Annotated in this window: 388 protein-coding genes, 5 tRNA genes, 6 pseudogenes, 4 riboswitches and 3 other annotated features (1 of these 406 only partly in view); of the genes and pseudogenes, 127 read left to right on the top strand and 272 right to left on the bottom strand. The window is 46.4% G+C overall.

Going from position 1 to position 461,373, the window contains the following annotated elements; all coding sequences use genetic code 11:
- The 3 genes from ACQ5BJ_RS13870 to ACQ5BJ_RS13860 form a co-directional block, all read right to left on the bottom strand.
- On the bottom strand, positions 1 to 308 hold the 5' end (the start) of the coding sequence (locus ACQ5BJ_RS13870; protein ID WP_367668499.1) for an ABC transporter substrate-binding protein. It extends 1,018 nt beyond the left edge of the window; 308 of the gene's 1,326 nt are visible here — the first part of the coding sequence; the start codon lies at positions 306 to 308; its stop codon lies beyond the left edge, outside the window.
- Between the two features lie 367 nt (positions 309 to 675).
- The gene (locus tag ACQ5BJ_RS13865) at positions 676 to 1,731 is read right to left on the bottom strand and encodes an ROK family protein (protein WP_430110505.1); all 1,056 of its coding nucleotides are present in this window, start codon (positions 1,729 to 1,731) and stop codon (positions 676 to 678) included.
- Complete coding sequence (locus ACQ5BJ_RS13860; protein WP_268599798.1) at positions 1,728 to 2,534, bottom strand: N-acetylmannosamine-6-phosphate 2-epimerase; 807 nt, start codon at positions 2,532 to 2,534, stop codon at positions 1,728 to 1,730. The genes ACQ5BJ_RS13865 and ACQ5BJ_RS13860 overlap by 4 nt, the downstream gene beginning before the upstream one ends.
- 195 nt (positions 2,535 to 2,729) lie before the next feature.
- On the opposite strand from ACQ5BJ_RS13860, the gene ACQ5BJ_RS13855 reads away from it, so the two are divergent.
- A complete protein-coding gene (locus tag ACQ5BJ_RS13855; RefSeq protein WP_040736161.1) occupies positions 2,730 to 3,629 on the top strand; it encodes a DMT family transporter in 900 nt (299 codons plus the stop codon).
- A gap of 109 nt (positions 3,630 to 3,738) precedes the next feature.
- The gene (locus ACQ5BJ_RS13850; protein WP_005549023.1) at positions 3,739 to 4,548 is read left to right on the top strand and encodes a Cof-type HAD-IIB family hydrolase; all 810 of its coding nucleotides are present in this window, start codon (positions 3,739 to 3,741) and stop codon (positions 4,546 to 4,548) included.
- Positions 4,549 to 4,619: 71 nt separating this feature from the next.
- Here ACQ5BJ_RS13850 and ACQ5BJ_RS13845 read toward each other — a convergent pair whose 3' ends face one another.
- Positions 4,620 to 5,504: an MBL fold metallo-hydrolase gene (locus tag ACQ5BJ_RS13845; RefSeq protein ID WP_268621525.1), complete on the bottom strand. Its 885-nt coding sequence runs from the start codon at positions 5,502 to 5,504 to the stop codon at positions 4,620 to 4,622.
- A gap of 207 nt (positions 5,505 to 5,711) precedes the next feature.
- Here ACQ5BJ_RS13845 and ACQ5BJ_RS13840 point away from each other — a divergent pair, with 207 nt between their 5' ends.
- Positions 5,712 to 6,437, top strand: a complete 726-nt coding sequence (locus ACQ5BJ_RS13840) for a glycerophosphodiester phosphodiesterase (protein WP_005549027.1) — start codon at positions 5,712 to 5,714, stop codon at positions 6,435 to 6,437.
- Between the two features lie 107 nt (positions 6,438 to 6,544).
- Here ACQ5BJ_RS13840 and ACQ5BJ_RS13835 read toward each other — a convergent pair whose 3' ends face one another.
- From ACQ5BJ_RS13835 to ACQ5BJ_RS13800, 8 genes are all read right to left on the bottom strand, one after another.
- Entirely contained in the window at positions 6,545 to 7,660 is a 1,116-nt protein-coding gene (locus tag ACQ5BJ_RS13835) for a sulfate ABC transporter substrate-binding protein (protein ID WP_268621523.1), read from the bottom strand.
- 20 nt (positions 7,661 to 7,680) lie between these two features.
- Entirely contained in the window at positions 7,681 to 8,832 is a 1,152-nt protein-coding gene (locus tag ACQ5BJ_RS13830) for a sulfate/molybdate ABC transporter ATP-binding protein (RefSeq protein WP_005549030.1), read from the bottom strand.
- Between the two features lie 2 nt (positions 8,833 to 8,834).
- Entirely contained in the window at positions 8,835 to 9,641 is an 807-nt protein-coding gene (locus tag ACQ5BJ_RS13825; RefSeq protein WP_163978249.1) for a sulfate ABC transporter permease subunit, read from the bottom strand.
- A 107-nt stretch (positions 9,642 to 9,748) separates the two neighbouring features.
- Positions 9,749 to 10,564 carry a sulfate ABC transporter permease subunit CysT gene (gene cysT / locus ACQ5BJ_RS13820; RefSeq protein WP_005549034.1) on the bottom strand — a complete coding sequence of 272 codons (816 nt, stop codon included), beginning with the start codon at positions 10,562 to 10,564 and terminating at the stop codon, positions 9,749 to 9,751.
- Between the two features lie 306 nt (positions 10,565 to 10,870).
- A complete protein-coding gene (locus ACQ5BJ_RS13815) occupies positions 10,871 to 11,497 on the bottom strand; it encodes a hypothetical protein (protein ID WP_430110513.1) in 627 nt (208 codons plus the stop codon).
- A gap of 334 nt (positions 11,498 to 11,831) precedes the next feature.
- On the bottom strand, positions 11,832 to 12,434 hold the full coding sequence (locus ACQ5BJ_RS13810) for a TetR/AcrR family transcriptional regulator (RefSeq protein ID WP_289356320.1): 603 nt from the start codon (positions 12,432 to 12,434) through the stop codon (positions 11,832 to 11,834).
- 13 nt (positions 12,435 to 12,447) lie between these two features.
- On the bottom strand, positions 12,448 to 13,080 hold the full coding sequence (locus tag ACQ5BJ_RS13805) for a YigZ family protein (RefSeq protein ID WP_005549039.1): 633 nt from the start codon (positions 13,078 to 13,080) through the stop codon (positions 12,448 to 12,450).
- A 101-nt stretch (positions 13,081 to 13,181) separates the two neighbouring features.
- Positions 13,182 to 14,537, bottom strand: coding sequence for a glucose-6-phosphate isomerase (locus ACQ5BJ_RS13800; protein WP_005549040.1), 1,356 nt, complete (start codon positions 14,535 to 14,537; stop codon positions 13,182 to 13,184).
- 290 nt (positions 14,538 to 14,827) lie between these two features.
- Here ACQ5BJ_RS13800 and ACQ5BJ_RS13795 point away from each other — a divergent pair, with 290 nt between their 5' ends.
- A complete protein-coding gene (locus ACQ5BJ_RS13795) occupies positions 14,828 to 15,727 on the top strand; it encodes an NAD(P)-dependent oxidoreductase (protein WP_005549041.1) in 900 nt (299 codons plus the stop codon).
- A 146-nt stretch (positions 15,728 to 15,873) separates the two neighbouring features.
- Here ACQ5BJ_RS13795 and rarD read toward each other — a convergent pair whose 3' ends face one another.
- The 4 genes from rarD to ACQ5BJ_RS13775 all read right to left on the bottom strand — a co-directional run bounded on the left by rarD (position 15,874) and on the right by ACQ5BJ_RS13775 (position 21,621).
- Entirely contained in the window at positions 15,874 to 16,827 is a 954-nt protein-coding gene (rarD, locus tag ACQ5BJ_RS13790; RefSeq protein ID WP_005549042.1) for an EamA family transporter RarD, read from the bottom strand.
- 279 nt (positions 16,828 to 17,106) lie between these two features.
- On the bottom strand, positions 17,107 to 19,125 hold the full coding sequence (gene tkt, locus ACQ5BJ_RS13785; protein ID WP_268599800.1) for a transketolase: 2,019 nt from the start codon (positions 19,123 to 19,125) through the stop codon (positions 17,107 to 17,109).
- A gap of 299 nt (positions 19,126 to 19,424) precedes the next feature.
- On the bottom strand, positions 19,425 to 20,330 hold the full coding sequence (gene purU / locus ACQ5BJ_RS13780; protein WP_005549045.1) for a formyltetrahydrofolate deformylase: 906 nt from the start codon (positions 20,328 to 20,330) through the stop codon (positions 19,425 to 19,427).
- A 172-nt stretch (positions 20,331 to 20,502) separates the two neighbouring features.
- Positions 20,503 to 21,621, bottom strand: coding sequence for a deoxyribonuclease IV (locus ACQ5BJ_RS13775; protein WP_430110518.1), 1,119 nt, complete (start codon positions 21,619 to 21,621; stop codon positions 20,503 to 20,505).
- Positions 21,622 to 22,064: 443 nt separating this feature from the next.
- Here ACQ5BJ_RS13775 and ACQ5BJ_RS13770 point away from each other — a divergent pair, with 443 nt between their 5' ends.
- The 3 genes from ACQ5BJ_RS13770 (at position 22,065) to ACQ5BJ_RS13760 (ending at position 24,413) form a co-directional block, all read left to right on the top strand.
- Positions 22,065 to 22,526, top strand: coding sequence for a hypothetical protein (locus tag ACQ5BJ_RS13770; protein WP_430110521.1), 462 nt, complete (start codon positions 22,065 to 22,067; stop codon positions 22,524 to 22,526).
- 382 nt (positions 22,527 to 22,908) lie between these two features.
- Positions 22,909 to 23,379: a DUF2621 domain-containing protein gene (locus tag ACQ5BJ_RS13765; protein WP_005549048.1), complete on the top strand. Its 471-nt coding sequence runs from the start codon at positions 22,909 to 22,911 to the stop codon at positions 23,377 to 23,379.
- Positions 23,380 to 23,489: 110 nt separating this feature from the next.
- Positions 23,490 to 24,413 carry a TIGR01777 family oxidoreductase gene (locus tag ACQ5BJ_RS13760; RefSeq protein WP_430110524.1) on the top strand — a complete coding sequence of 308 codons (924 nt, stop codon included), beginning with the start codon at positions 23,490 to 23,492 and terminating at the stop codon, positions 24,411 to 24,413.
- 153 nt (positions 24,414 to 24,566) lie between these two features.
- Here ACQ5BJ_RS13760 and ACQ5BJ_RS13755 read toward each other — a convergent pair whose 3' ends face one another.
- From ACQ5BJ_RS13755 to ACQ5BJ_RS13670, 18 genes are all read right to left on the bottom strand, one after another.
- Positions 24,567 to 26,438 carry a DUF6382 domain-containing protein gene (locus ACQ5BJ_RS13755; RefSeq protein ID WP_430111034.1) on the bottom strand — a complete coding sequence of 624 codons (1,872 nt, stop codon included), beginning with the start codon at positions 26,436 to 26,438 and terminating at the stop codon, positions 24,567 to 24,569.
- Positions 26,439 to 26,454: 16 nt separating this feature from the next.
- Complete coding sequence (locus ACQ5BJ_RS13750; protein ID WP_430110526.1) at positions 26,455 to 26,964, bottom strand: A24 family peptidase; 510 nt, start codon at positions 26,962 to 26,964, stop codon at positions 26,455 to 26,457.
- 38 nt (positions 26,965 to 27,002) lie between these two features.
- On the bottom strand, positions 27,003 to 28,037 hold the full coding sequence (locus ACQ5BJ_RS13745) for a TadE/TadG family type IV pilus assembly protein (RefSeq protein WP_430110529.1): 1,035 nt from the start codon (positions 28,035 to 28,037) through the stop codon (positions 27,003 to 27,005).
- Positions 28,006 to 30,234, bottom strand: a complete 2,229-nt coding sequence (locus tag ACQ5BJ_RS13740; protein WP_430110532.1) for an acyl-CoA cholesterol acyltransferase — start codon at positions 30,232 to 30,234, stop codon at positions 28,006 to 28,008. The genes ACQ5BJ_RS13745 and ACQ5BJ_RS13740 overlap by 32 nt, the downstream gene beginning before the upstream one ends.
- Before the next feature lie 74 nt (positions 30,235 to 30,308).
- Entirely contained in the window at positions 30,309 to 30,986 is a 678-nt protein-coding gene (locus tag ACQ5BJ_RS13735) for a pilus assembly protein (protein ID WP_005549055.1), read from the bottom strand.
- Positions 30,987 to 30,998: 12 nt separating this feature from the next.
- Complete coding sequence (locus ACQ5BJ_RS13730) at positions 30,999 to 31,187, bottom strand: Flp1 family type IVb pilin (protein WP_005549056.1); 189 nt, start codon at positions 31,185 to 31,187, stop codon at positions 30,999 to 31,001.
- A gap of 44 nt (positions 31,188 to 31,231) precedes the next feature.
- A complete protein-coding gene (locus tag ACQ5BJ_RS13725) occupies positions 31,232 to 32,113 on the bottom strand; it encodes a type II secretion system F family protein (RefSeq protein ID WP_367667493.1) in 882 nt (293 codons plus the stop codon).
- A gap of 49 nt (positions 32,114 to 32,162) precedes the next feature.
- A complete protein-coding gene (locus ACQ5BJ_RS13720; RefSeq protein WP_005549059.1) occupies positions 32,163 to 32,936 on the bottom strand; it encodes a type II secretion system F family protein in 774 nt (257 codons plus the stop codon).
- Positions 32,917 to 34,176 (bottom strand): CpaF family protein, encoded by a 1,260-nt coding sequence (locus ACQ5BJ_RS13715; protein ID WP_430111036.1) that lies wholly within the window; start codon positions 34,174 to 34,176, stop codon positions 32,917 to 32,919. Before ACQ5BJ_RS13715 ends, ACQ5BJ_RS13720 begins: the two co-directional genes overlap by 20 nt.
- An 80-nt stretch (positions 34,177 to 34,256) precedes the next feature.
- The gene (locus ACQ5BJ_RS13710) at positions 34,257 to 35,387 is read right to left on the bottom strand and encodes a ParA family protein (protein ID WP_430110536.1); all 1,131 of its coding nucleotides are present in this window, start codon (positions 35,385 to 35,387) and stop codon (positions 34,257 to 34,259) included.
- Between the two features lie 352 nt (positions 35,388 to 35,739).
- Complete coding sequence (locus tag ACQ5BJ_RS13705; RefSeq protein WP_268621390.1) at positions 35,740 to 37,866, bottom strand: methyl-accepting chemotaxis protein; 2,127 nt, start codon at positions 37,864 to 37,866, stop codon at positions 35,740 to 35,742.
- Between the two features lie 124 nt (positions 37,867 to 37,990).
- Complete coding sequence (locus tag ACQ5BJ_RS13700; RefSeq protein ID WP_005543874.1) at positions 37,991 to 38,278, bottom strand: hypothetical protein; 288 nt, start codon at positions 38,276 to 38,278, stop codon at positions 37,991 to 37,993.
- A gap of 369 nt (positions 38,279 to 38,647) precedes the next feature.
- On the bottom strand, positions 38,648 to 39,439 hold the full coding sequence (locus ACQ5BJ_RS13695) for an alpha/beta hydrolase family protein (protein WP_268600474.1): 792 nt from the start codon (positions 39,437 to 39,439) through the stop codon (positions 38,648 to 38,650).
- A gap of 56 nt (positions 39,440 to 39,495) precedes the next feature.
- Positions 39,496 to 41,082 (bottom strand): potassium/proton antiporter, encoded by a 1,587-nt coding sequence (locus ACQ5BJ_RS13690; RefSeq protein ID WP_430111038.1) that lies wholly within the window; start codon positions 41,080 to 41,082, stop codon positions 39,496 to 39,498.
- Positions 41,083 to 41,644: 562 nt separating this feature from the next.
- Positions 41,645 to 42,289 carry an SGNH/GDSL hydrolase family protein gene (locus tag ACQ5BJ_RS13685; RefSeq protein WP_040735445.1) on the bottom strand — a complete coding sequence of 215 codons (645 nt, stop codon included), beginning with the start codon at positions 42,287 to 42,289 and terminating at the stop codon, positions 41,645 to 41,647.
- 121 nt (positions 42,290 to 42,410) lie between these two features.
- Positions 42,411 to 44,327: a heavy metal translocating P-type ATPase gene (locus ACQ5BJ_RS13680; protein ID WP_430110539.1), complete on the bottom strand. Its 1,917-nt coding sequence runs from the start codon at positions 44,325 to 44,327 to the stop codon at positions 42,411 to 42,413.
- Positions 44,328 to 44,597: 270 nt separating this feature from the next.
- Positions 44,598 to 45,959, bottom strand: a complete 1,362-nt coding sequence (locus ACQ5BJ_RS13675; RefSeq protein ID WP_430110541.1) for a DUF4097 family beta strand repeat-containing protein — start codon at positions 45,957 to 45,959, stop codon at positions 44,598 to 44,600.
- The gene (locus tag ACQ5BJ_RS13670) at positions 45,956 to 46,276 is read right to left on the bottom strand and encodes a PadR family transcriptional regulator (protein ID WP_005543881.1); all 321 of its coding nucleotides are present in this window, start codon (positions 46,274 to 46,276) and stop codon (positions 45,956 to 45,958) included. The genes ACQ5BJ_RS13675 and ACQ5BJ_RS13670 overlap by 4 nt, the downstream gene beginning before the upstream one ends.
- A gap of 396 nt (positions 46,277 to 46,672) precedes the next feature.
- On the opposite strand from ACQ5BJ_RS13670, the gene ACQ5BJ_RS13665 reads away from it, so the two are divergent.
- From ACQ5BJ_RS13665 to ACQ5BJ_RS13640, 6 genes are all read left to right on the top strand, one after another.
- Positions 46,673 to 48,007 (top strand): ABC transporter substrate-binding protein, encoded by a 1,335-nt coding sequence (locus ACQ5BJ_RS13665; RefSeq protein WP_430110544.1) that lies wholly within the window; start codon positions 46,673 to 46,675, stop codon positions 48,005 to 48,007.
- Between the two features lie 136 nt (positions 48,008 to 48,143).
- Positions 48,144 to 49,091, top strand: a complete 948-nt coding sequence (locus tag ACQ5BJ_RS13660) for a carbohydrate ABC transporter permease (protein ID WP_005543885.1) — start codon at positions 48,144 to 48,146, stop codon at positions 49,089 to 49,091.
- 9 nt (positions 49,092 to 49,100) lie between these two features.
- Positions 49,101 to 49,931, top strand: a complete 831-nt coding sequence (locus tag ACQ5BJ_RS13655) for a carbohydrate ABC transporter permease (RefSeq protein ID WP_005543887.1) — start codon at positions 49,101 to 49,103, stop codon at positions 49,929 to 49,931.
- A 68-nt stretch (positions 49,932 to 49,999) separates the two neighbouring features.
- Positions 50,000 to 51,172 (top strand): hypothetical protein, encoded by a 1,173-nt coding sequence (locus ACQ5BJ_RS13650; protein WP_430110548.1) that lies wholly within the window; start codon positions 50,000 to 50,002, stop codon positions 51,170 to 51,172.
- 94 nt (positions 51,173 to 51,266) lie between these two features.
- Entirely contained in the window at positions 51,267 to 51,485 is a 219-nt protein-coding gene (locus tag ACQ5BJ_RS13645; protein WP_005543890.1) for a hypothetical protein, read from the top strand.
- An 88-nt stretch (positions 51,486 to 51,573) separates the two neighbouring features.
- Positions 51,574 to 52,443 carry a polysaccharide deacetylase family protein gene (locus ACQ5BJ_RS13640; protein WP_005543892.1) on the top strand — a complete coding sequence of 290 codons (870 nt, stop codon included), beginning with the start codon at positions 51,574 to 51,576 and terminating at the stop codon, positions 52,441 to 52,443.
- 216 nt (positions 52,444 to 52,659) lie between these two features.
- Here ACQ5BJ_RS13640 and ACQ5BJ_RS13635 read toward each other — a convergent pair whose 3' ends face one another.
- Positions 52,660 to 53,355: a BclA C-terminal domain-containing protein gene (locus ACQ5BJ_RS13635; RefSeq protein WP_430110551.1), complete on the bottom strand. Its 696-nt coding sequence runs from the start codon at positions 53,353 to 53,355 to the stop codon at positions 52,660 to 52,662.
- Between the two features lie 226 nt (positions 53,356 to 53,581).
- Entirely contained in the window at positions 53,582 to 54,040 is a 459-nt protein-coding gene (locus ACQ5BJ_RS13630; protein ID WP_005543897.1) for a hypothetical protein, read from the bottom strand.
- Positions 54,041 to 54,939: 899 nt separating this feature from the next.
- On the opposite strand from ACQ5BJ_RS13630, the gene ACQ5BJ_RS13625 reads away from it, so the two are divergent.
- Positions 54,940 to 55,527 (top strand): chloramphenicol phosphotransferase CPT family protein, encoded by a 588-nt coding sequence (locus ACQ5BJ_RS13625; RefSeq protein ID WP_268621373.1) that lies wholly within the window; start codon positions 54,940 to 54,942, stop codon positions 55,525 to 55,527.
- A 399-nt stretch (positions 55,528 to 55,926) separates the two neighbouring features.
- Here the strand turns inward: ACQ5BJ_RS13625 and ACQ5BJ_RS13620 are convergent.
- The 8 genes from ACQ5BJ_RS13620 to ACQ5BJ_RS13585 form a co-directional block, all read right to left on the bottom strand.
- Positions 55,927 to 56,012 (bottom strand) — tRNA-Leu (locus ACQ5BJ_RS13620).
- A gap of 49 nt (positions 56,013 to 56,061) precedes the next feature.
- Positions 56,062 to 56,137: transfer RNA gene (locus ACQ5BJ_RS13615), tRNA-Lys, on the bottom strand.
- A 49-nt stretch (positions 56,138 to 56,186) separates the two neighbouring features.
- Positions 56,187 to 56,261: transfer RNA gene (locus ACQ5BJ_RS13610), tRNA-Glu, on the bottom strand.
- 195 nt (positions 56,262 to 56,456) lie between these two features.
- A complete protein-coding gene (gene mgtE, locus ACQ5BJ_RS13605) occupies positions 56,457 to 57,839 on the bottom strand; it encodes a magnesium transporter (protein WP_268600479.1) in 1,383 nt (460 codons plus the stop codon).
- 337 nt (positions 57,840 to 58,176) lie between these two features.
- A tRNA-Ser gene (locus ACQ5BJ_RS13600) sits at positions 58,177 to 58,265 on the bottom strand.
- A gap of 5 nt (positions 58,266 to 58,270) precedes the next feature.
- Positions 58,271 to 58,346: transfer RNA gene (locus ACQ5BJ_RS13595), tRNA-Asn, on the bottom strand.
- 78 nt (positions 58,347 to 58,424) lie between these two features.
- Positions 58,425 to 59,258 (bottom strand): uroporphyrinogen-III synthase, encoded by an 834-nt coding sequence (locus ACQ5BJ_RS13590; protein WP_005543915.1) that lies wholly within the window; start codon positions 59,256 to 59,258, stop codon positions 58,425 to 58,427.
- Between the two features lie 87 nt (positions 59,259 to 59,345).
- Entirely contained in the window at positions 59,346 to 59,828 is a 483-nt protein-coding gene (locus ACQ5BJ_RS13585; protein ID WP_040735450.1) for a SprT family protein, read from the bottom strand.
- A 233-nt stretch (positions 59,829 to 60,061) separates the two neighbouring features.
- On the opposite strand from ACQ5BJ_RS13585, the gene cmpA reads away from it, so the two are divergent.
- Positions 60,062 to 60,181, top strand: a complete 120-nt coding sequence (cmpA, locus tag ACQ5BJ_RS13580; protein WP_085981353.1) for a cortex morphogenetic protein CmpA — start codon at positions 60,062 to 60,064, stop codon at positions 60,179 to 60,181.
- Between the two features lie 200 nt (positions 60,182 to 60,381).
- Here the strand turns inward: cmpA and ACQ5BJ_RS13575 are convergent, their stop codons facing one another.
- The 5 genes from ACQ5BJ_RS13575 to ACQ5BJ_RS13555 all read right to left on the bottom strand — a co-directional run bounded on the left by ACQ5BJ_RS13575 (position 60,382) and on the right by ACQ5BJ_RS13555 (position 66,442).
- The gene (locus ACQ5BJ_RS13575) at positions 60,382 to 62,610 is read right to left on the bottom strand and encodes a Tex family protein (RefSeq protein ID WP_005543922.1); all 2,229 of its coding nucleotides are present in this window, start codon (positions 62,608 to 62,610) and stop codon (positions 60,382 to 60,384) included.
- A gap of 318 nt (positions 62,611 to 62,928) precedes the next feature.
- The gene (locus ACQ5BJ_RS13570; protein ID WP_019422581.1) at positions 62,929 to 63,279 is read right to left on the bottom strand and encodes a type II toxin-antitoxin system PemK/MazF family toxin; all 351 of its coding nucleotides are present in this window, start codon (positions 63,277 to 63,279) and stop codon (positions 62,929 to 62,931) included.
- 3 nt (positions 63,280 to 63,282) lie between these two features.
- On the bottom strand, positions 63,283 to 63,564 hold the full coding sequence (locus tag ACQ5BJ_RS13565; RefSeq protein WP_019422582.1) for a CopG family ribbon-helix-helix protein: 282 nt from the start codon (positions 63,562 to 63,564) through the stop codon (positions 63,283 to 63,285).
- A 264-nt stretch (positions 63,565 to 63,828) separates the two neighbouring features.
- Positions 63,829 to 65,028, bottom strand: a complete 1,200-nt coding sequence (gene alr / locus ACQ5BJ_RS13560) for an alanine racemase (protein ID WP_005543927.1) — start codon at positions 65,026 to 65,028, stop codon at positions 63,829 to 63,831.
- A 232-nt stretch (positions 65,029 to 65,260) separates the two neighbouring features.
- Positions 65,261 to 66,442: an outer membrane lipoprotein-sorting protein gene (locus ACQ5BJ_RS13555; RefSeq protein WP_005543928.1), complete on the bottom strand. Its 1,182-nt coding sequence runs from the start codon at positions 66,440 to 66,442 to the stop codon at positions 65,261 to 65,263.
- 174 nt (positions 66,443 to 66,616) lie between these two features.
- Between ACQ5BJ_RS13555 and ACQ5BJ_RS13550 the strand changes: the two genes are divergently transcribed.
- Positions 66,617 to 67,360, top strand: coding sequence for a M50 family metallopeptidase (locus tag ACQ5BJ_RS13550; RefSeq protein WP_171419847.1), 744 nt, complete (start codon positions 66,617 to 66,619; stop codon positions 67,358 to 67,360).
- Positions 67,361 to 67,643: 283 nt separating this feature from the next.
- Here ACQ5BJ_RS13550 and ACQ5BJ_RS13545 read toward each other — a convergent pair whose 3' ends face one another.
- From ACQ5BJ_RS13545 to ACQ5BJ_RS13505, 9 genes are all read right to left on the bottom strand, one after another.
- The gene (locus tag ACQ5BJ_RS13545; protein ID WP_268600469.1) at positions 67,644 to 68,564 is read right to left on the bottom strand and encodes an N-acetylglucosamine kinase; all 921 of its coding nucleotides are present in this window, start codon (positions 68,562 to 68,564) and stop codon (positions 67,644 to 67,646) included.
- A 41-nt stretch (positions 68,565 to 68,605) separates the two neighbouring features.
- Positions 68,606 to 69,748 (bottom strand): exo-beta-N-acetylmuramidase NamZ family protein, encoded by a 1,143-nt coding sequence (locus tag ACQ5BJ_RS13540; RefSeq protein ID WP_430110557.1) that lies wholly within the window; start codon positions 69,746 to 69,748, stop codon positions 68,606 to 68,608.
- A gap of 34 nt (positions 69,749 to 69,782) precedes the next feature.
- On the bottom strand, positions 69,783 to 70,487 hold the full coding sequence (locus ACQ5BJ_RS13535) for a PIG-L deacetylase family protein (protein WP_430110563.1): 705 nt from the start codon (positions 70,485 to 70,487) through the stop codon (positions 69,783 to 69,785).
- Positions 70,488 to 70,489: 2 nt separating this feature from the next.
- Complete coding sequence (locus tag ACQ5BJ_RS13530; RefSeq protein WP_005543933.1) at positions 70,490 to 71,458, bottom strand: GNAT family N-acetyltransferase; 969 nt, start codon at positions 71,456 to 71,458, stop codon at positions 70,490 to 70,492.
- A gap of 336 nt (positions 71,459 to 71,794) precedes the next feature.
- Entirely contained in the window at positions 71,795 to 72,655 is an 861-nt protein-coding gene (locus tag ACQ5BJ_RS13525; RefSeq protein WP_005543934.1) for a carbohydrate ABC transporter permease, read from the bottom strand.
- 20 nt (positions 72,656 to 72,675) lie between these two features.
- Positions 72,676 to 73,578, bottom strand: coding sequence for a carbohydrate ABC transporter permease (locus ACQ5BJ_RS13520; RefSeq protein WP_005543935.1), 903 nt, complete (start codon positions 73,576 to 73,578; stop codon positions 72,676 to 72,678).
- A gap of 90 nt (positions 73,579 to 73,668) precedes the next feature.
- Positions 73,669 to 75,096: an ABC transporter substrate-binding protein gene (locus ACQ5BJ_RS13515; RefSeq protein ID WP_171419841.1), complete on the bottom strand. Its 1,428-nt coding sequence runs from the start codon at positions 75,094 to 75,096 to the stop codon at positions 73,669 to 73,671.
- Positions 75,097 to 75,134: 38 nt separating this feature from the next.
- Positions 75,135 to 76,049, bottom strand: coding sequence for an N-acetylmuramic acid 6-phosphate etherase (gene murQ, locus ACQ5BJ_RS13510; protein WP_005543936.1), 915 nt, complete (start codon positions 76,047 to 76,049; stop codon positions 75,135 to 75,137).
- A 194-nt stretch (positions 76,050 to 76,243) separates the two neighbouring features.
- A complete protein-coding gene (locus ACQ5BJ_RS13505) occupies positions 76,244 to 77,104 on the bottom strand; it encodes a MurR/RpiR family transcriptional regulator (protein ID WP_005543938.1) in 861 nt (286 codons plus the stop codon).
- Positions 77,105 to 77,427: 323 nt separating this feature from the next.
- Between ACQ5BJ_RS13505 and ACQ5BJ_RS13500 the strand changes: the two genes are divergently transcribed.
- Together ACQ5BJ_RS13500 and ACQ5BJ_RS13495 are read left to right on the top strand one after the other, a co-directional pair.
- Positions 77,428 to 78,489, top strand: a complete 1,062-nt coding sequence (locus ACQ5BJ_RS13500) for an oxidoreductase (RefSeq protein WP_005543940.1) — start codon at positions 77,428 to 77,430, stop codon at positions 78,487 to 78,489.
- A 43-nt stretch (positions 78,490 to 78,532) separates the two neighbouring features.
- Positions 78,533 to 79,270: a GntR family transcriptional regulator gene (locus ACQ5BJ_RS13495; protein WP_005543942.1), complete on the top strand. Its 738-nt coding sequence runs from the start codon at positions 78,533 to 78,535 to the stop codon at positions 79,268 to 79,270.
- Positions 79,271 to 79,342: 72 nt separating this feature from the next.
- On the opposite strand, the gene ACQ5BJ_RS13490 is transcribed toward ACQ5BJ_RS13495, so the two are convergent.
- Together ACQ5BJ_RS13490 and ACQ5BJ_RS13485 are read right to left on the bottom strand one after the other, a co-directional pair.
- On the bottom strand, positions 79,343 to 81,154 hold the full coding sequence (locus ACQ5BJ_RS13490; protein WP_005543944.1) for a flavocytochrome c: 1,812 nt from the start codon (positions 81,152 to 81,154) through the stop codon (positions 79,343 to 79,345).
- 142 nt (positions 81,155 to 81,296) lie between these two features.
- Positions 81,297 to 81,836 (bottom strand): GNAT family N-acetyltransferase, encoded by a 540-nt coding sequence (locus ACQ5BJ_RS13485; protein ID WP_289356362.1) that lies wholly within the window; start codon positions 81,834 to 81,836, stop codon positions 81,297 to 81,299.
- Between the two features lie 125 nt (positions 81,837 to 81,961).
- Between ACQ5BJ_RS13485 and ACQ5BJ_RS13480 the strand changes: the two genes are divergently transcribed.
- A complete protein-coding gene (locus ACQ5BJ_RS13480; protein ID WP_005543947.1) occupies positions 81,962 to 83,701 on the top strand; it encodes an ABC transporter substrate-binding protein in 1,740 nt (579 codons plus the stop codon).
- A 63-nt stretch (positions 83,702 to 83,764) separates the two neighbouring features.
- On the opposite strand, the gene ACQ5BJ_RS13475 is transcribed toward ACQ5BJ_RS13480, so the two are convergent.
- A complete protein-coding gene (locus ACQ5BJ_RS13475) occupies positions 83,765 to 84,784 on the bottom strand; it encodes an alpha/beta hydrolase (protein ID WP_005543948.1) in 1,020 nt (339 codons plus the stop codon).
- Positions 84,785 to 84,918: 134 nt separating this feature from the next.
- Positions 84,919 to 86,607, bottom strand: a complete 1,689-nt coding sequence (locus tag ACQ5BJ_RS13470; RefSeq protein ID WP_430110570.1) for an alpha/beta hydrolase family protein — start codon at positions 86,605 to 86,607, stop codon at positions 84,919 to 84,921.
- A gap of 281 nt (positions 86,608 to 86,888) precedes the next feature.
- Between ACQ5BJ_RS13470 and ACQ5BJ_RS13465 the strand changes: the two genes are divergently transcribed.
- Positions 86,889 to 86,993: a DUF6254 family protein gene (locus ACQ5BJ_RS13465; RefSeq protein ID WP_005543954.1), complete on the top strand. Its 105-nt coding sequence runs from the start codon at positions 86,889 to 86,891 to the stop codon at positions 86,991 to 86,993.
- Between the two features lie 228 nt (positions 86,994 to 87,221).
- Here ACQ5BJ_RS13465 and ACQ5BJ_RS13460 read toward each other — a convergent pair whose 3' ends face one another.
- The 13 genes from ACQ5BJ_RS13460 to ACQ5BJ_RS13400 form a co-directional block, all read right to left on the bottom strand.
- Positions 87,222 to 87,533 (bottom strand): YerC/YecD family TrpR-related protein, encoded by a 312-nt coding sequence (locus ACQ5BJ_RS13460; RefSeq protein ID WP_163975031.1) that lies wholly within the window; start codon positions 87,531 to 87,533, stop codon positions 87,222 to 87,224.
- 245 nt (positions 87,534 to 87,778) lie between these two features.
- Positions 87,779 to 89,155, bottom strand: a complete 1,377-nt coding sequence (gene nhaC / locus ACQ5BJ_RS13455) for a Na+/H+ antiporter NhaC (protein WP_005543959.1) — start codon at positions 89,153 to 89,155, stop codon at positions 87,779 to 87,781.
- Between the two features lie 83 nt (positions 89,156 to 89,238).
- Positions 89,239 to 90,066 carry a bifunctional hydroxymethylpyrimidine kinase/phosphomethylpyrimidine kinase gene (thiD, locus tag ACQ5BJ_RS13450; protein ID WP_040734958.1) on the bottom strand — a complete coding sequence of 276 codons (828 nt, stop codon included), beginning with the start codon at positions 90,064 to 90,066 and terminating at the stop codon, positions 89,239 to 89,241.
- A gap of 76 nt (positions 90,067 to 90,142) precedes the next feature.
- Positions 90,143 to 92,014, bottom strand: coding sequence for a tyrosine decarboxylase (tdc, locus tag ACQ5BJ_RS13445; RefSeq protein WP_005543962.1), 1,872 nt, complete (start codon positions 92,012 to 92,014; stop codon positions 90,143 to 90,145).
- Between the two features lie 77 nt (positions 92,015 to 92,091).
- Positions 92,092 to 93,501: a tyrosine-tyramine antiporter gene (gene tyrP, locus ACQ5BJ_RS13440; protein WP_163975037.1), complete on the bottom strand. Its 1,410-nt coding sequence runs from the start codon at positions 93,499 to 93,501 to the stop codon at positions 92,092 to 92,094.
- A gap of 1,046 nt (positions 93,502 to 94,547) precedes the next feature.
- Positions 94,548 to 95,261 (bottom strand): protein rep, encoded by a 714-nt coding sequence (locus tag ACQ5BJ_RS13435; RefSeq protein WP_268621359.1) that lies wholly within the window; start codon positions 95,259 to 95,261, stop codon positions 94,548 to 94,550.
- Between the two features lie 56 nt (positions 95,262 to 95,317).
- Positions 95,318 to 96,580 (bottom strand): tyrosine--tRNA ligase, encoded by a 1,263-nt coding sequence (tyrS, locus tag ACQ5BJ_RS13430; RefSeq protein WP_040735453.1) that lies wholly within the window; start codon positions 96,578 to 96,580, stop codon positions 95,318 to 95,320.
- An 88-nt stretch (positions 96,581 to 96,668) separates the two neighbouring features.
- Positions 96,669 to 96,893, bottom strand: a binding site (T-box leader).
- 318 nt (positions 96,894 to 97,211) lie between these two features.
- The gene (groL, locus tag ACQ5BJ_RS13425) at positions 97,212 to 98,849 is read right to left on the bottom strand and encodes a chaperonin GroEL (RefSeq protein WP_005542538.1); all 1,638 of its coding nucleotides are present in this window, start codon (positions 98,847 to 98,849) and stop codon (positions 97,212 to 97,214) included.
- Between the two features lie 127 nt (positions 98,850 to 98,976).
- Complete coding sequence (groES, locus tag ACQ5BJ_RS13420) at positions 98,977 to 99,258, bottom strand: co-chaperone GroES (protein WP_005542539.1); 282 nt, start codon at positions 99,256 to 99,258, stop codon at positions 98,977 to 98,979.
- A 301-nt stretch (positions 99,259 to 99,559) separates the two neighbouring features.
- The gene (gene tatC, locus ACQ5BJ_RS13415; protein ID WP_268599991.1) at positions 99,560 to 100,342 is read right to left on the bottom strand and encodes a twin-arginine translocase subunit TatC; all 783 of its coding nucleotides are present in this window, start codon (positions 100,340 to 100,342) and stop codon (positions 99,560 to 99,562) included.
- A 77-nt stretch (positions 100,343 to 100,419) separates the two neighbouring features.
- Positions 100,420 to 100,689 (bottom strand): twin-arginine translocase TatA/TatE family subunit, encoded by a 270-nt coding sequence (locus ACQ5BJ_RS13410; protein ID WP_005542541.1) that lies wholly within the window; start codon positions 100,687 to 100,689, stop codon positions 100,420 to 100,422.
- Between the two features lie 127 nt (positions 100,690 to 100,816).
- On the bottom strand, positions 100,817 to 101,317 hold the full coding sequence (locus ACQ5BJ_RS13405; RefSeq protein ID WP_005542542.1) for a MogA/MoaB family molybdenum cofactor biosynthesis protein: 501 nt from the start codon (positions 101,315 to 101,317) through the stop codon (positions 100,817 to 100,819).
- A 93-nt stretch (positions 101,318 to 101,410) separates the two neighbouring features.
- The gene (locus ACQ5BJ_RS13400) at positions 101,411 to 102,133 is read right to left on the bottom strand and encodes a 5-formyltetrahydrofolate cyclo-ligase (RefSeq protein ID WP_430110578.1); all 723 of its coding nucleotides are present in this window, start codon (positions 102,131 to 102,133) and stop codon (positions 101,411 to 101,413) included.
- 318 nt (positions 102,134 to 102,451) lie between these two features.
- Between ACQ5BJ_RS13400 and ACQ5BJ_RS13395 the strand changes: the two genes are divergently transcribed.
- Positions 102,452 to 104,422 (top strand): ABC-F family ATP-binding cassette domain-containing protein, encoded by a 1,971-nt coding sequence (locus tag ACQ5BJ_RS13395; protein ID WP_268599989.1) that lies wholly within the window; start codon positions 102,452 to 102,454, stop codon positions 104,420 to 104,422.
- A 97-nt stretch (positions 104,423 to 104,519) separates the two neighbouring features.
- On the opposite strand, the gene ACQ5BJ_RS13390 is transcribed toward ACQ5BJ_RS13395, so the two are convergent.
- From ACQ5BJ_RS13390 to ACQ5BJ_RS13360, 7 genes are all read right to left on the bottom strand, one after another.
- The gene (locus tag ACQ5BJ_RS13390; RefSeq protein WP_268599988.1) at positions 104,520 to 104,996 is read right to left on the bottom strand and encodes a YbaK/EbsC family protein; all 477 of its coding nucleotides are present in this window, start codon (positions 104,994 to 104,996) and stop codon (positions 104,520 to 104,522) included.
- A gap of 477 nt (positions 104,997 to 105,473) precedes the next feature.
- Positions 105,474 to 107,048 (bottom strand): 2-isopropylmalate synthase, encoded by a 1,575-nt coding sequence (locus ACQ5BJ_RS13385; protein WP_430110582.1) that lies wholly within the window; start codon positions 107,046 to 107,048, stop codon positions 105,474 to 105,476.
- Positions 107,049 to 107,180: 132 nt separating this feature from the next.
- Positions 107,181 to 107,472, bottom strand: a binding site (T-box leader).
- 67 nt (positions 107,473 to 107,539) lie between these two features.
- Positions 107,540 to 107,825, bottom strand: a binding site (T-box leader).
- A 110-nt stretch (positions 107,826 to 107,935) separates the two neighbouring features.
- Positions 107,936 to 108,937: a tRNA (adenosine(37)-N6)-threonylcarbamoyltransferase complex transferase subunit TsaD gene (tsaD, locus tag ACQ5BJ_RS13380; RefSeq protein ID WP_430113405.1), complete on the bottom strand. Its 1,002-nt coding sequence runs from the start codon at positions 108,935 to 108,937 to the stop codon at positions 107,936 to 107,938.
- 66 nt (positions 108,938 to 109,003) lie between these two features.
- Positions 109,004 to 109,495, bottom strand: a complete 492-nt coding sequence (gene rimI, locus ACQ5BJ_RS13375) for a ribosomal protein S18-alanine N-acetyltransferase (protein ID WP_040735036.1) — start codon at positions 109,493 to 109,495, stop codon at positions 109,004 to 109,006.
- 96 nt (positions 109,496 to 109,591) lie between these two features.
- Positions 109,592 to 110,479, bottom strand: coding sequence for a tRNA (adenosine(37)-N6)-threonylcarbamoyltransferase complex dimerization subunit type 1 TsaB (gene tsaB / locus ACQ5BJ_RS13370; RefSeq protein ID WP_430110585.1), 888 nt, complete (start codon positions 110,477 to 110,479; stop codon positions 109,592 to 109,594).
- Positions 110,480 to 110,482: 3 nt separating this feature from the next.
- The gene (tsaE, locus tag ACQ5BJ_RS13365; protein ID WP_268622053.1) at positions 110,483 to 110,962 is read right to left on the bottom strand and encodes a tRNA (adenosine(37)-N6)-threonylcarbamoyltransferase complex ATPase subunit type 1 TsaE; all 480 of its coding nucleotides are present in this window, start codon (positions 110,960 to 110,962) and stop codon (positions 110,483 to 110,485) included.
- Between the two features lie 237 nt (positions 110,963 to 111,199).
- Entirely contained in the window at positions 111,200 to 111,391 is a 192-nt protein-coding gene (locus tag ACQ5BJ_RS13360) for an H-type small acid-soluble spore protein (protein ID WP_040735038.1), read from the bottom strand.
- A 214-nt stretch (positions 111,392 to 111,605) separates the two neighbouring features.
- Here ACQ5BJ_RS13360 and ACQ5BJ_RS13355 point away from each other — a divergent pair, with 214 nt between their 5' ends.
- The 3 genes from ACQ5BJ_RS13355 (at position 111,606) to ligD (ending at position 114,746) form a co-directional block, all read left to right on the top strand.
- Positions 111,606 to 112,676, top strand: coding sequence for a Ku protein (locus tag ACQ5BJ_RS13355; RefSeq protein WP_005542560.1), 1,071 nt, complete (start codon positions 111,606 to 111,608; stop codon positions 112,674 to 112,676).
- Positions 112,676 to 113,641: a DNA ligase gene (locus ACQ5BJ_RS13350; RefSeq protein ID WP_005542562.1), complete on the top strand. Its 966-nt coding sequence runs from the start codon at positions 112,676 to 112,678 to the stop codon at positions 113,639 to 113,641. Before ACQ5BJ_RS13355 ends, ACQ5BJ_RS13350 begins: the two co-directional genes overlap by 1 nt.
- A gap of 163 nt (positions 113,642 to 113,804) precedes the next feature.
- A complete protein-coding gene (gene ligD / locus ACQ5BJ_RS13345) occupies positions 113,805 to 114,746 on the top strand; it encodes a non-homologous end-joining DNA ligase (protein WP_430110590.1) in 942 nt (313 codons plus the stop codon).
- Here ligD and cls read toward each other — a convergent pair.
- Positions 114,729 to 116,156, bottom strand: coding sequence for a cardiolipin synthase (cls, locus tag ACQ5BJ_RS13340; protein WP_005542566.1), 1,428 nt, complete (start codon positions 116,154 to 116,156; stop codon positions 114,729 to 114,731). The genes ligD and cls overlap by 18 nt on opposite strands.
- Before the next feature lie 184 nt (positions 116,157 to 116,340).
- Here cls and ACQ5BJ_RS13335 point away from each other — a divergent pair, with 184 nt between their 5' ends.
- From ACQ5BJ_RS13335 to ACQ5BJ_RS13325, 3 genes are all read left to right on the top strand, one after another.
- Positions 116,341 to 118,545: a penicillin-binding transpeptidase domain-containing protein gene (locus ACQ5BJ_RS13335; protein ID WP_430110594.1), complete on the top strand. Its 2,205-nt coding sequence runs from the start codon at positions 116,341 to 116,343 to the stop codon at positions 118,543 to 118,545.
- A 153-nt stretch (positions 118,546 to 118,698) separates the two neighbouring features.
- Entirely contained in the window at positions 118,699 to 119,817 is a 1,119-nt protein-coding gene (locus tag ACQ5BJ_RS13330) for a peptidoglycan DD-metalloendopeptidase family protein (protein ID WP_430110597.1), read from the top strand.
- A 38-nt stretch (positions 119,818 to 119,855) separates the two neighbouring features.
- On the top strand, positions 119,856 to 120,299 hold the full coding sequence (locus tag ACQ5BJ_RS13325; RefSeq protein WP_005542573.1) for a bactofilin family protein: 444 nt from the start codon (positions 119,856 to 119,858) through the stop codon (positions 120,297 to 120,299).
- Between the two features lie 190 nt (positions 120,300 to 120,489).
- Here the strand turns inward: ACQ5BJ_RS13325 and ACQ5BJ_RS13320 are convergent, their stop codons facing one another.
- The 20 genes from ACQ5BJ_RS13320 to ACQ5BJ_RS13225 all read right to left on the bottom strand — a co-directional run bounded on the left by ACQ5BJ_RS13320 (position 120,490) and on the right by ACQ5BJ_RS13225 (position 143,617).
- The gene (locus ACQ5BJ_RS13320) at positions 120,490 to 121,485 is read right to left on the bottom strand and encodes an LCP family protein (protein WP_430110601.1); all 996 of its coding nucleotides are present in this window, start codon (positions 121,483 to 121,485) and stop codon (positions 120,490 to 120,492) included.
- 70 nt (positions 121,486 to 121,555) lie between these two features.
- Positions 121,556 to 122,425, bottom strand: coding sequence for a dTDP-4-dehydrorhamnose reductase (gene rfbD, locus ACQ5BJ_RS13315; protein ID WP_005542576.1), 870 nt, complete (start codon positions 122,423 to 122,425; stop codon positions 121,556 to 121,558).
- Positions 122,422 to 123,012 carry a dTDP-4-dehydrorhamnose 3,5-epimerase gene (rfbC, locus tag ACQ5BJ_RS13310; RefSeq protein WP_040734809.1) on the bottom strand — a complete coding sequence of 197 codons (591 nt, stop codon included), beginning with the start codon at positions 123,010 to 123,012 and terminating at the stop codon, positions 122,422 to 122,424. The genes rfbD and rfbC overlap by 4 nt, the downstream gene beginning before the upstream one ends.
- Before the next feature lie 105 nt (positions 123,013 to 123,117).
- Positions 123,118 to 124,980 (bottom strand): glycosyl hydrolase family 28-related protein, encoded by a 1,863-nt coding sequence (locus ACQ5BJ_RS13305; protein ID WP_430110606.1) that lies wholly within the window; start codon positions 124,978 to 124,980, stop codon positions 123,118 to 123,120.
- Between the two features lie 119 nt (positions 124,981 to 125,099).
- On the bottom strand, positions 125,100 to 126,200 hold the full coding sequence (locus ACQ5BJ_RS13300; RefSeq protein ID WP_430110609.1) for a lipid II:glycine glycyltransferase FemX: 1,101 nt from the start codon (positions 126,198 to 126,200) through the stop codon (positions 125,100 to 125,102).
- A 72-nt stretch (positions 126,201 to 126,272) separates the two neighbouring features.
- A complete protein-coding gene (locus ACQ5BJ_RS13295; RefSeq protein ID WP_005542584.1) occupies positions 126,273 to 127,052 on the bottom strand; it encodes a formyltransferase family protein in 780 nt (259 codons plus the stop codon).
- Between the two features lie 21 nt (positions 127,053 to 127,073).
- Positions 127,074 to 127,676: a sugar transferase gene (locus tag ACQ5BJ_RS13290; RefSeq protein ID WP_005542585.1), complete on the bottom strand. Its 603-nt coding sequence runs from the start codon at positions 127,674 to 127,676 to the stop codon at positions 127,074 to 127,076.
- A gap of 41 nt (positions 127,677 to 127,717) precedes the next feature.
- On the bottom strand, positions 127,718 to 128,878 hold the full coding sequence (locus ACQ5BJ_RS13285) for a DegT/DnrJ/EryC1/StrS family aminotransferase (RefSeq protein WP_289356383.1): 1,161 nt from the start codon (positions 128,876 to 128,878) through the stop codon (positions 127,718 to 127,720).
- A 44-nt stretch (positions 128,879 to 128,922) separates the two neighbouring features.
- Positions 128,923 to 130,269 carry a UDP-glucose dehydrogenase family protein gene (locus ACQ5BJ_RS13280; protein ID WP_430110613.1) on the bottom strand — a complete coding sequence of 449 codons (1,347 nt, stop codon included), beginning with the start codon at positions 130,267 to 130,269 and terminating at the stop codon, positions 128,923 to 128,925.
- On the bottom strand, positions 130,266 to 131,192 hold the full coding sequence (gene galU, locus ACQ5BJ_RS13275; protein WP_005542589.1) for a UTP--glucose-1-phosphate uridylyltransferase GalU: 927 nt from the start codon (positions 131,190 to 131,192) through the stop codon (positions 130,266 to 130,268). Before galU ends, ACQ5BJ_RS13280 begins: the two co-directional genes overlap by 4 nt.
- A gap of 17 nt (positions 131,193 to 131,209) precedes the next feature.
- The gene (locus tag ACQ5BJ_RS13270) at positions 131,210 to 132,199 is read right to left on the bottom strand and encodes an NAD-dependent epimerase/dehydratase family protein (RefSeq protein WP_005542590.1); all 990 of its coding nucleotides are present in this window, start codon (positions 132,197 to 132,199) and stop codon (positions 131,210 to 131,212) included.
- The gene (locus ACQ5BJ_RS13265) at positions 132,196 to 133,446 is read right to left on the bottom strand and encodes a glycosyltransferase family 4 protein (RefSeq protein WP_430110617.1); all 1,251 of its coding nucleotides are present in this window, start codon (positions 133,444 to 133,446) and stop codon (positions 132,196 to 132,198) included. The genes ACQ5BJ_RS13270 and ACQ5BJ_RS13265 overlap by 4 nt, the downstream gene beginning before the upstream one ends.
- Complete coding sequence (locus ACQ5BJ_RS13260) at positions 133,440 to 134,432, bottom strand: NAD-dependent epimerase/dehydratase family protein (RefSeq protein WP_430110619.1); 993 nt, start codon at positions 134,430 to 134,432, stop codon at positions 133,440 to 133,442. Before ACQ5BJ_RS13260 ends, ACQ5BJ_RS13265 begins: the two co-directional genes overlap by 7 nt.
- The gene (locus ACQ5BJ_RS13255; RefSeq protein WP_430110621.1) at positions 134,429 to 135,634 is read right to left on the bottom strand and encodes a glycosyltransferase family 4 protein; all 1,206 of its coding nucleotides are present in this window, start codon (positions 135,632 to 135,634) and stop codon (positions 134,429 to 134,431) included. The genes ACQ5BJ_RS13260 and ACQ5BJ_RS13255 overlap by 4 nt, the downstream gene beginning before the upstream one ends.
- Complete coding sequence (locus ACQ5BJ_RS13250) at positions 135,612 to 136,868, bottom strand: glycosyltransferase (protein WP_268599975.1); 1,257 nt, start codon at positions 136,866 to 136,868, stop codon at positions 135,612 to 135,614. The genes ACQ5BJ_RS13255 and ACQ5BJ_RS13250 overlap by 23 nt, the downstream gene beginning before the upstream one ends.
- Before the next feature lie 92 nt (positions 136,869 to 136,960).
- Positions 136,961 to 138,385, bottom strand: a complete 1,425-nt coding sequence (gene wzy / locus ACQ5BJ_RS13245; RefSeq protein WP_430110625.1) for an O-antigen polysaccharide polymerase Wzy — start codon at positions 138,383 to 138,385, stop codon at positions 136,961 to 136,963.
- 5 nt (positions 138,386 to 138,390) lie between these two features.
- Positions 138,391 to 139,869 (bottom strand): lipopolysaccharide biosynthesis protein, encoded by a 1,479-nt coding sequence (locus ACQ5BJ_RS13240; protein WP_289356392.1) that lies wholly within the window; start codon positions 139,867 to 139,869, stop codon positions 138,391 to 138,393.
- A gap of 66 nt (positions 139,870 to 139,935) precedes the next feature.
- Positions 139,936 to 141,864 carry a polysaccharide biosynthesis protein gene (locus ACQ5BJ_RS13235; protein WP_430110629.1) on the bottom strand — a complete coding sequence of 643 codons (1,929 nt, stop codon included), beginning with the start codon at positions 141,862 to 141,864 and terminating at the stop codon, positions 139,936 to 139,938.
- 303 nt (positions 141,865 to 142,167) lie between these two features.
- Positions 142,168 to 142,866 carry a CpsD/CapB family tyrosine-protein kinase gene (locus tag ACQ5BJ_RS13230; RefSeq protein ID WP_005542605.1) on the bottom strand — a complete coding sequence of 233 codons (699 nt, stop codon included), beginning with the start codon at positions 142,864 to 142,866 and terminating at the stop codon, positions 142,168 to 142,170.
- Positions 142,847 to 143,617, bottom strand: coding sequence for a YveK family protein (locus ACQ5BJ_RS13225; RefSeq protein WP_005542606.1), 771 nt, complete (start codon positions 143,615 to 143,617; stop codon positions 142,847 to 142,849). The genes ACQ5BJ_RS13230 and ACQ5BJ_RS13225 overlap by 20 nt, the downstream gene beginning before the upstream one ends.
- A 691-nt stretch (positions 143,618 to 144,308) precedes the next feature.
- On the opposite strand from ACQ5BJ_RS13225, the gene ACQ5BJ_RS13220 reads away from it, so the two are divergent.
- Positions 144,309 to 144,671, top strand: coding sequence for a helix-turn-helix domain-containing protein (locus ACQ5BJ_RS13220; RefSeq protein WP_005542607.1), 363 nt, complete (start codon positions 144,309 to 144,311; stop codon positions 144,669 to 144,671).
- Positions 144,672 to 144,842: 171 nt separating this feature from the next.
- On the opposite strand, the gene ACQ5BJ_RS13215 is transcribed toward ACQ5BJ_RS13220, so the two are convergent.
- The 3 genes from ACQ5BJ_RS13215 to gltB form a co-directional block, all read right to left on the bottom strand.
- Positions 144,843 to 145,007 (bottom strand): hypothetical protein, encoded by a 165-nt coding sequence (locus ACQ5BJ_RS13215; RefSeq protein WP_163975108.1) that lies wholly within the window; start codon positions 145,005 to 145,007, stop codon positions 144,843 to 144,845.
- A 144-nt stretch (positions 145,008 to 145,151) separates the two neighbouring features.
- The gene (locus ACQ5BJ_RS13210) at positions 145,152 to 146,480 is read right to left on the bottom strand and encodes an MFS transporter (protein WP_040735054.1); all 1,329 of its coding nucleotides are present in this window, start codon (positions 146,478 to 146,480) and stop codon (positions 145,152 to 145,154) included.
- Positions 146,481 to 146,580: 100 nt separating this feature from the next.
- Positions 146,581 to 151,179, bottom strand: coding sequence for a glutamate synthase large subunit (gene gltB / locus ACQ5BJ_RS13205; protein WP_430110635.1), 4,599 nt, complete (start codon positions 151,177 to 151,179; stop codon positions 146,581 to 146,583).
- A gap of 442 nt (positions 151,180 to 151,621) precedes the next feature.
- Between gltB and ACQ5BJ_RS13200 the strand changes: the two genes are divergently transcribed.
- Together ACQ5BJ_RS13200 and ACQ5BJ_RS13195 are read left to right on the top strand one after the other, a co-directional pair.
- The gene (locus tag ACQ5BJ_RS13200; protein WP_040734812.1) at positions 151,622 to 151,933 is read left to right on the top strand and encodes an ArsR/SmtB family transcription factor; all 312 of its coding nucleotides are present in this window, start codon (positions 151,622 to 151,624) and stop codon (positions 151,931 to 151,933) included.
- 118 nt (positions 151,934 to 152,051) lie between these two features.
- Positions 152,052 to 153,227: an MFS transporter gene (locus tag ACQ5BJ_RS13195; protein WP_430110638.1), complete on the top strand. Its 1,176-nt coding sequence runs from the start codon at positions 152,052 to 152,054 to the stop codon at positions 153,225 to 153,227.
- A gap of 104 nt (positions 153,228 to 153,331) precedes the next feature.
- Here the strand turns inward: ACQ5BJ_RS13195 and ACQ5BJ_RS13190 are convergent, their stop codons facing one another.
- On the bottom strand, positions 153,332 to 155,530 hold the full coding sequence (locus ACQ5BJ_RS13190; protein ID WP_268599966.1) for an Ig-like domain-containing protein: 2,199 nt from the start codon (positions 155,528 to 155,530) through the stop codon (positions 153,332 to 153,334).
- A gap of 258 nt (positions 155,531 to 155,788) precedes the next feature.
- Between ACQ5BJ_RS13190 and ACQ5BJ_RS13185 the strand changes: the two genes are divergently transcribed.
- A complete protein-coding gene (locus ACQ5BJ_RS13185; RefSeq protein ID WP_268599965.1) occupies positions 155,789 to 156,379 on the top strand; it encodes a lipoprotein BA_5634 family protein in 591 nt (196 codons plus the stop codon).
- Between the two features lie 88 nt (positions 156,380 to 156,467).
- Here the strand turns inward: ACQ5BJ_RS13185 and ACQ5BJ_RS13180 are convergent, their stop codons facing one another.
- On the bottom strand, positions 156,468 to 157,049 hold the full coding sequence (locus tag ACQ5BJ_RS13180) for a TetR/AcrR family transcriptional regulator (protein WP_430110642.1): 582 nt from the start codon (positions 157,047 to 157,049) through the stop codon (positions 156,468 to 156,470).
- A 196-nt stretch (positions 157,050 to 157,245) separates the two neighbouring features.
- Between ACQ5BJ_RS13180 and ACQ5BJ_RS13175 the strand changes: the two genes are divergently transcribed.
- Positions 157,246 to 158,355, top strand: a complete 1,110-nt coding sequence (locus tag ACQ5BJ_RS13175; protein WP_268599964.1) for an MGDG synthase family glycosyltransferase — start codon at positions 157,246 to 157,248, stop codon at positions 158,353 to 158,355.
- Positions 158,356 to 158,395: 40 nt separating this feature from the next.
- Complete coding sequence (locus ACQ5BJ_RS13170) at positions 158,396 to 158,770, top strand: permease (protein WP_268599963.1); 375 nt, start codon at positions 158,396 to 158,398, stop codon at positions 158,768 to 158,770.
- Positions 158,771 to 158,939: 169 nt separating this feature from the next.
- On the opposite strand, the gene ACQ5BJ_RS13165 is transcribed toward ACQ5BJ_RS13170, so the two are convergent.
- The 17 genes from ACQ5BJ_RS13165 to ACQ5BJ_RS13085 form a co-directional block, all read right to left on the bottom strand.
- Complete coding sequence (locus tag ACQ5BJ_RS13165) at positions 158,940 to 160,040, bottom strand: SH3 domain-containing protein (protein ID WP_430110646.1); 1,101 nt, start codon at positions 160,038 to 160,040, stop codon at positions 158,940 to 158,942.
- Positions 160,041 to 160,461: 421 nt separating this feature from the next.
- The gene (locus ACQ5BJ_RS13160) at positions 160,462 to 161,370 is read right to left on the bottom strand and encodes a cation diffusion facilitator family transporter (protein ID WP_430110649.1); all 909 of its coding nucleotides are present in this window, start codon (positions 161,368 to 161,370) and stop codon (positions 160,462 to 160,464) included.
- 402 nt (positions 161,371 to 161,772) lie between these two features.
- Positions 161,773 to 162,510 carry an N-acetylmuramoyl-L-alanine amidase gene (locus ACQ5BJ_RS13155; RefSeq protein ID WP_430110652.1) on the bottom strand — a complete coding sequence of 246 codons (738 nt, stop codon included), beginning with the start codon at positions 162,508 to 162,510 and terminating at the stop codon, positions 161,773 to 161,775.
- Entirely contained in the window at positions 162,494 to 162,913 is a 420-nt protein-coding gene (locus ACQ5BJ_RS13150; RefSeq protein ID WP_005542628.1) for a phage holin family protein, read from the bottom strand. Before ACQ5BJ_RS13150 ends, ACQ5BJ_RS13155 begins: the two co-directional genes overlap by 17 nt.
- A 52-nt stretch (positions 162,914 to 162,965) precedes the next feature.
- The gene (locus tag ACQ5BJ_RS13145; RefSeq protein ID WP_005542631.1) at positions 162,966 to 164,045 is read right to left on the bottom strand and encodes a pyocin knob domain-containing protein; all 1,080 of its coding nucleotides are present in this window, start codon (positions 164,043 to 164,045) and stop codon (positions 162,966 to 162,968) included.
- Between the two features lie 200 nt (positions 164,046 to 164,245).
- Complete coding sequence (locus tag ACQ5BJ_RS13140) at positions 164,246 to 164,884, bottom strand: hypothetical protein (RefSeq protein WP_430110655.1); 639 nt, start codon at positions 164,882 to 164,884, stop codon at positions 164,246 to 164,248.
- Positions 164,877 to 166,061, bottom strand: coding sequence for a baseplate J/gp47 family protein (locus ACQ5BJ_RS13135; protein ID WP_005542636.1), 1,185 nt, complete (start codon positions 166,059 to 166,061; stop codon positions 164,877 to 164,879). The genes ACQ5BJ_RS13140 and ACQ5BJ_RS13135 overlap by 8 nt, the downstream gene beginning before the upstream one ends.
- Positions 166,033 to 166,401 carry a DUF2634 domain-containing protein gene (locus tag ACQ5BJ_RS13130; RefSeq protein WP_430110658.1) on the bottom strand — a complete coding sequence of 123 codons (369 nt, stop codon included), beginning with the start codon at positions 166,399 to 166,401 and terminating at the stop codon, positions 166,033 to 166,035. The genes ACQ5BJ_RS13135 and ACQ5BJ_RS13130 overlap by 29 nt, the downstream gene beginning before the upstream one ends.
- Positions 166,398 to 166,670, bottom strand: a complete 273-nt coding sequence (locus tag ACQ5BJ_RS13125) for a hypothetical protein (protein ID WP_005542638.1) — start codon at positions 166,668 to 166,670, stop codon at positions 166,398 to 166,400. The genes ACQ5BJ_RS13130 and ACQ5BJ_RS13125 overlap by 4 nt, the downstream gene beginning before the upstream one ends.
- A 58-nt stretch (positions 166,671 to 166,728) precedes the next feature.
- Positions 166,729 to 167,526 (bottom strand): phage protein, encoded by a 798-nt coding sequence (locus ACQ5BJ_RS13120; RefSeq protein WP_005542639.1) that lies wholly within the window; start codon positions 167,524 to 167,526, stop codon positions 166,729 to 166,731.
- Complete coding sequence (locus tag ACQ5BJ_RS13115; protein ID WP_005542640.1) at positions 167,510 to 167,830, bottom strand: phage baseplate plug family protein; 321 nt, start codon at positions 167,828 to 167,830, stop codon at positions 167,510 to 167,512. Before ACQ5BJ_RS13115 ends, ACQ5BJ_RS13120 begins: the two co-directional genes overlap by 17 nt.
- A gap of 30 nt (positions 167,831 to 167,860) precedes the next feature.
- A complete protein-coding gene (locus tag ACQ5BJ_RS13110; protein ID WP_430113404.1) occupies positions 167,861 to 168,472 on the bottom strand; it encodes a LysM peptidoglycan-binding domain-containing protein in 612 nt (203 codons plus the stop codon).
- A gap of 40 nt (positions 168,473 to 168,512) precedes the next feature.
- Complete coding sequence (locus tag ACQ5BJ_RS13105) at positions 168,513 to 170,549, bottom strand: hypothetical protein (protein ID WP_430110661.1); 2,037 nt, start codon at positions 170,547 to 170,549, stop codon at positions 168,513 to 168,515.
- 164 nt (positions 170,550 to 170,713) lie between these two features.
- Complete coding sequence (locus ACQ5BJ_RS13100) at positions 170,714 to 170,998, bottom strand: hypothetical protein (protein ID WP_005542653.1); 285 nt, start codon at positions 170,996 to 170,998, stop codon at positions 170,714 to 170,716.
- Between the two features lie 47 nt (positions 170,999 to 171,045).
- The gene (locus ACQ5BJ_RS13095) at positions 171,046 to 171,450 is read right to left on the bottom strand and encodes a phage structural protein (RefSeq protein ID WP_163975139.1); all 405 of its coding nucleotides are present in this window, start codon (positions 171,448 to 171,450) and stop codon (positions 171,046 to 171,048) included.
- A 111-nt stretch (positions 171,451 to 171,561) separates the two neighbouring features.
- Positions 171,562 to 172,560 carry a DUF3383 family protein gene (locus tag ACQ5BJ_RS13090; RefSeq protein ID WP_005544039.1) on the bottom strand — a complete coding sequence of 333 codons (999 nt, stop codon included), beginning with the start codon at positions 172,558 to 172,560 and terminating at the stop codon, positions 171,562 to 171,564.
- Between the two features lie 6 nt (positions 172,561 to 172,566).
- Positions 172,567 to 173,028 (bottom strand): hypothetical protein, encoded by a 462-nt coding sequence (locus ACQ5BJ_RS13085; protein ID WP_005544040.1) that lies wholly within the window; start codon positions 173,026 to 173,028, stop codon positions 172,567 to 172,569.
- 354 nt (positions 173,029 to 173,382) lie between these two features.
- On the opposite strand from ACQ5BJ_RS13085, the gene ACQ5BJ_RS13080 reads away from it, so the two are divergent.
- The 3 genes from ACQ5BJ_RS13080 (at position 173,383) to ACQ5BJ_RS13070 (ending at position 180,647) form a co-directional block, all read left to right on the top strand.
- Positions 173,383 to 173,847, top strand: a complete 465-nt coding sequence (locus tag ACQ5BJ_RS13080) for an ArpU family phage packaging/lysis transcriptional regulator (protein ID WP_268622990.1) — start codon at positions 173,383 to 173,385, stop codon at positions 173,845 to 173,847.
- Between the two features lie 172 nt (positions 173,848 to 174,019).
- Positions 174,020 to 175,204 (top strand): MFS transporter, encoded by a 1,185-nt coding sequence (locus ACQ5BJ_RS13075; RefSeq protein WP_268599453.1) that lies wholly within the window; start codon positions 174,020 to 174,022, stop codon positions 175,202 to 175,204.
- 334 nt (positions 175,205 to 175,538) lie between these two features.
- On the top strand, positions 175,539 to 180,647 hold the full coding sequence (locus ACQ5BJ_RS13070) for a S8 family serine peptidase (protein WP_430110665.1): 5,109 nt from the start codon (positions 175,539 to 175,541) through the stop codon (positions 180,645 to 180,647).
- A gap of 111 nt (positions 180,648 to 180,758) precedes the next feature.
- Here ACQ5BJ_RS13070 and ACQ5BJ_RS13065 read toward each other — a convergent pair whose 3' ends face one another.
- Complete coding sequence (locus tag ACQ5BJ_RS13065) at positions 180,759 to 181,523, bottom strand: TrmB family transcriptional regulator (RefSeq protein WP_005544044.1); 765 nt, start codon at positions 181,521 to 181,523, stop codon at positions 180,759 to 180,761.
- A 355-nt stretch (positions 181,524 to 181,878) separates the two neighbouring features.
- On the opposite strand from ACQ5BJ_RS13065, the gene ACQ5BJ_RS13060 reads away from it, so the two are divergent.
- Both ACQ5BJ_RS13060 and ACQ5BJ_RS13055 read left to right on the top strand, forming a co-directional pair.
- Positions 181,879 to 183,915 carry a peptidoglycan D,D-transpeptidase FtsI family protein gene (locus tag ACQ5BJ_RS13060; RefSeq protein WP_430110667.1) on the top strand — a complete coding sequence of 679 codons (2,037 nt, stop codon included), beginning with the start codon at positions 181,879 to 181,881 and terminating at the stop codon, positions 183,913 to 183,915.
- 262 nt (positions 183,916 to 184,177) lie between these two features.
- Positions 184,178 to 185,404, top strand: coding sequence for an MFS transporter (locus tag ACQ5BJ_RS13055; protein ID WP_268622994.1), 1,227 nt, complete (start codon positions 184,178 to 184,180; stop codon positions 185,402 to 185,404).
- 134 nt (positions 185,405 to 185,538) lie between these two features.
- On the opposite strand, the gene arcC is transcribed toward ACQ5BJ_RS13055, so the two are convergent.
- From arcC to ACQ5BJ_RS13000, 11 genes are all read right to left on the bottom strand, one after another.
- Positions 185,539 to 186,474, bottom strand: a complete 936-nt coding sequence (arcC, locus tag ACQ5BJ_RS13050) for a carbamate kinase (protein ID WP_289356426.1) — start codon at positions 186,472 to 186,474, stop codon at positions 185,539 to 185,541.
- Positions 186,404 to 187,414, bottom strand: a complete 1,011-nt coding sequence (locus ACQ5BJ_RS13045; protein ID WP_430110670.1) for a DUF2877 domain-containing protein — start codon at positions 187,412 to 187,414, stop codon at positions 186,404 to 186,406. The genes arcC and ACQ5BJ_RS13045 overlap by 71 nt, the downstream gene beginning before the upstream one ends.
- Complete coding sequence (locus ACQ5BJ_RS13040) at positions 187,389 to 188,648, bottom strand: DUF1116 domain-containing protein (RefSeq protein WP_005544048.1); 1,260 nt, start codon at positions 188,646 to 188,648, stop codon at positions 187,389 to 187,391. Before ACQ5BJ_RS13040 ends, ACQ5BJ_RS13045 begins: the two co-directional genes overlap by 26 nt.
- A 113-nt stretch (positions 188,649 to 188,761) precedes the next feature.
- A complete protein-coding gene (gene fdrA / locus ACQ5BJ_RS13035; protein ID WP_005544049.1) occupies positions 188,762 to 190,549 on the bottom strand; it encodes an acyl-CoA synthetase FdrA in 1,788 nt (595 codons plus the stop codon).
- Between the two features lie 121 nt (positions 190,550 to 190,670).
- Positions 190,671 to 191,720, bottom strand: coding sequence for an ureidoglycolate dehydrogenase (allD, locus tag ACQ5BJ_RS13030; RefSeq protein ID WP_040735478.1), 1,050 nt, complete (start codon positions 191,718 to 191,720; stop codon positions 190,671 to 190,673).
- Between the two features lie 178 nt (positions 191,721 to 191,898).
- On the bottom strand, positions 191,899 to 192,666 hold the full coding sequence (gene allE, locus ACQ5BJ_RS13025; RefSeq protein ID WP_005544051.1) for a (S)-ureidoglycine aminohydrolase: 768 nt from the start codon (positions 192,664 to 192,666) through the stop codon (positions 191,899 to 191,901).
- Between the two features lie 68 nt (positions 192,667 to 192,734).
- Positions 192,735 to 193,997: an MFS transporter gene (locus tag ACQ5BJ_RS13020; RefSeq protein WP_171414669.1), complete on the bottom strand. Its 1,263-nt coding sequence runs from the start codon at positions 193,995 to 193,997 to the stop codon at positions 192,735 to 192,737.
- A 62-nt stretch (positions 193,998 to 194,059) separates the two neighbouring features.
- Positions 194,060 to 195,292, bottom strand: a complete 1,233-nt coding sequence (gene allC, locus ACQ5BJ_RS13015; protein WP_005544053.1) for an allantoate deiminase — start codon at positions 195,290 to 195,292, stop codon at positions 194,060 to 194,062.
- A 333-nt stretch (positions 195,293 to 195,625) separates the two neighbouring features.
- Positions 195,626 to 197,314 carry a PucR family transcriptional regulator gene (locus tag ACQ5BJ_RS13010; protein ID WP_430110675.1) on the bottom strand — a complete coding sequence of 563 codons (1,689 nt, stop codon included), beginning with the start codon at positions 197,312 to 197,314 and terminating at the stop codon, positions 195,626 to 195,628.
- A gap of 247 nt (positions 197,315 to 197,561) precedes the next feature.
- Positions 197,562 to 199,031 carry a sensor histidine kinase gene (locus tag ACQ5BJ_RS13005; RefSeq protein WP_430110677.1) on the bottom strand — a complete coding sequence of 490 codons (1,470 nt, stop codon included), beginning with the start codon at positions 199,029 to 199,031 and terminating at the stop codon, positions 197,562 to 197,564.
- Complete coding sequence (locus ACQ5BJ_RS13000) at positions 199,024 to 199,686, bottom strand: response regulator transcription factor (protein WP_005544056.1); 663 nt, start codon at positions 199,684 to 199,686, stop codon at positions 199,024 to 199,026. Before ACQ5BJ_RS13000 ends, ACQ5BJ_RS13005 begins: the two co-directional genes overlap by 8 nt.
- Positions 199,687 to 199,851: 165 nt before the next feature.
- On the opposite strand from ACQ5BJ_RS13000, the gene ACQ5BJ_RS12995 reads away from it, so the two are divergent.
- Positions 199,852 to 200,730, top strand: coding sequence for a hypothetical protein (locus tag ACQ5BJ_RS12995; RefSeq protein ID WP_430110680.1), 879 nt, complete (start codon positions 199,852 to 199,854; stop codon positions 200,728 to 200,730).
- A 247-nt stretch (positions 200,731 to 200,977) separates the two neighbouring features.
- On the opposite strand, the gene ACQ5BJ_RS12990 is transcribed toward ACQ5BJ_RS12995, so the two are convergent.
- Complete coding sequence (locus ACQ5BJ_RS12990) at positions 200,978 to 202,606, bottom strand: ABC-F family ATP-binding cassette domain-containing protein (RefSeq protein WP_163975179.1); 1,629 nt, start codon at positions 202,604 to 202,606, stop codon at positions 200,978 to 200,980.
- A gap of 1,040 nt (positions 202,607 to 203,646) precedes the next feature.
- Between ACQ5BJ_RS12990 and rsgA the strand changes: the two genes are divergently transcribed.
- Positions 203,647 to 204,873: a ribosome small subunit-dependent GTPase A gene (gene rsgA, locus ACQ5BJ_RS12985; protein ID WP_430110683.1), complete on the top strand. Its 1,227-nt coding sequence runs from the start codon at positions 203,647 to 203,649 to the stop codon at positions 204,871 to 204,873.
- A gap of 208 nt (positions 204,874 to 205,081) precedes the next feature.
- On the opposite strand, the gene ACQ5BJ_RS12980 is transcribed toward rsgA, so the two are convergent.
- Positions 205,082 to 206,188 carry an MBL fold metallo-hydrolase gene (locus ACQ5BJ_RS12980; protein WP_430111051.1) on the bottom strand — a complete coding sequence of 369 codons (1,107 nt, stop codon included), beginning with the start codon at positions 206,186 to 206,188 and terminating at the stop codon, positions 205,082 to 205,084.
- A gap of 411 nt (positions 206,189 to 206,599) precedes the next feature.
- Here ACQ5BJ_RS12980 and ACQ5BJ_RS12975 point away from each other — a divergent pair, with 411 nt between their 5' ends.
- From ACQ5BJ_RS12975 to ACQ5BJ_RS12950, 6 genes are all read left to right on the top strand, one after another.
- Positions 206,600 to 207,751 (top strand): virulence factor, encoded by a 1,152-nt coding sequence (locus tag ACQ5BJ_RS12975; protein ID WP_430110686.1) that lies wholly within the window; start codon positions 206,600 to 206,602, stop codon positions 207,749 to 207,751.
- 225 nt (positions 207,752 to 207,976) lie between these two features.
- Positions 207,977 to 208,369, top strand: a complete 393-nt coding sequence (locus ACQ5BJ_RS12970; RefSeq protein ID WP_005544063.1) for a GntR family transcriptional regulator — start codon at positions 207,977 to 207,979, stop codon at positions 208,367 to 208,369.
- Positions 208,366 to 209,082 (top strand): ABC transporter ATP-binding protein, encoded by a 717-nt coding sequence (locus tag ACQ5BJ_RS12965; RefSeq protein WP_289356439.1) that lies wholly within the window; start codon positions 208,366 to 208,368, stop codon positions 209,080 to 209,082. The genes ACQ5BJ_RS12970 and ACQ5BJ_RS12965 overlap by 4 nt, the downstream gene beginning before the upstream one ends.
- Positions 209,083 to 209,084: 2 nt before the next feature.
- On the top strand, positions 209,085 to 209,840 hold the full coding sequence (locus tag ACQ5BJ_RS12960) for an ABC transporter permease subunit (RefSeq protein ID WP_005544065.1): 756 nt from the start codon (positions 209,085 to 209,087) through the stop codon (positions 209,838 to 209,840).
- Between the two features lie 56 nt (positions 209,841 to 209,896).
- Positions 209,897 to 210,820: an ABC transporter ATP-binding protein gene (locus tag ACQ5BJ_RS12955; protein ID WP_005544067.1), complete on the top strand. Its 924-nt coding sequence runs from the start codon at positions 209,897 to 209,899 to the stop codon at positions 210,818 to 210,820.
- 58 nt (positions 210,821 to 210,878) lie between these two features.
- Positions 210,879 to 212,030, top strand: coding sequence for an ABC transporter permease (locus ACQ5BJ_RS12950; RefSeq protein WP_430110691.1), 1,152 nt, complete (start codon positions 210,879 to 210,881; stop codon positions 212,028 to 212,030).
- Between the two features lie 85 nt (positions 212,031 to 212,115).
- On the opposite strand, the gene ACQ5BJ_RS12945 is transcribed toward ACQ5BJ_RS12950, so the two are convergent.
- Entirely contained in the window at positions 212,116 to 213,402 is a 1,287-nt protein-coding gene (locus tag ACQ5BJ_RS12945; protein WP_430110694.1) for a Gfo/Idh/MocA family protein, read from the bottom strand.
- Between the two features lie 315 nt (positions 213,403 to 213,717).
- A riboswitch (Lysine riboswitch) is annotated at positions 213,718 to 213,908 on the top strand.
- 111 nt (positions 213,909 to 214,019) lie between these two features.
- Here ACQ5BJ_RS12945 and ACQ5BJ_RS12940 point away from each other — a divergent pair.
- Positions 214,020 to 215,468 carry an amino acid permease gene (locus tag ACQ5BJ_RS12940; RefSeq protein ID WP_005544073.1) on the top strand — a complete coding sequence of 483 codons (1,449 nt, stop codon included), beginning with the start codon at positions 214,020 to 214,022 and terminating at the stop codon, positions 215,466 to 215,468.
- A 108-nt stretch (positions 215,469 to 215,576) separates the two neighbouring features.
- On the opposite strand, the gene ACQ5BJ_RS12935 is transcribed toward ACQ5BJ_RS12940, so the two are convergent.
- The 4 genes from ACQ5BJ_RS12935 to ACQ5BJ_RS12920 form a co-directional block, all read right to left on the bottom strand.
- Positions 215,577 to 216,779: a transglutaminase domain-containing protein gene (locus ACQ5BJ_RS12935; RefSeq protein WP_430110698.1), complete on the bottom strand. Its 1,203-nt coding sequence runs from the start codon at positions 216,777 to 216,779 to the stop codon at positions 215,577 to 215,579.
- A 351-nt stretch (positions 216,780 to 217,130) separates the two neighbouring features.
- Positions 217,131 to 218,039, bottom strand: a complete 909-nt coding sequence (locus tag ACQ5BJ_RS12930) for an alpha/beta hydrolase (protein ID WP_268622005.1) — start codon at positions 218,037 to 218,039, stop codon at positions 217,131 to 217,133.
- A 103-nt stretch (positions 218,040 to 218,142) separates the two neighbouring features.
- Positions 218,143 to 218,841: a bifunctional 4-hydroxy-2-oxoglutarate aldolase/2-dehydro-3-deoxy-phosphogluconate aldolase gene (locus ACQ5BJ_RS12925; RefSeq protein ID WP_268622003.1), complete on the bottom strand. Its 699-nt coding sequence runs from the start codon at positions 218,839 to 218,841 to the stop codon at positions 218,143 to 218,145.
- Between the two features lie 49 nt (positions 218,842 to 218,890).
- Positions 218,891 to 219,865: an ROK family protein gene (locus tag ACQ5BJ_RS12920; RefSeq protein WP_430111052.1), complete on the bottom strand. Its 975-nt coding sequence runs from the start codon at positions 219,863 to 219,865 to the stop codon at positions 218,891 to 218,893.
- Positions 219,866 to 220,144: 279 nt separating this feature from the next.
- Between ACQ5BJ_RS12920 and ACQ5BJ_RS12915 the strand changes: the two genes are divergently transcribed.
- Positions 220,145 to 220,354, top strand: a complete 210-nt coding sequence (locus tag ACQ5BJ_RS12915) for a hypothetical protein (protein WP_005544086.1) — start codon at positions 220,145 to 220,147, stop codon at positions 220,352 to 220,354.
- A gap of 117 nt (positions 220,355 to 220,471) precedes the next feature.
- On the opposite strand, the gene ACQ5BJ_RS12910 is transcribed toward ACQ5BJ_RS12915, so the two are convergent.
- The 3 genes from ACQ5BJ_RS12910 to ACQ5BJ_RS12900 form a co-directional block, all read right to left on the bottom strand.
- The gene (locus ACQ5BJ_RS12910) at positions 220,472 to 221,176 is read right to left on the bottom strand and encodes a YkyA family protein (protein WP_005544088.1); all 705 of its coding nucleotides are present in this window, start codon (positions 221,174 to 221,176) and stop codon (positions 220,472 to 220,474) included.
- Between the two features lie 23 nt (positions 221,177 to 221,199).
- Positions 221,200 to 222,051 carry a polysaccharide deacetylase family protein gene (locus tag ACQ5BJ_RS12905; protein ID WP_430110704.1) on the bottom strand — a complete coding sequence of 284 codons (852 nt, stop codon included), beginning with the start codon at positions 222,049 to 222,051 and terminating at the stop codon, positions 221,200 to 221,202.
- 369 nt (positions 222,052 to 222,420) lie between these two features.
- Positions 222,421 to 224,574, bottom strand: coding sequence for a DNA topoisomerase III (locus ACQ5BJ_RS12900; RefSeq protein WP_430110706.1), 2,154 nt, complete (start codon positions 224,572 to 224,574; stop codon positions 222,421 to 222,423).
- Positions 224,575 to 224,717: 143 nt separating this feature from the next.
- On the opposite strand from ACQ5BJ_RS12900, the gene ACQ5BJ_RS12895 reads away from it, so the two are divergent.
- The 5 genes from ACQ5BJ_RS12895 (at position 224,718) to serS (ending at position 229,155) form a co-directional block, all read left to right on the top strand.
- Positions 224,718 to 225,440 carry a TraX family protein gene (locus tag ACQ5BJ_RS12895; RefSeq protein ID WP_268621997.1) on the top strand — a complete coding sequence of 241 codons (723 nt, stop codon included), beginning with the start codon at positions 224,718 to 224,720 and terminating at the stop codon, positions 225,438 to 225,440.
- Positions 225,441 to 225,504: 64 nt separating this feature from the next.
- Positions 225,505 to 226,227, top strand: a complete 723-nt coding sequence (locus ACQ5BJ_RS12890) for a TraX family protein (protein WP_289356449.1) — start codon at positions 225,505 to 225,507, stop codon at positions 226,225 to 226,227.
- Positions 226,228 to 226,558: 331 nt separating this feature from the next.
- Complete coding sequence (locus ACQ5BJ_RS12885; protein WP_268621993.1) at positions 226,559 to 227,038, top strand: glutathione peroxidase; 480 nt, start codon at positions 226,559 to 226,561, stop codon at positions 227,036 to 227,038.
- A gap of 24 nt (positions 227,039 to 227,062) precedes the next feature.
- A complete protein-coding gene (locus tag ACQ5BJ_RS12880) occupies positions 227,063 to 227,542 on the top strand; it encodes a MarR family winged helix-turn-helix transcriptional regulator (protein ID WP_005544096.1) in 480 nt (159 codons plus the stop codon).
- A gap of 329 nt (positions 227,543 to 227,871) precedes the next feature.
- Positions 227,872 to 229,155, top strand: a complete 1,284-nt coding sequence (gene serS / locus ACQ5BJ_RS12875) for a serine--tRNA ligase (RefSeq protein ID WP_289356453.1) — start codon at positions 227,872 to 227,874, stop codon at positions 229,153 to 229,155.
- A gap of 66 nt (positions 229,156 to 229,221) precedes the next feature.
- Here serS and ACQ5BJ_RS12870 read toward each other — a convergent pair whose 3' ends face one another.
- Positions 229,222 to 229,740: a VanZ family protein gene (locus ACQ5BJ_RS12870; protein ID WP_005544098.1), complete on the bottom strand. Its 519-nt coding sequence runs from the start codon at positions 229,738 to 229,740 to the stop codon at positions 229,222 to 229,224.
- 13 nt (positions 229,741 to 229,753) lie between these two features.
- Entirely contained in the window at positions 229,754 to 230,719 is a 966-nt protein-coding gene (locus ACQ5BJ_RS12865; RefSeq protein ID WP_268621986.1) for a copper amine oxidase N-terminal domain-containing protein, read from the bottom strand.
- 222 nt (positions 230,720 to 230,941) lie between these two features.
- Between ACQ5BJ_RS12865 and maa the strand changes: the two genes are divergently transcribed.
- Positions 230,942 to 231,508: a maltose O-acetyltransferase gene (gene maa, locus ACQ5BJ_RS12860; RefSeq protein ID WP_289356455.1), complete on the top strand. Its 567-nt coding sequence runs from the start codon at positions 230,942 to 230,944 to the stop codon at positions 231,506 to 231,508.
- Positions 231,509 to 231,572: 64 nt separating this feature from the next.
- On the opposite strand, the gene ACQ5BJ_RS12855 is transcribed toward maa, so the two are convergent.
- A complete protein-coding gene (locus tag ACQ5BJ_RS12855; protein WP_005544101.1) occupies positions 231,573 to 232,532 on the bottom strand; it encodes an MraY family glycosyltransferase in 960 nt (319 codons plus the stop codon).
- Between the two features lie 251 nt (positions 232,533 to 232,783).
- Between ACQ5BJ_RS12855 and ACQ5BJ_RS12850 the strand changes: the two genes are divergently transcribed.
- Together ACQ5BJ_RS12850 and ACQ5BJ_RS12845 are read left to right on the top strand one after the other, a co-directional pair.
- On the top strand, positions 232,784 to 233,704 hold the full coding sequence (locus tag ACQ5BJ_RS12850) for an aldo/keto reductase (protein WP_430110713.1): 921 nt from the start codon (positions 232,784 to 232,786) through the stop codon (positions 233,702 to 233,704).
- 218 nt (positions 233,705 to 233,922) lie between these two features.
- A complete protein-coding gene (locus tag ACQ5BJ_RS12845) occupies positions 233,923 to 234,549 on the top strand; it encodes a nitroreductase family protein (protein ID WP_268621982.1) in 627 nt (208 codons plus the stop codon).
- Between the two features lie 63 nt (positions 234,550 to 234,612).
- Here ACQ5BJ_RS12845 and pstA read toward each other — a convergent pair whose 3' ends face one another.
- The 7 genes from pstA to ACQ5BJ_RS12810 form a co-directional block, all read right to left on the bottom strand.
- Positions 234,613 to 235,494 carry a phosphate ABC transporter permease PstA gene (pstA, locus tag ACQ5BJ_RS12840; protein ID WP_430110716.1) on the bottom strand — a complete coding sequence of 294 codons (882 nt, stop codon included), beginning with the start codon at positions 235,492 to 235,494 and terminating at the stop codon, positions 234,613 to 234,615.
- Positions 235,491 to 236,444 carry a phosphate ABC transporter permease subunit PstC gene (gene pstC, locus ACQ5BJ_RS12835; protein WP_430110718.1) on the bottom strand — a complete coding sequence of 318 codons (954 nt, stop codon included), beginning with the start codon at positions 236,442 to 236,444 and terminating at the stop codon, positions 235,491 to 235,493. The genes pstA and pstC overlap by 4 nt, the downstream gene beginning before the upstream one ends.
- Positions 236,445 to 236,526: 82 nt before the next feature.
- Positions 236,527 to 237,390 carry a phosphate ABC transporter substrate-binding protein PstS family protein gene (locus ACQ5BJ_RS12830; protein WP_430110721.1) on the bottom strand — a complete coding sequence of 288 codons (864 nt, stop codon included), beginning with the start codon at positions 237,388 to 237,390 and terminating at the stop codon, positions 236,527 to 236,529.
- Positions 237,391 to 237,414: 24 nt separating this feature from the next.
- Positions 237,415 to 238,860: a stalk domain-containing protein gene (locus ACQ5BJ_RS12825; RefSeq protein ID WP_430110724.1), complete on the bottom strand. Its 1,446-nt coding sequence runs from the start codon at positions 238,858 to 238,860 to the stop codon at positions 237,415 to 237,417.
- 68 nt (positions 238,861 to 238,928) lie between these two features.
- Entirely contained in the window at positions 238,929 to 239,159 is a 231-nt protein-coding gene (locus tag ACQ5BJ_RS12820; RefSeq protein ID WP_262866429.1) for a hypothetical protein, read from the bottom strand.
- 105 nt (positions 239,160 to 239,264) lie between these two features.
- Entirely contained in the window at positions 239,265 to 239,894 is a 630-nt protein-coding gene (locus ACQ5BJ_RS12815) for an HXXEE domain-containing protein (protein ID WP_268621975.1), read from the bottom strand.
- 118 nt (positions 239,895 to 240,012) lie between these two features.
- Complete coding sequence (locus ACQ5BJ_RS12810; protein ID WP_430110727.1) at positions 240,013 to 240,609, bottom strand: TetR/AcrR family transcriptional regulator; 597 nt, start codon at positions 240,607 to 240,609, stop codon at positions 240,013 to 240,015.
- Positions 240,610 to 240,862: 253 nt separating this feature from the next.
- Here ACQ5BJ_RS12810 and ACQ5BJ_RS12805 point away from each other — a divergent pair, with 253 nt between their 5' ends.
- From ACQ5BJ_RS12805 to ACQ5BJ_RS12795, 3 genes are all read left to right on the top strand, one after another.
- Positions 240,863 to 241,621: a DeoR/GlpR family DNA-binding transcription regulator gene (locus ACQ5BJ_RS12805; protein WP_430110729.1), complete on the top strand. Its 759-nt coding sequence runs from the start codon at positions 240,863 to 240,865 to the stop codon at positions 241,619 to 241,621.
- 22 nt (positions 241,622 to 241,643) lie between these two features.
- Positions 241,644 to 242,918 (top strand): NUDIX hydrolase N-terminal domain-containing protein, encoded by a 1,275-nt coding sequence (locus tag ACQ5BJ_RS12800; RefSeq protein WP_326847662.1) that lies wholly within the window; start codon positions 241,644 to 241,646, stop codon positions 242,916 to 242,918.
- 89 nt (positions 242,919 to 243,007) lie between these two features.
- Positions 243,008 to 243,586, top strand: a complete 579-nt coding sequence (locus ACQ5BJ_RS12795; RefSeq protein WP_040735495.1) for a thymidine kinase — start codon at positions 243,008 to 243,010, stop codon at positions 243,584 to 243,586.
- A gap of 212 nt (positions 243,587 to 243,798) precedes the next feature.
- Here ACQ5BJ_RS12795 and ACQ5BJ_RS12790 read toward each other — a convergent pair whose 3' ends face one another.
- Complete coding sequence (locus ACQ5BJ_RS12790) at positions 243,799 to 245,037, bottom strand: hypothetical protein (RefSeq protein WP_430110732.1); 1,239 nt, start codon at positions 245,035 to 245,037, stop codon at positions 243,799 to 243,801.
- A 329-nt stretch (positions 245,038 to 245,366) separates the two neighbouring features.
- On the opposite strand from ACQ5BJ_RS12790, the gene pepV reads away from it, so the two are divergent.
- On the top strand, positions 245,367 to 246,800 hold the full coding sequence (pepV, locus tag ACQ5BJ_RS12785) for a dipeptidase PepV (protein WP_289356479.1): 1,434 nt from the start codon (positions 245,367 to 245,369) through the stop codon (positions 246,798 to 246,800).
- 86 nt (positions 246,801 to 246,886) lie between these two features.
- Here the strand turns inward: pepV and ACQ5BJ_RS12780 are convergent, their stop codons facing one another.
- The 6 genes from ACQ5BJ_RS12780 to ACQ5BJ_RS12755 all read right to left on the bottom strand — a co-directional run bounded on the left by ACQ5BJ_RS12780 (position 246,887) and on the right by ACQ5BJ_RS12755 (position 252,815).
- On the bottom strand, positions 246,887 to 247,252 hold the full coding sequence (locus tag ACQ5BJ_RS12780) for a YybH family protein (RefSeq protein WP_268621969.1): 366 nt from the start codon (positions 247,250 to 247,252) through the stop codon (positions 246,887 to 246,889).
- A gap of 161 nt (positions 247,253 to 247,413) precedes the next feature.
- Positions 247,414 to 248,874, bottom strand: coding sequence for a PAS domain S-box protein (locus ACQ5BJ_RS12775; RefSeq protein ID WP_268599434.1), 1,461 nt, complete (start codon positions 248,872 to 248,874; stop codon positions 247,414 to 247,416).
- A 212-nt stretch (positions 248,875 to 249,086) separates the two neighbouring features.
- On the bottom strand, positions 249,087 to 250,049 hold the full coding sequence (locus tag ACQ5BJ_RS12770) for a siderophore ABC transporter substrate-binding protein (protein ID WP_268599433.1): 963 nt from the start codon (positions 250,047 to 250,049) through the stop codon (positions 249,087 to 249,089).
- A gap of 120 nt (positions 250,050 to 250,169) precedes the next feature.
- Positions 250,170 to 250,928 carry an ABC transporter ATP-binding protein gene (locus tag ACQ5BJ_RS12765; protein ID WP_005544124.1) on the bottom strand — a complete coding sequence of 253 codons (759 nt, stop codon included), beginning with the start codon at positions 250,926 to 250,928 and terminating at the stop codon, positions 250,170 to 250,172.
- Complete coding sequence (locus ACQ5BJ_RS12760) at positions 250,922 to 251,872, bottom strand: iron chelate uptake ABC transporter family permease subunit (protein ID WP_163975259.1); 951 nt, start codon at positions 251,870 to 251,872, stop codon at positions 250,922 to 250,924. The genes ACQ5BJ_RS12765 and ACQ5BJ_RS12760 overlap by 7 nt, the downstream gene beginning before the upstream one ends.
- The gene (locus ACQ5BJ_RS12755; protein ID WP_005544126.1) at positions 251,862 to 252,815 is read right to left on the bottom strand and encodes an ABC transporter permease; all 954 of its coding nucleotides are present in this window, start codon (positions 252,813 to 252,815) and stop codon (positions 251,862 to 251,864) included. Before ACQ5BJ_RS12755 ends, ACQ5BJ_RS12760 begins: the two co-directional genes overlap by 11 nt.
- Before the next feature lie 115 nt (positions 252,816 to 252,930).
- On the opposite strand from ACQ5BJ_RS12755, the gene ACQ5BJ_RS12750 reads away from it, so the two are divergent.
- Positions 252,931 to 253,230 carry a hypothetical protein gene (locus ACQ5BJ_RS12750; protein WP_430110739.1) on the top strand — a complete coding sequence of 100 codons (300 nt, stop codon included), beginning with the start codon at positions 252,931 to 252,933 and terminating at the stop codon, positions 253,228 to 253,230.
- Between the two features lie 4 nt (positions 253,231 to 253,234).
- Positions 253,235 to 253,963, top strand: a complete 729-nt coding sequence (locus ACQ5BJ_RS12745) for an endonuclease/exonuclease/phosphatase family protein (protein ID WP_430110742.1) — start codon at positions 253,235 to 253,237, stop codon at positions 253,961 to 253,963.
- A gap of 135 nt (positions 253,964 to 254,098) precedes the next feature.
- Here ACQ5BJ_RS12745 and ACQ5BJ_RS12740 read toward each other — a convergent pair whose 3' ends face one another.
- From ACQ5BJ_RS12740 to ACQ5BJ_RS12705, 8 genes are all read right to left on the bottom strand, one after another.
- A complete protein-coding gene (locus ACQ5BJ_RS12740) occupies positions 254,099 to 254,239 on the bottom strand; it encodes a hypothetical protein (protein ID WP_430110745.1) in 141 nt (46 codons plus the stop codon).
- A gap of 41 nt (positions 254,240 to 254,280) precedes the next feature.
- Entirely contained in the window at positions 254,281 to 255,018 is a 738-nt protein-coding gene (locus ACQ5BJ_RS12735) for a MerR family transcriptional regulator (protein WP_268621961.1), read from the bottom strand.
- The gene (locus ACQ5BJ_RS12730) at positions 254,954 to 255,364 is read right to left on the bottom strand and encodes a DUF4870 domain-containing protein (protein ID WP_268621960.1); all 411 of its coding nucleotides are present in this window, start codon (positions 255,362 to 255,364) and stop codon (positions 254,954 to 254,956) included. Before ACQ5BJ_RS12730 ends, ACQ5BJ_RS12735 begins: the two co-directional genes overlap by 65 nt.
- 359 nt (positions 255,365 to 255,723) lie before the next feature.
- Entirely contained in the window at positions 255,724 to 259,314 is a 3,591-nt protein-coding gene (locus ACQ5BJ_RS12725; protein ID WP_430110748.1) for a DUF5704 domain-containing protein, read from the bottom strand.
- A gap of 22 nt (positions 259,315 to 259,336) precedes the next feature.
- Entirely contained in the window at positions 259,337 to 260,554 is a 1,218-nt protein-coding gene (locus tag ACQ5BJ_RS12720) for an S-layer homology domain-containing protein (RefSeq protein WP_430110751.1), read from the bottom strand.
- Between the two features lie 565 nt (positions 260,555 to 261,119).
- Positions 261,120 to 261,968: a DNA alkylation repair protein gene (locus tag ACQ5BJ_RS12715; RefSeq protein WP_430113403.1), complete on the bottom strand. Its 849-nt coding sequence runs from the start codon at positions 261,966 to 261,968 to the stop codon at positions 261,120 to 261,122.
- 200 nt (positions 261,969 to 262,168) lie between these two features.
- Entirely contained in the window at positions 262,169 to 263,098 is a 930-nt protein-coding gene (locus ACQ5BJ_RS12710) for a manganese-dependent inorganic pyrophosphatase (protein WP_005544133.1), read from the bottom strand.
- Positions 263,099 to 263,215: 117 nt separating this feature from the next.
- The gene (locus tag ACQ5BJ_RS12705; RefSeq protein WP_430110757.1) at positions 263,216 to 263,848 is read right to left on the bottom strand and encodes an NAD(P)-dependent oxidoreductase; all 633 of its coding nucleotides are present in this window, start codon (positions 263,846 to 263,848) and stop codon (positions 263,216 to 263,218) included.
- A gap of 203 nt (positions 263,849 to 264,051) precedes the next feature.
- Here ACQ5BJ_RS12705 and ACQ5BJ_RS12700 point away from each other — a divergent pair, with 203 nt between their 5' ends.
- The 10 genes from ACQ5BJ_RS12700 to thiE all read left to right on the top strand — a co-directional run bounded on the left by ACQ5BJ_RS12700 (position 264,052) and on the right by thiE (position 272,965).
- Positions 264,052 to 265,146, top strand: a complete 1,095-nt coding sequence (locus ACQ5BJ_RS12700; RefSeq protein WP_430110759.1) for an ABC transporter substrate-binding protein — start codon at positions 264,052 to 264,054, stop codon at positions 265,144 to 265,146.
- Positions 265,136 to 265,996 carry an alkaline phosphatase family protein gene (locus ACQ5BJ_RS12695; protein ID WP_430110762.1) on the top strand — a complete coding sequence of 287 codons (861 nt, stop codon included), beginning with the start codon at positions 265,136 to 265,138 and terminating at the stop codon, positions 265,994 to 265,996. Before ACQ5BJ_RS12700 ends, ACQ5BJ_RS12695 begins: the two co-directional genes overlap by 11 nt.
- A gap of 129 nt (positions 265,997 to 266,125) precedes the next feature.
- Entirely contained in the window at positions 266,126 to 266,971 is an 846-nt protein-coding gene (locus ACQ5BJ_RS12690) for an ABC transporter permease (protein ID WP_005544140.1), read from the top strand.
- Complete coding sequence (locus ACQ5BJ_RS12685) at positions 266,968 to 267,825, top strand: ABC transporter permease (RefSeq protein ID WP_005544142.1); 858 nt, start codon at positions 266,968 to 266,970, stop codon at positions 267,823 to 267,825. Before ACQ5BJ_RS12690 ends, ACQ5BJ_RS12685 begins: the two co-directional genes overlap by 4 nt.
- A 1-nt stretch (position 267,826) precedes the next feature.
- A complete protein-coding gene (locus tag ACQ5BJ_RS12680; protein WP_430110766.1) occupies positions 267,827 to 268,843 on the top strand; it encodes an ABC transporter ATP-binding protein in 1,017 nt (338 codons plus the stop codon).
- Positions 268,827 to 269,630, top strand: coding sequence for a DeoR/GlpR family DNA-binding transcription regulator (locus tag ACQ5BJ_RS12675; RefSeq protein WP_005544144.1), 804 nt, complete (start codon positions 268,827 to 268,829; stop codon positions 269,628 to 269,630). Before ACQ5BJ_RS12680 ends, ACQ5BJ_RS12675 begins: the two co-directional genes overlap by 17 nt.
- 83 nt (positions 269,631 to 269,713) lie before the next feature.
- A riboswitch (TPP riboswitch) is annotated at positions 269,714 to 269,817 on the top strand.
- Positions 269,818 to 269,947: 130 nt separating this feature from the next.
- A complete protein-coding gene (gene tenA / locus ACQ5BJ_RS12670; RefSeq protein WP_367667128.1) occupies positions 269,948 to 270,649 on the top strand; it encodes a thiaminase II in 702 nt (233 codons plus the stop codon).
- Positions 270,646 to 271,491: a hydroxyethylthiazole kinase gene (gene thiM / locus ACQ5BJ_RS12665; RefSeq protein ID WP_268621951.1), complete on the top strand. Its 846-nt coding sequence runs from the start codon at positions 270,646 to 270,648 to the stop codon at positions 271,489 to 271,491. The genes tenA and thiM overlap by 4 nt, the downstream gene beginning before the upstream one ends.
- Positions 271,482 to 272,306: a bifunctional hydroxymethylpyrimidine kinase/phosphomethylpyrimidine kinase gene (gene thiD / locus ACQ5BJ_RS12660; protein WP_430110771.1), complete on the top strand. Its 825-nt coding sequence runs from the start codon at positions 271,482 to 271,484 to the stop codon at positions 272,304 to 272,306. The genes thiM and thiD (ACQ5BJ_RS12660) overlap by 10 nt, the downstream gene beginning before the upstream one ends.
- Positions 272,303 to 272,965: a thiamine phosphate synthase gene (gene thiE / locus ACQ5BJ_RS12655; RefSeq protein WP_005544152.1), complete on the top strand. Its 663-nt coding sequence runs from the start codon at positions 272,303 to 272,305 to the stop codon at positions 272,963 to 272,965. Before thiD (ACQ5BJ_RS12660) ends, thiE begins: the two co-directional genes overlap by 4 nt.
- Before the next feature lie 168 nt (positions 272,966 to 273,133).
- On the opposite strand, the gene ACQ5BJ_RS12650 is transcribed toward thiE, so the two are convergent.
- The 4 genes from ACQ5BJ_RS12650 to thrS all read right to left on the bottom strand — a co-directional run bounded on the left by ACQ5BJ_RS12650 (position 273,134) and on the right by thrS (position 277,623).
- On the bottom strand, positions 273,134 to 273,862 hold the full coding sequence (locus tag ACQ5BJ_RS12650) for a polysaccharide deacetylase family protein (protein ID WP_005544154.1): 729 nt from the start codon (positions 273,860 to 273,862) through the stop codon (positions 273,134 to 273,136).
- Position 273,863: 1 nt separating this feature from the next.
- Positions 273,864 to 274,451 carry a YkoP family protein gene (locus ACQ5BJ_RS12645; protein ID WP_005544156.1) on the bottom strand — a complete coding sequence of 196 codons (588 nt, stop codon included), beginning with the start codon at positions 274,449 to 274,451 and terminating at the stop codon, positions 273,864 to 273,866.
- A 269-nt stretch (positions 274,452 to 274,720) separates the two neighbouring features.
- Positions 274,721 to 275,659: a GNAT family N-acetyltransferase gene (locus ACQ5BJ_RS12640; protein WP_268593909.1), complete on the bottom strand. Its 939-nt coding sequence runs from the start codon at positions 275,657 to 275,659 to the stop codon at positions 274,721 to 274,723.
- A gap of 35 nt (positions 275,660 to 275,694) precedes the next feature.
- A complete protein-coding gene (gene thrS / locus ACQ5BJ_RS12635; protein WP_430110775.1) occupies positions 275,695 to 277,623 on the bottom strand; it encodes a threonine--tRNA ligase in 1,929 nt (642 codons plus the stop codon).
- Positions 277,624 to 278,366: 743 nt separating this feature from the next.
- Here thrS and ACQ5BJ_RS12630 point away from each other — a divergent pair.
- Together ACQ5BJ_RS12630 and ACQ5BJ_RS12625 are read left to right on the top strand one after the other, a co-directional pair.
- Entirely contained in the window at positions 278,367 to 278,888 is a 522-nt protein-coding gene (locus ACQ5BJ_RS12630) for a TetR/AcrR family transcriptional regulator (RefSeq protein ID WP_005544160.1), read from the top strand.
- Between the two features lie 108 nt (positions 278,889 to 278,996).
- Positions 278,997 to 280,169, top strand: coding sequence for a YhgE/Pip domain-containing protein (locus tag ACQ5BJ_RS12625; RefSeq protein ID WP_430110777.1), 1,173 nt, complete (start codon positions 278,997 to 278,999; stop codon positions 280,167 to 280,169).
- 102 nt (positions 280,170 to 280,271) lie between these two features.
- On the opposite strand, the gene ACQ5BJ_RS12620 is transcribed toward ACQ5BJ_RS12625, so the two are convergent.
- The 4 genes from ACQ5BJ_RS12620 to ACQ5BJ_RS12605 form a co-directional block, all read right to left on the bottom strand.
- On the bottom strand, positions 280,272 to 281,372 hold the full coding sequence (locus ACQ5BJ_RS12620; RefSeq protein ID WP_430110780.1) for an iron-containing alcohol dehydrogenase family protein: 1,101 nt from the start codon (positions 281,370 to 281,372) through the stop codon (positions 280,272 to 280,274).
- Positions 281,373 to 281,377: 5 nt separating this feature from the next.
- Positions 281,378 to 282,229, bottom strand: coding sequence for a MetQ/NlpA family ABC transporter substrate-binding protein (locus ACQ5BJ_RS12615; RefSeq protein WP_187698549.1), 852 nt, complete (start codon positions 282,227 to 282,229; stop codon positions 281,378 to 281,380).
- Positions 282,230 to 282,334: 105 nt separating this feature from the next.
- Positions 282,335 to 283,000, bottom strand: coding sequence for a methionine ABC transporter permease (locus tag ACQ5BJ_RS12610; RefSeq protein WP_005544167.1), 666 nt, complete (start codon positions 282,998 to 283,000; stop codon positions 282,335 to 282,337).
- On the bottom strand, positions 282,990 to 284,003 hold the full coding sequence (locus ACQ5BJ_RS12605; RefSeq protein WP_430110784.1) for a methionine ABC transporter ATP-binding protein: 1,014 nt from the start codon (positions 284,001 to 284,003) through the stop codon (positions 282,990 to 282,992). The genes ACQ5BJ_RS12610 and ACQ5BJ_RS12605 overlap by 11 nt, the downstream gene beginning before the upstream one ends.
- Before the next feature lie 93 nt (positions 284,004 to 284,096).
- Positions 284,097 to 284,204, bottom strand: a riboswitch (SAM riboswitch).
- A gap of 197 nt (positions 284,205 to 284,401) precedes the next feature.
- Between ACQ5BJ_RS12605 and ACQ5BJ_RS12600 the strand changes: the two genes are divergently transcribed.
- From ACQ5BJ_RS12600 to gntK, 5 genes are all read left to right on the top strand, one after another.
- On the top strand, positions 284,402 to 284,584 hold the full coding sequence (locus ACQ5BJ_RS12600) for a putative holin-like toxin (RefSeq protein ID WP_040734992.1): 183 nt from the start codon (positions 284,402 to 284,404) through the stop codon (positions 284,582 to 284,584).
- A 368-nt stretch (positions 284,585 to 284,952) separates the two neighbouring features.
- On the top strand, positions 284,953 to 285,852 hold the full coding sequence (gene gnd, locus ACQ5BJ_RS12595; protein WP_430110787.1) for a phosphogluconate dehydrogenase (NAD(+)-dependent, decarboxylating): 900 nt from the start codon (positions 284,953 to 284,955) through the stop codon (positions 285,850 to 285,852).
- Positions 285,853 to 285,973: 121 nt separating this feature from the next.
- Positions 285,974 to 286,654 carry a GntR family transcriptional regulator gene (locus tag ACQ5BJ_RS12590; RefSeq protein ID WP_171414769.1) on the top strand — a complete coding sequence of 227 codons (681 nt, stop codon included), beginning with the start codon at positions 285,974 to 285,976 and terminating at the stop codon, positions 286,652 to 286,654.
- Positions 286,655 to 286,780: 126 nt separating this feature from the next.
- Entirely contained in the window at positions 286,781 to 288,142 is a 1,362-nt protein-coding gene (locus ACQ5BJ_RS12585; protein WP_268621936.1) for a GntP family permease, read from the top strand.
- 34 nt (positions 288,143 to 288,176) lie between these two features.
- Positions 288,177 to 289,724 (top strand): gluconokinase, encoded by a 1,548-nt coding sequence (gene gntK, locus ACQ5BJ_RS12580; protein ID WP_430110791.1) that lies wholly within the window; start codon positions 288,177 to 288,179, stop codon positions 289,722 to 289,724.
- A gap of 91 nt (positions 289,725 to 289,815) precedes the next feature.
- Here the strand turns inward: gntK and fabF are convergent, their stop codons facing one another.
- Positions 289,816 to 291,051, bottom strand: a complete 1,236-nt coding sequence (gene fabF / locus ACQ5BJ_RS12575) for a beta-ketoacyl-ACP synthase II (RefSeq protein WP_367667119.1) — start codon at positions 291,049 to 291,051, stop codon at positions 289,816 to 289,818.
- 560 nt (positions 291,052 to 291,611) lie between these two features.
- On the opposite strand from fabF, the gene ACQ5BJ_RS12570 reads away from it, so the two are divergent.
- Complete coding sequence (locus ACQ5BJ_RS12570; RefSeq protein ID WP_289356511.1) at positions 291,612 to 292,466, top strand: helix-turn-helix transcriptional regulator; 855 nt, start codon at positions 291,612 to 291,614, stop codon at positions 292,464 to 292,466.
- Between the two features lie 146 nt (positions 292,467 to 292,612).
- Here ACQ5BJ_RS12570 and ACQ5BJ_RS12565 read toward each other — a convergent pair whose 3' ends face one another.
- From ACQ5BJ_RS12565 to ACQ5BJ_RS12520, 10 genes are all read right to left on the bottom strand, one after another.
- Positions 292,613 to 293,506: a DUF2268 domain-containing protein gene (locus tag ACQ5BJ_RS12565; protein WP_289356512.1), complete on the bottom strand. Its 894-nt coding sequence runs from the start codon at positions 293,504 to 293,506 to the stop codon at positions 292,613 to 292,615.
- Positions 293,507 to 293,638: 132 nt separating this feature from the next.
- Entirely contained in the window at positions 293,639 to 294,778 is a 1,140-nt protein-coding gene (locus ACQ5BJ_RS12560) for a Ger(x)C family spore germination protein (RefSeq protein ID WP_289356513.1), read from the bottom strand.
- Positions 294,775 to 295,884: a GerAB/ArcD/ProY family transporter gene (locus ACQ5BJ_RS12555; protein WP_289356514.1), complete on the bottom strand. Its 1,110-nt coding sequence runs from the start codon at positions 295,882 to 295,884 to the stop codon at positions 294,775 to 294,777. Before ACQ5BJ_RS12555 ends, ACQ5BJ_RS12560 begins: the two co-directional genes overlap by 4 nt.
- A gap of 18 nt (positions 295,885 to 295,902) precedes the next feature.
- Entirely contained in the window at positions 295,903 to 297,357 is a 1,455-nt protein-coding gene (locus ACQ5BJ_RS12550; protein WP_289356515.1) for a spore germination protein, read from the bottom strand.
- Between the two features lie 172 nt (positions 297,358 to 297,529).
- The gene (locus ACQ5BJ_RS12545; protein WP_289356516.1) at positions 297,530 to 299,179 is read right to left on the bottom strand and encodes a methyl-accepting chemotaxis protein; all 1,650 of its coding nucleotides are present in this window, start codon (positions 299,177 to 299,179) and stop codon (positions 297,530 to 297,532) included.
- A 162-nt stretch (positions 299,180 to 299,341) separates the two neighbouring features.
- Positions 299,342 to 299,701: a protein kinase gene (locus tag ACQ5BJ_RS12540; protein ID WP_163975330.1), complete on the bottom strand. Its 360-nt coding sequence runs from the start codon at positions 299,699 to 299,701 to the stop codon at positions 299,342 to 299,344.
- A 225-nt stretch (positions 299,702 to 299,926) separates the two neighbouring features.
- Entirely contained in the window at positions 299,927 to 306,661 is a 6,735-nt protein-coding gene (locus ACQ5BJ_RS12535; RefSeq protein ID WP_430111055.1) for an amino acid adenylation domain-containing protein, read from the bottom strand.
- Between the two features lie 27 nt (positions 306,662 to 306,688).
- Positions 306,689 to 307,408, bottom strand: coding sequence for a 4'-phosphopantetheinyl transferase family protein (locus tag ACQ5BJ_RS12530; protein WP_268621922.1), 720 nt, complete (start codon positions 307,406 to 307,408; stop codon positions 306,689 to 306,691).
- Between the two features lie 83 nt (positions 307,409 to 307,491).
- Positions 307,492 to 307,578: riboswitch (cyclic di-GMP riboswitch) on the bottom strand.
- Positions 307,579 to 308,134: 556 nt separating this feature from the next.
- Positions 308,135 to 311,245, bottom strand: coding sequence for a copper amine oxidase N-terminal domain-containing protein (locus ACQ5BJ_RS12525; protein WP_289356517.1), 3,111 nt, complete (start codon positions 311,243 to 311,245; stop codon positions 308,135 to 308,137).
- A gap of 359 nt (positions 311,246 to 311,604) precedes the next feature.
- Positions 311,605 to 312,633 carry a LacI family DNA-binding transcriptional regulator gene (locus ACQ5BJ_RS12520; protein WP_163975338.1) on the bottom strand — a complete coding sequence of 343 codons (1,029 nt, stop codon included), beginning with the start codon at positions 312,631 to 312,633 and terminating at the stop codon, positions 311,605 to 311,607.
- Positions 312,634 to 312,901: 268 nt separating this feature from the next.
- On the opposite strand from ACQ5BJ_RS12520, the gene ACQ5BJ_RS12515 reads away from it, so the two are divergent.
- Positions 312,902 to 313,951: a 2,3-butanediol dehydrogenase gene (locus ACQ5BJ_RS12515; protein ID WP_430110798.1), complete on the top strand. Its 1,050-nt coding sequence runs from the start codon at positions 312,902 to 312,904 to the stop codon at positions 313,949 to 313,951.
- Positions 313,952 to 314,079: 128 nt separating this feature from the next.
- On the opposite strand, the gene ACQ5BJ_RS12510 is transcribed toward ACQ5BJ_RS12515, so the two are convergent.
- The 6 genes from ACQ5BJ_RS12510 to ACQ5BJ_RS12485 form a co-directional block, all read right to left on the bottom strand.
- Positions 314,080 to 314,913 (bottom strand): YdcF family protein, encoded by an 834-nt coding sequence (locus ACQ5BJ_RS12510; protein ID WP_238555746.1) that lies wholly within the window; start codon positions 314,911 to 314,913, stop codon positions 314,080 to 314,082.
- 363 nt (positions 314,914 to 315,276) lie between these two features.
- Positions 315,277 to 316,383 (bottom strand): hypothetical protein, encoded by a 1,107-nt coding sequence (locus tag ACQ5BJ_RS12505; RefSeq protein ID WP_262866434.1) that lies wholly within the window; start codon positions 316,381 to 316,383, stop codon positions 315,277 to 315,279.
- A gap of 46 nt (positions 316,384 to 316,429) precedes the next feature.
- Positions 316,430 to 318,016 carry a response regulator gene (locus ACQ5BJ_RS12500; protein WP_171414796.1) on the bottom strand — a complete coding sequence of 529 codons (1,587 nt, stop codon included), beginning with the start codon at positions 318,014 to 318,016 and terminating at the stop codon, positions 316,430 to 316,432.
- A 25-nt stretch (positions 318,017 to 318,041) separates the two neighbouring features.
- Positions 318,042 to 319,844, bottom strand: a complete 1,803-nt coding sequence (locus ACQ5BJ_RS12495) for a sensor histidine kinase (protein WP_430110801.1) — start codon at positions 319,842 to 319,844, stop codon at positions 318,042 to 318,044.
- The gene (locus tag ACQ5BJ_RS12490; RefSeq protein ID WP_171414798.1) at positions 319,825 to 321,351 is read right to left on the bottom strand and encodes an extracellular solute-binding protein; all 1,527 of its coding nucleotides are present in this window, start codon (positions 321,349 to 321,351) and stop codon (positions 319,825 to 319,827) included. The genes ACQ5BJ_RS12495 and ACQ5BJ_RS12490 overlap by 20 nt, the downstream gene beginning before the upstream one ends.
- Before the next feature lie 213 nt (positions 321,352 to 321,564).
- Positions 321,565 to 322,725, bottom strand: coding sequence for an epoxide hydrolase family protein (locus ACQ5BJ_RS12485; protein ID WP_171414801.1), 1,161 nt, complete (start codon positions 322,723 to 322,725; stop codon positions 321,565 to 321,567).
- A 244-nt stretch (positions 322,726 to 322,969) separates the two neighbouring features.
- On the opposite strand from ACQ5BJ_RS12485, the gene ACQ5BJ_RS12480 reads away from it, so the two are divergent.
- Positions 322,970 to 323,536, top strand: a complete 567-nt coding sequence (locus ACQ5BJ_RS12480; protein ID WP_268621908.1) for a CGNR zinc finger domain-containing protein — start codon at positions 322,970 to 322,972, stop codon at positions 323,534 to 323,536.
- A 42-nt stretch (positions 323,537 to 323,578) separates the two neighbouring features.
- On the opposite strand, the gene ACQ5BJ_RS12475 is transcribed toward ACQ5BJ_RS12480, so the two are convergent.
- The 5 genes from ACQ5BJ_RS12475 to aiiA all read right to left on the bottom strand — a co-directional run bounded on the left by ACQ5BJ_RS12475 (position 323,579) and on the right by aiiA (position 328,100).
- The gene (locus ACQ5BJ_RS12475) at positions 323,579 to 324,196 is read right to left on the bottom strand and encodes a TetR/AcrR family transcriptional regulator (protein WP_040734998.1); all 618 of its coding nucleotides are present in this window, start codon (positions 324,194 to 324,196) and stop codon (positions 323,579 to 323,581) included.
- 154 nt (positions 324,197 to 324,350) lie between these two features.
- Positions 324,351 to 324,542 carry a hypothetical protein gene (locus tag ACQ5BJ_RS12470; RefSeq protein ID WP_005544225.1) on the bottom strand — a complete coding sequence of 64 codons (192 nt, stop codon included), beginning with the start codon at positions 324,540 to 324,542 and terminating at the stop codon, positions 324,351 to 324,353.
- 29 nt (positions 324,543 to 324,571) lie between these two features.
- Complete coding sequence (locus ACQ5BJ_RS12465) at positions 324,572 to 325,960, bottom strand: amidase (RefSeq protein WP_430110807.1); 1,389 nt, start codon at positions 325,958 to 325,960, stop codon at positions 324,572 to 324,574.
- A 44-nt stretch (positions 325,961 to 326,004) separates the two neighbouring features.
- Entirely contained in the window at positions 326,005 to 327,327 is a 1,323-nt protein-coding gene (locus ACQ5BJ_RS12460; protein ID WP_430110810.1) for an MFS transporter, read from the bottom strand.
- Between the two features lie 14 nt (positions 327,328 to 327,341).
- Positions 327,342 to 328,100, bottom strand: coding sequence for a quorum-quenching N-acyl homoserine lactonase AiiA (aiiA, locus tag ACQ5BJ_RS12455; RefSeq protein ID WP_005544228.1), 759 nt, complete (start codon positions 328,098 to 328,100; stop codon positions 327,342 to 327,344).
- A 775-nt stretch (positions 328,101 to 328,875) separates the two neighbouring features.
- Here aiiA and ACQ5BJ_RS12450 point away from each other — a divergent pair.
- A complete protein-coding gene (locus tag ACQ5BJ_RS12450) occupies positions 328,876 to 330,306 on the top strand; it encodes a PLP-dependent aminotransferase family protein (RefSeq protein WP_268621902.1) in 1,431 nt (476 codons plus the stop codon).
- A 154-nt stretch (positions 330,307 to 330,460) separates the two neighbouring features.
- Here ACQ5BJ_RS12450 and ACQ5BJ_RS12445 read toward each other — a convergent pair whose 3' ends face one another.
- The 6 genes and pseudogenes from ACQ5BJ_RS12445 to ACQ5BJ_RS12420 all read right to left on the bottom strand — a co-directional run bounded on the left by ACQ5BJ_RS12445 (position 330,461) and on the right by ACQ5BJ_RS12420 (position 336,632).
- Complete coding sequence (locus ACQ5BJ_RS12445; RefSeq protein ID WP_430110812.1) at positions 330,461 to 331,204, bottom strand: YggS family pyridoxal phosphate-dependent enzyme; 744 nt, start codon at positions 331,202 to 331,204, stop codon at positions 330,461 to 330,463.
- Positions 331,205 to 331,230: 26 nt separating this feature from the next.
- A pseudogene (gene hemL / locus ACQ5BJ_RS12440) lies at positions 331,231 to 332,560 on the bottom strand (glutamate-1-semialdehyde 2,1-aminomutase).
- A gap of 178 nt (positions 332,561 to 332,738) precedes the next feature.
- Entirely contained in the window at positions 332,739 to 333,275 is a 537-nt protein-coding gene (locus tag ACQ5BJ_RS12435) for a pyridoxamine 5'-phosphate oxidase family protein (protein WP_430110815.1), read from the bottom strand.
- A 374-nt stretch (positions 333,276 to 333,649) separates the two neighbouring features.
- Positions 333,650 to 334,567 carry a GNAT family N-acetyltransferase gene (locus ACQ5BJ_RS12430; RefSeq protein ID WP_430110818.1) on the bottom strand — a complete coding sequence of 306 codons (918 nt, stop codon included), beginning with the start codon at positions 334,565 to 334,567 and terminating at the stop codon, positions 333,650 to 333,652.
- A gap of 286 nt (positions 334,568 to 334,853) precedes the next feature.
- The gene (locus ACQ5BJ_RS12425; protein ID WP_289355254.1) at positions 334,854 to 335,702 is read right to left on the bottom strand and encodes a hypothetical protein; all 849 of its coding nucleotides are present in this window, start codon (positions 335,700 to 335,702) and stop codon (positions 334,854 to 334,856) included.
- Between the two features lie 174 nt (positions 335,703 to 335,876).
- On the bottom strand, positions 335,877 to 336,632 hold the full coding sequence (locus ACQ5BJ_RS12420) for a cyclase family protein (RefSeq protein ID WP_367667390.1): 756 nt from the start codon (positions 336,630 to 336,632) through the stop codon (positions 335,877 to 335,879).
- A gap of 170 nt (positions 336,633 to 336,802) precedes the next feature.
- Here ACQ5BJ_RS12420 and ACQ5BJ_RS12415 point away from each other — a divergent pair, with 170 nt between their 5' ends.
- On the top strand, positions 336,803 to 337,276 hold the full coding sequence (locus ACQ5BJ_RS12415) for a GNAT family N-acetyltransferase (protein ID WP_430110821.1): 474 nt from the start codon (positions 336,803 to 336,805) through the stop codon (positions 337,274 to 337,276).
- A gap of 104 nt (positions 337,277 to 337,380) precedes the next feature.
- Positions 337,381 to 339,423: an ATP-binding protein gene (locus ACQ5BJ_RS12410; RefSeq protein WP_430110824.1), complete on the top strand. Its 2,043-nt coding sequence runs from the start codon at positions 337,381 to 337,383 to the stop codon at positions 339,421 to 339,423.
- On the opposite strand, the gene ACQ5BJ_RS12405 is transcribed toward ACQ5BJ_RS12410, so the two are convergent.
- Positions 339,417 to 339,596 (bottom strand): hypothetical protein, encoded by a 180-nt coding sequence (locus ACQ5BJ_RS12405; protein ID WP_005544237.1) that lies wholly within the window; start codon positions 339,594 to 339,596, stop codon positions 339,417 to 339,419. The two genes, ACQ5BJ_RS12410 and ACQ5BJ_RS12405, sit on opposite strands and share 7 nt — an antisense overlap.
- 240 nt (positions 339,597 to 339,836) lie before the next feature.
- Here ACQ5BJ_RS12405 and ACQ5BJ_RS12400 point away from each other — a divergent pair, with 240 nt between their 5' ends.
- Genes ACQ5BJ_RS12400 through ACQ5BJ_RS12385 form a run of 4 tightly spaced genes read left to right on the top strand, consistent with a single transcriptional unit; the run spans position 339,837 to position 342,623 of the window.
- Positions 339,837 to 340,754 carry an ABC transporter ATP-binding protein gene (locus tag ACQ5BJ_RS12400; RefSeq protein ID WP_268621887.1) on the top strand — a complete coding sequence of 306 codons (918 nt, stop codon included), beginning with the start codon at positions 339,837 to 339,839 and terminating at the stop codon, positions 340,752 to 340,754.
- The gene (locus ACQ5BJ_RS12395) at positions 340,751 to 341,500 is read left to right on the top strand and encodes an ABC transporter permease (RefSeq protein ID WP_268621885.1); all 750 of its coding nucleotides are present in this window, start codon (positions 340,751 to 340,753) and stop codon (positions 341,498 to 341,500) included. Before ACQ5BJ_RS12400 ends, ACQ5BJ_RS12395 begins: the two co-directional genes overlap by 4 nt.
- Positions 341,501 to 341,513: 13 nt before the next feature.
- Entirely contained in the window at positions 341,514 to 342,245 is a 732-nt protein-coding gene (locus ACQ5BJ_RS12390) for an ABC transporter permease (protein WP_268621882.1), read from the top strand.
- A 24-nt stretch (positions 342,246 to 342,269) separates the two neighbouring features.
- Complete coding sequence (locus ACQ5BJ_RS12385) at positions 342,270 to 342,623, top strand: YxeA family protein (protein ID WP_268621880.1); 354 nt, start codon at positions 342,270 to 342,272, stop codon at positions 342,621 to 342,623.
- Positions 342,624 to 342,808: 185 nt separating this feature from the next.
- On the opposite strand, the gene ACQ5BJ_RS12380 is transcribed toward ACQ5BJ_RS12385, so the two are convergent.
- From ACQ5BJ_RS12380 to ACQ5BJ_RS12365, 4 genes are all read right to left on the bottom strand, one after another.
- Positions 342,809 to 344,212, bottom strand: coding sequence for a sensor histidine kinase (locus ACQ5BJ_RS12380; protein WP_268621878.1), 1,404 nt, complete (start codon positions 344,210 to 344,212; stop codon positions 342,809 to 342,811).
- A gap of 4 nt (positions 344,213 to 344,216) precedes the next feature.
- Entirely contained in the window at positions 344,217 to 344,942 is a 726-nt protein-coding gene (locus tag ACQ5BJ_RS12375) for a response regulator transcription factor (protein WP_262866436.1), read from the bottom strand.
- A 219-nt stretch (positions 344,943 to 345,161) separates the two neighbouring features.
- Positions 345,162 to 346,589: a stalk domain-containing protein gene (locus ACQ5BJ_RS12370; RefSeq protein WP_430110829.1), complete on the bottom strand. Its 1,428-nt coding sequence runs from the start codon at positions 346,587 to 346,589 to the stop codon at positions 345,162 to 345,164.
- A gap of 197 nt (positions 346,590 to 346,786) precedes the next feature.
- On the bottom strand, positions 346,787 to 347,617 hold the full coding sequence (locus ACQ5BJ_RS12365) for a nucleotidyltransferase domain-containing protein (protein ID WP_430110831.1): 831 nt from the start codon (positions 347,615 to 347,617) through the stop codon (positions 346,787 to 346,789).
- 230 nt (positions 347,618 to 347,847) lie between these two features.
- On the opposite strand from ACQ5BJ_RS12365, the gene ACQ5BJ_RS12360 reads away from it, so the two are divergent.
- The 7 genes from ACQ5BJ_RS12360 to ACQ5BJ_RS12330 all read left to right on the top strand — a co-directional run bounded on the left by ACQ5BJ_RS12360 (position 347,848) and on the right by ACQ5BJ_RS12330 (position 358,714).
- Entirely contained in the window at positions 347,848 to 349,158 is a 1,311-nt protein-coding gene (locus ACQ5BJ_RS12360) for a helix-turn-helix transcriptional regulator (RefSeq protein WP_430110833.1), read from the top strand.
- Entirely contained in the window at positions 349,145 to 349,951 is an 807-nt protein-coding gene (locus tag ACQ5BJ_RS12355; protein ID WP_430110835.1) for a WYL domain-containing protein, read from the top strand. The genes ACQ5BJ_RS12360 and ACQ5BJ_RS12355 overlap by 14 nt, the downstream gene beginning before the upstream one ends.
- Positions 349,952 to 350,217: 266 nt before the next feature.
- The gene (locus tag ACQ5BJ_RS12350; protein WP_430110838.1) at positions 350,218 to 351,921 is read left to right on the top strand and encodes a type I restriction-modification system subunit M; all 1,704 of its coding nucleotides are present in this window, start codon (positions 350,218 to 350,220) and stop codon (positions 351,919 to 351,921) included.
- Positions 351,911 to 353,332: a restriction endonuclease subunit S gene (locus ACQ5BJ_RS12345; protein WP_430110840.1), complete on the top strand. Its 1,422-nt coding sequence runs from the start codon at positions 351,911 to 351,913 to the stop codon at positions 353,330 to 353,332. The genes ACQ5BJ_RS12350 and ACQ5BJ_RS12345 overlap by 11 nt, the downstream gene beginning before the upstream one ends.
- A gap of 4 nt (positions 353,333 to 353,336) precedes the next feature.
- Positions 353,337 to 354,548, top strand: a complete 1,212-nt coding sequence (locus ACQ5BJ_RS12340; RefSeq protein WP_430110842.1) for an SIR2 family protein — start codon at positions 353,337 to 353,339, stop codon at positions 354,546 to 354,548.
- A gap of 10 nt (positions 354,549 to 354,558) precedes the next feature.
- A complete protein-coding gene (locus ACQ5BJ_RS12335; RefSeq protein ID WP_430110845.1) occupies positions 354,559 to 357,714 on the top strand; it encodes a type I restriction endonuclease subunit R in 3,156 nt (1,051 codons plus the stop codon).
- Between the two features lie 802 nt (positions 357,715 to 358,516).
- Positions 358,517 to 358,714 carry a hypothetical protein gene (locus ACQ5BJ_RS12330; protein WP_430110848.1) on the top strand — a complete coding sequence of 66 codons (198 nt, stop codon included), beginning with the start codon at positions 358,517 to 358,519 and terminating at the stop codon, positions 358,712 to 358,714.
- 184 nt (positions 358,715 to 358,898) lie between these two features.
- On the opposite strand, the gene ACQ5BJ_RS12325 is transcribed toward ACQ5BJ_RS12330, so the two are convergent.
- Complete coding sequence (locus ACQ5BJ_RS12325; RefSeq protein ID WP_430110850.1) at positions 358,899 to 360,890, bottom strand: methyl-accepting chemotaxis protein; 1,992 nt, start codon at positions 360,888 to 360,890, stop codon at positions 358,899 to 358,901.
- A gap of 840 nt (positions 360,891 to 361,730) precedes the next feature.
- Between ACQ5BJ_RS12325 and ACQ5BJ_RS12320 the strand changes: the two genes are divergently transcribed.
- From ACQ5BJ_RS12320 to ACQ5BJ_RS12285, 8 genes are all read left to right on the top strand, one after another.
- Complete coding sequence (locus tag ACQ5BJ_RS12320) at positions 361,731 to 362,948, top strand: hypothetical protein (RefSeq protein ID WP_430110853.1); 1,218 nt, start codon at positions 361,731 to 361,733, stop codon at positions 362,946 to 362,948.
- A gap of 29 nt (positions 362,949 to 362,977) precedes the next feature.
- On the top strand, positions 362,978 to 365,386 hold the full coding sequence (locus tag ACQ5BJ_RS12315; RefSeq protein ID WP_430110856.1) for a hypothetical protein: 2,409 nt from the start codon (positions 362,978 to 362,980) through the stop codon (positions 365,384 to 365,386).
- 5 nt (positions 365,387 to 365,391) lie between these two features.
- Positions 365,392 to 366,264, top strand: a complete 873-nt coding sequence (locus tag ACQ5BJ_RS12310; protein WP_163975378.1) for an ATP-binding cassette domain-containing protein — start codon at positions 365,392 to 365,394, stop codon at positions 366,262 to 366,264.
- Between the two features lie 499 nt (positions 366,265 to 366,763).
- Positions 366,764 to 368,026 (top strand): threonine synthase, encoded by a 1,263-nt coding sequence (locus ACQ5BJ_RS12305; RefSeq protein WP_268599421.1) that lies wholly within the window; start codon positions 366,764 to 366,766, stop codon positions 368,024 to 368,026.
- A 1-nt stretch (position 368,027) separates the two neighbouring features.
- The gene (locus ACQ5BJ_RS12300; protein ID WP_430110859.1) at positions 368,028 to 368,693 is read left to right on the top strand and encodes an amino acid ABC transporter permease; all 666 of its coding nucleotides are present in this window, start codon (positions 368,028 to 368,030) and stop codon (positions 368,691 to 368,693) included.
- Positions 368,674 to 369,330 (top strand): amino acid ABC transporter permease, encoded by a 657-nt coding sequence (locus ACQ5BJ_RS12295; RefSeq protein ID WP_262866438.1) that lies wholly within the window; start codon positions 368,674 to 368,676, stop codon positions 369,328 to 369,330. The genes ACQ5BJ_RS12300 and ACQ5BJ_RS12295 overlap by 20 nt, the downstream gene beginning before the upstream one ends.
- Before the next feature lie 43 nt (positions 369,331 to 369,373).
- Positions 369,374 to 370,141, top strand: a complete 768-nt coding sequence (locus ACQ5BJ_RS12290; protein WP_430110862.1) for an amino acid ABC transporter ATP-binding protein — start codon at positions 369,374 to 369,376, stop codon at positions 370,139 to 370,141.
- A complete protein-coding gene (locus ACQ5BJ_RS12285; protein WP_040735512.1) occupies positions 370,138 to 371,061 on the top strand; it encodes a transporter substrate-binding domain-containing protein in 924 nt (307 codons plus the stop codon). The genes ACQ5BJ_RS12290 and ACQ5BJ_RS12285 overlap by 4 nt, the downstream gene beginning before the upstream one ends.
- A 176-nt stretch (positions 371,062 to 371,237) precedes the next feature.
- Here the strand turns inward: ACQ5BJ_RS12285 and ACQ5BJ_RS12280 are convergent, their stop codons facing one another.
- The 4 genes from ACQ5BJ_RS12280 to ACQ5BJ_RS12265 form a co-directional block, all read right to left on the bottom strand.
- The gene (locus tag ACQ5BJ_RS12280; protein WP_430111058.1) at positions 371,238 to 371,930 is read right to left on the bottom strand and encodes a YjjG family noncanonical pyrimidine nucleotidase; all 693 of its coding nucleotides are present in this window, start codon (positions 371,928 to 371,930) and stop codon (positions 371,238 to 371,240) included.
- 95 nt (positions 371,931 to 372,025) lie between these two features.
- A complete protein-coding gene (locus tag ACQ5BJ_RS12275; RefSeq protein WP_005544287.1) occupies positions 372,026 to 372,517 on the bottom strand; it encodes a DMT family transporter in 492 nt (163 codons plus the stop codon).
- A 13-nt stretch (positions 372,518 to 372,530) separates the two neighbouring features.
- Positions 372,531 to 373,232, bottom strand: a complete 702-nt coding sequence (locus ACQ5BJ_RS12270; RefSeq protein ID WP_430110865.1) for a Crp/Fnr family transcriptional regulator — start codon at positions 373,230 to 373,232, stop codon at positions 372,531 to 372,533.
- A 26-nt stretch (positions 373,233 to 373,258) separates the two neighbouring features.
- Positions 373,259 to 373,684: a DMT family transporter gene (locus tag ACQ5BJ_RS12265; RefSeq protein ID WP_289355233.1), complete on the bottom strand. Its 426-nt coding sequence runs from the start codon at positions 373,682 to 373,684 to the stop codon at positions 373,259 to 373,261.
- Between the two features lie 265 nt (positions 373,685 to 373,949).
- On the opposite strand from ACQ5BJ_RS12265, the gene ACQ5BJ_RS12260 reads away from it, so the two are divergent.
- The 3 genes from ACQ5BJ_RS12260 to ACQ5BJ_RS12250 all read left to right on the top strand — a co-directional run bounded on the left by ACQ5BJ_RS12260 (position 373,950) and on the right by ACQ5BJ_RS12250 (position 378,192).
- Entirely contained in the window at positions 373,950 to 374,600 is a 651-nt protein-coding gene (locus tag ACQ5BJ_RS12260) for an ArsR/SmtB family transcription factor (RefSeq protein WP_430110868.1), read from the top strand.
- Positions 374,601 to 374,630: 30 nt separating this feature from the next.
- Positions 374,631 to 375,464: an MBL fold metallo-hydrolase gene (locus tag ACQ5BJ_RS12255; protein WP_005544291.1), complete on the top strand. Its 834-nt coding sequence runs from the start codon at positions 374,631 to 374,633 to the stop codon at positions 375,462 to 375,464.
- A gap of 118 nt (positions 375,465 to 375,582) precedes the next feature.
- Positions 375,583 to 378,192 (top strand): TPM domain-containing protein, encoded by a 2,610-nt coding sequence (locus ACQ5BJ_RS12250; RefSeq protein ID WP_430110872.1) that lies wholly within the window; start codon positions 375,583 to 375,585, stop codon positions 378,190 to 378,192.
- 57 nt (positions 378,193 to 378,249) lie between these two features.
- Here the strand turns inward: ACQ5BJ_RS12250 and ACQ5BJ_RS12245 are convergent, their stop codons facing one another.
- The 4 genes from ACQ5BJ_RS12245 to ACQ5BJ_RS12230 all read right to left on the bottom strand — a co-directional run bounded on the left by ACQ5BJ_RS12245 (position 378,250) and on the right by ACQ5BJ_RS12230 (position 380,437).
- Positions 378,250 to 378,660 carry a GNAT family N-acetyltransferase gene (locus tag ACQ5BJ_RS12245; protein ID WP_430110874.1) on the bottom strand — a complete coding sequence of 137 codons (411 nt, stop codon included), beginning with the start codon at positions 378,658 to 378,660 and terminating at the stop codon, positions 378,250 to 378,252.
- Between the two features lie 166 nt (positions 378,661 to 378,826).
- Positions 378,827 to 379,699, bottom strand: a complete 873-nt coding sequence (locus ACQ5BJ_RS12240) for a pentapeptide repeat-containing protein (protein WP_430110877.1) — start codon at positions 379,697 to 379,699, stop codon at positions 378,827 to 378,829.
- Positions 379,693 to 380,016 carry an AbrB family transcriptional regulator gene (locus tag ACQ5BJ_RS12235; RefSeq protein ID WP_430113400.1) on the bottom strand — a complete coding sequence of 108 codons (324 nt, stop codon included), beginning with the start codon at positions 380,014 to 380,016 and terminating at the stop codon, positions 379,693 to 379,695. Before ACQ5BJ_RS12235 ends, ACQ5BJ_RS12240 begins: the two co-directional genes overlap by 7 nt.
- Positions 379,967 to 380,437: an AbrB family transcriptional regulator gene (locus ACQ5BJ_RS12230; RefSeq protein ID WP_430110881.1), complete on the bottom strand. Its 471-nt coding sequence runs from the start codon at positions 380,435 to 380,437 to the stop codon at positions 379,967 to 379,969. The genes ACQ5BJ_RS12235 and ACQ5BJ_RS12230 overlap by 50 nt, the downstream gene beginning before the upstream one ends.
- Before the next feature lie 227 nt (positions 380,438 to 380,664).
- Between ACQ5BJ_RS12230 and ACQ5BJ_RS12225 the strand changes: the two genes are divergently transcribed.
- The 4 genes from ACQ5BJ_RS12225 to ACQ5BJ_RS12210 all read left to right on the top strand — a co-directional run bounded on the left by ACQ5BJ_RS12225 (position 380,665) and on the right by ACQ5BJ_RS12210 (position 384,380).
- Positions 380,665 to 380,847 (top strand): hypothetical protein, encoded by a 183-nt coding sequence (locus tag ACQ5BJ_RS12225; protein ID WP_289355228.1) that lies wholly within the window; start codon positions 380,665 to 380,667, stop codon positions 380,845 to 380,847.
- An 82-nt stretch (positions 380,848 to 380,929) separates the two neighbouring features.
- Positions 380,930 to 381,079 carry a hypothetical protein gene (locus ACQ5BJ_RS12220; protein ID WP_005544296.1) on the top strand — a complete coding sequence of 50 codons (150 nt, stop codon included), beginning with the start codon at positions 380,930 to 380,932 and terminating at the stop codon, positions 381,077 to 381,079.
- Positions 381,080 to 381,611: 532 nt separating this feature from the next.
- On the top strand, positions 381,612 to 382,271 hold the full coding sequence (locus ACQ5BJ_RS12215) for a hypothetical protein (protein WP_430110884.1): 660 nt from the start codon (positions 381,612 to 381,614) through the stop codon (positions 382,269 to 382,271).
- Between the two features lie 657 nt (positions 382,272 to 382,928).
- Positions 382,929 to 384,380, top strand: coding sequence for a serine hydrolase domain-containing protein (locus ACQ5BJ_RS12210; RefSeq protein WP_430110887.1), 1,452 nt, complete (start codon positions 382,929 to 382,931; stop codon positions 384,378 to 384,380).
- A 169-nt stretch (positions 384,381 to 384,549) separates the two neighbouring features.
- Here the strand turns inward: ACQ5BJ_RS12210 and ACQ5BJ_RS12205 are convergent, their stop codons facing one another.
- The 8 genes and pseudogenes from ACQ5BJ_RS12205 to ACQ5BJ_RS12170 form a co-directional block, all read right to left on the bottom strand.
- Positions 384,550 to 384,930, bottom strand: coding sequence for a DUF6262 family protein (locus ACQ5BJ_RS12205; RefSeq protein WP_163975514.1), 381 nt, complete (start codon positions 384,928 to 384,930; stop codon positions 384,550 to 384,552).
- A pseudogene (locus ACQ5BJ_RS12200) lies at positions 384,923 to 387,026 on the bottom strand (tyrosine-type recombinase/integrase). The gene ACQ5BJ_RS12205 and the pseudogene ACQ5BJ_RS12200 overlap by 8 nt, the downstream one beginning before the upstream one ends.
- Positions 387,000 to 388,077, bottom strand: a pseudogene (locus ACQ5BJ_RS12195) (tyrosine-type recombinase/integrase); the annotation flags it as partial. The pseudogenes ACQ5BJ_RS12195 and ACQ5BJ_RS12200, both read right to left, overlap by 27 nt.
- 1,011 nt (positions 388,078 to 389,088) lie before the next feature.
- Positions 389,089 to 390,003, bottom strand: a complete 915-nt coding sequence (locus tag ACQ5BJ_RS12190) for a DMT family transporter (RefSeq protein ID WP_430110890.1) — start codon at positions 390,001 to 390,003, stop codon at positions 389,089 to 389,091.
- A gap of 100 nt (positions 390,004 to 390,103) precedes the next feature.
- Complete coding sequence (locus ACQ5BJ_RS12185; RefSeq protein ID WP_430110893.1) at positions 390,104 to 391,531, bottom strand: PQQ-dependent sugar dehydrogenase; 1,428 nt, start codon at positions 391,529 to 391,531, stop codon at positions 390,104 to 390,106.
- Positions 391,532 to 391,734: 203 nt separating this feature from the next.
- On the bottom strand, positions 391,735 to 392,181 hold the full coding sequence (locus ACQ5BJ_RS12180) for a hypothetical protein (RefSeq protein WP_005544303.1): 447 nt from the start codon (positions 392,179 to 392,181) through the stop codon (positions 391,735 to 391,737).
- Positions 392,182 to 392,410: 229 nt separating this feature from the next.
- A complete protein-coding gene (locus tag ACQ5BJ_RS12175; protein WP_430110896.1) occupies positions 392,411 to 392,638 on the bottom strand; it encodes a hypothetical protein in 228 nt (75 codons plus the stop codon).
- Between the two features lie 203 nt (positions 392,639 to 392,841).
- The gene (locus ACQ5BJ_RS12170) at positions 392,842 to 394,140 is read right to left on the bottom strand and encodes an aminotransferase class I/II-fold pyridoxal phosphate-dependent enzyme (RefSeq protein ID WP_430110898.1); all 1,299 of its coding nucleotides are present in this window, start codon (positions 394,138 to 394,140) and stop codon (positions 392,842 to 392,844) included.
- 334 nt (positions 394,141 to 394,474) lie between these two features.
- Here ACQ5BJ_RS12170 and ACQ5BJ_RS12165 point away from each other — a divergent pair, with 334 nt between their 5' ends.
- Positions 394,475 to 394,876, top strand: a complete 402-nt coding sequence (locus ACQ5BJ_RS12165) for a RidA family protein (protein ID WP_005544344.1) — start codon at positions 394,475 to 394,477, stop codon at positions 394,874 to 394,876.
- Between the two features lie 149 nt (positions 394,877 to 395,025).
- Here the strand turns inward: ACQ5BJ_RS12165 and hutI are convergent, their stop codons facing one another.
- The 6 genes from hutI to nadB all read right to left on the bottom strand — a co-directional run bounded on the left by hutI (position 395,026) and on the right by nadB (position 403,568).
- Entirely contained in the window at positions 395,026 to 396,336 is a 1,311-nt protein-coding gene (gene hutI / locus ACQ5BJ_RS12160; RefSeq protein ID WP_262866444.1) for an imidazolonepropionase, read from the bottom strand.
- 55 nt (positions 396,337 to 396,391) lie between these two features.
- Entirely contained in the window at positions 396,392 to 398,056 is a 1,665-nt protein-coding gene (hutU, locus tag ACQ5BJ_RS12155; RefSeq protein ID WP_430110902.1) for a urocanate hydratase, read from the bottom strand.
- A gap of 48 nt (positions 398,057 to 398,104) precedes the next feature.
- Positions 398,105 to 399,673, bottom strand: a complete 1,569-nt coding sequence (gene hutH / locus ACQ5BJ_RS12150; RefSeq protein WP_430113399.1) for a histidine ammonia-lyase — start codon at positions 399,671 to 399,673, stop codon at positions 398,105 to 398,107.
- A 218-nt stretch (positions 399,674 to 399,891) separates the two neighbouring features.
- Complete coding sequence (gene nadA, locus ACQ5BJ_RS12145; protein WP_268599413.1) at positions 399,892 to 400,992, bottom strand: quinolinate synthase NadA; 1,101 nt, start codon at positions 400,990 to 400,992, stop codon at positions 399,892 to 399,894.
- Positions 400,993 to 401,016: 24 nt separating this feature from the next.
- Positions 401,017 to 401,850 (bottom strand): carboxylating nicotinate-nucleotide diphosphorylase, encoded by an 834-nt coding sequence (gene nadC / locus ACQ5BJ_RS12140; RefSeq protein ID WP_171414861.1) that lies wholly within the window; start codon positions 401,848 to 401,850, stop codon positions 401,017 to 401,019.
- Positions 401,832 to 403,568 (bottom strand): L-aspartate oxidase, encoded by a 1,737-nt coding sequence (gene nadB / locus ACQ5BJ_RS12135; RefSeq protein WP_430110908.1) that lies wholly within the window; start codon positions 403,566 to 403,568, stop codon positions 401,832 to 401,834. Before nadB ends, nadC begins: the two co-directional genes overlap by 19 nt.
- A 172-nt stretch (positions 403,569 to 403,740) precedes the next feature.
- On the opposite strand from nadB, the gene ACQ5BJ_RS12130 reads away from it, so the two are divergent.
- Both ACQ5BJ_RS12130 and ACQ5BJ_RS12125 read left to right on the top strand, forming a co-directional pair.
- The gene (locus tag ACQ5BJ_RS12130) at positions 403,741 to 404,886 is read left to right on the top strand and encodes an IscS subfamily cysteine desulfurase (protein WP_430110911.1); all 1,146 of its coding nucleotides are present in this window, start codon (positions 403,741 to 403,743) and stop codon (positions 404,884 to 404,886) included.
- Positions 404,876 to 405,418 carry a transcription repressor NadR gene (locus ACQ5BJ_RS12125; RefSeq protein ID WP_005544352.1) on the top strand — a complete coding sequence of 181 codons (543 nt, stop codon included), beginning with the start codon at positions 404,876 to 404,878 and terminating at the stop codon, positions 405,416 to 405,418. Before ACQ5BJ_RS12130 ends, ACQ5BJ_RS12125 begins: the two co-directional genes overlap by 11 nt.
- Before the next feature lie 158 nt (positions 405,419 to 405,576).
- Here ACQ5BJ_RS12125 and ACQ5BJ_RS12120 read toward each other — a convergent pair whose 3' ends face one another.
- The 5 genes from ACQ5BJ_RS12120 to ACQ5BJ_RS12100 form a co-directional block, all read right to left on the bottom strand.
- Positions 405,577 to 406,125 (bottom strand): stage II sporulation protein M, encoded by a 549-nt coding sequence (locus tag ACQ5BJ_RS12120; RefSeq protein WP_289355216.1) that lies wholly within the window; start codon positions 406,123 to 406,125, stop codon positions 405,577 to 405,579.
- Positions 406,126 to 406,295: 170 nt separating this feature from the next.
- A complete protein-coding gene (locus ACQ5BJ_RS12115) occupies positions 406,296 to 406,463 on the bottom strand; it encodes a hypothetical protein (RefSeq protein WP_005544354.1) in 168 nt (55 codons plus the stop codon).
- A gap of 261 nt (positions 406,464 to 406,724) precedes the next feature.
- Positions 406,725 to 407,888: a hypothetical protein gene (locus tag ACQ5BJ_RS12110; protein WP_005544355.1), complete on the bottom strand. Its 1,164-nt coding sequence runs from the start codon at positions 407,886 to 407,888 to the stop codon at positions 406,725 to 406,727.
- A 262-nt stretch (positions 407,889 to 408,150) separates the two neighbouring features.
- Positions 408,151 to 408,750, bottom strand: a complete 600-nt coding sequence (locus ACQ5BJ_RS12105) for a nitroreductase family protein (RefSeq protein WP_005544356.1) — start codon at positions 408,748 to 408,750, stop codon at positions 408,151 to 408,153.
- 418 nt (positions 408,751 to 409,168) lie between these two features.
- Positions 409,169 to 410,029, bottom strand: coding sequence for an AraC family transcriptional regulator (locus ACQ5BJ_RS12100; RefSeq protein ID WP_430110917.1), 861 nt, complete (start codon positions 410,027 to 410,029; stop codon positions 409,169 to 409,171).
- A gap of 404 nt (positions 410,030 to 410,433) precedes the next feature.
- Between ACQ5BJ_RS12100 and ACQ5BJ_RS12095 the strand changes: the two genes are divergently transcribed.
- Positions 410,434 to 411,513: an Atu2307/SP_0267 family LLM class monooxygenase gene (locus ACQ5BJ_RS12095; protein ID WP_005544358.1), complete on the top strand. Its 1,080-nt coding sequence runs from the start codon at positions 410,434 to 410,436 to the stop codon at positions 411,511 to 411,513.
- Between the two features lie 358 nt (positions 411,514 to 411,871).
- Positions 411,872 to 413,233 (top strand): annotated as a pseudogene (locus ACQ5BJ_RS12090) (FAD-dependent oxidoreductase).
- Positions 413,234 to 413,260: 27 nt separating this feature from the next.
- Here the strand turns inward: ACQ5BJ_RS12090 and ACQ5BJ_RS12085 are convergent.
- Entirely contained in the window at positions 413,261 to 414,133 is an 873-nt protein-coding gene (locus ACQ5BJ_RS12085; protein ID WP_430110920.1) for a CPBP family intramembrane glutamic endopeptidase, read from the bottom strand.
- Positions 414,134 to 414,240: 107 nt separating this feature from the next.
- Positions 414,241 to 415,035, bottom strand: a complete 795-nt coding sequence (locus ACQ5BJ_RS12080) for a MerR family transcriptional regulator (RefSeq protein WP_005544361.1) — start codon at positions 415,033 to 415,035, stop codon at positions 414,241 to 414,243.
- 576 nt (positions 415,036 to 415,611) lie between these two features.
- Between ACQ5BJ_RS12080 and ACQ5BJ_RS12075 the strand changes: the two genes are divergently transcribed.
- Positions 415,612 to 416,547, top strand: a complete 936-nt coding sequence (locus tag ACQ5BJ_RS12075) for an MBL fold metallo-hydrolase (RefSeq protein ID WP_005544362.1) — start codon at positions 415,612 to 415,614, stop codon at positions 416,545 to 416,547.
- A 98-nt stretch (positions 416,548 to 416,645) separates the two neighbouring features.
- Here ACQ5BJ_RS12075 and ACQ5BJ_RS12070 read toward each other — a convergent pair whose 3' ends face one another.
- From ACQ5BJ_RS12070 to ACQ5BJ_RS12050, 5 genes are all read right to left on the bottom strand, one after another.
- Positions 416,646 to 417,101: a hypothetical protein gene (locus tag ACQ5BJ_RS12070; protein WP_430110924.1), complete on the bottom strand. Its 456-nt coding sequence runs from the start codon at positions 417,099 to 417,101 to the stop codon at positions 416,646 to 416,648.
- A gap of 286 nt (positions 417,102 to 417,387) precedes the next feature.
- Positions 417,388 to 417,804 (bottom strand): SRPBCC family protein, encoded by a 417-nt coding sequence (locus ACQ5BJ_RS12065; protein WP_430110927.1) that lies wholly within the window; start codon positions 417,802 to 417,804, stop codon positions 417,388 to 417,390.
- A 41-nt stretch (positions 417,805 to 417,845) separates the two neighbouring features.
- On the bottom strand, positions 417,846 to 418,856 hold the full coding sequence (locus ACQ5BJ_RS12060; protein WP_430110930.1) for an aldo/keto reductase: 1,011 nt from the start codon (positions 418,854 to 418,856) through the stop codon (positions 417,846 to 417,848).
- Positions 418,857 to 419,215: 359 nt separating this feature from the next.
- Positions 419,216 to 420,811 (bottom strand): basic secretory protein-like protein, encoded by a 1,596-nt coding sequence (locus ACQ5BJ_RS12055; RefSeq protein WP_430110934.1) that lies wholly within the window; start codon positions 420,809 to 420,811, stop codon positions 419,216 to 419,218.
- A gap of 560 nt (positions 420,812 to 421,371) precedes the next feature.
- On the bottom strand, positions 421,372 to 421,743 hold the full coding sequence (locus tag ACQ5BJ_RS12050; protein WP_005544365.1) for an iron chaperone: 372 nt from the start codon (positions 421,741 to 421,743) through the stop codon (positions 421,372 to 421,374).
- Between the two features lie 256 nt (positions 421,744 to 421,999).
- On the opposite strand from ACQ5BJ_RS12050, the gene ACQ5BJ_RS12045 reads away from it, so the two are divergent.
- From ACQ5BJ_RS12045 to aceA, 4 genes are all read left to right on the top strand, one after another.
- Complete coding sequence (locus tag ACQ5BJ_RS12045; RefSeq protein WP_289355205.1) at positions 422,000 to 422,497, top strand: DinB family protein; 498 nt, start codon at positions 422,000 to 422,002, stop codon at positions 422,495 to 422,497.
- Positions 422,498 to 422,865: 368 nt separating this feature from the next.
- A complete protein-coding gene (locus ACQ5BJ_RS12040) occupies positions 422,866 to 423,096 on the top strand; it encodes a hypothetical protein (RefSeq protein ID WP_005544367.1) in 231 nt (76 codons plus the stop codon).
- Positions 423,097 to 423,102: 6 nt separating this feature from the next.
- Positions 423,103 to 424,710 carry a malate synthase A gene (gene aceB / locus ACQ5BJ_RS12035; RefSeq protein ID WP_005544368.1) on the top strand — a complete coding sequence of 536 codons (1,608 nt, stop codon included), beginning with the start codon at positions 423,103 to 423,105 and terminating at the stop codon, positions 424,708 to 424,710.
- A 28-nt stretch (positions 424,711 to 424,738) separates the two neighbouring features.
- Positions 424,739 to 426,013: an isocitrate lyase gene (aceA, locus tag ACQ5BJ_RS12030; RefSeq protein ID WP_268622177.1), complete on the top strand. Its 1,275-nt coding sequence runs from the start codon at positions 424,739 to 424,741 to the stop codon at positions 426,011 to 426,013.
- A gap of 39 nt (positions 426,014 to 426,052) precedes the next feature.
- Here aceA and ACQ5BJ_RS12025 read toward each other — a convergent pair whose 3' ends face one another.
- Entirely contained in the window at positions 426,053 to 426,181 is a 129-nt protein-coding gene (locus ACQ5BJ_RS12025) for a hypothetical protein (RefSeq protein WP_262866445.1), read from the bottom strand.
- A gap of 431 nt (positions 426,182 to 426,612) precedes the next feature.
- Between ACQ5BJ_RS12025 and ACQ5BJ_RS12020 the strand changes: the two genes are divergently transcribed.
- On the top strand, positions 426,613 to 427,902 hold the full coding sequence (locus ACQ5BJ_RS12020; RefSeq protein ID WP_430110939.1) for an esterase/lipase family protein: 1,290 nt from the start codon (positions 426,613 to 426,615) through the stop codon (positions 427,900 to 427,902).
- 198 nt (positions 427,903 to 428,100) lie between these two features.
- On the opposite strand, the gene ACQ5BJ_RS12015 is transcribed toward ACQ5BJ_RS12020, so the two are convergent.
- The 6 genes from ACQ5BJ_RS12015 to ACQ5BJ_RS11990 all read right to left on the bottom strand — a co-directional run bounded on the left by ACQ5BJ_RS12015 (position 428,101) and on the right by ACQ5BJ_RS11990 (position 434,229).
- Entirely contained in the window at positions 428,101 to 428,418 is a 318-nt protein-coding gene (locus tag ACQ5BJ_RS12015; protein ID WP_289355203.1) for a DUF2642 domain-containing protein, read from the bottom strand.
- 163 nt (positions 428,419 to 428,581) lie between these two features.
- Positions 428,582 to 429,436 carry an alpha/beta fold hydrolase gene (locus tag ACQ5BJ_RS12010; RefSeq protein WP_268622173.1) on the bottom strand — a complete coding sequence of 285 codons (855 nt, stop codon included), beginning with the start codon at positions 429,434 to 429,436 and terminating at the stop codon, positions 428,582 to 428,584.
- 727 nt (positions 429,437 to 430,163) lie between these two features.
- Entirely contained in the window at positions 430,164 to 431,990 is a 1,827-nt protein-coding gene (locus tag ACQ5BJ_RS12005; protein WP_005544377.1) for an alpha/beta fold hydrolase, read from the bottom strand.
- Between the two features lie 59 nt (positions 431,991 to 432,049).
- Positions 432,050 to 432,634, bottom strand: coding sequence for a TetR/AcrR family transcriptional regulator (locus tag ACQ5BJ_RS12000; protein WP_028402269.1), 585 nt, complete (start codon positions 432,632 to 432,634; stop codon positions 432,050 to 432,052).
- 382 nt (positions 432,635 to 433,016) lie between these two features.
- Positions 433,017 to 433,583, bottom strand: a complete 567-nt coding sequence (locus ACQ5BJ_RS11995) for a DinB family protein (protein ID WP_005544381.1) — start codon at positions 433,581 to 433,583, stop codon at positions 433,017 to 433,019.
- Positions 433,584 to 433,857: 274 nt separating this feature from the next.
- On the bottom strand, positions 433,858 to 434,229 hold the full coding sequence (locus ACQ5BJ_RS11990) for a winged helix-turn-helix transcriptional regulator (protein ID WP_005544382.1): 372 nt from the start codon (positions 434,227 to 434,229) through the stop codon (positions 433,858 to 433,860).
- A 239-nt stretch (positions 434,230 to 434,468) separates the two neighbouring features.
- On the opposite strand from ACQ5BJ_RS11990, the gene ACQ5BJ_RS11985 reads away from it, so the two are divergent.
- Together ACQ5BJ_RS11985 and ACQ5BJ_RS11980 are read left to right on the top strand one after the other, a co-directional pair.
- On the top strand, positions 434,469 to 435,662 hold the full coding sequence (locus ACQ5BJ_RS11985) for an MFS transporter (RefSeq protein WP_268599398.1): 1,194 nt from the start codon (positions 434,469 to 434,471) through the stop codon (positions 435,660 to 435,662).
- 23 nt (positions 435,663 to 435,685) lie between these two features.
- The gene (locus tag ACQ5BJ_RS11980) at positions 435,686 to 436,528 is read left to right on the top strand and encodes an aldo/keto reductase (protein WP_040735534.1); all 843 of its coding nucleotides are present in this window, start codon (positions 435,686 to 435,688) and stop codon (positions 436,526 to 436,528) included.
- Between the two features lie 525 nt (positions 436,529 to 437,053).
- On the opposite strand, the gene ACQ5BJ_RS11975 is transcribed toward ACQ5BJ_RS11980, so the two are convergent.
- From ACQ5BJ_RS11975 to zwf, 8 genes are all read right to left on the bottom strand, one after another.
- On the bottom strand, positions 437,054 to 437,605 hold the full coding sequence (locus ACQ5BJ_RS11975; RefSeq protein ID WP_430110948.1) for a hypothetical protein: 552 nt from the start codon (positions 437,603 to 437,605) through the stop codon (positions 437,054 to 437,056).
- A 233-nt stretch (positions 437,606 to 437,838) separates the two neighbouring features.
- Entirely contained in the window at positions 437,839 to 439,116 is a 1,278-nt protein-coding gene (locus ACQ5BJ_RS11970; protein ID WP_005544386.1) for an L-lactate MFS transporter, read from the bottom strand.
- Between the two features lie 161 nt (positions 439,117 to 439,277).
- Positions 439,278 to 440,024: a LytR/AlgR family response regulator transcription factor gene (locus ACQ5BJ_RS11965; protein WP_430110951.1), complete on the bottom strand. Its 747-nt coding sequence runs from the start codon at positions 440,022 to 440,024 to the stop codon at positions 439,278 to 439,280.
- Positions 440,021 to 441,664, bottom strand: coding sequence for a sensor histidine kinase (locus tag ACQ5BJ_RS11960; RefSeq protein WP_289355196.1), 1,644 nt, complete (start codon positions 441,662 to 441,664; stop codon positions 440,021 to 440,023). Before ACQ5BJ_RS11960 ends, ACQ5BJ_RS11965 begins: the two co-directional genes overlap by 4 nt.
- Before the next feature lie 212 nt (positions 441,665 to 441,876).
- Entirely contained in the window at positions 441,877 to 443,298 is a 1,422-nt protein-coding gene (gene gndA, locus ACQ5BJ_RS11955) for an NADP-dependent phosphogluconate dehydrogenase (RefSeq protein WP_268599396.1), read from the bottom strand.
- A gap of 85 nt (positions 443,299 to 443,383) precedes the next feature.
- On the bottom strand, positions 443,384 to 444,052 hold the full coding sequence (gene fsa / locus ACQ5BJ_RS11950; protein WP_262866447.1) for a fructose-6-phosphate aldolase: 669 nt from the start codon (positions 444,050 to 444,052) through the stop codon (positions 443,384 to 443,386).
- A gap of 37 nt (positions 444,053 to 444,089) precedes the next feature.
- Positions 444,090 to 446,084 carry a transketolase gene (gene tkt / locus ACQ5BJ_RS11945; protein WP_430110956.1) on the bottom strand — a complete coding sequence of 665 codons (1,995 nt, stop codon included), beginning with the start codon at positions 446,082 to 446,084 and terminating at the stop codon, positions 444,090 to 444,092.
- Complete coding sequence (zwf, locus tag ACQ5BJ_RS11940) at positions 446,062 to 447,585, bottom strand: glucose-6-phosphate dehydrogenase (protein ID WP_268599394.1); 1,524 nt, start codon at positions 447,583 to 447,585, stop codon at positions 446,062 to 446,064. Before zwf ends, tkt (ACQ5BJ_RS11945) begins: the two co-directional genes overlap by 23 nt.
- Before the next feature lie 126 nt (positions 447,586 to 447,711).
- Between zwf and ACQ5BJ_RS11935 the strand changes: the two genes are divergently transcribed.
- Complete coding sequence (locus ACQ5BJ_RS11935) at positions 447,712 to 448,644, top strand: LysR family transcriptional regulator (protein WP_005544403.1); 933 nt, start codon at positions 447,712 to 447,714, stop codon at positions 448,642 to 448,644.
- Between the two features lie 412 nt (positions 448,645 to 449,056).
- Here ACQ5BJ_RS11935 and ACQ5BJ_RS11930 read toward each other — a convergent pair.
- From ACQ5BJ_RS11930 to ACQ5BJ_RS11920, 3 genes and pseudogenes are all read right to left on the bottom strand, one after another.
- Positions 449,057 to 449,367 (bottom strand): annotated as a pseudogene (locus ACQ5BJ_RS11930) (LysE family translocator); the annotation flags it as partial.
- 269 nt (positions 449,368 to 449,636) lie between these two features.
- Positions 449,637 to 450,482: a DUF2785 domain-containing protein gene (locus ACQ5BJ_RS11925; protein ID WP_268622166.1), complete on the bottom strand. Its 846-nt coding sequence runs from the start codon at positions 450,480 to 450,482 to the stop codon at positions 449,637 to 449,639.
- Between the two features lie 410 nt (positions 450,483 to 450,892).
- Entirely contained in the window at positions 450,893 to 451,270 is a 378-nt protein-coding gene (locus tag ACQ5BJ_RS11920) for a winged helix-turn-helix transcriptional regulator (RefSeq protein ID WP_430110961.1), read from the bottom strand.
- A gap of 130 nt (positions 451,271 to 451,400) precedes the next feature.
- On the opposite strand from ACQ5BJ_RS11920, the gene ACQ5BJ_RS11915 reads away from it, so the two are divergent.
- Positions 451,401 to 452,444: a zinc-binding alcohol dehydrogenase family protein gene (locus ACQ5BJ_RS11915; RefSeq protein WP_430110964.1), complete on the top strand. Its 1,044-nt coding sequence runs from the start codon at positions 451,401 to 451,403 to the stop codon at positions 452,442 to 452,444.
- A 402-nt stretch (positions 452,445 to 452,846) separates the two neighbouring features.
- Here ACQ5BJ_RS11915 and ACQ5BJ_RS11910 read toward each other — a convergent pair whose 3' ends face one another.
- The 5 genes and pseudogenes from ACQ5BJ_RS11910 to ACQ5BJ_RS11890 form a co-directional block, all read right to left on the bottom strand.
- A complete protein-coding gene (locus ACQ5BJ_RS11910) occupies positions 452,847 to 453,293 on the bottom strand; it encodes a lasso peptide biosynthesis B2 protein (protein ID WP_430110967.1) in 447 nt (148 codons plus the stop codon).
- Positions 453,293 to 453,541 carry a PqqD family protein gene (locus tag ACQ5BJ_RS11905; RefSeq protein WP_430110970.1) on the bottom strand — a complete coding sequence of 83 codons (249 nt, stop codon included), beginning with the start codon at positions 453,539 to 453,541 and terminating at the stop codon, positions 453,293 to 453,295. Before ACQ5BJ_RS11905 ends, ACQ5BJ_RS11910 begins: the two co-directional genes overlap by 1 nt.
- 34 nt (positions 453,542 to 453,575) lie before the next feature.
- Entirely contained in the window at positions 453,576 to 455,483 is a 1,908-nt protein-coding gene (locus ACQ5BJ_RS11900; RefSeq protein ID WP_430110972.1) for an asparagine synthase-related protein, read from the bottom strand.
- A gap of 16 nt (positions 455,484 to 455,499) precedes the next feature.
- Positions 455,500 to 455,547 (bottom strand): annotated as a pseudogene (locus ACQ5BJ_RS11895) (hypothetical protein); the annotation flags it as partial.
- 827 nt (positions 455,548 to 456,374) lie between these two features.
- Positions 456,375 to 456,503: a lasso RiPP family leader peptide-containing protein gene (locus tag ACQ5BJ_RS11890; RefSeq protein WP_430110975.1), complete on the bottom strand. Its 129-nt coding sequence runs from the start codon at positions 456,501 to 456,503 to the stop codon at positions 456,375 to 456,377.
- Between the two features lie 595 nt (positions 456,504 to 457,098).
- Between ACQ5BJ_RS11890 and ACQ5BJ_RS11885 the strand changes: the two genes are divergently transcribed.
- Entirely contained in the window at positions 457,099 to 457,806 is a 708-nt protein-coding gene (locus ACQ5BJ_RS11885) for a LytR/AlgR family response regulator transcription factor (protein WP_430110977.1), read from the top strand.
- Between the two features lie 1,327 nt (positions 457,807 to 459,133).
- Here ACQ5BJ_RS11885 and ACQ5BJ_RS11880 read toward each other — a convergent pair.
- The coding region (locus tag ACQ5BJ_RS11880; RefSeq protein WP_430113398.1) for a condensation domain-containing protein at positions 459,134 to 461,373 on the bottom strand (2,240 nt) is incomplete at its 5' end.

The raw sequence follows: 461,373 nt of genomic DNA, 5'->3' as shown, positions 1-461,373 counted from the left end.
TGTGTTTGCAAAATATCAGGCGGGTTGCCGCCGGAGATAGCTGTCAATTGCTTCAAATGATCTTGACCGCCAAGCGCCTTGACTACAACTTCTTTTTGGCCGGCGTTGAATTTTTCGACCATTTTGTCTAGGTACTCGCCGTCTTTTCCTTTTACGCCATACCAGAATGTAATCTCCGTAGGCTTGCCATCACTTCCGTAAGAGGATCCTCCTTCACTGGAGCCTTTCCCTGAGCAAGCGCTCAAAAATAAAGTGAAGACCATGAAACAAGCTAGCAATAGCATCGTCGTTCGTTTCATTTTTGCCATCTGAACCACCCTTTTCATGTTGTTGTAGCTTTATGGTGAACAGAGTCCGATACGCGTTAGGAACTCTTTGTCACAAGTAAACGTTTTCAAAAAGATCTCAAAACGAAACTCACCTTGCCGTTCAGATCGCGATACGTATACGGTTACAATTCTAGGGTAAGAAATCTAAGATGGGTAACAGTCTAAACTAGAAACGTTGGAGCAGCATTTCGAACTTACATGAAAGGACTGACAAGTTGAGGTACAAATCACCATAGAAATAGATAGTATCTTATTTATTTCGGTGAAATAATCCATTTGAAACAATATGTATGAATATCACATCCAAATTATATACTGCCTTTTTGGATTTTTCAACCACAAAATTCTAATTCGTTTGAACTTTTTGTTCAAAAGCAAGAAGTTGTTCGGAGCTACGCCGCTCCTGCAGCTCTGTATAAATACAATGGGCCGCCCCAACGACTCCTGCATGCTCACCCATTTCAGCGGCATGGAGCTCTACTCCATTTCCCCAATAAGCCGGCATGCACATCTTGCGCATCTCTGCTTTGATCGCTTCAAGCATCCATGTCCCTTGACCCGTAATTGCTCCCCCCAAAACAAATTGCCGACAATTAAGCACATGCTGCAGCGCCACCAGTCCCACTGCAATATTGTGGATATATTGAGTAATAACCTCATTTGCTGCTTGATTGCCGCTGCAAGCTGCTGCGAACCAGTCCTTCGGGTTCTCCTCACATGGAGGCAGGAGCGACATCGAAGCGGGATTGACTTCCGCCGCTTGAATCTTCTCCTTGATCATGCGCTTCAAGGCGTTGACGGAAGCATATTGCTCCCAGCAGCCGCGCAATCCACACGTACAGGGTTCTCCATCCATTTGCACAATAAAATGGCCAAACCCGCCTGCATGCCCATCGGCCCCCCCATAGAGAGCACCCTGCTCAATAATTGCACCGCCAATACCTGTACCAAGCGCTACGCATACGAATTGCTTCAGGTCTCTGCCTGCCCCCTTCCAGCTCTCCCCTAGAGCGATTGCATGCACATCGTTCACAACACGGACGGGAAGACGAGTCGCTTCACTCAGCCATGATTGAACAGGAGTTCCGCTCCAGCCAGGCAGATTGTCCGTCGCATATGCGACATGCCCATCATGATGGATATAGCCCGCAGAACCAACCCCAATCCCTTCAATCAGCCATTGATTTTCTTCCGCATCTTCCCGATACAGAGCAATAAGCTGCAGCAACTTGTTCAGCAGCTCGTCACGCCCAAGCGCAGCTTCTGTAGGAAGAGTTCGGGAATGGAGCACCTTCCCATGTCTATTCACAATGCCGCTCTTGATATTGGTTCCGCCAATATCAATTGCAATCACAACAGATTCTTTCGTCATTTCCGATTCCGTCAGGGTCATAAGGGTCATGAGGAGCACCCCTCCTTGCCAGCCTCGCTTCCAACGTGCTGCCGATTCATTACGGGAATGACTGAACCTGTCATTGCCGTTTGAGCGGGAACTGTCCCACCTTTAATTTTAGAGACAAATGTGCTGGTTAAGGTATGCGGCCGGGTAATCGCCGTGCCCACTACAACAGCAAATGCCCCATTTCTCAAGGCTTCCTCTGCCTGCTCCGGTGTATGAATACGTCCTTCTGCAATGATCGGCTTCGACACCGTAGAAGCCAGCCGCTTGATCAGCTCCATATCAGGCTCCTTCTGCTGGAGACTGTATGGCGTATAGCCAGAGAGTGTCGTAGATATAAAATCAAAGCCAAGCTCTGCTGCACGTACGCCTTCCTCATAGGTTGAAATGTCAGCCATTAATGGAGTTTCGTATTTCGTCTTGACAGCGTTTACGATGTACTCAAGCGTCTCACCTGATGGCCGTGTCTGCATTGTAGCATCAAGGGCGACCATATCAGCTCCTGCAGCGATCATGACTTCAACATCCGAAAATGTTGGGGTTATATATACGTCAGAGTCAGGATATTCCTTCTTCCAAATCCCAATTACCGGAATACTTACTGCTTCCTTAATTGCTGCCACATCCTGCGGTGAATTGCTCCGGATTCCGGCTGCGCCGCCGTTCACTGCAGCAAGGGCCATACGAACCATCATATCGCTGCCATACAGCGCTTCTCCAGGATACGCCTGACACGATACAATCAAATTCCCCTGTAGTTGTTGAACCAGCCTTTCAACCTTTTTGTTCGTTTCCTCTACCTTCATCGTTTCCAACTCCCATAGGTTAGAAATAATTATCCAATAATTCGACTATATTTCGGATTATTACTCCAAATTTAACATGGAAAATGGAGGATGTAAAGAATTGATAATTGAAAACTCCGCTTTACAGCATGCTCACTTTCTTACATGATAGGAGTAAAACATTCGCATGCCGGAAGGAGTCCTGTCTCATTCATCATGAAACGCACATGGTTGGCTGATGTATGTCTTTTACTCGTCGCACTTATTTGGGGCAGCACCTTTCTAGTTGTACAGCACGCTGTCCACACCTTGCCGCCACTTGCCTTTAATGCAATCCGCTTTATAGGCGCAGGGCTGCTATTTGCTGTCGTACTGCTTGCCAGACGAAGCTTGTTTGTATTTCTGGACAAGCGCTTACTGATCCATGGAAGCATTCTTGGCTTATGGCTATTTTCCGCTTATGCCTTCCAGACCATTGGACTGCTGTATACGACGACGACCAATACGGGATTTCTCACCGGACTGTCGGTAGTGCTCGTTCCGTTCATCACCCTTTGGCTGGCGAAGCAGCGCTTGACCCTGCCTACATGGATCTCCGCCCTGCTTGCACTGTGCGGGCTGTATTTGCTTGCTTTTAACGGCGGGGCTGCTGTATGGAATCAAGGGGATGTGCTCGTATTGCTCTGTGCGGTTGGCTTCGCCATGCATATCGCCTTGACGGGTCGGTTCGCACCGCATCACGATACGCTGCCGCTGGTTACCGTACAGCTCACGATTGTAGGGATTTTATCTGGGGGAAGCTCACTGATTTTTGAGCCGCAGCTGTCAACGGGCATGCTTGGACAAGCACTTTCAGAACCCAAGGTGCTGTTCGCTTTGGCAGTGTCCATCGGGCTGTCCACCGCCTTCGCCTTCTGGGCACAAACGTGGTGCCAGCGTTATACGTCAGCGACACGCGTCGCTATCCTGTTCGCCATGGAGCCCGTTTTCGCAGCTATAACAGGTGTAACCTTTGCGGGAGAAGTGCTTGGAGGGTGGGCCATTGCCGGATGCGGGCTCATTTTTGCAGGAATGATTGTTGCCGAATTGAAATGGGGCGAACATGCTGTACAATAGGAGTATTAGAGAACAATGGGTGTTCACATAGAAGTGAGTGTCGAACCCCCAAATATACCGTGCTTGCATGTGTGCTGGCATACATAGATAGGAGAGAAACTCATAACCCATGTATAAACTTATCGCAATTGATGTAGACGACACGTTGATTAATGATGACAAGCAAGTAACGCCAGGTACGAAGCGTGCCTTGGAGCTGGCCGTTCAGCAAGGTGTTACGGTTACACTCGCAACTGGGCGCATGTATGCTTCTGCCCATAACATTGCTTTACAGACAGGACTGAATGTACCTCTTATTACGTATCAAGGATCTCTTGTAAAGAATGTAATTGACGGCAAAGTGCTGTACGAGCGCGCTGTACCGCGCGATGCTGCACGTAAGCTGCTTCGTTACTGTGACGAGCACGATCTTCATCTGCAATTGTACATTGATGACAAGCTGTATGCTCGCGAGGAAAATCAAAAGCTGATTGACTATGCGAATTTGAGCAGCATTCCTTATTTCATTGAGCCGGACTTCGATCGCCTGCTCGCTTCGCCTTCCACGAAAATGCTCATGATCGACGAGCCCGAGCGTCTGGATCGTGTTGCAGAAGAGCTGAAGGAACTGCTTGGATCAGAGGTTCATATTACGAAATCGAAGCCGCACTTCCTGGAGGTCACCCATCACGAGGGAACGAAAGGCAGCGCATTGCGCCACCTGGCCGAGCACTTCGGCTGTAGCCTGGAGGAGACAATCGGCATCGGGGACTCATGGAATGACCATGATCTTATTGAGACGGCTGGACTTGGCGTTGCAATGGGCAACGCGGTGGACTCGCTCAAAGCAATTGCCGATTATGTTACAGACAGCAATAACGACGAAGGCGTACGCCACGTTATCGAGAAGTTCATTTTGAATCGTGACAGCTCAAACTAATCATTCATAAATAAGCGCCGCTTCCCAGCAGACAAGCTTGTCTGCAGGAAGCGGCGCTTTACCTATATTCGCTATCCCTCCACCTTCATGCCAGTCCTTGCAAGTGTCACGTTAGATGGAAGCGGGTAGCGCGTATGTAGATCGATGTCATGCGACATATGCGTAAATATGGCCCGCTTCGGGCACACATCCTGGAGCAGTTCCATAGCCTCGACCATGTCATATACGGAACGAGTTTCGTAGGCTGCCTGTTCGTGATAAAAGTTCGTACCCAATATAAGCAGATCAAGATCATGGAAATGCCGTCGCTCCTCGTCGCCAAGACCAATTGCATCAGAAGCATATAGCCAGCTATTCAATGAGCCCCTATCATCATGATTTGAGCCTGCATCTGCATATATGCCGCCCTTGTCTCCTTCTGTTTCCATACTCTGATCCTGCTCCTGATTTGCGGCAGCGAGACGGTCGAAGCGGTAGGCATAGGAATAACCGTTTTTTCCATGATTCACACGAATCGGCTGCACCGACCATTCTCGCCATTCCCATGTTTCTTCGATATTTTCGAATTGAATGAACCGTTCAAGCCACGGATACATCGTTCGAATCATCTGATTCACCTCGGCAGGCGCAATGACATGCCCTTGTCGTTCCAGCCAGCGGCATGCATCCGCATATGCAGGGAGTCCGGCAATATGATCCTGATGCGCGTGAGTAATGAGAATATCATCCAGCCAATATAAGCCTGCGCGCTCCATCTGGCCTGTCCAGTCCGGCCCGCAGTCGATGAGTAGCCGCTCCTCTTCTCGTTCTATAAGAATGGAGGAACGGTATCGGCGATTTTTCCCCTCTTCCCTTGCCTCCATACACACGCTGCAATCGCAATACACTCGCGGAACGCCCATGGAATCCCCTGTTCCCCAAAATGATATTGACCAATTGTTTGTCGTACGATTCATGGCTATCTTTCTCCTTCAAGTGCGTATATATTTACAAGAACATTACGTAACCGTTATAAAATCTCCATTGTTCTTCCATCATGTATCAAGTATAATCGGAGTCAATTCCGATGCACTCTTTCTTACATACAGATCTATGATACATGATAACGCAGCTAAGGTCACACTGGCCAATACATTCGCTATCATGTAATAAGGAGGATTATCATGAGTTCCAATGCACGATTCAATGATGTTGAAATTGTTGCTCACCGCGGATATGCAGCGGTGCATCCCGAGAATACAATGGAAGCATTCCGCCGTTCCATCCAAATGGGCGCCGATACGTTAGAAATCGACGTACATCATTCGAAAGACGGCATCCCTGTCGTCATCCACGACGATTCGCTGGATCGGACGACGACCGGCACTGGGCGTATTCGCGAGAAGACGGTTGCCGAAATTCAACAAGTGGACGCTGGCAAGAAGTTCAGCCCTGAGTTCGCTGGCTGCAGAGTTCCCTTGCTGGAAGAAGTGCTCGACTTATGCGGGGGAAAAGTTGGACTTCAACTTGAACTGAAAGAGCACAACACAGAAGAAGAGCTGCAAGCTATCCTTCATTTGGTGAACCAATATGAAATGATGGAACGCACTACATTCATTTCTTTCTATCCAGACAATTTGCGCATTTTGCGTTCACTGAACGAAGACATTGAGCTTGCACTCCTGTCGAATGAGCCCGTTGACCTAAAAGCTCTGGCCGAACTGGGCAATGCAACCCTGCTCATACAGCTGTCAGCTGTGTTCAACCATCCGCAGCTCGTCGCCGATACGAAAACAGCCGGCGTTGGGCTAGGAGTTTGGACCGTGCGCAGCATGGAGGAAGCATATAAGCTTGTTGAGCTTGGAGTACGCAGATTGACGACCGACATTCCTTTGTACCGGGAAGGCTAAGCTTCTCTTCCATTGTCGCGACGCGAATACGATGAGTTTTTATTAAGACAGCATGTAAGCGCAGACCGCTCGAACGTATCGGGCAGCCTGCGCTTTTTCATCATGTTTTATTCAATTCCTGCTAACACCTGATACCAAATCCCCCTGCTGCTGTACAATGTCTCCCGTACATCCTTCCATCCCCCCATATCTTCGATATGGAACAAGCCCTCAGGAATGGGATAGACCTCGGCAGTCTCCTGTGCAACTTGCTCATTCACCGGTCGGAATCCCGCTTCTGCGAATATGCGCTGTGCCTTAGGCTCACGCAAATAAGCTACAAGCGCTTGAGCAGCCTCCTCTACTTGGTGCTTCTTCGCATAGTGCTCAACCACAACCGCTGGATTCTCAACCAGGATGGTGTGCTTCGGCAGGATCATTTCATAGGGAACCCCCTCGCGCTTGCGGGATAGTATCTCATTTTCATAAGTGACGATTGCATCTCCGACACCATATTCGAATGCCGCCATTGAAGCACGGCCGCTCTTATCTAATGACAGCACATTGTGATGGACACGCATCAGCAGTTGTTTGGCGAACTTTGGCCCATTCTCGCCTTGTTCAGCGGCCATCTTCAGACCTGCCCCATATATCGCATTAATATCCCATTGGGCTCCACCAGACGTTTTGGGATTCGGATACAGAACATTGACCCCCTCAAGAGTCAAATCCAACCAATCCTGTATCCCGAGCGGATTGCCCTTGCGCGTGCCAATGACCACAACAGACCGAGTGACCATGCCGTGATAAGTGTCCTGATCCTTCCATTCCGGCTTAATCAGCTTTGCTCCTACAAGCTTATCAATGTCACCTTCCATTGCAAGAAGCGCCACATCCGCTTCCATGCCTCCGGCTATCGCTCTTGCCTGTGTGCCCGAAGCTTCGTAGGACTCTTGAAATACAATCTTCTTCCCCGTCCTTGCTTCCCAATCCGCAGCAAATTCCGGCAATATACGGCCAAGCGCATCCTTCACGACCGAATATGCACCAATCACAAGTGTAACTGTATCCTTATCAGCAGTAGATATTTGCTGAACAGGCAAGCCACTATCCGCCCCATTCACGTTTGGAGCATCCGCCCCATTGCTGCACCCCGTCAACATCACCAAAAGAGAGAGCATCCATACAGCCGTCAATCGAGCTGTCCATGCTATCGCTCTGAATCGAATCAGGCGTACTCTCATTCCCGTGCCTCCATTTGTGTTTAAATGTGAACCGGCATCGGGTCTTCTTTTAACGCATTTTCCACTACCCAACTGCGCCCCTCCTCGAACAGATAGACACGATGGACGAGCACATGTACCCAATCTCCTGTCTGCAGCATTGGTTTTTCTAATGAGCGATACGTCTTCAGTATCATATCGCCCACTTCAATGGCCACCATCCATTCACTGCCACGAAATTGTAGCGACTTTACCGTACCATGCACACATGCGGATGCCATCATCAATTCGCCAGGCAATCCAACCTCAATATATTCGGGGCGAATAAGCGCCTTGAATGCTGCATCTTGAAGGGATGTATCCCGATCGTATTGAGGTTCTAAGCTGATGTGTGCAGAAGCAGAAATATTTGAAGAAGGGCTGCCTGACTGATGCAGCGATAAGGTCTCGAAGCCTCGCAAAGAGTCAAAATCTGAAATAATCGTTGATTCTCCAATAAATTCGGCCACGAAAGGTGTGTTTGGAGATTGATAAATATCCCAAGGTGTTCCTTTCTGTTCGACTCTCCCTTGATTGATGATCATAATTTCATCAGCAACCTCAATGGCCTCATCCTGATCATGGGTTACGAAGATGGACGTAATCCCAACCCGTTCAATTAACTCCCGCAGCCAGCTGCGCAGTTCCTTGCGAATCTTAGCATCAATCGCAGCGAACGGCTCATCCAGCAGCAGCAGCTGAGGCTCTGGCGCCAAGGCGCGTGCAAAGGCGACTCGCTGCCGTTGGCCCCCGGACAATTGATGCGGATACCTGCGCTCCACACCAGTCAGTTCGATAAGCTCCAGCAGCTCCGTGACCCGCTCGCGAATGCGCGCCTTAGGCCATTTTTGAATGTTCAGCCCGAAGGCAATATTGTCATAAACCGTCATATGCTTGAACAATGCATACTGTTGAAATACGAAACCGATACCGCGCTGCTGGGGCGGAATCTCATTCATCCGCTTCCCTTGAAATCTAATCTCACCGCTGTCTGGTTGCTCCAAGCCAGCAAGCATGCGCAATACGGAAGTTTTCCCGCCGCCGCTAGGTCCAAGCAAGCCTATAAGCTGTCCTGCTTCAATGGAGAAGTTAACATCGCGCACCGCATGATACGATCCGAACCATTTGTTGAGCTGATTTACCTCAATATGCATCGTCAATGCACTCCTTTGCGACCTGCATGACGCTTCGCCCATTCCATGACGAGCAGCAGGATGATGGAACTACATACAAGCACAAGTGCCAAGCTACTGGCAGCCGCAATGTTGAAGTTCTCCACGTCTTGATACACTAATGTAGTTGCTGTCTGTGTTTTGTTCATGATATTGCCGGACACGACAAGAATGGCGCCGAATTCCCCGAGGGAACGGGCAACGGTCAGCACGATTCCATAGATGACTCCCCAACGAATCGAAGGCCATGTAACCTTCCAGAAGGTAGTCCAATCATACGCGCCGAGTGTAGATGCCGCCTCCTCCTGCTGCGTCCCTATTTCTTGAAGAACAGGAATAACTTCACGGATTAGCAGCGGGAACGTCACAAACAAAGTGGCAAGCACCATACCCGGAAACGCGTATACGATCTGAAATCCCATGTCTGCGAATAGTGTGCCAATCACTGTCTGGGGCCCTAACAAAAGCACAATCATAAATCCGCCAATGATCGGAGACACCGCAAAAGGAAGATCAATGATGGCATTAAGCAAACGACGAGCGAGCCCGCTCATCCAGTTCCCTCTTACCAGTACAATGGACAGCCATACTCCAAAGATGGCATTTAGCACAGTCACAACCGCTACAACAGCGGCTGTAACGCCAAGTGCATGAAGAGCCTCTGGTCTGCTAAGCGAAGCGAGAGCCGAGCTCCAGCCGCCTTGGAAGGCACCCAGACACATTTGCAGTAAGGGAGAGATAAGCAGGGTGAAAAATACAGCGTACGTTAATAAAATGAGAAGCAGCTGCATCTTGGAGCGTGAATGAGATGAATGTGAAGCTGCAGTTAATGACGAGGCGGTCAAGAAGAGTTGCTGTTCTGTATATGATTTGGACTGGTGATTAGAAGTACGCTGTTTCATGATGGGTTCCTCCGGTTCTGTATCCAATGAATCGCCCACAGGAATAGAAAAGATAACGTCAGCAATAAGATAGACACGACAGCTGCTGCTTGGGGATGATCACTTTCTATTTCGCCGAAAATGTACACCGATGCAACAAGTGTTTTTCCTGGAATATTCCCAGCTACAAGCACGACTGCTCCGAACTCTGCCATCGCTCGGGAGAAAGCCAGCATAGCCCCGCTTACGATACCTGGACGCATGCGCGGCAGTGTGACGTGAAGGAACGTGTGCATACGAGAAGCTCCCAGCGTATAAGAAGCCTCTTCTTCAGACCGATCTGCTTCCTCCAATAGCGGCTGAACCGCTCGAATGACAAAAGGGAAGGTGACGAATACCATGGCCACGACAATTGCGGGCTCTGCAAATACGATTCTCCATCCCATTGACTCCGCCAGACGGCCAATGAAGCTTCCTGGTCCGAGCAGCAGCAGAATCATGAGCCCCCCGACAGCAGTCGGAAGTGCAAATGGAAGATCAACCAAGCTGTTCAACCACGCTCGCCCGACAAAACGGTACCGGTGGAGCACCCATGCCGACATCGTCCCGATGACGACATTGATGGCTGTAGCAATGAATGCAAGACGGAACGTAAATACGACTGACTGCCACGCAAGCGGCTCGATAAGACTGTCTACAAATGTCCCCCAACCTCCATAGAACGATTGGGCGTAAATACCTCCGAGAGGAATTACAACCAGTAAAAATACGTATAGAAGCAGCGTGGTTCGAAACCCCCACAACGCTCCGCGATAGCGCAGTACTGCGTTCACCTTCGTACCCCCATTTACGTGATCTCACGCCTTATGCTTATTATTCCAACTTCTTTACTAGGTAATTGTTTTCATCACTTTACCAAAAAATAACGGACATCGTCAATACCTAAGATTTGAAAAGCATACTCTCGCTTATCCAATTTGTAAGTGAACCTTATGCAACTTATTCGAAACCCTTATGATAGGTGATAACCCATTTTTGCGTTATTGAGACGTTGATCCTTGGCCCATCTCATACTAAAGAACTGTTCACACATAATAAAAAGCCCGCCGATGGCATTGCCAGCATCTGACGGACTTCCATTAGGAATGTATCCACTTTTTAAAGAAGGTGACCCTCTTCTGCTCCGCATTCATGCGAATGACATACCGCATTCCCAGCTCTGCATCCTGAAATAGAAAGATCCCTTTTTCCTTGTTCTTTTCATTCAAGACGTGGAGAGTACGTTCATTTGCTCGCAGCCGTTCCACAATGAACGATTGCGCCTTCTCCTGAAGCTCTGACACCTCATTTTCTTCTCTATCCAAGCCTATTGAAGGCATCAATAAACCGAGCTTAAATAGTTCTCTTGTCTTCAGATTTACCTCACCATAAAAACCGCTAATGCCATTCTTCCGCTCCCCAATGTCCTGAAGTGTGGCAATAAAGGTCACATGCCCTTCATCAGGCTTCGTATTATCCTGGTTAGCGTAATATTTCGAGAATCCGCAAATCAGGTTCCAATCCTGTTCGCTGATGGAAATATCATATAAATTGCGGAGGCCTTCCTTCGCAACTTGAAAGACCTTCTCTTTATTGAGTGACTTCTCTTTTCCATAATCGGTAACGACCTGATTAACCTTGTTGTAGGTATGCTGAACGGCCTGTCCGCATCCTGCCAACAGCCAGCTGATCGACATGACCGCCAGCAGCAGCGCTGCCTTCTTCATGATCTATCTACCCCACTTCATTCCAACGATATGGTTAGACTCCTTCTATGTCTATTCCCCCACATCTATTACTTTACATGAAGTTCGCAGAATGAGCATCTGATTCTGATGACAATTCTTCTTACAATATTGTCACTATTCCAGCAACATACAAAAAAGTAATATACGCTGTCTTGCTTTACTATAGAAAAGCCTCCTTACGTCCGATTACCTGCTTGCATTCATGCCAGTAACCTTGAGCTGGGCTACTGTCACGATGTGCGCCGAATGGAAACGTGAGAAGGCTTCTTTTTAATTCAAAAACATAGGATTCCAAGTTGTGAATGATTACGCTTTACGCCGTCTGTGCCGAATCCAGCGTTCTGCGGCATAAGAAACGAACATGGGCTAACGCCGCAGGTTTCACCTCATCATAGGTGACTTGATCTTGAATGTAAAAGGAGATGAATCCATGCATGGCAAGAAAAATACTTCGTGGGATATTATGCCGTTCCTGTTCCGTATGAATGCTGCTCGCGAGCGTCTGTCTAACGATCGTCGAGAACATTTCTAAGCAGCGACCTTGTTCTGAGCGAGCGTACGCGAGCAATTCTTCATCCCGCGTCATGAACATAATTTCATAATGGTGCGGCTGTTCAAGACCAAAGCGGATGAATTCCAGCATCACCTGTTCCATCTTCGACAGCCCATCCGAAGGAGCCTGAACCATAACACGTTCGAACAACCGTCCCAAGCGCTTGAAATCTTCCTGAACTAGCGCGTAGAACAGTTCTGCCTTGTCTTTGAAATGATAATAAAGCGATCCGTGGCTATACCCTAATTGTTGGCCGATACTTCGCATGGAGATCGCGCGGTATCCTTTCGTGACAAACAAGTGGCGCGCTACTTCCAAGATGCGCTCTCGCGATAGCTCTTGATCCACTGCTTTTCTTGGCATAGAGGTTGTCTCCTTATTCCCCTTCGATATAGTAGATAGGCTCTCCCTTCCGAATGACGGCCTGACCTTGCGTCAAATCCGTAATCCACGCCATAAACCGCTCTGTTTCCGACACGACGGGCAAACACGTCAATGTCACTTTGTCGGTAAATTGCGTTTCCCCCATCCTTGTCTCTTTATTTCTCAGCTCATTCTCAAGCTTGCCAAGCCAAGTATAATCAATTTCAACAAACACTTCTTGATGCAGCACCTTCACAATCGCATCCGCTGCTTCAATCGCAGCAACAGCCCCATCTGTATACGCGCGAATCAAGCCGCCTGCTCCAAGCAGAATTCCCCCGAAATATCGAGTTACAACGATGGCAGTGTTCTTCAGACCTTGATTCTTGATTACTTCCAAGATGGGTTTGCCAGCAGTGCCGCTAGGTTCCCCGTCATCAGACGCCTTCTGAATTTCATCGCGTTCGCCAATGACGTAAGCGGAGCAATTGTGCGTGGCATTCCAATGCTGCTTCTTCATTTCTTCTATAAAAGCAATCGCCTCTTCCTCGTTGGCAACTGGCTTGCCATAACCGATAAAGCGCGACTTCTTGATGACGATTTCTTTGCTGCCGAATTGGCGCACCGTCTTATATTGTTCCAGCATGAAGATTCACCTTCCGAGATTGCCAAGAAAGCAGCCCCCCATGTCGGAGAACTGCTTTCACGGCTTGTTGCCTATCTAAGCTGATAACTCATGCCGCCCGCTTATTCGGACAATCTTGCTTCCAATTCTGCTTTTTGAGCTTCATATCCTGGTTTGCCGAGCAAGGCGAACATATTTTTCTTGTATGCTTCCACCCCTGGCTGATCGAACGGATTAACTCCGAGCAGATAGCCGCTGATGCCGCATGCTTTTTCAAAGAAGTATACCAAATATCCGAACGAATATGGCGTCATGTCAGGAATCGTCACGACCAAGTTCGGTACGTTACCATCTGTATGTGCCAGCAAAGTGCCTTGGAATGCCTTCTTGTTCACGAAGTCGACTGTCTTGCCTGCTAGGAAATTCAAGCCGTCCAAATCGTCAGCATCCTCTTGAATCGTGATGTGATGCTTCACTTCTTCCACTTGAATAACCGTTTCGAACAGGTTGCGAGTCCCTTCTTGAATGAACTGTCCCATCGAGTGAAGATCAGTCGAGAAGTCAACTGAGGATGGGTAGATCCCCTTGTTGTCTTTCCCTTCGCTCTCGCCGAACAGTTGCTTCCACCATTCCGACACATAGTGAAGGGATGGCTCATAGTTCACGAGAATTTCAGTTGTTTTGCCCTTGCGATAAAGAGCATTGCGTGCTGCTGCGTATTGGTAGCTAAGGTTCTCTTCGACATTCGGATTGCTGAATTCTTCCGAAGCATCTCTAGCACCTTGCATCATCTCGTCGATATCAATGCCAGCGACTGCGATTGGCAATAGGCCAACCGGCGTCAATACGGAGTAGCGGCCGCCTACATCATCAGGAATGATGAATGTCTCATAGCCTTCCGCCGTTGCCAGCGTCTTCAGTGCGCCCTTCTCGCGATCCGTTGTAGCGAAAATACGGTTCTTCGCTTCTTCCTTGCCGTACTTCTTCTCCAGCAATTCTTTGAAGATACGGAATGCAATAGCAGGCTCTGTCGTTGTCCCCGACTTGGAGATAACATTGATCGAGAAATCCTTGCCTTCGATCAATTGCATCAAGTGAGTCATATAAGTCGAGCTAATGTTATTGCCTGCGAAATAAATTTCAGGCGTGTTGCGCTTGTCCTTCGGAAGCATGTTATAGAAGGAATGGCTCAACATTTCAATCGCTGCGCGTGCTCCCAAATAGGAACCGCCAATTCCGATAACGATAAGCACATCAGAATTCGCTTGAATGCGCTTAGCTGCCGCTTGAATGCGCGCGAATTCCTCTTTATCATATGCGGAAGGTAGATCAATCCAGCCTAGATAATCAGAACCGGCTCCTGACTTATTATGTAATTGCTCATGCGCTAAGCGAATGGGCTCTTTAAAATAATCAATTTCATGCTGACTTACGAACGTCAACGCCTTGCTGTAATCAAAGTGCACTTTTTTTGCCATCGTACACCCTCCTCGAGTATTGGTTGACTTTGCCACTTTACCCCACGAAAATCAATATAGTCATAGGATACTGGATTTTGGACGGAAACACAAGGGAACGCGTTTCATTGGAATGGATTACACGATAAAATAAATTTATAACATTGCGCAATTTTGCATATGAATACGCTGTCACCCCCCTTCTTTCAAACATGGCATACCTGATTTCTTGTCCCCGCCACTGACAAATATGATACACTAACATCATCGAAATCATTCGAATCATTCACAGTGCGAGAGGATGAGAGGCAATGAAGGCAGCGGTACTTGGATTAGGCACGATGGGTGCGCCGATGGCGGCCAATCTGCTAGGTAAAGGATTCGAAGTGACGGTGTACAATCGCTCCAAGGAGAAAACGATTCCGTTAGTTGAGCAAGGAGCTCATGCAGCGGATCTGCCGCGAGCGGCTGCTGAGCAGTCCGATATCATAATCACAATGGTTAGTGACGATTCTTCCATTGAAGCGATCTACTACGGTGATGATGGCGTACTCGCCGGCGTTCGCAGCGGACAAGTCATCGTCGACTGCAGCACAATATCCCCTTCACTTGTCCAGCGTCTTGCAGCAGCATGCGCCGAGCGTGGCGCGCAGTTCCTAGATGCTCCAGTAACAGGCAGCAAGCCTGCAGCGGTCGAGGGAACACTCGTCTTTATGGTGGGCGGTGAAGATTCTGCTCTTCAGCGAGCTATGCCTGTATTGGAAGCGATGGGACGGATGATCGTCCATATGGGCCCAAACGGCAGCGGTTCCATTACGAAGCTTGCCCATAACACGATTGTCGGCATCAATAATGCCGCTCTAGCGGAAGGCTTTGCAATGGTATCCAAGGCTGGCGTGAACCCAGAAGCATTCCTTCAGGTAGTTCGCAATGGCAGTGCAGGAAGCAAGGCAGCCGAACTTAAGGGTGAGAAAATTATCGCAGGCAACTTCGACAATCAATTCTCTTTGCAATTGATGCTCAAGGATTTGAAGCTTGCCTCCGTACTGACAGACGCGATGCAAACGCCAACACCTATGCTGGAGCTTGCAAAGAGTCTATTCCAAATGGGACAAACAGCGGGCTATGGTGAAGAGGATTTATGTTCGCTTGTGAAAATATACGAGCAATGGATCGGCCATCCAATTGGGCATAACCGTGAAAAACAATGACCTAGCTCCTTTAAAAGGCGCTTTAATAGGAACACGATGACAAAGGGAGTGCACGTATATTTCGGCGCTCCCTTCCTATTTTCACCATGCATTCTGCATTCCTTCTACTCGGTTGATTGATTTCAACGCTTACAAGCACCTCATTTTTACGATGCAGTAGATGCGCTCCCCGTAGAATTCCCTGCCTGTGAGACTTCCTTAGAAGCTTGAGCATTTGCACGGATCCTCGAAATCGAAAATACGACTAATGCAACCCAAATGAGTGAAAATGCAAGAAATTGAGGAGTCGTGAACGCTTCACCGAACGCGAACAAACCAAGCAGCAGCATAATGGTTGGTGCAATATATTGCAGAAAACCCACAAGTGTGAACGATATTCGCTTCGCACCCGTTGCAAACAATAGCAGCGGAATAGCCGTTACAACTCCCGCCCCTATGAGCAGCATAATAATCGAACTGTCTTTGTCCCACAACGGTGTGCCACTCGGATTGAAGAAAAACAGAAAAATGAGCGCAAAAGGCGTCATAATTAAGGTTTCTACCGTCAATCCAGTCCAAGGACCTACAGACACCTTCTTTTTAATGAGCCCATAACAGCTGAACGTTGTCGCTAAGGTCAACGCCGCCCAAGGAAAGCTGCCGTAATATACCGTCAGACACACAACCCCTGCTGCTGCAATCCCAACAGCTGACCATTCTGCTTTCGTCAATTTTTCCTTTAGGAAAAATGTCGCAAGAAAAACATTAAGCAATGGGTTGATGTAATAACCAAGGCTTGCTTCTACCACGTGCGCACTTTCGACTGCGAAAATATACACGAGCCAGTTGATGCTTATCAAAATGGAAGCCGCAATAATACTAATTGTCTGCTTCTTATTTGCGAGCAACTGTTTGATTTCTGACGCAGTAGCTCTCCATTTTCCCAATAGCGCCAACAGGATAATCATGAATACTAATGACCAAATAATCCGATGAGCTAATACCTCTGCTGCCGGCACAGAACCAAGCAGCTTCCAATAAATCGGGAGGAACCCCCAAATAATGTAGGACAGCCCGGCAGCTGCGATACCGGTCGCATAATGACTTTGCTTCTGTTTCACTCGACTACTCCTCGCCCTAACCATAATAATTTGTATATATAAATTTTATTATATCAGTTCAGACACAAAAATAGGATGATATTAACAAATCTTATTAAAAACATTACGAACAAGGCCGCAACAACGGGAATTCTAATTACTTGCACCCGTTAGGCGGCCTTGTTCATTACCGAGTTCTCCAACTGAATAAGAGAAGGAACCCGATTGCTCTCTATCTAATTTGTACTTAACAGGACTGAATTCCCACCGTCAAGTATTTTGGTTCCATGATATCGGGTATTACAGCAATGCCTTAACACGGCTTACCACGTTTTCTACAGTGAAGCCATACTCGCTGATGACACGGTCTCCAGGAGCAGAAGCACCGAATGTAGAAATGCCAATGATGTCGCCTTGGTCTCCTACATAACGCTCCCAGCCGAATGGAGAAGCCATTTCAATCGCAAGACGAGCCTTCACATCTGGAAGCAATACGGAATCTTTATATTCCTTCGATTGCTTCTCGAACAAATCCCAACTCGGCATGCTGATAACACGTACATGGATGCCCTCTTCAGCCAATGCTTGTTGAGCGCGCACAGCCAATTGAACTTCCGATCCTGTCGCAATAATTTGCGCTTGAGGCTTGCCATCCTTCGCATCGGATACCACGTAAGCGCCGCGAGCAACGCCTTCGCGAGATGCTGTTACGCCGCCTTCCAAGATAGGCAAGTTCTGACGTGTCAGAACAAGCACGACTGGGTTCGATTGGTTCTGCAGCGTGTAAGCCCATGCTGCAGAAGTCTCATTTGCATCAGCAGGACGGATAACCGTCACATTTGGGATAATACGCACAGACGCGAGCTGTTCGATAGGCTCATGGGTAGGGCCATCTTCACCAACTGCGATACTGTCATGCGTCAACACATATGTTACTGGCAATCCCATCAATGCGGACAAGCGAACAGCCGGACGCAAGTAGTCAGTAAATACGAAGAATGTACCGCCGAATACCTTTACACCGCTGTGCAATGCCATACCGTTCATTGCTGCTGCCATTGCGAATTCACGCACACCGAAGTAAATATTGCGGCCGTCATATTGACCAGGACGGAACGCTGGAAGGTCGTTCAGGTGCGTCATTGTGGAGCTTTCCAAGTCAGCAGAGCCGCCTGTCAGGTTCGGAACGTTCTTTGCAAGACCGTTCAAGGCATTACCGGATGCTACGCGAGTGGACAATGCTTTGTCTCCTGCCGCATATGCCGGAAGATCTTTATCCCAGCCCTCAGGAAGCTGTCCGCTAATCGCAGTTTCGAATTGTTTCGCAAGCTCAGGGTAAGCAGCTTGATAAGCTTGGAACATTTTGTCCCACTCTTCGTTCGCCTTTACGCCCTTCTGCTTTACATTTGTATCGAAGTGACTGTAAACCTCTTCAGGCACGAAGAAGTCTTCATGTCCCCACTTATAGAATTCCTTCGTCAGCTTCGTCTCTTCAGCGCCGAGTGGAGATCCGTGTGTACCGCCATGTCCACCCTTGCCTTGCTTATTCGGGCTTCCGTATCCGATAACTGTCTTCACTTCGATCAATGTCGGCTTACTTGGATCCTGTTTTGCCGTCTCAACTGCTTGCGCAATTGCTGCAAGGTCGTTGCCGTCTTTAACCAGCAACGTGTTCCAGCCGTAAGCTTCGTAGCGTTGACGAACGTTCTCGCTGAAGGACAGGCCGGATTCGCCATCCAATGTAATATCGTTCGAGTCGTAAAGTACAACTAATTTACCTAATTTCAAGTGACCTGCAAGCGATGCTGCTTCACTAGCAACGCCCTCCATCATATCTCCATCACCGCAAATTACAAACGTATGATGATCAACAACAGAATAGCCGTCACGGTTATATGTTGCACCGAGTTGTGCTTCTGCCATAGCCATACCTACTGCCATTGCAATCCCTTGTCCAAGTGGACCAGTTGTTGCATCTACACCAGCTGTATGTCCAAACTCCGGGTGACCTGGAGTTTTGCTACCCCATTGACGGAAATTCTTGATTTCTTCCATAGGAAGGTCGTATCCGCTAAGGTGAAGAAGGCTGTACAGCAGCATGGAACCATGTCCAGCTGAGAGCACGAAACGGTCACGGTTAATCCATGTAGGATTGATAGGATTGTGCGTCATTGCCTTGGCGAACAAATGGTACCCCATAGGAGCGGCACCCATAGGCATGCCCGGGTGACCCGATTTCGCTTTTTCAATGGCATCGATGGCAAGTGTTCGAATCGCCGCCACCGATAGCTCGTCAATATTCATTTGGTTTGCAGTCATTGATGATTTCCTCCTTGTCCAACTCATCACAAGCTGAAAGCTATACAGAACAAATGAAAATGCGTAAATACTTAGCTTGTACGCTGTGCTCTATTTTGCATTCATTGTATCATTACTACCCTATTCGATGCTACTTTAACGTGTGAAAAGCTATGGATATTTAGATATAGTATATCCGAACTTCATGCTTAGCTTATCAGCGGGTCTTGGATCAGGCCTTGCCCGCTGGCCAAATAATAAAAGAAAGCTGTTCCAGCCGCAGAATCATCTGCAGCCGGCAACAGCCAGCACAACATCATCTAATTAAACACGACCGTCTTGTTTTGGTATACGAGAATCCGATCCTCAATGTGCCAATGCACGGCGCGTGCAAGTACAACGCGTTCAATCGTTCTGCCGATTCGCTTCAGTTCATTCACATCCGCACGATGCGTCACTCGCTGTACGTCCTGTTCAATGATTGGTCCGCCATCGAGCTCTTCTGTTACATAATGTCCTGTTGCCCCGATCAGCTTCACACCGCGGTTGTACGCTTGTTGATACGGCTTGCCGCCAACGAATGCCGGCAGGAAGGAATGATGAATATTTATTATTTGGTTCGGGTATTTCTCGATGAATTTCGGTGAAATGATTTGCATATAACGAGCTAATACAATCAGGTCAACCTTACCCTCTACAGCATCCAACTGCTTGCGCTCCGCCTCCGGCTTATTGTTCGGGTCCACCGGGATATGAACATAAGGAATGCCGAAAGACTCTACATATTCCTTCATATCAGGATGATTGCTTACGACCATCGCGATCTCTGCATCCAGATCACCAGCCTGCCACTGCCACAACAGTTCAACCAGACAATGATCCTCTTTCGATACGAAAATCGCTATACGCTTCTTCTTGCTCACACGAGAAATACGCCACTGCATATTGAACTCTGATGCAATGGACTCGAATTCCGACTCCACTTGTGACAGCTTGCCATCCAGCTGCTCCATATCGAATTCAATGCGCATGAAGAACATGCCGCCTTCTGGATCCATCGTATATTGGTCGGATTGGACAATATTCGCTCCATGCTCATACAAAAATTTAGATACAGCAGATACGATCCCTGCCCGATCTGGACATGAGATCAGCATTCGTGCGCGATTGCGCGATTGTTCCCCAGCTTGTTGAAGGGCGTGAACCATCGTGTGTTGGTGGGTCATCTTCGTTTCTCCTCCATGAATGAGCGTTGCTTCCTGCAGTCTTTACATCGATTTCACATCATGAATATCATTTGCATCATACTCTCTGTCTTCATGCTTCATTCGTGCCTATCCAATCGAATCATAACAGCTGATGTTCTCGCATCTATACTTTACATACAAGCTATGATGGTTATTTCCAAGCAGCCTGTCCAGCTAAGCAAGCCGTTAGACGCTGGTTAATCTCTTCCTCAGACAGGTCTGGGAATAGATTTGCCTCGCCAACCATATCATACAGCCGCTCCATCGGCTCGCGCGGATCAGCCTTTCGAGCTTTCGCATCTTTTTTAAGTACATCCCATGTCGCCAATACGAACTCACGCGGGGCGATATCCTGTCCCTTGAAGAAATGCTCCAGACGCTCCACATCCTGGATAAATTCTGAACCAAGGCGCTCCACATCGCCGCGAAGGAGAGCGATCTCTGCTTCGTACATCGGACGCTGCTTCTTCGAGTCTTTCCCGATCCACGGCGTCTCCAAAATAAATGGTCTGCCTGCAAGTTTCTCATGATGCACGATGCGTTGAATCGCCTCAAAGCCAATCATTCCAGATCCTAGCGAGGCGTGACGGTCTTTCCCAGCTCCGAGTGGATTTTTACTGTCGTTGATATGCACAATCGCAATGCGATCCAGACCTACTATGCGGTCAAATTGCTCCAAAACACCATCAACATCATTGACGATATCGTAACCAGCATCATGAGTATGGCATGTGTCAAAACATACAGTTAGGCGATGATTATCCTCAACCTTCTCAATAATCGAGGCAATTTCCTCGAAGCTCCGGCCAATCTCTGTCCCTTTGCCAGCCATCGTTTCCAGAGCAATATTGACGTCTGTATCTTTCGTATTGCTCAGTACCTCGTTCAAGCCCTCTGCGATCCGGTTGATGCCAAACTCAGCATCTTTGTCGGTATAAGCACCTGGGTGAAGCACAATATTTTTCACACCAATGCAGTCTGTGCGCCGAATTTCTTCTTGGAGGAAATTAACGGCCAGCTCAAACGTATCCGGCTTGTACGATCCAAGGTTAATAATGTACGGCGCGTGCACTACAATTTCTCCAATGCCGTGCTTCTCCATCAGTTCCTTGCCTTCTTCAATATAGAGCGATTCAATTGGCTTGCGGCGCGTATTCTGTGGCGCTCCAGTATATATCATGAATGAGCTTGACCCATAGGATACTGCTTCCTTCGTTGCAGTCAACAGCCCTTTATCGGAAAATGAAACGTGTGATCCAATTTTCAGCATGTAATTGCTCCTTTCAAAATCATTTCCCCTTATTCTACAAGGATTATCGAAATAAAGCTAGGCAACGTCGATATCGTTAAGGAACCTTTGCAAAAACGCTGTAATGGTGCGTTTTTTTAGATTTTTGCGTGAGCACGTTTAGTCAAAGGATAGCACGGTTTAGCATCGTTTTTGTGGGAAGGTGGCATGGAGCACTCCATCTCGAATTTGACGAACAATTATATACCTCTGCGTAATCTCACCATGTCTATCTGAATAAGAAACCATGACTCTAATTATGGTAAAACAATCCAGTTTCAGGTAGCGCCTAAATTAAAGCGCCGTCGAATTCTATCCTCTCGGCTCATTAGCTCTTTAATAGAGTTACCTGTTGACTACCCTTTACGTTTTGGTTAAGATTGTCATGTAATCAAATTCCATATTTTAGGAGGATACTGCTGTTAATGAAAAAATTTGTTGCATTAACCATTGCAGCAACTCTGTCACTAACAGGACAAGTTGTACAGGCGGCTCCACAGGCAGCTCCGGCCTCTGCAGAATCTACAAATTCAGCAGAGAAACAGTCTCCACCACCAGACACGAAATACATTGAACATGTTCTGTTGTGGAGTACAGGCGGGTACAATTACTTCGAGGTATCCATCAGGGAAGTCGAAACGAACAGAGAAATAGCTCACCAAAAAGTTTATCCCACAGACCGTTTCCAAACAAAATTCAACATCAATAATTCCCTTTTAGTTGAGGGAAATAGCTATCGCATTAATATTAGCGCTTTTAACGATCGCATAAAACCGCCTCGCCCAATTGCTAGAGGAAATCTCAATTATAAAGTTAATAAGCTGTACACATACAAAGATGGCGAAACAGCACAAATCAATATTGATCTGAAAAGAGTACTATGGTAGAAACCCTTAGAGCCGCCATGGCTAAACCTTGGCGGCTCTATGTTTTCTATATTATAAGTTTCAATCCGTGCAAAAACGACATAGAACCATATGCTTCCGCACCTGTAGCTCTAAAAAGAAAAATTGTTTCTATTCTAGAATGAACACAAGTGATCCAGATGCGCCGTGATTTCCTCATTCCAGTCACGGAAGATACGCCAGATGTTATTGGTGTTGTAGAAAACTTGGAGGTATCCAACAGATCCTGATACCACGTTATTAAACGTTACCCTTTTTGTACCTGCTGGCTCCACCACTTACTCTCGAAATATATCTAGGAATGGGGTATAATTCGATATAAGCATCTTAGTAAAAAGTACCAACAATCATGAGGTGAGAATTTATGCTTAACTCGTTCACCCTGTTCCCAATGGCTATTGATGGCCCAGGCCGCTGGTTTATGAATTCCATTGCATTTTGGACCTTCGTCTTATTAGGCCTGATGGCGATTGGCGGCTACTTCATGTTCCGCAAATTTATGAAGGTGCTTCCAATGAATGATGGCAAGTCGAAGCTGGATTGGCAGAATTACTGGGTAGAACAAAGCCGAGGCCTGTGGACGGACGAATCAAAGGCTTTTTTGGAAAAGCTTGTTGAGCCCGTACCGACTCCCTTCCGCGATATTGCTCGTCATTCGATCGCAGCCAAAATTGGGCAAGTAGCTTGTGAGAGCGGCGCGGCAGAAGTAACGCAGGATCATTGCATCCAAGGATACATCATGGCTACACCGAAGCGTGATTATAGAAGCCTCGTTAAATTTTTGGACAATAATGGAATCGATTACACACCATATAAGCATCTGCTCAACAAATGATTCCTATCGTTTCTCCGTATTAAGAGATGGATGCGCATACACAAGCATCTATTCGGGTAAATCACATCTTAGTTCTATCCATTCCATTAACGTGCTAGGAGGGATATGACATGAAAGTGATGATTTGCGGCGGAACCGGGCTTATCGGAAGGGCTCTGATCGATTTTTGGCTTCAAGAAGGCCATGAGCTTATCATCGTTTCCCGCTCCCCTGCGAAAGTGCATGCTGATGGCGAGAGGAAAAGAGTTAAGGCCATTAGTTGGTCAGAGCTAACCCATATCCCCGAGCAATCTCAAGATGTAGATGCCGTTGTGAACCTAGCTGGAGAATCCATTAATCAACGTTGGACTAGCATGGCTCGAAATCGTATTCTCTCCTCCCGCATCATTCCTACACGGAGAATTGCAGATTGGGCGAGCAAGCTGTCCCGTAAGCTGCCGATCTACATAAGTGCCTCGGGCATTTCCATTTATGGGCCTTCCGAGACGGGAACCTTCGATGAGATGAGCATGGCTCGCGGAGATGACTTTTTAACAGATGTTATCTATCAATGGGAAGAGGCAGCGGATCGCGTTCCTGCGGATCGCACCATTAAGCTGCGGATAGCCCCAGTACTGGCGAATGAAGGCGGAGCGTATCCGATGATAAAGCTGCCGTATTTGCTAGGCATTGGGGGACGAATTGGTTCGGGAAAACAACCTTTATCCTGGATACATATTACGGACATGGTTCGACTCATTGATTTCGTGCTGTATGATTCAATTGCAGGAGTCGTAAATGCAGCCTCACCAGAGGCGGTAACCAACGATGACTTCGGCAGATCCCTTGCTAAAGTGTATAGACGAAAGCACTGGATGCCCGTTCCTGCTGCTGCCCTGCACATTCTCTTTGGCGAAATGTCCTCCCTGTTGCTCCAAGGTCAGCGTGTTTATCCAGCTAAGGTGCTGGAGCATGGCTTCACCTTCCAATATGGAACACTGGAAAAAGCATTGACCGTGCTTCGCGATTCGAAGAAGAACAACAACAGCTCATAGATGAACGAAAATGTACAACCGTTTATCAAGCTTTGCTTATCATACGAATATGATTTTAAGATTCACTTTCCGCATCAGGGTCATTCTCAATCGATCATTATTGACAGTATGACCATAACAAAGAGGGGCAGACGCAGCGTCTGTCCCTCTTTGTTATCCCACCCGAAATATATACTTCGAACGGGCGATAGATAGCTTATCGCCATCATTTAATGGATACAGTTTGTAGGGAATCAACAGCTCCCCTTGTAGTTCCGTTCCATTTTTTGAGCCCAAATCTCGTAGCTCTAAGGAGCCCGTTGGTGTCCTTATGAATTCACAATGATGCTTGGATACCCCCATACTCTCATCTCGGTGATGCACTCCTTGATCAGCACGTCCGATTATGAACGGAAACACATGGAGAAAATATGTGCCAATTATAGCCGTTCCCGCTTCATCGAGCTGCTGGAGATACGGTTCCCTTGGGCTGCCTTCCGCTTGTTCTTCTCCAAGCATAACTGTTGCATCTGAACCAGAAGCATCTAAAATAGCTGTGTGATGAGTTAATGAAGCATAATAGTGATTACCATCTGCAGCAAGCGAGCCTTGATCACCACCGGCTATTGATCGCTGCTCACTATGGAAGTGATTTACTCCGACATGAGACATTTGAGACATCTCACCAGCTCTCTGTTGCTGTAAAAAACTCGGAACTTCTGAAGATGCGGTATGAGCAGTTGATCGTTCATTGGTCTGATGTCCAGCTAGTTCCAAAGCCCATGGAGAGGATGATAGGACTGTTTTCTGTTCCAATTGTGGGCTCCCTTTTTCTTTGCTGTTGTGTGTATCCATCGCACTCATAGGATGGGATATATGGGATAGCTCCATTGATAAGAACTCAGGAAGTCTATTGGGGTTATTCCAATCCTGATTTGCTCTCGGTTGAAATTTCTGTTCATCTGTTGCTTTCCGATAGCCCGCCTTGCGAGAGTACAGTTTTTTCCACCACCGGGTGGGAATTCCTGTTAAATACATTGCGCCAATAGCAACGAGAGCAATATTCCAAGCTATTGTATACGTAAATACTTCAGGAGTGGGGTTAGACATATAACCAAACTTCCATCCTAGTGCAGCCACAGTAATGACAACCCCAGATGTAACGATCGTATACTTCTTATTGCTCTGTTCATATTCTTGTCCTGCCTCATCCGGGATCGTACAGTGACCTTGCCCATGCTGACTTGAACTCGCATTAGACTTTGATTGAGCGAATGCCGAGGGCACTCGATCCTGCCTATCGAAAGAAGGAAATGCCGCGGAATTCCACTCGTCTCTTCCTAGTTCTGTCCCGACACCTGTGTATTCATTAGGTAGCTGGTTCTGGTTACCCCGCCCACCTCTCTCGCCGTCCCCTGAATTAAGCTGCCCTTCTTTTAGCTGCCTATTATTCACAGACTTGCCGGACGCTGAACCCACAATTAAGGATTGCAATAAGCCACGCACATCTGCAAGAGTTGCTCCTTCCTGAGACAACAACTGCACAAGACGTTGAAAACCATCTCCATCCCAAGCGTTGACATAAGAGGACAACAAAATGCCTAATCTCCTCAAACCTTCCATACCAGCTTGTGGATGTAACGGCTCCACTGTTGGGATGTACGCTGTATAAAGATTTCCGTTCCAAGAGCTCCCGTCTACATAAATGAAGCGCTCGTGCAATAAAATTTGGTTCGGATGCAGCATATATGCTCGGCATCCTTCCAGCACATTGACCAGTTGAAACATCCATTCAAAATATTGAATCGCAGTAATCTGTAAAGAACGGAGCACCTGCTCCAACATTTTCTTACCACTAATATCGTATAAAAATGATGCCTCAAAATCGACTTCTCGAATTTCCACGGGCAGCAAATGAGGAACTTCATTAAAGCGCAGCATATTGATCTGATAGGCATCCAATTCATCGGAATGGACAGTTGGCTCTCTGGTGAGCAGCATTCTCATTTTCCCTTCATGGACAAAATCCGCCTTATAGCCATACATCGACACCGACCACCTCCTAGATCCATAATTGACCCCAATATGCTGTTATCGCTGCGGGCAGTACCGCCCACATAAAGGGAAAGGTTGCTTGATTGGAGGTCACATGCTTCAAAGGTGCCGCAGAACGAAGCCACATAAATTGAATGATAGCCGTTCCAAATCGCTTCCATCTTCTTTCACGCCCGAATAGCATGATTGCTGCCGCAATCATCCCGCCGTATATAATGGCGTAAACAAATGTGTCCCATGCAAAAGTAGCCCCCATACATGCTCCTATCGCTGCAAACAGCTTGACATCTCCTGCACCAACGGCGCGAAGTATAAAAAGTACAAGTGTAATAGCGAAGCCACAGACAGCCCCCAATAGGCTGAATAGCAGACCACCCCATCCATTTGCAGCACAATGTCCAATGAAGCCTACAAGCACAATCGAAACGGTTAAAAAATTGGGTATTTTTCGAGTTCGCAAATCGGTTTTAAACGCAGCCACAAGCAATATCCCACATAGCCCGATCGACCATATCATTCGGCAGCATCCTTTCACCCATGCGGTAGCCATACAAATTAATTTACTGTAAATTGCCTCTCTGCAGTTCTTCCTTCTTCTGTGTTCACGACCAATCTCCATTCACCAGATGTTGTATTGCCAGATACGAGCCATTCCCAGCTTACATTGCCGTCGGCATCCGCTTCAGCCCATCCAATATGCCTTGCTTTACTCTTTCCACTTTTATAGAAGACCACTAGCTCGACCCTTTCATGTGGTATAGCCTTAATCGCCAACTTGGCTTTACGTCCAGGCAATAAGGGATCTGGTTCCAGACTAACAAATGCAGGTGGCGCATCCCCCTCAGCGATTGCTTCTCCCCCAGCCGTTCTCGACTGGGGGCCGTCTCCAATCCATACCCGCTCTGATGCTCTCGCAGCTAAAGTAATAGTCTTCAAGAGAAAAGGCACACGCATAGGTAGATCGTACTCTACCTCTATCGCAATATAAGGCTCTTCCTTATCCACAATATCCGGCAGCTTCATATGTGTAATCCGAATCCGCTCTTCCTTTAATATCCCTTGAATTCCATAACGAACGAGCAAAGGCTTAAACAAAGCTGCTCCAACGCGAGCCTGTCCCCATTCTCCTGCTGCCTCTGCTCGTCTCTCCGCCCAATCTACCACATGCTCGGAAGCCCATTGATTCAAAGGTGGGGGCAAGGCATTACTAAAGCGCTCAGCGAACTGCCGTGCTGTCATTTTTAGAGCCATTGCTGGCGGCTTGCGAAGAAAGGGGCTTTTGCTGTCTCTATCCTTTGATGCCCCTTTCTTCACTATCAGCTCGATAGGATACATGTGAGCAGCTACCTGCTTCACTGTATTCGTCGCTGCGGATTGCAGAGATGTCGTAATTACTGAGGCGTAAATCATATACACAAAAAACAAAAACAAGAACAGTACCATCGGCAGCATCAGCGCAGCTTCAATTGTGATACTGGCCCTTCCATCGCCGATAAAACGGCGCATCCAGTTGCCTTCTCGTCCAAAGCAATATCTTTTTGCAAGCTGTTTCTTGCCGTCAATATGAGAACACAGAAGTCTTTGTTGCATAGTATCTTCCATTCTCGATTTCACCGCCCAATATGCCGGTTTGCCCAATCCATTTCATTACCCCGGGCAGGAACCATAATGGTGTGCTAATTCGCAGCTCTGTGTCACCATAGGTTCCTCTAGTCGTAGGATCGATACCTGTATTTTGATGAATAAGAGCGAGCATGCGCTTCAGCATTCCTTCTCGACTGCCATGAACGAGCATAAACAAACGCAAGTGATCCGAATACGACAATGTAACAGAAGGCAAGTATCTCGAAATCGGCACTTTATCTTGCGTAGCGAGAAGAATCAGATCCTGAACCGCCTGTTCAATTCCATATAAAATTGCAGCTATTAAAATGAGCAGCGGATGTTTCAACTTTGCGCACTCGATAAAACCCTCCATTGTCCGAATCGCAAGCCGCATTGCAAATATTTCCCCAAAAGCTGCTGCAACATTACTTGATGGATTATGGAATCCATACAATATGTACTCAACTTCCTGGTTATGTATGGATAAGGATTGTACCAGCTCATCCGCAGGCTTATTTGACGTAAGCATCGATTTCAGCTTCATAGGATCATAAGAGTTGAAGTAGAGGAACGCATACTCATTGCGGTATAATCGATCTTTTAACAAACTAAACCCACTTGCAATGCTGTCATAAATCGAGGTAACAGAATCCATAGACTCCTTTCCCTCTTCTACCGCATTCTCATAATGTTTGTCTGCTGCAGTCTCTTCTTCGGATACACTATCATTAAAAGCCGCGATAGCCTCTGCCTTCTTCTTTACTTCTTGAAACAGTTGATCATGCTCCTTTAACTGATTCTTCAGTTTTTTTAATGAAGACAATAAATCAGTTGCTTCTCCAAGCTTTTCATTTGCCTCCTTTTCTTTTTGCTTGCGCTCCTTTTCCGTGGATCGTTGCTTTTCAAACTGCTGCTCCCTGGCATCGATCACATTAGAGGCGTCTACGTAATCCTTTGCATACTGACGCCACTGCCTCCAAAAACTGAAAACCGTAGTCTTTAGACTATAAGAGGATATTGTCCTTCCCATAATTTGGTTTGCCGTTGATTGAACCTGATTCGCTGCTTCGTTCACTTGCTCCATGCTGCGAAGCTGTCTTTCTACCTCCTGCTTCCATTCCGTAATGAAAGTGTCTGGAATCACTAGATCATCAGCAGCTTCATTAATTCGTTTAATTTCATTTGACATCTGTTCAGAATCACTTATCGTCCCTACACTTGGCTCACTGGATTGACCAACTTGGTCATATCCGTTGTAATTCGAGCTGGCACGCCCCTCTTGAATGACCTGCTTCATTTCTTCATTGTATTGACGGGCCCTCTCAATATGGATCAGAGCCGTATTCACCCCCTTACGATGCTGATCCAATAAGCTAGAGGAAGCCGACATCAGCCTTCTAGACATATCTGATGAGTCAGTCTCATACGCATCCGTAGCATCCTCATATTGCTTGTCTTCATCTTCAGCACGGTTCTCATCCAAACGAATCTTATATACATAATCTGAATATTGTGCTCCCATATCCGCTGCACTTCGAATTGAATCCAGCGAGCTATCTCGCATGATATCGCTTTCTCCTGTCGCTATTCGGCTGGACAGGTCAGATCGTGCAGCATCATTACGAAGCGAGATCTGTAGCTTAAAGGCTGTGCGTATTTCCTTATCACGTTTGTCAACCAGCTTCTGCAACTTGGATAGCAGCTCTGTTGTTTGCGCTGCTTCCTTCATTACTTTGGACATTGGCTTCAACTTGCTGGACAAATCAAACGCAAATTGAACAGGCGCCTTGTACTTCATATCTTCTAAGATCTGCCGCTCCAACTCATCATATCGTCCAAGTTCTCTCGTAATCGAGGTGGAATGGCTGTCTAACAGCACAGATACCCATGGAAATACACCGGTAGCCTTTAGCCTCGCCTGATCCTGCATTACATAATCCATAATAATGGCCGGATCGGACTGTCCGTAAGCGAACAATTGATAACGCTGCTGCAGTGCAGGTTCATAGGCTGACATAACGGAGCGAATTCCGCTCTGAGCAAGCACCTCCGCCCGCCACTCAGCGGCCGCTATACGAGCATAATCAATGAGCACACTCGTAAACAGAAAGATTGCGGCAACGATAAAAATGAGAAGGACGGATACGGAGCCCTGAACATCTTTCCATAAACTTCGCCTCATGCGAGTTCTCCTCTCGTCCCCCATCCGCTTGAACACCTCCGCATCTATCATTGAGGTTTTTTCGATTCCATCTGCTATTTAGCTGCCCGCTTAATCGTATCAGCAGCTTGCTCATTCGTGACTCCCTTCTGCTTCCATTGAGTGAGCTTGGTATACATATACCGTCCAAATTCAACGGAACGTATAAATTCTACAGGCTCCACAACGGCTGCGGCAGCCTCGCCTTCTCCAGATACTCGACGTCCAGTAAGCTGCGCAAATGCCTTTTGGTACAAGGGACGATCAAGTGAAACCTTTACCTTGCGTTCAATTGCAATGTTGTCGAATTTCATCTCTCCCTGAAAAATAGGCGGCAAAAGTCTTCCTGCCCGCATGAGCTTCTTCTCTGGAAGTGAAGAAGAGTCGCTGCTGACTGGCAGCGAAATTTCGTTCGTCACACTGCCGGTTACAACACCAAGCAAACGATCCAGCATAAAATCATCGAATAATCGCCAGTACAGCCCATCACGCTTGCCTTCTGGATAAGAACCCGTAGTTGCGTCTTTGAAGCTATTGTCCCAGAAGGCTGCTCCCCGCTCTGCCGCAAGCGTCGCAGCATGTGACGACATGACGTGCTGGAACATCAGCATCGCGAAGAAAAGCATTGCTAAAGAACAATAAAAAACAACTGGAAATATGATGCTCGCTTCAACCGTGTAAGTACCCTCTTCGGAAATAAGCCGTTTCCACCATTTATGAAGATTTTTCTTCAAGGAAATCCCCTCTTATGGCGTGCTATCGAAAATTTTATTTTTCTCGGTGTCCACCTTTGCAAATAGCCCTTTCAGAAACTCCTTGATTTGTTCCCGAAATGTAAGTGCAAGAACGACAATAACGGCAATAATGACAACAATCTCCACCATGCCAAGCCCGTCTTCTTCGACCCATAATCGTTTCCATAGTGAGTTCAACATTGTTATCCTCCTTTAATTCCAATAAAAATGAAAACACGATAATATTACCCCTGCATCATCAATAGTGCTGGCGCACCGACAACAACAAGAACAACTAGAAACATCAACATCATCGGAAATACCAGCTTCGTTGACAACTCCTCGCCCCGCTTGCGTGCCACCGTTTTGCGCTTGTCCCACAATTGTCTGCCCAAATCCGCCATCGCAAGCATGAATGTCTCCCCGCCACGCCGCTGGTTCATGAGCACTGTAGTCACGAACATAGATACTTCTTGCATCGAGCAGCGCTTCGCCAGCAGCTCCATTGCCTGCGCGAAGGAATAGCCGTTATGTACATCTGACATCATTCGAAACAACTCTATGTATAATGGATGCTGGTTCTCTGACTTCTTCCGCTCAATACAGGTTGCAAGTGCCTTCGGTACGGTTTCCCCAGCTTGTACAAGCAGATTTAGCTTGTTAATCAATTCCGGAAGCTCCAATTGTATGTCCTGGCGTCTGCGCTCGGCCTTGTTGACAACCTCCTTGCCGCGCACGAGCGGGAGAATGACGCCGAGCAGCATACCGCCTGCCATAGTAGTGAAGCTGCCGTCTGTTACAGCAGGAAGGAGAAATCCCGCTACGACTCCCCCGAACAGATACAGCCCCATCTCCGCCATCACTCCCCGATACATCGAATGAGATCGTACTGGTCCATGCATTTGCATAAGCGCCTGCCTTATCTTCGCTAGGGCGGGGTGAGTATCCAGGATTGGCTGCAGCTTCTCCTGCCACATCAATGATGCTGGAAGCCATTTCGCTGTTTTCATTTCCGAGCCAATGACAGCAAGCAATTCAGCATATCGCGCTTTTCCAGCTTGATTCATCAAAACGTACAGCACGATAATTACCATACTGGATATGCCCCAGATCCAAGTAGGCAGCACAACTACCTCCCCTTTCACTAAACAACTTCATCGGAAATAAAATGTCTGATTAGACCCGAATATCCATTAATTTATGAATCAATAAAACTCCAATGGACAGCACGATTAATGCGGCCGTTGCAATCACTCTGCCAATCCCTTCATACAGCGGCGTCATAAAGTCAGGCGAGCTCATATTGAGAAATGCCAAGAACAAAAATGGGGCAGCCATCATAGCCTTCATCTCTAGCCTCTTCTGCGCCACAAGTACCTCTATCTCCTGTAGAATATCCATTTTCTCGCCAATGACGGAGGAGGTCCGGCGCACTACTTCAATCAAATCCCCGCCTGTTCGCTTACAGGTCATAAATACATCTGCAAAATTCGCAATATCATCCTGCTGCGCTCGCTCACTGAAGTCCATCATGGCTTGTTCTACCGGTTCTCCATTCTCCATGCGCAATGACAAAATGTGAAGCTCCCGAATCATATCTACATCAGTTCCAGGATAGAGAAGCCTTAGATCCTGAGCAGCCTCCCGAAATGCATTCTCCATTGACCTTCCTGCACCGAGAGCGGATGATAATGAATATAAAGTCTGCTTAAATTGCAAGGTCAATTGTGATCGCTTGCGCTCAAGCAGTGTTCGCTGGCGGATACGGGTATAGCGAACACCAATGATTGATAGCAGGATCATCCCGAGCCAATGCTGATAAAACAGGTATCCGATACCAGCCATTGCTGAACATCCCGCAAGGATCGCGAAGATCCTCTCCTTATGGTTCAAAACATATGCATCGTATCGAGGAAGTCCCGTCTCCGCCTTATCCTTCTGTTGCTTCACTTTCCCCGTCCCCTCCCACGCAAGGCAGCTCAAGTCCTGCCATTCGCAGCTTGTCCACATGTTCTAACGTCCCGCGCTTAACCAGCCTCCCGATAATCCTGCCATCTTCTTGACCGCTCTCTTCGAATTGATATAAGCTCGACAACTGCACTTCGCCTTCGACAAATCCTCTTACTTCTGCAATCTCCAGCACTTTGCGCGAGCCATCTCTCATCCTTGCCAGATGCACAATTACGTCAATTGCAGAGGCAATCTGCTGCCTAACCACAATGACGGGGAGATTCGCTCCGCTTAGCACCATCGTCTCCAGGCGGCTTATCATATCCTTTGGCCCATTGGAATGGCCTGTCGATAAAGAACCATCATGGCCTGTGTTCATCGCCTGAAGCATATCCAATGCTTCAGCTCCACGCACTTCCCCCACGATTATGCGGTTCGGCCGCATTCGAAGCGAGGCGCGAATCAGGTCTCGCATCGCAACGGCTCCCTTGCCTTCGGAATTGGCATTTCGCGTTTCGAGGGATACCAAGTTTGGAACTGAATGAATTTGCAACTCTGCCGCATCCTCGATTGTAATCACCCGTTCATCAGTTGGAATAAACTGGGACAGTGCGTTTAGAAATGTCGTCTTTCCCGAGCCCGTACCCCCGCTGATGAACAAATTGTATTTCCCCTTAATCAAGGTTTGCAGGAATTGAGCCGCATCGTCACTCAGCGCGCCATAGCAGATAAGATCCAACATGTGAAGCGGCTTCGATGGAAACTTTCGAATCGTAACCGCTGGCCCCTTCAGTGCAATCGGCGGAAGGACAACATGAACCCGCGAACCATCCCGCAATCTAGCATCGACAATTGGCGAAGATTCGTTCACCGTACGATTTACTTGAGAGACAATGGCCTGAATAACATCCTCCAGCTTTTCCTCACTTTCAAAAGAAAGATTCAGTTTTTCCATATAACCTTGGCGCTCTATGAATAATTCTCGATGGCTGTTGACCATAATTTCCGTTATTTCGGGATCTTCTACAAGCGGCTGAAGCGCGTCAAGACCACGGAAGGAATAAAAGACTCTGCGCACCACAGTTCGAAGATCAGCCGATGCCAAGTATGCAGCCTGGGAAAAAGTGAACAAAGCTTGCTCGATTCGCTCCATCAAAGCCTCATCAGATAGCGGATCTCCCCATTCCATACTCTCACGCACCTTCTGCCGTATCGTGATATACAATTCATCAAGCGACATGCGATCCGTTTCTATCTGCAAATGCCTTTTAGTCTGGACTGGCTGATTATCCTTTCCCCGTATCATTACAAATTCACCCCTTAGCGGCCCATGCTGAATAGTCCCAACTCTGTTCCAGCCCATTCCTCCAAGGTTGAACGAAATACACTGGATTGGAGCCATTGATCGAATCGATAAATTTGCTTCCATGCTGGAATGTAAGGTAAATATCCTGATATGCCTGCTTCTCGATGCTGCCATGCATTTTGCATGGAACCCATATATCGATTCAATACCACGCGTATTCGCTTCATTCGCTGACGAAGCACAGTCTCTTCAGCGCTTTCCCACTGCTGTAACAATATCCTCGTCTTCTGTAGATAGGCCATATCATCAAGTAGAAGCCATACAACCTGATCTGCCATGTCCCATACAGCTTCAAAAGCAGGATGAATATAGGCCCCCTCAACAATAATCAGGTCGTATTGTCCGCTGTCTTGAAGCGCAGTCAGCAATGAACGCAGCAGGCTCGCATCCAGCCACTTCCACTCTTCAGCCAATTGAACTGGATGAAGCATTCGTGCACCGAGCATAGGAATAGTCAGCATAGATGACTCTAAGAACAACGACTCGGACACATGCCCCTCCCCAGCCTTCTTTAAGTAATAAAAAAGCTGAGCCAAGGGGATTCGCCCTTCAGTCTGATCGTCCATACCTTGAAGGAATACGCTGTACTCCTGAATCGGGTCAATGTTAAGTAGAAAAGGCCTTAATCCGGATTTAACAGCAATTGCTGCCAAGTGAAGCGCCATAGTGGTTTTTCCTATTCCTCCGGACGTTGAGGAAATGCCAACTATGCGACATGTGCGATTACCTCTCCATGGTTCCTCATTGATATCCTCCGATTGACAATATTCAATAATCGACTGCAGCAGCTGAGGGATCGGCTGGTAAGGATTTTGTAAGTGGCATGGGAAGTCTATTGCTAGCGCTTGAGCAGATTGCTCAATAGACAATGCAACCACGATGATGCCTTTAACATCCTCCTTAGACAAGGTTCGAAGCAAATCTGGTTCAGCGACAAGCACATGTAGGCCTGGCTTCAGCCGCAAATAATGGCCCAGCGTATCGGACTGAGTAAATACGCGTAAATTCATCGACTCATAGTACATGGATTGCTTCCAATAATCCGTATAACCGTCCAGTATGCGCTTTTGCGGATGAGCAATCACAACATCCCATCTGCTAATACATCTCTCCCCTTCCTACTTCACGGTTTAGAACGCCCCTACACCATACCTGGACAAAACAAAAAACACCGCCATCAAACGGGCATTAATGCTAATGCCTCGCTTAATGACGGTGCTTCCGTACATTTTCCGTGTGAAGTTAGTTCAACAATAGCACAACAACATCCATAATTCAACATATTTTTCATTTCTTGAACATTACACTCTAGGTGTAGATGAATACATCGCAGGCTGCTTCAATTGGGCATAAAACTACGATAAATGAACGCCTTCTCCAATCCCCGCACAAAATAAAGCCCGTATCTCTAACAGATACGGGCCTTCGCGAATGATTCTAATATTTGAATTGAGATAAGGTTTCCTTGAGGTTTGAGGATACTTCCTCAAGCTGTTGCGACAACTCAACTAAGCGGTTCGAGACATTCAACTGTTCCGTACTTAATGATGCCACCTCTTCGGACGTAGCAGATGCCTCTTCAGCAACTGCACTTACATTGCTCATCGCTTCAACTAGAATGGATTGAGCCTCGTTCAATCGTCCAATCGAGCCCGTCACATTTCCAAGCTGTTGAATCATGCCATCCATTTGCTGCTGCACAGTCGAGAAGATTACATCCGTTTCCTGCACAGCTTCTGCTTGCTTCTGGAAGAGCGGGAACGCTTCCGACAGCGCCGTAACCGTCTCTGTAATCTCCTGCTGAATTTTCTCTGTAATTTGTCCAACGACATCGATGGATTGACGAGATTGGTCAGCTAGGTTGCGTATCTCATCTGCAACAACCATGAAGCCTTTGCCCGCAGTTCCTGCACGCGCAGCCTCAATGGTAGCATTCAAGGATAGGATGTTCGTTTGCTTCGTCATGTTATGAAGTACGTCCAATATTTTACGAATCGATTGTGTACTATCGCTAAGTGTATTGACCTTCGTTGCAAGAGATCGCATCATATCTCCTGTTGAAGTCGTGCGGCTCATCAAGGAGGTCATATTTGCCGCCCCAAGCGTGCTCGATTCCGCAACAGCCTGAACAGAAAGATCCATCTGTCCATTTGCATCAATAACAGTCGTCATCTGTGAAGCAATATTATGCGTCAGATCATGACCGCGTTCAGCTTCAACGGCCAGAGATGTAGCACCTTTAGCTATCTCTTCAGTCGCAATCGCAATTTCCTTCGCGGAAATGGCCGTGCTGCGAGATGCTTCCGATAAGTAGGCAGCAGTATCCAAAACAGCGCGAGCACTTGCATCTGTGCTTTTCACGAGATCCGTAATTTGCTCCATCATCGTATTAAATCCATTTGCAAGCTGGCCAATCTCATCCTTGGACTTGGATACCGCACGAACTGCCAGATTTCCCTGTGCCCCTTCATTCATTAAATTGCGGAGCTTCACGAGCGGAGTAGCCACCCACTGGATAACCAGCCATCCGATCACAACCGCGATGACAGCAGCAGCAAGCATGGAGATGAATGTAAGAGTCAGAATGGATTTCGCTTCTTTCACTAGCTCAGCCACAGGAACCGCTCCAACGAGCATCCAACGGCTCGATGGCATCTGATCATACACAAGAAGCATGTCACCATCAGAATCAGAAGCCACCTTCGTGCTGCCGCTAACGACACTCGCCGTATCCTCAATATGAGGCATGAGCCACTTTGGAGCTTCCTTGGTCAGCTTATCATCATCTTCAAAATAAATATAATGTCCACTGCGGTTCATCACTTGAACCGTAGATCCGTCACCCAGATTAATTCCTTCCAGCGATTTCGAAAAAGTAGCGATTCGAATTTCCATCAGTACAATGTATTCGGCCATGCCAGAGTTCAAATCCCGCATCGGACGCGCAATTCCAAATGTAGCTTCCGGCGCCTTATCCACCCCTTTCGGCATAGTATCTACCCAAATAGATTGTCCATTGCTCTTCGTCGCTTCTTCGAACCATGCCTGTTTGCGCAAATTATCCAAATTGCCGCGCAGGCCAAGTGCAGCCATTGTGTTGCGCTTCGGATCGATCGGAATAAGATAAATATTTTCGATTAGCGGATTGCCTACGCTGTAGGTTTGCAGCGTTTTCGTAATCGCTTCCATCGTTTGAATCTTTTCATATGCGCTAATCTGATTGTCCTTCAACGTTTTGAGCGAGGCTGTCAAGTTAGGATCGAACATGATCTGCATCGTCATATTGTTGAACTGGGTCAGCTGAAGATCAATTTTTTGCGCGGCCTGAACCATCGTTTGGTAATTGGATTTAGATGCTTGATCTTCAATTGCATTCTTGGAGAAGAAATATGAAATCATGCCTACACTAAATACAAACACAATAATACTGATGACAAACACCAGAAATAGCTTCGTTCCTACGGAACGCGATGGATTCTGAAATACGGAGGAAACGAATGATTTCCAATTCAAATTCCACTTCCTCGGTGTCGTCCCTTGTGCTCTCTTAATCCCCTTGAACAACCGATTCATCTCCTTATCCCTATATGTACCTTTCCTGCTATCGAAAGCTCGTCCCCTTACATGCGGCTGCAAAAACGCACCTAAGGGGAGAACTTAGCATCCGTAATAACAAATGCTTGCTGCTTTACTGCAGTTCCAAATCGAACGCCTGCACGACATCAAGCTTTGCTACCTGCACCTCGCGGAAAAACTGAAAATCAGGATGTTCTTCCATCAACTTCGTGCGTGCCTCCACTTTTAACTGCTCTTCTGTCATTGGTTCTTCTGACCCAATAACCAATTGATCTACGCGTTCTCTGTCCCTATGATCAAAATCAACAGCCTCAGTCGTAACATCCACGATATGGACATAGCGATATGGGCTGTATCCAACGTGTTTAAACGCATCATTCAGCTTCTCGTACTTCATCATCTATTGCCTTCACCTTTCTTCTCTTAACCTTGCTGTACTTTCACGTACTACTATATAATATCGGTTAATTAGTCCTATTTCACAATAGCATTATGAAACATTTTCCTCATTTTTTTATTACTCAATCTGTCAGTATTCCATTTCTCCGCGACGCAAAGACGACCATAAAGAGCAAAAACGCACCTGCTCGCAAGCAGATGCGTTAATCGCTTTAAGAGTCCCGCCCTACCTGGAGTTGGGGGGCAGAAGGACGGGCACCTTGCATGACATATACGTATTCCATATCGCATACACCACACCTGAATCTATTGTGCAGCATCTTTCATACCAATAAAAGGAGATAAATCACATCAATCTATCGTAAACCAGCTAATCCGCTAAAAAATGTACGACTGCCTTACATACCTGCTTCGCATGCTCAGACAAGGAAAATACATGATCCGAACCATCTATCCACGTGATGCCGGCTCGCCCTTCCATTGCGGCAGCTAAGCGATGCGAAATATAAGGAGGCACAGCGCCATCAGCGGTTCCATGAACGAACAAAGTCGGACACTGGATGCGAGATGCGGCAGCATACATATCGTGCTGAACAGTATCTTCCAGCAGCCCTTGACCTACGATGAAGCCGTTCATCTCCATGCGGCCTTCCTCCATCAACTGCTTAAAGCGAGGCCCAGACGCTTCCCTAGCTACAATATCAAAAATATTTGCAGCAGGACACAACCCCACCAAGCGATGCAGCTCATCTCCCAGCTGTGCTCCCGCCAGAAGCGATACCGCCCCACCCATACTGAAACCCAATAAGCTGACACGATTCGGATCGATGCCATCCATACTACGAACAGATCGGAATACTGCTAACGCATCAGCCAGTTCAGAAGACAGCGTCATTTCTTCAAACGTTCCGTCGCTCTCCCCACTTCCAGCAAAATCGAAACGAATGGCCGCCACTCCCGCTTGTGCAAGCTGTTCGCTTAGTCTGCGAAAAAATCCCCTTCCTTCCAACATATGTCCTGTAAATCCATGACACATGACGACCGCTGCAACAGGAGCGCTTGCAACCGGTAGGGTAATTAGTCCACGCAGTGTTTTGTCGTCCCGTTTCCATTCCGCTGACTGCTTGCGAATACTGAAGGTGTGCTGCTCCATCCCTAACATACGATTCTACTTCCCCCTTGAAAGTCACTATAATCGTACTATTCGCTCTTAACCGTTCATGTTCCTTTTTTAGCAGACAGGTTCATTTCGTTCTTTTTTTCTAAAGCTGAACTTTTAATCTGAGCCAACCCCGCTTGTTCTTCTACTTCTATAGCTTCATCCGCTGTCTCTAGCGGCGACTCAGCATGATTGCTGCTGGTTACTGTACATCGCCCATCTGCAATCTCCGTGAACAATCTTCTAACTTCATCCCTTTGATTTTTGGCAACAAGCACGTACGCCACATCCCCAGCCAGCAGCTGCGTGGTTCCTTTAGGCGCTATCATTTCTTCACCGCGAATAACGGCAGTGATCAAGGTATCTTCCGGCAATTTGAGCTGATGAAGATAACTATTCTCCACGCAAGCCCCTGGTTCAATCGTTTTCTTGACCAAATCCATATTCATCTTGCCGACCGATACCAGTTCAAGTGAATGTACTTGCTGTCCGCCTGGCTCCCCTGTCAGCCCAAACCGCTTCGCAAGCGGAGAAATGGTAGCGCCTTGGATAAGCGCAGATGTCAGAACAATAAAGAAAACAATATTGAAGAATAGCTGTCCATGCTCCAATCCTGCAATAAGCGGGTAAGTGGCCATGACAATCGGAACCGCGCCTTTCAAGCCAGCCCATGCGATAAGCGTCTTCTCCTTGCCCGTAAACTTGCTGTACATCAGACTGATAAACACGCCGATCGGTCTCGCCACGAACATGAGGAGTAGAGACAGCACCAAGCCTTGCCATGTAATCTCCAGCAGTTGAAAAGGGAATACGAGCAATCCCAGCATAATGAACATCATAATCTGCATCAACCACGAGAAGCCTTCATTGAATTTTACGATTGTATAGCGATACTGTAGATCGGAATTGCCTATAACTAGCGCCATTACGTATACGGCGAGGAAGCCGCTACCCTTCAGCAGCCCGACTCCACTATAAATGAGAATAGCGAATCCAATCGAAAGTACAGGATATAAGCCCGATGTATCGAGGGCAATCCGATTCAATACTTGAACAGCAATCCAGCCAGCGAGCAACCCTAATCCAAGTCCAAGCCCCATTTGCCACACAAATGAAAACAGCATTTCCCAAACCGATAAGTCCGGAATTTGAATCCATTGGATGAATGATATCGTCAAGAAGACCGCCATTGGATCATTCGTGCCTGATTCTGCTTCTAGGGTAGACGTTAATCGCTTTTTTACATTTTGACTGCCGAGAACCGCGAAGACTGCCGCAGCATCCGTTGAGCCGACAATCGCACCAATAAGCATGCCTTCCTTCCAGTCAATGCCCAAAATAAATACGGAGCACACTCCGAATATCGTAGCGGTAATTAACACGCCGATGGTCGCAAGCGACACAGATCCGCCAATTACGGGCTTGATGTCACGCCAGCTTGTCTGCATACCTCCATCGAACAATATAATGATTAGAGCCAAAATCCCGAATAACTGCGTCAGATTCGCATTATCGTAATAAATAAGGGGATTCAATGCCATACCTACAATAATAAACAATACAAGTGATGGCACATTGAATCGATTCGAGAATTTGGCACTAACCACTCCCGCCAGAAGCAAACCACCAAATAAGAAAATAATCATATCCGTCGTCCACAAATTCGCATCAGCCCTTTCCGTCGTGTAATCGCTAACAGCATCATTTTGGGCAATCAATGGGAGGATTGCATGGGTATACTGCTAATACTCTTATTATAACGTATTCCGACCGAATAAATAAGAAAAACTTATGAACAGGCTGCGAAAAATAAGACCGACAGCAAAATAATGCTGTCGGCTTCAAGACGTGATCATAAGTATCATTTATAATTGTCTGCCCTTCTTCCCGGCACAAACAACACCTTGTGCAGCAAACTCTTCAACATTTCTGTTAATCCATACGTTCAACACATGCTTGACTGTAGTGTACGGACATCTTCTTCCCTCTGATTCATTGAAAAAATCGAATAAGGAAAGTTTGTTCGGTTGTAAACGTTTGCATTTGGTGCGGTTCTTTATTCCTTGATCAAAGATCGTACAACAATGGATAAAAAGTGAATACGAATAATATGCGGCAGCCATAAGGAAATAGTTGACAGGAAGAGATGGCAGCATCTCCTTGCTCGTTCACTTACCACTTACCTATAACTTCCTGTCCGTATGAGGATTAGTTAGAAAAGCAGACCTTATAAAGCGCCTTAGCCAGAGCCATATGCCCCACAATGCTCGGATGGACTCGATCCCAAGCTAGTGCAGCCGGATAGAAATGCTTGAGCAGATTATCCATAACCTGTTGCGTATCAACAAGCACTGCTCCATGAACATTCGCCAAATCCTTCACGATCCGGCCATATTCATCCATGGTCTGACGCATGGCATCTTCTTTGTTCGGTTCTATATAAAATGGCGTCATAAGAACAATCTCGCGCACATTTGGCTTGGAGCGTTCAATAAGATGAGTGTAAGTATCGGAATACCGCTCTGACCCTACATGTTGTTCGGACATGTAGGGCATGTCGAACTGGCGCCACACATCATTAATACCGATGCAAATGACGAGAACATCGGGCTCCAGCTCTTCGACATCTGTCTCCCATCTGCTCTCTAAATCAACAACTGTATTTCCGCTAACACCCATGTTTACAATGCGAATTTCCATTTCTGGATGCTCCGTTTGAACCAATGCATCGAACAAGGATACATATCCTTTTCCATTGGCTCCGAAAAGCCCCTCTCCATATGGCCTTGCCCGTTCACAATCCGTAATGGAATCCCCAATGACAACGACCTTATCCCCATGCTGCAGCATGATGCAATAACCTCCCCACACAATATGGAAACCATCTCCAGAACATACCCCGAATAAGGAGCTTTTTTCCTCGTACATAATTCAATAGAGCGATCATTAATTCCTGCTGGCTCAGGAAACCCTTTTAGGACTTCAATAATCGCAACCCATTTAAGATAACAAGAATCGTGCTCCCCTCATGTCCGACAACGCCAAGCGGGAGTGGGATGCCGAAAATAAAGTTCGTTGCAATTAGCCCCATAATGACCACAGCAGCAAAAATAATGTTCTGCTTCACAATGGATTGCGTTCTTCTGCTTAATACGATCGCACGGCCAATGTTAGTGAGGTCGTCATTCATCAGAACAACATCGGCTGTTTCCAAGGCTGCATCACTGCCTGCTGCCCCCATGGCAATTCCGACCGACGCACTCGCAAGTGCCGGCGCATCATTGACGCCATCTCCTACCATCGCTATCTGACCGTACTGCGTCTTCAGTTCCTTAACTATGCTCAGCTTATCTTCGGGCAACAACTCTGAGAACACCAAGTCAATTCCTGCTTCTGTCGCAATGCTGTTAGCTGTCTGCTTCTGATCGCCTGTCAGCATCGCTACCTGTATTCCTTGGCGCTTCAATTGCTTCACCATTTCAATCGCTTCCGGACGAATGCGATCTTGCAGTGCAATAACTCCAACCACTCGCCGGGACTTCTCTATCACAATAACCGTCTTGCCTTGATATTGCAGCGTATCAATCTGTTCGCGGATGTCCCCATCTATTTCCTGCTCTGACTGGATATAAGCAGGCTTGCCGATTCTCCACGACTCTCCTGCCCATACAGCCTCAATGCCTTGCCCAGCATGTGCTTGAAATTGAGAAGGACGTGGCCCTAATTCAGAATCGACCACACCATCACCGCTTCGCTGCGCTTCAGCAACAATTGCCTTAGCAATCGGGTGTGTGGACAGCTTCTCCAATGCCCCTACAGCAAGCAGGAGCCCCTGTTCATTCATCGATTCATACGGAATAACATCTGTTACTTCCAGCTTTCCGCTTGTCAGCGTTCCCGTCTTGTCAAAGGCAATCACTTTCACATGTGAAATATGATCCAAGTATGCACCGCCCTTGAACAAGACACCCTTACGAGCACTATTTGAAATCGCAGATAGCGTAGCTGGCATAATCGAGGCAACTAAAGCACATGGGGATGCCACAACGAGAAAGACCATTGCCCGGTAAAAGGCCTCTGTCCATGTTTCTTGAAGCAGCAATGGCGGAAAAACTGCAAGCGCCAAGGTTGCGAGTAGAATCACCCTTGCGTAAATATGTTCGAATCTTTCAATCATTCGCTGTGACTTTGGCATTTCACTTTGCGCTTCCTGTACAAGCCGGATAATCTTTGCAAACAAAGACGATTCACTCGTTTGCGATACAGTAATATATAAAGCCCCCTGCCCATTCACTGTTCCTGCATACACGTCGTCACCCTTATTCTTATCGACTGGAATGCTTTCGCCGGTAATCGATGATTGATTCACTGCAGATTGCCCATCTTGCACCGTTCCATCTGCCGGTATACGTTCACCTGGCTTTACCAGAACGAGATCCCCGACCAGCACCTCCTCTACAGGCAGTACATACTCCACTCCGCTGCGAATGACATGTGCTTCTTCAGGCTTCAGATCCATGAGTGCGGAAATATCTTTTGAGCTGCGATTCATCGTAAAGGTTTCCAGTGCACCGCTCAATGCAAAAATAAAAATAAGGATCGCACCTTCTGACCAGTATCCGATTGAAGCTGCACCAAGTGCGGCTGCAATCATCAGCAGGTTGACATCCAAATCCTTATCACGTATTAGCGTAACAACGCCATCCTTCAGCTTTAGCCAGCCTCCACAAATATAAGACAGCACGTAGCACGCCAACACCCAATCATCCGAAACTGAACTGCCGAACATAGCCAACAGCAGGAACAGCAGACTGCCTGCTGCCGCACAAGATTCATTATGTGTATCCAGCCATTTCTTCCATGATGCTGTCATTGAGATCGTATTATTCATTTTCATTCATCCTCTCTTCAATTGAAAATGACTATCGTTGTTAACCCCCTAAAAATGCATCATGCTGCTTCCGAGAGGGAAGCAGCATGCATTGATAATGAGATTAATTTTCACTATGGTCATTTTTTTTGAATTGAGGCAACATTACTATATTTAGTATAATCTGATGAATGAAAAATGTGAATACCGATCGCAGCAAAATTAAGGGCTGTGTTGAAATTCGGAATTAGGCTTGCTAAATTTCAAGTACGCACTAGAACCCAGCTTAATTTATGCTCTTGTCGCTCGTAGTTCAATATCTCCACTTGCAGAAACAATTCGTACTATTGGCCCATCATATCCAATGCTCCCCCGATAGTGATCTCGATGTTCCGTCTCTGTTTGTACATGCGGAAGCTTCACGGATAAATCACCACTGCTGGTGATCGCTTCAATATTGATATTTGCCACTAACGAAGAAATTCGGACGTCTATATCTCCTGACGCACTTTCAATCACTGAAGGGCCAATATCACGCCCGAAAGAGCAGTCCACATCACCACTGCTCGATTTGAGCATAAGCGAACCGTTCAGTTCATCAATCTCCACCTCGCCAGATCGGCTAATGATCTCTAGATTGGAACGAATATACTCTAGCTCCATATCTCCTGAGGAAGAAGACAGTGCCCAATTAAGACCGACTCCTTCGCGGATCGAAAGATCGCCGGACATCACCTCTGCACGCAGCTCATCAGCACTAATTTGCCCGACTTCCACATCCCCCGACGACGTTTGAATCGCCATCGATTGAGTCTTGCTGCGGCGGACATCTACATCCCCTGATGATGCTACCACACTCATTTGTTCTGCTGAGCAGCCATCCAAGTGGATATCACCCGACTTGCTCGCTATCCGGACAGATTGGAATATCCCCTGCCGAATATCTGCGTCCCCAGACGACAATTCCATATCAAGCTGGCTCGACCGAACTTGCTGCATATCAATGTCGCCTGATTCCGATGTAATTTGAAGATGACCTTGATAGCTGCTTGGCACACGCACATACAGCTTGTGCTCACTATAACGGAGCTGCTGAATAGTAAGAAAGGAGAAGAAGCGCTTGGCATTGTATCTCAATCGAGCTGAAATCGTGTAGGTGTCGCCATCCAAATGATCACGAATATCGAACTTCTCCGGCTCATCCGATTCAAGGCGATAGCCAATCCGATCCCCTTCATACGACTCAATGGCAACATCCACCTCACTTGTCTGGATGCGCAACACACGTATCGATGTGGTATCATCATTCTCCTGATTGTAAGGTGATGAAGATGACCGGAATGATTGTCCAGCAGCGTAGGCTGCTACATGCAACATCCCATTGTCACTATGTGTTCTTTCAGCGCCAGCCTGTACATTTCCTTCACTCTGTCTGGTCTGAGAAGGATGTTCACGATGCTGCTCAAGAATTTCATTGGCGATGGTCTGTACGTTGCCTAATGAATTCAATATCTCTTCTTCGGACTTACCAGCCTCCATTGCCTCTTGGAAATGAGCCTCAAAGTCACTCATAATTTCCTTACGCTCAGTTGGCGGAATTTCCTCCAGTTCCCGCTCCAATCTCACAAGAAACTCTAGTTTTTGCAAGCTCATTGTGACATTACCTCCTTAATCATCTCATTTACCCCTTGGGAGAACAGACTCCATTCCTTAAGCATTTCTTGCATATAGGTCTTTCCTGTTTCGGTAAGTGTATAATACTTACGCGGCGGGCCCTCCGGCGACTCTTTCAAATATGTCTCAAAATATCCCTCTTGCGTTAATCTGCGAAGAAGCGGATACATCGTGCCCTCTGCAACCTGAAACTTCTCTGAGATGCGATGAACAAGCTCATAACCGTAGCGATCCTGCTCATAGGTAAGTACAAGCACACACAGCTCCAATACGCCCTTTTTAAATTGTACATTCATACCATCTGCACCACCCTCCCCTTTTCCCTTTCGTGGTAATTTTCTACATTGTATCACCCACTACTATGTAATGCAAGATACCTTTTTATACTCACTCTATTAAAATTAAAGCGATTTTTCTTTTCATAGAAAATTTGAAATAGGCCGCTGACTGTTGTAATTATTGAAAGCGGATTCACATAAGATGATGTAAGTTATCCCCGCGAAGTCCCAAAAATCAACATTGAAGTTATTTACAATTCCTTATCACTCACTTAACGCTATGTTTAATCTTTCCATTTACAATGGGGCTTGTGCACAGTTTCGACGAATTTCAACAAAATAAGGGTTGGTTAGCTAACAAGATGAATCATGAATGGGATCTACTGAAATCTAAATCTACTAAGGAGTGTAACTATGAAAGCAAAACGTTGGTTTGCCCTGCTTACTATCATCTCTCTACTATTTATATCCGTTATTGGATGTTCGAGCAGTTCATCATCTGGCGAAGGCCAAGCTAACGAGTCAAGCGCTGCTGCTCCTGCTGCCAAAGAAGAGGATAAGACACCTGTCAAAATTCATTATTGGCATTCTCACACTGAGGCTCAAACCGAAGGTCTTAACTACATGATCGGAGAGTTCCAAAAGCAATATCCATACATTACAGTTGAACCGGTATATCAAGGCGGATATGAAGACTTACATAAGAAGCTCCTCGCAGCTGTAGCTGCCGGCGATGTTCCTGCGGTAACGAATGTTGAGGTATCTTCTTTGCCTATCTTCTCTCACGATGGTATTTTCGAAGACTTGACGCCATATGTGGAGCGCGACCAAGTAGATACCTCCGACTTCTCGGAGGGCATGCTGAAGGCATATGCGTATGAAGGCCGTCAATTCGGCTTCCCGCTTATCGTAAGTACGAGTGTCATGATCTATAACAAAACATTGCTAGATAAGCTCGGTGCTCAGCCTCCGCAAACATGGACCGAGATCGAAGACTACAATAAGAAAGTTACAGAGAAGAAAGATGGAAAGACAGTTCGCTATGCGCTTTCCGTTCCGGGCTGGGATAACTGGTACTACGATCCTTGGATGATTAACGGCGGCGGTTCCGTTCTGAACGCTGACATGTCCAAGGCTGCAATTGATACACCGGAGAGCTTGCGCTACATCGAGAACTTCAATCGCTGGGTAGATGAGGGCAACATGCACATCGGCTACGGCAAAGGTGCTTCCGGCACAATGCGGCAAATGTTCCTCGAGGGCAAAATCGGTATGATTGAGCACACTTCCGCTATGATCAAGACGTATGTAGAAAATGCGAAGTTTGAAGTGGGCGTATCCTTCGTGCCTGGCGACAAAACACGCATCTCCAACATCGGCGGTGCCGGTATCGTCATGATGAAAGGCGCAAAGGACAACCAAAAAGAAGCAGCTTGGAAGTTCATTCAATTCATGACGGGCAAAGAAAACAACTTGAAGTGGGCAGAAAAAGTAGGCTATCTCCCTACTCACAAGTCAGTTATTGATACAGAAGAAGGCAAAGCGTACATGCAGCGTTGGCCGCAATACAAAGCCGTGCTTGACAACTTCGACCAAGTACAAGCGCGCATGCAGCATCCGTTGTACCCTGAGTTCAGCAACTTCTACATCGAAGCAATGGGCAAAATGGTCCTTGAAAAAGGAGACCCTGTGAAACTGATGAAGGAAGCCGCTGAGCAAATCAACAAAGTACTCGAAGATAGCAACTAACGTAATGCGCGTGTTGCACATTGCACATCTGTGGTCAAGCAAGGTCGTATCCCCTATCTGCCATATGGGAACAGGGCATGCGGCTTTGACTTGGCCTTTCTTTATCATGGTTCCAAAGGAGAGGGCGATTTAACAAATGAATAGTAACTCCGGAATTACGACTGATACGCCGGCAGAAGCTGTAAAGTACAAGAAACCTTGGTCATGGTACCGCTTTTCCGAGAAGTTAAAGGATTTCAGCTTCGCGCTGCCGGCTCTGCTGTTCCTGCTTATTTTTACCTATGTACCACTTGTATTCTCGATCTATATCAGTACGACGAACTGGAACATGTCGCGTCCAGTGATGAAATTTATCGGGGCGGATAACTATACGAAGCTGTTATCCAGTGAAGACTTTTGGAAGGTTCTTACGATTACGTTCAAGTATACGATTTTCGACGTATTCTTTACGATTGTCATCGGACTTCTACTGGCACTTCTATTTAACTCGAAATCGAAGATTTACAATTTCATGCGCGCGATCATCTTTATGCCCTATTACATTTCCATGGTCGTTGCAGCCATGATCTTCTTATGGATATTTAACGGTGAATACGGCCTTGCCAACTACCTATTGGAATTGGCAGGATTCGATAAGATCAATTGGATGACGAATCCGGACACAGCGCTTGGCGCACTAATTACGGTGTCCCTATGGAAAGGCGTCGGCTTTGCAATGCTGCTCTTCATCGCTGGCTTACGCAGCATTCCTGTTGAGTACTATGAGGCATCCAGCATCGACGGTGCTTCTCGTTGGAACCAATTCCGCAACATCACGATTCCATTACTGTCACCGATGACACTGTTCCTAGTTATTACGAACTTCATCGGATCGATGCAGGTCTTCCAATCGATCAATATTATGACGAACGGCGGACCGTTGAACGCAACGAAGGCAATGGTGTTCTGGATTTATCAGATGGCATTCTCCGAGTTCCGGACAGGCCGCGCCTCGGCTCTCGTCGTTATTTTCTTCATCATTATTATCGCCTTAACTGTGATCCAGTTATGGATTTCGAAAAAAAGAGTTCATTACGAAGGGTAGGCTTAGCGGATGTCTAAAACATTATTCTCAACCATCCGGTTGGCAGCAGCCATCCTTATTACGATTGTGATGTTCTTTCCAACGTATTGGCTAGTTGTCACTTCATTGAAAACACCGTTTGAACTGCGGCTCGCGATTCCGTCCTTCTGGCCTGAATCGTTCCGCTTCCAGAACTATATTGATGCATTTCAAGCTTCACCATTTGGCCGTTACTTTTTCAATACTGCCGTTCAGACACTGGGCATTATGATCCTCCAAATCAACGTGGCAATCTGGGCTGCCTTTGCCTTCGCGAAAGGGAACTTCTGGGGCCGTGACAAATGGTTCATTCTTGTCCTTGCTGCCCTGATTGTTCCGGAACAGGTAACATTCGTGCCTGTGTATGTGATGATGTCCAAGATTGGCTGGCTGAATACATTTCTGGCCTTAATTGTGCCGCATGGAGCTTCCGCCTATGGTATCTTCCTGCTTCGTCAGGCATTCAAGTCACTAAACAATGATGTACTGGAAGCTGCCCGTGTTGATGGTGCCGGCCGATTCCATCAATTGTATCGAATACTCGTTCCGATGGCGATGCCGACGATTGCAACCTTAATTGTCTTAACATTCATCGGAAGCTGGAACTCGTACTTCTGGCCACTTATTATGACGAACTCGGACAGCATGCGCGTATTGACGGTAGCGGTTGCGATGATGCGCGATGCAGTAGCAGGCGACGAGGCCCTTACGTTCCACATGCTCAGCGCCGCAAGCGTAATGGTCATCCTGCCGATCGTTATTGTATTTACTTTTGCACAGAAGCACATTGTCTCTGCTCTCGCGAATTCTACCTTTAAATAATCGTTCAAGTAGGTGTACAGCCAACCTATAGGCTTTCCCATATTCATATACTTCAAGGAGGCTAAGTAATGAAATCTTACTCTACTTCTTCACGTTATCGAAAAGGTGTTCAAGCACTGCTGCTTTCCTCGATTCTGTTGTCATCTGCCGTTGCCTGTGCCAATAGTGAAGAAGAGCCGGCAGGCGCGAATCTTGCTGCTGCACCCGTCATGCAAATATCCAACACCAATCCGAGTGCAGCAGAGGCTGCTGGCAAGCTGACGCAACAAGAGGTGAACCCGAAGCTGCGCATCGATAAAAAAGAGTTCAAACCGCTGCTCAGCATGGCAAAGGATGGCCCTATTATTCCAGGCTTGCACGAGCTTGTTATTCCGCAGGGGCTTGCCTACTCTGCTGAACAAGGATGGCTTGTGATGTCAGGATATCGCGACAAAGGCGTCAGCGTCATTGCCATTATGGATTCAAAAACTGGCCAACTGCTGAAGTCTCTCGAACTGTATGACGCAGTCGGAGATCCGTATACAGGTCATGCTGGCGGTGTTGCCATTTCAAATGGCTATGTATTTATTGCTTCTGGCAGCAAGGCAAGATACGTATCCATTGATAAAATCAAGCAGACCGATGATGGCGGGCAGCTTATTTTCGAGGGTCAATTTAAGGTGAACACAAATGCTTCCTTCATCGCATTCGAGGATGGAAAGCTATGGGTTGGCGAATTCGCTTATGGCACAAGTTATCCAACCGATGCGTCGCACTATATAACGAACCGCGATGGCGACGAATATCGCGCTTGGATCGAAGGATTTACGGTAGATACGAAGACAGGGCTTCCTGCACAATTGAAGAAATCTGGCGATAAGCTGGTTCCAGAGCAGCTCCTCTCGATTCCGAATCGAATTCAAGGTGTATCGTTCTGGAACGGCCATTGGGTATTAAGCGATTCTTATGGGCGTAACACCAACAGCACGATGCTATTCTTTAATGACCCTCGCAGGCAAGCACCTCACGCAAAAGTCACGCTTAACAACAAGGAAATCCCACTTTGGTTCCTTGATAAAGCAGAGCTCAAACTGAAACTTGACGGTCCGCCAATGGCTGAAGAGGTGGTAATCGTTGAAGATTCACTCTATATCAACTATGAATCCGCCTCTGACGGGATTGCGATGACCGGAAGCTATGCGATGGATCGCATGCACATCCTCGATATGAAGCAAATCGAACAAATGTGGGGCAAAAAGTAATGATGTCCTGAAGGGCCGTCAAGTGACGGCTCTTTTTTTTTGCTTTATAATGGGTACAAATAGATGAACACAATGGAATAGGAGACGTATGGTGATGAATGAACAGAAGTGGCATGACTTGCAGAATAAAGTAACCGCGCATATAGAAGGGAATCCTGATAGTTGCTCCCAATTGCTGCAAGAGCTGTTTGATGAGATGAAAGAACTTCGCGCTGAAAATGACCGATTGCGCAAAGCACTAAATACCGCTAGAAAGCAAAACGGAAACTACAACCATATGTCCACCAAATTAAAGGATGCGTTGTACGAATAAAAGTCGTGTCAGATGGATAATTTACGCACTTCCTCCGAACCCTATATTCATACTTAATTCGATGAATATTGGTTCAGGAGGTTCTATCATGATTACACGTCTAGTTCTGCTTGGATTATGTACCATGCTAAGCGTATACGTATCGGGCTGCAGCACGGCAAGCACGTCCCCTCAACCCCCTACAGCGAAAAAATCGCATGAAGGATATTCGATTCAACAACGACAAGTGCACGTCGCAACGAAGGAAGCCCCTTCCTTCGTTGATGGCAATGAAAGCGATGTCCGCAAGCCTAAGCCGCTTACTCTATCTGAGCTGCGTCGAAAATACCGTTCCCATTTCATCATGCAAGGCCCATCTGACCAAAGAAGGGTTGCACTGACGTTCGATGATGTTCCGGACAATCACTTTACCCCACAGGTTCTCGATGTGCTGCGACAGTATGGTGTTAAGGCGACGTTCTTCGTGGTTGGCAATCGTGCCGAGAAATATCCTGACATCTTGAAACGCATATTGGATGAAGGACACATTATCGGCAACCACTGCTATGATCACGCCAACCTGCCTAATCTGTCAGATGAAGCCTTTCACAACGAGATAAATCGAACACAGGATATTCTGCGAGCCGCAACTGGTCATACCGTTACCTTCATCCGACCTCCTTACGGCAATATAAACGAGGAGCAAATCAAATGGCTAGCCTCTCAAGGCATGCTGATCGTGAATTGGAATGTCGATTCTTTGGATTGGAAAGGACTTACCGCCGAACAGATTGAAGCAAATATTATGTCCCACCTTACCCCAGGCGCTATCGTGCTTCAGCATGCTGCTGGCGGCAAGGATCATGACTTGAGCGGAACCATCAAGGCACTGCCGCGCATCATTGAGGAACTGAATCGTCAAGCCATCGAAATGGTGACGCTGGACAAGCTGTTGGATAAACCAGCATATCGGAAATAATCCCCTTAAAAAATCGTACAAACTAAGGACGGCTGATGGTGCGAAAAATCACAATCGGTGATCATTTGTTTGAAGCGCCATATGCCCTACGCCCAACACTGAAGAAGACAGAACTAAATTTAAGTGGTTCCAATACGGAGTTCAGAAATGAAACAAGAGCCGTAGGAATTTTTCCTTAACGGCTCTTGGAGGCGTCCAGAAAACACAAATGGACTTTTAACTCAATCGAATAATGGTTAACGCCGCACCAGCAGCATTGTTAATAAGCGTAGCTGACCCCAAAAGTCCGTACAATTGTAGGGATATTGTCGTATTGGCCGCCAATGTAAGAATAACGTCATTGTTAAATGCAGATGACGTCAGAACGGGAGCTATCGATGATGCTACATTCGCTGTGCCATTGATCAGCAATCGAGAGCCTAGCAACAATCCCGCCGTTAAATTGATCTGGTATGTGATATAGTATCTTCCCGCTGTTGATACGGTAAAGGTATCGTTTGAACCGTTTACGGTTATTCCTGACCCGATGTTTTGAGCGCTAGGAAGTGGAACGAGTGTACCTGTTAATACGACCGCAATGGTTGCTCCGGTTGTATTTGCAGCATATGAGGATGTCGCAGTAATACTCGTTCCAGTGGCCCCAGTAATGCCAGTATCGCCCGTAGCACCTGTCACTCCAGTTACTCCGGTAGCCCCTGTAGCGCCGGTAGAACCAGTGGTTCCAGTGTCACCAGTTACTCCAGTTGGGCCTGTCGCTCCCGTAGCTCCTGTCATGCCTGTCGTTCCAGTGATCCCAGTTGCTCCAGTAACTCCAGTAGCACCTGTTCCCCCCTTTGGGTATACAGGTACAATGATGCCAGATATTTTTGCAAGCCAAGAAGAAAAAGAATGAGAGTTTAAATTATTGTTCATAACCAAACCCCTTTTTTAGACGCCATCAACTTACCATCATGTAAAAATATATTCTATTAGTTCATATACTCATAATATTGAAACTTCTTTCAAAATGATTTGGCTATATCCTAAACAAATAGATTTAGACTGATGGGGGTTTTCACGAGAAATATGACTATGAGTTTACCGATATAAAAAACAAGAGCCGTGAGGATTCTTTCCTCTACGGCTCTTATTTATGAACCTAGTTATGTTTTTCAAAAATCAAGTTGTAATATTGTGAAGAACTATAATCATTGTATCCGTGCGATTGTACTCTAATATACATCTTATACCCAGCCTCAAGATGTGATGATAAACCATCCGTCCCCCCTGTGCCTGTATCGTACACATTTTTTACTTGTACAATCTGTCCACGTCCATCTTGAATAATAAGCTGTAAATCATAATTAAGTCCGGGAGGTGATTTCAAAATTACGGCGTAACTTAAATAGTCACCGTGAGTATTGTCCACCAAATAAAAATCATTGTCATTAAAACTTTCGATCGGTTGTGTTGCAGATGCGGCACTCGTACCAGGCCTCCACAGCAAATCTGCGTCTGCGATAGTATCTGCAAAACCATGTTTTGCAAAGACTGAAGGAGAAGCTACTACCATCAAGGCTGTCACTAGAAACGCAATAAACATTTTTCTCGCTTTCATAGTATCACTTTCCTTTCTTGGTATGTATAGAGGCATTTGCCTCTATACCAATATATTACATTGAGAGGTTATATTTGTAAACTATATATTTTTAATGGAAACCTTTTATCCGAAACGATTGGTATCTTTGCTACTTTTTTTGGCTTTGTCATTATATCCTCCAAATAAAGAAGAGAGAGCGATATGTGCCCTCTCTCATTTGTTATTACTTATTTTTTCTATGTTCGCCCTGTTATCGAAAAAAGAAGCTAAGATTCAGATTATGATTCTTTTTCTCATGCCATCTAATTCCCTCTATTCTATATAACTCCGTTGAGTCTGTTCCCATTTTGTCCCCATGGGGACAGATTACTTTTGAAGCCCAATTGGAATCAACCTTTATGGAAGGATAAGGGATTATGATGTCGAATACATGCATATATCATAACTAGGGGTGAACAGTGTATCGCTATGTTATTAAGAATGTTGGGTATTGGCGTTATTCTGTGTTGCATATTAATAGGGTATGAAGCAGGGAGTGTTTTCGAAAAGCTCGGTGGAAGGTTCGAATTTATACCAGCTTTGGTATGGTGGGTTAGTGGAGCTGCGTCAGCAGTTTTATTTTTTGCAATAGGGACGGTATTGGAGCAACAGGAAGAAATGCAGACAGCACTACAACAAATTACAGAAGAGGAAATGTGAAGTGAAACAGAACCTGCGGCATCTACTTAGGAGTAGTTTTTATTTCTTAGGTTTTTATAGTTTGAAAATTTTGACCGATGAAAGTCTTATCTAATAGGGTGGCTTCGTATTTATACGGAGTCATTTTTTAATATTTTCTGGGTTGGATAATTTTGTGAACTTTGTTAATATAACGTTATCTGAAAGATACGCAAATCTTATATGTGAGGGTGATTCGTTTGAAGCAAGGAATTATTGTGTTGATGAACGGAACTTCTAGTTCAGGAAAGACTAGTATTTCTATTGAACTGTTAAATCAGAAAGAGATTCTTTTTCATCATTTATCAATAGATGATTTTGTCAAGGATTTTTTTAATAATAAATTTTCAGATATTGAACCTACAAGAGAAGTAGATGAGCAAGTTATCGCACAAATAATGTCTGATCCCTTAACCTCAATGTACTATTCGACAATTAAATTGTTTTCAGAAATGGGATTGAATGTAATAGTAGATACTGTAATCGACAATGACAAGTCGTTTAATGAATGTCTTGATCTATTTTTCGATCAGCCTACATTATTTATAGGTGTAATATGCTCGAAAGAAGAGCTCATAAGAAGAGAGCAAACAAGAGGAGATAAAAAAATTGGACTAGCAGCTTCACAGTTCAGCAAAGTATATTGCATAGATGAATATGACCTCGAAGTAAATACTGAAGAGATGAATCCAATAGAATGTGCCGAAAAGATATTAAGTTTTATTAAGTCCAATCAGGAATACTCGGTATTTAAGAAATTAAGTAAAAGAAATGTTAGTGTTTCCTAGATGCCGTATCCATTAGATAACACCCATATTCAAGCCTTGGGGCTATCGCCCCTCGGCCTGCCCGAGGGATTTCGGAATTAAGCAACGGGACACGTTAGTTCAATGCAACAGCGACAGTCTAGGACTTTATTTTCTCGTCCTAAGCTGTCGCTGTTCCAATTTCTCAGGTCAGTCTAAAACTTATTTTATGGAGTCTGGTGGTATACAATTCTAAAGTCGCATGGAATAAGACACGTAGTCAAATACTTTATTTTCCTAGTCTAAATCTTTATTTTCTTCTGACACTCGAATCTGAAACGTAAAAAATATAAGATCGTAGCGGTATGTGATTAGCCGCATTTCTTCTTAGACAAACAAAAAAACCCTTATATGTATCAAGGGTTTGTAGCTCTTAGATTATGGTGCGGTAGAGAGGACTCGAACCTCCACGGGCGTACGCCCACTACCCCCTCAAGATAGCGTGTCTGCCATTCCACCACTACCGCACGTATTTTGGGAAGGATGTCTACCGACATCTCAACCGAGGAATAAAACTGGTGAGCCATGAAGGACTCGAACCTTCGACACCCTGATTAAAAGTCAGGTGCTCTACCAACTGAGCTAATGGCTCATGGTGCAAGAACATTGCTGTTCGCCATGTCACTCCAACAAGATTGAAGTGGTGACCCGTAGGGGATTCGAACCCCTGTTACCTCCGTGAAAGGGAGGTGTCTTAACCCCTTGACCAACGGGCCATATCGTTATTGTTTCTTACTTTTTTCTCATCACCTCTCGGCGACAATTAAGAGTATATCAAACGATACGACCGTTGACAAGCCTTTTTTCAAAAAAATTTTATTACCACATTTAGGTATGATTTTTGCTGGGTTTTGCAGCTTATTTCTAAGAGCAAAAGGGAAGCTGGTCACCCTTTTACTGTTCCCATTTTTTTAAAGTAAATATGACAAAAACAAGGTAGCTGTTCCGAAATATACAGTCAGTGAAAAGATATCATTCAATGTTGTAATAAGCGGCCCTGACGCCACAGCTGGATCCAACTTCAGTCGGTACAACAAGATAGGAATGACGGTTCCCGCCATTGTACCGATAATGACCGTCAGAAATAATGAGCAGCCCACAACAAGTCCAAGCGATAAGCTTCCCTGCCATATCCCCGCTACTAGCGCAACAGCCGAACCACAGACGGTTCCAATAATAAGACCAACAAACAGCTCACGCCACAACAGCCTCGTAACTGTCCCCTTATCTAAATGCTCGGAGGCAAGTCCCCGAATTACGACCGCCAGCGATTGAGTTCCCGTATTCCCTGTCATCCCCGCAATCATCGGCATAAAGAAAGTCAATGCGACAACCTTCTGCAGTGTCCCTTCAAACCAACTAATAATGCTTCCTGACACAAGACCCAGAAACAGTAGCATGATAAGCCAGGGAAGCCGACGCCTGGCCGCAGTGAGTGGATTCGTGCGGAAATCGATCGTCTTATCGGTCGCGGACAACTTATTAATATCTTCATGCGCTTCTTCACGCAAAACATCAATGACGTCATCAACGGTTACAATCCCGAGCAACTTATCATCCGGATCTACAACAGGCATCGACAAGAAGTCATATTGCTCGAAAAGTCTCGCCACTTCTTCCTGATCCGTATCCACGGTGACAGAGATAACCTTCTCATTCATAAGCGATTGAATCGTGTCTGTCTCAGGCGCCAGTACCAGCTCGCGATAGGTCAGCGTGCCGACAAGCTGTTTTTGCTCATTAACCACATATAGATAGTGGACGTTCTTTGTCATCTCCGCGAACGCTTTTACCTTTTCGACCGCTTCACGCACTGTATAACGCTCATAGAACCAAACATAGCGGTTCGTCATCAAACCGCCGGCTGTTTCCGGCTCATAGGTCATCAGACGGCGTACAGTGTCGCTCTCCTCACGCTCCATAAGCGACAACAGGAATTCCTGCTCTTCTACACTTACCGCAGCCATCATGTCCGCCAAGTCGTCATTGTCCATCCGGTTCAATACATCTGCCGCACGCTGACGGCCGAGCATCTGGAACGCTTCCAATTGAAGCTCCGGAGTCAATTCACGAATCATCTCGGTTAGCTGGCCGACATCAAGTGCCTCAAGCAGCCGCGAGCGCTGTGACAAATCCACATGGCGATAGACAACCGCCAAGTCATACGGGTGCCAATAACGCAGCGCATATTTCACTTCATCAACAGATCCTTGCAAAATGCGTGCTGCTTCATCTATGATCTCATCAATATCATACGATGCAGAATCCTTCTCTTTTCCCGAATCAGGCTTCATATTTTTCTTTTCATCCCAAGCTTGTTTATTACGTTTGTTACCCATTCGTTTGTTTGCCATTACCTCACCCCCCACAACCTCAAGCCGTATATGGTGTTATTCGATCGGATGCACCTCATCCGCTATTAACTACAATAAACGCTCCGCTCATCGACCGAAACATGATTGGTTCATCTGCGCACTCCCATAGCCTTAATAGTGTATGAAAAAAAGCAAGGAATAAACGTGAATATTCACGTTTATTCCTTGCCTTTATACATATCAATTCAACGATTCAATTTAGGTTTAGGTATTATAAAACAAAAAAATCCCTTACGGGATCTTGTCTGTACCATTATGGCGGAGAGAGAGGGATTCGAACCCTCGCGGCTGTTACACCCTAACGCTTTAGCAAAGCGCCCCCTTCGGCCTCTTGGGTACCTCTCCAGAAATGGCTCCCCGAACAGGACTCGAACCTGTGACAACTCGATTAACAGTCGAGTGCTCTACCAACTGAGCTATCAGGGAATGACATGTATTAATTTATCATGAATTCAGTAACCTGTCAACACATAATAAAAAAAATTATAGCATCTATATCTTAAATTAAGGATTTACACTCCGTACATTTGAATCAAACCAGCGAGATAAGGCTACGATTAAAGCGCCCATTCGCTCTTCCTCTGGAACTAACATACGTGTTATCCCCTCATCTGCTGCCGCTGCTGCTGTCACTTTGCCCACCATAGCCAGCAAGGTCCGCTCTTGAAACACTTGGCGGAGCTTATCAGCGATCCCCGCTTCCTTCGCATAGGCGAACAGGAAACGAATTTGAGGAGCACTCGTGATAGCAACTGCATCAATCCGACCCTCCAGCAGCTCCGAGGCGAACTGCTTCAACACCGCTTCATCCGGCGGAATATGACGGTAAGGCATCAATTCTATGGGTTGTGCGCCCGCATGATGTAGAAATTCATTAAGCAGAGGTGCAGGATCGCCATGAAGCTGCAGTGCAACGCATGAATCATGCCATTGCTCTACTCCATGTGCAGTCATCGCTCGTACCAACCCGACCGTAGATCCGTCATCGTCGCGCACGTCAGGCACGATCCCAAGCCGCTTCAGTGCATTAACGGTCTTATAACCGCGGGCAGCATGCTGAATTTGCCTCATTTTAGCTAGAAATGCCTCTTCCTTCTTGGCTTCACGCGCAGCCTCCAGCAGCTTATCAAGCCCCATGCCGGTCGTCCAGATTGCCCATTGTATTGGAGACTCCAGCAGCTTATCCACTTCAGCAGCTAAATGCTCAAACTGTTCGAATATCGTCCCCTGCGTCGGTCGAACGAGCGGCGTTCCTCCTTGCTTGACAACAAGCAAAGACATTTCCTCCGCTTTGCGTGGTCCTGTAAGTGCAATTACTTTTCCCTCACATTTCGGCACGGCAATACCTCCTCAGAATCTGAATCTGTATTATGAATCCACAAGTCATTCAACCTTCCGATCGCATTATAGGTCTATATACCTCGATTACCGCTTCTTCGCTTGTTCCGTGAGAGGCTGCAGCCTCAGCTTGCCATGACATCGACCACATACATACTTGCGAATATCAACCTTCCGCTTGCGCATATAAGCCTGTCCACACTGCACACATTCCAGTCGGTATCGATAAGGGGCTTGACGCCTGCGTTCAACATCCGGAAGCGATTTGCAAAATCTTGAGCCACCTACCGCTTGCAGCAGTTGGCGAAAGTCTGCATCCCGGTGCTTGTACCCTTTCCCTTCAATATGCAAATGATAGTGGCACAACTCATGCTTAATAATACGTTCTACCTCATCTGTGCCATTTTGCTCCAGCTGCTTTGGATTAATCTCAATATCGTGCGTACGCAGCAAGTAACGGCCTCCTGTTGATTTCAAGCGCGAATTGTAACGCGCCTTATGCCGAAAGGGTTTCCCAAAATCACGAAGCGATATGAGTTCAACCCATGCTTGCAGCTTCTCATCTGTCATCTCCATTCTCCCTTTCAGCTTGCCGATCATCTGTATCGTTCCTAAGCTAGCTAAAATCTATAATTTGCTTCGGGGTATGCCTACATTGTATCGAGAATGGAGGTGCTCCACAACAAGAAGACCGAAGCATGACATCCTAGGTGCAAATTGCGGACCTGCACCAAACGTGGCCTTCGCCCATAAGATAGCGTTACAACGACGAATCTCTCGTCCCGGTCGAAGGAGGGATACTCATGCCGCAATGGTTATGCAACCAGTTAATGCGCGCCTTCAATAAGAAGGATCGCCGTCAAATTAAACTGTTGAATGAGTGTTGGTTTTTTTACCGTTCGAAGCCGCGTACGCATATGTAGATGGCTCCGTTCTTTACGTAACTTGCCGAAACAGAAAGCCAAGCCCTAAACCTACCATCGCCTATATGCAAAAACCCCCGATCGAGTACAAAACGACGTCTGCTTGCAAAAGCTGATACTGTCCTATTTCTCTCATCGGGGGCTAATCATCATGTTGTTACCAATATATACTTCATTGCAATGCTGTGATGTCTGTCTGTTTATTGCTGCGGCCCCTTCATCGTAAGACCGACACGGCCCTTCTTCGTGTCCACTTGAAGTACCCATACTGTAACGTTGTCGCCAACAGACACAACATCCAGCGGATGCTTTACATAGCGGTCGCTAAGCTGTGAAATATGTACAAGCCCATCATTTTTGATGCCGATATCGACGAACGCGCCAAAATCAATGACATTGCGAACCGTTCCCTTCAACTCCATCCCCGGCTTCAAATCCTCGATTTGCAGCACGTCTGTGCGGAATATAGGAGGCGCCAGCTCCTCGCGCGGATCGCGTCCTGGCCGCAATAAGCTGTCAATAATATCTTTCAAGGTAGGGATACCAACCTCCAGCTTCTCCGCCAGTTCTTCTACATTCGCCCCACTTAGCGCTTGAGAAAGCGCAGGCGTGCCAATGTCTTCTGCTCGGAGCCCGGTAAGCGCGAACAGACGATCGACTACACCATACGACTCGGGGTGAATCGGCGTCCTATCAAGCGGAAGATCGCCATCCGGAATACGTAGAAATCCTACACATTGCTCAAATGCCTTCGGCCCCAAGCGCGGCACTTTCTGCAACTGCTTGCGAACCGTGAACTTCCCGTTCTCTTCCCGATACTTCACAATATTCTTAGCCAGTGTCGCATTAATGCCAGATACATAAGACAGCAGGGACGGTGAAGCTGTATTTACATCGACACCGACATGGTTAACCGCCGATTCCACGACTGCCCCCAAGCTTTCTTCAAGCCGCTTAGGCGCTACATCATGTTGATATTGGCCTACACCAATCGCTTTAGGCTCAATCTTAACGAGTTCTGCAAGCGGATCCTGCATGCGGCGAGCAATGGAGACAGCGCTTCGCTCCGCAACATCCAGCGCCGGGAATTCTTCCTGAGCCAGCTTAGAGGCTGAGTACACACTCGCACCAGCTTCATTGACGATAACATATTGTATCCCCGCTCCTCCGCCTGGACGAGACTTCATCCAATTCGCGACAAATTGCTCGGTTTCACGAGACGCGGTTCCGTTTCCAATCACGACTAGCTCTACCCCGTATTTGTCTGCAAGTCGGCTGAATATCTGTTCAGCTTCGGCTGTCTTGTGGTGAGGGGCAGTTGGATAAGTCACAGCCACCTCCAGTAGCTTGCCGGTATCATCCACGACACACAGCTTGCATCCTGTCCGGAAGGCGGGATCAACACCCAAAACAGTCTTTCCCTTCACTGGAGGCTGCAGCAGCAGGCTTCGCAAGTTCTGTGCAAACACTTGAATTGCTTGCTCCTCCGCTTTATCAGTCAACTCATTACGAACATCACGCTCAATTGACGGTGCAATAAGACGCTTATATGCATCCTCAATTGTCGTCTTCAACAACGAGGTCACGACAGAGTCCCGCTGTATGACTTTCCGCTCCATAAAAGCCAATACCTGCTCCACAGGCACATCTAATGACACTTTCAATATATCTTCGCGCTCACCGCGATTAATGGCCAATATCCGATGTGAAGGCAGCTTCCGAACCGGCTCTGTATAGTCATAGTACATCTCGTATACCGATTCCTGATCCTTATCCTTCGCTTCCGTACGAACCACGCCTTGGTCAAATGTGAATTTGCGCACCCAAACTCTTACATTGGGTTCATCACCAATCATTTCCGCAATGATATCAAGTGCGCCTTGAACTGCATCCTCCGGTGTCGGAACACCGGCTTCTTCATTCACATAAGCTGCTGCTTCAGCTAACGCACTGCCCTGCTTCGGAAATGTCATAATCCAGCTCGCTAGTGGCTCCAATCCTCGTTCCTTCGCTACACTCGCCCGCGTCTTCCGCTTCTGGCGGTATGGACGGTATAAGTCTTCGACCTCTTGCAGCTTAGAAGCACTGACAACCGCTTGCTGTAGGTCAGCCGATAGCTTGCCCTGCTCTGCAATAAGCCGCAGCACCTCACGCTTGCGATCCTCCAGCCCACGGACATATCCAAGCCGCTCTTCGAGCGAGCGAAGCTGATTTTCATCCAGTTCACCTGTCATTTCCTTACGGTAGCGGGCGATGAACGGAATCGTATTGCCTTCATCAAGCAAACTAATCGTAGCGTCTACCTGTTTCGGGCTAAGCGCTAATTCTTGAACCAATTGCTTGCGCAGCCGCTTCGGCTGTTCCGCAGCCATCTGTTCAAGCAAGGGTTCCAATGCAGTAATATCGATAACGGTATCTTGTCCTGTCATTCGTTACATCCTCTCTGCAATCTGAATCTGCCCTTAATCTCTTGCAAGACACATCCAGATATATATGTATCGCCGGAATGGAACTCGTCCTACATTCCTGTTCTCGAGTGTGTTTGTTCATTCTGCTTCTTCTATTGTCGCAAAAATGAGCCCTATTTTCCAGAGCAAAGCTTGCATCGGCCAATTCCCCCGTTCCGCTGCACAAGTTCACTTTTCACCATATCCTCCAGTTAGAATATCTTCTTATTAGGATATCTTCCAAGCAAAGCAAAAAAGAACGAGGTAATCCCCGTCCTTCACTCATTCCGACTATAGATGTTAGAAATCAATCAAGCCTACACTAATCTGCAACCCTTCATCAACCTTGCGCATCGTTTCCTCATCTAAGTGCGTTATCTTATCTGTCAAACGCTGCTTATCGATCGTACGAATCTGTTCCAGCAATATGACCGAATCACGATCAAAGCCGTGGGTTTCCGCATCAATCTCGACATGGGTCGGCAATTTCGCCTTCTGGATCTGGGCTGTAATCGCCGCAACGATCACCGTTGGACTAAATCGGTTGCCAATATCGTTCTGTATGACGAGGACAGGTCGAACTCCTCCCTGTTCCGATCCAACGACGGGCGATAAATCCGCAAAAAAAACGTCGCCGCGCTTCACAATCAATGTTTACACCCCGCTAACCAAACGGCCGAGAGTGCCATCCGCATCTTCTTCCGCATAAAAAGCCTCCGATGCCATTGTGAGATTGATTTTAGCCATTTCCATATAACCGCGCTGCATCGATTCACGAATGTGCCGCTTCTTGCGTTCGTTTAAATATAATTTCATCGCTTGTCGGATGAACTCGCTCCGATTGGATTTCTCCATAGCGACGATGCCGTCCACTTCTTGTAATAATTGGTCGGGCAAGCTGATCATGATCCGTTTGGTGTTCTGAATATTAGCCACCTGTCCTCGCACCCCCAAAACCTTTCCTGCCTAGTTACCATTATGTCGATTCCGTAGAAAATTTATACAAAAGAATATATATGCCCAATGCAGACGAAGTATGTTGCAGCCTGCAACATGTTCATCTCTATAATCATCCACAGAGAGCCTCTCCATTTCATTCGCCCTTGATACACCAAAATCCTTCAAGTTCCGCAAAAAGTTTCGCGGTAAATGGTTCCATATGCCGAATCATTGGATATACAGCTCTGCAATCGGCTGTATCTATCCGATAAGGAGCGGATTCGACACCTTCACAACCTGACCATTTTCAATATATACGCGCGGTACACGATGTGCAATCATGCATGTCACCTCATAGTGTATCGTGCCAAACCATTCCGCTACCTCATCTGCTGATATACAGCCTTCACCCTGACGGCCAATAAGCACAACTTCCTCGCCGGCTTCAATTGTAGATGCCTCTTGACCTAAAGACAGCAAGGACAGCATGCATTGATCCATGCAAATATTGCCCACAACAGGAACTCGCTGCCCACGAATCAGCATCAAGGCTTTGCGCTGCAGCAAGCGTGAATAACCATCCGCGTAGCCGACTGGCATCGTTGCAATCCATTCCCCTTGCTTCGTCCAGTAATTCACTCCATAGCTGATTCCCTCTTTCTCAGGGACTTCTTTGCAGTGGCTGACAGCACTTTTCAAGCTAAGCACCGGCTCCAGTGCAATATACTTCTGATTCACCTCAGCGGATGGGTACAGACCGTACATACTAATACCTACACGCACCATATTGTCGCCCCAATTCGGCATATCAATGGTGGCTGCACTGTTGCTAGAATGAATGATCGGAACTGGAATTTCGTGTTCCTTCAATAAATTAATAACCAAGGCAAAACGATCGCGCTGTACTTGCGCATACGACTTATCTGCCTCATCCGCTGTCGCGAAGTGAGTAAATACCCCTTCTACCTCGACACCATGAATCGCTCTCAGCCGATTTATCACTTGGACAACATCCTCTGGATTGCGAATGCCTAAGCGACCCATGCCGGAGTCGACCTTGACGTGAACCTTCAATTTACGGTCATCATATTTCACCGACCATGTTGCTGCATGCTGCTCCAGCATTTGGATACATTCTTCGGAGAATATATTCAAGCTTATACCATACCTGAATGCCGCTTCGATTGCTTCGGGCGGCGTATATCCAAGTATCAATATCGGCGTATGGATGCCTGCCTTGCGCAGTTGAATCGCTTCCTCCATAAATGCCACATTCAAATAATCAACACCAAATTGTTCTGCGGCACGAGAAACTTCTACCGCACCATGTCCATATGCATTTGCCTTCACACATACGCTAAGCTTTGTAGAAGCAGGTACTGTGCTGCGGAATGCTTGCAAGTTCCGGCGCAATGCGTCTAATGAAATTTCTGCGCGCGTCGGGCGAAAATACGTCTCCAAGTCAACCACCCTCACCGTCTCTCGTTTCTCCCGTTCAATCGTCAATATCCTATGTTACTTGCCGTTCGGAAGACTGTCAACCAATGCAGACGGCGATTACCACCCTTTTCTAAGGAAATAAACACTTGTCTAGTCAGAATCATCCGATTCCTCTGCTGCAATGGCCGATACGCATGAACGCGGCCCCTATTCCATCAATTAGAATACGGACCGCGCACCTCAATACATTCGCCTATTTTCCTGGCTGGTCAACCATGGATTGTGCTATTTTTACCATTTCAGATGCCGGGAGATCGCTGCTTACGATGCGGTATTTGACGCCGTCATACATCCATGTGAGAGCCTTTTGCTCCTCGCCTGACAGCTGTCCAACCGTAAAGCCAAGGTTGAGACCTTCGCCAATTGGCATACCGGTTTCCATATCCTTCGGACGGGATTCCATAATCGTGAAGTTGTAAGTTCCTGAATATCGAATGGCAACAGCGTGCTCCTTACTGTCCGGAATTGCAGGTTCATCCTTCTTTGTTACCCCTTCCGGTAAATAAGATGGCTCAATAATACCGAACGGACCAAGCTCAGCCTCATCATTGCTGCGATCACTCGCTCCTGCATCAGAACCTGTCGTTTCCGAACCTGTTCCATCTGTCGTCCCAGATGAAGGCTCATCTCCAGGCTGTTGAGGCTGCTGTTTAGAATCATCCACTTTCGCAGTCGTTTCCTTTGTATTTCCATCCGGAATCTTTGTTGCGTCTACAGTCGTGTCTGGAAGCGAGGAATTTTTCATACTCGTCATATTGCGCTGCATATCAAAGGAATCCTGATCGAACTTCTTGCTGAAGTCGAATTGATTGAATTTCATTTCCACGACAACCTTGGCTTCCGAATCCGTCACCTGTACTTGCTTCGGTGCATAACTGTCCTTGCTCAGCCATATTTTCTGGCGAACAAGAGAATCCGTCTGGTAATTGGCGGCCACTTCGAATACATAGTTATCTCCATCTGCAGTAAATTGACGCGCGTTATCGGACAGGATGCTGCGTACTAACGTTTGATACAGATATACCTGGCCTTGATTTTCCGGCCAATCGCTTTGGAAGCGGAAAATTTTATTCAAGCTTGGTGTCAAAACGAAGACGCCCTCTTTGTTGCGGAGTACAATTTGCGTAATATCCTTCTTTTCATTTTTCAGCTCGATCCGGTAGTACGACGGGTTTTGATACCATACCTCAACCCGGTATTCAAGCGGCTGCTGCCCTGAGTGCAGCGTCATCGTGCCGATGCCTGCATAGCTTTCCAATTTGCTCATTACCTTGTCCAGATCTTGAACCACCGCAGACGCATCCTTTTTGCCGCAACCAGCTACTAGGATCGCTACGCTCATCACGATGGCCAATACCCATGTGATCCGACGCATGAGATCATCCCCTCTGACATCAATATTCTTCGATTCGGTGTACTCCTCATCACTGATAACATGTCTATGTGGGAACTTGACCGATTATGCAGACTAGCATGACAAGCGTGACAAGTTATCTACATGAAATTTCCGTTTGCGGTTCAAGGAATACAGAATCAGGCGTCGAATATCATGAAGGAGGATAAAGAGAAGAAAATCATGCAGGATCAATTGAAGATTCAGGGAGAAGGGATTGCCATACGTTCTTGGACAAAAGTCATCTTATTTATTGCTGCTACCGCTTGCTTGACCCGGTTTATACCGTTCTCAAGCTTCTTTCGCAATGTAGATACGTTAATTCATGAGCTGTCTCATGCACTCGTTACGCTTGTACTCTCTGGTAAAGTGATGTACATTCATTTATTCAGCAATCAAAGCGGTGTTACCTATTCCGCATATACGTCAACATGGAAGGCGATTCCGATATCGCTCGCCGGCTACATCGGCGCTTCGTTATTTGCTGTACTGCTGTTCTATTTGCATGCTCGTAAGCAGGAGGCCGCGGGGCTTATCGCAATTGCATCCTTAGCGCTAATCAGCCTAATTCTGTTCGTTCGCAATGGGTATGGCATGATGTGGTGCGCAGGCTTCGTTGCACTGACAGGCCTCATCTGGCAGTTCGCTCCCCCATGGCTTAGAAGCGGCTACTATTTGCTAATCGCGTTCATCTGTCTCGTGGAATCGGTCATCAGCTCCGTATATCTGGTCTTCTTGTCCATAAGAATGCCGAATGGGGCAGGAGATGCCGCCAATCTCAGCCATGTCACCTACATTCCAGCCATTGTGTGGGCACTGCTGTTTGCCGCTATATCGTTATGGTGTGCCAGATGGTCCATGAGCATCTTATTCCGCGGCACACGAAAAGGAAGCATGTAATCTATTTCAATCAGAAAGGAGCTTCCAAGCATGAGTAGAACTCGATGCAGGAAAGCTCCTTTCTTTCATTAAATTGCTGCCTGACCGTTCTGTTTACATATAATATTTTGGATCTTTCTTGAAATTAGCTGAACGAACAGCACGGTGGTTCCCCGCCGCGTCCACATTGCCACATACAACAATAGAAAATCGCAGCTGCTTGCATCCTCTCATTAATAGAAGACACGATTCACCGCGATTTTGATACGATTGCATATGTTGCATTTCTAATAAGCTCACCCTCCTAGGAGCAGGCCGCAAGCTTGGAAAATGCCATCATTACTGCGCCATGCGCAGCATCCTTCTTCGGTGTAATGCAATCCATATTCGGATAACGTTCTTTTAGTATGTTTACGAAAGCATCTCGCACATTGCTGTTCTTCAGCAGCACGCTTCCTGCCATGGCGACCGTCCCTGACTGTAGAGACAGCTTCTCTACCACCGGGATAACAAGCTCACAGAGAGAGCTTGCCGCCTTACGAGCAATCTCTAGAGCTGCAGAATCGCCTAGCTCACATGCCTGCGATAGTATCGGAGCAAGAGCTGCAATATCCTTCTTATTTGTCTGCTTGTCGTATACGAATCGAATTAATTGCTGCATCGATTCAATCCCCAACTGCTCCATTACCCTATCTGTAATCGGCGTTGCAGGTATGCGCCCGTCGTACGCCCGTACAACGATGGATAACAAGTCACGTCCGATGCTGTAGCCGCTGCCCTCATCATCAATGAGATGGCCATAGCCGCCAGCGCGATGAGACTGACCCGCTTCATTTCTCCCATAGCAAATAGATCCCGTGCCTGCAATGAGAATGATGCCATATTCACGGTTATGGGCGCCGTACAATGCCGTCTCTTGGTCGCCGGTAATGATGAGTCCGCCTTCATATCCGCAATCGCGGACAATGGCTTCGAGCCGAGTTACGACTGTCGGATTGCTGACTCCGGCTGCTCCGATGCACACCTGCGCACAGTTCCCAAGCCCGCCGCATACGCTTGCGATCGTCTCGAATATTTCTTGCAGACTTGCACGTACACTCGCTTCATCCTGACCATTAATATTAATAGCTCCAGATGTAAAGGCATGCACCGCCGTTCCTCGATCATCCGCAATCATTACTGCTGTCTTCGTACCGCCGCCGTCTAAGCCTGCTACGTATGTCAACGTACGCTCACATCCTTCATCTTCCTTGTAAAAACTGTTCTCTATTTATATAAATGATACTGCTGCTTCAGCATCGCAAATTCCCGACTTTCCTCACGGAATTGCTCGAGCATCGCTGGTACATCCAAAGATTCCTCTCGATACAGCTTGTCTCCGCAGAGCAAATCGATGAAAGGCCTGGAATTCTCCTTCACTGGCGGCAAAAAGGCAAACTGCTCATAGTTGTTCTTAATCGTGAACATTAGTTTAACGCCAGCTTCAAATGACTGAACCGCGCGATTGTCGAGCACATGAATTTGCACCCCGCCGCACTGCTCGCCTTCGAACTTCGAAAAGGACGGCTTGAAATAAACAGGCCGGAAAATAACGCCCGGCAGCTTCTGGCGGTTCATTTCATCTGCCAGCTTTTCTGCCTCAATGAACGGCGCCCCGATGATTTCAAATGGCGCTGTTGTACCTCGACCTTCCGATATGTTCGTCCCCTCAAATACACATGTACCTGGATAGAGAAGTGCTGAATCATAGTGCGGCAGCCCTAAAGATGGCATAACCCATGTTCTTCCTGTATTCGGGAACTGCATCGACCGCTCCCAGCCATCACAGCGAACGACATGCAGTTTGGCGTTCCAGTTCATCTGCTCGTTCGCCATCAGGGCAACCTCGCCTGCAGTCAAGCCATAACGAACGCACAATGGATAATTACCAACAAACGACTGAAAGCCCGCCTTCAGAATATTTCCTTCTACTGTATTACCGTCAAGCGGATTGATTCGATCCAATACGACGAACTCTTTGCCTGCCTTCGCGCAGTCTTCCAACGCATAGAGCATCGTGTATATGAACGTATAATAGCGTACGCCAACATCCTGTATATCGTAGACGACCAAGTCGACTTCGTCCAGCATCTCCTGACTGAGACGCTTGGAATCTTTGCGATATAAGCTATATACAGGCACGCCTGTAAATGGATCTGTATAGGTCTCAACCTGTGCCCCTGCCGCTAGATCACCGCGAACCCCATGCTCTGGCGAGAACATCGCCACTAGGTTGAAGTTGTCATGTAAAATTTGAATTGTGGATTCAAATTGATTGTTCAATCCTGTTGGGGAGGTAATAAGGCCGACGCGTTTGCCTTTGAATATTTCAGAATATTCTCCAATACAATCAATACCGTTGCGGATCATAGGTGCCTCCTTATATGTGCGATTACTAGTCAATTTACAATTCCGATTTCCGTATGCACATCGTTTCTGCTGGAACCATAAACGTCGCCGCATATTGCTTCCGAGCCTCAATACCGCGTACCCGCGCCAAATGCTTGTAGTATTCCAGATACGGGAATGATTTGCTGCCTGTCACGAACCAATGCAGGGAAACTGCCTTGATCCACAGATCATAAGCCTCCTGCGAGAAATCAACGTATACATATGGCTTATAATCAACCGCATCTTCCCAATTTTCTGCATAATAGAGTGTAGAAGCGAAGAATGCGGGAAGTTCCCGCTCGAACGATGCCAGCCCAGCGAAGAAGCGCGCATCATTCACGATGCGATGGGTCGTCATATGATCCTTGTGCATGCTGTTTTTAAAATGCGTAATAATGATGTTCGGACACACCTGACGAATAACGTCGCAAACTCTCAGACGCATTTCTTCATTGTCCTTCAGCTCGCCATCTGGAATATCGAATACAATCGCTTCACCGCCCAGCATTTCCGCGAACGCCTTCGCCTCATTCACCTTCTGCTCGCGATATTCCGCCATATTCTGTCCAGCCGGAACCCCTCGTTCCCCTGCTGTCAAAGCCAAGGTTACAATGCGGTCGCCCTTGAGTGCGTGGCTTGCCAATACACCACCCGCCGTCAACTCCATATCTCCCACATGACCACCAATTGCTAGAATCGTTCGTTGCTGCTCGCTCATACCTACAACTCCCTTCTCATGATTGAAAATTGTTTGACGGTCTGGAATCCCGCCTTCTCGTAAATGCGAAGCGCGGGGTTGGTGCTTCCTGTGAATAACGACATGTATTCCGTCCCAATGCTGCGGAATGCTTCACAAAGCTTGAAGAATAAAATGGTGCCAAGTCCATGTCCTTTATGATGGGGACTCACGCCAATGCCAGCAAAATATCCCCGACCGCTCTTCTGGCGAATAACTGGACCTGCGAAGCCAACTGCTTGGCCTTGATGCGCTGCAATCACTACGGGAACACCATCCGCAGTTGCTTGCCCAATCTCCTTGCGCCACAGCGGGTTGTTCAGCTCATTCAGCATGGCTGCGATCCCATTATGACGTACCCGATCATACAAACCGACGGTATAACCATCTGCCACTGCCGCTTGCTCCTTAGTAACGATTTGCTCAGGGATTTCGAACTCAGCCAAAGGCAGATACATCGCTTGTTGAACAGCTCGTTCCATGTAGCCTTGCCGCAGCAGAAATTGATGGAATTCACTGCCGATGGGTACTCCCGGCGCATTGTTATGCTCATGATGCAGCGTATTTGGAATATACCAAGGCAGCTTCATCGGGTTGAAGAACAGGATATCTGCCTGCTTCTTCCCAAGCTCACGAAAACGATGCTCTACCGCGTCCAGCAGTTGCTTGTAATGATCGTCTGAACTGCATTTGCGGGACAATACAACGCATGTGATATATCCGGCTGTATCGCCAAGCGGCAAGTCATCCCCAGTACAACCGCAGGCAAAGCCTTGCATACTGCCTTCATCATCAAGTAGAACGAATGTGTTCGCGGAATCGAAGTAAGGGTTAGAACGAAAGATGTCCTGGAAACTCACTACAGTAAGCTCTTTATATCCATCGCGAACTGCCTCTTCATTCCATAATGCAATAACGTCTTCCCTATATTTGTTATCCCATGTGACAAGCATGATCGCAGGACCTCCATTTAAACATTAAACCTTCATCGCAGCGATGAAGGTTCAGGAATAGATTGCAGGAGACTATAATCCAGTTCAAAAAGGTCGGTTTTCAGCACCGAGAAGATTGTCAGGAACTCGAAGCTAATGCTTCCGAAGTGAGTTTTGCTAAGAAAAACTTGTAAGGAGCAGCGCAGTGTAGGCGAGACTACATGAGCAGCTAAGATGTTTCCGAAGGAAACATCCTTCGAAAGCAGACACTATTCGAGAGTGAGTGCACGATTCGATGCCGAATTACTTTCCATACACCTTCGTGATCAAAGGCGACCTTTTTGAAATTCCTCTTTATTAGCCTTTCACCGCACCTACGGTTACCCCTTGCAGGAAGTACTTCTGCAAGCTGAAGAAGAGAATAAACATAGGCAGCGCTGAGATTGTAGCACCTGCCATCATCGGCGCAAAGTATGTCGTGTTGGCAAATCTGAAGTTTTTAAGGCCTACCTGAATCGTCTGCATATCCATTGTATTCGTAACCAAGAATGGCCAGAAGAACGTATTCCAGCTATCCATAAATGTAAGAATCGCCATTACCGCGAGTACAGTCTTAGACAGCGGCAGAATAATTTTGAAGTACACTTGAAACTGATTGCAGCCTTCGATCTTCGCACATTCCAATACTTCATTCGGAATGCTGCTCATGAACTGCTTCGAAAGGAAAATATTATATACAGTAACGAGACCAGGCAAAATCAAAGCGCTGTACGTGTTTTGGATTTGAAAAATATTAACGATCAAGATGTACAACGGCACTTGTGTTACCTGATACGGAATCATCATCGCAACGAGAAGCAATGTAAACAATGCGGTTCTGCCCTTGAACTTAATTTTAGAGAAGGCATAGCCGGCCATACTTGCAAAGAACACGTTCGAAACTGTAACAACAGCCGCTACAAATAATGAGTTCAATAACCAGCGCAGTGAGTATTCACTGTAATCGAAGAAAAACTTATACGATTCAAAAGATATTTTAGATGGGAAGAGCGAGTAGCTCATCGCCCCTGCTTCGACGGGATCCCCGAAGGAAGAAATAATCATAAAATAAATAGGGAAGATCGTGGCCAAAGCAAATAACAAAAGTATGAATATGATGGCAGCGTTTCTCGTATGTTTAGCCGCCGGTTTTCCATTATGCGGATTGTAGAGTGACATCGTTGGCTTCTCCCCTTTCCTTAATACTCCACGTCTTTACCCATAAATTTAAATTGCATGAATGAGATGACAGCAATGATTGCAGCCAACACGAGAGATTGTGCCGCAGCTTTACCGAATTCAAAATATTTGAATGCGTTGTCAAAGATGAGCAATCCGACCATTGTTGTCGAGTTGTCCGGGCCGCCGCCTGTCATCAGATAAGCGTTCTGGAATACTTGGAAAGAGCCGATAACGCCAGTTACCAACAAGAACAAGGTTGTTGGCTTCAAACAAGGAATGACAATGTACCACAGCTTCTGCAGGAAGGAAGCCCCGTCCAGCGCTGCTGCTTCATAATAGCTATCATCAATACCGAGCAATGCTGCCAAATAAATAATGATGCTTGTACCGTGGCTTGCCAGCCAGGACATCAAAACCAAAGAGAACATCGAAGTCGAGCTTGAGCCGAGCCAGTTCAAATTGCTGATGCCGAACAGGCCTAGGAGCTGGTTCATAATACCGGTTTCCATCGGATCGAAGATCCACAGCCATACAACGGACATGGCAACGCCTGATGCAACTGCCGGCAAATAGTAAACGGCCTTGAACGTCGTTTGCAGCTTCTTGCTAAGCGGCAAGATGAGAATGGCGACCGCAAACGAGATCATCAATGCAACGGGAACGGTGAGTATCGTATATACAACCGTATTCTTGATAGACTTCCAAAAGAGCGGATCTTTAAAGGAAGAAATATAGTTATCGAATCCTATCCATGTAGATCCAAGCGGTTTATAATCCTGAAAACTGATGATAAAGGCACTTACGACCGGATATGCGGTAAAGACTGCAAATACAACCAATGCTACCGCGATAAACGCATATCCCCAACCGGAATCCCCTCTAATTTTCCGTCTTTTCAACGGCTTAGCTAATTGGGCCATAATGCGAAACCCCTTTCAATACGCAATGTCATAAACATTTTCGGATCGCCGTATGTTGATCCATGCAGCGATCCGAAGCTGACTACATTCTTAGTCCTTCACAATGCCGTCTTCACCAAATGTTGAAATGGCTGCTGATTTCACAGCATCATACATTTGCTCAGGTGTAATTTCATTGGCAATCAACGCTTGAAGCTTAGGCACAATGACTTCCGTTTCCATTTTAATCGCTTTTGCACCCAGGTCTGTTGGGATGTCTGGACGTGCAGGCGCTGCATGGCTAAGCAATGTTTGTACAGCCTTTTCATTGAACTCGTCTCTCTTGATTGGCATCTTTTCTGCTTCTTTTCTTGCCGATTGTGTAATGTGCGCTGCAAAGAGATCATTATTCGTTGTCGCTGCAACTTTACCGCTTGCAAGGAAGTATGCAGCTTTTACTACGTTCGCTTTATGCTCAGGCGTTGGCTCATTTTTTCCACGGAAGGTTACATAACCATCCACCGCGACAGTAGATTGCTGCTTCTGCCCTAAGAAGGTTGGAACCGGCAGAACGGTATATTGAACCGGAATACTGCCTTTTACTTCACTGCCATCTTTTTTTGCAATTTTTTCGTTGTTTTCGTTCGCGTTATTTTCGAAAGTTGCAAGACCTTTACCTGTAATCATGGTTTGCCCTGTCAGGAACATGTTCCAGCGCTTACCTGCGTCTACAGAGCTGAGCTCTTTCGGCATAGAGCCGTCATCAATGAGCGTGCGAATATCCTTCAGTACTTCCAAGAAGTTCTTGCTTGTGTATGCATACTTCAAATCTTTATCGAACGGATCAGGCATGCCTGCATTCTTAACCAGAATCCCCAAGTAGTCCTTTGAAGCTACGCCAGCCGTAGCGAATACGAAGCCATAGCGGGAAGTCTTGTCGCCTTCTTTTACGACACCTTTCTTCACAGCTTCGCGGAATTCATCAAACGTCCAGCCCTCTTGCTGAACTTTCTTCCAGTCGATTCCGGCTTTCTCCAAGAACTCTCTGTTGCCGCCCAATGCGTGAACCTCCATATATGCCGGGAAGCCATAGAGTCCGTCTCCGTTCTTCATGTATTCAAGCGGAACCTTATCATAATCCGCGATCATTTCAGGCGTTGCTACATCCTTAATATCCATCATCATTCCTTGCTGGATATATTTTGGAATACCGGCAGAGCCGATGAATGCAATATCCGGCGGGCTGCCCGCATTAACTTGTGTATCGAGCTTTTGCGTCACATCTTCCCAGCTTGCTGGCTCAATCTTCAGCGTCAGATCAGGATACAACTCGCTAAACTCCTTCTCCATTTGCTTGAAGTTGTCTTGGAACTTACCGGATACTGGCGGAAGCAAAGCTGTAATTGTGTCTTTGCCGCCCTTGCCTCCATTCGCCTGTTCTCCCGATTTTGCATCATTGGAACTTCCGCATGCCGACAGTAGGGAAATTGCCAAGGTAAAAGCACAGATGGACGCCAATACACGCATTCTTTTTCTCATTGATAAAGCCCCCCTCAAGGATATCGAATGAATGATTTCTATACCGCTTTTGTAAACGTGCCAATTGCTTTTTTTAAGCTGCCTTCACTTTGCTCTAATGCCCGTTCCGCTTCAGCAGCGTCAAGTCCTGTCTTAATCATCATGATGGCAAGCTTACAGCTCATGGAAGCGCTTTCTAAATAGCTAGTCGCTGTCTTCGCATCAACCCCTGTAGCCGCTTGGATAATCCGAACAGAACGATCACGCAACTTGATATTACTCGCTTTAAGATCCACCATCAAGTTATTAAAAGTCTTACCGAGTTTAACCATCGTGCAAGTTGTCAGCATATTCAGTACCAACTTCTGGGCTGTACCCGCTTTCAATCTTGTCGATCCCATAATGACTTCCGGTCCTACAACAGGTGAGATGCATACATCGCAGACGCTCTCTAGCTTGGATTGCTTATTATTCACAACGCCAATTGTCGCCGCTCCAAGTTCGCGCGCCTTTCTTAGGGCCGCTATGACGAATTGTGCGCTTCCGCTCGCTGTGATGCCAATAACCACATCCTTGTCCGTCACGCCGCATCTCTCAATTAACGCCATTCCCTCCTCTGCATCATCCTCGCAGCCTTCAACGGCCCATCTCAGTGCAGTGTCTCCCCCAGCGATATGTCCTTGCACTAACGAAGGGTCAGTTCCGAAAGTGGGTGGACATTCTGAAGCGTCGAGGACGCCGATTCTGCCGGAAGATCCAGCCCCGACATAGAACATTTTACCGCCATTTTTGAGCGCATGGTGCAGGGTGTCAACCGCTTTCGCAATTTGCGGAATCTCTGCTGCAACCGCTTGCGGAACTTTCGAATCCTGCTCATTCATCAGGCGCAGCATCTGATCGGTTGTGCACTCGTCTATCACCAATGTCTCTGGATTGATTTCTTCTGTCGTTAGACCCGCCAGATACTCATCCATAGCCATCCTCCTATCCTGTTTTGTATAACTTTCTTATACACCCATCTTAGACCTAATTTTCATCATGGTCAACAGTTTTTGAAATAAAATTTTATTATAAAATAAATTATTGGTGTTTTATTTTTGTTTTTCAACAAAAAAAGACACCGGCGGTTATCCCCTTCCGATGTCTGTCATTACATCCTGATACTGCATCAACGATGTTTGCTGGCCAATATATTATGTGTTTTCGTCAAATATTTCTTCACATTCTTATATTCCGCACTTGCTACTCCCGCAAAGAGAATATCGATTACCGTCAGCATGGCGATCCGCGATCCCATCGCACCGCTGCGAATCGTTACCTCGGGTGTTGAGATGCTCAACACGATATCGGCGTTCTCTGCCAGCTCACTCTTCGTATACTTGGTTATTGCGATAACGCAGGCGCCATTTTTCTTGGCAATCTCTAAGGTATCCAAGATCTCGATCGTATCGCCTGAATTCGAGACAAAAATCGCAACATCGCCCTTATCAAGCAGTGTAGCCGCTGTTAATTGGCTGTGCCCGTCTGTATAAGCATGGCACATTTTGTTGATGCGCGAAAACTTCTGCTCGCCGTCGATTGCGACAAGTCCTGATGCGCCAATACCGAAGAACACAACCCGATTGCTCTCGCGCAGCACCTGCACGGCACGGGCGATTTCTTTCCGATCAATTACGCAAAGCGTATCCTCGATGGATTTACTATTGTTGCGCGAAATATTCGAGATGATCGTATCTAAATCATCCCCTGGTTGAATGTCCGTATACTGATCCTTTTGTTCATCATCCATCGATCCAATCGATGCGGAGATGCTGACAATAAAGCTGCGGTAGCCCGAGTACCCCATCGTTTTGCAGAAACGGAGCACGGAAGCATCACTCGTCTTCGTCAGCTGAGCCAAGTTCTTGATCGACAAATGCGGTATTTCTTCTAGGTTGGCGAGTACATACTCAGCCACGATTCGTTCTACTGGTGTAAGGCTATCCTTCATATCACGGATTTTGATTAAAATATTATCATGTATCGACATATGTCTATCCCTACTTATTCGGAAATTTTATTTCAAAATAAATCTATCATTTTGGTATTATATTTTATTCTAGCTTGCATCCAACCAGAATGCAATGACTTTCATCGCACAATTGTAAAATTTCCAAAATTTATACAGGTAAAGGTTTCAAAAAAAGGTAGCCTTTTTCATCCATTGCCTTGTTCACCATTTATATCGTTTTAAGTAACCAAAATAATTAGGTTTACCTTATTTATATAATTTCAAAAACAAAACTATATACTTTTATAAATATATATATATAATAAACATAAATAATATTTACGAAAAGGAAGTTACACAACATGACATTAACAATGGGCTTTATCGGGTTTGGTAAATCAGCCAACCGTTATCACTTACCTTACGTGAACACGCGTGAGCATATAAAGGTAAAAACAATTTTTGCTCGGCACGTGAACGAAGCATTAGCTGCTCCATATCGGAAAAAGGGGGTTAATTTCACCACTGATTTGGACGAATTATTGAACGACAATGAAATCCAATTAGTGACGATCTGTACGCCTGCACATACGCACTACGAATTGGCGAAAAAAGTGATACTTGCTGGAAAATCAGTTATCGTTGAAAAACCATTTTGCGATACAGTTGAACATGCGAAAGAATTACTAGCTTTAGGCCACGAAAAAGGTGTGGTCGTTATGCCTTACCAAAACCGCCGCTTCGATGGTGATTTCTTAGCTGTGAAGCAGGTTATTGAACAAGGTTTCCTTGGTGACATACTTGAAGTTGAATCGCATATTGATTACTTCCGTCCTGGTTCAATCAGCCGTGAAGGTTCGAAAGAAGAAGGTTCATTCTACGGTTTAGGGATTCATATGATGGATCGCTTGATTTCACTATTTGGCCGTCCGGATACGGTGACCTACGATATTCGCAATAATGAAGTGGAAGGTGCGGTTGATAACTATTTCGATGTTGATCTTCATTACGGATATCAATTAAAAATTAAACTTAAAACCAACCATGTTGTAGCAAAAGATTATCCGCGCTTTATCGTTCACGGAACAAACGGCTCATTCATCAAATACGGTGAAGATCAGCAGGAAAATGATCTGAAAGCAGGCATTATGCCTGAAAGTGCAGGCTTTGGTGAAGATTCGCCGATGTACTATGGTATTGCTAAATACCGCAACGCAAACGGTGACTGGATTGAAAAACAAATCAAAACTCCACTTGGCGATTACGGCCGTTTCTATGATGCAGCGTATGAAACTATCGTAAATGGCGCTTCAAAACTTGTAACAGACGAAGAAGCGATAACGAATATTGAAATCTTGGAAAACGGATTTGCTGCACCATCACCTTCTGTTTACAAGCTTGAGGCTCTACATGTGAACTACTAGAGGGCAGTTAAGAAAGGAAGTCCAGCTCAAAGGAGGCAGGGAAATGGCAAGCGGGTCAACTCAAGTAAAATATCTCGCCATTTACCAAAAAATCAAACAGCAGATTTTAGACGGCGAGTATAAAATCAACGAAAAAATCCCAAGCAGCCCAATCCTTGCTGAAAAATTCGGCGTTGCGTCTCTTACCATCAAAAAGGCACTGGATCTGCTGGTTCGTGATGGCTACATCATCCGCCGGCGCGGCAGCGGAACGGTGGTTCAAGACTGGCATCAGCAGGAAAAGGCGCGAATGATTCAGACCTTAATCGGTACCAAAGCTGTGTACGGCAGTGAGGTAGAAAGCAAGATCATCGAATTCGCGATTATCGGTGCGGACGAAACTATGGCCAGAAAATTGGGGATTGCAGCCGGCGATTTTATCTATAAAATCATCCGCCTCCGTATTATTCACGGTATCCCGACGATAATGGAGCATACATGGATGCCCATTTCGGTCATACCTGGTGTTGATGTTACGGTATTAGAGCAGTCGATATACTCGCACATTCAAAATAAGCTTGGTCTTCAAGTGGGAACATCGATTGTACGAGTCAAGGGAATTCGTCCAGATGATAGGGAAAAGCAGTTTCTGGACGTAACGGATCAGGACTACCTGATGCGAGTCGAACAGGTAGCCTACCTGACTGACGGACGCACCTTTGAGTACTCTTACGCCGACCATCTGCCGGAAACCTTTGAATTTGAAACCGTCATTACCGCAAAGAATTATAAAGAGTCATAAAAAAGGAAGCACGACTCTCCACCTATTTTGGTAAATGAGAAGTGCTTCCTTTTTTGTGTTCATCTATTACAGCTACTTCACAGACTGTTGTCCTGCAATACGACCGAACGTAATGGCATCCGCTACTGCGTTGCCGCCGAGACGGTTCTTGCCGTGGATGACGCCAGTTACTTCACCAGCAGCGAACAAGCCTGGAATCGGCTGTCCCTTCTCATTCAATACTTGGGTCGTCTTGTTAATGACAACACCGCCCATCGTATGGTGAACGGATGGAACTGCTTTTTCAATATAATAAGGGCCTTTACTCATATCCTTCAAACCTGCACGATGATGGAAGTCCTTGTCATCGCCCGCCTTCGCGAAGCCATTGACACGTTCAATCGTCGCCTTCAATGCAGCCGGATCGATATTGAAGAACTTCGCAGCTTCTTCCAATGTATCTGCTTTATACAATACGCCTTCTTTTACAAGCATATCATACTCGTCCTTGTGTACCTCATGAGTCTTGCTAATATTCGCAATATCTTCATTCCACAACTGGTAAGCGTATTTTCCCTCTTGCGCCAAAATTGCTTTGGAAATAACGTCGCGACGTTCAAGCTCTTCTACAAAACGTTTGCCGCTTTGATTCACAAGGATTGCGCCATCGAAACGGCTGTCCGCTACCAGTGAAATTACACCGGTCTTCGGATTGCAAATTGGATACGTTTGAATGCTCGCCATATTGGTCAGTGCCGCCCCTGCAGCTTGTGCCATTACAATACCGTCACCCGTAGAACCTGGGGCGTCTGTTGTCATGTATTTCTCATCATACTCTGGATTGTACTGCTTACGCATTTCTACATTGGAGCCAAAGCCCCCGGATGCAATAATAACGCCCTTGTTCGCATGGAACGTCAGCTTGCTGCCGTTCTCACCCGTTGCTTCGACGCCAATCACCTTGCCGGATGCATCGGTCAACAGTTTATCTGCCTTTGTATTCGTTTTCAACGGAATGCCTGCTCCGTCTAAGTGCTTCTTCAGCTTCGTAATCAGTTCTGCTCCTGTATGTCCCTGTGGTATAAGCGCTCGCTTTACCGAGTGCCCACCAAATTGGAAGAGGTGATCCGGCAAAAATTCAACCTTGATCTCATCCTTCAGCCATTCGGCTGCTTGGGTAGCATTCTCAGCCATCGTGCGCACCATCTCTGGATCGCCGACGTTGTCGCCGCCTTTCAATGTATCTTTAATGAACAATTCGACATCATCTTTAATGCCAAGTTTCTGTTGAACCCATGTGTTCGCTGCATTCATTTCCCCGCCGGAAATTAGCGTGTTGCCGCCTACTGTAGGCATCTTTTCCAACAGGACGACGGAAGCACCAGCCTTCTTCGCTTCGATGGCCGCACTGAATCCCGCTCCGCCTGCACCAACTACGACGATGTCATAGGTTTGTTCAGCAGGCTCCTCGGATTTATTGGAGGAATCGGCTTTCTTCGCAATTAGCGTAAGTCCTGCCTTGGATACGGCATCTTTAACTGCATCAATGAAACCATGGCTTGTCATACTGGAGCCGCTGATCGCATCTACTTCAGCCGTATTGGTGCTGATCATATTTTCTTTAAGCTGTTTATATACAGGTTCGGCCAGAACTTCATTCTCTTTCTGTTCGAGTACCTTAATATCTTTGATTTCATTATTTTCAAAAGTTACTTCTACCTTAATCGCACCGTGCTTCCCATCACCTTCCCCGACAGATGTAATGGTCTTGCCCTGCTGTTCTTGCTGAGATGCCGCATCCGAGCCTTGCGCTCCCTTGCTTCCATTCCCATTACCACAAGCTGCTACCATTGCGATAAGACATAAAATCAGCAGCCAGGTTCCAGCCTTGCGAATGCTCTTCATGTTGTGATACCCCTCGTCTGTGTATACTGGTTCGCTGCGCATGCGAAAGATGTACCGTACATGGATAATGGTAGCATATACTTTGATTTTTAAAAGTGAAAGTTATCACTTTCACCAAATGAATAGTTATATTTTTCACTTTCTATGTAAATTTTACTGTGTATTCCGATTGCAGCAGTCCCATATGAATAACATCGTGCCAAGCTCCATTGCGGAATAGGGCTTCTTTCACGATCCCCTCTTGCTTGAAACCTATTTTCGTGTACAGCTTAATCGCTCTTTCGTTAAAACCGAACACTCGTAAGGATAGCCGATGCAAATTCAACTCGTAGAAGGCATATTGCAGTAAAATCTGCAATGCTTCCTGTCCGTATCCTTTCCCCCAATAATCCGGTTCTCCGATATCGATAATGAGCTCTGCATTGCGATTTTTGCAGTCGATTGAAATAAGTGACATAATTCCGATGGGCTTTTCAGTGTCTGCATCAGCAATGATGTATGATTTCGAATTCGCTGATCCGAGGATAACGCTGCGAACGAATGCATCGGTATCCTCAGGGGTATATAAATCCATGCATGGATTTGTGGTCTCCATCACCCTTGCATCGTTTCTCCAGCTATGATACACCTGTACATCCTGCTCTGTCATTTTGCGCAATCGGATTCTTTGCGTTGTGAACATAGGAACGTCTCCTCCCATTTCCTCTTAGTAGATAATTGCCTTATCCCTATTATCAGTCTTGCAAAAAGAGGAAAAAAGGGTATAATCCTTGCTTACATGTCCCCTTTTAGAGTGAGGTGAGCGAATTGCTTCAATTGGATTATTTGTCATTACGCGCTTATCTCTACGAGCGTGAACGTAACCGTACCGCAGCGCTGCGGTTGCAAGAACTGGAACATGTATGGCATTGCAGCCGCAAAAATGCCAAGCGAAAGCTGCATAAGCTAGTTTCTGAGCATTACTGTACTTATACTCCTGGACGAGGCAGGGGAAATCAATCCGAGATATGCTTTGTTACGGATTTTTATGATGATTTGCTTGATTCCATCCAGCACAGCCTTCAGCATCAAGACATGGAACAACTACTTCATGTCCTCCAGCTTCCTTTTCCAAGGCAGTGGATCGGTGATTTGCAAAAGCCTATTCAAGAGCAGTTAGGGCTGCGACCTGCAACGGCAGACAAAGATGTGTTACATGCCATTACAACCTATCCAGTAACAAATCTTGATCCTGCGTTCGTATCAATCACCTATGATTCAATGCTTGCCTCGTTAATCGGAGATACGCTGCTCCGTTTTGATGCAGATCAGAATGAGCTTGTGCCTCATTTGGCTATTGGATGGGAGGTTGATGAGCAAAGGCATACATGGACGATCTATTTGCGCAAGCAGGTATGGTTCCATCACCATCGCGCTTTGACAAGTCGGGATGTCAAGTTTAGCATGGAACGGCTCATGCATCTAGCCTGTCCCAATCGCTGGCTAGTCCAGGATATCGCATCCATAGATTGTCCTTCGCCACTTATGGTTCGCATTGTGCTTCAACGCTCGAATCCTTTGTTCGGACGCTATCTAGCGTCAACGCCGATGATTATCCTCCCAGAGGATAGTGCGACTGCGGATAGGCTGTTTATTGGCACTGGACCTTATCGAATCGTATCCAGCCAGCAAAATCGAATTGTGCTGCATGCATTTGATCCGTATTTTCGCGAGCGCGCTTATATGGACGAGATTCATTGTTGGCAAATGCCGCCGGAACGGGCTCATCTTATCCAATATGACATTCCGAGCACTGGAACAGTTCAGTTCAATCCAGCAAATGATCGTACCGCGGAGCTCGGATATCGGTTTGCTATTTTCAATGCGAAGCACTCCCCTATCATGCGGGATCGAATGTTGCGATTAGCATTGATCGAATTGCTGGACATGGAGGCTATGTGGAAGGAGCTAGATCGAACTGAGCTTTTCCCTGCCTCTCATTTTTTCCCGTGGAAAAGTACTCTGATCAGGAAAAGTCTGGCTAGAGCAAAAAGTTGGCTTACCGACAGCTCCTATAACGGCGAAAAGCTGCGGTTATATATGCTGGATGTCCCAGAAGCATGGGAGGAAGCAGCATGGATTCAACAAAGGGCGCTTTGTATCGGGATTTATATCGAACTTCACCCCTACTCTTTCGACGATGTCCATAATCCGACAAACGATCAAGACATGGATATCATCCTGTCCGGTGAGGTCTCTTCGCTTGATCCGCATCTTTCGGTGCTGGCTGCTTTCCGCAGTGAGGCATTGGCTTTCCGTCGTTATTTGAGTGTTGAACAACTGGAATGGATTGAATCCCAGTTATTTTTGTTCCAGCATGAAAATACAGAAGATAGGGAAAAAAGGATTGATTGTATCGTTCAATACTTAGTTGACGAAGCCTGCATCGGGTTCATGCACCACCCGCAGCACGAGCATCCTATCCATCCTATGCTGCAGCATATTCAATATGATTCATTTGCATTTGCTGATTTATATAAATTATGGACTCCACAAGTTGTGAAATAGTAAAAATAAACACCAGGAGCACAGTGCGCACTGTCTTATTCGTTCGTACTGTCTCCTGTTTTTTTATTTGCTTGCGTATTGTTTCAAAAAGGATAAGCTCTGTTCCAACGCCATCATTCCAGGCTCCGTATCCAGCTTGAATTGATATTCATGCTCAGTAATGGCTTCATTCTTAGCAAAGAATAGGGTATGAACGGGAACATTTACAGCTTCGAGCCGCGCAGCCAACTCTTTTCCGTGCTCCTCGAACGAGTTTTTGTTCCCGTCTGTAATAAAGGCTGGTGGATAATCCTTGGTCACAAAGTTGACGACTGAGGCTAATTTCACCTTCTCGACTTCGTGCCATTTCTTCTCTCCAATATAGCTCCAAGCGATTTGATTCAGGAAAAATTGAATGGGCAATGCGTATTCCGCACTGTGAAACTTCTCTAAATCAAAGGGGCCGCAATACAGCAGTACTCCTTTTATAGTATCTCGCGGTACTGCTTGCTCCATTCCCATTTGACGTGCCAAATCTGAGTGTGTCTGAATGGCTGTATAATTGCTGGCAATCTGTGCTCCTGCCGAATCTCCGGCAAAGAACAGCCGATTGGCATCAATCGGGAAATGCTCCGGATTTGCCTTTACATATTGATAAAATTCATCCAGCTGCAAAATAGGCGTAGGATATTTGGCTTCTGGCGCTCGCTCATAATTCATCGTCAATACCGCATAGCCATGACTTGCTAACATAGTGGAGAAAATCGCAAGATCCTTCTTATCCCCTCCCACATACGCGCCACCATGCACCCAGATAATGGTCGGGTATGATTTCGTTCTTTCGGACATTTTCGGCAAGTATATATCGAATCGGTTATCCTTATACTTCGATGGATAAGTCAAATCACGCTGCGCCTGCACTTGGCTGCTGAACGATTCATACCCTTCAGGCTGGGTTGCAATTGGGGTTTCAAATAACTTTCTCACGAATAGGGCGGTTAATGAGGGTGTGCTGTTCACCAATATGTAGGGAATAAAAATAAGGAGAACGAAGGTAATAAAAATACTGATTATAAATTTTCGTGGTTTTTTCGTACGCCTCATGCTGTAAATCCTCCTCTGTGTACATCATTTATCCAGAATGACGTACAACGTACAAAGAGCGCACCGCCTTGAATCAGACAGTGCACTCTTGTTCATAATAATCAATACTAAATGCGTGTGTAATGAACATTACATTAGGATTGAGATTTTATCCATTTCGACAGGTCATTGATAACCTCAAGCAGCACATTGCCCGGCAGCATATATTCTTCTCCCGTAGAGGGCTTATCATACGGTACAAAAACATGGTTCAGCTTTGGATATAGCTTATACGCTACATTGGTGCGAGCCGCTAGCGCCTTCTTCCAGCCGTCCAAATGCTCCTTGCCTACTTGAACATCATTGTCCCCTTGAATAAGCAACATTGGAACCTGTTGATTTTTTGCAATTTCCCCGCCGTAATAGTCACGGAAATCAAACCACCAGGAAGGCGTCCCCAGAGGCAAATTCGCCGGGTAGTTGTCTACTGTGTATTCTTTATTTTTAATGATTTGAAGCGACTGTTTCCAAGCCGCTACTTGCGCTTCCAGTTGGGCAATCGATTGTTCAGGCAGCTTTGCTTCCTTCGCACGAGCCACTTGTCCTTCGAATTGTGTCAACATAAGATCTTCAAGCGGACCTGAAGGGCCTGCTGCAATAACAGCCCCTCGAATCGACTCCGCCGTATCCTGAGCAAGAATTCTAGGTACGAGCATCCCGCCTTGACTATGGCCAAGCACAAATATTTGCTGCTTGTTTAGCCGCTTATCTTGGGCTGCCCATGCAACCGCATGCAGGGCATCATCTGTCGACTCTTCCTTCACTGTAAAACGCGGAATCGCACTCGACTGATACGGGTATTCGCGTGTCCGCTTCTCATACCGAATCGTTGCAATTCCTTGTTTGGCAAGGCCAACGGACAAGTCACGGAACATTTTGGTTCCGCCGATCCACTCATCGCGATCATTCGCACCCGATCCATGAACGAGCACAAGTACTGGATAGCTGCCTTCACCCGATACAGGCAAGGTTAATGTGCCTGGCAGCTTGAATTGCCCTTCTCCAATTACAATCGACTCTTCCCGATACGCGTTCTTATCCTCGTAGGACGGGGCTTGATATTGACCTTGCGGCGTGAAGTTGAAGTACATATCATCCACCAAACCATCCTTGGCATAACGAAGCACCACGGATAATACCGCACCTTTATCAGTCTTGAATGAGATAGTAACATTGCGATGCACTTCATTTTCGCTTTGCAAGGCTTGAATCATTTGGGTTGGCTTTCCGAGCATGGTTGTGACTTGTTTAGCGAACATGCCAATTGGATGAACCTGTCCTGCCTGTTGAAGCGCGGGAGTAAGGTGTGATTGAATCTGTTCTGCCGCTTCTGGATGATCCGCGGCTGCAGCAAACTGCATAACGAATTGGGAAGCAAGCGTCTTCCAATCCGATTTGTCTGCTTGCATCTCCCCATTCATCCATTCTGCTTGAATTTGCAGCGCTTCGCGCATACTGTCCAAAGGAACAAGCAACATTCCCTGCTCCAATTTAGGTGCCGCTGACAGCTTCCAAGATTGCCCGTTCACCGTAGATTCAACACTTCCACTGCGCACTATCCATGCTCGATCTGAAAAGGCAACCGTTGTTTCTTTTGTACCCTGATCCCATTTTACATAAGCACCAATTGCATTCGCTGCTTGACGAAGCGGAACCATAATAGCCCCATCCTTCTTCTCAGACACTGCTGCTTCATGCTTCAGCTCTTCTGCAAATGCAGTAGGCACGGCACTTCCAAGCAGCAAGCATGCTGCCATCATCCATTTCCATGCTGATTTATTCACCTGAATCATCCCCCGAACCTTGGAATACTGATCATTCAACATTAGATATTTAGATAAACATCTAAATAAAGAATATCATACAACTTATTCCTCTGTCAAAACAATCCACATGCGTTCACCACCTAACATTGGCGGGGATAGCCGCTGTCAATACAGCTCATATTAATGACACATTCGGTTCACATTCAAATCGAATGCTGCTGGCTAGACAGATGCTTGTATCTATCTAGCCATGATCTTATGATGCCTGATTGGCTAATCTCAGGAGGAGGCTATCATTCATGTCCATTCCGAAACATCGCCGGGAAAACGCCGATAAAATTCGCAAGCAAACTCCGCATGCGCATGGCAAGGTGAAGTCATTCAAGGAGCTCGTTGAGGAGTAGCATGCATTGGTTGGGGGTGACTAGAGCAATCCGCTTACTCATATGACTGAGCGAAGCTAAGTCTCCCCCTCCTTCTCCCCTAATTGGTTTTTGGGCATGGAAGTTGCTTTACATGTAACTAGAAAGTAATTGATGTGAAAGTTGAACCTTCAAGGTGCGCAAGCCTGTATGGAGAGGTTTTCCTAGTACGAAGATACATATATTCGTAAGAAATGATGATTGGTAAGCTTATTTTGAACCTTTGTCCGCTTGTTCCTTCATCCGGGCGAACATCAATTCATAGCTATGGTTGCCGTGATTCAAAGAACGCTTAACACGGGAAATGGTAGCTGTGCTTGCGTTTGCTTCTGCTTCAATCTCACTGTAAGTGTTATGGTTGTACAGCATCTTGGCAACCTGAAAGCGTTGAACCATCGTCTTGATCTCATTCACTGTACACAAATCATCAAAGAAAGCATAGCATTCCTCAATTGTCTCTAAAGACAGAATTCCTTGGAAAAATTCATCTAATGATTTGCCTTGCAGTTCTTCTATTAACATATGTTAACCTCCTTGAGTCATGGCTGATTCCAATCTCATCGTGTGTGAAGGTGGGATTAGAAGGTCATTTTCATGTGACAGAATCCAGTTTTGTGATTTTTTTCTCCAGATATTCTGAAATAGGTATAACATATTATAGCATTGATTTTCATTAGTAATTAATTCCACGCATTTCACAGAAGCGATGTGCTCTATCGCAGAAAAAAAGCTGGCTGCACACCAACTTTTTCTCTTCGACTTTTCGATTAGAGCGTTTTAGACGCTTGTTTAGACTTTCTCAAGAAACCATAAAGAATATTGAGCAGTGGTGCTGCAATACAGAATATTGCAAATGGTAAGTATTCAAGTGTAGATACGCCGAGCGTCCCCGTAATAAATACTCCGCTAACCCCCCAAGGAATAAGCGCATTAAAGGCCGCTCCTCCATTTGCGAGGATTCTTGTCATTTCCTTGCGCTGGACATTGATCGCATCATATTGTGACTTGAACGCTTCACCTGGTAAAATAATGGACAAATATTGCTCCCCAAGCAGCAGGTTAATCCCCATGGAGCTAACTGCTGTCATTAGAATGAGCTTTCCTTTTGTGCTGACAAAGGAAGAAATACGAGAAATAATTGTTTTAATGATGTTCATTTCCACTAATAATCCACCTAAAGACAAGGCAAGCAGAATAAGTGAAACAGACCACATCATGCTTTGAATACCGCCGCGAGACAATAGCTTGTCCACACTCTCAACGCCTGTGTTCGCTACATAACCATCCTGCATAAGCTTAGACAAACTAGCCAAGCTTGTCTCTGGATGATAAATGAACAGAATTCCAATTGTAAAGACAATGCTTAGGAGCAAAGTCGGAATGGCCGGAATTTTCCGCCAGGCACATAGAAAAAGTACTAACACTGGTATTAGGGTCCAAGCAGAAACAGTAAATGACGAATTTAAGGTTTGAACAAGTTCATTAATTTGTTCGCCTGTCGTCAGCACCTTCGCGTGACCTACAATTCCAAAGAATAAAAGTGAAATCAGAAAGGCGGGAATGACAACCCGCAGCATATAACGGATATGTTCGAACAAGTCAACCTCACCAATAGCCGAGGACAGGTTCGTTGTATCTGATAAAGGCGAGACGTTGTTTCCCAAGAATGCACCTGAAATGATTGCCCCAGTCGTAATGGCGGGATGGTATCCCATAATCTGCCCCATTCCGAAGAAGGCAATACCTACAGTCGAGATCGTAGTGAAGGAGCTCCCTACTGTAATGCCAACGACTGCACAAATGATAAAAACAGAAGGCAAAAAATATTTAGCGGACAAGATGCCAAAGCCATAAACCATAATCGTTGGAATTGTTCCTGCTGCAATCCACACGCTGATTAAGGCTCCAATTAGCATAAAGATGAGAATAGGGATTAATCCGGGCGTAATACCGTTCGAAATTCCTTTATGAACGCGATCCCAAGATATGCCCTTTATTTTAGCGAAGACGATAATAATTCCCAAGGAGAATAATATCGGAATTTGTGGATCCATGCTTAAGCCGATAATGCAAAATCCTATGATGGCTAATAAAACAACTAAAAGAAATAAGCTTTCTTTCAGTGTAACCTCTTCCTTTTTCATATAAGCCGAACTCCTTCATGACCATCTATTGCAATGCTGCGCTCGCAAATGGGGTCTATAGATTGGACATATACCATGCTGTCTTAGCGATTCATGCGTTGTTCAGCCTTATTGTACGCACCATGCCATACAGGGCCTACATACTGGTTGAAGGCAAATCCGCCTCGAATCCCCTCTGTAACAAATTGCTTGGCTGCTGCTACAGCGTCCTTGACCAGCATACCTTTGGCTAAACCAGCCGCTATCGCTGCTGCAAACGTACAGCCTGCCCCATGATTATGGTTTGCTGCCAGTTTATCCGCCTCATAAAGCGTGAAATCTTTACCATCGAACAGCAAATCAATTGCTTTCTGATCTTCTAACGCCTTGCCGCCTTTAATTACAACGTGTTTTGCCCCAAGTTCGAAGATCTTATGCGCGGCTTCCTTCATGTCGTCCAAGGTACTTACCTTGCGCATGCCTGCCAATTGTCCCGCTTCGAACAAATTCGGCGTCACAACCGTTGCTCTAGGTAGTAAAAGCTCTCGAATGGCTTGGCCGTTTTCCGGCTGCACAACTTCGTTTTCGCCTTTGCACACCATAACAGGGTCAATGACGACATTCGCGATATCGTGTTGATCAATAACTTCTCTAAGCAACTCGATTACGGGAATTGAGCCGAGCATGCCTGTTTTCATCGCATCTAGTTTGCCCCCAGAGAGTACGGTTTTAATCTGGTCGCGCACCAGTTCTGGATCGATGGGATATACAGCGTGATGCCAGTTCTTATCTGGATCCATGGTTACAATGGATGTTATAGCTGAGAAGCCAAATGTTCCGTATTCTTCAAAAGTCTTAAGATCCGCTTGTAATCCAGCGCCGCCGCTAGAGTCCGAACCTGCAACCGTTAATACCTTTTTGATGTTTGTCATATCCGGCACCCCTTGGATAAAGAGGAATGCGCAACAACCGAAGATTGTTACGCATCCCATTTTATAAATTTGAATCTTACATTTCGTACATGTAGATTTTTTCAAGCTTGTCTTGAATCGCTTTCTCAATCTTAAGCGCATATTCTTCAAATACGTCTTTGTCATGAGCATATGGAGACAAGGCACAAGCACGAAGGATTGTAACTTTTTCAACACGATCCCATTCTTCTCTGCTGAATCCAAGACTGTTGACGAATTCCAATGGGCTATTGCCATAGTCAGGAATTGCGAAGTCTGTATGCGAAGTGATGAATTCGTTGCTGTACAATCCGCCCTTCACATAGGAAGCATAGTCGAAGAAGTCATGGTTCAATTTGTTCATTTTCTCCAAATCTGTGTTGCCTTCTTCGTTAAATACATAGTCAACCATGTTGAAGTCTGGTTTAGTCAACGGATGAAGTTTAATCACTTTGCCATTCACGTTGAATGTTCTGTCCTTCAAGAAGTTGTAGAAGCGGTAAGCACCTTCGATGCTTGCGCCCATCAACTTACCAAATCCTGTTACGTTAAGCGGCAATACTTTGTGCGCTGTCCATACAGCCGCTGCTGTAGCACCAGCTTTGGAACCTTCGAGAATGTACGCACCAAGCAATGCTGGGATGTCTGCACCCTTCTCGAATACATAGGTTGCGAAGTAAGAAATCGCGTCGCGCATTCTGATATCTTGAATAACGATTGCACCTGCAGAATATGGGATATAGCCCATTTTGTGCGGGTCAATTGTAATGGATTCAACTTTGCTCATTGCCTTGAATGCTTCATAAACGTCTTCTGTAAGCCATTCGTTCTTCAAGTTCATATCTGTGAAGACATTGTGTTTCTTGAATACTTCATCGATTTTGTTGTATTCGATGAATTGATCATTTTCATCCAAGAAGATAGAACGTGCATATCCGCCGTAAGCTGCATCAACGTGGATATAGAAGTAGATGCCTTCTTTCGCCAATTTTTCGCGAAGAGCAACCATTTTATGAATATGGTCGATTTGACCTTCTTCTGTACTTCCGACTACGCCAACAACCCCAAGGACTGGCGTATTTTCTGCTGCCAGTTGACGAATGCGTGTTTCCAGCTTCTCAATATCCATGTGATAAGTGCTGTCTACATCGATTGCTTCAACTGCATCCAAGCCGATACCGATAATGTCGGCTGCTTTCAGCCAGGAATAGTGTTTTGTTTGTGGAATCAACCATTTACCAAGCTTGTTCAAATAACGGCCGCTGCGTGCGGATTTTGCTTTGATATCGTCCAATTTATCTTGAACTTTGTCCAAGATGTCCATAATTTCTTGCGTAGGCATGTTGAGCAATTCCCATTCGGATTTGCCTTCTACATGCTCAGGTGCGACTTCTTTAATAGCAAGCGGCAAAGATTTGATGTTACGTGCATACCAGAGACCTTCCAAGTTCGCGATGGAACCGTCAGCACAGATGTGTCCCCAGCTTTGTCCTTCGCGATAGCTCATCATTTTGCACAATTGATGTCCCACTTCTTCTTCCATTTGGGATGTACCTGGAGAAGATTCATAGGCTACGTTGTTACCGTTCCACAACATTGCTGCTGTATAAGCGATAATCGCTGGCATCAATGTTTCGGAGTTCATATGACCCCAGAAGCGACCTGCTGTATGCCATGGCAACGATTCGGAACGAAGCTTAGAAGACAATTGGTCGAATACGCTGCGCATATGATCTGCAGTATCTTGGAAGCTTTGAGAGCTTTTATCGAAAGGAGAGATGACTGGCAAATCTTGCGGTTGATAGTTTTGTCTCCAGCCAACATGCTCGTCCACAATTTTATTCAATACTTCTTTGAAAAGATTAACGTTCTCGCCTTTAGAGCCAAGGAACAATGCTTTCAAGTTAACTTCCGGAATTTGATAGTTCATGTTCTATTCCTCCCGATGTGTATGAAATCGAATAAATGAATTACTGAAAATGATTGCTGAAGGTTCAAACTGTGAAATTATTCACTTTTTTTCCAGCTTGGCTTCTTGAATTTATATATGATAAGGGCAATACCCACCATAACGATAGTTGCACTAACTTGATAAATGATGTAACCCGTTGCTTGGCTTGGATCCAGGACAGATGGCGGAATCAAGCTGACAACCAAAGTAATGCCTACACTTAGCAAAGCCAGCAAGGATACGAACCACATCAAGCCATTGCCTTTGCTGCCAAGTCGGAAAGGTCTTTCGACTTCCGGCATTTTGTAACGAAGACGAACTGCCGACATTGCAATCAATGCGTATACGATACAATAGAGAATTGTTGTTGTAATCGTGATAATCAAGAATGCACTGTTAACATCTGGTACTACAATATAAAGAACGGAAACTAACGAGATGACAATCGCTTGAATCAATACGAACGAAATCGGAATGCCTTTACTATTTCTCTTTTGGAAGAATGGAGGCAAGTTACCATCCTCTGCAACCTTGATCATCGATTTACTTGGTCCAAGTACCCATGCGCTCAACTGAACGAGTACACCGATAAGAATCATGGCCGAAATAATATTAACGAAGATGGATGGAATACCTAAGTCTTCACAGAAGATCAGGTAAGGCTGCGTAATGTTCGCAAGCTCCATTTTACCCATTGGAACACCGTTCGCTACTGTAAGACCTGCAATCAGGTTGAAAATAACGAGCAGGATAACGGAAGCGATTACCGCGATCGGATAGTTGCGTTTCGGATTTTCAATGTTATTCGCATGAACAGAAGAAATCTCTACACCTGCGAAGATAAAGATGATACCAGACAAGAATGCCAAGCTTCCCAAATCACTTAGATTCGGCAGCAAGTCGCTTGCTTTGAAATTGCTCAAATATCCTTCAGGACGAATGCCGTTTTTCATCATATACGCTACGCCAAGGATAACGAGGATAACGAATGGGATATATACCCCGATAATCGCGCCCCAGTTACCGGCAATTTTGACCATATCGAACTTTAAGTTCAATAATGTTACGCCCCAATATGAAATTAGGATAACTGCGAATATGAAGTAATTGTTTGATGATAAATCGGGAACATTAATAACGTATCCGAATAGAACACCTACTGTGGATGCGACCATTACCATCCCGAAGAACATTTGTACCCATAAGAGCCATGAGGTAACGAAGCCCCATTTCTCGCCTAACGCATTTTTAACCCATACTTGCGGCCCGCCCTCTTCAGGGAACCCTGTTGACAGCTCGGCTGACATCAATGCGATTGGCAAGGCGAATAATACGGCTGCAACCAACATATAAAAGATTTGAGTCCAGCCTGTGGCGGCAAGTGTCGGCACACTACGAACAGTGCCAAAGAACGCCATCGTGATACCAATCAACCCGAACAGCGTCAATTTTTTTGAATTGGCCATAGATCTATCCTTCTTTCTCTCAGTTGTCTAACCTTTTCAATCTTCCTAAATTATTCAAATCAATGAATAAGGTATGAATTGAAACTATAGGAAATCAATTGAAACGCTTCGAGCTCACCCCTTGATCATATGGAATTATTTATATAGTTTTGTTAATCGATTAACTTGCACCGTCAGTATACGCCTCATTTTTTTGTTCTGTCAATTCGATTCAACACCTTGTCACATAAGGTTTTTTCGTCATTTTCCAAAATCTTGTTAACAGATACTTTAAAGCTTTTTCCAGCAATTCGATGAAGGCTTTAAAGGTTTTGCGCTTCTATAGATAAAAGCATTTTCAGGGTGAATTCATGAATATAAATGCGTTTTGCGGTATTTTTATATGATTCCTTTTTCATCAATTCTACTATCTATCTTTTGTGATTGGCCCCACATCCTTTCCATGATGAAATGAGATCACACCTAGGGGCTGGTTGCCTACCATGCGATATCACTATCATGCGTTGTGGAACTTGTTCTTATTCCGTAAGGTTGAACGCAATTGAGGACAAATCTGGAATGGCAAATCGCGATTGAGGAAAAATCGAAAGGGAATACTTATACATCATGGAGGATAAGCTTACATGGATGATAGAGAAAGGTGAATCTCTCAGAAATTGATAATCCCTTCTCCATTTCAAATATTTATCAATTTCCATTGAAACAATTGAATCATTTGGAAGACATACGAACAGGTTTAATTTGGTAATCCTTCATTGAAAAATAGACTGATCTATGCGCTAAAATAAACTCTAATCTTTGTTTGATATGACAATCGTCATATTTTAGTTGTGAAATAAATCATAGCTAACTTTTCGATTGTTTATCTCTTTCTTTTGTTTTTTTCAAAAAAACGCTCGTTGCGCAAAGCTTGATTTGAATGTTCCCCCTCTACATCCAGTTTTTTTTAAACAGTTACATTTTCTCCATAGAACAAAAAAAGAATCGGATAAATTTCAAATCCGATCCTTCTATCTAAATGCTTCTTCTCATTTTGCTATTCTCGTTCAAATTCCGTTTATGAATGGATGAATGCGCTCATTTTCATGTCGTATTCCTGGGTACCAATCGAGCATTATTTCAAATACAGCATTCGCAATCGCATCTTCTGTATCATACTGATTTATATCGACCACGACAGCAGGATTCAGCCTTTCCATATATTCCTTCATCATTCTGCTATACCCGATAAGCCGACGCGATGCGAGATGGATACTTGATTCGTTCTGAATTTGTCTTCGTCGACCTGTATCCTCTACCAGCCTGCTTAATCCTTGATCCATCTTACGAATAACCGTCTGTTGCTCTCCCTTCGCACTTACGACCTTCACGTTCACAGTCACATTATCCGTAGAATCCATATCCATTGCCTTGCACCACAAGGCAAGCCACGACTCGGCCTTAATATAATATCTGCCTTGAAAGTAACTCTTAATCGTTGGCAGCAAAATGTGAATTGTGGGATGGCATACATTCTCCCCGCTCACGATATCCAACATACGAAAGTAACCAAGCGATGCTTGCTTCACACTTTTGTACTTGCACAAGCGATTGAATCCAATTAACATCCGATCTAACTCTTTATTTATCCGTTCGCTAGCCACATCAGCAAGTCCAAGCTCGACGATGAGCCAGTTAACCTGCTTTTCTCGATTAACAGCTGTTATAATGCGATGATTTACATAAGCGCTTTGAAGCGATTTTTTCCATGATTCTGGCATTTGGTTATCCCGCCCCCTACATAAAGGAGATAAAGGAAAGAGAATAGCTGTAGCAGCTATTCTCCCAACTTCACGAGGCTGTAGCTCTTTTTCCCTTTACGGATGATGATGAAGCGGCCGTCGAAGGAATTGTCTACGGTAACTGTCATCTCGAGATCTGTTACTTTCTCACCGTTCATGGAAATGGCGCCATTCGTAATATCTTCACGCGCTTGACGCTTGGAAGGTTCAATACCAAGATCAACGAGCCAGTCTACAATATTTTTCTCTTCTTTAGAAGCATGGAATGTCGGCATGTCTTTGAAGCCTTGCTCGATTTCATCTGCAGTCAGCGCTTTGATATCTCCGCTGAACAAAGCAGCTGTAATTTTTTGAGCTTGTACCAATGCTTCTTCACTGTGCACAAATTTCGTCATTTCTTCAGCAAGCACACGTTGTGCTTCACGCTTATGCGGCTCTGTTTTCACCTTTTCTTCCAACTCGTCGATTTGTTCCTTCGTCAAGAAAGTGAAGAATTTCAGGTATTTAATTACATCGCGGTCGTCTTGGTTTGCCCAGAACTGGTAGAACTCGAATGGAGTCGTTTTGTTCGGATCAAGCCAGATTGCACCGCCTGCTGTTTTACCGAATTTCGTACCATCTGCTTTGAGCATGAGCGGAATCGTCAAGCCGAATGCTTTGGCTTCTGGGCCTTCTTTTTTGCGAATCAGATCCAGACCGCTTGTAATGTTACCCCATTGATCCGCGCCGCCGATTTGCAATTGAACGTCTTCATTGACGAACAAGTGATGGAAGTCCATCGACTGAAGAATTTGGTACGAAAATTCAGTGAAGGAGATCCCTGTGTCGAGACGGCTCGCTACGATATCTTTTGCCAGCATCGTGTTGACGCTGAAGTTTTTCCCGTAGTCGCGAAGGAAATCAAGAATCGTTACGTTATGAGTCCAGTCGTAGTTGTTCACCATGCGCAGACCCGTTTCGCCTTCGTTCAGGAATAGCTTTTTCATTTGTGCAGTCAGCGCATCTACGTTATTCTGTACTTGATCCATCGTCTGCAAGGTACGTTCTGTTGTACGGCCACTTGGGTCACCGATTGTGCCTGTTGCTCCACCAATCAAGATTACTGGACGGTGTCCCGCAAGCTGGAATCGTTTCAGCATCATAAATGGAATCAAGTGTCCGATATGCATACTGTCGCCAGTAGGGTCAACACCGCAGTATAACGATATCGATTTCTCGCTTGTTAATTTACGCAAACCTTCCGCATCCGTTTGTTGATTAATGGCGCCGCGCCATTCCAATTCATCGATAATGTTCATCATTGTGATTCAGCTCCTCGGTGTAATTTTATATGTTATAAAAAATGGATTAGAAAAACAAAAAAATCGTCTCCTTGTCTATTGTAGACATAGGGACGATTAATTAACCGTGTTACCACCCAGCTTGTATGAACAGTGCTGCAGCCACCATTCATACCACTCTCGGCAATGATATCGATTGCCAATCCGCTTAGCGTTACCTAAGAACCTCCAGAGTGTAATTCGCAATACATTGTGTGTACCAGGTCGCATCAACCCCTGGCTTTCTGAGAACAGGGACAATATTGCTACTTCGCTCTTTCATCGGGTTATTCAATATTAGATTACTGACAATCTTAGAACTTATAAAACCGTTTGTCAACACCATTTTTTTGTAATTTTAAAAATTGAAGGAGTTCGGAAAATGAATAACTCGGGACGAAGGCTACAAAAAAGACTTCCCATGACGTTCTAAAAGAACGTATGAGAAGCCTCTTTCATCCGGTATGTTACCTAGATTGCCTCTTGTAAGGTGGGATGGTAACCCGATGCGATAAAGTTACCCCATTGAGCGTGAGTCATTCAATCAGAAATAGAATCTTCCACTAAAACGCGGTTGTTCATCTTCGATTTAACTTCGAAAATGATTCTATTACATCATGCCGCCCATTCCGCCCATGCCACCCATTCCGCCCATATCAGGCATGCCGGCTTTTTCTTTTTCTGGCTTGTCAGCGATAACCGCTTCAGTTGTCAAGAACATAGCTGCAACGGAAGCTGCGTTTTGCAACGCGGAACGCGTTACTTTCGCAGGGTCAACGATACCTTGAGCGATCATGTCAACCCACTCGCCTGTAGCAGCGTTATAGCCTACGCCAACTTTTTCGTTTTTCAAACGCTCAACGATAACGGAGCCTTCTTGGCCAGCGTTGTCAGCGATTGTGCGAACTGGGGACTCAAGAGCTTTCAAGACGATGTTCACGCCTGTTTGCTCGTCGTCAGATGCTTTTACAGCTGCAACTGCATTATATACGTTCAGAAGCGCAGTACCGCCACCAGCAACGATACCTTCTTCAACTGCTGCACGAGTCGCATTCAAAGCGTCCTCAATGCGCAATTTGCGCTCTTTCAATTCTGTTTCAGTAGCCGCACCAACTTTGATAACTGCTACGCCGCCAGCCAATTTAGCAAGACGCTCTTGCAGCTTCTCTTTGTCGAACTCGGAAGTTGTTTCTTCCAATTGCGTGCGGATTTGGTTTACACGTGCGTCGATGTCTGCTTTGTTGCCAGCGCCATCAACAACAATTGTGTTCTCTTTTGTTACGCGTACTTGACGAGCAGTACCCAATTGATCGATCGTAGTCGATTTCAATTCAAGGCCGAGCTCTTCTGTAATCACTTGGCCGCCTGTCAATGCAGCGATATCTTGCAGCATTGCTTTACGACGGTCACCGAAGCCAGGAGCTTTAACAGCTACGCAAGTGAATGTACCGCGCAATTTGTTCACTACCAATGTAGCAAGCGCTTCGCCTTCAACATCTTCAGCGATGATAACCAATTGCTTGCCTTGTTGAACGACTTTCTCAAGTACAGGCAAGATTTCTTGGATGTTCGTAATTTTCTTATCTGTGATCAAGATATAAGCGTTGTCCAGAACAGCTTCCATCTTGTCAGTGTCTGTGATCATGTATGGAGAGATGTATCCACGGTCGAATTGCATACCTTCAACCACTTCAAGCTCTGTATTGAAACCTTTGGATTCTTCGACAGTGATTACGCCATCCTTGCCGACTTTCTCCATCGCTTCAGCGATCAACGTTCCAACTTCCTCGTCAGCTGCAGAAATTGCCGCAACTTGAGCAATATTTTGCTTGCCTTCGATTGGCTTCGCAATGCTGTGCAATTCTTCAACCGCTGCTTTCACAGCCTTCTCGATACCTTTGCGAACAACCATTGGGTTCGCGCCAGCTGTAACGTTCTTCAAGCCTTCGCGGATCATTGCTTGAGCCAGAACAGTCGCTGTAGTTGTACCGTCACCAGCAACGTCGTTTGTTTTTGTAGCTACTTCTTTAACGAGTTGTGCACCCATGTTTTCGAATGCATCTTCCAACTCGATTTCTTTCGCGATCGTTACACCGTCGTTCGTGATAAGCGGAGAACCGAATTTCTTCTCCAATACAACGTTGCGACCTTTTGGTCCAAGCGTCACTTTAACCGCATTTGCCAAAGCATCTACACCGCGAAGCATCGCACGACGTGCTTCTTCAGAGAACAAAATATCCTTAGCCATTAGTGAAACCCTCCTCAATTCGTATCAATATGTTCATTCGTTCATTTTCATGTATGTGATTCAGCGGTTCCCACTCAGGAACCTGATCATGTGATTGCAAAATGAGCGCATACGCTCTACGGCTCTATTAGCCGATTACTGCGTGGATGTCGCTTTCTTTCATAATCAAATATTCTTTGCCTTCAAATTTGATTTCAGTTCCAGCGTATTTGGAGAACAGCACGCGGTCGCCTTCTTTTACTTCCAAAGCCACACGTTGGCCGTCTTTCCACACTCCGTTACCTACTGCCACAACTTTGCCTTCTTGCGGCTTTTCTTTGGCAGTGTCCGGCAATACGATTCCGAAAGCTGTAGTTTCCTCCTTCGCAATTGCCTCGATCAATACGCGTTCACCTAAAGGTCTGATCATGAAAAATAGCCTCCTTTTTAAACAAGAGTTATAAAGTGAAGAATCCGTCGCCCGTTATGTACAGACAATGGCTTCACATCAAATATTGTAATGTGTTAGCACTCGATAGTGGTTAGTGCTAATAACAATTCTTATGATACTGATTTTAACTTTCGAATGCAAGGGGGTATTCGCTTAAAAATTTTTAACTTTTTATATGCAACCTACTCTCCTAGTGCATGAAGTCCTGTCTTTACCAACAAAAAATGCAGGTAGACAAAGTGCAATTCTGATTACACTCTCTCTAGCCTGCATTTATGACTTAGGCGATTGTAACGTCTGCTGATTCATCGAATTCCTTTTCCCATGCTTGCTGTTCTGCCAATTGCTTACGATATACGATCGAAGACAAGAACACGCTTAACTCATACAGTACGAGAAGAGGGATCGACACCAAAATGTCTGAGATAATATCCGGCGGAGACAGCATCGTACCTAATACGATCAACACAAAATAAGCAATGCGGCGCATCTTGCGCAAACGCAGCGGATTCAACAATCGAATTCGCGTCAAAAACATAATGACTACCGGCAACTCAAATAACAACGAAATCGGAAGCAGAATATTAAACATAAACGAAAAATATTGCGTAATTCCGTACGTTGCTTGCAGCTCCATATGCTTATTAATCGATGAGGTAAATTCAAAAGCCATCGGAAAGACTACAAAATAGGCAAATGACAGCCCTAATAAAAACAGCAAAAATACGAAGGGCACATAACGAAGTGCCGCGCGCCGCTCTGCTGCTTTCAGGCCTGGACTGACAAAAGCCCATAACTGATACAGCGTAATCGGCAGCGTAATTGCCAAAGCAACAATAAAGGCAAACTTCATATAAATGCTGATTCCATCCCATAGAGAGAAGCCATGCAGCGGCATATTTTTGGCTGGCTCGACACTTCGCAAATAGTTATATATCGGATCGGCAAGGATAAGCCCGCCTACGAGTCCGACAACAAGAGCCACTAGAATCAGAACAATCCGCTTGCGCAGTTCGACAATGTGCTCGACTATCGTCATTTGGTCTTCCTTTTCAATCGACATTCCTACACCAGCCTGTTCATCTCATTGTTGCAATCTTCATTAGGCGTCACAGCAATTGGTGTGACACGAACGAAGCATTACTCCGGCAAGCGCCGCTGAGACTCGGAATTAGTCGTCGAAGCCATTGGCGAAGGCTGTCCAGACTTTTCTACTTCTACATGCTGCACTTCCTTACGCACAGGCTTAGACTCTTCGTCATCCCCCATAATATCGCGTGCACCTGCTTTGAACTCACGTAATGTACGGCCAAATGCGCGCCCCAGCTCAGGAAGTTTATTCGGTCCGAACAATAACAAGGCAATAATCAACAGCAACAGAACACCTGAAACGCCGATTCCGTTAAACACCTTGTAACTCCACCTTTCATCGCCCCTATAAAATAAAATGCTATGATATTCATCATAACATACTAGATATGTAGAAAATACCAATGAACTGTAACAAATTTATGAAAATCGTTCCAGTTTCGGCAAATCACTCGAATTCATCCGCGCTGCTCAGATTCCCGCTTACTGCATATAAAGCATGCGGCAGCTGATCAATAATCGCCAGCAAATGATCATGAACACCCTTAGGGCTTCCTGGCAAGTTGATAATAAGTGATTTTCCTCTAATCCCGCATACGGCACGAGACAGCATTGCTTTGCGGGTTCGCTGCATCGCTGCATATCGCATAGCTTCTGCCAAACCGGGTACCTCTTTATCGACGACCTTCATTGTCGCCTCAGGAGTTACATCTCGCGGAGCCAATCCATTGCCTCCCGTTGTAATAATTAAGTCTGCTTGGAAATAGTCTGCCATTTCAATTAATGATGCAGAAATATCGTTAATCTCATCAGGCACAATTCGGTACTCTACAACCTCACCATGCAGCTCTTCTTCCACCAGTTCACGGATAACCTGTGCGCTGGTATCCTCTCGCTCGCCGCGTGAACCTTTATCACTTGCTGTTAAAATCGCCACTTTCCAAAGCATGTTCACTCCTCCTTCCGCCATCGCCACGCCAAGTTTATGGAATCATCTTTTATTCACCAATATACTGGATATATCCCTCTATTTCTTCATTATTCAAAGGGGTTCGTCTTTCCTCTCTATATGGTAAACAGGTTGCTGCTGCAATCCAAATTCGAGTTCTTCCCCCAAAATCCTTCTTTGCTCACAAAAAATAATGCCTTGTTCGGAGATGAGCAGATCGACACCAATATCGTGTGGCTCCATTGGCACTTCATCCGTAATCTGCCAAGAATAGATGCAGCTTATCCGTACAACAGACAAATTCTCCTCGTCTTTTTGATTATGCATACCCTGTTCCATAAAAGTCTGCCAAAATCGATCGTAATAGCCTGCCCCTAGTCCGAGTCTGCCCCCTGTGCGGTCAAAAGCAATTCCGGGAACAATGATAACGTCAAGGCTTCCCCATTCTTCAACTAGCAGCAAGCCTGACTGGGGTTCTGGTTCATGAAGGCCAAAGTTGCTTTCTATTAGCCTCGTCTCGCTATCCCAACGATGCAGTGTCATGGTTCTAGTAGATGGAACCGTGCGCGGCAAGTAAATGTTGTCTCCGGCATGCAAGCATTCTGTCAGCAATGGCTTTATGTCCAACTCCCTGCCAAACGGCCAATAGCCAAAAATGCGAAGTGGACGCTTCAATTGTGCTCGAAGCTGCATGAAATAAGCAGAAGCAAGCTGACATGCACCTGTACTGGATATAAAATATTCTTTCTCCATTACCGCCTTACGGCGTTGTTTGAATCGTTCTCGAAGTATGCCTTTATCTGCCGTGGACTCCAATTGAACTCCCTCCTCGGACAATGCAAAGTCTCTTCGCTGTATATCACCTATGTATGCTCATTTACTCGCATTTTCACTTGTTTTCACCATTTTCAACCTTAGTTTACCATCCTTGCTTCATTTCCGCCAGCTATACACAATCATTCGCACTAACTGTCGCACCACTCTATATTAGATATTGGGAAACGTAAAGATTTCGCACTTTTTCGCATTTTCATGTAAACTTAAAGGGATATGTTCAGTCTGGGATGCCACATTATTCATTGATTGAACTACCTCTTTAGACATGTTAGTTTGCCCAAAACGGAGGAGATACCGATGCTGCTTCAAGCGAACGGCATATGTAAAAGTTACGGGATTACCCCCGTGTTATCGAACATTACATTCCAAATTTTAGAACGCGAGCGGATAGGCTTGGTTGGAGTAAATGGTGCCGGCAAGTCCACGCTTCTACAACTGATTGCTGGAGAATTGACACCCGACGACGGCATCATATACAAATCGAAGGAGACTCGCATCGGCTATCTTGCCCAACATACCGGTCTCCATTCGGAACGATCGATTTGGGAAGAAATGATGTCCGTATTCGCTCACCTTACCGGGGCTGAGCAGGAACTGCGGGAGTTGGAGCATCTAATCGCAGATCCAGCGATAGCCGAGGATGAATCTCGATATGAAGAAACCTTGCGTCGTTATGCGGAACGGCAAGACTGGTTCCGTCAGCATGGCGGCTATGAAATGGAAACGCGTGTACGCAGTGTGCTACATGGAATGGGATTCGGCCAAATGGATCCTCACGCCGTCCACGTTCATACTTTAAGCGGCGGACAGAAGACCAGACTTGCACTTGCTCGTATCCTGCTCCAGCAGCCTGATTTGCTTCTGTTGGACGAGCCGACGAACCATTTGGATATTCACACCCTTACATGGCTCGAGGCTTATCTGCGTTCCTATCCTGGCGCTGTCCTTGTTGTATCTCATGACCGCTACTTCCTGGACGCGATGGTAACAACGATAATCGAGATCGAACGCCATCAGGCAAAGCGTTATACAGGTAATTATACGAAGTATATTGAGTTGAAGGCAGCTGAGTATGAGCAACAAATAAAGCTATACGAAAAGCAGCAGGTTGAAATCGCCAAGCTCGAGGACTTTGTTCAACGCAATATCGTTCGCGCCTCCACAACAAAGCGCGCTCAAAGCCGCCGCAAAACACTTGAGAAGATGGAACGGATCGATAAGCCGCTAGGTGATTTGAAGCGTGCAAGCTTTAGCTTCGAGATCGTGCGACAGAGCGGCAAAGATGTACTTAAAGTGGATGGAGCTGCCGCATCCTATGGAAATAACCCGCCATTATTCCGTAATGTCGGCTTCGAATTGAAGCGCGGGGAAATGGTTGCACTTATAGGACCTAACGGAATTGGCAAGTCCACACTGCTGAAAGCTTTGACCGGCAAACATGATCTTTTAGCAGGACAAATCAACTGGGGTACAAATGTTTCAATTGGTTACTATGATCAGGAACAGACGAACTTGAACCCGAATATGACAGTGCTAGAAGAAGTATGGTCTGCTTATCCGCATATGGAGGAAGTTCGCATTCGAACGGTTCTCGGAAGCTTCTTATTTAGCGGAGATGATGTACAGAAGAAAGTCGCATCTCTAAGCGGAGGAGAAAAGGCTAGAGTTGCACTTGCCAAGCTAATGCTCCTGCAAGCAAATGTCCTTATTCTCGATGAGCCGACCAACCACTTGGATTTATTCAGCAAAGAGGTTCTCGAATCTGCACTCATTGACTATGAAGGGACGCTGCTCTTCATATCCCATGATCGCTATTTCTTGAACAAAATGGCTGAGCGGATCGTCGAAATGAGTGCAGAAGGAACGTGTCATTTCCTAGGAAATTATGACGACTATGTAGAGAAGAAGCAACAGTTGGAAGAAGATAAAGAACTGCTCTCCTCAAAATCTGTACAGCCAAGCAGGCCTGTCTCATTCCAAAGCGGCACTGTAGATAGCAAGCTAGAAACAGCTCCTACGGGATCAGCCGCTTATGAAGCAGACAAGCAGTCGAAGCGTGAAGAACGTGCGCGCCAACGGAAGTTGGAGCAAATCGAGAAGCAAATTGCAGAGTTGGAAGCAGAGATAGCTGCCCGTGAACTGGAGCTAACTGAGCCCGATGTATTTAATGATTACGTACGTGTCCAGTCCATTCAGGAGCAGTTAGATGCAACCAAGGCGGCTCTTGATGAAGTATACGCGGAATGGGAGCTTCTTATGGAAGCATGAGCCCATGACCGTCATACAGCAGGATGGAGGGGTTCCCAACCGGGAATCCCTTTTTTTCATCCATCACCAAAAGGCCCGTACAACGTAGTTATACGAATTAAGTGATCCGAGCTACCGTCCCATTTGTCATTTCCACTAGCTCCATGGGTGTTAACTGGAACACAGCTTGGGGATGGCCTGCCGCGGCCCATATCACCTCAACTTGCATTAAAACCTCATCAATTATTGTAACAATGGGATCTTTATGAGTAATTGGCGGCACACCTCCAATAACAAATCCTGTATGTTCTCGGACGAAATCCGCATCAGCTTTGCCAAGCTTTTCGTTTAGCAAATGGCCGATCCTCTTTTCATTTACGCGATTTACTCCGCTTGCCACGACGAGCAAGGGAAGATTTGCTTCTTTTCTCCGAAAAATTATCGACTTTGCAATCTGTGATAATTCGCAACCGATTGTATTCGCGGCTTCTTCTGCGGTTCGTGTACTGTCAGGCAGCTCTATAACCAGATTAGGCAGCCCCATTGCAGAAAGCTTGTCCTGTACGGATTGCGCACTCCCTTTGAGCTTACTCATACCAATCCCTCCTACAGCAAAAAAACAATTCATCCAATTTCTCTACTCATATTTATAAAACGAATAGGTTCGGCGATGAGTACCTCCTCAGCACCGAACCACGAATAACAACAGACATATTTTTCCTCTGTCCATTATTAGCATTTTCGTACAGGTTCATCTAGCTCAACATTATTTTCATGAGTATATAAAGCAGCATCAGCATTCGTTATTAAACCACAGTTTATACACAACAATATTTTTATGAAACAACAATCACTTTTTCATATTCTGCTCAATTTTCGTTGGTATATCAATGTTTTTATTTTGTAAACCAACATTATCCACTGTTTTATCCACATTATCCACAATTCCAGTGTATTCCATCAGGGAAGTTATCCTTTTTTTCACCAAAATTAGATCCTTAGTCCTGTAAGGAAGAAAACGTTTTATCCACATTTTCAACGGAATATGTGGATAACTTTGTCCACACTCAGATTACGAAACCCCAACAGCCCCCGCCTTAACAGCAGAATTTTGCTCGTAGAGCTGACCTCGAACAGCTTGGTTGCACGCAGCCACATAGGCCTGAGCCGCTGCCATTACGATATCTTGATGCATCGCACTTCCCTGATAGCGAAAATCGTTGCAAGATACCGTCACGATTGCCTCACCAGCAGCATTTTCCCCTGAAGACAAAGAATGAAGCTCCAAGTCCTCAAATTCAATAAGCTCGGAGAAGGACTGTGCAATTGCACGTATTACCGCTTCAATAGGTCCGCTTCCGACACCAGCATAAGTGCGTTCCAATCCAGTCTCCTGCTCCTTGATGACAACAGATGCTACACGGCTGCGCGAGCTTCCTGCAATAACTTGAACATCAAGCAGTTCAACAGCCTCAAGCTGTTCATTCAACGTTTCTCCGATACAGTGCAGCAGTTGTTCATCGGTTACAACCTTTTGCTGATCCGCCATCCGCTTAAAGCTGGCATATACATCATCTAATTGACTTGCATCAAGTGTGACTCCGTATTGAGCAGCTTTATGCTTAAGTGCATGGCGCCCTGAATGCTTACCGAGAATTATCATATGATGCGGAATTCCCAGTTGAACGGGATCCATGATCTCGTAAGTGCTGCGGTTCTTAAGCAAACCATCCTGATGGATGCCGGACTCATGCTGGAAGGCATTGCGGCCCACAATTGGCTTATTGAAGGCAATTGGGTAATGCATCATCCGGCTGACCATACGGGACGTCTCGTACAAATGCTCTGGTCGAATTTGTGTGCCCACTCGCAGCGCATCATTTCGCGTATTCAGCGCCATTACAAGCTCTTCCAGCGCGCAATTTCCAGTTCGCTCTCCAACCCCGTTAACCGTCACCTCGATTTGGGTTGCTCCAGCTTGTATAGCGGCAATACTATTCGCAACCGCCAGACCAAGGTCATTGTGGCAATGGGCGCTGAATTGAACCCCGTCTGCTCCACGCGCCCCCTGTCTTACTTTGCGGAACAATGCTCCATACTCCTCGGGCAGCGCATAGCCGACCGTATCCGGCAAATTAATAATCGTAGCCCCTTCCTCAATAGCTGTTTCTACTAGCTCAATTACATAATCGGAATCGGCACGTGTCGCATCCATAGCCGTGAATTCTACCCGATCTACAAATTGCTTGGTATAGGCCACCATTTCCCGGGCCATTTGCTTCACTTCTGCACGGGACTTGCGCAGTTGATACTGTAAATGAATATCTGAAGCAGAAAGGAAGAGATGGATGCGTCTCTTCGCCGCATCTTCTGTTGCATGAACAGCAGCATCGATATCCCCCTCGACTGCACGTGCAAATCCACAGATTTCAACCTCAGGGAACATTCTAGAAATACGTTGCACTGCCTCAAATTCACCTGGACTGGAGATGGGAAATCCAGGTTCTATGACATCCACTCCCAATGCAGCCAGTCGTCCTGCAAGCTCAAGCTTCTGCTCCAACGTTAAGGCTGCACCCGGCGGCTGTTCTCCATCCCGCAGGGTAGTATCAAAAATTCGGATCATCTTCTCGTTGTTCATGGACATAGATAATTCCTCCTTATTTTGTTGAAGCTTTGAAATCAGTTTTCTGAGCGTATATTTCTTTTCTCGACCTGTGCTGCAAAGAACAAGCCTGAAACGGCTTTTAGAACACAAAAAAACCTGCCATCTCCGTTACTTGGAGACGACAGGTTATATGCCGCGGTACCACTCCGATTGAAGGACATAAGTGCATGAAGCGATTAATCGCCTGCCTTATGAAGCCCTTCCTCTCAAATCCTAATAACGGCAGGCACCGTAACAGCCTATCGTACATGAAATGAAGACGTTCTATAGCCCTTCATGCCATCATGTTCGTTCAGCTGTTCCACTCCCAGACGAGTTCAGACCTTACCGCCACTGCGTCGCATCTCCCCGCAGCTTTCTGTGAGACCGTTCGAGTCCTACTACTCCTGTTCGTCGTGTGTAAATCATTAATATCTTGTTGTAGCATTCTTTATTCATTATCACTGTGAAAATAAAAAACCTGCCGTCTCATTAGAGACGACAGGTGATCTGCCGTGGTACCACTCTAGTTGATGAACTCCATCCTCGCGAAAGATGAAGCTTCATCCGCTTCATGCACATGACGATTCAGAATCAGAACATAACGTCTCAATCCTATCGCCACGCACGCCCTATGACGGGGGCAGCCGTATCCGCGTACTCCATTCCGCCGATCCGCTCACAGGCGAGTTCAGGCTTGCTGCCGCCGCGTCGCACCATTCCCGCAGCTCTCTATAGGCCAGCATATTCCTTACTGCTCCTGATCTTAGCGTTTTACCGTATTTCCCATTCCATGGAAGGATTTAGGTTTGTTGACTATTATATTGCCCTCGCTTCAAATCGTCAATACCTAAATTATCTTCACACATGGATACGGGACATCCCCTTTACACAGACCATGCTTCTAATGAGAACGATGGCTCTGCCTTAAAATCAAGCGGCGTCGATTGAGCATTCTTCCACTTCAAATATGCAGCAGCTCCAATCATTGCCGCATTGTCCGTACAATATTCGAAAGGCGGGATCAGCAATGGAATCCCTTCATCAGCGCAGCGCTCTGTCAATGCAGCCCGCAAGCCGCGATTGGCGGCCACCCCGCCGCACAGCAGAAGCTGCTTCGCACCGTATTGCTTTACGGCTCGCATGGCTTTTTCAATCAGTACATCGATGACAGATAGCTGGAACCCTCGAGCAATTCCAGCATAATTCGGTTGATCACCCTTCATCTTGGCCTGATTGACTGCATTCAATACCGCAGATTTCAACCCGCTGAAGCTGAAATCATATGATTCAGGATCCAGCCATGCACGCGGCATTTCCACCTCTTCCGTTGATTCGACAGCCAAGCGGTCGATATGCGGGCCTCCCGGGTAAGGGAACCCGACGGCCCGCGCTACCTTGTCATAAGCCTCGCCTACTGCATCATCTCTAGTACGTCCGATCACCTGGAACTTGCCCTCTTCCTGCAAAAGCACAAGTTCAGTATGACCACCGGATACAACGAGAGCCATACACGGGTATTCAAGCTCTTCTACCAGCCGATTCGCATAAATATGCCCCGCAATATGGTGAGTGCCAATAAGAGGAATATCCAGCGCCATCGACAGCGACTTAGCGGCAACAACGCCTACAAGCAGTGAACCGACTAAACCTGGACCTTGTGTTACAGCTATAGCGTCCACATCCTCCATGGTAATGCCTGCTTCCTGAACAGCCTGCTCCAGCATGACAGTTATCGTCTCGACATGCTTACGGGAAGCAATCTCGGGGACGACCCCACCGAAGCGGCGATGAACGTCAATTTGACTGGATACCATATTGGACAGCACTTCTCGACCATCGCGAACGATAGCAACCGACGTTTCGTCGCAACTCGTTTCGATAGACATAATCATGCAAGATTCTTTATTAGATTGTATCGTCAATGATTTCACCTGCTTTAATCAGTTAGCGCCTTAGTATTTTGCATAAGGCGCTGTAGGATCCAAGTCTGACCACATAATAAGAGCGTCTTCTTGGTTATCGGAATAATAGCCTTTGCGCACGCCTTGCGAAGTAAAGCCGAATTTAGCGTACAATCGCTGGGCGACATGGTTCGAGACGCGAACCTCAAGCGTCATACGCAGCATGCCAAGCGAATGCGCCAGTTGGACGAGCTCTTGAAGCAAACGCTCGCCAAGCCGCTGTCCGCGATAATCCGGATGCACTGCAATATTTGTAATATGTGCTTCATCTAATACCGTCCACATACCTGCGTAGCCAATGATGCGCTCGCCTGTGGTCATCACAATGTATTTGGCAAATAAATTATTCGTCATCTCATTACGAAAGGCATCCTGCGTCCATGGCAGCGTAAATGAAGCATGCTCAACAGCAAGCACACCTGAAATATCATCAAGCGTCATCCGGCGAAATTGAACATCTTGAGCTTGTTCTGGCTGAGTCATGTGAACATGACCAGACTCCTTCTGACCAGCGTGTTGTGTCGACGAGAAGGATCCTTCCTTCTGTTCCTCAGCTTGTCCCATTCGAAGTACGCTCCTTTACAATTGTTGTATAGCCTTGGCTGCCGCCTGCTCTTTCGCAAGCAGCTTCGCTTCCGCCTCCGTCAATTGCGTGTAGTTCGGCTCCAATCGGTGTGTATCACCGAATTGCCCTTGATGAAATGCCTCCAACCCGATTCGGCCAATCCAATGCGCCTTCATTGTGCAAGACAACGCCTGGATGCGATCTCCGAATTGTTGCTGCAGCGCAGCAATACGTTCCATATGAGGCTCAATTTCTCCAACAAACCATACGCGTTCGGGAATATCAGCCGTTTCGGCATTTTCTGATCCAAGTGCATGAGTTACCTCTTCTGCAACTTGGCTAAATAATCGAATGCCATCCTCATGCACGCGATAGCCGAGCTTCGCATCCTTCTTCGAAGCTTGTCCAAAAGCTCCTGCTCCTGGTTCTACTTCGACAGCGCCTGTCATTGTTCCTGTTCCAAAACGAGCCGTATATACTTGCCCTCTCCGAGCATCTATTAACGGGTACACCCAGTCTTGACCGATATTCAATGTACTCCTCGAAGAAAAATGTTCACGTGCCGTCTCCAATCCGCTAAGCGCTAGCGCATGTAAGCTTGATACGCCTACAACAGGCTTGCCCCACGCCCAAGCGATCGTCTTAGCCGCTGTAACGGAAATCCGCACCCCTGTATAAGAACCTGGACCGATCCCAACAGCAAGTAGAGACACATCGCAATTGTTCCAGCCTCGCTCTTGCAGCATGGATTGGATTGCCGGCACCAGTTTCAAAGAGTGATTTCGCTCCGCTTGAGACTCCATGTGAGCTGCTGTTTGTTGACCATGAAGAAGCGCTAGAGCCATAGATGAAGTAGATGTGTCTAACGCTAACACCTTGTCCTGCTCATGTTGTACTGCCATGATTTATACTCCCATCCGTTTCAATTCATTCACCCATGATACATACGGTTCACCGTACGCGGTCAATCGAATGATACGCTCTTGCTCCCCTTCTGACTGAATGAACAAGTGCAAATGCTGCGGCGGTAAAATCGGGGTAATTATGCTTGACCATTCCACCAATGATACACCCTCGCCATAGAAATATTCATCTAGGCCAAGCTCATCTGCCTCCGCCATTGATATCCGATACACATCCATATGATATAGAGGCAATTTTCCGCCTTCGTATTCCTTAATAATTGTAAAGGTCGGGCTGTTGACGACTTCCGTAATGCCCAGTGCCTTCGCTACAGCCTGTGAGAACCTCGTCTTGCCTGCACCCAAGTCCCCATCAAGTGCGATAACAGTCCCCGCAGCGAACCGTTCAGCCAGCCGGGAAGCAAGCCGTTCCGTATCTGCTTCACTGCTTGAACGGAAGGCGAATTCCGCAATTTGATTCATATAGAGCCTCCATCACGATACATGTAGTAACTAAGTTATCATTATATCATAAATTTCTTATCTCCAACCGCGAACCGCCTTTTGGCAGCCTATGCGATTATCGTGCACGCTCATTGCAGTTGGATCGAAGGCATCAATCATTCACGCTGTTATGCTGTTATATAGAAAAAGACACCTGCTGCCGCAGGCGCCTCCATCATCCTCGAACGATTGTCCATTTATTGTATTCAAAGAACGCTAGTGTTTCTTTTCCTCAACTAAACGATCTACAGATACGGTTTGTGTATTCAAGGGATTCGTACCGACCTGCACCGTAGCCATACTGTTGGCCACATCCACGCTTTCAATCCATACAGATTGCTCCCCATCCAAACGAACGGGCACTGTATCCTTCATCTCCAATATTTGCTTTGCACGGTTGGCATCCATCATCATGCTCCATCCTCCTTCACATTCCATGCCGCAGGCGGCACACTAGCCAAACAGCTGCCTTCTGTTAAGATGGCTCAATTCTTCCTATTTCATGCATGACACACAATGGGTAACGCTTATGCATCTGTCACATACTGAGATCAGAAATTCATCATCCATATGTCATACCTACAATCGAACATCATGGAACACGATGCAAAGGAGGCAGAGCATGCATACGGTATGGAAAGGCGCCATAAGCTTCGGGCTTGTACACGTCCCGGTCAAAATGCATACAGCTACCGAGGATAAGGATATATCCATGCGGATGATTCATAAGGAATGCGGTAGTCCGTTATCCTACGTCCGAACGTGTCCGGTCTGCGACAAAGAAGTAGCCTGGGACGAAATCATCAAGGGATACGAGTATGAGAAAGGAAGATATGTGCTGTTCGACAAAGAGGAGTTGGAACAGCTTCAAGAAGAAGCCAATCGTGCGATATCCATTATTGATTTCGTGGACTTGCAGGAAATTGACCCTGTGTATTATCAAAAAACCTACTACCTCTCCCCTGATCAAGCAGGGGCGAATGCATACCAGCTCCTTAGAGAAGCGCTTAATGAGACGGGGAAAATCGGAATCGCCAAGGTGACCCTTCGAGCCAAAAGCAGTCTTGCAGCGATCCGAGTACTAAACAATTGCCTCGTTATGGAAACCATGTTCTATCCCGATGAAATTCGGTCTTCTTCCCAAGTTCCGAATGTCCCTGAGCAGGTAAAGGTTAATCCGAAGGAGCTCGAAATGGCCAAGCTCCTCATTAGCCAGCTTTCAACCGCTTTCGAGCCTGAAAAATATACCGATGAATATCGGGAGCGTTTACTGGAGCGCATCGGGCAAAAAATTGCAGGAGAGGAAGTTCGCACCGCCCCAGCGGCCCAGCCTACAGCCAATGTCGTTGATTTAATGGCCGCCCTGCAGGCAAGCATTGACGCCATGAAATCTCCTGCACCGATCAGCACCGATACAGGTCATATCCAGACAGCTGCGGAAGAAGCGGCGCCCCGTAAGCGGAGAACAAAACGGAAGCCAGCCGCGGCTCCAGAAGAAACAGCAGTTCAATCCGGTGGACTTGCAGCAGCAGAAGAGACTGCAACTGTTGATGACGCTCCTCGCGGTAGACGCAAGGCACGTAGCACCGCAGCACGTGTTCCTACAAAGCAGGCAGCTAGCGGCGAGGGGACGGAGCCAACAACAAAGCGGCGCAAAAGTACAAAGAAGTCTGCTGACGGTGAGAAATCATAGTGAAGAAGCAGAGTTCGTACGATGTCACTGCAGAGTTTCGTTCTGAGGTCTATCGTCTACCCTCACCTCCTATGTCTCCACTGCTGTCATCCTATATTCCTACAGGAAGTGACTGGACGCATCAGCTTAAATGGGACGGTGTGCGCATTTTGGCATTTTGTTCAGCAGGCAAGGTGGAGCTTTACTCGAAGCGGCTGCTGAACAAAACGAGCATCTATCCGGAAATTACGGAGATGCTTACTCAATGGTCAATTAAGAATCAACTTTCCGTTCTATTGGATGGAGAAGTCGTTGTTCTGGATCCGAAGTCACTGCGTCCGTCCTTTCCGCTTGCGCTTCAGCGGGAACGAACAAGAACAGCGGGAAACGGCCAATTACTGCAAGCTATTTATGTTCTCTTTGATTTACTCGCGCTAAATGGCGAAAACATTCGAGCACTGCCCTACTCTGAACGTTATCAGTTGCTTGCCAATCTGCCTAAGCCTCCTGCAGAACGTTGTTTCGTAACCGATTGCTTCCATGATGGAGAGGCTTTATGGAAATGGATAAACGAGCATGAATGGGAGGGAGTAGTCAGCAAGCGACTGGCCTCTCCATATATAGAGGGAAAACAGCATCGGGATTGGACGAAAAGAAAAAAGGATATCCAGTTGGAAGCCCTGACTATCGGCTATATACGCAAAGATAATCGCCCCTCAAGTATCATTTTGGCAGATGCAAAGGGACAATATATGGGGAGAGCCTCAATTGGATTGGACGAGGTTCGCAGACAGCTTCTCGCAGCTTGGGCCAACAAGCATCCAGCCGTCCAGCCTATCGCACAAGGACTCCCTTCCACCCTATATAAGGAGCACATTATCTGGTACCACCATCCGATTCCCTGTCTCATCGGTGCGCTCGAATATACGGATACAGGCTTACTGCGCCACCCGCGCATTTTAACACTGCCATTGCTTGAATCCTGAGCATTGTTCAAACCACGGCAGATTGTTGTCTCAAATCATGTAAATCGATAAAAAAGCAATGTCCCCTGCTTTCGTGCCATTAAAAGGTGTTGCCTATTCTTAAATCGGTGAATGAAGCTAAGGGGAGCTTATCATTATCGCGATCATCAGGAGGCTGAACAAATTGGGAAAATCGAGGGGGAACACCGGTAGGGCACATACATCCTCTGCAACATTGGATATCGGCGGACATCAAGTTAACATCACGAATCCAGATAAAATACTGTTCCCTGAAATGGGAATAACGAAGGGGCGCTTTATGCAGGAACTCATTCGGCTAAGCCCTTATTTGCTCCCTGCTTGTTCAGGAAGGTTTTTGACTACAATTCGTTATCCGGACGGTGTAAACGGCAAGTTCTTTTATCAAAAAAATGCACCTGAACCGACTCCGCCCTTTGTTCGCACTGCTCTATCCGAGGGCATTTCCTATGTAGTGCTGAATGATATTGCCACACTGCTCTGGCTGGGAAATCTCGCTTGCATCGAATATCATCCCTCCTTGCACAAGGTAGATGATCCGTTGCCATCGGAATGGATTATTGATCTCGATCCTTCCGTTGAGGAAGAGCCCCGCATTATGGAGGCTGCTGTGCTTGTAGGCGAAATGCTGGCGCAGCTAGGACTTCGCTCTGTACCCAAGACTTCCGGCGCAACTGGGGTGCAAATTGTGATTCCAATTGAACACGGACCAACCTTCACCCAATTGAAAGAGCTTGGACATGTGGTAGCTGCTTATTTATGCGAACGGAATCCAGGACTCTTCACAATTGAGCGGTACAAAAAACATCGCGGCACCAACATCTATATTGATTACATGCAGCACGACAAGGGACGGACAATCGCAGCGCCATACACCCCGCGCGCAACACGGTACGCCTCAGTTTCCATGCCGCTGACATGGGAGGAGGTAAGGCTCGATCCGAAGCCGCGCGATTTCCACTTGCTAAATGCCGTTGATCGCCTGAACACAACAGGCGATCTTATTCAGCTTGAGCCCAAACAACGCATTGAACCCGTCCTTGCTGCCCTATCGAATCAAATTGCTGCTCTACAAAAGCGGAGATAGCAGCCGGGCCAATGCCTCGGCTGCCCGCTGCCCGCGAGATCGATGGACAAATTTGGAATAATCAATTTCAACGCTATCGTCAAAGTCACGGTAAAAATCCTGTTCCAAGCGATCAATTGCCTGCTTGTCGAACAGTACCGCATTTAACTCAAAGTTACTAAAGAAACTGCGCATATCCAGATTAGCGGTTCCAACCGAAGCTAATGCTCTATCCATAATGAATGCCTTCGCATGGGCAAAGCCTTTCTGATATTGATAGAACCGAACCCCAGATTGCATAAGCTCCTCCACGTAGGATAATGAACCCCAATCAACGATGCGGGAATCCGATTTTCCAGGAATAATAATGCGTACATCGATGCCGCTCACTGCTGCGGTCTTGAGCGCAAGTCGTATGCTTGTATCAGGGATAAAATAAGGGGTAATGATCCATATCCGTTCCCTTGCAGAGCTTACTGCCCCGAAGAACAACTCTTGAATCGCATCCCAGCTTGCATCTGGCCCACTCGAAATCATTTTCACCTGCTCACGGCCTTGGCAGACATGCTCTGGAAACAGATCCTTCCGATCAGAAGGAGGCTCCTTTACAAAGGACCAATCGTGCAAAAATACGGCCTGCAGCGCATAGACTCCGTCCCCTTCCACACACAAATGCGTATCTCGCCAAAATCCCAGCTTGTGGTTCAGTCCCAAGTAATCGTCACCGATATTAATTCCGCCAACGAAACCAATCGCCCCGTCAATCACGACAATTTTACGATGATTCCGATAATTGAGCCTGCGCCGGAAAAAGGATACCCATACAGGAAGGAACCAATGGAATTCTACGCCTGCTTGCTGAAGCTTGCGAACATATTTGCGGCGCAGCTCGATGCTCCCCACCCCGTCCGCAATGATGCGAACCTTGACGCCTTCTTTCGCCTTGGCAATGAGTGCCTCTTGGAACTTCGTGCCGATGGCGTCATCCCGTATAATATAAAATTCCATATGTATATGACGCTTTGCCCCACGAATTGCTGCCAGCATAGACTCGAAAGCAGCCTGTCCATTCGTTAGCACCTCCGCCGTATTGCAGCCTGTTATCGGACTTGCCGACAGGGATGATATTAGTGAAAACAAGCGCTCATGCTGAAGCATTTCGGGATTGTTCAATTCTTGAACATGATGGATCACGCTAATCTCAGGCAGTTCGCTTCTATTGACGTATTCCCCCCACGTTTCATGCTTGCGCACACGTCTTCGAGCTGTATATTCCTGTGCAAGGAAGTAATACATTACGAAGCCAATTAAAGGGAAACAAAACAGTATTAAGAGCCAGGCAAGCGCCTTAGACGGATGCTTGTATTCTGAGAGCACAATCGTCACAATTTGGAATAAATAAACAAGCAATATAACGACGATCCATATCATGAATGCGTGTAACCTCCATAATGTGACCTCTTCTATTTATATCATAATTCATTGCAATACCCATTGTTAGGTTGTTGACGTAGACTGCACCGCGCTTTTCCTCCGTTCACTCTTGTACAAATACCGCGCTCCATGTACAGTAAATATTACCACCCCAACACTAGCTACGGAGGATCATTCGATCATGAACCGCAGAATTCGATTGCGCGTGCTTGCACTAGGTATGATCATGGTATTTGTCTTTCTCGTCTTAATCATACGCACGTTCTGGATTCAAGTTATCAACTATGATTTCTATATGGAGCACAATGTAAAGACATGGGCACGCAGCGAAGTGCTTCTGGCCAAGCGAGGCACGATTTATGATCGGAATCACAAGCCGCTTGCCCTTGAAGCTTCTGCCTATAACTTAGTCGTATTTCCACAGGAAATCGAAAAATTGAAGCAGCAGGTTCGTGTAGCTGACGGACTGCATCAATTAATAGGAAAGCCTGTCCCGGAGCTTAATGATTTGATCAGTCGAACGAAGCAGCGTCAGGTCGAAGTACGTACGGAAGGCTGGCTCATGGACTATTCGAAGCTCGATGAATTTCGTAATCTTTTCGGGAAAGAGCTGGATTACGGCGATTGGCTTCATTTTCCTGATTATGGGATTGGATTATTGAAATCCTCTAAACGATACTACCCCTATAATCAACTCGCAGCCCATGTACTTGGTTATATTAATAAAGAAGGACAAGCTGTATCCGGCATAGAAGGCAAATTCGATAACCAGTTGCAAGGCGTTAACGGTCAGGCCGCATTTCTTAGAGATAATCGCGGCAACCCCATTGCACTGTCAAGCAGTTCAATTACCCCGCCTATTGACGGGCAATCGGTTACCCTTACGATCGATATTGAAATCCAGCGCTTCGTTGACGAGGCCATGAATCGCGTCATGAAGCAATGGCAGCCTGCTAGGGCAATGGCTGTCGTCATGGATCCGCACACGATGGAAGTGCTAGCTATGTCCTCAAAGCCCGATTTCAATCCGAATCGGTACTGGAATATACCCAATATTGGCGCGCTGACGAACAACACCTTGCATTTCGGATACGAGCCTGGTTCGACATTCAAAATCGTTACGCTAGCCGCAGCAATTGAAGAAGGTGTATTCCGGCCAGAGGATACGTTTGTCTCTGGCTTCATTAAGGTTCCCGGCAACATCATTCATGATGTAAAGCGCGATGGCTGGGGAACGATCAGCTATCAGCAGGGATTGGAGAAATCAAGTAACGTCGCCTTCGTCAAGCTCGGACTAGAGAAGCTCGGTAAGGAGAAGCTGTTCAACTATATCGACCGCTTCGGATTCACACATCCAACAGGCATTGAGCTAAATGGAGAGGCAGCGCCGCTTATCCGTTTCGAACGTCCCTCCGAGGTGGCAACCGCGACATTCGGGCAAGGCGGTGTACGCGTAAATACAATTCAGCTCGCTGCTGCTTATGCAAGCATTGCAAATGGCGGGAAATGGTTGCAAACGCGTATTGTGAAGGAAGCCCCCACTTCTCCCGAAACTTCAGAGCACCAAGTCGTTACCCCTGCAACAGCGAAGGAAGTCACAGAACGCTTAGAGCAGGTTATTCTGAAAGGTACGGGCAAGCCAGCCATTATTGACGGTTATCGGGTAGCCGGCAAAACCGGTACTGCACAAAAACCAGCCAAACGCGGTTACAAAAAAGGGAATTGGCTGATTTCATTCGTTGGCTACGCGCCTGCCGATAATCCGAAGGCTGTTGTAGCCATTGTCGTAGATGAGCCGGATCTTGGAGGCGATTTCACATTAGGCGGTCAGGTAGCTATGCCAGCCTTCCGTTCTATCATGCTCAGTACGCTTCAATATATGGGAATTAAGCCCGATCCAAATTTGCTCGCTTCGAACGCAGGAGCTTCAAAAACTTCAGTAAAGAACAGCAGCAAAGTAGATGCGAAGAATACGGCTATCGTAGGCAATTATGTTTTGAAGCCAGTAAAAGAATCAGCAGAGGCAATAAAGGATAAGCGTCTGCAGCCCGTTATTCTTGGGAAAGGAACAAAGGTGCTTGAACAATTCCCTCAGCAAGGCGAAGAACGGTATGAACAGCAGCCTGTCTATTTGCTGACTAGCCAGGAGAAAGATATTCCTCTCCCTTCACTAACCGGACAGTCTCTGCGCGATGCGCTGACAATCTGCCAACTGCTTGATCGCAAAACCACCATTATTGGGGAAGGTTATGTTGCCAAGCAAGTAGAAAATACCGCTGGCGGACAACGTTCTGTCACACTCTATCTGCAGTCTGGAAGCTATCGCAATCAACAGCAAGGGTCTACTTCCTCTTTAAATTCGGCTTCAAACGAAGGAAGAGAATGAGTGCCACACCCACGAAAAAAGGTATGTTTTGAGGAATCATTGAATAGAGTTCAATAGACAACTTTCTTACCAAACCTATGAATGGTGAACAATCCATGGGTTCCCATTTCGGGGTATGTGCTTTGAAGACGCAACTTAAGTCGAGGTGATAGGATGAAACGGCATTGGTGGAATGGATCGATGACACTGCTTGTCATTCGTGATGCAGATCAGGCAGTGAAGCAGGTCAATGTATCGAAGATGCTTGTTGTCTCCGTCCCGATTGCAGCAATCATGTCGATAACTGGACTCTTTATGGCTATGCAATGGAAATCTACTGCACAAATTCAAGAGCTTCAGGGGCAAGTAACGACGCAGACTATGGCCTTGGATGTCACGGTTAAGGATAAGGATGAGGCCATTCGTCTTCTGAAAAATGAAGTCATTCGCTTGTCCACTCAAGCCGAATCCGTCAAAGATCAGCTTGAACAAATGAGTGCCCTGGAGAAGCAACTGCAGCAGTTCGTTGAAGGCTATATTGCACCTCCTGGCGAACAGAGGAACTCGGCCATGTTGTCCGCCCCTGCCCAGGCTCCTGCGTGGAATGAACGCAATCAGGTTGGCGGCGAAGACATCGAAGCCAACACCGATCAGATTTTACAACTGGCGAACCGTTCGCGCATCGACTTGCAGCAGATTAGTGAAATGCTGAATACGATGCAGCGCTCTGTTCCGACTACCCTCATGCAAGCGAAGAACAGGCAGACGACAATCGCGGGGACGCCGTCCATCTGGCCGACGAAGTCACGCCGCATTACTTCAAATTTCGGCTACCGCCAAGATCCTATACATGGCCGAGCCGCATTCCATGCGGGACTCGACATCGGCGGCGAGCTGGGCGACCCCGTCTATGCCGCAGCTGACGGCAAAGTCATCGAAGCTGGATTCCAGCCGGCACGCGGTAACTACATCATTATCCGCCATGTTAATCAACTGGACACCTGGTATATGCATCTGCAGTCTATTTTGGTTGATGTGAACGACACAGTGGCCAAAGGAGATGCGATTGCCAAGCTCGGGAATACCGGGCGGAGCACAGGGCCACATCTACATTTTCAAATCGTTCAGCGCGGTGAGCCAATCGATCCCTTCCCCTACGTACGCAACGCTCTGAATGAGAATGCAAATTCGAAAAAATTACTCCCCTCTCCACTTATTCGCACCCGACGTTCAACGGAACCATTAACGTCTCTCAGCACTCGTGCCGAAACATATCCGATGCATCAAACCTAGCTTCTCATTTTGATTTAAATCAAGGAGGTTATGCAAGCATGAGCATGCTCCGTCGCTCAACACAACCGAAGCACAGTGACACATTTATTGCGCATGGGACTCAATTGGAAGGTGTGATTCGCTGCGAGGCGAACATCCGAATCGACGGCAAGTTCACGGGAGAAGTAACCTGCAGCGGAACAATAACGATTGGAGAGCATGGAGAGGCGCACTCTACGCTTACCGCTAGTCACATTGTCGTTGCAGGCAGCGTAGTTGGCGATATCCACGCCAACGGTAAGTTGGTAATTGCCTCGACTGGGCAAGTATGCGGCAATTGTCTATCCGAAGTGTTATTAATCGAGGAAGGCGGGATGTTAAACGGAACAAGCCTTATGGAACGTTCTTCCGGAGGTGGTGCCAATAAGAAGGACAGTAAAGGAAGTCAACAGGAAGCGGCCAAAGTATCTGAACATAAAGAAGGCGAGAAGCAAGCGGGATAACCGCTTGCTTCTCTTCAATATATAGAGGAGAAGGAGTTAACGGAGGCAAAATCCAGCCCCTGAAGGGCCGGTTACTGATAGAGAACTAATGAATTCACCCATAGAAACAGGGGGATAAATGGAAGCTACACGCTGGAATCGATGTATGTTCAGTGTAGCATCTGCAGTATTGCCTTATGTAATCATATGCTCAACTCCCCAATTGATTGCGTAACGATTCAGCCAATTTCTTCAATTGAGCCTCCTTAGGGATAAAAAAGTAAATTCCGTTTATCATCCTGCCTTCCCCCTGCAGCACGTGCTGTTCAACTTGCTGCAATTGCGGCCTGTAATGCACCATCAACTCCTGCCAATCGTCAAATTGCAAATTCGTACGAAAATTATCCTTCAACTGTTCGAGCAAATCCATCCACCGGGAAGCCGATCCGAGTTGAGCGGATTTGCTAAGCAGCGCTTGCAGCACCTGCCGCTGCCGTTGCATACGGCCAAAATCGCCATTTGGATCCTGCTTGCGCATCCGAACATAGACCAGCGCTTCCTTCCCTTTCAATGTTACCTTCCCCTGTGGGATAGATATTCCATCTTCTATAAAAGGGTGACTGTTCTCCACTTCGATGCCGCCCAGCAAATCAATCATCGATGCAAAGCCGTTCATATTTGTCTTTACATAATAATGAACAGGCACCTTCATGAGCTGTTCCACCGTTGCCACTGTCATGGGCACCCCGCCAAATGCGTAAGCGTGATTGATTTTATCAACGGTATGATGGCCTACAATTTCCGTCCTTGTATCACGAGGAATACTAAGCAAAGACAGCGTCCCGCTGCGCGGCTGAACGAGAACGAGAGCCAGTGAGTCTGATCTTCCCTTGTCTCCTGGCCGCTCATCCGTACCAATCAGAAGCAGTGTAAAGGGGGGCTGTTCCGCTAAATTCGGCTGACGATGATCTGTCGGCGCCGTCACTGCCTGATTCTTCTTCTCTACAATAGGTGTGATGAAAGAGAAGGACTGCTGCTTCGGCATGTTCCCTTCCATCTTGTTTGGAAGCGGCTCATACATGGCATCGGCCGCTCCCTTCAACATATGCCATATGATAAGAAGGAATGCTGCAGCAACTAAAATCAATATTCCAAGCAAGATAAGAACTACCTTGTGCCATCTTCGCAGCCGTTTATTTATCTGCATCAGCCTAGCCCCTTCCAACCATCTTTCCAGCTATATTCAATGTGTCCCCTTGGGCAATTCCATACTTTACTTACTGCTCAGGTTGGGTATCCTTCTGCAAAAAATGCCGTAACCCCTCATTCCAATGCCTAAGAGGAGAAAATCCATTCAGTCTCAATGCTAGCGGCTCCAGCACCGAATATTTTGGTCTGCGGGCAGGTCGCGGGAACTCAGAGGTTGGCACCGCACGTACGACAGCATTCAGCCCTGCCTCCTTAATAATCGCAGCGGCAAATTCATGCCATGAGCAGCTTCCACTGTTCGTAATGTGATAGGTTCCATATTTGCTAGTGAAGAGCAGTTCAACAATCTTCTCCGCCAAATCAAGCGCATATGTTGGCGCCCCCACCTGGTCATGGACAACTTGCAGCACCTGTTCCGTACTTGCCTTCCTTATAATCGCCTTGACAAAGTTGTCTCCGTAAATGCCGAATACCCAAGAGGTGCGTATAATAAAAGCGGCTGAATGGTGATTCCGTACGAATCGCTCGCCTTCCCACTTCGAACGCCCATATACATTGATTGGTCGAACAGGATGGAATTCGTTGTACGGGCTATCACTTTTTCCATCGAACACGTAGTCTGTACTGATATATACTAGTGCGGCCCCGATACGGCTGGCCGCTACAGCCACATTGCGCGTACCAAAGGCATTCACGCGATATGCCTGATCGGGATCGGACTCGGCCATATCCACCTTCGTATATGCACCGGCGTGAATAACATGAGTCGGGCGAACTGTTTCCATCACCTTCATCACTTGTTCTTCATCCGTTACATCCATGTCACCGTGTCCATAACCGACTGCTGGAATGCCTTGGCGATGCAGCACGATCAACATTTCCATCCCGAACTGTCCGCCCGCTCCTGTAACCAGCACCTTCATATCTTCCTTGTTCATTCGGCAGCACCACCTTTATCGCGAGCATGCAAGGCTGATAACCCGCTAGGGAGCTTAGCGTCGTTCAATAACGGATGCTTGCCATCCTTCTCAGACAAGATGGGCTCATTTACAGGCCAGGCAATATGGATTGCAGGATCATTCCATGCTATGCCTCGGTCGGATGCCGCATGATAAGGAGCGTCCACCTTGTACAGCACTTCGGTGTTCGGAACAAGGGTACAGAATCCGTGTGCGAAGCCTTGAGGTATAAGGAGCTGACGATGATTGGACGCACTTAAGATGACGCCAACCCACTGTCCGAAAGTTGGTGAGCCTTGGCGAATATCCACTGCGACATCATAGATAGCCCCCGCAACGACTCGCACCAGCTTCGTTTGCGCATACGGCTCCAATTGATAGTGCAAGCCGCGAAGTGTGCCCGCTCTTACGGACAAGGAGTGGTTATCCTGCACAAACGAATAATCTACGCCTAGCTGCCTCCACTTATCGGCATGGTAGCTTTCCATAAAGAAGCCTCGTTCGTCTTCAAACACTGTCGGTTCTATTAAAAGCACTTCAGATAAAGCTGTCTGACTGACTTTCATGAACACACCCCATTCCAGAGCAATAAGGAGCCACTGAAGCGGCTCCTTGCATATTATGGCGGGCCTGCGATCTGATCATGAAGAATGGAGCTGTGAACATTGGAATTAGAACGGCGTAGTCTGTATGATCGGTGTATTGCCCTGCGCGACCATCGTTTTGCCGCTAAGAAGAGGAGAGTTGGAAACAATCGAGTTATTTTGCCAATACAGCTGTGTTGCCGCATTGTCGTACGTTCCTGGACTGTATAACAGCAATCCGGTATACATTTTCGCCGGTATTCGATCATCTGAAATGGAGTTGTTGCGTACATAGCAGGAAATGAAGGAACGATTGCCATACAATGCAATGCCAGAACTATAGCCAGAATTGCCATTATATAAGGAACCAGGATTCACAATTGTATTGCGCTCCACAATCACACCAGATTGAGGCCCGAGTATGCTCCATGATATGCCGTTCGCATAAGCGTTGCGAATAAAGTTATTTGCGATGAGGAGACCATCTACATTCGTCCCGCTTCCGTACAAGGCTAAGTCAATGCCCGCAGCATGCTGATTCGTTGTCATGTAACCGTTGCCGGGATTTACGAAATCAATTGTATTGCTTCGTATGACGATGTTACTCCATTTATATGTGCTCGGATTATAAAACTGAACGCCTGATGCCTGTTCATCCGGGACGTAGTTTCCTCCGCCTGCGGCGTGCACGCGGATATAGTTGTTCTCAATTGTTAAGTTCGAAATATTGCCGTTCACTGCCCATAAGCTCATGCCGAATATCGTATCCAGCATTTGATTGTTTGTAAGCAATGAATCTCGATTCTCTTCATTGGGATTCGTTTCTGTTGCATACAATATTCCCGTTCGATACTTCTTTATTACATTGCCCTTTACCGTCTTCGTAGTACCATGAACTTCGATCGCCGTGTTCGCCCCAGACCCAGTTGCTTCAAACTGGTTATTCGCAACCGTAGAATTGTCTCCGACAATATAAATCGCGGAAGTATCAAAGAACAGATTGGTATTCGCCCCCATCTGCAAGAAGGAACTATTCGTAACCGTTACATTGGATACCGCATTCAACATTAATGATTGGACAGCAAGGCTGTTTTTTATCGTGATAGAGTCAATTTTTACCGTTTCCCCTGTTGTCATCTGAACTTCGATTCGTGCATCCGTCGCATAATCAGGAGTACCGGTTCGCGGATTGTTCGCACTATTCGAATCAATCGTGAGACTCGTTACGGAAATATTGCTGACCGGAGCCGTATATTCAAAAATACTCTTATACGTCCCGATTTGATTAGCAACCTTAACGATGCCTTTCCCGGACAAGGATACGTTTCCATTCAACCATACAAAATTCTTCTTGGGGGCCGTCATCGTTCCGAGGATGTAGTAACGTCCTTCCGAAAAGATCACGGTCCCTCCCTTTGACAACTGGCCGGCGAAATTAACTGCCGCTTGAATGGAAGGACGGTCGTCTGCAACAGCATCGCCTTTTGCCCCAAACCACTCTGGATATACATGTTTCACATTTTTAGCCTGGCCGACTGCGGTTCCTGTACCGCTGAATATTTGGTATAAGCCTGCTTTGAGCGAGCCATCTATGCGAAGAATAACTCCTGTGCTGGTCAGTATGCGGGCATTTTCACCAAATACAAGGGTTGTATTCTCACCGAAGCTTAAGCTGCTCTTCAACACATATGTGCCCGTCGGGAAGTAAATCGACCCTGTCAGCTTACTCGCATTAACTAATGCCTCTGTATCATCCTTCACTCCGTCACCGACTGCACCGAACTTCTTCACACTAACGCCTTGCGCCTTTGGTGTTTGCGGCGTTGGATTAGCAGCTGCCAATACACTCGTCGTCTGGGCGCTGCCCACCACAAAGAATGACGAGAATACTAGCATGCATGCTATGAGCGCAAACCTCCACTTCCAAATGCGCGTTGATGTCCCCTGCATTGCACACCCCTTCTTCTAAGCATCTGGATTCTCTATTAATTTGAAATAGAGTTTATGCTTCCTCTATCGTATGCACGAGTAAGCCAAATGGAATTAGTTGATTAGCCTTTCACAAGTAGTTACCCAATGCACCGTATGCTGTACGAAGGAAGCATGCTCTTCAGTGAAGGATGTCGGTATGCAGGAAAATAATCCTCGGGGACTGAACTGGGGAGCATGCGAAGTAATGCATCATAGATTTCGTGGTTTATAATTCTTCGACCAATATAAAAATCGGTACTGCTTCGCGCGTTAAAATTTTGCTTAAATCGAAACAGCCCGTCATTGCCCGTATAACCGCCGCCTAAATGAAGCTTCTTGCAGCCTTGGGCAGCCGCCCATGCAGCAGCTTCATGAATGAGCAGATTGACTGGCGAGTCCCGCAGCTTGTCGCGATCAGATCCCATGAGATGATAGTGGGCATAGTCTCCCTTGTATAAAAATAGACTCGACGCAACAACGCCCTCTTCATCGCGAACTTCCATCAAGGTATAGTTTCCTTGCAAATAACGTACGGTATTATAGAAAAAATCATCATTGAAATAATAGTAGGACAGGGCTTGCTTCTTATCCATTGTAGCCTTGTACAGACTTATGAATTTTTCCAGACCTTCCTCTCCTGCTGTTGTGACGGTAAATCCCTTTCTGAGCGCATGTCTGATGCGATTGCGATTTCCCTTCGTATAAGCTGCAATACGCTCCTCTTCCGGTTGTGTTAGATCCATGCATATCGTATTGCGAATCCACTGCGGGGATACGGATGTATAATCGTTCCACCCTTCCAGCAGCGGATGGAATCGAACGAATTCCGTAATAATATGCTGTTCTCGGCAGCATCTCTCGAACTCTTGATCAAAGGCTTGAAATAATCGTGCTCGCTTCTGGGGCTCTGTGGCATTGCATAGTGGACCTCCATAACCATAAGCTGTCGAAATATCGTAGAGTGGGTTATCCCATCCTTGCGCCTGCAGCCACGGCAATTCTGTAATGGTCCTCATGAGATACGGATAGCATATCATTCCATCATCGTCTTCATAGACGAATAGAATCGCCTTCCCATCGCCATTATATTCATAGATTCTCAGATAGTCCGCTAAATAATACACATCTGCACAAGGCATCTGACGTATGATTTGATTCCATTCGTCTGCTTGAGAGAGATCATAGCAACGTACATTCATGACCGTTCATTCCCTTCGTTATCATGCAATAAGCCGATTCAAAAATTCGAAGAAGCTACGCCATGTCCAAAATTAGTTGTCGCTCCCGCTCGCAACCTGCAAGGTGACATCGCCATATGGTGTTTTTATGTAGGCAGGGGTATGGCCTGGGAAATGGAAAGCACGAACCGTGTTCCATAGCTCGTTCGGATTTGCCCCCTGCTTAATTTCTTTATAGTTCTGAATCTGATTCTTGTAATATGTCTTGACACTGATCCCCAGTTCCTTTGCTACTTCGGTCTGAGGACAAGAAGGAGCTGTCCCCTCCACAATTGAGGGCAGCCATTGCCTGATCAGCTCTAGACCCAATTCATTGGCTCGGCAAAACAAATCATATGCCGTATGGTGCGGCTCGATCGGAAACCTCCGCACATCAATAATGTTGCCAGAGTCAATGCCATCGTCCATCCAATGTAAGCTCGTACCGAACTGCTGCCGATTCTCTAGAATAGCCATGATGTTACACATAGCTCCGCGCATTTCGGGAAGGGGAGCTCCGTGTAAGTTCACGACGCCATATCGGAATCTTGCAATATGCTCGCTGCGCAGCAGCTCATGAAATCGAACACTAAGACCGATATCGGCTTCGAGACGCAGTATATCGTCCAATGTCAGCAGTGGAATGCCAAGTGTCGGCGCCACTTGCTGCATATCCTCGTCTCCGATGGCTGCGCGCCATGCGGACATCGGGGCACGGCTGCACACAACACCTATAATATGTACATCCTCCCTTGCCATCAGCCAGCGCAAGCATTGAACTGATACCCCAATGCTTCCAAAAATAATAAGCCTCTTTTTCAATCTATCTTCCAATGCGAATCCCCCTTTCAGCGACTATCCGCTTATTTTGCGTTCCACATCCAGATCCGGCTCTGCCGAGCTCGTGCAAACCGCGACATCCTTTCTCAACAGCACAATTCGGATTGTCTTCAACAGAATAATGATATCCAGCCAGATGCTCCAGTGCTCTACATACTGCACATCCAATTGGAACCTTTCTTGGAACGGCAAATAGTTTCGCCCAGACACCTGAGCAAGTCCTGTTATCCCTGGACGAACGAGAAATCTCTTTTTCTCCCAATCCGCGTAATACGGATTGTATTTCATAAGCAATGGACGGGGACCAATCAGGCTCATCTCCCCACGCAGCACATTACATAATTGCGGAAGCTCATCAAGACTTGTCTTGCGCAGCCACAATCCGAAAGGCGTCAATCGCTGAGCGTCTGGAAGCAGCTCTCCATTGCTGTCTCTAGCATCTGTCATCGTGCGGAACTTCCATAAATGAAAGGGCTGCATATTCAGCCCTGGCCGCTGCTGCTTAAATAGTACGGGCGAGCCCAGCTTCGTCTTTACCAACATAGCAACGATGAGCATGACAGGGCATAGTAAGGTAATAAGAATCAGTGAAGCCACAATATCCAGTAATCGCTTCATGAATATTTCTTCTCCTCTGTACGGTGCGAATGGTTTCTTCGCTAGGATTTGAGTTCAGCATAATTACCCTGCAGAATGTGAACGACAGCCTCAATTACACGCTGCTGATCAGCTTCAAGCAAGTCTGCTCCGGAAGGCAGACAAACCCCCTCTACGAATAGACGTTCGGACACAGATTCATCTTCTTGATGGGGATAATAGCGGCAATCCGCGAACAACGGCTGCAGATGGAGCGGCTTCCATACGACCCGTGATTCAATCTGTTGCTCAGATAATTGCTTCACGACATCAGCAGCTGTGATCCCTGTATTTGCATCAATGGTAAGCGCTGTTAGCCAATGCGTTGACCAACCCTTTGCATGCTCCGGCATCATTGAGATCCCTGCTGCGGAGTCAAATGCTTGCTGATAACGGTGATAAATCGCCCGCCGCTTCTGAATGAATTGCTGCAAGAACGGAACCTGAGATCGGCCCATAGCGGCGGCAAGGCTGCTCATCTGGTAGTTGTAGCCCATCTCACTATGCTGATAGTGGGGCGCACGATCCTTGGCTTGCGATGCATAGAATCTTGCCTTTTGCAGTGCCTCGATGTCATCTGATACGAGCATGCCGCCGCCAGCTGTCGTAATCATTTTGTTGCAGTTGAATGACAAGGCGGCAAATTGGCCGAATGACCCGCTCGGAGCATTTAAATAAGTGGCTCCTAGCGATTCCGCCGCATCTTCAATGATGGGAACCCCATACTGTGAGCACAGCTTGACGATTGGTTCATAATCCGCACTCTGTCCATACAAGTTGACAACAATGACAGCTTTCGGCAGCCGCCCTTCAGCTTCTGCCTCTAGCAAGGCGCGCTCAAGCGCGATCGGAGACATATTCCACGTCGCAGGCTCTGAATCAATGAACACAGGGGTAGCCCCTAAGTATCTGATCGGATTCGCACTGGCTACGAACGTAAGCGACGAGCAGAACACCTCATCCCCAGGCGTAACTCCGATTAATCTTAGCGCGAGATGAATGGCTGCCGTGCCCGAATTCACAGCGACACCAGCTCGTGTCCCGGTAAGATGCGCAATTTCCTGCTCGAACAGGCGGACAGTTTCACTAAAGGGAAGGATACCTTGGCTGTGCATCATTTGGCCGATCCACTGCATTTCGTAACCGCTTAAAGAGGGGGAAGAAAGGTAAATAGGCATCCCCATATCATAATCACCTTCCTTTTTGAATTTTACCGATTGCTGCTTGATTAAATGACGACTTCGTGCCTGATCATTTCTCCCCAGCTAACAGCGGGTCTGCCGATTGCAAAGTACTGAAACCCATGCTCCTCCATCTTTAATGGATTCATACAATTGCGGCCATCGACGACAAGCGGATATTTCATGAGCGCACGTATCATTTCCAGATCGGCTTGTTTAATTTCATCCCATTCTGTCACTATGATTGCTGCGTCACAGTTCGTGACAGCCGCGTACACATCTCGATGATAGTGCGGTGAATCGCCAAGATGCAGCCGCGCCTCCTGCTCGGCAATCGGGTCGTATGTATGAACAATCGCTCCCTGCCGCTCCAGGAGTGGAATAATGGTTAAGGACGGAGCTTCACGCATGTCATTTGTATTCGGCTTGAATGCTAATCCGAGCACACAGATATGTTTGCCTCTCAGCATTCCCAGTTCATGCTTCAGCCGCTCCACCACTCGCAAACGCTGCTTCTCATTGGTTTCAATTACTGCATGAAGAATCGGGAATTCGCATTCCGCATGCTTCGCCATATACCGCAGCGCATAGGTATCCTTCGGGAAGCAGGAGCCTCCATATCCGATTCCGGCCTGTAGGAATTTACCGCCGATTCGACTATCTAATCCCATTCCATGCGCTACTTCTTGAACATCGGCGCCCATCTTCTCGCATAAGTTCGCGATTGAATTAATGTAAGAGATCTTCATCGCCAAAAAGGCGTTGGAAGCATACTTGATCATCTCTGCACTTTCCAGTGACGTGCGCAGCACAACGGTCCCGAAAGGCTCATGCAGGCTCTCGATCATGCGGGAAGCGCAATCGCTGTCCGAGCCAATAATCGCCCTTTCCATGTTCAAGCAATCATGAACCGCCGAGCCTTCTCGCAAAAATTCGGGGTTCGAAACAACATCGAATGTAAAATCAGCAGCGGCCTGATGTCGAATGAGATCGGCTAACATGCGCCCCGTGCCAACAGGGACTGTGCTTTTGGTGACGATGATTTTGTAGCCGCGGCTATAACGGGCAATCATGGCAGCAGCATCTCGGACATAGGTTAAGTCAGCTTCTCCACTGTCGCTCATCGGGGTGCCTACAGCGATAAAGATGACATCCGCCTGTAGGATCGCTTCCTGAGTATTGAATGTAAAGCTCAATCTCCCCGCCTCGACGGTCTCCCTGACGAGCCCATCGAGACCCGGCTCATAAATAGGAATTTCCCCTCGCTGCAGCATGGCAATCTTCTGCTCATCAATATCGCAGCACACGACACGATGACCGACATGAGCGAAGCACACCCCCGACACAAGCCCAACATACCCCGTACCCACAACGGCAATAGAACGTCCATTCATCCCGTGACAACCTCCTTACCCTTCTCCGAGCCAACTTCCTTCAGCCATTCATAACGCTCGACGATGTGATGCAAATAAGCGTATATGCTCGCTTGCAAGTCTGGACGCTGCAAAGCAAAATCAATCGTCGCTTGCAAGAAGCCCAATTTATCTCCAATATCATAGCGAATGCCTTCAAATTCATAAGCGAGCACGGTCTGTGAATCATGCAAGCGCCGAATTGCATCCGTCAGCTGAATTTCTCCACCTGCCCCAGGAGACTGTGTAGCGAGAATATCGAAGATTTCCGGGGTCAAAATATAACGCCCCATCATCGCAAAATTAGATGGAGAATCCTGCAGCGCAGGCTTTTCAATGAAGGACTTCGCCTGCAAGACATGCGGCCCTAATAATGCCCCCGACGGCTCAACAATTCCGTACTTATGGACATCCGCATCCGCGACCCATTGAACGCCAACAACAGGCGATTGGAATTGGTCATACACCTCGATTAACTGCTTCGTACACGGAATGCTCGACTGCACAATATCATCGCCCAGCAATACCGCAAATGGTTCATTGCCAATGAAGGATCGGGCGCAATAGATCGCATGTCCAAGCCCCCGTGGTTCTTTTTGGCGAATATAGTGGATATGAGCTAATTCCGATATCGCTTGGATCTGTTCCAGTGCTCGCAGCTTTCCCTTGGAAGCTAAATTATCTTCAAGCTCGTATGTCTTATCGAAGTGATCCTCGATGGCGCGTTTGCCGCGTCCGCTAATAATTAAGATGTCTTCGATTCCAGCCGCTGTAGCCTCTTCAACGATATATTGAATCGTCGGCTTATCTACAATAGGCATCATCTCTTTAGGCTGCGCCTTGGTGGCGGGCAAGAACCGTGTTCCAAGACCTGCTGCGGGAATTATCGCCTTTCGAATTCGCATTGCTTACTCCTCCGTTGCTATACAGTAATGGCTGATGCAGTTGGGAATATCCCGCCCATAGGTATATCTGATCCGCTTTGCAAACTGCCCACGCCCAGTTTTTCTTGCGTATATTGAAGCGTACGCTCCAATCCAGCTAACAAGCTTACTTGCGGTCGCCAATTCAACCGCTGCATAGCTTCTGTATTACATAAGTAGCTATGATCGATATCCCCGCTTCTTTTAGGAGCGAACCTCGGCTCTTGACCGTTGCACATCCGCTGAATCAATCGATACAGCTCATGAATAGAGGTCGGCTGTGAGGTGCTAATATTGAGGATCAGATTGTCATCTGTCTCCAGTGCAGCAATGTTGGCGCCAGCAACGTCGTCCACATGAATAAAATCACGAGTTTGACTGCCATCTCCATAGATTGTGACCGCTTGATTCCGCGCAGCACGATCGGTAAAAATCGATATGACACCGCCCTCGCCCTTGGACATTTGCCTTGCGCCGTATACATTCGCATAACGCAGAATCACATATTGATAGCCGTACTGTTCTGCCAATACCCGCAAATACTGTTCCGGGACATACTTTGATAATCCGTATGGCGACAGCGGCATAATCGGATGCTGCTCCTGAATGGGCAAATGCTGCGGCTCTCCATATATCGCTGCTGAGGAGGAATAAATGAATTTTCGCACACCATATTGGCCGCACATCTCCATCAGCCTGATTGAGCCGATAATGTTCGTATTGGCATCTGCAATTGGCTGATGAATCGAGCATTGAACATCACTCTGGGCAGCCAAATGGAATACCGCCTCCGGGCGCTCCCGTTCAAACAAAATTCGCATCTCATCAGAAGCAATATTCAGCTCATAGCAGCGTACATGACTAGAAATACTCTCGAAGTACCCGCTCGTTCCGTTATCAACAACGACGACCTGATGGCCAGCTTGAAGCAGACGCTCCACAACATGTGACCCGATAAATCCCGCACCGCCTGTTACCAGCGTCTTCATCCCAACGTCTCCCCTTTCCTCTCCGCAGGAAGTTCCCTCTGCCTGATTCCCCTTGCAGTAGATTGAAGCATGCTTCTATAGAACGCCTCGTGTGCCGCAATAATATCTGCAGGATTGTAATGCTCCTTCACACGCTTCCTTGCCACAGAACCCATGTACTGTCTTATCAGCGGAAAAAGTATAAATTCTCGTATCTGATCCGCAATTCGTTCTACATCGCCAGCCGGTACGAGACTGCCGGTTACCCCATTTACAACAGCGTCTTTCAAACCCGTAACATCAGAAGCAATGACCGGAATCCCTGCCGCACCTGCCTCCAGCACAACGTTCCCAAAGCCCTCGCGATAAGAAGGGAGAACGAGCATCGTCATCAGCGAAAAAAAAGGTGCAAGCCGCTCCTGATACCCTCCTGAAATAATGCGAGGTTCTCGAGCGATTGCACGCTTTGTATGATCCATAATCGGATCGCCTTCTTCTTCATTTCCAAGAATTAATAAATACAAATGAGGAAACTGCGCTTGAACACGCAAGAACGCCTCGACTAACAGATCCAAGCCTTTATCCCTGGTTTGTCTGCCCACAAATCCGATAATCTCGGCCTCTACAGGGATGTTCAACTGCTGGAGAATAACCGCTGCTTCAGCTTGCAGCTCTTCCGAAGGCTCGAACTTTGAAGCGTCTACCCCCTTGCAGCTGCCGTGATGCAGCACCTTCACCTTATCGGCAGAAGCAAGGCCAAGCGCAATTATTCGCTGGCGCAAGCTGCCGCTAACCGAAATCACTTGGTGCGCTGCTCTTCCAGAAATCCGCTCCGACAAGGTCAGCATAATTCTCTTCCAACCTTGAAGCGTCTCCAGCCGCAAGCCATGGCATGTATAGATGCGATGGGGCACTCTGCATATCCAAGCAGCCAGCCCCATAATCAGTCCGGCCTTCGGCGTGCCGGTATTGATGAGGTCAGGCTTCCAGCGCCGAATTGCCCGGACTGCATGGAACAGGCTGGCAAGATCGGACAGTAACGAGATCTCCCGCTTCATTGGCACGCGAATATATTCCGCTCCTTCAAGCAGGGCGTCACTAGGCCGATCATCACATATAACTGCAACATCATAGCCTTGATGAATCAACGCATGAATATGCCCCTCGAAAAAGCTGACACTCGCTGCAATCGTAACCGATAGTAAAATTCTTGGCTTTCTTGTGTTGGATTGGCGTTCCCTTACATCGGACTTGGCTGTTATCAGCATATGGCGTCTTCCTTCCGATGATAGGATACATACCAATCCACAAAGTGCTTCAAGCCGATCTCAATCGGTGTATGAGGGCGATAACCAATCTCTCGCTCCAATGCCGAAATATCCGCGTATGTGGCAGGAACATCACCCGGCTGCATCGGGAGCATCTCAATGACCGCCTTCTTTCCTAAATACTGTTCCAGCACCTCGATGAAGCGCATGAGCGAGACCGGCTGATTATTGCCAATGTTGTATACCCGATGCGGAGGCGTCTCACCTTCTCGAGCTGGCGCACGATTCAACAGCTTCATGATTCCTCCAACGATGTCGTCAATGTACGTAAAGTCCCGCTGCATCTCGCCATAGTTGAACACTTGAATCGGCAATCCCTGCGAGATGCGTTCCGCAAAGGAGTAGTATGCCATATCCGGCCTGCCCCAAGGACCGTATACGGTAAAAAATCGCAGCCCCGTGCTTGGAATGTTGAATAGATGGCTATACGCATAGGCCATGAGCTCATTCGATTTCTTGGTAGCGGCATACAAGCTGACCGGCTCATCAGTCTGGTCGGCCACATCAAACGGAATTTTCTTATTTGCACCGTATACCGAACTGGAGGATGCATACAGCAAATGCTGCACAGATACATGCCTGCAAGCTTCCAATACATTTACGAATCCTACGAGATTCGAATCAACATAGGCGCGAGGATTGAGCAGACTATACCGTACACCCGCTTGGCCAGCCAAGTGGACGACGACACCAGGACGAACCTCTTCCATCAACGCGCGAAGCCTGCCTTCCTCCTCGATTCCGAATCGATGCAGTTCAAATTCGCCGCCAGCCTGCTCGCATAAGGCGATTCTCGCTTCCTTCAGTGCGGGATCATAGTAATCATTCACTTGATCGACACCGACGACTCGAATCCCTTGCTCCATACAGCGGCGAGCAACATGCGAACCAATAAATCCAGCTGCTCCCGTTATAATTACCGTCATCTTGACACCAACCTTATAACGGAATGATCGACCCCAGACAAGGTATAATCTCGAAACTCCTGCCAAAAGTCGCTGCGTCTTTGATCCAATGCTTCCTTCGCATATCGCTGCGCAGTCTCATAATTTACTCTTGCTGCTTCAGAACGCTCTCCAGTCTCGCGTATCATTCGACGCAAACGACTAGCGAGTGCGCTCATATCCCCCGCTGGAAAGATCCACTTTTCCGGCAGCAGCTCCGGAATCCCACCCGCGGTCGATCCGATGGCGGGAAGCCCACGGCTCATTGCCTCGATTAAGGCTCTAGGCAGCCCTTCCTGCAAGCTTGGCTGCATATACATATCAAGCGCATCCAACCATTCAAATACGGCCGTTCCGCTAGGCAGCGGCGAATAAAAGTGAACGCGGTCGATGATGCCCAACTGTTCACACAACGCCTTCCAAGGCACTGGGTCGCCCTCTCCCAAGATGCGGAATTCAAAGCGCAGCTCATCCTTAAGCGAGGCAAGCGCATGGAGCGCCGTATGAATTCCTTTGTACCTCGTCGCCATGGAGCCTACCAGCCCAATACGAACGACATCCTTAGAGCCTGCCGTGAATTGCTTCGCAACCTGCTCGACAGCCGGAATCGGAATCTCCACATTCGAGCAATGGGTAGTGCGCCCCCTGCATGGATAATGGGATTGCAGAAAATGTTCCGTAACATAAAGGGCGAACGGAGCACGCTTCACCAGTTGCTTCGTTCGCCACGTCATAATTGGTGCATACACTTTGCCCTGCCATGTTCCATAGTTCCATAATGCATCCCATGCATGGCCCACCACTTCGACTGCCCACGGCTTGCCCAGACGCTTTGCCAGTTGAATCGCTACGGCTCCCGTCTCACTAGGCAATCGGGCAATCAGCGCATCTGACGCCAGCAGACACTCCTTGAGGGCGTGTCTGGCAAGTGCTCGATTTTGAAACTGAGCGATGGGATTACTTAAGTTAGGAACGGCTTGGAACATCACTCGCTCCCCGCTGGACAGCTTCGTATTCGCTGGCTTCTCCTTATCTCCAAGCTGCTTCACGCGTGTCGCGACCGTCACCTCATCGAATACATTCAAGTAACGCTGCCAGACCGTATAATCAAAATAATTATGATACACTCGATTGGCATGAATATCCTGCTCAACCACAACATCATATGCGAACACTAATTTCACGCTTGTTCTCCCTTCCATCTGGCGCTGTGCGAGATTGAATGCAATCCAGCCTGCCCCGCTGCGCCAATATATCCATTATTAGCTTCGAATATTGCTCCGTGACTTGATCCGATACATATCGCTTCATTGCAACCGGACACTCCGACGCCGCATGCCGTCTCTTCCCCTTTGTGTGATTATCGATTGCTTGAGCTTGAAGCTGCATAACAATAGCCTGCACAAGCGCCTCTACATCGCCGCAAGGGATGAGGGCTGCCGCTTCGATTCCATCCAACACCTCTGCTGTTCCTGCAACTGTATTCGTAGCGACAACCGGCGTGCCGCAAGCCACCGCCTCGATTAATGCAGTCGGAAGCCCCTCCACATCTGAAGTCTGTACGAATACATCCGCATGTGCCATATACGGCAGAGGATTTTTTGTAAAGCCAGGGAAGTCGACCGCATGATCGAGTCCAAGCGCAGAACGAAGAGATTCCAATTCATTGCGCAGATGGCCTTCCCCAATAATGACGGCGCGAATTGCTTGCCGTTCATTTATTCGAGCGATAGCATGCAGAAGCAGATCGAACCGCTTTTCCGGCACCAATCTCCCAGCCCCTACTACAACGGGAACTCGCTCTCCCTCTTCCCGCGTGTGCATCCATAAGTGGGGATTCGGTTCCTGTAATCTTTTATAAAAAGATTCATCAATCACTGCATTCGGAATGACATGCACCCGATGGACAGGCACCTGCAGCAGTGTAACAATCTCATCGCCCATATGCTGCGAACAGCCAATTACCGCATCAGCCCTGCTGTACGCCCAGCGGCGTAGCAGATTCGCCCCGATTCGCCGCTTGCGGCTAATCGCGCTATGCTCACCCAATATCGCGGCAAACGAATTGCGCAAGAAGCGATTCGCCGCCATCGTCAGTACATTGTTCTCCCACATGTGAGATACAACAACATCAGGACGAATTTCGCACAGGCAGCGAATGAGAGCAGGAAGAGCATGCTTGAGTCTCCGCACCCCCAGCTCTGTCACCTTCACATGCGCTGGAATTCGTTCACTGTACGGACCTTCGAAGCGGTTGACGAGCAAATGAAGCTCGAATTGTTCAGAATTATGGCATTGCAATAAGGAAGCGACGGCCTTCTCAGCACCGCCTCCTGCCATCGAAGTAATGAAATACATCACTCGAGGCTTACAAGCAGAGTCCCGTTTGCGTGCTTGTTGATTCGATGATGGATTCATAAATGAATTCCCCTTATTCGAGCATTTGACACTGCTTTTCATATTTGGAATTAGACGACAGAACTGCAGACACTGAAGAAGCTATGTCATAGCTAAACCATGATTTTCGGCATCCGACTGTGTGCTGGCTGCCTGCGAATGTGCTGACTCCGCATGATGGCGGCCAGCAGCATAATGCAGCCGATGAAGGCTAAGTTGAATAACAGCTCAGACATGACCGCATGGAATGAACTGCGCTGAAACAAAATAACGAGCGGCAAGCAAACGTATTGCAGCAAGCGGCCCCTCGTCATTCTCATCGTCAAAAATCCAATGATAAAAAATACAATCATCACTCCTGAATACTGTCCATTCATCCATGCTTGCGCAACTGGGGAAAATCCCCGTCCTCCCCCTTCGCCATAGATGTAAGGATAGAAATACCAAACATACCAGTCGCCCAAATTTTTAGGCTTGGCATGCCCAAATGCAGCCTTATAGACCGCAGCTGGAAGCACATAGGCGACGGCGGTCGTATAGGTTGCATCGGCTTCTGGATATGTGTTCGTTGCCGTAATATCCATCGTTACTTGAAAGGAGGAGCCCGTTTCCCCTGCGGAAAAAGACCAATATTTAGCGGGCAATGCACTTAGCGGGATATCCTCCATCAGACTTAAACGAACGGCAGAGAAAAGAGGAGAGAGCAAGAGAAGCAGCGTAATAAAAAACAGCAGGTTCAAGCGGCGGTTTAACGGGATAAAACCCTTCGCGATCAGCACACCTAAACTTGGCAGGAAGGTCGACAAGATGATGCTTCGGCTACCCAATCCCATAAAATAAAACAGCGAAAACGAAAACATCAGGATTAGAAAAAAGCGGAACTGCCATTTTCCCCGAATACTAAGAGCAAGCATAAGCATCGCGCTTGACATGATTGATTTCCAAGGAAGTGACAAGCCTTCCAACTGGCGCTGCGCTTGAAAGTTATTCATCCGATTCGAGATGCCGATTACGCTCCATCCCCCTAAACGGCTGAAATCATATATCATGATACAAGCTCCGATGAACAACACAATCAGCGCCGGCCAAAACAAAAATGGATAAGTTAGACCTGCCCCAAGAGATAAAGCGTTCTCTGGTTGGATTGTTTTATTATTGCGACGCGGTGACTTCATAAAGCATCCGGCAATAAACATCCCCGCAACGAGGCATAAGTTTGCTAAAGAGAAGATTTGCAGGTTATCCAGCAATTGTTCTTCCGAGATATCCTGTATCGAACCGAGCAAATCATCGAGCGGATACGCGACCGCATATAGTGTGAAAAACAGCAGCATGACAATGACAATATCCGTGAAGGGCGAACGTATACGGGCCTTATGTACGTACATGATGCCAAACAGAAGATTCAATGCGACCATGAAGACAATGTGACAAAGCACAGGCTCCTGCTTAAAGCCCACGATCAGGAGCGCTCCAGCAGCCAAGGCCGCTAAACAGCATCCGATAAGGACAGCAACAAACATTTTTCGCACACTCATAACCATCATACCCCTAGCTGCTTCATGAATTCGCACTCGCGAATCGATTTGCGCAGCAGCCATGCACTTCCTATAAACTGTACAATGTTGGCACATACCAGTGCGTACGCAGCATGGATTGTCCCGCCCTCAAAGATTATCGAGAGCCACGTATAGGCAAGCAGTACGCCCAACACAACTAGGCTTACCATGAACTGGCTCCAGAACTTGCGCGCAGCCGTTAAGGCAAAGCCGTATAAGGAAGCTGCATAGCCGATGCTTGAGGCAACGGTAATCCACACGAACATGTCTTGATAGGCTGCATATGAAGCGTTATACAGGAGCGTCAAAAGAGGTTTGCCTGCAAGGATAACGGCCAGCAGCAGCAGGAATGATCCACCCCCTATCAGCCAAATCATGCGCTGAAGCAGGTAAATGAGCCCCTTCTTGTCTCCAGAAGCATACAACTGAGCTATACGGGGGCTGGCGCTCTGTCCAATGGCGCTAATTATCGTCGTTCCCGCTACCATCACGTACATTAATGCCGAGAAATAGCCCAATTCTTCATTGCCGTATACATGTGAAATGAAGTAACGAGGTACGTTCGACTGCAACGATACGATCATCATAACAGCCCCCATTGGCCAACAATAGCGCAGCAGACTGCCCCATTCCGCTGTTTTCCAGCTGATACCGAATCCTTCAATGCGTTTCGCTCTTGGCAGATCGTGCAGCAGCAGAACGAGCAGCCAGACAACGGCGTAACCAACAAGTGCTGGGATTAACTGTCCTATCCATACGTATATCGCGCCGAATACCACGAATGAGAAAACGCCGCGCAAAAGCAAGGATGTTGCGCTCCATCGCATCTTCTCGTGCTGCTGCCACCAGCCATAGACGATATCGCATATGGCTTCGATTGTTTTCGCGCAGGTAACGAGTACGATTGCCTTACATACTTGCCCGCTGTACCCGCCGCAGACTGCAAGAAGCAAAGATATCAATAATGCAGTACAAGAGGATACGATTCGGAAACCTACGTATGTTCCCGTACCTAGTTCCTCCAGCTTCCTTCTTGACCCGGGATCCGTCTCACGCTTATTGGGTTTGGTTCGAGTCGCTAGAATACCGCGAAGCTGGAAATTTGTCAGTAAATATACAGGTGCAGTCAAAGCTAAAGCAAGCGAAAATATGCCGACATCCTCTGGACTCCCGAACTTCGCCAGCACAACAAGCATCGCCCATTGACATGCTGCATACACGACATTGCCGATTAGCGTCCAAGAAAATAAGCGGGCCAGAGATGCACCGGCACGTGACTCTGTTTGCTGCACTATGCAGTGATCCGTACGGTAATCCGCTTGATCTGCTCGTTGTTCTGTGCAGTGATCAGTGCGCCACTTTGTTGGTTGATCGATTTGCTGCTCTATGCAGTGCTCTGGTCGTTGCCCTGTATGCTGCTGTTCCTTGCTGCGTGGCCAAGCCACAGAATGACCGTCTGCCATGATTTTAAGCTCCTTAGTTTTGCTTCTAATCCTGCTTACAGCCGGCAGCATGCGGCAGGCTCATCGCTAAACAAGCGTAAGCTGCCCTTCCGACCATGGAATCTCTTCGTATTTTTCCTCATCTGATGGATTGGATGGATGAGCCGCAGACTCGATGGGAATGCACTGCACATAAGAGGGAACAAGCTGCTTCAGCACAGAGCGGATATGGTCTGCTTCATCTGTCAGTACAAGAGACAGCCTTGACAGGTTCGTTTCCAGCATCACTCTTGAATGGATGGCTGGACGGCCAATAAAGATGCGATCATGCTTCGTAGAGGTCAGTCCTTCTTCAGCCGTAAGTAGCTCTTCATACAGCTTCTCACCGGGACGGATTCCGGTGTATTCGATTGAAATATCCACATCCGGCTCGAGCCCGGAAAGACGAATCAAATCCTTAGCCAACTCCGCGATTTTCGTCGGCTTCCCCATGTCCAGGATGAACACTTCCCCGCCTTTTGCTAAGGAACCCGCTTGGATTACCAATTGAACGGCTTCGGGTATCGTCATGAAATATCGGATCATTTCCGGATGCGTGACCGTTACCGGCCCTCCCGCCATAATTTGCTGTTTAAAACGAGGGATGACACTCCCCCTGCTGCCAAGCACATTTCCTAACCGAACTGAAGTAAATACCGTTTTGCTCGTTACGCTCATGCTCTGCACAATCATTTCTGCAACCCGCTTCGTCGCTCCCATCACGCTTGTCGGATTGACAGCCTTGTCAGTCGAGATCAGCATGAAATAGTCAACATCATAGCAATCTGCGCATTCGGCAACATTTTTGGTGCCAAATACATTGTTTTTTACTGCCTCGGCAGGATTCCGCTCCATTAGCGGAACATGCTTGTGGGCAGCCGCATGAAAAACAACATTAGGACGGTAATACGCAAATACCGATTCAATCTTGTCTCTGTCTTGGATATCCGCAATAATCGTCTCAATAAGAAGTGTCGGATAATTATGGCGCAGCTCCATTTCAATTTGATAGATGCTGTTCTCTCCATGACCGAGCAGAATAAGGCGATTCGGTGCGAGCGATGCAGCCTGGCGGCACAGTTCCGCACCAATCGACCCTCCTGCACCTGTAATCAGCACCGTTCGATTATGCAGATAGGATGCAATTTCATCTAAATTTTTCCGGACAGGCTCTCTGCCAAGTAAATCCTCTACCCCCACATCTCGAATTTCATTCAATGTAACCTTGCCCTGTATCAGATCATGGATGCTTGGGACCGTTCGCAATCTAGCCTTTGTCTGCTTGCAAATATCGATAATGTCCTTAATATCTCGTCTTGGCGCGGAGGGAGCTGCAATGATAATGCTGTCCACGCTGAGGGAACGTACCAGCTCAGGAATGGCGTGACGATTCCCGATTATCGATACACCGTGTACTTTATAACGGTGCTTGGCTGCGTCGTCATCTACAAATGCCACAGGCACGATGTGCTCATCGGGGCGGTTCAGCATTTCGCTAGCGATTACACTTCCGCAGCTTCCCGCACCAACAATAAGCGCACGCTGCGTAACTGCAACTGAACTGCGTCGCCCAACCGCAAAAGGGTATTTGCGCAGCATGCGCAGGGCAAATCTTGTCCCTCCTACTGTCAGCAGCATCGTCTCAAATATAGTAATAACAAAGGAAAGCGGTAGGACAGGAGCCCATACCAAGTTCCAGAGCAGAACAGAAACGATGGTCGTGCAGCTTACTGCTTTTAATATGCTGACCAGTTCCTGGATGCTCGCATATACCCATACCCTTCGGTAAAGCTTAAAAGAATGCAAACTTATAATTGATACAGCCATTGCGAGCAGGGCAAAACTCAGGCATTGCCTGACCAACTCGTTCGTCCATACAAATCCGCAATGTAACGCAAACCCCCACAGTACACTCACACCCGTCAGCAAAATATCCATGCTCATCAATGCTGACATTTTTCTGATGTTATTGTCCAATTGGCCTTCTTCCTTTCCTACACTCTTAAAAGTAACAGCTATACCGTGCCCAACATTCGCTTCATTCGCAAGTAGACGGCACCATGGCACGGTATAACTCTAATACTTTTAAATACATAACTAGATAGGGCATCTAACCCTTCCTCACGCCACACCCTTGACGATGAACGTCTAAGGCTGCCTAGCCCACAGCATGGCCGAGTATCTCCGATGATAGAGGTATAGGAGACATCACCTATCAAATCATTATCTGTGCTCATGCCTCTAACTTAAGGCTTACATAAGCAACAAGCATAAACACGATTAGCGCTTCATACCGGAATAAGCCTGCAAGCCCGCTTCTTGTCTGCCTTTATAGCGATTCAGCACTGTACCTAATAAGTTCGCATTGACTCGCTCCAGTTGAAATTGTGCCTGCTGCAGCCATTTCCGCCTTGTTCGTCCAGACTGGGCTACAAGCAGCACCCCATCGCATCGCAGTGCAATCTGCTTCGCATCATTCACAACCAGCACAGGCGGTGTATCCATAATGACGATGTCATATTGCTCTCTTGCCAGTTGAACAAAACCTTCAAACCGCTTGGAGGCAAACAAATCCGCACTCGGGATTCCTGGCATATAACCTGCAGGGATGACAAAAAGATTTTCAATGGCAGATGCATAGGCTGCATCGACGGGAGCTTCATCAGCATGAATAGCCTGCACGAGACCGCTTCCGCCTTCATGACCGAATATGCCCTTAAAGCTCTGCTTGCGTATATCGCCCTCGATCAACAGCACACGCTTCCCTTCCTGAGCATAAGCGACTGCCAGATTTACTGCCGTTATTGTCTTTCCTTCCCCTGGATAAGCTGAGGTGACTGCAATGACATGAGGCGTCCATACACCACTGTCGCCCTGTATAAATTGCAAGTTGGTGCATAATGCCCGGAAGGATTCGGTAACCGGAGATAAAGCGTTGCGGGCTGTGATCATTGCATAGCTATCGCTGAGTCGCCGCATATACTTCTCCTCCCTTCGAAGGTGAAACTTCATTTTTCGGTGATGCTTTAGAGGAACGCCGTCTTACGTCTTGTCTGCGAATGTACGGGATGATTGCGAGCACATGTGCACCAACGGCAATTTCGACATCTTCTTCTTCTAGAATCCTGTCATCAAAATGCTGGAGAACAAATGCCCCTCCGATGCTCACTACTAAGGCTGCCACTCCGGCAATGATCAAGTTCAAGAGCCGATTCGGCTCAACGGGTGCGGGATGCAAATTGCGATCTGCTGCCGTAAGCAGGGTTACATTATCAATTTGATATAAGTTCGGGATTTTCTTAACAAATATGTTCGTGATGGCATTCACCAAATCAGCTGCCTGACTGTAGGAAGGATCGGTTACGGAAATCGTCATCACTTGCGTGTTGTTCATGGAGGAAACCTTGATTTTGGCAAGCAGTTCATGAGGGGTTAGCTTAAATTCTGGGTGAAGTTTCAGCACATCCTGTGTAATCCAGTCTGTACGTATCAATTCTTTATAGGTTTGGATGAGCTGTATATTCGCATTCAGATCGTTAATGTTGAGGTTGCTCTCCCCTTCAACGATGCGTGTCTTGTTCACGATCAATTTGGTCGACGCTTCGTAATGCGGAACGAGAATGGCATAGCTGTAATAGGCTGATGCAAGAATCGCAATAAGCGCAACCGCCATAATGAATATCTTTCTCTTCCACAATGTACGAAGTATATGCTTCATATCCAGCTCCATTGTTCCATCCTCCTCGTAGTCTGCTGTTCATCGCTTTACAGGGCTACACCGTTGGCACTGGGGTTATCGGTTCATCATGAATGAGGCGCACCGCATTTTCTTGCATCTCTTGAACAAATGATGAACCATACGATTTCTATAGCAGCTCATAATCCTGCTTCCATTCAAAGCCTCTGCGATGTACATGTGCGCATCCGATGCCTGCTACATTGTGGTCAAGTCGAGCGCCTCTGCATCATGTCTTGATCCATCGTCTACTCGGGGCAGCAAATGGCAGTATATATCAATCAAAAAATTATTCCTCCGATTCGGATCTAGGACTAATTTCATAAGTGCGCAATACTCCGAGATATAGTAAAATATGAGAACGGATGTCATTGTGACGATTTGGTGATTATTTTTAAAGTCTGATCGCTTCGTTTTGTTTCGAGGAAACAATGCTTCCATTTTCAGATTTTTTGTTCTAATCAGTATGTAAGTTGAAATATAAGGAATTGACTACAAATTGCATGATTGATACACTTTGTCATAACTCCCTACGGAAAAAGATACATTTTGTATCAAAACTCCATTTTAAACTTACGATACATTTCGTATCATGTCAACTCATAATTCGGATTATTTTTGTGTCTATGTGACATTTTATTTCATCCAAGTTAGCATCGCGGAATTAGAAGGGGGCTCCATTAGCATGAATACGGGAAATCGAATATCGGATTTACGCGAGCAGAAGGGATGGACGCAGGAGGAATTAGCAGAAAAGCTGGGGATTACTCGGGCCGCGCTCTCTCATTATGAAAAAAATCGCAGAAAGCCTGATTTTGAAACCTTGACTACATTAGCTGATTTGTTCGAAGTGTCTATAGATTTTTTGGTTGGTCGCATAGCTGTTCCTGACCTGACACCTCGTGTACGGGAATTTGCAGATTCCTTGGAATTATCGGATGATGCGCTGCTCCAAAAATTCCGGCTTACGATCGATGGAAGAGAACTTACAGATGATGAAGCGCGTCGGTTCATTGCCTTTGTCCGCGCCGAGAGGGCGATGAGATAGCGAGTTCAGACCATCCTATTACAATCGAACATTCCTAGCGCAGGCTAGCTGTCATACAACCAAAACATCCCCCTAGAACGCTCAGGGTTCCAGGAGGATGTTTTTCATTTCTATATTTCTATTCTTCCATGTTTGCATTTTGCATTGCTTGTTCGATTCTATATGAAGAGATCAAGACTGCAGCCTCCTCACCTCTTGAAACCAGACAGTCTCGTTAATACCCAGTTGCTTCAACACGTCCATCACATCAAGCACCATCTTATCAACTGCCGTGGCTGGAGCATCCTCACATCTCTTTATACAGTCCAGCTTCTCTTTCTCCACCTTCTCCATCATTCACGGTCCCTCACTTCTATTATGATGCAAGCTGGCATGTCTTCGCATATTATGGATCATTATAGTCCAGATTGCTAAGGGATGCTGTCGGATATTGGAGCGTTAGTTTAAATATGCTGGTTCTATTTTTGTCGATATAAGGGTTTACGATATTGACTCTGTCGACGAGTACATTTTGCTCCCTGTTTGCTTGGTATCCTGCTTCTGAAGCCATGCATGGATGATGAAACTAATGACCGATAAAATAGCAATGACCATGGAAATGATGGCTACGCCAATAAGTCCGCTCTGATCGTAGGTAACGCCTAGCAAGTATGGCCCTATCATTCTTCCAATGGAGCTGATTCCGCCTGCAACCCCCATATAAAATGGCGCTTCACGCCCAGCCCTGGCTGACAGGAATGCTGGAACAGCAGGAGATACAAGCATTTCTCCGAGGGTTGCGAGCGCCATGCCGAGCACGAAGCCGGCATAATTCGGTACAATCCAGATGATAATGTAAGCTGCGCCATAGAAGATGCCGCTCCAAGTCAGCTGATCCGTAATCCGCTTCGCCACTGTGCGCTTCATCCATGTTGTAATCGGCTGTGCCGCAAAAATGAGTACGCCATTCAGCGTCCACAGCAAGCTGTACATGGAGAATCCCATACCTTGATCAGCTATATGCGGTGCAATGCCGCTTCCCCACAATGAGTTCGCCAGCCAAATGAACATAGCCCCCAAGGACATGAACAAATATATGCGGTAAGCAGCGAGTTTATTCCATATCGTCTGCTCCGGAAGAACCCCTGCTGCCGGCTGTGGTCTGCTGCTTGCATCTACCGCTGAAATTATATCCAACTGATCCGGCACACCGCTTGTCTTCTCGTCCGCAGTTACATCCCTTTCTTCCTTCATTCCCTGCAAGAAACGGTAGAAGAAGAACGCAAAGCCAGCTGACGTGACCCCGTTCAGCAGGAAGGTCAAATTAAATGAGATATCAGCCAGTACACCGCTGAGTGCAGTCCCCAGTGCAACTCCGATGTTGTTCGCGACATAGATGACATTGAACAATTCATCCCGCCGGTCAGACCAGCGGAAGCCAATGAACGATTGGATCGCAGGCATCGATACGGAATTCGTAAGCCCAATGACTCCCATTGTAATAACATAGCCCCACCAGCTCGCATATGCCGTGAATACAAGCGAGCACTGCAAAACAGAGGTAATCGCAAGCGCCCATACAAGCAAGCGCCGAACCCCAACCCGATAGTACAATCCGCCGCCAAGGAACTGTCCAAATACTCCACCAAGCATTTGCATGAGAATGACGAACCCTGCATCAGCCAAGGAACGATTTAACTGCGTGTGAACAAATAGCGTCGTGAGCGGCCACATCAATGCGCCGCCTGTTGAGTTAATCATGCTAGCCCAAATAAAAACATTCATCTCCCGCGTATAATTCCGGAACGCTCCTTTAGGCGAAAGCTTCATTGTATCACCAACAATTTCAGTAGAAGTTGTACAAAACAAAAAAAGCCATGGCCTGAGCCCGGATATTCCAAGCTGCAGACCATAGCTATCATACCATAATTTAGTTTCCGCTAGCACGTGACAAATCACGCATGTTCGCTTCAAATGCCGCAAGCAGCGCCGCTTCTCCGGTCATGCCTTGTGCCTCGACCTTTGCAATTTGCTGCATCATTCGTTTATAGTCCTTCGGAATAACACGGACGAAGCGCCCGCGCGCTCCATTATCCCATTGCTGCAAGATGCGGCCGCCAATTGCGCTGCCTGTCGCTTGCACATGACGTTCAATCATCTCATGAACCTGATGCGCCTCTGCTCCTTCGAGCGGTTCCAACAGCACCATTTCCAAGTTGCAGCGGTTCACGAATGTCTGATCCTCATCCCATACGTAAGCAATGCCTCCCGACATCCCTGCTGCGAAGTTGCGGCCTGTCTTGCCGAGTACGACTACACGGCCTCCGGTCATGTATTCACAGCCGTGATCGCCTACGCCTTCAACGACCACATGTACGCCTGAATTGCGGACGGCGAAGCGCTCGCCTGCTATGCCCCGGATGTAAGCCTCACCGCCAGTAGCTCCATAGAATGCCGTGTTGCCGATAATGACATTTTCTTCTGCCGCGAAGGTTGCAATTGCAGACGGCTTCACGATAATTTTGCCGCCTGAGAGCCCTTTCCCAACATAATCATTGCTGTCGCCTTCAACCGTTAACGTGATGCCGCGTGGAACAAATGCGCCGAAGCTCTGTCCAGCTGACCCAATAAACGTATAGCGAATCGTATCCTCCGGCAATCCTGCCGCTCCATATCGTCTCGTTACTTCACTGCCCAAAATCGTCCCCGTTGCACGGTTTACGTTGCTTATCGGGTAGGTTCCCTCAACAGGCGTTCCCGCTTCCAGCGCTGCTCGAGCTGCAGGAACGAGAGTCTTCATGTCCAGCGTCTCTTCTAGGCCATGATTCTGTTCGCGAACTTGAATACGCGAGGAGCCTTCCGGCATCTCCGGCTGATGCAGCAACGAAGACAGATCGAGATGCTTCGCCTTCCAGTGGTCAATCGCATTCTTCATATCCAAGCATTCTGTACGTCCGATCATGTCATTCAGCGTGCGGAACCCAAGCTCCGCCATCCATTCGCGAAGCTCTTCCGCAATGAACCGCATTAAATTTACAACATGCTGTGGATCGCCTGTGAAGTTTTTGCGCAGTTCTGGATTCTGTGTTGCCACACCGACAGGACATGTATCAAGCTGGCACACCCGCATCATGATACAGCCGACGGCTACAAGCGGCGCTGTGGAGAAACCATATTCCTCTGCACCGAGCAGGGCGGCGATGGCTAGATCGCGTCCTGTCATCATCTTCCCGTCCGTCTCTAAGACAATGCGGTCACGCAAATTGTTCAGGATCAGCGTCTGATGCGTCTCCGCCAATCCAAGCTCCCACGGCAGACCTGCATGGCGGATCGAGCCTTGCGGAGAAGCCCCCGTGCCTCCATCATAACCACTGACGAGGATTACATCTGCACGTCCCTTGGCAACACCGGCGGCAATGGTTCCGACACCGACTTCCGAGACGAGCTTCACGTTGATGCGCGCACGTGGATTCGCATTCTTCAAATCATAGATCAGTTCTGCCAAATCCTCGATTGAGTAAATATCATGGTGCGGTGGCGGCGAAATCAGTCCCACCCCAGGTGTTGAGCCGCGTACTTCAGCGACCCACGGATATACCTTGCGCCCAGGCAACTGTCCGCCTTCTCCCGGCTTCGCTCCCTGCGCCATCTTAATTTGGATCTCATCCGCATTGATAAGATAGTCTGATGTTACACCGAAGCGACCGGAAGCAACCTGCTTAATTGCGCTCCGTCTAGAATCGCCGTTCGCATCCTTCACATAGCGAGCCGGGTTCTCTCCGCCTTCACCGGAATTCGACTTGCCGCCGATGCGGTTCATCGCTATTGCCAAGCTCTCATGCGCTTCTTTCGAAATCGAGCCGAACGACATCGCTCCCGTCTTGAATCGCTTTACAATCGAGTCCACGGATTCTACTTCTTCAAGCGGAACCGCTGGCCCTATGGGTTTTAAGACGAATAAGGAGCGAAGCGTGCGGCTGCTATTGTATTCGCCCTGCACGAGCTTGGAATACTTCTTGAACAGTCGATAATCGTTCGTGCGCACCGCATGCTGGAGCGTATGAATCGTTTGCGGATTGAACAGATGTTCTTCCCCGTCATTGCGCCATTGATATTCGCCCCCGGAATCAAGCTCTGCGTCTCTTCCCGGCTGTGCGGAAAAGCCACGATAATGATGAGACAACGCCTCCTGCGCGACTTCCTCCAATCCAATGCCGCCAATTCGAGACGGCGTCCATGTAAAGTATTGATCGACAAAGTCCTGCTTCAATCCGATGGCTTCAAATATTTGAGCGCCACGGTACGACTGTACTGTGGATATACCCATTTTTGATAGTATTTTCACGACGCCCTTGGTCGCCGCCTTCATATAGTTCTTAACAGCCTTCTCATGGGTAATGCCATGCAATATGCCTTGGCGAATCATATCATCGAGCGTTTCGAATACAACGTACGGGTTCACCACACTGACGCCATAGCCGAGCAGCAGTGCATAATGATGAACCTCGCGCGGCTCGCCCGATTCCAGCAGCAGACTTACCTTCGTACGCGTGCCTTGACGAATTAGATGATGGTGAAGGCATGATACCGCGAGCAGCGCCGGGATTGCAGCCTGTTCCTCCTCTACGCCGCGGTCAGATAAGATAATCAAGTTATGTCCCTTGCCGATGACCCGATCAGCAGCCTCACACATCGTCTTTAAGGCAGCTTCAAGACCTGCCGCTCCCTCAGATGCCGTGAATAGAATCGGTATCGTAATCGATTTGAATCCCGGCCGGCGAATGTGGCGCAGCTTAGCGAAATCCTCATTTGAAAGCACCGGCGAATCCAACTTAATTTGTCGGCAGCTCTCCGGCTCGGGAAGTAGAAGATTTCGTTCAGGTCCAATCGTCGTGCTCGTCGCGGTCACGATTTCTTCCCGAATGGCGTCGATAGGCGGATTCGTAACTTGGGCGAATAATTGCTTGAAATAGTTGTACAGCCGCTGCGGGCGTTCGGATAGAACAGCCAGCGGCGCATCGTACCCCATTGATCCCAGCGGCTCTACACCTGTAGCCGCCATAGGCTCGATAATTTTGCGCAGCTCCTCGTACGTATAGCCGAACGCCTGCTGGCGTTGCTGCACATTTTCATGCTTCGGCTCCGGTACTTCCGGTGCATCCGGCAAATCTTCAAGCCCTACTAAATGCTCATCGAGCCAGGACTGATACGGATTCTCTTCCGCAATCTGCGCCTTCACTTCCTCATCCGAAATGATGCAGCCCTTCTCCGTATCAACGACAAGCATCCGTCCCGGGCGCAGCCGATCCTTATATGCGATCTGCTCAGGTGGAATATCTAGTACGCCCGCTTCTGAACTGAGCACGATCATATTGTCCTTCGTCACATAATAACGGGATGGGCGCAATCCGTTCCGATCCAAGGTGGCGACAATTTGCACGCCGTCCGTGAACGCCATGGCGGCAGGACCATCCCAAGGCTCCATGAGACAGCTGTGGTATTCATAAAAAGCTCTCTTCGCAGGATCCATGCTGTCATGGTTGTTCCATGGCTCCGGCACCATCATCATTGCAACATGCGACAACGGGCGGCCCGCTAAATACAGAAATTCAAAGGTGTTGTCGAACATGCCTGTATCCGAGCCATCATCATTGATGACCGGTTTCACCTTCTCCAAATCAGCGCCGAAAACATCAGATGCGAACAGTGTCTGGCGGGCATGCATCCAGTTCACGTTGCCGCGCAGCGTGTTGATCTCACCGTTGTGGATCATATAGCGATACGGATGTGCACGCTCCCAGCTCGGAAATGTATTTGTGCTGAAGCGCGAATGTATAAGAGCTATTGCTGATTCGAGCGAGTCATGCTGCAAATCGAGATAAAATTGACCGACTTGCTCGGTCGTCAGCATTCCTTTGTATACGACTTTCCGGCACGACATACTCGAAATATAGAACGTACCCGCTTCTTCTTCGCCAGTATACCGAATTTCCTGCTCTGCCCGCTTGCGAATCATATACAGTTTACGCTCAAAGGCAAGCTCATTCTCGATATTTTCGCTCCGTGCAATGAACATCTGGCGTACATAAGGCTGGACGGCTTTCGCTGATTGACCAAGGCCCTCTCCATTCGTCGGAACGGTGCGGAACCCGAGCAAGGTCTGCCCCTCCTCCTCAACAATGCGGCGAAGACGAGCTTCATGCGCTTCACGCACACGCTCATTTTGTGTCAGGAACAGCATGCCTACGCCATATAGACCTGCATCAGGAAGTGCAATTCCTTGCTGTTCCATCTCTCTGACAAAGAAACGATGCGGGATTTGCAGCATAATCCCTGCTCCATCCCCTGTATTCGGCTCGCTTCCCTGACCGCCGCGATGCTCCATATTTACCAGCATCTGCAGCGCCTGACGTACAATTTCGTGAGACTTTTCCCCTTTAATATGAGCGATAAAGCCCATACCGCACGCATCTTTTTCATACCTTGGATCATATAATCCTTGCTTGGGAGGTAATCCGTTCAGTTTCATACGAAGCAACCTTTCTATAATAAAGTGATCGACATACGCAACATAGATTCGACAACATTTCACACGTCCACATGATGAATTCATAATTATTCATTTGTATTGATTCATTATTTTAACATCGTGCCAACTTGATGGCAATTTAATATTTTTATGCCCTTGATAAGATATAATAGTCGGTAATTTCTTTGTATAGAGCCAATATAACCTATTCCCACCCCATGCATAGATCATTATAAATGTTTATAAATTCTTGTTCTTTTTTTGCATTTTTCGACACACATAATCCAATTTCTTCTTAAAAAAAGTATAGGTTGAACGAGTTTATATGTATTTATATTCGTTGTATCGCATATTGATATAATTTATGGAACATTCATATGGACAGTACCGCACAGTCATTTGTCATATTTACAAATCTATAAATATAGATATAATAAAGCGTATGGATCCTTTACTCATTTGCAAAGCATTATCCAATGATACACGCCTCAATATTTTACAGTGGTTAAAGCACCCAGAGGAGCATTTCGACGAAGAGAAATATATTCAGTATGGAATTTCTTTTGCTACAGGCGTATGCGTTGGCGATATTCAGAAAAAAACAGGGCTTGCGCAATCGGTCATCTCAAGCTATCTGCTCTCCATGCAGCAGGCTGGATTATTGGAGTCTGAACGAGTCGGCAAATGGACGTACTATCGCCGTAATGAACAGACAATACGAGAATACGCCGAGTATGTTACCCATCATTTATAGGAAAGGAGGAAGTTCTTCTTTTTTTGTATCTTCAAATCTACATATATAGATATTTATTTATTAGGATTAGATTGAACATGCTTGAATCATTATGAGATGAAATGGAGTCACCTTGAAAATGAGTAAATCAAACCCTTTACTGCTTCTTATCCTGTCACTTGGAGTATTTGGCATTATTACGACGGAAATGGGTATTGTAGGCGTGCTGCCTCAAATTTCACAGAAATTTCAGATCACCGCTTCTGAAGCTGGATGGCTCGTAAGTTTATTTGCACTGATTGTAGCCATCAGCGGCCCGTTCCTAACCTTGATTGCTTCCCGATTTAATCGTAAGAGCGTTCTGCTCACGGCAATTTCCATGTTCGTGCTGTCTAATATCGTCTATGCTTTCACCTCGCATTTTGAGATTATGCTGCTCTTTCGGATATTGCCTGCTTTGTTCCATCCTGTATTCTTCTCCATTGCGCTCGTAGCTGCTGCAAGCCTGGTTCCCCCGGAACAAAGCGGCAAGGCAGTCGTACGCGTATTTGCTGGGATCACTGTAGGATTTGCATTCGGAGTGCCAATTACATCCTATTTAGCGGAGCGCATTTCGTTATCGGCCTCTTTCTTATTTGGAGCAGTGGTGAATGCTATCGCATTGATTGGTTTGCTCATTTGGCTGCCATCGATGCCAGTCAAGGAGAAAATGTCTTACGGCAAGCAGCTTGGCATTTTGCGCAAGCCAGGACTTTGGCTTAACATTGCAGCCGTTATCTTTATCTTCGCAGCTATGTTCTCCGTGTATAGTTATTTTGCCGAGTATACGAGCCAGATTACTCGGATGAACGGCTCACTCATCAGTGTTATGCTTATGGTATTCGGACTTGTCATGATAATCGGGAATTTTCTGTTCGGAACCTTACTGCAAAAGAATACAACAAAAACGATTTTGCTGTTCCCTCTTCTGTATTCGTTCGTGTATTTGCTTGTCTATTATGCAGGAACCTATCTGTTTCTTATGATTGGGATGATATTCATTTGGGGAACCGTGCATTCTGGAGGACTGATTGTCAGCCAAACCTGGTTGACGTCAGAAGCCAAGGAAGCACCTGAATTCGGCAACAGTCTATTCGTATCCTTCTCTAACTTGGGGATTACAATTGGTACCGCAGTTGCAGGCTTCATGATTTCCCAGCTCGGCATGCATCAGCTTATCTGGTGCGGAATCGGATTCTCTCTGCTCGCATTTGCCACGATTACAATCAAGATAAAGCTATTCAGTGCAGCTGCCCCAGAAGGTGCAAGTGCTTAGCATGTAACCCTATTGCGGATCATCTGAACATTTATATCAAAAAAGGGACTGCCCCAGCAGTCCCTTTTTACAGGCTATCGTTCACCATATTCCACGAAAGTTGATTATTTCGCACTTACACGCATCGAAGTACTCTTTCCATCGAAGGTAAACTTCAGGGTTGCACTGCCCTTGGCAGCGGCCTGTACCGTACCTCTTGCTGCTTTGATCTTCAAGTTGGAAGGAACGAATGTCACGGAAGAAGTCACATCCACAACTTCACCCGTATCATAAATCGCTTGCACCTTCCACGAAGCAGACTGACCGATGCCCAGCTTTACACTCGTCGGATTCGACTCAAGCTTCAGCAAGCGAGGCTTAACATGTACGACCACTTCGAGCTTTCTGCCTTGATACTCTCCGACCAGCTTCGTGCTGCCGATCGCTACACCCTTCACTGTAGCGCCGCGCACGGTCGCTACCTTTTCATTCTCAACCGTCCACTTAATGCGTGAACCAAGAGCAATTGTCTTGCCATTTCTATATGTCCCTGTCACCTTAACAGATTGGGACTTATTCACGTTCGTGCGAACCTCGGAAGGTACGATAGCGTACTTCACGATTTCCTCTTCAACTGTCACCTTAATTGACAGTTTCACATTCGAGAACGTACCTGTCAGCGTTACACGCCCAGCAATAAGCCCCTTCATCTTCCCGTCGCGAACGAGCAGATTTGGAGAACTTGACTCCCATTTTACTTGAGTCGTTACATTCTCTTCTGTTCCATCTGCATAAATGACATTCACTTCAGGCAATGGCTGCTCGCGGCCGGTCACGACGCTAACATCCGTGTTGTTTGCCTGCAATAGGAGCGCCTTGCGCTGAACGGTTACTTCTAATAGAAGTGATTGATTGCGAACATTCGCAGTCAGAGTTGCCGTTCCCGCTGCTACTGCCTTCATTTTGCCGTCCTTAATGGAGACAACACTTTCATTCGAGGACGTCCAGTGCACCAATTCCGATACATCCAGCGTATTGCCGCTCAGAGCAACACCGCTGATTTTAGGCATAGGCTTCACATCTTCCAAGATCAAGTTCTGCTTGCGATTATCGCCGGGCTTCGCATCCTTATCTTCTTCTGTCCACTTTAGCTTCTCAATCGTTGGATATACCGTAATTTCAACGGATTTAGTCAAGCCTTTGTAAGAAGCAGTTATCGTTGCTGTGCCCTCACTCTTCGCATACACCTTGCCGTGATCTACAGTTGCAGCCATCAGGTTGCTGGAAGTCCACTCCGCAAGGTCTGTCACTTCCTGCTGATTGTCCGCAGAGTTAAGCACGAAGGTCTGCACTTGAAGCGTTCCATCCCCAAGCATAACATGCTGCTTCTGATCCGGTGTAATGCGCATTGCTTGGTAAGAAGCGCGCACGACTACTGTAATGGACTGCGAGGAGCCCAAGTAGCTAGCGGTTACGGTTGCTGTTCCCACATTAATTGGCTTGACGACCCCGTTTTTCACTTCAGCGATATTCGCATCGCTCGTTGTCCAATCCGCCTTATCAGTTACATCTTCAAGCTTTCCATCTGTTGTCTTCGCCTTAGCTGTTACCGTTTGGGACGCTGCGCCATATTCAAATTCAATCAGCTTCTCCGGCGACAGTTCCAGCTTGTCATAAGGCTGTTCGACCTTCAGCTCGATTTTTTTGCTCAAGCCTTTATGCTTGATGGTAATGTCCGTCTTCCCTTTAGACTTCAGTGTGATTACACCTTTATTCACGTCAGCAACATCCGTACTGGAGGAAGTCCAGGAAGCCTCCGACGTGACATCATTATTCGTACTCGTCGACTTGTCGAGGGCGAATACTTTCCAAGTGAGCTTATCTCCAAGCTTAGCTGACACTTCATTCCCAACTTCTTGAGAAGTGTCTCCTACTTTAACAACCAATTGATCAAATAAATATTCAGATACAACCGTTTTCTTCAACGTATATCCTTGGTACTTAACTGTAATTTCTGAAGTGCCCTTGCCTACACCACTCACCCAACCTGCATCCACCTTAACCGCACTTGGATTCGATGTGGTCCATGTAGCCAAGCTCGTAACATCCTTCTTGTCAGTCTTGCCGCTGACTGTGCCCAGCACCTTCAGCTGCACGGAGGATCCCTCTACCGTGACGTATACAGGGGATACATTTGATTCAAAAGCAATACCTGTAATCGTATCTTCCGCATTTGCGATGCCTTGCAGCGGCAGCATGCCAATGAGCAGCGCCAATACAAGCGTTAGGCTGAGCCATGTCGATTTTTTTCTTGATGGGTACACCTTATCTTCTCCCTTCCCGTTCTGCTCGTATGAGTAGTCCCATAGGAACAAAAAAGTACATATCTACTATAACGGTAAAATGGAGAAAAATTATTATCTTATGCGGATAACTTCTTGTCAGAGGAAGCCATTTTGATACTATAGTCCTATTTCTTACGAGATTGAAAGAGTGCTGTCATCTAAACCAATGGCAACGATATCTGCCCTGCTGTATCGTTAACGATGTAATCATTACTACTGGCAATTGAGGTGCATCGAATGAAAAAGAAACTTGGAATATTGGCAACGATGATGCTTGTACTTGTTATGGCAACAGGATGCAGTCTATTTGGAACGAAGGCAAACGGACTGATTATGTATGGCTCGGAGGAGCAAATCAAGAAAGCGCTTGAAAACACGAAGAATGATGTCACGAAGACTGAGGATTTTGTGTTGAAGTATGATGCAAAACAGGCGGATGACCGCGTCATTGCCATCAGCAAGTCAACCGCGCAGGGCTTGTTCAATGATGGACTGCTTCAGCAAGTGAAGGATAAAGATACAACCGAAATCATTTCCAAATTGCCTGAAGTGACAGGTGATCAAGCAGTTATTTTTGCGAAGACGAGTAAAACAGTGGCAGAGCTGAAGAGCGTGAAGTTAGCTGGCCAATACGGCGGTGATATTGTGATTGGAGAATCGCGCGGATTTGCCAAAACGATTGTACTGTTGGATGATGCAGCGTGGGAGAAGCTGAATGCAGACAAGCTTGGCTTGACGGTTGCTCATTTCAGCAAGGATCCGAAGCATAACATAGCGGCTTTATCTGAAATCCTAGAAAAGGCTCAGATGGTCGTAATTAAAAAATAAATCACAAATATGAAAAAACACCCTTCCGCAGTCTGCTTCATTTCAATCTGCCAGAAGGGTGTTGCTCTATCTGTATCGTCCTCGCTTACTAAGTCTCCCGTATCGTTAAGCCTTCCATAAAGTGAAGGCGAAAATAAGATTTGATGGCTTCCTTATCGAGCGGCTCATTCAGCTTGTTCCATTCGGTCGTAAGCGCCTTATACAATTGCAGCATGACAAAGCTGACTACCTTCGGGTCGCCTTGCTTCACCTCACCACGCTCCATAGCAACGCGAACTTCACGCTCTATGTATTCAAGCAATTCTTGCTCCATCTTGGCGAGCGCTTCCTTCGCCATTGGGGTACCGAAGTCGCGCAGTTCTTGAGACAGCTTCATTGCCAGCTCGTGGCGGCTTCGATAATCAAGTACGCGATCCAGTACGCGGTACAGTTTATCAATAAACGGTCTGTCCTCGGCAATTTCCCGATCCGCGATCTCCTTCATCTCGTAAATGAGCTGCTGTAAAATCTCATCGAACAGCTCTTCTTTATTCGTAAAGAACGTGTAAATCGTCCCCTTGCCTACCTTGGCAATCTTCGCTACTTGATCCATCGTTGTCGCTTTGTACCCGAACAAAGCAAAGGATTGCGCTGCCGCTTCTACGATTTGTTTTCGGCGGTCAATGGTCATATCCCCCGCCTCCTTTCTCCTGGAACACATTTGACTGAATGACCAATTAAAGATTATAGTCATATGCCGTTATTTGAACCATATCATACCTGCCCTTGAAATTCAACTAAACTGAAGGAAAATGACCGCCTAGTTTCGTCGTATTTGGCTGATGCTTCCTTTCACGATTCCGGTTATAATGATTGTGGGTGAGAACATGCGAAAAAAGAGAATTATCCTTCTCTCGGAAGGATTCGGTACAGGCCATACGCAAGCGGCCTATGCCTTATCGGATGGAATGCGGCAATTGGAGCCCGATGTGCAAACCCGCGTCCTTGAGCTAGGCAAATTCCTGAATCCGACGGTCGGCCCGCTGATCTTCGCTGCTTATCGTAAGACGGTAAGCACGCAGCCAAAGCTAGTTGGACTCTTGTATCGAAAAAAGTATAAAAAATCGCTGAACCGTGTCACGCAGCTCGCACTGCATCGCATTTTCTACACACAAGCTTCTCACGTGCTCGAACAATTGCGCCCTGATGCGATTGTGTGTACCCATCCGTTTCCGAATATCATCGTATCGCGCTTAAAGCGTTCCGGACTTCATCTTCCTTTATATACATTGATTACGGATTACGATGCGCACGGCACATGGATTAACCCAGAAGTTACGAAATACCTCGTTTCCGCTCCAGAAGTACGTGGCAAGCTGCTGGAACGCGGAATTGATGATAGCCGCATCGTCGTCACTGGCATTCCCGTTCACCCGAAGTTTTGGGAGCGCTGTCCGCAATCGGAAGCGCAGCATGAGCTCGGATTGCGTCCACTCCCGACTGTGATGGTAATGGGCGGCGGCTGGGGATTGTCACTGAATGAGGAGCTGCTCCAATACATGACGACCTGGCGCGATCACATTCAACTTCTGTTCTGCATGGGGAGCAATCAGAAGGCGATCGCACGCATGGAGCAGGATCCACTGTTCCAGCATCCGAACATACATATATTCGGCTATACGCAAGAAGTATCGCGTCTAATGGATGCTTCCGATTTATTGGTAACGAAACCTGGGGGAATGACTTGTACAGAAGGAATGATGAAGGGCATCCCGATGCTCTTCTATGATCCGATACCTGGACAAGAAGAAGAGAACTGCGAATATTTCACAGAGCATGGCATGGGTGAAAAAATTGAATCGCCCGAGACCATTACACGTTGGTTCAACGAATTGCAGCATCACTATGACAGGCTGCGTGAGAAGCGGCAGCTTGGCGCTCTTGCAATGACGGATCCAAAGGCCTGTGCCCGTACCGTGTTGCAATTGCTGACGTAATCATCTACGATTAGGATCTTAGCCAAGGAGTTGATGCAACATGTTGTTTACTGGAGTAGGCTTCATCGGATACGCCCTAATCACGCTTGCTCTTCTCATGAGAGCTCTCGGCTGGATTAGCGGCACATTCCTGTTCGCTGCCATTATTGTTGCCGGGTTTTTCTGCTTCGGTATCGTTGAGAATCGCCTAGGCATCAGACATCGAATGGTTCGATATGTAGATTATGCGCCGCTTATGGTGCTTGTCATTGCTTACGTGCTGTATCAGGATAATACCATACGCTACACCACAACCGCCCTGCTGCTTCCATTAAGTTTGCTTAGCTCATGGATCGCAGTTGCCATGGCGAAGACAAAGAAGTATCGTACAAGGCCGAAGATCGATGAGCAGCAAGGGCCTCCCAAATATCAATAATGAGGAACTTACATGTTCCACAACATATGGATGAGTACAGTGTACATGCGTGAGTATGTTGATTAGATGCTTATTCCTAGGCAAAAGAAAGGGCTATCTCTGCAGCCTCGCTGCATGATGGATAGCCCTTTTCGATGCGTTCAGCACTATTTTCAGCGATGAGTGCTTTCTATTTCACTACACTTCCACCAAACAGGAATCGATATTCCCAGCTCGTATTGCGAATATCGTCAACTCGAACGCCACCGGAATCTTTCGAGTACGTATGAATGATTTTGCCATTGCCCAAGTACATGCCGACATGCGTAATTCGCTCTTTTGATTTATCTACATTTTTATAACTGGACGCGCTCGATCCCTTATAAGTCATAAAGAACAGCAAATCCCCGCGCTCCAACTGGCTTATGCTCTTTTTCACGCCGCCTTGATCCTGAATATAAGCGCCCTGCTTGCGAGAATCTGCAGGCAGTACGATGCCTAGCGCTTCCTTATAAACATGACGTACAAAATCGGAGCAATCGAATGTTTTGGTAGAGTTCCGATCGGAACCGAATTCATAAGGAGTGCCCATGTATTTCTTCGCTACGTTCTCCACTTTGTCCATCTTCTCAGACTTGCTGGAGGAGGACGATGAAGAATCATTGCTGCTGTTTGAATTTCCCGGGCTATTCGGGCCGGATGAAGCATTCCCAACTCGTATATATTTGCTCTGAGAGCTTACATACCCCGTGTTGCCTTTGGTATCCTTCACCTTGTACCAACTGCTGTTGGGCTTGTCCAAAATCGTAACGGATTCGCCCGTCTTCACCAATCGTATGATTGAGGATGAAGTGCTCGGCTTCGTTCTCAAATTAACAGATTTCACAATCTCTCCAGACTTGCTGGGGGAGGTCGATGAGGAATCATTGCTGCTGTTCGAATTTCCCGGGCTATTCGAGCCGGATGAAGCATTTCCTACTCGTATATATTTGCTCTGAGAGCTTACATACCCCGTGTTGCCTTTGGCATCCTTCACCTTGTACCAACTGCTGTTGGGCTTGTCCAAAATCGTAACGGATTCGCCTGTCTTCACCAATCGTATGATTGAGGATGAAGTGCTCGGCTTCGTTCTCAAATTAACAGATTGCACAATCTCTCCTTTATTCTGATTAGAGCTTGCTGTAGATGCGGCCTGCACCGCATTGCTTGCAGGCGCAGCTTGCAGTGACGGCACTATCATTTGACCTGCCATTGTGAACATCATTACGCCTAACAGTAATTTCTTCTTCATAGGAAAATCCTCCTCTAAGTTGTTGGTCATTACTGTAATCGCGAACCGAATGTTGAGTCGATGTTCATATGAACAAGATGTCAATTGTTTCTATTTTTAATTTTAAATTCTATATTTGTAATGACATCCCATTTCCCCTACGCCATAATTATATAGAGCCTTCTTTGCCGGTTACTATCGGTCTATTCTCTTAAAAAAGACAAAATTGTAACCTTTTAATAGGACTATTTACCTAACTATTTCCAGTAATAGCAAAACTTTTTACAATATTTAGATAATCCTTATACTAGTGCTGCATCACCAATGCTTGAAACCCGCTGCCCTTCTCTCTTGTTTTTATAAAAGAAAACACAAAAAAACGTGCCCTTGAGGACGACCATATCGCCACTCTTGAACACGTTTTTTTTTTCTATCATATGTTTTACACCAATTGCTGCTGTGCTGCGCTACTCGATTCAGCATCCATAGGCTCCACATGCACATGTACATGGGTAATATTGTGCTTTCGCTTCATTCGATGCTCTATGTCATCGCAAATATGGTGCCCCTCAATCAGACTTAGCTTCGGATCAACCTGCACAACAACATCAACGAGCACTAAGCTTCCATGAAGGCGGGCCTTCACTTCCTTAATCATGCGTACGCCTTCCGTGCTTTCCACCGTCTTGCGCAGACGTTCAAGCTGCGCCTCATCAAACCCATCCGTCAATGTATGGGTTGCATCCCGGAAGATGTCCCATGCTGTCTTGCATATAATGAAGCCAACCGTTAATGCGGCAAGCGGATCGAGCCAGCTAAGACCTAGCTGAGCGCCAAAAATACCAACGGCTGCGCCAATACTTACAAACGCATCGGAACGGTTGTCCTGTGCTGCCGCCATAAGCGCTTGATTGCGAATGCGCTCGGCCAGCCGCTTGTTATATAAATACACTACGTACATGACGATCGCGCAGCTTAGCGCCACCCATCCCGTGAGTAGGTTCGGCGTTGTGGATTCGCCATTGAACAAGGATTGTACTGTGGATAGGATCACTTGAATCCCGACAGTCGCCATAATAAAAGATGCAATTAAGGCAGCGATTGTCTCAGCCCGCAGGTGACCATAGGGATGGTCGCGATCCGGCGGCTTCTGCGAAATGCGCAGTCCGATAAGAACGGCAAGCGAGGCGACGATATCCGTTAAGTTGTTCCATCCATCTGCTTGCAGCGCCTTCGATTGGTAGAATAAGCCAATAGCTAGCTTGAATGCGGATAAGGCGATATAGGCAGCAATGCTAATCCATGCACCTTTTTCCCCTTGTTTCATATCTGCATATATGTCCGCGCTCACGCTGACCCCTCCCTGACTCCTTATTCCGAGGCATATTTTGGAATATGCCGTTCCAACCCGGAATCCTATCTTACCTCAACGATCCCGTGTGGGTCTATAGAAACAGTGTTGCCTCTTTTTACAACAATTGAACCGGCAACAACCTGTTGGAACCGGCAAGAAAAGTTGTACTCATTAAGGAAAGTTGTTCACGAGCAACAATGTCACATTATGTTAGAATGTGCAGTCAGATGGAAAAGTATTCTTTTCTGGCAGGCTAGAGCATGGACAGGCTTTTATAGCAATAGCTTTAACCGAAAATATGGTGGATGGACCGGATACAAAACAGGATCACGAGGCAGGATCTTCTCTAATCTGGGCTGGTCCGACATTAGAGGCTAAGCTCATGCCAGTCGCCTCATTCTATTTGCTGCTTGCGTTTGCGTGAACGACAACCTGCCTCTTCGCCGCTTCCCATTGCACGCGCAGTCCGCTGTGTTTCGCAACCTCGCGTACCGGGACGTAGACCTTGTTGTCAATCAAGAAGCCTTGCGAGTTCTCTCCCATTGCGCCTTCCCAAATGACCTTTACCCGCTCAGCACGCAGTTGCTGTTCAGAATTCGGATCTGAAGCCGAATTCGTTGGCGGCTTCGTTTCACTGGGGGCACCTGACATTGCTTCTTTTGCCTGCGCCACCATCTCTATAAATTGCTGCCAATGCGGCAGCAGTCGGGATGGACAAGCCTTCCCGCTCCAATGGCGATGCGGCACGATGCGCTCAGGCGCAATGCTGTGCCGGATTGACAGCGTGGCCAGCAGTTCAGCTGCATTGCGCCATGCAACCTGCTCGTCGATTCCTGCGTACATGCACACCTCTACTCCAATGGACAAGGCATTCCCACGGCCTGTCCCATCCCCTGCATGCCATCCCTGCTCATTATCTCGCAAATGTTGATAAACACCCTTATCGTCCACCGTGTAATGCCAGCTCTTCTTCGCACCTCCGCTGCCATTCAGCAAATATCTCGAATGCGCTTCTGCTGTTGCTCCGGCATCCGTATTGTCCGTGTTGTGCACGGTAAGATACATCGGCTTCATGGCAAGGTTCGGCTTATTCCCTCTTCCATCTGGAAGTAAGCGCTGCTTAATGTCGATGCTCATCATGAATTCCCCCTTTTCCCTTCAGCACTTCCACCGCCTGCTTAATAACCGGCGGCAGCGGCACGCCTAGGCGCCCGCCATTTTCAATGATCGACAGCAATTCGTTCGCCATATAAAAAAAAACCGTCGCATCCCTTAATAGATGCTGCCCTCCAAGCACAACATCCACCTGATGCGCGATCGATACGATGACAAAAATGAACACCTTGCGCGCAATGCCGATAAGCCCCACGCTGCTGCGCAGTTTGCCTTCAGTTCCGGCTGCCATAATGCCGGTGATGTAGTCCGCTACGGTCATGATAAGCAGCACTTGCAGCAGCATCGGCCAGCCGCCAAATAGCAGCGCAGTGACACCTCCGCTGGCCGCAATACTTGATTTTAGCAGTACGTCCCATCTTTCCATGTAAATCCCCCTTTGAAATTAAAAGAGCCCTCGCGATAACGCGAGGACCTAATCAATATCCAAAAGCCTCCCAACTTTGGAAATTTAAAACCTGTTGATCAAAATGTCCATATCCTCTTCTTCCAGTAATCATAAATCCATTTGGCGCCCACTCAATGTCTGCGCTAAAATTTGCGTACTTTTCAGAGTTGACATAGCAATCTGTAGTTGTACCAGCACTATTGTTTTGTCCCTTTATGAAAACAAGTTCAACGTAACTTTTAATCCAGAACCCTGGATCACGTAGATAAAAAGTCGCCTTGGCAATAACTATAGATGGTTCAAAAGCCAAATTTTCAACATCTATTTTATCCCATGTTTCACTATTTCTACCTTCATGCTTCAACTCTGTTTTTATATGTCCGATTTTTGCAGCTAGCGTAGCAAAATCATCCGATGCGGATGCTGGTACTCCCTTGGCGTTGATTGCACCCGCTATGCGATTTTTCGCGTCAACGCCAGATTGAAAAAGATCTTGTGACCAAGCTCCCCATGAGCCGTTTCTCTTAGCTCTCGTATAATAACTATTTCTATTAAAACAATATGCATTTTGCACGCACCAAAGTTCATTGTGGCGAATATGTTCAACATAGTGCCATTCATTAGTTGGCGCACCAACCATGTCGGCACCCATATACCACCCAGTAAGTAAGTCTGTATTTAAGTCTGCTACAACCTTAGCATTAACCCCTTCGGTAACTTGATGTTTTTGCCAAGGTTTGCTGTCTGTATATACTTTTGCATTCGACTCAGCCTGATTAGCCTTAGCTTGAGCACCTTCTGGCGTCTCTTTTGCATTCCATGCATTACGTTCGGCTGCAGTGATATGCTTTGTAGCATCACCCGCATGTGTACCTAATTCCCCTACTTTTTGATCCGTGTACTTCTTCGTATCCTCGATTGCTGAAGCTACCTCAGTCTTCTCCGCTGCCTTCTCCTGCACTTCTTTTAAAGCTTCGTACGTCTTATTCATTTGCCAGTTCAGCCACGCTGCGGGAGGCTTGTCCTGTACTTTCCAGCCTTCGTCCAGCTTGCTTTGCGGGGGCTTGACCCCTTTTTCCTTCCATTGTGGAAGCTCTTTTTCAAACGCCATGAATCGTCACCTCATTTTTCATTCGTAATGGTTCCTAGTAAATTAAGAGCATGAACATGCTAATCCTAGTTGTTGAGATAGTTTCCTTAGTAAATAGAATTTTTCAATAACAAAGTCATTTATTTTAATATGGATGACTTTGAATAAATATTGATATGTTGTTAGCGAAAAAATTTCAACTACTCTATTGAACTATCACTCTACACGGGCAACGTATAGTCATTCCCCGGCACATAAAAATCACCCAGCGTGCCACCTACGGTCATTGTCTCATCAGCAAGGCCGTACTCGGATTGTTCAAGCGCATCGTAGGCAGAGGCCAGCTCGAACGAACCGGTCAGGCCGACCTGCGTCACGCGGACACCAGCCGCGACGAGACTCTCAACGAGTGAAACGAATTGCGATGGACTTAGTCCGACCCCATTCAACTTCTCATAAGGCACTTCCGTAACCTGAATCGCTGCGGGCTCCGGTTGAATGGGGTCATCGTATTGCTCCGCGATGCGGAACTCGTCCGGTGCTGCTTGAAGAGCTAGGGCAAGCACCTCGATGACAGAATCCAAACTTCCGCTTGAATTCATGCGAGCGAGCTTAGAGCGCAGGAGCAAACGATACACCTCGTCGGTCGCTTGACCGCGCGCTTGTCCCAAATTGCCGCCGATTTCATCAAGCGCGGCACCTTCTGCCTGTTCGATGCTTCTCCATTCCGATATTCGCTGGATCGTGCTGCTTAGCTCATTCATTTGCTTCAACCATACGTTTACAAGCTGAGCGAAGCGGCTGCCTTCCTTCACAATGACATCCGGAAGCAGCTCCATTACCTCTGGCAGCTTAAACATAGCTCACCGCCACCTTTATCCGTTCAGGCGCCACTCTTGCCACTTCATACAGCGGAATGCTCACGTTTCCGCTGACGAATTCGCCATCGCCGAGCTTCACCTTCAGCTCAATAACTTCCTCGACGCCAGCCACATTCTGAATGGCTGCCAGCAAACGACTGTACACGATGCGTGAGCCTTGCGGAAGCCCCGTATAATCCTGCTGATCCGCGCCAACGCCGCCAATATACTGTGCAATCGCCGTGACGATGTCCTCCTTCCCACGAGAAGAAAAACTCGATGTTGCCTTTACTTCGGCCTCAATATGAGCATCGAGCAGCTTCATGCGGCTGAAGCGCACATCATGCTCACCGCCGCTGACATCGCGCACCTTTACGGTTTTCGTTCCGTCTGTTCCAATACCCGCTGCTTTTTTCTCAAAAATCGTCTGCGCGATCCGCTCATCCTGACCCCCATACACATACGTACGAATCGACTTCGCTGGAATGCCTTCGTCGTTCGTCTGCATCGTATCATTCACGCGTACAGCCGCTGATTTCACGTCTGGAATTTGCAGCAGAGCGGATACAATTGCGTCCACGGTTGCAGCATGGCTGCCATCACGCGCGGCGCGCAATCGGTCGCGGAATTCGACGTCATTTTCCCGCTCACGTCCCTCTGCCATACTGGCCGGATTTGTAATACTCGTAATCTCCTTCACGGAAGTGAGCATTTCCGTAATGGAGCCAGCAGGCACATTGCCGATAATGCCCGGCACAATTGCTACAACAGCAACTTCTCCATTGCCTGAATCGTCCAGTACGCAATCATCAGCCGTCATGAACCACACGCCTGATTTGGTACCAACCTGTAGTCCTGCTGGAACGGTATACTTCGGAATGCCTGTCAGCTTGATTTCCCCGTAGGCCGCCTGTTCCAGCTTGCGGCGCAGCCCATAAAATACGGCCAGGGCATCCAACTGAACTCCTGTTGCATATTGAATGTACGACTCGTGGTATACCTGCTCGACATCCTCCCACAGCACAGACAAATGCCATGCAAAGAGCTGCATCATCATGCCAAGCGGCGATGTTTCCGATGTATTGATGTCCTGTCCGAGCTGCTTGCCCAGATCCTCCACCATTTCCTCATAAATTTCGTGATAGGTTTTACGCTTCAATCCCGCTGCCGTCAGCATAGATAAGCTCAACCTCCTCTCCTTCAGAGCTTGTCATGACTAGGCGTACTTGAGCCGTACGCGAATGCTTATCTAACGTCACTTCAACATCCTCAACCGATTGAATGCGGGGTTCATCCATAAGGATGCGCATAATTGCCTCGCGAATGGTATCCTCATCTGCCTGCTTGCCTACCATTCGCTCCTGATCCAGCCCCATATCCGGCGCAAAAAAATACTCGCCCAAGCGAGTACCTAATCGGATGCGAACCGCTTGCGCCAGTTCCTCACGCCCATCGATCCAAGCAATTTGTCCATCTGATAGTTGAAGATCTCCATCATGAAGCGCCCAAGTCCTCATCCTCCAGCCACCTTTCCGACAATGACGCCGCCCCCCTTATTAGCCTCTGTAAATACAACCAGTACGCGGCTTCCGCTTTCGATTACGATGTCTGCTGCCTGCTCTAAAATCGGCAATTGATAACGAATAAGGCCGGTCTCGCCTTCCAGCTCCACATCAGCCGTCCCCGTTCCCATGCTTACAATCGTGCCTAGCTGTGCCCCTGCCGTTCCCGACATTTTATGATCCATCCAGGCTTCCAACGCACTAACTGCTCGATTCGCGCCCATAGCGTCACCTCCTCGTCGCTTTTTATTCGCTAGTCCTATATCAACTGGAACCTCGAAACTAAATTTTGACTAAATCCACTTCCGTCACGAATTGATCCATCGAAATGATATGCTTGCCCCGCTTCACTCGATACACGCCGTCAAAATCCTCACTAACTAATCGAAGCTGCGCATCTGCATACAACCGATAATTCAAGAGTGACGTCACGCGAACACCTTTAACCTTGTCCTCTTCATATGATTGCGGGCTGTCAATTAACCCGCTGTCTGCGGATAAGAGAACAATACCAGTTACCTCTAATCCGGCACCTGCAAGCGGTTTGAAATACAGCTTGCCTTGCCGTGTAAATACCTCTGTGTTGCAGTCACGAGCTGCCCGGCGTATCGACGCAACTGGATCGCCTTTCACAACGAATCCCTTCATATAAGAATGATTAGAACCGAGCTGCACAGCTCCATGCGGAATTTGCACCCGACTTAGCAAATCATGAATGATCTCACTAGCCTTCGTGCCCGGCCGATACGTATGTGCCATCTCGTATACGGACACCGTCAAATCATCCTTCACTTGAATCGTCGTCACCCGATCCATCTGCTCCCGTTTCGTTCGCACCTCAACAATGTTGCCCTGAAGCACAGTGCCTAGATCCTTGCCGTACCCCGCATTTACAATGACTCGCATCCCCGTGCGAATGTTCGCCAGCGTATGCTTGGACAAGTTATACAGCTCCACGGTGGATTCATTTGGTTCATGGTTATCATCAAAATCCACGTGAACGTTCATCGTCAGATCACCGTAGTTGAATCGATAGCCGCCAATTAAAATTTCACACCCGCGATTAAATAAGTATTCCATCGTCATCCCCCAAGTGCAGATGAACAGACCTTCCAAGCGTATCCCACGTAATCTGTTCTTCCGGATTATCCCCATAAGGGACGATGAGCTCGAGCGGGAACTCCCGCGTCTCCATACTGACGAACAGCGGCACTCCCCAGACCAGCTTTACGCCAAGCGCCAACGGAGTATCCCCTTCCGATAAATCCACCGTAAAATAATCATGGGTGGAGTTGTAGCGCACTTCGAACGTATAGGTTCGATCGCCCAAATCCATATCAAATGAGTAAGGAACAAGATCTTTGTCGATCCCGATGATCGCCATCCTTCTCCTCCTTTCTGAAGCTTCCTAGCCTTACCGATCCTGTATATATTGCCTGCCGCCACCGCCTGATGCAAAGGTCTTTTTCTTCGTCTTCTGGGCAGCACTAAGCATAATAGACATTCCTGGCATCAATGGCACCCCTGGAATGACAAGCTGGTTGACTGACCGAATGATCGTTTCACTAACACTATAATAAGTTGCAATATCTTTTACGGATTGCCCGTTGCGTACTGTATGCGATTCCGGCTTCGGACGATAGGATGTATTCCGCTTGCCGGAACGACTCTTCGGCTTCACGGCCGCCTTTTTCTTTGGTGGCAGCTTGCTATACGCTGGTTTGACGATGTTGACCTGCTTCAATGACATCGTGAAGGACATGCCATTGGCAATCGAGCTGTCATGGGAGGTGCGCAAGCTGGTGATAACACAGTTCAGCATCATATTGCGGCCTGTATATTGCAGCAGCTTGCCCTCATTCATTGCCTTCACCAAACGCTGCTTGAAATTGGCTGCCTGCGGCCCGATCAGCAACCCTTCCAGATGCAGACTTGCTGTATCCCTCTGGATGTGATCCGTAATGGTGCCGCCCTTCTCCACATTGTGACTGCTCACCTGCACCGAATATTCCGGTTCCTCCGAGATGACGAACAGTTCTACTCCGCCTAATTTGCTTTTTCGCGTATTAATAGGACATCATTCCTCCTTCCGCCACCTGCGGCCTCGGGAATGGCTTCGGTTTCGGCAGCTTGTCTTCAATGCTCCGCTGGAACGCTCGGAAAGAAGCATCGTATTGCTCGCGCGCGATCCGTTTAATCTCTTCTATCATGCGGTTATCAATGTAGCCGTTCACATTCAAGTTCATCGTGACATTGCTGTTCGCGCTGACTTCCATACTGCCGCTTGCTGCTGGGCTAGTCCCAGGCATATTTAGCGTTTGGTCATTTGATGCAGAGGAAGTCAATGTCATTGTTCCGGATGGGTCTGAATCTGGTGCCGGCCCGAAACTTCCACGTGATCCAGAAAACGGATGTGAAGTTGAAGATGTAGAAGCAGCTAGCACACGGTTCTTTGCAAATATGTTGGATCTCACCATGGCAGAAGTTTTCTTCTTGTCATCCTCAATGTTCTCGTTGTCTTGGTTCTCTTCGTCCTTGGGGAGTAAAAACTTCTCTGCTGCCCATAGGCCAGCATCTACTGCTAGTCCGCCCAGAAATCCAACAGGATTCCATCTCAAAAATCTTGTTGCCTTGCTTACTGTACGAGCGCCTTTTAACAACTTTCCTAGCCAGCCAACCTTTTTCGTTGCAGAGGCTACCTTACTCGCGTTGGAAGCAGTCGAGGCTGCCTTAGCTGCTTCGGACATAGATTGAACGGTTTGAACGGTTTCAGCCGTTGATTGAATAACAGCCGATGTCTGGACAGTAGTGGAATCTGAGTTCCCCTCTTCCTCCGCTTTCTCCCCCCCTCCGAACAATCTCATCGATACACTCCCGACTGCCGCCCCAAGTATCCCCCATTTACGATACTTTTTTGCTTTACCCAACAATCCGCCGCCAGCGTTCTTCCCAGGTGCTGATCCGGATTTACTGCCGCTTGTTTGCGGATTGTTCTGTGGAGTACCTTGCCCTTGCGTACCTGTTCCTGAGACAGCCTTGCCAAGATCCTGTTGAGGGTTAAGTGCCGGGGACGCTGACAGCTTCTGTCCTGCAGATGATCCCGCAGCGGGAGATCCTTTTCCTCCATTTCCTGCATTCGCGGCTTGTCCAAGATTCTTATGCGGGGAATTTCCAACGGCTCTATTCTGGCCTTGAGATGCCCTCCCCAGTTCTCTGAAATCATTTTTCTTCTTATATGTCGGTCTTTCAAAGTTCTTACTTTTTGATCTGCTTATCGTTTTATTCGCACGTCTTTTGCCATACTTCGCTTGACTTAATCTTCTGTTTGTTCCTCTTTTCTTTTTCCGTTTATCCTTCTTCTTCTCGGAAGTTTCGTCCGCAGCTGAAACGTCGCTTCCTTCCCCACTGCCGGTACCGCCAGAATCTCCAGTACAGCAGCACTTCGAAGAATCTCCACTCTTCTCATTTTTTTCTTTCTGGAGGAATTCTTTTACAAGCTTCGTATTCTCTTTCGCATCCCTAATCTTCGTGACCTCATCATTCAATTGGTACACAAAATTGAAACCAGACTGCAGCCAATCCAGCAAGGACTTCGATTTGTTCTCTTCTTTCTTCCCCGACTTGCCATTTACCGTGGTGCTGACCTGCACCAAGGCAGATATGCTTTGGGACTGCACGGAAGCAAGGGTTGCCGACAGCTGCTGCGACAGCGAAGAGGACAACTGCTGAGCGATGGACACAGCAAGCTCATTCGTGTTCTCAATCTTAACCTCGCCGGAAAGTGATGCATCCACATTCGTCGTTACCGAAACGGTAGGTGAATTCGTTACACTTAAAGACATCACTTGTCTTTGCAAGGCAGTGATCATCGTGCTCATTTTGGCAGAAAAATTGCTTTCTGCAGAAGCGGAAGCAGAGGAAGAGGCCGAAGCTACAGCGAGCCCCCCTATCTTCGGCGTCTTCTGTCTTGCTTTTCGCTTCATCTCCGCAGTTTGTTCCTTAATGCTGTCCGTCAATATGCGGGAGACAACGCCCATCTCATCGAGCTTCCCGTTCATTGTGCGCAGTTCGCGGTGAATATTTTTGGAGATCCGATCATCCATTGGGTTAACTCCCTCCTTTCCCGTACATCCATTCCACAGCGGCGGCGGCTTCGCACAATTCCTCAATGCTCATGCCGCTCGCTTCTGCATACGTAATGCCGCCCCGGCTGTTCAGGACGACACGCCAGAACAATTGCCGGAGCGGATTGCGGGAGATGGATTGCTTATACGTCGGATGATTCGGATTCCAAGGGTGTATCGACCATGCCCAAGAAGCGCGCACACTCGAGCCAGAGCGGCGTCATCAGATCGGTCTTCTCTTCAAGACCTTCCCAGCTTAGGCGCGGAGACACGATGACATGTTGGAGGAAAAAGTCCATCGACGCTTCCAGCTTCCACCCCCCGTCTGCCTTCAATGCTGCATCATACAATCGCATGAGCGCCCGCGCGCCCGGATGCTGCAGCACATATTCCTCAGTTTCGATCGTTACTGTCTTTTGCTTGCTCACAAGTAGCCACCCTTTCCGAATCCTTTTTTATTGAAAATTAAAATTCACTATTCTGTTCGATGCGTATAGTCGAGCACTTGGATTTCAAATTCACGATCCTCAAGCTCCGAGCCGTACGTAGCCGCCGGAACCTTTTTCACAACAGCCTGCGTACCGCCGATCGTTTCATTTGGTTGATTGTTGGACTTCACCCAAATTTGGAACAACTTCTTCTCGCGTGCAAGACGATACAGGAGCGGAAGCTGAGGCGACGTCGACATCAATGTCAACTTAATTGTTCCGAGCGGATTGTTCTTATGGGCAATCGCTACCTCGCCGCGCGCACCAACATGCGCAACCGTCTGCTCCTCGTCCTTTTCACAGGAAACGAATGTATTTTCGCCGAATCCCGTAAGGTAACCGTTGTTGATTGTTACAGAAACTTGCTTTGCATCATAAATACCGATACTCATAGATAAGCACCATCCTTTAATAGAAAATGTTTTGTGATAAACAAATCACTTTTAGCACCAAGAAGGTTGCAAGAAATCGAAGCGTCATGCTTCGTGATGGAAAGTGATCCACTAAAAGCGGATAACACCGTTCACCTTCACCTGATGCACCGCGCCCGCGATCTCGAACCAGAACGAGCCGCCGCGGTATTCGCGATTCGCGCGATCGGTTGGATTCACCTCATTGCGCTGCAAGAAGGACGTACCGAACAACGGCTCGCCGCTGTCGTCTGTCGCGATGATGCCCATACGGGAAGATTCCAACAGCACATTAATGACCGCACTCTCGATTTGGACAATTCCTGCATCCGTGTACGGAATTTTGCTCGATTGATTAAGCAAATTCTGAATTTGCATTTCCATGCGGGCACGCACATAATCACGCGCCATAATGACGTCGATATACTCACCGGACAGCGTCTTGCCTTCCGAAGTGCGGGCCTCACCCTGCTTGTTCACGTACGTAATCGCGCCGCTGTCGTGGATTTCCATCAACTCGCCAGCCGTTACCTTCATCGCCTCGATTCCTGTGCACTTCTTGAACTTCCACGTCACAGAGCCAACTTCAGCGGAACCAACCGAACCTACGAGCGCAGCTTCTGGGTATACCGCGGCATCCGTGTGATAGAACACGACCGTTCGCGTATAGGCCTTGGACTTCAGCGCTTGAAGCTTTGTCTTATCAGCAGCACGGGTAAAGAACAGACGGTAATCTTCCTTCTCTATTTCTGCGGCCAATGCCTCAACTACAGCTTCACTGTTATCGGAGGAGAGCAGATAGTACCAGCCGTTATCGAATACAGAACGAAGGCGAACTACCGGTTCTTCATTCTCATCACAAGCTGTAATCGCAATGCGAGCCGGTGAGCGGTCACCTTGTCCAAAGAGCGCCTCCGCCATTTTGTATTCCACCGTCGTATCCGCGAAATCATCCTTGACTGCCTTTAGATCCCCATATTCTTTATAGGCAGAACCTCCGGTCTTTTTCCCGATAATAAGCGGCATTCCGAAGGACAACCGACCTGTAGGCTTTTGTAAATCAATCGTTACTTGCACATCTTGAATAGACATGAACAATCACTCCTTCTTTTCGTTTCGTTGTAATTCCACTTTTTCAATGAACGTAATGGTTCGCTCAAAGCGATCCTTCATTCGGAGCCTAATGTGGAGACCTAGTCCGGCAGTCGGCTCCGTCTTCCACTGCGCGGGCCCAATATGCACCTGCACGGCTGGGATTGTCGTCAAGCACTCCAACCCTTCCGTCCACTGCCAGCCGAGCAAATCTCGGCAGCGTTCCGCCATATCCATGCGTTCTTTGGAGCAAATGAGAAGAAGCCACTCCATTTCGATGACCTTCTCGATCATCCCCTCTGACTCCGCATGATGCGGCGAGCAATCAATGTAGGGCTCAGCCACGTCATACGCGATAAGCGGTTCCGTCTGATCTGCCCTTAGGCCGTCCAAGGGAACAATCGGCATGTTCAATGCCTTCCCCATGGGCAAGAGCCATCGTTCTACGATGTCGCGATATACAATCAATTCACATCACCTCCCTTCATCTACTGGGAAAATTGCTAAAGTTTTTATTGCTAATTTGCTAGTCGGACATCTGAGTTGAGCGTCATACTGCTTGCTTGAAAACAATTAATGCAGCATCCTTTCTGCTCACGATGTCCACGTTAATAGTATAAAACGGCGAACATACGTTTGCTTTAAACTCGTTTTATAGTTTCTTTTTGATTTGTTTTTAATTATTTACAAGAACACATGTTCCTGTTTTTGTGGTATAATGGGAATACCTGCCCACGGTGTTCCATTTCGATGCTGGACCCAATAGATAAATAGGAAGTACACAACCTCGAGTATGAATGGAAACGAAGGAGGCCTTGCCTAATGATGATGGGGTTCTTGGACATGCCAGAGCATGAAGCGATGGATGTGAAGCAAGCAAAAGCACGAATTGATGAGGTATTTGCCAAATACAGAATGTGTAAAGTGATGAGGTTCACAGTTCGCGAAGCGCGCATTACAACGAATTATGAAGCGAGAGAAAATGGCGCGACCAACCGGGTCGGCGACCCAACTGCCGCTGTAGCGGTCTATAATACAGATAAAGCAAGCGAATGTCTGGCGTTTTGCGAATTGATTGAATCCATCGTGCACGAATTGGAGCCGGACGAGCAACTGCTTATCCGCGAGCGATATATGAAGGAAGCCCGCATGACGGATACGAAGGTATACAATTTCCGATTCGATCCCCCAATCAGCGCCGTAACCTACGGACAAATCCGCAAGCGCGCATTCGCCAAGCTGCTGAATGCCTTCCAGTACGCCTTTCGTTCAACCAGGACATCGTAATGAATGCAATCGATGCTGCAAATAAGCAAGCCGGCCAGGATGCTTCATCTTGGACCGGCTTGTTCGCGTCTTATAGAGCACAACAGATTGGACACGCAGGAATACTTTTCTGTTGCATACAATCAATAAGGTTACTATAATAGTAGTAACTTTTTATCCAAAACAGAAAGGAATGTCTCTTTTGAATTTTCGTGTATATATTTTAGCAGTAGCGGCATTCGTGGTCGGTACGGTAGAACTCATTATTGGAGGAATCCTCGATCAGATTGCCTCGGATTTGAACATTTCCGTCAGTGCAGCCGGGCAGCTGATTACAATCTTCTCGATTGCTTTTGCTGTATCGGCGCCTATATTAATGAATCTCACGGCCAAATTTGAGCGCAAAAAATTGTATATTGTCTTTTTGTTCATTTTCCTGATCTCGAATCTTATCGTAGCGTTCAGCTCGAATTATGCAACATTGCTCGCGGCCAGAGCCTTGTCTGCATCCAGCGGCTCGCTGCTTGTCGTGTTGTCGATCACAATTGCCTCGAAGCTCGTCCAACCGGAATATAAAGGACGCGCCATTGGCGTAATCTACATGGGCATCAGCGGTTCACTTGTCTTAGGGGTTCCTATTGGCATGGTTATCGGGAATGCGTACGGATGGCGAGCACCGTTCCTGCTTGTTGTTGGATTAACGGCAATTGCGATCATCGGGATTTACGCCTTCTTATCGAAGGTACCTCCTTCCGGGGTTACGACCTTGCGCACCCAGCTTGCATCTCTGAAAAGTGCGAAGCTAGTTAGCGGCCATCTCATTTCGTACTTGATGCTGACAGGGCATTTGACTCTCTATGCATACTTGACTCCTTATTTACAGAAGACGTTCCAGCTTAGCCCAGGCATGACCAGCATCGTGTACTTCTTGTTCGGCTTGGCAGCCGTATCTGGCGGAGGACTTGGCGGCTTGCTGGCGGATAAGTGGGGAACAAAACGTTCCATTCTGCTTATTGTATCGAGCTTCGCGGTGATTATGTTTGTCCTGCCGCTAACGGCACAAGTATCGTTCTACGTCTTCTTGATCGCTATGGTGATCTGGAGTGCGCTCAGTTGGGCATTATCCCCGGCGCAGCAAAGCTATCTCATGCAGTCTGCTCCCGATACGGCTGACATTCAGCTTAGCCTGAACTCATCAGTACTTCATCTTGGTATTGCAAGCGGTTCTGTCGTGGGCGGTCTTGTCATTGAACAGAGCTCAGTAGCCAATAATGCATGGGTTGGCTGCCTGTTCGTCCTGCTGGCGCTGGGTAGTGCCATGTTCTCTCTAACTCGTTCTTCCCAAGTTAAGGCAACTACAGCTGCTGCAGCTGAATAAATGAAGCAAGCCGAAGGCAGCCGATATGATGCAAATTCCACGCGTTTATATTTGGTTAACCACCTGGTTAATTGGAAGCGAATTTATATTCAATGCAGGCAATAAGCCCAAAAAACGACACTCTACTCCGAAAATTGGTATAGAGTGTCGTTTTTTACTTTTAATTTTACGAAATTTAATTTTAGTTACATTTCGTTAACATGAAAGCGTTGACACGATACAATATGTATCATATATTCTTAGTTGTACCGCCATCATTTTCAGAATATGTAAGGAGGTGTAAAAAACCTGGTAAGTGCTATCTATAATTTATAGAAGAGGAGTGTAAAGCCGGTTGAAGAATCTACGTTTATTTGTAAGCCATTTGCTAGTAGCCGTATTGACGCTATTTTCCCTACTGTTTCCGATTTCCGCATACGCATTTGATTCACACACAGAATTGACGGGGCAGGCACTGAGTCCTGAAGTGCGCGCAAAAATGCAGCAGATTGTTGATCAGAATACATTTACAGAAGGTCAAGAGCCAGTACTGCATCCCGATTTACAAAACCTTACCGACGACAAGGAAATTTCAGTTATCGTCCAATTATCCGAAGCCCCGGTAGCTCTAGCGAAAGGTATGAGTATGCTTGAGGGCAAATCATTTACTGCAGCCTCAGAACAGAACACGAAACAAAAAATCGCTAAACAGCAACAAAGCTTTGTTAGCCAATTAAGCAGCAACAAAATCAAAGCTAGCGTAGGCTTTACATACAATTATGCATTTAATGGAGTCTCTCTTAAGGCAAAAGCAAGTCAAGTGGAACAGTTGCTTAAGCTGAACGGTGTACAAATGGTAGAGCCTGACGTGGAAGTCCACGCTCTAGGGATAGAGTCCTCAAAGCTGCCGGATAGTGAAGTTCATCCAATGATGAACACAAGTAATCCATTCCTTGAAGTTCCAGCCGTATGGGCCTTAGGCTATACAGGCCAAGAAGTTAAAGTAGGCGTTATTGACACCGGAATCGATTATTATCATCCGGAATTAAAAGACGTTTATAAAGGCGGACATAACTTTATTACGCAAGTAGTAGATGGTTCTGAGACGGGATACGCTCGCGCTAGAGCGGATGACGATCCGTATGAAACAACACCGCTGGATCACCCTGATAATAGACCGTGGGTGCACCCTACTACTGGAGAACCTTTTAATACCCAACATGGAACCCATGTTGCCGGGACTATTGCTGCTCAAGGCAAGAACCCTTTTGGTATAAAGGGGCTTGCCCCTTCGATTGAATTGTATGCCTATCGCGTGCTGGGCGCGTACGGGAGCGGCTCGAATTCAGGAGTTATTGCGGGTATCGATAAAGCCGTAGCCGAGCAAATGGACATTATTAATCTATCTTTGGGCGGACCTAACAATAGCCAAGTTGCTTCTGACGCAATCGCCATCAACAATGCGGTTCTAGCGGGCACGGTAGCAGTCGTTTCTACGGGTAACTCAGGTCCAAACAGAGGGACCATCGGCAGTCCAGGCACGGCAGCTTTTGCGATATCGGTAGGCAACTCTACTGTTCCGGAAAAAACGATGGCTGGAAAGGCTTCCGTAACTCTAGACAAAGCGGGAACCAGCACACCATATATCATGAATTTGATGGCATGGAAATTCGGCACAGAACCGAAAAATATTTTGACGGGAACGTATGATGTCGTTGCAATCCCTGGCGTAGGCCAAACGACGGATTACACAGGTCTGAATGTGAACGGCAAAGTCGCTCTCGTTGCCCGCGGAGATATTGCCTTCGTGGATAAAATCGCAGCAGCAAAAAGCGCAGGTGCCGTAGCGGTTATTGTTCACAACTCTTCGAGCGGAACGAATACTCCAGGGCCAGCGGGGGTTCTTGTAGGAGATTCCTTCGCGTCCATCCCAACGTTTGATATGTCCTACACAGACGGAAGCGCGCTGCGAAAGGCTCTTGCGAACGACACAGGAACCGTTACCTTCGGAGAATTCACTACCGGTTCGACTTTAGGCGACGATATCAATAATTCCAGTTCGCGCGGGCCTACCAATCCGGTCTTTGATATTAAACCGGACGTCTCCGCTCCAGGAACCAACATCATGTCATCGATTCCTGCCTATGGCAAAGATTATGCCGATCAAGGACAGCCTCAGCCTGACTATACCGAATCCTACGACCGTTTTACAGGAACGAGTATGGCGGCTCCACACGTAGCAGCGGTTGCAGCTTTGCTTAAATCGCAGCATCCGGATTGGACTCCGTTCGATATCAAAGTCGCGATTTCGAATACGGCTAAGCAACTGGACGTAACCAAAAACGACGTATTCGCTCAAGGTCCGGGACGTATTCAGCCGCTTAAAGCAGCGACGACCGAAGCGCTCGCGTATGAATCGGAACCGACCACCTTTTCCAATAAGACCTATGACAATATCAAAGGCACGATCACCTTCGGCAACGTGTTTCCGAATGCGAATAATCCAACAACGGTAACGCGGTCTATTCTAGTCAAAAACGTAACGGGAAGCCCAAGCAACTATACGGTATCCATCCAAACGACAAAAGCGGCAACAGGCACGTTAGCGAGTTCGAACGTAACGGTCGACAAGTCCAGCTTTACGTTAACAGATGAACAAAATTTAACCGTGACGCTAAACGTTCCGAAAGGGACTGGAACAACCGGTAACGAAATGCTGGGTTACGTGAAGATTACAAACGGAACGACAAATCTAATTCTTCCCTTCGCGGCGAATTTCACCCCACCTACGGGATTGAAGACCTATACGATCGACAGCTACCATATCTCTCCAAACGGGGATGGCAAGCTGGACAGCACGACTGTGAGATATGAATTCTACGATAGGCAAGCAGCTACGTACATTGAACTTTATGATCTAAACGATCTAACTGGCGGACCTTACGGAGACGGTTCTATCGGATGGATTTTGAACACCGGCAGCACGACAACGGGAGCAAAAACGTTAAACTTTACCGGTAAATATCATCCGTGGGGACAATCGGGATCAACCCTGAGCGCGTTGGCTCCGGAAAGCGTCTATGCCATGCAGATTACAACGCTAAACTCCACCCAAACGGCGGTCGTAGCAAGGGGATTTCTTCCGGTATATATCAAGACGAGCACGCCTAAAATCGTTTCGTCCGACAGTCTGAATGTCACGGGTTCGAATTTGCAGTTCTCCGGTTCGATCGACGATTCTTACGTGAAATTCGGACCCGTCGTTGAAAAAGAATTGAACTTGGATTACAACATTAACGACAACTTGCACATGAAATACGAACTATCGGACAGTAACGACAACTTGATTTCTTCGCAACCGGTAACGCTCGATCAAAATGGAAACTTCGGAATCACGTTAAACGGTTTAACAAGCGGAATAAATAAGCTGAAATTGATCGTAGATGATGCGGCGGCTAATCATGCGGAGAAAGTCGTTACGATTACTAGCGCAGATCCCGTGTTAAGCGGAATTAAAGTACAGCCAGAGGCTTTAACCTTAGGCGTCGGTTCCACTGCGGATCTTACAGTAACGGCTCAATATATTGACGCCGACGGCAAGCCATTCCCGGTAACCGTTAGTGATGTTACGTATGGGGCCATCTATACCGATTACGATCTGAGTGTCATAGACGTTGTCTATGGTAAAGTAACGGCGGTAGGTGAAGGCAGCACATCGATAACGGTATCTTATGGAGGGAAATCGGCTTCGGTACCCGTTACCGTCACTACAACTCCAGTCGATCCTGTATTAACGTCCATTTCGGTATCGCCGAACAGCGTGGCTCTAAAAGTTGGGAAGGATGCTCAGCTTACGGTTAACGCGGTGTATAGCGACGGAAGCAAGAAAGACGTTACAAACGATGCTGATTATAGTGTAGCTCATTCAGCCATTGCTACGGTAAGCGACACCGGAAAGGTGGCAGCCATAGGAAAAGGTGAAACGACAGTAACCGTATCTTACGAAGGTAAAACCTACGAGGCACCTGTTACTGTCACAGAAGAAACGACAACACCAGTCAAATTAACGTCGATTTCGGTATCGCCGGACAGCGTGGTTCTTAAAGTTGGGAAGGATGCTCAACTTACAGTCTCCGCGGCGTATAGCGATAAAAGTAAGAAAGACGTTACAAAGGATGCAAAGTATAGCGTACCTGGTACGAACATTGTTATAGTAAGCAATACCGGCAAGGTGACAGCCGTCGGAGCAGGGAAAACGACAATCACTGTATCTTACGAAGGCAAATCTTACGAGGTGTCAGTCACCGTAACCAAGGATTCTAGCACAACGAATCCAGGAACACCGACTTCTCCAAGCTCGCCATCAACTTCCACACCAAGCTCATCATCGACTCCTGCACCATCGGGTAAGAAAGTAAAAGCGGGCACGCTCTATATGAAGAAAAACGATAAGGGTATGACTTTCGCAACGATAAGCGTATCGACTGAGGCCTTGATCGCCCAGTTGAAAGATTCAAAAGCGGCCGACGTCACGCTGAACCTTACCGATATTGGCTTCAACGACTACAACAGTGTAGATGCAATCTTCGACAAAGCTACGGCCGTCAAACTACTGGCATCCGGCAAAGGGTTGACCCTTACCGGCAATGGATTCACTATCAGAGTCCCTGCGGATGCATTGGCTGATTTTATTGGTGAAAAAGGTTTTAAATTAATCTTATCGGTAAAAGATCCTGACAATGGTGAAGTGAAGATCCTGTCGGTAAATCAAACAACCATCGTATCGAAGATCGTAACGATCGGCAACGATAAAGGAAAATTGAGCCATCCGATTGAAATCGGCCTTAAGCCGTCCAACAAAGTAATCGATTTGCAAAAAGTAGGCGTATACCAGCAAGACGGAAGCGGGAAATGGGGATATGTAGGATACAATGCCGCGCATCAGCCGGGGAACATTCAACTTACGACGTCAACGCTCGGTTCCTTCGAATTGATGGAGGTTCAAATTTCGTTCGACGATATTCAAACCCATTGGGCAAAACATGAAATCGAAGTTATCGCGGCTCAACACGTAACCAACGGAAAAAGCGAATCCAAATTCGTTCCGAACGATACGATAACCCGCGCAGAATTCGTGGCGCACTTGGATCGTATTCTTGGCCAAGAGAAAGAATGGAGTCATTACGTCGCGATGGCAGGGGCAAATGATATCCTGGGCCGCCAAGAAATGGTCGTATTGATGGTCAATGCCATGAAAGTCGATCTGCAAGGCGAGAAAGTGCAATTAAACTTCAAGGATAAAGATCGGATTTCGGCGAATGCCCAAGCCGCGGTAGCGTATGCGGTAAATAAAGGATTGATCAATGGCATGTCTAACAACACTTTCGCTCCCGATCAAAGCTCCACTCGCGCGCAAGTGGCTTCTATTCTCTATCGCATGATGAAACTCTTAGGCACAATTTAATCTCAATAAGTAATCATCAGTTCCATAGGATGAATAAAAAGCAGACCTCTTCGGAGGCCTGCTTCTTACTTCCTTACACTTGAGGCTCTTCATGCAACAGTTTAATCCTCTTTAATAGCGCAGCCGCATAAGCAAGGATTTCATTTCTTCGTCCGCTAGTAGCTCTGCATTATATTTTTGCGAAATTTTCGCCAATGCAACATCATGGTAAAAGAACTCAATGAAGAATTTAACGAACGGCTGCGCCCCGGTGCGCATGGCCTGCCATTCCCCCTGCTCCATCCCCGCGAACATAATTTGCGAAGAGTCGGCTGCGACCAGCATGTATCGTTCCAGCGTATGATGCTCTTCCGTGGGCGATAACGTATGCAGCTTCGATACTTGTGCCTGCGGCACGTTCTTCCCCATTACAAAAGCCTCTACGCGTACACCATCCCGCTCCCGCTGTTCGAGCAGAGGCACATATTTTCTGAATTCATCGCTCCACATCGAGACGATAATCGTGTCTGCCGCCTCTTCGAGGATATGCTGGCAGTACGCCGCAATCGAGGCTTCGGACTTCAAGCTCCACACTTGATTGTCCGTGACGATTTTGCGTTCATTCATCAGCTTCAGTTGCTCAATGCTCTGCTCAAATTCCTTGGACAGCTTGTCGATGACAACCTGAAGCGGCAGCGCTAAATATGTCTTTTTCTTTTCTGATATGGAATCCGAAATTAAGCCTTTATCGATAAGGCGCGACAGCACCTCATATATTTTCGCCTTTGGCACACCCGAATATTTCACTACACTTGTAGCATCCATTGGGCCATCTCCTGCCACCAGCGCCTCATATACCTTGCTTTCATATTGTGAAAAACCGAATTTCTGAAGCATGGCTCCTCCTTCGCATTCCTGCAACGTATTGGAACTTGTCCGTATCATGATGATGTTAGGATTATCTTACTCCAGTCGATTCAAAATGAAAAGTCGAACACTAAGCGAAGCCGCTGAACAGTTACATCAATTTGTAAATTATTACAAGAAACCATCGCAATCGCTGCTGCATCTAATAGACGTATAAGTCTGCTTTTTCTCATATTGAATATTAATTTGGACAATAATTATATTCTTGTTGTATATATGAATATATGATCATTAACAAACAAAGGATTAGGTTCACTTGGACAAAATAAATGACGAACTAGGTAAACGGAACAAGATACGCAGATGCAGAAAGGAAATTAGTGTTTTGAATCTATCGAATGAAACGCACGCAAACAAACAGAAATCAGAAAATGAACGCAAGTTTTCTGTCCGGCTGACTGGATTTTTCTTTCTTACATTCGCCTTATTTGCCATACTTATTATACGCTTGGCGTTACTGCAATTCGTAGATGGTCCCGCCCTCAAGCAAAAAGAAACTTCATTGGGCTACCGGACTACAGCTATCGCACCGATTCGCGGCACCATCTATGATGCTGGCAATCATAAGATCGCTTATTCCACATCGAGACAATCTCTTTACTTTAACGTGAACAAAAATTACAAGAAGAAAGAAAATATAGCGGAAGCCAAGGAGCTCGCTGAAAAGCTCGTCGAAAGATTTAAAAGTAATACCAAAACGGGAGAGGAAAAACAATCTGTCGAGGATATCGTAAAGCGTATGGATTTGAATGCCAATGTAAATCCCGTACATGTCCCCCGCTTGATCAAAACGGATCTATCTCCGAAGGATATTGCTTACTTTTTGGAGCATAAGTCAGAATATAAGGATCTTGAGATTAGGGAAGACAGCGTCAGAAACTATGATCAGGATACAGTCGCGGTGCAAACGATCGGCTATCTGAAAAAGTTCAGAGGTGTCCGAGAGTCTTACGATTATTATAAGGAGATATACGAAAATAGAAATTCCCGGCTCGAGGAACTCAAATACCTTGATTATGAGGATGTCGGCGTCGACGGGCTTGAGTTCATGTTCCAGGAAGAGCTCCGCGGCAAAAACGGACTCAAAAAGTTCCCGGTTAACGTAACAGGACGAATTATGGGCCCAATGGAATTGACAAAGCCCGAGCGCGGCAACAATCTTCACCTAACCATTCACAAAAGCATTCAGATGAAGACCGAAGACGCGATTATGAATACGCTGCAGAAAATACGCAACTCCTCCAATTCCGTGGAGCGAGCCCCTAACGCACGTACGGGCTATGCCGTCGCCATGGAAGTAAAGACGGGCAATATCGTCGCTATGGCCAGCATGCCGGATTATGACAGCAATGTCTGGAAGAACGGCTCCATCAGCGTTGAGGATTACGAAAAAAATAAATCCTTTATGAACAACGGCACGATTAAAGCAGCCTACGGCCCATACGAGGAAAAAGAAATGAACAAGCACCCGAACTCCATCGTGTATCTTGGCTCTACAATCAAGCCGTTGTCCGTCCTTATCGGTTTGAAGGAAAAGCTGTTCAGCGTGTACGATGATTATCCTGACATCGGCTATGCCGAAATCGGACTCGAAAAAAGGAAAATCCGGAATGCGAACAACAAGTCGCATGGTCGCATCGATGCCGCAAAAGCGCTGGAATTCTCCTCCAATGCCTTTATGATCGATATGATCGGCAAACGTTTATATTCCCGAACGGATGTGAACGGACTGAAGACATGGGACAAATATATGGAAATGTTCGGACTTGGTGTAAAGACCGGCAGCGGACTGCCTGGAGAGATAGCCGGCCTAAAGGACTACATGAGCGAAGCCGAGCGCGCCAGCGCGCAATCCGCTCTTGCATACGCTTCGTTCGGCCAGCAGGGCAAGTATACAACGCTTCAGCTTGCCCAGTATGCGGCTACGCTGGCTTCGCATGGCAAGCGAATGAAGCCGCAGTTCGTCAGCAAAATTACGGATCCGGACGGAAAGGTAGTAAAAGAGTTTAAGCCGGAGATGCTGAACGAAGCAAAGTTCGATAAAGCCTATTGGGACTTGATTGAGCTTGGCATGAGCCGAGTGAAGGTACAGGGATTTGAAGGGTTCAATTATGACTATTATCGGAAAACGGGAACATCCGAACAGGAAGTCGCAAAAGGCATCAGAGTAGAAAATGGAGTGTTCATTGCGTACGCTCCCGCGCAAAATCCGACCTTAGCTGTCGCAGTCGTTGTTCCGGAGGGCAATTACGGGGCTTATAGCGCAGCGCCAATCGCGCGAGCTATATTTGATGCGTACGACGAAGTTGTCGGGCTTACGGGTACGCCGCGCCAAACTTCGACTAATCAGCAAGTTAAATAGTAAATGACAAGCGATGGCCTTCGATTAAATTGGGGTCGTCGCTTTTTTGATTAGGCTGAAGCTCGCTATCAGACTAACTTACCTAGTTTTCGATAAATTTTATGACCAAAATTAGCTTTATTTGTTATGATAAAGTCCATACTGTGAATGGTGTCACACGAGAGAGAAAGTGGCACCTCATTAAAGGATGTTCTAGAGTTCGCTTGTGATCTTTTGAACAAACTCATATCCAAACTCATATCAAGTGGAGGCAGATAATGAAATGAATACGGTGAAAACGTTGGATAAGCCGAAGCAGCGCAAGCTGCTGATGAGTGCCGGACTGAGCTGGATGTTCGACGCGATGGATATCGGCATCATTTCCTTTATCGCGGCTGCACTGGCAGCCGAATGGAGCTTAACCCCGCAGCAGACGGGACTATTTACAAGCATGAACTCGGTCGGCATGGCAGTAGGAGCCTTGCTGGCCGGGTCATTGGCAGACAAGTATGGCCGAAAATCTGTACTGCTCTGGACGCTGGTCATCTTTTCAATTGCCAGCGGGCTATCCGCGGCTGCAACGAGCTTCACGATGCTGTGCATATTACGCTTCATCGCCGGAGCGGGCCTTGGCGGTGAATTACCTGTCGCTTCCACACTCGTCTCTGAATCCGTTCCCGCGAAGGAGCGCGGTCGTGCCGTCGTTCTGCTGGAAAGCTTCTGGGCGGCTGGCTGGATCGCTTCTGCATTGATTGCTTATTTCGTCATCCCTACCTATGGCTGGCAAGCTGCATTTCTCATCTGCGCAGCCCCAGCACTATACGCACTGTACTTGCGGAAAGCCATCCAAGATCCACCGCGCTTCACCGAACAGGCCAATCGCAGTAAGCAGCAAAAGCTGTCCTTCCGCGACCGCTTCGTATCGGTATGGTCCGGTTCGCACCGCCGCTCCACGATCATGCTATGGGTATTATGGTTTACCGTAGTTTTTTCCTATTACGGCATGTTTCTGTGGCTCCCCTCTGTCATGGTGCTGAAGGGCTTCAGCTTGGTCAAAAGCTTCGAATACGTGCTCATCATGACGCTTGCCCAGTTGCCCGGATATTTTACCGCGGCTTACTTCATCGAGAAGTTCGGGCGCAAGTTCGTCCTTGTCGTCTATTTAGTATTAACTGCGGCAAGCGCCGCCTGGTTCGGCAGCGCGACAACGGAAGGAATGTTGATCGCAGCCGGAATTTGCCTGTCGTTCTTCAACCTCGGCGCATGGGGAGGCATGTACGCGTATACACCTGAACTGTATCCAACTAAGGTGCGTTCAACCGGCGTTGGTCTTGCTGCATCCTTCGGCAGAGTCGGAGGCATCATCGCCCCTTACCTCGTCGGCATGATGGTTGCACGCCAAGTCGCCGTCAGCGCGATCTTCTGGTTGTTCTTCGTCACCATTCTGATTGGTGCGATTGCCGTACTTTGGCTCGGTACGGAAACGAAAGGTAAAGAGCTCGTTGAATAATATGAATGACATACCTACATACAATAGCACCAGCGTCCCTCTAACGAGAGAAATGCTGGTGCTATTTCTTCAATGCAACTGCAGCAGAATTGATAACCGTCTGATGCAATCCTCTCTTTAGCGCCAACTTAGGATTAGGAAATATGCGTTCCCGACGTTCCCTGGAGAGCCAAGGCCGCTTCCTGAAGGGAACAAATGATAGCATGCTTCCCTTGGTCGGCGAATGCGACGGCTGCCTCCATCTTTGGTCCCATGCTGCCTGCGGAAAAATGGCCCTCCCGGACATATTGCTTCGCTTCCGCCGTGCTGATATGATTTAGTGCCCGCTGCTCCGGCATGCCGTAATGGATAAAAACATGATTCACATCGGTTACCATCATGAAAATATCGGCACTCGCTTCATGAGCAAGCTTGAGGCCGCTGCGATCCTTGTCCACGACCGCCTCGACGCCGGAAATCGTTCCATCCGCTGCCTGCACAACCGGAATGCCGCCACCGCCGGATGCAATGACAATGTTGCCGTCTGCGGCCAGCTTCATGATCGTCTCCGCTTCCATAATGGATTGCGGCTGCGGCGAGGGAACGACGCGCCGCCACCCTCGACCTGCATCCTCCATCATGTTCCAGCCCTTCTCCCGCATCATGCGCTTGGCATCCTCCTCACTATAGAAGGTGCCGATCGGCTTCGTCGGATGCCGGAACGCTTCATCTTCTGGAGACACTTGCGTTTGCGTCAGCACGCTAACAACATGCTGCGTTAAGCCGCGCTTGCGAAGTTCATTTTTTAAGCATTGATCAAGCATGTATCCGATCATCCCTTGAGACTTTGCATTGCATACGTCCAATGGGAAGGGAGAAACGACATCCTTTGCCTCCTCATTCTGTTGCAAAATCAAACCGACCTGCGGACCGTTGCCATGCGTAACGATCACCTCGTAGCCTTGCTGCACGATATCGGCGATGATCTCGCTGCTTCTGCGCACATTTTCAAGTTGATTCTCATAGGTCGCTTCTTGATGAGGCCGCAAAATGGCGTTGCCTCCCAATGCGATCACAACTCGTTCTGACATGCTCATACCTCCTTAGTGCCATAATGGAATTAGCGATTCCGAATGCTGTATCGATCCCGGAGCTATGTCCGGAATGCAGCAATTGTACAAGCTTGGCTTGAAAATAAAGGGCATCCTCCATCATCATCGCGTTCAGCACCTTAACCACCTTGTCACTAAAGCGCCCGCGCAGCGCATGTCGCAAATAAGCCTTGCTCACATCCGTCGTAATCTCTTCTCTTTCTATAATATGATGCAAAATGCTCAATAACGCAGGGTGAAAAGCTTGCGTCAATGCCTGAACAGCCAGTATGCCGACCAGACAATCGTCTCCCGCTGGCGTCAGTCCTTGTCCGCGGCCAAGGAAAAAGCGCAAATGTTCTGCAATCGCCTGAACTTCGCCGCATACCAAGCTGATCATCAATTGTTCCATATGCCGTAACGTGATCGATTGCGGCTCATCTGGGTAATAATCCTCCGCAAGAAATCGGTCCCACTCCACGCCAAGCCCGGTTGATACGCCCCATGCCCGGCATGCATGCAGCATCGTGTCGATATGAATCAAATTACGATAACTGCGGTAATGTTCTTGTTCGATATGATATTGAAAGGGTTCTGCCTGAGACAAGTCTAGAACGAGTGGACGAGATGGATGCCGGAATAGCAGCATATCCGGCGTTGAGGCAATCACGGGATCGCCACAGCGAACAGAGCAGCGCAGCCTTCTTACGCGTTCCACTCCCATATGGATGCCGAACGGTAATCTGCCGTTCTTCGTCGTCCCGATAAAGACGAGTTCCTCACCCTCTCCTATCGCCAAATTGATGCCGTTTTCGAAAACGCTGTGAACAAAGCCAAGCCGCCTCTGGGATAGGAGCGCCGGCAGTTCCGCATGAATCTCCTCTCCCCTGAGGCAAGACGTATACAACGGCGCGCTACAGAAGTCCAAGTCTGGCCGCATACGCTTCGAGCGCCTTCTCGAAGCACTCGACTGGCGGACGAACCGTGCCTGCTCCGATCTGCCCGACTCCCGGCTCCTTATGGGCGATGCCGGTATTAATAACTGGCGTAATTCCGGTTTCGACGACTTTTCGGGCGTCAATGCCGAGACAGATGCCGCGGAAGTTCCATGTCGGAACGGTAAAATTCGGGTTCTGATCGATGGAGATCTCGATCATCTCATTGCTTGTCGCCAAGGCATCCTGGAATCCACCAGCGCCGACGAACCGCGTAACGCCCGGTGCAGCAATCATCGCCATCCCGCCTACGCCGAATGTTTCCGTAATTGCACTGTCGCCGATATCCGGGTTGGCATCATCCTGCGAGTATCCCGTGAAGAACAGCCCTTGCGGCGTATTGACGGGCGCAGTAAACCATTCATCGCCCATGCCGCTTATGCGAATGCCGAATTCTTTGCCGTTCCGGCACATCGCTGTAACGACCGTGCCTGCTTCAATTGTGCGGGCGCCGTCCATGACTGCCTTGGCCGCTGCCATCATGATGTTCAAGAAGAATTGGTCGGTGTCCGCCAAAAACTTGATGACGCTCTGTATCTCCCGTTTTTCCATGTCGAGATTGACGATATAAGGGCTTATCTCCTTCAAGAAGACAAGCGAAGCCGCGATATTGCGCTGGTGAAACTCGTCACCCATCGTTATGGCCTTCGCGATCATGACATTCAGATTCAGCCCGCCCTTGGTTGCTTTAAGCGCACGCGACAGCGTCGGACCCAGCACATCCTTCATCCAAGTCAAGCGAGCAATCACTTCCTCCGAATAAGCGCCGAAGCGAAGCACCTTGCCGATTCCCTCATTCATAATACAGTAGGCCTCATTGCCTTCGGTGCGGTTCTGCACGACGAATACCGGCATATTGCCCGACGTGATGCCGCCCATCGGACCTACGGCTTTCACATGGTGACACGGAATGAAGCGGATCTCGCCCTGCTCCAGCATCGTACGGGCCTCCGCTTCCTCCTTCGCCCAGCCTTCGAATAGCACGGCGCCTACGCAAGAGCCCTGCATGGGGCCTGTCATGTCCGCATAAACGATCGGCGGTCCCGCATGGAGCAGCGTCTTGCCTTTCAGCTCTGGAATAACGGTATGGGCCGCCACGACATCGACGAGGAACGGCGTACCGCCGGAGATTTTATCAATAACCGCCTGATTGGCTTCATCAATGGTGTTATAATTCATGCGAATTTCCTCCCAGTTGTTTGTTCTGCAGGATCCATAAAGGTCTTGGCAATTGCAATACAGACCGCTTGTTAGTTCCCATTCACTAGTTCGCGCATTTCACTGGTCATCGCTTATGCATGAACCAATCTTATTCGCCCGTTAAATCGGTATTGATTCAATTGCTTCAAGATATGCTGCATCTTGGCGCTGCCGCCCGCAACCGGACGCCAGTCGTACTGCACCACCGTGGCGCCGCTGCCGCTCGCCGCAATGGCTTCCGCGAACTTGGACAGTCCTACGTTAATAATGGATGGCTTTCCGTTAAGCAGTTGCTGAACGAATGAGGAAGATTCACGGTTGTCGGCAGAGACCGTAGCTGCCGGACGATATGATTTCGGTACATCTTCAAGGCTAAGATTCATCATCGCTAGCACCGTGCGCACTGCTTGATTGTTGCTCTCTTTCACGAGCACGCCCGCCTGCTCGAATCTGCGCTTCTGTTCCGCATATGACTGCGGATCCTGCAAAGTCCCACATAATGCAGCTACAAAATAAATGTTGCGCCCTTCCGCCTTCGCCTTGGACGAAGCTTTCTCGACTGCAGGCGCCAGCACTCCTGCCATGTCGTCATGACCGCCGTAGCCGAGCACGACATCGAATAAAATGACGGCCGTAGCGGGATCGGCCGCAGCCTTCTCGATATGTTGAATCCGCGTGGCCGGGTCAATCATCGGATGCGGCTTGCCTTGGGTGTACATGTCATCCCCCAGATCGACAATGGCATGGCCGTTCGAGCGAAGCACATAACCCGCTTCGTGGATAAGTCCATCCTGCAACTGAAGCGCATCCGCAATGAGCATGGCCGCCTCCGCAGCCAAAGTGCCTCCAGCATATAAGCCTTGAATCGAGGTTTGATCCGATTGCAATTCCGTCTCCGGCACTTCAAGCGGCACACTGTACAGAGGCAGCACCGGGTTGCCTTTCCCCAAATCAATCGCGATCCTCGCCGCTTCCTCCAACGTGTATGCTTGATACATATTTCCTTCATGCGCGGAAGGCTTTTCTCCCAGGAATAGGGCAACTACCGGCTTTGAGATCCCCTGCAGCTGGTGAACGACCCGATCGCGCACCTCCTTCGCCGGCGGCTTGGAGATGACGACAATGACGTCGGTTTGGTCGCTATGCTCCAATCCGTGAATGCCATCCAGCATCGTAATTGCGCCGATCCCCTCCGAGAGATCGCGCCCGCCTGTGCCGATCGCGTGGCTGATGCCGCCGCCCATGCGATCGATCAATGTCGATACTTCTTGAATGCCGGTGCCCGATGCGCCGACGATGCCGATATTGCCTCCCTTTACGCGATTCGCGAACGCGAGCGGAACGCCGGATATAATCCCGGTACCGCAATCCGGCCCCATGACGAGCAAGCCTTTTTCATGCGCCTTGCGCTTCAAATTCAATTCTGCTTCGATCGGCACATTATCGCTGAAAATGAATGCATGCAGACCAAGTTCAAGCGCTTTGTCCGCCTCTTCGGCCGCGTACTGTCCCGGTACCGAGATCATCGCCAGATTGGCGCCCGGATTCTCCTTCAAAGCGCGTTCCCATGAGCGAACGCTCAACGTGGAAGACTGGCTGCCGCTCACAGATTGATCGCTTAAAAAGCGGTCAACGGCGGCGAGCATATCGTCCACATTCCCGTTCGCCTCTGCATCAATGACAATGCACATATCGTTGGCTCCCGCCTTCTCCAGTTCATCCGTATAGAGTCCGGAATTGCCCATGATATCCTTGTTGGCTGGCGTCCCCATCATGATCGAGGCTTGGACTACGCCCTCTAATGCTGATATATGATTCGTCAAGAGCATCAAATTGACGGAATCTTGATATGAATTCGGCTTAATGATCGTATGCAGCATCTTGATTCACCTCTGGTTGTCCGTAATGTTGGCACGATTGCAAGTACAGTTGCTACAGTTACTAATGCGAGTTCAGCGAGTTCGAATGTTCATCAGAATCGTCATTGAATAACGGATTGGTTTACGTGGCAAACGGATCTTTATGATCATACTTGTTGTAATGAATAACGTCCGATACGAGATACTCGTAGACTTCGTCTACAATCTCGATTCCGTTCGCCTCGTTCTCCTGCTCGATCAAATCGTAATTTTGCCCCGGATACAGTACCTTTTCGAAGCCCGGTGCAGGCTGAATGCTGTTCAGGTCGCGCATCGTCTGCGTGATGTTGCGGCGAAATTCCTCCAAATTGGTAAAGAAGGACGGATCAAGCACGATATGGAGTTGGCCCAGATTTCTGCCTTCGGTCAAATCGTGATACATCGAGCTGACGCGATTGCCGAACGGCAGGCCGAGCAGAATGCCTGACAGCACATCTACCATCATCATAAGGCCGTATCCCTTTGGCCCTGCGATCGGCAGGAGCGCATGCACTTGAAATGGATCGTTCGTCTTCACGCCTTGATTATCGACCGCCCATGTATCGGGAATCGCCTCGTGCTTCGAACGAGCGTGCAAAATTTTCCCCCAAGCCTGTACGGTCGTCGCCATATCAAAGGTAATGAGCGTATTTCCTTCGCCCGGAGCAGCAAAAGCAATCGGATTCGTGCCGTAATAAGCCTCAGCTCCGCCATAAGGAACAACCATCGGATCGGATTGGCACACTGAGATGCCGATAAGCCCCTCGCGAGCCGCTTGCTGCACATAGTAGGACAAGGCGCCGCTATGTCCAATTCGTCTCACGCCGACCACGGCGACTCCGTTCTCCTTGGCCATGTTCACCGCATGCTCCATTGCTTGCCTCGCTGCAACATGCCCGGCCCCGTTATCCCCGTCTAATACGGCAGAACATGGGCCTGTCTTTTCAAACGTAAAGTTCGGACTTACATTCGTACCGCCTTTGGAAATGCGTTCCGCATAGTATTCGACCCGCATCGCGCCATGGGAATGGACGCCGCGAACATCGGCATGAACAAGCACGTCCGCCACCACGTCCGCATGGCTTGCGGACAGGCCGGCACGGGTCAACTTCGTACATATAAGCTGATGCAGGTTCTGCTTGGTTACTTTCATGTCAGCACCTCTCTGCAATTATTCCGCCTTCCTCCCGCTGCCATCAATCAGCTTACGCATTGCTGCACCAGCAGCGGAAGACGGTTCATTATCTTAATCCGTATTGCCGTTCAACCGTATGTTCTATTTCTGTTCTATCTCTTGCATACCATTTATGGTTCAAAAAGCGCCTGACCACTTACAAGGAAGCGTCACGGTTGCAGTCTTTCGAATACAAATAAGCGAAAGGCTCTCTGCCTACTGCGTAAGTCGCTTGGGGGACGTAAGGCCCCATGTACAGGTAATCGCCCTTTTTGATCGGAATCCATTCATTGTCCAGATTGTAGACGCCTTCGCCGGACAGCATAATGGCTCCGTGTTCCTGGTAATGCGTCTCGACGAACGGATGGCAGCCGCCCGGTTCGAACGATAAAATATGAAAGTTCATGTCAAATGCCAGATCTGTCGGCAGCAAATCCTTCAGCTTGACGTTTGTCATATTGTCGTAATCCATCGCTTCAAGTTCATGCACATTTCCGGATACGACCCACGGAGCATGCTCGCTTCCATCGAGCGGGACATATTTTTGCTTGTACAAGAACAATTTCGTATCTTGCACCTGTTCATTTTCCAAATACAGCTTCACTCCCGGAGGACAGTACAGGTAGCCGCCTTCTTGCAGTGAGAAGGACTGCTTATCCGCCGAAGCTTTTACGCGTCCTTCCATGCAGTACACGAACGTTTCGACGCCGGCTTCGCCGAAACCCTGCACGTTTTTGCCGCCTTCATGCATCGTCACCACATAATCGACGAATTTGGCGCCCAATCGTGGTGAAGCCAGTATCGTAAGATCACACTGTTCAAAGCCCGGCACGACATTTTTGACCAAGCCTTCCGGCGGGATCAGTGCAAAATTGCCTCGTTTAATAATCGAACGACTCGCTAACAAATCTTGTGGGTAACCCATGGTATACACGCTCCTTTAGAAATTGAATTCGCTTGCAGAGGGAAAAGCAATAAATACGTATCCTAACATCATGCAGACTGCTTATGTTCCTCGCCCTTGGTTGCTTGCGGCTCCTTCTTCAAATTCGCCAGCACCATAACCGTCGAGCCGATGACAATGATGACCGTGGCCAGATAGAAGCCCAATACTTTACTGCCCGTTGCGTCCGATATGAGTCCCGTGACGAACGGAGCCACAACCGAAGACATCATACCGAAGAAGTTGAAGAAACCGAATGTTGCCCCGACTCCCTGCTTCGGCGCAATATCCGCCACATACGAGATTAAGAGCGGCTCGACCGCCAGCTTCCCGAAGAAACCGTACAAAATGAGGCAAACGATCAGCAGCGTATTCGTGCTAACGGAAACCGTCAAGTACAGCATGACCGCAGCCAGCAGCTCCAATAGAATAATGAACGTAATCTTCTTATGCATGAATTTGTCGGACAGCCGACTGAAGAGCAGCGCGCCAGGCACGGCGCTGAATGCGACCAAGGCAGCCGCAAAGCCGATCGCGGTTCCGTGGAAGCCCCGCTCCTCCTGCAAATAAGAGGGAAGCCAGGTCACGATCATGTAATAGCCGTAGCAGGTTGCAAAATATAGCACATAAGAAGCAATCATCTTCGGATTGGCAAGCAAACGTTTCAATGTCGCCTTATCTTGCGTATCGCCCTGCGCGTTGGCCGCTGCATTGGATGGTGCAGTGCTTTTTTTAATGTTCTTGGCAAATACCAGCATTAATAGAAATGCCAATCCTGCCGTAATGAAGAGAAGCACCCGCCAATTCCATCCGGCATCCTTTACGAGAAAGCTGGAGCCGATCAGGCCAATCGCCATGCCGATGGCAGAACCGCTATTAATAATCGCGGTGGAGACACCCCGCTTCTCCTTCGGGATCGTCTCCGAAGATATCGAATAGGCTGGCCCGTAGTAGGTTCCTTGCCCCAATCCCGTAATGAAGCTCGCCACTAAGATGAACATGAGTGAACTGGAGAACCCGACGAGAATTGCGCCTAACGTGAATAGAATGAACCCCGGAATAATTATCGTCTTTCGTCCGAACTTATCCGCCAGCAAACCCGACGGAATTTGCATCATTGTATACGCGAAGAAAAACACACTGAAGATGAGACCCATGCTTGCATCTGACGTCACATTCAAATCTCGTTGTATTTCGGGAAGAATTGGATTCAAGATGGTGCGGTATATCCAAATGACCGTCCATCCGAGACAAAGCATCACGATGACCTTTTTCCAATACTCCCACTTTTCCTGTTGGCCCGTGTCCCTCACAATTTCACTCTCCTCAGCGTACCTAGTTGTATGTCTGCCTGCTTGTCCGGCTCACGATGTTCTTATGCCTCGTATGCCAGCTCATACAGCGCATGGGTCAAGGCTTGAACGCCGGCTGCCAGATGCTCAGGGCTGGTATACTCGGCCGGATTGTGACTGATCCCTTTGCGGCTCGGGACGAACAGCATCGCTGTCGGTACAAATTTCGCCATAATTTGGGAATCGTGTCCAGCCCCGCTGTGCATCAGCTTGAACGGGATGCCATGCTTCTCGCATTGCCGCTCCAGTACATCGAGAATTCGGGGATCCATCGGAACGGGATCCTCATCCATCCACATCTCGATCTTAAGCTCGACTCCGATTGCTCTGGCGGTGCGCTCCATCAATTCAGTAACCTCATCGCTGAATCGAACCAATGCTGACTTGTCCGTATGACGGATATCCAAAGTGAACAGCGCGCTGCCCGGCACGACATTGACCACGTTCGGCTTTACTTCGATCTTGCCAACCGTCGTCACTAACGGATCGCCGTGGGCTTGGGCAAGATCCAGAATTTGTTGAATCATGCGTCCCGCCGCATGCACGGCATCTTTGCGATATCCCATCGGCGTAGTTCCCGCATGATTGGCTTCCCCTGAGAGCTCAATCGTGAAGCGCCGCTGGCCGACGATGCTGTGAACGACGCCGACCGGCAAGCCTTCATGCTCCAGCACGCTGCCTTGTTCAATATGCAGCTCCACGAAGGCCTGAATATCGCTGCGCTTTTCCGTCTTGCTATCGGGGAATTGAAAACCCGCCTGCTCCATCGCTTCAACAAAGCGAACGCCTTGGAAGTCGGCTATATTCTGAACATCCTCCTTGTTTGCTGTGCCCGCAAGATTTTTGCTTCCCCAGAACGTAAAGGGGAAACGGCTGCCTTCCTCTTCCGCAAATGAGACCACTTCCAAGTTGCGAAGCGGTTGCCCGTGCTTCTGCTTTAATGTCTTCATAGCCAGCAAAGCCCCTATGATGCCATATTGCCCGTCGTATTTCCCACCGTTGCGTACCGTATCTACATGAGATCCGCTCATTATCGTTTCTTCCGGATACAGGCTGCCTTCCAGCCGCCCGTACAAGTTGCCGATCTCGTCATAATACGTAATGAATCCTTCCTCTTTCATGCATTGCTCCAATGCTTTTTGCGCAGCCGTCCACTCCTTGGAATACAGCAGGCGGGAAACGCCTCCATTCGGGTCGTTGCCGAATTGGCTCAGCCACTCGACAAGACGAACGGTTTCCGTTTGGATATGATCCATAGTCGTATCTGTCCTTTCTGCAAGATGTGTGTGCATGACCCAAGCGAGATAAACGGCGCACGCGTCCGCCTATCCGCGGTGCAATAAAGAGCGTTCTTTCAGCGGCCTTATGTACTTGCTGCCAAGGCCGTTTGTGCTTTCACCTTGATTGTAAACGCTTTAAAAATGAATAACATCGAGGCAACTCGATAAAAAACGGGGTGTCTTTTTATCCATTTTGGATAAGCGAGGAACAAGAGGAGCCTATAAAAAAACAGACTTAGTCTCATGAACGTACTTTGCATTCATGAGACTAAGTCTGAGAGCTCAAAACATAATTCGATTGTTATCCGATTATCCGATTGCGATATGGGGCGCCAGCGGTTTGTCCTCCAACAGCACAAGAATCTTCAACCCGACCTGCACGGACAGCATCTCATCCGGATCGTCCATGTCCATCCCGGTAATTTCCTTGATGCGCTCCATGCGATACGTCACCGTCTTATAATGACAGAACAATTCCTCGGCCGTCTTGGCCGCGTTTTGATGGTGCTGCAAAAACGTTTGCAGCGTTTTAATTAAATCGTTGCGGTTCGGCTGCTTGTAAGCAAGCAATTTATGCAGCGATGGCGGAATGAACTTCGCCAGTTCTCCGGCATCTTCGATTTGACAAAGCAAGCGATAAATTCCCAAATCCGAAAAAGCCGCAATGGCGGACCTGCCGTTCATCATCGTGCCGAGGTGCAATGCATCCTGTGCCTCCTTGTAGCTCCGCGGCAGCTCCAAAAGATCCGCCGCCGCGCTTCCGATTCCGACCTGCACCTCTATTTGCTGAACGCGCTTACAGAAGATCTGTTGAATATCGCAAACCGCTTCCTTTATCGAACGGATACAAGCTGTTTTATCCCCCTGCTCACTATCCGCGCTCCACAGTACGACTAGCTGATCGCTTCGGCTCCGTATGATTCCTTCCGGCAGCCGCTGCTGAATGAGCTCGTACAGCATGCGTTGATTCGGATTATGAAGACCGTATCGTTCCGCATCATTTATACGGCCATGATCCGGACTCTGCAGGCGAAACAGTACGACAATGTGCGCCTTGCTTAGATTCCAGCCGATTACATTAGCCCGTTGATATACACTCTGCAGCGATTCAAACTTCGCGTGCAGCAAATCGTCGATTAAGTCGTCCTTGAATTTCATTTCCACCTCGGCGACCGCATATTGCTTAATAAGCTCAAGCGACAAGGAGGTGGCCGCATTCTCTATCGCGATGAAGTCTAGCGCCTCCACCTGTTTGCATGTCTCATGGATAACCAGATGCACTTTAATATGATTGACTGTCTCAACCGGGATCACGAGTTGATGGGCGGTGCTTCCATTCCAGTCCGGATAATTCACGCGCTGCCTGAAACAAGAAAATTCGGTATCGATTCGAACGTTATCGTCGCTCTCCTCCTGTTCCAGCACTACAAACGCCGCCAACCGCGGATCGGTCGCCGCTATCGTCCCGAAGTTCCGGTCATACAACGTAACCGGATTCCCGATGAGCTTCGTTAAGGAGGCAATCATATTGTCCGAGCCTTTATTCGCCAGCGTCAGCGCGATGAAGCGATCATGAACCTCCTTGAAATATTTGAGCTTGACCACTTGACTGTTGAACAGTGATTCCATGACCGGATACATAATTTCGCGGTAAGGAACCTGCTTCGGAATTTGAATGACGGGAATATGGTATCTATCCGACGCTTCGATGATGCCTGACGGGATATCATGCACGAACCGACCGGTTTTGATTACTAAAGCGCTTACATTCTTTTCAGACAATTGAGTCATGAAGGCTTGCTGTTCGCAGTCATCATATGATTGCAGCGGGTACAGGCTGCTTAACAGCAATTCTCCTCCGCTAATCCATTCCGCAATATCCGGCGCCTCAATGATGGTAACGCCCCGAATCGGGTTGTGCAATCCTTGCTTGCCGCTGACCACGAATGCTTGCTTTAATGTTTCGATTTGAAATAAGTCCTTTACTCTGAATTCCATCTTTCCAGCTCCCATCGATGTAGAAGTAGATTCAGTCGAGTACAGAATAAGAGCTAACTTACATATGATTGCTGTTCTACTAGATTACCTTACTTTTGCAGACAATTCATCCGCTATAACGTTAGCGCCGTGAAAACTTTGTGACCTTATAATAAGAAAAAGGCCGATCATGGGCATGTCTGACCATCAATCGACCCAACGCTCGTCATGAAATGGCATTCATTTAGCTACGGTTGCGTTCCCGTCTCTAACTAGTGATCCCTTGTTCCGATAACGGAATCACAGCTTCAAATAGAACCCCTTGTCCGATATTGTGCATAGAGAATGAGATGCCAAGAGCATCAAAAATCTGCTTTACAATATATAACCCTAGACCGCTTCCTCCTGTATTGCGGTTTCGTGATTTTTCGATGCGAAAGAAAGGTTCGAAAATATGCTGCAGATCCTCCTCTTTTATGCTCACTCCCGTATTAACGACTTGAAATTGGAGGCAGCTCCGCTGTAAATTCCGAGTTAGCCGAATGAATACTTTTTCTCCCTGCGGCGAGTACATAATCGCGTTATGAATAATATTTTTGCACGCCTTTTCCAACAGAATGCGATCAGTATGGATCATGATATTTGAATCGATCTGCTTCAGAAGCTGAATATCCCGTTGACCGGCAAAAAATTCAAGGTTTTCAGTAACGGTATCCATAAGCTGCGAAAGATTTACTTCTTCCGGCTGCAGCTTGAACGTATGTCGCTCCAGCCTCGACATACTTAAAATCTCGCGCACCAGCTTCTCCATTTCCTCAATAATTTGGTGATTTTTACGCAAATATTGATCGCGATCCTGATAAGGGCCGATATGATAAATCATCCCTTCCAAATACCCCTTCATCACGGTTAGCGGTGTCTTCAACTCGTGTGCTGCAATCGCGAAAAACTCTCTGCGTTTCGTTTCTGCCTCCCTTTCTTTTTCTATATCGCTTTTTAGCTGCCGATTCGCAGTTTGCAAATCCAGCATCGATTGCTGCAAATTAACGGACATTTCATTTAAGCTATTGGACAGCTCCCCCAATTCATCCGAGGAACGAACCTCGATTTGTTCGCTAAAATCCAATTTCGCCATCTTCCGCGCGCCCTGATTAATGTAAAGCAGCGGCTTGGTAATAAACCTGGAGTACAAATAAGCGCTCCCTATGCCAATCACGATCACGATAATACTCATATAAGGGAGGAAAAGAGCCAGCACCTGCGAAGCCTCATCAATCGGCTGAAAGGTAGCTGATACGACAAGCGTGGCAGCCATATCCCGATATTGAATAGGAACGTTGACATTATAGGAATTTGTACTTATAGACGTCTTGGCCGTTCCAGCTCTTATTTCCGCCGATAGCGCCGATAGCGGATAAGCTTTATGAATCGAAGGAAAATATGGCGAGTATATGATGGCTCCCTCTTTATTTTGAAGATAGACGTTTGCATTATTTTTTTTGGAAAAAGTATCAAGAAGCAGCACGCCATACTGCAAATCAAGCTCCTTCGATTTCGTTATGATTTCTTCGATCCCAGTCTTTAGCTGATCCGTCTTGTACTGCTCGTAAAAGGTTGGCAGAAAAAAGTACAACGATACATAAATCAGGACGGCAAAGGATAACAAAATGAGCGAGGTAATCACAAAAAGCTTATGAGTGATGCGCTTCATCTTCAGCATGTCCAACCATTTACTCATCAATTTTATAGCCGATCCCCTTTACCGTTTTAATGTAGGGTATGTCTAATTTCTTTCTAATATTTTTAATATGCGTATCGATAACGCGCGTCTCTCCGTAATAATCAAAGCCCCATACCTTCTCGACAATGCTTTCTCGGGTGAGTACTTTTTTCTCGTTTTGAACCAGCAGCTGCACGATTTCAAATTCTTTGGTCGTTAAAGGGATATCTACCTCATTCACAAACACTTTATAGGCGTCGCAATCTACTCGAACCTCCTTGAATACCAAGCCATTATTCGTTCCTTGATCCTTGCTTCTTCTCAGCACGGCCTCAACTCTCCGTATCAATACGTGAAAAGAAAAAGGCTTCGTAATATAATCGTCGATCCCGAGATCGAACCCCTTCAATTGATCCTGTTCTTCCTCTAATGCCGTCAGCAAGATGATCGGAACATTGGACTCGCTTCGAATCATCGTGGCTACCTCAAATCCGTTTAAATTGGGCATCATGACATCCAATAAAATTAAATCGAAGGCTTGCTTATTAAATTGCTTCATGCCCTCTATTCCATCACATGCAACTTCAACACCATATTGTTGAGTCATCAAAAATTGTTTGATGAGTTCCCGAATCTCTTGATCATCCTCGATTACTAGAATTCGATCATTCATTGCCATCTCACCTCGTAAACCAGTATAGCTGCGGAATCTGAAGTTTATATGAAGACGCGCATGAAATCCCCACTGAAACTCTACACGAGCTTCATCATAACTCCAGATACAAGCCATACAATGAGGCTGTCAACAAAATTACGACTGCAAAGGAGATTGACGACAATGAAAAAGACATTAACTACAACTGCTTTAGGTGCTGTACTTACCTTCGCCTCTTTGGGATCTGCATTCGCGGCTGAGGTTCCAGCACAATCTATCGGACAAGGGAAACTGGCAGCAACTGCTATTAAGGTAAAGGCAACAAGTAATCTTGATAAAACTTCTAAAGAAAAAGTAAAAGCGATTTTCGAGCAAATGCAGAAGGGAACGCTTACGAAAGAGCAAGCGAAAGCTCAGCTGCAAGAGCTTGGCGTCGATGTAGAGTTTGGTATCAAAGGAGATCATGACGGCATCAAGTTTAAATTAGGCAAAGTGAATTCTGTTAATCTCGATGATGCCACCAAAGAAAAGGTAAAAGCGATTCTTGAGCAAGCTCAAGCCGGTTCCCTTACGAAAGAACAAGTGAAAGCTCAACTGCAAGAGCTCGGCATCGACATGGATGTGGATTTCAGCAAAGCAACTCATGGCGTAATGGTAAGCGCAGCAAAACTCGATAACCTTGACGAAGCTGCGAAAGAAAAGGTGAAGGCAATTCTTGAGCAAATGAGAACAGGAGCCCTTACGAATGAACAAGTAAAATCCCAACTGCAAGAGCTTGGCATCGACATGGATGTGGATTTCAGCAAGGGTCATTACTTCCAAGTAAAGATGGATAAATCGAAGATGGATACCCTTGATGAAGCAACCAAGGAAAAAGTGAAATCCATTCTTGACCAAATGAAAGCGGGGACGCTTACCGAAGAACAAGTAAAAGCTCAGCTTCAAGAGCTTGGCATCAATATAGAAGTGAAGTCCGGCATGGTTAACGGCATGACGAAAGACGGAAATAAAGTGATGAAGGTAGTTAAGTTTGATGATGCTGCTGCCCAGCAAAAGATGTAAGCCCGTTTTGATCAATCAAGAGCAGTACGATTACGAAGGAGCAAATGGAGACTCAGCTTGATGACATTCTTGGCGTAAAAACTCTTGATATTCAGGTAGCAAAGTAGCACTATATTAAAAAAGCCCGTGAGATTGCCGTACTATATGCGGTAGATCTCACGGGTTTTCGTATGTTGTTCATGAACTGCTAAAAAAGAAGTTCAAACAGCCTCCCGGCTATTTGAACTTCCTCTCATCTATTTTGCGCTTATTTGCTTTCTACTGGATACAGCTTCTTGCGCAGTTCTTTCACTTCTTCATTTTCAAGATATTCGTCGTACGTGCATACACGGTCGATGATGCCGTTCGGCGTAATCTCGATAATGCGGTTCGCAATCGTCTCGATGAACTGATGGTCATGGGACGTGAACAGCATTGTGCCGTCGAAGTCAGTTAAGCCGTTGTTGAGCGCTGTAATGGACTCGAGATCCAAGTGGTTCGTCGGTTCATCGAGCAGCAGCACGTTCGCGCCGCTCATCATCATCTTAGAGAGCATGCAGCGAACCTTCTCGCCCCCGGACAATACGCTTGCTTTCTTCAATGCTTCTTCCCCAGAGAAGAGCATGCGGCCCAAGAAGCCGCGAAGGAACGTCTCGTCTTGATCCTTGGAGTATTGGCGGAGCCAGTCAACCAAGGAATCCTCAACGCCATCGAAGTAAGCGGAGTTGTCTTTCGGGAAGTAAGCTTGTGTCGTCGTAACGCCCCAGCTGAATGTCCCTGCATCCGGTTCAATCTCACCCATGAGAACTTGGAACAAAGTTGTCTTCGCCAATCCGTTTGGACCTACGAGTGCGATCTTGTCGCCTTTATTTACAACAAGGTGAAGATTGTCGAATACTTTTTCGCCTTCCACTGTCTTCGTCAAGCCTTCGATTGTCAGCAATTGCTTGCCGGCTTCACGCTCAGGCTTGAAGTTGATGAATGGATATTTACGGTTCGACGGACGAATGTCGTCAAGCGTAATTTTATCGAGCATCTTCTTACGTGCAGTCGCCTGCTTCGACTTGGATGCGTTCGCGCTGAAGCGCTGAATGAAGGCCTGAAGTTCCTTGATCTTCTCTTCCTTCTTCTTGTTCTGATCACGCATCATCGTTTGCGCCAATTGGCTGGACTGGTACCAGAAGTCATAGTTACCAGAGTACAACTGAATTTTACCGAAGTCGATATCTGCAATGTGCGTACATACCTTGTTCAGGAAGTGACGATCGTGAGATACGACGATAACAGTGCCTTCATAATCCATCAAGAAATTCTCGAGCCAGTTGATCGATTCGAGATCCAAGTGGTTGGTAGGCTCATCGAGCAGCAAGATGTTCGGGTTGCCGAACAATGCTTGTGCGAGCAATACGCGTACCTTCTGGTTGCCGTCAAGCTCAGACATCTGCTTATCATGGAAATCTCTAGGGATTCCGAGACCGATAAGCATTTCGCCTGCGTTCGCTTCCGCTTCCCAGCCGTCGAGCTCAGCGAATTCGCCTTCCAGTTCGCCTGCGCGCATGCCGTCTTCTTCCGTGAAGTCTGCCTTCGCATAGAGGGCATCCTTCTCTTTCATAATCGAGTACAGACGCTCATGGCCCATAATGACCGTATCGAGCACCTTGAACTCGTCATATGCATAATGATCCTGCTTCAAGACCGATAGACGGTCTCCAGGAGTAATGTTGACTTGACCATTTGTCTGTTCAACTTCACCAGACAATATTTTAAGAAATGTCGATTTGCCCGCACCGTTCGCGCCGATCAAGCCGTAGCAGTTCCCTGGCGTAAACTTAATGTTCACGTCCTCGAACAGCGCTCGTTTCCCGTAGCGGAGCGTAACGCCGGTTGTACTAATCATGGCATTCCCGTCCTTTGCCTATTAATGGTTTCAAACTGATATTATAGCACAAGGATTAATATAATGCGACGATTGAACATTTTTACCATGATCTTTGTAGAGTTAGACATAGCCATTTTTGTATTTTATGTATATACTATTTCCATCTTTATCAAAATGAAGGTGTCCCTATTTCCAAACGAATGTCGGAGATGCCCCATTCCTACAGAGGTTCACAAGGGCTTCGTGGTTAAAAGCGGGATTTTTGAACTACCTCTTCAAATGAATGTTCAAAAAGATCGGTTTTCAGCACCAAGAAGGTTGCTTGAACTCGAAGAAGGAAGCGCGGAGTGTAGGCAAGACTACATGAGCACTGGACTTCGAGAGTGAATGCAAGATTCGACGTAGAGATCCTTCCTGTACAGCTTCGTGATTAAAAGCGGGATTTTTGAACTACCTCTTCAAATGAATGTTCAAAAAGATCGGTTTTCAGCACCAAGAAGGTTGCTTGAACTTGAAGAAGGAAGCGCGGAGTGTAGGCAAGACTACATGAGCACTGGACTTCGAGAGTGAATGCAAGATTCGACGTAGAGATCCTTCCTGTACAGCTTCGTGATTAAAAGCGGGATTTTTGAACTACTTCTTCAAATGAATGTTCAAAAAGATCGGTTTTCAGCACCAAGAAGGTTGCTTGAACTCGAAGAAGGAAGCGCGGAGTGTAGGCAAGACTACATGAGCACTGGACTTCGAGAGTGAATGCAAGATTCGACGCGAGATCCTTCCTGTACAGCTTCGTGATTAAAAGCGGGCTTTTTGAACTACCTCTAAAAAAAGAAAGCGAGGGATGTTAGATGGTAAAAAGCATTGTATATAACGTTCGGGAGGAACATTTCAGCGCCTAGCGCATGATGCAATGGATTGAGCCCAATACATGACGACGCTAGAGTCGCTTGAAACGTCTGTCTCTCCCGAACTTGACCATGCCGCAATGTCGTTCATTCGCAGGTACAACCAAGTTCACTATGAAGCGGCTAAATGCCGCATACAAGGGAGAATTCAGATTGGAAACAATAAAACCTAATGACAACACACTGGATACACAACTCATAGTAGATACTTGCTCACAGCAAGAGCCTCTGCTAGAGAGCAGCACACTCGATATCGAAGATGGATTTCATGGCACAATCAAGGATCTGCGTGATCTTGGTTTCGATGAAGCTTGGAACAACACGTGGGAGTCTTGGCTGAATGAGCTTTCAGAGTCTGCTGCACGCCGTTTTGCAGGACAGCTCGTGCCCGCACGCGTTGCGCTGGCGCATAAGCATCTCTATCGCGTTATTGGCACCGATGGAGAATGGCTTGCAGAGCTGTCTGGACAGGCACGTGCCGGAATGGAAACACTTAGCGATTGGCCGACCGTCGGCGATTGGGTCGCAGTGGCGCCTCGGCATGCAGAAGGACGCGCAACGATTGTAGGCGTACTGCCTCGCCGCAGCATGTTCGGACGCAAGGTAGCCGGGGGCAGACGCGATACGCAGATCGTTGCGGCGAACGCAGACCTCGCCCTGCTCGTTACCTCCATGTCTCGCGACTTCGAGCCGCGGCGCTTGGAGCGTTATGCCACTCTAGCATGGGACAGTGGCGCCATGCCTGCTGTCGTGCTGACGAAAGCCGACGAGGCGGACGACCCTGAGCTCTTCGAGGCACAAGCGATGCAGGCCGTTCCCGGCGTCGATGTGTTCTGCGTCTCTGCTATGACTGGCGAGGGCATGGATGATCTTCGCGCACGCATGGCCCCAGGCATGACTGTCGTGTTGGTTGGCTCCTCCGGTGTCGGCAAATCCACACTTGCCAACGCGTTGACGGGCACCGAGCAAATGCTGACGCAAGCAGCGCGTGCAGACGATGACCGCGGCCGCCACACCACAACGCATCGTGAGCTTCTGCGTTTGCACAACGGCGCATGGCTCATTGACACGCCGGGCATGAGAGAAGTAGCTATGACGGCTATCGATAGTGAGGGCTTGTCGCACACCTTTGAGGATATCGAAAGCCTTGCTGCACAATGCAAATTCAGCGATTGCAAGCATGAGCGCGAGCCCGGCTGTGCCGTACGCGGGGCTATCGATACCGGCGAGCTTGATGCAAGCAGGCTGCGCGGCTATCATAAGCTCCAGCGGGAAATCGCATACATGCACCGCTCAGAAAATGCCCAGCTTGCCCGTCAATATGTGCAGAACAATAAAAAGCTGTCAAAATTGAGCAGCCGTGTAAGCAAGCGCCGTTGATAGCAAGTATCGAACATGAGAATGGTATCACTGCAAGTATAAAAAGCGTCAGCGCTAATACAAAAGGGAAGCCTCTGCAAAAGAGGCTTCCCTTTTCTAGTTTATTCATTTATATAACTGCTTGTATTGGTCTGTTTAAAATACTGCGCGCAGTTATAACGAATTCGTACCAATTAACGCAGGAGGCATACTGCCGCGAAGCGTGGTCTTACTGTGATTCCATTCGCACACGTGAAGACGAGGATGGTGCAGATACGGATTGTCCGAACGCTTCTGCGAAGTTCCATATCTCGCCATGCGCTAATACGCATACACGCTCTTGGGCAATCCCCCGTTTCACCCGTTCTGCTTCCAGCCGATCCAGCGCCTCCTTCGGCGTATCGTCAGCCAACTTAAAGGCCCCATAATGCATCGGGATCATCTTTGACGCCTTTACATCCTCGAAAGCTTGCAGCGCTTCTTCTGGCGAGACATGCTGCTGTGACATGAACCATTCCGGTTCATAGGCTCCGATAGGCAACAAGGCGACATCAATGCGGAAGCGCTCGCCAATTAGCTCAAACCCGCGAAAATATCCACTATCGCCCGCAAAATATATTGTTTCATATGCGGCACCCTGTTCCTCTTTATACGGAAGGGCGTCACTCGATTTCCTGCATGAAGAAACTGAAGGTTCTGAAGCACCTTTAGTTGTACTTCGTTTCGTCATCTTTGCATCCCTCGATACATGCTCCAAAACGTACCCGCCCCAATGAGAGCGATTCATATCCGTCAATGTCCGCCGTGTCCAGTGCTGTGCCGGCACGAACGTAATTTTCACCCGTTCTGCGATTGTCAGATGCTCCCACCATGCCAGCTCATGTACATTGGAAAAGCCTTTGCGATTCATCTTCCCAAGCAGACCATCCGGTACAATCACCTTAGTTTGAGGCCCTGTCAATTTCCGTAATGACTTTATATGCAGATGATCGTAGTGAGAGTGTGAAATAATAACGACGTCCACAGGAGGCATTTTTTCAATCGGAATGCCCGGCGGAGCAAGTCTGGCTTGCGTCGCCATTCTTGTGGCCCAGATTGGATCCGTTACAATATTCAAGCCGCCTATTTGCAGCAGGAAGGTCGAATGACCGATCCACGTAATCGTTGTCTCTGTTTGATTGGCGTTCAAAAATGCTATGTCCGGCTCTACATTCGGTACGACATAGGAATAGTCCTTCGTCTTTAATCTATCCTTGCGCTCAGCTTGCCAACGCCGAAATTGATTCCATGCTTTAACCGTTGTCACATCGTCCATGTTGACGTAATAGCGCTTCATAAGCACCACCTCATTTGCGAATAGTTCGGATCGAATGACAAGGGCTATTCTGTTCCCTTGCAATTGGAGCAAATGTCGATCAAACCGCATCCTCCCTTTAGCATACCAGAACCTTTCTACAGCACCAAATTTACAGCAGAAGCCCTTCTTCTCATGCCGATATGTTAAGCTGCTCACTTCCTGACGACATCCTTCCATCCTATGCACGTTATTATCTGTTGGTCGAGTGATGAAGACTATGTATTGCCCTAAATGATTAGCTCCAACCACTATTTATTGAAAAATGCCATTTTGCTTTCTCTGCACCAGTACTGGCATGTTGACACTAACAAGCTTATCCCTCTTCATTGTTCCTCACACTCCGATACGATACAATAGAAGCAAAACACACGCCAACGGAGGTGCATGTCAATGAACTTAATCACAATTGAACCGACTCCAAGTCCGAATTCTATGAAGCTGCACTTGGACGAAACACTGCCTGCCGGCATTCGACGTACCTATTCAGAAGATAACCGACGCTCCGCTCCTCCGATTATCGCCAGCTTGCTTGATATCGAGGGCGTAAAGAGCGTATTCCATACTGCCGATTTTATCGCACTTGACCGTTTTCCGAATGCCGACTGGGCTCGCATCCTTGAAGAGGTGCGCGGCCTGTTCGGACAATCCCAAGCGGATAGCACGCAAGAGGACGATCTGGCTTCCTGGACATCCTTCGGGGAAGCACAAGTGTACGTTCAATACTTCCGCAGCATTCCGATGCAAATTCGGGTTCAAGCCAATGGACAAGAAGAACGCGTAGGTCTGTCCGATCGCTTCGTACGAGCAGTAACCGAAGTTGCGAGCGCTACCCTTATTAAAGAACGCAAGCTTAGCGACTACGGCATCCGTTACGGAGAGCTTGCCGATATCGCTCGTGAAGTTGAACAGGAGCTTGAGGCCGCCTATACCGAAGAACGAGTGGCCTCCCTTGTAAAGCAAGCCATTGCGAAGGGTCGTACGGATGAGCCATTCATTGAGGAACGCCGAGAATGGTCGGATGAAGAATTGAAGCAGCATCTGAACAATCCGGATTGGCGCATGCGGTATGCGGCCTTGGATCGGATGGAACCGACACCGGAGAGACTAGAACTTATTGCGAAGGCTCTTCATGACGAGCAAAGCCAGATCCGTCGTCTCGCTGTAGTATACTTAGGAGAAATCAAAACCGACGAATGCATGCCGCTCCTTATCGAAGCGCTTCAGGATACATCTGTAAGCGTTCGACGCACAGCTGGAGATACGCTATCTGATATCGGCGATCCAATCGCAATCGAGCCGATGATTATAGCTTTGCAGGATAAAAATAAACTCGTCCGCTGGCGCGCAGCCCGCTTCCTCTATGAAGCCGGCGATGAGCGTGCGCTGGCAGCACTTGAGCAGGCCGCACAGGATAACGAGTTCGAGGTTGCCCTGCAAGCACGCATGGCAATCGAGCGCATTCGCTCCGGCGAAGAGGCAGTCGGCACCGTATGGCAGCAGATGGCTCGTCTGCGCGGACAAGACAATCAGTCGTCTATATAAATTGATAAGGCCATAGGGCAGCAATCCGTGTGCAAGCACTGGAAAGCTGCTCTTTTTTTATTTATTCAATTCTATCGGCACATTCCTGATCACCATACTGTTTAAATGCTCCAATTTCCAGACTCACGTAATTTTTTTAACACTTTTTTCATTTGCCTATTGTATTAAGTGTATCAAGTGATATAATACACTACATACAAGTGACACACCGAAGGAGGGAGCTCATTGAATGACGTGATTGTTGGCGGAATGCGATTCACGTTGGACTTAAGCAAACCACTATACGAACAAGTACTTAATCAAATCCGAAGCTCCATCGCGAAAGGGGAAATCGCATTGGGTGAGAAAATTCCTTCTGTCCGAGAGCTTGCACAAGCTCTGAAGATTACACCGAACACCGTCATGCGCGCCTACCAAGAACTCGAACGGGATCAATTGACGGAAACGCGCCGGGGACAAGGTACATTTATTACGTCGAATGCTGAGGCAGTTGCAAGCATACGCACTTCTTTAGCTGAAGAAGCGATACAAGAGTTTTTATCGAAAATGTACAGCATTGGATTTACATTGGACGATATTCAGCACCTATTAACGCATAAGGGAGGACAAGAAGGATGAGTCAGTCCATTGCAATACGGACCGAACATATTACGAAGCGCTACGGAAGGAAGCTGGCCCTGCACAATTTCTCGCTTGAAATACCGGCAGGCAAGGTTATCGGTATTTTGGGAGCGAATGGAGCGGGCAAGTCCACTCTATTCCGCATGATTACCGGACTCATACAGCCGGATCAAGGCAAACTGGAAGTTCTTGGACGTACGCCTGGATGGCAGACGAACCGTGATATCTCCTATTTGCCCGATCGGGCCCGCTGGTTCGAGGGGCATACCGTGAAGCGCGCTTTGGATTGGGCCGAGAACCTTCTTCCGAATTTTGAACGGGAGCGGGCCGATGCGCTTGTCGCCTTCATGAAGCTGGATCAGGATATGCCAACGCAGGGCATGTCACGCGGGCAAGAGGCAAGGTTAATGCTAACCATTTGCATGGCACGCCATGTTCCGTTGCTCATCTTGGATGAACCGTTCTCCGGCATCGATCTACTGTCCCGCGAGCGGATCATTGCATCGATTATCGACAATTTGACCGTACGCGATCAGACCGTTCTTATTAGTACCCATGAGATTCACGAGACAGAAGGGATATTCGATTATGTCGTATTCATAGATAACGGCCAAGTACTGCTTCAGGGCGACGTTGAAACACTGCGCAGCGAACATGGCTCGATGGAATCGCTGTACCGCAATTTGTATCGTCACAAGGAAGGAGAATAGAAATGGATTTACGTGCAATGTTTTTCTTGGCCAAAGATGAGCTTAAGCGCCGCAGTCATAAAGCAAAATCCAACAATAATAAATGGGCTCTTGTATACTGGGCGATTGGAATCATCCTTTTATTCGTGTTTATCACTATGAACGCCAAGCATTTTGAACCGAATAGCATTCTGATCATCACCATCGGGTTCCCTTATATGACATTCGTGCTGGGATACGGGCTTGTAAAGCGGGAATGGAAAAACGGAACCATCGGCTGGTGGCTGACGCTTCCTTATTCGAGAAGCACACTGATCCTATCCAAGTGGTTTGTCAGTTCATTCATGTCTTTCATGTTCTATGTAATGGCTTGGCTCGCTATGCAGTTGTTCGTTATCTACGCACTGCTCGTAAAAGGGACTTTGAGCTTAGCCATGTATGGCGTATTTCTGGAGGAATCTATGATTTGGTACGGCATCATCATGCTGACCATTCCCGTTATGAGCGCGTTCGGCATTCTAACGAGTATCGTATCCCGTTCCAGCTTGAAGCCATTAACGCCTATTCTATGGATCGTTTACGGATTGACGGGTAACTCCATCTTCTGGTTAACTCGGCTGGATCGTGCCCAAGTTTCTGGGGATAATGTCACTTTCAACATACTATCCGTGTTATCAGCAGATCAAATCGGTATAATCGCAGCAGCATTCTTAATAATGACTATTCTGTTTATTAGTGCCTCTTCTGCATTAATGAAAAAAGAACTCATTTCCCAATAATCTGGGATTTTCAACTATCGGAATTTGGAACTCGCTTGAATTAAGGAGGAACCTGTATGTCATTGGCAATTGAAGTATCGAACTTGCACAAAAAGTATGGCAGCCACACTGCATTGAACAATATTTCATTTCAAGTCCGTCCGGGAATTTGCTTCGGCCTACTCGGCCCCAACGGCGCCGGCAAATCGACAACGATGAAGATCATCTCTGGCATTCTCCAGCCGAATAGTGGCGCTTTGCATGTATTTGGGATAGATGCAGTCAAAGAAGCCGCAAAGGTACGGAACATAATCGGTTATGTCCCCCAAGGCATCACCTTGTATGAGAAGCTCAGCGCGTACGATAATTTGAAGTTTTTTGGAGAAATGTATGGCTTAAAAGGAAGCCCGTTGAAGGAACGCATCTCAACCGTTTTGACACAGGTCGGGCTTCTGGATCGCGCCAAGGACGCCGTTGGCACCTTCTCTGGTGGTATGATGCGCCGCGTGAATATCGCTGCTGCACTCCTCCACCGTCCGAAGCTGCTTGTTCTTGATGAACCTACTGTCGGCATTGACCCACAATCGCGCAATCATATATTCGAAATGATCCGCAAGCTGAAGCAAGAAGGGGTATCCATCATATACTCGACTCACTATATGGAAGAAGTCGAAGCACTCTGCGAGGAACTCGCCATCATCGATCACGGTTCTGTTATCGCCCAAGGCGGTCTGCATGAGTTGCTTGCGCAGTATGGAACTAATTCCGTATATGTCGAAATGGATAAACAAGCTGCGATTTCCTTCGACTCGATTCCCGGTACAGTGACTGCCCAAGAAAAGGGCTGGATTATTGATACCGACGATACACTCAAGACGATGAACAGCGTGTCTGCACATTGTCTTGAGAATCATGTAAAGGTTACTCATCTCGAAATCGTTCAACCTTCATTGGAGACCGTGTTCTTGAATTTGACGGGAACGTCCCTTCGGGATGCTTAATAGAAGCTCAGACCGAGAAACATGTATAGGAGTGTAACTTTCAAGGAGGAGAAACCGAATGATTACCAGCTTTACTCGCAAGGAGATTCAATTGCTGTTTAAGGAAAAGGGGACATTTTTCTGGCTGATTCTGATGCCGATTATCTTTATTGTTGTGTTTGCTTCTGTTTTCGGGAATATGGGGAATTCCAGCATCACGTTAAATTATGTCGATCAGGATCAGTCCCCCGCTTCGAAAGCGATTGTAGCATCGTTAGCCAAGGTGCAAGGTTTTCAACTGAAGGAAGATACAGAACGCACGATTGATCAGCAAATCGCGAGCATCCGTGACGGTAAGCAATCTTCACTGCTTCTAATTCCGCAAGGCTTCGAAGCAAGCATTAAATCGGGCAAGACTCTAGCTGAATTGACGCTTTATCGCGATGAGAATGACAACACATCAACAGCTCCTATTAAGGCTCTGCTTGGGCGAATCGTCGATGAGCAGCGTCAGGCGAGCGCTGCGGAGCAGCTTGCAGGCAAAGGAATTACGGGCGAGGAAATGAAGCAAATCTTTACTCCCCCAATGACCGTTAAGGAGCAAATGGAGAATGTTGTTCCCGTAGATATGATTAGTCAAGTGGTTCCTGGTTATACCGTTATGTTCGTATTCTTCATTATTATCTCAATGGTGCGCCGCTTCATACGCGATAAAGAAAGCGGAATGACGGCGCGTTTGTGCAGTACACCCATGAAACCTTTGACTTATTTAGTCGGCATGTGGGTCCCTTATATTATCGTCGTACTCTTCCAAAGCGCGGTGCTGCTGTCGTTCGGGCATTTTGTATACGGCATGCGGCTTGGCGATGTGCTGGCAGTTGGGCTTATCATTGCGGCGCTTGGTATCTGTGTAACTGGCCTCGGCCTTCTGATTTCCCTTATCGCAAAGGGAGAGAATCAAGGCCTTGCTATGACACAATTAATCGCGCTTGGCGGAGCCATGATCGGCGGACTCTGGTTCCCGCATGAGATGATGCCGAAGTTCATGCAAACGATCGGCCACATGCTCCCTCAATATTGGGCGCAGGATGCACTGAAGCGCATTATCTCGCATGGTGCTCATGTACCGGACGTATGGCTGAATGCTATCATCCTGCTCGGTATCGGAATTATCGCACTCGCACTCGCTTGGGCGCGTTACCCTCGCTTCATGAAGCAATCGATCGGTTAGTCAAGGTCGAAATACGAGACAATCCTGAAATAGAAAAAAGCTCTCCGCGATTAATACGGAGAGCTTCTGACTTTCGTATATGGAATTAGTTTATTGCAGGCTCCGCCTCGCCAGCCAATTGCTCGCGGACGAACTCTTCAATCGAAATGGTACGCTTCTCCAGGCGCGCCTTTTCCGCAGCGAAGGACATCATATGGCTTTGTACCGAAATGTCTGCCGATGTGCGCCCCTGAATTGCACCTCCTGCTTGTACCAGCTTTAGGAAGTCCTTCACAAGGCCTTGGTCGCCGCCGCCGTGGCCTACATGTCCGCCTGGCGCTTGCAGACTGAGCAGTTCTCTGAAACCATTTTTAAAATGGATAATTTCAATTTCGTTCTTTTCCATATGAGCGCGAATTTCACCAGTCGTTCCCATCAACTTCAACGTGCGGCCAGAGTCATACGTGAAGGCCGTCATCGTGAATACCGCGGTTACCTCATTCGCGAATTCCATATTCACCACTTGATGGTCTACCACATCATTGTTGCAATGGTAGACGCAGCGGCCGTACGGGCCTTCCTTTAAGGCCTGCAGGCGGGATTCATAACTCATATCATCTGCAATTACTGATGTTGGCCAGCCGATATCATCTGTCAAATACCACTTTGGCGCATAATACGGGCACTCATCAGCCACAGCACATCCATCCAGACAGCGTTTCGTTGCGCCTTCTGGAGCCTCTTCCGAACGAAAGTGAGACAAGGCACCGAAGGAGGATACATGGGTACATTCAGCACCAGCCAGCCACAGCAGGATGTCCATATCATGACAAGACTTCTGCAGGATCATCGGTGAGGACTCTGCGGAATTGCTCCAATTCCCGCGGACGAAACTGTGCGCCTGATGCCAGTACGCCACATTTTCATTATGCTGAATGGACATAAGGCGGCCGATTCTTCCTTCCTCCAGCAGCTGCTTTAGCGTGGAGAAGAAGTTCGTATAACGCAGTACGTGACAGATAGAGAAAACGAGGCCTCTCTTCTTCGCTTCTTGTCCCATCTTAATACATTCTATTGGCTCAGGAGACATTGGCTTTTCCAGCATAACATGATAGCCTGCGCCCAATGCTGCCATAGTAGGCTCATAATGCATCTTATCCTGTGTGCAAATAAATACAGCGTCAGCAAGCTTTGGCTGCGAGAACAGCTCTTCCCACGAAGAAAATTGGCGTTCTGCCGGAATACCATGCTTATCTGCAATGCGCTGACGACGAGCTGCACTCGGATCCGCCACAGCGACAACTACCATTTCAGTTGAGCGGCCAATTGCGTAATCGGTATAGATTTCACCACGTTGACCTGCCCCTAGCAATGCTACAGTAACCTTCTTCATTTCCTATGCCTCCCTACAGTGTCTGTCGATGGTTAATACGGAAGTTTCCCAACTTGCTTTCTCTTTGCATCCATCTTATACCATGTGCGAAACCGCTTGCAAGGAGTAAAATTCCTTTTTAAAATATATTTTTGGATATTTCAGCTTAAATGTTTGATTTCATACACAACTCTCTCTCTACTTGCACTTATACTTTCTGCCTATTTCTACTTTTTAACATTGAACTTACAACCTAGTTTCTTTATACTTAGCGAATATAGGCAACAATGATGGCTATGCCATCTTCATAGTGCAACAAATCCTCATCCTATTCCACGATGAGGTAGAGGTTGCGGTTGTTAAGAGTACATTCGCGGAGGCAGGAAGAGCCGATGATTCGAATGAAAAGGAACTACCGCCGAAGTTCGCGTTATCCGCTTCCGGTACGCGTGCTGGGGTCGCTGTCTAATAGGCACGGCACTGTCATATGAAGATTACCCGTCTACGTATGATGCGCTATCTTTAAGGAAGGGTATGATGGGGACGGTCAGACCGTTTGAACGTATACGCTTCAGCGGTTTTTTTATGTTCTCCGCTCCTTTCCGGCAATACTAAGATTTAGAACAGGAGTGAGTGACTTGAGTCAGCAACAGAAAGAGCAAGGGCTTCGCAGAAGCCTGAAAACACGCCACCTCACCATGATTGCGCTCGGCGGCTCAATCGGTACTGGTTTATTTCTTGCCAGCGGCGGAGCTATAGCGCAAGCAGGTCCCGGAGGAGCGCTGCTCGCATATGCAGCAGTCGGCATCATGGTATATTTCTTAATGACGAGCCTTGGCGAACTTGCAACATACATGCCGGATTCCGGCTCATTCAGCACATACGCCTCACGATTCGTCGACCCAGCCTTCGGCTTCGCGCTCGGCTGGAACTTCTGGTTTAACTGGGCGATTACAATCGCCTCTGAATTAGTCGCAGCTACATTGATCATTAAATATTGGTTCCCGAACAGCAACTCCTTCCTATGGAGCTTCCTGTTCCTAAGCATCATCTTTCTGTTGAATTATATCTCTGTTAAAGGATACGGAGAGTCTGAATATTGGTTCGCCATTATTAAAATAACGACAGTTGTTATCTTCCTAATTACAGGCGTATTGATGATATTCGGCATCATCGGCGGAGAACGCATCGGATTCGAGAACTTCCATATCGGCGACGCACCGTTCCATGGCGGATTCTTTACGATTCTTGGCGTATTTATGGCTGCCGGATACTCCTTCCAAGGAACCGAGCTTGTCGGTGTTGCTGCAGGCGAAAGTGAGAACCCAAGCGAGAGTGTGCCCCGTGCCATTCGCCAAGTATTCTGGCGCATTTTGCTATTCTATATCCTGGCGATCTTTATTATCGCAATGATTATTCCATATACTCATCCAAGCTTGCTGTCCAGTGAAGTAAACAACATCAATGCGAGCCCATTTACGCTCGTATTCGAGAAGGCCGGTTTCGCATTCGCCGCTTCGGTTATGAATGCAGTTATCTTGTCCTCTGTGCTGTCTGCGGGCAACTCTGGCATGTATGCATCAACGCGCGTGCTCTGGGTACTTGCGAAGGAAGGCAAAGCGCCTAAGTTCCTTGGCAAGCTGAATAAGCGCGGTGTACCTGTCAATGCCTTGATTATGACGAGTATTATCGGTATGATGGCGTTTCTAGCCAGTTTCTTCGGAGATGGAATTGTCTATACATGGCTGTTAAATGCATCTGGCATGTGTGGATTCATCGCTTGGCTCGGCATTGCGGTCAGTCATTATCGATTCCGTCGGGCCTTCAACACGCAAGGCCATGATTTGAAGGAACTGCCTTATCGTGCCCGCTTCTTCCCGTTCGGACCGATCTTTGCCTTCGTACTGTGTATGTTCGTCGTACTGGGTCAGAACTACCAAGCCTTCCTTGGGGAAGCAATCGATTGGAAAGGGCTGATAATGACCTACATTGGTCTGCCGCTCTTCTTGATCGTATGGTTCGGCTATAAGTGGAAGAATCGTACAAAGGTGATCCCACTTCAGGACTGCAAGTTTGATCACAAATAAATTACATTGCATAGAATAAGGCCCTGCCTCACGCGTTAGTCACGTGTGAAGCAGGGCCTTTTATTATTCTACATCAAAATCTTTACCTCGGCTGCGACTCCACCCTTCTTATTTCTGGAGCTCAATATCAACAAGAAGGTCGTCACTGTTATTCAACACAGATACTCTATATTCGAACGGTGTAGACAACCCTAGCTTGTCCATCATATCATGCAGATCAGCGCGAAGCTGAAGCTCGCTGCCTGTATAACGAACCTGGAACTGTTCCCGCCTCACCTTCTGTGCAGACTGATAGCGTTCCACAAGGTCACTTACATTCTTGACCTCCCGTTCTGGAAGCAGCACGTCCGGACTCCAGCCGCGTTCCAGCTCTTTAACAAAGGAACGCATGCCTTGATCTGTCCCTTGGTGCATTTGCTCTAGCGCTCGCTCATATGGGACATCAGCCTTCGGAAGCTCCGCACTTTCGTTCCAATCGTGATCGGTTCTCATTTCCGCATCTGTACGCATATAGTACGTGTAGCGCACCAGCTTCCCGCGATCCGGGAGCGGGTCATCCCATGTTGCATCCACATGATACCACTGCCCATCCAGTTCAATCAGGTTCCACGCATGCAGCAGCCCGCCCGCCTTACCTTCGACGATCTTGGAAGGAATATTAGCCTCTTCAAGCATAGCCTGCATAAGCAGTGCATATCCTTGACATACAGTTGTAGCCTCGGTTAACGCCTCATAGGCGGTGAATTTCGTCATACTTTCATCATAGGCAACGTGACTGACAATATAATCATGAATCGCTTTTACTTTTACATGTGGGGATTGTCCCGCATTCGTAATTCGGCTCACAATTTCTTTCGCTTGCTGCCTTACATATTGTGACTGCTCGTACGTTTCGCGATAGTCTACATACACATTGACTAAAGCGGAATCTGTGCTCCCCTTCCATTGATAAGAGTATCTGCTGACATTGTACCGAATGAACGGATCCGAATATAAGGCAGCCGATAAAGATTGACCGGCCATTTCGGTTAACGACTTCGTGTCACCTTCATATCGGAACGAGATTACCGTTACTCTTCGTGTAAATTGCTCGCTTAGCCATCGGCTCATTTCTGCTTGACTATGTAAGGCAATCATCGAGGAGCGAGCCTCAACCGTGGGCCATAAGGCAAAGCCGACCACTATTCCTAGCAAAACACTTCCGAGCATAAGCAGCCGGAAGATAGAGAACTTTGGGAATCGAATCCATTTCCTCACTTGGCCCCGCCTTTGCCGCTCCAAGCGGGATGGAACCTCTGAATCAATGTACATGCCTTCACCACCTTCGCATCAGCGGAACAGATCCGCCTTTGTGTGCTAGGTAGCGTAACATAGTGCTATCGCAAATACTGTCTAGTTATAGCACTCTAGTAGCGAGTGAGAATTCGCTGCCTTTCTGTTGTGCTCGACAAGCTGCGGCAGCAAGAGCCGGGAATTGCATCGTATTGCGGAAAATCATAGCGATGAAGACATGAGGAATATGACGAGAGGTAGCGAACAGATGGAGCATTTGCCTATAAAAAAATTAAAAAAGTTACATAGAATCTGTTAAAAGTGAAAAACGAAGAAGCCCACTCTGCGCCAAGAAGCAACTTGGATGACAAAGATGGGCTTATGAGCTTGCTAACTTTCGTTTATTTTCAATTGGCGCTTGAAGAACGGGATTACTTCCGTCCAAAAACGCGGATCCGTCTCCGAGCAGCTATGTCCGTTCGTATCGACAATCAGATGCGGCTGCTTATAGGGCAAGCGCTCAATGAGCTGCTCCAATTCCGTTGGAGGGATGAATCCATCCTGCCGTGAATGAATCATGTAGACAGGAGTATCCCCTTGCGTGCGCTCATAGTGTGCCGCTAATAGTTGTGCGACATCCAATCTGTCATAAACGGAAACCGGAATGCGAGAACGATACAGCCAAATACGCGGAATGACCACTGCAAGCGGGAATGCTGGCAGCTTGCGCCGACGAAGCTCAGCCTCCACTAAGGATAATGGACGGGATGGCATGGAATCCGTTACAATCGCCTGTACATTCAGTCCTTCCTCCAGCGCCAAAACAGCACCGAATCCCCCTAAAGAGTGCCCGAGAACTGCAATTCGCTCTGGGTCTGCATCTGGCCGTTGGCGCACGTATCGAACCGCAGCCAGCAAATCATCACGAAACAACAGCGCCGAAGGAGCCTTTACAGTTCCACTCTCTCCATGGCTGGTCACATCATATACCAATACATTGAAACCCGCATCTGCCAGCGGGTCAGCGTACCTCATGACACGCGCTCGATTCGATCCCCACCCGTGAGAAATGACGATAACCGGAGCTCGCTTCGCAGGTGTATTCCCTTTGCCCCAGATGAACCAGCCTTGCAGTGTCGCAGTCCCTTGGAACACTACTCGATCAAAGGGACGATCCGGTTCCTTCTGAATGGGAATCGGGCGCGGGGACTGGCTCTTCACAGCGAGCATCCAGGCACCGCTTGCCGCACTTCCAGCAAGAACAAGTGAACCTACTCCATATGTCCACAGCATTGTCATACATGATTCACCTCTCTTTACACACCATACCCACAGAACCGGCTGGATGTAAACTGTATGTATATCATTAACGTATTCCTATAATCTCACACCCGATCATTCTCTATCGCTCTCTGGTTGACGGTAAATGAGAGCAGGGGAGCTTGCGCACTATATCAACAAATTGACTTGCATTTACAGCCAGCGCTTCGTAATTGCCCGACAAGATATCATCCTTCGGAAGAAGCTTGGAGCCCAATCCGAATGCAGAAGCACCAGCGGCACCATATGAAGCTAACGTATGCATATCAATTCCGCCTGTTGCAATAATCGGAATGTGCCCAAGAGGACCGCGAACCTCCCGAACATATTCTGGACCAAGTGATCCTAGCGGGAACAGCTTGACTGCCTTCGCACCTGCCTTCCATGCGCGCACGATCTCCGTTGGTGTCAATACCCCGGGCCATACATCGACGCCTCGTTCCGCCGCATATGCGATTACTTCCTCGTCTAAGTTCGGAGAGATCAGAAACTGTGCCCCGCACGTCAGGGCTTCACGAGCAGAGGCAATATCAATAACAGTGCCTGCACCGATATAAGCCCGCCCTGCAAATCGTTCGCGCCAATGGGAAATGATTTCCTCAGCATCTGCTGTATTCATCGTTACTTCCATAAAGCGAATGCCGCCTTCCACAAGTGCCTCTGCGGCCATATTGGCCTGTTCAGCCGTAAACCCACGAAAAATCGCGATAATACGCTCTTGAAGCATCCGCTCGGTAATATCCGTACCCGAGAAGAAATCTTGGACATCCCGTACTGTCATCTGATCTACCTCCTTCTGCTTATTTCTTGTTTTTATTGGTACCTTACATTTATAACGACACGTGACCAAGCTTCTCTGCACGACTCTTAGCAAATGCCGCACTGCCAATCACACCGCCGTCATCAATCAGTTCGCCCTGGCGAATCGTCAACCGTTCTAAATATCCATGATACACATACTGTTTTAGCGTATCCCGCAACGGCTTCAAAATTCGTTCGCCTGCAAGTGCACCTCCGCCGCCGATTACGATTACGTCCGGACTGAGCAGGGAAATGGAATACGCCAATCCTTTTCCTAGCACCTGTCCGGTATAATTCATAATCTCGATCGCGAGCTTGTCGCCTTCATCGTACGCTTGCGAGACATGAGCTGCTGTCAATTCACCGCGCTCATAAGGAGTACGCAGCAAGCTCTCGCGACCCTTCTCAAGTGCTTCCTTCGCTTGACGAGCAATACCTGTAGCAGATACGACGGTCTCCAAACATCCCGTCAAGCCGCAGCCGCACGGCGTAGTCTCGCCATCAATGGCCACGTGTCCCAATTCACCCGCCATGAACCCGCTTCCATAGTGCAGTTCGCCATGAACAACCGTCGCTGCAGCGAGTCCTGTACCGATGGTGACACCATGAACAATCCCTGCACCTCGCCCCGCACCGCTCATCGCTTCTCCGAATATATACATTCGGACGTCATTATCAATAAAGACTGGCACCCCTACCTTTGCGCCAAGCCGACCAGAAACATCCACATTGTTCCACTTCAAATTCGATGCAAAAATACTTACGCCTCGCTCTGGATCAATAAAGCCCGGAATTCCTGCTCCTACCGATACAAGAAGACTGCGATCCACCCCAGCCTTAACGAACAATTCATCGACCATCTCAGACATTTTGCTCAGGACATGCTCTACACCAAGGTCTGCTTCAGTTGGACGCTTCACCTTGGTTACCAGCTCATACTGCTCATTGACCAATCCACATACAATGTTCGTTCCGCCCAGATCAATCCCAACCATATACTGCATCATTGATCGCTCTCCTCGCCTTCCTATTCTTTCTGTTTGTCAGTACCCACATCGTACAATCCTCGCTTTGACCCTGTCAATGATTGCCTGCACTCTTTTAGCCGTCATGAATTCGCCTTAATTTCGCCTTAATATTGGAAATGAAATAACAGACGAACAGCCGTGAAAACGCTATAATAGATACTGTGATATGTATCACACGCCAAGAAAAAGGATAATTTCAGAGCCAGAAGATACCTGTCCTGTTTAGAGTCAACGTTTATGAAGAGGTGTATATCCATGACGTATGTAGATATTAGTTCGATCTCGCCACAATTATTCGTTACGATTTTATTTTTCCTGCTCATCGTTTGTCCGCTGCTTAGTCTCGGCGTAGTGCGTTTATTCCAGCAACGTATAAAGGTAGGGATAACGTATATTGCATCCGCTATTATCTCTTACGTTATCTTTTTACTTGTGGCCGATTTCGTACATCGAACATGGAGCTAGCAGGCAGGAACTCATTCCACATGCGAAGCCTCCTGCTATCTCGCATAAAAAAGACCGTTTTGAAGCAGTTCATCTGCCTCGAAACGGTCTTTTTTCTAATTATGATTTTCATGAATCCTATGAATTCGACTCCGTCTTGGCACCTTCACCATCTGTCTTCTCTGTGCCAGTTACGTGCATGCCCGCCTGCTTGTAAAACTCTGACTTCTTCACATTGAATGAATTCGTATATTCGTTAAACTTAATTTTCAACTGTTCGACTGCACGATAGGCCTCATTGCGTTCAGAGACAGCTTTCGTAATAGTCTTCAGCTTTGTATCCTTTTGCTTCAACTCGTTGTACAGCGCCTGCTCTTGCTGAATCCATTTGCCGTACTTTTCATACATGGAAGTGAACGTTTCGTAGCGCTTCACATAAGCGTCGTACGCTTCTGTTGCCTGCTTCTTCAAGCCTTCTTCCTTCAGGTTGCTGATTGCGCCGTCAAGCTCGCCCATTTTCTTTCGAGCGTCATCAAGCGTATTTTTCAGTTGTTCCATTGCCTGCGTACGCTCTTCGAGCGCCTTGCTCGAATTGTCGATCAGCGTCTGTACATTGCGATTGTCCTGCTTGCCTTGAGACAAGATATTATCGTATTGCTTGCTGTCCTTCGCTTCCAGTGTGCTCAGCGTCTTCACTGCTTCTGCAACGTTCGCTTCCGCAGCAGATGCCTTCTCGAAACCTTCAAATATTTGTGTCGTCGGTGCAGCGCCGCATCCAGTCAAGCCAATAAGCAGAACGGATGCCAGCGCGGCAACGGCGGTTAGCTTTTTCCAACTTGCCAATGTGTTAACCTCCTATCCCCGTGCTACAATCGTTTGTCGTGATGGAAATTGCATACGAAATGCGCATTCGGGTCGTACACTTCGAACTCGTAACCTTTGCTTTGAATGTAATCAATAATAGCTGGCAATGCATCCAAGGTCTGCTGGCGATCATGCAGCAAAATAACCTCTACATCTTCTGTCAAGCCCGCCTTAACTTGCTCCAGCACTCGATTCGGTTGTCCGATATATTTCCAATCCCAAGAATCGAGTGTCCAGTCCCACATTTTAAAGCCCGCATCTGCGATATCCTTACGGAATGACTCGCCAATTTGCGGTGCGCTGCCGTATGGAGCACGGATCAATGTCGGCTTGTAGCCCGTTAACTCGTCTACAATGCCCTGCGCCTCCTTGAACTCGTCAATGAAGTTTTTGGAGCCGCCACTCTTATACAGCTTAGCGTAATCATGCGTCATGCTGTGCAGACCTGGATAATGGCCTTCCTTCATCATGCGCTTCACCGCATCCGGGTATTGTCTCATGTTATCGCCCAGCATAAAATAAGTAGCTTTGATATTATGCTGCTTCAATAAGTCCATCATATCATTGGAATATTTGCTCGGCCCATCATCGAACGTCAAATAGGCAACCTTGCGAGTTAAGCCGTTGTACTCCTTCGGTGATTCTTTCTCTTGTGCTGCTGTTCCAAAAGGAACGACTTCTGTCACAATCAACTCGCTTCCAGATGCTGTATCTGTTCCGAGCAGGCTCTTAGCTCCAGCGTATATGCCGACGCCAATGGCGACAAGAAGCATGAGCAATACGGTGCGTCCAATTAACTTTTTGCGTTTCTTACGGCGACGGTTGCCGGCCGACACCATCCCTCGATCCATCATTATCCTTATCCACTTCCTTCTAGCGACTTGTTTCGACAACTACTATAATATAAATCTAGCATTAGGGCATTACAGAAACATTACAACTCTATTGATTTTATCAAAAAATAGATACAATGTTGTTACCATCTCAAGAAAATGGTTACAATTACATGAAAAATATGACAAAAAAAGCCCTCTGTCCACCTTTTCCACAGTACAGAGGGCCTATTAAAACTAGAAAAAGCATATGCTCAATAGGTCATATGACCCTGTTAGCCAGCTTTGTTCTACTTGTAATGATTTTGTCATCACCGATGAACGTTACATGATCGCTGTCGTGTTCATTTCATTTTCTGCTGTACAATTTGACGCGTATTTTCGTTCGTTTTACTGTTTATCCTGCTTCTCCATCGCTGCCTTCAGCAAGTCGCCCAAGCTGTTGCCGATTGATTCCTGCTTCTCGTATTTCTTGAGCAAATTTCGCGTTTCATGCTTGCGTGCCTTGCCTCCGCCCTCTTCCAGCTTTTCGGTTATGTTGCAAGCGAGACACTGCACATACTTGCCTGCCTTGCCAATCTTAAATTCCATTTTCTTATGGCATTGCGGGCAGCGGCGATTTGAGAGCTGCTTCTCATCAGAACGCTTGTATTCACAAGATTTGCTGGAGCAAATAAGACGCGTACCGCGCTTCGACTTCCGCTCCATTAGGCGTGAACCACATTCCGGACAATGGCGATTCGTCAAATTATGCGGCTTGTATTCCGCGCTGCTCGTCTTCACTTCTTTTACCAGTTGCTCGGTCATCTCCCGTATCTGATTCATGAACGTTGAAGTGCGCGCTTCGCCCCGTGCGATACGCTCCAATTCCCGCTCCCAGCGAGCGGTAAGCTCTGGAGATCTCAACTGATCCGAAGTAAGGCGAATTAACTGCTCCCCCTTGCCTGTCGGTTGAAGCGATGCGCCTTGGCGCTCAATGGTATCAGAAGATACAAGTTTCTCAATAATATCCGCGCGTGTGGCTGGCGTGCCGAGTCCATGCTTCTCCATCTGCGTCAGCAACGTAGCTTCTGTGTATCGGGCCGGCGGCTTCGTGCGATCTCTGCGCGTTATTACTCGCTTCACTGCCAGCTTATCGCCATTCGTTAAGCTCGGCAGGCGTTGTTCCTTATTCCAAGCCGACTGATGATCCTCCTCCTGATCCTCATTTGAGGATGTATCATCCCAGTCCCCTTCATAGGCTTGACGCCAGCCGATGTCAAGCATCGTGCGTCCCTTCGCATAGAGTCGCTCACCGCCAAGCTCAATTGTAACCGCAACCTGCTCATACTTCGCTGGCGGCAGGAATAAGGCGATATAGCGCCGCGCAATCAAATCGTACAGCTTGCGTTCATCTGTAGACAACGCCGACAGTCGCAGCGGCTCATCGGTTGGAATGATGGCATGGTGATCTGTAACCTTGCTGTCATCCACGATGCGCTTCGTAACAGACAGATTGCGGCTCCCGCGCAGGAGCAACTTCGCAGCTGCTGCATAAGGCCCCACAGCCATCGCGCTCAGTCGCTCTTTAAGAGTACCGACCATATCCGAGGACAAGTAGCGGCTGTCTGTGCGCGGATAAGTGACAAGCTTATGCTGTTCATATAGACGCTGCAACACATTCGATGTTTGCTTGGCTGAGAATCCATAACGGCGGTTTGCATCCCGCTGTAGCTCAGTAAGATCATATGCGAGCGGATGCGGTTCATTCTTCGTGGACTTCTTCAAATCCGCCACAACAGCTTGCCGACCGTTCTGCAGCTTGGCAGCGATGGCTTGGGCTGCTTGTTCATTGAAAATGCGTCCGTCTCCGTTGGCCCCACGCCATACTGCTTCGAACCCGCCGCAATCCGCGTGTATCGTGTCGTACTCCTCGGATTGGAAGTTCTTGATCTCCTGCTCCCGCGACATCATCATCGCAAGTGTCGGCGTCTGCACACGTCCCGCAGACAGTGGAGTTTCGAACTTGCAGGTTAAGGCGCGAGTTACATTCAAGCCGATAAGCCAATCCGCCTCTGCTCGACAGCGCGCAGATTCATACAGGCGATCGAATTGATTGCCTGGCTTCAGTTGGCGGAAGCCTTCCTTGATTGCCTTATCCGTCTGCGACGATATCCATAGGCGGCGGAACGGCTTGTTCCACTTCACCATTTCCATGACCCAGCGTGCCAACAGCTCTCCCTCACGCGCCGCATCTGTTGCAACGATGAGATCCTTAATATCCTGACGCTTGCACAACTGCTGTACGACCTTGAATTGATGCGATGACTCGCGCAGCACCTTCAGCTTCATCTTCTGCGGAATCATTGGCAAGTCTTCCAGATTCCAAGTCTGATACTTCTTGTCATAGTCTTCTGGCTCCGCCAATCCGACCAAATGGCCTAATGCCCATGTTACGACATAGTCAGGCCCTTCAAAATATTGTTTATGAGACGTGCGGCATCCAAGTACACGGGCGATCTCGCGACCAACCGATGGCTTTTCCGCAAGTACGAGTGATTTCATACATCCATTCCTTCCCTTCATTCTGCTGCTCCTATTATAGCATGACCTTCAACCGCCTTTTGGCTTCTGATATGATAAGGGTATAATCGTATTGGATTCCGACTATCGCAAGGTATTTATAGGGAAAGGGGAAGCTGCGCCTCATGTCGTTCAACGCCTTCCAACTGAAGCTGCTGGCAGCCGCGCTCATGACACTGGATCATATACAGGCATACTTCCCAGACTCCGTCCCGCTCACCTTTCACTGGCTTGGGCGGCTGTCCGCGCCAATCTTTTTCTTTCTACTCATTGAAGGGTATGCATTCACTCGTAATCGAAGACGTTATTTGCTGCGTCTGGCTGCAGGCGCTGCCGTGATGGCTGCCGGAAGCACGCTGCTCCTCTATTTGCTTCCTGGGGGATCGATCCCAAACAATATCTTTCTATCCATGCTTGGGGCGTTATTATTACTGACAACCTATGATTGGGCACTGCGTACTGAATCGGGTGTGGCAGGATGGGTGCTGTGTTGTGCTGTAGCATCCTTAATGATAGTTGTAGTAGAATTCAGCTGGCTGTCCGTTTCGATGGCACTTGTATTCTACCTGTTCCGGGGACGAGGGCGCGCAATGGCTGTCGCTTTTATCATCTCTTCCCTAGCATTCACTATCGGAATGGATTTGTTCGCTTACCGAGAACCGGCATTGTGGAGCTTAGCGTACGATTGGCGGATCAACGCTCAGTGGATGATGATTTTTGCTATTATTCCGATCAGTTTCTACAATCAACAACGTGGGTATCAATCCATATGGGGAAAATACGGCTTCTACCTGTACTATCCGCTTCATATCTGGATATTGTATGCAAGCAGTACGGCATGGGAATAGAAGGACGGTTTTGTTTTTATCCCTTCCAACAACATAAGAACCAACAGAATTTGGAGGATGTAATGTGCGTTTGGATCGTTTTCAACTAAAGCTGCTCGGCATGACGCTTATGGTGCTTGACCATATGAACCAGTTCCTGCCAGGTATGCCCATATGGTTCGGGTGGCTCGGTCGGATCGTCGCTCCAATCTTTTTCTACTTTATCGTAGAGGGCTTCTACCACACCCGGAGCCGCGTCAAATATATGCTTCGCCTATTTACGTGGGCAGTCATTACCAAGCTTGGCAGCACATTGCTTCAGCTCGCATTGCCTAGTGAGACTGTCAGCGTCATGAATAATATTTTTTTGTCCCTATTAATGGGACTATTGCTCTTAACTGCAATCGAATGGACGAAGAAAACACGCTACTACGCCCTTGGAACTCTATACATCATCCTCGCCGTAATCGGCGGGACATTTACAGAGGCGTCCATACTCGGCGTCGCGATGACGCTGATTTTCTATCTTTTCCGTGAACGAAGGAGTCTAATGGCGATCGCATATGTAATTGTAATGCTGCTGATTGCCGTAGGTCTCGGCTCTCTCGGCATTCCGCCCGATGAAGTCTTCTCCTATGACAATTTATTTGTCCTGAACTATCAGTGGATGATGATATTCGCCATAATCCCGATTCTGCTGTATGACGGAGAACGCGGGTATCATGCCAAGTGGTCCAAGTATATGTTCTACGTATTTTATCCGGTACATATTTGGATTCTATATACCATTGGCGTTCTAGTTCGATAATGAGCGGCGCAGTGCTGTCTCTTCCATGGTTGTGCAACCAGCAGAAGGGATGGCCCTTTTTCTTTTTCCGAACCCCTGAGCTTCAGAGGTAGGCAAATAGCATTGATTCTCAGAGTATACGCATGATTTCCTCTGTTGTATAGAGATAATATAGATGTCATACCACGCCATAACACCTCATTTAAATTGTGCACAATTTAATTTTATAAAATATAATTGCACAAATGATTATTCCATGATATAACGATTACAGCACTATATTTGATAAACAACCGAAACGTTTCATTGATTTACGATATTACAATTTTTATAAATAAAGGAGCGAAATGATATGAACACGGTATACGATTATTCCGTCAAAAAACCGAACGGAGATGAAGCGTCGCTGTCGAGCTACGAAGGACAGGTGCTCATAATCGTTAACACAGCCAGCAAATGCGGCTTCACCCCTCAATTTACTGAGCTGCAGCAATTGTATGACCAATATAAGGAGCAGGGCTTGGTCGTTCTCGGCTTCCCATGCGACCAGTTTGGCAATCAAGAGTTTGGAGATATGAAGGAAACAATGGAATTTTGCCAAGTAAACTATGGCGTTTCCTTCCCGATGTTCGCCAAGGTTGATGTGAAAGGCGATCATGCAGAGCCATTGTTCCAGCATTTGGTGTCCGAGAAGAAGGGCCTTCTTGGCAGTACCGATATTAAGTGGAACTTCACGAAGTTCCTCATCGATCGCACAGGGGCCGTCGTGAAGCGTTACGCTCCGCAAACCTCCCCTTCCAAGCTGAAAGAAGATATCGAAGCCTTATTGTAAGGTGCAGCAGGAGATGAGAACATCATGACATCCAAGCAGGACAACACAATACAGCCAGACGACCTACTCAAGCTGGACAATCAGCTCTGCTTCGCCATCTATACAGCATCCAAGGAAATTACGAAGCTGTATCGGCCTATGCTGGAGAAGCTGCAACTGACCTATCCCCAATACATTACCTTGCTTGCACTATGGGAAACGGACAATCTCACCGTGAAGGAGCTTGGTCAACGACTATCTCTCGATTCCGGTACGCTAACACCAATGCTGAAGCGAATGGAGCAGCAGCAACTCATTGAGCGTAAGCGCGGCGCACAGGATGAGCGGCAAGTTTTTATTACCCTTACGCCAAAAGGGCGCGAATTGAAGTCAACTGCCAGCTGTATCCCAGCAGAGCTGGTCAATAAAGCTTCTTCCGCACATATTCCCGTGGATAGTCTGATGCGCAGCATTCAAGAGCTGACCGCTCATTTGCGCCGACTCCATGATGCAGCAACGGAGTAAAACAAACGAATGATGCATTGACTTTCAGGGAAAAAGCTATATAATGATATCAACAATTCAGATACGGAAATTTGCCAATGAAGAGCATCCAACTCGGAGGCGTTCTCGTCAAGGCGTCGGCTTGCCCGATGTGCCCTAAGTGAACCGGCACCGCCCGTTACCGCGGAACCAAGAGGATCTTCAACCTGCTTCCTGTAAGCTACCGCTTATTTGCAGCAATGATGATCAAGTTGGGTGGCACCGCGAGCTAGCGCTCCTCGTCCCAATCGGATGAGGAGCGCTATTTGTATTTTCTACTAACAGGAATCGCGGTAAAGGAGACGGTGACTATGCTAGACATGAAATGGATTCGCAATTATCCAGACGAGGTGCAGTTGGCAGCTCAGCAAAAAGGCATCCCCTTCGAAGTAAAGGAACTGCTCACTTGTGATCAGATTCGGCGAAATTTGCTGCAGGAGACAGAAGCCCTGCGCCAGGAGCGCAACACAATTACGTCCCGTATAGCTGCTGCCATACGGGACGGTGAACGACAAAGTGAAGCGGAAGCATGGAAGGAACAAGTTCGCCAGTGCAATGACAAACTTGCGCAGCACGAAGCGAAGCTGGCAGAAACCGAACAAGAATACAGCCGCCTGCAGCTTCTTGTGCCAAACATCACTTCGCCAGATACTCCGATCGGAATTTCGGATGAGGATAATGTGGAAGTGCGGCAGATAGGCGAGCTGCCCAACTTCGATTATCCCCTGCTTGATCATGTCGAGCTTGGCGAACGATTAGGCATTATGGATATTCGTCGTGGGGTTAAGGTGGCAGGATCCCGAGGCTATTATTTAAAAAATGCCGGGCTTCTGCTGCATCGTGCGGTACAGCAGCTTGCACTTGATCTGCTCATGGATCACGGCTTCACCATTATGGATGTGCCGCTCATGGTTCGTCAGGACGCGCTGATTGGTACCGGCTTCTTCCCGCTTGGCGAGGATCAATGCTATGCCATGCCGGAAGATGGTCTGTGGCTCGTGGGCACTTCAGAAGTTAGCCTCGTCTCGTACTGCAGCAATGAAATCGTAGATGTCACCGAACCGATCCGCATGGCTGGCGTATCCGCCTGCTTCCGGCGCGAAGTAGGCTCTGCAGGCCGTGATGTCCGCGGCTTGTACCGTGTCCATCAATTTGCCAAGGTGGAGCAAGTTATCATCGCCCCGAATGATGCCGTACTGTCGAATCAGCTTTTGGAGGAAATGGTGGGCTATTCGGAAGCAATTTTGCAAGCGCTGGAGCTTCCCTATCGTGTCATGGCAGTATGTACGGGAGACATGTCGCAAAAGACATATAAACAGTACGATATCGAGACGTGGATGCCATCCCGCCACCAATTCGGTGAAACGCATTCCGCGTCAAACTTGCTTGACTTCCAAGCCCGCCGCTGCAATATTCGCTACCGTGATGAAGCGGGACAGCTTCAATATTGCCATACGCTTAACAATACAGCGGTAGCCAGCCCGCGAATTCTCATCCCGCTGCTGGAGAATCACCAACAGCCGGATGGGACTGTCCGTATTCCACGGGCACTGCAGCCTTACATGCGCGGCATGGAAGTCATTAAGCCGCAATAAATAAACAATAAGGCCGCCGGAGAACATATCTCCAGCGGCCTTACTAACGTATCCTTGCCTATAACATTACGGGAAATGCAGCCCTCTTCCCTTATTCTTGCGGCGGCTGAACCTCCCCACAATGAGGAATAACAGCACAACAAGCACAACTCCAATCGAGTCTACTGCGACATCAATCGCGTGTCCAGTTCGATTCGGCACGAAGCTCTGATGCCACTCATCCGATGCTGCATAGGCAACAGAGATGACAGCGCCGGCAGCAATGGCCATCCATCGTTCCCATCTCAAGGCAAGCAGCGCACGAATCACCAGAAATGTCAATAGCGCATATTCAGCTACATGCGCTCCCTTGCGAATAAAAAACTCTACAAAATCATAGGGCTGCTTCCAAGTCACCAAGCCCCCATCATACGTAAATTCAATAGACGGAAGCCAATGCTCAAGCATAGATAGCGGCAGCCACGCAGCGAGCGTAGGTCGCAAATCCTGCTCTCCATACGACTGTGAAGACTTATAAAAGATAAAAGCCATCCAGGCCAACGTGGCGAGCAGCCACCACACAAACCGTTTATTTCGTACCTTCATGATTGCTCCTTCCTTACTTTCGATCCTCCTGAGGTGGGCGTGCATCCGTCCGCTTCTCTCCTCGAATAGATATCACTGCGTCCGCATTCGAGCGCAGCTTCAGCATCACGTCGAACTTGCCAAGCTCGGTCGTACGACCTTGCGCATCCATTTTACCATACGTTACGAAGTTCTCCACCGGGAAGGAATGACGGAAGTATACCATAGATGTGCCAAAGTCAGGTTTGCTGCCGATTTCTTCAAACAGCTTGTCCGCGCTTGTTCCCGTTCTTCCCTGCCATACGACCTCAGCCAATCCGTCCTCTGTGATCGCTACAACACTGGTAACATCCTTAATATGATAGCGGTAGCGAAGCGCCTCCCCTTCCGGGAACACGATGGTCGCCTCGAAGCCTTCCGACCGCGGCTTAATTTCTCGGTTCGGATAGACAAACGGGAGACGGAGCGCTTCCTGTCGAGCTGCCTCTAATTCACCCGTCCGTATGATCTCGTCACGCTTCACCCGTTCCGGCGTGCGGATGATCGCAGCCTTCTTCTTCGCATCCCATTTGACCTTGCCGCCTAGCGCTTCACTAATAAAACGCAGCGGCACATACGTATGGCCCTCTATAATCCGAACAGGCGCGTCCAATGCTACCTTTTTTCCATTTACCCATGCGCTGGGCTGCTCTGCAATGAGTTTAATCGTACGTGATTTATCAGCAGAATATACCCATACCGTTTTAGCAGCTGCATCCCATTTGTAGGTAACGTCCTGCTTGCCTTTACTGCCATCTTGATTGAAATAGCTATAATCATCAAATGCAAACAGCGGAACGACAATATGCTGCTGATCCCACTTCCACTCCGAAATATCGTATCCATTGAAGTAAACCTTCGCCTGCTGCATAGCGGATGGCACTGCTTGTTCGGCCTGTGCTGGCATCGAGAACCCCGCCCATACCAACATACTCATCATGATAAGCAGCCACTTTTTCATATTCGTCCCGCTCCTTTCACAATCATGTCCTTTCATAGGGATTCTATTTATTTAGACATATCCCTGCTTGTAAAAGTTTCAAATTTCGACGAATATCGCATCGTTTTCCCTATTTACCACAGAAATAGAGATTTCCCCTTCCCTTGCAAATGCAGATGCCTCCGTCGATAATAACGGTATTACCCCCTACTCGACAAAGGGATTGGAGAGGAGTTATTCGCAATGACCATACGCACTGAGAAAGAGAAAATGATAGCAGGCGACATGTATATGGCCGCAGATGAAGAACTCGTTAAGGATCGTGAATTTGCAAGGCGCCTTACCCGCATGTTTAACCAAACGTTAGAAACGAATTACAGCGAACGGACAGAAATACTACAGAAGTTGTTCGGTTCAGTAGGCGAAGGCGTGTACATTGAACCAACCTTCCGCTGTGATTATGGCTATAATATTTATCTTGGCAAAGGGGTCTATGCCAACTTCGACTGTGTGATGCTGGACGTATGCGAGATTCATATTGGAGACAACTGCTTCCTCGCTCCAGGCGTTCATATCTACACAGCCACTCACCCTTTGAACCCAATGGAGCGCATCTCCGGCCTTGAATTTGGGAAGCCGGTTACGATTGGGGATCGTGTATGGATTGGCGGTCGTGCGATCATCAACCCGGGTGTCACCATCGGCAGCAATGTTGTCGTGGCTTCCGGAGCCGTTGTCACCAAAGATGTTCCAGACAACGTAGTCGTAGCGGGAAATCCTGCACGAATTATTAAGCATATCGAAGTATAGCCGAACAACACGAAAAAAAGCCTTTCCTGAACGGAAAGGCTTTCTGTGTCATGCATCAATTCTCTTATACCTGCAACAGCGTCAGAATAATAGACGTTAAACCAAAGCACAGATTAACCAAGCAGAGCACTGCCACAACCTGCTTCTGATTCAGACCTCCTGCCAGCAGCCGGTAATGCGCTTGTGTCGCATCCGCCTTATATACAGGCTGGCCATTCAGCATCCGGCGAATAACAACGAATACGTTATCCAGAATCGGTACACCTAAGGCCAATATCGGAATGAACAAGGACAATACAGTGGCCTGCTTAAATGCGCCATCCAAAGCGATAACGCCGAGAATAAAGCCAAGGAATGTCGCGCCTGCGTCGCCCATAAATACTTTTGCCGGCGGCTTGTTGAATCGCAGATAGCCGATAGAAGCTCCGACGAGAATAATCGCCATCATCGCAGATACACTCTGACCTTGAGCCAGGGCGACTGCAAACAAGGTTCCGCCCGATATCGCAGTTAATCCTCCTGCCAAACCATCCATCCCATCTGAGAAATTGATGACGGTAGTGACACCGAAGATCCACATGACAGTCAAGATGCATTGGAGCCATGCAGGCAGGCTTACAAATTCATGCGTGAATGGATTCGTAAAGCCTTCGAAGGTGATCCCGGATAAATACACGATTACGGCAGCGCATATTTGCACGAGCAGCTTCGGCAATGCCGGAAACTCTTTGCCGTGCGTCTTGTACCAGTCATCGATTGTTCCGATAGCGAGAATCAGCAACCCACCACATATGATGGCAATTGATTCGATCGCAGAATTTCGAACAAAAATCACATAAGAAACGATGAATGCAACAAAAATGGCGATGCTCGCCGTAAGCGGGATCGGCTCCCGATGAATTTTACGCTCATTGTCCGGCATGGGCTTGTCAACAAAATCAATCCGGAACGCAAGCTTGCGCAGCGGAGGTATCAAAAACATCACGATACATGAAGAGATCAGAAAAGCTAAAAAATAATACATACTTTCCTCCTGTAATCATGCGTTATAAAGACAAAAAACGTAATAATGATAGGGCATACATTGCAACTATAACTCATATTATCATGAATAATAGCGGATTATGAAATTAATTTTTTTTCATATATCATTCAGCTCAGGTCGAAATATGCTCCATGATTAGGCTTGAATCGGCTCCCTATGCTATGATTACGATAAGTATCATCCACTTTATGAAGTCAAATTTTTAATACATAAGAAAGGTGTGTTCTTCCATGCAATATCGCAAGCTTGGCAAGACAGGAATGAAAGTGTCTGTAATTGGTGTAGGCACTTGGCAATTCGGCGGTGAATGGGGACATGACTATACACAAGCAGAGGTCGATTCCACCCTTCACAAAGCGAAGGAGCTCGGCATTAATTTCATTGATACAGCTGAATGCTACGGCGATCACCTTTCGGAATCCTTCATAGGGGATTATTTGAGCAGGGACAATCGTGAGGATTGGGTAGTTGCAACGAAGTTCGGCCACCATTTCCACTCTCACCTGAATCGGACAAATGAATACGATGCTCCAGAGGTATTGAAGCAACTGGATGATTCCTTGCGTGCGCTCAAGACTGAGTATATCGACCTGTATCAATTCCACTCAGGTGATGACGATGCCTTCAATAATGACGCGCTCTGGACAATGCTGGACAAACAGAAGCAAGCCGGTAAAATTCGTCATATCGGTCTATCCTTAAATAAAAGCAATAGCATGCACCAGTCGGCGAATGCAACAGACGTGGGCGCAAGTGTCATCCAAGTCGTGTACAATCGACTTGACCGAGGCCCAGAGCAGGATGTATTTCCATCCTGTATCGAGCAGAATCTAGGCGTTCTGGCACGCGTTCCGCTTGCTAGCGGCCTCTTGAGCGGCAAGTACAAGCCAGGTGCTTCCTTCGCCGCCAATGATGTGCGTCATCGTCATGAGCAGCAGTTCATTGATGAGCGTTTGCAGCAAGCCGAGCACATTCGCCAGACCGAAGTGCCGGAGGGTGTCAGCATGGCGGAATGGGCACTTGCTTGGTGTCTGCGCCACCCTGCTGTTACATGTGTCATCCCTGGATGCAAAAACGAAGCCCAGGTCGAGAGCAATGCTCGAGCTGCACAACTTGTATCCTCAGATCATCCACAGTTATGGACGGAATAAATGACATGCGATTATCCCGCAAATGCACCACATGGTGGTCGGTTTGCGGGTTTTTTGCTGATATAACAAGGACGAGCAATCATTTGTAAACGCATGGCTAATTATTTTTAATATTTTTTCGTAATTCACTTACTTTTTTATAGTTAATATGGTATGATCTTTTTACAACAATGAATACCCGAACATGCTATCATAAGACGTAAGAGGAGATGAGACCTATGCATGATATCGAAACCATCGTCAAACAAAGACGCTCAGCCAATAAATTTATTAAGGATATCGAAATTTCGGAAAAAGAACTGAGTGACATGTTCTCACTTGCGAAGTTCGCTCCATCCGCCTACAATCTGCAGCATACGCATTATGTTGCTATCACGGATAAAGACAAGATGAATGCGCTGTATGAGGCTGCTTACAAGCAATACAAAGTCTTGACCGCTTCAGCCGTGATCGTGGTGCTGGGCGATATGAACGCCTATACACATGTGGACACCCTGAATGAAGGTTTGCTGAATCTGGGCGTGATTAACAAGCAGGAGTATGATCACTTTGTAAGCAGTACGAAGGATTTCTACATCAATCGCGGGGAGTCCTTCCGCCGTGAGGATGCCATTCGCAATGCCAGCCTATCTGCGATGCAGTTCATGCTTATTGCCAAAGACAGAGGCTGGGACACTTGCCCAATGATTGGCTATGATCCCGAAATGGTTCGAACAGCGCTCAATATTCCAGACCATTACGTTCCCGTTATGATGATTACCCTTGGCAAGGAAGATACATCAAGCCCGCGTCCGCGCGGCTATCGCAAGCCCGTTCACGAATTCGTCACCTTCCAATCCTTCTAATCCATACAAAAGAGTAAAGCTTCCCCAGATTAGCCATCTTGGGAAGCTTTATTTATGCTTGCGTTATTTTTTCAATTTGCGGTTGTTGAACCAGAGCGGAATGCGGAACACCAAATTGATGAATAGAACGACAAAGACAAGGACTGCAGCCGCCTTGTCAGCAATTTGACTAGCGTCCTCAACAATCGCTTCGGATTGCACATACCAGAGATGAACAGCGAGTGTCTCTCCCGGCGAGAATAGGTTGAAGTCCCACATTTCTCCGGAAGTGCTCAACCCCGCAGTCAAAATAATAACCGCCGATTCACCGAACGCACGGCCTGCCACCAAGCATATTCCAGTAATAACCGCTTGCAAGGCTACAGGGAGAACGACCGTGCGAATCGTCTGAAACTTCGTCGTCCCGAGCGCATAAGCTGCATTGCGCAGCTCGATCGGAACATCTCGAATTGCCTCTTCCGTAACCCGGCACAGCATGGGCAGATTCAAAAATGCCAAGCTTACCGCCCCGCCCAATATTGTGAGTCCAATTTGGAAGTATTCTGCGAAAATCGCGAGCCCAAGCAGCCCGAATACGATAGAAGGAACGGATGATAAGGATTCGACACACATGCGAAGACCTTCTGTAAAGCGGTTCGCAGGCGCATATTCCGCCATATAAATGCCTGCCCCTACTCCAATAGGCACGGAAATAAGCAAGGACAGGATTAAGATATAGAACGAGTTGAACAATACGGGCCCAATGCCACCGCCCGCATCTATTTCTTCTGGAACCCTCGTTAGAAACTCCAGCGTGATGCCAGACAACCCTTTGCTCAAAATCGTATACAGCAGCCAGAAGATGAGCACCAGAACGGCTGCTCCAAGTGCGTAAAACAGCACCGTAGCCGTCTGATTGTACAGCTTGGCTCGATTGTTTTGGCCTGTTGAGGAAAACGAACTCATGCGCGTGCGCCCCCTTTTTTGCCTATAAAACGAATGACAACAATAAGCAGGAAGGAGATAAGCAGCAGCAGAAACGCCATCATGTGAAGCGCATAGTTCCAGGTTGAATCGAACTCTACGTTTGAAATTTGCATGACAATGTTGCTCGTCAGCACCGCCGTTGGCGTAAATAAAGAGCCGGCAAGCTGAGCGGTGTTGCCGATGACCATGACAACTGCCATCGTTTCGCCAATCGCACGAGTCATCCCCAAAATAATCGCTGCAATAATGCCTCGCTTCGCTGCCGGAAGCACAACCCGCATAATGACCTGCAAGCGAGTAGAGCCCAGCGCATAGGCCGCTTCCCGATATTTCTTCGGTACGGCTGCGATAGCTTCATCACTTACCCGACATATGGTCGGCAATATCATAAGGGACAGAACGAGCGCGGCTGCAAGCAGGCCGTCTCCCAAGTTCTCCCCTGTCCATTCACGAATCAGTGGGATCAATACGGTTAAGCCCAAATAGCCATATACTATAGAAGGAATACCAACCAACAAATCAAGCACTGGCCGAACGAAGTGTTTAAACCACATTGGAGAAATCTCTACAAGCAGAACTGCCATGCCAACAGATATCGGAACTGCAATCAGCAGGGTAAGTCCTGTCAGCAGCAGGGTGTTGATAATAAATGCACCGGCCCCGAATTTTCCATCTTCCGGCGTCCAATCGAGTGATAAAAAGAAGTCTGCTAGAGAAATATCGCGGAAGGTCAATATCCCCGTCTTGCCGATGAAGAAGATGACCAGTCCGAGCACAGCACATAAGGCTAGAATGCACAGCAGAAATAAGTAATGGAACAGGCGGTTCGTAAATCGTACGCGAGCATATCGGTCGAACTTGCTTTTCTTCGTTGTAGTAAGGATATTGGCTCCGCTAAGCGGTGCTAGTTCATGAACAGGCGTGCTCATTCTCGTTCCCCCATAGAACAACCAGCCCCCGACTTCCTGAGGGCTGGCCGTGAATGAAATCTCTTACAGCGATTCGTTCCGTTTACTTCATTGCGGAAATCGGGATGAATTTCAGCTTTTTCAGCGAACCTTGTTGGAATTTCGCACTTTGAATATACTCGATGAATGCTTTTGTAGCACCTGTAGGCTGACCTTTTGTCATATAGTAACCGTAAGCCCATACTGGATACTTGCCTTTGATGACATTGTCAGTAGTAGCTTCTACGCCGTTGAATTTCACGGCTTTTACATCGCTGTTCACATATACAAGGTCAATGTAGCCAATTGCGTTCGGAGTTGTTGCAACTGCTGTTTTCATGTCGCCGCTAGAACCAACTTCTTTGTAGTTGTCCTTTTTCTTCATGATGTCGCCGCCATCCAATGCTTTCAATTGATAGTTAACGCGCGTACCAGAACCGAAGGAACGAGTGATGACAACGATGTCTGCATTGTCGCCGCCAACCTCTTTCCAGTTCGTGATTTTACCGGAGTAGATCCCTTTCAACTGTTCCGTTGTCAGGTTATCCACCTTCACATTTTTGTTTACGATTGTTGCAAAAGGAATTACCGCTACTTTGTGAGCAACTTGACCTTCGAATGCTTTGAAGCCTGGAACGTCTACGCTTGCATCCCAATCGCACGCGCCGATTTCAGCGATGCCTTTCTTAACAGCTTGCGGTCCAGTGATGGAGCCTTTACCGGAAGCTGCAACTTTCACTTTTGGATGCAGCTTTTGGAATTCCTTCGCTGCTTGCAGTGTCATTGGCAGCAAGGCTGTAGATCCATTAATGGTTACTTTGCCTTTCAAGTCCTCCTTAGCAAGAGCGGTAGATGCTCCGCCGAAAGCGGATGATACGAGGAATAAAGAGGCTAAAATAGCCAAAGATGCAATTTTCAATTTTTTCATTGTGATGTTCTCCCTTCGTAATGGTTATTTCGTTAATGCAACTGCTTGATTATTTGCAACCCATTTCACTTGACCATTTTCAATCACGGCAATTTGAGAAGCGTCTGCGGATGGAAACAGTTCCGTAATTGTGCCTTCTGTTGTGTACAGCTTCGACTTGGCGCCGTCTGCTTTCACCGCATAGATGCTTGACTTTCCGTCCTTTTCCGTCACTGCGATGATCAATTGACCTTTAGCGGAAGTAACCGCCAAGGACACGTCTACATCAACTGCGAAATCAGACACTTTCTTTTCCTTAGCCTGAATAACCTTCAAAACATTGTTCTCAACCGCTCCATCCGTATCGCCACTTACGTATACAACTCGTCCATCTGCCAACAGGTTCGGATACAGCTTGTTGTCTGGCGTCGTTGTCAACTGAACTGCCTTCGCATCCTTTGCAGTCAAATCCAGCGTAAACAATTGGGAGCCTGCTCCAGAGAAGTCGATGGACAAGGAATCTTCTGTGCTATCCTTGTCATTTTTCGCCACCCCCGTAATGTTCACCGCATAGAGAAGCGTCTTATCGTCTGCAGACAAGCGGATATCCGACTTATTCTCAACTTTGTCAGCCAATACAGTCGTAATTTTGCCGCTGTCTACGCTCACGCAAGAAATTTTCTCCTGCTTGTCCCCCTGTACAAAGTACACTTTTTTGCCGTCTGCCGACCATGTCAGATCTGTTTTCACGGAAGTATCTTTTCCAATCGCTTGCGCCGTTCCGAGACTCATATTCATCAAAAACAATTGGCTTGACTCATCTGTGAATACCCCCCACTTTAGATCAGGGGAAACTGCTGTGTTCGCTGCGTTTTCATTGAAAGTCAATGCATCATATACCCGGTATGTAGGATTCCATTTATACAATTGAACCGATCCATCGAATTCGCGAGCCGCTATCACTTCACCGTTGCTGTTTACACGTGGTGAGCTGAAGTCGCCTTCGAGGGGCTTCACCCTGATCAGATTCAGCTTGCTTCCAGACCCCGTTACGTCTCCACCGAATGCTTCCACAAGCACGTTAAGCTCAGCGTAGATCACACCTTTTTGCTCTTGCGGCGCAACTGTGAAGCTCTTCGCTGCGCTGTCTTCTTGATAAGCATTCGAGTTTACTTGGATCGTAATCGTTTTTGCTGGATTTCCTCCAACCAGCGTAATCACGCTTTTGCTCTCAGCTTGGATGTGCGCACCAAATATATTGGCAATGTCGCGAACGGAGTACAATACCTTCCCTTTTACATTCAGCGTGCGGATATTACTGCTAGCACCGTCAACCCCGATAGATTGACTGGATGCTTTCGCTGCTTCCTTCGTCACTGCTGCGATGCTTACTTGCCCTTTGTTGGCTTCCGCTGCACTGACAGCACCTGTAGATATGATCGTGGATAGTGCTAGCGACGTTGCGATGACCGTTAACATGTTACGATTCATGTCTTCACCCTTTTCTCATGGCAATAGGTATTGCAATAGGCTTCTGGAAGTATTTTCACATACGAATGTTAACGGGAATCGTGCGTATTTTTTTGGATTTGTAAATTTTGCAATTTACGCAAATAAAAAAAAGCAGCCTTGATCCTATCAAGGCCGCCGCGCATAAACTCATAAGGGACTTCCTTTTCTTGTACGTCGCAGCCCCTATTTTGCACCAAATGAATCACTTCGTCCACCTGAGACGACCGCTTGCCTTCCAAATCAATCAGCGGGAAAATTCTCACTTCCTCCTTCGCCACTCGTAAAAGCTCCTCTATCGTTCGACGATGAAATTCCGTATCCAACCGGTCTGCATACATGAAGAGAAAGTGCGCAGACAAAATGATATCAAATTCCCCGCTCGTTTACATATGTTTGGCATAAGGCCCTAATTGCTTCACCGTAAAGCAGTATGGAGAATTTGGATTTTTGAGCCACATATTCCCCTTCACGATAAGCACATATACGGCTGCCGCAAAGTAAATCGTCCCGAGTATCCAATCCGTTGTATGAACAAGGCCATTCGATACGATATGAAAAACATACCAACCGCCAACCGGAATATGCAACACCAATACGGAGAAAAGTCCTGGATTATACAGCGTTTTTGCCTTGATATTTGCGAAAATGCCATGCCAAATGAATTGGAAAAATCCCATCAGCATAGGAGCGAGGCCAAGCCATATCACGTCAGGGAAGAGGAGAGGAAATAAATAGAACCCATAAGCGATAATCAGATTAATAATCATTGCGGATTGGGGATTGAGCGGAAATTGCCGCGGACTTTTGCTCTTAAAGAGAACAGCATTAAATAGACCGCTGAAGTAGCCCGGCCATCGATATTCTTCAAATTGATGGACAAGTATGGCCACGAAGCTCAACCAGAGCATCACCTTGATGTCGGGAATTTCCGTTCCCCCAAGAAACAAGTACACACAGACCAATGCAGCGACAACCAACCCAAGATCCTGCCAATACTTTCTGAGAAAATTCATAACTCTTTCCTCCTGTTCGCAGTCGCAGCGCCACTGCATGCGTAATGGTCTTCATTTTACATACAAGAATGCTTGGCTTCATGTAACCGGTAATCCATCAATTCGAACAATCCTCGACTCAGCGGTTAGCCGTATTAAAATAACGCTCAAACAACAAATCAATATGGGCTTCCACAGATGCAACCGCAACTCCCGTTCCTGATTCCAGCAGTGGCTTCATCATGACAGGGAGAAATACAGCGCCGAACAGTTGCATCATCATCATGGTCAGTGTTTCGGAATTTCCCTCTTGCGTAATCTCTTGAAGGGTATGTTTGACTTTAACGAATCCAACAGCTTGCAGAAATTCACCATACTCCTGCTGGGAGGCGAACATCGCAGCGCCAGCGGTCATCGTACGCGTGATAATCTCTGGATATTGCTGAATGACCTGTACATATTGGATTAAAAACGTTCGCAGCCGAGCAAGAGGTGATATGCTTCGCTCATCAAGGACGTCGAAGGCGCTGCGAAAGCCAGATAATAGCTCCTTAATCGCCTCGTTGATGAGCATGTCCTTCGATCCGAAATAATAATTGATTAAGGCGATATTGGCGTTAGAGCGGGTTGCAATTTTCCGGATCGTAATATGCTCGAATCCCTCCTGCTTCAGGATGTCGAGAGCCGCGCTCAAAATTTTGCCCTTCGTGTCCAGCGATATATCAGTTTGCTTCATCTAATCCCCCTCATTATTATTAAACATCGTTTAAAACATTGTTTAACTAAATAATACCATCCCTGTTTCATTCAATCAACACCACCTCAGCCAAAATTTCCACAAAATAAAAGACTCTAATCTCCTATGTGGCACAACGAAAAAAACAGAACAGTCACAACAAATATTGACTTATGTATGCGCATTTTACTTATATACACTTGAAATATTACTTATATATACTTATGATTAACGTCATGAGGTGATAGCAAAAATGTACCAAGAAGAGCGCTTGCTGCGCATCTTAACGCATCTTGAGCAGCATGACACGATGACGGTTGGAGAAATATGTGCCATGTTCGGCGTATCTCGAGATACGGCGCGGCGCGACATCGTGAAGCTGACAGAGAGCGGTGCCGTTACACGTACCCATGGAGGGATCACACTTCCACGGCTGGAGCAGAAGATCGAAGCATATGCGACAAGGCTAAACAATGAAACTGACGGCAAGGGACGAATTGGGCGACAAGCAGCGAAGCTTGTCCAAGATCACGATATGGTTTTTTTGGATGTATCGACTACCGTGCACAGCATGATTCCCTATTTAAAGGCTGCGCGTGCAACAGCCGTTACCCATTCCATTGATAACGCCATCTTGCTGGCCAATCATGCAGCCGTTCAGACGCATCTGCTAGGAGGGATTGTCCAACCTAAGACAAGGCATCTCTCTGGATATTCGACGATAGACAAGCTGCGCGATTTTCAATTCGATAAAGCCTTTTTAGGTGCAGCGGGAATCTCGGAAGCAGGCATTTATTATCACTATGAAGAAGACATATATATGAAAAAAGAAGTCGCCAGCCGCTCTAGACAGACTATCGTCCTTGCCGACCATACGAAGCTTGGACACACGCATTATTATCGAGGCTTGTCTTTAACAGACATCGATATGCTCATTACGAACCAACCGCTCTCACCTGAATTAGACCATGCAATGAAGGCCAATCATGTACAAGTGCTCATAATCTCGTAATCCACCAAGGAGGATGAATGCAATGATCAGAGCCGTTCTGTTTGACTTTGATGGAACATTAGCCGATACGCTGCCCTTGACTCTTCACGTGTTCCAAGACATTTTTAAACGATATGACAATCGGATGGTGTCCAAGGAACAGATTATAGACATGTTCGGCCCAACAGAAGAGGGCATATTAACTGCGAATATGAAATATAGAGGCCTCCTGCCGACCGCTATCGAGGAATATTTTGAGCTGTATCACAATTGGCATGCCAGCCTTGTTCATTCTTCACCCGCTATTATTCAGATGCTGCAAGCCTTGAAAGAGCAAGGCATAGCAATCGGCATTATTACAGGGAAGGGCCGCCGTGCCTATCAAATTTCTAATGAAGCGCTCGGCTTGTCTCCATATGTGGATATTGCGATAACTGGCGATGAGGTCACGAAACCGAAGCCGGATCCTGAAGGCATTCATGCTGCACTTGCCGCACTTCATGTTCGTGCAGACGAGGCGATCTGGATCGGTGACAGCAATGCGGATATTGAGGCTGGCTTAGCTGCTAACGTGCATACAATAGGCGCCAAATGGTTTGGTACCGTTCAGTCTGCAACCTTTGAGAAGGCACCTCATGATATTTTCTCACAGCCATCCGAGCTTACGGAACTTGTGCAGCAATCGATAGCGCATCCAGCCATTGAATGGCGCCAGCTCCACTGGGCCAAGCGGATTCAAGCACTTGCCCAAATCGGATTGACCTATTCAGACAATCCCTACGACCGCGAGCGTTATGAGGAACTGCGCGATATTAGTGTGGATATGATGACATCCTGCTCAGATGTTGATAAGGAGCAGGTTCGCGTATCTTTTGCCAGCGATACTGGTTATGCTACGCCGAAGGTTGATGTGAGAGGCGTCGTCTTCCGCGACGGAAAGCTCCTTCTCGTGAAGGAGAAAGCAGACGGAGCATGGTCACTGCCAGGCGGCTGGGCGGATATCGGTTTTTCTCCATCTGAGGTTGTTGTGAAGGAGATTCAAGAGGAGTCCGGATTCCAAGCGCGGGCCATTCGGTTGCTTGCCGTGCTTGACAAGCGCTTCCACCAGCATCCGCCGGAACCGAACCATGTTTATAAATTGTTCATCCTGTGCGACATTATCGGAGGAGAAGCAATGAGCGGCACAGAAACAAGCGGGGTGGGATTTTTCGCCGAGAACGAGCTCCCGCCATTGTCAGCAGAACGCAACACGGAAGCGCAGCTTCGCTTACTATTCCAGATACACGGCCAGCCTGATCACGCTGTTATTCTGGATTAATAAGCTAAACCACTTCTGTTTCTGTACCTGAGACGCTTCCTATGCTATTCTATAATCTCATCAACATAGAATGGAACGGAGTGGCGAAGTTGGCTCAGTTATATTTTCGATACGGCGCAATGAACAGTGGGAAATCTATTGAAATATTGAAGGTCGCCCATAATTATGAGGAACAGAATAAATCGGTGCTGATTTTCACCCCTGCTGTAGATGATCGAGACGAGAGCGGGTATATATCTTCTCGAATCGGTTTGCGCCGCAAGGCAATTTCGATCTACGAAGACACCAATTTATTCGAGATTGTACAGCATCATGAAGGCCCTATCTCTTGTGTACTTATTGATGAAGTGCAATTTTTAGATCATGCTCAAATTATGCAGCTTACCCGCATTGTCGATGAGCTTGATATTCCAGTTATGGGCTTTGGATTAAAAAATGATTTCCGCAATGAACTGTTCGAGGGCAGCCGTTACATGCTGTTGTACGCAGATAAAATAGAAGAAATGAAAACGATTTGCTGGTTCTGCGAACGTAAAGCAACGATGAATTTACGTGTTGACACAAATAACAGGCCTGTCTATACAGGAGAACAGATTGTAATCGGAGGAAATGATACCTATTATCCGGTATGCCGCAAGTGCCATAAAAATCCGCCTTTGCAATCGTAATCGTAGCGCAGCGCCCCTGAATGACATGTTCTTCAGGGGTATTTTCTTTTCACATCGAACCTCGCTTGTTCAAGCCAAACATTCGGAAAATACAAACAAAAAAATAGGCTACCCCGTCTCTATTGCAGACAAAGCAGCCTGTCATTCGGCTCCATCAACGTATAGCAAAACCTGTTGATACTAAATTGCTAAAAGAGTCACTGCCATCTCCTTTACTGAGCTAAATAAGCATCGCAAAGTGCAATTCCCTCCTCTATATCGAAGCTCATCCGAAGCTTTACTTCCTCCTCGATGCCCCAATCACGGCCTATATCCTCCCTAAGGTTATTTAGAATTCCGCGTATCGATTGCGCACCATTTTTGTCCCACTTCTTCATCCCATAGATGCTCGATGACAATTGATCCAACTGACTTTTATAACGCGTCGCAGCGTCTTCTCTTATGCCATGGAGCGGGACATAAATCGAACCGATCTTGCGTGACATCTGTTCAAGCAGCAGCCCTATAGGCTGAGCAGAGCGATAGTCAGGAAGTACAGCCGGGCTGCGATACACCCCCATCCACCACTGCCAATCCACAGTTCCATTGAAGTAGGATTTCTCATCAATAATCACGAGCCCTGCTCCATGAAGCGAGCGCTGCTCTTGAAGGAGCTTCTCAGTTGCCGCCTCATGCTCACCAAGCTTCACAGCAGCAACCGTCCAGACGGGATGATCCGTTATCGCTACTCCCAGCGTGCCAATTCCTCCAGTGGACAAAATCCGCCCCCTATCCCTGCTGTCTACAGCAAACACTGCCACACCAAGCTTGGCTCCTTCCGCTCCATATACCTGCACCGGATCAAATGCTGCAAACTTCACATCCGTAGATTGGGCGATCCTATGGGAGGAAGCGGCGGATTCCGCTGCTATATATATTGCATTCAAATGTGCGGACTTAATTCGCTGTATATGCTCGCGCACTTGTTCGGCATTCGTCTCTTGGGGCTCAATCCAAATGCCGCGTAATTCTACCTTGCGCGACTCTGCGCTCAAGTTGTATGCCTCCTGAGCAAAGCGTTCAAGCTCCTTCAGCTTCTTGCCGCGTTCCTTCAAACTGCGCTGCTCATTCCCCCATTCCTCGGCTGCCAAGGCAGATCTCGCCATCATCAGCTTGCTATCTATGCTAGAATACGGCACATCACGAAACTGACTTTTCACTTCTTTCAATCGTTGTTCTGCAGCCTTCAACAGCTCCTTGACCTTGTCCACTCTTTCTTGTACCTGAGCTGCATCATACGTGTTCCATTCCTCTTGTCCGACGTTCAATTTATTTACTGGCGACTTGACCGTACCATTCACTGCTATGGAGTTGGCGCCATTTCCCGCCGCATATCCAAATGAACTCAAGCCACTCGCTGCCAATATCCCCAGCAGCAAGCTCATTCCCATTTTGTTCGTAAGCGATTTCATTTCATTGTATCCCCCTTATACACCATGTAATGAATGGGTTGATAGATAATATGCAGCTACCGTCTCGCCGATACTTGCTGCACAAGCTTTTTATTCGAATAGACTTTATCTGAAATAGAGTGACCGGGTTTGATAAAACATCTATTCCTAATATAAACAACAGGCACAATATCCCGGATTTCAATACTGCTTCTATGTTGTTACTGGTCTGCACCTGCTATAATTAGGCTCAGGCGGCAATCATATGTTCATGGATGAACGTCGCTTCTAATCAACACTAATCAACCACTAACACATGTTCAATTTCAATACAAAAGGAGTGCGGCTTGATGAATTGGATGGAAGAAGTATTGAAGCGCAAGGACGATCTACTGCAAGATCTTAATGGATTGCTTAGCATCGAGAGTGTAAAGGATGCCACCACGAGTGAGCCTGGCAAGCCAATGGGTCACAATGTAGCGCGTGCGCTTGATTATGTGCTGGACATGTCTCGTCGTGACGGATACCGTGTGACAAACCTGGACGGCTATGTAGGCTACGCGGAATACGGCGAATCGAAGAGCGGTGAATATGTTGCAGCATTATGCCATGTTGACGTAGTCCCTGCAACTGGACATTGGACAACCCCTCCTTTCTCCCCTGACATTCGTGAAGGCAAGCTGTTTGCACGTGGCGCCATTGATGATAAAGGGCCCACGCTTGCTGCTTATTACGGTTTGAAAATCGTGAAGGAGCTTGGTCTGCCCTTGAAGCACAATGTACGCATCATCTTCGGTGCAGATGAAGAAAGCGGCATGGAATGCATGAAGACCTATACGAAGCGTGAGAAAATGCCGCTTTACGGTTTCGCGCCAGATGCCGATTTCCCAATTACACATGCGGAAAAGGGACAAATCAATACCCGCTTCCTGCTGCAGCCGGACAACAGCTCTGCTTCCGATCGTCAAGCGGGACAGCTTGAATTGGTGTCCTTCCATGGCGGCGGTGTTGAGAATATGGTGCCTGAATCAGCGACTGCAACTATTTCTGGCGATGCTGCTGTTCTTGCAGAATTGGCAGCCAAGTTCGAAAATTATTACACTGAACAGCAATTGAAAGGCTCTTCCGAAGTAAACGGCGGCCATATTACACTCAGCCTCAAAGGTAAATCCGCGCATGGCATGGAGCCTCATCAAGGCATTAATGCTGCACTAAAGCTGTTCGGATTTTTGCGTTCGTACACGTTCCAAGCAGATGCGGATCGTTATATCCGCTGCGTAGATGCTTATTTGACGGATGATCACTTGGGCAGCAAGCTGGGCATCGCTTATAAGGATGACATTACAGGTCCATTGACGGTAAATGCGGGCATATTCGAATACGGTGCGGACAAGCAATCGTTTTTCCATCTAAATATCCGCTTCCCAGTTACGCAGGATTTACAGTCCATTTTGGACACATTGGCAACGAAGATGGATGCATTCGGCTTCGTCGTAGAAGAACCGGACTTGAAAAAGCCGCACCATGTCGATGCAGAGCATCCGATGATCAAGGTGCTGCAAAAGGTGTATGCGGAAGAAACTCAGCTTGAGCCTACCTTGCTGACTACGGGCGGCGGTACATACGCTGCATTCATGGACTACGGAGTCGCGTTCGGCGCCTTGTTCCCAGGAAGAGAAGAAATGGCTCACCGTGTAGACGAATACATTGAGATCGATGATTTGCTAAAGGCAACTGCTATTTATGCGCGTGCCATTTATGAATTAGCGAACTTAGACGCATAAGGATTGTATTTAGAGGGATGTCGAGCTGCAGAAGGGAAAAAGGCAGCCGACCTCCCTTTTTCCCTTCTGTTCTCATGGGTACTTGCTTATTTCAATGCACTTAGATGCTCATGCACCAGCTTCCATTCTCCTGCAATGAGCTTGAACACATTCGTCGCTCTCCCGCTTCCCTCAGCCGGTTTCCCTTGATAAAGTCCGCTCCAATGATAGGTATACAAGCATACAGCCGTCTGTTCGTCCACTGCAATCCACTGTACATCGGAGGCTGAATACACTTCATCTTGAATAACCTCCCAGGCATGTTCAAAATATGCCCGAATCTCCTCAAGCGTCTTGCATGTACGATCCGAGAACCAATATACGGCGCTTGTATCCAAGCAAGCTTGCACGTTCCCGAAGTCATGTGTATTCGTTGCCTCCATATAGCGTTCCAATGCCTTTTGATAACTCATAGTGCCCCCCTTTTTTTCATCCCAAACCCCGTATTTTTCAACATGTAAATTCGCTGGATATACGGTAGTCGCATCTCCTGATCGTAGGCGTGCCTTCATTCAGCGTAATATGAAGTGGGCATCTTTAAGCGGCTCCAATTTCACGATGACTTGGTGCCGATTCATGTAGGAAATGCAGGGATATCCGACCTTAGCGGCAAGCGGATGATAAATGTGGTGCCTACGCCAAGCACACTGTCCACCTCAATTTTACCACCATGCTTTTCAATAATATTATAGCTGACCATCAGCCCTAAGCCTGTTCCCGTATCCTTCGTTGTATAGAACGGTTGCCCGAGACTGTTCACCTTATCAGCTGGAATTCCACAGCCTTCATCCTGAATGGATATGGCTGCATAATCGCCATCCAGCTTGGCGCGTACATAAATATTGCCTCCCCCTGACATCGCTTCAAGCGCATTTTTAATCAAATTAATGAACACCTGCTTAATCTGATTCGGCTCGCAATCAACCCAAAGCGCCTCTTCCGACAGCTCGGTTATCATATTGCTGTTCTTCAATGTCGATTGTACGCTCATGAATGCAATGATCTGCTCCATCAGTTGAACGAGATCGGTTCTTCGGCTGTTGACCACATTCGGCTTCGCTAGAATCAGCAGTTCATTTGCAATTACCTCAATGCTCTTCAACTCCGATTCCACGATATCAAAATATTGATCCTTATCCGTCTTCGTCGTACGCATCAGCTTGAGAAAGCCGTTAATCGAAGTCAATGGATTCCGAATTTCATGCGCGATGCCTGCGGCCAACTGCCCGACGATGGACAGCTTCTCAGACTGCAGCATTCGCTCTTCTTCCTTGCTTCGATCGCTAATATCCTGATATACGCCGATGGTCGCCTTCTTCCCAACAAAGGTGGTAGGGAGGGAAAAGCCTTCTACGCATTTGCTTTCACCGTTTAAGCAGCGAATATCATATTTAACTGGCCCTAAGCGTGTCCCCTCCTGATATCTGCGTCTCCGCTCATACACAAGCTTATGATTCGAAGGCTCGACAATATCGATAACCGGCATGCCAAGGATGTCCGCTGGGTCAGTAGCACAGATTAAGGCAACGGAAGCGCGATTCATATAACGAATGATGCCGTTATACGTAACAATGACAGCAAGCGGCAATTCTTCTAATAAGGATTGAAAGGTCGCTTCCTTCTCCTTCAAAATCGCTTTCGTCTGGAGATGTACCTTCTCTGTCAATTTGCACGACGTTATATTTTGAAACTGAGAAAAAAAGAAAAGCGGCTTGCCGCCCTGATCATGAACAAGCGATACGGTTAAGAGCATCCATATGACTTCTCCAGACTTGCCTATGTAGCGCTTCTCAATATGAAAAGATGGGATCTGCTTGTCCAGCAGTCGTTGAATATGTATAATACTCTCTTCCAGATCGTCTGGATGGGTAATATGCATATAGTCCAGAGAGAGCAGTTCACGTTCTTCATAGCCAATCATTTCGCATAAGGAGTGATTTGCTTTCATAAATTTCCCCTCCAGCGACACGATTGCCATCCCGATCGATGCATTATTAAAAGCCAAATCGAACAGATCAATTTGCTCCAAATGCATGTAATCTCCCCTCCAATTCATTATCACTTCCACATATACCCAATAATCATTATAAATCTCCCTTCCGGCCAGCATCAATTAAAATCTTGCCAAAGCTTTCTGTCCGCTTCGCTGTTGTGGGAAATAAAAAAAGTGCACGAGAACATGCGCAACATTCGCACGTCTCATGCACTTGGGTTCAATTCATGCTCTTGTTTCGCAGCAGAACTGAATTATTTCATTGCTCCGTCTACTTCCTTCACCATTTCCTCTACAGAAATGAGACCGCCGCCGGACAAGTACCAGTAGTTCGGATCCAAGTAAACAATATGGCCTTCTTTATATGCCTTCGTACTTCTCACAAGATCATTTTCAACGACTTGCTTCGCAGACGATTCACCGCCGACAACTGCACCGCGGTCAACAACGAACAAGTAGTCTGGATTTTTTTCAACAATATATTCAAAGGATACTGGATCACCATGCGTAGATGCTTTAATGTTCGTATCTACAGGCGTAACCCCAAATACATCATGAATGATACCAAAGCGGGAACCTGCACCGTAAGCACTAATTTTTCCGTCATTCGCCAGGATTATAAGTCCGTTCTTGTTCGCAGCTTTCGCTTTTTCGTTCAAAGCCTTAACGGACTCTTCAATCTTGGTCAGCTCTGCTTGAACTTCAGATTCCTTGTTGAAGATTTTGCCCAATGTTTGTGTGTTTTCTTTGAAAGAATCCATGTAGCGTTTCGTATCAACGTCCATATAAATCGTTGGTGCGATTTCAGAGAATTGATCATACAATTTCGCTTGACGTCCTGCAATGATAATCAGGTCGGGCTTCATACCATGAATCGCTTCGAAATCCGGCTCCTTCAAGCCGCCTGCATTCACATATTTCGCATCTTCGTATTTTTTCAAGTAAGGAGGCAGGCTCGCCTTCGGCAAGGCTGCGATTTCAACACCCAATTTGTCCAAAGTATCCACAACGCCGTAGCTGAATACAACGACCTTGGAAGGGTTTTTCTTCACTTTCGTTTCGCCAAGCTCATGCTTAACAAGAATTTCTTCCGCTGCTTGATTCGCTTCTGTTCCCGTAGATGCCGAACCATTACTGCTGTCTGACTTATTGGAACCACATGCTGCAACCAGCGTTGCCATCATGGCAATGAGTAGGATTAATACTGTTTTTTTCACTTCTTTTCACCTCTACAACATATTTTGAACCTTATATATTTTCGCCGTTAATATCGCGTTGCTGCACAGATGCATGCTGCATTGCAACATTACCGAACGGTGTAACCGATGTCGCCTTGCTTAGGCAAAATACACACAAATCTTATTGTCGTTAATGCATTCAATGCACATATCCATATCATAGATGTCTTGCAGCACCTTAGTATCGATGATATCCTGCGTCGAGCCTTCCTTGACTACTTTGCCGTCTTTCAATGCGACGATATAGTCCGAGTAACAGGATGCGAAGTTAATATCATGAATTACGATCACGATGGTCTTGCCCATTTCGTTAACCAGTCTGCGAAGGATTTTCATAATTTGCACGGAATGCTTCATATCCAGGTTGTTAAGTGGCTCATCCAGTAAAATGTACTCCGTGTTTTGTGCGATAACCATAGCAATGTAAGCTCTCTGCTTCTGACCGCCGCTCAGCTGATCCAGATACTTGTGCTGCATGCCGGAAAGGCCCATGTACTCAATTGCCTCATCTACGTACTTCCAATCTTCATCATTCAAGCGCCCTTGCGAATAGGGAAACCGCCCGAAGGAGACAAGCTCCCGAATGGTCAAGCGCAGATTGACATGATTGGATTGCTTCAGAATGGATATCTTCTTGGCCAGATCCTTGCTGTTCCATTCGCTGACTTCTTTGCCATCGATATGGACTTCTCCCGAATCCTTCGTAATGAGCCTGCTTATGATAGAGAGCAGCGTACTCTTCCCTGCACCATTTGGACCGATGAAGGATGTGATTTTACCCTTGGCAATTGTAACTGATACATTCTCAACCACATTTTTGCCACCGTATTGTTTGGATACGCCTCTTACTTCTACCATGATTTATTCTCCTTCAATAGAAGATAGATAAAGTAGACGCCACCGACGAAATTGATTATGACGCTTAGCGTGGTGGAAAACGTAAATACCCGCTCCACGATAAGCTGACCGCCCACCAGTGCAATAATGCTGATAAGCACGGAACCTAGAATTAAGTAACTGTGTCGGTACGTCTTCAAAAATTGATACGTAACGTTCACGACGAGCAAGCCAAGGAACGTAATCGGTCCGACTAGCGCTGTCGAGATGGAGATGAGAACCGCTACTACAAAAAGCAGCCTTCTCACGACGTAATCATATGGAACACCTAAGTTAATCGCCTGCTCTCTTCCGAGTGCCAGTACATCTAAATACTTAACGAATCTAAGGAAATAGAGCGTAACGAGCAATGTCAGTATCCCACCGATAAGCAGCAGCTTCGTATTGACGTTATTGAAGCTGGCGAACATTTTATCCTGGGCAATTAAGAATTCGCTCGGGTCAATCAGCACCTGCATGAAGGTAGATACACTTCCGAAAAAAGTACCGAATATAATCCCGATGAGAAGCATGAAGTATACATTCTGACCTTCGCCCTTAAAAATGAACCGGAATAAGAGTCCTGAGAAAATAACCATGATGCCCACTGACATTAAGAAATCCATGTTGCTGCTCATCATCATCAATGTCTTCGAACCGAACACGAAGATAACAAATGTCTGGATGAGCATGTATAGCGAATCCAGTCCCAGTATGCTAGGCGTCAAAATCCGGTTGTTCGTAATCGTTTGAAATACGGTCGTTGCGAATCCAATCGCCGCCCCAGTGAGCACAATCGCCAGCACCTTCAGCGTACGCTTTGGAAGCACATAATCCCAGTTGTCACCCAGCTTCAAGAATAGAAACAATCCGATTAAGGCAAGTGCCAGGAGAGCCAGAATACCCGTTTTCGCTTTATAACCCATGTGCCCTTCTCCTCATCAACATGTACACGAATATGGCGCTTCCTATTACCCCGACCGTTAAGCTGATCGATAATTCATATGGATAAATGATAATACGCCCCAAAATATCGCAGAACAGAACGAACACAGCACCGAGCAGCGCCGTATGCGACAGACTGTTCTTCAAGTTATCACCACGGTACATCGACACGATATTTGGAATAATCAGTCCGAGGAACGGTATCGTTCCTACGGTCAGTACGACCGTGCACGTCACAAGCGCAACGAGAATTAATCCGATATTGACGATGCGCTTGTAGTTCAGTCCCAAGTTTTTCGAAAAATCCTCACCCATGCCTGCAACCGTGAATTTGTTCGCATACAGATACGCAATGATAATGAGCGGAATGCTGATATACAGCAGCTCGTAGCGACCTGTAATAATCATGGAGAAGTCACCCTGCAGCCAGGAGGACATGTTCTGAATCAGATCATACTTATATGCAAAAAAGGTAGAAATCGAGCTGATAATATTACCAAACATCAATCCAACAAGCGGAATGAAGATTGTATCCTTGAACTTGATTCGATCTAGAATCTTCATGAACAGCAGCGTTCCCAGCAATGCGAAAACGAATGCGACCAGCATCTTCACAATCGGGCTCGATGTGGTGAAGAGCATTAAGGATACCAGGATTCCAAGTCTTGCGGAATCGAGTGTTCCGGCTGTCGTTGGCGATACGAACTTATTGCGGCTAAGCTGTTGCATGATGAGACCGCATATACTCATGCTGACACCTGCAAGAATGATACTGATTAGACGCGGAATTCTGCTCTTGAGCAAAATTAACGTTTTCTCATCGGTCATGTTCAGCAGATCAAGCGGCTTAATATCCGTAACACCAATAAAAAGCGATACGATTGATAATATGACAAGCGCGATGGCTAAATATCTCTTTTTCATAGACCATCCTTACCTCTTCTCGATGTGAGAAAGTTGATATGTAAGCGGATAGAATCAATTTACATTTTCAATAATGATATTCATTATCAATTAGACTGACAGTTGTTATTATAACATGACTGATCCGTCTGTCAAACAATTATATGGAAAATGGGCGAAACTCATTTTTCGGCGCCGAATCTGGAATGGATATGCAATTACGCTCATTTATACGATAATAGGAACAGTTATTAATCTAGCGATGACGATTGCTGCCGCCTACCCGCTCACACGAATAGATTTGGCAGGACGGCAGTTGTTCACGACGATGATTTCTTTGCAAATTTTTTTAGTGGGGGATGATTCTGCTATTATATCTATTTTTGCAAAGTGTTTTGTAAAAAAAGGCGTCATGATTGGCGCAATTAAGGGGTGAGACTATGTCCATATCGCAAATTTCGTTGACGGTCATGTCGTATAACATCCAGCATGGTGAAGGAATGGATCACGTATATGATGTGAGCCGCATCGCAGGAGTGATTAGTGCGTCCGGGGCGGACATCATCGGCTTGCAAGAGGTCGACCGTTATTTTTCGGCTCGAAGTAATTACGAGGATACCATCGCGATGCTTGCTGAACAATTAGGGATGCACTGGTGTTACGGGGCAAACGTGGTTCGAGCGCCTGAACCAGGGCGAACGCAGCAAAGAGAATATGGGACAGCGATATTGAGCAAGTACAAGATTCTGTCGCATCAAAACCATCTGCTCAGCAGCGACGAGAGCGAACAACGCAGCCTGCTTGCTGCTGTTCTGGATGTCGGCGGGGAAATTCTGCATATGTACAACACACATCTGGGATTGGAACAGCCTGAGCGGGTTGCCCAAGTGAGAGAAATACTTTCCATCGCAAGCCGCAAATCAGAACCGTGCATCGTGACAGGAGATTTCAATGCACATCCGGATTCTATCGAAGTTGCCGAAATGTCATCAGCATTCCGCAGCGCTTTCGCAGGTGAGCTTGAGACCTACACCTTCCCTGCAGGGGATGCAGTCGAGATGCTTGATTACATCTTCGTCAATGATTGTCTGGAGCTTAGCGATGATAGAACAGTCATTCAATCGCTCGCATCAGATCATTATCCGATTGCTGCCAAGCTGCTGCTATAGGGAGCGCGGCTAACCTTTTGTTGTTACGCTATGAATGTGCGCACTGCACAGGGGCTGAACCGAGGGATCGGATTCTCATCAGGAGCAGCCCCATTTCCGCGAAAGTATGTACATTAGATGCTGCCATTGTACTAATCAACGCCGAGGAGCAGCCCCCCCTGTGCCGATTGCCCAAGCCGCAACACTAATCGTTTGCCAAGTCATAAGCCGCTTCTTGTCCACATTGGCAAGCACACATATCAGCGCTCTGATATGATCGGCTTCAATGACAGGCACAATAAGCGACGATCCCTGAACCCCATAGGAATGGAAATAGCCTAACTCTCTTGGTTACAAGACATCACTTGGAACGCTTCTTTTAGAAATTCCTGTTCTTCTTCTGTAAATGGAACGAGTATGTTAGAGTGATCCATTGGTGGATCTGCCTTCGCCACCGATGAGGAACTGATTTTCGCTATGGTATATTCATACAGCTCCATAAATCGCTGCATGAACCTCTGCGCTTCCTCCGAATCCGGACTTGCTTGGCTCGCAACCAGTTGTTTCATATCTGTGAGCAATGCGAAATACTTCCGATCCAGTTCAGCCCGTGCCTCATTGCGAAAATTGTGAATTGGATTTCCTCCTAGGTTATGCGTCTCCATGTGCTCTTCCTCCCATAGAATCGAGTGTACGATAAAGCAAAACAGACGCAAATCAATGATTGGATGATGGCAAATGATTGTATCCATATGATCCAATTGGTCAAGCATGAGCTGAATTCGTTCCTGTTCTGCAAGAAGCTCTTTCTTTTTGAACGCCATCACCTTCCGAATATACTGCTGCTCTGCTTGCTGTATCTCTAATAAATCGGCAATGTCTTTGAGTGAAAACCCGATAAACTTCAAAGCCTGAATTTGCTGCAATCGGCTGAGGGCGTCCGCATTATAGAGCCTGTGCCCGCCTTCCTTGTAGTCGCTAGGCGTTAGCAATCCAAGTTTGTCATAATATCTAAGCGTTCGAATCGTGATTCCTGTTCGTTCCGCCAACTGTCCGATTGTCAGCATGCCAGTCATGATAAACTCGCCTCGATTCTGTCTGTTTTTTGATGTAAGGAATGGCTGGATAACGGTATGCCTTATTTCTAGCAATATGTATCATTGCATACAAAATAATTATTGTCTCGATCATAAGCAGAATGTACTTGTACAACGACGGCAAAGCATAGCTCACTATAAAGAGCGGGAAAATGGTCAAGTGAAAGTTCAGTGCTTTGCGGCTAGCTTCACGATAATACGATGTTGACTTCCTTGTCACGAAATACATCACAAGCGGGGGGAGAACCCCTAGCACTAAGGAGATGGCCAGCATCAGTTGGATGATTGCCATTTCTTTGCGTGTCGGCCTGCTTGACTCATTCATTGTTGTCACCTTCCTATTAAATTCCTCAAATACAGCATAAAAGGTGACGCGAGTAGAGGTTCAAGCCCTAATCTGCAAGCCATTATCAAAACATCGCCGTCTTCTATCTTGAAAGTGCTAGGGCGCTTGGTTCGGCTGCCTTCTGCTTGACGGTGCATAGGGGCTACAATCTCTGCCGTTGGCAGCAGCGCTGGTCACATTGCTCCGATTCATCATTACCAGAGTAACAGACTTAAACATCTTCACATTACAATACAAATAACCCGTAATGAACTCTAGTTATCTGAGTTTCTATGACGGGTTATTGTTTAACCGCAAGTATATTTGTGATGTAAATATTTTAGTCGAACTGCAGCACTTTAGTGCGTGCCGGTCACCCCAAAATCATCTACAGACGATTGATCTGCCCGATAGAACATAACATCTCCATCACGCAGTTGGAAGGTGACGCCGTACGGATCCGTGAACTGGGAGCGAGAGCCTTCGCGCTTCCATTGATTCGTCAGCGGAGCCTTGATGTATTGCAAATGCGGCCTGCCCTTCTGTCCATCACGAACGGTCTCGATGTCGAAGTTCACGATGAGAAAGCCATCGCGCAGGAAGAACGGGGCCTTATCGTTAAAGCTGAACTGCTTCGATAAATCAAAGCCCTTAGGCACGATATACAACTTGGCAGGCAAATTATACTCGCCGTACCATTGCTGAATGGATGCATAGGCGCGTGCCGCAGAGACGCCTGACGGCACATTTGTCGGCCCGTGTAATGTGCGGACATTGTACGGCAGGAACAGGTCACTGTAGCTGCCGATCACCGTAGGGTCTTTCGCCGCTCTCACCCATGCGTCGATATATGCCTGACGATTCACCATCATACTGCTGGCAAACAGCTCGTAAAAACGAGCCGCGGCATCCGCGATAAGCTGCCCTGGTATATTGCGGAGGCGCGCATTCAGCGCCATGCTCCGCTTCAACTTATCGTCTGCCGAACCAATGCGAATGAATTTTTTTGCCTCTGTATGATAGTACACATCCACTTCCTGACGCTTCTGCCCCTTACTGTCCGTAAAGTAAAATGTCGGCTTCAGATGAATGCCATCTCCTGGACCGAACATATTTCCCTTTGTCTTTAGGTCAAACTTGAAGGCGTATCCCGTCTTCACCGCTACATTCTTGAAGGATGGATCCGGGTGACTGCCTTTGCGCACAGGCAGCTCGTAAGGAAATGCATGGCCTCGAGCTTCACCATCGATGCCATTCGCTCCGACCCAATAGGAATTCCCTGTCGGCTCACTGCTTCCTTTTTGCTTGCGGAACACGGTTTCCCAATTGAAATCCATAATGTCCGTCACATGGAAATCATACACCCTGCCAATAACCTCCACTGCGATTTCGTGAGTCGCCACATGATGCTGCCAATCCGTGTTGGCTGTTGGCTGATGCGTGAAGGAATCCGGTGTATTTTCGGCGACATTTCGGAATAAGACTGTGTAATCTCCTTCATCCACCCAGACTGGCAGAAAGAACGTCGTATCCAGTTGGGTAACGGGAATATCTGTCCATGTACGTTTCGGAATGAATGTGCCCCGATCTGCTGTGTAGACATCGAATGGGAACCATACCTGCTTCGTACGGAAATATTTCGCATAGTCGCGGTTGCCGTATCCCGGATCGTTTACATGCTGACCGCTCGTCGGTATGCGGATCGAAAAAGGCCGATCCAGAATTAACGCCGCACGATTATCGTTTGGTATTGTCTTTTGGTTATGTTCTCGATCGTCGGTAATCGACGAGTAATTCACGACAGGCGTATGTACGGTTACGGTGTTGATGCCGTTGATTGGGAATTGCTTGTCACCGCCGCCATTGATATTGCCGGGTATGAGACTGTAGTAGATTGTGCCTGAGCTTGGGGTATTGGCCTTATTCACAAGTGTTTTGCTGATCATGTAGTTTTTCCCGTACAATACATCTCGTTCAATTACAGGAGAAGAAGGAATTGAACCTGGAGCCGGTGCGGATTGATCCACCCATCCGTTGTTCATGATTGTAGAGCCATTGAAGACAACATAATCGTTTCGAACTTTATTTTGTCCGACACTAGACTCAGCCCTAGAACGGAATTCACTCGTTTCATCAGGAACAGAAGGGCGTGATGAACCTCCATCCTTTGTCTCTGTTCCCAAATCTATAGATTGACAGGGAGATGGTTGCACATGATCGTTAACATGGACACTGTTGGAAGATGTAAGATTCGGCGCCGCATATCCTGCTGGATTAAGAGTTATGTTTCCACTCGGAAGCGCATAATTCGTAACCGTTGCCTTAGAAATCTTGTACGCTTCAAGATTGTCGATTTGCCAATAAGAATAAGGTCTTTCGACTGTAATGTCTTTGGTTACAGTCACTGTATCGCTCTTGGAGACTGGTGGTGTTGGAGGGTCGCCAGGCGAACCAGGTATGGTCCATTTGAGAATATACGTCTTTTTTACCTGAACCGTGTACGTTACCTTGCCCGTCATATTGGCAAACTTGTTTTGGAATAAATAGTTCTTACCAAAAACATTTACGTAAAGGGACTCTGATGTTGGAATGCCTTTTAGAACATTGAAATGCTCGCTGCCCCGTTCATCGGCATGCACTACACCACTGGAGGAAGGCTCCATTTCCATTTTGTAATTTACGATTCCTTTCGAAGGAGAGCTAATAACCGGAGAGCAGCTTCCTCCACCCCCATCATTCCCGTCATTGCCGCCACCGCCCGTACTGCAATCCTTGACTTTAAAAGTTTTGGTATCCGTTTCGTCAAGATTTTGAGTGGGGTCATAAAAATGAGCGGTTATGTTGGTGTTTCCCTCTACACCCGTGATCGTTATTTTTCCATCCGGCGTGATTTTTGCAATACTTTCGTTTGAGCTGCTCCATGTTAATTTAGGGTGACTCTTCAATATATATGTTTTTTTATCGGGTTTTGTTAGAGCCGCTTCAGCTTGCTTTGGAATTGCCGTATCAGATGTACACGCGTCTGGCAGATTGACAACAAGTCCAGGTTGGGTGGTGACCGTAATCTCAGCAGTGTCTGAGATCCGGTATGTCCCATTGTCCCAAATGGCTCGTACTCTGGCTTTCCCCGGAGCTTTACCGGTTATCTCCCCTGTACTGCTAATTTCCACGATAGCTGAATCTGAACTGTACCACCTTGTTTCTGCTGCTCTGGAAGCGACGGAAACCCCATTGCTCCAACTATCTTGTCCCCAGTTTTTGGTTTTAACGCTTGCGTTCATTTGCACTTTTTGTCCTACTTTGATTATAGAATCAGGATTTACATCGATCTCTTTCGTTTGATGAATTGTCCCTTCCCAAATTATTCGAACTGGAGTTAAATACATGACAGTGACCTTGGGACATCGATTTGGCCGCTTCATGAATTCCGTAGGTCCGTCAGTCGGGATCTTAGATCCCCCAGTTTTTGTTTGGAGAATAGCTGTGCTACTGCTTGTAATTGTAGGATCTCCAACTGCTTCATATGACGGAGCTGGAGACCATACAACTTGCTTTAGATGTTTACCAGTGACTCCATCTGGAGAAATGCGCCACCCCTGGTAATTCCCCCAATCTGTAGCCGGGTATTTCGATAGATCTACATCATCTGGAACTACCTTTTCATCTGTAGGAAAAGGATTATTACATGAACCTGCATTCGAGACTGTTACCGAGCCTCCAGTATAGTCGGCCTTGAAATCCCCGTTGTCCAATTGATACCAGTAGGTTCCGGGGTTTCCAGGTACAGGTTCAGCTTGGATAGTCTCATTAATTGTATGAGATTTCGGCGGATAGGTGTCTGCAGCCTGCACAATGCTGTTACTGATATTACTGACCAAAACAACACTGCAAGATAAGATCACCAGCGACATAAAGAAGGAAAAGGACGCTCCTCGCTTTCTATTGCGCATGTATGCTCACCAACTATTTAATTTAATCTTTTTGGAAGGATACAATTTCCCCGTTATCATTTCGAATACTGAACTTCCCTTTAGTGTCTAAAAAACCAGTAGTCCATAGTGTTTTCGTTTCATTTTTCTTAAAGTAGTTTGCAGTGCTTTGTGGGAATGTTTCAATACCAACTGAATCCACATAATTTTTATCTGCGATTCTGTAAAAAGTAATCAGAAGTGTCTTTAATCCCTGACTATAGGTCAGAGCACTCGGTTTATCGATAAGAGATGTAAAATCGAGTTCCGCATAAGCTATGAATTGTCCTTTTTGATAATTTTCAATTTTGGGATAGAACAGAGAAGAATAAACACCTTTTAAATTACCTGCTCTAGCATCAACAACAATATAATGTTTGACTTTAAGTCTCGCTGATTTGTTCGACAGAGTTATTGGAGTGTTAACTATATCTGCAAAACTACCTTGATTGTATTTGTAACCTGCAAGGGTAATCACATTCGTACCTGTCGTTCCGACTTCTCTCAGTTCATTAAGATCACGATATGCATCCGCACTTTTCCCCTCTACGTCCATATAACGCAATAGAATCGCAGCTACTTCAGCTCGTGTGGTCGTGTTTTGGAGTTTTATGGTTCCGTCCTCGAAGCCGCCAGCAATACCGGTGCCGCGAACAAGTGCAATGTAAGGAATCTTTTCAGCGCTAATTTCCCCACGAATTGCCTCTGGTGCTGGGATTAAAGTATTCTGGGTATCTTCGAAGGCCTGTTTAAACGTTTCGTTGGAAGCAATAAGACCGTTTGCAATCCACTTCATCATTTCATACCGAGTCAGTTGGGTGTTCGGCTTAAATCCATTTGGATAGTCCCCAGGTTTAATAAAACCCTGAGCTGTCAACTGCGTGACTGCCGCTTCTGCCCAATGACCCTTCATGTCTGTAAATGGATTATCTCCAGCAGATGCAGCAAGCTTTGTAGCTCGGCTGAGAATAGAAGCGAATTCACTTCTAGTAATTTGACCGTTTGGTTTAAATGTTCCGTCTTCGTAGCCTGTTATCAGTTTCAACTCTAGTGCCCTAGCGATAACATTTTCTGCCCAATGACCCTTCACATCCTTGAACGTAGAGACAGCCTTCAAATTGACTTTAACGGTATCCACACCTGCTTCAGCCTTAACCGGCGCAGCGGTATAACCTGCCAAGAGTGTGGCTGCCGCCAATGTCGAGAGTATAACCTTTTTCATAAGTATCTTCTCCTATACTGAAATTTGGCTTGATTACGTGGATGAGCCACTTCATCTCTTATCTCTCTTGTATGAATCTCTAAGGTGCGAAAATTATGGAACATATCATATATATCGGAAAAATTTAAGATTTCAACACAAAATTCGTAATTTTATTCCAATTATCTCCTCCTTCTTTATTCGAAGTCAATCAGAAGTTGGCATCCCTCCCCCCACACCTATGCACAAAGGCCATCTCTTCTGACTTTTGCTAACTCATCTGCCTTCACTAGCAGCAGTTCACTTGCAGAGCACACCACAAAACAAAAAAAGCACGCTAATTGCCGATTGGCAAAAAGCGTGCTTCGCTCTTTAAGACCCATAAGGTCATACTATTTTTACGGATTGTAATAACAATATTAGATTGTTTTACCTATCCCTGTCAATCCATTTTGAATATTTATTGTGAGATTCCCTAACCATGCACCTAAGCATAGGGCAGAAAATCTGGGATTTTAGTGATTTGGCATCTAGCTAATAGAGTTATCAGCGGATCAGCCAAATATAAGATATAGTTCCCTTGCGCTTACTGGGCCTGCTTCAGCAAGGTACGCAGGGACTTGCTTACAATTCGCGCTGTTGCCTTCGTGTTAGATTCTGCGCTCCAACGATCGCACAGCTCTTGAACCCACTCTGGGTTCGTCTTGCTCGCATCATTCAGCCAATTGCCGACCGAATCCTGTACGTACTTAGCCGAATCTGACTTGAGCGGTTCAAGCAACGGTAGCGCCAGCCATGGGCTTTGCTTCAATGCTTCAATATGCTTCGTCCATACCCCTCTCGGTCTTGTCGCTTCTGTTGCGAAGCGGCGTACATTTGCATCGTCATCGGTTGCCCAAGCAATCAAAATCGCTATCGCTTCAGATAAATTCGAGTCAATATGAGAGCGCACTGCCATCCATGCAATTTCCCTAACGCCAAAATGCGGATCCGCCGCGAAACGACGAATGCGGGACAACGCCTCTTCCACGGATAACTGTGCATCACCGCTTGCCATGTAGGCAGCCCAGCATCTAACAGAATCCGAGCGATGATTGGCTACTCTATGAAATTGTTCAGTTTCTACTACAGGAGTATTCTCATTTTCGCAATAATCGTACAAACGCTGTCCTATCAAACGTATCGCCTTCATGCCGCGTCTGCTGTCCGTTTCTTTTATTTCCATAAGCAGCTTAGGAAGATGGCCTTCTAAGTCGATTTCCGGCAGCACATGTTCAAGCAGCATAACGTGATCCACAGTCAGCCATTCTGTTAAATTTACACTTTCAATCGCTCCAGTGCAAAGGAGCTGCTGAACTTCACTCGGAATATTCGCCTCTTTCGATGCACCTTTTCGCTGAATTATCGTTTCCGAAATAGAACGATCCAAATCCATTTCCTCCTTCAAATAGACAGATAGACAGTTAAAGATGAATACGATGCCATAACTCCGTAATCTATTCAACAGTTACTACATAATTCCTCCTATATGTATTCCCCAGACTTATTGCCTTCTAATCAAAATAAAAAGACGACTGCCCCTTACAAAAGGAAACAGTCGTCTGACACAGAGAAGCTCATCTGCTGCGAATATTATTATTTGCTAAGTGTATCTGTCAGTATCGGAACGATTTGTTTCTTACGGGAAACAACGCCCTTCAGCAAAGCTGTGTTATTTTCCAACGAAACATTGTACGCTTTTTCAACCGCCTCTGATTTGGAACCAAGCGCAAGCGCTACGGAATCACTGTTCAAGATATCGGTTACAACGAATACGAACAGGTCAAGTCCTTTTGTTGCAATGATATCAGACAAAGCTGCTTCCAATTCAGCTTGGCGGGACAATACGTCGTTCACATCAACCGCATTGACTTGCGCAATTTCAACCTTGGAGCTACCCATGGAGAACTCCTTCGCATCAAGGGAGATCAGCTCTGCAATTGTTTTCTTGCTCAAGTCCGCGCCTGCTTTCAGCATGTCCAAGCCATACTTCTCTGCATCCACGCCTGCAATTTCAGCCAATTCGCGAGCAGCGGCTACGTCTTGATCCGTGCAAGTCGGGGACTTGAACAGTAAGGAGTCGGAAATAATTGCAGACAACATCAAACCAGCAATGTTCTTGCTGATTGTTTTGCCGTTTTCTTTGTACATCTTGTTCAAGATTGTCGCTGTGCATCCAACAGGCTCAGCACGGTAGTACAAAGGACCGCTTGTTTCAAAATTCGCAATGCGGTGGTGGTCGATAACCTCAAGCACTTCCACTTGCTCGATATCATTTGCGCTTTGCTGGCGCTCATTGTGGTCAACGAGGATAACGCCTTTTGCTTCATTTGCTACTGTTTCTACCAAACGTGGCGCTTCTGCTTGGAATGTATCCAATGCAAATTGTGTTTCTCCGTTCACACTACCAAGACGGACGGGTTCAACGTTAAAGCCCAATTGTGTTTTCAAGTCTGCATATGCAATTGCGGAGCAAATCGTATCTGTGTCTGGATTTTTATGTCCGAAAATAAGTACCTTTTCCATTTCGCTAACTCCCTTTATACACGATATTTGTAGTGAGAAAAGTATAACGTAGATCATCTTGTTCAATCAAGATTATACCGCAAATGTTGGTAAAATCCCATTCCATTAGTAGGAATATCATTGCGAAATAAATGGGGTTTGGCGTAGATATGCTGCGTCTTTTATTTGATCCACTAGAAATTGAGCAATGCGATGATTTGAGATTCTCATCCCCGGCATATCATAAGGACTAACCTTCACCGGCTTATTGACATCACCTTCGTGCACGAATGGCAGCCGTACAAGCGTCCAATCCAACTCATATGCACGTAAAATGTCCAGCTCCCGCTGCTTATCCCGAATCATATCGCCGTAGAATAGACGGAACAAGCGTGCACCGATTCGATTCATCCACGATTTGCGGTCTCCTTCGATATCAAGCGATCCCCCTGTAACCCCAATATATCTACGAATACCTAATTCATTCATTATCTCTACCACTTTCTTGGTCACTTCACTATAAATCGGCTTGTCTCGCATCGGCTGTCCAAATGCATTAATAACCCCATCCGTTCCCTCTAAAAGAGAACGAATGGCAGCTTTATCTGATGCATTTCCTTCTACTATAATCGCGTTCGCTGATTTCAATTGGACTCGCTCCGGACGGCGTGCCAAAATACGTACTGAAAATCCATGTTCAATTGCGGTTGCAGCTACATGCCTTCCTACTGTCCCTGTTCCTCCAATAATCGCAAGCGTTTGCCTAGACAATATTCTTCTCTCCTGTTCTGGTAGCTTCATAGAAACATTCATTCTATAGTACGGTTTTATGGTTAAAAGGAAGCACTTTCCTGCAACCCTTTACAATACCTTATCAACCGCTTGATGTTGGTTTAACTTTGTTTGTTTATGATTAGAGACGTAAACGGAAGGAAACCAAAATGAAAACTAATTGAAAAAGGAGTCATGAACTCATGCGAACTCATCGTTTCATGAAATGGACAGCAACGGTACTTGCTTCCGCATTTTTACTTACGGGCTGCTCATCTGGACAAGCTGCGATTGAAGTAATCGACGCTTCCAAGTTGACCTTGGATCAAATTGTGGAGAAGGCAAAACAAGAGGGGCAAGTCAACTCGGTGGGCATGCCTGACACTTGGGCGAACTGGGTGCAAACGTGGAACGATTTAGGAAGGAAATATAGCTTGAAACATATCGATACGGATATGTCCAGTGCTGAAGAGTTGGCGAAGTTCGAGTCAGAGAAGGAGGACGCAACCGCTGATATTGGCGATGTCGGCATCGCGTTCGGACCGCTTGCGAAGCAAAAGGGACTCACGCTGCCCTATAAAACGTCCTACTGGAACGACATTCCGGACTGGGCCAAGGATGATGAAGGTCATTGGCTGCTCGGCTACACGGGAACATTGTCCATCATCACAGATAAGAACAAAGTAAAAAATCCGCCGAAATCTTGGGCTGACATAAAAAATGGAACATTCAAGGTCGCTGTTGGGGATGTCATGAAGGCGAACCAGGCACAATTCGCAGTTCTCGCTGCTGCATACGCATTCGGCGGTGATGAAACGAACATTCAACCAGGCATCGACTTCTTCGCTGAGCTGGCGAAGCAAGGCCGCCTCGCTTCCAATGATGCAGGACTTGCTAACCTGGAAAAAGGGGAAGTTGAAGTCGGATTCCTGTGGGACTTCAACGCCTTAGGCTACCGTGACAAAATTGACAAGAATCGCTTCGAGGTTGTCATTCCACAAGAAGCCTCTGCAACGAGCGGCTATGCGACCGTCATTAACAAGTATTCGAAACACCCGCATGCAGCAATGCTGGCGCGTGAATACATCTTGTCTGACGAAGGACAATCCAACCTGGCTCGCGGCTATGCTCGTCCAATCCGCTCCAATGCGAAACTCGCAGACGATGCGAAAGCAATGCTTCTTCCAGATGAAATGTACAACAACGCTAAGCCTGTAAAAGATCTGAAGGCATGGGAAGAGACAACGAAGAAGCTGCCGCAGTTATGGCAAGAGCAGGTGCTCATCCATGTCAAATAACAGCATGAACAACGTGCAGCATGACAACAAGCTCATCTTCATCATGCTGGATGGCTTACGCTATGATACAGCTCTCACGCAAATGGGATACATGCAACACTTGGTGGAATACGGCAAGGCGGCGCGCTATAAAGTGCGCTCCGAGCTGCCGAGCCTGTCCCGCCCGCTGTACGAGGTTCTGATGACCGGCACTCCGGTATGGCGCCACGGCATTGCTACGAATCAAACCGTGCGATTATCGCACGAACGCAGCTTGTTCCATTTAACCCGGGAAAATGGACTGACAAATGCGACCGCCTCTTATTATTGGGTAAGCGAGCTGTACAACTCTGCTCCGTTCCATCTGGTAGCGGATCGCATACAATTGAATACCGACAAGCCGATTCAGCACGGAATCTTCTATTTTGAGGATTACTATCCAGACTCGCATCTGTTCGCGGACGCGAACTTTTTGCTCACGCAGTACGCTCCAGACTTCTTGTACGTCCATTCGATGAACATTGACGATGACGGGCATAAGTTCACAGGAGATTCTGCTCAATACCGCACTCGCGCACTGGCGGCAGATATTATTCTGGCGTCTGTGCTGCCAGCTTGGACGGGCGCAGGCTATCAGATCATCGTCACTGCTGACCATGGCATGAACAATGATGGGAATCATGGCGGCACAACAGATGCAGAGCGGCATGTTCCACTGTTCGTCATTAGCGGCAAGATTACACCTGGCATTTATGAACAGGAAATACCTCAATTGCAACTGGCGCCGCTCGCCTGCCGCTTGCTCGGCATCGCTCCATCTGAAGCGATGCAGCCGCTGTCTATGCTGGAGTTCAGGCCGGCGTCTCCATAAGGAGGCGCCTTTCTGGAATGGAAAAAAACATACCTTGAGAGACGCGGTCGCTCACCAAGAGTTACCTCGATAGGAGTTTTTTATCACGGTGTGACTTAGGAAATAACGTTACAGGAAAGGAGCACGTACATGAAACGGATTAACAGCATGCTGTACATCACGATTATCCCGTTATTCATCTTTGTGGCGCTGTTCATGTTCGTCCCACTCTTTACGATGATTTCTGGAAGCTTTCAGGAAGACGGCGGCGGGGCATTTACGTTTAATCAATACAAGGAACTATTCACGAATCCGTATTACTGGAAGGCATTTGAGAACAGTATTCTCATTTCCCTGCTGTCCAGCTTCATCGGCATCATTGCGGCTATATTTGCCGCATACGCCCTTACTCGCTTTCCGCAGCGCGTGCAGGAACGACTGCTCGTCATTACGAACTTAACATCGAACTTCGCAGGCATCCCGCTTGCCTTCGCCTTCATCGTGCTTCTTGGCAACAGTGGTCTGTTCACGATGCTGTTCCGCCAGTTCGGCATTGATATGACGGCTACGTTCAACCTGTATTCATGGTCTGGATTGACGATTATTTATGTGTATTTCCAGCTTCCGCTGGCCATTATGCTGCTCTACCCGTTGTACCATGCCATTCAAGACAACTGGAAGGAAGCTGCTTCACTGCTGGGCGCTTCGCCGTTTCAATTTTGGAAACGCATTGGTCTGCCAGTACTTCTGCCAGGGATCGCAGGCACATTTAGTATCTTGTTCGCGAATGCGATGGGTGCATATGCATCTGCCTATGCCCTGACAGGCAGCAACTACAACCTTGTGCCTGTTCGTATCGGCGCTCTCGTGTCGGGAGATATTTTCGCCCGTCCAGAGCTAGGGAGCGCTTTGGGCGTGCTGCTAGGCTTGACGCTGCTAGCCGCCATGCTCGTCAATGAATGGCTGACGCGCAAAGTTCGGAGGGATTTGCCATGAAACGACTGACTCGCTCTTTGCCAACACTCGCCTTTTCCGCAGTATTGCTCTATCTGTTCATTCCGGTCATTGCCACCATGCTGTATTCGCTCGCGACGACATGGAATCAAACGATTTTGCCCGAAGGGTTAACGCTGAAATGGTTCGGCGAACTGTTCCAGGATACCCGCTTTATGGAGGCGTTCGGACGATCCCTGATGCTAAGCAGTGCAGCTACCTTGACAGCGGTTATCGTCATCGTGCCGGCTACGTTCGCCATTTCCTTATATGCACCGAAGTTGGAGCGTTGGGTGCAGACGCTTGTCATGCTCACCTATGCGGTTCCCGGTGTCATTATGGCCGTCGGCTTGATTCGCGCTTACTCGGACAAAGGCTTCTCCATGATCATCATCGTCTTCGGAGCCTATGTCGTCGGCATGCTGCCGTTCATGTACCAAGGAACACGCAACAGCCTGCGCGCTGTTCAGGCCGAATCGTTGATGGAAGCAGCAGAGCTGCTGGGAGCAAGTCGAATGACGGCATTTCTGCGCGTCATCGTGCCGAACATTATGCCAGGCATTCTCGTATCCGCGCTCCTCTCCTTCTCGATTCTGTTTGGAGAGTTCGTCCTCATTAACATATTGGTTGGCGGACGTTTTGAGACGATGCAGCTCTATTTATATGCTCAGCTCAACAAGAGCGGACATATTGCAAGCGCCATTACTGTTACCTATTTCATTCTGATGGCCATATTGAGCGCATGGATCGTAAAGCTGACCGGGCGGACATCCAAGCCATTCGCAGAGCCAGTTGAAGATACCTTCAATAATCCCGTTCCGACTACCCCAGCTATGATAAGCAAGGAGGCTTCCTAAAATGAGCTATGTACAGATGAACCAAGTTGCCAAGACATTCAATAAACAAAAGGTGCTGAACAGCATCAACCTGCATATTCAAAAAGGTGAATTGGTTACCCTGCTTGGCCCTAGCGGCTGCGGTAAAAGTACACTGCTGCGCATCCTGTCCGGACTAGCCCCATTGGATAGCGGAACAATTCATATCGACGGCAAGGATGTCACCGCTGTCGAGCCAAAGGATCGGGAAATCGGCATGGTGTTCCAGTCTTACGCTCTGTTCCCGAATATGACGGTATCTGATAATATCGCATTCGGCTTAACGATGAAGAAAATGCCGCTTGATGAAATCCGCCGTTCAGTTGGCGAAATGCTTGAACTGACCGGACTGCAAGGCAAAGAGAAGTCTTTCCCGCGCGAGCTCTCTGGCGGACAACAGCAGCGTGTCGCACTTGCCCGCTCACTCGTTACCAAGCCTAAGTTACTTCTGCTGGATGAACCGCTTAGTGCCTTGGACGCCCAAATTCGCAAAAACCTGCAGCAACAGCTTCGTTCCATTCAGCGCGAGCTGAATATGACGACTGTGCTCGTTACGCATGACCAAGAAGAAGCGATGGCGGTAAGCGATCATATTTACATCATGAATGCAGGAAATATTGCGCAGCACGGTTCTCCGCAAGAGATCTATACGCAACCGAGCAGCGAGTTCGTAGCACGCTTTATCGGCAGCTACAACGTATGGAGTGCCAAAACGCTGGGACAGATTGCACCGGAGTACAGCCTTTCAGGCAGCAAGCTGTATGCGATTCGACCTGAGACGTTCTCCGGGCAGCCGCTCGTTGGCGGGTTGGCCGTAACGGGAATCGTGCGCAACGTGACGATGCTTGGCAATATTATGCGCATGGAATTATGCGTGCATGGAGAGCATGTCGTCATCGATCAAATTCATCGGAATTCCGATTGGATCAGCGTAGGTGCGACAACGACGGTGTATCTGCATCCGAAGGACGTGATTCCGCTTCATGACGCTACTGCCTGAAGAACGTAGACAGCATATTTTGCAGCAGCTACAGCGGCATGGCAAAATACAGGTTGCTTCCTTGGCCAGCAGCTTGGAGGTCACGCCAGAAACAATACGACGAGATCTTGACGAGCTCGAAACGAAGCAAATGCTCAAACGAGTATACGGCGGGGCCATTGCCTTTTCCCATATGCAGATAGAGCCTCGATTCGGTAAAAAGAGCAGTATGGAGCAAGCGGCGAAAAGAGCTATCGGGGAAGCTGCCGCCGCACTCATTCAAGACGGAGATACGATTGTCATTGATGTAGGCACGACGATGATCGAGCTTGTGCGGGCAATTCGAGGAGTCGTCGGCGTCACCGTCGTGACGAACTCCATACCTGCCGCGGAGCTGCTTATGGAGCGACAGGAAGCCAAGTTATTTGAAGGCAAGGTCATCATGCTTGGGGGTGTCGCTCATCCCGAGCAGAAGTCGATTGCCGGAGCTATGACCTGCGAGTTGTTGACACGATTTCATTTTGATAAAGCATTCATCTCTTGCGCAGGCATTACCCCTGCGGGAATTAGCGATTATGACATGGAAGAGTCGTTTTGCTCGACCCTAATGATTCAACAATCCAAGTACGTATACGTGCTTGGCGACCATACGAAACTGGGAGTCAATCAGTTATGCCGAATTTGCGACTTGAACCAAGCAACGGCTGTCATTTGCGATCACCCCATGCCGAACAATTGGAGACGCGATAACGTGAATATTGAATGGATAGCAGCAGCACCCCTCTCTTCCTCCATAACTAGCAGTTAACGGGAACTTGCACCATTCACACAGCCCATCATTTGACAAAATATAAAATGGAAGATACAGTAACTAGTAGATGAATTTAATATGAAATCCACTAGGGGAGCCGCAATCGGCGGCTGAGACAAGAATTTTTGGACCCTTTGAACCTGATCCGGGTAATACCGGCGGAGGGAAGTGGAGACGGCCAGTTCATAGCTTTTTTATGCTGACATGATGAAGCCGCTCCATTTCGGGGCGGCTTTTTTTGCTGCCGCGAAGTGCTCCCTGTCCAGATTTCAGTTTGCATTCATCCACTATCCAATCATGCGGAGGTGCTGTTCATGCTTACATTTACGGAGGAACTGAGAAACGAAGCGGAGCCGATATACCGGGCAATCATGGAGCATCCGTTCGTTCGGGGAATTGCTGAGGGTACGGTTAAGAAAGAGCAGTTGATCCACTACGTCAAGCAGGATTTTGAATATTTGAACGCCTTTATTCGTATTTATGGCATTGCGATTTCCAAATGCGACAACCGTGATACTATGGCTCTTTTCAACGAGCAAATTTCGTTTGTGCTGAACAGCGAGACACACCCCCATCGTAATTTTTGCGACGTGGCAGGCGTGACGTTCGAAGAACTCCAAGGCTACCCGCTTGCTCCATCCGCAAGCCATTATGTGTCCCATATGCTGACCGTCGCTCACGAGGGCACATTGGAAGATATTATAGCAGCTTTGCTGCCGTGCCCTTGGACATATGTGGAGATTGGACAACACTTGCTAAAAGAAGTGAATCCGGATGAGACACATCCGTTCTATGAGTGGATTCATTTCTATGGAGACCTCGGCAGCGGGATTACGGACAAGATGCGCCGCATGCTGGATGAATGGGTAATGCCGTTTTCACCAGCACGCAAGCAGCAGCTGAAAAAGCATTTTCTGACCAGTTGCCAACTGGAATATATGTTCTGGGACATGGCTTATAAAGAAGAGGACTGGCCGGTACGCTTGGCGGAGAAGGCAGAGGTGAAGCAAGGATGAACGGCATGCAGCTCCTCCCCCTGCGCATTAAGGAACGACGCCCCCTCATCCATAATATTACGAATATTGTCGTCGCCAACTTTGCCGCCAACGGTTTGCTTGCCATTGGCGCCTCCCCTGTGATGGCTTCGGCCAAGGAAGAGGTCGCGGACATGGCTAAGGCAGCAGACGCGCTCGTGCTGAACCTTGGTACACTCCATGCAGATATGATAGAAGCTATGCTTATCGCAGGTCGATCGGCGAATGTGCACGGCATTCCGGTTCTTCTCGATCCGGTAGGTGCAGGCGCAACGCCTTATCGGACGAAGGCAGCGCTGAACATGTTAAAAGAATTGCGCGTCTCGATCGTGCGCGGCAACGCCGCGGAAATTGCCCAGCTAATGGGTGAAGCCGGCGCAATCAAGGGCGTTGATTGCGTAGAGTCCCAAGCATCCCCTCGCACCCCGGAAGCGTTGTTCGATCTTGCTGCGCGGGCAGCCGAGCGGTTTGGCACAATCGTTGCCATTTCGGGAAAAGAGGACGTCATTACGGACGGTACAACGGGCTACATCATTGCGGGCGGTCATCCGATGTTAACGAGCATAACGGGAAGCGGGTGTCTGCTGACATCTGTAATCGGGGCATTTGCCGCGATAGAATCTGATTTATTGCTGGCAGGAGCCTCAGCGATGTCTTATTATGGGTGCGCAGCCGCAAGAGCCTATCGAACGGCTGGCCACCGAGGGCCCGGCAGCTTCCAGACCGCATTTCTTGATGCATTGTCTGAAATCGGCCAGTTCGATACGGCAGCCTCGACTATCACCCCTCGCCAAGCTGCTGCAAGAAGGAAGGTATGGCTATGACGGTTGCACGAGCATTGACGATTGCCGGCTCTGATAGCGGAGGAGGCGCCGGCATTCAAGCCGACATCAAGACATTTCAAGAGCTAAATGTATTCGGCATGTCAGCGATTACGGCCGTGACGGTACAGAACACGCTCGGCGTTCATGGTGTGTACCCGCTGCCTCCTGAAGCCGTTGCCGAACAAATGAACGCCGTCGAAGAAGATATCGGTGTTGATGCTGTCAAAACAGGCATGCTGTTCAGCGCAGACATCATTGAGACCGTGGCGAATCGTCTTGAAGCATTCGGCTGGAACAACGTTGTCGTCGACCCGGTCATGATTGCCAAGGGAGGCGCGCAGTTGCTCGAGAAAGAGGCCATTGAGGCCATGAAGAGCCGCCTGCTGCCGCTCGCGCTGATTGTCACCCCGAACATCCCGGAGGCAGAAGCGCTTGCGGGAATGAAGATTGTGTCCCTGCAAGATCGGTGCGAGGCCGCAACGAAAATTGCCGATTGGGGCGCCAAAATGGTCGTCATCAAGGGCGGCCATGACATGACTACCGAGCTTGCCGTTGACCTGTTCTTTGACGGGACTTGCTTTACAATGCTGGAAGACCGGAGAATCACGACCAAGCATACTCATGGCACGGGATGCACCTATTCGGCAGCTATTGCGGCAGAGCTCGCGAAAGGCGCTGCTCCCAACGAAGCGGTTCGTACTGCGCGTCATTATATTCAGGCAGCAATAGAGGAGACGCTTAGTCTTGGCGGCGGCAACGGCCCGACAAACCACTGGGCATATCGGCAGCGGCAGAAGGATGGGGTGGTCAGATGACAAGTATAGAAAGCCGTATTGACGAAGGCCGCATGCGTTCCTATTTGCGGCTGTACCTCGTGCTCGGCAGCTCCAATTGCAAGACAGACCCGGCATCGGTTGTCGAGGAAGCCATACGCGGAGGAGCAACGATGATACAGTTCCGGGAAAAAGGCTCTAAGGCGGCGAGGCTTGCGGCAAAGGAAGATCTTGCAAGACGTATCCAGGCGATATGCAGAAGGCACGGCGTCCCCTTCATCGTCAACGATGATGTGGAACTGGCACTTGCCTTGAATGCGGACGGAGTTCATATCGGTCAGGACGACGAGCCTGCGGCCCAAGTCAGGGAACGTATCGGCGACAAAATCCTCGGTGTATCCGTTCATTCTACAGCCGAGGCTCGGCTGGCAGAAGAACTGGGCGCCGATTATCTTGGCGTAGGGCCGATTTATCCGACTGCTTCCAAAGAAGATGCACAGCAGCCGCAGGGCACTGAAATCATTCAGCGGCTAACAAAGCTAACATCCATGCCGATCGTAGCCATTGGCGGCATAACGGCAGACCGTGCGCCACATGTAATACAAGCAGGTGCAGATGGGGTCGCGGTCATCTCTGCCATTACCCATGCGGAAAATATATATCAAGCCGCCAAAATATTAGCTTCTAGGGCAACTGGCTGACTCGATTACGAGAAAGTTTGCCGAACCATTTTTAATCTCCAGTAAGTCCATGAAACGAATCGATATTGAACCGATTTTTTAGTATTTTCTACGAATAAAAGCAAAAGAATCCGCTGGTAGGCGGATTCTTTTTGCTTTTTGACTTTACTGCCTTTAATCCCGTCCCTTCTACATTGCATGCTCAAGCTTCAGTAACTCATCCGTGCGCACACATTTCAATCCACGTTGATTCGTCTCGGATAACACTTCTCGCAGCACCGTGATCATTTGCTTGGGTGCCTCCCTGTCAGCGCCAAATGTATCGCCGCTATCATGCAGCACAATGACCGCACCTGGCTCGATGCGTTCGGAAAGCAGCTTGCGCAAGTTGCGTTTCCCTGTATCCAGCTTCCAATCCCGCGCAATAATCGACCACAGCACAACCCGATAAGATTTGCGCAGCAGGAACAAATCTCCGATATTCAATATCCCCCACGGCGGGCGATAGAAGGTTGGGCGCTCGCCTGTAATGCGTTCGATAATATCCGCAGAACGCTCCACATGCTCACGCCGAATGTTTCGTGGACTCATAATCCAGTTTGGCATATGCGTATAATTGTGAATGCCTATCTGATGGCCTTCCTCGTGCATGCGTTTTACGAGCTCCGGATACTTTTCCGCCTTGCTGCCCAGAACGAAAAAGGTTGCTTTCACGCCCCGTTCGCGCAGCAAGTCCAACAGCTCTGGCGTATAGTCCGGATCAGGACCATCATCGAACGTAAATGCAATATGTCGACGTGCCCGCTTCCGTCTCGCCTTGCGGAATACGCCCCAGCCGCATATTCGAGTCAGCAAAAAAGGAAGCCCCATATATATGATGATTACTAATAATAGAACCCCAGCTATGATATTATCCATGTTACACCTTCCCTCCACTCGCATATCGATTCACAAGAGCTCCCCTTGTCATCATAAGCATCTTCGGCACAAGCTTGGAACGCTGCTGCTTCAGCCGCTTGGCGCCATCCGGGTTGAGCATGCGCAGCAGCAAGCGCAGATATATGGTGGATACTTGATTCATCCACTTCGTTTCCAATGGATGCAGCTCGAAGCCTAACCCATGAATAATGCCGCGATGAAGCAGAGTGATCCCCGTCAGCGCCCTCACCTTCGCTAATTCGGGTTTCGTGTCAACCGCATGGCCGATATGCTTCAGCGCATCGCGCAGCCTGCGCGCCGTAACAAGTGCTGCACGATCCGCACCTACCGTACGTGACAGCTCCAGCACCTCCCGATTATCAAGATGGATCTCACAGACATAATCCCCTTTATGAATACAGGTTCCATCCTCACAGCGAATAGAGGAGCCCCGATGTGTTCGAACGACAATTTTGCATATTCCGTACTGAGACTGATATACGCTCCGCAGAGGAGTAATCATTTCGAATACAGCCTCCCATGTCATCCACAGCGATTGCAGCATCTTGTTGCCCAAGGCGGATATCATGCACAATCAAATCCTTCCTATAAGAAAATTCATTTCTTTGTCTTGATTACATCGTACATGGCAGAATTCTCTTTTTTCTTACCCCATTCTTACAAGTTCCTTAAATAGACAACACGAGCAAAGAATAATACCTGCCAATTTTTCTCATTAGACAACAAAAAAACAGTGCAGCACTTCAATTTCTGTGCCACACTGCTTTTTCTTCCGTATTCATTAGCTGGACGGATACTCTTTGGATCATCCGATTTATTCTTACATGTAATAGACTCCTAAACCATGCAGCTATCTGACGACCGTTCGGCCGGCTCGGACGCCAGCTCTAATACGTAATAGTCGTTCACATTGCGCACTTGGAAGCCGCAAGACGTATATAACCCAAGCGCCCTATCATTCTCGACTGCAACCTCTAATTCGATCATGGCGGACGGCTGATGCTCCCGAATATGCCGAATCATGCTCTCCAGCACCCAACGGCCGTATCCTTTGCCTCGATGCTCAGACAGAATACTGAAGCCGAACAGAAATGCATTGCCTTCCTCCTGCATCACATGAATTTTTCCGATTGGCAGCCCTTCCCCATTGTCCTGCTGAATCTCGATAACATGAATGCGATCAACAGAAGAGCTCAACGTACCTTCTACGTACCCTCTTGCTTCTTCTTCCTTCAAATCAAAGCCATCCATGTTCACCTTAATCAGCATATCTACGTCATCCGCTTCCGCCGATCGTAAACGAAGTGGCGCTGAGCAGGCAGCGAAATCGCTGTTAAGCTCCTTCCCACCGTCAAGCTTCATCCAGTATTCGGCGAAGCTGTACTTCGACCCAATGCTCTCCAAAAATCCCTTCCCAGATTGGGCAGAACGAGCACAGATAAAAATAAGCTTCTCCACTCGGCGTTTCCTGCACTCCTGCTTCGCTTCCTTGACAAGCTGACTGAATATGCCTTGACGCCGGTACTTGGGATGTACCATCCCGCTAATCTCCACTTCCGACGGACTGAACTGAAATATCCCAAGGAATCCGACGATCTCGCCATTAGCCGTATACACATAGTCATTAGCAAGATTATCCGTACGTGCAGTAAGCATATCCCAATTCAGCTTCAAAAAAATTTGATCATGCTCATTGCATATGCCTTCCAAACGGCGCAGTCCCTTAAGCTGTTCATCATTCATTTGGGTATAGGTTCGCAAGCCTGTGAAGTTCATCTCTACTCATCTCCTTCGCGTTCAAAATACCGAATTCATGAGATTTTATTCCACACCTTGGCTATTATTTCCTTTTCAATCCACTCAGCAATTTGTTGAATTGGCTGCATTCCTAGATCGCCCTCGCCCCGCTTACGGACGGACACGCTTCTGCTAGCCTGCTCTTGCTCTCCTACAATTAGCATGTAAGGAACTTTGCTTTTCTGCGCTTCGCGTATTTTGAATCCTAAACGCTCATTGCGCGCATCCACTTGCACACGAATGCCCGACTGTTCCAGCGACTCCTTCACTTGATATGCATAATCGGCGAAAAGATCCGACACAGGCAGTACCGCCACCTGAACGGGCGCAAGCCATGTCGGGAATGCTCCTGCATAATGCTCTGTCAATATGCCAATGAACCGATCAATCGAGCCATACACCGCGCGGTGAATAACAACAGGCCGATGCTTCAGGCTATCCTCTCCAATATAGGACAGGTCGAATTTCTCCGGCATTTGGAAGTCGAGCTGAATCGTACCGCATTGCCAGCTCCGCTTGAGTGCGTCCAAAATATGAAAGTCGATTTTCGGCCCATAGAAGGCACCGTCCCCTTCATTGATCCGGTATGCGACACCGCGCTTATCCAATACGGTTTGCAGTGCGCGCTCCGCTTCGTTCCATAATTCCTCGGAGCCCATTGAATCCTCTGGCCGCGTGGACAATTCAATTTTGTATTCGAAGCCAAATACGTTATAAATATGATCAATCAGCGCCATAACCTTGCCGATCTCTTCTTCGATCTGATCCGGGCGGACAAAAAGATGCGCATCATCCTGACAGAACGTGCGGACGCGAAGCATGCCATTTAAAGCGCCGGACATTTCATGACGATGCACTTGACCGAACTCGCCAAGTCGAATCGGAAGCTCGCGATACGAGTGCATTTCATTTTTATAAATCAGCATATGTCCCGGGCAGTTCATTGGCTTCAGAGCGAATGTTGTATCGTCAACCTTAGTGAAGTACATATTGTCCTTGTAATGATCCCAATGCCCGGACTGCTCCCACAAGCGGTTGTTCATCATAAGCGGCGTGCGAACTTCGTCATAGCCGCGTCTTCGCTGAAGCCCGCGCGCGAAATCTTCCAGCTCTGTGCGAATGATCATGCCGTTCGGCAAGTAGAATGGCATGCCCGGCGCCTCTTCAGAGAACATGAACAGTCCGAGCTCCGTTCCAAGCTTGCGGTGGTCGCGCTTCTTGGCCTCTTCGAGCATATGCAAATAGTCATCCAGTTGATCCTTCTTTGCAAAAGCTGTGCCGTATACGCGCTGCAGCATTTTGTTGTTCGAATCCCCCCGCCAATATGCGCCAGACACCTTCATCAGCTTGAATGCCTTAATGCGCCCAGTCGATGGAACATGGGGTCCGCGGCACAGGTCAAGGAATTCCCCCTGCTTGTAAATTCGAATGACCGCATCCTCCGGCAGGTCGTGAATCAGTTCCAGCTTCAACGGCTCCTTCAATTCTGTAAACAGGCGAATGGCTTCTTCTCGGCTGACTACCTCGCGCTGAATCGGCAGGTTTTCCTGAATGATGCGGGACATTTCTTGTTCAATGGCCGCAAGGTCTTCGGTCGACAATGGCTTTTCAATATCAATATCGTAATAAAAGCCATCCTCAATGACCGGTCCAATCCCGAGCTTAACTGCATCCGTTCCATATATGCGTTTCATGGCTTGCGCCAAAATATGTGCCGTGCTGTGGCGAATGATGGCAAGACCATCCTTGCTGTCTGCTGTGACGATCTCAATGAGGCTGTCATGCTCGATCGCAGTGTCAACATCCATGAGCGTACCGTCGATTTTTCCGGCAAGTGCTTGCTTCTTCAAGCTTGTGCTAATCGATGCTGCAACTTCTTCGATGGTCGTGCCTTGCAAATACCTCCTGTTCGATTCGTCTGGAAATGTTACCTTGATCTCCATGCTTCAGCCTCCCTTTCCTCATAGTCGTTATTGAATGGAGAACGCCGCCCTGAGAGAACGCAAAAAAACGCATCTCTCCCCGTAAGGGACGAGTGCGTTCTGTCTCGTGGTTCCACCCTAATTCAATCCTGCATTGTGTGTTGGAACGGGCCAAGCCGCCATTCCCTGCAATTGCAAGATCCTTCATTGGTCATCCGATAACGAGGATGGGACGGTGCTGCTTACTATCAAGTCGCCGCTTGCAACTGCTTGGATCGCAATTGCGGCCTCTTGAGTTCAACACCACGGCTGCAAAGGGGTAATTTCACAACCGTAGCTGAAGAAGCTTGCACCAATCGCTTCTCTCTCTGGACAGCTCGTGCAGGAAATCATGTCTTTGGTCATCGCCTGATGAATATGGAGATAATGTTACACACATTTCGCAAGAAAAGTCAATATTATTTTAAAAAAATTAATTCCCTCGCTCTTCCAAAGGAACCCTATTGATCTGCATATAGGGCTGTGCTAGCATAACGTCGCAGGTAAATTGTCCATATTTTACAAAGAGGAAGCATTCCGGCTTCATGAACTACGTACAGAAGGGAATACATGCCTTAAAAAGGCATTCTGCTTGGACTAAGGCAGACCATGATCTTGGCTTGAAAGTACCCATCCCTTTTTGTTATATTCGCTTGACAATTCGTACGAGAAGCATTAATTTATTGATTAATAAATAACTAATTCAAGTAAGGTGTTGAACCGACATGTCGCCAAAAGAAGCCTCTCCCTCTCGCAAGGATCAAATTATTGACGCCGCTGTCGCATCCTTTGCCGAGCACGGTTTTTACAAAACTACAACCGCTAATGTCGCCAAGGCGGCTGGTGTGACGCAGCCCTATGTGTTTCACTTTTTCAAATCCAAGGAAGAATTATTCATTGCTGTTCTCGAACGCGCTAAGGGGAAAATTGAAGAGGCCTTTTCCAGTGTGGATGCCCCCCCTGAACAGTTAGTGGAGACGATGGGACGCGCCTTCGGCAAACTTATCGAGACGCATCGCGACGAGATGCTTGTGACAATGCAGGCATTTACGACATCAGAGCCAGCGGTGCGAGATGCGGTACGCGACCATTTCACCTTAATTCATCAGACCGTCATTCGACGCTTTGAACAAGCTGGAATTCCGAATGCCAAGTTCGCTGCCAGCATGTTCATCGGCTCCGGTCTAATTATTACGATGTCAGAGGTGCTAGAAGCGCCTAATTTATCACCGTGGCCAAAACAATAAACGGTATAAGAACCTGCTTCACTGCGCCTCTGCGAGGTCGCACTTTTTTTTGGTGTTATATTTATTGACTGATAAATAAATAAATAAAGGTATGAGGTGTATGTATTCATGAACAAGATGTCTGTAAAATCAGCTTATTTTCACCTATTGAAGTCGCCGACAGTCATAATCGGCATGATAACTGCGCTTATTTTTCAAATGTTGTTCAGCCTAATCTGGCTGACGGGATATGATCATTTGACGGACAATGTGAATCGGCTCGCCATAGCGGTTGTGAATGAGGATCAAGCGATCGGCACGCAAGCCGTGCAAGCGATGATAGAAAAGCTGCCTTTTCATATGACGGAGGAAGCCAGTATGGAACAAGCGATGACACATCTTAACGAACGCAAGCTGCAAATGGTCGTGCACATCCCAGCAAACTTCTCTAAGCAGTTGATGGATCCAGCTCAGAAGGCAGTCGTCACCTACTCTGTGAATGAATCCAATCCAAGCATGGTGAAAAGTGTGATGCAATCGGTCGCAAGTCAACTTACTGCCTCGCTCAATGAACAAGCGGTTCGTACGGGTATGACTAATGTACTGGAGCAGGCACAAATTCCACATATACAAGCGAATAGTCTCTCAGAGTCAATGGCTGCGCGCATCGTAGCCGATATGAACAACCTTCATCCCATCTCTAATTTTTCATGGTCGATGGTGCCTATGATGATGCTGCTTGCTTCTTTTGTCGGCTGTATGCTGCTCGCCATGGAAATGAATAAGGCCGCCAAAACATTCAAGCAGACATGCGGCTGCTGGACATTGCTAACGGCCCGCTCATTGCTTACTATTACAGCCTCTATTGTGATCACAACTGTTGGCACAGGCATGGTTACACTTATGGGCGTTCATTCTGAACAAGGCGTTGCCTTGATGTGGCTGTTCCAGCTCGTCTATGTCATTACATTTTTATATGTCGTGCAGCTTTCATTTTATATCTTTAGTGATGCAGGCGCATGGGTCAATATTGCCCTGTTGTCGATTCAATTGATTACATCTGGAGCCATGCTGCCGCGCGAGCTGCTGCCGACCTTCTATCGGACGATAAGTGATTACTCTCCTGCCACCTATGCGGTCAATGGGATTATGAATTTGGTGAACGGCGGTCCAGCCATAACGAATTCAATCTATTCGCTCTTGCTCATCTTGGCAATTGTTATCTTACTGACAGTCGCTATAGTGGGAGGCATACAGTTACTTAAGCGCAAGCCGAAAGAGCATGCTCAATTGGCGTCGTAGCCCGTACGTAAACTCGTCATGATTGTAGAGAGCGTGCAATAAAATCCAACGAAGCGCCGTCCTCCGCATTATGCGAATAGATGGCGCTTCACTCGTTAATCGCTATACCATTTGCTCCAGCTTTACGATAGCCCCGTATACGTCTGCCGCGGTTACGCCTTCTTGCCTCATCAGGTGAATGGATTCCTGTGGAGCAGCAGCTTGCCGTGCAATGCTCTCCAGCGTTGCCCGATCTTCACCGGACAAACCTAAATCATTAAGACGATACGGCAAACCTAAATCCTTATAAAATGGGAGAAGCTGCTTCACTTCCTCTACATTGTCCTCCAATACTAACTGAACGAGGATGCCATACGCGACCTTATCCCCATGCAGCAAATGATGCGTAGCTGGCGCAGCGGTCAGGCCATTATGGATTGAGTGGGCCCCCGCAATTCGGCCAAGATGATCGCCGAAACCGCCAACCAGGCCGCCCGTCATAATGATCGTCTCCGCTACCTCTACGAAAGCATCGGATAGCTGCTTCTGTTCCGCGTCGAAAATGCTCTGACGTCCATGTTCCAGAAGAGTAGTATGGCATAGACGAGCTGTAAGATGTGCTACCTGTACTGCGGCTGAGCGGTGCTGCAAATTGCGAATGAGCACATCCGCCTCATACCATTTTGCTAATGTATCGGCTATCCCTGCGCGCAGATAATCAACAGGTGCATGCAAAGCAATGCGTGGTTCAAGCAGCACCATAAGCGTGCTTTTCGGAAATACGGAATAGTGGGTGAATTGTCCTACTTCGTTATAGAACACGCTAAGTGGCGTCCATGCTGCGCAATTCGAAGCGAGCGTCGGTACAAGAATCGTATCCAGCCCCGACGTATTGCCCGCCGCTTTAACCAAGTCCATCACCTTGCCGCCGCCGAGACCAAGAATGGCATCCGCTCGTTCTGCCAATGCATAGCAAGCAATGCGATGTGCTTCCTGCAATGTGCATTCCCCTTGATAACGCAGATATAACAACGTTATGTTCGATTCTTGTGGCCAATACGGCTGTGCTGCTTCCAAGGAGCGATCGCCATGAACGACGATTACTCGCTTGTATTGAAATGGTGCCAATAACGCGACCAGCTTGCCCAATATACCTGTCTCACAATGATACACGGCTGGTGTGCCTCTAACGACGATAGATTGCCCTTCCTTTTCCTTCGGCATTGATTTCACTTCCTTTTCAGCATCCATTCTGGCTTGCCAAAGCCCTTGAACTGCTCATCCATCGTTTTTTCAAATTCTGGTGATTCAACAGCTTCCCTCAAATCCTTGGCGAACTGCTTATCCAAGTCAGTTGTGTTCACCACGACGCGGTTGCGATAATCATCCGGCATATTCTCGAGCTTTAATGCATCGAGCAGATTCATCTTCGCTGCAAGCGCGAAGTTACCGGGAACAAGAGACAGATCAGCGCTATCTACTGCCCGCGGCAGCTGAGCAGCCTCAATTGGCTGCAGAACAAGCTGCTTCGGATTGTCCTTCACGTCCTTCTCTGATACACGCAGCGGGTCGATTTCCTTGTTCACCGTAATGAGTCCTGCGTCTTGCAGCAGTCCCAATGTACGAGCCAGGTTGGTCGGATCGTTCGCAATTGCTACTGTGCTCCCGTCTGTGATTTCGTCCAATGATTTGAACTTGGTCGAATAGATTCCCATTGGGGCCGTTGGCACAGAAATGAGCTCCGACAAGCCAATTTTATTTTCCTTTGCGAAGTTCTCCATATAGATCTTGTGCTGGAACAAGTTCGCGCTCAAGTCGCCGTTGGACAGCGCCAAGTTCGGCTGTACATAATCTCCGAATTCAACAAGCTCGACACGATACCCCTTCTTCTCCAAAATCGGCTTGATCGCTTTCGTTACCATATCACTGTAAGGGCCTGCTGTCGCCCCGATTTTCAGCACCTTACTTTCTGTGCTCACATTGCTATTTTCGCCTGAAGCTGTTGATGTATCTTTGCCGCCGCATCCGGCCAGCAAGCCAATTGCTAGAATAAGAGAAAGAATAAGAGCTGTTTTCTTCATGATGATAACCTCCGTTTGACGATATTTTTTGTATAGACTGCTAATCAAACAGCAGTCCTTGCTGGATTCAGCAGTTAGTCTGAAATAAGCATCGCTGAAATAGCATTATCGCTTGTCTACTTTCTTCGCTATAAAGTCACCGCCGTACTGAATGATCTGCACCAAGCAGATCAGAATGATTACCGTGGCAAACATGACAGTGTTGTCGTAGCGATAGTAACCGAATCGAATCGCCAAATCGCCGATTCCGCCTCCACCGACTGTTCCAGCCATTGCCGAATAAGCGACGAGGCTGATTGCTGTAATGTTCACGCCTTGAATGATGCCTGACTTTGCTTCAGGAAGGAGAACATCCTTAATGATCATCCACGGTGTTGCACCGATGGAAATTGCCGCCTCGATGACGCCTTTGTCAATCTCGCGCAGCGCCGTTTCTACCAAGCGGGCAAAGAACGGAATTGCCGCAATCGAGAGTGATACCGAAGCAGCCGTCGGACCAATCGTGGAGCCGACAATGAGCTTCGTCAGCGGCAGCAGTGTCACCAGCAAAATGATGAACGGAATCGACCGTATCATGTTGACGATAAAACCCAGCACATTTTTCGTAAACGCATTTTCAAGGAACAGCCCCTTATCGGTTACAAATAAAAGAATTCCAATGGGAAGACCCAGAATTATGGCAGCAAACAGTGAAATTCCAACCATATAGAGCGTCTGGACAAAAGCCTTGCCCAAGTCCGGCAGCAGTTGGATGATCGAATCACTCAGCATGATGAAGGACCTCCAATCGATAGGTTCGTTCTTTGATGTAGTCGAGTGCCTGCCGCAAGTCTGACACTTCTCCGTCCAGTTCTAAAATGAGAATGCCAAGCGGTTTGTCATGGATATATTCAATTTTGCCATGCAGAATATTTGTTCTAATTTTAAAGTGAGCCATCACATCTGTAATAATCGCCTCCTCCGCTTGTGGTGCCACAAATTGAATTTTCACAATCGTTCCCTTGCAATGCTGAATCAGCCGTTCTGGAAGGTTGAACTGGAACAAACTGCTGATGAACGAGCGCGTCATCGGATGCTGTGGATCAGAGAAAATGTTGTAGACTGGCCCCTCTTCTACCACTTTCCCGTTCTGCATAACCGCCATCCGGTCACAAATGTCCTTCACGACTTCCATCTCATGCGTAATCAGCACTATCGTCAGGTTCAACTCGCGATTGATGTTTTTCAGCAGCTCCAGAATCGACTGTGTCGTCTCCGGATCTAACGCAGATGTTGCTTCATCGCACAGCAGCACATGCGGTTCATTCGCCAGCGCTCTGGCGATGCCTACTCTCTGCTTCTGACCACCGCTGAGCTGGGCAGGATATACATCGCGTTTATCAGCCAACCCAACCATTTCAAGCAGTTCGATTACCCGCGGCTCAAGATCAGCCTTCGACTTATTGTTGGCCTTTAGGGCAAAGGCGATGTTCTCGAATACTGTTTTGGAGCGGATAAGATGAAAGTGCTGAAAGATCATGCCGATCTTTAATCTTGCCTGCCTTAAGCTCTCCCCGCGCAGCTTCGTCAAGTCAACTCCATCGACAAAAATGCTGCCGGATGTAGGCTCCTCCAACAGGTTGATGCAGCGCAGCAGCGAGCTCTTCCCCGCCCCGCTTCGTCCGATAATCCCGTAAATTTCTCCCTTGCGAATCGTAAGGGATACGTTATTTACGCCGATGACGGTCGATGACTTGCTTCGATATTCCTTTACCAAATTCCGAATTTCGATCATATGATCCCCCCGCCATTCCTGTTGCTTAACCCTGGATGAATACTAAAAAACCTCTTTCCCTAAGAGAAAGAGGTTGAATTGGCAGTATCGCCACACTTATCTCTCAGAATGGAATCATTCCGTAGGATTTAGCACCGTTTACTCACTAGTAAGGTTGCCGGACGTCATAGGGCCTAGTCCCTCAGTCACTCTTGATAAGGTAGTATGAAGTTGTCATTTGTTGTTGAAAATATTACATCTGAAAATATGAGTTGTCAACAATATTTTCATTTCAATTTCAAAGTGATTCTTTATCTGCTCTCTTACATTTCATTCAGCTTTGAAGGCATATATATGGAACATACAATAGAATGGCTTACAAGGGCGGTCGGCTATCCTCCGGAAGGGAGGTGATGCCTGTGAGCGTATATGAAGCGTTATCCGCCATGCTTCAATTCGGTCTATGGATACTAGCGTTAATTACATTGATTATTACACTGCTGATGTATCTCAATAAACATAAACAGACCGCCCTAGGTCAAAGGATGCGGTCTATTTATGCTCCAAAAAGCCTTCCGCCCTTAAAAGCGGCTATTGTGTAGGGGTCGGTTGCCGCCGACTCCTTATTTATTCTTAATCATATCACTGGGAATATATACATGCAATGTGATCGCAAACAGGAGCAATTCACACCGAGTCATACACTTTCATATCATCTAATATTTCTTTATTCTTCGCAATGGATTTCCTTAAGCTGAAGTAATATATATGGATGCAACTTGGGCAGGAATACATAACTTTCTCCCATTTGAACCACCCTAATAAGACGGCATCCTAAGATGCAACTTTGATACAGCGCTTACAATTTCCACTTTACAGATCAGCCAGAAGACAGTAAGATAAGATCACATTAAGTTGTATACAAGTATACTTGTTGTACTTACAGCATGATCACAGGAGTGAATACAGCATGAAATTAGGCATGATTGGCCTTGGCAAAATGGGTTTCAACCTCGTAGATAACATATTGCAGCATAAGCATCAGGTAGTCGCTTACGATGTAAACGCAGAGCAGCGTCAAAAAGCAGCGGCACTCGGAGCAACTCCTGCAGATACGATCGAAGATCTCGTATCCAAGCTGGATTCGCCTAAAATCATCTGGATGATGGTTCCAGCCGGCGAAATCGTCGATCAAGTAGTAGAAACATTGCTCCCCCTTCTTTCTCCAGGGGACATCGTCATTGATGGCGGCAATTCCCACTACAAGCAATCGATCGCTCGAGGCGAGAAGTTACAAGCGCAGGGCGCTCATTACTTCGATGTAGGCACATCCGGCGGAATATCCGGCGCGGCTGAAGGCGGCTGCTTTATGATTGGCGGCGACGAGAAAGTGTTCGCTACACTTGAGCCTTTGTTCAAGGATATCGCAGTAGATCAAGGCTATTTGTATGCAGGCAAGAACGGCAGTGGACATTTTCTGAAAATGGTTCACAACGGAATTGAGTATGGAATGATGCAAGCCATCGCAGAAGGGTTCGAAGTATTGGACAAGAGCGACTTCAATTTTGATTACGAACAAGTTGCACGCGTATGGTCGAACGGATCGGTTATACGCAGCTGGCTGATGGATCTGACGCAAAACGCTTTCTCCAAAGATCCGAAGCTGGACAGCATTCGTGGAGTAATGCAAAGCTCTGGCGAAGGCAAATGGACAGTGGAAACTGCATTGGAGCTGCAAGCAAGCGCACCTGTTATCGCGATGTCCCTCTTCATGAGATATCGTTCGCTTGAATCGGATTCCTTCCACGGCAAAGTAGTTGCTGCGTTGCGCAACGAGTTCGGCGGACACCAAGTCGTTACGAAGGACTAATTTAAACATTTATGGAATGACGATTAACCCGATGGTCGCGTCGTGCAGCACTGTGGTACAATCAGAACCAAATCTTATGCAAGATATGGTTCAGAAAACCATTCATGGGGAGAGTTCAAAAATGGCACACTATCCAAAGCAGTGGCTGCAAGGCGCATCCCTTGGGGAATCCATCGCCTGTGAGCTGCGACTACAAATCATTAATGGGACGATTAAGCCAGGCGAAATTATATCGGAGAATCGAGTGGCGACCGACTTCGGCACCAGCCGCTCTCCTGTCCGCGAAGCGTTGAAAACGCTCTCTAACGAAGGCCTTATCCGCTTAGAACGAATGGGAGCTGTTGTATTGGGATTAAGCCTTACCGATGTTGAGGAGTTGTACGACGTTCGTTATCTTATTGAGAGCTTTGTTCAGCAGCGGCTCGCCATTATGAATACAGATGAGCTGAACATGAAGCTCTTGCAAATGATCGATAAGATGGAGCTGGCGATGAAGTACAATGATCCTGTTGAATTTGCTTATCAGGACTTGGCTTTCCATGAGGCGATTGTCACTGCAGCGGGACATAAGCGTATCCTTCATTTGTGGACGAGCATCCGGCAGATCGTTATGACCGTCATGCTCCTGACCACGGAAGAAATTTTCTCTGAAGGTGAAGCGAAGCTGTTTAGCGTAATTGAGAAGCACCGCACGATTGTAAGAGGGCTTCAATCGAAGAATACCTCTACGATTCAGCAGGTTGTATCTGCATACTTCGCCGATTCAAATCGCACTTTGCATGTCAGCTTGCCGCAATCCTGACGGCAAGCTGCAACAAATATAGGTTTTTGTATCACCAAGTTGTCGACAAGTATTCAAGTTTGAATGAAAGCGCTGTATTTGGAATATAACGCATAACGTGCACTTTTCAAAGGAGGCTACTACATCATGAGCACATTATTCGGAATGAGTCACAATCTAACATTACTAGTATGGACATTTATTACGATCGTATTTCTTATTGTGTTCATTGCCAAGCTAAAATGGAATCCTTTCGTAACCCTGCTCATATCCGCACTTATGCTTGGGCTGCTGACCGGCATGAAGCCGCAGGATGTTGTGCAATCGATTACACAAGGTCTTGGCGGCACACTAGGCACCATAGCAATCGTCATCGCGCTCGGCACGATGCTTGGCAAGATGATGGCTGAGTCCGGCGGTGCTGAACAAATTGCTACTACGCTAATCGATAAGTTCGGAGAGTCTCGCGTTCACTGGGCAATGCTGCTAGTGGGATTCATAGTTGGCATTCCGGTATTTTTTGAAGTCGGAGTTATTTTGCTTATTCCAATCGTCTTTACCGTTGCGCGCAAGACGAACAAGTCACTGCTCCAAATCGGCATTCCGATTCTGGCAGGTCTATCGACTGTGCACGGTCTCGTACCGCCGCACCCGGCACCAATGATCGCCATTGACGCCTATCAAGCCGATCTTGGACATACAATTTTGTATTCCTTGCTGATCGGGATTCCTACAGCAATTATTGCTGGTCCTATATTCGGCAAATTCATTGGTAAGCGTATTCAGGTGCAGCCGCCAGCCAAGCTGGCTGAGCAATTTGCACAAAAGAGCGATCGACCGCTCCCTGGCTTTGGCATCACATTGTTCACGATTTTACTGCCTGTTATTCTCATGCTGATTGGTTCTGTTGCAGACATTGTCGATCCTCAGGGCGTAAGCAGCTTATCTGTATTTTGCAAATTCATCGGTCATGAAATTATCGCACTTCTAATCGCAGTCGTTTTCTCCTTCTTCTCGCTCGGCTATACACGCGGCTTCAAGAAGGAAGACCTATCCCGCTTCACAAGTGAATGTCTGGCACCAACCGCAACGATCATCCTGATCATCGGCGGCGGGGGCGCATTCAAGCAAGTGCTTATCAATAGCGGTGTCGGCAGCGCAATCGCTGAACTGGCTACTCAAGCCAATATTAATGTTATTCTGTTCGCTTGGTTCGTTGCAGCATTGATTCGTGTCGCAACTGGTTCTGCAACCGTTGCCATGACGACAGCAGCCGGGATTGTTGCCCCGGTACTGGCGATGAATCCGGGAGTTCATGTAGAATTGGTTGTGCTGGCAACCGGCGCAGGCTCCATTGTACTGTCACATGTGAACGATGCCGGGTTCTGGATGGTGAAGGAATTTTTCAATATGTCCGTGCCTGAAACGCTCAAGTCTTGGACTGTCATGGAGACGATCTTATCTGTCGTCGGATTAGCATTGATATTACTGTTAAGCACAGTATTGTAATATACAAGGCAATGAAAGAAAGAAGGTTAACCCTATGAGTAATACAGCATACATGATTGGAATTGATATGGGAACAACAAGCACCAAGGCAGTCCTGTTCGAGGAAAACGGCAAGATCGTCTCCTCCGGCAGCCAAGGTTATCCGCTGCATACGCCAAACGCTATAATTGCCGAGCAGGATCCCGAGCTTATTTTCCAAGCCGTAATCTCTTCGGTGAAGCAAGCGATGAACACAGCACAAGTACAAGCTGATGACGTGCTCTTCCTGTCCTTCAGTTCGGCGATGCACAGCCTTATCGCTGTCGATGCAAACGGTAATCCGCTGACACCATGCATTACGTGGGCAGACAATCGAAGCACCAAATATGCTGCTCGGCTAAAGCAGGATCCGAAGGGACATGCCTTGTACCTGCGTACAGGTACTCCGATTCATCCAATGTCCCCTCTGACGAAGCTGATGTGGATGCGTGATGAAGCCCCTGAGTTGCTGAACAAGGCTGCCAAGTTAATTTCCATCAAGGAATACGTGCTGTCCAAGCTATTCCATACGTATGTTGTTGATTACTCGATTGCTTCTGCTACGGGCATGATGAACTTACAGCAGCTGGCTTGGGATGAAGAAGCGCTTGAACTCGCAGGCATAACGTCAGACAAGCTCTCTTCACTCGTTCCAACCACGCACCAACTAACTGGGATGGACGAGAGATACGCACAGGAGATGGGTATCTTTCCAGAGACACCAGCAACCGTAGGTGCGAGTGACGGCGTTCTATCCAATCTGGGAGTAAATGCTATCGAACCTGGCGTCGTGGCGGCAACGATCGGAACGAGCGGAGCGATCCGCACGGTTGTCGACCAACCGCTTACCGATCCAAAGGGCAGAATATTCTGCTATGCACTGACTGACAAGCATTGGGTCATTGGCGGCCCCGTGAACAACGGCGGTATGCTGTTCCGCTGGGTACGCGATGAGCTCGCGGCTTCCGAGGTCGAAGCTGCAAAGCGCCTTGGCATTGATGCCTATGATTTGCTTACAAGAATCGCTGAACAAGTGCGGCCCGGTGCGGATGGGCTTCTGTTCCATCCTTACTTGACAGGTGAGCGCGCTCCACTCTGGAATGCGAACGCGCGAGGTTCCTTCTTTGGCTTAACGATGCACCACAAGAAGGAGCATATGATCCGCGCCGTACTGGAGGGCGTTATCTTTAATATGTACACCGTATTGCTTGCCATGGAAGAACAGATGGGACGACCAAGCAAAATTCATGCGACAGGCGGCTTCGCCCGCTCACCGCTTTGGCGGCAAATGATGGCCGACATCTTCGACCAGGAGGTCGTTGTGCCTGAAAGTGTTGAAAGCTCTTGTCTCGGGGCAGTCGTGCTCGGTCTCTACGCTACTGGAAGAACCGACTCGCTTCAAATCGTAGCCGACATGGTAGGCTCCACACACAAGCACGAGCCAGATCCGGATCATGCTGCAACTTATCATGAGCTGCTGCCGATTTACATTTCCATCTTCCGCAAACTCGATGAGGAATATGAGGCGATTGCCCGTTTCCAGCAAAAGCAGTTTGAATCGTAAAACCCCAGAAATCTTTAAGCCCCTGACTATGCGAAATATACGCAGTTCAGGGGCTTTGTACGTTTAATGTTCATACAGTTATGCAACTTAGTTATTCAGCCTTTTTCAACACGATAACCGCGTTATGTCCGCCGAAGCCGAAGGAATTAGATAGACCCACCTTCAAGTTTGCTTTGCGTGCTTCATGAGGGACATAATCCAAATCACAATGCGGGTCTGGGTTCTCCAAATTAATCGTGGGTGGAATGACGCCATCCTGTAAGCTTTTTACGAGCGCAATCGCCTCCGTTCCCCCAGCAGCCCCCAGCATATGGCCCATTATCGACTTGTTTGCTGTAATCGGAATACGACTGGCATATTCGCCGAACATTTTTTTGATAGCCATCGTTTCGGCAAGATCGCCAACCTCCGTACTCGTTGCATGTGCGCTAATGATATCAACATCCTCGGCAGAAATTGATGCATCATGCAATGCCGTTCTCATTGCGAGATAAGCACCGCGTCCTTCAGGGTGTGTTGCAACAATATGGTATGCATCGGAACTTACCCCGTATCCGAGAACCTCTGCATAGATTCGCGCTTCTCTTCGCAAAGCGTGCGACAACGATTCCAAAATGAGCACGCCCGCACCCTCAGACATGACGAATCCATCCCGATCCGCATCAAAAGGACGGCTTGCCTTCGTCGGATCATCATTCCTTGTTGATAATGCCGTTGCATTACTGAAGCTGGCTAATGACAAGTCAGTAACCGCCGCTTCCGTTCCGCCTGCAAATACGATGTCCGCCCCTCCAGAGCGAATGAGGCGGAAGGCCTCGCCAATCGCTGTATTTCCGATCGCACAAGCAGACACATGGGACATCGTTGGTCCAAGCGCTCCCCATTTAATGCTGATCTGCGCTGAGGCAGCATTCGCCATCATGGCTGGCACCAAGGTCGGACTGACTCTGCCAGGTCCTCTGCTGCGCAGCACATCGACACTTTCAATCAAGGATTCAATTCCGCCAATGCCTGATCCCACATAGACGCCTAAACGCTCTGGATCAATCTCATCCAACACCAGCCCAGAATCCGCCCACGCCTGTTCTGCAGCCGCAAGTGCGAATTGAGTAAATCGATCCAACCGTCTTGCTTCTTTGCGCCCGAAAAGCTCATCTCCATCAAACTCACGAACAAGACCGGCAATTTTCGTCTTATGGCCGCTTACATCGAATGTATCTATAGTGGAAATCCCCGACTTCCCGGCAACTAAGTTCTGCCAAAACGTTTCTACATCATTTCCTACTGGGGAGATCACCCCTAATCCTGTAATGACTACGGGCTCCATCTATACCCCTCCTTTAGTAATGTAATCGTATAAGCCTATGTCTCTACTGTCTTCTTGTAAATGTGTATCTGCTCAACATTTTCAAGAACCATCTCATGGATCATGCCACTCAACGGTTTACGATATTGTCACACAGGTATTATCCTATTACAAGTTGTTGGTTATACTAGTATAATTAGTACCTGAATCTACTCTGTATCCTAAATCAACTACGGCGTTAAGACGTTAGCAGTGAGCGAATTAGAATGCGATCCACTGTATCTCAATTGTATCTATCGTTGACAGCATCAGGAATCTATTTCTATAATAAAGGAAACAAACGTTCGCAATTCATGGACAGAGAGGTTAATGTCATGACTACCTTCAAAGCAGCTCTAGCCCAAGCTTATGATCAGGATGCTCAGCGAAGATCCAGCAAGTCGTTACGTTCTTGGAAAATAAATGAGCGAGGGCAGCATGTTGTCATCTTGTAAAACACGAGAGGAAATCGCGGCTGATTGAGTCGATAATTCTACATAAGCGAAACAAATGTACTACTAGCTTGTATTAGGAGGATAGCCATGTCAAATCAAACTAGATTGGAAGCCCTGTCTACCTTCCTCAAATCCAAGCGCTCGATCATACAACCTCAATCAGTTGGATTGCCGGCTGGTATCAGGCGCCGAACACCCGGCCTGCGCAGAGAAGAGGTAGCCCAATTGGCGGGAGTCAGCACGACTTGGTATACCTGGCTGGAGCAAGGGCGAGATATTACGGTATCACCATCTGTACTGGATGCTATAGCATCCGCCCTACAATTGAATCAGGATGAGCGCAAATATTTGTATGATCTAGCACTAGAGAAACATATGAACACCCCGCAGCAAGAATTTAGCATCACGAAGATACCACCGTCGCTTGGGAAAATATTGAGCGAGCTGACATATTGCCCAACGATTATTACGGATCGGCACTTCCATATTGTCGGTTGGAATGCCGCCGCGGCCTACGTATTTCTCGATTTCGAACAGCTTCCATTAGAGCAGCGCAACTTAATCCGGCTCGTCTTCACCAGAAAAGAGCTGCGCTCGTTAGCTGTCAATTGGGAGCACTTTGTTAAAGGCTTCTTAGCTATGTTCCGAGCTTACTACGGTCAGTATGTAGGAGACGAATGGTATACGAATTTCGTGGAGCAAATGTCCAAGCTTCATCCCGAATTCCATGCATTGTGGGAAGCGAGCCCAGTCAGCATCGCCCCTGATGTTACCATCGAATTCCGGCATGCGAAAGCTGGCAAGATGCTGTTCAACCTTACTTCACTGCTCTTGCAGGGGAACATGGACTTGCGCTGCAGCGTATTTACCCCGATTGAGCATTCGTCTACCGAGGAAAAGCTGATCCGATTTATGAGAAAAGATGAACTACAGCATGAGTAGCGACCAAGATACAATAGACACAAGAGCAACACCCAACAAGCTCGATGAACAATAAAGGATAAAGACCAAAGACCCTAGGCAGAAGTCCTTTGCTTAGGGTCTTACATGACCTAACTAAGGGGTCAAGCTTTCCATCCCATAAAAGCTTACAACAGTCCGCTCCCTTGGATGATGACCTCCGTGGGCAGCAAAGTCGCTTCATAAATAGATACATGGTTCCTCTTCAAGAAGGACTGAACAACGTGATAGCCAACCGCATATCCGGCACCCGCAGGCAATCCGACCGTTGGATAACCTTCACGCACAGCCGCTTCATCACCGAACATATAGCTGCTCACCTCGGCAAACCCCTTCGTATCCAATGCTCCACGGATAACCTCAAAACAATTATCCAACTCCTCGCCCTGTATATTTGTGACCCATGGACCGAGCAGTTCCTCTCCATACATCACAGTTGCGAAGGAATCTGCCAAGCCTTCAATGATCATATAGTCGCTCACCGTTACATCTCCATGGTTCCAATCGAAATAGGAGAAGCGGATGTTATGATGGAACTCATGAGCGATTAGCGCCGGAAGTCGCGGAATATTGTAGCTGTTTGGATCCAGGATAATGAGAACATATCCCGGAATTCCGCCAAATCCGGTATAGCCCTGCTGGCTGCTAAGCTTGTCAGGATCAGCAATGTACGCGCCGAGTCTCACTTCCTCTGCCCTTACTGCCAGCCCCGCCGAGTCTATGCGGTGGATACATTCCAACAAGGTCTCCTTCGCAAGCTCCAGAATGCAAATTTCCTCCAGACACTTCCTTGCCTTCTCGATCCCATCCTGATGCTGAAGCGAAAGGAAGCCCATCATTTGAGTAGCCATTACCACATCATAGCCGTTCGGCTGCTTCGCTGTTATGGGTACATGAATGGTCTCCCACATCGACTGAAATGGCTTCATCATCGTATGCCTGAAATAGTCATCTCTCTTCTCTGGCGGCATCGCTGCCAATGCTTCGTACTGACTTAACGTGTCTTCGACGTGAATATTCATAAGGTTTCACCTGCAGCTCTTCATGGTATACTCCTTCCCGATAGGGCGGAATACCATCAGGCTACACCATCACGTTACGTAAGAGTCAATCGTTCAACTCGTAACAAAGGTAAACAAAAATCGTGAACTCTATTATTCAATCGTACCTGTTCGGACAATGTTCACCTCGACTTGAGGTTGAATGCTGGCCTCTGGGAACATCTTCTTCCACTTTTCAGATGTCAGTTCGGAGTGCCTTACTGAGCTGCGGTATACCTCGCCGAAGCCAATTGCATCTGATCCGATGCGCTGGAGCTTTTTAATGAGCCTGTCTGTTTCCTTTGTTAATGTCTCCCCTATTTTCTGTTGAAGCAGCTTACTGGCCTGTGGTTGGCTGAAATCATATTCATCGGTAATTTCCTGCAGCTCCACATTGATGCGTAGATTGGCTTGGAATTTCAGTGGAGATGTCGAAAGGAGACGGATATGTTCCTTACTTCCAAGGGTCGAGATGACCACCCGTACATAACCATCTGCCTTTCGATTTTCATGTAAATAAGGACGAAGCTCCTCACGATCGATTTTTAGCTCTTTCAAAGTAGCCATTTTCCCAAGAAGCAGCTTAAGCAAATAACTCTCTCCCGCTCCGATCGTTCCGGCCACCCTATCTCCTTGAAACAAGGCCAGACTATAAATTTCAACTCCATTAGACAGCTTGCGTAGCATTGGTAGCACCGGATCTCTACCGGCGCTATAGAAGGCGCTCCGATAATCATGAACTGTACAAGAAGGCACCCAATCATCTTGAATATGCTGCTGCAGCATTTCATACAAATACGTTCCGATATTCGGAATTTGCTCGTAATTATGATTCAGCAATTCATGCGACGGCCCTTCACTTATGGACAGAAAAATCATATCTCCGAAGAACGGATCCCGAGTCAAGTTCTCAACGACATCTGTTATTCCTTGTTTGCCCAGCTTATCATCAAAGACAACGACGCGAACCTGCCCATTTACAAGCGTATGGGACAATTGGCGATTATTGTTGATCCGAGCCCCCTTGCTGCTGCTCGCGATACAAGACACAATCTTGGTCTTCTTCTTTGCCTCAGGCTCAGGATTTGTAAGAACTGAAGTAACTGTCAACTTGCCTTCGGGCAATGCATCGTACCCGATCGCCACACTTAGCCCCAGTTTCTCCAGTACGCTAGTCTGTACGCAGCTAGTAAGAAGCACTAGCATGGAAAGCACACACACCGCCTTGAACAAGCGTTTGAACAACAACCTCATTGAGCATCACTCCCCTTCCCACGTTTGCGCCACTGAACCACATACGTCAATACGTACAAGAGTAGAGGATAACAATACGAAACAATAACGGAGTACACTCCGATATAATCGTTCAGCTGATTTACTTGACCCCGATTATGCAGGAAGCTGGATACCACCATGACAATGGCGGCCAATCCATACAACGTCAGCTTCTCATTCCAGCCGAACAGCTGTACAGTGCCCCGCAGTATATTCCAAGCCAGTTGCATAATGCCAGGCAGCACAACTAACATCCAGAAGGGAATGGCGATGAACTCAATCCGCTCCAAGAAAGGATACTTGATAATTTTCAATAGATTGATGGAACCCCAGATCGTGCGAAGCATCTGATTCTCACTGAAGTAGACGATCGATACGATCATAATAAACAAGTACAGAATGTTGGTGAAAAGCACGCTCGCTTGAGCGTAGCGCATCACCTTATCCTTATCCTTCACATGACGGTACAGCATAAAAATAACTTCGAACCCCGTAATCGTAAAACCCATCTTAATAGCCCCTACGAAAATATGCTGAGCATTCGTATCATAAATCGGCAATATCCGGCTCCACTCCACATATCGGATTGGATAATTGAACAAGAGGGAGGTAGCGATAATCAAGAAAAAGCTGATAAAGCAAGTCTGCAAAATGACCCGAATCCCACCCAAACTGCCATACACCATAAGTACAACCAATATGAGCGAGAGCAGCCATGTCGGAAAATCTGGGAAAATCCACGACTGAATGGCTTCAATATACGTCCTGACAATTGTCGTCATATTCGTGAGAAAATAGAGCATCATGCAAATACTCAACACTCCACCAGCCCACTTGCCGAACAGCACTTGCTGGATGCCGTACAGGTCGAGTGTTTGATGCATATCCAAGGTTTTCACCATAATCCAAATAATGAAGTGGGTGGCGATCCCTGCAAGCAGAACAGACATCCAAGCATCATGTCCCGCCTCCTTATATATGTACCGTTGAAATCCGAATAACCCTACACCAATCTGCACGTTGCATACGAGGAACAGCAGCATGTAGGCCTTGAATTGATATTTATGGGGTGTCCCGCTATTCATCTTATCACCTACAAATGACTAATCATCGATTTTCCCCGTCCACAGCGAACGGATGGAGATGGATCGGATATATTTACGAAGCTTGTGCCCAGTTGAAGTCAAGCCACCCGGTTCAGGAAGCAGTACCTCATCATAGGCTAAGTCAGAATGCTTAATAGGGTGAACTGGTGAGAAATAAGGTCTTCCTAAGCTCGTCTGACGAATCAGGTGCATCATGACTAAAGCTGTTACAAAGACAATGCCGATGCTGCCCCAGAAGCCTGCAAAGAGAACCATCGGGTACCGGACAAGCCGTAAGCTGCTGCTCATCAAATAATCTGGAGTTGCAAAAGAACCAAGAGCCGCAAGGGCTACCAGCATAATGAGTATATTGCTCGTAAATCCGGCTTGAACCGCGGCTTGCCCAATGACGATACCGCCAACAATGCCCATCGTCTGTCCAACCTTAGTCGGCAGCCGGGCGCCGGCTTCCCGCAGCAGCTCCATCGTCACTTCCAGGATCAACGTTTCAAATAAAGGTGGGAACGGGACTCTAGAGCGTGATTCAATCAAGGATACGAGCAAGGAGGAAGGAATCATTTCATAATGAAAAGTGAGTGCGGCAACATAGGCTGGAGTCAAAAATACAGAAAGAATTAACGCAACCATTCGCAGCGCGCGAATAAATGTCCCGATTCCCCATCCTAAATAGCGATCTTCCATCGACAAGAAGAAGTCAATGAATTCGCTCGGACCTACGATCACAAGCGGACTTCCGTCCAACAAAATGATGATTTTGCCTTCAAGCAGAGAATGGCTCGTCAAATCAATACGTTCCGTCAGCATCAATTGCGGAAAGACACTCAAATCATTATCTTGGATCATGTGCAAAAGCTCAGAGCTGCCCGTCACATCATTGAGGCGAAGCCGCTTAATGCGTTGACGTACCAGTTCAAGCCGCTCCTGGCTAACTCGATCTGCCATGAACATGAGATTGACCGTCAAATTGCGCTTGTTGCCAATTTTAAATTCCTCGCTGCACAGATCCGTATCCGGAATCGAATTCCTCAGCAAAGTTGTATTCGTTTCGATTGACTCTGTAAAGGCAAGCATTGGGCCTAATATGGTCGTCTCATTCTCTGGTGAGGTAAGAGAACGCTTAGGCAGGTTTGCTACATTAGCTGCAATTCCAGCCTGGGGCGTCGCGATATAAACCCATCCCTTCACGATCAAGGGAATGCAATCCAGAACGGAAGTTATATCTATAAGCTCTCCAACGGGAAGCAAACTGTTCAATTCCTCGCGAGATGGCGTCTCATCAAGCTTCTGCAAAGGATTAATAATGGAGGTATGAAGCTGCTGCAAGTCGACATGATCAGGCATATAGCATAGAGCAACACTAGGCAAAATACTTCTTACCACAAGATTGACGCGATGATGAAATTGTGCCGATATTTGTTCCTTCAGGGAAGCTGCAAAATCGAAGTCCGCCATGAATCAACCCTCCTGTAATCACATTGATGAAAGTGGCAAACATGCTGGATGATCAGACAAATTATTCCCTGCTGGAAGCAAAATCATGCGATTATTGGCAGCCAATAAAAAAACCGATACCTCAGATAGGTACCGGTTCAAGCACTGTATAATCTAGTTGTCAAAATAGATATTAAAATTTAAATTTCGTCAATGACTCCTGCAATCCCATTGCCATGCGCTTGAATTCCTCGGCCGAGCTTGCCAGCTCTTCCATAACCGCATTCTGCTCTTCAGTAGCAGCAGCAATCGATTGCACACTTGAAGCGGATTCCTCCGAAATGGCCACAACTCCCTGAACACGCTCAAGCATGTCTTGAGAGCTAATATTGACCTCCTGGACGATTGCCTCGACCATGCTGGCTAGATTGGATATTTCCTGCATCATCGCCACAATGGCATGGAAGACATCGCCCGTCTCATTTACACTTTGAATGGCAGATTGGACGAAATGATTGCTCTTATCCATTGTCTCGGCTGCATTTCCCGTTTCGGATTGAACTTCTCCAATAATCTGCTGAATTTCAAGAGCGGCCTGATTCGATTGATCAGCCAGCTTGCGAACTTCATCCGCTACAACCGCAAAGCCTCTGCCATGCTCCCCTGCCCGGGCTGCTTCAATCGCAGCATTCAATGCAAGCAGATTTGTTTGCCCCGCAATATCAGTAATAATCGTTAGAATTTCGCCGACCTTATCAGATTTTTGTTGCAAGCTGTTCATCATGCCCGTGCTTGCTTCCACATTATCAGACAGCTGCTTCATATGGCTGATCGTTTCATTGACGATGTCGTTGCCATGCACAACCTTATCATTGGCTTTCGTGAATTCGCCTGTAATCGTCTTCACAGTTTGATCCACTTCGCCGATTGCCATCGTCACATCCTCGATCATTTGACCGACCTCAGCAAGCTTCTTGGCCTGCTCGTCCACGCCCATTGATATATCTTGCAGCGAAATTGTAATCTGCTCCGATGATTTGCTCGTTTCCTGCGAGCTGATTGCAAAGTCATTCGAGGTCGTATTAATGTTCTCACTTGTATCGACAACATGATCGACCAATCCCTTCAGATTGACTCTCATGCTTGTAAAGCTGCGCGCTACATTGCCCCAAATGTCTTTGCGTTGTTCCGTCATTCCTACTTGATGCGAAAAGTCACCCGAGCCTATATGTTCAACAGCACGTGATACCTTATGTATCGGCTTAATAAACAGGCGATCCACCAGTACCCAAGTTACGCCACAGATGACGAGCAAGGAACTAATAATCACCGCCAACATGAGCCAATTATAAGAGGCAAGACTATTGTCAAAATCATCATAATTCGAAACAGCGACTACCGTATAGTCCCCTGCTTTTGCCGCATATGCATATCCGCCGAGTCCATCGCTTAGCTTGACTTCATTCTGCTCGCCTGTGATGAGCGGCTGCAGGCTGCCCTCTGTTTCCTTAGTCAGACCCTTTCCAGAACGGGCTATTACCTTACCATTCTTAACAAGCAAGGAAGAGCTGTTCTCCTTATAAGCGATCAAATTCAATACCGCCTTCGGATCATCCTTGCCCTGCTGAATGACGAGCTTTCCAATTTGCCGAACGGCTGTATGGGTATCTTCGACCATGATGTCGTTCACGACATTTTTAATAAAGCTTGCATTCACCATGCTGGTCGCCACAATGACAAGCAGAGTAATAAGACTGATAGGCAATAATATCCGCGCTAACAGTGATTGAAAACAGCGATTCCATAACGCACGTATTCGTTCGTTCATAGATTGAGATTTCATTCCTGTCACACCTTTTATGTAATAGGGTATTCTTATATACTACGCGTAGTTGGTCATTGCACTTGCTCTAGTTACTCGTTACAAAAAGACCTGCCCGTCCGAAAACGGGCAGGTCATCCCTTTATTGTCCTTGCTTATGAAGAATAAAGAATAAAGACGATATTACAAGCTATCCAAATAGCGATCTGCTTCTTCGTAGCTTTGTGCTACGCCATAAGCGCCGCCAAGATCTTTAACCAAGCGGGACAATTGCAGCTTCGTCAATGCAGAGCTTACGATCATGGAAGATCCTTTTGTTTTTTTGGTAGCCATGTAATCGCGCAAACCTGACAAATAGTCATTAACGTCAGCTGGTGCTGGTTGTGCCTTTGCCATGTCGATGCAGAACGTATAGCCTTCTTTCGCTTTATCCACTTCTTTGCGAACAGCCATATCGTACTCTTTCGCTTCCTCAATTGTCATCATGCCTTCAAGCTTCACATACACACGGTTTTTAACTGCATCAAATTTTGTTTCGAACATAGTAAATCTCCTCCTAGATGTAAATGATTCATAGTATGTTGTTCAAACCATTGCTCAACTGCTCATACTGAATATTACTCAATATGTCGCCTCATGCCAATGCTTATTGCTATTTTTCCTGTTACATAAAATCAAATTATCTGCTTGCCGACTATCCGCAACCAGACTCTTCCAGCTATGATCGATGTTCATCCCCCCTGCACAGAATATCCCCAGAACGATTCTCTACTTCGCGGAATGCGTCAGGAAGCCAACGTCGAATCCGTGTCTCAGCAAGCTTGTCACTTGCTCTGAACCCGGTATAGTCCAAGCAAAGCCTAATGCTCCCAATAAGGCTGTCGTCCGCTCTGCGGTATGCTCAAACGCTGTAAGTGCAGATCCCTCATCCATCCAGCCGTTATGGAGCATCACATTTTCCACGGCTTCAAGATCCTCGCCCTTTTCATATCGTTCGAACAAATAAGAGAGGAACTCGGCCATTGGCAGCTTCTCTACCTGAACATCTTCCCGCGCAGACAGCATGTCAGACATACTGATCCGGTGAGGGTTGTAGATATGGAATATGTCATTATGCAGTGCTGGTTTGTCATGCAGCGTAACAATGGCTCGGCTTACCTGATTTACGAAGGACAAGTCTGTATCTTGGCCTGAAGCCGGTACAGCGCCCAATTGAATGAAGGACTTGATCGTTTTATAGAACGCATTGTCCTGAATATTTTCTTGGAACTGGCCGCTAACCGAATGGCACACAATGTTCCCGACTCGATAAATATTCGTGCTTATCCCCTTCTGACGCGCCTGTTCAACTAGCTGCTCAGCTTGGAATTTCGTCTGTACATAATAATTGTCATGCACCTGACCGATATTCAAGTCATCCTCCGTAAAGAGAACATCTTCCCTGCCCTCGATCGTTCCCATGCCGACTGACATCGTGGAGACATGATGGAATGCCTTCTTCTTCCCTTGCACAGCTAATTCGAGCAAATGCTCTGTTGCAGTGACATTATTCAAAACGAACTCCGAATAGTGTCCATAATGCTTGACATTAGCCGCAGCGTGGATGATGCATTCGACTTCATTTGCCAGCTTAGCATATTGTTCTGGTGCAAGTCCGAGATGTTCATCACTCAAGTTGCCATTTACGATTTCGATCCGCTGCCCGTACGTTGCTGCCAGATCGTCGCCGAAGTAATAAGCCAGCTTCTCATTCAGTCTGTCGCGTGCTTGTTCAGGAGATGTGCCGCGCACAACCGCTACAACCGTGCTGGATGTATATTGCAGTAAATCACGAAGCAAATATGCACCCAAATATCCTGTAGCACCTGTAAGCAGAACCTTGGCATATGTCAACTGCTGCGCAATATCCCGCTTACTGTACGCTTCGTTGCGGCTCCGATATTGCTCCCATGCTTCTGTGTGAGTCTCATTTTCTGTTGCGGTTACAGCATCAGAATAGATCGCGCGAATGCGCTCCAGCTTATCCTTCATATGGTTCGGACGATACTTCATCCGCTGTGCCAATTGCCGGATAGTTGGATAAGCGAATACGTCACTCACATCGACTTCATACTCCTGCTTTAACTGTGCGACAAGCGTGATCGCCTTCAAGGAATGGCCGCCAAGCTCGAAGAAGTTGTCACATACGCCGACAGTTGCTATTCCCAAAAGCTCCTGCCACAGCTCAGCGAGCTTCATCTCCATTTCGCTCTCTGGGGCCACATAGCCTGCTCCTGTCCACTCCTGCTTCGCTGGTGCAGGAAGCTTCGAGCGGTCGATCTTGCCGTTCGTCGTAAGCGGCATTTGCTCAAGAAATGCATAATAGGTCGGTATCATATAATCCGGCAAATGCGAGTGCAAATGCTGTCGGATGTCGGCTGCTGTTACTGTACCTTCAGTTACGATGTAAGCACACAGTGCCTTTTGTCCTGGTGATTCCTCGATATCGGTCACAAGCGTTTCCTTCACGAGCTCATGCGTACGTATTTGCGCCTCAATCTCGCCAAGCTCCATGCGATAGCCGCGGATTTTAACTTGGTGGTCTTTGCGTCCTAGGAATTCAACCGTACCGTCTGGCAGCCAGCGTACAAGGTCACCGGTCTTATACAGCTTTTCGTCCGCCTTGAATGGACTGTCGATGAACTTCTCCATCGTCAAGTCCTCGCGATTCAAGTAGCCGCGCGCTACCCCGTCGCCGCCTACCCACAATTCGCCGGCAACGCCAATTGGCTGAAGCTTGCCATAGTTGTTCACGACGTATGCCGTCGAGTTTGCAATCGGTGCTCCGATTGGAATAGAACCATTCTGTTCAGCTTTAATCTGATGGCAGCAGGAGAAGGTTGTATTCTCCGTCGGTCCATAGCCGTTCACGATTTGAATCGGCGCACAATGATGGAGCACACGATAAATATGCTTCGGCGACAATACATCGCCGCCAACAAGCAGCGTACGAACAGGCTTGAACAGACGCTCATTCTTCTCCACAAGCTGCGTGAACAACGGTGAGGTCAGCCACATCATCGTGATGCCCTGCCGTACAATTGCCTGTTCCAATTGATCTGCATCCAAAATCGTTGGCTTGTCCACGAGCACGAGCTGAAGGCCGTTGAGCAGCGCTCCCCATATTTCGAATGTCGAGGCATCGAATACAAGAGAACCGGTCTGCAAAATACGATCATTCTCTTGGAACGACACGAAATTCGTGTTTTTCACAAGACGCACGACATTGCGATGGGTTACCATAACCCCCTTTGGCTTGCCAGTTGATCCGGATGTATACATTAAGTACACGAGGTGATCAGGTTCATTAACGATCTCGATATTGTCCTTTGGTTGAGCTGACAGTGCCGAATCTGTGAAGCCAATGCTTCTTAGTCCATCAGGCAATCTTTCTGCCAAGTGGTCGCTCGTCAATACAATGGCAACACGGCTGTCCTCCAGCATATATTGAATGCGTTCTTGCGGATAGTCAGGATCGATCGGCACGTAAGCCCCGCCCGCCTTCAAGATCGCAAGCACACCAATAATCATTTCTGGGGTACGCTCCGTGAATAGCCCTACAGGCTGCTCTGCCTTTGTCCCTTGCTCCCGCAAATAATGAGCTAATCGATTGGCTTCTGTGTTAAGCTCCGCATACGTAAACTCTCGTTCACCGGCAACAAGTGCAATACGATCAGGCGTCAAACGAACCTGCTCCTCGAACAAGCTGTGCACAGTTGCATGACGTGGATAGTCCGTTGTCGTGCCATTGAACGTATGAACAATTTCCTCGCGTTCCTGCTTAGTAAGCAGATCAAGCTCGCCAATAATGCTGTCCGGTTGCTGTGCAACCTGCATCGCAAGCTGCTCGAAGTGGCTCGCTAATCGCTCAATCGTGGTGCGTGCAAACAGCTTCGTGCAGTACTCAAAGTTACATGCGAGCTCCTCTTCCTGCTCAATCGCTTCCAGCGTCAAATCAAACTTCGACGTGCCGTTATGGTAAGGAAGCTGTGTAAAGCTTGCATCGCCTGCTTGCAGCGAAATGTTGCCCATATTCTGCATAACAAATACCGTATCGAACAGCGGGTTGCGGCTCAAGTCCCGCTTCAGCTGCAGCCGTTCTACTAGACTGTCGAGCGGATAATCCTGATGCTCATAGGCGAGCAGGAGCGTATCCTTCATCTCGTTCAAATATTGTGCAAAGACCTTGCCGCCCTCTGGATAACTGCGAATTGGCAGGGTGTTGACGAACATGCCCATCATTCGTTCAACATCTGTATGCGTCCGCGCGGCAACCGCACAGCCTACAATGACGTCTTCTTTGTCCACATATTTGGACAGAAGTACATTGTATACCGATAAGAGCACCATATAGAGCGTAGTGCCTTGACGAAGAGCAAGCTGCTTCAACCCTTCCACTGTCTCCGCGGACAACGCAATGCGTACCATGTCCCCTTCAAACGATTGCACCTGAGGACGCGGATAATCAGTTGGGAGATCAAGCAGTGGTATATCACCCTCTAGAACGCTCAACCAATAAGGCTCATGCTCTTGCTCATCTTGCACACGTGCAGACTGCCACTCTGCGTAATCCTTATATTGCAGCGTTATTGGCGCAAGCTGCTCACCCTCATACAGCGCCGCCAATTCTTCTGCAAAGACGCTGAGTGATGTCCCATCAAATACGATATGATGGATATCCAGCATCAGCACATAGTGTTCAGGCGCGAGCTTCGCAATAGCAGCTCGCAAAAGCGGTGCCTTATCCAGCTCAAATGGGCGAACGAATGCTTGCGCTAGTTCGCCGGCCGAACGGCCTTCCGCTTCCATGACCGGCACATCCAGTTCGATCGCTGCATGCACTTTCTGCACTACCTTATCCTGCTCCCAGTGGAACGAAGTCCGGAACGCTTCATGCCGTTGGACTAATTGATTCAATGCCTGCTTCAGCCGATCAGTGTCCAACTGGCCGTTCACTTCATACACAAGCGGGATGTTATAAGCCATGCCGACACCGCCTCGCTGTTGAAGAGCGAACATCCGCGTCTGTGCTGGAGCGAGACAATAGTGCGACTTCATTTCAACAGGCGCAATCGACTCAAATTGAGCTTCCGCTCCTCCATCAATCTGTGCAGCAAGCTTGCCGACAAATGGATTAGAGAACAAATCCTTAAAGGATAACGAGACATGGAATTCAGCCGAAATACGTGCCTGCAGCTGCCCCAGCTTCAAGGAGTGTCCGCCTATTTCAAAGAAATGATCCTCCGTACCGACTGGGGATATTCCGAGCAATTCCTCCCAAATCTTCGCCAGCTTCTTCTCAGTCGCCGTTGTCGGCGCTTGATAGTTAGCGGACATGCGCTCCTGCTTCTCAGGCTGAGGCAGCTTGGCCCGATCGATCTTCCCGTTGATCGTCAGCGGCATCCGCTCCAAGAACATGAAGTAAGCTGGCACCATGAATTCCGGCAAATGCTGGGCTAAATACTCGCGCATTATAGCGGCTGTCATATCTTCATCTGCGACAATATAAGCACATAGCGCCTTCTGACCAGGCGCTTCCTCGAAGGCAACAACCAATGCTTCCGTTACCTGTTCATGCGTATGAATTTGCGCTTCAATCTCGCCAAGCTCCATGCGATAGCCACGAATTTTTACCTGATGATCCTTGCGTCCCACGAATTCCAGGTTTCCGTCTGGCAACATGCGAACAAGGTCACCCGTCTTGTAGATGCGCTCACCAGTCACAAATGGACTATCGATGAACTTATCGCGCGTCATTTCTTCCTTGTTCAGATAGCCGCGTGCTACACCTTCACCACCAACCCACAGCTCTCCTACAGCTCCAATCGGCTGCAGCATGCCATAATTATTTACGACATAGGCAGTTGAGTTCGTGATCGGTGTACCGATTGGGATCGTGCCCTCTCCTTCCTCCTTCATCAGATAGGAAGTCGAGAAGGTGGTGTTTTCCGTAGGCCCATAGATATTCGAGATGTCGATCGGTGCACACTCCTTGGCTGCACGATAGAAATGCTTCGGCGACATCAGCTCTCCACCTACGAGTAATTGACGCAAAGGCGCAAAAATGCGTGGATTGCGATCCACCAATTGAATGAAAAGCGCTGTTGTTAAGAACATGGTCGTTACACCGTGGCGAACGAGTGCTTGCTCTAATTGTTCTGCATCTAATATGACTGTCTTGTCTATGAGAACCAGACCTAAGCCGTTCAGCAACGAGCCCCATATTTCAAATGTTGAGGCGTCAAACACCAATGACCCCGTTTGCAAAATTCGATCGCCTTCGTTAAACTTCACAAAATTCGTTCGCTTAACTAGGCGAACGACATTGCGATGGGTAACCATAACGCCCTTAGGCCGTCCTGTCGATCCAGATGTATAAATAATATAAATAAGATCTTCCGGCTGATTGATAGATGCCAAATTATCTCCTGACTCATCAGCAAGTGTCGGGTCATCAATATAGATAAGCTCCATGTTAGCAGGCAAATCCGCCTGTGATGAACGGCTTAACAGCACATGCTTCGTGCGGCTGTCTTCCAAAACGTACTGAATGCGATCTTGAGGATGATCCGGATCAATAGGTACATAAGCTCCCCCTGCCTTGAGGATAGCCAATATCCCTATAACCATCTCCGCACTTCGTTCTGCCATAATCCCGACGGAATGCTCACGGCCAATGCCCCGACTCTGCAATCTGCGCGCTAATTGGTTCGCACGCACATTCAGCTCACGATATGTCAGGTCACGGCCATCTTCCTTTACAGCTACCCGGTCAGGATGAAGCTGCGCCTGCTCCTCGAACAGTGCCGGAACTGTAAATGTATGCGGGTAATCTACCCGAGTCTGATTCATTCCTTCGATCAACTGGTGCTTGTCCTGCTCCGTTAACATCTCCAGTTCGCCAATGCGCTTCTGAGGGTGCTTAACCATTTCCTGCAACAGTTGCAGGAAATACTCCGCCAGCTTCTCCACCGTCGATAATTGGAAATGATTTTCCTTATAGTACATGGTAAACAGCAGTGTCGAACCAACTCCATCAACAGATTGGATGCAGCAATGCAAACCGCATTCCTGTGTCCCCTCCGGAAGCATCGGTTGAGCATCTGCTCCGTACCAGCAGTATGTTGCTACATCGCTGTCTATTCCTATTTCAGAGCAAGTCAGGTTACGCCCTTCTGTGCAAGCCAACAAACTGTTATGAATGTTCATAATTCCTTGCATGGTCACGTCATCCTGGCTGACTACGGTATGATTGCCATTGCCATTACTCGATTGAACGGCATGAAGAGTTACTTGCTGTGAGTTGTAGAAACGAGACAACAGCGTTGCCCACGCTCCGCATATGACGGATTCCAACTTGACCGAATGCTCGGTCGAATGATCCTTCAGAAGACGCAACGTCTCCTCAGGCAGCTCAATAGAATGTGCGTCATAGCCTGTCAATCGTTCTACTGTCAATTCCATGAAAGCCAATCTTCGTCCTCTCCTTTATCACGATCCAACCCATTTCATAAACCAATGAGTCAACTGCTCCCATGTGATGTACTCTATTTGCTTGGCAAAATCCATATGCTGTGCGCACACAGTCATACAATAGCCTGTTTCAGGAACGACATATTGCTTTACATAATAATGATTAACTTTCCATAATTGATTACGCTGTACAGGTACGGCTGTCTCCTGCACGATTTCGAAAGTGCTTGGAAGCTGACTGAGACCTACACCAATTGCCTTCAACACACTTTCCTTAGCCGTCCATATGTAAAAAAACAATTCCTGACGCGCACGGCAGTCGTCCGTATTTGCAAGCAATTCCAGCTCACGCGGCGAGCATATCAGCCTAGCCACATCCATGCTCCATTCCCCTGCTTGCTCAATATCAATCCCGATTGGCGCTCTATCCAATGCCACTGCAATGAATGCACCGGCATGAGAGATGTTGAAAAATACCGGGTTGCCCTCTATATACGGCTTGCCGAATGAATGAGTACGAATAACAATCTCGTCGTTCGATCGGTTCAGCGCTCGAGAGAGCAGGATGCGAGCCAATATATCAGCTGCAACCACGCGGTAACGATCTTTACGCTCTCGAAGTCTGTCTAACCGTTTGTATTTTTCAGGCGTAACATACGGGATAAATCGATCCATCAACGAAGCTATGTTTTTATAGGAAGTACATTCGTCCCACTTCAGCAACACAATTTCCATCATTTACCCCAACCTTTGTGCGCAAAAAAAAGGCCATTGGGAATAGCCTTGTCACCAAATAACCGTTGTTTGGTTACCGCAACTCGAATGGCAGCCCGGCTGCCATAATCCAATAGACGTTAGGCCCGAGGCTTTGCGCCCCCAACTTTCGACTGGGTTTGCCTTTTAATCCTGATGTTGTTCTTCTTGATGTCTCCATTGATTGTTGCAAATCGATTACCAGGCAAGAATGTCATAACATTGTTTACGCACTAGTTCTTGTGACATGTATCGCGTGATTAGGTCTAAAGTACATATTACATATCAGCATGCTGGATACCTGTTCATAATTATCCAACTACAGACCCATATTTTATATCGGCTGCTTAAATGAAAAGATTAATACCTTTTCATATCAATTTTCAAATTTTCGACACGGACAATCATTTTTTGTCATTTTTTAGTTGTAATTAAGTGTTTTTTCGACTTTTTTCCGACAAAAACACCCCTAAACTGCGTTTTTTCTAACATTTCCATTCGTTTCCTCTCCTTTTTTCATTCGACAAAATTGTCGATTGAAGACCTAATGTTAAAATTACTCCTTATCATTGAATACCAGCATAAAAATCCCTCTTATCCCTAAAATAATTCCCTTATGAATGCATAAGAGCCTCGAAATGCATTCGAGGCTCTTATAAAATGCTATTATTCTATGCCGTTCAGTCTGTTTGCCATTGGCTTGATTTACTATCAGTTTCCAACAATGATTTCATTAGAGGCATTTGAGAGAGCATTAACCGTTGCATATCGTCCATCCGCTACGGACACCACAAATACTTTATAGGCAACACCAGTGCGAATTGGATTTCCGTATACATCATTATCGGACAACGAGAACATGGTCGATCCATCGCCCGACACGCTTACCAATTTATAATTATTTCCTCCCACACGATTCGCCTGATCCAGGTTGAATGAATCTGCCGATACGGAAGGAACGACCATTACTCCATAATAGGCAATTCCGTTGTCGCTGCTTGGCTTCGAGAAGTAGGCCTTGAATTCATTCGCTCCTTCTCTCGCCACAAACACATTCGTAGGGGCCTGCACGGATTGATCTACCAAGGAAAATTCACCAGAAGGCGAAGACAAAGCATTCGAGGAGCCGCTTCTATTGTCAGCTACCGTAAGCACAAAGACCCGGTAAGCAATACCTTTTTGAATGACATTCCCTTGAACATCACGCAAGCTGCTTGTCAGCGATTGTCTCACATAGCCACTTTGGCTTCCAACCCGAATATAGCTTGATGAACTCACAAGTCCCGCACTATATGTGTCAAAGGCATAAGACTGATCAGCACGAACGACCATAATGCGGTATTCATTAACATAAGAATTGTTGGATGATGCAGCAAAGCCCACTTCAATATCGCTGGCATTGCCGTTTCCGCCAATAATCTTCGCTTCTACATTCGTTACAACATCAACTGAGGCATTGCTTCTGAGCGTAACCTCAGGAGATGGAGCAGACAACGCATTGTTCGCTTGATTATTCGCGCTTACAGAGAGCACAAAGACCCGGTAGCTAATACCGTTGCGAATTGGCGCACCATCCACATCTCTTGCATCCGAACCAAGTACTGTTGACAAACTGCTGCCATTACGATTCACGACCGTCGAGTTCCAACTGTTTACTCTGTTCGCTTCCGTCAGGTTAAAACGGCTTGCATTGGAAGACTTCACAACCATGACACGATAATGATTCACATTCGATTCATCTGCGGCACGGTTGAATGTTACCCCCATGTTCCGTCCATCATTGTAATTGCCGCCCATACTGCTCGCCGATACGTTCGTTGCTGGATAGACCGTCGAATTGTTAGACAATGTAATCGAATCTGAAGAGCTGGACAAGGAATTCACATAGCTGCCGCGTCCAACCGAAAGCACGTATACTTGGTAGCTGATTCCATTGCGGATCAGATCGCCATCTACGTCTCTAGCAGTAGAGCTCAGCTTGAGGCTGATGTCTCTTCCATTCGTGTTCACTGACGTGTAGTTATAGCTGGATACGTTGTTCGCTTCAGATACATCAAAGCGATACGATCTGCTTGATTTCACAACCATGATGCGATACTGGCTAATATTCGATTCATCCGATGCACGATTAAAGGTAACCATCATGTCGCGGCCGTCATTATAATCTCCTACATCGCTTACTCTTACATTGGAAGCATTGTATACCGTTGAGTTATTCGAAATATTGATGGAATCGGATGCGCCCGACAATGCATTGTAGTCAGAGTTGCTATTCGAAACTGACATGACGAACAGACGGTACGTTTCCCCTCTGCGGATTAATGAGCCATTCACATCACGCATATTAGATGGCAATGTTGAAGTAATGCTATAGCCATTCTTCGAGACATCATAATAATTGCTGGATGAAACCCGGTTTGCTTCAGTCAAATCAAAGCGATAAGCATCCGAATATTTCACTGCAAAAATCCGGTAGTAGCTTACGCGCGATTCATCGGAAGAGCGATTAAAGCTGATCTGAATATCGCGGCCATCTCCATAATTGCCCACTTGGCTAACTTTCGTAATCACTGGAACACCAGCTGATTGTCCAAGCGTGATCGAAGATGAGCTGGAGGACAGCTTGTTGCTATACGAGCTCGTATTGCTGACAGATACGACAAATACGGTATAGGACACGTCTTTACGGATATAGTCACCTGATGTATCTCTTGCCGTCGAACTCAATGTTGTCGTCAACGTATAGTTACTGGACTTCGATACAGTGGTATAATTTTGGCTGGATACGCGGTCTGCTTCATAAGCATCGAAACGAGATGCATCCTTCGTTTTAACGACCATAATCCGATAATTTTGAATTTGACTGTCGTTAGATGGACGAGTAAAGCTAACCTGCATATCGCGGCCATCGTTATAATTCGCCACATTGCGCACTTGCACATTCGTCGCCGCTGCAACTGCATTATCGCCTAACGTAAAGGTAGAAGATGAGTTAGAAAGCACCTGATCGTTACTCGATCTGCCCACTGACAATACATAAGCTTCATACTTCACATTCGTGCGAATATAGTCTCCATCTACGTCACGGGCGCGAGAATCCAATTTGACTACAGGATCGTCAGCGTTTTTGTTCACTACGGTATAATTGCTGGAAGATACGGAGCGTGCTTTGTTCAAATTAAAGGAGTTTGAAGCTTTAACAATCATGACGCGATAATGATCAAGATTATATTCATTCCTCTCCTTGGAGAAGCTCACTCGAATATCGCTGGCATCTCCAGACTGACCGGAGATTTGAACCGTAACATAGTTTACGCCTTGAAGATTACCGGAATAGTCAGGCGTTGTTGGACGATCCGGGTACGTCGGGCGATCCGGGTATGTCGGCGAACTGCCAGAAGTCACGCGAACGACTCTCGTTTTGTTGTCATAAGTGATTGTAGCACCCAATGATTCACTTACGAAACGTACCGGAACCATCGTTCTGCCACCCATTGCTCTAGCTGGAACATCCATATAGACAGTTCTTCCATTGACCGTTGCCGCTTTGGAGCCCAAGGTCAAAATTACCGAGGTTCCTCCCTTGTAAGCTGACACCTTCTTCGTTTTGTAATCGTAACTTACACTGGCGCCAAGCGCCTGGAAAATAGCCGCCATGGGAAGCAGCACACGGCCTTGCGTGTAAACAGGCGATTGACCTGTACTAATACTGCTCCCATTCACGTATACGGTGTAAGCTGCAGGCGCAGCTTGCGCCGGTACAGGCATGACCAGCGTAAAGCCAAGTGCTGCCGCAACAAAACCTGATATTAGCTTTTTCACATTTTCACCCTCCTAAGTTGAAATCATATCCAAGTATGAATTTTCCGCCTTTATGTTAGATGATCCAATAGAGGAAAATGTTTTATGGTTTCGCGCTGAAATGTGACAAATTTGTGTCAATGTTTCGAATGCTGATTTTTACAGCATTAAAAAACAAAAAAAAACCGCTAAACATGGTTATTACAACCCATGTTCCAACGGTGTATTACAATTGCTCAACCGTGCATATTACGCGGAATCACTCATCCACTCTGCACAGCCATCCGAAGTCGCTGTATTTCTGCAACAAATTGGCCAGCATGATATCCATCCCATCATCCGCCTTTACCATACCTTCCTCTTTCTTCCTTATCCAAATCTCAGTCCAATTGCTGTGAGCTGCGCGTCATCGCCACACTCGACTCTCTTACAATAAGACGGGGTTCAAACTGTACACGTTCATATACACCGCGTTTCTGTTCAATGATTCGGTTCAGCAGCAGCTCTGTCGCTACCCTAGCTACTTCGGCCCCCATGATTGATACTGAACTGAGCCGAGGCGTTGTAATCGTCCCCCATAAAATATTATCGATGCCTACGATTGCAATGTCCTCTGGCACACGAATTTCCAATTCCTTAAACCGGTTCAGCAGACCCATCGCAATCATGTCATTGCCCGCATAAATCGCATCCGGCATCTTCGTTAGACCTGCAAAATAATCTGCTGCCTTTAATCCGGTTTGCATTGAAAAATCATCTCCGAAATAGATCAAAGAGCTGTCTATTTGCGGCAGGGCATCTTCGTAGGCAAAGAAACGCTCCTCAATGATGTGCTTCGGTGCTCCAGCGTATGCAATTCGTGTCCGTCCGATATTCATAAAATGCTCCATCACTAGCTTGCCTTCTTGTGTCGATAAACTGACAATATCCGCCTTCACATCGTCCCCGAGCTTCTTCCCGTAGTTAATAACGGATATCGGAAGGCTCGACTTGTTAATCAAGTCAGGCAGTGTGGCAGGATAAGCAAGCGGAAGCACAATCAGGCCATCCACATGAAGCTTTTTTACTTCCCTTAATATCTCCAGCTCCGCTCTCGCGTTGCCCAGCGTATTAATCTGTACAACCCGGTAGTCATAATGTTTAGCCGCCTGCTCTACGGAATAGGCAATTTCCGGCACGAAGGCATTCCGAATATCGGGAACTGCTAGCGCAATTTGCTTCGTCTGCCGCACCTTAAGGCTTCGTGCGAAAGAGTTTGGTACAAAGCCAAGCTCTTCGATCGCCTGCATCACCTTCGCCTTTGTCTTCGGGCTTATGCCCTCCGCGTCGTTAATCGCACGCGATACGGTTGCCAATCCAACTCCTGCCCGCCGCGCAACGTCCTCAATCGTGACCTTTTTCTGAACCACTGCTGTATCTTCCTCCCGTAACTGTTGGAATTGCTTCCACCATCTCAACCAACCTTATGCCTGTATCATACCATCTGGATTCACATTATTCACCTGATCCCCTTACAAAAAATGACTGTGATTGACATCACGCTAATAGTGTGACATATTTAATATCGGAAACGTTTCCGAAAAGTATTGCTCGTTTCCAATTCATATATTCGATTCGTGTTCAAAACTGTGCGTTTTGAACAACCTTTTATCCATATACTTCTGGGGAGATGAACATATGAAAGCATTAAGATGGCATGGCGTTAAAGATTTGCGCGTGGAGAACATTGCAGAACCAGCAGCCGGCAAAGGCAAGGTAAAAATCAAAGTCGAATGCTGCGGCATCTGCGGCAGTGACCTGCATGAGTACACAGCGGGACCGATCTTCATTTCAAATAGCGCTCCCCATCCCTTAACAGGAGAACAAGCTCCTATCGTTATGGGACATGAATTTTCCGGACATGTCGTCGAGGTCGGCGAAGGCGTAACCAAATTCCAAGCAGGCGACCGGGTTGTTGTAGAACCGATTTTCGCGTGCGGCGAATGCGAGGCCTGCAAGCAAGGTAAGTACAATCTGTGCGATAAAATGGGCTTCCTTGGTCTGGCAGGCGGCGGTGGCGGATTCTCGGAATATGTAGCAGCAGACGAGCACATGGTGCACAAGATTCCGGACAGTGTATCGTATGAGCAAGGCGCGCTTGTTGAGCCTTCCGCTGTAGCGCTCTATGCGGTTCGTCAAAGTAATCTTCAGGTCGGGGATCGTGCAGCCGTATTCGGCACAGGCCCAATCGGGTTGCTTGTTATTGAGGCATTGAAAGCAGCCGGCGCATCGGAAATTTATGCGATTGAATTATCTGAACAGCGGAAGCAGAAAGCAGCTGAGCTGGGAGCTATTGTGCTTGATCCATCGCAAGTCGATGTCGTAAAGGAGCTTCGTGAACGGACAGGCGGCGGTGTAGATGTCGCTTATGAAGTAACTGGAGTTCCTGCAGTGCTGAACAATGCAATTGACGCAGCAAAACTTGGCGGCGAAGTAATGATTGTCAGCATTTTCGAAAGAGAAGCTGCCATTAAACCAAATGCCATCGTGACGAAAGAACGGACGATGAAAGGCATCATCGGTTACCGCAATGTATTTCCTGCGGTTATCAAATTGATGGAGCAAGGCTACTTCCCAGCAGAGAAGCTGGTGACGAAGCGCATTCAACTGGATGAAGTCGTCGATCATGGCTTCGAGGCACTCTTGAAAGAGAAAAACCAAGTGAAGATTATGGTGAAGCCGCAATAATACGTCATTACAGAAGCGATTTATGCCGGTACACTTCAAAATCATGATTATGAAACATAAAAGATCGAGTCAGGGTACTAAGCGAATTAGTTCCCCGGCTCGATCTTTTTTCATATCGCACCCATCATTTACAGCACTCTCAGCAACATGACGGTAAATAATACGATCAGCGATACCACTGCGAGATGCCACCATTTGTACATCATGATGATGCCAATATACTCGCGGATGAAAGCACTTGGCATATAATATCTTGCCGTCTTCGCGCCTACCCCCTCGCACTTCTTCAATCCCGCGAGCCGCGCAAAAATGCTTGCCCGGAAGACATGGTAATTGTTTGTAACAAATATACTTTTATGATCTGGTTTGATGGAGTCCATAATCGCCTTCGAGAACAGCATATTTTGCATCGTGTTGCGTGATTTGTCCTCGATCAGCACATCCTGCTCGGGTACTCCTTTCCCCACAATATAGTTCTTCATGGCTTCCGCTTCACTGAGCAGTTCGTCCGGTCCTTGACCGCCAGACACAATAATTTTAGGCTCTTCATCATACTTCCGATATTGCTCGATACTTTTGTCCAAGCGTGACGCAAGCAGCGGGGGAACACGATCCCCTCCGATCAAGCCGGAGCCAAGCGCGATAATGAAATCAGGCTTGTACCATATTCTCCAGTAGTGATAAAAAATTGCATACGCTAGGAAGCTGACGAACACAAAGGAAAAATACATGAAGATAAGCAGCGTCCCGATATAAAAAATCGCAAATTTATCATTATAAGAAATAAAGAAAATGTAGAAAAACATCCCGATCATCGCAAATATCAGGAGACTCAATAATAATGACAGCATATTCGCGAGCTTCTTGCTTTCCTTCTTCAACATGATTCGTCCGTTAAGCAGCAAATATATGGTCACAAACAGTACGCTCAAAGGAACAGAGGCGAGGATAGCCGCGGCCACAATTAGGTTCACCCATGGAATCTGGTTGGAGAACGCCACTAGACTCAGCGCTAAATTCGCTAAAGCTGCTATGAATAGGAATGAAAGACTAATACGCCTTTTTTCCCTTATAAATAAAAAAACAAACAGGGCAAATAATATCAAGCTAAAAAAACTCATCATACACTCCTTTCCCAACCTTACTATTGTAAGCAATTCATTCCTTCTTGCATACCTTTTTCACCATTCAATATCGAAAATGAATCGCTCTAAAACATACCCAGCATCATCATCCCTTAACAGTATGTTGGAAGTCCCAGCTATCTTCTGCCTCAAAAATGAAAAAAGCCGATTCCTTCAATAAAAGAATCGGCTTATATAAACTCAATTTGTATAGAATTCGTTCACTTTATCTAGTGTTTCTCTGAAATATGGATTACTATATTTATTTATCAAGCCTTTCGATCCTATGTAAAAGCTGAATCGCCCTTTTTCGCCTAAAAGATCCTTGAATTTATCAACTGTCTGGTCATACCTTTCTCTGTGCCCTGTATCGGTAAAATACTTATAATCAATCTCCATTTGAATTCCGATTTTCGTTTTATCTAAATGATTCTTTGCAACCAACCGACCGCCATCCCCATATATTCTTCCTTCTTTCACGCTATCGTAAATCGGCTGCAAATTTATTTTGTAGTCATTGTCAAAATAGTAGTGGGGTTGAATATATACGTAATCAAAGACCGTTGTCTCGTCCACGATGTATGCAATTGTTTCCACTATTTTTTCTCTGTTAGGACCAAAACCATAATATGGAGCCCATGCAAAAGAAGTTGCTTTGTCTACATCGTCACTGTTCTTTATATACTCCGAAAGTTTTTTCAACAATTGAACTTGCGATTGATTTTTAAGCTGCGAGTAGCAGTAATTTTGAGTCCCATAGAAGTATATGGCTTCGTTAGGATAATAAAATCCCGTTACCGAGTCCCAATTTGAACCTATTTTTTGTTTTAATGCCTTTATATAGCTTACATATTCATCGAATAACTTATCAACGTCTAACTTACTCGATACATCGTGTGCCGGAAGAGGAACCAGCACGCTATATTCGCTGTTCGTATCCACGATTGTCCGCAGCGTTTCATTTACATCATCAATCAAATTTCTTTCTCTATAATTATCAATTTTATTTGTCTTATTATCTATCGCAATAACAAATTGCCTCACCGTATCCAACCGATCGAGCTCTGTCGATTCATAGGGAATGTAATGTTGACCGTCTCCAAAATGACCGCTGTATAAAAACACCATATTGCTTGTTGACAGGTCACTTCGAGCCATCGCAGTGCTATCCATTTCATTCCCTTCTGCGTCCTTGGCCGCTTTAATCACTGGCGTTGAAAATAAGTTGACAAACAAGCTTAAAGTAAGCGTGAAGGTAAGCATTACAGTAAACCATGCCTTTCTTGTTTTTGCTAGCTTCGTGTTCATAACATCGACTCCTTAGTTAATAGTTTTCGATTCACTAGAGACCTATTCATTTATTTTTTACACTGCTTGGCGTCACGCCCCAATATTTTCGGAATATTTTGGTAAAATAGCTGACGTCTCTATATCCAATCATGGCGGCTGCATCATACACTCTTGCACCATTCATCAGTGCCGTCCTCGCCCGTTCCATCTTGTGTTCGAGAACATAAGAAGTAAATGGCATTCCTGTTTCCTGCTTGAATAAACGACTTAAATACGAGGCGTTCACATAAAAACGGTCTGCAATCGTATGTAACGTAAATTCCTGCTCCTGTTCCGTCTCAAGCAGCTCGATAATGGCTTGAACAGTGGGATGAGTAACCTTTCTGTCATGACTCTCGGCATAAGAGATTATGCTTCTTACGGCACGATGCAAAACATCGTACATACGCTCGGGCGTCGTAAGTGATTGTACATTCGAGAGAAAATCAAAATCCTCTCCCGTCACATCCTGTACGGACCATCCGCGTTTGCGAATAAAGAGTGTCAATACGCCAACGATGTACATTAATTGTTCCATCATGATTTCGTACGACGCTGAGTTGTTCTTCACCGCCTCACACATGTTCGAAATCATTCGCATGGCAAGTTCTTGATCCAACGCCTCCAAAGCCATCTCCAATTGCTTGTCCTCATGTTCATAATTTGGTCGGTTCGTGAACTCGACTTGGAGCGGATCATCATATGGAATTGCGATACCTGTTCCATAAACGACCCGATTTTGCAGCGCCTTTTTAGCTTGAATATATAAGGGCAGCAGTTCGTCTATCTTTCCCGTTCCTCCACTAATTCCCGCACTTACGACAATGCCTAGACATTGCTTAATGTTGCGAATAAGCTTCTCCATGATGATGTGAATTCCGAACAGCTGCTGCTGATTTTGTTCCAGCGCTCCGGCCCTTCCAATTACAATAATCGCCTTATCCTCTTCCGTGCACACATAATAATCAGGAATCGGCAAATGATTTCGAATAAAATGCACAAGCTTGTCCATGGTCATGCCGTTTTCATTGCTAGAATCGGTTTGTTCATCCACGTCTAGAACGATTACTGCATAACGAGAATGAATATCTATATGAAGTCCTAATGAAGCACAGGACGCTTCTAGATCTTCTATTTGATATTTTCCATATGCTAAATTGCGAAGCGTATGCTGATGCAGGATGGGAAGGTATTGTGTCCATTGCTCCTGCATCATTAGCTGACGCGTTCGCTCCATTAACTCGGCCTTAATGCATCGGGCTGCATCCGTCACAGTCTGGAGAATGTCCATTTCAGCAGCAGGCTTGAGCAAATATTTGTATACACCAAGTTCCACCGCTGTCTGCGCATAGGAGAATTTATCATGACCGCTTAAAATGATGATTTTCGTACTCGAATAATCTCGAGCCACTTGGCAAGCCAAGGAAAGACCGTCCATTTCGGGCATTTGTATATCCATTAAAATAATATCGGGCTGCTTTATTTGGATCTGAGCAAGAGCTTCAGCCCCGTTATTCGCCGATCCTACTACTTCGATATCGTGATCTTCCCAAGGCATGTGAAGTAGATTTTGCAAAAATCTAGTCTCGTCTTCCACAATAAGAAGATTCAAGTGATCCTCTCCCTATCAAAAGTATTCATCTGTCGCATTCGGCAATAGGCAGCTCAAGAGTTACTGTTGTACCCACTCCTAACTGGCTTTCGAACCGGATGTGTGCATCATGGCCATAGAACATCTTCATTCTCGAACAAACGTTGCGCAAGCCGTATAGCTCCTTTCCCGGGGATTCCAAAAAAGAAAAAGGAGCCGTCTTTCCTTCGATTTCCTGAATAACTTGATAAATGGATTGTAGGCGCTGCTCACTTATTCCACTCCCGTTATCTTGCACGGTAATCATCAATTTCCCCTGCTTCAAGAAGCTCGAAATGATTAACAAACCATCGCTCTTCATCTGCTCCAGTCCATGAATTACCGCATTTTCAACCAAAGGCTGCAAAAGCAGCTTTAATACGGGGATCGTTTTCGTTGCTTCTTGTATCTCATAAACGACCTGAAAGCAATGTAAAAAACGGATCTGTTGAATGCGTAAGTAGTAGCCTAGATGTGTAATCGTTTCTTCTACCGTGAATGTATCCTTCCCTTTATGAAGACTTAACCGAAAAAAGTGGGACAGGTTCAGCACCATCTCGCTTATTTCCTCTGCCTCGTAGTTTTGTGCCGTCCAGTAGATAGAGTTGAGCGTATTATATAAGAAATGCGGATTAATTTGAGATTGCAAAAACGTAAGCTCGGTTCGGGCAATACGAAGCTGCTGCTCATAGTGATCCTGAATCAAATGCTTTTGATGCTCGGCCATTCGATTATACGAATCCATCAAATAACCAAATTCATCCTTCCGCCTTGTATGCAACCGTATGTCATAATCTCCACCGATTAAGCCCTTCATTGCATTCTTTAATTGGTCTAAAGGGGAAGCGATACGGTTATAAATTCCCCAAGAAATAAGCATGGAAAGCACGAAGCTGCACGCTATGATCAAATAGGTAAATTGCCTCATCGTTTTTGTTTCTTTATAAATTTCTTCGATCGGCCGAAAAACCTCCAACCGGATTGGGTAACTAGACGATTGCACGCTGACTTTAAGCATATCTCCATCGCGTTTTTCGCCTGGATCGCCATTGGGAACGGATAGAATGGACTCTCCTTCTCTGTTCGTGATTTGCAAGCTGGTCAGCTCGGCACTCAACAGCGGGCTTATGAGTGTCTGGAGAGCATTTTTATGTAAAGTTACAACTAGTAAACTTGCTTTGTTCTTATCCGGGAAGGCATTCAGCCTTCTGACTAGAGATATGGAATTGGCCTCCACTAAATCTGCGATTACAGATTCTTTCCCCTCTTTGGGTTGGGACATCAAGAACGTACCCACTTGATCCGCAAGCCGATTTAAAGAGGCGAAACTTTCTCGCTCGGTCGCAGATTCAATTCTCTTTCCTCCATATTTCGTAGATATCATCGTATGGGTTTCCATCTGATAAATCGTGATCTGGGAAGCCACCAGACTCACCGCCGAAATATTCCACAGCTCTTGCAGCAGCTCAGAGTACTGAACAATGGTACGAGGCGACATCCCCGATCCATTTACCTTCAGCTTCTCATTTATGTTATGGTTCGTTGCAATTAGATTGGTTAACGTCTCAAAATGGTGCAACGACAATTCAAGGTTATTCATAACAGACTCCACCTTCTCTTGAGTCTGTTCTGTCGTTTTTTGAATAATAATTTGGTTCGCTCTGTTATTGACGTACAAGCTAATGATAACCAGCGGCAGAAGCACGATGAAGAAATAGATGCTGAGCCGTAGTTGCGAGGTTTGCAGAAACTTATGATGCACACGTTGGTATCGTTTCATGGCTACATCCTTATTTTTTATGCGATTCATGCCAATCGTTTACTTCCTGCGTAACTTGTGTGCCTCCGCTCTCATACCATCGTTTCACGTAGTCGTCGAATGAATTCGTGGATTCTAGGCCGAGAATGATTTTTACGAAGACTTCCTGCAATGAATAAAGTTCATTCCATTTTCTTACCATGGTAAGAGGGGGCGGGCCGCCGTATGCATCTTGCACGACATTTTTTTCTATTTTATCAATGTTATCGTTGAGACGAAATTCTTTGCCATAGGAATCATTGCGTGCACGCAACAGCCACCGTTTGTCCACATTCACCAGTGCAGAATACATGCCTCTGTACAGGTGCTTGTCATGTTCATTAAATTTGCTGACAATTTTCCCGTCTTTCCAATCCCACACTTGATTGTGAAATCCCAGAACTATTGAGGTTCTGCCTTTACCTGCAATGAAATTTAAAAATTGAATGACTTCGCGAGCATGACTGCTCCCTTTTGGAACCACTTGGTACCCGAAAACTGGATTCAATGCACCTACTCCCTGCTTCCCTTTCTTGCCTATCGGATAGTCAATGGTTATCCAATTCGCTTGCGGATCTTTCTTCAGGCTTTGAGCAATAACCCCGCGCGAATCATACCAAGCTCCGGAAAACATTCCGACCTTTCCTTCTATTATTTTTTCGTTCATAACATTACTGCGGTAAATAGGGAAATCCGGATCAATCCATCCTTGCCGGTAGAGCTCGGCAAAGAATGAGAGCGCTTCCTTCATTTCCGGCAAAACGTTGCCATAGACGAGCTTTCCCCCACGTTCCGTCCATTGGTTCAATTGAACTCCGAACGCCCCAAAAAGCGGGGAAGAATGATACAAATCCTTCATCATCGTAAAGCCGTATGTATCTCTCTTTCCGTTTCCGTCGGGATCACCTTCCGAAAATGCTTTCATTGCTTCCTTATAATCTTCCAGCGTTACGGGTATCGGCAGGTTCAGTTTATCCAGCCAGTCTTTGCGGATGTAGATGACTTCATTCCCCTTCACCAACTGGCCACTCGGAATTGCGTAAATCGAGCCGTTATACCGAACGCGGTTCCATAATTCTTCCGGTATGAGACGCTTCAAATCTGCTCCATATTCGTCTATCCAATGATCGAGAGGCTGGAGCTTATTTTGCGTTACGAATTTGGCAAATTGGATCGGGGAATTGATGTTGATCATATCGGGATGATTCTGTTCCTTCGAAATGATGGTGTCGATCATTTTTTCATAACTGGGTACAGGCGGCAGTTCGACATGGATATTGAATCCGACACTTTTTTTTATATAATCCAAATAAGGATTATGATTTTCGTCCAAACCAGCCGGAAACGGAAAACTCAAACTGTTGATCACAATGGCTATGTCTTTCCCATTCTGCAATTCTTTCTCAGGACTGATTGAAATCGGACTCAACTTAGGTATAAAAAATAGGCCTAACATAAGAAAGGTTAGCATGTAAATCATCAGCATAAATCTATTTATTAATTTACCGCTGCGCAACATAACAAGAACCCCCTTTCGCTTGTATCCATTCCACGCGCCATTGAAAAGGCTGTATGATTCCTCCTAAAGAACTACGGCGATAGTGATATAAGTCCTCCAATTATAGTATAAAATTTGAACCCCACACAATATTTCTCAACAATATTAATAGATTTATGTAATTCATACAAATAAAGACACCTTGAGTTCAGGTGCCTCCGCTTGTTCCCTCTTTTATTTTTGTTTATCTATTTTCGAAAAAAATGACCGAATCTGGCTTGCAACTAATTCCGGCTGCTCGAGCGCTACAAAGTGACCTCCTGCATTCAGCTCATCCCATTGCAGGATGTTCGGGAACAGTCGTGCTACATATTCCCTCGGCGGGCGCTCGTGAGGCTGCGTCTTCGTCAGCGATACGCCATGCGGCACAGTGCAGATGTCCCCTTCCCCCGGCCACTTGATATGCCTGCCTTCATAATAATAACGGTTCGCTGCGTTGATCGTCTGGGTAAACCAGTAGATCGATACATTCGCCAGCAAATCATCCTTGCTGAACTGCTCCATCGATTCCCCTTTTTCAAATACCGTCCAGTAATACCACTTTTCCAAAATAAAGGCTGCCAGACCTACTGGTGAATCATGCAGCGCATATGCCGCAGTCTGAGGCTTCGTTCCCAATAGATGCGCATATCCCCCCTCTTCGCGATACCACTGATCGCCACATGTCAGAAAAGCACGCTCCGCCTCGGACATCTCCATGCCCTGGCCTATACAAGGACTCGGATTCCCCGGTGATGTCGTATGATACCCAATGACCCGCTCCGGATGATCCAAGCATAACAAGCCAAGCACGCTTGCACCCAAATCATAGCCATGTGCCCCAAACTGCTCATAGCCCAGCCCCTCCATCAACTTGACCAACACATTCGCAACCTGTCTATCCTCATATCCTGACTCCAACGGTATACTTGAGAACCCATGCCCCGGAATCGAAGGAATGATAATATCAAATGAGATGGATTCATCGCCCCCATCGTTATCCGGCTGTATCAAAAACGGAATCAAATCTAGCATCTCATAAAATGTGCTCGGCCAGCCGTGGGGAATGAGAATCGGTATAGAGCGACTTCCCTTCCCTTTTTCGTACACAAAGTGAATGTCTTTCCCGTCAATCATTGCTTTGTAATGAGAGAAGGAATTGATATGCCGTTCCACCATGCGCCAGTCGAAATCGTACAGCCAATAATGAACCATATCCTTCATATACGATATCGGAATCCCGTAATCCCATTCTGCTCCTGGGATTTCATCCGGCCATCTTGTCATTCGCAATCTTTGCTTCAATTGTTCGATTTCTTCGTCAGGTATACTCACTGTGAAAGGATTCAAGTTCATCGTTATCTTCGCTCCTTGGCAGAATAAACGCGAGAATAAATAGAAAGGACTTGGGGAAGCTAGGCCGCGAGTTCATCAAATCTATAATTTAGAACGACCTAGTGATACACTGATATTGAAGTCATGAAGCACGAATAAGACATCACCAACAAACATAACCAGTAAAATAATTTAAACAGTTAGCTAACTGGTAAATAAATCTAAATGATTAACTTGTGATGTGTCAATAGGAGTGGTTGAGCAGATGACGAGTGGATATGATCAGCTTGAGATGGTTGCTGATTTCTTCAATACACATGATAGACGAACGCGGTACGAGGGAGATCCCGGGATCGAGCATTTAACGGAGCCTAGCCGCTTAGTCGAGTGGCTCTTGCAGCACCAACTTATTGCAAAATCAGATGATGCTGCTTCAGCAGAAGAATTGCAATTGGCGTGTGAGCTTCGAGATGAACTGCGCAAAACAATAGTGAACAATGAGCATGATGGAGTTGGGGAACAGGTTAAGCTGGAGCAGCTTACGAAGAGTTTCCAGTTCGGACTCATGTTCCATGAGAATGGAGAGCGGCTTGTGCCTCTGCATGAAAATGCAGCTAAGGGATTAGCTCAATTACTCATTATCGTGTACGAACTAAGACGAACAAAGATATGGCATCGCATACGTGTATGTACAGCGAAGGATTGCCAGTGGGTATTCGTGGATCGATCCAGACCCGGAACGGGGAGATGGTGTTCGATGAAGGCATGCGGCAACCGAGCAAAAAATAAGACCTTCCGGCACAAACACCATAAATCCGAAACGACGATTTAGTAGAGTAGAACATAGGGCTGGCTTCCCAGCCCCTCACCTCAATTAACGTCTATGAGCTTTTAAACCTTCAATAAATATGCGTTGTAATCCATCAAGAACTCGTTGGCTCGTAAAGCCTTCTTCTTGGAGATGGTAATCGATATTGTGAAGCACGGCCAGCAGGGCTTCAATGGTATATGGAATGTCCACCCCGGATACGTCTCCCCGTTCAACGGCCTCATTTAGCAGATTTCTGCTTATATTGCGCATCCATTGACATAACGGAGATTGTAACGGACGATGCCCGGTTGAGGCCCGACTGACCTCACAGAGCCAAGGAACTTTCGCCTCTAAAAAAGAAACATATCTTACGATTACATGGTAAAGCCGGTCCAAGGCCGCGGTTTCTGGGGATTGATCAAGAAATATTTGAACTTCATCAAACAAGGGTTGGTATTCTTCACACGCGATCTCCTGACAGATGTCGCCCTTATCCGAGAAGCGGCGGTATAGGCTTGCTTGTCCTACTCCAGCAGTCTTCGCAATCTGATGCATATTGACATTGTCAACACCGTTTTTGATAAAAAGTTCTCTAGCTGACGCCAAAATTCGTCTTCGGTTTAACTCCTCTCTGGGAATTTTCGTAGAGGCAGATTGCGATTCTGAATTCACTATAAACATCTCCCTTCTTCTTAAATTAACTGTTATTTAATACGAAAAAACGGACAATGGTCCGTTTTTCGTGTATAGGACATGTTGTCCGTCAATTCATATTATAATACATTTCGTAAAAAAAATTAAAGATACTTTCATTTGGGTGACCGATGAACTTTTTTTATTTCTTGGTATAATACTTTTTGTAAATTGGAGGCAAATGCGGTTCAATGCCAGTTAGGTCCAGTTCCTTCAAACTTGCGATCGTAGGAATAAACTGCTCGTAGGCTTTTTTGTTGTCGCTCGTCGTATCTGTTCCGGTTTCGGTCAATGCTTTCCTGTTAACTTCAGAGTTAAGTTGCTTCTGTTCCATAGGATACCCTCCATCAAATTTAGTCAGGCTTACAAATCCGGATGTCTCTTGTGCCAGCCGGTATTCATCTCATAAGTATTGCCGATGCCTAGTACTGTCGCTTCTTCGAAGGGGCGGCCAATCAATTGCATATTAATCGGCAGACCGGAAGGTGAGAAACCGCAAGGCATGCTCAGGCTAGGCAAGCCGGTCAAATTGGTCGGAACCGTAAATGAGTTCAATCTGAATACACTAGCATTATCATCTGCACGCGGCGCGGTGATCGGTGTTGCCGGCGTCAATAGGATGTCGATTCCGGACAATGCATTCAAAAAATCATTGACAATTAATTGTCGGGCCCGCTTAGACTGGAGGTAAATGGAAGCCGGAATATCTCTGCTGCTTTCAAGAAACATTCGGACATCCGCACCATACTGTTCCAATTCTGTCTCAAGCCACTTCTCGTGGTTCGAGTACATCTCCGTCATCATAATGGCCATCGTCGCGCTTTTAACATGTTTGATCATGGGCAGGCTGACTTCGATGATTTCCGCTCCCAGTTCTCGGAATTTATTGATAGCGGCCTTCATCGCAGCTTCCACTTCCGGCATCAAATCCTCGTAATAGTAATTAGTCGGCAATCCGATACGTACACCCCTGAGACCATTCGGATACATTTTGATACCTGGAGCAGGCAGATCGACCGTCGATTCATCCTTTGGATCGAAGCCTGACATCACATCCAAGCACAGGGACGCATCCATGACGCTTCGGGTCAACGGACCCGAGTGATCCAATGACCAGGCCATTGGAATGATACCATACCGACTGACCCGACCGTACGTCGGCTTCATCCCTACGACGCCGCACAGGGCGGCGGGTATGCGGATAGAGCCTCCGGTATCCGAGCCTGTGCCCAGATAAGCAAGTCCAGCCGCTAAAGCAGAAGCAGAGCCGCCGCTTGAACCTCCCGTTACAAGTTCAGTGTTCCACGGATTGAGGCAAGGACCGAAGTGCGGGCTAGTTGTTGTCAATCCCGCAGCGAACTCGTGAGTCTGAACTTTGCCTAGCAGAACTGTTCCAGCCTCATGTAGCTTAGTTGCAACCGTCGAATCGTAATCGGGGACGAAGCTGTTCAATATTTTCGAACCGGCAGTTGTTCGGATCCCTTTCGTGTAATATAGATCCTTATGAACGATGGGAATCCCGTGAAGGGGCCCTTTGTACCGACCATGCATAATATCACGTTCCGTTTGCTTTGCTTGTTCAACCGCCAGCTCGGACGTTTGGGTAACGAAAACGTTCAGTTTCGGATTCAAACGTTCGATGCGATGAAGCGCATGTTCTGTAATCTCTACCGGGGATATTTCCCTTGTTCGGATCCCTTCGGCCAGCTCATGAATAGCAGCAAAGGACAGTTGGGAATTTAATTGACTCATCTCGTTATCCTCCCTATCTTTCGGACAAGTCGTCCGTCTACCAACTAATTACCATAGCTTTCGCTAGGATTTGTTTTTCTTGCGAATAAGTATGTCAGGATTGCCAACAGGGCAATGGTAAAATAAACAACAGAAAAGGGCATCTTTAGATCAATCAGTCGTCCGACCAGCGCAGGACCGAATGCTCCGCCTAGCAGATAGGCCAGTGTGAAAATACCCATCCCCACACCCAGCTCAGCCGAACAGAGTGTCGTCGAAACTAAATTGCTGCTAGAGGTGAGGACACCGTTGAATCCAATCATAAGGATAATGATCAATAAAGCATCGATCCATGGCGGCAAATGTACGGATACACCCAGCAGTATAAATCCGCCGATGACGAGACTTTGCGATATGACAAGCACGCGGGAGCTTCCGAAACGATCCGTCCAACCTCCGATCCGGGATCCGAGCAAAGCTGCGCAGGCGGCACCGGGAAGCATCAGCAGACCGATTTCGCTAGTCGGTAAATGAAAAGCGTTCTTCATCATGACAGGAAGAGTAAAGGTTAACCCCGTGTTGCAAACGAAGGTAAGAAATCCAATCCCTAGAATTCGTCGGTAAGGAGCGTTTTCCATGAAAGATGCATCGATAAATGGATGTTCCTTTTTCTGAACATGAATACCGAACCATAGAAGAAATGCTGCTCCTGCAATGAGCATAAACCAATAGTTCGTAACCCCTAGCAACACAAACGCCAGTCCGGCGGAGAACAAAACAGCTCCAAGAAAATCGAATGAACCTCGGTCGTGTTTCTTGCTTGGAACATATTTAAATACCAAAGGGATAACAAATAGGCTTAGACTGGACACGATGAACAAAGCACGCCAGCCAAAGTATTGCTCCACGAAACCGCCGAACACAGGCCCGAAGCCGGAAGCAAAGGCAATTGTGGCCGATAACGTTCCCAGTACCCGTCCCTTGACGGAAGGCTTAAAATATAGGGTTACTGCCGCATAAGACAGGGGAGAGATGGATGAGGCCCCTGCTGCTTGCAGCAGTCTCCCAATGATGACTTGCAAGTATGAAGCTGCAAAGAAGCCGATCATAGAGCCGAAAGCAAAAAGGATTAAACCAATGACATACAGCTGACGGAAGGAAAAGGACTCCGTTAACTTGCCGTAAGTACCAGCGCCGATGGCCATCAAAATGCTGTAACCGACCATGACCCAGCTCACCTGTGAGGAGGTCAGCGCAAAGTTAGCGGAAATCGACGGTATAGCCAAGTTAAACATGGTCATATTGATGTTTCCGAAAATAATGAGCAAGCAAAGTGTCCCCATTAATTTCCGCTCATTGCCGGATAAAGCCATTGATTGAGTATCCATAGCCTATTCCTCCATTACAGGAAGTCAGGAAAGGTACGGCATTTTTGCGCTTGATCTCTATCGTGTCCCAAGAAAACATAGGACGGCCGAACATCCTGAATCAACTCCTGCATACGTATAATCGATTTGGCAGCCATCTCTTGATCGAATGTCAAGAACGGTATGTTACTCTCGAAGTTCTCCCGCGTATAAGCAACATCAATCGTCAGAAGCACCGGACCCGACTTTTCCGTCGTAACGAGGACTGATTGATGCCCAGGGGAATGACCCGGAGTGGAGAAAATTTGAACTCCCGGAATCAATTCATGGTCACCCTCAATGATTTGATATTGTAAATCGGGTAGCCTGCACTCTAATGGAGAGTAATCCTCGTTGCCTATGGCCGCATCATACTCTGCCCTTTGAATAAGGATCGGCGTATTGCGGAAATGCCCGTTTCCCCCAGAATGATCCAAGTGTAAATGGGAGCTAATGACCATCTGAATATCGTCAGGCCGATAACCGACACGTTTTAACACATTCACGATCGAGTCGCCGTCCGACATATTGGGGACGACGCGCCCTTCACGTCTAGTCCCCTTGTAGTAATCAGGATTGTTGATAAATGCATCGGGCATTCCCGTATCGATGAGTATCGGCCCGCTGGTCGTTTCCAACAGAAAAGACCACACAGGCATTCCGACTAATTTCCCGGGGGCAAGGGTTCGATTAACAGCCGATTGATCTAGGAAACATTCACCTACAGGTAAAAAATACAACTTTTTGACATACATCCAGTTTCACCCTTCACATTACAAATTCGGACAACTTGTCCGTTATGGATTGATTGTAACGGACAAGTTGTCCGATGTCAATTCATCACCAGAAAATAAGGCCGATCAGAACAGTATGAATTACCTAAAACTTCTCTTACTGTCACTAAACTGCCCCGTTAGCTTAATGACTGACTCTACAGCGGCATGACATATGTACCGCTAAAATAAAAAAACCGCGTTTTACGCGGTTATTAATCGGTACACCTTTTTTTGTCACTCGTCATATTTAGTAGTTAGTGTCAGTCAATCATCTTGTCATACACCATTTAACGTAATTCATAATAAGAAAAAATAAGTTGGGGTCTTTTTATTACGCGCTCCTTATTTGATTTACGCTTCGTGACCATCTCTCCTTCAGATATTGATCGGAAAAACAGAAAATAAATAAAACAGTTGATTAATCTTGCCTCGTTAATTTGAGAAATGATAAGCTTGTTTATTTGAATCCATATCGGTTAGGCTGCTTTGTATTAAGCTATCGTGTCCCCGTTAGCTTACTGGCTTCTCACAGTCTTCGACTCTATTTTCTCAGTCTATATCTTTATTTTTTGACAACTAACAGGCTGGCCGTCATTATTGAATTCTGAAATTTTCTCCCTAAGAAGAGATTTCTGTTGTATTGTACAATCAACAATTGTCATGCTAGTATACCAATCAATGGATTGTTGATTAATATCCATAATTAGGCATTATAACAATCCATAATTACGCCAAAAACGCGGGAGTTGTCTGAATGTTACAAGTAAATCGAAATGACAAACGGCCTATCTGGCAGCAGCTTCTGGATCAAGCGATTCAAAATATTACAACCGGAAAATGGCCGCCAGGCGAATTACTGCTCCCTACCCGTGAACTCGCTCCATTGATTGGTGTTTCCCGCTCAACCATACAGATTGTTTACGAGGAATTATTCAGCCGCGGGTATACCGTAACCTCTCGTCGCGGCGGGACAAGAGTTAGCGATTGGACATATGCGACTCGTCCTTCTGAAGATGCTGCCACACAAGGGCCGATCCCTCCTGAATTGCCATCATTGCACACAGGAATCGGCCATTTACACAGTTGGTTCGGAAACAAAGATAAGCGTGAAGTAGAAATTGATTTCAGTCCTCATGAGCCATACATAGACGAGCATTTTCGAAAAAATTGGAGACAATCCTTTTTGCATGCCTCTTCAGAATCAGACCTGGACAATTGGGCTTACGGAAACGCCTATGGATTTCTGCCGCTGCGAGAGCAGATTCAACGTTATTTGTCGCTTGAACGGGGCGTTCATGTGGATGTCGATCAGATCATCTTAACCTCAGGCGCCCAACATAGCATTGATTTGATTGCCCAGGCTCTGTTACAGGAAGGAGAAACAGTTTCGGTTGAGGATCCCGGCTTCCCTGCTGCCTGGATGGTAATGAAGTATCGGCGCATGCAGGTTGAGTCCATTCCGGTCGACGAACACGGACTATGTATTGATCGCATTCATCCTGGGTCCAAACTTGTATATGTTACGCCATCGCACCAGTGTGCGGTTGGAGCAATTATGTCGGAGCCGCGCAGGCAGCAATTGTTGCATATGGCTGCTGGGCAGCGTTTCTGGATTATTGAGGATGATTACGATAGTGAATTTCGGTATCGCGGTGACCCGCTCCCAACGCTGTTCAGTCAACGGCCTCAGAACACGTTATATATGATGAGTTACTCCAAAATGGTCGCTCCTGGCATTCGGTTATCGGCAATTGTCGGTCCCAAAGAGGCCATTCGTCAAATTGCCCAAGTCCATGAATTAACCTATCGCCATCTGCCGATTATGGAGCAATTAACACTAACTCATTTTATCGAGCATGGCCATTTTATGCGTCATATGAGACGAGTTCGAAATGTATATCGTCGCAGACACGAAGCCATGACGAAGTCGATTATCGCGACTGGTCTAAGCGAACACTTCACACTCAGCGGCGTAGAAACGGGATTGCATATGCTTCTTGAGGCTGATAAATCGTTTGACGAGGAAGCCGTGACTAAGTTAGCGCTCGAAAATGGAATCCGCGTTTATCCGCTTAGCACGTATTGTTTGGAAAGCGATCGAAAAGGTTGGGTGCTGGGGTTTGCTAAAGTAGATGAAGCAGCCATTGAAGAAGGGATTTATCGTCTAGCGGGGATGCTTTTATAAGCCAAGCATCCCCGTCACGACATTAGCTTGCTCGGCATTGAACACGTCCATAATGACAATGCCTTTCTGCGTATCGCCAATCTTAATCTAACGCGTTAAAATGTCGACAACCATGCAGAAAAGTTGGGTTCATAAGCGTTATCCGGCCTTTCTCCTAATCGTCCTGGCGCGCGTTTTCGTTCCAGTAATAGCTGTCCGGCAAGTAACGCTGCCCGAATACGCTTGTCCCTACGCGAATGATAGTAGCCCCTTCTTCGATAGCCACCTTGAAATCACCGGACATGCCCATCGAGAGGATATCCATTTCAACACGCGGGAACTTTTTCTCTCTAACTTGGGTTTGAATCGATTTTAATAATCGGAAGCAATGCCGGGTCTCATCGTTTGTAGCATTTAGTTTTCCAATCGTCATTAAGCCTTTCACGTTTAACGTTTCGAACTGGGACAATTGCTCCACCAACTCCAGTGCCGTTTCCGGAGAAGCGCCAAATTTACTTTCCTCGTAGGAGGTGTTGATTTGCACCAGAATATCCATAGTCTTGTTCTCTTTGACGAGTTGATGATTCAGGGCCTGCCCCAATTTCAAACGGTCTACAGAATGAATGAGCGTAACATATTTGACAACGTCCTTCACTTTATTCGTTTGCAAATGCCCAATAAAATGCCATTCTACCTGATTAGATTGCCGCATAAGCGGAAATTTGTCACGAAGTTCTTGCGCTTTGTTTTCTCCAAATAGAGTCTCTCCCATCTGTATCGCCATTTGCAATTTTTCAAGCGGTACGGTTTTGGTCGCCAACAACAATTTCACGTCCTCTATCTTGCGCCCGGATGCTTGACAAGCCAAATCCATCTGCTGCCTAACGGCTTTGAGATTCTCTTCTACTAGATGTTCCATGTCTTCTCCCCTCTAACTGCTCCCGTTTACGTTTTTATTATCTTTCCGCTATTGCTTAGCTTCTTCAAGACTTGGTAATGAGCCTCGATTGTCATTTCAATATCTTCATCCGAGTGGGCAAGCGACACAAACATCCGCTTCATACGGCGTTGGTGCTAACAAGATTCCGTGTTCCAGCATCCATGGATAATATTCCTTAAACAAATCATTATCGGCGGATTGAGCCGTTTCGAAATCGATGACTTCTCTATTTGTAAAATAAGGGCACAACATAGACCCTACTCGGTTGATCGTCAACGGTATGCCCGTCCTATCCGAGTTTCCCTTAAAACCTTCAGCCAGTCTTGCCGATTTTCGTTCCAATTCATCATAAACGCCTGGCTGCCCAAGTAATTGTAAGGTCTTATAGCCGGCATTCATCGCCACAGGATTGCCTGATAATGTCCCTGCTTGATAAACGGGGCCTTCAGGCGCAACCATGTCCATGATTTCTTGTTTCCCGCCATAAGCACCAACTGGAAAGCCACCACCAATAATCTTACCTAAACAAGTGAGATCGGGATCAATCCCATAGAAGTGTTGTGCGCCTTGATATGCGACACGAAAGCCGGTCATCACTTCATCAAAAATGAGAAGACTTCCATAGTGCCTAGTCAGTTCACGCAGCGCATGTAAAAATCCCGGTTGCGGCGGAACAACTCCCATATTCCCCGCTACAGGTTCAACGATGACGGCTGCAATCTGTTCCCCAAATTGTTCAAACATGCGCTCTACGCTTTCTATATGGTTATAAGGAACCGCCAGCGTATCCGCGACTACAGACTTCGATACGCCGGGACTATCCGGCAGCCCAAGTGTCGCAATAGCCGATCCCGACCTGACGAGAAGCGCATCCGCATGCCCATGGTAACCGCCTTGAAATTTAAGTATTTTGTTCCGCTTCGTATACCCCCTAGCCAAGCGCAGCGCGCTCATCGTAGCTTCTGTCCCCGAATTGACCATGCGAACCTTTTCTATCGAAGGGACGATTTTACTGATCAGATTGGCCATTCGGGTTTCGATCTCTGTGGGCAAGCCAAAGCTTGCTCCGCTAGTTATTGCGCTTGCAGCTGCCTTATTCACTTCAGGATGTGCATGCCCCAATATTAGCGGTCCCCATGATCCGATATAGTCAACTTATTCATTCCCGTCAATATCCATTATTCGTGACCCTTGCCCGCTAGCCGCAAAAACGGGGGTCAAGTCCACCGATGAAAAAGCGCGAACAGGGCTATTGACTCCTCCAGGGATGACTCGCTTGGCTTCTTCATATGCGGATACAGATTTTGAACGCGAAACTTCCAAAGCATTCTTCATTCACTTTCCCTCCATTTCATCTGGTCCGGCTCATCGAACTCAAGAACAACGATTGAGCGAGCTATCAAAAAACGCTAGTTAATAATGCAAATGCTGCCGCATGAGTAACGGCAGCATTCATTTTATAATTCGATGATTTCGAAGAGCTTTTACAGGTTCTTATGTATAAAAAAACAGCTTACACGGTTTTTCCGGGAGCAAACATTTTCCCCTCTTCAATCGGATTTTCTTTCGCGGTGATATGATGTGGATCTATTCGGTACACCTCAACCGGCCCACTGAATACTGCTGACCGGTATTTGTCTACGTGCTGCTTGGGTAACGGCCGATTATAGTAACCAGGCACATACTTATACATCATTTCCTGCAACATGTGTGTAGCTTCATCCAAATCGACGACGGGCTGTGCCTTGCCAAAAATCATTACGCTCATATACGCTGTGTCCGTCTTGGCTGGCACCGGATCAGTAATCGTTCCATATTCTTCACAAATCGCAAAACAGACCTCCGGATTCGCATCCATAACGTGATTTCTTCTCCCACCAGTGGCTCCATGAAAATAAAGCTTTCCATTTGTCCAAACGAAATTGAGAGGAACAACATACGGCAGATGACCATCGACCATTCCAAGATGTCCAATTCGAGCTTGCTGCAAAAATGTCTCAATCTTGTTTTTGTCCAACACTTCTCTTATTTTGTAACGCACTCCATTCATGGCTTCACCTCTATTGAATTGAAAGATTATGATGTGAGTTTACCAGCCATTGGAATGAGGATAAATGTCCATAATCATGGAATTGATGCAATCCATATTAGACAGTAAGCGATGCTCCTCTTACCAAACTAATAATGAACGCATTCGTGTTTAGTCTGTTCCACCTCGCTTGGCTAGGTGCACTTCATAACAAAAACCGGAATGAAGGTCATTCATTCCGGTTCCCTCTGGCTCCACATTAACTGGAGCTTATTATATTCGATCCCGCCCCAAGCTGATCTGCGCATTCTTCATCATTCCAAGTGCCAAGCCAATGAACATAAACGCTGCATAGTACAGCCCGATAGCTTCTTCAACGGCAGGCTCACCGTAATCTAGCCATTTGGCCTTTGGCTTTCACCTTGCCAAGTTGTCTTAAATAACAAAAGCCGATGCTCTTGCTGAAAGCCAGCTTTTTGATAGAGAGAAATCGCCTTTTCGTTCTCCTCCTGCACACATAATGAGATTTCATCAATCTCCTTCTCGATGAGCAGGAAGCGCAGCGCCTCTTGCATGAGTGAAGTGCCGAGCCCTTGGCCTTGTGCCTGCGGCGATACGGCAATGAATTCGATATTTCCTTCTTGTGCTTCAGGATCCGCCTCCACGTAGACGTAACCGAGCAGACTCTCATTTCGATCCACTGCAATAAAGATACGATGTTCGTCCTGTAGCCGGCTAATGATCTCTTGTCCGTTGTAATACGTATTTGGGAACGAGGCATCATGCAGCCCAATAAAGGCCTCAACGTATTCTGGCGTGATCTCCTGCAGCGTCGTCTGGACTGGAACATAGCTGAATGCGATGCGAGAGCATTTCAACACCAAATGAGTATGTAAAAATTCCGCCTGCACCGCAACTGTGAACTGCAATGCTCGCTTGTTCTCCTCATTATAGAAACAATAGAAAGTCGGCGCCTTGCCACCAAGCTGATTCATTCCCGTTTCCCAGAGTTGGTTAGCGATCTCATTCCATTTTGAATCCTGGTCAATAAATGGCCCCCACACCTCTGCCACGCCACGTTCAAGATCAACATCAAAGCCAAGCGCACCAACTATTCGTTCATTTTCACAGGCAATAACGAAGGAGGATTCCAAATCGAGATCTGAGAAATCCTCTCTTAGTGTGCTTGCAATTTCCCCTGCCTGATCTCCGCAAAATCCAACATGATGCTGCTTCTCGCGATTCAATCGTACGATTAAGGCTGCTAATTCATCAACATGCTCATATGATATGGCATGAATTATGATCGACATGAAGTAAATTATCTCCTTTTTATCTATCGGTACATCTGCTATCCATACAGATGCTTTACATATTCCTGTCTTGTCATTCCTCGGCTTGCAAGGTGCAAGGTTGAACTCATTTCTAACGTGCAATCCACAGCTAATTCGTATTGCGTAAAAATTTTGGCGTAATCAGGAGAAGTCTGTGACCGATATACGTCCATATACTCAGGTTTAAATTAATAAGTGGACACTCCCATAATTCACTTTGTATTGAGAAGGATTTGCGTCTGCTGCCTCTACAGCTTCGTTTGCCTTACAACTTACCTAAATTATAAAAGGTTGCTGTTTGATTCGTATTCGCATAACGCCATTGATATGTTACATTCAAGTTGTTACCACTCCACCACATATTTTTGATTTGAGAGAAAATATAATCTGAACTTTTATAGATTTCGGTTGTCTCATATGTACCATCGGGTCGCTGAGCCTTGATTGTAGCAGTTCCAGCCGATAACTGTAATGAGGTTATAACATACTTCGTTCCGTCTGGACTTTCCGTTGACATCGCTGACGTTCCAAAAGCAGGGAATGGGGTTGTATAAGTCAATTCCATCAACTCTCCCGCACTACTAATTGCTCTGGCATACGCCGTCTGGTTTACAACGTCAGTTGGCAAGTTGTGCTGATAATATCCACCGATATTTGACCAGTTCCCTTTCCTCCCAATTTTCACCTGTCTTTGCGTTGAATCTCTTGGAAAGTCAAACCTTGGGGAACCACCCGCAGTTGATAGAATAATTCTATCCTTAATTTTTGAAACATTATAGGCTGTAAAGGTTTGATATGCGCCTTTATATCTCCACTTCGTAGAAATGTTTAATGTATCATTGGTAAAGCTATAAGTTTGAATATCTACAAAGTCACTGCTGAAGCTTCCACCAGTATAAATTGTCGTGATTTCAACATCATTTCTGAAAACAATAATATGTTCACCAGTTTTCCCCAATACTACGCTATACTTCTTTCCGTCAATCCCCATTACAGGAGTTTGCATAGCAGCATTGACTTTAACCGAAAATCCCAAAAAGCCTGACAATATTACAGCAACAATCAAAAACAATAAAACAGGTTTTCTAAAGTATCCGATTTTCATAGCCTCCATTTTATCCCTCCTAATCTGAATTTAAAAGCGTAATGTATTATAGGTAGTTATTGGAAAATTATACCATTTACTTTACGCCTTTATACTTTGCAAAACAATGAAAAACATAGAACGGCTTCCTGTTCTAAACTCTCTCCTCTTATCTGTAATCCGATTTTGTGCACTTTTTGGGGTTTATTCAAAAATAGCAACTGGACGCGACCAGCCTGCGCTCGCCTTTTCTACCTTTACCGGGAAGCAGCACACCTTAAATCCGAATGGCTTCGGCAGCTGTTCCAGATTCGCCAGCTTCTCAATTTGACAATATTCATGGTCTTGGCCAACGAAATGAGCTGCCCACAGAACGCCCGCCTTCGGCTCGCGCTTATATGCCTCAGCTTGCAGGTTCAATGGTATATCCCACCCCCAGCCATCTGTGCCTACAACCTTAATGCCCTGATCAATCAGCCAGCGCGTCGCTTCCGCTGACACCCCAGCATGCAAAGACACATAATGCTCCTCATAGAGGCGCTTGTCCGCATCCGTACGGATTAAGACGATGTCCAGCGGCTTCAGCTTATAGCCGATTCGATCCAACTCAGCGATTACATCGTCCGTCGTAATCTCATAGCCGGAAGACTTCTGACTGAAATCAAGCAGCACGCCATCAGAGAAGAACCATTCCAACGGGAGCTCATCAATTGTCCTTGACGGCTTGCCTTCCGAGGTTGGCCAGTAATGCCAAGGCGCATCAATATGGGTGCCGGCATGCGTATTCAAGGTTACCGTTTCGGTAGCCCAAGCTTGGCTTTCCGGAAAATCTTCCGGCTTTAATCCAAGTATGGCGGCTGCCTGCTTCGCACCCTCCTTGTGACTGGAATATTCAATCTTGGCCGGAAGCAGTTCACGAATACGAGGACTAATGGATACACTCAAATCAATGATTTTCATTTGCGTACCTCTCCTTTGAATGAACGATTAACAATGAATTCAACAAAGAGGTAATATTTCCCTTTCCGATATCCAAAGATTCACATTTCATTGAGAACAAACAAACGTACTGCTACACTATAAAAAGGATTTTTCTAATTCTCGTAAAAATCGAGGTGCGAACAAGAAAAATGAAGGCCCATTCAATAGAACTGCAATTTTACAAGCCCGAATACTTGAAGCCCCTCCAAGCCTATCAGCTTCCGGAGGAGCAGGAACAATATACTGCACTGCCAATTCAGCGTCTGGATTCGTCGGATGGCAAGCACCCGATCGTCATAACAGCTAACAGCAAGCCGGTCGGCTTCTTTGTCTTGCATGAGAATGCATATATTCATGAGTACACCACGAATCCCCACGCATTCATGCTCACAGCCTTATCCATCGATTATGCGCAGCAGGGACAAGGATACGCCGCAATTGGGTTGGGGCTTCTCAAAAGCTTTGTATCTCAGCATTTCCCCGCATGCAATGAGATTGCGCTGGCTGTGAATCACAAAAATATTCCGGCGCAGCGTTTGTACATGAAGGTCGGGTTCATAGACACAGGCCGAAGACACAAGGGGTTTATTGGCGAGCAATTCATTCTTCGTTTATCCCTGTAATAACTAGCCCCATATTCTAACTTCTACTATCCGATATTGCCAGATAAGAAGAGAATCGCTAACATGGGAAATAAAATAAATCGCAAGGAGGCGCATCCGATATCGTGCAGCTCCATTGGTTGGAACTAACCAAGCCATTCGTCGGGCGCAGCAAAGAAATGAGTCATGTTCTCGATTGGCTCGACAATCCTCAAGCCCCTTCCCACATCCTATACATATCCGGCATGGGGGGCATAGGCAAAAGCTCCCTAATGACAGAGATGATGCTAGCGGTTCAGCAGCGAAAATGGCCAAGCATCTGGCTGGACGGACGCTCAAGCATCATGACGCCAGTAGGGTTTTTGGAGTATATTACATCCGCCATTCAATTCGAATTATATAATTACAATCCTGCCAATCCACTCGAAGTGCTAATGTCTGCTCACGCCTCCTGTCGCATCGCTATCTTTATTGACAATTGCGAGCATATTTCACTCCTGGAAGGGTGGGTGATGAATGCATTCTGGCCGAAGCTGTCATCTCAGGGCGTCCTCATTGTATTCGCCTCTCGATCCCCTATTCCACTTGTATGGAGAACACATCCGCATAGGGGAAGGCATATTACCGAACTGCCACTGGCTCATTTTTCTTATACGGAAACCATGGATTATATCTCACATGCAGGGGCATTTTCGAAGGAAATCAGCGGGGAAATTGCGCGAAGCTCAGACGGCCACCCACTCGCTCTAGCGCTTGCTGTAGAAGCTGTTCAAAAAAAGCGGGAGTTGTCGAGAATAGATACCAATATTGTATCTCAAACAATTAGTGCCCACTTACTGCGTGAGCTTACGACTGAGGAGGTTCAACCGTGCGTTGATGCCTTAATTGTCTTGCAGCAAGCCAACCAAGAAATGCTCTCCAAGTTCCTGAATCGCCCAGTAACGATTCAACAATATCGGCTGCTGCAAAGCATGTCATTTATGCGAACAGGCCCTGAGGGCATTGCTCTTCATGATATTGCCCGCATGCACCTGTACCGGGATTTCCGTGCTAGGGAGCCCCAGCGATTAGAAGAGCTGAGAACGAAGGCGGCCATGCTTCTATATCAGAAATTTTCCCAAGCAGAGCTTCATCGACGACGCGAGATTGCTGCAAAATTACTCTTTTTGTGCAAGGATACCCTTCAATCCGATCGATTGTATGCAGACTGGACGGTAGACTCGCCGGATTCATCGCTCGAAGTTATGACCGAGACCGATTTACCCGCCCTTCATGAGCTTCTTGATCGATGGTGCGACTACAGCATTGATCCATGGCAGCGAAATACCTACCACCAATTTATGGATGATCTCGCGTTCCAATTCCCGGAGAGCATTGTTGTTTTGCGTGAAACGGACGGAAAGCCAATTGGCATGTTCATCATGCTCCTTGTACATCAGGACACAAGCAGACTCATGCAAAAGCACTTCCCTTCCGAACTGCGCGAATGCTTCACATCTAAAGAACTAGCTTGCAGAGCGGATCAAGCTGACACATACTTTCCTGTCTTGTGCACAGCTACGGACAAGCATCCCATATTCACCCGTGAAGAACTGGTCGGTCTGCTCACCCGAGATCGACTCTCCTTGCTCGGACAAGGCTCTCGCGCAGTGCTGGTAGCGACCAATCCGAATTTAAAAACCTTCCTCCAGCAAGTCGGATTCCAGCTTCGTCCCACACGTACAAGGGATTGTGATACTACATATGCAAGAGCGGACATACTAGAACTAGATCTTAGGCAGGAGCGGTTTGGGAATTGGATTATGTCCTTCTTCTCCCAGCAGGCAAGCCAATCCAGCAGCAATCAGTACGAGATTACGATGCAAGACGTCCGCAAAATACTGTCCTTCTTGCACGATCCGGGCAAGCTGAGTTACTACACCCGCTTTTTCCCCATGATTACAAATGGGGTCGATTTACAAGCACGCTTACTGCCCATCCTTGAGAAAAACACACTCTTTCTACAAGAACAAGACCTGCTTCTCCTGAATACGGCATATAACCTGTACCCCAACAATCACATTGCGGCTGCGCTTGCTTGCAATATGAGTCGCGCAACTTACTATCGCCACTTGAACAAAGCAATTCAAAACGTTACCGAAATGATTAAGTGCAAGGGAATTCATTGACAGCTCAACAGGGCCTTGGCTGACGGTTCCAAATACATCTCAGCCTTCAGGCCCTTCTTATGTATCTCAATCCCTCCGTGCAATATCTGCCGTACAGCCTCCTCATGTAACCTTAGCTGCTCGATAATATCTTCTACACGAACGTCCACTTTTTCCTTTGAGATTAGATCCATAACTATTCCCCCATTTTCGCCCCTCATCATCCAACTGGACAATTTGCTGGCACTGTCTCGTTGTCTTTCACTATAATCCAGAAGGCTTGTCTCTTCGTCTCAACTTTTTCTCATATTGGGATGTGAACACCATCATTTAAGGTTGGCGTAAGGTAATCTTCAACCTTATGAAAGGTGCAGGACTTACAGTTGAAGCATGAAATCATAATTGGAAATAGTGAATGGAGTGGATGATCCTTGATGAATGCCCAGCCCGTCGTTGCTACTCGCGGACTTTCAAAATTTTATAACCATGTATGCCGGGTGAACAACATTAACCTTGAGGTTCTAGAAGGCGAAATATACGGCTTCCTTGGCCCGAATGGGGCGGGGAAATCCACAACCTTGAAGATGCTGCTTGGTCTAGCCAAGCCCACCGATGGCCGCATTACCCTATTCGGTCAGGAGCTCGGCAAACATCGGCGAACTGTTCTCAATCAGATCGGCTCCCTGATTGAATCTCCTTCTTATTACGGTCATTTGACTGGACTTGAAAATATGCGCGTCATGCAGAAATTACGCGGGGTTCCGAGCAAAAATGTGGAAGAGGCGCTGCGAATTGTCCGACTTGAAAACCAGAAAAACAAACAAGTAGAGCATTACTCGCTCGGTATGAAACAGCGGCTGGGCATAGCCATGGCTCTTATCTCCTACCCCAAGCTGCTCATATTGGATGAGCCGACGAACGGATTAGATCCCGCAGGCATCGGTGAAATTCGCGAACTGATCAAATCACTGCCGCGGCAATACGGAATTACCGTACTTCTTTCCAGCCACCTGCTCTCCGAAATTGAGCAGATCGCCACCTCCGTTGGCATTATTAGTGACGGCAATCTGCTATACCAAGGAAAGATGGAGACACTGCAAGAGCGAAATAGGTCGTCCCTCGCAATTCGAACGAGCAATAATACTGCAGCAGCAGCATGGATGCAAAATCAGGGCTATATGGCCAGCCTACGGGACGAATTCTTTCAGATCAAGCATATGAGCGATCAACAGGTGGCAAGGCTGAATAAGGAGCTCGTGCTGAGTGGCATTGATGTTCTACGGATCGAAGAACGCAAAAGAACACTGGAGGATATTTTCTTGGAGCTTACCGGAAGGGAGAGAAGCTTATGACAAGAGCTTTGTCCCTAGAATATTTCAAACTTCGCCGTAAGCGCATCTTCGCTATGATGGTCTTATTTCTGGGTGCTGAAATGCTATGGGCGTTGGTATCGACAACGATGTCGATCGCTCGAAATCCCAGCAGCGCGGACTGGAAAACGGTAATTGCAACTACAGCCTCCATGAACGGATTATTTCTCCCGATTATATCGGCTATCGTCGTATCGCGCTTGTGCGACATGGAACACAAAGGAAACACATGGAAGTTGTTAATGGCAACAAATATGAATCGGAGCAGCCTCTATGCGGCCAAATTCATATGCGCTGTCTCGATTATCTGCCTGTACCTTGTCCTGCAGGCAGGCATAGTTTTTACGTTCGGCGTGATGAACGGTTTCGATTCGCTCCCATTGCGGCTTCTCATTCTGCATATTGGAGGAGCGCTTCTGACAAGCTTAGCCATCATTGCCTTGCAGCAGTGGATTTCCCTTATTTTGAAGAATCAGTCCTTTGCCCTGTGTCTAGGAATGATAGGCGGCTTTATAGGCATGACAGCAGATCTATTTCCTGCATTTGTGCGTCGAATATTCATATGGTCTTACTATTCCGGACTGTCTCCTGTTACCTATCTATATACAGGGAAATCCGCAACTTACGTGATGCAGCCACCAAGCTTCGGTCTGACCGTTGTGGTGCTACTCATCGCAGTCGCATGTTACGCGGCAGGTAATATACATGTTTCTCGCAGGGAAGTATAGGAGGTTAATCGATATGTTACGAAGCGTTTCCGCTGAAGTCCTGAAGCTGCGGCATTCTCGAATTTGGATCATTCTTGTTGTTCTTCCCGTTATTAGTCTCGTGATTGGCTGCGTAAATTATTATTTAAATCGAGAGGTTCTGCAGCAGGAATGGTACAGCTTGTGGACGCAAGCTGCTCTTTTTTACGGCATGTTCTTCCTCCCTGTGCTAATCGCGATCTGTTGTGCCTATGCATGCAGACTAGAGCATATGAACCGGAACTGGAATGCTGTATTGACGGCTCCCGTATCCATCGCCAGCGTCGTCATTGCCAAGCTGATTGTCGTTGGAGCACTCTTGTTTTTTGTCCAGTTGATATTTTTTACTCTGTATCTATGTATGGGATACTTGCTTGATATCTCCTCGGAATTTCCTCCCGATGCGATAGGATGGATATTCCGAGGTTGGATATCTTCTCTCTCAATAGCTGCCATACAGCTTGTGCTCTCGCTTCGAATCCGCAGCTTTGCCGCACCGATCGGCATCTGTTTATGTGCTGTTTTCCTTGGTTTGGGGCTGTATGTCGCGAAGTTCGGCATGCTGCTGCCGTATTCCATGCTGACGATTGGCATGGGTGTACTCAGCCAAGAGAGTCTGAATGGTGCGGAGCATATTCAATTCTATGTGATGAGTGGCATTTATATTGTGCTGTTCACTAGTTATGCCATTCGCAGCTTGCAGAGGAATGATGTTATTCAAGCCTAATTCGCTCTGAAAGGGAGATCTGCAATGAAAAAAATAATCCTTATTGCCGCGCTGCTGCTCGCAGCCGTCGTCGCATTCGGTATTTTCGTACTTGCTCCGGAACGACTAACGCCGGATGACCCTGATGGGAAGACGTTGTATTATACACAAATCCACAGTAATGAAGCGATTAAAAACAAGAACGGCAGATATGAATACAGCCTCCTTGCTTTTGACAACCAAGGAAACCAAAAACAGCTGGACTTTACCACCAGCAAGCAATTACGCAAGGGAGCTTATCTGGAGCTGTATACGACAAGGCTCCGAGGTGTTACCTATTGGCATGAAGTCCGATATGACAGTCTTCCTGAGAACATAAGAAGAACCTATAAGCCATAGATGTATAATCCCAACAAAGGGCCGCTCTCTGGATCATACGCTGATCAGAAAACGGCCCTTTTCGTGATTATTTATTTAAGAAACATATTCTTTATATCATGAATGTGAGAACGTGATGACAAGAGTGACATTCCATAAATACCCTTACATGCAAAACTACTGATCCGGTCTATGTTCGTCTGTTGTTAGCTTAGATTAGCTTCCTTGGCCGAACAGCTTGACAGTTCAATTGTAGCGCACATGCCTTGCCCCGTGTCACTCTCCAGCAACAGATGTCCGCGATGTGCCTCGGCAATTCTAGCAACCATAGGAAGCCCCAAACCATGTCCATTCTGTCGCAAATGTTGTCTCTCCGCAGAGTATGGCAGTTTCAACAGATCCTCCAACGCATCACGCTGAATCCCTACTCCGTTATCCATTACCGTAAACTGACAAGCCGAACCATCAGTTGATTGATTTACAAGCAGCGAAATGACGCAGCCATCTGGATTATGGTCGATGCAATTCTGTACCAGATTCGTGATGGCTCGAAGCATCAGCTTGCGATCGACTTCAGCCTGAATAGGCTCTTTCTTGATCTGCAAGTCAATCGTATACCGATTATCCAGCCCTTGATTCAGGAAGTCTGCAGCAACCTGTCTGGCTAGAGCCGCCAATCGTATCGGCTCCATGTTCAAGGGCTGCATCTCATACTCCAGCTTGGAGACTAGATTCAAATCACTGACGAGAGACCGCAGCTTCTCCCCCTGCTTGCGAATGATTGCCGCCTGCTGCCTCTGCTCCTCAGGCACCTCCGCATGTTCCTCCAGAGAACTGGCATAGCCAAGAATCATGGACAGAGGCGTGCGAATGTCGTGAGAAATTCCTGCAATCCAATTCGACCGCGCCTCATTGCGAGTACGAAGAGCCGCCTGCCTTTCTCGAAGCATTTCAGAGGTATCATTGATGCTTCGCGCGAGCTTGCCGAATATCCCCTTCTCCTCTGCCCGAACGGCCTCTTCCTTGCCAAGCGCGTGAACAACGCCTGTGAGCGGCTTCAATGAACGGACAAGCCGAGTACCAATTATAATAGCCAGCACGCATCCCAGTACGATGTTGCCTAGCAGCAGGAATAAGGCTCTCTGCGGTAAAGAACGTATCCATGGCACGAGAAAATAGAAATGATACTTCGCATAGCTGTTCTTCGGATAACCAAGCACGATCAGTCCATCTGCATACTCCCACACAAACACTGGATATTCAAGCAAAAAATGACGGGTGAATTTCGCAACCTCGGTTAGAGAATATGAACGAGGGACTTCCCCAGGCAGCTTGTAATCCCATATAACTCGGCCGCCCTTATCAAGCAGCATCGCCCATGCTTCAGTACCCTCCAGCATCTGGCGGGAGGAGGCATCTAATGCATATGTCTTTCCCATCCGTTGCAAATGGTTCGCTACATACTCCACGACATGCTGTGGAGATTGTCCATCATTAATTTCCTTGAACACGAAAACACCGAGCATGGCCAAATTCAAGGCAACGATCCCGGCAAAAATAGCAAATGTAATGCCCGTAAACCGGCGAATAATGCGGATAATGTCTTCCATTGTCCTATGGCTCCTTCACCATAAGCTTATATCCGAGCCCTCTCACGGTTAGCAGGCTGCTGGGATTAGAGGGATCCGCTTCGATCTTCTCCCGAATTCGCCGTATATGCACCATTAACGTATTCTCGTAGCTAGTGCCCTCATCGCCCCAACCGGCCTGGAACAATGCATCAGTCGTTACGATACGCCCTCTATTCTCATAGAGCTTCATAAGAATCGCATGCTCCTTGGCCGTCAGCGGCTGCTCACGTTCTCCAGCACCATCGGCCTTACGATATACCACAGCGCTCTCTAAATCCACCGTGCATCCTTCCAAATGAAAGGTCGGCAAGCTATCCTCCTGATGCGTCTGATATACTCGCTTCAAAATGCCGTTCAGGCGAAGGATCAGCTCCCTTGGCAAAAAAGGCTTCACCATATAATCATCGGCTCCAAGACCTAATCCGAGCAGCCGGTCCTCATCTTCGCCCCTCGCAGACAAGAACAGCGCCGGCATGCTGGAGAATTGGCGGATGGCTGTCAGCAGCGCAAAGCCGTCCTGATCTGGAAGCATTACATCCAATATGGCGATGTCAGGCTTGTCTCTGCGGCACACAGCTATTGCTGATTTGCTGTCGGATGCCGTATAAATTCGATAATAGCCCTCTTTGCGCAGCAGCATATCGATCATGGTCCGAATGTCAGGTTCATCGTCCACAATAAGTATTTTTTTGTTTTTTAGATTGTCCACATACTCCCCTGCCTTCCCTTACAATAGTAGTTCATTAAACATTTGGTTTTGGCTGGAATCGACCGAGGGAAAATAATGTATTCGACAAGAAGATGCACATAACCTGCATCTAACAGAGTATCAAGGACTCTAGAAGGAAGCTTGAGAACACGCTAATTATATAAAAAAGAGCCTTGACCGGTAATTGCCATAACCGGAGCAAGCCCCTCTTCATACTCTCTATTTCATCGTAATCGAAATTTTGTCTTCCTTCTGACTCCAGTCTACCTTCGCTCCCAGCTTCTCACTAATGAAGCGGAGCGGCAAATAAGAGGTTCCCTTAATTGCAAAAGGCTTATTTTCCAGTTGAACTTCCTTTCCGTTCAGCGTCGTTGTCCCCGTCTTATAGTTGACAACGATGGTCAATTCCGCGCTGCCGGTGCCAGCATTGGAGCGGCTGATCGTGACTACCTTGCTTTCTTCATCATACTTGATCGCGGCGCCAAGCTTCTCGAAGATCGAACGTATAGGGACAAAGGCCTGATCTTTGCGAATGACAACGCCGTTGTTCAACTTAACGGCCTCTCCATTCAAGGCAAGCGCTACGGCGCGTTGTACCGGCACCGCCTGCTCATGCATGAACTCGTAGTCGCCATATCCTAAATCCGCATCCTTATTGACGCCCCATCCCCATAGGGAGCCATCTGCTTTTTGCATAATTATATGCCGCCAGCCTGCTTTAAGAGAGCTGATATTGGATGCAACAAGATCAAATTTGGCGTTGTCTGACATCGATTCGGTATCGATGGACGTACGATATACCTTGCCGCTATTTGTGTACGCTATGATTGAACGCTCTACAATATACGCTGCTTTCACATCGGAGATATTCTTTAGTTGAATCGGCTTTGGATGGTCATGCCTTTTCGTGCCATCGGACATTCCCGTCATTGTGGCACCCCAGAACCATAGGCGAGATGCACCATCGATTGCCAGATTCGTTTCTCCATTTGAATGAATTGATTGAATCCCCGTCACCCCTTCTACTTTCGTAGGAGTCGACTCAGGCAAAGAAGCAACTTTTTTAAAAGAGGTACGTTTATTTACCCCTTCCCATATAGTACCGTCCTTCTTCAGAAAGAACCATCGTTCTTGGTTCGCTTCACCGGGATAGTAGAAAAAAACGATTTCTTCAACCTGATTGATGCCGGGCAGCTCCTTGAATTGAACATGTTTATAGCCTGATAGAACATGTTTATAGCTTTCGTTGTCCTCGTCCTCAGCGACGTATACTTTTCCGTCCGCATCGAGAGCTAAATCGTCGTAGAAATAAACCATGTCGCTGATGCCGGACACAGGGTGAATTTTGATTTCTGGCGATGTGTTGTCATCCTCTAAGAACCATACTTTCTTATCATCCGTTACCACATAGGAGCCGATGATCCGTTTTACAGGGCCTATTCCATGCAATTGAGTCGGTACGGCTTGAAAGTTTCCCCACACCCAATATGTACCGTCTTTCTTGATCAACGAATGCAATCCATACTCTTGAATTGCGTTGTCCGATTGCGGCGCTGCTGACGCCGCAGGCAGATTTACGGTTCCCAGCAAGCCTATGCTCAGCACAACCGCCAGCATCCATTTTCCCGCGTGTACCATTCTTTTCATCTTTGCGTTTCCCTTCTCTATCAAATTGAAAGTTCCTCCATCTATTGGAGAACCATAGTCTACCATTACTGTAGCATGATTTTCCATAGACTTTATGGCACAATTTCATAAAACTCTGCCTGCTTTAGCGGTAAAAAGTGTACTCTGTCCTTCTTACCTATTGCCTCCACCTTGACCGGCGCATGATTAAAGATCAGTTACAATGTTATTCTATTCTCTGGTATTTCTCGCATCTCTATTTCTCTCCTTGTGTCTGATGCGGTTATCGACCAGCGGAATAATTCGTCAAGCCGTCCATCATAACCGCCTGCTGCAACAGGCTGCTGCGCGGCAATCTGTTCATAGTACCCAATGGACTCCTCAATAAAGACATTGATGACCTCAATTCTAGGCTCATGATCCAATTCTTCTCCTGCGATCTTTCGTGCGAGCAATTGTTGAATGGCGGCATGAAGTTCACCGTTCGTCGGAATGAGCCAATCTACCAGCACCGGAAACTCGATAGGCGGCATCTCGTTATAACGCTCGATCCATTGGCAGGCCAGCAGCGGGCGCAGCACGTAAAAATACTTTTTGATTTTCACTTGATCCCTTTGCAAATACTCCCTGTAGTTTCCTTTGGCCATATGCAAAAAGTGATACATACAGGATCTCGGCGAAAAGGTATGGGAGGATAGGGCACGTATCTGCGCCACCACATCCGATGCTTCTGCATATACAATCGGAGATTGCAGCCATTCAAGCAAAGGAGGATTCGACTTGCGAAATAAAGACAATGCTTTCTTCATATCCCATCCGTTGATATCCAGCATATTGCTGATCGGCCGCTCAATCACGTCTCGCTTTTCGAATAAGGATAAATAGCTGTCCATCGGTCTTACGTAAATAAATCGGACGTCATAATCGCTGTCCATCGATGGAAATCCCCATGCCCTGCTGCCCGATTCGCAAGCATACAATATGCGTACTCGTTCCTCTTTCTCGATCGTTTGTAACGCATCTATAATTTGCTGACGTATATTCGCCATGTGTGACCACTCCTTCTGACATTCGGATAACCCTTTACGCATGATTTGCTTCGACATTAGAAATCTCTGTTCATGAAGCTCGAGCCCGTTATTTCCTGTATTCATCATCCCTTATTTCCGGTGCTGCGAACATGGCGAATGTATTACGACTTACCGAGATTATTTCGTGCTTCCGCTCATGTTTACCTGATACAATGAAAGAGAACTGCTTGGGAGAAAGGAGATTAGACGTGGCGAAGGAGAGCTTCGATAAGGAGATTCAATATTTGCGCACACTCATGCTGATGAGAGGCGCATTCAACAGACAGCAGTTGGCAGATCGGCTGGGCATTTCCGTACATACATTGGACAAAACGGCACGGCGCCTGAAGGAAGTTGCCGCAGCCTCCGATTTACAGTCTAAGCACGCGTCGGAATTGGAACTGGCGGAAGCTGTTCATCCACGCAATTACGATTCATCCGATCCCGCCCTATTGTTCTTGTTTCGAGCCAAGTCGCTGAAGGAATCCGAATCGGTTCGGATATCGACTATTTTGGAGGCGCTGCAGGAGCAATCCATGACGGCTATGGAGCTTATGGATGAATGCTGCGGCAAAACGCCGGAAGAGCTGCCGATGCCTGATGAGAAGACAATTCGAAGCGACCTGAAATATTTGGAATCGGTCGGCGTCATTCGCAAAGCGAATGCATCCCGCCCATATCGCTTCCACTTGAACGATGAGCTCATTCAGCAATTGTCGGATGAGGAACTGCTGGATTTATACGATTTCGTAGATGTTATGGCAAACACGCAGGTGCCTTCTGTCCATGGCTATTTGCTGCGGGACAGCTTGAAGAAGCAATTGCTGCTCGACCATAACGGCCAACATCTTACCGACATCTTTTTATATAAATATCATTATCATTCACGCATTTTGGATGAAGCCCATCTGTTTACCTTATTGGCCGCGATCCAGAAACGCTGCAGAGTGAAATTCCAATACTTCACGCCCAAGGCGGAGAAAAGCTATGCCGCACAACAGACGAATCCGCGCTTCGAGCGGGAAGCCGAAGGAAGCTGGCATAAGGCTCTGCCCTTAAAAATCGTGTACGATCATCAATATGGCAGATGGTATATGCTGAGCAGCGATAGAGAAGGTATCCGCAAGTTCCGCATGGAGGGCATGACCCACATTGAAGAAGCGGATGCTGTGTCCGAGGACGTGTTCCAGATGAAGACAGCGGCGCTGATGGAGAAGATTCAATACAGTTGGCTCATCGATACCGGCCGTCCCGTGAAGGTGCGTGCCCGCTTCTTCAGCCCTCGCCCGGGAGACCCGGACTTCATTAAGCAGCGTGTGCTGCTGCAAGGGCAGTGGGGAGAAATCGTCGAAGAAGATGAGCATTCCTTTATATATGAAATTACGGTAAATGGAATTACAGAGATTAAGCCTTGGCTGCGCAGCTTCGGTTCAAGCTGCGAGGTGCTGGAGCCCAGATATCTGCGGCACCAGTTGATAGAGGAATGGAAGGAGATCGCTGATTACTATGAACCCATTTGAGAAAATCTTTGGCTATCAGATTTTGACTCGTCTCGAAGGAGCGGGAACATTCGTCGTTACCTCTCATGAACGGGCATGGTTGAAGACGATGCTCGCACATCCTGCAGCGAGCGAGGCCTTCTCGGAAGATACGATAACCAAATTAAATGAAATCCTGTCCTCAGAGATACTCATGGATACCTCCCATAATCTCATTGAGAAGGCCAAAAGCAAGGAAAAGCATGTCTATCATCCGATGCTAAAGCCGCTCCGTAGGTACATCTCTTCCGGGACAGGGATACGCATCAGTTACGCGATCAAGGGCGGGCGTGTCAACGAGGAGCATGAGGGCTTTCCATATAAATTAGAGTATTCCATTATTAAGCGAGAATGGTACCTGCTCTGGTACCATCGTCAGCACCGCGGGCTCATGAGCACCAAGCTGCGCAATATTACGTCTTTGGCAGCAGAATCAATCCCGCCAGCGGAAGCGGAATATATTCTGGCGAAACTTGCCCGTCTACGCGATCGCCACAAGTCCGAGGCAGTGATTGAGGTCATCCGTGATTATCATTCCGAACTATCGCGCATCCTGTATGCCTTCTCCTGCTTTGAAACAGAGGTAATGTACGATGAGGAACAACGCAGCTACCAGATTCGAATCCGGCTGCCATGGAATGAGCATGAATTCCTCTTGTCCAAGATACGTTTTCTCGGCAAGCGCGTCCGCGTGAAGGAGGGGTCATACCTGCAGAAGCGCATGCGTGAAACGGCCGCCATGGCACTGGCAAGGTATGAGGAGAGTGGTATGTAAGTTCTGTTTTAACTAATCATTAATAATTAGTTTTATTCTAACCTCAGTGGAAGGTTAAATATAAGTGTTGTAAAATTAATTTTGAAACTTACATTCGAATATTTCATTTTTCAATTTATGTCCAATAATAAAAAACAAGAATATTTGCAAAAATACACGTAGTCCTAAAGAAGACGGGTTGACATGCTTTGTGCCGATACAAATTCAAATGTTCATAATGTATGAAAGATCCAAAAAAATCGAATTTTAACCATAAGGAGATTAGTATGAATTACACCGAACAACTTTTTTTTAAAGAACTCAATGACAAACTGTGGAAAGCAGCAGATAAACTACGAAATAACTTGGATGCTGCTAACTACAAACATATTGTCCTAGGATTGATTTTTCTAAAATATGTGTCAGATGCGTTTGAAGAACGTCAGAACGAACTAAAACAGTTATTCAAACTGGATGATGATGATAATATATATTTTTTACCCCGAGAAAATTACCAATCGAATGAAGATTATCAACAAGCTATCGAAGAAGAGTTAGAACTCATTGAATACTATCAGGAAAAAAATGTTTTTTGGGTACCGCCAGCAGCCCGGTGGAGTACATTAAAAAGTGTATCCGCTTTACCTATTGGTTCAGAAATATGGAAAAATGAGCAAGGAGGGCCCGTAAAATTACGCTCAATTTCATGGTTAATCGATAACGCTTTTGATGAGATTGAACAAACTAATAACAAGCTTAAAGGTATTCTTAACCGTATTAGCCAATATCAATTAGACAACGACAAGCTGATTGGGCTAATCAATAGCTTCTCAGATACCAGTTTTAGCAATCCCGAATATAATGGTCAAAAACTTGACTTACACAGTAAAGATATCCTAGGTCATGTTTATGAATACTTCCTTGGACAATTTGCACTTGCTGAAGGTAAGCAAGGTGGTCAGTACTATACTCCTAAAAGTATCGTTACATTAATAGTTGAAATGTTAGAACCATATAAAGGTCGAGTATATGACCCTGCTATGGGCTCCGGTGGTTTCTTTGTATCAAGTGAAAAGTTTATTGAAGAACATGCCAAGGAGAAACACTATAACGCTTCAGAACAAAAAAGACATATTTCTGTCTATGGTCAAGAGAGCAACCCTACTACTTGGAAACTTGCTGCAATGAACATGGCAATTCGAGGAATTGACTTTAACTTTGGAAGGAAGAATGCCGACTCTTTCCTGGATGACCAGCATCCAGATTTGAGGGCAGACTTTGTTATGGCGAACCCTCCTTTTAACGTAAAAGATTGGTGGCATCCTAACCTTGAAGGAGATGTACGCTGGAAGTACGGAACACCTCCAAAAAGTAATGCTAACTTTGCCTGGATCCAGCACATGCTATACCATTTAAACGAAAATGGCTCAATGGCACTTTTACTCGCCAATGGTTCAATGAGCTCTAATATCAATAACGAAGGCGAAATACGTCAAGCATTGATTAAAGCTGATTTAGTTGAGTGTATGGTGGCATTACCGGGACAACTCTTCACAAATACCCAAATCCCAGCTTGCATTTGGTTTTTGACCAAAAATAAAAGAGGTATTAATGGAAAAGTAGATCGTAGAGGCAAAGCTCTATTTATTGATGCCCGAAACCTCGGATATATGAAAGATCGTGTATTGCGTGATTTTACGAAAAAAGATATCGACAAAATAACCAATATTTATCATTCATGGAAGCTTGGTGAAGGATACGAAGACCAACCTGGTTTTTGCTTCTCGGCAGGGCTAAAGGACATTCAAGAAAACGAATATATTCTTACCCCTGGGCGATATGTTGGTTCAGTTGAGCAAGAGGATCGAAATGAGCCATTTGAGGAAAAAATGGCAGAACTAACAGAACAGTTAAAAAAACAGTTTGAAAAGAGTTATCGTCTCACTGATAAGATAAAGAAAAACTTAAAGGAGTTAGGATATGAGCTTTAATTTTAATCAAATAGGTATCCAACTTCCAGATAACTGGACCACGAAAAGAGTATGCGAAGTTGCTGATATTAATGCTGATTCAATTAAAAAAGGTGATGAGCCATCTGAAATCTGGTATGTGGATATCTCATCAGTTTCCTCTGGCTTTCTCGAACAACTAAAAAAAATAAAATATTGTGATGCCCCATCGAGAGCTAAACGAAGACTAAAAAACAACGACTTCCTTATTTCTACGGTTCGACCTAAGCTCCGTCAACATGTGTTTTTAGAAAATGTTGGTGAAAACTGGATTGCATCAACAGGGCTTTGTGTCGTTTCAACTCACAAATCAGAAAATGCATGGTATTTATATAGTTTTATTACATCAGATATTTTTAATGATTATCTTGTAAGAATAGCAGATGGTGGTGCTTACCCAGCATTTAATCCAAAGGAAATTGCAAATGCTATTATTCCTTGGCCAGATGAAACAACAATGAAAAAGATCAATCAGTTAATGAAATTTTTTTATAACAAAATAGAACTTAATAACGAGATTAACAATACACTTGAATCTATCTCCCAGGCAATTTTTAAAAGCTGGTTTATAGATTTTGATCCAGTTACGTCCAAAATCTCTGTACTCAAAGTGGGTGGAACAATTGATGATGCGGAACGAGCAGCCATGAGTACGATTTCTGGTAAAAGCGAAATTGCTCTTATCCAGATGCAAGAGCAACAACCCGAGGCTTACATGGAATTAAAGAAAACAGCTGCATTATTTCCAGCAGCTATGCAAGAATCTGTAATAGGTGAGAAACCAAGTGGCTGGAAGGTTGGAAATCTAGCAGATATACTTGAATTCAACCCAAAAAGAACACTTACAAAAGGTACGATTGCACCTTATCTTGATATGAAAAATGTCCCTACTAAGGGGCACCTTGTGAAAGACGTTATTGAACGTGAAATGAATGGTGGAACAAAATTTATTAATGGGGACACGCTTCTGGCAAGAATAACGCCCTGCTTGGAGAATGGTAAAACTGCATATGTTGATTTTCTGAAGGAAGCTCAAGTTGGTTGGGGTTCAACCGAATATATTGTCATACACCCAAGAAAGGGATACCATCCATTACTTGGTTATTTCATTGCTCGCAATGAAACGTTTAGAAGTGCAGCTATTCAATCAATGACTGGATCTAGCGGTAGGCAACGAGCAGATATTAACGCACTTGCTGATTTGACTTGGCTTATTTATCCGAAGGATCTAATAAATATTTTCACAAAAATTGTAGAACCATTTTTAAATACTGCTAAGAATAACAGTGAAGAGTCAAAAATATTAGCAAGAATAAGAGATGCTCTTTTACCTAAGTTTATATCAGGTGAAATAAAATTTGGTATAACGGATAGAGATCACACAGAGGAGTGACAAATTGAGTAACAAGTGGGAAGGACTAATCTCAACAATACAAAAATTTAAAATGTCCGTAAAAGATGAGCTCGATAAAGAAAATGATAAATTTCATGCTGCTTTAAATGGAGATAAACCACTCTCAATTAATGGGCTAGCTTCTAGTTCGGATGAAGGTAATAAATATTTTGTCGAACCAAGTGATGTCCTCTTTTGGCATGATCCTACAGCTTATCTCGATGAATTAGAGCGTTATGAAAGTCAAGAAGTCATTAATCAACATGCTGATGCAAAAGGATATTTAGATGAATCTGAGCAATTGAATGTATTTGCTAGATTTGTCGAATCACTTAAACGCAAACGGATAGCACCATTCGTCGGAGCGGGGATTTCCCGTCCCTGCAACTACCCGCTGTGGGGGGAAGCTATTCAAAAACTTGTAAAGAAACTTGAAGGAGTATCTACGTCTGAGGAACGTGCGATGCTCCCTTCGCTACATTATCTAAAAGAAGTAAAAGAACATGTAGAAAAATACAACTATCTAGAGGCAGCTCAAATTATCTATGATAATGATAAGGCTCAGATGGAGAATTTCATTAGAAATACATTTGATGGGGCTGATGCGAAAGAAATATTGGGGCCAATAACACTTCTCCCCCAATTAGCAGATGGCTGCATTATTACGACAAATTTCGATGCGCTAATAGAAAAGGTTTTTCAGAAGCAACATAGAGCAATGGAAGGTTATATGCATGGAAAGCAGACCCAAAACCAATTCGCTTCCCAATTAATACAAGGAGAACGATGCATATTAAAACTACACGGCCACTATAGCTCATCTGAAACATATATATTTTCTAAATCTCAATATGATGATGCTTATGGCAAAGATGGTTTTGATTATACAAAACCTCTGGCAAAAGTTTTGAGGCAGATTTTTATTAGTCACTCGTTGTTGTTCATAGGTTGTAGTCTAGAAAAAGACCGCACACTAAAACTTTTTATCGATATTGTTAACTCTAATACTTTTGATATCCCAGATCATTTTGCCTTTTTGCCAGAACCCGTTGAGTATCACAGGAAAATTGAGAAGGAAAATCTGTTATCAAAAGCAAAAATCCGACCAATTTGGTACCAAGTTAATCTTGACGAGCAAAAGAATCAAGACCACTCTTTTCTTGAATATTTGCTTAAATTTGCTATTGATTGTGCTTCAGGAAAGGCCAAGATTTAGGAGGTAAAAAATGAACGAAAAAAAACTAGAAGACCTCTGCCTTGAATGGTTTAGAGATAACGGGTGGGATATATTATATGGACCTAATATTGCGCATGATGGCAATACCCCTATGCGTAAAGACTATTGTCAGGTTCTACTCGAATCAGACTTAGAATCTGCATTTTCTCGAATTAACACACATCTGCCATTAGAATGCTATGAGCAAGTGTTATTAAAATTAAAGAATATAGAAAGTCTAGATTTAGTAGTCAAAAATCGAAACTTTCACAAATATTTATTAGAAGGCGTTCCTGTTGACTTTATGCATGATAATCAAAAGATACATGATCATGCATTTTTATTGGATTTTGATCGTCTAAATAAAAATCGATTTGTTGTAGTAAATCAGCTTACCATCACTGGTACAAAACAGCCACGTCGTCCTGATATAGTCTGCTTTATCAATGGTATTCCGTTTGCAGTGTTAGAATTAAAAAATCCAAGTGACGAGAACACGGATATCTGGGATGCGTTTAATCAGTTGCAAACCTACAAAGAAGATATCGCAGATCTGTTTATTTTTAATGAAGCTTTAGTAGTAAGCGATGGGTACACAGCACGTGTTGGTTCTTTAACAGCAAATCAAGAACGCTTTCAACCTTGGCGTACAATTAAACACGAGGATGACAAACCAGTACTTGAATGGCAGTTAGAAACATTAGTACGTGGTTTCTTTGACCGTGAACTTTTTCTGGACTTCATCCGATTCTTTGTGCTTTTTGAAATAGATGAAGAAAAAGTCATCAAAAAGATTGCAGGCTATCATCAGTTTCATGCCGTTCGTGAAGCAGTTCAGGCAACAATTATAGCCTCTAGGCAACCTAAAGATAATTCTGTTATGGAATCACGGGCAACCTACGGTAAAGAGGTTATTCCAGGATGTAAAAAAGCCGGTGTTGTCTGGCATACACAGGGCTCTGGAAAGAGTATTTCCATGTGCTGGTATGCAGGAAAACTTTTACAACAGCAAGAGATGAACAATCCCACGATTGTTGTTGTTACTGACCGTAATGATCTTGATGGCCAGCTCTATTCGACTTTTTGCAACGCGCATGAACTCTTAAAGCAAACACCAGTACAAGCAAATACTAGAGAAGAACTGCGACAATTATTAGCAGAGCGTGAGTCAGGTGGTATCATTTTTACTACAGTGCAAAAGTTTGCCTTACTAGGAAGTGAAACAGAACATCCACTTTTGAATGGCCGTCATAATATAGTTGTCATTTCAGATGAAGCACATCGTAGCCAATATGGTCTGAAAGCTGTTCTAACCCAGGATGGGAAATACAAATTTGGTTATGCCAAACACATGCGTGATGCATTGCAACATGCCTCGTTCATCGGGTTTACAGGTACTCCAATATCCCTAGAAGACAAAGACACTCGTTCTATCTTTGGTGAATATGTGTCTATTTATGACATTCAAGATGCAGTTGATGATGGTGCCACTGTACCTATTTATTATGAATCTCGCCTTGCTAAATTAGAACTCAATTACGATGATATCAACACTCTATCAGATCGAGTAGATGAAGTAGTTGAAGACGAAGAGGATATTTTCGCTCGTGAAAAAACAAAAAGCGAGTGGAGTCGCCTTGAGAAATTAGTAGGTTCAACACCGAGACTAAAACAAGTAGCAGCTGATTTAGTTGCTCACTTCGAAGAAAGAACCGAAATCATAGAAGGTAAAGCAATGTTTGTTGCAATGAGCCGTGATATTTGTGTACACTTGTACAACGAAATCGTTACCCTTCGACCTGAATGGCATGATCCTGATCCGGAGAAGGGTGTCATAAAGATCGTTATGACAGGGTCGGCTTCAGATAAAAATTTGTTGCAACCTCATATTTATAATAGCCAGACGAAAAAACGCCTTGAAAAACGCTTTAAAAATATTGCTGACCCTCTTAAACTTGTTATTGTACGTGATATGTGGCTGACTGGCTTTGACGCCCCATGCTGCCATACGATGTATGTGGATAAACCGATGAAGGGTCATAACTTAATGCAGGCTATTTCCAGAGTTAACAGGGTATTCAAAGACAAACCTGGCGGTTTAGTTGTGGATTATATAGGTATAGCAAATGAGCTAAAACAGGCATTAAAAGTTTATACCGACTCTAGAGGTAAAGGCGAGCCGACAATGCGTGCGGAGGAATCCTACGCTATCTTGGTTGAGAAAATGGATGCTATCCGTGACATGTTTGCCAAGACACCTCAAGGTGATGGTATTGACCTTAGTAGATTTGAAACGGAGGCACACACACTTTTAGTACCTGCCGCAAATTATATACTAGGTCTTAAAGATGGAAAAAAGCGATATCTTGATTTAGTGTTATCAACAACAAAATCCTTTTCACTCTGTAGTACTCTTGATGAAGCAAAGGAACTTCGCAAAGAAATTGCTTTTTATTCAGCCATCAAGGCAGCCATTAGTAAGTTTACCTCTGTAGATATCAAACGAACCTTAGCGGAGAAAGACTCTGCACTGAAACAAATTCTTGATAATGCTGTACTGGCTGAAGGCGTATCCGATGTATTTGCACTTTGTGGCCTTGAAAAGCCGAATATTGCACTTCTTTCTGATGAATTTTTCGATGATATTCGCCAAATGCCCTATCGTAACTTAGCTGTTGAGTTGTTAGAAAAATTACTTAAAGATGGAATCAAAGCTAAAACACGCAGTAACGTTGTACAAGAAAAAAAATTCGCAGACCGCTTACAAGAAACATTACGTAAATATAATAATCGCGCTATAGAAACGGCACAAGTAATTGAAGAACTTATTCAAATGGCAAAAGATTTCCAATTGGAAATAACTAGAGATGCTAAGCTAGGATTAAAACCTGACGAGATAGCTTTTTATGATGCGTTAGCAAATAACGAAAGCTCAGTACGAATACTTGGTGACGAAACACTGAAAAAGATCGCTGTAGAAATTACTGAGAAACTACGACAATCCACTACTGTTGATTGGCAAGTTCGGGAAAGCGTCCGTGCAAAATTGAAAATTCTGGTGCGACGTACTCTTCAAAAATATAAGTATCCACCGGACAAAACACCTGGAGCCATTGAGTTGATAATGAAACAAGCAGAAGTACTTAGCAACGAATGGAGTAAATAAATGTATTTTTATACCATCCCACATTTGAAAATTCTAATACCAATAGAAGGTAAGTTAATCAAAGTTACCTTAGATAAAGAATTAGCCCTGCCTAATCTACAAGCTGATTCATGTTTTTGACAGGAATCAGCTTGTTTAGTTTTTCGTCCTCCATATAAAGAAAGGTCTCTTTTAACTCCTAACTCCTCATCGGTTCATCGCTTGCCGTGCTGATCTACATAATAGGTTTTGCTGAAAAGCCGATATTGTCTCCTGACTGATCCTTTTTCGCCTGTTCCTGAAGCTAGTAAAGCTTTCCCTTGAATATATACCGATCTACTCTCCTTTCATCCACCAACTGCTCCAGCGTATATGGAAAAACGCATCTAAATATCAACCGTAAAATGAGCCGTTTCCATGCCTCCTCGATAACTTAATCCGTGAAGTGATCATGACTTCGTTATCCGCTCACAAGCACAAGCAGAATAGCTGCAGCGTTTATGGCTTATCATGGTCATGGTTCTTTGAACATATTACCCGACTCCTTTTTGCAAATTACTCTGGTTCTAACCCTAGCAAGTCGAACAAAAAAAGGATAGAGAAAGCTCAAAAGCATGAGAAGTGATCGCCTTGACAGCAGGTTTAGACCCTAGGCCTAATTTGAAAGAAAAAAACAATTTCTTAGTTGATAAATCGGATTAAATAAATTTAGTACTTGTATATCTAATTACATACTTTGGATGTTACCTTATGAAGCAAGATAAGCCTACTGATCGTACGAACGGAGGCCCCTATTACAATAGCGGCGCGAGCTGAGCGAAGAATGGAAGGATATCGCTGCTTATTAAGAACCCATTATAACCGCGAACGGTCGCGCATCCTGTATACCTTATCCTGCTTCGAGACGGAGGTGATGTACGATGAGGAACAGCGCAGCTACCAGATTCGAATCCGGCTGCCGTGGAATGAGCAGGAGTTCCTCTTGTCCAAGATACGCTTTCTTGGAAGCGCGTCCGTGTGAAGGATAGCGCATACCTGCAGAAGCGCATGCGCGAGACGGCGGCCATGGCACTGGCGAGATATGAAGAGAGCAGTGTATGAACCAATCAACCAACTTTATGCTTAAGACTGCTCAAATAAAAAACGGTGGTAGCTGGGTTCGTAGAAGAGCCCAGCGTACCGCCGCGTAACATCACAATGATAGCTTATATTTTGAATCTCTTCACTAGCGATTCTAATTCGCTGCTGGAATTACTTAAAGCTTCCGCCGATTGCGAAACCGTATCGATTGCTTTCAACTGATCCTGTGTCGAAGCGCTGACTTCTTCCGCGGCGGCTGCGGATTCCTCCGAGATTGCGGATAGATTTACAATGGACTGAACCACGTTTTCTTTCAGCTCAGACGCCGTCTGTATTTCGCCCGACATTTCCTTGATCGCCTCGATCACTTGCTGCATCAAGCTTTGAATGCTTGCAAATGCGATCTCTGTCGACTGCACAGCCTCATTTTGTTCCGAGGTGATTTCCTTGGTCCGGCTCATCGCCCGAGTGGCATTCGCAGCCTCTTCCATAATGCCCTGAATGGTGCTGCTGATTTGCTCTGTCGAACTGGCGGATTGTTCTGCAAGTTTACGCACTTCTGTGGCGACGACCGAAAATCCCTTGCCAGCCTCTCCCGCTCTTGCCGCTTCGATCGACGCATTTAAAGCAAGCAGATTGGTTTGAGCTGAAATCGCTTTGATCATTTCGGCCACGGCCTGGATGTCGTTGATTTTGGTCACGAGCAGGTTCAATACTTGTTCGATCGATTGAATTTCACGGAACGATTCATCGGAGCGCGCTTGCAGCACTGCCAACGTTTCTTTTCCATCGATGCTTGCCTGCTGCGTCTGGTTTGACTTCGCCTGCATGGAGGACATCGTTTTTTCCACCAATACAAACTGCGAGGCCAATTGGCTTGTGACATGCTGCATCTGATCCAGGTTTGCTGCGCTCTCTGCCGATCCTTGTGCGACATCCGACATGGCGTGAGCAATTTCTTCGCTTGCCGCTTTTGTTTCTTCCGATACGGCACTCAGATTTTCAGCCGACTCCGAGAGATGTTCAGAGGAAACGATCACGCGGGATAAGACTTCCCGCACGCTTTGAACCATATGATTAAAGTGGCCTGTTAATTGGCCAATCTCATCCTTCGAACTTACCTTCCCTTCCACGGTAAAGTCTCCATTAGCCATTAGCTGCACCTGATCCGTCAATTGAACGATTGGCTTCGTAAAGAAGCGGGCGACAAAGTAGATAATAACATTTGAAACGACAATAGCACATAAGGTTATGATTATGTTTATGTATTTAATATGGTTCGTGAGCTTTAACAGTTCGTCTTCTTGATAGACAGCACCGATTTTCCACCCTGTAAGACCAGACGTCGTATAATACAGAACTTCCGATTCGCCTTTATCCGTATAGTTAACCTTCCCTGCACTTTCATTTGCAGTGTATATTTTGTCAACATAAGGTCTTCCCCGTTGATTTTTTCCTTGTGCATCTTCTGTATCCGGCAGCACTACCGAGTTTCCTTCTGCATCCAAAATAAATCCAAATCCGTTATATCCTACATTCGTTTCACTGATTTGCTTTGTCAATTGATCCAGGTTCACATCAAGCGAAATAACCCCAAGAACCTTGTTGTTTTCCACAATGGCCTTAGAGATCGCTATTTTCATCTTCATACTGACACTATCCTTATACGGAGGGCTGAATTTCACGTTATCCTTGTCATCGTTAGCCAATTTATACCACGGCCGAGTATGAGGATCATAATCTTTTTTGTATACATTAGCTTCGGGATCAAACATCTGCTTCGATGAATTCCCCATATAAATAGCAGATACTTCAGGATTGATTTTTGTATAATCCTTCATCATTTCAATCATGTTAGGAGTTAGCTTTTCTCGGTTTTTTACAATGTCTTTAATTTCAGAATTTTCACTAAAATGCAAAATATCTTTTGCATAATTATTTAGACGCAAATCCGTAACTTGCAATAAGGCCACCGCTTCTGCGCTTCCTACTTCGTCCAGCTCTTCTTTAAAGCTGTTAGTCATCTGCAAGTTAGTTGCCAGTTGCAGAATGACCATAGAAGCAACCAGCAATAATGCAAAAATGAACATAATCTTGTTCTGTAACTTTTTAAACATGATGACGACCCCCTATGAATTGTAAACGTTACAAAACTTACACTGGAACTAAATAAAAATGCCAGATTCGACGTTATAACGCCTCTAACGTAAAAATTCTAGCATATGTTCAGTATGTATAAAATGACATAGTTACGAACGACTTTGTAGAAAGCATAAATTTTTGTGCCGATAAATCCGTTATTTTGGAAGCATGCTAGTGATAAGCTAGGCACCCCATAGCATTTACGTTTCGTTATCAAGAAGTAAATCTGTTTGTGTCTGCGTCGCCCGAATAATAGTTATAAAACAATTGAGCAGCTTCTTTTGCCGTAATTGGTTTCATCCAATCATTAGCATCTCGTTCTAATATCGGCAAGAAACAGTACCAACATTAGCTCTTGCGAATAATGGTGCTCTATCCTTATTACCAAACAATGCATTCGGCGAATATTATGGAGATTTGGAAAAAGGAACTGTTTTACTCTTAAATAAGTTTTCAAATTTGAGAGCTCCTTTATGACCTGATAATGTTACAATGTCAATAAAAAATGGTAAAATATCCACAACAGAAACACTTGGGGCGATATCAGTGATGTATATTACGCTTACGGATCCGACAATGGCTACAAAACAAGTGTAAGTGCAAATGCCAAAGCAACGAAGCGCAATCCTACGTCACTCAAAGCATATTCTTCACACTTTGTAGCTAGTGGACAAGCCTCTTGGTCTGACAACACTAGCGTTTCGTACTAATACTCCATCATGATCTCAATGCTGCATTAATGATATAGGACTCTGTTCAATGGATGAAGCGATTCTCTATAAACAGAGTCCTGATCTTATTTTAGGAGTGATACGATGAACAAGTCTTTCACCTTGCTCCCCATATTATTCATTCTTATATTCCTTAATTCTGGTTGCTCCTCATCAGAGCAGTCACTCAACGATGAATATAACGCTGAAACCGATTATCCCTATATGTTTCATGCACAAGGGATAGGTGCACTAGTAACCACTACTCAGAATGGATATTATATGTTGGACGGAAGTTATATCTATTATGCCGATAAGCCAACAATGAAACCCGTTCTATTAGATAACCGCCCCGATCATTCCTGCTTAATCAGTAAAGAGAAAAGTGATGAAAATTGTAACGCTTATGTTGCCAACATCAACCCTTTACAAACCAAATTATTGCAATACTATAAAGGACATTTGTATACGATAGAAAGTCGTCTAGATAAAGAAGGTTCCTCAATCTTTCAACTTGTTCAGCTCAATCTCGATGGAACCAATCGCAAAGTAGTAAAGACATTTCCTAACGCAATGTTGCGTGGAACTGCGATTCATCGCGGCAATATCTACTATGGAGCTATCGACTTCGATCTCCATAGCCAACAACAGTATCAAGTGCTCCGCCTCCCGATAGACAATTTATCCCAAGAACCTGAAGTCTTATACAGCGGAAAATTCAAACAAGGGAGCATAACGGATATCGTACCTTATGGTTCACAAGTTTATATGAATGAGTTCACAGACAAGGGATATCGGGCATTGCGTTACGATCTCGCCACATCTATACTGTCATCACTATGGGAAAAGACGGACGGTGGATTTGCTTCTCTTGGCCTTCATAAGAATAGAATGTATTTCAATTACTATTACCCTGCAGATCAGAAGGATGATTCGGACATTACTGATCCACGAGGATTAAAAATCTACAGCTCTGATCTGAAGGGAGAACACATCCAGGAAACAGACATCAAGTCTTCTCCTATTATTTCAACTTACTTTATTGATGATCGATACACCTACGTTCGACCCGTATGGTTCCAAGCAAGGAATGCAAAGAACATTTCTAACGAAATGAAAATATACAAGAACAAAAAAGAGGTTCATAAAGTGGATATGTCGCTGTTCTCCTCGCCTCATTATCATTTTGTAGGTGATGATAGATATATGTTTGTCATTGATCGAGGAGATGAAAATTATGCAATGTACCTGCTGGATAAAAACGAGATTGAGACAGGAAAAGCCTCCTTTCAACCGTTTATTGAATCTCCTTTGCATTTTTAATCCAACTTACATCGATGTGGGGGACAAACATGAGGTTACTCTACTACGAGCTGTATAAAATAGGGAGAAAGAGATTATTCATTGGATTAGTACCTATCCTGCTCTTGATGAATATTTCCCTGTATACGTATACGGAATGGCAACAGAATTCACCACTTATTCGTAACATGCAGCATTACCAGCTTGTTGAATTAACCTATCAACACCTTCCCTTCCAAGAAGGACATCAAACTGCAAGCAGCAAGGTAGAAGAACTTGAATTCTATATGCTGCTTGCATCCGAAGCTGTCATTGCAACTCATAATCCCGAGTGGAAGAAGGAAATTGAAGAAAAGAAACGGCAGCAGCCCGAAGCTGTTGCATCGTATTTATCCAGTCCATATGCGAATGACAACACTATACTAAAACGTGACCTCTTACTACATAGTAAAATCGCAAAACAATACGAAGCCATAAACAACTACCGTTCACGTATGCAAAAGATGCAGCAGCGTGCTACAGATATGTTATCTGTCTCTATTTTTCAAGAGAATGCATCATCTCGCAATATTCACAAAACGTTGAAAGACTTTGCACCACTACAACACTTACCGCTTTATATCGGCCTTGAAGAAGGGATTGTATCTTCCACATCCTTTATACCATTGGATTTAACTATAGTAGTGCTGCTATTTCTGGTCACCATATATATCTTTCATCGCGAACGAGAAGCCGGTCTTCTGCCTTTATTACAGTCTACCCGGCGTGGCAGAATAGACACTGCTGCTGTCAAGCTTGGCACACTCACGATTGTGACGTTGCTATTAAGCCTATTATTCTATGGGTCTATTCTGTTCGTTGCCTATTATTTATACGGTTTTGGAGATTGGGATCGATACATTCAGTCGATGACATCTTTCCAAAGCGCGGTACAGCCCCTAACCGTGTTCGAATTTCTTATTCAATATCTCATTTTGAAATCTCTCGCTTGCTTGCTTATCGCCATTGTGATGACCTTGTTATTTATTGGGTCTCAACGTCCGACTCCGGTGTACGTGACTTTGTTCGTTCTCATCGGAATTAGCTTTATTTGTTACACGCAGATTCATCCAAATTCATATATGAATAGCTTGAAGTATCTCAATCCCGTTGCCTTTCTCGATGTGTTCCACTTCATTAGCGACTACCGCAATATTTATTGGTTTGGCTATCCCGTTTCTAAAGCAACCTTGTCTTTTATAGCGGGCGGAACATTCATCGTTCTCGGCACATTAGGTGCTCTATGGCTGTATACATTTCAGCGCAACCTGATGATTCATCTTCCATGGGGGAATATGGGGCAAAGAATTCGCATTTGGACTTTCCGGTTTCGTCGTTCTAACAGCCTATTCCTTCATGAATGGTATAAATTGATGATCACCGGAAGAGGATGGATCATATTAGGGTTCGGAGTCTTAATGTCTCTGCAGATGATCCAAACGGAGGCGCGAACATACAATCTGGAGGAAGCTATCTATAATCAATATCTGATGAACTTGCAGGGCCCTCTGACATCAGAAAAAAAGGCCTTTATGGAAGCGGAAAGACAACGCTTCAATCAATTAGGAAGTGAGCAAGCAAAGTGGAAACAGAAGGTTGCTAACGGAGAAATTACACAATCAGCGTATCGAGACAAAGAATTGGAATGGAAGATATTTTCAGACAAGGAGAAATCATTCCGTCTTGTAGAAGAGCAATATCAATATTTGTTAGCCGTGCAAGCGCAAACCGGACATACTGCTAGTTTTGTTAATAAAATTACAAGCGATCAACTCTTTGACCGCCCTTCAAGAGATATTGTGCAGGGCGTTTTCTATCTATCCTTGTTATGTGCATTGATAAGCCCCCTTTTCACACAAGACTATCGCAATAACAGTATTTTCTTGTTGCGAGCAACGCTGCTTGGTAGAGGCAGACTATTCACATATAAAATAGCAATCGCTCTCTGTTCGAGCCTTGTTCTGCTAGCGATGATATATAGTCCCATCTATATCAATCTAATTCAGCATTACCCTGCTATCGACTGGATGGCATCAATTCAGAGCGTGAAGCTATTCGAGGCATTGCCTTGGAATTTGTCGATCATCGAATATGTATGTCTTGTAAACATATTGCAAACTCTCGGTTGTATGCTGATTATTCCTGTTATCCAGTTGTTTTCAATTTACGTTCGCAAGCAGTCGCTTAGTTTAATGCTACTAACGGCGATATTCATCAGTCCGCTTGCGCTTGCATATATCGGATTCAAACAGCTTGCTTCTGTTACGTTCAATGGACTGTTCCTATTGACTTCGTTCCTTCGCGATGAGAGCGCCACAATGATGGCAGTAACCTATTTTAGCAGCATATTTGTCATAAGCGCTGGGGCCGTTGTACTAGGTTGGAGAAATTATAATGGACAGTTTACACGAAAGGAGTAAGCGATATGGAGCTATCTTTACAGCATGTGACTAAACATTATCAACGAGGTAAGAAAACAGCTATCTCTAATTTTAGCGCTACACTAAAGCCGGGCATTTATGGCATATTAGGACCGAATGGAGCGGGAAAGTCAACGCTGATGAATCTGATTACCGATCAGCTTCGACCTGACGAAGGAACCGTAACCTACAATCAACAGCACATTCGGAAGCTTGGACGTACCTATCGCAATGTTCTCGGGTATATGCCACAGCAGCAAGGAATATTTGGAGAATTTACAGCAAGACGATTCTTATGGTATATCGCTTCTCTTAAGGGTCTAACAGCCAAGCAAACCAAACAACAGATAGAGCATTTGCTCGACACCGTTAACTTAGCTAGTGAGGCAGATCGACGGTTAAGTACATACTCTGGAGGGATGAAGCAGCGAATCCTCATTGCTCAAGCACTGCTCAATGACCCAGAAATCCTTATATTAGATGAACCTACCGCCGGGCTTGATCCGAAGGAACGCATTCGACTGCGAAACTTTATTTCTACGATTGCTATAAATAAGATTGTACTTATTGCTACACATGTCGTCTCTGATATTGAGTCTATAGCCAAAGAGATCCTTTTGATAAAGAACGGTCAGCTTATCGCAAAAGATACTCCGCAACATATTGTTACAACGTTAGAAGGAAACGTATATGAGGCCTATATTTCGATCGATCAACTCCATCAGATACAGACGAACTATAAAGTAAGTAACATTATGACGACACCAGAAGGCTTACAAGTACGCTTCATAGATGGGGCGGGCAAGCTACCTACGAATATCGAATCCAGGCTGGTTAAACCTAATCTAGAAGACCTGTATTTGAGTCAATTTGAATAATTTAGATTGAAGTTGAGTGAAAAGAGGAAAATGTCGGTTACATACAACAGTTTATTGAGAAGCAGGGGATCTATTTTTGTTTTTTATATAGGCCCCCCTGCTTTTTTCATTATGCTTCAAATTGGAATCGAGATAACTAGCTGTGACCACTGCCTCGAAGACGTCCATTCCTCCTTGGGCAAATAATCGACCGCATTGCAGAGGTTGTTCATCCATCCACCGCTTGCCATATTAATCCAGGTGATAGGTTGACCGAAAAACGATATTGTCCCTAGCCTGTTCCTGCTTGACCTGCGCAGAATCATCATCCTACCCGTTCGAGAGCCATCAAGAAGTGGATTACTAATTTCATAGTTGACAAATCGGATTACCAGCATTTAGTATTAGGTTAACTTGTTACCTACTTTGGATGTAACCTTGTAAAGCATAATGAATTTGCTGACCGTACGAACGGAGGCCCCTATTACAATCGCTGCAATCGCAGAAAGGGGAGCATACCGTGTCATTCAGTTATATATCCCACTTGTACTGCCCGAAATGCGAGGCAAGTTATCCCCCGCACAGGCAGGCACATCTATGTGCTTGCGGTTCCCCATTACTTGCAGCCTATCGGCTGGATGAGTTGAAAGCATCCGTCCGCCGCTCCGAACTGGCTGCAAGAGAACCAAGCCTATGGCGTTATCATGAACTGCTCCCTGTGGAGCAAGCTCAAAACATCATCTCCTTGGGGGAGGGCTTCACCCCTCTCCTCCCCCTGCCTCGGCTTGGACGACGAATCAGCATTCCACACTTGTACTTAAAGGATGATGGGCTTCTGCCGACCGGCTCCTTCAAGGCCCGCGGCGCGGCTGTTGGCGTATCCAAGGCCATGGAGCTGGGGGTCCGCGAACTGGCATTGCCCACGAACGGCAATGCGGGAGCAGCCTGGGCACTCTATGCTGCACGTGCAGGCATACGCTCCACGGTTGTCATGCCTGTGGATGCGCCGGCCATTACCCGCAGCGAATGCACGATTGCAGGAGCCCGACTGCATCTGGTCAAGGGCTTAATTAGCGATGCAGGCAAAATTGTCGCGCAAGCGATCAGCGACGATGACGGCCTTTACGATGCTTCAACACTAAAGGAGCCGTATCGGATCGAGGGCAAAAAGACGATAGGCTTCGAAATTGTTGAGCAATTCGGCTGGAAGCTGCCCGATGTCATCGTCTATCCAACAGGGGGCGGCGTTGGCCTCATCGGCATTTATAAGGCATTAACGGAATTGCTGGCACTTGGCTGGGTTCAAGGCAAGCTTCCTCGATTCGTCGCCGTTCAATCTGCCGGTTGTGCTCCAATCGTTGAAGCTTGGAAGAACAGGCAAATTGAATCTACATTTTGGCCCCAGGCCTCAACCATTGCGTTCGGCATCAACGTACCGAAGGCACTCGGGGACTTCCTCGTATTGGATGCCCTCTATCAAACCGAGGGCTGTGCGATTGCCATAGATGATCGCGCAATACTAGAAGAACAGCGCCTTATTGCGGAACTAGAAGGAGCATTCATTTGCCCAGAAGGCGCGTCTACGTTAGTTGCCGCTCGCCGCTTACGGGATAGCGGATGGATTCAGGATAGTGACAGTGTCGTTGTAATAAATACCGGACTAGGCCTTAAGTATCCGCATGTCATCCAGACGAACATTCCTGTCATCAAGCCCGGAGACCGCTTGAACAGCAAAATAGATGCTACCAGCAGACCTCCCACTCCGTGGGAGGGAATTGGCTAACATGACACTTGATACAACCTTCATGCTGAAGCATGTGCCCGACTTCATTCATGCAGCCCTAGTAACGATCGGGATTGCTGGAGCGGCCATCTCTGCTTCCCTGCTCGTCGCCGTGCTCAACTCCATTTTGTGCTATTTTCGAGTGCCTGTGTTCACTTCTATCGTGCGTGCTTATATCGAGTTGGCTCGCAATACACCCTTGCTCATTCAATTGTTCTTCTTGTACTTTGCACTCCCAAGCATCGGAATTCGCATGTCCAGCTACACCACAGCCTTACTGGCAATGACGTTTCTCGGCGGCGGATATTTGACAGAGGTATTCCGTGCCGGGATCGAAGCCGTTCCCAAGAGCCAGCTCGAATCGGGATTAGCACTCGGTTTGTCCCGTTGGCAGCTGTTCTGCAACATCGTTCTGCCGCAAGCGCTGCGGATTGCCGCGCCGTCCTTGTTCGCCAATTTCATTTTTCTGTTGAAGGAAACGACAGTTGTGTCTGCCGTTGCGGTTCCGGAAATTTTGTACACAACCACGAACTACATTGCGCTGTACTACAAAACTTATGAAATGCTGCTTATGATGACGGCCTTGTATTTGCTGTTGTTTCTGCCATTATCTTTTGTCCTCTCTTGGTTGGAAAGGAGGTTCCAGCATGGACAGTTCGGGACTTGATCTGCTTGCTGTATCGCTTCCCCAGCTTGCCAAGGGTTTATACCACACGCTTCTTATCGCCATCTGCAGCATTCTGCTTAGTACGATTGGAGGCTTTCTTTTCGGCGCTCTGCGCACTTCTCGAAAAGTAGGAGTGAGGATCTTTGCCCGTGTTTATTTGGAATTGTTCCGCTCCATTCCGATTCTCGTGTGGCTGTTTTTTTTCTTTTTCGGTCTCCCAATCTTCTTCAATCTGGATATGCCAAGTTCGGTATGTGCAGTGCTTGTGCTGTCTCTTTGGGGAATTACAGAGATTGGCGAGGTCGTGCGAGGGGCTCTCGTCTCGCTGCCGAAGGGGCAATTGGAGGCGGGCAAAGCGATTGGACTCAGCACGGTACAACTGTTCCGATACATTCTGTTCCCGCTAGCGCTGCGGCGCATGATCCCGCCCACGATTAACGTGTACACACGCATCCTAAAAACGACCTCGCTCACCGTTCTGATTGGCGTAACAGAGGTGATTAAGACAGGGCAGCAAATTATTGAGCGGACAGGAGAGGCTGTACTGATTTACGGAGCGTTATTCCTGCTCTATTTCATCCTTTGTTACCCGTTATCTGCTTTATCGCGGAAGCTGGAGCGCCAGTTGCTGTCTTAATTTTCAAAATCCCCACTGGTTACTAAGTAAGGAGGAAGCATTCATGCCCGACGCATTGCTTGAACTCTCCAATGTCGGAAAGTCGTTCGGCAAGCATTGGGTGCTGCGGGACATCAACCTGCAGATTGCCCGAGGAGAAGTGAACGTCATACTCGGCCCAAGCGGTTGCGGCAAAAGCACACTGCTCAGATGCCTGAACGGACTCGAAACGACGCAGAGCGGCAGCATTCAGTTTCATGGTCAAGAATTGACCCACTCTGCCACGCGCTGGCAGCATATTCGTCAGCAAATCGGAATGGTATTTCAAAGCTATCACTTATTCCCCCATCTGACCGTATTGGACAATATCGTGCTCGGGCCTGTAAAGGCCCAGCGCCGCCCCCGAGCGGAAGTTGTCTCCCAAGCGGAGAAGCTGCTTGCTCGTGTAGGTCTGCTGGACAAAAAGGATGTCTATCCCCGGCAGTTGTCAGGCGGCCAGCAGCAGCGGATCGCGATCGTGCGGGCATTGTGTATGAATCCCGAGGTCATCCTCTTCGACGAGGTTACGGCCGCACTTGATCCCGAGATGGTGCGCGAGGTGCTGGAAGTCATGTTCACTTTGGCGGATCAAGGCATGACGATGGTTATCGTCACTCATGAGATGGGGTTCGCCCGGGCGGTAGCCGACCGGATTGTCTTTATGGATGAAGGTCGAATAGGCGAGACAGGTGTGCCGGACGCTTTTTTTACAGAGCCGAAAACCGAACGAGCTCGGCGTTTTTTGGATAAGTTTATGGATATTGAAACCTGGAAAAGGAGAGAAATGGGATGAAGAAGCAACTGGGATTCACCTTATTAGTCGTATTGCTAGCGTTAGGATTGCTGTCCGCATGCGGCACGAGCAGTAACAATGGGAATAATGCAGGCAATGCCTCGAAAGATCAACCTGCAATAGCCGATCAGCAGGAAAGCGGAAAATCAGCGGGCATAGACGCTGGCATACTAAGCAAAATTAAAGAACGCGGCAAACTTATCGTCGGCGTGTTCTCCGACAAGCCCCCATTCGGCTTCACGAATGAAAAAGGCGAGCTGGTTGGGTTCGACAATGATTTGGCAAAGCGTTTCGCCAAGGACCTGCTCGGAGATGAAAGCAAAATTGAGTTTGTTGTTGTAGAGCCGGCAAGCCGCATTCCGTATTTGCAAAGCGACAAGGTGGATCTCATCGTAGCCAATATGACCGTAACGGATGAACGCAAGGAAATCGTTGATTTCACGAACCCAAATTTGAAGGTCACTACACAGGTGCTCGTAAACGATAAAAGCGGCATTAAAACGTTAGATGATTTGAAAGGGAAGAAAATTATCGTAACAAAGGGAACGACAGCCGATATTTTCTTCACGAAAAACTACCCTGATGTTGAACTGGTTAAATTCGAGAAAAACACCGAATCGCTGCAAGCGTTAAAGGATGGGCGCGGCGTCGGGTACGCACAGGATAATTTCATTCTGCTTGCTTGGGCAAGGAAAAATCCCGGCTTCTCCCTTATTCCAGAGAAACTAGAGAAGGAATCCCCAATTGCACCAGCCGTCAAGAAGGGCAATACCGCGCTTCGCGATTGGGTGAATCAGGAACTGGAGTCGCTAGGAAAGGAAAAGTTCCTGCTTCAACTATATGATACATATGTAAAAGACGAACTCGGTGCAGATGTCACCCCTGACGACATTATCGTGGAAGGCGGACATTGGAAGTAACGCCATCACCGTACAATTGAATGAGAGCACAAAACGGGGCTGTCTTTCCATCATGATTAACATGACCGCAAGACAGCCCCGCTTCTATTATTCCACGGCGAATAAATACGCCTGCAGACTATCAGCAGCACACTCCATAATCAATTGAATGAAAGGCTTCAATTGACTCTGAACGCTTACTTTAGCCCCAATATTTGATTCAACTCCTGGAGCCTAGAAATCTCATAGGTAGGAACAATATCCGTCGTATTCACTTTCCCCTCTGGATTGAACCAGCAGGTATCCAGGCCTGCGAGCTGCCCGCCCTTCATACCCGAGCTTAATGAGTCCCCGATAATCAATGCCTGCTGCGGGTCAAAATTAGGAATGCGTGCGAACACATAATCAAAGAACTCCTTCATCGGCTTTTGGTACCCTGTATCCTCTGATACGAAAATGCTCGTAAACATCGGATGCAGTCCAGAATCACGAAGCCTCCGATCCTGTGTCTTAGACACACCATTCGTCACAATGTGCAGATCATATGCGCCGTGCAGTCCCGTAATCATTTCCAGAGCCCCGTCTACAAGCTGGTGTCCCTGTTCCAAATAACTTCGATATTGTTGCTCCAGCAAAACGCCGTCAACTTCATGCCCGTACTCCTTCAATAACAAAGAAAATCGCGTATTCACGACTTCATCGCGATCAATGCGGCCTTCCTCAAAAGCCTTCCATAGCCCTTGATTCATTTGCTTATAATACGCTTCAATTTCTTCCGATAGCTCGATCCGCTGTTCCTCGAATAATAAGCGCAGCGCCATCCTTTCAGCTGCCTGAAAGTCCAGCAATGTATCATCCACGTCAAATAATAAGGTTCGATAAGTTCTCATTGACATTGATATTCCCTTATCCTCTCCGCTGATCTCTTCAACTTCACTTCATTTAAACCGATATAATAATCAAATTTGTGTACCGCACACATGTCTTATATGCCTTCCGAAGCAGCCGGCTGGCTCGGCACCGCCTTGCGTACATCACTGCGCTTGCCGCCTGTCTTAAATACGATAATACCTCCAACTATGATCAATACTCCAATCGCTTGTTTTCCCGTAAAAGGAACCTTGTCTAAGCCAAGCAACCCCAATGAGTCGAATAACAAAGCAAAGCTGATCTGGGACGCCATCACGATCGAGACGGCAAACGTCGGGCCAAGCCGCTTCACTCCCTGTACGACACTAAGAACGACGCCGACCCCAATGATGCCGCTGAACCAGTACCATGTCTTCATATTCGGCAAATCGAATAGCTGCTTGCCTTCAACGGCCAAGCCAATCGCGAATGAAGCCAGAAATCCCATGCCCAGCACGATCGTCGTAGTCGTCCACGTTCCCACGCCTTCGTTTACTCGGCTGTTGAATACATTTTGAATGCCCACAAGCGAGCCGGCTATGAGCGCCAGTACCAAGCCTGTAATCATAAACGTTCTCCTCTCACTTTTCATATATATTATGGCCAGCCAATGCCCGCAATCGCTCCCTGTTCTTTACAGAAATGAAGCCTCGATTGCGCTCGACCAAACCTTCATCACAAAGCTTATGAATAACTCGATTCAGATGCCTATAGCTGGTGCCGATGAAATTGGCCACGTCCCGCAGACTTACGGCACGAAGCTGTCCATTAAATCGCGGATCCGATTCATCGTACGAGATGGACAAGAGGTAACTTGCCAAGCGCGCTTCCACCGGATACATCAGATTAAAACTTAAGGAATCCGATTTCATGCAAAACTTCGTTGTTATGATTTTCAACAGAAATTGAAGCAGATTTGCATCATCTTTCGCATACTGATGCAGCCAACGGTAATGGACGGCGATCATATAAACCGGAGACACCGCCTCAACCGTGTTCATGAAGTCGATGCCTTGCACATATTCAATGTCTCCGACTGCTTCAAGTGCAGTTTTGAACGACACGATCAGCGCTTTGCCCTCCGCCGAGGTGTTATACACCTTGACCTTTCCTTTCACGAGCACACATAAATACTCGGCAGGATCGCCCTGCGAACAGATCAGTTCCCCCTGCTCATAACGGTACAATGTCAAATGCGGCGTTATATTCGCATTAAATATCGAGGGTATCTGATGAATCTCCATATAGTGAGCCAGTTGTTCACGATCCTTAATTTCTTTCATAGCGCGCCTTCACCCCTGCCGCAAAATTACATCTTTAATATAATCACTCCGGCGATCATCATCCCAATGCCGATGAACTGTGCCAGCTTCATTTTTTGCTTCGCTACACCGAACCAACCTTTGCTATCGACGATAAAGGTTACGCTGAGCTGAGCAATCAACACCACAGCAATCGTCAAGGTAACGCCGACGTGATGAATAGACGTAATATTGCTGCAAATGATGATTGCCGCCAAGGCTCCACTCGTCAAATAGAGCGGCTTCACCTGCTTGATTCTTCTCCATTTACCGTCGCGAACAAGCAGTAGAAGAATGAAGGCCAGTACGAATCCCGTAAACTGGGTAATCGTTGCCGCTTGCCAAGTGCCAATATCTTGACTGATTCGGGAGTTTGCCACACCTTGCAGCGTAATGAACGCTCCGCCTAACAATGCAAATAGGATTCCTGCCATTTTTCCCGCTCCCCTAAGTTGGATTTCGATTTCATTAATATTTAAAATCAGACCCATGCCTCCGGGGAAGGACATATGTCCCAAGTGTATCAAAAAAGCAAAAATCAGCGTAGAGGCGGAATTATATTACATCAGGATCCCAGCTCACGCTGTTTATCTCCCCGATATCGAATGGAAGGATTGTCCATCTCGGCGATTCATGATAGTATTATGAACAATCAACAGTAAATTTTAATTTACCGGTAAATCGTAGTGAGGTGATTGGATGAATGTGACTAGCGTCTATAAAATCCAGACTCATGAGCAGCTAAAAGCAATCGCTGATCCTCTCCGGACAAAGATGCTTATGAACCTGGTCAAGCAAGAATATACTGGGCAGCAGCTTGCCGAAATGCTTAGTATAACGCGAAATAATATTTATTTTCATCTGAAGGAGCTAGAGAAGCATCAGGTAATTCAAGTCGTACGGAAAGAAGAGAAGAACGGTATCGTGCAAAAGTATTACCGTGCAGTTGCGAGCCGCTTTATTCCGGAGGATCATTTGCTGCCGAGCATGGATCTAATCGATACATCGCGTCAAGTGTTCATGGAAACTGTCGAGGCAACCCGCACAAAGATCGAGAGCGCGCCGGCTGCATCCTTCGCTCTGAACAGCAGCAACCTGGAGCAGCGGAAGAACATCGCCTACACCTATCAAATGATGGCGACGGAAGAAAATTTCCACGCCTTCATCGAGGAATTCAAGCTACTGCTGGATAAGCATTTTATGCAGCAAACGGGGAATGAAGGGCAGAATCATAGTAAAAATGAACGTAAACAACATGCTTTACAGACAGAGAAAACAGAAGAACAAAAAAGCTACTATTTGTCCTTAATTGCATTTCAAGATGACAGCGAAGATATTGCCATTCCATGATTACGTTTTCACTTTCTGGAGGGATACCGCATGCTAGCTAACTCAACCAAGCGTGAGCAGCGCGCAACAAAATATCCAATCGTCATAGACGATGCTTGGTTCACCGTCTCCAAGCTGGACGATAGCACGTTCGCAATTAGCGAATACGGCCATTGGGAGAGAGTTCATTCTTTTCTGCTCATCGGCAGCGAACGAGCCGCTCTAATTGACACGGGCCTCGGCATTGATGATATCACGCGAATGACTAATCAACTAACCAGTCTGCCCATCACAGTGCTTACCACCCATGTTCACTGGGATCATATCGGCAGCCATGGCAAGTTCGAGCGCATTTACGTCCACGAGATGGATGAAGATTGGCTTGTCAACGGCATTAAAGGATTGCCAATTGAGCAGGTTCGCAAAGATGTATCGCGTGATATTACGAGACCTTTACCGGCTACCTTCGATCCTGCTGCCTACACTCCCTATCAAGGCAAGCCGACTGGCCTTCTGCGAGATGGAGATGCAATTGATTTAGGAGATCGCAAACTCATCGTTTATCATACGCCAGGTCATTCTCCCGGACATATCGTGGTGCACGATACAAGCAGAGGATACTTATTTGCTGGCGATCTGCTGTACGATGAGACACCGATCTATGCGTTCTATCCTTCAACGAGTCCGGAAGATCTTGTGTCCTCATGGCAGAAAATCTCGGAGATCGAGGGCATTGTGCAAATATTCGGTTCCCATAACCGACTTGGGCTAGAGCCCGAATTATTAGGTGCGGTGAAAGATGCAGCAGCAGAACTTCGAGAAAAGGAGCTTGTCCGCTTCGGAACAGGCATTCACCAATTCCATGGATTTTCAGTTCAGTTCTGAATAGAGGGCCGGCATAAGTTGTAAGAAAAGTCCTTCCCGCTCCCCCAATCGCCCCTTATACTGGAAGTAGCATGATAGGTGACAACACATACAACACGAATGGAAACGGAGGATCACTGTGAGGAATGCAATGCGATGGCTATCCGCCATCATGATGATTGTGATTTTGCTTCACCCAGGAATTGTTCAAGCTGCTTCTATGCCGATAAAATCCGGCGTTGTTCAGGATACGGCCAAAATGATCCCTAAAGAATCGATTCCATATATCGAACGGGCCGCGAAAGGGAATCCGTATACCTTTTATCTCCTTACCATCAATAGTCTAAATGGACAAGATGCAGCCGAGTATGCAACCGCAGTGTATCGTAAATGGAAGCTGACAGCGGATGACATACTTATCGTTTTATCCAAGGAAGATCGGCGCGTAGAAATGAACTTCAACAATCCTGCCCTGCAGGAGAAGATCGATGCGCTTCCCGATGATTTTAACGGGGATGGCCAGTCCCGATCCAAACTAAGTGAATTCGTCGATAGGCACTTTATTCCGAAAGCCAAGGAAGGCAATTTCGCCAGAGCCGCTATTACCTTGATAGAAGCGACTAAGCAATTAAAGCCCGCAGCTATTTCGATTCCGGAAGAACCTGCTGGAAATCTTCCATCCGACAAGCATCCAAACACATCGAATAGCGATAGCGGAGCTCCAATAAAGCCGCAGGAGCCTGCCGGACCCGGAGCATTCGAACGATTTTGGAATGGCATCCCTTGGCCGACCGTGGGAGTCATAGCCGGCAGTATCGCATTATGCATACCATTATGCATATGGACATGGCGCCTGCAACGACTACGCAAGCTGCGTAATCAAATTCCTGTCGTGATGGCTGCTGTCAGCCACGCGCTCGAACGCGTTCGTCATTACGCCGAGTTATATCAGGGCACGACCCAGCAGGAGGCGTCGTCCATCGAAGGGCAGTTAACGTCATCCATAATCGAGCTCGATTCTAGCTTGAAGGAGCTTCAACAAATCAGCTTCGTTCGCACGATGCTGCCTACGTTAAAAAAACAACTCGATTCCGCTGAGAACGTGCGGCAAACGAAAGAAAACGAAGTTGCGGAGCTATCGAGGCAGATTGAACAAATCGAGTCGATTGAACGGCAGCTTGTGGACAGCATACGCGAAGCGCGTACGCGCCTTCAACAGCTCGAATATGAATATCGTTCAGAAACCAATGCGCGGGGCTGGTCGCTGGACGGGATCGAGCAGCGCCACCATGACCTTGTGAATCGCATCCAAACTGTGGACGATATGGACACATTCGATCCGATCGGCGCCAATGCCATCATGGACACTTGCAAGACTGGAATCGAGCAGTTGTCGCAAGATATCTCTTCCATCTCGCACTATGCGAACCTATACCAGCAGTTCCCAAACGAGATGGCCAGCAGCCGTTCCCGCTTCGAAAGCATCGTACAGGAGCATAGGCTTAAGCTGATCCGAATCGATCCTTACGGCTGTCTGGAGCAAGCTAGGGACACGAATGAACGGATGCTGGAGCAGCTGCAAATCGGCAATATTTCAGAAGTTGCCCAATTGGCAGAGCATAGACGCCAGCTTCTGGCGGAGGCCGTTCAAATGACGCAGCGAATAGCTGATTTGAAGTTAAAAAATGCCGAAGACATCCAAGCTATTGCGAAGAGATTATCGAATTTTATGGATCAAGAACGACAGATGAATGAGCTTCATAACCGAGTCACCCATACATATCGATCTACCTACTGGGAGCATGCTTGGGAGCTGTATCATAACGGGCTTCCCGAAATTGCCCAAATGCGATCGAGGCTGAACGATGTTCGTTCGTTATCTTCCGAAGAGGTGCAGGAATACGAATTGGCTCGTCAGGAACTTGACGGAATTTTGCAAGCTCTGCAGGATCAGGATCGCAATCAAAGGCAATATGAAGGACTCGTCACGAAATTAGATCAGGCGGTTGATCTGATCAACAGGCAGCTAAAGAGCGGCGAACAAGCATTTTCCCGAGGCCGGGACGTCATCGCCCGCAATCGACTCGTTCAAGTATGGGGCCCTGCTGAAGCGTCTCTATTGAAGCTTGACTCTGGACTGAAGCAGTTGATTGCTCAGCCTCCTTATGACATCGACTTCATGTCGGAGCTAAGCTCCCGATATGTGCGGGAAGCAGAGGCCTACCTCCAGGATGTGGAGCGAACCGCGATTTTGAAGCGCGATGCGGAACGCAATATTAACGATATGGAAGCACGGTATCGTTCAACTTACAATCGTACACGAAGAAAAATAAAATTGTCCCATTTTGATTATCAATATTCGCAAGTGATCTCCAATGCCAATGATTATATGCAGCGGGGAGACTACCAGCGCGCAAGTCAGGAGGCTGCCATGTTGGCGGGCATCATTAATGCCATGAACGCAGCCTATGATGCCGTACTGGCAGAAGAACGGCGCCGCGAAGAAGCTCGACGTGCGGAAGAACGAAGACGCGAGGAGGCCCGCCGCGCCGAGGAGCGCAGAATCGAGGAAGAGAAGAGACGCCGCGAGCAAGCCAATTCGAGCAGCTCGGGCAGCTGGGGCGGCAGCTCCAACTCTTCCAGCTCCAACAGCTCCGGCGGTTCCAGTTGGGGAAGCAGTTCGAACAGCTCCGGCGGCTCCAGTTGGGACAGCAGCAACAAAAATTCCTCAGGCGGCTCTAATTGGTAGATCATACAGCCAGCAAAAAAACGCTTGGACAGAAGTCCAAGCGTTTTTCACGTTGATTTAGTCAGGACTTCCGGACTGCATGCGGTAATTCCGGAACATCATCCCGTTCGCCTTCATCATGCCGAAATGTTCATAAAAAGGAACCAGGTCATCGTCACAGCACAAATCAATCATATAGATGTCATCCAACTTTTTGAGCATCTGACTGACTAATTGCTTACCAATTCCCTTGCCTTTATATGCAGGCAATACTTCAAGCAGTGGAATATATGTAGACAACACACCGTCACTTATCGCTGTTATAAATCCTACGACTTGACCCGTCTGCTCATCCACCGCCAGAATCACTTTGCTGCTGTTCTTCAATAACCGAAGGTGAGTTTCCGGACTCGGCGGATTCGGCCAATTCACAAAAAAGCCTTCTAACATTTCAACTGTAATTCCATCGACTGAGTACTTGTATATCATATTCGATCATCTCCTCATGGACTTGTCTGAGATAAATGATCGATATCAATAATAAAGTAAAAACAAACCAATAACCTCCGTATCCTCAAAAGAAGCACTATACCAATATACGGAAGTCTAATATATTACGCAACCATTATTTTCTACGCCAGCTTGCCTACTGCTGCTATGGTGTCCAATGTGCCGGGCGGAACAGCTCTCCAGGCAATTTAGTATGCGCATCCCCTTTCGCAGCGTTAATTTGCACCTGAGTCAGAAAAATACTGTCTCGCAAATCCGCACCGCAAAGATCAGCATCTCGCAAATCCGCTCCGATGAAGTCGGCTCCACGCAAATCCGCATGCTTCAAATCAGCAGCGATCAGATAAGCGCCTCGAAAGTTAGCCCCTTTGAGATCGGCTGCTGTTAATTTGGCTCCCATAAGATCAGCGCCGCGATAATTCTTTCGTTCTCCATTCGAACTGCCCTTTAGATTGCGGCGTACCTCCAGCCATACCAGTTCGCTAGTTTGCACTAACAGCATATTTACATTTGCGCGATGTGTAGGAACATCCAGCTTCAGAAGTTCATCTGCACGGAGCTCTGTCAGACGTATCGTCTCTGTCAGCGCCATGCTAAGCTCTTGACGAATAGAACGCACTGCCTCCCGCATAAGCGCTTCATGTAAATACCATAGCATTTCGTGGAGCTGATGCATAATCGGAAAGACGTTATACATCGTTTTCGCTCTCTCTGAGCCTTCCCGCCAATCGATTCCCTCAAACGTAATCTGCGACACCTTCTGTCCTGCGCCGAAGCATTCAAACACGGTGCACCCTTTACATCCTCGTTCTCGTAAATTCGTGTGAATGCCGCAGCGATAATCAGCCTGTAAGTTCGAGCAAGGCACTCCCGCATCCTTGTTCATGGCAAAATCAACAGATGCAGCAAATGGGAGCGCAACACAGCAAAGCCCGAAGCAATTTTCGCAATCGGCGCGCAGGTCGTCCCAATGAATGTGGTGAAGGGTATGAGAATAATCTCGGTTTCCTTCTAGCAAGTAGAGCACCTCCGATGTGCTAGCAATCTGAGATGATTATAACGGAATGAATTGGTTCTATCTATTAAAAAAAATCTGTCCACGCTACAAATGATGATGTCTGCCTGTCTCTTTCTTAGCATGATGCGGAACAAGAATTGTAAGAGAGGAGGAACCGCAAAGGAAATAAACAGAGTACGGAATATCTGATAGCCTGATACCATCGAGAGGTCAGCCTGAATCTCATGTGCAATGATCCCCATCTGCTCCATGCCTCCGGGAGCGAGACTAAGCAGCGCCGTCGACTCGGATACAGATTGCAGTGCCGCTAGCAACACACTTAATGCGAGAGCACCAACCACCAGCGTGAGTCCGCTGGCAATCGCAAGGCCAATCGTTCCTCAACTTGTTCGTCATCTGACCTGGTTTTAGCGTCATCCCTACATAAGTGCCGATGAGAAGCTGAGCCATATGAATCACAGAAGGAGGAAGAGGAACTCCGTCGACTCCGAATCGTTGAACAAGGGCAATGCCGGTTGCAGGGCCTAATAAATAAGCTGTCGGCAATTTGATTTTGGTGCCGATACGCGCACATGCAATACTGATCGCAGCGAACAATATCAGTTTCAGGAGCATTTCGCTTGTATAGGCTGCTGTCGCTACTTGTTGGGAAGTTTCGAGTGAGTGTGTTGTTGATCCACTCATATTGCCGAATAATGGGTTCAACAGAAGCAAGGGAGTAGCTGTAATAATCGTCATTAGACCTATGGGGAAATGCATCTTTCATACGCGAAGGCAGCACGACTCCGGAAGGAACCCATGCTCTATCGATCAATCAGCTGGCGGCTGCGTATTTTGGTAACGTAGAGCAAGCAGCGATGGCAAAATGAATCGAGTCTCTTGAATAGGAAAAATAAAGAAAGCCAACTCATATTCGGCAACACGACCATCACCTGCAGCTACGTAAGCGGCATAAGAGTTATGTGTTGGCTGCAGCTAGAACGCCTACGATCAGAACGGTGAACGATGTAAATGATAATGGTGGCCATGTGACAGTAAATCTGGCGAAAGCTTTATCTGACCTACAAAAAACGGTGAACGAACTGAGTGATATGATTCGCGCGCTCGGTCACATCGTCCAGCAACAAAATCAATCTGCAGCTTCATGATCTGAAGTCGAGTCAAATAGATCCGGATAAGTTCGATCATGGGCTAATTTATCATTACCCTGAAAAGTAAGAAGATGAGAACATGATATTAAACAATGTGCAGAAAGAGACAATCCGCCAGATGGATGTAGGAGATAACGTGACGTTCGGCGGAGTAGCAACGGGTACGGATGATCGGTACGAAGTACATAGAGTGACCGAAGGAGAATATAGAGTTGGGAAGCACTCATGATTTGCTTGAAGATGGATTATGTATCATCGACCGAAGAAGAAAATCCCCGCTCAAGGCTGAATTTGCCCGAATACGGCGTTCGAGAGGCTAGACTATTTCACAAAATCCGGGATTATGTGCACAGTCTTTACAAATTGTCTGAATTCGTACAATATGGTCAGTCCTTTTTTTTGAAAATATTTTTAATTGAAGAAAATATTTTATCAAAGAAGTTACTTAGATATTTTTTGACTAGAAAACCTACCAGAGCAAAGAATAGTGAAATACCTATTATAAAAACAAATAGTTTTAGTCCTATTTCTATAAATTCCATTTAGATACAGCACCTCCTTTTCTTTTATGATTATATACTTGTTGGACTAGTTAACACACACAAATCGCTGAAATGGAATCGTGTTGAAGGCGCATTTGAAGCGAAAGGAATATAGTCATTTCCAAAAGTCTATTTACAATTTATTTCAATTAATTGAAAAATATACTGGTAAATATGTATATAGTATGGTGAAGTGAAAAAAAGGAGGATGATAGTCCAATGGTAAGAAAATCTATTAGTTTATGTATCGCTCTATGTCTTTCAATCGCTCTAATTTTTGGTGGACAGGCGAGCGCAAGTGGAGCATTATCAACGGACACAATTGTAACTGAAGAGAATGTAAACCAAGTTATTGAATATCTAGGATTAGATCCTAGAGATCTGAAAAAAGCTGATGCTGTTGCTTTTTCAGATGATTCCGTTACTGTTACTGTCGGGGAATTGGAACAAGCTCTTAATCAATTAAAACAACTTCCTAAAGAAGTTACATCAACAGAAAACCCTAATGCAATAGCTCCTCGAGCTGATTTTTGTACTGGCATGAAAATGTTATATTATACAACTAATCTTGGTGGATCGTTTGAATTATCTTATGAAGCAAGTGCCAATTACTCGTGGAACAAATTTACCGCTGTCAATAATGCTACCGTTTCAGTAATAGATAACGATGATAATGTATTAACAACTTTCACAATAGCTAGTAGAGATGTTGGAGCTCAAGTTATTGATGACGGCAAAAAAGTTGAACTGAAAGCTAAAGTTAAAGTAGAATCGTGGATATCAGTTGGAAACATAGGACTTATTAAGGTAACGACAACAACAGTTAATACAACAAAGGAATGGACTACTTCACAAGCAGGAATCCCAGGTTGCATTTAGTAGAATATCAAGCGCGTATCTAAAAGGGCTGCTGCAGGCAGTCCTTTTTATGTTGGAGAACCCACGCGAGTTATTTTTTGTATATCTGCCGTTCTTGGATTCCGAAAGGATCTCTAGGAACATGAAGAGTTCCCATTGTCGGAAGAGCTCTTTGTCAGAAGAAAATAAAGTTCTAGACTGAAAATTATCAAGACCTAAACTTAAGGAAATCAAATCAAATAAAATAAAGGGTTCTACATATTATGCATGACTAATATGTGGAACCCTTTATGTTTAACTAACGTTTCCCGTTAGCTTAATTAATTACCGGTGCAATTCTAATGGCCAAACTGCGAAGGTATATATGTTGAGGATTAAAGATTGTATGTATAATATTATAAATAAATAGGATTTTGTAACGAAACAGATTGAAGAGATCCAGTTAACCTTTGATGAGAACGTTGAGGAATACTTTCAGACAATTGACCCTTCTGCTGATGAAGCAGATGGGTCTTTTTGTGTTCCTAAAAATAATATCCATAAGAATGTGAAGTTTACAATAGTAATCTGATCATTGAACATCTATATTAAATATAGTGAAATGACACATTTGGCGGATAAGGCGTACTACGGGTTGTTTATATTATCCTCGCATAGATTTTTCGAAATGGAGAGTTTATGAAAAAGACTATTGTTTTTGTATTAACGATACTTATATTATTCTCAGGATTCGCAACACAAAGTTATGCGTCGTTGTCAAATACGCAATCTACGGCAATACAAGCGTTGCTGGATGATGCCTCTCGTATATCAGGTGTGCCGGGAATGTCAATCTCAATACTTGCTGATGATGAAGTGTTCTACTTTTCTTCCGGGTATGCAGACCGTGAAAGTGGGTTGTCTGCAAGTGAAAATACACTATATGAGTTGGCCTCGGTCAGTAAAGCTTTTACCGGCATGGGTATTCTGCTGTTGGAAGAGCAAGGGCTGCTGTCAATGACTGACACTGTCCAAAAATATTTACCTTGGTTTACGTTAAAGTATCAAGGGAAACCTGTTGATATGCAAAGCCTTACACTCAATAACTTTCTTCACCATACTAGCGGCCTAACAAATGGTAGGCATACTCAAAATATTCCACAAGGCAATACGCCAGATTTGCTGCAAAAGACTGTGGAAATGCTGGTAGATGCTGAGTTGGCGTTCCCTCCCGGTGAACAGTATAACTATGGAACCGTTAATTATGACGTATTGGGTTTGGTTATTGAGATTGTGTCGGGACAAAGCTATGAAGACTTTATGAGGGAACAGGTATTTCAGCCGTTAGGTCTTCACCAGACGTATGTTTATAAAGAAGATGCTCAAGCCACCGGACAGTTGGCACAGGGCTACCGTTCTTCCTTTTTTATGACAACTCCATATAACGCGCCGGATTATTCCGGGAATAAACCCGCAGGCTACATTATTTCTTGTACAAAAGATATGGCGCGTTGGATGGGCATACAGATGGGTATTGTGCAGGACATACCCGAAATATTCCATACGGTTATCGAAAAATCACATCAGGGTGATATGTCTGTTCCGGCTGTCAACGAAATGTATTATGCGGCGGGCTGGTCGGTAAACGCCAACCAAACGATTATAGAGCACCCAGGGGGCAATCCCAATTTCGGAACCGAAGTGGCCATACTGCCAAATGAACGAACAGCCATCTGCTTGCTGACCAACGGCGCAAATATCAATAGAAGCATGGTACTAAAAGTTAAAGATATATTAGACGGCAATCTAACGCAGTCATATGAAATAAGCGGCACACAGCTTTTGGACATCATTTTATCGTCCACCACAATTATTCTTTGCCTATTGGCCGTTCTGTTCTTTCTCTTAGGATTACGCAGAAGGAAAACGAATGAGCGGCAGCCAATGACAAAAAAGCGAATAATGGTAACAGTTATTTTGCTGATTGCTACGATTGCCCTGTGTATAATGTGCTGTGCATTAGATTGGTCAACGATACTTATTTGGCAAACATATAGTGTTCTTACAGCTTTGATTTCGTCGGCATTATTAACAGCAAGCATTACATGGTTTGTATACACTCACCGATATAATGCCTCGCTCCGAAAATAAGCATTTTGTTCGTTCGCCTTATTGGCATAATGTGAAGTAAACATTTGATAAGATACAATACCAGCTAGAAGGGAGTGCCCGAGCACTCCCTATTTTTCGTCGTTACTTATGGTAGGGTTCACCGCAAATGATCTCAAACTATCCTGCCCGTTAGCTCAATGAAGTGCAACTAAAATTTTTCGTAAATCTGAGCATAAGCCTTTTTCATTTCTTCTCGTATTTCTTTGTTCTCGTTCTCCAGTGCTTTGATTTTGCGTTTTAACGTTTCGATGAGTATATCCTTATTCGCATCATTCATCTCACGCTTTATTTGCTTTGGGGTAGGTGCTTGTGATTGTTGACGGCGTAAGGATTCGATCCTCTCGCGGATATCTGAATGGTTATATAAACTCGCTTTCGATACACCCGATTCTTCTGATACGCTATTGAAATTGATGCTCTTGTTGGCTCGTAAGAGGCGTTTAATCGCCTGATCTACCTTCTCTAGGGTACTCGCCTTCCGTTGGGCATGGATTCTCTTCAGATGAGCTGTACGGTCGTAATTAGCCATTTCCAGCACTCACCTTTCTTTTTATACGGTCTTGTCTACCGAAAATGATATTGCCTTCTTGAAGGTTAGTTAGAATCCCCTGATAACATAGTAGATTTTTCTCATTCTTCTCAGCCATATCTTCACGACCGTGTTGTTTTGCTGCCTCAATAGCCTTTGATGTGGTTTTAATATGCAGTTCATATTTCTGTACATCCAATTCAGAGAAGCCTATGGCTAAATCTTTACATGGGCTTCCTCCATTACACGTTAAGCAAGGTGGTGCTTCCATGTGAGGGCATTCACCTTTTAAACGAGCGTGGCATGTCCCATAAGGGTTATCCATTGCATTCAACTTATGGTCTTGCCATAACGCATTTAAGATCTCTGCAGGAATGTCTTCTCCCACTTTAATTTCCTGCACATCACCGTTAAGGTCAAAGCTAAAAACACCTTGAGTGATTACAGTTTCAAAAGCCTTTCTTTTCGTATCGTCTAACAACTTTGCATACCGCAAGGTCATTTCAGGAGAAGCATGGGCTAACAACTCTTGGACAGTCAGAATGTCCGCTCCACCATTTAGCATCTTAACTGCATAAGTATGTCTAAACTGATGGGTTTTAAAGTGAAATACATTCCCATTTTCATCGGTGATATTCTTTTTCATAGCCAGTTCATTTAATTGTCTCAGAAGCCAATGCTGGTTGAATGGCCTTCCTTTGCGAGCACCACGATAACGAACAAAAATTAATCCTTCTGGATTATTATCTTGATTGCTTCTTTCTTTTGAATGTTGAATGAGAACTGCAAGAATATCCGCCAACTTTTCGTCAATGGGAATTCGATGACCTTGAACATAAGTCTTTTCAATATCCGTTACAATGGAGTATTTGCCGTTTAGTTTTACTAAGCAGTCCGAAGTTAAGCCTAACACATCGGAAACGCGCAGCCCTGTTTTAAAGGCTGCCCATACGATAGGAGTTATCTCTTTAGGTAAATAATTAATATGGGTGAATAATTGCTCTAAAACATAATCTGGAATGTAGTCAATTTGGTCAATAGATTTTTTTCGAAGCTTGGGCTTATCCTCTGGAAAAAGGAGCCTTTGTACAGGAGTTTCAGGAGCGATGTCATATTCGTAACGGTGAAGATCCTCCAGAAACTTGCCGACAACTAGAAATCCTTTGTTTATATAACGTTCAGGATGTGTATTTCTGTGCTTTATACTTCCCTTGGCATAGCCGTGTAACCATCGAATATATGTTTCCATGTGAGTGCGTTTTAAGCCTCTTAAATCGTTCCAATTTGGTTCCATTAAAGACACACAAGAAAGAAAATTTGGTAAAAAACTCATATAAGCTATTGCTGAAGCCCAAGTAAAGTTGTGTTTACTCAATAGACGTAGTTTAATGTATTTTTTAATCTGAAGACGCATATTAAAACTTTCGATCTTCGTGAAATCAAGATAGTGAGCAGAATTACTCTTGTTATAGTGAATCCCATATTTATCATGCAGTATCCTTACATCCCAGCGATCTTTTTCCCATTCTTCACGGGTGTCTGTTAATTGCACGAACTTTGAAAGAAACAATCGCAAATAGCCCGCCAAATGTGTTTTTCGTGTAACTTCGGCACGAAATGCATGTTTTTGAATCTCTTGTGTCTTATATTTCTGTTCATGCAACCAAAATAGCCATTCACGCTCTAACTTTATCAATACCTAAGTCAAGCAGGGAAAATAGAGTAGGATACTTTTCATTTAGGAATTTTGTAAATACGCTCCAGCATTGTCCCACAAAAATAGTGACGAGAGCTTTCTCAGCATAAAATAGCTCGTGATACCAAAAGTATTTTGCTTCTAAATTAACCGTAGAGCTTTTGATTCGAAAATGGATATTTTGAGTTGAGTGATTATAATTCTCCGCCAGCTTTTTAAACTGTTTGATATCTCCGATAAAATCAACATTCCATTTATCATTGACCAGGAAATAAGGATTATTTACATGCTTCACGTTTATAGATCCATCAGTATGAATGGTCTTCTCAGGATAAGCAGAAAGCTCTTGCTCTAATCTCTCATGAAAGCTTAATTCCTCACGGTATGTACGTAGACTGATTTTTAGGTATAGATTCATCGTGGTCTGAATCTGCGAATGTCCTAAACGTTCCTGCACTTGCTTTATGTCTTTGGTTTCTTGGTAATACATCGTAGCGTGTGTGTGTCTAAAAAGGTGGGGGTGAAGTTTGCGAATTCCCGTTTTCTCCCTTAAACGCTTAAAAAGAGCTTCTACAGCGGTAAGTGTCAGGGGCTTACCTTTATTTTCACCTCGAAGAATTACAAAAACGAAATTGGAACGAAAGTCCAACTCATCAAGAACTTCATATAAGTAGTCATCAAACAAGTCCATTAACGCCTGGGACACATATATTCCACGCTCACCTGTTTTGAGCATGGCTCCGTTTTCTAATTCCCCTCGATCCTTTAGAAAAATCCGATGGCCTCTGTAATCAAACTTAAAATCTTCCAAATAGAGTGAGAGGACTTCACCAATTCGCAAACCTGTTTCAAATAACACTTGGATGAGAAACTGATCTCTGATGTTTGTTGTTGCGTTTAGCACTTGCTGCACTTGTTCTTTTGAAAGTGTCTCAACATTCTTGCGTGGCTCTTTAATTTTTAATATATTTCTTATAGACGGCTTGTCCTTATGAACGTGATGCAGAAAGCTTTTATATCGTGATCTTCCTCCAGTAAATACCTGCCGCATTAACTTCTCGGACATACCATTGATAAGCTCTTCATTTCGATACAAATAATCATAAAAGTTTGTAACAGCTGTTACTGTTAGATTAATGGTCTTTTCTGTCCTCTTTGTTTGAATCGGTTTAAGATGGAGTTATCTTGTTGCTTTCAAAAGGGCTGCGCAACCAACCAACGAATTCCACCAAGTCTTCTAATCGAATATTATTGTGATCTTTATTCGTCTCTTTTAAGTACGCAAAATACTGCTTTAACGCATAACAATACGTTTTCTGCGTATTTCTACTTTTTCCCGTATTGTCTAAGTATTTTAGGTATTTCAAAACAGGGATCACAGGTAAACCATTTCCATCTATCAACATGTAACGTTTGTTGTTATCCTTTAGGATAACTTCTTGTACTCTCAACGACTTCACCTTCCAATATTAATTGATTACGCTCGGTTTTTAACCTCGCTACGCCTCCCGCTATGGGCTACGCCCTCCACAAATAGAATCATACGTTGCATTTAATCTTTACATTATATACATTGTAAACAGTAACTTCGACGTCTAAATAATGAATCTATCATATATAAATATAGTGGATATATGCTCATAAATTGAACATAGTATCCACTATTTATAATAGTCTAATCAATGAAAAATAAAGTTTTAGACTGTAGGCGCTGTAAGGCGTGACGGTGGACTTACACAGCAGCTGCTCACATTCCTGGTACTCCGGAATCAATGCGCACTACCGATCTGCATGCCGATTCCGGTGGACGGATATGCGTAGTCACACCTCTCATTCACTCAGTCTAACTATATTTTCTGGTTTTCATTTTTTAACGAATCATAATCATGAGTCAGTCTACAACTTATTTCTCGAATGCTGACCATTTTCATACACAAAAATCGCGGAAAATCAACGATTCCAGTCTAGTACTTTATTTTTTCTGTACACCAAGCAGCAAAATGAAACAATTGCAGTCTTTACACAGAATTTGCTGACGGAATAACAACAAACAGCTATAGCTGCTCAAGTCCTGAAAGACTTGCTTGCCGTGCAAGATATGAATGACAACTTGCTGCGTCAGCTTGTCTTTTCTGATAATAGGAAGGTTCCATCTCAACTCTCTCCTATGATTACAGGACAAGGTGAACATATTGTCATCGTACTGAATACATCAAAAAACACAAATATCGGCACCTACGCCTGAATCACTCGAGAATCAACCACATCATTAGCAGCAGTAACTTCGATGCTGCTATTACCGTTCAAACAGGTGGAATGCCCATCGTGTTAGGCGATGTGAAGGATGAGGTCATGTCTACCATGGCACTTATGCTTGCAATATCCGTAGTGCTTATGACAATCGTGCTGTTCCTAGTCTTCCCAGTTCGCCGTCGCGTCATGTCGCTTATGGTACATACTAATTATGCCCTGATTTCCTCACTAGCTACTTGCGGCACGACTGAATTTCGCTGCTGTAATAAGAAGACCGCAAGTCCAGTCAAAATGAGTACAATCCCAATGCCTTGCTGGAGTGTGATACCCTCATCCAATATGAAATAAGCAAGGATGCATGTTCCGACCGTCTCTCCTAAAATGCTCATCGAAATGACGGACGTACTAAGCCATTTCAGCAGCCAGTTGAATATCGTTTGACCTAATATCGTTGCAATGAAGGCGAGTCCAAAAAAGGACCACCATGTTGGAGCGGAATAATCGAAGAAGGATGCTTGCTGACTCAAGGAAAAGAAACTTAACAAAAGCGCACTGCTTGCATAACCAATGATGGAGTAAGGGATGAGTGACAGCTGTTTGCGAACATGCTTCCCAATAAAAAAGTAAGCCGTAATTACACCCGCCGCAATAAAAGCAAGAATATCGCCGAATAGCGCTTGTCCACTAATTTGGAAGTCCTGCCATCCGATGACCAAGCTGCCCGCAATAGCCACCAGACAGCCAAGAATAGCCCCTGTTCGAAAGCGTTCCTTAAATAAAAAGTAGCCTCCAGCCATAGAAAACAGCGGCTGCAGTGTTACGATAACTGTCGAGCTTGCGACCGACGTGTAATTCAAAGACTCAAACCACAACACATAATGCGCGGCTAGAAATAAGCCCGACAGCATTCCAAATCCCCATTGCTTCTTCGATAGTGAACGTAATTCTCTCCTATTCTCTTTGTTCACGAGAAGAAACGGCAGCAGCATAATCGCTGCAAAAAACATCCGATAAAACGCTATAATACCCGCAGGCGCATCGGCTAACTTCACAAAAATCGCAGAAGTCGATAAAGCGAGTACGCCAAGAAATAATGTGGCATAAGACATAAGCGGTGATTTCAATGCTGCTCCCCCTAAACAATGTTGATCAACCATACAAAAGTTCTTGTCACATGTAAGTATAATGAGAAGGGCGCATAAAAAATAGTAGGGAGAAACTGAACTATGGAACAATTTCGAAAACAGTGCCTTGGTTAACGTCGGTTACTTTTGTAGAGCCATAAACCCCTAGATATAACCTGGATTGACTCAGATTCGTGCCTAAACTTACATAATAAGCGGATTGAGACCCAAAATCATAATCGGTTTCAATAACACGAAAATCACTTAGTTTGCAATCCGTTCTAGCCCTGGTATAAGCTAAAACCCCTTTAACTGGAGGGGGAGATCCTTCATTCCTGGCAAGATCGGTAAACACAACGCTTCCCGTTAAACCGGGAATTTCATTTCCCAAATATGCCTGGACTCCAGTAAGTGCAGTACCTCCAAACTTATCGGTTCGGGGATCCTTATGAAAATAACTAATTAGAGGCGGAAGACGCCGCACTGAAGTTGTTATTGCTTCATCGTAATAAGAAATTGTTTTCTCATCCAAAGCCGGATCTGCAGAACAGCCTGTTAGAAGCGAAGTAGGAAAAGCGCCTTCCCACCCTCTCCAGCCAAAATTAATAAATCCTTCTTGATCAAGTACAGAATTCGCTAAAGAAGCTTGAACAAGCTGAGTAACCGGTATTGGTTTATAGTGAATGAATGAAAAAATCGACTCTACGAGATCCTGTCCGACATTTCCTACGTATTTGATATACTGATTATGATAAAGCCTTTGAAAAGAAATGCCCGGTATATTGCGGCCTCCTTTGGCCATTACCGTAAGCGTTTCTTGAATAGATGCGGGTAGCTCATTAAAACGTGTAACGACGGGCGGATTATCGATAAATGTAGGTTTGGCGACATCGATTTCAATGATTTTTCCCGCGATTTCCATATTATTTTGGCTTAAATGAAATGGATCATAGCCTGATCCGCCATCTCCGGTTGTCAGAACAAGTTTTCCTGTTTCAGGTGAAAAGTTTAAGCTATTGACGCCGTTATGATTTAAAAAGGGTCTTCTTATATTCAGTAATGTCCGGCGTCTTTGAGGTTCATCATTCGAATGTAGAATCCATTCTTCAACTGTATCTATATGATCATATTGAGTTTCTCTATTAAGCCACTTCAAGTGTAAGGTTTTAGAATCACACGGGTTCGGCTTAAAAGATTCAAAAGAACCTGGAAGAGCACCTGAACCTTGGGTTCCAGCTACTGAATAATGGAGATAAAACAGGCCATTGTAATAAAATTCAGGATGAAATGCCAGCCCTATCAATCCCCGTTCATCATACCCGCCACTAGAGGCACCTAATTTTAGGATTCGTGAGCGAATATCTAAAAAAGTCCTTACCTCCCCGTTTCCTATGTAAAAAATCTCTCCTACCTGGGTTGCAATAAATAATCTTTCCATTGAGTCACCCGGAAGTATAGCCGTTTTCAAAACAGTGGGCATATTCAACTTACTTACAATGGGGCGTAAACGAACCTTAACTTTTTCCAAATAACTGTACCCTCCTTCTTATTATTTTCTTTTATAAGAATATGATTATAACGGTTCTATTAGTATCAAATTAGAGCAGCCTCCGATCGAAATACATCTTGCATGGTAAAACCAATATGTCGAGGATTTTTTACACCAAAAGAAAAGTCCCGATGAATAAATCATTCATCGGGACAAACGAGTCGATATTTTTGATGTTGCAATTAGTTTCTTTTGTAGACTTCTAAAATATAATCATAAAATCTACTGGAATTGTTCTCTACACGAATAAAATATTCATGGTCTTTAGTCAACTTTTCACTAAATTTCAATTCGTTGCGCGAGTCCACTTCTCCGCTCGTAATCTTCTTTCTATTGGCATCATACAGGGTTACTTTTGCTCCCTCAACAGGAAGCTCAATGTTAGCAGCGCCAAAGTCAAATGTAAAGAATGCAGTCTCGGGAGCCTTAAACTTAAAATAGTCGTACTCGTCATCACGGGATGCTTTACCGTTAATCATGGTATGGGTTTTTAGAGGGAATTCATTAGCACGCTTAAACGCATCGTTATTTTCAATCTCATTAAAAAAATCGATCGCTGCAAACGCTGGCGTGGACATGCCAGCTACCATAGTAAGCCCCAAAATACCTGCTATAATCTGTTTTTTCATAAATCAATGACCTCCCAAAATAATTTGAAGCATAAGGAATCTGAGTTGTCGTTCTATCTATCATTTTACGTTTCATACAGGCTCCCAACTAGGGCAGCATTATGACATGATTCACTGAACATTTTTACTTCTTTTATAAAATGAGTAAACTCAAACAAAGAATATGTAAGCCCGAAGCTCGTCATGAGACGAAATCGACCGGTAAATGCCGAGCTCCGGGTACATCAAGTCATATCAATGCGATAGCAAGCAATGTGAACAAGCTCAGCGTTAAGATTTCGTCATTGAAGAAAGGAAAGAAGCCAGATGTTCTCACTCCTCCATAATTCGCTTCGGGACGCAAATAGACATTTTGAAAATCTACCTTGACTATCGTCCCTCGATATTCTTTACGATCCACCGTTAGAATACGAACTTTCTTGTTCATACAGTGCAAGCAATTATAATATGCTTCCATTCTTGTTCCCCTCCCTCCTATACCTTATGACGCGAATCCTTGTGGGACACGGCGAATATGCATTCTAGCGAGAGATTTTTCGAGCCCTTCGCTGAGTTAGAATAGGTAAAGGAAGGCGGGCATACTGCTGAACCCCTATACTTATCCCTTCATTTTCTTCTTAAAGCTTACCACTGCAAGCATGAACAGCGCCCACCAATACACTATTGTCTAGCGGTCTTGGCATTCATATTGTTCAAATTCTCAATCGTTGCTATCTTGATACATAGGCATACGATCGTGATTGCCAGTTCAAGCTCTTGTATGGTCGGGAATGAAGGCGCAATTCGAATATTTCGATCCCGCGGATCCTTCCCATAAGGGAATGTGGCGCCCGCTTTCGTTAAGATAACGCCTGCTTCAGCAGCCAAAGCGACAACACGATCAGCGCAGCCGTCCAACGTATGTAAGCTGATAAAGTAACCCCCGTTGGGCTTGCTCCATGTGGCAATATCCAAACCGCCCAGTTCAGCATCGAAAATGGTCAGCGTTTTTTCAAACTTCGGTCTTAGAATCGCCGCATGCCGCTGCATAAGCTGCATCGTTTTTTCTGTATTTTGCAGAAATTGAAGATGCCGGAGCTGATTGATTTTGTCTGGACCAATGGTCTGTGCGGCCATTTGCTTTTTCATATGATTGATATTCGTGAGACTCGCAGCCATTGCGGCCACGCCGGCGCCTGGGAATGTAATCTTGGAGGTCGAGCAATACATGAAGACACGATCAGGGTTCCCGCTAGACTTACAGGCAGACAGAATATCTTGAAGCTGATCGGGCGTATCCGTTAAATGATGAATGATATAGGCATTGTCCCAGAAAATGCGGAAATCATTTGCCTTTGTGGTCATGGTAGCCAGTCTATGGACAACCTCATCTGAATACGTAATCCCTTCCGGGTTGCTGTATTTCGGAACGCACCAGATTCCTTTTATCGCATCATCTTGTCTAACAAGCTCCTCAACTCGATCCATGTCGGGACCGTCCTGATTTATATCGACTGGAATCATTTCGATACCGAGAGTCTCACATATCGCAAAATGCCGGTCATAACCCGGACTCGGGCATATAAACGCAATTCGGGGCAGCTTCCCCCATGGCCGATCACTGCCGCATACACCGAACAGCATGGCTCTGCTTATCGTATCGTACATCATGTTTAGGCTTGAATTGCCGCCGACAATGACCTCATTCGTCGCAACCTGCAGCAGCTCGGCAAACCATCTTTTCATATCCGGAAGCCCATCAAGTCCGCCGTAATTCCGCAGATCTGTATTTCCGTCAAAATACGCTTCCTGCGTCAATGGAAAGAACAGTTCATTCGATAAATCCAGTTGTTCAGAGCAAGGCTTGCCCCTCGACATGTCTAATGAAAGCTTTTGCTGCTTAAATGCTTCATACCTGGCCATGAACGAAGTGAACAAAGCTTCTCGTTCCTCAAGGCTTATGTTGGCAAATTGGTTCATGCAAATCCCTCCCTATAGTAACCATCATAAAAATAATCGAAGCGATATATGCTACTGTTTTCTTCTTCGATATCAATTCAAAAGTCTGTTATTTCCCCAAGTGAAATTCCCTAGTATTGGAGGAAATTTAATGCTATAATTTAGGTGTTTTACATCAAATGATTAACTTTTAAATGGGAAGGAGTGAATACCTGATGAAAAAGAGAGCTTTGAAAAACCTATCCTTCGGTATCGGGTATTCTACTGCTGTTTTCTTCTAGAATTCATGGGGACGGGATACGTCTGTCCATTTTGAAGGAAATGAACGAAAACCATTTAAAAGGAGATATGATTAATGACACAAACCAATTCTATCGTTTCCAGATATAATCCTGAATCGATTGCAAAGCCGGTTGGAGAGTACAGCCATGTAACCAAAATTAGCAGAAATTCAGAACTGTATGTTTTTTCTGGTCAAATTGGAATCGATCCAAGCAATCACATTCCCACTGACTTCAATGAACAAGTAACGAACACGATGAGCAACATTGTTGCCATCCTTGCTTCTCAGAAGTTGACGCCTGATCATGTCGTGAAAGTGAATATTTGGGCGACGGAAGAAATCGACTGGAATCATTTCGATGCGGAGTGGAATAACGTATTCGGCGCTACCCCTCCTTCCATGACGATCGCCTATGTGGCTGGATTGGGTCTTCCTGAATTAAAAATTGAATTGGATGTATGGGCCGCAGGTTGATAGCCGGCTCCTCTCATTTGAATATGACAATCCCCCTCAATGAGGGGGATTTTTTGTTGCGTGTGCTCCGCCATTCCGCTCAAAAAGCTCAGCATAAATGATACGGCGGGCCTTGATGTAACCTATGCGCAAATAAGAGAAGTTATCGTTTATCGTACACCTTCACCTTGCACTGCTTTCGTCTTCAAAGTACGGTTCCATACAACCTGCGTTCCGTTCTTGATCACACCAAACGTGTGGTTAATGCCGAAGTGATATGGCAAGTAAGCTAGATTCGGCGCATCGAAAATGGTCAAGTCCGCCCGCTTGCCGACTTCGATAGAGCCGATGTCTGCTGCACGTCCGATCGCAGCGGCTGCATTCAACGTGCATGCCGTCAGAATCTCTTCAGGCTGCATTTTCAAATTCAAGGATGCCAGCATGATGATGAGTTGGATCGATTCCGTCGGGCATGAGCCCGGATTGTAATCGGTTGAAAGAGCGACAGGCAGCCGGAACTTGTCGATCATGTCGCGGGCACGGGCATGCTGGTCCAGACCAAGATTGAAGGTCGTTCCCGGAAGCAAGACCGGAATCACATTACCTGCGGCCAGACTGGATAATCCTTGATCGGTTGTCATTACCAGATGCTCTGCTGAGATCGCTCCCACCTCTTGGGCTAGCTCAGAACCGCCTAATGCTACAATTTCATCCGCATGAATTTTCGGAATAAGTCCATAGCGCTTGCCTTCCAATAAAACTCGACGCGACTGCTCCACATCGAATACGCCTTCTTCGCAGAAAATATCGCAAAATTCCGCCAGTCCTTCTGACGCGACCGTTGGAAGCATATCTCGAATAATTATGTCTACAAAATCATTTGTTCGACCCTTGTACTCTGCCGGAATGGCATGCGCTCCCATGAAGGTGGATACAACGTCTACGGAATGGTTCTCCTGCAGCCGACGCGCTACACGCAGTTGCTTCAGCTCCGCATCCAGAGATAAGCCATAGCCGCTCTTCGCCTCAATCGTCGTTACGCCCTGAAGCAGCATTTCATCCAAGCTTCGATGCGCCTTGTCGTACAGTTCTTGTTCGCTCCATTGCCGCGTCGATTTGACGGTGCTTAAAATTCCGCCTCCTTGCGCCAAAATATCCAAATACGGCACGCCCGAGCGCTTCATCGCCAGCTCATGCTCGCGCGATCCTCCATGGACGAGATGAGTATGAGGATCGACCAGCCCCGGTGTCATAATGCGGCCGCCCACATCAAGCGTTTCCTTAATCATTGCTTCTTCAGCTGTTAAAGCTGCCATCACTTCATCCTTCTGCCCAACCATTACGATTCGTCCCTGGTCAATGGCAACAGCCGCATCTTGTATTTGACGAACGCGGCCCATTTCTTCTCCGCACTTCGGCACCCTGCCTTCTGGCGTGTATAAGCATCCGATTCCCGTTAGCAGCAAATCCGTTTTTTTCAAAGAAAGCAACCTCCCTCGTTGTGCAGCATGTTCGACATTGACATGTATGTGTATATTAAGACTGCTGGCGCATTGGAATGCTGATTCCGTGCAGATCCGCAGTCGCAACCGCTTCATCATACCCTGCATCTACGTGGCGAATGACACCCATGCCCGGATCGGTTGTCAAAACGCAGCGCAGCCGTTCCGCCGCTTCCTCCGTCCCGTCGGCAACGACAACCATGCCGGCATGCAGGGAATACCCCATGCCGACGCCCCCGCCGTGATGCACAGATACCCAAGAAGCCCCTGCCGAAGTATTGATGAGTGCATTCAAAATCGCCCAATCGCCTACTGCATCGGAGCCGTCCTTCATGCCTTCCGTCTCGCGGTTCGGAGATGCGACTGAGCCGCAGTCAAGATGATCGCGGCCAATCACGATCGGAGCGCTCAACTCGCCAGATTTGACCATCTCATTGATCGCAAGGCCGAACTTGGCGCGTTCCCCATAGCCAAGCCAGCAAATGCGGGCCGGCAAACCTTGAAAAGCTATTCTCTCCTGCGCCATCGTAATCCAGCGGCGCAAATGATCATTTTCCGGGAATAGCTTCAATACGAGTTCGTCTGTCTTGCGGATGTCCTCTGGATCGCCCGATAAGGCAGCCCAACGGAACGGCCCCTTGCCCTCGCAGAACAGCGGACGAATATAGGCGGGAACAAAGCCCGGGAATGCAAACGCATCTTGCACGCCTTGGTCGAAGGCAACTTGCCGTATGTTATTGCCGTAATCGAACACGACAGCCCCCTGCTTCTGCAGATCAAGCATCGCCTGAACGTGAACTGCCATGCTGGCCTTGGCCAGCTCGATATAATGCTTCGGATCGCGGGTACGCAAAGCTGCCGCTTCCTCCAAGCTGTATCCAGCAGGAATATATCCGTTCAATGGATCATGAGCAGACGTCTGGTCAGTTACGAAGTCAGGCTTGATGCCGCGGCGGACGAATTCGGGAAAGATCTCAGCCGCATTGCCAAGCAGCCCAATCGATAACGATCTTTTCTCATCAATTGCATGCCGAGCAAGCTCCAGCGCCTCATCTACATTTTCAGCAAGCACATCGCAGTAGCGCGTTTCAATGCGGCGCTCAATCCGAGAACGATCTGCCTCGACTGCGATGACAACACCATCATTCATCGTTACAGCGAGAGGCTGAGCGCCGCCCATGCCGCCCAGGCCAGCCGTTAATGTCAGCGTGCCGCGCAGCGAACCCCCCGCATGCTGGCGGGCCGCTTCCGCAAACGTTTCATATGTGCCTTGGAGAATGCCCTGCGTCCCAATATAAATCCAACTGCCAGCAGTCATCTGGCCGTACATCATCAGCCCTTTGCGTTCGAGCTCACGGAAATGTTCCCAATTCGCCCAGTTAGGCACAAGCACTGAGTTGGACAAAAGCACGCGCGGTGCCCGCTCATGGGTGCGAAATACACCTACCGGCTTACCGGATTGGATAAGCAGTGTTTCATCGCTCTCCAGCCGCTGCAGCTCGCGGACAATAGCTTCATAGGAAGGCCAATTGCGGGCCGCTTTGCCAATTCCGCCATAGACAACCAAATCCTCTGGCCGTTCTGCTACCTCTGGATCCAAATTGTTCATCAGCATGCGCATGGCCGCTTCCTGAACCCATCCTTTGCATGTCAGCTCCTTGCCGCGTGGTGCACAAACGCTTCTCTTCACTTGATTCATCTTGTTACGCCTCCTTTTCATATGAAACCATTTTTATAATTAAGCAGATTAATATAATGATCCGGTTATGCTCTCTGCAGCATACAGGAAATCACCCTTGCTAAGTGCGGATGCTACTGCTTCAATTTCCTTGCCAAGTGAGCGGTCTATCGTTACCGGAGGTACGATTTTGCGCACCAAGTCGAATACTGAACGCGTCGCTGGTGCCAGCTTATCAGCCCCTCTGAATTCAGCGGCTTCCGCCGCGCAAATCAGTTCAATCGCCAGCACCTTGGCTGCATTGTCTACGACTTGGGCTGCATGCCGTGCGGCTGTCGTACCCATGGATACATGGTCCTCCTGATTGGCAGAGGACGGAATCGAGTCCACACTCGCTGGATGAGCCAGCACCTTGTTCTCAGAGACGAGCGATGCGCTGACGTACTGCGGAATCATCATGCCGGACGCTATTCCGGGCTGATGGCTTAAAAATGCCGGAAGACCGCCGGATAATGCTGGATTGACAAGCCGCTCCGTGCGACGCTCCGCAATATTGGCCAACTCGCTCATGCCGATTTTTAAGAAATCCATTGCAAACGCCATCGGCTGCCCATGGAAATTGCCCCCGGAGATGACCGTTCCCTCTTCTAAAAATAAGAGCGGATTGTCTGTTGCCGCATTCATCTCGACGTTCAGCTTATCTTCCACATAGGCAAGCACCTGACGCGATGCGCCATGAACCTGAGGCAGGCAGCGCAAGGAATAGGCATCCTGCACACGAATATCACCTTGCTTCGTCGTCAATTGGCTGCCTTCCAGCAATGTTCGCAAATTAGCTGCAACGCCAATCTGCTCCGGATAAGGCCGGACTCGCTGAAGTTCATCCGCGAAGGCATCCGTAATTCCATGCAGGCATTCCACCGTAAGGGCAGCAACGGCATCCGCCGTCTTGGCAAGCCGCAGTGCTTGCACATAAGTCAGTGCGCCGATTGCCGTCATAATCTGTGTCCCATTGATGAGTGACAATCCTTCCTTGGCTTGCAACTGAACCGGCTTCAAGCCTGCCGATGCCAATGCCTCATAGCCTGACATGCGTGTCCCGTTATAGACGGCCTCGCCTTCTCCCATCAGCACAAGCGCCAAGTGCGACAGCGGAGCCAAATCCCCGCTAGCGCCTAACGAGCCTTGTTCGGGAATAACCGGATGCACGCCCCGATTCAGGCAGTCGACAAGCAATTGAAGCGTTTCCAGACGAATGCCCGAAAAACCTTTGGACAAGGCATTTGCCCGCAGCAGCATAATCGCGCGTACCGTCGACTCTGGCAAAGAAGAGCCTACCGCACATGCATGGCTGCGAATTAAGTTAGCCTGCAGCTCGGCAGAGTCCTCCGGTGAGATCATGACATCGCTGAACTTGCCGAACCCGGTCGTAACTCCGTATACCACTTTATTCGCATCGACGAATTCCTCGACCATGTCCCGGCATCGCACGACACGCTGTACCGCGTCAGCGGCAAGCACAACTGGTGCATAGTCATAGGCAATCGCAACCAGTTGGCGAAGCGTCAATTGTCCTCCATCCAGTGTAATAGGCCCTGTATGCTCCTCTTGATGCAAATGTTTAACCGCCAAAACCATCCCTCTCCTTTCTTGCTTTACCAAAAGAAAGAGGCTGTGCGGAAGTTCTTATCTTCCACACAGCCTCTTGTTCAAAAAGGGCGACCTATGAAATTGCTTATCCCAGTAACAATGATGAACGCGCCTCACTCTGCATCGCCCTTTCATTCGAAATAGATAGGCAAATATATCCATTCCTTTAACTATTACATTTGTATGCAGTTCTGTCAAGAAAGTTCTTACTGAATGTTCAGCATTCGATCCAGTGCCTTGATAGCATCGACCTTAATTGAGTCTGGCACCGTAATGACGCCTACCGGCTTGCCGGCTTCAATTTGCTCTAGCGACCAGAGCAAATGAGGCAGGTCGATCCGGTTCATCGTCAAACATGGACACATATGCGGATTAAGCGATTCAATCTGCTTATCAGAGTGAGTATGAATGATGCGGTTCACCAGATTCATTTCCGTGCCAATAGCCCACTTCGTACCGGATGCCGCTGCATTGATCGTATCAATAATGTACTTTGTCGATCCCGCATAATCGGACAGCTCGACGACTTCGCGTGAGCATTCGGGATGCACAATAATCTGCACCTCTGAGTCCCGCTCCCGGATGCTGCGAATATTGTCTACCGTGAACTTCTCATGAACCGAGCAATGCCCCTTCCACAAAATGACCTGAATGCCCTGGACATTCTCACGATCCGTTACCAGTTCATTGCCCTCTGGATCCCACACCGCCATATCGTGAAGTGGAATGCCTAGCTCATAGGCCGTATTGCGGCCAAGATGCTGATCGGGCAGAAAAAGAATGCGCTCCTTCTGCTTGAAGGCCCATTCCAGCACTCCCTTGGCATTGGACGAGGTCACTGTCGCGCCGCCATGGCGTCCGACAAATGCCTTAATCTCAGCCGAGGAATTGACATAAGTCAACGGAATAATGGTATCTCCATAAATCGCTTGCAGACGCTCCCATGCCGCTTCCGTTTGCTGCATGTTAGCCATATCAGCCATCGAGCATCCAGCACGCATATCCGGCAGGACAACCGTCTGGCTCGGGGCCGACAGCATGTCAGCCGTTTCCGCCATAAAGTGTACGCCGCAAAATACGATGTACTCGGCATCGGTTATTTGCTGAGCCAGTTGCAGCGAATCGCCAGTAATATCCGCAAACTGAATGACTTCATCCTTTTGATAATGATGACCCGGAATTAACAGTCTGGAGCCAAATTTCAGCTTAATGTCACGCACCCGACGCTCCATTTCTTCCACGCCCAACTGCTTATAGCGTTCTGGCATCATTGCAGATCCAACAAGTAGTGCGTCTAAAATAGACATTGTCTCTCTCCTCCTCCCGATTACTTATCCAAGCTCAACATTCATGCTGATGTCCAAGTTGGATACAGAATGTGTTAAAAATCCAAGCGAAATATAATCCACGCCGGTTCCTCGGAACTGCGGAAGTGTGTGCAGTGTTATCCCGCCAGATGCCTCGGTAACGATGCTTGATGGCGTTAATGATGCAAAATGCTTCACCTCTTCCGGTGAGCGATTGTCGAACATGATGACGTCCGCCTCTGCAGCAACGGCCTCCAGCAGTTGCTTTTCCGATTCAATTTCCACTTCAATTCGAATCATATGTCCCGCACATGAACGCGCCCGCTTGATTGCTTCCGTGATCGAGCCGCAGGCCGCGATGTGATTGTCCTTGATCATAATGCCGTCATACAGTCCGAAGCGATGATTGTAGCCCCCGCCTATGCGAACCGCATATTTATCCAGCATCCGCAGGCCCGGCATTGTCTTGCGCGTATCACAGATTCGGGTATGCTCGTCATCAAGCAGTTGGATCGCCTTATGTGTCTGTGTCGCAATAGCCGACATCCGCTGAAGCAGGTTCAACACAACCCGTTCTCCGGTCAATAGTGCGGCAGCGGGCCCTCTCATAACTGCTATCGCTTCTCCATTAGACAATGAATCGCCATCCCGCTTCTTCAAGGACACTTGAATGTCATCCGACATCAATCGGAAGCCTTCCGTAATGATTTCTGTTCCTGCGAGCAAGCCTGTTGCTTTGCTGCGAATGACAGCTTCACATTGTTCACCGTCAAATAGGAAAGATGAAGTCTGATCTCCGCTGCCGATATCCTCTGCATAGAAGGACTCCAGCAGCCTTCTCAACTGAAAACGTTCCAAGATGGCATGATCCTTTCATTTACAATGATTTGGGTTCCTGATTGGGAATGCACAATCTGCTTGCTGCCCCATCGTCTATCATCCCGTTCTGGGAAGTCGCTTCGGAAATGAGCACCACGACTTTCCTCCCGCAGCAGGGCTGATTTCGTAACAAGGCAAGCCAACTGCCATAGGTTTGTTAACTCCAGCTGATCCCTTGTGATTTTTTGCACTTTGATTGCCTGTGACGGCATATTTTCCAGCCACTGCTTCATGTTTCGCAATTGATCCTGATTCCGTTCAATCGCTACTGCTGCGGTCATCCTGCGTTGAAGCTCAGCAAGCGTCATCTCCGGAACCTGAATGGATATCAGTTGAGATGTCACCTCGCCACCAGCCGTTTCGACGAATTCGGTTGCTGTTGTTGTAGCTACGCTATCTGCTTCAACTGCTGTTGTTGTAGCTGCGCCATCTGCTTCGGCTGCTGCATCTGCTGTATCTGCTCTAGCTGCACCAACCTCGGTTGCTCCAGTTCTAGTTCCCACTTCGCTTGCTTCTGATCCCTGTCCCCCCATCTCACTGATCCTTCGTGCTGCTCTACGGCCTGAAACCAGTGCTTCCAATAGCGAATTGCTTGCCAAACGATTCGCCCCATGCAGTCCGTTGCATCCCGCTTCTCCAATTGCAAACAGTCCGCGAACCGCGCTCTCTCCCCATGCATCAACTTGAATGCCACCCATTAGAAAGTGCATGCCCGGCGCAACTGGAATGCGCTGTTCCTCTAGATCAATTCCTGCCTCTTCACATAGACGGGTAATGCTAGGAAACCGACTTCGAAAATCATTGCATGCCTGAATATCAATAGATACGTGATGCCCAAGCTGCATTTTTTCATAAATTACCCGAGCAACCACATCGCGCGGAGCCAGATCCTCTAGTTCATGTCGGCCCTTCATAATCCGGCGTCCATGTTCGTCAATCAGCACGCCCCCTTCGCCGCGCACCGCTTCAGACACGAGCCCATAGCTGCGCCCATCCTTCACGAGAAGCGTCGGATGAAACTGCATAAATTCGAGATCTGTTAAGGCAGCTCCAGCACGATAAGCCAGCATTAATCCATCCCCGGTTACAACCTGATGATTGCTGTGATGACAATAGAGACTGCCGCAGCCGCCTGTTGCCAGCACGACTTGATCGGCATACAGCGTCACGATCTGCCCCTCCTTGTCTATGAGCACAACACCTTGGCAACGTCCATTCTCCACCAGCACATCCACAACCGTAACAAATTCACGGAACTGAATATGACTAGGCAGCTCCCGCAGCAAATACTCCACCAGCCTTCGGCCAGAAGCATCACCGCCAGCATGGAAAATCCGATTTGCACGATGAGCTCCTTCACGCCCAAGCATCAGCTTGCCATGGTGATCACGGTCAAAAGGGAACTGTTCGTCCACTAGCTCCATCATGATCTTCTTGCCTTCTCGAATGACAGTCTTCACCATGTCCAAGTCGTTATGCCCTGCTCCAGCCGTAAGCGTATCTGTGATATGACTGAACTCCGAATCATCTGGCAGATAGGAAGTCGCTATTCCCCCTTGCGCAAGGAATGAATTGCTGGCTAGCACCTTTTCCTTTGTTAATACGGTTACCTTGATATGCGCAGGCAACGAGGATGCGAGAGACAATGCCGCTGCTCCTGATCCAACTACAATGACAGATTGGTCTACGATTTTCATAGCTCTTCACTTCTTTATTTATTGGATTACGTACTAAGGACGTTTACAATGATAACGTTCATACTTTTACATGTGTCTTTACACCTGTATTGACATTGAATCTGATACCACCTTACAATAAGCTCAATCAGTTTGCAAGCAAGGATTTGCATATAAAAGGGGAATCAATACGTTGATCTACTTGGATTACGCTGCTGCCGCGCCTATGGATGAACGTGCAATTCGCATGCTTAACGAATTGAACCGCGAAGTGTACGGCAACAGCTCTAGTCTTCATGATGCTGGCGGCCGTGCAGCATATATATTGGAATATTGCCGTGAGAAGCTGGCGAACATGATCGGCGGTGTTACTGAGGGGGTATATTTTACAAGCGGAGGATCAGAATCGAACCTACTATCCCTTCAATCGATCTTGAACGGCTTGCCAGATTGCAAGAAACATCTGATCACAACGACAATGGAGCATGCCTCTATTCGCAACGCCATTCCATATCTAGAACAGCTAGGGTACCGTGTGACCCTCATTGAGCCAAATGAAAGAGGCATCATTACGAAAGAAATTCTTGAAGCGTCCTTGGAATCGGACACAGGCTTGGTATCCATCCAGCACGCCAACTCCGAAACGGGGATTGTTCAGCCGCTGGCCGAGCTATCGCCTCTTCTCAGCACCCGAGGCATCTTTCTGCACAGCGACATGGTTCAGACCTTCGGCAAGCTTCCGATTGATATCCGGAAGCTTGGGGTGGATGCTTGCTCACTATCCAGTCATAAAGTACATGGCCCTAAAGGTGTGGGAGCAGCCTATCTTCATCCACATGTTCCTTGGCAGCCCATCCTTCCAGGAACCAGTCATGAACGCGGCTTCCGTGCGGGCACAGTCAATGTTCCCGGTATCGGCGCCTTTATTACAGCGGCTGAACTTTGCGTGGAGGAACTGGCGCAACGGACGGCACACTTCCGCTCGCTTCGCAGCTATCTGTTCACGCAGGCAGAACATCTCCATATTCCGTTGGTCTGTGTCATGAGTGAGAAGAACGTAGACATTGTCCCCCATATCGCCGGGTGTCTCTTTGACGGAATGGAGGGCCAATATGTTATGCTAGAATGTAACAGGATCGGAATCTGCATTTCTACTGGAACGGCCTGTACAGCAGGCCATCATGAGCATTCGCCTTCCCTTGCGGCTATTGGGTTAAGTAAGGAAGACGCGCTCCGGTTCATCCGCATTTCCTTCGGCAGATCCACGACGATCGAACATTTGGATCGCATGCTGACATTGCTTGCATCCTTGAAAGGAGCGAAGCCGATTGGCGAATAACACGAAGCTGACAGGCGACGAGCGACGAGCCAAATTGCTGGATTGGCTGAAGTCCTCCTCCCCGCTAACGGGAACCGAACTGGCCCAACGAGCCAAGGTGTCACGCCAAGTGATCGTACAGGATATGACCTTGCTTAAAGCGCGTAATGAGCCTATTCTCGCGACCAGCCAAGGGTACGTATATATGGATCATGACAAAAAGGATAACGCCGCGTTGTATGAGCGGGTGATTGCTGTTCAGCATACGCCGCAGCAGAGTGAAGAAGAATTGCTGCTCATTGTCGATTATGGCGTGAGTGTTCAGGATGTTATTGTAGAACATCCTATATACGGACAAATTTCAGCACAAATCCGTGTAAACACCCGCAAAGAGGTATATGACTTCATGCGAAATATTCGCAGCAGCGGAGCAGCCTTCATCTCTGAGCTGACGAACGGCGTACACTTGCATACATTGACCTCACCAAGCGAAGAGCGATTGGATGAAGTGTGCGAGGCGCTCAAAGAAATAGGTTTTCTCATAACGGATTAGAAACAGAATCCAGCGCCCAAACGAATAGCGGCATAACAAGGAGCAATGAACCTTGTTATGCCGCTATTACTATTTACACTTTTTTCATTACCGCCAAGCGAACTTTCGAACGAACTCCTTATTATAATGCAGGCAATTGTGATCAATTTCGTACGTCATTATTGCAGCCAACTCATGGTGACGGGAGATACATACGTCTCGATCAAGCTTGCAACAATAAACAATGAGATCATTAGGCCCAGCAGCCACGCAATCCTCAACCCTTCCTGCTTCCAATCAACCGATTGCTTGGTTCTTACGTATCGAAGGAGCCAGTTAAAGGGCTTCAGTCCTATGGTACAAGCTAATATGATCGCCGGAATCTCGAAGATGCCATGAGGGGCCAACGCCGCAATAATTGCCGCCGCAGAATAATGAGAGGCAGACAACATAGCGAGATAGCCTAACATAAAACCGTTGAATAGCGTAAGAAGAACGGAAGGAACGGATAATAGAATCCCGCTGGCTGCAACGAGAAGCCCTGCACCGATATTGTTCGCCGCAATTTGGTACCATTCATAGTGAAAACCAGTCAGCAGATTTGCTTTTTCCAAATGAATCTGATTTCCAATGAATAGACTGAGTGCAATGCCTACGGAGAACCATATTGCCGAGGCTCGGATTAGCGTCTTCTCTTCTTGCCAAATCTTCTTCCAGAATGTTCGCACATAACCCCCCCTTCCTCTACCATTGTTCCAACCAAGTACATCATATGTAGAAATACGTGAATGCGTGTTAGATAAAACTGCAGCTAAGCTAGCTATATAATCGGTCGTCCCAGCAAAAAGAAGCGCACCCGATAACGGATGCGCTTCATATCGTAGAGCCTGAAAATGCCTTACAATACAACGGCAATATTGCTTAAGCCTGCGTTTACAAGAAACAGAATCAGATCTTTGACAGGCTCAAGAATTGGCGGCACAACGCCATTCAGGATCTCTTCCAGCACCTTCTGGGCCTCTGCGAGATTAATTCCCAAGATAGAAGCGATTTGAAATACTGCCATGAGTATCACCTCCTCTTGCCTTTCTAAGATTACTATATTCAGAGGTTGTCCCTTTGGTTACTGAAAATATGAAAATCAAACGAGTTTACATAGTTTCAGGGATTGGTATACCTCAACACGGGAACTAATGATCACAAAAAGGACTGTCCATAGTAGATGAACTACTATAGACAGCCCTCGGTCTTCATATCATATTCTCAATATTAATGAAATGGAGAGTAAAACGAATACCTTTTCTTCACCAAGCATCAATTGTTCATGCTACTCTATCGTGATGCGCAGAGATACCTTTTTGCCGCCGTATGAAAAAGTAATCACGGACTTCCCTTTGCTGACTGCGGTGATCGTACCATAACTCGCGGTTGCCTTGCCATTTGACTTCGACTGAGCAAGTGAAGTTACATCAGACGTGTTGCCGCTGCTGTAGATCGCCTGTACTCGATAGCTTGTCGTGTGATTCGGAGCAAGCTTCGTCGCAGATGGCACAACCGTCAGCTTCTTCAATTTAGGCGTGACTTGAACCGGAATTTCAAAAGTGCGATCACCGTACACACCAACGATTCTCGTCGTGCCTTCTGCAATTGCTTTTACACCCGAAACCGTCGCCTTTGCAACTTGATCATTGCCGGATTTCCACGCTACCTTTCCTGAAAGCGACACTTTTTTGCCGCTCGACAAAGTGCCGATGACTTTGATAGGCTTCGTCGTTCCCGCTCCCATTACGATAGACGAAGGTTGAACATCGATGTTTACCATGTTCTCCTGCAGAGCAACGGGAAGGGTTGTCCCTTTGCCCCCGTAATACAGCTTTACACTGGCGCTTCCTTTTGGCTGTCCCACCGCTGTTACGACACCGTTTCGAACCTCAATGCCTTGGCCTGATGCTTTCGCCGTTACCAGTGAAGTAACATCTCTTGTACTCCCGCCTGCAAAGACCGCTTGAACGGAAAAAGTCGCAGACTTCCCGGGAGACAGCGCCATCTTCGCTGGGGTTACGATTAGCTTTTTAACCGTAGCGGTAACCTGTACGGAAATATCGAACCTTTGCGAACCGTACACGCCTGTAACGATCGTGCTGCCTTCCGCAACGCCCTTGATCGTTGCCCCGCTCATTTTCACAACTTGCTCGTTGCCTGACCGCCATTGAACCTTCGTTCCGAGCGATACTTTTTTCCCATTAGAGTTGTATCCGTATACCTTTATCGCCTTAGAGGAACCCGCACCTAAAGTGACTGATGTGGACGGATCCACGTCATATCTCGCAAAATCCTGAACGGAACCAGTCTGATTGCCGTATGTTGCCGACACCGCATTGCTCAGAGCTTGTATACTTGTTGGGTATGATAATGCCGAGATAATCATCGAACAAACGACGAGCCACCCCATACCGATGCGTCCTTTTCTTAATTCAAATACTGACTTCATAACTTCTCCTCTCTCTCAACGTTTCTTTATGTATAGCTAACGATTAGACTATAATGGGTTCAAAAAAGTTTACCCGTCCAATTATTTACTATATTACTTATAACGGCTACTTGTAAGAAAAAATGAACATACCGAAGTCCTGAGCATGTCAAAAAGTTGATGAAAATTACTTGTTGGCACAAAAAAAGAACCCATTTTGAATAAAGACAAATTCAAAATGGATTCCTTATTTTAATGAACGTTCCGTTTACATAGTAGTTAATTACTTATGAAACATTACACGATCTTCTAACGGTTTAAATTCTTTGTCGCCTGGTGTGGCTGTTGGATTACCAAATGGCATTTGTGCAATAAGCTTCCAATTGTCAGGGATATTCCATTCTTTTTTCACTTCATCATCAATTAGTGGATTGTAATGCTGTAAAGATGCTCCTAACCCCTCTGCTTCCAATCCTGTCCACACTACTAATTGGTGCATAGCTGATGCTTGGTTTGACCAAATTGGGAAGTTGTCAGCATATGCAGTAAATTGTTCTTGAAGTGATTTCACTACAGCCTCATCTTCAAAGAATAATACGGTACCATAACCTGCTTTGAAGGAATCCATTTTTTGTTGTGTTCCTGAAAAGTCTCCATCACCAACTACTTTTCTCAATGCTGCCGTTGTAATGTCCCATAATTTATTATGTGCCTCACCAGACAATACAACCAAACGTGAAGATTGCGAATTGAAAGCTGACGGAGTGTGTTTCACTGCAAATTCTACGATTTCTTTAATTCTTTCATCTGATACTTGTACCTCTTTATTGATTCCGTAGTAAGTACGTCTTTCTTTAAGCGCAGTGTAGAAATCTTTTGTCATCGTTTTTTTCCTCCTAAATTCGAATATCCTTCAATATCGATTATCTTGTGAAAACATTGTAATTGAATTGAATACATCATTTTCGATACTTTTTCATCGATCCCCAATTAATGTATCCTGCGTGTTTCACATTTATACAAATATGAAGAGCAGCTACTTGGATAACTACACTTTATCTTGGGTTAAAGTATCTCTAATTCGAGATAATTATATAAAATAAAATGAATTTAGTCAACAAGAAAGAAAAATGACTTCTGAATTTGAATTTTAGGGTCTAACGTCTTGCAAAAGTGGAATACAAAAAGACATCTCTAGAACGAGATGCCTTTTTGATAAAAGAATCTATTCGCCGACCCAGTCGAGTTTCACTTTGCCGTCATATTTTTTGACGAGGAGATTAGTAGATATTGAATCACTTTTATTTTTTCACTACCGGAATCCATACCTCACAGCGGTAGTCGTCCGACCATGGATCCCCTGGAGGATACAGTTCGAAATCTGGAATTTCGGCTTGCTCATAATCTGTAGCAGGGAACCACTCCTGATAGATGCGATTCCATACTTCTTGAATGGCTCCAGGCATTGGACCAATCGAGGTAAATACGGCCCACGTCGCAGCTGGAACTTGAATACATTCAAACTCACTGTCTGATTCCGTCCAATCGGTCTCTACTGCAATTGCATAGTGAAAGACCTCCCCACCCTGCTGCGCGCCATAGCACATGCCTAGAGTATCTTGATTTTTGCCCAATGCAGCAACTTTTGCGACGGTTCCATCCGCGTGACTATCGCGCCAAAACTTCGGAATCTCGATCAAATTCTCTCCCTCTTTCGTGGTCGTCTGGATCGATTTCCCTACAACGGTGAACGACTTTCTCTGTACAATTCTATATTCCATTTCTTTGTCTCCCTTCAGTGATAGGTGAAAGGAAATACGAGGAAAGGCCTTCAGCTGAACACCCGAATTTCGAGCCTCAGAGGGCGAGATGCCGTGCAGCTTGCGGAACGCCTTAGAGAACGATTCTGGCGAATCGTAGCAATACTTCATCGCGACGTCGATCACTTTAGAACCACTCATGGCTAACTCTTGAGCCGCCAAGGTTAAGCGCCGTTTCCGTACGTACTCGGCCACGGTCATACCTGTCAGCATATAGAACATTCGCTGAAAGTGATACGGAGAGGAATACGCCGCCTTCGCAAGTTCCGCCATATCCAAAGGCTCCTCCATTTTCGCTTCGATTAAGTCAAGCGCCGACATCATTCGATTTAGCCATTCCATTCGCAATAGCTCCTCTCTGAGTACAGAATATCAAGGCTGCCCCTTGCTATCCTGTCATTCTGTGCGATCATGTGACAGATCTCTTATCTGTCCGTATCATTATCCCTGCTTAACCCCAACGATATCAACTTATACAATGCCTGAATCATCGAATTAGCTGCAGACATGAGCAAAGGTTCGAATTTAGTTTAGCCAGCAATCCATCATTTTGCGAACGTATTTGCGTGGAGTTAATTGTTCTCCGCTTTGCACCTGTTTCTCATAATTGGATTGGAACGCAGGCTGACGGGCAAGATGAATTTAGCGTTTGATAGTGGGAAGGATAATTATTGTTCCTTTGAAACTAATAAAAGTTATGTTACTTTATATTATATAGTATCATATGAATAAAGGAGGCGAACACGATGACCGATAAACCGGTTGTTGATCTGGAAATTGGAATCAGCACTTTTTTGGAAGCGTCGACGGATCCGGTGACCGGTGAGCGCATCAGTCATACCGAGCGACTACAGCGAGCAGTTGAGGAGATGGTTCTCGCCGATCAAGTTGGACTAGATGTCTATGGCATTGGCGAACATCATCGGTATGAGTATGCTGCTTCGGCCCCTGCAGTCATTCTGGCGGCAGCGGCGGCCCAGACGAAGCATATTCGGCTGACCAGCGCCGTTACCGTCCTGTCCTCAGACGATCCGGTACGCGTTTATCAGCAGTATGCTACACTGGACGCCATCTCGAATGGACGTGCTGAGATTATGGCAGGCCGCGGCTCATTTGTCGAATCCTTCCCGTTGTTTGGGTACAGCCTGAATGATTACGAACAATTGTATGAAGAGAAGCTGGAGCTTCTGCTCGCTATCCGGGAATCGGAGAAGATAAGCTGGCGTGGAAGCCGCCATCGCGCAGCCATTGATAATCTTGGTGTGTACCCTCGAGCTGTCCAGAACCCTCTTCCCGTCTGGATTGCCACCGGCGGCAACGCGGAATCATCTGTCCGGGCCGGTACACTTGGATTGCCGGTTGTTTATGCGATCATAGGAGGCATGCCGGAGCGCTTTGCGCCGCTTGTCCAGCTCTATAAGAGATCTGCCGCTAAGGCTGGACACGATGTAAACAAGCTGCAAATTGCCACTCACTCGCACGGGATTGTAGCTGATTCTGCAGAGAAGGCAGCCGAGCTGCTGTTCCCGGGAACACAAGCCATGATGAACAAGATCGGACGTGAGCGTGGCTGGGGAGCTCAGTACACACGCGCAACCTTCGATGAAGACTCCAAATTGCGTGGTTGCTTATATGTTGGCGATCCAGAGCACGTCGCTGAAAAAATCGTACTGCTCCGCCGCAACCTGGGTGTGACGCGCTTCTTCTTACACTGTGACGTCGGTTCAATCCCTCACCGTGATATCCTGCGTTCGATTGAACTGCTCGGAACCAAGGTTGCGCCGCTCGTACGCAAGGAACTGGCACGTACCGAGGGCAAAGCGTAAGACTTAATGGCGATCCGCTCTATAGTCTTTTTAACGAATGATAAGGAGGCTCGCCCGGAAGAATGCCGGGCAGCCTCTCTTTGCATTTCTTCTTAAGTATTTGGTTCCTCCAGTTGTTTAAATAGTGGCGAAGGCAAATCTTCGGGTTTAATTCTATATTTGATCATAATCCCCTCTCGTCTCCAAGGGGGATCTCAGTTATGCCTCGGCCGGCATACAATGCATTTTGTGAAAAAAAGAACAATTTGGCTATTGATTTGTGAAATAAATCACAGTACACTGTAATTGTGAAATATGTCACATTAATATTCAACCATTTGGTTTTTCACTAGATGTTACAGCTCAGGGAGGAATTACGATGAAAATTGCAGTAATTGGATGTACCCATGCCGGAACAGCAGCGATAGTCAACGCTGCCAAACTTTATCCCGATGCCCATATTACCGTTTATGAACGCAACGATAACATATCGTTTTTATCTTGCGGGATCGCTTTGTACGTAGGCGGGGTCGTGAAGCAGCCGGAAGGGCTCTTTTACTCCTCTCCACAGCAACTGGCCGATTTGGGGGTCATCGCCCGCATGCGTCATGAGGTTCTTTCTGTTGATACGGATGCGAAAACGATGCAAGTGCGCAATCTGCTGACTGGAGAAGAATTCACGGATTGTTTTGATAAGCTGATTGTCACGACGGGATCTTGGCCGGTTATTCCACAGCTCCCTGGCATGGAGCTTGACAACATTCTGCTGTGCAAAAACTATGAACATGCCAATTCCATTATTGAAAAAGCTAAGCAAGCGAATCATATTACAGTAGTTGGTGCTGGATATATCGGAGTAGAGCTTGTAGAGGCGTTCCAGCAAAGTGGCAAGCAGGTAACGCTGATTGACAGCGCTGACCGGATTTTGAACCGTTATTTGGACGCTGAATTCAGTTGCAAGATCGAAGAATCATTCCGCGACAAAGGCATAAATTTGGAGCTTGGACAGACCGTAGAAGGTTTTGAAGGCAAGGACGGCCTAGTAAACCTTGTCATTACTGATAAGGGCAATATTGAAACGGATATGGTCATTCTCTGTATCGGATTCCGTCCGAATACCCAACTGCTGAAAGGCCAAGTGGATATGCTGCCAAATGGAGCGATCATCGTCGATCCATATATGCAGACTAGCAAGCAGGATGTATTCGCCGCCGGCGACAGTTGTGCTGTACATTACAATCCAACCGGCAAGGCCGCTTATATTCCGTTGGCTACAAATGCAGTACGGATGGGCATGCTGGTAGCCCGCAATCTGATACAGCCAACAACAAAATATTTGGGCACGCAAGGGACGTCAGGACTTAAAATATATGAGTTCAATCTCGCCTCGACCGGACTTACCGAAATCGCATGCGCCGACGAGAAGATCGAGGCCGAAGCGGTTATGATAACAGACGCCTATCGTCCGGAATTTATGCCTACGGCAGAGACGCTAACCTTGAAGGTTGTATATGAAAAGGAAAGCCGCCGTCTGCTGGGGGCACAAATCATGTCCAAAGTCGATCTGACCCAAGCGATGAACACGATGTCGGTATGCATTTAAAACGGGATGACAATCGACGAACTGGCTTTTGTCGACTTCTTCTTCCAGCCTCACTTTAACAAGCCTTGGAACTTTTTGAATACAGCCGGCATTGCCGCGCTTCCTCAGATCGTAGACGAAAAACTGCAGCACGCCTAAATGGACAAAATAAAAAATGCCATCGGGTCATCTTTCCAGATGATCCGGCGGCAATTTTGGCGCTATTAGACCAATTTCCCCTATGTGTAAGGAATCTTTAGTATCTCTCTTTCCATACAATACGTTTTTGGGATTTATCACGACGAGTATAACAGCCACTATCGAATAAAGAATTGCGCTATACATAATTAACTCCATTAAGCTTCCATTTATTAAGCCGATAAAGAAATTAAACAATTGGTGGATCAGGATTGGAATCATTAAATTCTGATTTACGTTATAAAATGCGGTCATCACAATCTTCGTAGCGATGAGTGCAATCATAAAGAATGCGATATATTTGATTAAATCCATGCCCGCGTATCCTGTCGTAAACCATACAGGCAGATGCCACATCCCCCACCAAAACCCGATGATAATCGAAGCCTTTAATGGTGAGTGCCTCTTTTGGAGCTCAATCTGTGCGAAAGCTCTCCAGCCTAACTCTTCTCCTAATGGCCCTGCAAAAAGATTTTTTACGAAAACGTAGATCAGCATCCCATACGAAGAGATTGTAAACATTGAGCCTGCTTCGCGGTGATAAGATACGAGAAACAAAGTCAGCAAAAATAAGAGGACTTGAATCATACCGGCAATAAGAATTACGATCCAATTAAGCTTATTCTTGAATGTATCTTTTACAAATCGCATAAAACGCTGACCAGGATAGATTTTGCGAAATAGCACAACAAAAGCAAAGGTCGATGACCAAGCCGAGATACAAAACAGGACGTCAATGACCCATGCAGGAAACCCTAGCATGCCTACTGCTCCGACAAGGCAAAAAAATGGCCAGAAAATGATATTGGTTAAGAAAATAAAACTTGCTACCGGTTTTTTGAGTTTCTTTTCTCTACTCATGCATAATCCCCGCTTCAACTAAGTATTTCGTAAATAGCAACACGTTCCATTTACGAACACCTTCAGCTTAAACCTGGGGGTAACTCACAGGTCAATACCCGTCTGTCTTACTTTATAGGTGCATAAATTTCCAAAAACACACGTTCGAGTCCATCCTCATAAGTAGTAAGCAATAGATTGATGTAAACGAGTCCCAAAAGCTCATACTCCTTTTCCATTGCTGCTTTTCGCAAACTAGCTTCTACCTGATGATCAATGCTTTCTTCCCCCGTTGCCCATCTTCCATTTTCAATAACGGTATACAAACATTTAGGATGAACTAGGATTTCCCCTTCTATATCACGCTTATGTTCCTCTACTCTTCTAACAATGATAAACTTATCTTCAATCATACCTTCTTCATTGAATCGTATAACTCTTCTTAAAGAGGTTAGTGTCACTGCTTTTTTTACGTTTTCTGTATTCTGTTTTAAAGCTTCATATTCTTCGTACGCAGTGAAATGTTCGATTTCGCCCGTTATTTCTAAAGGCTTCATTTCTTTTAGTATGTATTTCCCTAAGAACTGTTTAATTTTCCCGCAGTCTTCCTTAACAAGCTGGAGCTTTTTTAACAACAGCTTTTTATATTCGATTTCCTCCCATACATCCCGCTCTTTCTCTTCTAATAAGGACTGTATCCCCTCTATACTCTTCCCTTTTCTTAATTCCTGGATTTTTTTAATTTCAAAATCGATTTCTCTATAAAAATTAACGGTTGCAATATCATAGATATCAAAATGATTATATGTTCTATACCCATTCTCCCTATTTTGCTCCGGCTTTACTAATTCCTTCTCTTCATAAAACTTCAACGTATCTCGAGATACCCCTAAATATTTTGCTACTTGCCCAATGGTGTACATGTTACTCCCCTTTCTGTACTACAAACCTGAATACACGTTCCACAGTAGATATTCGTTTTTTAACATAAAAACTGTCTCAGACAATCTTATCTAAAGGGGAAAATCGCCACAACCTGCAACCGTACATTTCGATTTCAAATCAGTATCATAAAGAAATTCAAAGTCCTCTCCCAACCACGTACTGTTGAATAACAATTGGGATTTTATAGTATTTTTAAAATCAGTCTTGACACTTCTTAGTTGTTGTAACTATAATGGTTACATCAAGAGGGTGCTTCTAAAGCACATAGGCAATAACAATTCCATTGCGGTTCAGATTCATTTTTCAATATGAAAAGCGAACCTCTTTTTTTTGGAATTGTTGTAACTATAATAGTTACAACGAAAGATATCGAAATACTTCGAAAGGAGAATGTCGCCTACGACCCGCTTGATATGCCGGTTGCTAAATACGCAAACACAAGATAAAACCGCATGCATATGAGCTGTGACGGGCATACTTTACCTACTTTAGGAAGTCACGAAACGTTTCTGTTTCAACAATTATTATCAGCATAAGAAAGAGGGAGATTTGTGATGTTTAGTAAGAAATCATCTATAGGAGTTATTTTGTTGCTTAGTTTCACGCTATTGCTAAGCGCATGTGCCGGCAGGGCGAATACGGCGAACAATGCAAGTGAAGAGGCTAAGAAGCCTGCACCGACGACTGAACTGAAAATCACGCCGTTCAACCCTGGAGAAAATGGTCTTTTCCCTGTCAGCTCAAGCCTAATCGAAGGACCGAACGAGGTATTGCTCGTTGATGCTCAATTTGAAAAAAGCAACGCCGAAAAACTGGTCAAAATGATCCGTGACACGGGTAAGAAGTTGTCTACGGTGTATATCAGCCATCAAGATCCGGATTTCTACTTCGGCTTGTCAGCGATCCGCAAAGCCTTTCCTGATGTAAAAATAGTTGCTACCCCCGCCACTGTGGAAGGGATTAAGGCGACAATCAAGCTAAAGAATGATTTCTGGGGTCCAATCCTGAAAGAAAACGCTCCGACAGAACTGATTGTGCCTGATGTCCTAGACGGTGATAAGCTGACAGTCGATGGTGAAACCGTACAGGTAGTCGGTCTCAATGGTTCTGATCCGTCTCATACCGTCCTTTGGGTTCCGTCTAAAAAAACCATTTTGGGCGGCGTACCTATCTATGAAAACCTGCATGTCTGGATGGCAGACAACCAGACCCCAGAGAGCCGTGTTCACTGGCGGGAGATTCTGAATCAGATTCTTGACCTGAAGCCAGAACGGGTTATCCCGGGTCATTACCTTGGCAAGAGCTCTGAGAATACATCCAGTGTCACCTTCACTCGTGACTATATTGCAAAATTTGAAGAAGCGGCTAAACAGTCTAAAAATTCTGCTGAACTGATTGCAGCGATGAAGAAGGCTTACCCGAACTTCAAGAACACAAGTGATCTGGAAATGGGCGCACAAGTAATAAAAGGCGAGCGTTCATGGCCTTGATTTAACGTTTGTTTCATATAAATAAAAGGCCGTCATGCCTCCTCTGGAGCATTCCATCATCAGGTTAGCTTCAGTGCAGCGATACTGACGGCCTTTTTCTATAGAGTCACACTCGAATCTGTCAGTTCAAAATACCACTCTAGGAAGGAGTTAAAGCTTTTCCATTGCGAATTCAATTTACCAGCAAAAAAATCCTCCATCTGCCGGCCCAATCCTAAGCCCAACACCTCGTCTGTGTTCTTATTATAAAAAAAGCCGAACTCCCCTTCAAAGCTGTCCAACGGAATATATTCTTCAGGCAGGTTTAAAACGTCATGAGTTCTCTTCATACCTAACATATAATCCGAAGAATTGATCATAAACCAACAAATCTGATAGATTTCACGTCGTCTATTATAGAAAGTCGGCCCATCCTCTGCATGCAAATAAAACGCAGCAAAATCTGAACCCAAATCAATGCCTAACTTTACCAATGCATGTTCATACTCCTCTGTAATATCTTCAAACCACCAGTTTTTGCTTTTGCAATAATTGATCACGTTTTCCGACAGCATTTCGATTGCTCCTCCAATATAGTTATAAACTGTCTAAATTGTTCCCCTGAGTATATCACATCTCCTTTCGTTATCGTTGTTCGTGGCTTGCCTAATTGTGCTTCATTACAATGCGGGTACAGTCGATAAAATGGGCGGGGAAAGATGGGTTCGGATATAGTTAAATGATAAGGAAATCAAATCTATTGTATATATGCTTGAGTGTACTTATTTCTTTTTAAACGAAAGGAGTGACACAAAGTTCCAATTCCGACTTTGCGTCACTCCCTTTTTACTTCCTAACTCTTTAATCTTGAAATGATTGTTGTAATGCTTCTAAGCCATCTTTATAGATGCCATGGAACAGGTCTATAGCTTCTTGGTCACTAACACCTACAGGCGTGAAGCTGCCAGACCATTCAATCAACGATGATTTACCGTCAGCATCTGCTTTAACCTGGAGTGTAGATTCATAATCCTTAACCGGAAACGGTGCTTTCATAATGGAATACGTGTAGTAGCGCTCCTTATCATTGAATGCCACTAAGCGTTCTGCAATCGCATCACCATCAGGGTTAGCCAGATGACGTACACGTCCCCCTTCAGTGACTTCACTGTTTGGAATATACGGAAGCCAGTCTGGAAGAGAGTCAAATCCTCCGATTAATTGCCATACTTTCTCAGGTGAAGCGGAGATTTTAATCGATGTCGATGTGTATGCCATATTGACTTCTCTCCTTTTTACTTCGTATATAATTTCGTTTTTTATTTCGTATTGATTGGCAGTGGTGCATCAGATGCCACAAGGTTTTGTTCGCGCATTTCTTCCCAGAACGCTGCCGGAATCACTGTGTTCAAGGCAGCTTTGTCTTCTGCAATTCGCTCAGGGCGGCTAGCACCAGGAATGACAGCGGCAACCGCCGGATTCGCCAGTGAAAATTGCAAAGCAGCCGCTTTGATGCCGATGTTGTGACGTTCTGCAATGCTCTTGATTTTCTCAACTTTAGCCATAATTTCAGGTGATGCTTTTTGATACTCAAAGTGTGTTCCTCCAGCAAGAACACCAGAGCTATATGGACCACCAACGACAATGTCCATATTGTGTTTTGCAGCCGCAGGCATTAACCGTTGCAGCGCACGCTTATGGTCTAATAATGTGTAACGACCAGCCAGCAAAGTTACATCTGGTTTAACTTCTTCCAAGTCCAGCAAGAGTTCAACTGGTTCTACTCGGTTTACTCCGAGTCCCCAACCTTTAATGACTCCTTCTTCACGCAAACGTGTTAGCACACGGAATGCCCCTGTTCGGGCAGTTTCAAATTGGGAGATCCACTCATCACCATAAAAGTCTTGCGCCACATCATGAATATATACAAAATCTATACGATCTGTTTGTAAACGTTTCAAACTATCCTCGATCGAGCGAAGGGTTGCATCCGCGCTATAGTCATTCATGATTTTATTTTTACGGCCGAATTCAAAAAGCCCGCCTTTTTCTCCTAAATCACGAGCTGATGGGTCTTCCAATTCATCCGAAATGATTCGACCTACTTTTGTACTTAACACGTAATCATCACGATTTCGTTTTGACAGAGCTTCACCAAGACGCATCTCCGCCAAGCCAGATCCATAAAGGGGGGCAGTGTCAAAGTAACGAATGCCACTTTCCCATGCAGCATCTACAGTCGCTAATGCTTCCTCTTCTGGGATATTACGGTACATATTACCTAGCGGCGCAGTACCAAAACCTAGTTTACCTTGCAGTATATTTCTCATTGAATAAACCCTCCTAAGATTTGTTCTGCCTCGAATTGAAAATTCGTTAGTCTGTAAGAATGGTTACTGACATGATTTATTATCGATCATGTAGACCAAAAAGAGAAGTACGTACTTTGTAGTGACATAGGGACTAAAAAGTAACCTATAAGGTACACCTCCTTTCCGACTCCTTGTACCTTTTTTAGAACCTCTAGTTGCCAACCAAAAACACCTCCAAGGTTGTCCCTCATATCCACTTACGATATAAGAGCATTCTCTTGAAGGTGTTTTGATTTGTCTTGCGTTATGGGGTCATTCTCTCCTACTGCACAATTGCTTCATGCCTGGAGTGTACTTGTTAGTACGAAGGGGACTTCCTAATTAGGAAGTGTCGCTTGATACTGGGACCAAAGCGTCTGTACGTCTGTTCCGGTAATCAATTGAATTTGGCGTTCTTTCCACAATCTTTTTTCATTTTCTCCCCCAATGTTATAAGGGACTTGAGTTGCATTAAGTTCACGAATGAAGCCTCGTTTTTTCGTATCATCTATCCAGCGAAGGAAATTCGCTGTCCCATCCTTCTCCCAATTTCCTCCCTTTCTCACGCTATAACGGTCATGGTATCCTGCTTTAAAGCGCAAGCTATCGGCTATTGCCTCCACATCAAAATGGCTATATTGATAAACATGACTGATTTCATGATAAAGGATTCCGATGATTTCGTCGCGCAGCGATTTGGCAGGGCTCTCTACAAACTTTTGCAGATACTGCACACTGAAGCCTATTGTCTTCTGCGTAGCATCTCCCGATGCCCAAGCCACACCATCAGGAGCATCTACTATAGTAACCAATATTTTTTTGACATCTACAGGCGCATCGGCTGGACTCTTGTATAACATCTCATGTACTTTACGTGCGACTGCCAATATTTCTTTCTCTGCATTGGGGAGAGCTTTCTTGAATATTTTACCTTTGCCCTTTGAATCAAGAATCTGTACTTCGATTTTTGGGTTAATGGCATGCCCGATATCATTCGTACGCGAAAATTCGACCTCACCCAATTGCATAGAGTTTCCGCTATGATTTTTCATATTGCTGAGTCTATAGTATTGATAAGCTGCGGTATTGTTTTCTAAAAGGTAATACATGCGCTGATGTCGGACTTTGAATATCTCATTGCTTTTCTTGTCTATACTCGTCCAGTTCTTATTATCGTTGGATCCCTGAAGAACCCAACTTTTAGGGTCGCGTTCGGGTCTATCATTAGCTGCTGTAAGCGAGTAACCATCGATCGTCACCGGTTTCCCGAAGTCGAATGTGAGCCATGCGTTTTTATCTTTTGTTAACCATTTCGTAACGCTAGTCCCGTCCACCAGATTCTCTTTGGTATTGTTAGGCTTATTTTCCCCGCTGGCCGCAACCTCAGGCTTGGTCGTACTCCAGTTCTTTGAGCTGCCATCATATAACTTGATTTCGGATACCTGCAGCATCCCGCTTCCATTTTGATTATGAAAGTTATCGAATTTCACAAATTTGTACGCTGTCTTATTGGAAAATGAATAGGTTTTCGTTTGATGCCGGGAGGTAAAGCTTTGATTCTGCTGCATATCCAGTTGAGTCCAGCTAGTCCCGTCATTAGAGCCTTTTAACACCCAGCTTTTCGGGTCTCTATATGGCTCGTCCTCCGCAGAAGTAATCGAGTATGAGGTTACGACTTTCGCTTCAGGAAACTCGTATTGCAGCCATGCCGGGCTGTTGAACGTCAACCATTTTGAAAAAATATCTTGGTCGAACGCCTTATCCTTCCCTTGATGTGGCGCGAACTCTCCGCTTGCCGTTGCCTTGCCGCTTAAAGCCAAATTCGTTGGGATTTCGATTGATGTTTGTTCCGCTGCCGCTGCCTGAATAGGTACACTGTTGCTGAAGCCTGCCCCTAAGGCAGCAGCTAAAATAAAAATTCCAAATCTCTTCATGCTTCGCCATCTCCTCTTTACTTTTTAACTTGGGATTGGATCGAAAAATAGATGGTTATAATTTCTAATTGTACATGAAAATACATATTGGTAAAATATACAATTCTCGACATATGCATTATCCAACATAAAATACATCGCCGCTTATTTCTTCGTCTACACTCAGGCATTCGGTTCAAGTAGCTTGTAATATAGAACCGCCGCCTCTAATACCCAAGTATTCTTTGCAAAAATTATCTTGTAATAAAAGCATCGTTTTCCTCGAATGATTTGTATAAAAATAGTAAGCGTTACATTGTCGCTCTTAACGCTATACCTGCTGCCATCTATGCACGAGTGGCATTGACCTCCTGTTGTCATACTTCGAAACAAGAAAGGTATTTCTTCCTAAGAAAAAAGCCGCTGAATTATCAGCGACTTAGATGAAAAGTTGGTGGATCATAGGATATTCAAAATAACTCCATATTGTCCAATATCATTTTTTTCTCTCGTGTCTTACGCGAGTAACATAGCATGTTGCTTACAAACACAACTTAACTTCTAAGCAGTAAGAAAATGCTTTACTTTCGCCAAAAGGTTGAGCAGTTTGCCTTATCCAACATATTAAACTCAATCATTTTCTCAAGTAATGAGAAATGAACCGGACTGCTCCACGGAATACGAAACAACTGCTTCGTCTGTTCGTAGCCAGCCTGCTCAATTTCATCAGAAAAATGAACGATCCCTGCTCTTTCGGGGCCAACAGCCAAATGATTTTTGGATACGCTAAAGCCAATAATAAATGTGCCATGATCGGTAAACATAGGCTGATTCCACGCGATTTTAGGCACTAAATTTGGAAATTTCTGAATGATCCAAGCCAAAACCTCTTCTGTTCGATCCCGATGCTGCGGGTGCTCAATTTTCTCTAAAAAGTCTGCAAAAACATCCATGTTGTTCTCTCCTAAAATGAATACTTATTTTCACATAACATTATTGTCGCTGTACACCCATTCCTATTCCTTCAGTACTTAGGTTGCGTCCATTTAACGTTAGGGATTATTGTTCTAATAGACAAAAACACCCTGCTAGATAATCATATCCAACGAGGTTTGATGGTGCAAATGTATGAAAATCAGCTCATAAGAAATCTTTTCCACTCGACTGGTTTTATAGTATTCTAGCCATAGGAGGGGTGAGGAAAAATCCATGATAAAACAATTAATCGTCGGAGATGCCTTGCACGAACTAGCCACAACGCGCCGCATCCTAGAGCGTTTACCCGAGGAACATTTGACGTGGAAGCCGCATGTGAAATCAATGTCGTTAGGCGGGCTAGCTACGCACCTGATTAACCTGCTGAACTGGCAAATCGCAATTTTTCTTTACCCGGAATTCGATCTTTCAACCGTACCGAATCGGCGAGAAGCTTTGGAAAAAAGTGAAGACGTACTGAAGGAGTTCGATGCGAACGTCATCAAGCTTGAAAAGCTGTTATCTGAATGTGACGAGAACGCACTTGGCGAGGAATGGACTTTACGAAACGGCGAGCATATCATTTTGAGCCAGCCGCGGGCGATCGCGCTTCGCACCTTCGGAATAAGCCACATGATCCATCACCGGGCACAGCTCGGAGTTTATTTGCGGCTACTCGATATTCCGCTTCCAGGCCTTTATGGCCCCTCAGCCGACGAGAAAAGCAAGTAAATGAAAATAAACCAAAAAGTCGCAGAGCATCGGCAAAACCGCCGGTACTCTGCGACTTTTTTTGAGAATAAAGTTTTTGGACGAGAAGGCAACCTAGCAGTTACTTCCCCCAGAAATCGGAACCAATCCGGTTCTAGAACTTCTACGCTTTCCCCATAACATTACAGGCGAACATGACTCAAGAATGTGAAATCAAAAAATTTTTTTTGCAGTAAAGATCCGTACCCCTATTGGGATCGACCTATACTTTTGGAAAATTTTCTTAAAAAAGGGGCTTTTCATTTTCGAAAGCTCTGTTATAATACAGATCAACGAATGATAAATCTGTATTATAACAGATAAATTTAATGACTCAGGAGGCGTTAGGAATGGACTGCTACTACTGCCATGGCAATGGAGAAATGGAATGTTTGGAATGCGAAGGACACGGAAAACAAGAGAGCGGCCACCAATGTGGCTCATGCAAGGGGCATGGTATTACGCCGTGCTTGCGCTGTAATGGAAGCGGCAGCCTGGATTACGAATTCAATGAACAAGACTCGATCGCGAATATTTTGCAAGCCGCCTATTTGAGTCCGGCTTTCAGCAGAGGGAGGTAATTGGTCATGTCCAAGATGCCCGTTAATAATTGCAAGGAAATTATTGTTCTCGGACACATGCCTGAACCGTACGCCGAGATTTTGACGCCTGGGGCACTCGAGTTCCTCGGAAAGCTCCATGAACGGTTCAATGCCCGCAGATTAAATCTGCTATCTGACCGCGCTGAGCGACAACGCCGACTGGATGCCGGCGAGCTCCCCGACTTCCTGCCGGAAACGAAGCACATTCGGGACAGCGAGTGGAGCGTCGCTCCCGTGCCTTCCGATCTCCAAGACCGGCGGGTGGAAATAACCGGACCTTCCGGGGATGTCAAAATGGTCATCAATGCGCTCAATTCCGGCGCCAAGGGATTCATGGCCGACTTCGAAGACGCCAATTCCCCAACATGGGACAATTCAATCCGCGGCCAAATCAATATGCGTGATGCCATCCGCCGTACAATCACCTTTACGAGCCCAGAGGGCAAAGCCTACCGCCTGAACGAACAAACAGCTTACCTGTTAATTCGCCCTCGCGGCTGGCATTTAGAGGAGAAACACATTCGTATAGGTGAAGAAATTGCCTCAGGCAGCCTTGTCGACTTCGGACTCTATTTCTACCACAATGCTCGTGCCCTCATCGAGAATCATTCCGGACCTTATTTCTATCTTCCCAAGCTGGAGTCCCACCAAGAAGCAAAATTATGGAACGACGTATTCGTGTTCGCCCAGCAGGAGCTGGGCATCCCTCAAGGAACGATTAAAGCAACTGTGCTCATCGAGACGATTCTGGCCACATTTGAGGCAGATGAAATTTTATACGAGCTGCGGGAGCATAGCGCCGGCTTGAACTGCGGACGCTGGGACTATATTTTCAGCTTCATTAAGAGGCTGAATCGCCATCGACATGCGCTGCTCCCCGATCGATCGCAGGTCACGATGACCGTACCGTTCATGCGGGCATATACGCAGTACGTCATTCGTACCTGCCACAAGCGCGGCGCGCATGCCATGGGCGGCATGGCAGCCCAAATCCCGATCCGGAATGATGCCGAGGCTAACGCGAAGGCAATGGAGCAAGTGCGCGCGGATAAGCTGCGCGAAGCAAATGACGGCCACGACGGAACTTGGGTCGCCCATCCTGGACTCGTTCCGATCGCAATGGAAGTGTTCAATGAACAGATGAAAGAGCCGAACCAGATCCATAACAAACGGGAAGATGTCCATGTCACGGCAAACGACCTGCTCGCTTTACCAGATGGAACAATTACCGAACAGGGATTGCGGACGAATATCAGTGTCGGTTTGCAATATATCGAAGCATGGCTGCGGGGATTTGGCGCCGTACCGATATTCAATCTTATGGAGGATGCGGCAACGGCCGAGATATCGCGCACTCAGGTATGGCAATGGATTCGCCATCCAGAAGGCCAGCTTACGAATGGCAACGACATCACGCTGGAACTAGTCTTAAAGCTGACGGAAGAAGAAATGTCAAAGATTGAAGAACGGATCGGCCAAGATGAATTCGCGAACCGCAGGTTTACAGAAGCGAAGCAGATGTTCGTGGATTTGATTAGCGAAGAAACTTGCAGCGAGTTTTTGACGGTGATGGGCTATGAATTGCTGGGATGAAATCATTGAATATGAGGAGATGGTTGCCATGACGGATAAACATACGATTCAACAATTGGAGACGAAATGGAAAGAAGAACGCTGGAAAGGCGTAACACGTACCTATTCTGCCGATGAAGTGCTCCGGCTTCGCGGTTCTGTTCAGGTGGAGCATACGTTAGCCCAGATGGGAGCCGAACGTCTCTGGCATCTGCTGCATACCGAAGAGTTCGTGCCCGCGCTTGGGGCATTGACGGGGAATCAAGCCGTGCAGCAGGTAAAAGCCGGCTTGCAGGCCATTTACTTAAGCGGATGGCAGGTAGCCGCGGACGCCAACCTATCGGGCCATATGTATCCCGATCAGAGCTTATATCCGGCTAACAGTGTGCCGCAAGTCGTAAAGCGGATTAATCAAGCACTGCAGCGGGCCGATCAAATCCAACATGCAGAAGGAAAAAACGAAACTTACTTTTTTGCCCCTATCGTGGCAGATGCCGAAGCAGGATTCGGAGGGTCGCTCAATGTATTCGAGCTCATGAAGGCGATGATTGAAGCAGGAGCAGCAGGCGTACACTTCGAAGATCAACTATCTTCGGAGAAAAAGTGCGGACATCTCGGCGGCAAGGTACTCCTGCCTACGCAGCAAGCCATTCGCCATTTAATCGCAGCTCGCTTGGCTGCCGACGTTATGGGCACAGACACCTTGATTATCGCGCGTACTGACGCTAATGCGGCTCAACTGCTGACAAGCGATGTCGATCCGTACGATCGGCCATTCCTGACGGGGCAACGTTCTCCAGAGGGCTTCTATTATACGCGTGCCGGTATTGAACAAGCGATTGCGCGCGGTCTCGCTTATGCTCCTTATGCAGATCTCGTTTGGTGCGAGACGTCCGAGCCGAACATCGATGAAGCACGGCAATTTGCCGAGGCGATCCATGCAAAATATCCAGGCAAGTTGCTTGCTTATAATTGCTCTCCTTCTTTCAATTGGAAGAAGAAATTGGACGACAAGGCAATCGCGGGCTTCCAACGCGAGCTTGGACGTATGGGATACAAGTTCCAGTTCGTGACACTAGCCGGTTTCCACGCGCTCAATTACAGCATGTTTGAGCTGGCGCAAGGCTACAAGGAGCGCGGCATGGCCGCATACTCCGACCTGCAGCAAGCTGAATTCGCCCTAGAGCAGCTCGGCTATGAAGCGGTGAAGCATCAGCGCGAGGTGGGCACAGGCTACTTCGACGAGGTGGCACAAACGATTTCGGGCGGTATTTCATCCACGACCGCCTACACGGACTCAACAGAAGCAGAGCAGTTCACGTAAGGGGAACCGATTCTAACCCGTTGTTGACATAAAGTCATATTAGCTATAACGCCCCGGTTTGCAATCACTCCCCCTTGCTGCCCGCTGCTCTGCAACCCCGCCTTCGCTGCTATAAGCAGCACTCGTAATGCCAAGCTCTCCACGGAAGCGCAAAACTTCCAGTTTCACTGCAACCTCCCCGGGGCATAAACGGACGGAGCCGTCTCACAGGTCATTGAACAATGGCATAGAGACGGCTCTATTTATCATTCAGCAGTCATATCCAAGCGTATTATATCATTTCCCTATCTTGAGAAATTCAGCCCATTCTTTCCCGCTTATCAACGCTCCAAATCGATCCCTGGACGACTAACCCTTCAAAAAATCTATTTACTAGAAAATATTTAATTTACATAGTTGTCATTAATAGGTTTATATGGTAAATGTATATGTATAACACCATGCTAACTGTCCTCCCTCAAAACACATCCCTTCACACACATCCACAAAAATCTCCTTTGGTATCTTCATGAATCCAGCAATGTTAGAACAGAAAGAATAGCGGAATTTTGAGAGCATCTGTTTTGAAAACGATTACAAAACTAGATAGGAGGCATTTTATGATCCGTAAACTGTCAAGCTTCATTTTGCTCTTCTTTATTCTTTTTTACTCTATTCTTCCTATCAACTTGCCGTCTGTCCACGCGCAAGCCGACAATGCCATTACCAACAATACCATTGCCAACAATGACTTCCCGATCGTACTGGTTCATGGATTTGGAGGCTGGGGAAGAGACGAGATGTTTTCGTTTAAATACTGGGGTGGATTCGGCGATATTCAAGAAATACTACAGAAACACGGGCATTCCGTTTATACAGCTGCGGTGGGAACGGTATCGAGCAATTGGGATCGAGCCTGCGAGCTGTATGCACAGATTAAAGGGGGAACCGTAGATTACGGCAAAGCCCACTCAGAACTGTACGGTCACGAGCGATATGGGAGATCGTATGAAGGGCTGTATCCATCCTGGGGAGAGATTGACCCGAATACGGGGCGCCCGAAGCAAATTCATGTGATTGGACACAGCATGGGAGGACAAACCACACGTATGCTGATTCATCTGCTGGAAAAAGGAGATGCTGCTGAACGTGCTGTCACCGCTGCATCTGATCTATCCCCGTTGTTCAGTGATCAACCGCTTCCGTATGTTAGCAGCCTCGTTTCCCTAGCCGCGCCGCATAACGGCACCAGCTTCACGCATTTTGTAGAGGGAGTCATTCCCTTTATCCACCAACTAATCGGCTTAATTGCCGCAGCCTCAGGTAATGCCGAGCACCCCCTATATGATTTCAAATTAGATCAATGGGGATTGAAACGAATGCCCGATGAATCCTTTTTTGATTATTTCCAACGGGTAATAAATAGTAAATTTTGGAGAATATCACAAGACAGTTCATTATGGGATTTAAGCCCTAACGGGGCCAAACAGTTCAACGAGCAAGTACAGGCAAATCCAAGCGTCTATTATTTCTCGGTCGCCACCAACAAATCATATCGCATCCCGCTATCGGGATGGCATGCGCCAAAGTTGCTCATGAATCCGTTATTGTTGCCGCCGAGCTATTTTGTCGGTTCCTTTGCGTATGATTCCCCAGGACATGTAGTCATCGATGAGGATTGGTGGCCAAATGATGGGCTGGTGAACACGATTTCCATGGACGGCCCAAAAAACGGCTCAAGCGATCAAATCGTTACTTACCAAGGAAAGCCGCAGATTGGGAAATGGAACTATTTAGGACTCATGGATTCTTGGGATCATCTCGATGTCGTTGGATTGGGCCTGAAAAATACGGATGATTTTTTCCTCGACTTAGCGGCTATGCTGGCCGAGTTGCCTCCGGCAGGCTGATGAAACAGATGTCAAAAGAGAAATAAAGTGTTCCATTGACTTCTATATAAAATCAGCGGCAATCGTTAAGACTGAAAAATAAAGTCTTAGAACTGCCGCTGTTTCTTTTTAACGCTTCTGTCCCCTATTCGTAGTATAATGCATGCCATCGATACCCCTACACCATTATCTTTGATAAATATCGACTCTCATCCATGCTTATTTCTCATCTGCTTTCTCAAAATAAACGATTTCACATAATCGAATATGATGCTTTTTCCCGCGAACTACAAGAGCTACGTGATCGATGAAAACCTCATCCAGAGTACCTACTAATTTGCCGACAGTTGTCGTGATAACAACCGCTAATCCTTTGTGTTGGATCAAATGCTCGATGAATTTGGGTTCCACAGATGTCGTGTACATTACATGTTCCGGAAACACCAAAGTTCCCTTGCTCTGTACATCTTCATTCCGATAATATTGCGGAGTTGGGTACATGGCTTGCGGATAGCTATTGTACATAAACCTATTCATGTGCTGCATTCCCCTTTATCATAAATTAAAATCATATCTATAACTTATGGCAAATACCCATGCGGTGTTCCACAGCACTCCAAAAAAAGAGTGCCCTGATCAAACATCAGGACACTCTAAAAAGTACTATTTGTAACCCTGTTTATTACTGCTTTAGTTACGACTACGCCAACGATGTGTGGTTCGAAATTGCTTGAATAATCGTATTCCAATCGTCGAAGTGTATTTCGTGCCCCATTCCATCAAGCGTTAATAAGGATGCATTTGGTATTTCATTAGCAAGTGCAACTCCATGTTCTAATGGAAGAATCGTATCATCTGTACCGTGAATAACCAAAGCAGGCACATTGATTTCTTTTAACTTTCCTTCGTAAGCGTCATCACCTGTAAGTAGTGCGTGATTAAACATACTGATCAGATTATTAGCTCGTTTTATCTCGCGTATTACTTGCTTATACGCTCTATTCTCATCAAAGTCATGCTTGGAACCACAAAGCAGGCTAGAGCCTTTGACCAGGTATTTTGCAACCGCCTCTTCATCCGACCAATCCAGTGCCGCTCCATCCGCATGATAAGCAAGTATCTTTTCATCCATCGGAGGCAAGCCTCTATCATTCTCATCAGATCCAAAAATAGATGAGGCAATCAAAGCCATGCTTAGAACTCTTTGAGGATATTTAATTGCAATTATCTGTGCAATCATGCCACCCAATGATAATCCGACGAGGTGCGCTTGGTTAATTCCATATGAATCAAGCACCCCAACTGCATCATCAGCCATGTCCGCCACAGAATATTGAGACTTCCCAGGCGGATAGGTCGTTGTACGTCCCACATCTCGGTTATCAAATCGAATCACATAACGTCCCGAGTCAGCCAAGCTTTGGCAAAATTCATCATCCCAATAAACCATGGAACACATGGCTCCCATAATCAGCAGGACAGGAGGATGAGTTGGATTGCCGAAACTCTCTGTGCATATATCAATTCCATTGATTTTTTTTATCTTTTCACTCATGAGATACTCCTCATTTCATTCGAATTTGTTAATGATAAAAACACACTCAAATAAACCCATACATTTTTCAAAAAAATGATGAGAGTAGTTGAACTGTGCTTCAAATTAACGTAGACGAATGAATTTAATAATCATGAGAAGACCTCTCCTTCAAAACACAAAATTAGGGGTTCACCCCATACCCATCAACTTAAGAAATTAATTGTTCCCCAAAACGAAAAAAGTGAACTAAATTCCCATGGACACCTATGAAAAGATGAAATTTTCGTTTCTGTTAGGTTGATGGGCATGGGATACCGCTCAACATTTTAACAAAATATATACTAAGCAAATTTCAGCATAAAGTAAACCACTTTTTCTTAAAATTGTTTCTTCCCTTTCTCGGCGAAAACCAGCAATAATCCAAACAAATAATAAATGATACTTACCGTAATAACACCATAATCAACCTTATCTTCAGGAAACTTATGTATGTTTCAAAGAGACTCCGCCTTTTCAACGTACAATGAACTTCAACAATTACTAGCTACTTCCTAAACATTGTTCTTCATTTACCAACCTGTTTATGCTTTTTTCAAACTTTGCAACAGAACCAGTTTAACCATCATCATGTTCATGGAACTTTAGGTTATTTAAGTCCAGTTGAGTTCAGAAAATGAGTCCTTAAAAAAGCAGTCTGAATTTGTGTTGACAATCCACACCTCCATCAATACTATCAAAAGAACCTTTATACTGTTACAGCTTGAGAAATCCACTGAGCAGTTAGTTCAGGAAATTCAACAGGAAACTGATGACCGTACTGAATACGTGTAATATCCAAGTGTTCAAACTGCTTTGGGACATGATGATCTTTGTCCAAAGCTCCCCATAGTATCTTAATTTTCCTCTTATCCCATGTCTCGGGATTTAACTGAATGGATTTTGATATAGTTAAGCAAGACATGACCGTAGCGTTAGTTTTGCGAATACGAGGGGATTTTAAATCACGGACCACAGAATGAGCGTAATTACTCAATAACTGACTCGATGTTCTGAAGCTATTGGCTTGAAGTAGCTCTTTTTCCAAACGGGCGGGCTCCATATATTTTAGAACGAAACTTGTAATACGTCGAAATCTATATTTAGGTTGGATAGGATGCAGTACTGGCTGCAATAAAATGAGTTGTTTGATCAGTGAGGGCAGCCGTTCCATCACTTGAGCCGCAATCAATCCGCCAAATGAATGCCCCACTAATATAACGGGTCTGTTCAACTCAGTGATCATAGTGGAAATGCTCTCTACATAGCCTTCTAGCACAGAAGGATTATGGTGATAAGGGGTACGCCCAAATCCAGGTAAATCTACGAACCAAGTATTTAAACTGCTTAAAAATTGTGAGAGGGGCAAAAGGGCATCGGCATTGCTGAACGTCCCATGAAGAAAAATAATAGGCGTTTCATTCCTATCTTTCTCTAGCGAAACTAAGTTAGCCCTTCTTCGTTGACTAAAATCTTTCTGCTCATTTTGATTCAGGCCTAAATGATTTAACCGATAATCCAAATCACTAATGATAAAAGGGAGCGTGGACGGAACTACGAATGAATTTCTGCCGTTCCTTTGTTCTATTTCTAATTTACTGTAAACAGGGAATTCCGACTTAACAAGAAAACTCATGGATTCTTTAGGAATACCAAGCATCTTACCAGCACCCATTCTAAGCACAGTTTTCAATAACGGAAGCGGTATAGTTCCTAACGGCTTTGTTGTCTGCAATTCGTGTGCCATGAGTTTGATGACAGTTCGGATCGACGGACTCTCTTGCTTAGAATCTAAAAGATAGTAGGTATTGCTTGATAACCCTTCTGTATTAGCAAGTTTTGAAATAAACGAAGCCACATGATCAATATGAACCATCGGTAACCAATAATCGTCGCCGCCTGGAACAAGTGGCATAAGATTTCGCCTTACGGCATCGACTAAGATACTAAGGCCTCCAATCTGTTCTGTTTTCCCTGAGAAGGAGTCTCCGACGATTACACTAGGATTAACAGTAGATAAGGGAATGCTCATGTTATGAAGAGATTTTCGTATATAAGAGTCGGCTAAAAACTTCATTTTTTCATAAGGCGGTTGATTGTCCAGCAAATGATCTAGATCCAACAATGCATTTTGTTCATGATAGGGACTCATAAAGCCTACGACATGGATAAAATGCTTTAATTCTTTTGCAGCGTGGATATCCTGTGCTAGCCGAGCAAGGGATTTTGCAGGAGCGAGGAAAGACTGCTCAGCTTCACTGAGGTTCAACTCAATATTCATTGGACCTCCTGCATGAATAATTAGATCAGTTGCAAGTAATTGCTTGTAGCTGTCATCACTTAAACCTAATCGAGGCTGCGTTAGATCACCGATAACAGGAACAATGTTGTTCTGTTGATCGGGTGACAGTTGATTGATGATGGTAAGAAGACGATTTTTTTGACGTACAAGTGCATAAATCTGATGCTGAGAAGCTAACTCAGCGATTAAATGACGTCCAATATAACCAGTTCCGCCGGTCATGAAGATATTCATAATAAAAACACTCCTTTATTATTTTATAGTACTAACTAGTACTAATATATCTAAAAATATTACTTTAGCATGGAAGCTAAAGCAGGAAATAAATTTTTGATCATATCTTGGTTGTTAGAAGCTTGAGCCAAGAAGAGAGCACCCTCAATAGAGGAGACAATCAACATAGCTGTTTGTTTAACAGGCAGCTCTTCCTTTAGTTCTTGTCGTGCAATCCCTTGGGCTAAAATCAATTCAACACCATGCAGCTGTTTTTCAAAAAAACTCTTGATTCTATCTCTAATTTCAACCGCGTCAATAGGCGTCTGTGTATACAGAGTCAGGAAAGGACAACCGCCAAGGTAGTTATTTTGTTCAATAGTATCGCTTAAAATGTGGAGTACCGCTTCTAATTTCTCCTGAACGGTGAGCTCAGTTTGAGACACAATATAATTAATTCGCTGCTCGTAATGTGCTATCAACTGATTAACAATAGCGAGCAGCAGCTCCTCCTTGCTCTTAAAATAATAATAAATGTTCGTTTTTGAAACTTTGCTACGTGCGACTATGTCGTCCATGCTTGTTGCCAGAAAACCTTTAGTAAGAAACAATGTAAAAGCGGATTGCAGAGCAATATCTTTATTACTAAGTGTATTTTTTTTCATATTAGTACTATACAGTACTACAAATGGAGAGTCAAGGGAATGATTGATGAAATGCATAGGGGTTCGATCGAGATATGTGTAAAAATAGGTTGTAGGCTTTCCACTTATTTATCAATCTTTGCAAAAAGATATCCAAGGATAACAAAGTGATTGTTTCGTCTGTTCAATTTCTTACAGAAAAACGGACGAAAATCCCATAGGTATGAGAAAAAAACAGCCTTTGATATCTTAGGCATCGTATACAATTTTTCTATTTCTCACAATCATGTAGCGTAATCTAAAAATTTGAACCCCGATAGGGTTTATTTGGTATGCAATTTTATTACTCAAATGGATTGAATTCGAAACAGATTATCTATACGAAGTCAATCTGTTCGTCAGCCTAACCACTTTGCATTTGTAAGAAAGCGTCCAGCCGCTCCTTCTGAAGAAGATGGTGGCGGTAATGCATCTCCACCATTGCGAACCATTCGACCGCGTTTAACGCGCCGAAGGCTACAGCCGGATGAATCGCTTTCCGCTGCAGCCGCTCTGAATCTATGCTCTGCAGCAACGTCCCAATCTCATGCATGCGGCGCCTTGCTTCCTCCAGCTTGGCAACAAGCTGCTCCTTGCTCTCCGGCTGAGGAGGCGTATACTGCAAGTCGGCCGGTACCTGAATACGAACCGGCGGGAAGCTCCCTTGCTCAAACACGGCATGGCCAGCCTCCGTTTTCCCGCCTGCCTCCTCGCTGCCGCCACCAGGCGCCATACACTGCTCCGCAAGACGGAGCTGCAAGTTCAGCGTGGAATGGGGCAGATGCAGATACATTTGTCCCAGCGACCATTCGTTCTCGCTTGGCTTGCGCCACAGTTCCGTCAGACAATACTCGTCCAGCTCCTGAACATAATGCTTCGATATCTCGTCGAACCGTACTAAAATATCCGCAATCCTCATGTTCTTGTTCATCAAGATCATCTCCTCGAATACAGAAGTACTCTCATCGTATGAGAGGGTTCAAGAAAAAAAGCATATTCGTAGTTTATATCTTTAATTCTAAACCTTCGTTGAAAATCCTGCCCGATAAATGAATGCCATTCCCGCTCCAATCCTGTTTTTTCTCAGATTACAATTTTGGAAATAAGAAAAGAAAACAGCCGATTTCACCTCTAAGGAAATCGGCTGTATTATCTGTATTACGATTCATGTCCCGGAAGAAATGGGAATGAGGTATACACATCCCCTACTTAAGCTGTTCATTCAACACACTATCTTCTAACACAGAAAATTTATCCCCATATACTTTCGTTAAATGTTTCTCCCCCCATGTACATAATGAACTTAAAATCCCTTCTAAGCTTCGTCCATATTCACTAAGCTCGTATTCTACTCTTGGTGGAACTTGATTGTACACGATTCGATTGATAACCCCATCCTCTTCAAGCTCGCGCAGCTGTTGGGTAAGCATTTTTTGCGTAATACTTGGCATGAGCCGCTTTAATTCGCTTGTCCGTTTTTTTCCGTGAGTCAAATGGCAAAGAATCACACACTTCCACTTTCCACCTATAACTTCTAATGTCGCTTCAACAGAGATATTGTATTTCTTCTTTTGCATCGTGATTCTCCTCCTTCTTATAGGCACTAAAAAGTACCTATATTACTTTCTGGTTCCTATATAACTTTCAAGTGCGTACTTTCATTTAAGAACGATATATTTCATAATAACATTTGTCGGTTGAGAAATACTATACTTTCTTCAATTTCACAATAACATTTTGAGGTTGATACCCTTCAAATTTTATTATTCGCTGAAAAGAAAGTTCCCATTTATATAACAGAAAAGGAGGAGACAATATGGAACTAAATAAAAAGCAAAGCATGTTAGCATTGCTTGCCTTAGCAGTAAGTGCTTTTGCAATCGGAACGACTGAATTCATCAGTGTCGGATTGCTGCCTCTTATTGCAAATGATTTAGGTATTCCAGTTACCACGGCAGGATTAACAGTGTCCCTATATGCATTAGGAGCAACGTTTGGAGCTCCGATTTTGACAGCTTTGACATCAAGTATGTCACGTAAGAAATTATTACTTTGGATCATGATTGTCTTTATTATTGGCAATACTGTTGCTGCAATCTCAACGACAATCGGGTTATTGCTAGTCGCACGAGTGATATCAGCATTCTCACATGGGGTCTTCATGTCAATTGGATCGACAATTGCAGCCGATTTAGTTCCAGAAGACCGCAGAGCTAGTGCGATTTCCATTATGTTTACCGGTCTTACCGTAGCTACAGTAACGGGTGTTCCATTCGGAACCTTTATTGGGCAGCAGTTAGGATGGAGAACCGCCTTTATTGCCATTGTTATCATTGGTGTTATTGCATTACTTGCAAATAGCATACTTGTTCCATCTCAATTGCGAAAAGGAGTAAAAACTACTTTTCGTGATCAGCTTAAACTTGTAACAAATGGTCGGTTATTGCTATTATTCATCATTACAGCATTAGGATATGGCGGAACATTTGTCGTGTTTACCTACTTATCACCATTGCTTCAAGACATCACTGGGTTTAAAGAAGGAACGGTAGCTGTCATTCTGTTAGCTTACGGTATCGCGATTGCGATTGGGAATATGATTGGAGGTAAGTTATCGAATCGAAACCCAATTGGTGCATTGTTCTATATGTTTATAGTACAAGCAATCGTCTTATTTATTTTGATGTTTACAGCACCATTTAAAGTTGCTGGGTTGATAACCATCCTGTTGATGGGGCTGTTGGCATTTATGAATGTGCCGGGCTTACAAGTATATGTTGTGATACTGGCTGAGCGCTTTGTTCCTAGTGCGGTTGATGTGGCATCGGCAATCAATATTGCTGCATTTAATGCCGGAATTGCGATAGGCTCCTTTGTAGGCGGTCTAGTTACTGACTCGATAGGACTAATCCATACGACTTGGATTGGAGCACTTATGGTAGTAGTCGCTACAATCTTAACTGGATTTAGCAGAGCTATGGAACGAAAAGATCAAGTAAGCAAAAAATAAAAAATTTGGAGGTTTTAATTATGATGGCAAAAAATTTGCAAGATACAACAACTTTGAATAATGGCGTGAAAATGCCTTGGTTTGGACTTGGAGTTTTCAAAGTCGAAGAAGGCCCTGAATTGGTGAATGCAGTCAAAACAGCGATTAAACATGGATACCGCAGCGTGGATACCGCAGCGATTTATGGGAATGAAGAAGGTGTTGGCCAAGGGATCCGAGAAGGCTTGAAGGAAGCGGGCATTTCAAGAGAAGAGTTATTTGTCACTTCTAAGGTTTGGAACGCGGATTTGGGATATGAATCTACGATTGCTGCTTATGAAACAAGCTTGAAGAAACTGGGCTTAGAATATTTGGATTTGTATTTGATTCATTGGCCGGTTGAAGGAAAATATAAAGATGCTTGGAGAGCGTTGGAAACTCTTTATAAAGAAGGCCGCGTAAAAGCAATTGGCGTAAGTAATTTCCAAATCCATCATTTGCAAGACTTGATGAAGGACGCTGAAATTAAGCCGATGATCAACCAAGTAGAATACCATCCACGATTGACTCAAAAAGAGCTGCAAGCATTTTGCCAAGACAACGGTATTCAGTTTGAAGCATGGTCACCACTCATGCAAGGTCAATTGCTTGACAACGAAGTTATTCAGGAAATTGCGAACAAGCATAATAAATCTGTTGCCCAAGTTATTTTGCGTTGGGACTTGCAGAACGGAGTGGTTACCATTCCAAAATCAACAAAAGAGCATCGAATTGTTGAAAATGCGAATGTGTTTGACTTTGAACTGACAAAAGAAGAAATGGAAATCATTGATGGATTAAATCAAAACCATCGTGTAGGTCCAGACCCAGATAACTTTGATTTTTAATAAAAAAACTCGGGCTGCGAGTTCTCAGCGTGTAGAGAAAGAGCTATTCTTTCTCTACACTTTTTTATGTTGAAACAACGACAATCTAGAGCTATATTTCCTGCTGACAGTAGCGCTCCAGCTTAAGGCGTAAGAGAAAAGGAATAAAATTCTCCTTTCTTGTTGATCTTGCCCACGATTGTAGGTTGTTTGTCCTTCTTAAATGTATATTCGTTCAATTTAACAGTCACTTTATATCCGGCCAAATTGACATTGAATATTGATTTAACTTTGCCGCTTGCTGCAGAAATCGCTTGTTTTGGGGTATATTTAGGTTTGGCAAAGGATTTGGCAAAATCTTTGTCGCTCGTCCAATCCGTATAAATCGTATCGACTTCCAACACTTGATTGGTTATTGCGTCAATCTTGACGCTATGATGATCGTAGTGATCTCTAAAATGCCAAAAATAGCTGCCGGCGACTTCATCCTTTACCCGCTCCGCGCGAACAAGATTTACTTTTTCTTTCCTTAATTGATTAATTGCGTTAACAGCTTTGTCTGGCGATGATTTTGTTCCCTTTGTCGAGATCGATATCCAGCGATGCTGTCCCCCAGAATACCCAGTAATTTCGCGGCTCATTATCTTGATATGGCGATTTTACTCTCCATAATGCGTTGAACGTTAATGGATATTTCTTATCCTCGAACTTCGCGATGAAGGCATTCACCTTCTTAAGAACGGCTGACTCCAACGCAAGATCCTTATCTTTGATTTGATAATAGACGGTTGCATTATTCACTCGTTGTTTTTTCTTGTCGTAACCAACAGTGAACCTTGCTGCAGGCTGGGACAGCTCCCCTTCTAGATCAATATTGTCACTATTATTCGCCATTACTTTGAGATCCGATTTCATCTCATTGCCTTTTGCAATATCCCCAAGAGCGGCTTTGACCTTCTCTAAAACTGTTGAATCGAGCTGTGATTTAGCCGTACTTTCAATAACTTCTGTGTGCGTTTCTGCTTGTACAGGTCCATTAAAAAAGCTGCATGTCAATAAGGCGGCCATAACGGTAAGTAGAGCGATTCTTCTTCGCATATAAACCCTTCCTTCATTATGGAAAAATGTAACTTCATTTTTTAGATTCATTTCCTTTTTAAAAGGTTGCACCTTTACTGACATTAGAATAGTAAACATCATTCCAATAAATTTTCTTATTCAACAAAAAAACAGGCGTCTTTTACACCGCTTACCTGTGCAAAGAACACCTGTTTGTTTTTGGTAACACTCTTTTGAGTAGCCTTTCCTATCAATCTGAGGTTCCACTGCGTTTATCCCACATTGTAATGTGGTTTTAGCACAACTTCTTGGTTCACTTCTGGTTTCGCTTCTTGGTTCTTCTTCGACTGATTACGTTGGCTAGGTACGGAGATAAAGATCGCAATCAAGAAAGAGAGCATACACAAGACCGCAATGACGGTAAAGGTAATTTGGAAACCACCGAACAAAGCACTAAGGAACGAACCAGCCAAGGCACCTAACCCGAATCCTTGATAAATGATTCCATAGTTCTTGCTTTGGTTCTTCAAGCCGAAATAGTCTGCCACAATCGCCGGGAAGACCGTGATATTACCGCCAAAGCAGAATGCGATCACCGCGACACAGGTGAAGAAAATGCCCAGATTCAGAGGTACAAAGTTCAAGGCCATGACGGACAATGCCGTCGCAAAAAGCGCTCCCGCTACAACTTTCATACGTCCTACTTTATCAGACAATGCACCGAGAATGATTCGACCGGCTGTATTGAAAATCGCCACCATAGCTACCGCATTCGCTGCTGTGCTGATATCAAGACCGGCTAGCTGCACACCGATGTCTTTGACGATACCAATCAGGTACAATCCACTCATACAAGCTGTGAATAGAATAAGGAAGAGCATATACGCTTCTTTCGTACGCAGCATTTCTTTCACTGTATAATTCCGCCCACTCTGCGACTCCGCAGTTGCGTCTGCAGGTGTTTCCGTAATTACGGCTTCTTTGATTAACAACGAACCGGCAATCACCATGACCATCACAATCAATCCCCAGACCAGAAATGCATAGGAGACCCCCATCGTATTGATGAAATTCACATTAATATATTTGAAAACCAAGCTGCCTGTCCCAAAAGCTCCCACCGAGATCCCCGATATTAATCCTTTGCGTTCAGGAAACCATTTCATTAAATTCGATAGCGATGTGATGTAGGCCGTACCATCCGCAAAACCAACAACCACACCAGCAAGCAAGTACAACATCCACAACGATGAAACCTGTGAGCTAGCGATAAGCCCTGCACCGAGAACAACACCTGCAATCATCGTCATACGCCGAATTCCGATGCGATCCTGAATTTTTCCGGCGAACAACGTCGAGAAAGCCAGTGCAAAACTGGTGATGGAAAATGTAATCGATACGGAGCTGAGCTCCCATCCAAATTTGTCGGCTAACGGCTGATTGAATAAACTCCACGTATATATGGTTCCTAATCCCATTTGTACAATGATTGTTCCAAGGACGATCAGCCAGCGATTTACCTGCGACCCAGTTGCTTGATGCGTTCTCATAATAGATCCCCTCTTTCCATTCTGCTATGATCAAGAGTTGTGTTTTATCAGTAGGGAGTGAAAGCTCTTACGCTTTGCTTTTACACCCTTATCTTACAAGATAAAACGCTTTCTTAAGCCATAAGCGGCATGAAATGACGGGATTGCGGAATGAACTGCATTTATATATGCATCAACTGCCTGAATTCTTTGACTTTACTTCTGCTGACGGGCACTTCGGCATCCATATCACGCAGACGCAGCAAGTAAGTATTGTTGAACCATGGAACGATTTCATGGATTTGAGACAAATTGACGGTATAGGAACGATGACAACGATAGAATCGATCTTGAGGCAGCATAGCATGAAAGTCCGAAATACTCATCGGCATCGTATAAGTACCACTCTTCGTGAATACGTTCGTTACCTTCTCTTGTGCTTCCGCATAGTAGATGTCATCGCTATCCGTAACGATATACTTATCATTTTTCAGCAGATTAATGCGTTTCTCCTCAGATTTTGGCCTGTTGTCCGCAGGATTGGAACTTCCACCTTGCTGCACATCCCGTTCGAAGGCGGTCTCCAGCTTACGCAGCATCGCGGCAATCCGGTTCTCGTCGTAGGGCTTCAAGATATAATCAAAAGCCTCCAGTTCAAAAGCTTGAGCGGCATGCTCCTTATAAGCGGTTGTAAAAATAACATACGGTTTATGCGCGAACTTACTAATATTCGTCGCTAGCAGCATCCCGTCCAGGGATGGAATGTTGATATCGAGAAAAATCGCATCGACTTCCTTCTCCTGCAGAAATTTAAGCACATCAAGGCCATCCTCAAATCGCTCCACGATTTCAATGCGGCTATGTTTGGTAATCAAATATTCCAGCTCTTCTCTGGCCAATACTTCATCTTCCACAATTATCGCTCTCATCGTGTCTCCTTCTGTATGTCAAAAAAGATATTCGTTCCTTGATCTAGTCGCTCCACTGTAACACCATGCCCGAAAATGAGCTTCACACGCTTATGCACATTAAATAGACCAATATGGTTCGGCGGAACACGCTCCTCCATCACCTGTTTTATGATATCTTCACGGATGCCCACGCCAGTATCCTGGACACCAATTCGAATGTAATCGTCTGTATCTTTAACATAGATGGTGACCGTTCCAGGCCCTTTCACCTTCAATATACCGTGGACAATCGCATTCTCCACTAACGGTTGAATGATGAGACTCGGAATCTTCACGGCGACTTCATCCACATCATAAACGACATGCAGCCGATTTCCAAAGCGTGCCTTTTCAATTTCTACATAATTCCGAACCTGCTCCAACTCCTTATGGATATCGATCAAATCATCCGTTAACTCCAAATTGTAACGCAAATATCCGGATAAATTGACGATCAGTTCCCTCGCTTGGTCCGGTCTGGTTCGGATCGAGGATCCAATCGCGTTCAATGCATTGAACAAAAAATGAGGCTGAATGGTTGTCTGCAGCGCTTTGAGCTCCGCTTTATTCGCCATTTCCTTAATCTCTTCCACACGAGAAACTTCCATTAATGTCGAAATAATCTGGGATAAACCGACGGCCATAGTCTGCAGCGGATAGGTAATTTTATGCGCCTTCCGATAATAAATCTTCAAGGTCCCCGTCACTTCTTCCCGCTCTTTCAGTGGAATAATGAGCAAGGATTGAATGCCGGGCATCGCATCATCCAACGCATGGTTGCTTATCATGAATTCCCCGCTTCGTATCGTCTGTTTGGTCATATCACTGATGATCTCATGCCGGAATTGATAGCGGTCTTCCCCAAAACCGACGTAAGCGAGCACGCTCGAGGCATCCGTAATCGCCACTGCATCGGCTTGAATATCTTCTTTAATAATGGAACAGATCTTGTGCAAGGATTCGGTATTGATAGAGCGGAAATAGGGCAATGTCTTATTCGCAATGTCCAACGCTAACTTCGCTTGCTGCGCAGCGATTCCTTCCCGCTCACTTTCTACATTCTGAATTAACAAAATGATCAATCCCACATTCAATTGCCCTAGAATCATCGGTGTTGCTATTCTGGATACAATTTCATTGCCTAAGTTTGTAGGTTGCGCCATGAATATGATCAACAGCATCGTTAAAGCCTCGCAAGCCATCCCGGCAACAATCCCGATAAACCAACGCTTCGCTTTCGGCGTTCGAAGATGAATATAGCCAGATACCAGCCCCGCAATAATACTTGTGATGAGACATGGAATCGAGGTCACCCCGCCGATATCGATCAAATAACGATGGATTCCGGACACCACGCCCACGACTAGACCGACCCAAGGCCCGAATAAGATGCCTCCTGCCATAATCACGATAATCCGTACGTTGACCAGCGAGCCTTCCACATCAATGCCTGAGTAGGTGCCAAATAGTGCAAAGGTACAGAACAGAATCGTAACAACGGCGAACTCCTTCGTGGTCAGCGATTCCTTTTGCAGAATCTGCTTAAAGCTCGGAATACGAGTTAAGAAAAACAAAATAATGAGCAATAATGCTGCCCGCTCAAAGAGCTGAAGCAGCATCGTGAAATCTCCGTTTATGGAAACTACCTCCCGTTAACACAAGCTGTTTTTGTGTTTATTTTATCAAAGTTTGCTCTGTTTTCACGTTCCAATTCCATACATAAAAAAAGAGCGTGTTTTGAAAAAGATTGTTCAAAACACGCTCTTAACCTATTCTATTGAATTATACTTTTAATAAGGTTTGAAGGATTGCGCCACAATATTAATATTATTTATTCTTCATTATTTTCCATCCATTGAAAGTGGAAGCTCCCCTTTTGATCAACCCGCTCGAACGTATGCGCCCCAAAGTAATCCCTCTGTGCCTGAAGCAAATTAGCCGGCAGTCTTTCCGTCCGATAGCTGTCATAATAAGCTAGAGCGGAAGCGAATGAAGGAACCGGAATTCCTCTAGCTACGGCAATCGATACGACTTTTCTCCAGGCTTCTTGATAGTTCGCAATAATCCCACTGAAGTATTCGTCCAACAACAAGTTTTTCAATTCCGGGTTCCGGTCGTATGCATCCTTAATATTTTGTAAAAATCTTGCGCGGATAATACATCCCCCGCGGAAGATCATGGCGATGCCTCCATAATTCAAATTCCAATTGTACGCGTCGGAAGCAGCCCTCATTTGCGCAAAGCCTTGCGCATACGAAGCGATTTTGCTGGCATACAAAGCTTTGCGAACGGCTTCGATAAATTCCTTGGGATCGCCGTCGTAGCTTGACGCCGCGGGGCCTTTCAACTGCTTGCTTGCGGCCACGCGTTCTTCTTTCATTGCGGAGATAAACCGTGCAAACACGGATTCAGTAATAATGGACAATGGAACTCCCAAATCCAATGCGCTTTGGCTCGTCCACTTCCCCGTACCTTTCTGTCCTGCTGAATCGAGGATGACATCCACCATAGGCTTGCCGGTTTCCGGATCGATCTTCGAGAAAATATCGGCTGTAATTTCAATCAAATAACTATCCAGTTCGCCTTTGTTCCATTCGGAGAAGATGTCATGCAACTGCTCGGTATTTACATTCAATACATCTTTGAGCAGATGATACGCTTCGCCGATGAGCTGCATGTCACCGTATTCGATGCCGTTGTGCACCATTTTGACATAATGGCCGGCGCCATCTTCTCCGATATAAGTTGAGCAGGGATCGCCGTTCACTTTGGCAGAAATAGCGGTCAGAATTGGCTCGACCAGTTCATAAGCCTCTTTTTGCCCGCCTGGCATAATCGCGGGACCGTTCAGCGCCCCTTCTTCGCCGCCCGAGACACCCGCGCCAATAAAACGGAATCCCTTGGCTTGCAGCTCTTTGTTTCTTCTTTGCGTATCAGGGAAATAGGCGTTTCCGCCGTCGATAAGAATATCCCCTTGACTCAGGTAGGGAACAAGCTGATTGATGGTATCGTCCGTCGGTTGCCCCGCTTTGACCATGATCAGAATTTTCCGCGGCGTCTCGAGCGATTGGACGAATTCTTCAATACTATACGTGCCGACGAAATTCTTGCCTTGCGCCTCCGCCAGAAGCTCATTCGTTTTCTCTGGCGAACGATTGTATACCGCAACCGAGAACCCTTTGCTTTCTATATTTAAGGCCAGATTTTTCCCCATGACGGCTAAACCTACCACGCCGATTTGTTGTTTCTTCATTGCAATTCCCTCCCAGTCATTTCTATCTATAGGCACGCCTCCATCAACGGGAGCATGCCGCGTGCCTTCTTGTTCACTTCATCACTTAAAGCTCGGCTGTTTTTTTCCAATCGGCAGCGAATTTATCCATGCCTTGATCCGTTAAGGGATGCTTGGAAATTTGTTCGATCACCGCAAATGGAATCGTTGCAATATGCGCGCCTGCCATCGCTACGCGCGTCACGTGATCCGGATGGCGGACGGATGCCGCGATAATTTGCGTGTCCAGGTTATGCACTCGGAACAATTCAGCGACTTTCGTGACGAGCTGGACGCCGTCTTCCGAAATATCATCCAAGCGGCCAAGGAACGGCGAGACATAAGTGGCACCTGCACGAGCGGCCAGTAAAGCTTGGTTCACGGTGAAAATCAGCGTCACGTTCGTTTTCACGCCTTTGTCGCTCAAATAGCGGCAAGCTTCAAGTCCGGCGAGCGTCATCGGAAGCTTGATCGTGATGTTTTTGTCATTATTATTGATTTTAATTAGTTCGTTCGCTTGCGCGATCATGTCTTCAGCTGTCACCGCATCAGGCGTTACTTCGGCAGAAACCGATTCAACTCCGGGTACTTCCCGCAAAATCTCGGCGATTCGATCTTCAAATTTCACACCTTCCTTGGCGACCAACGACGGATTCGTCGTAACACCGGATAAGATACCGATTTTATATGCTTTTTTGATGTCTTCCACATTTGCCGTATCGATAAAAAATTTCATAGGTGAGTGCCTCCATTATTTTATTGGACATTTATTATTACTTCAGTAATTCCTTCGTCAGGCGAACCACTTGATTTACGGAGAATCCAAAGTATTCCATAACCTCCGTACCAGCGCCAGAGGCGCCAAATGTATCGATCGACAGTACTTTTCCGCCTTGTCCCGTATAACGATCCCAGCCTAACGAAATGCCAGCTTCAATGGCCACCCGCTTCGTAACGGAATTAGGAAGGACACTCTGCTTGTACTCTTCGGGTTGACGATCGAACAACTCTCTGCTTGGCATAGCAACGACGCGTACGGAAATGTTGTCCCGCTCCAACTCCTCCTTAGCATTCATGGCCATAGAAACCTCTGATCCGGTTCCAATAAGGATGACATCCGGCTGGCCGCCTGTTTCGCTCAAGACATAAGCTCCTTTGGCTACCCCTTCAACATTGGCCTTAGTGGCTTCATATACAGGGAGATTTTGTCTGCTAAGCACCAGAGCTACTGGGCCTTCATTTTGCTGCAGAGCATACGCCCATGCGCTTGCCGTTTCATTGGCATCGGTCGGACGTATGACCGTAAGTCCCGGAATGGTGCGCAGCGCAGCCAAGTGCTCAACGGGTTCATGGGTAGGTCCATCTTCCCCAACAGCAATGGAATCATGGGTAAATACATAAGTCACAGGCAGTTTTTGCAGCGCAGCCAAACGAATAGACGGGCGCAAATAGTCGCTGAATACGAAGAAGGTGCTTACGAATGGCTTTACACCTCCATGCAAGGCCATGCCATTGCCGGCTGCACCCATAGCATGCTCACGGACGCCAAAGTAAATATTGCGTCCCGAGTAGGACTCCACAGCAAACTTTTGCTCTCCTTTGATGTCCGTCATCGTCGAATGCGATAAATCGGCACTTCCTCCAAAAATCGAAGGTACAGTTTTTACGTAATGATTTATCGCTTCGCCACTTGCTACACGGGTAGAAATCGTTTTGGAATCGTCGAACGTTAGGATGTCCGCTGCCTCAATCGATACGGAACCGTCGATGACTTGCTCAAGCTCCTTACCCTGCATAGGATATTGCGCTTTATAGGCCGCGACCAATTTGTTCCACTCTTCTTCTTTGGCCTCGCCCTTACGTTTCAGCTGCTCGAAATGCGCATTGACTTCTTCTGGAACGGTGAACTCTTCCTCATACTTCCAGCCGTAAATTTCCTTGGTCGCCTTCGCTTCTTCCTTGCCGAGCGGATTGCCGTGTACTTTGTTCGTTCCCGCTGCCTTGCTTCCGTAACCAATAATCGTCCGAATTTCGATAAGCGTCGGCTGAGCTTCGTTTTGCTTGGCTGCGACGATCGCTTCGGCAATCCGGGAAATGTCATTGCCGTCCTCGACCCGGATATATTCCCAATTGGCCGATTCCGCTCTTTTTTGCATATTTTCGCCGAAGGAAAGGTTGAGCCCTCCATCCAACGAGATGTCGTTGGAATCATACAATACGATTAATTTTCCAAGCTTCATATGTCCTGCCATGGACATCGCCTCGTAAGAGATTCCTTCCATCAGGCAGCCGTCTCCGACAAGCGCATACGTATAATGATCGATTACCGGGAAACCGTCTTGATTGAATTTCGAGGCCAAATGTGCTTCGGCCATCGCCATCCCAACTGCCATCGCCAACCCTTGTCCCAGAGGCCCAGTTGTCGCTTCTACGCCATCCGTGTGCCCAAATTCAGGATGCCCCGGCGTTTTGCTGTTCAGCTTGCGAAACTGTTTTAAATCATCAAGCGATACCTGATATCCAGACAAATGCAGCAGGCTGTAGAGCAAGGCTGATCCGTGACCCGCAGAAAGAACGAAGCGGTCGCGGTTAAACCATTTAGCATGTCCGGGATTGTGATTTAATAGTCTGGACCAAAGAGCGTATGCCATCGGCGCCGCTCCCATCGGCAGCCCCGGATGACCGGAATTGGCGCGGTTGATAGCATCGATAGACAATGTTCGGATCGTATCGACAGCTAATTGATCAATGGTTTCCTTGGTAAGCATATTGTTCTCCTTCTTCCGTTTTAATATGTTGTTCTGGTTTGTCATCGAACCACCAATGGTAGCCATCCTTCGCCAATAACGCATCGGACTCGGCAGGACCGTAAGTGCCCGCTTCATACCGATGAAGCGGAACCAGATTCTCCTCGAATGCTTCCAGGATCGGTTGAACCCATTTCCAGGACAATTCGACCTCATCCCAATGTGCGAAGAACGTAGGATCTCCTTGCAGAGCGTCGTAAATTAAATTTTCGTAAGCCTCGGGAACATCGCCCTTGCTCTCATGAAAATTCATTTGAAGAGGCTTGAACTCCCCTTTATGCAAAGGATCTCTTGTATTTAATTGCAGCGTAATGCCTTCATTAGGACTAATTTCAAATACCAGAAGGTTAGGCGATTTTCTTTCAGTACTTTCCTGAGAGGACATCTTTAACTGTTCCTTGAACTCAATTACAATCCGCGTTGATTTCTCTTTCATTCGTTTGCCTGTTCGGATATAAAAAGGTACGCCGCGCCAAAAGAAATCATTGATCTGCAATTTAGCGGCAATAAACGTATCGTTCATGGAAGTAGAAGCGATCCCTGGTTCGGAGATATAGCCGATTACCGGCTTTCCTTGAACGGTTCCTGCTTTGTATTGACCACGGATAATGCTCGCGCTCACTTCCTCTTTATGCAGCGGCTCGAGGGCTTCCATTACCTTTTTCTTCTTAAAGCGCACCATTTCCGAGTCACTGTTGATTGGAAGATGACTCGTCAGCATCATCAATAATTGCAGCATATGGTTTTGGAACATGTCTCTTACGGCGCCTACGTGATCGTAATAACCCGCTCTTTCTTCTACGCCGACGGTCTCGTTTGCTGTAATTTGCACGTTGGCAATATAACGATTCGTCCATAAGGCATTAAGGACCGGATTTTGCTGCAAAATCTCAAGCTTCTGAATCAGCGGCTTGCCGAGATAATGATCGATTCGGTAAATTTCATGATCCGCAAAAGCTTGGCTCAGCTTCTGATTTAAATCACGAGCAGATTTCAAATCATGGCCGAAAGGCTTCTCGATCACGAGACGCTTCCAGCCATTCGCGGAACCGAGCCCGCTTTCCTTAATGCTCGCTGTGATCGTTTCAAAAAACTCCGGTCCGACAGATAAATAAAACAGGCGATTCGGCGGAATGTTCAGCTCTTCTTCTCTCTGTTCAATCAGTTGCAGCAGCTTCCTATAATCTTCTTTGCGATCTATATGAAGAACGCTGTAACGGAATAAGCTCACAAAATCTTTGATTAACGAAGAATTGTTCGCTTCTCGTCTGGAAAAAGTACGGATAGACTGCTCGACATTTGCCTGAAACGATTCATCAGACAGTTCTCTTCTCCCAAGTCCAAATAAGGAGAATGATTGCGGCAGCTTCCGATCGATATACAAGTTGTAGAGGGCAGGGTATATTTTTCTTTTGGCTAAATCCCCAGTCGCTCCAAACAAAACAAAAGTGGTCGGCTCCATGTTTCTCTCTCCTTCAAGCAGCGCTCTATTAAACAAGCTCTGGTTTCTATTTCGTAGTTCCACTATAATACGAATATCATCTATACAAGTAATAAATATATTTCACAGGAGCTATAGACCACATCTATGAGTATAAATTACGAATTGTACAAGGTTTTTTATTGGGCTGCGAAGACAGGCAGCTTGACTCAGGCTGCCAAGGCCTTATACCTAACCCAACCTAGCGTCAGCCACGCCATCAAACAGCTCGAAAACAGCTTCGGCATCTCTTTGTTCTACCGGAATTCCAAAGGCGTTGGGCTGACAAGAGAGGGCGCCATGCTGTATTCCTATATTGAGCAGTCACAGATCTTAATATCGCTGGCCGAAGAAAAAATGGAGGCACTTAAAAATCTGGACAGCGGCGAGCTGCGGATCGGCGGAAGCGATTCGCTGTTCAAGCATTATTTGCTCCCGTACTTGGAGGACTTTCATGAGAAGCATCCCGGGATCAGACTACACCTGAATCATGGTACAACGCCGGAAATCATTTCCTTCTTAAAAGAAGGAAAAATTGATTTAGGCGTCATCCGTATGCCTATCGTCGATAGCCAGCTTGAAGTGAGGGAGACTTTTCAACTGCAGGAATGCTTTGTAGCGGGGACACGTTATGCCGAGCTCAAGGATGCGGTTTTAACGCTGGATATGCTGCTCCAGTACCCAATTATCCTGTTCTCGCGCAATAGCAGGGCACGAATGACCATTACGGAATTATTTCAAAGCTACGGATATAAACTCACACCTAAAATTGAGGTCGGAAGCGTAGATCTTCTCATCGAGTTTGCTAGGAAAGGACTCGGAATTTCTTACGTGACGAGGGAATTTGTTTCGAAAGAGCTGGAAGAGGGCACCCTCTTCGAGATTCAATTGGACGTGCGGCTGCCGCCTTCTCACGTGGGGATTATGATTATGCGCAACATGCCGCTTTCCATGGCAGCATGCGGGTTTATCGAGATGATTCAAACGTGTCCGCTATCAAAGCAGGCACGTTCAGGAGCTGCTTTTCCATTGAAAGAATAGTTCGATTTACCCAGGGCATAGGGGACAAGAAAACGTAAAACTTCAAAAGGCACAAAAAAACTACTGATGAATTCAGTAGCAAAAAAGCTGTTTATAGCATTTTTTAGTATCATCATAATCATTTCTACGATGCTGAACCAATTGTTTAGTAAAAAATAAAGGATTAGACCGGAACCTCTTATGGTACAAGAAGTCCCGGTCTTCCCTGGATATTTGAAAATTAGTTTTCTACTCAACGTCAGAATAAAGCATGGATCTAAACTGAATAATAAAGTTATAAACTGCCTCATTGAACTATCGACCCCGTTAGTTTAACAAAGTTCACGGCTGAAAAAAGAGTCAGACAGTATTATGGAATTTGTTCATGTATCACTATCTGCGATCAAAGGCAAGACTCGCAGCAAGACCTGTCAATAGCAATTTTGGGGTTCAGTAGATTTGTCATCAATCCCGTCAAAAATAACTTTTCGGCGGTTCAATAGAAAGACCATCAGGCTTGAGAATTGAAGCAGCGCCTGGTTTGACTGCATTCCAAGCGAGCCAGAGCAGGTAAACAGCCCCGGCCCACTTGACTGATTCGTAAATGAACGGAACCGTTATGAAAAGAGCTGAGAGACCGAACATGGTTGCGATCATGTAAATCACGAATCCAAGTATTACACCAAGAAGCGAGATGACTCCAGCTGTGCGACCTTGCGAAATAGTAGGAGAAATTAGGTAAATCTCCATAGTTCATCAACGTTAGAAATCATTATATATCCGAAGTCCAGTTTTGGTAGCATTTTTTGTAAGGAGTATGTAAATTTGCTGTTTTTAATTGGTTCAATCTCTACGGTCTGGTAATCAATGATGTTCAAACCTTCAGCCCGGAATTTTTGTGAATCTGGAATACTTCACAAAAGAATAGTTTCTTTTTGTTTTCTTGACATAAAAAAGGGGCAATCCCTTTGCCAATTTTTCCATGGCTTTTGGGACAGCCCCCCTCTAATCCTTTAACGGATAGAAAACCTGTTCAATTTTGCCTCAGTACCAAGCATGACAGTGTTAAGCTCATTCCCTCGGCTATCTTGTCCCCTTCTGAAATAGAGACTGCGTAAAAAATTCTTGCTGTTCACACGAGCAATCACCTGACTGCGGCTTCTCGGCAAATTGCAGCATTGCGCTAAACCGCTAATCCAATCAGCGATTTCTTGATGTGGAAGCAACTCCTTATCAATCATCGTATCCACGATGTTGACCAACCGCTCATCATCCTCATCGCTAAAGATGTGTTTACCATTATGAAGCTTGCCAGAAATAGCGACAAGAACCTCACGCAGCATTGCTACGCTGCTCTCCTCGCACTGCACCAGCTCGACAAAAACATCCGCACCGTGAGACGCGCTGTGAGCCCAGCCTCCTACCGAAAGGTAACCTCGCAGATCCTTCTCCTCTTTATAATAACGGAGCATTGTATGCATTAATTGCTCAATTTCAGCTTGATTAAAAAATGGATTCTGTCTGTGGCGTTGCACAATCAAAGCGATAGGCAAAGCAGAGAACGTTCTTGTAAAAACTGACTGATCATCCTCGCTGCCAATATTATAGAACAAATGGTTCTCATCAGTCAGAACAGTTAAGAGGCTACGCAACTCCTCTCCACTGAACCTATTCTCTTCCTTAATCCACATATAGAACATCGGATAAATCAGGTTATCCCGTAATTCTGGCTGAGGATCGCCAATATATTGAAGTAACAAAGGTAAGAAATCTTGATGCTGCTCACCTTCGCGTAACTGATACTCATCCTTCTCAATTCTTTGCAAATCCAGCATCAATTTTGTCCTTGTATCGGTCATTTTCCCATCCCTCTCATCATTCGTTCACTCGCCTCGCCGAGATCATGAGTCAGCGGAATTTCTGCTTGTTCCTATTCCTATCCCTTGGATGCAATTAACATCAATCACATTATTGTAGCACAGCCAAAACCAATGATTTTATCGCTAATTAATTAGTTGTTGAGTTGTGGATGTAAAGTAAGCTCCTCGAAGTGCCATTTGAGCAACATGATTTTTTACACTCTTATGCGCCCTCCGTAATTCATAGTTTTTCCATACAGCAATTCCAATCCCAACAACGGATTCTGCCCGTTAGCAAAGCGGCTGCCGAACCATGCCGGCAGCCGCTTTATAGTTATTAATTAAGCTTATTGTAACCTTTAGCATTAGGTTAATAGATCGCTTCAAATTGTTACCCAACCAACTTTCCTTTAACTCTCCTCTCCTTCTATTATTCTATTGTTTTCAAGCCGCACTTTATAAGACTCCCCCCAAGCTTTCATAGAAATAATGACCGGTTCTAAAGTCCTTCCGAAATCAGTAAGGGAGTATTCCACTTTTGGGGGAACTTCTTTGTATATTTCTCGATGAATAATGCCGTCTCGTTCAAGCTCTCTTAACTGCAATGTGAGCATAAACTGCGTAATTCCCGGGTTAAGGCGCCTGAATTCATTGAATCTTTTCGTTCCGTCCAGGAGTTGATAAAGAATGATACCCTTCCATTTCCCACCAATAACATCCAGTGTTGTTTCAACTGGACATGCTTGCATATCCGGTCTCACTCCATATTTGTTTCTTCGGTCTCCCATCAGCCTATATCCCCCTAAAGTTTGATTTTTAATACTATATCATAAAAATATGCGTACTTACTTAAAGTAATCTAATTGATTTACAATGCAACTGTACAACATTTCTTATTATTTGAAAGGATTGATACCCATGAATACTCTCCAAAAGATGAAAGCAGTCGGTGCCTATCAATACTTCCCAGCATCCAATCCAGAAAGCCTTATTGATCTGCATTTGGATAAACCGGAACCTACAGGCCGCGATTTGCTTGTAAATATCAAAGCAATCTCTGTCAACCCTGCAGACGTAGGCATTCGCGAAAAACATAACTATGAAGTCGAATCACCGAAAATTCTTGGTTGGGATGCTGCAGGGATCGTAGAACAAGTTGGCCCTGACTGTCAATTATTTAAACCCGGGGACAAGGTCTATTATGCAGGCAGTGTGGCTCGACCAGGAAGTAATAGTGAATTTCACTTGGTTGATGAACGAATTGTAGGAAATATGCCTAAAAGTTTGGATTTCTCAGAGGCAGCCGCATTACCGCTTACCTCAATAACTGCATGGGAGGGCCTATTTGATCGTCTAGGAATTAGTCTAAACGCAAATAAAAACAAAAACATACTTATTATCGGAGCAGCCGGAGGAGTGGGCTCGATGGCCGTTCAACTTGCCAAAATTGCAGGGTTGACCGTCATCGGCACTGCTTCGCGTCCAGAGTCGACTCAATGGGTCAAAAGTCTGGGGGCGGATATTACTATAAATCACAACAATCCTTTTCAACCTCAACTCAAGGCTATGGGTATAGACACCATAGATTATATCTTTTGCTTGAATGATACTGTACAACATATGGCGAATATGGCGGAGGTCATAGCCCCCCAAGGTATCATTTGCTGTATTGTTCCTGCAGATAAAGATTCCTGGGCAGGAAACTTGAACGTGGACTTGCTTTTTTCTAAAAGTGTAACGTTTGTATGGGAGTTCATGTTTACACGGTCCTTGTTCCATACGAAAGACATGATTGAACAACACAAATTACTGAATAACCTGGCCGATTTAATTGATGACGGAAAATTAAAAACGACGCTAACTGAACGACTAGAACCCATTAATGCGGCAAACCTGCGTTTAGCACATGAGAAGTTGGAAACCGGTCGATCCATTGGGAAGATTGTTTTAGAAAACTTCTGATACTACGTAGAAGGAACGTTTAGTGTATAACGCTATGGTCCGGCGAAACAAAATGCACTAAAATTTGAGAACTCAGTTTGGTTCACTTTTATCTGTCTAATTTCTCGAGTTTGCTCCCCTAACATTGAATACAGCTCCTTCATCATAAAAAAGTCCCGATGACCTAACAAAGCATCATCGGGACTTTTTTACGAGCTCCAGACTTTTTTTACTGGTTCCACAGTTTTTTACTGGTCCAGACTTTTTTATCATCAGACAGCTGCTGACTTGCAATAAGGATTGTTGTTTGCTAATCCTTATGCAACAATTGTTGTTGATTAACTCTTGCACGTTTGCTTCGTGCTTCAAAAACAACACCGGTTCATATCACTACCTTACTTAAGTTCTTTAGATTTTAGATTGTTATTTTCCGTTTTTTTCTGTAATTTTCTCACCATAATTAGGTACACTTATAACTTTAGAATATAAACTTATTTCATCCGGCTCTCCAACTGGAATACCTTTTAATTCAACCCATGCATGTGCCCTAAATGGCTCTAGGGCGTATCCAGTACACCAACTAACAGATCTTTGTTTTAACCACGTTGCTACTACAACCGCAAGTGAACGTCTCAAACAACCCTCTTGACTTCGACATCTCTTACTTACCGTACATACTGCATCACGAATAACCTGAACTTGTTCCTTCGAAGCCGATGGATATCTTCTCGTTAAACAAGATAATATCTTTTCTATCATACTTGGAGGGAGCCAATTCAGAGGTGCTGATAGAAGTATAGCTAGTCTAGCAAGCCATCTTGCCCCATTTGATACTTGTTCTGGCTGCTCTGGAAAAAGTGGTATGTCCATTATGCTAGCCCCACCTCTCTAAGCATGGAAAGAAATTCATTAACATCATTCTCTGCATTAGCACTCTCTAAACCAAAAGTCATTTCTAATTCAGCCACTAATTCATTTCTAGTTTTTCCTTCAACTAATCCTTGAATTAAAAGTTTTCCAACGTGATTTACTTGAAAATAAATTCCTCTCCTCTTGTCAAAAATCATTGCCCCATTATCTTGTTCAATTATTTTAAGTTCTCTTTTTATTTTCCCCATAAAATTTCCCCTTTCTGAATTCATATTTACACATTTATGACGGATAACTCATTGCATTATGAAGCCATCGCTCAACAGCAGATAGTCTTTCAAAGGCTTCAACTCGATTGTGTAAAGCAGTTGGCATAGATAATTCAGAGACTAGTATGTCTGGGTCAACAATTCCAAGCTCAACAATTTTGAAATCTCTAACTGCATGAATATTTCTTTTTACAGATTCCTTATATCCTTTGTATAAAAATGTTGAGTAATCTCCTTTAAAGCCTCGAGTAAATACTTCACGGGGAACAATTCCTTTTGTAGCTTGATACAACATGGGTTTAGTCATCCCAGATTTTATGTGATATCGCATTGGTATAGATAATGCAGACTCAATAATCTTTGGATCTAAAAAGGGAGCTAGCCAAGTGAATCTACTTCCATAAATCACATTAAGTTGGCTTAGTACACGCCTTTGAAAAAGCAATGACTCTAGTGCTTGATGTTTTGAACGATCCGAATCAAGACCTCCAGAAATTCCATTTATAGTTTTCACAGCAATCTGATAACATGGAACATGATAATCTTTTGCAAGCCATGCTGGAATTGTAATTTTTCCGAACCAATCCAAAGCAGACTCTTTCCTCCGTGATTTAGCATAGCCAAATCCAATATCTATTTCCGTTTTTAGTGCTTCTTTAAATGATGTATTGTTCATAAGATTAGATACACCATTTAGGAATGATGTTTTCGTAAGTAAACAATATTGGAAGCCAAACGATACACTACGCATTCTGTTCTGCCTTACAACGGACCACGCATATGCTGGCATAGGTGTAAACAATTCATCACCACCAACACCTATGAAATGAACTGAATCTCCATAGTTCTCATTTAAATTAACTATTTTTTCAACATAGCCTTCTGTATCAGCCCAAAATATTGGGAAATCCGGAAGAGTTAATCCTGAGTATGGCATGTTTGTTTCAAATCTCCGACCAGACACACCGATTGATGGCAATGAATTTAACGATTCATTCATATCATTTGCAAACATAGCGGCCCACTTAGAATCACTATTCCATTTACTATCTGTTTTTGCATGATATAGCTTAATGTCTGCATAATGTGCTTTTAAAGTATATGCAATTGAGGCTGAATCAACACCTCCAGAGAGGTCAGCAGATATATTAGCATAACTACTAGTATGATTCCTTAGTAAATCAAAAAACCGCTCTCTTATATTTTGCAGCGTCAATTCTACATCATTACTTAGTTCTGGCGGCATCCAAACTTTGAATTCTTCAAATTTTTTCCCATATTTCAAAACACAAAATGGGTGGATTTTATTCACACCTTCCCATAAAGGTATATTTTGAAAGGGATAATATGGAAGACTATTTATCAAGTTCAATGCAACTGCTGATTTTGATATATTTAAATCACAATATCGCGCAATATCACTAGCTGAATCACTAATAATTAAAATATCATGTAACATTTTCCATGATAGAGAAACATCAAATAATGCTCCTCCTATAATAACTTCGTGATTATCAACTAGAACAAAGATCCCTTTAGAAACAATCTTTTGAAAAGTTACCGCTAATTTTGACATCTCAAATTCCTTAGTTCCCTGTATCTGGTCTGCAACTTTTGGATATTCACATGGTATACAATATATCTCTAGGTCGCCTTTAGAATGCTTAACATACTCATGTTGAGAAATAAGCAAAATGCTTGCCCAAGCTGTTTTTATATGTACTTGAAATGGTACTTTATCAGAACTTGATTTTGTTTCTTTTAACTGAATGCTAATAATAGTCTCCCCTCTCGATTTTTCACAAAAAGTGGTCACTGGACATCTCAAAATTGTCCAATGACCACTTTTCTCTCTCAATTTACCAATGATATTTAGTTCTACCACCAAAAATATCCAGATAATCACCACGCCATTGCCCATTAGTAGACTCTTTAAAACTAGCAACTTTCTCAATTGTTGGTTTAGAGTAAACAACGTTTGTCATTGATTTCCACCCCCTTTAGCTATTTGCTCACACCTCACAAATTAGATTCCTTCCAAATAGAATTAATATCCTATTTGTTTTAATAATAATCTATATTTCAACTCCTTTTCCTTTTATGTAACAAACTGCAAGTTAAATGTAATAATTAACATCATTTCAACTCTAGTATAGTAAATTGGTTATAAAGAACAGGATCTTTTATACCTAATTATCTTGCCCCATTTGATACTTGTTCTGTGGCTGCTCTGGAAAAAGTGGTCTGTCCTCTTCCAACGTGATTTACTTGAAAATAAACCCCTCTACTTTTGTCAATATCGCGCAATATCACTAGCCGAATCACTAATAAATTAAAAAATCATGTAACATTTTTCATGATAGAGAAACATCAAATAATGCTCCTCCTACAATAATTTCGTGATTATCAACTAGAACAAAGATCCCTTTAGAAACAATCTTTTGAAAAGTTACCGCTAATTTTGACATCTCAAATTCCTTAGTTCCCTGTATCTGATCTGCAACATATGGATATTCACATGGCATACAATATATCTCTAGGTCGCCTTTAGAATGCTTAACATACTCATGTTGAGAAATAAGCAAAATGCTTGCCCAAGCTGTTTTTATATGTACTTGGAATGGTACTTTATCAGAACTTGATTTTGTTAACTTTTCTTTTAACTGAATGCTAATAATAGTCTCCCCTCTCGCTTAATTTTCAATATTTTCAATAGAATTTAACATACGAGTTTCTACAACAATTGATTTTTCACAAAAAGTGGTCATTGGACATCACAAAATTGTCCAATGACCACTTTTCTTTCTTAATATTAATTATATTTAGAGAGAGTAAAACCACCAAAAGCATCTCTGAATCTACCATACCAAATCCCTTTAGTAGACTCTTTAAAACTAGCAATTTTCTCAATTGTTGGTTTAGAGTAAACAACGTTTGTCATTGAATTCACCCCCTTTACCTATATGCTCACACCACCCACATTAGATTCCAAATAGAAATTAATATCCTATTTGTTTTAGATAATAGTTTATTTTCAACCTATTTCTCTTTTGTGTAACAAACCGCAAGTTAATTGTAATAATTGACATATTTCAACTCTAGTATAATATTGGATATAGAGAACAAGATTTTTATACTAATAATGATAATGTCTAATTAAACTGGTCATGGAAGATGGTTGCAGTATGGTAGAAGTGGCTAAGTATTTAACTTAATTTGTAGAAGAATTCAATGTACCAATAGCCCCCTTGCTCTGCGTCTAATTGAGTTAGCAACAAAAGCCCCATCTCTAAATTTCCGGTATTTTCCTTCCTATTTTTGATGAATACCAACAGGAATATTAAGCTCCTCAGCAATATCAGTAAGTGATTTTCGGCTTGCCTGTACATACTTCACAGACTCTTCTTTATTTTTTTAATGTACCGTTGACGCTGTTCGCTCATAGGGCACACCCTGAATATGGTAATAATTTGATTGTTGATTATGACATGATCGTGCATCATAGCTTCACTTACCATTATTAAAGGAGTGAAACGATGGTAATAAAAGTTGCTATTTGTGATGATGTTCCTGTTTTTGCAAAAGCTATCGAAGATTTAATGTTAGAATATAACTCCTCGCTATTTGAAATCGATATATTCTACAATCCATTTCGTTTAATTGATTTCCTTAAAGGAAATACATATGATTTGTTTATTTTAGATACTGAGTATCCTAATCTATCGGGAATAGAGATTGCTGAGACCATTAGAAAGAATAATTATTCTTGTCCAATTATCTTTATTACAAGTTTCAAAGAATATATGGAAAAGGCTTTTAAGGTTAACACTTTTGATTACATTTTAAAACCAGTAACAAAAGACAAACTATATCCTACCTTGAATCGCGCTATTAAATATTTAGATTTAGATGATTCAAAATTTATGTTTACATTTAATAAAGTTTTTTACAGTCTTTCTTTTAGTGAAATTATTTACTTTGAAAAAAATAAAAGGAGCGTACTTATTCACACCCCCTCTGATATATATGAAACGCTTCTTCAAACAAGAGCCCTTTTATCCAAAGTTAATGATAATTTTGTGCAAGTCCATACCTCGTTTATTGTTAATGTTAGATATGTAAAACAAATTGGAAATAATTGTGTTGTCGCCAATTTAAATGATAAGCAAACTGTTGAAATACCAATCAGTCGTAAATTTATAGATAGTGCCAGAAAACAAATTCTGATGAAGTTAAGAACTTAATATAATGAATGATACTATCGTGCATTTTTCAACTTTGTTGTTAGTTTAGTGTTGGCTAATGTTTTTTTAAATAACTCCATCAATAAACTGTTCTTTAAAGAAAACTTAGTAATTACATTCTTGACTTTTTTCTTACCGTATTTTATCTGTTTTCTAATCAACAATCATATATTCTTATCAAATATCTTTATTGTTTTTTAGTTATCGTAAAGAGGATCAGATAGATATGAGAAAAGAGTTCGCTTTGGTTAATTTTCTCACTTTTAGCATTTTTAATTTGAGATTCCGTTTCGCTTTTATTACGAAGCGGTTATCGCTATCAAAAGGTTATGATTCAAAATCCGGATACGATCACCTAAAGAAGCTTGCATCTTATCCCTCTCCTTAAAGTGTAATAAAAAGTCTGAAACCACCACAGGTTATCATAAAAAGGAAGTTGGGAACTTGTACTGTTACGATAATATAATTTTCATAACCATTTCCTCAATATTCTGAATGTCTCATATAACGTGCTTAAATGATCAATTTTCTTTTTCAAAGAATTAACTCTAATAATCTGTCCATCTTTAGTCCATTGTCCATATATTTGAACTAACCGCCCTGTAGTTCGTGAGAGTTCAAGAAGTGCTGTCTTCAGATGCTCTTTTTGAACTAAAGTATTTCTTTAAATAGTGAAATTATGGAAAGATTACTATTCCAGCCTCCTGATTCTCATACTGCAAAACGTTTCGGCATAATACCAAAAGTCTTCTCCAAGAGCTTCACGTTTCCTTTTTATCTCTTAATACCCTGGAACTAAACATACTTCGGTTTGGACATCTTTGTACTCTAATCATCAGATTTATAGATTGATTTTCCGCAAAAAGTTAAAAGGTAGCTCAATTTATCTAAGTTTGGTTTCGCTAAATTCTTTTTCTCAATAAGTTGACCATAGTCCTTAAGTGAATCAATTATATCCACCATTAAACCGATAAACTCTTCCTTCTGTATTTCTTCCTGTAGTTTCGTGTGCCTTTTGTTGTTCTTCCGGTGTCATAGTCAAAAAATTAAACTCGTCTGCAACGATCGGCAATTACTTCTTTTCGTTTTTCGGGTATTCAAATTTTATGATGGAATTATCTCTGTTTTAAATGGTTTGATTCTTAATATACCAAGGTAAACTAAGATTCCTGTTGTCTTTTGTCTATTTTCCAATAAATTGAAATCGTTACTCAGCGGCACTTGACGTCAGATTCCTGTGGTGGATTTTCCCCTTTCATTTGTAAAAAAACACCCGGCAGGATGCGTACCGAGAGAAATACGGCATACACCCAGGCCGGGTAAGGGATTAGAAAATAATATCAATGGCCTCTAGCACATCTTGCTCCTGTTCGGATTGCCCGTTCAGGGAAATATCCTTCAACAGCACCGAAGGCTGTTCGCAAATTTGAGTGATGATTACGAGCAGGTTCTGAGCGAAATTGTCGATCAGATTGCGTGTGAACAACTTGGTGGCATATTCAAACTGCCCGTTCATTCCCTCATCCAGCAACGAAATGACCAAGGTAAGATCAAATTGGGAAACCGTATGCGTTTCCGGATAAGATTCGATCTTGATATCCCCGAAGTTTTGAACGTTATCTTCCTTGGTTTCCAGAGCAAACACGACATCGAATACAGGATTGCGGCTTTGATCTCGCGGAACCTGCAGCTTTTTCACAAGCTCCTCGAACGGATAATCCTGGTGGTCGTAGGCCCCCAGCATCGTTTCCTTGACTTCGTTCAAGTAAGCGAGGAACGTCTTCTCCCCGGACGGATAATGGCGAATCGCCAAAGTGTTGACAAACATTCCGATGAGCGGCTCCATGTCGGCATGTGTGCGGCCCGAAACCGGCGTGCCTACAATGAAGTCTTCTTGTCCCGAGTACTTGCTGAGCAGGATTGAATAGGCTGCCGATAACACCATATAAAGGGTGGCACCGTTCTCATCGGCGATGCGCTGCAAGCTGTCGGTCATCTGCTTGTCGATGCTGAAAGGCACCACATCTCCCTTAAAGCTGCGAGCGGCAGGTCTGACAAAGTCCGTAGGCAGTTCAAGCGTTGGCAGTTCGCCTTCCAACACGTCCAGCCAGTAGGCTTCCTGACGTTTCAGCCGCTCTTTTACAGGTTCGGACTGCTGCCAAGCGGCGAATTCCTTGTATTGAATCCGAAGCGGTTCCAGCGTCTCGCCGTTATACAGGCGCAGCAGCTCTTCGACGAAGATGCCCATCGACATGCCATCCGTGACGATATGATGAATGTCCAGCATAAGCAGATGCCGTTCCGCTTCCCATTCGACTAAGCCCACACGCAGCAGCGGCGGCCGCTCCAAATCAAAGACACGTACAAAGCCGTCTACGATGCTCTTCGTTTCACTTTCCGTCACTTTCGTATACTCGACGGCAAACTTCAAGTCCGGATAAATCCGTTGTACCGGTACGCCGTCGACCATTTCGAAGCCGGTTCGCAAAATTTCGTGACGAGCGATCAATCCTTTGAGCGCCGCCTCGAATTGATTTCGTTCCAAGCGCCCGACGAGAACCGTCATGCCGGACATGTTGTAGCTAAGCTCGGCGCCTTCCATCTGCTGCTGGATGTACAGCCGTTTTTGCACGGAGGAAAGCGGATAGTAATCCCTCTTCTCCAGAACCGGAATGGAGAGGTGTTCCTGTCGCTCCAATTGGCTGATCGCTTCGGCCATCGCTTCGATGGTCGAGTGCCGGAACACATCGCGCAGCGGCAGGTCCACGCTCAGCTCCTTGTGCACCTTGCTGACCAGCGTCGTCGCCCGCAGGGAGTGCCCGCCGAGATCGAAGAAGTTGTCCGTCACGCCAATCGTGACCGGCCCGAGCACGTCCTGCCAGATAGCGACCAGTTTCGCCTCCAGTTCGGTGCGCGGCGCCACGTATTCGCGGCCTGCGCTTGCTCCCCCTTCCGGCGTCGGCAGCGCCTTCCGGTCAATTTTCCCGTTCGGCGTCAGAGGCAGGCGCTCCAGCTCCACGAAGTACGACGGGATCATGTAACCCGGCAGCTCGCTGGAAATCGCCCGTTTCAGATCTGCCGCCGTCAGTTCGCCATCCGTTGTGTAGTACGCGCACAGCGCTTTCTGCCCGTTCGCGTCACTTCGAACCAGCACCACCGCTTCGCGCACGCCTTCCACCCGCAGCAGCTGCGACTCGATCTCGCCCGTCTCGATCCGGTAGCCTCGGATTTTCGCCTGGTTGTCGATCCGGCCGATGAAGTCCACATCGCCGTCCTCCATCCACCGCGCCAAGTCTCCCGTGCGGTACAGCCGCTCGCCCGCGGAGAACGGACTGTCTACGAACTTCTCTTCCGTCAGGTCCGGACGGTTCAAGTACCCGCGTGCTACCCCGACTCCGCCAATGACCAGCTCGCCCAGCACCCCGACCGGCACCGGGTTTAGATGCGCATCCACAATGTAGAATTTCGCATTCAGCCACGCTTTGCCGATCGGCACATGGCCTGTCTGCGGCAGCTTCGTCAGCGGCTCGTCGTAGAAACTGGAGTCGATCGCTGCTTCCGTCACGC

This window comes from Paenibacillus sp. B1-35, from assembly GCF_050474385.1.
Classification (GTDB): Bacteria; Bacillota; Bacilli; order Paenibacillales; family Paenibacillaceae; genus Paenibacillus_B; species Paenibacillus_B alvei.
This window is presented reverse-complemented; position numbering and strand designations above follow the sequence as displayed.

Bases quoted from the DNA above. Each gene is read 5' to 3' on its own strand.
- ACQ5BJ_RS13865 (WP_430110505.1), bottom strand. From the start codon at position 1,731: ATGACCCTTATGACCCTGACGGAATCGGAAATGACGAAAGAATCTGTT.
- ACQ5BJ_RS13860 (WP_268599798.1), bottom strand. From the start codon at position 2,534: ATGAAGGTAGAGGAAACGAACAAAAAGGTTGAAAGGCTGGTTCAACAA.
- ACQ5BJ_RS13855 (WP_040736161.1), top strand. From the start codon at position 2,730: ATGAAACGCACATGGTTGGCTGATGTATGTCTTTTACTCGTCGCACTT.
- ACQ5BJ_RS13850 (WP_005549023.1), top strand. From the start codon at position 3,739: ATGTATAAACTTATCGCAATTGATGTAGACGACACGTTGATTAATGAT.
- ACQ5BJ_RS13845 (WP_268621525.1), bottom strand. From the start codon at position 5,504: ATGAATCGTACGACAAACAATTGGTCAATATCATTTTGGGGAACAGGG.
- ACQ5BJ_RS13840 (WP_005549027.1), top strand. From the start codon at position 5,712: ATGAGTTCCAATGCACGATTCAATGATGTTGAAATTGTTGCTCACCGC.
- ACQ5BJ_RS13835 (WP_268621523.1), bottom strand. From the start codon at position 7,660: ATGAGAGTACGCCTGATTCGATTCAGAGCGATAGCATGGACAGCTCGA.
- ACQ5BJ_RS13830 (WP_005549030.1), bottom strand. From the start codon at position 8,832: ATGCATATTGAGGTAAATCAGCTCAACAAATGGTTCGGATCGTATCAT.
- ACQ5BJ_RS13825 (WP_163978249.1), bottom strand. From the start codon at position 9,641: ATGCAGCTGCTTCTCATTTTATTAACGTACGCTGTATTTTTCACCCTG.
- ACQ5BJ_RS13815 (WP_430110513.1), bottom strand. From the start codon at position 11,497: ATGAAGAAGGCAGCGCTGCTGCTGGCGGTCATGTCGATCAGCTGGCTG.
- ACQ5BJ_RS13810 (WP_289356320.1), bottom strand. From the start codon at position 12,434: ATGCCAAGAAAAGCAGTGGATCAAGAGCTATCGCGAGAGCGCATCTTG.
- ACQ5BJ_RS13805 (WP_005549039.1), bottom strand. From the start codon at position 13,080: ATGCTGGAACAATATAAGACGGTGCGCCAATTCGGCAGCAAAGAAATC.
- ACQ5BJ_RS13800 (WP_005549040.1), bottom strand. From the start codon at position 14,537: ATGGCAAAAAAAGTGCACTTTGATTACAGCAAGGCGTTGACGTTCGTA.
- ACQ5BJ_RS13795 (WP_005549041.1), top strand. From the start codon at position 14,828: ATGAAGGCAGCGGTACTTGGATTAGGCACGATGGGTGCGCCGATGGCG.
- tkt (WP_268599800.1), bottom strand. From the start codon at position 19,125: ATGACTGCAAACCAAATGAATATTGACGAGCTATCGGTGGCGGCGATT.
- purU (WP_005549045.1), bottom strand. From the start codon at position 20,330: ATGACCCACCAACACACGATGGTTCACGCCCTTCAACAAGCTGGGGAA.
- ACQ5BJ_RS13775 (WP_430110518.1), bottom strand. From the start codon at position 21,621: ATGCTGAAAATTGGATCACACGTTTCATTTTCCGATAAAGGGCTGTTG.
- ACQ5BJ_RS13770 (WP_430110521.1), top strand. From the start codon at position 22,065: ATGAAAAAATTTGTTGCATTAACCATTGCAGCAACTCTGTCACTAACA.
- ACQ5BJ_RS13765 (WP_005549048.1), top strand. From the start codon at position 22,909: ATGCTTAACTCGTTCACCCTGTTCCCAATGGCTATTGATGGCCCAGGC.
- ACQ5BJ_RS13760 (WP_430110524.1), top strand. From the start codon at position 23,490: ATGAAAGTGATGATTTGCGGCGGAACCGGGCTTATCGGAAGGGCTCTG.
- ACQ5BJ_RS13755 (WP_430111034.1), bottom strand. From the start codon at position 26,438: ATGTATGGCTATAAGGCGGATTTTGTCCATGAAGGGAAAATGAGAATG.
- ACQ5BJ_RS13750 (WP_430110526.1), bottom strand. From the start codon at position 26,964: ATGATATGGTCGATCGGGCTATGTGGGATATTGCTTGTGGCTGCGTTT.
- ACQ5BJ_RS13745 (WP_430110529.1), bottom strand. From the start codon at position 28,037: ATGCAACAAAGACTTCTGTGTTCTCATATTGACGGCAAGAAACAGCTT.
- ACQ5BJ_RS13740 (WP_430110532.1), bottom strand. From the start codon at position 30,234: ATGAGGCGAAGTTTATGGAAAGATGTTCAGGGCTCCGTATCCGTCCTT.
- ACQ5BJ_RS13730 (WP_005549056.1), bottom strand. From the start codon at position 31,187: ATGTTGAACTCACTATGGAAACGATTATGGGTCGAAGAAGACGGGCTT.
- ACQ5BJ_RS13715 (WP_430111036.1), bottom strand. From the start codon at position 34,176: ATGTCGCTTGATGAATTGTATATCACGATACGGCAGAAGGTGCGTGAG.
- ACQ5BJ_RS13700 (WP_005543874.1), bottom strand. From the start codon at position 38,278: ATGATGAAGTACGAGAAGCTGAATGATGCGTTTAAACACGTTGGATAC.
- ACQ5BJ_RS13695 (WP_268600474.1), bottom strand. From the start codon at position 39,439: ATGTTAGGGATGGAGCAGCACACCTTCAGTATTCGCAAGCAGTCAGCG.
- ACQ5BJ_RS13690 (WP_430111038.1), bottom strand. From the start codon at position 41,082: ATGATTATTTTCTTATTTGGTGGTTTGCTTCTGGCGGGAGTGGTTAGT.
- ACQ5BJ_RS13680 (WP_430110539.1), bottom strand. From the start codon at position 44,327: ATGAATAATACGATCTCAATGACAGCATCATGGAAGAAATGGCTGGAT.
- ACQ5BJ_RS13675 (WP_430110541.1), bottom strand. From the start codon at position 45,959: ATGAGCTTGCAAAAACTAGAGTTTCTTGTGAGATTGGAGCGGGAACTG.
- ACQ5BJ_RS13670 (WP_005543881.1), bottom strand. From the start codon at position 46,276: ATGAATGTACAATTTAAAAAGGGCGTATTGGAGCTGTGTGTGCTTGTA.
- ACQ5BJ_RS13665 (WP_430110544.1), top strand. From the start codon at position 46,673: ATGAAAGCAAAACGTTGGTTTGCCCTGCTTACTATCATCTCTCTACTA.
- ACQ5BJ_RS13660 (WP_005543885.1), top strand. From the start codon at position 48,144: ATGAATAGTAACTCCGGAATTACGACTGATACGCCGGCAGAAGCTGTA.
- ACQ5BJ_RS13655 (WP_005543887.1), top strand. From the start codon at position 49,101: ATGTCTAAAACATTATTCTCAACCATCCGGTTGGCAGCAGCCATCCTT.
- ACQ5BJ_RS13650 (WP_430110548.1), top strand. From the start codon at position 50,000: ATGAAATCTTACTCTACTTCTTCACGTTATCGAAAAGGTGTTCAAGCA.
- ACQ5BJ_RS13645 (WP_005543890.1), top strand. From the start codon at position 51,267: ATGAATGAACAGAAGTGGCATGACTTGCAGAATAAAGTAACCGCGCAT.
- ACQ5BJ_RS13640 (WP_005543892.1), top strand. From the start codon at position 51,574: ATGATTACACGTCTAGTTCTGCTTGGATTATGTACCATGCTAAGCGTA.
- ACQ5BJ_RS13635 (WP_430110551.1), bottom strand. From the start codon at position 53,355: ATGAACAATAATTTAAACTCTCATTCTTTTTCTTCTTGGCTTGCAAAA.
- ACQ5BJ_RS13630 (WP_005543897.1), bottom strand. From the start codon at position 54,040: ATGAAAGCGAGAAAAATGTTTATTGCGTTTCTAGTGACAGCCTTGATG.
- mgtE (WP_268600479.1), bottom strand. From the start codon at position 57,839: ATGAAGCCTGATTCGGGAAAAGAGAAGGATTCTGCATCGTATGATATT.
- ACQ5BJ_RS13585 (WP_040735450.1), bottom strand. From the start codon at position 59,828: ATGACAGATGAGAAGCTGCAAGCATGGGTTGAACTCATATCGCTTCGT.
- cmpA (WP_085981353.1), top strand. From the start codon at position 60,062: ATGCCGCAATGGTTATGCAACCAGTTAATGCGCGCCTTCAATAAGAAG.
- ACQ5BJ_RS13575 (WP_005543922.1), bottom strand. From the start codon at position 62,610: ATGACAGGACAAGATACCGTTATCGATATTACTGCATTGGAACCCTTG.
- ACQ5BJ_RS13555 (WP_005543928.1), bottom strand. From the start codon at position 66,442: ATGCGTCGGATCACATGGGTATTGGCCATCGTGATGAGCGTAGCGATC.
- ACQ5BJ_RS13550 (WP_171419847.1), top strand. From the start codon at position 66,617: ATGAAGGAGGATAAAGAGAAGAAAATCATGCAGGATCAATTGAAGATT.
- ACQ5BJ_RS13540 (WP_430110557.1), bottom strand. From the start codon at position 69,748: ATGATCCGCAACGGTATTGATTGTATTGGAGAATATTCTGAAATATTC.
- ACQ5BJ_RS13535 (WP_430110563.1), bottom strand. From the start codon at position 70,487: ATGAGCGAGCAGCAACGAACGATTCTAGCAATTGGTGGTCATGTGGGA.
- ACQ5BJ_RS13530 (WP_005543933.1), bottom strand. From the start codon at position 71,458: ATGCTTGTCACATGGGATAACAAATATAGGGAAGACGTTATTGCATTA.
- ACQ5BJ_RS13525 (WP_005543934.1), bottom strand. From the start codon at position 72,655: ATGTCACTCTACAATCCGCATAATGGAAAACCGGCGGCTAAACATACG.
- ACQ5BJ_RS13520 (WP_005543935.1), bottom strand. From the start codon at position 73,578: ATGGCCCAATTAGCTAAGCCGTTGAAAAGACGGAAAATTAGAGGGGAT.
- ACQ5BJ_RS13515 (WP_171419841.1), bottom strand. From the start codon at position 75,096: ATGAGAAAAAGAATGCGTGTATTGGCGTCCATCTGTGCTTTTACCTTG.
- murQ (WP_005543936.1), bottom strand. From the start codon at position 76,049: ATGGATGAGTATCTGGCGGGTCTAACGACAGAAGAAATCAATCCAGAG.
- ACQ5BJ_RS13505 (WP_005543938.1), bottom strand. From the start codon at position 77,104: ATGTCGATACATGATAATATTTTAATCAAAATCCGTGATATGAAGGAT.
- ACQ5BJ_RS13500 (WP_005543940.1), top strand. From the start codon at position 77,428: ATGACATTAACAATGGGCTTTATCGGGTTTGGTAAATCAGCCAACCGT.
- ACQ5BJ_RS13495 (WP_005543942.1), top strand. From the start codon at position 78,533: ATGGCAAGCGGGTCAACTCAAGTAAAATATCTCGCCATTTACCAAAAA.
- ACQ5BJ_RS13490 (WP_005543944.1), bottom strand. From the start codon at position 81,154: ATGAAGAGCATTCGCAAGGCTGGAACCTGGCTGCTGATTTTATGTCTT.
- ACQ5BJ_RS13485 (WP_289356362.1), bottom strand. From the start codon at position 81,836: ATGTTCACAACGCAAAGAATCCGATTGCGCAAAATGACAGAGCAGGAT.
- ACQ5BJ_RS13475 (WP_005543948.1), bottom strand. From the start codon at position 84,784: ATGAGGCGTACGAAAAAACCACGAAAATTTATAATCAGTATTTTTATT.
- ACQ5BJ_RS13465 (WP_005543954.1), top strand. From the start codon at position 86,889: ATGTCCATTCCGAAACATCGCCGGGAAAACGCCGATAAAATTCGCAAG.
- ACQ5BJ_RS13460 (WP_163975031.1), bottom strand. From the start codon at position 87,533: ATGTTAATAGAAGAACTGCAAGGCAAATCATTAGATGAATTTTTCCAA.
- nhaC (WP_005543959.1), bottom strand. From the start codon at position 89,155: ATGAAAAAGGAAGAGGTTACACTGAAAGAAAGCTTATTTCTTTTAGTT.
- thiD (WP_040734958.1), bottom strand. From the start codon at position 90,066: ATGACAAACATCAAAAAGGTATTAACGGTTGCAGGTTCGGACTCTAGC.
- tdc (WP_005543962.1), bottom strand. From the start codon at position 92,014: ATGAACTATCAAATTCCGGAAGTTAACTTGAAAGCATTGTTCCTTGGC.
- tyrP (WP_163975037.1), bottom strand. From the start codon at position 93,501: ATGGCCAATTCAAAAAAATTGACGCTGTTCGGGTTGATTGGTATCACG.
- ACQ5BJ_RS13435 (WP_268621359.1), bottom strand. From the start codon at position 95,261: ATGCCAGAATCATGGAAAAAATCGCTTCAAAGCGCTTATGTAAATCAT.
- tyrS (WP_040735453.1), bottom strand. From the start codon at position 96,580: ATGAACATTATCGATGAATTGGAATGGCGCGGCGCCATTAATCAACAA.
- groL (WP_005542538.1), bottom strand. From the start codon at position 98,849: ATGGCTAAGGATATTTTGTTCTCTGAAGAAGCACGTCGTGCGATGCTT.
- groES (WP_005542539.1), bottom strand. From the start codon at position 99,258: ATGATCAGACCTTTAGGTGAACGCGTATTGATCGAGGCAATTGCGAAG.
- tatC (WP_268599991.1), bottom strand. From the start codon at position 100,342: ATGTCGATTGAAAAGGAAGACCAAATGACGATAGTCGAGCACATTGTC.
- ACQ5BJ_RS13405 (WP_005542542.1), bottom strand. From the start codon at position 101,317: ATGCTTTGGAAAGTGGCGATTTTAACAGCAAGTGATAAAGGTTCACGC.
- ACQ5BJ_RS13395 (WP_268599989.1), top strand. From the start codon at position 102,452: ATGCTGCTTCAAGCGAACGGCATATGTAAAAGTTACGGGATTACCCCC.
- ACQ5BJ_RS13390 (WP_268599988.1), bottom strand. From the start codon at position 104,996: ATGAGTAAGCTCAAAGGGAGTGCGCAATCCGTACAGGACAAGCTTTCT.
- ACQ5BJ_RS13385 (WP_430110582.1), bottom strand. From the start codon at position 107,048: ATGTCCATGAACAACGAGAAGATGATCCGAATTTTTGATACTACCCTG.
- tsaD (WP_430113405.1), bottom strand. From the start codon at position 108,937: ATGTCTATCGAAACGAGTTGCGACGAAACGTCGGTTGCTATCGTTCGC.
- rimI (WP_040735036.1), bottom strand. From the start codon at position 109,495: ATGACTCAGCCAGAACAAGCTCAAGATGTTCAATTTCGCCGGATGACG.
- tsaB (WP_430110585.1), bottom strand. From the start codon at position 110,479: ATGGCAGTACAACATGAGCAGGACAAGGTGTTAGCGTTAGACACATCT.
- tsaE (WP_268622053.1), bottom strand. From the start codon at position 110,962: ATGAATCAAATTGCGGAATTCGCCTTCCGTTCAAGCAGTGAAGCAGAT.
- ACQ5BJ_RS13360 (WP_040735038.1), bottom strand. From the start codon at position 111,391: ATGGATGCCAACCGTGCAAAGCAAATATTGGAGATGAAGGATACAGTG.
- ACQ5BJ_RS13355 (WP_005542560.1), top strand. From the start codon at position 111,606: ATGCATACGGTATGGAAAGGCGCCATAAGCTTCGGGCTTGTACACGTC.
- cls (WP_005542566.1), bottom strand. From the start codon at position 116,156: ATGATATGGATCGTCGTTATATTGCTTGTTTATTTATTCCAAATTGTG.
- ACQ5BJ_RS13335 (WP_430110594.1), top strand. From the start codon at position 116,341: ATGAACCGCAGAATTCGATTGCGCGTGCTTGCACTAGGTATGATCATG.
- ACQ5BJ_RS13330 (WP_430110597.1), top strand. From the start codon at position 118,699: ATGAAACGGCATTGGTGGAATGGATCGATGACACTGCTTGTCATTCGT.
- ACQ5BJ_RS13325 (WP_005542573.1), top strand. From the start codon at position 119,856: ATGAGCATGCTCCGTCGCTCAACACAACCGAAGCACAGTGACACATTT.
- ACQ5BJ_RS13320 (WP_430110601.1), bottom strand. From the start codon at position 121,485: ATGCAGATAAATAAACGGCTGCGAAGATGGCACAAGGTAGTTCTTATC.
- rfbD (WP_005542576.1), bottom strand. From the start codon at position 122,425: ATGAACAAGGAAGATATGAAGGTGCTGGTTACAGGAGCGGGCGGACAG.
- rfbC (WP_040734809.1), bottom strand. From the start codon at position 123,012: ATGAAAGTCAGTCAGACAGCTTTATCTGAAGTGCTTTTAATAGAACCG.
- ACQ5BJ_RS13305 (WP_430110606.1), bottom strand. From the start codon at position 124,980: ATGCAGGGGACATCAACGCGCATTTGGAAGTGGAGGTTTGCGCTCATA.
- ACQ5BJ_RS13300 (WP_430110609.1), bottom strand. From the start codon at position 126,200: ATGAATGTACGTTGCTATGATCTCTCTCAAGCAGACGAATGGAATCAA.
- ACQ5BJ_RS13290 (WP_005542585.1), bottom strand. From the start codon at position 127,676: ATGAAGCGATTACTGGATATTGTGGCTTCACTGATTCTTATTACCTTA.
- ACQ5BJ_RS13285 (WP_289356383.1), bottom strand. From the start codon at position 128,878: ATGGGGATGCCTATTTACCTTTCTTCCCCCTCTTTAAGCGGTTACGAA.
- ACQ5BJ_RS13280 (WP_430110613.1), bottom strand. From the start codon at position 130,269: ATGAATGGACGTTCTATTGCCGTTGTGGGTACGGGGTATGTTGGGCTT.
- galU (WP_005542589.1), bottom strand. From the start codon at position 131,192: ATGCGAATTCGAAAGGCGATAATTCCCGCAGCAGGTCTTGGAACACGG.
- ACQ5BJ_RS13270 (WP_005542590.1), bottom strand. From the start codon at position 132,199: ATGAAGACGCTGGTAACAGGCGGTGCGGGATTTATCGGGTCACATGTT.
- ACQ5BJ_RS13265 (WP_430110617.1), bottom strand. From the start codon at position 133,446: ATGCTGATAACAGCCAAGTCCGATGTAAGGGAACGCCAATCCAACACA.
- ACQ5BJ_RS13260 (WP_430110619.1), bottom strand. From the start codon at position 134,432: ATGACGGTAATTATAACGGGAGCAGCTGGATTTATTGGTTCGCATGTT.
- ACQ5BJ_RS13250 (WP_268599975.1), bottom strand. From the start codon at position 136,868: ATGAATCCATCATCGAATCAACAAGCACGCAAACGGGACTCTGCTTGT.
- wzy (WP_430110625.1), bottom strand. From the start codon at position 138,385: ATGAGTGTGCGAAAAATGTTTGTTGCTGTCCTTATCGGATGCTGTTTA.
- ACQ5BJ_RS13240 (WP_289356392.1), bottom strand. From the start codon at position 139,869: ATGGCAGACGGTCATTCTGTGGCTTGGCCACGCAGCAAGGAACAGCAG.
- ACQ5BJ_RS13230 (WP_005542605.1), bottom strand. From the start codon at position 142,866: ATGCGGCGACTCAGCGATAGCTATGCAATGATCACAGCCCGCAACGCT.
- ACQ5BJ_RS13225 (WP_005542606.1), bottom strand. From the start codon at position 143,617: ATGGAGCTGGATATGAAGCATATACTTCGTACATTGTGGAAGAGAAAG.
- ACQ5BJ_RS13220 (WP_005542607.1), top strand. From the start codon at position 144,309: ATGAATACGGGAAATCGAATATCGGATTTACGCGAGCAGAAGGGATGG.
- ACQ5BJ_RS13215 (WP_163975108.1), bottom strand. From the start codon at position 145,007: ATGATGGAGAAGGTGGAGAAAGAGAAGCTGGACTGTATAAAGAGATGT.
- ACQ5BJ_RS13210 (WP_040735054.1), bottom strand. From the start codon at position 146,480: ATGAAGCTTTCGCCTAAAGGAGCGTTCCGGAATTATACGCGGGAGATG.
- gltB (WP_430110635.1), bottom strand. From the start codon at position 151,179: ATGAAACTGAACGGATTACCTCCCAAGCAAGGATTATATGATCCAAGG.
- ACQ5BJ_RS13200 (WP_040734812.1), top strand. From the start codon at position 151,622: ATGGATCCTTTACTCATTTGCAAAGCATTATCCAATGATACACGCCTC.
- ACQ5BJ_RS13195 (WP_430110638.1), top strand. From the start codon at position 152,052: ATGAGTAAATCAAACCCTTTACTGCTTCTTATCCTGTCACTTGGAGTA.
- ACQ5BJ_RS13185 (WP_268599965.1), top strand. From the start codon at position 155,789: ATGAAAAAGAAACTTGGAATATTGGCAACGATGATGCTTGTACTTGTT.
- ACQ5BJ_RS13180 (WP_430110642.1), bottom strand. From the start codon at position 157,049: ATGACCATTGACCGCCGAAAACAAATCGTAGAAGCGGCAGCGCAATCC.
- ACQ5BJ_RS13175 (WP_268599964.1), top strand. From the start codon at position 157,246: ATGCGAAAAAAGAGAATTATCCTTCTCTCGGAAGGATTCGGTACAGGC.
- ACQ5BJ_RS13170 (WP_268599963.1), top strand. From the start codon at position 158,396: ATGTTGTTTACTGGAGTAGGCTTCATCGGATACGCCCTAATCACGCTT.
- ACQ5BJ_RS13165 (WP_430110646.1), bottom strand. From the start codon at position 160,040: ATGAAGAAGAAATTACTGTTAGGCGTAATGATGTTCACAATGGCAGGT.
- ACQ5BJ_RS13155 (WP_430110652.1), bottom strand. From the start codon at position 162,510: ATGAGCATCGACATTAAGCAGCGCTTACTTCCAGATGGAAGAGGGAAT.
- ACQ5BJ_RS13150 (WP_005542628.1), bottom strand. From the start codon at position 162,913: ATGGAAAGATGGGACGTACTGCTAAAATCAAGTATTGCGGCCAGCGGA.
- ACQ5BJ_RS13145 (WP_005542631.1), bottom strand. From the start codon at position 164,045: ATGGCGTTTGAAAAAGAGCTTCCACAATGGAAGGAAAAAGGGGTCAAG.
- ACQ5BJ_RS13140 (WP_430110655.1), bottom strand. From the start codon at position 164,884: ATGTTTAAGCTGCCAGAGGTAATGGAGCTGCTTCCGGATGTCATTGTG.
- ACQ5BJ_RS13135 (WP_005542636.1), bottom strand. From the start codon at position 166,061: ATGCTGACGGCAGCGGGATTGAAGCGTAAAACCTATCACGAAATTTAT.
- ACQ5BJ_RS13130 (WP_430110658.1), bottom strand. From the start codon at position 166,401: ATGAGGACTTGGGCGCTTCATGATGGAGATCTTCAACTATCAGATGGA.
- ACQ5BJ_RS13125 (WP_005542638.1), bottom strand. From the start codon at position 166,670: ATGGGCGCGAATCGAGCAGTTAGTGCGTTGGAAGCCTGGATGGATCAT.
- ACQ5BJ_RS13120 (WP_005542639.1), bottom strand. From the start codon at position 167,526: ATGGAATACTTATTTAATCGCGGGTGTGAAATTTTAATTGGCGGCTAT.
- ACQ5BJ_RS13115 (WP_005542640.1), bottom strand. From the start codon at position 167,830: ATGGCGATCATCGGGATCGACAAAGATCTTGTTCCTTACTCATTTGAT.
- ACQ5BJ_RS13105 (WP_430110661.1), bottom strand. From the start codon at position 170,549: ATGGATGATCGGATCTCCAAAAATATTCACCGCGAACTGCGCACAATG.
- ACQ5BJ_RS13095 (WP_163975139.1), bottom strand. From the start codon at position 171,450: ATGAGTATCGGTATTTATGATGCAAAGCAAGTTTCTGTAACAATCAAC.
- ACQ5BJ_RS13090 (WP_005544039.1), bottom strand. From the start codon at position 172,560: ATGTCTATTCAAGATGTGCAAGTAACGATTGATTTACAAAAGCCTACA.
- ACQ5BJ_RS13080 (WP_268622990.1), top strand. From the start codon at position 173,383: ATGATGATGGGGTTCTTGGACATGCCAGAGCATGAAGCGATGGATGTG.
- ACQ5BJ_RS13075 (WP_268599453.1), top strand. From the start codon at position 174,020: ATGTCTCTTTTGAATTTTCGTGTATATATTTTAGCAGTAGCGGCATTC.
- ACQ5BJ_RS13065 (WP_005544044.1), bottom strand. From the start codon at position 181,523: ATGCTTCAGAAATTCGGTTTTTCACAATATGAAAGCAAGGTATATGAG.
- ACQ5BJ_RS13055 (WP_268622994.1), top strand. From the start codon at position 184,178: ATGAATACGGTGAAAACGTTGGATAAGCCGAAGCAGCGCAAGCTGCTG.
- arcC (WP_289356426.1), bottom strand. From the start codon at position 186,474: ATGTCAGAACGAGTTGTGATCGCATTGGGAGGCAACGCCATTTTGCGG.
- ACQ5BJ_RS13045 (WP_430110670.1), bottom strand. From the start codon at position 187,414: ATGCGGCCAGACTTGGACTTCTGTAGCGCGCCGTTGTATACGTCTTGC.
- ACQ5BJ_RS13040 (WP_005544048.1), bottom strand. From the start codon at position 188,648: ATGAATTATAACACCATTGATGAAGCCAATCAGGCGGTTATTGATAAA.
- fdrA (WP_005544049.1), bottom strand. From the start codon at position 190,549: ATGCTGCATACGATCATTAAGCCGAATTCATATCAAGATTCCGTCAAT.
- allD (WP_040735478.1), bottom strand. From the start codon at position 191,720: ATGAAAGTAACCAAGCAGAACCTGCATCAGCTTATATGTACGAAGTTG.
- allE (WP_005544051.1), bottom strand. From the start codon at position 192,666: ATGGGTTACCCACAAGATTTGTTAGCGAGTCGTTCGATTATTAAACGA.
- allC (WP_005544053.1), bottom strand. From the start codon at position 195,292: ATGGATCATATCCAAACGGAAACCGTTCGTCTTGTCGAGTGGCTGAGC.
- ACQ5BJ_RS13010 (WP_430110675.1), bottom strand. From the start codon at position 197,314: ATGGAATTCAGAGTAAAGGACTTATTTCAAATCGAAACATTAAAGCAA.
- ACQ5BJ_RS13005 (WP_430110677.1), bottom strand. From the start codon at position 199,031: ATGAGTAAATGGTTGGACATGCTGAAGATGAAGCGCATCACTCATAAG.
- ACQ5BJ_RS13000 (WP_005544056.1), bottom strand. From the start codon at position 199,686: ATGAATGATCGAATTCTAGTAATCGAGGATGATCAAGAGATTCGGGAA.
- ACQ5BJ_RS12995 (WP_430110680.1), top strand. From the start codon at position 199,852: ATGAAAAAGACATTAACTACAACTGCTTTAGGTGCTGTACTTACCTTC.
- ACQ5BJ_RS12990 (WP_163975179.1), bottom strand. From the start codon at position 202,606: ATGATTAGTACAACCGGCGTTACGCTCCGCTACGGGAAACGAGCGCTG.
- ACQ5BJ_RS12980 (WP_430111051.1), bottom strand. From the start codon at position 206,188: ATGAAGCGCTATTACGTCAACATGGACGATGTGACAACGGTTAAAGCA.
- ACQ5BJ_RS12975 (WP_430110686.1), top strand. From the start codon at position 206,600: ATGAACTTAATCACAATTGAACCGACTCCAAGTCCGAATTCTATGAAG.
- ACQ5BJ_RS12965 (WP_289356439.1), top strand. From the start codon at position 208,366: ATGAGTCAGTCCATTGCAATACGGACCGAACATATTACGAAGCGCTAC.
- ACQ5BJ_RS12960 (WP_005544065.1), top strand. From the start codon at position 209,085: ATGGATTTACGTGCAATGTTTTTCTTGGCCAAAGATGAGCTTAAGCGC.
- ACQ5BJ_RS12955 (WP_005544067.1), top strand. From the start codon at position 209,897: ATGTCATTGGCAATTGAAGTATCGAACTTGCACAAAAAGTATGGCAGC.
- ACQ5BJ_RS12950 (WP_430110691.1), top strand. From the start codon at position 210,879: ATGATTACCAGCTTTACTCGCAAGGAGATTCAATTGCTGTTTAAGGAA.
- ACQ5BJ_RS12945 (WP_430110694.1), bottom strand. From the start codon at position 213,402: ATGAAGAAGGTTACTGTAGCATTGCTAGGGGCAGGTCAACGTGGTGAA.
- ACQ5BJ_RS12935 (WP_430110698.1), bottom strand. From the start codon at position 216,779: ATGTACATTGATTCAGAGGTTCCATCCCGCTTGGAGCGGCAAAGGCGG.
- ACQ5BJ_RS12930 (WP_268622005.1), bottom strand. From the start codon at position 218,039: ATGACAATGCTGTGGACATATGGAGTAGGTTCACTTGTTCTTGCTGGA.
- ACQ5BJ_RS12925 (WP_268622003.1), bottom strand. From the start codon at position 218,841: ATGACAGTACGGGATGTCCAAGATTTCTTCTCGGGTACGGATATTACC.
- ACQ5BJ_RS12920 (WP_430111052.1), bottom strand. From the start codon at position 219,865: ATGCAGTATATGGTTGGGATTGATCTGGGCGGAACGAACATTGTATGT.
- ACQ5BJ_RS12915 (WP_005544086.1), top strand. From the start codon at position 220,145: ATGACGTATGTAGATATTAGTTCGATCTCGCCACAATTATTCGTTACG.
- ACQ5BJ_RS12905 (WP_430110704.1), bottom strand. From the start codon at position 222,051: ATGATGGATCGAGGGATGGTGTCGGCCGGCAACCGTCGCCGTAAGAAA.
- ACQ5BJ_RS12900 (WP_430110706.1), bottom strand. From the start codon at position 224,574: ATGAAATCACTCGTACTTGCGGAAAAGCCATCGGTTGGTCGCGAGATC.
- ACQ5BJ_RS12895 (WP_268621997.1), top strand. From the start codon at position 224,718: ATGTCGTTCAACGCCTTCCAACTGAAGCTGCTGGCAGCCGCGCTCATG.
- ACQ5BJ_RS12885 (WP_268621993.1), top strand. From the start codon at position 226,559: ATGAACACGGTATACGATTATTCCGTCAAAAAACCGAACGGAGATGAA.
- ACQ5BJ_RS12880 (WP_005544096.1), top strand. From the start codon at position 227,063: ATGACATCCAAGCAGGACAACACAATACAGCCAGACGACCTACTCAAG.
- serS (WP_289356453.1), top strand. From the start codon at position 227,872: ATGCTAGACATGAAATGGATTCGCAATTATCCAGACGAGGTGCAGTTG.
- ACQ5BJ_RS12870 (WP_005544098.1), bottom strand. From the start codon at position 229,740: ATGAAGGTACGAAATAAACGGTTTGTGTGGTGGCTGCTCGCCACGTTG.
- ACQ5BJ_RS12865 (WP_268621986.1), bottom strand. From the start codon at position 230,719: ATGAAAAAGTGGCTGCTTATCATGATGAGTATGTTGGTATGGGCGGGG.
- maa (WP_289356455.1), top strand. From the start codon at position 230,942: ATGACCATACGCACTGAGAAAGAGAAAATGATAGCAGGCGACATGTAT.
- ACQ5BJ_RS12855 (WP_005544101.1), bottom strand. From the start codon at position 232,532: ATGTATTATTTTTTAGCTTTTCTGATCTCTTCATGTATCGTGATGTTT.
- ACQ5BJ_RS12850 (WP_430110713.1), top strand. From the start codon at position 232,784: ATGCAATATCGCAAGCTTGGCAAGACAGGAATGAAAGTGTCTGTAATT.
- ACQ5BJ_RS12845 (WP_268621982.1), top strand. From the start codon at position 233,923: ATGCATGATATCGAAACCATCGTCAAACAAAGACGCTCAGCCAATAAA.
- pstA (WP_430110716.1), bottom strand. From the start codon at position 235,494: ATGAGTTCGTTTTCCTCAACAGGCCAAAACAATCGAGCCAAGCTGTAC.
- pstC (WP_430110718.1), bottom strand. From the start codon at position 236,444: ATGAGCACGCCTGTTCATGAACTAGCACCGCTTAGCGGAGCCAATATC.
- ACQ5BJ_RS12830 (WP_430110721.1), bottom strand. From the start codon at position 237,390: ATGAAAAAATTGAAAATTGCATCTTTGGCTATTTTAGCCTCTTTATTC.
- ACQ5BJ_RS12825 (WP_430110724.1), bottom strand. From the start codon at position 238,860: ATGAATCGTAACATGTTAACGGTCATCGCAACGTCGCTAGCACTATCC.
- ACQ5BJ_RS12815 (WP_268621975.1), bottom strand. From the start codon at position 239,894: ATGAATTTTCTCAGAAAGTATTGGCAGGATCTTGGGTTGGTTGTCGCT.
- ACQ5BJ_RS12810 (WP_430110727.1), bottom strand. From the start codon at position 240,609: ATGAAGCAAACTGATATATCGCTGGACACGAAGGGCAAAATTTTGAGC.
- ACQ5BJ_RS12805 (WP_430110729.1), top strand. From the start codon at position 240,863: ATGTACCAAGAAGAGCGCTTGCTGCGCATCTTAACGCATCTTGAGCAG.
- ACQ5BJ_RS12800 (WP_326847662.1), top strand. From the start codon at position 241,644: ATGATCAGAGCCGTTCTGTTTGACTTTGATGGAACATTAGCCGATACG.
- ACQ5BJ_RS12790 (WP_430110732.1), bottom strand. From the start codon at position 245,037: ATGAAATCGCTTACGAACAAAATGGGAATGAGCTTGCTGCTGGGGATA.
- pepV (WP_289356479.1), top strand. From the start codon at position 245,367: ATGAATTGGATGGAAGAAGTATTGAAGCGCAAGGACGATCTACTGCAA.
- ACQ5BJ_RS12780 (WP_268621969.1), bottom strand. From the start codon at position 247,252: ATGAGTTATCAAAAGGCATTGGAACGCTATATGGAGGCAACGAATACA.
- ACQ5BJ_RS12775 (WP_268599434.1), bottom strand. From the start codon at position 248,874: ATGCATTTGGAGCAAATTGATCTGTTCGATTTGGCTTTTAATAATGCA.
- ACQ5BJ_RS12765 (WP_005544124.1), bottom strand. From the start codon at position 250,928: ATGGTAGAAGTAAGAGGCGTATCCAAACAATACGGTGGCAAAAATGTG.
- ACQ5BJ_RS12760 (WP_163975259.1), bottom strand. From the start codon at position 251,872: ATGGGTTATAAAGCGAAAACGGGTATTCTGGCTCTCCTGGCACTTGCC.
- ACQ5BJ_RS12755 (WP_005544126.1), bottom strand. From the start codon at position 252,815: ATGAAAAAGAGATATTTAGCCATCGCGCTTGTCATATTATCAATCGTA.
- ACQ5BJ_RS12750 (WP_430110739.1), top strand. From the start codon at position 252,931: ATGACTGATCCGTCTGTCAAACAATTATATGGAAAATGGGCGAAACTC.
- ACQ5BJ_RS12745 (WP_430110742.1), top strand. From the start codon at position 253,235: ATGTCCATATCGCAAATTTCGTTGACGGTCATGTCGTATAACATCCAG.
- ACQ5BJ_RS12735 (WP_268621961.1), bottom strand. From the start codon at position 255,018: ATGACTGGCATGCTGACAATCGGACAGTTGGCGGAACGAACAGGAATC.
- ACQ5BJ_RS12730 (WP_268621960.1), bottom strand. From the start codon at position 255,364: ATGAATGAGTCAAGCAGGCCGACACGCAAAGAAATGGCAATCATCCAA.
- ACQ5BJ_RS12725 (WP_430110748.1), bottom strand. From the start codon at position 259,314: ATGCGCAATAGAAAGCGAGGAGCGTCCTTTTCCTTCTTTATGTCGCTG.
- ACQ5BJ_RS12720 (WP_430110751.1), bottom strand. From the start codon at position 260,554: ATGAAAAAGGTTATACTCTCGACATTGGCGGCAGCCACACTCTTGGCA.
- ACQ5BJ_RS12715 (WP_430113403.1), bottom strand. From the start codon at position 261,968: ATGGATTTGGATCGTTCTATTTCGGAAACGATAATTCAGCGAAAAGGT.
- ACQ5BJ_RS12710 (WP_005544133.1), bottom strand. From the start codon at position 263,098: ATGGAAAAGGTACTTATTTTCGGACATAAAAATCCAGACACAGATACG.
- ACQ5BJ_RS12700 (WP_430110759.1), top strand. From the start codon at position 264,052: ATGCGAACTCATCGTTTCATGAAATGGACAGCAACGGTACTTGCTTCC.
- ACQ5BJ_RS12695 (WP_430110762.1), top strand. From the start codon at position 265,136: ATGTCAAATAACAGCATGAACAACGTGCAGCATGACAACAAGCTCATC.
- ACQ5BJ_RS12690 (WP_005544140.1), top strand. From the start codon at position 266,126: ATGAAACGGATTAACAGCATGCTGTACATCACGATTATCCCGTTATTC.
- ACQ5BJ_RS12685 (WP_005544142.1), top strand. From the start codon at position 266,968: ATGAAACGACTGACTCGCTCTTTGCCAACACTCGCCTTTTCCGCAGTA.
- ACQ5BJ_RS12680 (WP_430110766.1), top strand. From the start codon at position 267,827: ATGAGCTATGTACAGATGAACCAAGTTGCCAAGACATTCAATAAACAA.
- ACQ5BJ_RS12675 (WP_005544144.1), top strand. From the start codon at position 268,827: ATGACGCTACTGCCTGAAGAACGTAGACAGCATATTTTGCAGCAGCTA.
- tenA (WP_367667128.1), top strand. From the start codon at position 269,948: ATGCTTACATTTACGGAGGAACTGAGAAACGAAGCGGAGCCGATATAC.
- thiM (WP_268621951.1), top strand. From the start codon at position 270,646: ATGAACGGCATGCAGCTCCTCCCCCTGCGCATTAAGGAACGACGCCCC.
- thiD (WP_430110771.1), top strand. From the start codon at position 271,482: ATGGCTATGACGGTTGCACGAGCATTGACGATTGCCGGCTCTGATAGC.
- thiE (WP_005544152.1), top strand. From the start codon at position 272,303: ATGACAAGTATAGAAAGCCGTATTGACGAAGGCCGCATGCGTTCCTAT.
- ACQ5BJ_RS12650 (WP_005544154.1), bottom strand. From the start codon at position 273,862: ATGGATAATATCATAGCTGGGGTTCTATTATTAGTAATCATCATATAT.
- ACQ5BJ_RS12645 (WP_005544156.1), bottom strand. From the start codon at position 274,451: ATGATATCCGCCTTGGGCAACAAGATGCTGCAATCGCTGTGGATGACA.
- ACQ5BJ_RS12640 (WP_268593909.1), bottom strand. From the start codon at position 275,659: ATGAACTTCACAGGCTTGCGAACCTATACCCAAATGAATGATGAACAG.
- thrS (WP_430110775.1), bottom strand. From the start codon at position 277,623: ATGGAGATCAAGGTAACATTTCCAGACGAATCGAACAGGAGGTATTTG.
- ACQ5BJ_RS12630 (WP_005544160.1), top strand. From the start codon at position 278,367: ATGTCGCCAAAAGAAGCCTCTCCCTCTCGCAAGGATCAAATTATTGAC.
- ACQ5BJ_RS12625 (WP_430110777.1), top strand. From the start codon at position 278,997: ATGAACAAGATGTCTGTAAAATCAGCTTATTTTCACCTATTGAAGTCG.
- ACQ5BJ_RS12620 (WP_430110780.1), bottom strand. From the start codon at position 281,372: ATGCCGAAGGAAAAGGAAGGGCAATCTATCGTCGTTAGAGGCACACCA.
- ACQ5BJ_RS12615 (WP_187698549.1), bottom strand. From the start codon at position 282,229: ATGAAGAAAACAGCTCTTATTCTTTCTCTTATTCTAGCAATTGGCTTG.
- ACQ5BJ_RS12610 (WP_005544167.1), bottom strand. From the start codon at position 283,000: ATGCTGAGTGATTCGATCATCCAACTGCTGCCGGACTTGGGCAAGGCT.
- ACQ5BJ_RS12605 (WP_430110784.1), bottom strand. From the start codon at position 284,003: ATGATCGAAATTCGGAATTTGGTAAAGGAATATCGAAGCAAGTCATCG.
- gnd (WP_430110787.1), top strand. From the start codon at position 284,953: ATGAAATTAGGCATGATTGGCCTTGGCAAAATGGGTTTCAACCTCGTA.
- ACQ5BJ_RS12590 (WP_171414769.1), top strand. From the start codon at position 285,974: ATGGCACACTATCCAAAGCAGTGGCTGCAAGGCGCATCCCTTGGGGAA.
- ACQ5BJ_RS12585 (WP_268621936.1), top strand. From the start codon at position 286,781: ATGAGCACATTATTCGGAATGAGTCACAATCTAACATTACTAGTATGG.
- gntK (WP_430110791.1), top strand. From the start codon at position 288,177: ATGAGTAATACAGCATACATGATTGGAATTGATATGGGAACAACAAGC.
- fabF (WP_367667119.1), bottom strand. From the start codon at position 291,051: ATGGAGCCCGTAGTCATTACAGGATTAGGGGTGATCTCCCCAGTAGGA.
- ACQ5BJ_RS12570 (WP_289356511.1), top strand. From the start codon at position 291,612: ATGTCAAATCAAACTAGATTGGAAGCCCTGTCTACCTTCCTCAAATCC.
- ACQ5BJ_RS12565 (WP_289356512.1), bottom strand. From the start codon at position 293,506: ATGAATATTCACGTCGAAGACACGTTAAGTCAGTACGAAGCATTGGCA.
- ACQ5BJ_RS12560 (WP_289356513.1), bottom strand. From the start codon at position 294,778: ATGAGGTTGTTGTTCAAACGCTTGTTCAAGGCGGTGTGTGTGCTTTCC.
- ACQ5BJ_RS12555 (WP_289356514.1), bottom strand. From the start codon at position 295,884: ATGAATAGCGGGACACCCCATAAATATCAATTCAAGGCCTACATGCTG.
- ACQ5BJ_RS12550 (WP_289356515.1), bottom strand. From the start codon at position 297,357: ATGGCGGACTTCGATTTTGCAGCTTCCCTGAAGGAACAAATATCGGCA.
- ACQ5BJ_RS12545 (WP_289356516.1), bottom strand. From the start codon at position 299,179: ATGAAATCTCAATCTATGAACGAACGAATACGTGCGTTATGGAATCGC.
- ACQ5BJ_RS12540 (WP_163975330.1), bottom strand. From the start codon at position 299,701: ATGTTCGAAACAAAATTTGATGCAGTTAAAAACCGTGTGTATGTGAAG.
- ACQ5BJ_RS12535 (WP_430111055.1), bottom strand. From the start codon at position 306,661: ATGGAATTGACAGTAGAACGATTGACAGGCTATGACGCACATTCTATT.
- ACQ5BJ_RS12530 (WP_268621922.1), bottom strand. From the start codon at position 307,408: ATGATGGAAATTGTGTTGCTGAAGTGGGACGAATGTACTTCCTATAAA.
- ACQ5BJ_RS12515 (WP_430110798.1), top strand. From the start codon at position 312,902: ATGAAAGCATTAAGATGGCATGGCGTTAAAGATTTGCGCGTGGAGAAC.
- ACQ5BJ_RS12505 (WP_262866434.1), bottom strand. From the start codon at position 316,383: ATGAACACGAAGCTAGCAAAAACAAGAAAGGCATGGTTTACTGTAATG.
- ACQ5BJ_RS12495 (WP_430110801.1), bottom strand. From the start codon at position 319,844: ATGAATCGCATAAAAAATAAGGATGTAGCCATGAAACGATACCAACGT.
- ACQ5BJ_RS12490 (WP_171414798.1), bottom strand. From the start codon at position 321,351: ATGTTGCGCAGCGGTAAATTAATAAATAGATTTATGCTGATGATTTAC.
- ACQ5BJ_RS12485 (WP_171414801.1), bottom strand. From the start codon at position 322,725: ATGAACTTGAATCCTTTCACAGTGAGTATACCTGACGAAGAAATCGAA.
- ACQ5BJ_RS12480 (WP_268621908.1), top strand. From the start codon at position 322,970: ATGACGAGTGGATATGATCAGCTTGAGATGGTTGCTGATTTCTTCAAT.
- ACQ5BJ_RS12475 (WP_040734998.1), bottom strand. From the start codon at position 324,196: ATGTTTATAGTGAATTCAGAATCGCAATCTGCCTCTACGAAAATTCCC.
- ACQ5BJ_RS12470 (WP_005544225.1), bottom strand. From the start codon at position 324,542: ATGGAACAGAAGCAACTTAACTCTGAAGTTAACAGGAAAGCATTGACC.
- ACQ5BJ_RS12465 (WP_430110807.1), bottom strand. From the start codon at position 325,960: ATGAGTCAATTAAATTCCCAACTGTCCTTTGCTGCTATTCATGAGCTG.
- ACQ5BJ_RS12460 (WP_430110810.1), bottom strand. From the start codon at position 327,327: ATGGATACTCAATCAATGGCTTTATCCGGCAATGAGCGGAAATTAATG.
- aiiA (WP_005544228.1), bottom strand. From the start codon at position 328,100: ATGTATGTCAAAAAGTTGTATTTTTTACCTGTAGGTGAATGTTTCCTA.
- ACQ5BJ_RS12450 (WP_268621902.1), top strand. From the start codon at position 328,876: ATGTTACAAGTAAATCGAAATGACAAACGGCCTATCTGGCAGCAGCTT.
- ACQ5BJ_RS12445 (WP_430110812.1), bottom strand. From the start codon at position 331,204: ATGGAACATCTAGTAGAAGAGAATCTCAAAGCCGTTAGGCAGCAGATG.
- ACQ5BJ_RS12435 (WP_430110815.1), bottom strand. From the start codon at position 333,275: ATGAATGGAGTGCGTTACAAAATAAGAGAAGTGTTGGACAAAAACAAG.
- ACQ5BJ_RS12430 (WP_430110818.1), bottom strand. From the start codon at position 334,567: ATGTCGATCATAATTCATGCCATATCATATGAGCATGTTGATGAATTA.
- ACQ5BJ_RS12425 (WP_289355254.1), bottom strand. From the start codon at position 335,702: ATGGAGGCTATGAAAATCGGATACTTTAGAAAACCTGTTTTATTGTTT.
- ACQ5BJ_RS12420 (WP_367667390.1), bottom strand. From the start codon at position 336,632: ATGAAAATCATTGATTTGAGTGTATCCATTAGTCCTCGTATTCGTGAA.
- ACQ5BJ_RS12415 (WP_430110821.1), top strand. From the start codon at position 336,803: ATGAAGGCCCATTCAATAGAACTGCAATTTTACAAGCCCGAATACTTG.
- ACQ5BJ_RS12405 (WP_005544237.1), bottom strand. From the start codon at position 339,596: ATGGATCTAATCTCAAAGGAAAAAGTGGACGTTCGTGTAGAAGATATT.
- ACQ5BJ_RS12400 (WP_268621887.1), top strand. From the start codon at position 339,837: ATGAATGCCCAGCCCGTCGTTGCTACTCGCGGACTTTCAAAATTTTAT.
- ACQ5BJ_RS12395 (WP_268621885.1), top strand. From the start codon at position 340,751: ATGACAAGAGCTTTGTCCCTAGAATATTTCAAACTTCGCCGTAAGCGC.
- ACQ5BJ_RS12390 (WP_268621882.1), top strand. From the start codon at position 341,514: ATGTTACGAAGCGTTTCCGCTGAAGTCCTGAAGCTGCGGCATTCTCGA.
- ACQ5BJ_RS12385 (WP_268621880.1), top strand. From the start codon at position 342,270: ATGAAAAAAATAATCCTTATTGCCGCGCTGCTGCTCGCAGCCGTCGTC.
- ACQ5BJ_RS12380 (WP_268621878.1), bottom strand. From the start codon at position 344,212: ATGGAAGACATTATCCGCATTATTCGCCGGTTTACGGGCATTACATTT.
- ACQ5BJ_RS12370 (WP_430110829.1), bottom strand. From the start codon at position 346,589: ATGAAAAGAATGGTACACGCGGGAAAATGGATGCTGGCGGTTGTGCTG.
- ACQ5BJ_RS12365 (WP_430110831.1), bottom strand. From the start codon at position 347,617: ATGGCGAATATACGTCAGCAAATTATAGATGCGTTACAAACGATCGAG.
- ACQ5BJ_RS12355 (WP_430110835.1), top strand. From the start codon at position 349,145: ATGAACCCATTTGAGAAAATCTTTGGCTATCAGATTTTGACTCGTCTC.
- ACQ5BJ_RS12350 (WP_430110838.1), top strand. From the start codon at position 350,218: ATGAATTACACCGAACAACTTTTTTTTAAAGAACTCAATGACAAACTG.
- ACQ5BJ_RS12345 (WP_430110840.1), top strand. From the start codon at position 351,911: ATGAGCTTTAATTTTAATCAAATAGGTATCCAACTTCCAGATAACTGG.
- ACQ5BJ_RS12335 (WP_430110845.1), top strand. From the start codon at position 354,559: ATGAACGAAAAAAAACTAGAAGACCTCTGCCTTGAATGGTTTAGAGAT.
- ACQ5BJ_RS12330 (WP_430110848.1), top strand. From the start codon at position 358,517: ATGGAAGGATATCGCTGCTTATTAAGAACCCATTATAACCGCGAACGG.
- ACQ5BJ_RS12325 (WP_430110850.1), bottom strand. From the start codon at position 360,890: ATGTTTAAAAAGTTACAGAACAAGATTATGTTCATTTTTGCATTATTG.
- ACQ5BJ_RS12320 (WP_430110853.1), top strand. From the start codon at position 361,731: ATGAACAAGTCTTTCACCTTGCTCCCCATATTATTCATTCTTATATTC.
- ACQ5BJ_RS12315 (WP_430110856.1), top strand. From the start codon at position 362,978: ATGAGGTTACTCTACTACGAGCTGTATAAAATAGGGAGAAAGAGATTA.
- ACQ5BJ_RS12310 (WP_163975378.1), top strand. From the start codon at position 365,392: ATGGAGCTATCTTTACAGCATGTGACTAAACATTATCAACGAGGTAAG.
- ACQ5BJ_RS12300 (WP_430110859.1), top strand. From the start codon at position 368,028: ATGACACTTGATACAACCTTCATGCTGAAGCATGTGCCCGACTTCATT.
- ACQ5BJ_RS12295 (WP_262866438.1), top strand. From the start codon at position 368,674: ATGGACAGTTCGGGACTTGATCTGCTTGCTGTATCGCTTCCCCAGCTT.
- ACQ5BJ_RS12290 (WP_430110862.1), top strand. From the start codon at position 369,374: ATGCCCGACGCATTGCTTGAACTCTCCAATGTCGGAAAGTCGTTCGGC.
- ACQ5BJ_RS12285 (WP_040735512.1), top strand. From the start codon at position 370,138: ATGAAGAAGCAACTGGGATTCACCTTATTAGTCGTATTGCTAGCGTTA.
- ACQ5BJ_RS12280 (WP_430111058.1), bottom strand. From the start codon at position 371,930: ATGAGAACTTATCGAACCTTATTATTTGACGTGGATGATACATTGCTG.
- ACQ5BJ_RS12275 (WP_005544287.1), bottom strand. From the start codon at position 372,517: ATGATTACAGGCTTGGTACTGGCGCTCATAGCCGGCTCGCTTGTGGGC.
- ACQ5BJ_RS12270 (WP_430110865.1), bottom strand. From the start codon at position 373,232: ATGAAAGAAATTAAGGATCGTGAACAACTGGCTCACTATATGGAGATT.
- ACQ5BJ_RS12265 (WP_289355233.1), bottom strand. From the start codon at position 373,684: ATGGCAGGAATCCTATTTGCATTGTTAGGCGGAGCGTTCATTACGCTG.
- ACQ5BJ_RS12260 (WP_430110868.1), top strand. From the start codon at position 373,950: ATGAATGTGACTAGCGTCTATAAAATCCAGACTCATGAGCAGCTAAAA.
- ACQ5BJ_RS12255 (WP_005544291.1), top strand. From the start codon at position 374,631: ATGCTAGCTAACTCAACCAAGCGTGAGCAGCGCGCAACAAAATATCCA.
- ACQ5BJ_RS12245 (WP_430110874.1), bottom strand. From the start codon at position 378,660: ATGATATACAAGTACTCAGTCGATGGAATTACAGTTGAAATGTTAGAA.
- ACQ5BJ_RS12230 (WP_430110881.1), bottom strand. From the start codon at position 380,437: ATGACGATTATTACAGCTACTCCCTTGCTTCTGTTGAACCCATTATTC.
- ACQ5BJ_RS12220 (WP_005544296.1), top strand. From the start codon at position 380,930: ATGATATTAAACAATGTGCAGAAAGAGACAATCCGCCAGATGGATGTA.
- ACQ5BJ_RS12215 (WP_430110884.1), top strand. From the start codon at position 381,612: ATGGTAAGAAAATCTATTAGTTTATGTATCGCTCTATGTCTTTCAATC.
- ACQ5BJ_RS12210 (WP_430110887.1), top strand. From the start codon at position 382,929: ATGAAAAAGACTATTGTTTTTGTATTAACGATACTTATATTATTCTCA.
- ACQ5BJ_RS12205 (WP_163975514.1), bottom strand. From the start codon at position 384,930: ATGGCTAATTACGACCGTACAGCTCATCTGAAGAGAATCCATGCCCAA.
- ACQ5BJ_RS12180 (WP_005544303.1), bottom strand. From the start codon at position 392,181: ATGAAAAAACAGATTATAGCAGGTATTTTGGGGCTTACTATGGTAGCT.
- ACQ5BJ_RS12175 (WP_430110896.1), bottom strand. From the start codon at position 392,638: ATGGAAGCATATTATAATTGCTTGCACTGTATGAACAAGAAAGTTCGT.
- ACQ5BJ_RS12170 (WP_430110898.1), bottom strand. From the start codon at position 394,140: ATGAACCAATTTGCCAACATAAGCCTTGAGGAACGAGAAGCTTTGTTC.
- ACQ5BJ_RS12165 (WP_005544344.1), top strand. From the start codon at position 394,475: ATGACACAAACCAATTCTATCGTTTCCAGATATAATCCTGAATCGATT.
- hutU (WP_430110902.1), bottom strand. From the start codon at position 398,056: ATGAATCAAGTGAAGAGAAGCGTTTGTGCACCACGCGGCAAGGAGCTG.
- hutH (WP_430113399.1), bottom strand. From the start codon at position 399,673: ATGGTTTTGGCGGTTAAACATTTGCATCAAGAGGAGCATACAGGGCCT.
- nadA (WP_268599413.1), bottom strand. From the start codon at position 400,992: ATGTCTATTTTAGACGCACTACTTGTTGGATCTGCAATGATGCCAGAA.
- nadB (WP_430110908.1), bottom strand. From the start codon at position 403,568: ATGAAAATCGTAGACCAATCTGTCATTGTAGTTGGATCAGGAGCAGCG.
- ACQ5BJ_RS12115 (WP_005544354.1), bottom strand. From the start codon at position 406,463: ATGGCAGTATTTCAAATCGCTTCTATCTTGGGAATTAATCTCGCAGAG.
- ACQ5BJ_RS12110 (WP_005544355.1), bottom strand. From the start codon at position 407,888: ATGAAGTCAGTATTTGAATTAAGAAAAGGACGCATCGGTATGGGGTGG.
- ACQ5BJ_RS12105 (WP_005544356.1), bottom strand. From the start codon at position 408,750: ATGACAAAAGATTTCTACACTGCGCTTAAAGAAAGACGTACTTACTAC.
- ACQ5BJ_RS12100 (WP_430110917.1), bottom strand. From the start codon at position 410,029: ATGGAATGGCTAAATCGAATGATGTCGGCGCTTGACTTAATCGAAGCG.
- ACQ5BJ_RS12095 (WP_005544358.1), top strand. From the start codon at position 410,434: ATGACCGATAAACCGGTTGTTGATCTGGAAATTGGAATCAGCACTTTT.
- ACQ5BJ_RS12085 (WP_430110920.1), bottom strand. From the start codon at position 414,133: ATGAGTAGAGAAAAGAAACTCAAAAAACCGGTAGCAAGTTTTATTTTC.
- ACQ5BJ_RS12080 (WP_005544361.1), bottom strand. From the start codon at position 415,035: ATGTACACCATTGGGCAAGTAGCAAAATATTTAGGGGTATCTCGAGAT.
- ACQ5BJ_RS12075 (WP_005544362.1), top strand. From the start codon at position 415,612: ATGTTTAGTAAGAAATCATCTATAGGAGTTATTTTGTTGCTTAGTTTC.
- ACQ5BJ_RS12070 (WP_430110924.1), bottom strand. From the start codon at position 417,101: ATGCTGTCGGAAAACGTGATCAATTATTGCAAAAGCAAAAACTGGTGG.
- ACQ5BJ_RS12065 (WP_430110927.1), bottom strand. From the start codon at position 417,804: ATGGCATACACATCGACATCGATTAAAATCTCCGCTTCACCTGAGAAA.
- ACQ5BJ_RS12060 (WP_430110930.1), bottom strand. From the start codon at position 418,856: ATGAGAAATATACTGCAAGGTAAACTAGGTTTTGGTACTGCGCCGCTA.
- ACQ5BJ_RS12055 (WP_430110934.1), bottom strand. From the start codon at position 420,811: ATGAAGAGATTTGGAATTTTTATTTTAGCTGCTGCCTTAGGGGCAGGC.
- ACQ5BJ_RS12050 (WP_005544365.1), bottom strand. From the start codon at position 421,743: ATGGATGTTTTTGCAGACTTTTTAGAGAAAATTGAGCACCCGCAGCAT.
- ACQ5BJ_RS12045 (WP_289355205.1), top strand. From the start codon at position 422,000: ATGATAAAACAATTAATCGTCGGAGATGCCTTGCACGAACTAGCCACA.
- ACQ5BJ_RS12040 (WP_005544367.1), top strand. From the start codon at position 422,866: ATGGACTGCTACTACTGCCATGGCAATGGAGAAATGGAATGTTTGGAA.
- aceB (WP_005544368.1), top strand. From the start codon at position 423,103: ATGTCCAAGATGCCCGTTAATAATTGCAAGGAAATTATTGTTCTCGGA.
- aceA (WP_268622177.1), top strand. From the start codon at position 424,739: ATGACGGATAAACATACGATTCAACAATTGGAGACGAAATGGAAAGAA.
- ACQ5BJ_RS12020 (WP_430110939.1), top strand. From the start codon at position 426,613: ATGATCCGTAAACTGTCAAGCTTCATTTTGCTCTTCTTTATTCTTTTT.
- ACQ5BJ_RS12015 (WP_289355203.1), bottom strand. From the start codon at position 428,418: ATGAATAGGTTTATGTACAATAGCTATCCGCAAGCCATGTACCCAACT.
- ACQ5BJ_RS12010 (WP_268622173.1), bottom strand. From the start codon at position 429,436: ATGAGTGAAAAGATAAAAAAAATCAATGGAATTGATATATGCACAGAG.
- ACQ5BJ_RS12005 (WP_005544377.1), bottom strand. From the start codon at position 431,990: ATGAATATCTTCATGACCGGCGGAACTGGTTATATTGGACGTCATTTA.
- ACQ5BJ_RS12000 (WP_028402269.1), bottom strand. From the start codon at position 432,634: ATGAAAAAAAATACACTTAGTAATAAAGATATTGCTCTGCAATCCGCT.
- ACQ5BJ_RS11995 (WP_005544381.1), bottom strand. From the start codon at position 433,583: ATGAACAAGAACATGAGGATTGCGGATATTTTAGTACGGTTCGACGAG.
- ACQ5BJ_RS11990 (WP_005544382.1), bottom strand. From the start codon at position 434,229: ATGCAAAAGAAGAAATACAATATCTCTGTTGAAGCGACATTAGAAGTT.
- ACQ5BJ_RS11985 (WP_268599398.1), top strand. From the start codon at position 434,469: ATGGAACTAAATAAAAAGCAAAGCATGTTAGCATTGCTTGCCTTAGCA.
- ACQ5BJ_RS11980 (WP_040735534.1), top strand. From the start codon at position 435,686: ATGGCAAAAAATTTGCAAGATACAACAACTTTGAATAATGGCGTGAAA.
- ACQ5BJ_RS11975 (WP_430110948.1), bottom strand. From the start codon at position 437,605: ATGCGAAGAAGAATCGCTCTACTTACCGTTATGGCCGCCTTATTGACA.
- ACQ5BJ_RS11970 (WP_005544386.1), bottom strand. From the start codon at position 439,116: ATGAGAACGCATCAAGCAACTGGGTCGCAGGTAAATCGCTGGCTGATC.
- ACQ5BJ_RS11965 (WP_430110951.1), bottom strand. From the start codon at position 440,024: ATGAGAGCGATAATTGTGGAAGATGAAGTATTGGCCAGAGAAGAGCTG.
- ACQ5BJ_RS11960 (WP_289355196.1), bottom strand. From the start codon at position 441,664: ATGCTGCTTCAGCTCTTTGAGCGGGCAGCATTATTGCTCATTATTTTG.
- gndA (WP_268599396.1), bottom strand. From the start codon at position 443,298: ATGAAGAAACAACAAATCGGCGTGGTAGGTTTAGCCGTCATGGGGAAA.
- fsa (WP_262866447.1), bottom strand. From the start codon at position 444,052: ATGAAATTTTTTATCGATACGGCAAATGTGGAAGACATCAAAAAAGCA.
- tkt (WP_430110956.1), bottom strand. From the start codon at position 446,084: ATGCTTACCAAGGAAACCATTGATCAATTAGCTGTCGATACGATCCGA.
- zwf (WP_268599394.1), bottom strand. From the start codon at position 447,585: ATGGAGCCGACCACTTTTGTTTTGTTTGGAGCGACTGGGGATTTAGCC.
- ACQ5BJ_RS11935 (WP_005544403.1), top strand. From the start codon at position 447,712: ATGAGTATAAATTACGAATTGTACAAGGTTTTTTATTGGGCTGCGAAG.
- ACQ5BJ_RS11925 (WP_268622166.1), bottom strand. From the start codon at position 450,482: ATGACCGATACAAGGACAAAATTGATGCTGGATTTGCAAAGAATTGAG.
- ACQ5BJ_RS11920 (WP_430110961.1), bottom strand. From the start codon at position 451,270: ATGGGAGACCGAAGAAACAAATATGGAGTGAGACCGGATATGCAAGCA.
- ACQ5BJ_RS11915 (WP_430110964.1), top strand. From the start codon at position 451,401: ATGAATACTCTCCAAAAGATGAAAGCAGTCGGTGCCTATCAATACTTC.
- ACQ5BJ_RS11910 (WP_430110967.1), bottom strand. From the start codon at position 453,293: ATGGACATACCACTTTTTCCAGAGCAGCCAGAACAAGTATCAAATGGG.
- ACQ5BJ_RS11905 (WP_430110970.1), bottom strand. From the start codon at position 453,541: ATGGGGAAAATAAAAAGAGAACTTAAAATAATTGAACAAGATAATGGG.
- ACQ5BJ_RS11900 (WP_430110972.1), bottom strand. From the start codon at position 455,483: ATGGGCAATGGCGTGGTGATTATCTGGATATTTTTGGTGGTAGAACTA.
- ACQ5BJ_RS11890 (WP_430110975.1), bottom strand. From the start codon at position 456,503: ATGACAAACGTTGTTTACTCTAAACCAACAATTGAGAAAATTGCTAGT.
- ACQ5BJ_RS11885 (WP_430110977.1), top strand. From the start codon at position 457,099: ATGGTAATAAAAGTTGCTATTTGTGATGATGTTCCTGTTTTTGCAAAA.